This is a genomic window from Rhizobium sp. GW821-FHT14E12 (genome assembly GCF_058803745.1).
Window position 1 is genome coordinate 57672 of sequence record NZ_JBXAPH010000003.1, and the last position, 461373, is coordinate 519044.

General features: G+C 59.7%; 415 protein-coding genes and 1 riboswitch (1 of these 416 cut by a window edge). Of the genes, 201 read left to right on the plus strand and 214 right to left on the minus strand.

Translation table 11 applies throughout. From position 1 onward, the window contains the following. The first annotated feature begins 335 nt into the window (after positions 1-335). Both AC1RO0_RS13615 and AC1RO0_RS13620 read left to right on the plus strand, forming a co-directional pair. Positions 336-1739, plus strand: a complete 1404-nt coding sequence (locus AC1RO0_RS13615; protein WP_498593424.1) for an aminotransferase-like domain-containing protein — start codon at positions 336-338, stop codon at positions 1737-1739. Positions 1740-1898: 159 nt separating this feature from the next. Continuing rightward, the gene (locus tag AC1RO0_RS13620; protein ID WP_498594021.1) at positions 1899-2282 is read left to right on the plus strand and encodes a DUF983 domain-containing protein; all 384 of its coding nucleotides are present in this window, start codon (positions 1899-1901) and stop codon (positions 2280-2282) included. A gap of 73 nt (positions 2283-2355) precedes the next feature. On the opposite strand, the gene AC1RO0_RS13625 is transcribed toward AC1RO0_RS13620, so the two are convergent. Both AC1RO0_RS13625 and AC1RO0_RS13630 read right to left on the minus strand, forming a co-directional pair. Next, positions 2356-3135: an SDR family NAD(P)-dependent oxidoreductase gene (locus AC1RO0_RS13625; RefSeq protein ID WP_498593425.1), complete on the minus strand. Its 780-nt coding sequence runs from the start codon at positions 3133-3135 to the stop codon at positions 2356-2358. A gap of 257 nt (positions 3136-3392) precedes the next feature. Then, positions 3393-4400, minus strand: coding sequence for a LacI family DNA-binding transcriptional regulator (locus AC1RO0_RS13630; RefSeq protein WP_498593426.1), 1008 nt, complete (start codon positions 4398-4400; stop codon positions 3393-3395). Positions 4401-4604: 204 nt separating this feature from the next. On the opposite strand from AC1RO0_RS13630, the gene AC1RO0_RS13635 reads away from it, so the two are divergent. From AC1RO0_RS13635 to fdhA, 7 genes are all read left to right on the plus strand, one after another. Continuing rightward, positions 4605-5927 (plus strand): alpha-L-fucosidase, encoded by a 1323-nt coding sequence (locus AC1RO0_RS13635; protein WP_498593427.1) that lies wholly within the window; start codon positions 4605-4607, stop codon positions 5925-5927. A gap of 22 nt (positions 5928-5949) precedes the next feature. After that, entirely contained in the window at positions 5950-6735 is a 786-nt protein-coding gene (locus tag AC1RO0_RS13640) for a DUF4037 domain-containing protein (protein WP_498593428.1), read from the plus strand. Between the two features lie 86 nt (positions 6736-6821). Further along, entirely contained in the window at positions 6822-8036 is a 1215-nt protein-coding gene (locus AC1RO0_RS13645) for an ABC transporter substrate-binding protein (protein ID WP_498593429.1), read from the plus strand. 77 nt (positions 8037-8113) lie between these two features. After that, positions 8114-9040: a carbohydrate ABC transporter permease gene (locus AC1RO0_RS13650; protein ID WP_498593430.1), complete on the plus strand. Its 927-nt coding sequence runs from the start codon at positions 8114-8116 to the stop codon at positions 9038-9040. Continuing rightward, positions 9030-9884 carry a carbohydrate ABC transporter permease gene (locus AC1RO0_RS13655; protein WP_498593431.1) on the plus strand — a complete coding sequence of 285 codons (855 nt, stop codon included), beginning with the start codon at positions 9030-9032 and terminating at the stop codon, positions 9882-9884. The genes AC1RO0_RS13650 and AC1RO0_RS13655 overlap by 11 nt, the downstream gene beginning before the upstream one ends. 32 nt (positions 9885-9916) lie before the next feature. Continuing rightward, positions 9917-10984 (plus strand): ABC transporter ATP-binding protein, encoded by a 1068-nt coding sequence (locus AC1RO0_RS13660; RefSeq protein WP_498593432.1) that lies wholly within the window; start codon positions 9917-9919, stop codon positions 10982-10984. Positions 10985-11328: 344 nt separating this feature from the next. Further along, on the plus strand, positions 11329-12519 hold the full coding sequence (fdhA, locus tag AC1RO0_RS13665; RefSeq protein ID WP_498593433.1) for a formaldehyde dehydrogenase, glutathione-independent: 1191 nt from the start codon (positions 11329-11331) through the stop codon (positions 12517-12519). A 97-nt stretch (positions 12520-12616) separates the two neighbouring features. On the opposite strand, the gene AC1RO0_RS13670 is transcribed toward fdhA, so the two are convergent. Next, a complete protein-coding gene (locus AC1RO0_RS13670; protein WP_498593434.1) occupies positions 12617-13954 on the minus strand; it encodes an MFS transporter in 1338 nt (445 codons plus the stop codon). Positions 13955-14534: 580 nt separating this feature from the next. Here AC1RO0_RS13670 and AC1RO0_RS13675 point away from each other — a divergent pair. The 6 genes from AC1RO0_RS13675 (at position 14535) to rpsU (ending at position 21179) form a co-directional block, all read left to right on the plus strand. Beyond that, entirely contained in the window at positions 14535-15416 is an 882-nt protein-coding gene (locus tag AC1RO0_RS13675) for a helix-turn-helix domain-containing protein (RefSeq protein ID WP_498593435.1), read from the plus strand. A 172-nt stretch (positions 15417-15588) separates the two neighbouring features. After that, positions 15589-17772 carry a TonB-dependent siderophore receptor gene (locus AC1RO0_RS13680; protein ID WP_498594022.1) on the plus strand — a complete coding sequence of 728 codons (2184 nt, stop codon included), beginning with the start codon at positions 15589-15591 and terminating at the stop codon, positions 17770-17772. A gap of 114 nt (positions 17773-17886) precedes the next feature. Next, positions 17887-18936 (plus strand): siderophore-interacting protein, encoded by a 1050-nt coding sequence (locus AC1RO0_RS13685; protein ID WP_498593436.1) that lies wholly within the window; start codon positions 17887-17889, stop codon positions 18934-18936. Positions 18937-19241: 305 nt separating this feature from the next. Next, a complete protein-coding gene (locus AC1RO0_RS13690; RefSeq protein ID WP_498593437.1) occupies positions 19242-19547 on the plus strand; it encodes a hypothetical protein in 306 nt (101 codons plus the stop codon). Between the two features lie 111 nt (positions 19548-19658). Next, positions 19659-20654 carry a TIM44-like domain-containing protein gene (locus AC1RO0_RS13695; protein ID WP_498593438.1) on the plus strand — a complete coding sequence of 332 codons (996 nt, stop codon included), beginning with the start codon at positions 19659-19661 and terminating at the stop codon, positions 20652-20654. A gap of 279 nt (positions 20655-20933) precedes the next feature. Beyond that, the gene (gene rpsU, locus AC1RO0_RS13700) at positions 20934-21179 is read left to right on the plus strand and encodes a 30S ribosomal protein S21 (RefSeq protein ID WP_498593439.1); all 246 of its coding nucleotides are present in this window, start codon (positions 20934-20936) and stop codon (positions 21177-21179) included. Between the two features lie 199 nt (positions 21180-21378). On the opposite strand, the gene AC1RO0_RS13705 is transcribed toward rpsU, so the two are convergent. Both AC1RO0_RS13705 and AC1RO0_RS13710 read right to left on the minus strand, forming a co-directional pair. After that, a complete protein-coding gene (locus tag AC1RO0_RS13705) occupies positions 21379-22044 on the minus strand; it encodes a flavin reductase family protein (RefSeq protein WP_498593440.1) in 666 nt (221 codons plus the stop codon). A 66-nt stretch (positions 22045-22110) separates the two neighbouring features. Then, on the minus strand, positions 22111-22797 hold the full coding sequence (locus AC1RO0_RS13710; RefSeq protein WP_498593441.1) for a GntR family transcriptional regulator: 687 nt from the start codon (positions 22795-22797) through the stop codon (positions 22111-22113). Positions 22798-23063: 266 nt separating this feature from the next. Between AC1RO0_RS13710 and AC1RO0_RS13715 the strand changes: the two genes are divergently transcribed. The 7 genes from AC1RO0_RS13715 (at position 23064) to AC1RO0_RS13745 (ending at position 31275) form a co-directional block, all read left to right on the plus strand. Next, positions 23064-24620, plus strand: a complete 1557-nt coding sequence (locus AC1RO0_RS13715) for an ABC transporter substrate-binding protein (protein WP_498593442.1) — start codon at positions 23064-23066, stop codon at positions 24618-24620. 87 nt (positions 24621-24707) lie between these two features. Continuing rightward, positions 24708-25673 carry an ABC transporter permease gene (locus tag AC1RO0_RS13720; protein WP_498593443.1) on the plus strand — a complete coding sequence of 322 codons (966 nt, stop codon included), beginning with the start codon at positions 24708-24710 and terminating at the stop codon, positions 25671-25673. Between the two features lie 16 nt (positions 25674-25689). Then, on the plus strand, positions 25690-26649 hold the full coding sequence (locus AC1RO0_RS13725; protein WP_498593444.1) for an ABC transporter permease: 960 nt from the start codon (positions 25690-25692) through the stop codon (positions 26647-26649). A gap of 9 nt (positions 26650-26658) precedes the next feature. Further along, the gene (locus AC1RO0_RS13730) at positions 26659-27852 is read left to right on the plus strand and encodes an amidohydrolase family protein (protein ID WP_498593445.1); all 1194 of its coding nucleotides are present in this window, start codon (positions 26659-26661) and stop codon (positions 27850-27852) included. Next, a complete protein-coding gene (locus tag AC1RO0_RS13735) occupies positions 27849-29327 on the plus strand; it encodes an amidohydrolase family protein (RefSeq protein WP_498593446.1) in 1479 nt (492 codons plus the stop codon). The genes AC1RO0_RS13730 and AC1RO0_RS13735 overlap by 4 nt, the downstream gene beginning before the upstream one ends. Then, a complete protein-coding gene (locus tag AC1RO0_RS13740; protein WP_498593447.1) occupies positions 29324-30313 on the plus strand; it encodes an ABC transporter ATP-binding protein in 990 nt (329 codons plus the stop codon). Before AC1RO0_RS13735 ends, AC1RO0_RS13740 begins: the two co-directional genes overlap by 4 nt. Next, complete coding sequence (locus AC1RO0_RS13745) at positions 30310-31275, plus strand: ABC transporter ATP-binding protein (RefSeq protein ID WP_498593448.1); 966 nt, start codon at positions 30310-30312, stop codon at positions 31273-31275. Before AC1RO0_RS13740 ends, AC1RO0_RS13745 begins: the two co-directional genes overlap by 4 nt. A gap of 50 nt (positions 31276-31325) precedes the next feature. Here the strand turns inward: AC1RO0_RS13745 and AC1RO0_RS13750 are convergent, their stop codons facing one another. Beyond that, complete coding sequence (locus tag AC1RO0_RS13750; RefSeq protein ID WP_498593449.1) at positions 31326-31589, minus strand: hypothetical protein; 264 nt, start codon at positions 31587-31589, stop codon at positions 31326-31328. 572 nt (positions 31590-32161) lie between these two features. Then, positions 32162-33106: a LysR family transcriptional regulator gene (locus tag AC1RO0_RS13755; RefSeq protein ID WP_498593450.1), complete on the minus strand. Its 945-nt coding sequence runs from the start codon at positions 33104-33106 to the stop codon at positions 32162-32164. 130 nt (positions 33107-33236) lie between these two features. Here AC1RO0_RS13755 and AC1RO0_RS13760 point away from each other — a divergent pair, with 130 nt between their 5' ends. The 11 genes from AC1RO0_RS13760 to AC1RO0_RS13810 all read left to right on the plus strand — a co-directional run bounded on the left by AC1RO0_RS13760 (position 33237) and on the right by AC1RO0_RS13810 (position 46759). Further along, the gene (locus tag AC1RO0_RS13760; protein ID WP_498593451.1) at positions 33237-33950 is read left to right on the plus strand and encodes a phosphoribosyltransferase family protein; all 714 of its coding nucleotides are present in this window, start codon (positions 33237-33239) and stop codon (positions 33948-33950) included. A gap of 152 nt (positions 33951-34102) precedes the next feature. Then, a complete protein-coding gene (locus AC1RO0_RS13765) occupies positions 34103-34675 on the plus strand; it encodes an aminotriazole resistance protein (protein WP_498593452.1) in 573 nt (190 codons plus the stop codon). Between the two features lie 19 nt (positions 34676-34694). Next, the gene (locus AC1RO0_RS13770) at positions 34695-36218 is read left to right on the plus strand and encodes an ABC transporter ATP-binding protein (RefSeq protein ID WP_498593453.1); all 1524 of its coding nucleotides are present in this window, start codon (positions 34695-34697) and stop codon (positions 36216-36218) included. Continuing rightward, on the plus strand, positions 36215-36895 hold the full coding sequence (locus AC1RO0_RS13775) for an energy-coupling factor transporter transmembrane component T family protein (protein WP_498593454.1): 681 nt from the start codon (positions 36215-36217) through the stop codon (positions 36893-36895). The genes AC1RO0_RS13770 and AC1RO0_RS13775 overlap by 4 nt, the downstream gene beginning before the upstream one ends. Beyond that, positions 36885-37517, plus strand: a complete 633-nt coding sequence (locus tag AC1RO0_RS13780; protein ID WP_498593455.1) for a phosphoribosyltransferase family protein — start codon at positions 36885-36887, stop codon at positions 37515-37517. The genes AC1RO0_RS13775 and AC1RO0_RS13780 overlap by 11 nt, the downstream gene beginning before the upstream one ends. Before the next feature lie 383 nt (positions 37518-37900). Beyond that, positions 37901-40204 carry a molybdopterin guanine dinucleotide-containing S/N-oxide reductase gene (locus AC1RO0_RS13785; RefSeq protein ID WP_498593456.1) on the plus strand — a complete coding sequence of 768 codons (2304 nt, stop codon included), beginning with the start codon at positions 37901-37903 and terminating at the stop codon, positions 40202-40204. Between the two features lie 215 nt (positions 40205-40419). Next, entirely contained in the window at positions 40420-42072 is a 1653-nt protein-coding gene (locus AC1RO0_RS13790; protein WP_498593457.1) for an ABC transporter substrate-binding protein, read from the plus strand. A gap of 34 nt (positions 42073-42106) precedes the next feature. Next, positions 42107-43117 (plus strand): ABC transporter permease, encoded by a 1011-nt coding sequence (locus tag AC1RO0_RS13795; protein WP_498593458.1) that lies wholly within the window; start codon positions 42107-42109, stop codon positions 43115-43117. After that, entirely contained in the window at positions 43114-43962 is an 849-nt protein-coding gene (locus AC1RO0_RS13800) for an ABC transporter permease (RefSeq protein ID WP_498593459.1), read from the plus strand. The genes AC1RO0_RS13795 and AC1RO0_RS13800 overlap by 4 nt, the downstream gene beginning before the upstream one ends. After that, positions 43941-45671 carry a dipeptide ABC transporter ATP-binding protein gene (locus AC1RO0_RS13805; protein WP_498593460.1) on the plus strand — a complete coding sequence of 577 codons (1731 nt, stop codon included), beginning with the start codon at positions 43941-43943 and terminating at the stop codon, positions 45669-45671. Before AC1RO0_RS13800 ends, AC1RO0_RS13805 begins: the two co-directional genes overlap by 22 nt. Then, positions 45668-46759, plus strand: coding sequence for an LLM class flavin-dependent oxidoreductase (locus AC1RO0_RS13810; protein ID WP_498593461.1), 1092 nt, complete (start codon positions 45668-45670; stop codon positions 46757-46759). Before AC1RO0_RS13805 ends, AC1RO0_RS13810 begins: the two co-directional genes overlap by 4 nt. A 120-nt stretch (positions 46760-46879) precedes the next feature. Here AC1RO0_RS13810 and AC1RO0_RS13815 read toward each other — a convergent pair whose 3' ends face one another. The 4 genes from AC1RO0_RS13815 to AC1RO0_RS13830 all read right to left on the minus strand — a co-directional run bounded on the left by AC1RO0_RS13815 (position 46880) and on the right by AC1RO0_RS13830 (position 49832). Continuing rightward, positions 46880-47641: a glucose 1-dehydrogenase gene (locus AC1RO0_RS13815; RefSeq protein ID WP_498593462.1), complete on the minus strand. Its 762-nt coding sequence runs from the start codon at positions 47639-47641 to the stop codon at positions 46880-46882. 86 nt (positions 47642-47727) lie between these two features. Next, entirely contained in the window at positions 47728-48801 is a 1074-nt protein-coding gene (locus AC1RO0_RS13820) for a PQQ-dependent sugar dehydrogenase (RefSeq protein WP_498593463.1), read from the minus strand. Positions 48802-48817: 16 nt separating this feature from the next. Beyond that, on the minus strand, positions 48818-49282 hold the full coding sequence (locus AC1RO0_RS13825) for a (R)-mandelonitrile lyase (RefSeq protein ID WP_498593464.1): 465 nt from the start codon (positions 49280-49282) through the stop codon (positions 48818-48820). A gap of 154 nt (positions 49283-49436) precedes the next feature. After that, on the minus strand, positions 49437-49832 hold the full coding sequence (locus AC1RO0_RS13830) for a (R)-mandelonitrile lyase (protein ID WP_498593465.1): 396 nt from the start codon (positions 49830-49832) through the stop codon (positions 49437-49439). Between the two features lie 172 nt (positions 49833-50004). Between AC1RO0_RS13830 and AC1RO0_RS13835 the strand changes: the two genes are divergently transcribed. After that, positions 50005-50898: a LysR family transcriptional regulator gene (locus AC1RO0_RS13835; RefSeq protein ID WP_498593466.1), complete on the plus strand. Its 894-nt coding sequence runs from the start codon at positions 50005-50007 to the stop codon at positions 50896-50898. A 71-nt stretch (positions 50899-50969) separates the two neighbouring features. Here AC1RO0_RS13835 and AC1RO0_RS13840 read toward each other — a convergent pair whose 3' ends face one another. From AC1RO0_RS13840 to AC1RO0_RS13855, 4 genes are all read right to left on the minus strand, one after another. Continuing rightward, positions 50970-51203, minus strand: a complete 234-nt coding sequence (locus AC1RO0_RS13840; RefSeq protein ID WP_498593467.1) for a tautomerase family protein — start codon at positions 51201-51203, stop codon at positions 50970-50972. 10 nt (positions 51204-51213) lie between these two features. Then, positions 51214-52197 carry an aldo/keto reductase gene (locus AC1RO0_RS13845; protein ID WP_498593468.1) on the minus strand — a complete coding sequence of 328 codons (984 nt, stop codon included), beginning with the start codon at positions 52195-52197 and terminating at the stop codon, positions 51214-51216. A gap of 14 nt (positions 52198-52211) precedes the next feature. Further along, positions 52212-52583, minus strand: coding sequence for a DUF2255 family protein (locus tag AC1RO0_RS13850; RefSeq protein ID WP_498593469.1), 372 nt, complete (start codon positions 52581-52583; stop codon positions 52212-52214). An 84-nt stretch (positions 52584-52667) separates the two neighbouring features. Then, entirely contained in the window at positions 52668-54116 is a 1449-nt protein-coding gene (locus AC1RO0_RS13855; RefSeq protein WP_498593470.1) for an MFS transporter, read from the minus strand. Between the two features lie 146 nt (positions 54117-54262). On the opposite strand from AC1RO0_RS13855, the gene AC1RO0_RS13860 reads away from it, so the two are divergent. Then, complete coding sequence (locus tag AC1RO0_RS13860; RefSeq protein ID WP_498594023.1) at positions 54263-55186, plus strand: LysR family transcriptional regulator; 924 nt, start codon at positions 54263-54265, stop codon at positions 55184-55186. Positions 55187-55376: 190 nt separating this feature from the next. Here the strand turns inward: AC1RO0_RS13860 and AC1RO0_RS13865 are convergent, their stop codons facing one another. The 4 genes from AC1RO0_RS13865 to AC1RO0_RS13880 form a co-directional block, all read right to left on the minus strand. Continuing rightward, positions 55377-56168 carry a transporter substrate-binding domain-containing protein gene (locus AC1RO0_RS13865; RefSeq protein ID WP_498593471.1) on the minus strand — a complete coding sequence of 264 codons (792 nt, stop codon included), beginning with the start codon at positions 56166-56168 and terminating at the stop codon, positions 55377-55379. Positions 56169-56261: 93 nt separating this feature from the next. Next, entirely contained in the window at positions 56262-56921 is a 660-nt protein-coding gene (locus tag AC1RO0_RS13870; protein WP_498593472.1) for an amino acid ABC transporter permease, read from the minus strand. Then, positions 56918-57727, minus strand: coding sequence for an amino acid ABC transporter ATP-binding protein (locus AC1RO0_RS13875; protein WP_498593473.1), 810 nt, complete (start codon positions 57725-57727; stop codon positions 56918-56920). Before AC1RO0_RS13875 ends, AC1RO0_RS13870 begins: the two co-directional genes overlap by 4 nt. Further along, complete coding sequence (locus AC1RO0_RS13880) at positions 57727-58350, minus strand: DUF1989 domain-containing protein (protein WP_498593474.1); 624 nt, start codon at positions 58348-58350, stop codon at positions 57727-57729. The genes AC1RO0_RS13875 and AC1RO0_RS13880 overlap by 1 nt, the downstream gene beginning before the upstream one ends. A gap of 346 nt (positions 58351-58696) precedes the next feature. On the opposite strand from AC1RO0_RS13880, the gene AC1RO0_RS13885 reads away from it, so the two are divergent. After that, positions 58697-59875 (plus strand): M24 family metallopeptidase, encoded by a 1179-nt coding sequence (locus AC1RO0_RS13885; RefSeq protein ID WP_498593475.1) that lies wholly within the window; start codon positions 58697-58699, stop codon positions 59873-59875. A 35-nt stretch (positions 59876-59910) separates the two neighbouring features. Here the strand turns inward: AC1RO0_RS13885 and AC1RO0_RS13890 are convergent, their stop codons facing one another. From AC1RO0_RS13890 to pxpB, 7 genes are read right to left on the minus strand one after another with little or no spacing between them, the layout of a single operon-like run. After that, entirely contained in the window at positions 59911-61077 is a 1167-nt protein-coding gene (locus AC1RO0_RS13890; protein ID WP_498593476.1) for a M24 family metallopeptidase, read from the minus strand. Positions 61078-61101: 24 nt separating this feature from the next. Then, positions 61102-61740 (minus strand): GntR family transcriptional regulator, encoded by a 639-nt coding sequence (locus tag AC1RO0_RS13895; protein WP_498593477.1) that lies wholly within the window; start codon positions 61738-61740, stop codon positions 61102-61104. Continuing rightward, complete coding sequence (locus tag AC1RO0_RS13900; protein ID WP_498593478.1) at positions 61737-62990, minus strand: Zn-dependent hydrolase; 1254 nt, start codon at positions 62988-62990, stop codon at positions 61737-61739. The genes AC1RO0_RS13895 and AC1RO0_RS13900 overlap by 4 nt, the downstream gene beginning before the upstream one ends. Next, a complete protein-coding gene (locus tag AC1RO0_RS13905) occupies positions 62987-63934 on the minus strand; it encodes an NAD(P)-dependent oxidoreductase (RefSeq protein ID WP_498593479.1) in 948 nt (315 codons plus the stop codon). Before AC1RO0_RS13905 ends, AC1RO0_RS13900 begins: the two co-directional genes overlap by 4 nt. Further along, positions 63934-64575 carry a GntR family transcriptional regulator gene (locus tag AC1RO0_RS13910; RefSeq protein WP_498593480.1) on the minus strand — a complete coding sequence of 214 codons (642 nt, stop codon included), beginning with the start codon at positions 64573-64575 and terminating at the stop codon, positions 63934-63936. The genes AC1RO0_RS13905 and AC1RO0_RS13910 overlap by 1 nt, the downstream gene beginning before the upstream one ends. After that, positions 64572-65543 carry a 5-oxoprolinase subunit C family protein gene (locus AC1RO0_RS13915; RefSeq protein WP_498593481.1) on the minus strand — a complete coding sequence of 324 codons (972 nt, stop codon included), beginning with the start codon at positions 65541-65543 and terminating at the stop codon, positions 64572-64574. Before AC1RO0_RS13915 ends, AC1RO0_RS13910 begins: the two co-directional genes overlap by 4 nt. Next, a complete protein-coding gene (pxpB, locus tag AC1RO0_RS13920; RefSeq protein WP_498593482.1) occupies positions 65540-66265 on the minus strand; it encodes a 5-oxoprolinase subunit PxpB in 726 nt (241 codons plus the stop codon). Before pxpB ends, AC1RO0_RS13915 begins: the two co-directional genes overlap by 4 nt. 219 nt (positions 66266-66484) lie before the next feature. On the opposite strand from pxpB, the gene AC1RO0_RS13925 reads away from it, so the two are divergent. Then, positions 66485-67261: a LamB/YcsF family protein gene (locus AC1RO0_RS13925; RefSeq protein WP_498593483.1), complete on the plus strand. Its 777-nt coding sequence runs from the start codon at positions 66485-66487 to the stop codon at positions 67259-67261. A gap of 132 nt (positions 67262-67393) precedes the next feature. Here AC1RO0_RS13925 and AC1RO0_RS13930 read toward each other — a convergent pair whose 3' ends face one another. Then, positions 67394-68329 carry a LysR family transcriptional regulator gene (locus AC1RO0_RS13930; protein ID WP_498593484.1) on the minus strand — a complete coding sequence of 312 codons (936 nt, stop codon included), beginning with the start codon at positions 68327-68329 and terminating at the stop codon, positions 67394-67396. 127 nt (positions 68330-68456) lie between these two features. On the opposite strand from AC1RO0_RS13930, the gene AC1RO0_RS13935 reads away from it, so the two are divergent. The 6 genes from AC1RO0_RS13935 (at position 68457) to AC1RO0_RS13960 (ending at position 73339) form a co-directional block, all read left to right on the plus strand. Continuing rightward, positions 68457-69302 (plus strand): transporter substrate-binding domain-containing protein, encoded by an 846-nt coding sequence (locus AC1RO0_RS13935; RefSeq protein ID WP_498593485.1) that lies wholly within the window; start codon positions 68457-68459, stop codon positions 69300-69302. A 19-nt stretch (positions 69303-69321) separates the two neighbouring features. Beyond that, a complete protein-coding gene (locus AC1RO0_RS13940) occupies positions 69322-69972 on the plus strand; it encodes an amino acid ABC transporter permease (RefSeq protein ID WP_498593486.1) in 651 nt (216 codons plus the stop codon). Beyond that, entirely contained in the window at positions 69969-70619 is a 651-nt protein-coding gene (locus tag AC1RO0_RS13945) for an amino acid ABC transporter permease (protein WP_498593487.1), read from the plus strand. The genes AC1RO0_RS13940 and AC1RO0_RS13945 overlap by 4 nt, the downstream gene beginning before the upstream one ends. A gap of 1 nt (position 70620) precedes the next feature. After that, positions 70621-71403: an amino acid ABC transporter ATP-binding protein gene (locus AC1RO0_RS13950; protein WP_498593488.1), complete on the plus strand. Its 783-nt coding sequence runs from the start codon at positions 70621-70623 to the stop codon at positions 71401-71403. Between the two features lie 19 nt (positions 71404-71422). Beyond that, positions 71423-72373 carry an agmatinase gene (speB, locus tag AC1RO0_RS13955; RefSeq protein WP_498593489.1) on the plus strand — a complete coding sequence of 317 codons (951 nt, stop codon included), beginning with the start codon at positions 71423-71425 and terminating at the stop codon, positions 72371-72373. A 207-nt stretch (positions 72374-72580) separates the two neighbouring features. After that, complete coding sequence (locus tag AC1RO0_RS13960) at positions 72581-73339, plus strand: alpha/beta fold hydrolase (RefSeq protein ID WP_498593490.1); 759 nt, start codon at positions 72581-72583, stop codon at positions 73337-73339. A 10-nt stretch (positions 73340-73349) separates the two neighbouring features. Here the strand turns inward: AC1RO0_RS13960 and AC1RO0_RS13965 are convergent, their stop codons facing one another. The 6 genes from AC1RO0_RS13965 to AC1RO0_RS13990 all read right to left on the minus strand — a co-directional run bounded on the left by AC1RO0_RS13965 (position 73350) and on the right by AC1RO0_RS13990 (position 78304). Continuing rightward, a complete protein-coding gene (locus AC1RO0_RS13965; RefSeq protein WP_498593491.1) occupies positions 73350-74075 on the minus strand; it encodes a GntR family transcriptional regulator in 726 nt (241 codons plus the stop codon). Positions 74076-74174: 99 nt separating this feature from the next. Next, positions 74175-74936, minus strand: a complete 762-nt coding sequence (locus AC1RO0_RS13970; protein WP_498593492.1) for a class II aldolase/adducin family protein — start codon at positions 74934-74936, stop codon at positions 74175-74177. A gap of 2 nt (positions 74937-74938) precedes the next feature. Beyond that, positions 74939-75682 (minus strand): ABC transporter permease, encoded by a 744-nt coding sequence (locus AC1RO0_RS13975; RefSeq protein WP_498593493.1) that lies wholly within the window; start codon positions 75680-75682, stop codon positions 74939-74941. Further along, a complete protein-coding gene (locus tag AC1RO0_RS13980; RefSeq protein WP_498593494.1) occupies positions 75679-76428 on the minus strand; it encodes an ABC transporter permease in 750 nt (249 codons plus the stop codon). The genes AC1RO0_RS13975 and AC1RO0_RS13980 overlap by 4 nt, the downstream gene beginning before the upstream one ends. Next, positions 76425-77255: an ABC transporter ATP-binding protein gene (locus AC1RO0_RS13985; protein ID WP_498593495.1), complete on the minus strand. Its 831-nt coding sequence runs from the start codon at positions 77253-77255 to the stop codon at positions 76425-76427. The genes AC1RO0_RS13980 and AC1RO0_RS13985 overlap by 4 nt, the downstream gene beginning before the upstream one ends. A gap of 38 nt (positions 77256-77293) precedes the next feature. Next, positions 77294-78304, minus strand: a complete 1011-nt coding sequence (locus AC1RO0_RS13990) for an ABC transporter substrate-binding protein (RefSeq protein ID WP_498593496.1) — start codon at positions 78302-78304, stop codon at positions 77294-77296. A gap of 224 nt (positions 78305-78528) precedes the next feature. On the opposite strand from AC1RO0_RS13990, the gene AC1RO0_RS13995 reads away from it, so the two are divergent. From AC1RO0_RS13995 to AC1RO0_RS14015, 5 genes are all read left to right on the plus strand, one after another. Beyond that, positions 78529-79929 (plus strand): amidase, encoded by a 1401-nt coding sequence (locus AC1RO0_RS13995; protein ID WP_498593497.1) that lies wholly within the window; start codon positions 78529-78531, stop codon positions 79927-79929. Positions 79930-79950: 21 nt separating this feature from the next. Continuing rightward, positions 79951-80922 (plus strand): cupin domain-containing protein, encoded by a 972-nt coding sequence (locus tag AC1RO0_RS14000; protein ID WP_498593498.1) that lies wholly within the window; start codon positions 79951-79953, stop codon positions 80920-80922. Continuing rightward, positions 80919-82214 carry an LLM class flavin-dependent oxidoreductase gene (locus tag AC1RO0_RS14005; RefSeq protein WP_498593499.1) on the plus strand — a complete coding sequence of 432 codons (1296 nt, stop codon included), beginning with the start codon at positions 80919-80921 and terminating at the stop codon, positions 82212-82214. Before AC1RO0_RS14000 ends, AC1RO0_RS14005 begins: the two co-directional genes overlap by 4 nt. A gap of 80 nt (positions 82215-82294) precedes the next feature. Continuing rightward, positions 82295-83080, plus strand: coding sequence for an SDR family oxidoreductase (locus AC1RO0_RS14010; RefSeq protein ID WP_498593500.1), 786 nt, complete (start codon positions 82295-82297; stop codon positions 83078-83080). Positions 83081-83090: 10 nt separating this feature from the next. After that, a complete protein-coding gene (locus AC1RO0_RS14015) occupies positions 83091-83777 on the plus strand; it encodes a maleate cis-trans isomerase family protein (RefSeq protein ID WP_498593501.1) in 687 nt (228 codons plus the stop codon). A 367-nt stretch (positions 83778-84144) separates the two neighbouring features. Here the strand turns inward: AC1RO0_RS14015 and AC1RO0_RS14020 are convergent, their stop codons facing one another. Both AC1RO0_RS14020 and AC1RO0_RS14025 read right to left on the minus strand, forming a co-directional pair. Then, the gene (locus AC1RO0_RS14020) at positions 84145-84663 is read right to left on the minus strand and encodes an NUDIX hydrolase (RefSeq protein ID WP_498593502.1); all 519 of its coding nucleotides are present in this window, start codon (positions 84661-84663) and stop codon (positions 84145-84147) included. 75 nt (positions 84664-84738) lie between these two features. Next, positions 84739-85746: a LacI family DNA-binding transcriptional regulator gene (locus AC1RO0_RS14025; RefSeq protein WP_498593503.1), complete on the minus strand. Its 1008-nt coding sequence runs from the start codon at positions 85744-85746 to the stop codon at positions 84739-84741. A 184-nt stretch (positions 85747-85930) separates the two neighbouring features. Here AC1RO0_RS14025 and AC1RO0_RS14030 point away from each other — a divergent pair, with 184 nt between their 5' ends. The 4 genes from AC1RO0_RS14030 (at position 85931) to AC1RO0_RS14045 (ending at position 91178) form a co-directional block, all read left to right on the plus strand. Then, a complete protein-coding gene (locus AC1RO0_RS14030; RefSeq protein ID WP_498593504.1) occupies positions 85931-86959 on the plus strand; it encodes an ABC transporter substrate-binding protein in 1029 nt (342 codons plus the stop codon). 91 nt (positions 86960-87050) lie between these two features. After that, the gene (locus AC1RO0_RS14035; protein ID WP_498593505.1) at positions 87051-89288 is read left to right on the plus strand and encodes an ABC transporter permease; all 2238 of its coding nucleotides are present in this window, start codon (positions 87051-87053) and stop codon (positions 89286-89288) included. After that, positions 89285-90349: an ABC transporter ATP-binding protein gene (locus AC1RO0_RS14040; RefSeq protein WP_498593506.1), complete on the plus strand. Its 1065-nt coding sequence runs from the start codon at positions 89285-89287 to the stop codon at positions 90347-90349. Before AC1RO0_RS14035 ends, AC1RO0_RS14040 begins: the two co-directional genes overlap by 4 nt. 28 nt (positions 90350-90377) lie before the next feature. After that, positions 90378-91178 carry an inositol monophosphatase family protein gene (locus AC1RO0_RS14045; protein ID WP_498593507.1) on the plus strand — a complete coding sequence of 267 codons (801 nt, stop codon included), beginning with the start codon at positions 90378-90380 and terminating at the stop codon, positions 91176-91178. 21 nt (positions 91179-91199) lie between these two features. Here the strand turns inward: AC1RO0_RS14045 and AC1RO0_RS14050 are convergent, their stop codons facing one another. The 10 genes from AC1RO0_RS14050 to AC1RO0_RS14095 all read right to left on the minus strand — a co-directional run bounded on the left by AC1RO0_RS14050 (position 91200) and on the right by AC1RO0_RS14095 (position 100548). Further along, complete coding sequence (locus tag AC1RO0_RS14050) at positions 91200-91955, minus strand: SDR family NAD(P)-dependent oxidoreductase (protein WP_498593508.1); 756 nt, start codon at positions 91953-91955, stop codon at positions 91200-91202. Between the two features lie 19 nt (positions 91956-91974). Further along, positions 91975-92742, minus strand: a complete 768-nt coding sequence (locus AC1RO0_RS14055) for an SDR family NAD(P)-dependent oxidoreductase (protein WP_498593509.1) — start codon at positions 92740-92742, stop codon at positions 91975-91977. Between the two features lie 11 nt (positions 92743-92753). Then, the gene (locus AC1RO0_RS14060; protein WP_498593510.1) at positions 92754-93788 is read right to left on the minus strand and encodes a proline racemase family protein; all 1035 of its coding nucleotides are present in this window, start codon (positions 93786-93788) and stop codon (positions 92754-92756) included. Beyond that, a complete protein-coding gene (locus AC1RO0_RS14065) occupies positions 93785-95278 on the minus strand; it encodes an aldehyde dehydrogenase family protein (RefSeq protein ID WP_498593511.1) in 1494 nt (497 codons plus the stop codon). Before AC1RO0_RS14065 ends, AC1RO0_RS14060 begins: the two co-directional genes overlap by 4 nt. A gap of 40 nt (positions 95279-95318) precedes the next feature. After that, positions 95319-96557, minus strand: a complete 1239-nt coding sequence (locus AC1RO0_RS14070) for an NAD(P)/FAD-dependent oxidoreductase (RefSeq protein ID WP_498593512.1) — start codon at positions 96555-96557, stop codon at positions 95319-95321. 52 nt (positions 96558-96609) lie between these two features. Then, positions 96610-97488: a 4-hydroxy-tetrahydrodipicolinate synthase gene (gene dapA / locus AC1RO0_RS14075; RefSeq protein WP_498593513.1), complete on the minus strand. Its 879-nt coding sequence runs from the start codon at positions 97486-97488 to the stop codon at positions 96610-96612. Between the two features lie 30 nt (positions 97489-97518). After that, positions 97519-98184, minus strand: coding sequence for an amino acid ABC transporter permease (locus tag AC1RO0_RS14080; RefSeq protein ID WP_498593514.1), 666 nt, complete (start codon positions 98182-98184; stop codon positions 97519-97521). A gap of 11 nt (positions 98185-98195) precedes the next feature. Then, entirely contained in the window at positions 98196-98858 is a 663-nt protein-coding gene (locus AC1RO0_RS14085) for an amino acid ABC transporter permease (RefSeq protein ID WP_498593515.1), read from the minus strand. A gap of 9 nt (positions 98859-98867) precedes the next feature. Then, positions 98868-99647 (minus strand): amino acid ABC transporter ATP-binding protein, encoded by a 780-nt coding sequence (locus AC1RO0_RS14090; protein WP_498593516.1) that lies wholly within the window; start codon positions 99645-99647, stop codon positions 98868-98870. Between the two features lie 67 nt (positions 99648-99714). Then, on the minus strand, positions 99715-100548 hold the full coding sequence (locus tag AC1RO0_RS14095) for a substrate-binding periplasmic protein (RefSeq protein WP_498593517.1): 834 nt from the start codon (positions 100546-100548) through the stop codon (positions 99715-99717). A gap of 195 nt (positions 100549-100743) precedes the next feature. Here AC1RO0_RS14095 and AC1RO0_RS14100 point away from each other — a divergent pair, with 195 nt between their 5' ends. Beyond that, complete coding sequence (locus tag AC1RO0_RS14100; RefSeq protein ID WP_246965300.1) at positions 100744-101463, plus strand: GntR family transcriptional regulator; 720 nt, start codon at positions 100744-100746, stop codon at positions 101461-101463. A gap of 14 nt (positions 101464-101477) precedes the next feature. Beyond that, complete coding sequence (locus AC1RO0_RS14105; protein ID WP_498593518.1) at positions 101478-102248, plus strand: pyrroline-5-carboxylate reductase; 771 nt, start codon at positions 101478-101480, stop codon at positions 102246-102248. A gap of 204 nt (positions 102249-102452) precedes the next feature. Here AC1RO0_RS14105 and AC1RO0_RS14110 read toward each other — a convergent pair whose 3' ends face one another. Further along, the gene (locus AC1RO0_RS14110) at positions 102453-103124 is read right to left on the minus strand and encodes an ATP-dependent Clp protease proteolytic subunit (protein ID WP_498593519.1); all 672 of its coding nucleotides are present in this window, start codon (positions 103122-103124) and stop codon (positions 102453-102455) included. A 1279-nt stretch (positions 103125-104403) separates the two neighbouring features. Between AC1RO0_RS14110 and AC1RO0_RS14115 the strand changes: the two genes are divergently transcribed. The 4 genes from AC1RO0_RS14115 (at position 104404) to gspG (ending at position 109851) form a co-directional block, all read left to right on the plus strand. After that, positions 104404-106503, plus strand: coding sequence for a LamG-like jellyroll fold domain-containing protein (locus AC1RO0_RS14115; RefSeq protein ID WP_498593520.1), 2100 nt, complete (start codon positions 104404-104406; stop codon positions 106501-106503). 251 nt (positions 106504-106754) lie between these two features. Further along, positions 106755-108902 carry a type II secretion system secretin GspD gene (gene gspD / locus AC1RO0_RS14120; RefSeq protein ID WP_498593521.1) on the plus strand — a complete coding sequence of 716 codons (2148 nt, stop codon included), beginning with the start codon at positions 106755-106757 and terminating at the stop codon, positions 108900-108902. Further along, entirely contained in the window at positions 108899-109405 is a 507-nt protein-coding gene (locus tag AC1RO0_RS14125) for a prepilin peptidase (RefSeq protein WP_498593522.1), read from the plus strand. The genes gspD and AC1RO0_RS14125 overlap by 4 nt, the downstream gene beginning before the upstream one ends. Then, on the plus strand, positions 109402-109851 hold the full coding sequence (gspG, locus tag AC1RO0_RS14130; RefSeq protein ID WP_498593523.1) for a type II secretion system major pseudopilin GspG: 450 nt from the start codon (positions 109402-109404) through the stop codon (positions 109849-109851). The genes AC1RO0_RS14125 and gspG overlap by 4 nt, the downstream gene beginning before the upstream one ends. 25 nt (positions 109852-109876) lie before the next feature. Here the strand turns inward: gspG and AC1RO0_RS14135 are convergent, their stop codons facing one another. From AC1RO0_RS14135 to AC1RO0_RS14175, 9 genes are read right to left on the minus strand one after another with little or no spacing between them, the layout of a single operon-like run. After that, positions 109877-110527, minus strand: coding sequence for a prepilin-type N-terminal cleavage/methylation domain-containing protein (locus AC1RO0_RS14135; RefSeq protein WP_498593524.1), 651 nt, complete (start codon positions 110525-110527; stop codon positions 109877-109879). A gap of 11 nt (positions 110528-110538) precedes the next feature. After that, the gene (locus tag AC1RO0_RS14140; protein ID WP_498593525.1) at positions 110539-110913 is read right to left on the minus strand and encodes a type II secretion system protein; all 375 of its coding nucleotides are present in this window, start codon (positions 110911-110913) and stop codon (positions 110539-110541) included. Beyond that, positions 110903-111388 (minus strand): GspH/FimT family pseudopilin, encoded by a 486-nt coding sequence (locus AC1RO0_RS14145; protein WP_498593526.1) that lies wholly within the window; start codon positions 111386-111388, stop codon positions 110903-110905. The genes AC1RO0_RS14140 and AC1RO0_RS14145 overlap by 11 nt, the downstream gene beginning before the upstream one ends. After that, positions 111385-112596, minus strand: coding sequence for a type II secretion system F family protein (locus tag AC1RO0_RS14150; RefSeq protein ID WP_498593527.1), 1212 nt, complete (start codon positions 112594-112596; stop codon positions 111385-111387). The genes AC1RO0_RS14145 and AC1RO0_RS14150 overlap by 4 nt, the downstream gene beginning before the upstream one ends. 2 nt (positions 112597-112598) lie before the next feature. Then, complete coding sequence (locus tag AC1RO0_RS14155) at positions 112599-114215, minus strand: GspE/PulE family protein (RefSeq protein WP_498593528.1); 1617 nt, start codon at positions 114213-114215, stop codon at positions 112599-112601. Beyond that, on the minus strand, positions 114212-115114 hold the full coding sequence (locus tag AC1RO0_RS14160) for a hypothetical protein (RefSeq protein WP_498593529.1): 903 nt from the start codon (positions 115112-115114) through the stop codon (positions 114212-114214). Before AC1RO0_RS14160 ends, AC1RO0_RS14155 begins: the two co-directional genes overlap by 4 nt. Then, the gene (locus AC1RO0_RS14165; RefSeq protein ID WP_498593530.1) at positions 115111-115662 is read right to left on the minus strand and encodes a hypothetical protein; all 552 of its coding nucleotides are present in this window, start codon (positions 115660-115662) and stop codon (positions 115111-115113) included. The genes AC1RO0_RS14160 and AC1RO0_RS14165 overlap by 4 nt, the downstream gene beginning before the upstream one ends. After that, complete coding sequence (gene gspM / locus AC1RO0_RS14170; RefSeq protein ID WP_498593531.1) at positions 115659-116264, minus strand: type II secretion system protein GspM; 606 nt, start codon at positions 116262-116264, stop codon at positions 115659-115661. The genes AC1RO0_RS14165 and gspM overlap by 4 nt, the downstream gene beginning before the upstream one ends. Then, entirely contained in the window at positions 116261-117286 is a 1026-nt protein-coding gene (locus AC1RO0_RS14175) for a PilN domain-containing protein (RefSeq protein WP_498593532.1), read from the minus strand. Before AC1RO0_RS14175 ends, gspM begins: the two co-directional genes overlap by 4 nt. Before the next feature lie 643 nt (positions 117287-117929). Here AC1RO0_RS14175 and AC1RO0_RS14180 point away from each other — a divergent pair. The 5 genes from AC1RO0_RS14180 to AC1RO0_RS14200 are packed head-to-tail and all read left to right on the plus strand — an operon-like array spanning position 117930 to position 124151. Beyond that, positions 117930-119477, plus strand: a complete 1548-nt coding sequence (locus tag AC1RO0_RS14180) for an ABC transporter substrate-binding protein (protein ID WP_498593533.1) — start codon at positions 117930-117932, stop codon at positions 119475-119477. 10 nt (positions 119478-119487) lie between these two features. Beyond that, the gene (locus AC1RO0_RS14185; RefSeq protein ID WP_498593534.1) at positions 119488-120441 is read left to right on the plus strand and encodes an ABC transporter permease; all 954 of its coding nucleotides are present in this window, start codon (positions 119488-119490) and stop codon (positions 120439-120441) included. Beyond that, entirely contained in the window at positions 120438-122363 is a 1926-nt protein-coding gene (locus AC1RO0_RS14190) for a dipeptide/oligopeptide/nickel ABC transporter permease/ATP-binding protein (RefSeq protein ID WP_498593535.1), read from the plus strand. Before AC1RO0_RS14185 ends, AC1RO0_RS14190 begins: the two co-directional genes overlap by 4 nt. Then, complete coding sequence (locus AC1RO0_RS14195; protein WP_498593536.1) at positions 122360-123328, plus strand: ABC transporter ATP-binding protein; 969 nt, start codon at positions 122360-122362, stop codon at positions 123326-123328. Before AC1RO0_RS14190 ends, AC1RO0_RS14195 begins: the two co-directional genes overlap by 4 nt. Positions 123329-123338: 10 nt before the next feature. Beyond that, complete coding sequence (locus AC1RO0_RS14200; protein WP_498593537.1) at positions 123339-124151, plus strand: creatininase family protein; 813 nt, start codon at positions 123339-123341, stop codon at positions 124149-124151. 97 nt (positions 124152-124248) lie between these two features. Here AC1RO0_RS14200 and AC1RO0_RS14205 read toward each other — a convergent pair whose 3' ends face one another. Further along, positions 124249-125166 carry a LysR family transcriptional regulator gene (locus AC1RO0_RS14205; protein ID WP_498593538.1) on the minus strand — a complete coding sequence of 306 codons (918 nt, stop codon included), beginning with the start codon at positions 125164-125166 and terminating at the stop codon, positions 124249-124251. A gap of 142 nt (positions 125167-125308) precedes the next feature. On the opposite strand from AC1RO0_RS14205, the gene AC1RO0_RS14210 reads away from it, so the two are divergent. From AC1RO0_RS14210 to AC1RO0_RS14245, 8 genes are all read left to right on the plus strand, one after another. Beyond that, positions 125309-126241 carry a 2-hydroxyacid dehydrogenase gene (locus tag AC1RO0_RS14210; RefSeq protein WP_498593539.1) on the plus strand — a complete coding sequence of 311 codons (933 nt, stop codon included), beginning with the start codon at positions 125309-125311 and terminating at the stop codon, positions 126239-126241. A 360-nt stretch (positions 126242-126601) separates the two neighbouring features. Continuing rightward, the gene (locus tag AC1RO0_RS14215; protein ID WP_498593540.1) at positions 126602-127651 is read left to right on the plus strand and encodes an ABC transporter substrate-binding protein; all 1050 of its coding nucleotides are present in this window, start codon (positions 126602-126604) and stop codon (positions 127649-127651) included. Positions 127652-127668: 17 nt separating this feature from the next. Next, entirely contained in the window at positions 127669-128760 is a 1092-nt protein-coding gene (locus AC1RO0_RS14220) for an ABC transporter ATP-binding protein (protein WP_498593541.1), read from the plus strand. Next, on the plus strand, positions 128757-129626 hold the full coding sequence (locus AC1RO0_RS14225; RefSeq protein ID WP_498593542.1) for an ABC transporter permease: 870 nt from the start codon (positions 128757-128759) through the stop codon (positions 129624-129626). Before AC1RO0_RS14220 ends, AC1RO0_RS14225 begins: the two co-directional genes overlap by 4 nt. 1 nt (position 129627) lies before the next feature. After that, positions 129628-130419 carry an ABC transporter permease gene (locus AC1RO0_RS14230; protein ID WP_498593543.1) on the plus strand — a complete coding sequence of 264 codons (792 nt, stop codon included), beginning with the start codon at positions 129628-129630 and terminating at the stop codon, positions 130417-130419. Between the two features lie 27 nt (positions 130420-130446). Then, entirely contained in the window at positions 130447-131115 is a 669-nt protein-coding gene (locus AC1RO0_RS14235) for an RraA family protein (protein WP_498593544.1), read from the plus strand. Between the two features lie 78 nt (positions 131116-131193). Continuing rightward, positions 131194-132882, plus strand: coding sequence for a gamma-glutamyltransferase (gene ggt / locus AC1RO0_RS14240; protein WP_498593545.1), 1689 nt, complete (start codon positions 131194-131196; stop codon positions 132880-132882). A 156-nt stretch (positions 132883-133038) separates the two neighbouring features. Beyond that, entirely contained in the window at positions 133039-133773 is a 735-nt protein-coding gene (locus AC1RO0_RS14245) for an SDR family NAD(P)-dependent oxidoreductase (RefSeq protein ID WP_498593546.1), read from the plus strand. Positions 133774-133923: 150 nt separating this feature from the next. On the opposite strand, the gene AC1RO0_RS14250 is transcribed toward AC1RO0_RS14245, so the two are convergent. From AC1RO0_RS14250 to AC1RO0_RS14300, 11 genes are all read right to left on the minus strand, one after another. Beyond that, on the minus strand, positions 133924-134379 hold the full coding sequence (locus AC1RO0_RS14250) for an MEKHLA domain-containing protein (protein ID WP_498593547.1): 456 nt from the start codon (positions 134377-134379) through the stop codon (positions 133924-133926). A 62-nt stretch (positions 134380-134441) separates the two neighbouring features. Next, positions 134442-136217 (minus strand): thiamine pyrophosphate-dependent enzyme, encoded by a 1776-nt coding sequence (locus AC1RO0_RS14255; protein WP_498593548.1) that lies wholly within the window; start codon positions 136215-136217, stop codon positions 134442-134444. A gap of 136 nt (positions 136218-136353) precedes the next feature. After that, positions 136354-137538 carry a 2-isopropylmalate synthase gene (locus tag AC1RO0_RS14260; protein ID WP_498593549.1) on the minus strand — a complete coding sequence of 395 codons (1185 nt, stop codon included), beginning with the start codon at positions 137536-137538 and terminating at the stop codon, positions 136354-136356. 144 nt (positions 137539-137682) lie between these two features. Continuing rightward, the gene (locus AC1RO0_RS14265) at positions 137683-137982 is read right to left on the minus strand and encodes a hypothetical protein (protein WP_498593550.1); all 300 of its coding nucleotides are present in this window, start codon (positions 137980-137982) and stop codon (positions 137683-137685) included. A gap of 466 nt (positions 137983-138448) precedes the next feature. After that, positions 138449-139285, minus strand: coding sequence for an SDR family oxidoreductase (locus AC1RO0_RS14270; protein WP_498593551.1), 837 nt, complete (start codon positions 139283-139285; stop codon positions 138449-138451). A 259-nt stretch (positions 139286-139544) separates the two neighbouring features. After that, on the minus strand, positions 139545-140615 hold the full coding sequence (locus AC1RO0_RS14275; RefSeq protein WP_498593552.1) for an alpha/beta hydrolase family protein: 1071 nt from the start codon (positions 140613-140615) through the stop codon (positions 139545-139547). A gap of 81 nt (positions 140616-140696) precedes the next feature. After that, complete coding sequence (locus tag AC1RO0_RS14280) at positions 140697-141074, minus strand: DUF1330 domain-containing protein (protein WP_498593553.1); 378 nt, start codon at positions 141072-141074, stop codon at positions 140697-140699. A gap of 201 nt (positions 141075-141275) precedes the next feature. Continuing rightward, positions 141276-141956, minus strand: a complete 681-nt coding sequence (locus tag AC1RO0_RS14285; protein ID WP_498593554.1) for a DUF4405 domain-containing protein — start codon at positions 141954-141956, stop codon at positions 141276-141278. Beyond that, positions 141953-142471 (minus strand): cytochrome P460 family protein, encoded by a 519-nt coding sequence (locus AC1RO0_RS14290; RefSeq protein WP_498593555.1) that lies wholly within the window; start codon positions 142469-142471, stop codon positions 141953-141955. Before AC1RO0_RS14290 ends, AC1RO0_RS14285 begins: the two co-directional genes overlap by 4 nt. Before the next feature lie 174 nt (positions 142472-142645). Continuing rightward, positions 142646-143809: an aldo/keto reductase gene (locus AC1RO0_RS14295; RefSeq protein ID WP_498593556.1), complete on the minus strand. Its 1164-nt coding sequence runs from the start codon at positions 143807-143809 to the stop codon at positions 142646-142648. A gap of 291 nt (positions 143810-144100) precedes the next feature. Next, positions 144101-144997: a LysR family transcriptional regulator gene (locus tag AC1RO0_RS14300; protein ID WP_498593557.1), complete on the minus strand. Its 897-nt coding sequence runs from the start codon at positions 144995-144997 to the stop codon at positions 144101-144103. 116 nt (positions 144998-145113) lie between these two features. Between AC1RO0_RS14300 and AC1RO0_RS14305 the strand changes: the two genes are divergently transcribed. The 5 genes from AC1RO0_RS14305 (at position 145114) to AC1RO0_RS14325 (ending at position 151004) form a co-directional block, all read left to right on the plus strand. Further along, complete coding sequence (locus AC1RO0_RS14305; protein WP_498593558.1) at positions 145114-146250, plus strand: NADH-dependent flavin oxidoreductase; 1137 nt, start codon at positions 145114-145116, stop codon at positions 146248-146250. A gap of 576 nt (positions 146251-146826) precedes the next feature. Continuing rightward, positions 146827-148053 (plus strand): ABC transporter substrate-binding protein, encoded by a 1227-nt coding sequence (locus AC1RO0_RS14310; protein WP_498593559.1) that lies wholly within the window; start codon positions 146827-146829, stop codon positions 148051-148053. Between the two features lie 86 nt (positions 148054-148139). Beyond that, positions 148140-149006, plus strand: coding sequence for a carbohydrate ABC transporter permease (locus AC1RO0_RS14315; protein ID WP_498593560.1), 867 nt, complete (start codon positions 148140-148142; stop codon positions 149004-149006). Beyond that, positions 149003-149914, plus strand: a complete 912-nt coding sequence (locus AC1RO0_RS14320) for a carbohydrate ABC transporter permease (protein WP_498593561.1) — start codon at positions 149003-149005, stop codon at positions 149912-149914. Before AC1RO0_RS14315 ends, AC1RO0_RS14320 begins: the two co-directional genes overlap by 4 nt. A 4-nt stretch (positions 149915-149918) precedes the next feature. Beyond that, entirely contained in the window at positions 149919-151004 is a 1086-nt protein-coding gene (locus tag AC1RO0_RS14325) for an ABC transporter ATP-binding protein (RefSeq protein WP_498593562.1), read from the plus strand. Positions 151005-151035: 31 nt separating this feature from the next. Here the strand turns inward: AC1RO0_RS14325 and argE are convergent, their stop codons facing one another. The 6 genes from argE to AC1RO0_RS14355 all read right to left on the minus strand — a co-directional run bounded on the left by argE (position 151036) and on the right by AC1RO0_RS14355 (position 158163). Continuing rightward, positions 151036-152148, minus strand: a complete 1113-nt coding sequence (argE, locus tag AC1RO0_RS14330; protein WP_498593563.1) for an acetylornithine deacetylase — start codon at positions 152146-152148, stop codon at positions 151036-151038. Between the two features lie 72 nt (positions 152149-152220). After that, positions 152221-154578, minus strand: coding sequence for a beta-glucosidase family protein (locus AC1RO0_RS14335; protein ID WP_498594024.1), 2358 nt, complete (start codon positions 154576-154578; stop codon positions 152221-152223). 166 nt (positions 154579-154744) lie between these two features. Further along, the gene (locus AC1RO0_RS14340) at positions 154745-155695 is read right to left on the minus strand and encodes a LysR family transcriptional regulator (RefSeq protein ID WP_498593564.1); all 951 of its coding nucleotides are present in this window, start codon (positions 155693-155695) and stop codon (positions 154745-154747) included. A 49-nt stretch (positions 155696-155744) separates the two neighbouring features. Beyond that, the gene (locus AC1RO0_RS14345; RefSeq protein WP_498593565.1) at positions 155745-156416 is read right to left on the minus strand and encodes a DUF1028 domain-containing protein; all 672 of its coding nucleotides are present in this window, start codon (positions 156414-156416) and stop codon (positions 155745-155747) included. A 14-nt stretch (positions 156417-156430) separates the two neighbouring features. Next, on the minus strand, positions 156431-156844 hold the full coding sequence (locus AC1RO0_RS14350) for a RidA family protein (RefSeq protein ID WP_436031275.1): 414 nt from the start codon (positions 156842-156844) through the stop codon (positions 156431-156433). 53 nt (positions 156845-156897) lie between these two features. Continuing rightward, a complete protein-coding gene (locus AC1RO0_RS14355) occupies positions 156898-158163 on the minus strand; it encodes a flavin-containing monooxygenase (RefSeq protein ID WP_498593566.1) in 1266 nt (421 codons plus the stop codon). Between the two features lie 251 nt (positions 158164-158414). Between AC1RO0_RS14355 and serA the strand changes: the two genes are divergently transcribed. Continuing rightward, positions 158415-159653 carry a phosphoglycerate dehydrogenase gene (gene serA, locus AC1RO0_RS14360; protein WP_498593567.1) on the plus strand — a complete coding sequence of 413 codons (1239 nt, stop codon included), beginning with the start codon at positions 158415-158417 and terminating at the stop codon, positions 159651-159653. Between the two features lie 87 nt (positions 159654-159740). Here serA and AC1RO0_RS14365 read toward each other — a convergent pair whose 3' ends face one another. Further along, entirely contained in the window at positions 159741-160139 is a 399-nt protein-coding gene (locus AC1RO0_RS14365) for a type II toxin-antitoxin system VapC family toxin (protein WP_498593568.1), read from the minus strand. After that, on the minus strand, positions 160136-160387 hold the full coding sequence (locus tag AC1RO0_RS14370) for an AbrB/MazE/SpoVT family DNA-binding domain-containing protein (RefSeq protein ID WP_498593569.1): 252 nt from the start codon (positions 160385-160387) through the stop codon (positions 160136-160138). The genes AC1RO0_RS14365 and AC1RO0_RS14370 overlap by 4 nt, the downstream gene beginning before the upstream one ends. 632 nt (positions 160388-161019) lie before the next feature. On the opposite strand from AC1RO0_RS14370, the gene AC1RO0_RS14375 reads away from it, so the two are divergent. Then, the gene (locus AC1RO0_RS14375; RefSeq protein WP_498594025.1) at positions 161020-161529 is read left to right on the plus strand and encodes a L,D-transpeptidase; all 510 of its coding nucleotides are present in this window, start codon (positions 161020-161022) and stop codon (positions 161527-161529) included. A gap of 130 nt (positions 161530-161659) precedes the next feature. Here the strand turns inward: AC1RO0_RS14375 and AC1RO0_RS14380 are convergent, their stop codons facing one another. The 6 genes from AC1RO0_RS14380 to AC1RO0_RS14405 form a co-directional block, all read right to left on the minus strand. Continuing rightward, positions 161660-162253 (minus strand): nucleoside 2-deoxyribosyltransferase, encoded by a 594-nt coding sequence (locus AC1RO0_RS14380; RefSeq protein WP_498593570.1) that lies wholly within the window; start codon positions 162251-162253, stop codon positions 161660-161662. Between the two features lie 64 nt (positions 162254-162317). Then, a complete protein-coding gene (locus AC1RO0_RS14385) occupies positions 162318-163610 on the minus strand; it encodes an NAD(P)/FAD-dependent oxidoreductase (protein WP_498593571.1) in 1293 nt (430 codons plus the stop codon). 43 nt (positions 163611-163653) lie between these two features. Beyond that, positions 163654-164745, minus strand: a complete 1092-nt coding sequence (locus tag AC1RO0_RS14390; protein ID WP_498593572.1) for an ABC transporter ATP-binding protein — start codon at positions 164743-164745, stop codon at positions 163654-163656. Between the two features lie 87 nt (positions 164746-164832). Beyond that, positions 164833-166029: an ABC transporter substrate-binding protein gene (locus tag AC1RO0_RS14395; RefSeq protein WP_498593573.1), complete on the minus strand. Its 1197-nt coding sequence runs from the start codon at positions 166027-166029 to the stop codon at positions 164833-164835. A 72-nt stretch (positions 166030-166101) separates the two neighbouring features. After that, a complete protein-coding gene (locus AC1RO0_RS14400) occupies positions 166102-166899 on the minus strand; it encodes an ABC transporter permease (RefSeq protein WP_498593574.1) in 798 nt (265 codons plus the stop codon). 5 nt (positions 166900-166904) lie between these two features. Continuing rightward, positions 166905-167747 carry an ABC transporter permease gene (locus AC1RO0_RS14405; protein WP_498593575.1) on the minus strand — a complete coding sequence of 281 codons (843 nt, stop codon included), beginning with the start codon at positions 167745-167747 and terminating at the stop codon, positions 166905-166907. 180 nt (positions 167748-167927) lie between these two features. Here AC1RO0_RS14405 and AC1RO0_RS14410 point away from each other — a divergent pair, with 180 nt between their 5' ends. After that, positions 167928-168527 carry a helix-turn-helix domain-containing protein gene (locus AC1RO0_RS14410; RefSeq protein ID WP_498593576.1) on the plus strand — a complete coding sequence of 200 codons (600 nt, stop codon included), beginning with the start codon at positions 167928-167930 and terminating at the stop codon, positions 168525-168527. Positions 168528-168557: 30 nt separating this feature from the next. On the opposite strand, the gene AC1RO0_RS14415 is transcribed toward AC1RO0_RS14410, so the two are convergent. After that, positions 168558-169724 (minus strand): M20 aminoacylase family protein, encoded by a 1167-nt coding sequence (locus AC1RO0_RS14415; protein WP_498593577.1) that lies wholly within the window; start codon positions 169722-169724, stop codon positions 168558-168560. A gap of 286 nt (positions 169725-170010) precedes the next feature. Between AC1RO0_RS14415 and AC1RO0_RS14420 the strand changes: the two genes are divergently transcribed. From AC1RO0_RS14420 to AC1RO0_RS14430, 3 genes are all read left to right on the plus strand, one after another. Continuing rightward, positions 170011-171249, plus strand: a complete 1239-nt coding sequence (locus AC1RO0_RS14420) for an adenylate/guanylate cyclase domain-containing protein (protein ID WP_498593578.1) — start codon at positions 170011-170013, stop codon at positions 171247-171249. Between the two features lie 276 nt (positions 171250-171525). Beyond that, a complete protein-coding gene (locus AC1RO0_RS14425) occupies positions 171526-172050 on the plus strand; it encodes a DUF992 domain-containing protein (protein ID WP_007688673.1) in 525 nt (174 codons plus the stop codon). A gap of 331 nt (positions 172051-172381) precedes the next feature. Then, positions 172382-173599 (plus strand): MFS transporter, encoded by a 1218-nt coding sequence (locus AC1RO0_RS14430; RefSeq protein WP_498593579.1) that lies wholly within the window; start codon positions 172382-172384, stop codon positions 173597-173599. A 53-nt stretch (positions 173600-173652) separates the two neighbouring features. On the opposite strand, the gene AC1RO0_RS14435 is transcribed toward AC1RO0_RS14430, so the two are convergent. Then, positions 173653-174774 (minus strand): aminotransferase, encoded by a 1122-nt coding sequence (locus AC1RO0_RS14435; protein ID WP_498593580.1) that lies wholly within the window; start codon positions 174772-174774, stop codon positions 173653-173655. Between the two features lie 120 nt (positions 174775-174894). Between AC1RO0_RS14435 and AC1RO0_RS14440 the strand changes: the two genes are divergently transcribed. Then, on the plus strand, positions 174895-175464 hold the full coding sequence (locus AC1RO0_RS14440) for a helix-turn-helix domain-containing protein (RefSeq protein WP_498593581.1): 570 nt from the start codon (positions 174895-174897) through the stop codon (positions 175462-175464). A 38-nt stretch (positions 175465-175502) separates the two neighbouring features. On the opposite strand, the gene eutC is transcribed toward AC1RO0_RS14440, so the two are convergent. The 3 genes from eutC to AC1RO0_RS14455 all read right to left on the minus strand — a co-directional run bounded on the left by eutC (position 175503) and on the right by AC1RO0_RS14455 (position 178402). Next, positions 175503-176276 (minus strand): ethanolamine ammonia-lyase subunit EutC, encoded by a 774-nt coding sequence (gene eutC, locus AC1RO0_RS14445; protein WP_498593582.1) that lies wholly within the window; start codon positions 176274-176276, stop codon positions 175503-175505. A gap of 1 nt (position 176277) precedes the next feature. Next, positions 176278-177669, minus strand: a complete 1392-nt coding sequence (locus AC1RO0_RS14450) for an ethanolamine ammonia-lyase subunit EutB (protein ID WP_498593583.1) — start codon at positions 177667-177669, stop codon at positions 176278-176280. 295 nt (positions 177670-177964) lie between these two features. Beyond that, on the minus strand, positions 177965-178402 hold the full coding sequence (locus AC1RO0_RS14455) for an Lrp/AsnC family transcriptional regulator (protein WP_007688685.1): 438 nt from the start codon (positions 178400-178402) through the stop codon (positions 177965-177967). A 146-nt stretch (positions 178403-178548) separates the two neighbouring features. Between AC1RO0_RS14455 and ocd the strand changes: the two genes are divergently transcribed. Both ocd and ctlX read left to right on the plus strand, forming a co-directional pair. Continuing rightward, complete coding sequence (gene ocd / locus AC1RO0_RS14460) at positions 178549-179598, plus strand: ornithine cyclodeaminase (RefSeq protein ID WP_498593584.1); 1050 nt, start codon at positions 178549-178551, stop codon at positions 179596-179598. A 13-nt stretch (positions 179599-179611) separates the two neighbouring features. Then, positions 179612-180544: a citrulline utilization hydrolase CtlX gene (ctlX, locus tag AC1RO0_RS14465; RefSeq protein WP_498593585.1), complete on the plus strand. Its 933-nt coding sequence runs from the start codon at positions 179612-179614 to the stop codon at positions 180542-180544. A 56-nt stretch (positions 180545-180600) separates the two neighbouring features. Here ctlX and AC1RO0_RS14470 read toward each other — a convergent pair whose 3' ends face one another. Beyond that, complete coding sequence (locus tag AC1RO0_RS14470) at positions 180601-181395, minus strand: aldolase (RefSeq protein ID WP_498593586.1); 795 nt, start codon at positions 181393-181395, stop codon at positions 180601-180603. A 273-nt stretch (positions 181396-181668) separates the two neighbouring features. On the opposite strand from AC1RO0_RS14470, the gene AC1RO0_RS14475 reads away from it, so the two are divergent. The 9 genes from AC1RO0_RS14475 (at position 181669) to atzF (ending at position 192901) form a co-directional block, all read left to right on the plus strand. Continuing rightward, the gene (locus AC1RO0_RS14475) at positions 181669-181866 is read left to right on the plus strand and encodes a DUF4167 domain-containing protein (protein ID WP_498593587.1); all 198 of its coding nucleotides are present in this window, start codon (positions 181669-181671) and stop codon (positions 181864-181866) included. Further along, on the plus strand, positions 181863-182897 hold the full coding sequence (locus AC1RO0_RS14480; RefSeq protein ID WP_498593588.1) for a fatty acid desaturase: 1035 nt from the start codon (positions 181863-181865) through the stop codon (positions 182895-182897). Before AC1RO0_RS14475 ends, AC1RO0_RS14480 begins: the two co-directional genes overlap by 4 nt. Positions 182898-183100: 203 nt before the next feature. Next, a riboswitch (guanidine-I (ykkC/yxkD leader) is annotated at positions 183101-183211 on the plus strand. 75 nt (positions 183212-183286) lie between these two features. Then, a complete protein-coding gene (locus AC1RO0_RS14485; protein WP_498593589.1) occupies positions 183287-184360 on the plus strand; it encodes a putative urea ABC transporter substrate-binding protein in 1074 nt (357 codons plus the stop codon). Positions 184361-184426: 66 nt separating this feature from the next. Continuing rightward, positions 184427-185245: an ABC transporter permease gene (locus AC1RO0_RS14490; protein ID WP_015918180.1), complete on the plus strand. Its 819-nt coding sequence runs from the start codon at positions 184427-184429 to the stop codon at positions 185243-185245. Next, on the plus strand, positions 185242-186069 hold the full coding sequence (locus AC1RO0_RS14495; protein WP_498593590.1) for an ABC transporter ATP-binding protein: 828 nt from the start codon (positions 185242-185244) through the stop codon (positions 186067-186069). The genes AC1RO0_RS14490 and AC1RO0_RS14495 overlap by 4 nt, the downstream gene beginning before the upstream one ends. Further along, the gene (locus AC1RO0_RS14500; RefSeq protein ID WP_498593591.1) at positions 186066-186884 is read left to right on the plus strand and encodes an urea amidolyase associated protein UAAP1; all 819 of its coding nucleotides are present in this window, start codon (positions 186066-186068) and stop codon (positions 186882-186884) included. Before AC1RO0_RS14495 ends, AC1RO0_RS14500 begins: the two co-directional genes overlap by 4 nt. A gap of 14 nt (positions 186885-186898) precedes the next feature. Next, the gene (locus tag AC1RO0_RS14505; protein ID WP_498593592.1) at positions 186899-187549 is read left to right on the plus strand and encodes an urea amidolyase associated protein UAAP2; all 651 of its coding nucleotides are present in this window, start codon (positions 186899-186901) and stop codon (positions 187547-187549) included. A 1-nt stretch (position 187550) separates the two neighbouring features. Continuing rightward, positions 187551-191087 (plus strand): urea carboxylase, encoded by a 3537-nt coding sequence (uca, locus tag AC1RO0_RS14510; RefSeq protein ID WP_498593593.1) that lies wholly within the window; start codon positions 187551-187553, stop codon positions 191085-191087. Beyond that, complete coding sequence (atzF, locus tag AC1RO0_RS14515; protein WP_498593594.1) at positions 191087-192901, plus strand: allophanate hydrolase; 1815 nt, start codon at positions 191087-191089, stop codon at positions 192899-192901. Before uca ends, atzF begins: the two co-directional genes overlap by 1 nt. Positions 192902-193483: 582 nt before the next feature. Here the strand turns inward: atzF and AC1RO0_RS14520 are convergent. Further along, positions 193484-194041, minus strand: a complete 558-nt coding sequence (locus AC1RO0_RS14520) for an RES family NAD+ phosphorylase (RefSeq protein ID WP_498593595.1) — start codon at positions 194039-194041, stop codon at positions 193484-193486. A 40-nt stretch (positions 194042-194081) separates the two neighbouring features. Further along, on the minus strand, positions 194082-195089 hold the full coding sequence (locus AC1RO0_RS14525; RefSeq protein WP_498594026.1) for a hypothetical protein: 1008 nt from the start codon (positions 195087-195089) through the stop codon (positions 194082-194084). Between the two features lie 289 nt (positions 195090-195378). On the opposite strand from AC1RO0_RS14525, the gene AC1RO0_RS14530 reads away from it, so the two are divergent. Further along, positions 195379-196071 (plus strand): hypothetical protein, encoded by a 693-nt coding sequence (locus AC1RO0_RS14530; RefSeq protein ID WP_498593596.1) that lies wholly within the window; start codon positions 195379-195381, stop codon positions 196069-196071. A 333-nt stretch (positions 196072-196404) separates the two neighbouring features. Here AC1RO0_RS14530 and AC1RO0_RS14535 read toward each other — a convergent pair whose 3' ends face one another. Together AC1RO0_RS14535 and AC1RO0_RS14540 are read right to left on the minus strand one after the other, a co-directional pair. Next, entirely contained in the window at positions 196405-196806 is a 402-nt protein-coding gene (locus tag AC1RO0_RS14535; protein WP_498593597.1) for a DoxX family protein, read from the minus strand. Between the two features lie 1075 nt (positions 196807-197881). Further along, positions 197882-198922: an alpha/beta fold hydrolase gene (locus tag AC1RO0_RS14540; protein ID WP_498593598.1), complete on the minus strand. Its 1041-nt coding sequence runs from the start codon at positions 198920-198922 to the stop codon at positions 197882-197884. A gap of 604 nt (positions 198923-199526) precedes the next feature. Here AC1RO0_RS14540 and repA point away from each other — a divergent pair. The 6 genes from repA to AC1RO0_RS14570 all read left to right on the plus strand — a co-directional run bounded on the left by repA (position 199527) and on the right by AC1RO0_RS14570 (position 206225). Continuing rightward, the gene (gene repA, locus AC1RO0_RS14545) at positions 199527-200702 is read left to right on the plus strand and encodes a plasmid partitioning protein RepA (protein ID WP_498593599.1); all 1176 of its coding nucleotides are present in this window, start codon (positions 199527-199529) and stop codon (positions 200700-200702) included. Further along, on the plus strand, positions 200699-201721 hold the full coding sequence (gene repB / locus AC1RO0_RS14550) for a plasmid partitioning protein RepB (protein WP_498593600.1): 1023 nt from the start codon (positions 200699-200701) through the stop codon (positions 201719-201721). Before repA ends, repB begins: the two co-directional genes overlap by 4 nt. Positions 201722-201892: 171 nt before the next feature. Next, a complete protein-coding gene (gene repC, locus AC1RO0_RS14555; protein WP_498593601.1) occupies positions 201893-203110 on the plus strand; it encodes a plasmid replication protein RepC in 1218 nt (405 codons plus the stop codon). Between the two features lie 544 nt (positions 203111-203654). Further along, entirely contained in the window at positions 203655-204623 is a 969-nt protein-coding gene (locus AC1RO0_RS14560) for an aliphatic sulfonate ABC transporter substrate-binding protein (RefSeq protein ID WP_498593602.1), read from the plus strand. A 17-nt stretch (positions 204624-204640) separates the two neighbouring features. Further along, positions 204641-205483 carry an ABC transporter permease gene (locus AC1RO0_RS14565; protein WP_498593603.1) on the plus strand — a complete coding sequence of 281 codons (843 nt, stop codon included), beginning with the start codon at positions 204641-204643 and terminating at the stop codon, positions 205481-205483. A gap of 4 nt (positions 205484-205487) precedes the next feature. Next, on the plus strand, positions 205488-206225 hold the full coding sequence (locus tag AC1RO0_RS14570; protein WP_498593604.1) for an ABC transporter ATP-binding protein: 738 nt from the start codon (positions 205488-205490) through the stop codon (positions 206223-206225). Between the two features lie 18 nt (positions 206226-206243). Here AC1RO0_RS14570 and AC1RO0_RS14575 read toward each other — a convergent pair whose 3' ends face one another. Continuing rightward, positions 206244-207443 (minus strand): MFS transporter, encoded by a 1200-nt coding sequence (locus AC1RO0_RS14575; protein ID WP_498593605.1) that lies wholly within the window; start codon positions 207441-207443, stop codon positions 206244-206246. A 480-nt stretch (positions 207444-207923) separates the two neighbouring features. Here AC1RO0_RS14575 and AC1RO0_RS14580 point away from each other — a divergent pair, with 480 nt between their 5' ends. The 3 genes from AC1RO0_RS14580 to AC1RO0_RS14590 all read left to right on the plus strand — a co-directional run bounded on the left by AC1RO0_RS14580 (position 207924) and on the right by AC1RO0_RS14590 (position 219306). Continuing rightward, on the plus strand, positions 207924-215819 hold the full coding sequence (locus tag AC1RO0_RS14580) for a beta strand repeat-containing protein (protein WP_498593606.1): 7896 nt from the start codon (positions 207924-207926) through the stop codon (positions 215817-215819). Between the two features lie 238 nt (positions 215820-216057). Beyond that, positions 216058-218133 (plus strand): O-linked N-acetylglucosamine transferase, SPINDLY family protein, encoded by a 2076-nt coding sequence (locus AC1RO0_RS14585; protein WP_498593607.1) that lies wholly within the window; start codon positions 216058-216060, stop codon positions 218131-218133. Positions 218134-218139: 6 nt separating this feature from the next. Then, positions 218140-219306 (plus strand): UDP-galactopyranose/dTDP-fucopyranose mutase family protein, encoded by a 1167-nt coding sequence (locus tag AC1RO0_RS14590; RefSeq protein WP_498593608.1) that lies wholly within the window; start codon positions 218140-218142, stop codon positions 219304-219306. Between the two features lie 39 nt (positions 219307-219345). Here AC1RO0_RS14590 and AC1RO0_RS14595 read toward each other — a convergent pair whose 3' ends face one another. Genes AC1RO0_RS14595 through AC1RO0_RS14605 form a run of 3 tightly spaced genes read right to left on the minus strand, consistent with a single transcriptional unit; the run spans position 219346 to position 222281 of the window. Beyond that, positions 219346-220863 carry a tripartite tricarboxylate transporter permease gene (locus AC1RO0_RS14595; protein ID WP_498593609.1) on the minus strand — a complete coding sequence of 506 codons (1518 nt, stop codon included), beginning with the start codon at positions 220861-220863 and terminating at the stop codon, positions 219346-219348. A 9-nt stretch (positions 220864-220872) separates the two neighbouring features. Then, a complete protein-coding gene (locus AC1RO0_RS14600; RefSeq protein ID WP_498593610.1) occupies positions 220873-221364 on the minus strand; it encodes a tripartite tricarboxylate transporter TctB family protein in 492 nt (163 codons plus the stop codon). Beyond that, positions 221361-222281 carry a Bug family tripartite tricarboxylate transporter substrate binding protein gene (locus AC1RO0_RS14605; protein WP_374188749.1) on the minus strand — a complete coding sequence of 307 codons (921 nt, stop codon included), beginning with the start codon at positions 222279-222281 and terminating at the stop codon, positions 221361-221363. The genes AC1RO0_RS14600 and AC1RO0_RS14605 overlap by 4 nt, the downstream gene beginning before the upstream one ends. A gap of 484 nt (positions 222282-222765) precedes the next feature. On the opposite strand from AC1RO0_RS14605, the gene AC1RO0_RS14610 reads away from it, so the two are divergent. Then, a complete protein-coding gene (locus tag AC1RO0_RS14610) occupies positions 222766-223737 on the plus strand; it encodes a hypothetical protein (RefSeq protein WP_498593611.1) in 972 nt (323 codons plus the stop codon). 137 nt (positions 223738-223874) lie between these two features. Here the strand turns inward: AC1RO0_RS14610 and AC1RO0_RS14615 are convergent, their stop codons facing one another. Further along, positions 223875-224942: an ABC transporter substrate-binding protein gene (locus AC1RO0_RS14615; protein ID WP_498594027.1), complete on the minus strand. Its 1068-nt coding sequence runs from the start codon at positions 224940-224942 to the stop codon at positions 223875-223877. 182 nt (positions 224943-225124) lie between these two features. Between AC1RO0_RS14615 and AC1RO0_RS14620 the strand changes: the two genes are divergently transcribed. Continuing rightward, on the plus strand, positions 225125-225799 hold the full coding sequence (locus AC1RO0_RS14620) for a response regulator (RefSeq protein WP_498593612.1): 675 nt from the start codon (positions 225125-225127) through the stop codon (positions 225797-225799). After that, positions 225796-227187 (plus strand): sensor histidine kinase, encoded by a 1392-nt coding sequence (locus AC1RO0_RS14625; RefSeq protein WP_498593613.1) that lies wholly within the window; start codon positions 225796-225798, stop codon positions 227185-227187. The genes AC1RO0_RS14620 and AC1RO0_RS14625 overlap by 4 nt, the downstream gene beginning before the upstream one ends. Positions 227188-227340: 153 nt before the next feature. Here the strand turns inward: AC1RO0_RS14625 and amaB are convergent, their stop codons facing one another. Next, positions 227341-228879, minus strand: a complete 1539-nt coding sequence (gene amaB, locus AC1RO0_RS14630) for an L-piperidine-6-carboxylate dehydrogenase (protein ID WP_498593614.1) — start codon at positions 228877-228879, stop codon at positions 227341-227343. Between the two features lie 111 nt (positions 228880-228990). Then, positions 228991-230274, minus strand: a complete 1284-nt coding sequence (locus AC1RO0_RS14635) for an NAD(P)/FAD-dependent oxidoreductase (RefSeq protein ID WP_498593615.1) — start codon at positions 230272-230274, stop codon at positions 228991-228993. Between the two features lie 272 nt (positions 230275-230546). On the opposite strand from AC1RO0_RS14635, the gene AC1RO0_RS14640 reads away from it, so the two are divergent. Continuing rightward, positions 230547-231437, plus strand: coding sequence for a LysR family transcriptional regulator (locus tag AC1RO0_RS14640; RefSeq protein WP_371110254.1), 891 nt, complete (start codon positions 230547-230549; stop codon positions 231435-231437). A gap of 158 nt (positions 231438-231595) precedes the next feature. Continuing rightward, positions 231596-231772, plus strand: coding sequence for a hypothetical protein (locus tag AC1RO0_RS14645; RefSeq protein ID WP_498593616.1), 177 nt, complete (start codon positions 231596-231598; stop codon positions 231770-231772). An 89-nt stretch (positions 231773-231861) separates the two neighbouring features. Here the strand turns inward: AC1RO0_RS14645 and AC1RO0_RS14650 are convergent, their stop codons facing one another. From AC1RO0_RS14650 to AC1RO0_RS14680, 7 genes are all read right to left on the minus strand, one after another. Beyond that, complete coding sequence (locus AC1RO0_RS14650; RefSeq protein WP_498594028.1) at positions 231862-232683, minus strand: ABC transporter permease; 822 nt, start codon at positions 232681-232683, stop codon at positions 231862-231864. Positions 232684-232711: 28 nt separating this feature from the next. After that, positions 232712-233479, minus strand: a complete 768-nt coding sequence (locus AC1RO0_RS14655) for an ABC transporter ATP-binding protein (protein ID WP_498593617.1) — start codon at positions 233477-233479, stop codon at positions 232712-232714. A gap of 49 nt (positions 233480-233528) precedes the next feature. Then, the gene (locus AC1RO0_RS14660; protein WP_498593618.1) at positions 233529-234551 is read right to left on the minus strand and encodes an ABC transporter substrate-binding protein; all 1023 of its coding nucleotides are present in this window, start codon (positions 234549-234551) and stop codon (positions 233529-233531) included. 147 nt (positions 234552-234698) lie between these two features. After that, the gene (locus AC1RO0_RS14665) at positions 234699-235601 is read right to left on the minus strand and encodes an alpha/beta fold hydrolase (protein WP_498593619.1); all 903 of its coding nucleotides are present in this window, start codon (positions 235599-235601) and stop codon (positions 234699-234701) included. A gap of 24 nt (positions 235602-235625) precedes the next feature. Beyond that, on the minus strand, positions 235626-236333 hold the full coding sequence (locus tag AC1RO0_RS14670; protein WP_498593620.1) for a GIN domain-containing protein: 708 nt from the start codon (positions 236331-236333) through the stop codon (positions 235626-235628). Positions 236334-236367: 34 nt separating this feature from the next. Continuing rightward, positions 236368-236937, minus strand: coding sequence for a DUF1700 domain-containing protein (locus AC1RO0_RS14675; RefSeq protein WP_498593621.1), 570 nt, complete (start codon positions 236935-236937; stop codon positions 236368-236370). Further along, positions 236934-237260, minus strand: coding sequence for a PadR family transcriptional regulator (locus AC1RO0_RS14680; protein ID WP_042470647.1), 327 nt, complete (start codon positions 237258-237260; stop codon positions 236934-236936). The genes AC1RO0_RS14675 and AC1RO0_RS14680 overlap by 4 nt, the downstream gene beginning before the upstream one ends. Before the next feature lie 184 nt (positions 237261-237444). On the opposite strand from AC1RO0_RS14680, the gene AC1RO0_RS14685 reads away from it, so the two are divergent. Further along, complete coding sequence (locus tag AC1RO0_RS14685) at positions 237445-238437, plus strand: alpha/beta hydrolase family protein (protein ID WP_498593622.1); 993 nt, start codon at positions 237445-237447, stop codon at positions 238435-238437. 74 nt (positions 238438-238511) lie between these two features. On the opposite strand, the gene AC1RO0_RS14690 is transcribed toward AC1RO0_RS14685, so the two are convergent. Beyond that, complete coding sequence (locus tag AC1RO0_RS14690) at positions 238512-239051, minus strand: GNAT family N-acetyltransferase (protein WP_498593623.1); 540 nt, start codon at positions 239049-239051, stop codon at positions 238512-238514. A gap of 110 nt (positions 239052-239161) precedes the next feature. Next, entirely contained in the window at positions 239162-240883 is a 1722-nt protein-coding gene (locus AC1RO0_RS14695; protein WP_498593624.1) for a peptidoglycan D,D-transpeptidase FtsI family protein, read from the minus strand. Positions 240884-241186: 303 nt separating this feature from the next. Here AC1RO0_RS14695 and AC1RO0_RS14700 point away from each other — a divergent pair, with 303 nt between their 5' ends. The 3 genes from AC1RO0_RS14700 (at position 241187) to AC1RO0_RS14710 (ending at position 244319) form a co-directional block, all read left to right on the plus strand. Beyond that, a complete protein-coding gene (locus tag AC1RO0_RS14700; protein ID WP_498593625.1) occupies positions 241187-242155 on the plus strand; it encodes a GAF domain-containing protein in 969 nt (322 codons plus the stop codon). A 220-nt stretch (positions 242156-242375) separates the two neighbouring features. Next, positions 242376-243893, plus strand: coding sequence for an aldehyde dehydrogenase (gene adh / locus AC1RO0_RS14705; RefSeq protein ID WP_498593626.1), 1518 nt, complete (start codon positions 242376-242378; stop codon positions 243891-243893). 84 nt (positions 243894-243977) lie between these two features. Beyond that, a complete protein-coding gene (locus AC1RO0_RS14710) occupies positions 243978-244319 on the plus strand; it encodes a DUF779 domain-containing protein (RefSeq protein WP_498593627.1) in 342 nt (113 codons plus the stop codon). 19 nt (positions 244320-244338) lie between these two features. Here AC1RO0_RS14710 and AC1RO0_RS14715 read toward each other — a convergent pair whose 3' ends face one another. The 3 genes from AC1RO0_RS14715 to AC1RO0_RS14725 form a co-directional block, all read right to left on the minus strand. Then, entirely contained in the window at positions 244339-244689 is a 351-nt protein-coding gene (locus AC1RO0_RS14715) for a ribbon-helix-helix domain-containing protein (RefSeq protein WP_498593628.1), read from the minus strand. Positions 244690-244743: 54 nt separating this feature from the next. Then, a complete protein-coding gene (locus AC1RO0_RS14720) occupies positions 244744-245313 on the minus strand; it encodes a DJ-1/PfpI family protein (RefSeq protein WP_498593629.1) in 570 nt (189 codons plus the stop codon). Positions 245314-245451: 138 nt separating this feature from the next. After that, complete coding sequence (locus tag AC1RO0_RS14725) at positions 245452-246516, minus strand: Rieske 2Fe-2S domain-containing protein (protein WP_498593630.1); 1065 nt, start codon at positions 246514-246516, stop codon at positions 245452-245454. Positions 246517-246643: 127 nt separating this feature from the next. Here AC1RO0_RS14725 and AC1RO0_RS14730 point away from each other — a divergent pair, with 127 nt between their 5' ends. Next, positions 246644-247564, plus strand: coding sequence for a LysR family transcriptional regulator (locus tag AC1RO0_RS14730; RefSeq protein WP_498593631.1), 921 nt, complete (start codon positions 246644-246646; stop codon positions 247562-247564). An 81-nt stretch (positions 247565-247645) separates the two neighbouring features. Here the strand turns inward: AC1RO0_RS14730 and AC1RO0_RS14735 are convergent, their stop codons facing one another. Continuing rightward, on the minus strand, positions 247646-249580 hold the full coding sequence (locus AC1RO0_RS14735) for a methyl-accepting chemotaxis protein (RefSeq protein WP_498593632.1): 1935 nt from the start codon (positions 249578-249580) through the stop codon (positions 247646-247648). 290 nt (positions 249581-249870) lie between these two features. Between AC1RO0_RS14735 and AC1RO0_RS14740 the strand changes: the two genes are divergently transcribed. Beyond that, positions 249871-250308: a hypothetical protein gene (locus AC1RO0_RS14740; RefSeq protein ID WP_498593633.1), complete on the plus strand. Its 438-nt coding sequence runs from the start codon at positions 249871-249873 to the stop codon at positions 250306-250308. Between the two features lie 103 nt (positions 250309-250411). Here AC1RO0_RS14740 and AC1RO0_RS14745 read toward each other — a convergent pair whose 3' ends face one another. After that, on the minus strand, positions 250412-251485 hold the full coding sequence (locus AC1RO0_RS14745) for an alkene reductase (RefSeq protein WP_498593634.1): 1074 nt from the start codon (positions 251483-251485) through the stop codon (positions 250412-250414). A 123-nt stretch (positions 251486-251608) separates the two neighbouring features. Between AC1RO0_RS14745 and AC1RO0_RS14750 the strand changes: the two genes are divergently transcribed. Both AC1RO0_RS14750 and AC1RO0_RS14755 read left to right on the plus strand, forming a co-directional pair. Then, positions 251609-251845 carry a hypothetical protein gene (locus AC1RO0_RS14750; RefSeq protein WP_498593635.1) on the plus strand — a complete coding sequence of 79 codons (237 nt, stop codon included), beginning with the start codon at positions 251609-251611 and terminating at the stop codon, positions 251843-251845. A gap of 68 nt (positions 251846-251913) precedes the next feature. After that, entirely contained in the window at positions 251914-253239 is a 1326-nt protein-coding gene (locus AC1RO0_RS14755; RefSeq protein ID WP_498593636.1) for an acetyl-CoA hydrolase/transferase family protein, read from the plus strand. 14 nt (positions 253240-253253) lie between these two features. Here AC1RO0_RS14755 and AC1RO0_RS14760 read toward each other — a convergent pair whose 3' ends face one another. From AC1RO0_RS14760 to AC1RO0_RS14790, 7 genes are all read right to left on the minus strand, one after another. Beyond that, positions 253254-254948 (minus strand): GMC family oxidoreductase, encoded by a 1695-nt coding sequence (locus AC1RO0_RS14760; RefSeq protein WP_498593637.1) that lies wholly within the window; start codon positions 254946-254948, stop codon positions 253254-253256. Beyond that, positions 254945-255742, minus strand: a complete 798-nt coding sequence (locus AC1RO0_RS14765; RefSeq protein WP_498593638.1) for an ABC transporter permease — start codon at positions 255740-255742, stop codon at positions 254945-254947. Before AC1RO0_RS14765 ends, AC1RO0_RS14760 begins: the two co-directional genes overlap by 4 nt. 3 nt (positions 255743-255745) lie before the next feature. Continuing rightward, positions 255746-256618, minus strand: coding sequence for an ABC transporter permease (locus tag AC1RO0_RS14770; protein ID WP_498593639.1), 873 nt, complete (start codon positions 256616-256618; stop codon positions 255746-255748). A gap of 24 nt (positions 256619-256642) precedes the next feature. Next, entirely contained in the window at positions 256643-257683 is a 1041-nt protein-coding gene (locus AC1RO0_RS14775) for an ABC transporter substrate-binding protein (RefSeq protein WP_498593640.1), read from the minus strand. A 63-nt stretch (positions 257684-257746) separates the two neighbouring features. Then, complete coding sequence (locus tag AC1RO0_RS14780; protein WP_498593641.1) at positions 257747-259054, minus strand: NAD(P)/FAD-dependent oxidoreductase; 1308 nt, start codon at positions 259052-259054, stop codon at positions 257747-257749. A gap of 9 nt (positions 259055-259063) precedes the next feature. After that, complete coding sequence (locus tag AC1RO0_RS14785; protein WP_498593642.1) at positions 259064-259795, minus strand: HAD-IA family hydrolase; 732 nt, start codon at positions 259793-259795, stop codon at positions 259064-259066. 41 nt (positions 259796-259836) lie between these two features. Next, on the minus strand, positions 259837-260928 hold the full coding sequence (locus tag AC1RO0_RS14790) for an ABC transporter ATP-binding protein (protein WP_498593643.1): 1092 nt from the start codon (positions 260926-260928) through the stop codon (positions 259837-259839). A 234-nt stretch (positions 260929-261162) separates the two neighbouring features. Here AC1RO0_RS14790 and AC1RO0_RS14795 point away from each other — a divergent pair, with 234 nt between their 5' ends. From AC1RO0_RS14795 to AC1RO0_RS14825, 7 genes are all read left to right on the plus strand, one after another. Further along, a complete protein-coding gene (locus AC1RO0_RS14795) occupies positions 261163-262128 on the plus strand; it encodes a LysR family transcriptional regulator (protein WP_498593644.1) in 966 nt (321 codons plus the stop codon). A gap of 359 nt (positions 262129-262487) precedes the next feature. After that, the gene (locus AC1RO0_RS14800) at positions 262488-263252 is read left to right on the plus strand and encodes an amino acid ABC transporter ATP-binding protein (RefSeq protein ID WP_498593645.1); all 765 of its coding nucleotides are present in this window, start codon (positions 262488-262490) and stop codon (positions 263250-263252) included. Further along, positions 263249-263893 carry an amino acid ABC transporter permease gene (locus tag AC1RO0_RS14805; RefSeq protein WP_498593646.1) on the plus strand — a complete coding sequence of 215 codons (645 nt, stop codon included), beginning with the start codon at positions 263249-263251 and terminating at the stop codon, positions 263891-263893. Before AC1RO0_RS14800 ends, AC1RO0_RS14805 begins: the two co-directional genes overlap by 4 nt. Further along, complete coding sequence (locus tag AC1RO0_RS14810; protein WP_498593647.1) at positions 263893-264555, plus strand: amino acid ABC transporter permease; 663 nt, start codon at positions 263893-263895, stop codon at positions 264553-264555. Before AC1RO0_RS14805 ends, AC1RO0_RS14810 begins: the two co-directional genes overlap by 1 nt. A gap of 24 nt (positions 264556-264579) precedes the next feature. Further along, complete coding sequence (locus AC1RO0_RS14815; RefSeq protein ID WP_498593648.1) at positions 264580-265419, plus strand: ABC transporter substrate-binding protein; 840 nt, start codon at positions 264580-264582, stop codon at positions 265417-265419. A 69-nt stretch (positions 265420-265488) separates the two neighbouring features. Next, positions 265489-266223, plus strand: a complete 735-nt coding sequence (locus AC1RO0_RS14820) for an aspartate/glutamate racemase family protein (protein WP_498593649.1) — start codon at positions 265489-265491, stop codon at positions 266221-266223. Positions 266224-266252: 29 nt separating this feature from the next. Beyond that, the gene (locus AC1RO0_RS14825) at positions 266253-267398 is read left to right on the plus strand and encodes an aldo/keto reductase (protein WP_498593650.1); all 1146 of its coding nucleotides are present in this window, start codon (positions 266253-266255) and stop codon (positions 267396-267398) included. Between the two features lie 36 nt (positions 267399-267434). On the opposite strand, the gene AC1RO0_RS14830 is transcribed toward AC1RO0_RS14825, so the two are convergent. Beyond that, positions 267435-268379 carry a LysR substrate-binding domain-containing protein gene (locus AC1RO0_RS14830; RefSeq protein ID WP_498593651.1) on the minus strand — a complete coding sequence of 315 codons (945 nt, stop codon included), beginning with the start codon at positions 268377-268379 and terminating at the stop codon, positions 267435-267437. A 92-nt stretch (positions 268380-268471) separates the two neighbouring features. Here AC1RO0_RS14830 and AC1RO0_RS14835 point away from each other — a divergent pair, with 92 nt between their 5' ends. Beyond that, positions 268472-270913: a GcvT family protein gene (locus AC1RO0_RS14835; protein ID WP_498593652.1), complete on the plus strand. Its 2442-nt coding sequence runs from the start codon at positions 268472-268474 to the stop codon at positions 270911-270913. Between the two features lie 37 nt (positions 270914-270950). Here the strand turns inward: AC1RO0_RS14835 and AC1RO0_RS14840 are convergent, their stop codons facing one another. The 4 genes from AC1RO0_RS14840 to AC1RO0_RS14855 all read right to left on the minus strand — a co-directional run bounded on the left by AC1RO0_RS14840 (position 270951) and on the right by AC1RO0_RS14855 (position 276335). After that, a complete protein-coding gene (locus tag AC1RO0_RS14840; RefSeq protein ID WP_498593653.1) occupies positions 270951-272672 on the minus strand; it encodes a dipeptide ABC transporter ATP-binding protein in 1722 nt (573 codons plus the stop codon). Positions 272673-272682: 10 nt separating this feature from the next. Then, positions 272683-273612 carry an ABC transporter permease gene (locus AC1RO0_RS14845; RefSeq protein ID WP_498593654.1) on the minus strand — a complete coding sequence of 310 codons (930 nt, stop codon included), beginning with the start codon at positions 273610-273612 and terminating at the stop codon, positions 272683-272685. Further along, on the minus strand, positions 273609-274598 hold the full coding sequence (locus AC1RO0_RS14850) for an ABC transporter permease (protein WP_498593655.1): 990 nt from the start codon (positions 274596-274598) through the stop codon (positions 273609-273611). The genes AC1RO0_RS14845 and AC1RO0_RS14850 overlap by 4 nt, the downstream gene beginning before the upstream one ends. A 108-nt stretch (positions 274599-274706) precedes the next feature. After that, complete coding sequence (locus AC1RO0_RS14855; protein ID WP_498593656.1) at positions 274707-276335, minus strand: ABC transporter substrate-binding protein; 1629 nt, start codon at positions 276333-276335, stop codon at positions 274707-274709. A 189-nt stretch (positions 276336-276524) separates the two neighbouring features. Between AC1RO0_RS14855 and AC1RO0_RS14860 the strand changes: the two genes are divergently transcribed. Genes AC1RO0_RS14860 through AC1RO0_RS14875 form a run of 4 tightly spaced genes read left to right on the plus strand, consistent with a single transcriptional unit; the run spans position 276525 to position 280973 of the window. After that, entirely contained in the window at positions 276525-277406 is an 882-nt protein-coding gene (locus tag AC1RO0_RS14860) for a MurR/RpiR family transcriptional regulator (RefSeq protein WP_498593657.1), read from the plus strand. Then, positions 277390-278220: an N-formylglutamate amidohydrolase gene (locus AC1RO0_RS14865; protein WP_498593658.1), complete on the plus strand. Its 831-nt coding sequence runs from the start codon at positions 277390-277392 to the stop codon at positions 278218-278220. The genes AC1RO0_RS14860 and AC1RO0_RS14865 overlap by 17 nt, the downstream gene beginning before the upstream one ends. Before the next feature lie 12 nt (positions 278221-278232). Beyond that, complete coding sequence (locus AC1RO0_RS14870; protein ID WP_498593659.1) at positions 278233-279513, plus strand: NAD(P)/FAD-dependent oxidoreductase; 1281 nt, start codon at positions 278233-278235, stop codon at positions 279511-279513. A 26-nt stretch (positions 279514-279539) separates the two neighbouring features. Further along, positions 279540-280973: an aldehyde dehydrogenase family protein gene (locus AC1RO0_RS14875; RefSeq protein WP_498593660.1), complete on the plus strand. Its 1434-nt coding sequence runs from the start codon at positions 279540-279542 to the stop codon at positions 280971-280973. Positions 280974-281008: 35 nt separating this feature from the next. Here AC1RO0_RS14875 and rutF read toward each other — a convergent pair whose 3' ends face one another. The 6 genes from rutF to AC1RO0_RS14905 form a co-directional block, all read right to left on the minus strand. Then, positions 281009-281530 carry an NADH-dependent FMN reductase RutF gene (gene rutF / locus AC1RO0_RS14880; protein WP_498593661.1) on the minus strand — a complete coding sequence of 174 codons (522 nt, stop codon included), beginning with the start codon at positions 281528-281530 and terminating at the stop codon, positions 281009-281011. 10 nt (positions 281531-281540) lie between these two features. Further along, positions 281541-282329: a pyrimidine utilization protein D gene (gene rutD, locus AC1RO0_RS14885; RefSeq protein WP_498593662.1), complete on the minus strand. Its 789-nt coding sequence runs from the start codon at positions 282327-282329 to the stop codon at positions 281541-281543. 5 nt (positions 282330-282334) lie between these two features. Continuing rightward, entirely contained in the window at positions 282335-282724 is a 390-nt protein-coding gene (gene rutC, locus AC1RO0_RS14890) for a pyrimidine utilization protein C (RefSeq protein WP_007688838.1), read from the minus strand. 24 nt (positions 282725-282748) lie between these two features. Further along, the gene (rutB, locus tag AC1RO0_RS14895; protein WP_498593663.1) at positions 282749-283489 is read right to left on the minus strand and encodes a pyrimidine utilization protein B; all 741 of its coding nucleotides are present in this window, start codon (positions 283487-283489) and stop codon (positions 282749-282751) included. Further along, a complete protein-coding gene (gene rutA / locus AC1RO0_RS14900; RefSeq protein WP_498593664.1) occupies positions 283486-284577 on the minus strand; it encodes a pyrimidine utilization protein A in 1092 nt (363 codons plus the stop codon). Before rutA ends, rutB begins: the two co-directional genes overlap by 4 nt. A gap of 319 nt (positions 284578-284896) precedes the next feature. Beyond that, positions 284897-286720 carry an ABC transporter ATP-binding protein gene (locus AC1RO0_RS14905; protein ID WP_498593665.1) on the minus strand — a complete coding sequence of 608 codons (1824 nt, stop codon included), beginning with the start codon at positions 286718-286720 and terminating at the stop codon, positions 284897-284899. Between the two features lie 540 nt (positions 286721-287260). Here AC1RO0_RS14905 and AC1RO0_RS14910 point away from each other — a divergent pair. The 5 genes from AC1RO0_RS14910 to AC1RO0_RS14930 all read left to right on the plus strand — a co-directional run bounded on the left by AC1RO0_RS14910 (position 287261) and on the right by AC1RO0_RS14930 (position 290494). Continuing rightward, positions 287261-287953 carry a lysozyme inhibitor LprI family protein gene (locus AC1RO0_RS14910; RefSeq protein WP_498593666.1) on the plus strand — a complete coding sequence of 231 codons (693 nt, stop codon included), beginning with the start codon at positions 287261-287263 and terminating at the stop codon, positions 287951-287953. Positions 287954-288174: 221 nt separating this feature from the next. Continuing rightward, positions 288175-288651 carry a hypothetical protein gene (locus tag AC1RO0_RS14915; protein WP_498593667.1) on the plus strand — a complete coding sequence of 159 codons (477 nt, stop codon included), beginning with the start codon at positions 288175-288177 and terminating at the stop codon, positions 288649-288651. 31 nt (positions 288652-288682) lie between these two features. Next, positions 288683-289213, plus strand: coding sequence for a hypothetical protein (locus AC1RO0_RS14920; protein WP_498593668.1), 531 nt, complete (start codon positions 288683-288685; stop codon positions 289211-289213). 143 nt (positions 289214-289356) lie between these two features. Further along, positions 289357-289827 carry a hypothetical protein gene (locus tag AC1RO0_RS14925; RefSeq protein WP_498593669.1) on the plus strand — a complete coding sequence of 157 codons (471 nt, stop codon included), beginning with the start codon at positions 289357-289359 and terminating at the stop codon, positions 289825-289827. A gap of 43 nt (positions 289828-289870) precedes the next feature. Continuing rightward, positions 289871-290494, plus strand: a complete 624-nt coding sequence (locus AC1RO0_RS14930; protein WP_498593670.1) for a hypothetical protein — start codon at positions 289871-289873, stop codon at positions 290492-290494. 3 nt (positions 290495-290497) lie between these two features. Here AC1RO0_RS14930 and AC1RO0_RS14935 read toward each other — a convergent pair whose 3' ends face one another. Together AC1RO0_RS14935 and AC1RO0_RS14940 are read right to left on the minus strand one after the other, a co-directional pair. Further along, positions 290498-290791, minus strand: coding sequence for a DUF6393 family protein (locus tag AC1RO0_RS14935; RefSeq protein WP_498593671.1), 294 nt, complete (start codon positions 290789-290791; stop codon positions 290498-290500). Positions 290792-290970: 179 nt separating this feature from the next. Beyond that, a complete protein-coding gene (locus AC1RO0_RS14940) occupies positions 290971-291540 on the minus strand; it encodes a hypothetical protein (protein ID WP_498593672.1) in 570 nt (189 codons plus the stop codon). Positions 291541-291844: 304 nt separating this feature from the next. Here AC1RO0_RS14940 and AC1RO0_RS14945 point away from each other — a divergent pair, with 304 nt between their 5' ends. Beyond that, positions 291845-293551, plus strand: a complete 1707-nt coding sequence (locus tag AC1RO0_RS14945; protein ID WP_498593673.1) for an ATP-binding response regulator — start codon at positions 291845-291847, stop codon at positions 293549-293551. Positions 293552-293675: 124 nt separating this feature from the next. Here AC1RO0_RS14945 and AC1RO0_RS14950 read toward each other — a convergent pair whose 3' ends face one another. Beyond that, positions 293676-294395 carry an SH3 domain-containing protein gene (locus tag AC1RO0_RS14950; RefSeq protein ID WP_498593674.1) on the minus strand — a complete coding sequence of 240 codons (720 nt, stop codon included), beginning with the start codon at positions 294393-294395 and terminating at the stop codon, positions 293676-293678. Continuing rightward, a complete protein-coding gene (locus tag AC1RO0_RS14955; protein WP_498593675.1) occupies positions 294392-295018 on the minus strand; it encodes a response regulator transcription factor in 627 nt (208 codons plus the stop codon). The genes AC1RO0_RS14950 and AC1RO0_RS14955 overlap by 4 nt, the downstream gene beginning before the upstream one ends. Before the next feature lie 694 nt (positions 295019-295712). Between AC1RO0_RS14955 and AC1RO0_RS14960 the strand changes: the two genes are divergently transcribed. From AC1RO0_RS14960 to AC1RO0_RS14975, 4 genes are all read left to right on the plus strand, one after another. Beyond that, positions 295713-297701, plus strand: a complete 1989-nt coding sequence (locus AC1RO0_RS14960) for a DUF4344 domain-containing metallopeptidase (protein ID WP_498593676.1) — start codon at positions 295713-295715, stop codon at positions 297699-297701. A gap of 37 nt (positions 297702-297738) precedes the next feature. Further along, the gene (locus AC1RO0_RS14965) at positions 297739-298170 is read left to right on the plus strand and encodes a hypothetical protein (RefSeq protein ID WP_498593677.1); all 432 of its coding nucleotides are present in this window, start codon (positions 297739-297741) and stop codon (positions 298168-298170) included. A 100-nt stretch (positions 298171-298270) separates the two neighbouring features. Further along, positions 298271-298870, plus strand: coding sequence for a hypothetical protein (locus AC1RO0_RS14970; RefSeq protein WP_498593678.1), 600 nt, complete (start codon positions 298271-298273; stop codon positions 298868-298870). Positions 298871-299167: 297 nt separating this feature from the next. Then, positions 299168-301450 carry a putative bifunctional diguanylate cyclase/phosphodiesterase gene (locus AC1RO0_RS14975; RefSeq protein WP_498593679.1) on the plus strand — a complete coding sequence of 761 codons (2283 nt, stop codon included), beginning with the start codon at positions 299168-299170 and terminating at the stop codon, positions 301448-301450. 63 nt (positions 301451-301513) lie between these two features. Here AC1RO0_RS14975 and AC1RO0_RS14980 read toward each other — a convergent pair whose 3' ends face one another. The 4 genes from AC1RO0_RS14980 to AC1RO0_RS14995 all read right to left on the minus strand — a co-directional run bounded on the left by AC1RO0_RS14980 (position 301514) and on the right by AC1RO0_RS14995 (position 305354). Further along, the gene (locus tag AC1RO0_RS14980) at positions 301514-302242 is read right to left on the minus strand and encodes an SDR family oxidoreductase (RefSeq protein ID WP_498593680.1); all 729 of its coding nucleotides are present in this window, start codon (positions 302240-302242) and stop codon (positions 301514-301516) included. Between the two features lie 35 nt (positions 302243-302277). After that, positions 302278-303042 (minus strand): SDR family NAD(P)-dependent oxidoreductase, encoded by a 765-nt coding sequence (locus AC1RO0_RS14985; RefSeq protein WP_498593681.1) that lies wholly within the window; start codon positions 303040-303042, stop codon positions 302278-302280. Positions 303043-303144: 102 nt separating this feature from the next. After that, on the minus strand, positions 303145-304347 hold the full coding sequence (locus AC1RO0_RS14990; RefSeq protein ID WP_498593682.1) for an ROK family transcriptional regulator: 1203 nt from the start codon (positions 304345-304347) through the stop codon (positions 303145-303147). A 122-nt stretch (positions 304348-304469) separates the two neighbouring features. Next, complete coding sequence (locus AC1RO0_RS14995; RefSeq protein WP_498593683.1) at positions 304470-305354, minus strand: sugar phosphate isomerase/epimerase family protein; 885 nt, start codon at positions 305352-305354, stop codon at positions 304470-304472. 503 nt (positions 305355-305857) lie between these two features. Here AC1RO0_RS14995 and AC1RO0_RS15000 point away from each other — a divergent pair. The 8 genes from AC1RO0_RS15000 to AC1RO0_RS15035 all read left to right on the plus strand — a co-directional run bounded on the left by AC1RO0_RS15000 (position 305858) and on the right by AC1RO0_RS15035 (position 313518). Further along, positions 305858-306814, plus strand: coding sequence for a helix-turn-helix domain-containing protein (locus tag AC1RO0_RS15000; protein WP_498593684.1), 957 nt, complete (start codon positions 305858-305860; stop codon positions 306812-306814). Positions 306815-307050: 236 nt separating this feature from the next. Then, a complete protein-coding gene (locus AC1RO0_RS15005) occupies positions 307051-308484 on the plus strand; it encodes an extracellular solute-binding protein (protein WP_498593685.1) in 1434 nt (477 codons plus the stop codon). Positions 308485-308600: 116 nt separating this feature from the next. Further along, the gene (locus AC1RO0_RS15010; RefSeq protein WP_174162489.1) at positions 308601-309482 is read left to right on the plus strand and encodes a carbohydrate ABC transporter permease; all 882 of its coding nucleotides are present in this window, start codon (positions 308601-308603) and stop codon (positions 309480-309482) included. Then, entirely contained in the window at positions 309482-310318 is an 837-nt protein-coding gene (locus tag AC1RO0_RS15015; RefSeq protein WP_498593686.1) for a carbohydrate ABC transporter permease, read from the plus strand. Before AC1RO0_RS15010 ends, AC1RO0_RS15015 begins: the two co-directional genes overlap by 1 nt. A gap of 3 nt (positions 310319-310321) precedes the next feature. Then, on the plus strand, positions 310322-310564 hold the full coding sequence (locus AC1RO0_RS15020; RefSeq protein ID WP_498593687.1) for a DUF2160 family membrane protein: 243 nt from the start codon (positions 310322-310324) through the stop codon (positions 310562-310564). Between the two features lie 39 nt (positions 310565-310603). Then, positions 310604-311647 carry an NAD(P)-dependent alcohol dehydrogenase gene (locus tag AC1RO0_RS15025; protein ID WP_498593688.1) on the plus strand — a complete coding sequence of 348 codons (1044 nt, stop codon included), beginning with the start codon at positions 310604-310606 and terminating at the stop codon, positions 311645-311647. A gap of 9 nt (positions 311648-311656) precedes the next feature. Further along, on the plus strand, positions 311657-312718 hold the full coding sequence (locus AC1RO0_RS15030) for an ABC transporter ATP-binding protein (protein WP_498593689.1): 1062 nt from the start codon (positions 311657-311659) through the stop codon (positions 312716-312718). A 26-nt stretch (positions 312719-312744) separates the two neighbouring features. Further along, positions 312745-313518 carry an SDR family NAD(P)-dependent oxidoreductase gene (locus AC1RO0_RS15035; RefSeq protein ID WP_498593690.1) on the plus strand — a complete coding sequence of 258 codons (774 nt, stop codon included), beginning with the start codon at positions 312745-312747 and terminating at the stop codon, positions 313516-313518. Positions 313519-313639: 121 nt separating this feature from the next. Here AC1RO0_RS15035 and AC1RO0_RS15040 read toward each other — a convergent pair whose 3' ends face one another. The 10 genes from AC1RO0_RS15040 to AC1RO0_RS15085 are packed head-to-tail and all read right to left on the minus strand — an operon-like array spanning position 313640 to position 322989. After that, positions 313640-314512, minus strand: a complete 873-nt coding sequence (locus AC1RO0_RS15040; RefSeq protein WP_498593691.1) for a D-amino-acid transaminase — start codon at positions 314510-314512, stop codon at positions 313640-313642. A 58-nt stretch (positions 314513-314570) separates the two neighbouring features. Next, positions 314571-315506 carry a 2-hydroxyacid dehydrogenase gene (locus AC1RO0_RS15045; RefSeq protein WP_498593692.1) on the minus strand — a complete coding sequence of 312 codons (936 nt, stop codon included), beginning with the start codon at positions 315504-315506 and terminating at the stop codon, positions 314571-314573. A 21-nt stretch (positions 315507-315527) separates the two neighbouring features. Next, complete coding sequence (locus AC1RO0_RS15050; RefSeq protein WP_174162495.1) at positions 315528-315941, minus strand: VOC family protein; 414 nt, start codon at positions 315939-315941, stop codon at positions 315528-315530. Positions 315942-315980: 39 nt separating this feature from the next. Then, complete coding sequence (locus AC1RO0_RS15055) at positions 315981-317207, minus strand: glutamine amidotransferase-related protein (protein ID WP_498593693.1); 1227 nt, start codon at positions 317205-317207, stop codon at positions 315981-315983. Between the two features lie 21 nt (positions 317208-317228). Further along, positions 317229-318398, minus strand: coding sequence for a M24 family metallopeptidase (locus tag AC1RO0_RS15060; RefSeq protein ID WP_498593694.1), 1170 nt, complete (start codon positions 318396-318398; stop codon positions 317229-317231). After that, positions 318395-319444: a mandelate racemase/muconate lactonizing enzyme family protein gene (locus AC1RO0_RS15065; RefSeq protein WP_498593696.1), complete on the minus strand. Its 1050-nt coding sequence runs from the start codon at positions 319442-319444 to the stop codon at positions 318395-318397. Before AC1RO0_RS15065 ends, AC1RO0_RS15060 begins: the two co-directional genes overlap by 4 nt. A gap of 51 nt (positions 319445-319495) precedes the next feature. Beyond that, positions 319496-320653: a M20 family metallopeptidase gene (locus AC1RO0_RS15070; RefSeq protein WP_498593697.1), complete on the minus strand. Its 1158-nt coding sequence runs from the start codon at positions 320651-320653 to the stop codon at positions 319496-319498. Positions 320654-320668: 15 nt separating this feature from the next. Continuing rightward, a complete protein-coding gene (locus AC1RO0_RS15075) occupies positions 320669-321418 on the minus strand; it encodes an amino acid ABC transporter ATP-binding protein (protein ID WP_498593698.1) in 750 nt (249 codons plus the stop codon). An 11-nt stretch (positions 321419-321429) separates the two neighbouring features. Then, positions 321430-322146, minus strand: coding sequence for an amino acid ABC transporter permease (locus AC1RO0_RS15080; RefSeq protein ID WP_498593699.1), 717 nt, complete (start codon positions 322144-322146; stop codon positions 321430-321432). A 33-nt stretch (positions 322147-322179) separates the two neighbouring features. Then, positions 322180-322989, minus strand: a complete 810-nt coding sequence (locus AC1RO0_RS15085; protein ID WP_498593700.1) for an ABC transporter substrate-binding protein — start codon at positions 322987-322989, stop codon at positions 322180-322182. A 313-nt stretch (positions 322990-323302) separates the two neighbouring features. Between AC1RO0_RS15085 and AC1RO0_RS15090 the strand changes: the two genes are divergently transcribed. Next, entirely contained in the window at positions 323303-324196 is an 894-nt protein-coding gene (locus AC1RO0_RS15090; RefSeq protein ID WP_498593701.1) for a GntR family transcriptional regulator, read from the plus strand. Between the two features lie 63 nt (positions 324197-324259). Here AC1RO0_RS15090 and AC1RO0_RS15095 read toward each other — a convergent pair whose 3' ends face one another. The 8 genes from AC1RO0_RS15095 to AC1RO0_RS15130 all read right to left on the minus strand — a co-directional run bounded on the left by AC1RO0_RS15095 (position 324260) and on the right by AC1RO0_RS15130 (position 335015). Continuing rightward, positions 324260-325042 carry an ABC transporter permease gene (locus tag AC1RO0_RS15095; RefSeq protein ID WP_498593702.1) on the minus strand — a complete coding sequence of 261 codons (783 nt, stop codon included), beginning with the start codon at positions 325040-325042 and terminating at the stop codon, positions 324260-324262. Then, positions 325042-325899, minus strand: coding sequence for an ABC transporter permease (locus AC1RO0_RS15100; protein ID WP_498593703.1), 858 nt, complete (start codon positions 325897-325899; stop codon positions 325042-325044). Before AC1RO0_RS15100 ends, AC1RO0_RS15095 begins: the two co-directional genes overlap by 1 nt. Beyond that, positions 325896-326960, minus strand: coding sequence for an ABC transporter ATP-binding protein (locus AC1RO0_RS15105; protein ID WP_498593704.1), 1065 nt, complete (start codon positions 326958-326960; stop codon positions 325896-325898). Before AC1RO0_RS15105 ends, AC1RO0_RS15100 begins: the two co-directional genes overlap by 4 nt. 114 nt (positions 326961-327074) lie before the next feature. Next, positions 327075-328112 carry an ABC transporter substrate-binding protein gene (locus AC1RO0_RS15110; protein WP_498593705.1) on the minus strand — a complete coding sequence of 346 codons (1038 nt, stop codon included), beginning with the start codon at positions 328110-328112 and terminating at the stop codon, positions 327075-327077. A gap of 68 nt (positions 328113-328180) precedes the next feature. Further along, positions 328181-329146 carry an isopenicillin N synthase family dioxygenase gene (locus AC1RO0_RS15115; RefSeq protein WP_498593706.1) on the minus strand — a complete coding sequence of 322 codons (966 nt, stop codon included), beginning with the start codon at positions 329144-329146 and terminating at the stop codon, positions 328181-328183. 74 nt (positions 329147-329220) lie between these two features. Further along, positions 329221-330042 (minus strand): enoyl-CoA hydratase/isomerase family protein, encoded by an 822-nt coding sequence (locus tag AC1RO0_RS15120; RefSeq protein ID WP_047458157.1) that lies wholly within the window; start codon positions 330040-330042, stop codon positions 329221-329223. Beyond that, on the minus strand, positions 330039-333557 hold the full coding sequence (locus AC1RO0_RS15125; protein WP_498593707.1) for an indolepyruvate ferredoxin oxidoreductase family protein: 3519 nt from the start codon (positions 333555-333557) through the stop codon (positions 330039-330041). Before AC1RO0_RS15125 ends, AC1RO0_RS15120 begins: the two co-directional genes overlap by 4 nt. After that, the gene (locus AC1RO0_RS15130; protein ID WP_498593708.1) at positions 333558-335015 is read right to left on the minus strand and encodes an FAD-binding oxidoreductase; all 1458 of its coding nucleotides are present in this window, start codon (positions 335013-335015) and stop codon (positions 333558-333560) included. A 132-nt stretch (positions 335016-335147) separates the two neighbouring features. Between AC1RO0_RS15130 and AC1RO0_RS15135 the strand changes: the two genes are divergently transcribed. From AC1RO0_RS15135 to AC1RO0_RS15150, 4 genes are all read left to right on the plus strand, one after another. Beyond that, positions 335148-335903: a FadR/GntR family transcriptional regulator gene (locus AC1RO0_RS15135; protein WP_498593709.1), complete on the plus strand. Its 756-nt coding sequence runs from the start codon at positions 335148-335150 to the stop codon at positions 335901-335903. Positions 335904-335951: 48 nt separating this feature from the next. Beyond that, entirely contained in the window at positions 335952-336944 is a 993-nt protein-coding gene (locus tag AC1RO0_RS15140) for an MDR family oxidoreductase (RefSeq protein ID WP_498593710.1), read from the plus strand. A gap of 98 nt (positions 336945-337042) precedes the next feature. Further along, positions 337043-337297, plus strand: coding sequence for a type II toxin-antitoxin system Phd/YefM family antitoxin (locus tag AC1RO0_RS15145; RefSeq protein ID WP_498593711.1), 255 nt, complete (start codon positions 337043-337045; stop codon positions 337295-337297). Continuing rightward, positions 337294-337716 (plus strand): type II toxin-antitoxin system VapC family toxin, encoded by a 423-nt coding sequence (locus AC1RO0_RS15150; RefSeq protein ID WP_498593712.1) that lies wholly within the window; start codon positions 337294-337296, stop codon positions 337714-337716. The genes AC1RO0_RS15145 and AC1RO0_RS15150 overlap by 4 nt, the downstream gene beginning before the upstream one ends. Positions 337717-337856: 140 nt before the next feature. Here the strand turns inward: AC1RO0_RS15150 and AC1RO0_RS15155 are convergent, their stop codons facing one another. After that, entirely contained in the window at positions 337857-338264 is a 408-nt protein-coding gene (locus tag AC1RO0_RS15155; RefSeq protein WP_498594044.1) for a hypothetical protein, read from the minus strand. Here AC1RO0_RS15155 and AC1RO0_RS15160 point away from each other — a divergent pair. From AC1RO0_RS15160 to AC1RO0_RS15180, 5 genes are all read left to right on the plus strand, one after another. Continuing rightward, positions 338170-339879, plus strand: coding sequence for a type I secretion system permease/ATPase (locus tag AC1RO0_RS15160; RefSeq protein ID WP_498594029.1), 1710 nt, complete (start codon positions 338170-338172; stop codon positions 339877-339879). The genes AC1RO0_RS15155 and AC1RO0_RS15160 overlap by 95 nt on opposite strands. After that, positions 339876-341186 (plus strand): HlyD family type I secretion periplasmic adaptor subunit, encoded by a 1311-nt coding sequence (locus AC1RO0_RS15165; protein ID WP_498593713.1) that lies wholly within the window; start codon positions 339876-339878, stop codon positions 341184-341186. The genes AC1RO0_RS15160 and AC1RO0_RS15165 overlap by 4 nt, the downstream gene beginning before the upstream one ends. 155 nt (positions 341187-341341) lie before the next feature. Next, positions 341342-342631 (plus strand): autotransporter outer membrane beta-barrel domain-containing protein, encoded by a 1290-nt coding sequence (locus AC1RO0_RS15170; RefSeq protein WP_498593714.1) that lies wholly within the window; start codon positions 341342-341344, stop codon positions 342629-342631. 178 nt (positions 342632-342809) lie between these two features. Further along, entirely contained in the window at positions 342810-343994 is a 1185-nt protein-coding gene (locus AC1RO0_RS15175; RefSeq protein WP_498593715.1) for a family 16 glycosylhydrolase, read from the plus strand. Positions 343995-344235: 241 nt separating this feature from the next. Next, a complete protein-coding gene (locus AC1RO0_RS15180) occupies positions 344236-345438 on the plus strand; it encodes an MFS transporter (protein WP_498593716.1) in 1203 nt (400 codons plus the stop codon). A gap of 50 nt (positions 345439-345488) precedes the next feature. On the opposite strand, the gene AC1RO0_RS15185 is transcribed toward AC1RO0_RS15180, so the two are convergent. The 6 genes from AC1RO0_RS15185 to AC1RO0_RS15210 all read right to left on the minus strand — a co-directional run bounded on the left by AC1RO0_RS15185 (position 345489) and on the right by AC1RO0_RS15210 (position 350868). Beyond that, positions 345489-346109: a hypothetical protein gene (locus AC1RO0_RS15185; RefSeq protein WP_498593717.1), complete on the minus strand. Its 621-nt coding sequence runs from the start codon at positions 346107-346109 to the stop codon at positions 345489-345491. 260 nt (positions 346110-346369) lie between these two features. Beyond that, complete coding sequence (locus AC1RO0_RS15190; RefSeq protein ID WP_498593718.1) at positions 346370-347059, minus strand: GntR family transcriptional regulator; 690 nt, start codon at positions 347057-347059, stop codon at positions 346370-346372. Next, the gene (locus tag AC1RO0_RS15195) at positions 347056-347997 is read right to left on the minus strand and encodes a dihydrodipicolinate synthase family protein (protein ID WP_498593719.1); all 942 of its coding nucleotides are present in this window, start codon (positions 347995-347997) and stop codon (positions 347056-347058) included. Before AC1RO0_RS15195 ends, AC1RO0_RS15190 begins: the two co-directional genes overlap by 4 nt. Next, positions 347994-349091, minus strand: a complete 1098-nt coding sequence (locus AC1RO0_RS15200) for an NAD(P)/FAD-dependent oxidoreductase (RefSeq protein WP_498593720.1) — start codon at positions 349089-349091, stop codon at positions 347994-347996. The genes AC1RO0_RS15195 and AC1RO0_RS15200 overlap by 4 nt, the downstream gene beginning before the upstream one ends. A gap of 35 nt (positions 349092-349126) precedes the next feature. Continuing rightward, a complete protein-coding gene (locus AC1RO0_RS15205; RefSeq protein WP_498593721.1) occupies positions 349127-350554 on the minus strand; it encodes an FAD-dependent oxidoreductase in 1428 nt (475 codons plus the stop codon). Beyond that, on the minus strand, positions 350551-350868 hold the full coding sequence (locus AC1RO0_RS15210) for a (2Fe-2S)-binding protein (RefSeq protein WP_498593722.1): 318 nt from the start codon (positions 350866-350868) through the stop codon (positions 350551-350553). The genes AC1RO0_RS15205 and AC1RO0_RS15210 overlap by 4 nt, the downstream gene beginning before the upstream one ends. A gap of 120 nt (positions 350869-350988) precedes the next feature. Between AC1RO0_RS15210 and AC1RO0_RS15215 the strand changes: the two genes are divergently transcribed. The 5 genes from AC1RO0_RS15215 (at position 350989) to AC1RO0_RS15235 (ending at position 355027) form a co-directional block, all read left to right on the plus strand. Further along, positions 350989-351798, plus strand: a complete 810-nt coding sequence (locus tag AC1RO0_RS15215) for a transporter substrate-binding domain-containing protein (RefSeq protein ID WP_498593723.1) — start codon at positions 350989-350991, stop codon at positions 351796-351798. A 36-nt stretch (positions 351799-351834) separates the two neighbouring features. Beyond that, positions 351835-352509 (plus strand): amino acid ABC transporter permease, encoded by a 675-nt coding sequence (locus AC1RO0_RS15220; protein ID WP_498593724.1) that lies wholly within the window; start codon positions 351835-351837, stop codon positions 352507-352509. Continuing rightward, the gene (locus tag AC1RO0_RS15225) at positions 352509-353219 is read left to right on the plus strand and encodes an amino acid ABC transporter permease (protein ID WP_498593725.1); all 711 of its coding nucleotides are present in this window, start codon (positions 352509-352511) and stop codon (positions 353217-353219) included. The genes AC1RO0_RS15220 and AC1RO0_RS15225 overlap by 1 nt, the downstream gene beginning before the upstream one ends. Continuing rightward, complete coding sequence (locus tag AC1RO0_RS15230; protein ID WP_498593726.1) at positions 353176-353937, plus strand: amino acid ABC transporter ATP-binding protein; 762 nt, start codon at positions 353176-353178, stop codon at positions 353935-353937. Before AC1RO0_RS15225 ends, AC1RO0_RS15230 begins: the two co-directional genes overlap by 44 nt. A gap of 199 nt (positions 353938-354136) precedes the next feature. Beyond that, complete coding sequence (locus AC1RO0_RS15235) at positions 354137-355027, plus strand: helix-turn-helix transcriptional regulator (RefSeq protein ID WP_498594030.1); 891 nt, start codon at positions 354137-354139, stop codon at positions 355025-355027. Between the two features lie 41 nt (positions 355028-355068). Here the strand turns inward: AC1RO0_RS15235 and AC1RO0_RS15240 are convergent, their stop codons facing one another. After that, on the minus strand, positions 355069-356307 hold the full coding sequence (locus tag AC1RO0_RS15240) for a M20 family metallo-hydrolase (protein WP_498593727.1): 1239 nt from the start codon (positions 356305-356307) through the stop codon (positions 355069-355071). A 46-nt stretch (positions 356308-356353) separates the two neighbouring features. Further along, entirely contained in the window at positions 356354-357856 is a 1503-nt protein-coding gene (locus AC1RO0_RS15245) for an aldehyde dehydrogenase family protein (protein WP_498593728.1), read from the minus strand. A 212-nt stretch (positions 357857-358068) separates the two neighbouring features. On the opposite strand from AC1RO0_RS15245, the gene AC1RO0_RS15250 reads away from it, so the two are divergent. The 8 genes from AC1RO0_RS15250 to AC1RO0_RS15285 all read left to right on the plus strand — a co-directional run bounded on the left by AC1RO0_RS15250 (position 358069) and on the right by AC1RO0_RS15285 (position 367014). Next, positions 358069-359445 (plus strand): aminotransferase, encoded by a 1377-nt coding sequence (locus AC1RO0_RS15250; RefSeq protein ID WP_498593729.1) that lies wholly within the window; start codon positions 358069-358071, stop codon positions 359443-359445. A 55-nt stretch (positions 359446-359500) separates the two neighbouring features. Then, on the plus strand, positions 359501-360598 hold the full coding sequence (locus AC1RO0_RS15255; RefSeq protein ID WP_498593730.1) for an ABC transporter ATP-binding protein: 1098 nt from the start codon (positions 359501-359503) through the stop codon (positions 360596-360598). 3 nt (positions 360599-360601) lie between these two features. Further along, the gene (locus AC1RO0_RS15260) at positions 360602-361501 is read left to right on the plus strand and encodes an ABC transporter permease (RefSeq protein ID WP_498593731.1); all 900 of its coding nucleotides are present in this window, start codon (positions 360602-360604) and stop codon (positions 361499-361501) included. A 10-nt stretch (positions 361502-361511) separates the two neighbouring features. Further along, positions 361512-362315, plus strand: a complete 804-nt coding sequence (locus tag AC1RO0_RS15265) for an ABC transporter permease (RefSeq protein ID WP_498593732.1) — start codon at positions 361512-361514, stop codon at positions 362313-362315. A gap of 23 nt (positions 362316-362338) precedes the next feature. Further along, positions 362339-363376 (plus strand): extracellular solute-binding protein, encoded by a 1038-nt coding sequence (locus tag AC1RO0_RS15270; RefSeq protein ID WP_498593733.1) that lies wholly within the window; start codon positions 362339-362341, stop codon positions 363374-363376. Positions 363377-363609: 233 nt separating this feature from the next. Further along, positions 363610-364407, plus strand: a complete 798-nt coding sequence (locus AC1RO0_RS15275) for a YqcI/YcgG family protein (protein WP_498593734.1) — start codon at positions 363610-363612, stop codon at positions 364405-364407. A 34-nt stretch (positions 364408-364441) separates the two neighbouring features. Continuing rightward, positions 364442-366016: a pyridoxal phosphate-dependent decarboxylase family protein gene (locus AC1RO0_RS15280; RefSeq protein WP_498593735.1), complete on the plus strand. Its 1575-nt coding sequence runs from the start codon at positions 364442-364444 to the stop codon at positions 366014-366016. 83 nt (positions 366017-366099) lie between these two features. Continuing rightward, positions 366100-367014, plus strand: coding sequence for a DMT family transporter (locus tag AC1RO0_RS15285; RefSeq protein ID WP_498593736.1), 915 nt, complete (start codon positions 366100-366102; stop codon positions 367012-367014). A 119-nt stretch (positions 367015-367133) separates the two neighbouring features. Here AC1RO0_RS15285 and AC1RO0_RS15290 read toward each other — a convergent pair whose 3' ends face one another. From AC1RO0_RS15290 to AC1RO0_RS15320, 7 genes are all read right to left on the minus strand, one after another. Next, positions 367134-367973: a MurR/RpiR family transcriptional regulator gene (locus tag AC1RO0_RS15290; RefSeq protein WP_498593737.1), complete on the minus strand. Its 840-nt coding sequence runs from the start codon at positions 367971-367973 to the stop codon at positions 367134-367136. A 98-nt stretch (positions 367974-368071) separates the two neighbouring features. Continuing rightward, a complete protein-coding gene (locus AC1RO0_RS15295) occupies positions 368072-368776 on the minus strand; it encodes an aspartate/glutamate racemase family protein (protein ID WP_498593738.1) in 705 nt (234 codons plus the stop codon). Between the two features lie 51 nt (positions 368777-368827). Beyond that, positions 368828-369796, minus strand: coding sequence for an ABC transporter ATP-binding protein (locus AC1RO0_RS15300; protein ID WP_498593739.1), 969 nt, complete (start codon positions 369794-369796; stop codon positions 368828-368830). Further along, on the minus strand, positions 369789-370853 hold the full coding sequence (locus AC1RO0_RS15305; RefSeq protein WP_498593740.1) for an ABC transporter ATP-binding protein: 1065 nt from the start codon (positions 370851-370853) through the stop codon (positions 369789-369791). Before AC1RO0_RS15305 ends, AC1RO0_RS15300 begins: the two co-directional genes overlap by 8 nt. Further along, positions 370850-371740: an ABC transporter permease gene (locus tag AC1RO0_RS15310; protein WP_498593741.1), complete on the minus strand. Its 891-nt coding sequence runs from the start codon at positions 371738-371740 to the stop codon at positions 370850-370852. The genes AC1RO0_RS15305 and AC1RO0_RS15310 overlap by 4 nt, the downstream gene beginning before the upstream one ends. Before the next feature lie 4 nt (positions 371741-371744). After that, positions 371745-372698, minus strand: a complete 954-nt coding sequence (locus tag AC1RO0_RS15315) for an ABC transporter permease (protein ID WP_498593742.1) — start codon at positions 372696-372698, stop codon at positions 371745-371747. 76 nt (positions 372699-372774) lie between these two features. Next, positions 372775-374364 (minus strand): ABC transporter substrate-binding protein, encoded by a 1590-nt coding sequence (locus AC1RO0_RS15320; protein ID WP_498594031.1) that lies wholly within the window; start codon positions 374362-374364, stop codon positions 372775-372777. A 287-nt stretch (positions 374365-374651) separates the two neighbouring features. Here AC1RO0_RS15320 and AC1RO0_RS15325 point away from each other — a divergent pair, with 287 nt between their 5' ends. Together AC1RO0_RS15325 and AC1RO0_RS15330 are read left to right on the plus strand one after the other, a co-directional pair. Then, entirely contained in the window at positions 374652-375473 is an 822-nt protein-coding gene (locus AC1RO0_RS15325; RefSeq protein ID WP_498593743.1) for a bifunctional allantoicase/(S)-ureidoglycine aminohydrolase, read from the plus strand. 117 nt (positions 375474-375590) lie between these two features. After that, on the plus strand, positions 375591-376460 hold the full coding sequence (locus AC1RO0_RS15330; protein ID WP_498593744.1) for a LysR family transcriptional regulator: 870 nt from the start codon (positions 375591-375593) through the stop codon (positions 376458-376460). A 114-nt stretch (positions 376461-376574) separates the two neighbouring features. Here the strand turns inward: AC1RO0_RS15330 and AC1RO0_RS15335 are convergent, their stop codons facing one another. Continuing rightward, entirely contained in the window at positions 376575-377339 is a 765-nt protein-coding gene (locus AC1RO0_RS15335; RefSeq protein ID WP_498593745.1) for a pirin family protein, read from the minus strand. A 38-nt stretch (positions 377340-377377) separates the two neighbouring features. Continuing rightward, on the minus strand, positions 377378-377968 hold the full coding sequence (locus AC1RO0_RS15340; protein ID WP_498593746.1) for an isochorismatase family protein: 591 nt from the start codon (positions 377966-377968) through the stop codon (positions 377378-377380). A gap of 112 nt (positions 377969-378080) precedes the next feature. Here AC1RO0_RS15340 and AC1RO0_RS15345 point away from each other — a divergent pair, with 112 nt between their 5' ends. Continuing rightward, a complete protein-coding gene (locus tag AC1RO0_RS15345) occupies positions 378081-378986 on the plus strand; it encodes a LysR family transcriptional regulator (RefSeq protein WP_498593747.1) in 906 nt (301 codons plus the stop codon). Between the two features lie 26 nt (positions 378987-379012). Here AC1RO0_RS15345 and AC1RO0_RS15350 read toward each other — a convergent pair whose 3' ends face one another. Beyond that, positions 379013-379915 carry a LysR family transcriptional regulator gene (locus AC1RO0_RS15350; protein ID WP_498593748.1) on the minus strand — a complete coding sequence of 301 codons (903 nt, stop codon included), beginning with the start codon at positions 379913-379915 and terminating at the stop codon, positions 379013-379015. A gap of 147 nt (positions 379916-380062) precedes the next feature. Between AC1RO0_RS15350 and AC1RO0_RS15355 the strand changes: the two genes are divergently transcribed. The 3 genes from AC1RO0_RS15355 to AC1RO0_RS15365 all read left to right on the plus strand — a co-directional run bounded on the left by AC1RO0_RS15355 (position 380063) and on the right by AC1RO0_RS15365 (position 384163). Beyond that, positions 380063-381229 carry an HlyD family secretion protein gene (locus AC1RO0_RS15355; RefSeq protein ID WP_498593749.1) on the plus strand — a complete coding sequence of 389 codons (1167 nt, stop codon included), beginning with the start codon at positions 380063-380065 and terminating at the stop codon, positions 381227-381229. Positions 381230-381306: 77 nt separating this feature from the next. Further along, positions 381307-382926, plus strand: a complete 1620-nt coding sequence (locus AC1RO0_RS15360; protein WP_498593750.1) for an MDR family MFS transporter — start codon at positions 381307-381309, stop codon at positions 382924-382926. 37 nt (positions 382927-382963) lie between these two features. Then, positions 382964-384163 carry an adenylate/guanylate cyclase domain-containing protein gene (locus tag AC1RO0_RS15365; RefSeq protein ID WP_498593751.1) on the plus strand — a complete coding sequence of 400 codons (1200 nt, stop codon included), beginning with the start codon at positions 382964-382966 and terminating at the stop codon, positions 384161-384163. A 161-nt stretch (positions 384164-384324) separates the two neighbouring features. On the opposite strand, the gene AC1RO0_RS15370 is transcribed toward AC1RO0_RS15365, so the two are convergent. The 9 genes from AC1RO0_RS15370 to AC1RO0_RS15410 form a co-directional block, all read right to left on the minus strand. Then, complete coding sequence (locus AC1RO0_RS15370) at positions 384325-385047, minus strand: GntR family transcriptional regulator (protein WP_498593752.1); 723 nt, start codon at positions 385045-385047, stop codon at positions 384325-384327. Between the two features lie 93 nt (positions 385048-385140). Beyond that, complete coding sequence (locus AC1RO0_RS15375) at positions 385141-385566, minus strand: RidA family protein (RefSeq protein WP_498593753.1); 426 nt, start codon at positions 385564-385566, stop codon at positions 385141-385143. Positions 385567-385696: 130 nt separating this feature from the next. Beyond that, positions 385697-386458, minus strand: a complete 762-nt coding sequence (locus AC1RO0_RS15380) for an SDR family NAD(P)-dependent oxidoreductase (protein ID WP_498593754.1) — start codon at positions 386456-386458, stop codon at positions 385697-385699. A gap of 45 nt (positions 386459-386503) precedes the next feature. Further along, positions 386504-387265, minus strand: a complete 762-nt coding sequence (locus AC1RO0_RS15385) for an amino acid ABC transporter ATP-binding protein (RefSeq protein WP_498593755.1) — start codon at positions 387263-387265, stop codon at positions 386504-386506. Continuing rightward, on the minus strand, positions 387262-387918 hold the full coding sequence (locus AC1RO0_RS15390) for an amino acid ABC transporter permease (RefSeq protein WP_498593756.1): 657 nt from the start codon (positions 387916-387918) through the stop codon (positions 387262-387264). Before AC1RO0_RS15390 ends, AC1RO0_RS15385 begins: the two co-directional genes overlap by 4 nt. Continuing rightward, a complete protein-coding gene (locus AC1RO0_RS15395; protein ID WP_498593757.1) occupies positions 387918-388583 on the minus strand; it encodes an amino acid ABC transporter permease in 666 nt (221 codons plus the stop codon). Before AC1RO0_RS15395 ends, AC1RO0_RS15390 begins: the two co-directional genes overlap by 1 nt. A 56-nt stretch (positions 388584-388639) precedes the next feature. Beyond that, positions 388640-389467: an ABC transporter substrate-binding protein gene (locus AC1RO0_RS15400; RefSeq protein ID WP_498593758.1), complete on the minus strand. Its 828-nt coding sequence runs from the start codon at positions 389465-389467 to the stop codon at positions 388640-388642. 95 nt (positions 389468-389562) lie between these two features. Then, the gene (locus AC1RO0_RS15405; RefSeq protein ID WP_498593759.1) at positions 389563-390654 is read right to left on the minus strand and encodes an LLM class flavin-dependent oxidoreductase; all 1092 of its coding nucleotides are present in this window, start codon (positions 390652-390654) and stop codon (positions 389563-389565) included. 27 nt (positions 390655-390681) lie between these two features. Continuing rightward, positions 390682-391188 (minus strand): flavin reductase family protein, encoded by a 507-nt coding sequence (locus tag AC1RO0_RS15410; protein WP_498593760.1) that lies wholly within the window; start codon positions 391186-391188, stop codon positions 390682-390684. 196 nt (positions 391189-391384) lie between these two features. Between AC1RO0_RS15410 and AC1RO0_RS15415 the strand changes: the two genes are divergently transcribed. Continuing rightward, positions 391385-392140, plus strand: a complete 756-nt coding sequence (locus AC1RO0_RS15415) for an SDR family NAD(P)-dependent oxidoreductase (protein WP_498593761.1) — start codon at positions 391385-391387, stop codon at positions 392138-392140. A 20-nt stretch (positions 392141-392160) separates the two neighbouring features. Here AC1RO0_RS15415 and AC1RO0_RS15420 read toward each other — a convergent pair whose 3' ends face one another. Next, complete coding sequence (locus AC1RO0_RS15420) at positions 392161-394515, minus strand: helix-turn-helix transcriptional regulator (protein ID WP_498593762.1); 2355 nt, start codon at positions 394513-394515, stop codon at positions 392161-392163. Positions 394516-394652: 137 nt separating this feature from the next. Here AC1RO0_RS15420 and AC1RO0_RS15425 point away from each other — a divergent pair, with 137 nt between their 5' ends. The 10 genes from AC1RO0_RS15425 (at position 394653) to AC1RO0_RS15470 (ending at position 406513) form a co-directional block, all read left to right on the plus strand. Then, positions 394653-395681, plus strand: coding sequence for an ABC transporter permease (locus AC1RO0_RS15425; protein WP_498593763.1), 1029 nt, complete (start codon positions 394653-394655; stop codon positions 395679-395681). After that, positions 395681-396562, plus strand: a complete 882-nt coding sequence (locus AC1RO0_RS15430; protein ID WP_498593764.1) for an ABC transporter permease — start codon at positions 395681-395683, stop codon at positions 396560-396562. Before AC1RO0_RS15425 ends, AC1RO0_RS15430 begins: the two co-directional genes overlap by 1 nt. Positions 396563-396565: 3 nt before the next feature. Beyond that, the gene (locus AC1RO0_RS15435; RefSeq protein WP_498593765.1) at positions 396566-398212 is read left to right on the plus strand and encodes an ATP-binding cassette domain-containing protein; all 1647 of its coding nucleotides are present in this window, start codon (positions 396566-396568) and stop codon (positions 398210-398212) included. Between the two features lie 17 nt (positions 398213-398229). Beyond that, entirely contained in the window at positions 398230-399786 is a 1557-nt protein-coding gene (locus tag AC1RO0_RS15440) for a hydantoinase/oxoprolinase N-terminal domain-containing protein (RefSeq protein WP_498593766.1), read from the plus strand. Further along, positions 399779-400912, plus strand: coding sequence for an S-methyl thiohydantoin desulfurase family protein (locus AC1RO0_RS15445; protein ID WP_498593767.1), 1134 nt, complete (start codon positions 399779-399781; stop codon positions 400910-400912). The genes AC1RO0_RS15440 and AC1RO0_RS15445 overlap by 8 nt, the downstream gene beginning before the upstream one ends. A 46-nt stretch (positions 400913-400958) precedes the next feature. Beyond that, the gene (locus AC1RO0_RS15450; RefSeq protein ID WP_498593768.1) at positions 400959-402554 is read left to right on the plus strand and encodes an ABC transporter substrate-binding protein; all 1596 of its coding nucleotides are present in this window, start codon (positions 400959-400961) and stop codon (positions 402552-402554) included. Between the two features lie 68 nt (positions 402555-402622). Next, positions 402623-403699, plus strand: coding sequence for an S-methyl thiohydantoin desulfurase family protein (locus tag AC1RO0_RS15455; protein WP_498593769.1), 1077 nt, complete (start codon positions 402623-402625; stop codon positions 403697-403699). Continuing rightward, positions 403696-405234, plus strand: coding sequence for a hydantoinase/oxoprolinase N-terminal domain-containing protein (locus AC1RO0_RS15460; RefSeq protein WP_498593770.1), 1539 nt, complete (start codon positions 403696-403698; stop codon positions 405232-405234). The genes AC1RO0_RS15455 and AC1RO0_RS15460 overlap by 4 nt, the downstream gene beginning before the upstream one ends. Before the next feature lie 71 nt (positions 405235-405305). Beyond that, positions 405306-405461 carry a hypothetical protein gene (locus tag AC1RO0_RS15465; RefSeq protein ID WP_498593771.1) on the plus strand — a complete coding sequence of 52 codons (156 nt, stop codon included), beginning with the start codon at positions 405306-405308 and terminating at the stop codon, positions 405459-405461. An 11-nt stretch (positions 405462-405472) separates the two neighbouring features. Further along, positions 405473-406513: a dipeptidase gene (locus AC1RO0_RS15470; RefSeq protein WP_498593772.1), complete on the plus strand. Its 1041-nt coding sequence runs from the start codon at positions 405473-405475 to the stop codon at positions 406511-406513. 160 nt (positions 406514-406673) lie between these two features. On the opposite strand, the gene AC1RO0_RS15475 is transcribed toward AC1RO0_RS15470, so the two are convergent. Then, positions 406674-407042: a response regulator gene (locus AC1RO0_RS15475; protein ID WP_498593773.1), complete on the minus strand. Its 369-nt coding sequence runs from the start codon at positions 407040-407042 to the stop codon at positions 406674-406676. 251 nt (positions 407043-407293) lie between these two features. Here AC1RO0_RS15475 and AC1RO0_RS15480 point away from each other — a divergent pair, with 251 nt between their 5' ends. The 5 genes from AC1RO0_RS15480 to AC1RO0_RS15500 all read left to right on the plus strand — a co-directional run bounded on the left by AC1RO0_RS15480 (position 407294) and on the right by AC1RO0_RS15500 (position 411642). Then, positions 407294-408796: a PAS domain S-box protein gene (locus AC1RO0_RS15480; protein WP_498593774.1), complete on the plus strand. Its 1503-nt coding sequence runs from the start codon at positions 407294-407296 to the stop codon at positions 408794-408796. Between the two features lie 202 nt (positions 408797-408998). Then, a complete protein-coding gene (locus AC1RO0_RS15485; RefSeq protein ID WP_498593775.1) occupies positions 408999-409178 on the plus strand; it encodes a CsbD family protein in 180 nt (59 codons plus the stop codon). 50 nt (positions 409179-409228) lie between these two features. Then, positions 409229-409522: a BON domain-containing protein gene (locus AC1RO0_RS15490; RefSeq protein WP_498593776.1), complete on the plus strand. Its 294-nt coding sequence runs from the start codon at positions 409229-409231 to the stop codon at positions 409520-409522. Positions 409523-409869: 347 nt separating this feature from the next. After that, on the plus strand, positions 409870-411276 hold the full coding sequence (locus AC1RO0_RS15495) for a PAS domain S-box protein (protein ID WP_498594032.1): 1407 nt from the start codon (positions 409870-409872) through the stop codon (positions 411274-411276). A 135-nt stretch (positions 411277-411411) separates the two neighbouring features. Continuing rightward, positions 411412-411642 carry a hypothetical protein gene (locus AC1RO0_RS15500; RefSeq protein ID WP_498593777.1) on the plus strand — a complete coding sequence of 77 codons (231 nt, stop codon included), beginning with the start codon at positions 411412-411414 and terminating at the stop codon, positions 411640-411642. 273 nt (positions 411643-411915) lie between these two features. Here the strand turns inward: AC1RO0_RS15500 and AC1RO0_RS15505 are convergent, their stop codons facing one another. Continuing rightward, complete coding sequence (locus AC1RO0_RS15505) at positions 411916-414009, minus strand: catalase (protein WP_498593778.1); 2094 nt, start codon at positions 414007-414009, stop codon at positions 411916-411918. A gap of 262 nt (positions 414010-414271) precedes the next feature. Between AC1RO0_RS15505 and AC1RO0_RS15510 the strand changes: the two genes are divergently transcribed. The 7 genes from AC1RO0_RS15510 to AC1RO0_RS15540 all read left to right on the plus strand — a co-directional run bounded on the left by AC1RO0_RS15510 (position 414272) and on the right by AC1RO0_RS15540 (position 420427). After that, positions 414272-414874: a helix-turn-helix domain-containing protein gene (locus tag AC1RO0_RS15510; protein WP_498593779.1), complete on the plus strand. Its 603-nt coding sequence runs from the start codon at positions 414272-414274 to the stop codon at positions 414872-414874. A 135-nt stretch (positions 414875-415009) separates the two neighbouring features. Next, complete coding sequence (locus AC1RO0_RS15515) at positions 415010-415882, plus strand: transporter substrate-binding domain-containing protein (RefSeq protein ID WP_498593780.1); 873 nt, start codon at positions 415010-415012, stop codon at positions 415880-415882. A 92-nt stretch (positions 415883-415974) separates the two neighbouring features. Further along, positions 415975-416646, plus strand: coding sequence for an amino acid ABC transporter permease (locus AC1RO0_RS15520; protein WP_498593781.1), 672 nt, complete (start codon positions 415975-415977; stop codon positions 416644-416646). A gap of 3 nt (positions 416647-416649) precedes the next feature. Beyond that, positions 416650-417318, plus strand: coding sequence for an amino acid ABC transporter permease (locus tag AC1RO0_RS15525; protein WP_498593782.1), 669 nt, complete (start codon positions 416650-416652; stop codon positions 417316-417318). Position 417319: 1 nt separating this feature from the next. Then, entirely contained in the window at positions 417320-418102 is a 783-nt protein-coding gene (locus AC1RO0_RS15530) for an amino acid ABC transporter ATP-binding protein (RefSeq protein ID WP_498593783.1), read from the plus strand. A gap of 10 nt (positions 418103-418112) precedes the next feature. Beyond that, positions 418113-419033, plus strand: coding sequence for an aminotransferase class IV (locus AC1RO0_RS15535; RefSeq protein ID WP_498593784.1), 921 nt, complete (start codon positions 418113-418115; stop codon positions 419031-419033). Further along, positions 419030-420427, plus strand: coding sequence for an MmgE/PrpD family protein (locus AC1RO0_RS15540; protein ID WP_498593785.1), 1398 nt, complete (start codon positions 419030-419032; stop codon positions 420425-420427). Before AC1RO0_RS15535 ends, AC1RO0_RS15540 begins: the two co-directional genes overlap by 4 nt. A gap of 50 nt (positions 420428-420477) precedes the next feature. Here the strand turns inward: AC1RO0_RS15540 and AC1RO0_RS15545 are convergent, their stop codons facing one another. From AC1RO0_RS15545 to AC1RO0_RS15585, 9 genes are all read right to left on the minus strand, one after another. Next, positions 420478-421419, minus strand: a complete 942-nt coding sequence (locus tag AC1RO0_RS15545) for an ABC transporter permease (RefSeq protein ID WP_498593786.1) — start codon at positions 421417-421419, stop codon at positions 420478-420480. Beyond that, positions 421416-422465 (minus strand): ABC transporter permease, encoded by a 1050-nt coding sequence (locus AC1RO0_RS15550; RefSeq protein WP_498593787.1) that lies wholly within the window; start codon positions 422463-422465, stop codon positions 421416-421418. Before AC1RO0_RS15550 ends, AC1RO0_RS15545 begins: the two co-directional genes overlap by 4 nt. After that, complete coding sequence (locus tag AC1RO0_RS15555; RefSeq protein WP_498593788.1) at positions 422455-423981, minus strand: ABC transporter ATP-binding protein; 1527 nt, start codon at positions 423979-423981, stop codon at positions 422455-422457. Before AC1RO0_RS15555 ends, AC1RO0_RS15550 begins: the two co-directional genes overlap by 11 nt. Further along, entirely contained in the window at positions 423978-425402 is a 1425-nt protein-coding gene (locus AC1RO0_RS15560; protein WP_498593789.1) for an amidase, read from the minus strand. The genes AC1RO0_RS15555 and AC1RO0_RS15560 overlap by 4 nt, the downstream gene beginning before the upstream one ends. A 12-nt stretch (positions 425403-425414) precedes the next feature. Further along, positions 425415-426401, minus strand: coding sequence for a BMP family protein (locus AC1RO0_RS15565; protein WP_498593790.1), 987 nt, complete (start codon positions 426399-426401; stop codon positions 425415-425417). Between the two features lie 167 nt (positions 426402-426568). After that, on the minus strand, positions 426569-428650 hold the full coding sequence (locus tag AC1RO0_RS15570; RefSeq protein WP_498593791.1) for a carboxy terminal-processing peptidase: 2082 nt from the start codon (positions 428648-428650) through the stop codon (positions 426569-426571). 547 nt (positions 428651-429197) lie between these two features. Continuing rightward, positions 429198-430220, minus strand: a complete 1023-nt coding sequence (locus AC1RO0_RS15575; RefSeq protein WP_498593792.1) for an ABC transporter permease — start codon at positions 430218-430220, stop codon at positions 429198-429200. Next, positions 430204-431724, minus strand: a complete 1521-nt coding sequence (locus AC1RO0_RS15580) for a sugar ABC transporter ATP-binding protein (RefSeq protein ID WP_498593793.1) — start codon at positions 431722-431724, stop codon at positions 430204-430206. The genes AC1RO0_RS15575 and AC1RO0_RS15580 overlap by 17 nt, the downstream gene beginning before the upstream one ends. Before the next feature lie 171 nt (positions 431725-431895). Then, positions 431896-432882 carry a sugar ABC transporter substrate-binding protein gene (locus AC1RO0_RS15585; RefSeq protein ID WP_498593794.1) on the minus strand — a complete coding sequence of 329 codons (987 nt, stop codon included), beginning with the start codon at positions 432880-432882 and terminating at the stop codon, positions 431896-431898. A 339-nt stretch (positions 432883-433221) separates the two neighbouring features. Between AC1RO0_RS15585 and AC1RO0_RS15590 the strand changes: the two genes are divergently transcribed. Next, positions 433222-434232, plus strand: coding sequence for a LacI family DNA-binding transcriptional regulator (locus AC1RO0_RS15590; protein WP_498593795.1), 1011 nt, complete (start codon positions 433222-433224; stop codon positions 434230-434232). 18 nt (positions 434233-434250) lie between these two features. On the opposite strand, the gene AC1RO0_RS15595 is transcribed toward AC1RO0_RS15590, so the two are convergent. The 6 genes from AC1RO0_RS15595 to bcsN form a co-directional block, all read right to left on the minus strand. Further along, the gene (locus AC1RO0_RS15595) at positions 434251-435987 is read right to left on the minus strand and encodes a sensor domain-containing diguanylate cyclase (protein WP_498593796.1); all 1737 of its coding nucleotides are present in this window, start codon (positions 435985-435987) and stop codon (positions 434251-434253) included. Positions 435988-436137: 150 nt separating this feature from the next. Then, a complete protein-coding gene (locus AC1RO0_RS15600; protein WP_498593797.1) occupies positions 436138-438387 on the minus strand; it encodes a cellulose synthase in 2250 nt (749 codons plus the stop codon). Positions 438388-438437: 50 nt separating this feature from the next. Next, complete coding sequence (locus AC1RO0_RS15605) at positions 438438-439487, minus strand: family 8 glycosyl hydrolase (RefSeq protein ID WP_498593798.1); 1050 nt, start codon at positions 439485-439487, stop codon at positions 438438-438440. After that, positions 439484-441817, minus strand: a complete 2334-nt coding sequence (locus AC1RO0_RS15610; protein WP_498593799.1) for a cellulose biosynthesis cyclic di-GMP-binding regulatory protein BcsB — start codon at positions 441815-441817, stop codon at positions 439484-439486. The genes AC1RO0_RS15605 and AC1RO0_RS15610 overlap by 4 nt, the downstream gene beginning before the upstream one ends. Beyond that, positions 441814-444006 (minus strand): UDP-forming cellulose synthase catalytic subunit, encoded by a 2193-nt coding sequence (bcsA, locus tag AC1RO0_RS15615; protein WP_498593800.1) that lies wholly within the window; start codon positions 444004-444006, stop codon positions 441814-441816. The genes AC1RO0_RS15610 and bcsA overlap by 4 nt, the downstream gene beginning before the upstream one ends. A gap of 59 nt (positions 444007-444065) precedes the next feature. Next, the gene (gene bcsN, locus AC1RO0_RS15620) at positions 444066-445055 is read right to left on the minus strand and encodes a cellulose biosynthesis protein BcsN (protein ID WP_498593801.1); all 990 of its coding nucleotides are present in this window, start codon (positions 445053-445055) and stop codon (positions 444066-444068) included. A 792-nt stretch (positions 445056-445847) separates the two neighbouring features. Between bcsN and AC1RO0_RS15625 the strand changes: the two genes are divergently transcribed. Further along, positions 445848-446810 (plus strand): helix-turn-helix transcriptional regulator, encoded by a 963-nt coding sequence (locus AC1RO0_RS15625; RefSeq protein ID WP_498593802.1) that lies wholly within the window; start codon positions 445848-445850, stop codon positions 446808-446810. A gap of 315 nt (positions 446811-447125) precedes the next feature. Here the strand turns inward: AC1RO0_RS15625 and AC1RO0_RS15630 are convergent, their stop codons facing one another. The 12 genes from AC1RO0_RS15630 to AC1RO0_RS15685 form a co-directional block, all read right to left on the minus strand. Continuing rightward, positions 447126-447356 carry a hypothetical protein gene (locus tag AC1RO0_RS15630; protein ID WP_498593803.1) on the minus strand — a complete coding sequence of 77 codons (231 nt, stop codon included), beginning with the start codon at positions 447354-447356 and terminating at the stop codon, positions 447126-447128. A gap of 36 nt (positions 447357-447392) precedes the next feature. Then, the gene (locus AC1RO0_RS15635) at positions 447393-447875 is read right to left on the minus strand and encodes a chemotaxis protein CheW (protein WP_498593804.1); all 483 of its coding nucleotides are present in this window, start codon (positions 447873-447875) and stop codon (positions 447393-447395) included. Between the two features lie 2 nt (positions 447876-447877). Continuing rightward, entirely contained in the window at positions 447878-449722 is a 1845-nt protein-coding gene (locus tag AC1RO0_RS15640; RefSeq protein ID WP_498593805.1) for a methyl-accepting chemotaxis protein, read from the minus strand. Between the two features lie 817 nt (positions 449723-450539). Beyond that, entirely contained in the window at positions 450540-451505 is a 966-nt protein-coding gene (locus AC1RO0_RS15645; protein WP_498593806.1) for a GSCFA domain-containing protein, read from the minus strand. Between the two features lie 192 nt (positions 451506-451697). Continuing rightward, on the minus strand, positions 451698-451949 hold the full coding sequence (locus tag AC1RO0_RS15650; protein WP_498593807.1) for a hypothetical protein: 252 nt from the start codon (positions 451947-451949) through the stop codon (positions 451698-451700). A gap of 109 nt (positions 451950-452058) precedes the next feature. Continuing rightward, complete coding sequence (gene cysN, locus AC1RO0_RS15655; protein WP_498593808.1) at positions 452059-453975, minus strand: sulfate adenylyltransferase subunit CysN; 1917 nt, start codon at positions 453973-453975, stop codon at positions 452059-452061. Next, on the minus strand, positions 453975-454874 hold the full coding sequence (gene cysD / locus AC1RO0_RS15660) for a sulfate adenylyltransferase subunit CysD (protein ID WP_498593809.1): 900 nt from the start codon (positions 454872-454874) through the stop codon (positions 453975-453977). Before cysD ends, cysN begins: the two co-directional genes overlap by 1 nt. 211 nt (positions 454875-455085) lie before the next feature. Further along, a complete protein-coding gene (locus tag AC1RO0_RS15665) occupies positions 455086-456528 on the minus strand; it encodes a glycosyltransferase (RefSeq protein WP_498593810.1) in 1443 nt (480 codons plus the stop codon). A gap of 33 nt (positions 456529-456561) precedes the next feature. After that, positions 456562-457233, minus strand: a complete 672-nt coding sequence (locus tag AC1RO0_RS15670; protein ID WP_498593811.1) for an HAD-IA family hydrolase — start codon at positions 457231-457233, stop codon at positions 456562-456564. A gap of 16 nt (positions 457234-457249) precedes the next feature. After that, complete coding sequence (locus AC1RO0_RS15675; protein ID WP_498593812.1) at positions 457250-458497, minus strand: aminotransferase class III-fold pyridoxal phosphate-dependent enzyme; 1248 nt, start codon at positions 458495-458497, stop codon at positions 457250-457252. 17 nt (positions 458498-458514) lie between these two features. Continuing rightward, a complete protein-coding gene (locus AC1RO0_RS15680) occupies positions 458515-459996 on the minus strand; it encodes a GMC oxidoreductase (RefSeq protein ID WP_498593813.1) in 1482 nt (493 codons plus the stop codon). Beyond that, a protein-coding gene (locus AC1RO0_RS15685; RefSeq protein ID WP_498593814.1) for a condensation domain-containing protein crosses the window boundary here: on the minus strand, positions 459993-461373 show its 3' portion. 41 nt of this gene lie beyond the right edge of the window; 1381 of the gene's 1422 nt are visible here — the last part of the coding sequence; its start codon lies beyond the right edge, outside the window; its stop codon occupies positions 459993-459995. Before AC1RO0_RS15685 ends, AC1RO0_RS15680 begins: the two co-directional genes overlap by 4 nt.

Sequence of the window (461373 nt, forward strand, 5' to 3'; positions counted from 1 at the left end):
CCGATTTCGGTGTGGGGTACAAACAGGATGTTGCAATCACCGTGCCAAGTTGATGCTGCACAAATTACAGTCAAAATCACCATTGATTCATTCAATAATACATTCAATTTTTAAATTGCGACTCGAGTCAGCATAATGGAGGGGCAATCGACAGGGCAAAAACCGTGCAACATTGCACGATATGAATGCATCCAATATGCATTCAATTTAATACGACCCTGTTGTTCTGCCTCTGACAGACCTCGAGATCTGCCTGGTGTGGAGAAATTGCTGATGACAATGAAAATACGCAACAATATACAGTCAATATAAAAAGAGCATGGATTCGAAGCGCAATGAGAGACTGGCTTCCCGACCTGAGCCTGAGCAGTGGCCCACGCTATGCCGCGATCGCGGATATCATCGAAATAGACCTAAAAAGCGGTCGGCTGGTCATCGGCGACAGGTTGCCGCCGCAACGCGAACTGGCCAAGCGCCTCTCCATCGATTTCACCACAGTCGCCCGTGGCTACATCGAAGCCAGAAAGCGCGGGCTGGTGGATACGCAAGTGGGCCGCGGCACATTCGTCACCGGTGGTCAGGACAAGGACCGCCGCGGCTTCACCTCGGCCTTGGCGCCCGATCCACGCCGGACATCGATTGTCGATTTCTCGATGAACATGCCGCCGGAGACAGACGATCCCGAGCTGATTGCCCGCATGCAGGAGGGCCTTTCCGCCGTTGCCGCCAACATGATCCCGCTGCTGCGCTATCAGGGCTTTGGCGGCTCGAGCATGGACAAGGATGCCGCCGCCGCTTGGCTCAGCCGGCGCGGCCTTGTGCCGTCACAGGAGCGGATCTTCGTTACGCCGGGCGCCCACCCCGCCTTGCTTGCCATCCTCGGGACACTGGCCAAGCCCGGCGAAACAATTCTCTCCGAGAACATCACCTATCCCGGCATACGCTCGATATCGGCTCAATTGCGGCTCAATCTTTCGGGCCTGCCAATGGACGCGCACGGCATCCTGCCCGATGCGCTGGCCGATGCCTGCCGACGGCTTGGACCAAAGGCGCTCTATCTCAACCCGACCCTGCAGAACCCGACGACGGTGACGATCCCCGAGAAGCGCCGCGAGGAAATTTGCGCCATAGCCCGCAAGTATCATGTGCCGATCGTCGAGGATGATGCCTATGGCTTTATTCCGCTGCATGCGCCGCCGCCGCTGGCGACAATGGCGCCGGATCTCACCTGGCATATCGGCGGACTGGCAAAATGCATCGGCGCCGGGTTGCGCCTCGCCTATGTCGTGGCGCCCGACACCAAGGCCGCCTGGCCATTTGCAAGCGCCATGCGCGCCAACAATGTCATGGCCTCGCCGCTGATGGCGGCACTGGCGACACGCTGGATCGACGACGGCACCGCGGACACTATCCTGCGCTTCATTCGCACGGAAGCCGCCGCCCGCCAGACGCTCGTCACCTCCCTCCTGCCCCCCGGCAGTTTCGAGGCCGATCCGCTGAGCTTCAACATATGGCTGCCACTGACCAACGGATGGACCCGCTCCACATTCGGCAGCCACATGAACGCCGCCGGTCTGGGTGTCGTTGCCAGCGACGCATTCACGGTCGAAGGCCCAGCCCCGGAAGCCGTCCGCATCTGCCTCGGCGGCCCCATCGGTCGCGAAAAGCTGCGCAGCGCCATCGAATTCATGGCACACGCGCTCGAAGGGCCACCCGAGATGACCGGATCATTTTTCTAGCCCACCCACGCGTCTGATTTTGAAAGCGAAATGCGCCGCCCCTGCTGACGGCCGGATGCGTCATTATGTCGAGTAGACATTCACTCCACTAAGGCGCATCTATATTGAATGCAATCAATGAAGACATTGAATGCATTCATTTCAACAGGAGTTACCGAGATGTCCGCCGACCTGGAATGGCCGCCGCTTTCACCCTTGCAGACCGGGCTGCGTGGGCGCTGCCCCCGTTGCGGCCAGGGTCACCTGTTCAACGGATTTCTGACCATCGCTAAGGAATGCGAGGTCTGCGGGCTGGATTATTCTTTCGCCGATCCCGCCGACGGGCCAGCCTTCTTTGTCATCTGCTTTGCCTGTGTACCGAGCGTGTTTCTCGCCGTTTGGCTCGAGGTGCAGTACAGCGCGCCGATCTGGGTGCATGCCTTGCTGACTTTACCTTTCATGCTGGCGACATGCATTCCGCCTCTGAGACCGCTCAAGGGCTGGCTCGTGGCCAGCCAGTTCTTCTACAAGGCGGAGGAGGGCCGGGTCGTCAGATCTCAATAGATACCGAGCGTGAATAGCCTCGCCATCATCCGCCAATGGCACCGGCACTCCATAAGCATTGGGAAAGCTGGCTTCAAACCGTCGCCAGCATCCCACCATCCACATGGTAGGCCGAGCCGACGCTGTAGGATGCACGCGGAGAGCAGATGAAGACGCAAAAGTCCGCGAGCTCTTCGACCGAACCGAAACGGCGGATATCCGCATGTTCGTCCGCGACGCTCTGCAGATAACCTTCCCAGCCGTCTCCCGCCAGTTCCCGGGCCGTCTTCTCCCAGTCGGGCGTACGGATCAGACCGGGATTGACGACATTCACGCGGATATTGCGCTTGATCATCTCGACCGACAGGCACTTGCCGAACATCAGAAGTGCTGCTTTCGTGACATTGTAGATCGGCTCATACCAGAGCGGCTGCACCGCGCAGATGGATGCGTTCATGAGCATCGCGCCACCGCCCTTGGCCTCCATTTGGTCGGCGAGCGCCCTGCTCAGGCGCACCGCCGCCATAAGATGCAAATCCCAATAGGACTGCCACTTCTCGTCGGGTGCATTTGCGATGGTCTCGTTGGAGCCGGTGCCGGCGTTCGAAACAAAGATGTCCGCACCGCCAAGCTTTGCCGCGGCATCCACGATCGCCTGGCAACCCTCCGCCGAGGAAACGTCGGAAGCGACGGCGCGGGCCGTGACGCCGAATTCGCTTGCGATGCTCGCGGCGGCGCCTTCGACCTCGGCAGTCGTACGCGCCGTAATCACGACATGGCAGCCCTCGCGCGCGAAAGCCTTGGCGATCCCAAGGCCAATGCCTTTGGAACCACCGGTGATGACTGCAACTTTATCCTTGAGATGAAGGTCCATTCGCTCTTCCCTTGTCCACCATCGACGTTACGGCACCATGATACCGCACAATCGAAACTCCCCGAGGCAAAGAAGACCGCCATGCCGACGAAATGCTTTGCCACCTCCATTCTGCCATAAGAAACCGCTCCGCCAACCTCTTTTTTCCGTCCAGCTTGCCCACTTGCTTAGCCGGCGAACAAGGAAATATTCCCTTCCGATCCCGTCCCGATCGCGGCGCATCGGCGACAATGGTGAACCGACCCGATGACATCCCTCTAAATCCGTCGGCAGGAATTGCCGGGGACAAATTTCGGGGTCAGCACGAAATCCTGCGGCGGCTCGACGGCGCCTTGCGGGTTGGTGATCCGATGCATGAGACGCCGCGCGATGATGCCGCCGAGCGCCAGCGTGTCCTGAACCACCATGGTGATGCGCGGGGTGATGACCGAGCTCCATTGCACATTGTCGATCATGGCGAGCGAAATGTCTTCGGGACAACGGAAGCCCAGTTCCTGCATGGCTTGCAGCGCTGAGAGTGCCACCGCGTTGTTGGCCCCGAGGATCGCGGTCGGGCGCTCGGGCTGGATCAGCAGGCGCATCGCCGCCTCATAGCCGGCGGTACGGGTGAACTGTCCGTCGACGACGAAATTCGGGTTCACCTCGACCCCGGCATTCGCCATCGTATCCATGAAACCGCGATAGCGTTCGGTCGCCGTGTGCATATGGCTCGGGCCGGCAATGAAGGCGATCCGCCTGTGGCCGAGCTGCAGAAGATGTTCGGTGAGCATCGCTCCGGCGAGGTGATTGTCGGAGCCGACGAAGTCGCGCTCGATGCCTGCAACCTTTTGGTCGAAGCAGACGATCGGAACGTTCAACCCGCCAATGAAATCGAGATAGTCCTGATCATGTCCCGATGGCGCAAGCGCCAAGCCCGCCGTCTTGAGGCCGATCAGGTGTTCGACCATGGCCTTTTCGCGCTCCGTCTTGCCGGAGGAGTCGGTGACGAGCACGAAATGGCCGTGGTCGAGCGCGTAGTTCTCCAGCTCGCGCCGGATGTCGCCGAAAAACGGGTTGCCGACATTGCCGACGACGAAGCCGACCATGCGACTGCGTCCGCGCGCTAGGCTCTGCGCCAGCGGATCCGCAACGAAGCCGACCGCCGCGACGGCATGGCGGATTTTTTCAAGGGTCTTCGGGCTGACGCGAGCCGGATTGCTCAGGGCCAGTGAGACCGTCGACACCGATACGTCTGCGAGTTTGGCAACATCGCGAATTGTGGCCATCAGATTTTCGAACCGTTTCTATCGCTTTCAGCCTATCCGGCGAAGGCACATTCTCATGCAACCTTTCGTCACATATCTAACATCTATAGGAATTCAAGCAATATGCCGGGAGACGATTTCAACAGCGCGCTTGACATCCTGGATGGGAGAATCAATGATTAAATCGAACCGGTTCGATAAAGCTCGGAATCTTGGGAGGATAGTGTGAGCAATATAGCGACGATCAGTGGTGGCCGCGATACAGGCGACGGCAAGGCTTGGTTTGCAGATGACCGCTTCGGCATGTTCATCCATTTTGGGCTCTATGCGCTCGGCGCGCGGCACGAATGGCTGAAGAACCGCGAGGAATTCACCACCGAGGCCTATCAGAAGTATTTCGACAATTTCGATCCGGACCTCTACGACGCCCGCGAATGGGCGCGCCGCGCCCGCGCCGCCGGCATGAAATATGTCGTGCTGACCGCCAAACACCATGAAGGCTTCTGCCTGTGGAACAGCAAGGTCACCGACTACAAGGTCACCAATACACCCTACGGCAAGGATCTGATCGGGCCTTATGTCGAAGCACTGCGGGCCGAGGGGCTCAAGGTCGGGTTCTACTATTCGCTGCTCGACTGGCATCACCCGGACTTTCCGATCGATACGCATCATCCGCAGCGCAACCATCCCGATGCGGCCAAACTCAATGAAGGCCGCGACATCTCCCGCTACGCCCAATATATGCGCGATCAGGTGACCGAGCTTCTGACCGAATTCGGCAAGATCGACGTGATCTGGTTCGATTTCAGCTATCCCCGCCGCGTGCACAAGGGGCTTCCCGGCAAGGGCCGCGCCGATTGGGAAAGCGATCGCCTGATCAAACTGGTCCGCGAACTGCAGCCCGACATCATCGTTGGCGACCGCCTCGACCTGCCACGCGACGCGGATCACATGCCCGATCTGGTGACACCGGAACAATATACGCCGCGTGTCGCACCAACCGTCGCAGGGCTGCCGGTGCGCTGGGAAGCCTGCCACACCTTCAGCGGCTCCTGGGGCTATTATCGCGACGAAACAACCTGGAAAGATGCCGGCCAGCTCATCAATATCCTGATCGACACGGTCTCGCTCGGCGGCAACCTCCTGATGAATGTCGGCCCGACAGGACGCGGCACGTTCGACACCCGCGCCATCACGGCGCTCGATACCTATGGAGACTGGATGCGCCTCAACGGACGCGCCATCTATGGGGCCGGACCGTCCACGTACAAGGCGCCGAACGGCTGCCGCTTTACCCAGAAGGGGAACCGGCTCTATCTGCACATCCAGACCTGGCCCTTCCGGCATATCCATATCGAGGGACTGGGGCGCAAGGTGAAATACGCGCAGTTTCTGCACGACGCCAGCGAGCTGCACTGGCTGGATCCGGATGCCGAGGTGGATTCCAACATCGGCGTCGCCGTTGGAGAGGGCATACTGACCCTCGAATTGCCGGTTCTGAAGCCCGATGTGGTGGTTCCGGTGATCGAACTGACCCTGAAGGATTGAGCGCCCTCCGGTTGGTGCTGTCATGAGCCACGAAGCCGAACTCATTGCCGCGATGACGCCGTTGATCGCCGATCTGGCCGAAGACGGCAATGGCGCCGTCGCACTGGCCGGCTCACGCGGCAAGGGACGGTCGGATGCGCAATCGGATTTCGACTTCCGGGTCTATGCCGATGCCTATCGCGGGCCGGACCTCCGACAGACCGGCGCATGGAGGCGCTTCGAGGAGACCATGCGCGGCTGGCAGGCCGAGGGAATCCGGATGGACGGCATCTGGATGCGCCGCTATGCCGGCGTGCAGCAAGATCTGGACGCCTGGCTTGCCGGTGTTGCGGTTCCGAAGAATTTCGAATGGACGATCTGGGGCTATCATCTGCCGACGGACCTTTCCAGCCAGCAGATCATCGCCGATCCGCGCGGCCTGCTGGCGGGATGGAGGCGGCAGCTGGTGCAATATCCCGAGGCGCTCAGGGTCTCGGTTCTGCGCCAGCACATGGACATTCTGCGCTATTGGGCCAAGGACTATCACTATGAAAGCAAGGTCGTTCGCCGTGACCTGGTCTTTCTGGTGGGACTAACGGGGAAACTGGCCAACGCCATTCTGCAGACCGTCTTTGCCTTCAACCGGGCCTACTATCCGGGCGATGGCTGGAACCTGCCCATGGCGGCCGAACTCGAGCGGCTGCCGCCCGATTTCCTGTCGCGGATGATCGCCATCCTGGAACCGGGAGACGATCCGGACGCCTGGCGGCGCCAGCGAACGGAACTGATCGGAATGATCGCCGATCTGGAGGCCATGATCGCAGCCTGAGGAGACTGCAAGACCAAACCGGAGGAGAGAGTCCGGACACAGACGACCATCATCGCAACCATAGTCCTTGAGGAGGAGGAACCATCATGAAACGCTCGTTGATCTTTGCGGCCGCCCTGGCGGCAAGTTCCCTGTTCGGCATCGGCGCTAAGGCGCAGGATGCGCCGGTCACCGTGACATGGCAGATGTGGGGTGAACCCAACGACGCACAGCTCTGGCAGCAGTTGGCCGATCTCGTCACGCAGCAATATCCCGATATCAAGGTCAAGCTGCAGCTTTCCGGCTGGACGGACTACTGGACGCGCCTGCCGGTTCTGGCGGCGTCCGGCCAGGTCGCCGATATCGTCTCGATGCAGTCCATGCGTATGCCGAACTTCTATTCGATCCTCGACCCGCTCGACGACTATGTGAAGAAAAGCGACGTGAAGGTTGCGGACTTCGAAACCTCGATCATGTCCGGGCTTTCCCATGACGGCAAACTTTACGCGCTGCCTTATGACGTCGGTCCGTGGATGGTGTTCTACAATCGCGACAAGTTCGCGGCGGCCGGCCTGAAAGAGCCGGCTAAGGACTGGACGTTCGACGACTTCAAGGCGGATGCCAAGACGCTGACGAAAGACGGGGTCTACGGCTACGGAACGCAGGCTTTCGACTTCATCGCCGGCCCGGTTGCGCTCGGCGCGGAATACTTCAATGCCGACAGCGAATTCGATCTGACCAATGCAAGCTTTGTCGACGCGTTCAGCAAATACGCCGATCTCACCGCCAAGGACAAGCTTTCTCCCGTCTTCGCCTCCGCGTCCGACGCATCCGCGGCCAGCGGCCGTTTCGCGTCCGGCAACGTCGCCATGTATATCGACGGTCCCTGGACGCTGATCACGGCCCAGGCCAACGTCAAGTTCAAGATCGGCATCGCGCCGCTCCCGCGTGGCAACGGTCCCTCGCGCTTCATCACCGCAGGTTCAGGCTGGGGCATTTCGGCTACGAGCCAACACAAGGATGCCGCCTTCAAGGCGCTACAGGTGCTGAGCGGCCCTAAGGCGGCCGAAATCCTGGGGTCGGCCGGCCGAGCGCTGCCGGCGCGGCTTGCCCAGCAAACCTACTGGTATGACGGAGCGGCCAAGAATGTCGCCGGCACCCGCGATACGCTGCAATATATGTTCGCCCACACGACCCCCTTCCGCATCAACGAGAAATGGAACCAGTTCGAGAACCTAGTGATGCAATATGTGCCGGTGGCGTTGACGGGAGATTCAACGCCTGAAGGCGTGCTTTCCGACATTCAGAGCCAGCTTCCGTAACCCTCGGTGCCTGGCTGGCCTGCGGTCGGGTGAATCGGCCCGAGCGCAGGCCGCTTGCCGGAAAGGAGAGGCCCATAATGTTGGCCAAACACACCGACCTCAATGCGAGACCAAGGCCGCGTTCCAGAAGATGGTTCAGGGGAGAAGGGTGGACAGCCCTGTTCTTCCTGTTGCCCGGCCTTATCGGCATTTTCCTCTTTCTTGTGCTGCCGATCCTTGCTTCGATCGCGCTCAGCTTCACCAACTGGCAATTGCTCGGCACGCCGCGTTTCGTCGGCTTCTCCAATTATACGCGCCTGCTTACCACCGACCCACAATTCTGGACGGTGATGCGCAATACCATCTTCTTCACCGCCGAGTATCTGGTCCTCAACATCATCATTTCGCTGGGATTGGCGACGTGGATCTCCAGCCTGAAGATCGGCCAGCGATGGTTCCGGGTGGTCTTCTTTCTGCCCACCTTCACGCCGCTGATTGCGGTTGCCATCGTCTGGATGCTGATCTTCACCAGCGGCGGCCTTTTCGACAGCCTCATGGCGCAGTTCTCACTGCCGTTCTCAGGCGTCCTCAACAACCGGACGCTCGCCATGCAGGCGGTGATCATCACCTCGCTCTGGGCCGGCATCGGATACAATACGGTCCTGTTCAACGCCGCGCTCGACATGGTGCCGGCAACCTATCTGGAGGCCGCGCGGATCGACGGCGCGACTGCCTGGGATCGCTTCTGGAAAATCCGGCTGCCGCTGATCTCGCCGACCCTGTTCTTCGGCACGGTGATGACGGCGATCACCTCATTACAAGTCTTCGACCAGATCTACGTCATGACCAAGGGCGGCCCTGGCTCATCGACCGCGACGCTCGGCTACGCCATCTACCAGCGCGGCTTCCAGAACTTCCAGATGGGTTACGCCTCAGCCATCGCCTGGGTGATGTTCGCGCTGATCATGGCACTGACGGCCCTGCAATTCTGGCTCCAGCGCAAATGGGTGCATTATGACGCTTAAGTCCAAAGCCAGGGCACGCCGAAAGCTGGCGCTCGACATTCTCAATCACGCCGCGCTGCTTCTGGTTGCGCTGGCATTCCTGTTCCCCTTCTTCTGGATGGTCTCGAATGCGGTGCGCTCCAACGCCGAGGTGATGGCGATACCGGTGCGCCTTCTGCCTGAGGTCTTCGAATGGGGCAATTTCGCAGCCGCCTGGACCAGATTGCCCTTCGGCCGATTTTTCCTTAACAGCGCCATCATCGCCATCTGCGTCACGGCGATCACCGTCTTGGTATCCTGCCTTTCGGGCTATGCCTTCGCGCGGCTGAAATTCAGGGGACGCGAGATGCTGCTGCTCGGCTATATCGGCACGCTCATGGTGCCGCCGCTGATGCTCATCATCCCGCTGTTTCTGATCGTCAACAGGCTGGGCCTGGTCAACACCTTTCCGGGCGTGATCCTACCGGTCTCCTTCGGCACCTTCGGAGCGTTCCTGATGCGGCAGTTCTTTCTTTCCATTCCGATGGAGCTTGAAGAGGCGGCGCGGATCGACGGCGCCTCGCGGCTGCGCATTCTCGTCAGCATCATCGTGCCGCTGTCGATGCCGGCGATCGGGCTTTTGTCGCTGTTCACCTTCATGGGGCAGTGGAGCAATTTTCTCTGGCCGCTGATCGTCATGACCGGAGCCGACAATGCCACCCTGCCGGTGGGGCTCACCCTGTTCCAGACGCAGCAGGGGACGCAGTGGAACTATCTGATGGCGGGTGCCGCCCTTTCCATGCTTCCGGGGATCGTCCTCGCGATCATCCTCCAGAAGCTCATCTACAACAGCATCGCCCTCAACGCGGGCATGGGCGGGCGCTAAGGCGCCCGGGAGAGACACTTGGGAGCTAGATCATGGCGAAACTGACAATCCGCAATGCCGTCAAACGATACGGTGCGCTTGAGGTGTTGCATGGCGTCTCCGTCGCGGCAGAGGACGGTGAATTCGTCGTGCTTGTGGGACCTTCGGGCTGCGGCAAATCCACCTTGCTCCGCATGATCGCCGGGCTTGAAAGCATCAGTGATGGCGAGATCGAAATCGGTGACCGCGTCGTCAACGACCTCGAGCCCAATGAGCGCGATATCGCCATGGTGTTTCAATCCTATGCGCTCTATCCGCATATGACCGTTCGCGACAACATGGCGTTTTCACTGAAGCTTGCGCGCCGCAGCCGGCAGGAGATCGAACAAAAGGTCAATGACGCCGCCGGCATTCTCGATATCACAGCGCTCCTCGACCGCTACCCGCGTCAGCTGTCCGGCGGACAGCGCCAGCGCGTGGCCATGGGTCGCGCCATCGTCCGCAACCCGGCAGTGTTCCTGTTCGACGAACCGCTCTCCAATCTCGACGCGAAGTTACGCGTTCAAATGCGTACGGAAATCAAGACCTTGCACCAACGCCTAGGCACCACCATGGTCTACGTCACCCATGACCAGATGGAAGCCATGACCATGGCCGACCGCATCGTGGTGATGCGCGGCGGCCATATCGAGCAGGTCGGCTCGCCGCTTGAAATCTACGATAGGCCCGCGAACAGTTTCGTCGCCGGATTTATCGGGTCGCCATCGATGAATTTCATCGATGGTCTTGTCGTCGACCGGGACGGAACGGTGGAATTGGCAGCAGCAGAGGGTGTGCACTGGCCGCTGCCGGATCATGCACACGCTTACATCGGACAATCCGTTCAATTGGGCATCCGGCCCGAACATATTGTCGTCGACACGGACGGTGTGCAGGCGAAGGTCATCATCATCGAGCCGACAGGCTCCGATACGCACCTGCAATTGCAGGCCGGCTCCCAATCGATCATCGCGTCTGTCAGGGACCGCCCCTCGGTATCCGTCGGCCAGTCCGTCCCGCTCAGGATCGATACGCGGAAGGTCCATTTGTTCGACCCGGCGAGCGGCAAGCGGCTGCATTGAACGACGCTTCGCCGTCATCAGCCAATCGCGAACCTCTTCCACATCGCCTCGCCTGATAAGTTTGCAGGACCGTCGCCGCACTTAATCCGCGGGCTGTCGTCTTTGCACCGCGCTCATGTCGCTTTCACTGCCTCTGTCCGCCGTCCATCGTGGTCTGCTCATGGTGTTCAAGGGACCGCTTCGGTCCGCATTTATGCGCCATTCCGGTACTGCCGCTCAGCCGCGCTATCCGGAAGCGCCGTCGTTGGCCGATCTGCAGAGGAGGCAGGTCGGTTGGAAGAGTTCTAGTCACCGGTCTTGCCGGCGGCGGGATCCATGCATCGAAACCCATAGGAGGAGTGAGTATGAGCAGGAACAGAGGCGTCGTCTACATGCGGCCCGGCAAGGTGGAAGTCCGCGACATTGACGATCCGAAGCTTGAGGCGCCGGACGGCCGCCGCATCGAGCACGGGGTTATCCTGAAGGTGATCTCGACCAATATCTGCGGCTCCGACCAGCATATGGTACGCGGCCGCACCACTGCCATGCCCGGCCTCATCCTTGGACACGAGATCACCGGCGAGGTGATCGAGAAGGGCATCGATGTCGAAATGCTGGAGATCGGCGACATCGTCTCGGTTCCGTTCAACGTTGCCTGCGGCCGTTGCCGCTGCTGCAAATCTCAAGATACCGGCGTGTGCCTGACCGTGAACCCGTCGCGCGCCGGCGGCGCTTACGGCTATGTCGATATGGGCGGCTGGATCGGCGGACAGGCCCGTTACGTCACCATTCCCTATGCCGATTTCAACCTGCTGAAATTCCCGGATCGCGACAAGGCCATGGCGAAGATCCGCGATCTCACCATGCTCTCCGATATCCTGCCGACCGGCTTTCATGGCGCGGTGCGGGCTGGCGTCGGCGTTGGGTCCACCGTCTATGTCGCGGGCGCCGGTCCGGTCGGTCTTGCGGCCGCCGCCTCCGCCCGCATCCTCGGTGCCGCCGTTGTCATGATCGGCGACTTCAACAAGGATCGTCTCGCCCATGCGGCGAGAGTCGGTTTTGAGCCGATCGATCTTTCAGCGGGAGACCGTCTGGGCGACATGATCGCTCAAGTCGTCGGCACGAACGAGGTTGACAGTGCCATTGACGCCGTCGGCTTCGAAGCCAGGGGCCATTCGGGCGGCGAACAGCCGGCCATCGTGCTCAACCAGATGATGGAAATCACGCGGGCGGCGGGATCGATCGGTATTCCCGGCCTCTATGTGACCGATGATCCGGGCGCCGTCGACAGTGCCGCCAAGGAAGGCAATCTCTCGCTTCGCTTCGGCCTCGGCTGGGCCAAGGCGCAGTCGTTCCACACCGGCCAGACGCCAGTCATCAAATATAACCGCCAGCTCATGCAGGCGATCCTGCACGACCGTCTGCCGATCGCCGACATCGTCAATGCGAAGATCATCTCGCTGGACGATGCCGTCCAGGGCTATGAGAGCTTCGACCAGGGTGCGGCGACGAAATATGTCCTCGATCCACATGGCGACCTTCTGAAGGCGGCCTGACGCAAGAGACCAGAATCTGGCTTCATAGAGAATGGCCGGGGTGGAAGCCCCGGCCGCTTTCATATCAAACGAACTGTTCGATCCGCGCCGTTTTCGCTTATCGAGATGCCAGGCTCAAGGCACCTTCGGGCGCACGCGGCTGTCTGATGGAAAAGACCAGGATAGCCGACAGCAACATGAACGCTCCGACGATGAACATCGGCAGCTGATAGAAGCCGGTCATATCCTTGACGGCGCCGGTGATATATGGCGCGGCAAAACCGGCGAGATTCCCGATCGTATTGATCAAAGCTATGCCCGCGGCGGCCCCGGCACCGGTCAGGAACTTGCTCGGCAGCGCCCAGAAGTTCGGCAAGGCGGAGAAGATCGCGCAGGCCGTTATGGCAATCACGGCGATCGTTGCTTCAGGCGAGGACATATAGAGAGCCAACGGTATGCTTGCTGCACCGACCAGCGCGGGAATTCCGACGTGCCAGGTACGCACCCCACGCTTTGAAGCGTCGTTGCTCCAGAAGTACAGGGCAACTGCCGCCGGCAGGTAGGGAATGGCAGTAATCAGCCCCTTGTCGAACACGTCGAACTTCGTGCCGAATTTCGCTTCAAAGCCGGCGATGATCGTGGGCAGAAAAAAGGCGAGCGCATAAAGGCCATAGATCATTCCGAAATAAACCATGGCAAGCAGCCATACGCGGCCGTTCGTCAGCGCCTTGCCGACCATGTTCCCGTGTGACTTGCTGATTGCCTTTTCCTCATTTGCAAGCTCGCCGACCAGCCAATCCTTCTCCGCCTTGGTCAACCACTTTGCGTCCTTTGGCGTATCGGGGAGGTAAAACCAGGTGATGATGCCGACGACGATGGCGGGAACGGCAACGCCGAAGAACATGATGCGCCAGCCTTCCAGCCCGAACGCGCCGTGCGCCTGAATGAGCAGGGATGCGACGGGTGCTCCGATGACGGTCGTCAGCGGCTGGGCGAGATAGAACAGCGCCAGGATCTTTGCCCGATGACGGGAAGGTACCCAGCCGCTCAGGAATAGAATGGCGCCGGGAAAGAAGCCCGCTTCGGCGACACCGAGAAGGAAGCGCAGCGTGTAGAGTTCCGTTGCGCTGCTCACCCACGTGAACAGCAGCGAGACGATACCCCATGTCACCATGATACGCGCCAGCCAACGCCGCGCGCCGTATTTATGGAGCGCCAGATTGCTTGGAATTTCGAGGACGATATAGCCCAGGAAGAATATCCCAGCGGCAAAACCGAATTGCGCGGCGGTCAGGCCGAGATCGGTCGTCATGCCATTGGGGCCGGCAAACGAGATGGCCGTCCGATCCAGAAAATTGATGAAGAACATGAGCCCGATGAAGGGCGCCAATCGCCATGAAATCTTTTTAAGCGCCGATTGCTCCACAGGAGCAATGCCAGTTTGCACGTCACTCATGATATCCGATTTCCTCCCTATACGGCTTTGCCTCCCAACGATCCCCGATCGCGGCGCGTGACACAGCCTCGTTTCAGATGGTCAATTATGGTTGCTTGCGTGCCGGCCAACGGCGACTTGCGCGCCTTCCGCATCCCGGATCTTGCATCGAGAAATCGACGGTATGCCGCTTGCCTGCAAAGGACGCGGGAACGGCTCTCTCAGTGCCCTCTGCTTCGTCAGCGAGGAAACGCGAACATCAAGGATGAGTGACATTGCAGGTCAGGATCAGCCGCACTTACCTCGATTTTTCGAGCCGCGACGCGATCCCCTCAAATCGCCAGGGAGCCGACGCCCCTCTTATCGGCGGCACAAAAAAGCATGGTCCTCATCACCCCAACCCTCACCAATTTGAAGGAGTGATAATTCATCTGGTATAATGAGTCAATCATCATGTCGTTATAAAAATAGTAACGAACCACCAGAACCTCGCACCACACGACCCTTTACGCACTGCGTTGCCATGGTGAGTTTGTTGCGGTAATAACTTGAGTATATGAAGAAGGATTATTGCCAGCGGCAATGCTTAGAGCTGGGGACGATGTTTCAGCCAAGGATGCAAAACAGGATTGGCGGCTTTTCCGTTGTCGGCGGTGTCCACCGGCGCCAATGGAACGGCGTCGTTGCCGATGTCTGGAACGTCAATTGCGCGGCCCGCGCCGGCGGCTATTACGTCGCCGAGGATCCCCGGCTCTTCATCCTGCTCGATCAGCGCGGTTCCGGCACGAATGGCGTCAGGCTCTCGCCGCGCGCCCAAAGCCGGCCCCAGAACTATGATCACGAGAGAATGTCCTACATTCCCGCCGGTATGGAGCTTTGGGCGGATCTTGCCGGCATCGAATTCGTCCGCCATCTCGATATTCATTTCGATGCCGACATTATCGGCCAAAGGCTGATGGAAGATATCGATCCATCGCGCCTCGACAATCCACGCCTGCATTTCTCCGATCCACGGCTGATGGCGCTTGCCGAGCTGATCGCGACCGAATGCGAAAATCCGGAGCCGCTGCACGATCTCTACGGCGATGGCCTGACGTTGTCGCTGCTGATCAATGTGCTGCAGCTGCGCGGTCCGCAACCGCGCCGGCGCAGCGAACTCGCCGCCTGGCAATTGCGGCGCGCGGTCGATTACATCGAGGCAAATTGCCTACGCACGATCCGGCTGGAGGAATTGGCGTCGCTGACCGGCCTGTCGCAATCGCATTTCAGCCACGCCTTCAAGGCCTCCACCGGCCTTCCGCCGCATCAATGGCAGACGAGGGCGCGGTTGGAGCGCGCCAAGCAGTTGCTGCTGAAAGGCGACACGCCGCTCACCAATGTCGCCGTCGAGACCGGCTTTGCCGATCAGGCGCATTTCACCCGCGTCTTCCGCAAGAATGTCGGCACCACCCCGGCAAGCTGGAAGAGAAGCCAGATTGCCTAAATGCCACACCCCATGGGCAATTGCCGACATTGCGGAGAATTGCCCAAAAATATTCAATTTCCCCAGAATCAGACAAGCCGCGCCAATAAATATGAGTTAATTGCTCATCTTATTCGAGGGGCTGGCCACTTGGTCGAGCCGACAGGGCGCGAAGTTGGGACTGATGACGGACATGCAGGGATTGAGCAAAGACGTATCGATGTGGCGGCTGATGGCGGGCGTGGCCATCGCGACGATACTATCCAGCACGCAGCTTATGGCGCAGGAGAGCCCGACGGTGTTGCAGCCGCTGGTCATCCAGGGCGGCCAGAAAGACAGCGAAAAGAACGGCACCGCCCCGGTCAAGGGCTATGTCGCCACCAAGACGACAGCCGGTTCGAAAGCCGACACGCCGATCACCGAAGTGCCGCAATCGGTCTCCGTCATTGGCCGGCAGGAAATGCAGGATCGCGGCATCACCAACAAGGTCGACGAGGCGCTGCGTTACACGCCGGGGGTCACCACCCAGCCCTTCGGCAATGACGGCGATACCGACTGGTTTTATATTCGCGGCTTCGACGCGACACAGACCGGCGTTTTCATGAACGGCCTGACGCTCTATAGCTATGGCTTCGGCGGTTTCCAGATCGATCCCTTCATGCTTGAGCGCGTGGAAGTGTTGAAAGGTCCCTCCTCCGTGCTCTACGGCGGATCCAATCCGGGCGGCCTCGTCAACATGGTGCGCAAGGAGCCGACCGACGATCCCTCCTATTACACCGAGATCGGCATCAACAATCTCGGCAACGCCTTTGTCGGCTTCGACTTTTCCGACAAGCTCTCGGCCGACGGCGTCTATCGCTACCGCCTGACCGGCAAGATCGCCGGCGGCGATACCTATAGCGACGGCACCCACGACCTGCGCGGCTTCATCATGCCGCAGATCACCGTCTCTCCCGACGATTCCACCAAGCTCACCGTCTACGGCATGCTCAGCGGCCTCGACGAGATTCACACCGGCAACGGCTTCTTCCCCTATGTCGGCACCGTCGTCGACGCACCCTTCGGCAAGATCAAGCGCGATGCCTTCTATGGTGAGCGCAGTATCGACAATCTGAAATATGCCCAGCAGATGCTCGGCTACGAGTTTTCGCACGACTTCGATGGTGGCTGGACCGTGTCGCAGAACGCGCGTTACGGCCATCTCTACAAACGCGAGGAAGGCCCGTATCTGAACGGCTATGTGGACGGCAATCCGCTCGATCCATCCTATGACGACCCCAATTACATGCTCAACCGCATCGGCTTCTTCGAGCGTTCGAAGGTGGATACTTTCTCGGTCGACACCCGCGCCGAGAACAAGTTCGACACCGGGCCTATCAGCCATGATTTCCTGATCGGCACCGACTATTCGATCTACCGGCTCGACCAGATCCAGGCCTGCTGCGGCTCCAACCCGATCAGCGCCACCAACCCGGTTTACGGCACGGCGCAAGGGACGAACTTCGTCTACCTCAATCAGGTCATGACACAGCAGCAACTCGGCATCTATACGCAGGACCAGATGCGCTTCGGCGACGGCTGGCTGGTAACGCTCAACGGTCGTTACGACTTCGTCGATACCAATTCCGACTCCAAGGTCGGCACGAGCTACAAGTCGAACGAAAACGCGCCGAGCGGCAGGGCGGGTCTTGCCTATGAGTTCTCCAACGGCATCACGCCCTATATCAGCGCCGGGACCTTCTTCAATCCTTTGATCGGCACCAGCGTCACCGGCGGCGGCCTGACACCGGAAAAGGGTGAGCAATACGAAGCCGGCATCAAATACGAACCGGATTTCATCGACGGCCTGTTCACCGCATCGGTCTTCCAGATCGATCGCAAGAACATGGCGCTGACGGACCCCACCACCTTCCTGCAGCGTCAGATCGGCGAAGTCCGCTCGCGCGGCGTCGAATTCGAAGGCAAGGTCAATCTCGACGATAATTGGAAGCTGCTCGGCTCCTATTCCTACACGGATCTCGAAATCACCAAGGATCTCGATCAAACCGTCGTCGGCAATTCGCCCTACCTCGTGCCGAACTCCACCGCTTCGCTTTGGCTCGACTACGCCTTCACCAGCGACACGCTTGATGGTCTGAGCATCGGCGCCGGCGTGCGTTATCAGGGCAAGTCCTGGGCAGACGAAGACAATACCCTACGGGTGCCTTCCGCGACACTCTTCGACGCCGGCATCCGTTACGAGAAGAAGGGCTGGGGCGCTTCGCTCAACGTCGCCAACCTTTTCGACAAGACCTATGTCGCGGGTTGCGCCGGGGAAAATGTCTGCGGCTACGGCGAGGCGCGAACCATTACCTTCAAGCTCAGCAAGAAGTGGTAAGTGGACAATAAAAGTATACTTTAACTCCCAGCTATGGCAGAGAACCGAGGATCGCTCGACGGCGATCCTCGTCCTCGTTCCAAACGCAAAGGCGATGCAAAAGGAGGCTATCCAATGATGCATGCGAGAGATTTCACCGCCTCGGGCGTTGCCACCCATGCCGATGCCGGGCGCCTGCTCGATCAACTCTGCGAGTATTTGGCGGAGCATGTGACGGTGACGCGAAGTGCCGAAGGCGCGCGGCTGGAAACCGTCATCGGCAGTGCCGATATCGCCGTATCGTCAAACCGTCTCGACATCAAACTGCGCTGCCCGACCGCCGCCATGCTTTTTAGTGTCCGCAGCATGGTCGCCGAACGGCTCTTTGCATCATCCGGCGAGACGCTCGACCTCACCTGGGCCGACGGGCCGCAGGCTGCCACCATTCCCGATTTCCGCGAGATCACCGTTGTCTGTGCGAGCAACATCACTCCGCACATGCGCCGCGTAACCGTCGCAACCAAGGACGCCAAGCATTTCATGGACGGCGGCCTGCATGTGCGCCTGCTGATCCCACCGAAGGACCGCGTACCGGTCTGGCCGCATACGGAGCCGGACGGCCGCATTCATTGGCCAAGAGGCGAGGACGCGCTGACCATCCGTGCCTACACGATCCGCAACATCGATCTTGCGAACGGTGAGATGGATATCGATTTCGTGCTGCACGATGGCGACAATATTCCCGGCGCGTCATGGGCTTTGAATGCTCGCCCCGGCGACCGGGCGGGTCTCATCGGCCCAGGTGGCGGTGGCGTGCCCACTACCCGGAAGCTCATTCTCGCCGGCGACGAGACCGCCCTGCCCGCCATTGCCCGCATTGCAGCCACAGTGCCTGCGGAAACCGAACTGCGGATTTTCCTGGAAGTGGCGGACCGGCACGAGGAACAATCGCTGCCTTCGGCCGCATCGCTGGATGTCACCTGGCTTCATCGCAACCAGGCAGCCGCTGGAACCACCGGCGTGCTGGAACGTATCCTGCGCGATCTCGTACTCACGTCCGATCCCGAAACCTTCGTCTGGGTTGCCTGCGAACAGACCGAAGCCCGTGCCATCCGCAACTTCATGAAGACCGAGATGGCCGCCGACCGCTCCCGCTTCAGCGTCGCCGCCTATTGGCAGCGGTGAGCGCCTGAGAGGAAGAGGATAGAGATCCTATTGCCGCGCTGCTCAAAGCGATTTGACGCGACGGTGAAGTACATGGTTTTGCCGCCAGTCGTATCGATACGGCTAATGCCGGTTGGGCCAAAGCCTTCGCGCTCCCCAAATGCACGACCGCGCGAATTAGCTTCGATGACCGCGAGGTACAGCCGCGTTGCTCATCGAGAGCGTCTATCTAGACAATCAATAGAAATGGGTTGTGCAAAGTTTGAGTTGACCACTTTCAATGGCGAGGCGACAGTCGCAACCGGTAGCAAGCTGGAGGAAAAGCGATGGACGAGGCAGACCGTTGGCGCCATATGGCAAGTGCACCGAAAGACGGCAGTCGGATTCTGGTCACGATCCGACAATCTGAGCAGGGGCCGGCGGAAGTTGACCTCGCATATTGGTCGAATGGCGATCAGTTTGCGGGAGAAGGGTGGCGTGCGTCCGATTCCTCCCCCGGGCAGATCATCGAATATGCCGAACCGGAATTGAAATGTTGGATGCCGATGCCCTCGGCTAACCTCCGTCGCGCCTCGATGCCTCCGCCATGGGAAGGCGACGATGACAAGAACCTTGACGGGTCAGGCATTTAAGAACTCGCGCCTGCCTCGCCCAAAAGGAAGTTCTCCCGCGAACTTACAATCGCAAGATTGCATTCCTATATAGGCTGGAAATCGCTTTTCTGCCCAAGGACAGGAGAACCAATGTTCCGCGCAATTCCACGTTTCGCTCAGGTCGCAGCCATCGTCGCCCTCGCCGCCGCCACATCCGTTGTGAGCTTTGACGATGCAGATGCCCGTCGCGCCGGCTCCAGCGGGTTTGGCAGCCGTGGAACGCGAACCTTCGACACACCGGCCGTCACGCGGACGGCCCCAACGCAGGCCGCGCCGATCGAACGGACGATGACGCCGCAGCAGCAGACCGCAACGCCGTCAGTGGCCGGTGCAGCCGCTGCGCAGCCGCGTCGCGGCCTTTTCGGCGGCTTCGGAGGCTCTATGATCGGCGGATTGATCGCCGGCGGCCTTCTCGGCATGCTGATCGGCCATGGCTTTGGCGGCGGTTTCGGCTTCCTCGGCCTGCTGCTGCAAGCCGCGCTGATCTTCTTTGCCATCCGCTTCGCCATGCGGTTTTTCGCAAACCGCCAACGGCCTCAATATGCACCTTCCGGAGCGAATGCGTCGTTTAATATGAACGCATCCAAGCCCTCCTCCTTCCCCATCCCGCCGATCGGCGGCGGGCTAAGCGGTAGCGCGCAGAAAAAGCCAGTTCAGGCCAATGACGAGATCGGGTTGCAGCAAGGTGATCTCGACCGCTTCGAAAAGCTTCTGACCGAGGTCCAGTCAGCCTATGGTTCCGAGGATTACGCCACGCTGCGCCTGCTCACTACGCCGGAGGCGATGTCCTATCTTGCAGAGGAGCTTGGCGAGAACGCCACCAAGGGCGTCCGCAACAGCGTCACCGACGTTCGTCTGCTGCAGGGCGACATTGCCGAATCCTGGCGCGAGGACAGTGCCGAATACGCCACCCTGGCGATGCGCTATTCGAGCGTCGACGCACTGCTCGACCGCAAGACGGGCCGGCTTGTCGACGGCGACGATCGCAATGCCTCGGAAACCACCGAGATATGGACCTTCGTGCGCAAGCCCGGTTCGGACTGGATCCTTTCCGCTATCCAGGGAACGGAAGTTCACCACGCTTGAAGCTGCCTTCGGGCTGGTTGATATATATCCGCACTGAATGCCGGGATACGCACTCCCGGCATTTATTTGCCTTGCGAACAGAAGGAAAGCTGGCACTGTAACGTTAACCGCGCGTCGGTGACCACGCTATTCCATTGCATCAACGAGCTCTCCCCGCAAAAATCGCTCCCTTATGCTCTCAAATCACTGCGAAAGGGGCGAAGTGTCGTTGCCAAACCCTCCGCTCTGAGCGTATGGATCTCTCCGAACAAATGAACATGGTTATATTAGGGGAAAAGCTTGCAAGTCCTTGTTAGAGACAACAATGTCGATCAGGCGCTACGCTTTCTGAAGAAGAAGTTGCAGCAAGAGGGTGTTTTCCGGGAAATGCGGCTTCGCGAGTCCTATGAAAAGCCTTCCGAAAAGCGCGCTCGCGAGAAGGCCGAGGGGATCCGCCGTACGCGGAAGCTCGCGCAAAAGAAACTGAACCGCGAGCTCGGCATCAGTACCGCGAAAAAGCCCAAGCCGGCTTCTCGCGCCAAATAGCCATCACCTGCTCGCCATCAAAAGCGCTCAATTTCGAATTTACCTCGAAGCGGATGAGCCATGAGGACCGACAGTGTTTCGCTCCTCGTGGCTCAATCTGGCGCCTTCCGGATGAAATGAGCCGGTCGGCCCGCAGTTAAGCAGGCCGGCCGAGATTGGCGTCGCCAAGCCTTAGACCGGCAGGGCGAAGAGCGCTTCCTCAACTGATCCCCGCAGTCCACTCATCCAGCGACATCGTCGGCAGATCGAACGTTTCGTCCGTTCTGACATAGCCGTGGCCGCCCATTCGTCCGAGGGCGTTCAGGCCTTTCGGGTCGATATGCAGACGCTCGTTGACGAGGTTCGACTTGATGTGCAGTGCCAGCACCTCGCCGATAACGATCTCTCGCGAGCCGCCAACCTGCAAGGTCACATGGCGACGGCACTCGAAAGCCGCCGGCGCCTCCGCGATATAGGGGGAGCGAACATGGCTGCCCGGCAAAGCCGTAAGCCCTGCGCGTTCCAGCTCGTCAACACCGGCAGGAAACGGAACGGCCGTCACATTCATGGCATCCAGGTTTTCGGCTCCAACGATGTTCACGGTGAACTCGCCGGTATGGCGAATATTGTGCCCGGTATCCTTGAAGCTCAGATCGCCGTGATTTTCGACGCCAATCGCCAGGATCGGCGGATCGGCAGACAGGACGCCAAAAAAGCTGAACGGCGCAGCATTGACGCGATTTTCAGCATCGACCGTGGTCACCCAGGCGATAGGACGCGGCACGACCGTGCCGATCAGCAATTTGTAACACTCACGCGGCGTTAGCGAACCAAAATCAAACCGCGTAAAATCAGCTGCACTGGGCGTGCTCTTGGGCACCGTCATTGTCATATTTTCCTTGTCGTCTCTGGCATGGCTCATTTTTCCAACGATGCCGAGATGTCTTTGTCGTTAGTCGGGAACAGCCAGGTAGCGGCTCAATATCTCCCCGACATCGGGCGCATCATCCTCATCGACACGCGCGCGGTCTTCGACGGCGTGGAGATGGTGATCCATGATTTCCGTCGCGCGCTCGCGATCGAGCTGCTTCAGGGCCTCAATAAGCTGGATGTGCTCGTCGATGCCGCATTCGGCGGAATGGGGTCGGCCAAACCGGGCAAGAATGAGTGAGGAGCGGGACACGACGCGGCTGATGAAATCGATCAACAGCTTCGAATCGGTCAGTTCGGCCAGCAGAATGTGAAACTCTCCAGCCAGCCGGATTGACCGCGGCGAGGACGACCGCAGCGCGCGCTCCTCTTCGCGGACATGCGATATCAGCGCATCGATCCCGTCTTTCGGCATACGCGTGCAGAGCCGCTCGATAACCTCACGCTCCAGGCAACGGCGTAGCGCGAAGACCTCATGCGCCTCCTCCAGTGTCGGCATGGCGACCGAGGCACCGCGGTTGGGCTTGATCTCGACCAGACCGTCGGAAACCAGGCGCACAAGCGCATTGCGAGCGCTCGTACGGCTGACGCCGAAGGTGTCGCCGATGGAATCCTCCGGCAACTTAACCCCAGGCTTCAGTGCCTGCTCAAGGATCGCCCGTCTCAGGGAAGCGTAAATGGCATCACTACGCGTCTGGTTCGTGGACATAGAGGTCTCCATCCCGTGGTTTGGCGGCGCTTTTCATTGCGCTTCTATATGCACAATTTTTGTCTGCCATAAACGGATAAAAATCGCATGCAAATTTATGTTGATATTGCATACGATCTAGAATACGAATTTTGATACGTTCTGCAAGAAAATTAAGATTTTCGTTTGAATACCGCCGCCGACTTTGGCGCAATCATGCCATTTTCGTCAGGAGATCGCGGATTTAGAGCAAAAATTGCATACAATATAAAGATCGGGGGAACAATATGATCAGAATTGGAAGACTACTTCTCGCCGGGGCCTTATTGCTTGGCCTGGCCATGCCCGCCGGTGCTGAGACATTTCGCTGGGGCGCATCGCGCGATCTGGGTTCGCTTGATCCCGATTCCTATGGCGACAGTTTTACGCTCGGAGTGCTCAATCACGTATACGAAGGCTTGGTACGCTACGATCGCAACCTGAAGATCGAGCCTGCACTAGCAACATCCTGGGAAGTCGTTTCGCCGACGACCTGGCGCTTCAAGCTGCGCGAAGGCGTCAAATTTCACAACGGCGCCGATTTTACGGCGGAAGACGTGCAGGCGTCGCTGGTGCGGGCCAGCGATCCGAAGTCACCGCTCAAGGGCAACATTCCTGCTTACAAGGGATCGCGGGTCATCGACGCCCATACGATCGAAATCGATGTCACGCCGAACTACCCCCTCCTTCTCAACGATCTGACAACGATTTACATCTTCGATGCCGGCTGGCTGAAGGACAACAATACCGAGGCCCCGACCGACGTCGGATCGGGCGTCGAAGGCTACGCGACCTATCATGCCAACGGCACTGGTCCCTTCAAAATCGAGAGCCGACAGCCCGACGCCAAGACCGTTTTCGTCAAATTCGATGGCTGGTGGGACAAACCGCAGCACAATATCGACCGGATCGAGTTCACACCGATTGCCTCCGACGCGACACGCGTGGCGGCGCTGTTGGCCGGCGATATCGACTTCACGGACAAGGCGCCCGTTCAGGATATCCCCCGCCTGCAGGCTTCGCCGAACGTCAAGCTTCTCGAGGGCACCGACCTGCGCACAGTCATGATCGGCTTCAGCCAGCGCGACACGCTCCTTTCCGGTGCTCCCAACCCAATGAAAGACGTACGCGTTCGTCAAGCGATGCAGCTCGCGATCGACCTTGACCTCATCAAGAAGAAGGTCATGCGTGGAAAGTCCCGCAACGCCGGCACGCTCGTCGCACCGCAGATCCCGGGCTACGACGCCGCGCTCGATACGCCGGTGCAGGCCGACTTGGAAAAGGCAAAGGCTCTCCTGAAGGAGGCCGGCGCTTCAGATTTCGCCTTCGACTTCAACTGCACCGACACGCTCGTCAACGAAGAGCAGATCTGCCAGGCCGTGGCTTCCATGTGGTCGCGTATCGGGCTGAAGCCGAAGCTTGACCAGGGACCCCGCGCCGTCCAGACGCCAAAGCGCTCGAATGGGCAGGTCGATGTCTATACGCTCGGCTGGGCGACCCTCCCTATGCTCGACACCTATAGCCTCACCTCGCAGGTCCTGCACACGAAGGGCGGCACATATGGCATCTTCAACTGGGGCGGCTGGTCGGACAGCGAATTCGACAGACTGACGGAAGCCTCGGCAGTCGAACTCGATCAGACCAAGCGCCTGGCACTCGAAGCGGCATCCCTCAAGGTTGCCAAGGAGCATGTGCTGATGATCCCGTTGCACCAGCAGCCTTTGACCTGGGCGACGGCGAACAAGGTCGCGGATCTACCGCTCTTTGCCGACAACCTTCCCCGTCTATGGCTCGTGAAGAAGTGACGACGCGATTGGGCTCGCCGCACCTCATGGCGGCGGGCCTCCCTCACGGAAAATCGGGCTAGATCGAAACCAGGGACGTAAAGCGCAATGATCGCCTTCCTCGTAAAGCGCATCGGCAATGCGATCCTCGTGATGTTAACCGTCACCTTCATCGCTTTCATGATTTTCCGTTTCGTCGGCGATCCCGTCGAAATGATGATGAACGAAAGTGCCACGCAGGCCGAACATGACGAACTGCGCACCAGGCTCGGCTTGAACGATGGCTTCCTGACGCAATATGCCCGCTTCGTCGTCAAGGCGGCCCAGGGCGAATTCGGGCTTTCCTATCGAAACCAGCAGGATGTCATCAAGCTGATCGGCGAGCGGTTTCCAGCGACATTCGAGCTTGTGCTCATCGCCACGATCATCTCGCTCGTCGCCGGCATTCCGCTTGGTGTCTTCACCGCCATCGGACGTGGAAGATGGTGGGCGGAAGGACTTCAATTCACCTCCGTGATCGGAATTTCCCTGCCGAGCTTTCTTGTCGGCATTCTCTTGATCCTGGTGTTTTCCGTGTCGCTTGGATGGTTACCCGGCTATGGGCGCGGCGATATCGTCCAGATCGGCTGGTGGTCCACGGGTCTGCTCACCTCTTCCGGGCGCGCGGCGCTGGTGCTGCCGGCACTCTCGTTATCGCTCTTTCAGATCACGCTTGTCATGCGGCTTGTTCGCGCCGAAATGCTGGAAACCCTGCGTTCGGACTTCATCAAGTTCGCCCGCGCCCGCGGCGTTCGGCGCCGGTCGCTATGGTTTCGTCATGCGCTGAAAAACTGTCTGATGCCGGTCATCACTTTGACGGCAATGCAGATTGGCAATCTCATCGCCTTTGCCCTGGTCACCGAGACCGTGTTCCAGTGGCCGGGCATGGGCATGCTGTTCATGCAGGCAGTCACCTTCGTCGATATCCCTGTGATGGCCGCCTATCTCTGCATCGTGGCCTTCATCTTTGTCGTCCTGAACACCTTCGTCGATGTCGCCTATGCCGTCGTCGATCCGCGTCTGCGCAAAGCCTGAGCGAGAGGAGCACCCCATGAGCGGCATCGAAACGGCCAATCCGACGAAACCTGTGCCCCGGCGCCCCTCCCTCCGCCGCCGCATCGCCGATACGGATCTGTGGTGGAGCTTCAGGAAGCATCCCTCCGCCATCGTCGCCACCATTGTCCTGGTTCTGTTGCTGGCATCGGCATTTCTGGCGCCATGGATCGCACCGCAGAATCCGTATGATCTGGCGTCTCTCGATCTCATGAACGCCCAGTTGCCGCCGATCTGGAACGCGGATGGCCAGTGGCCCTACCTGTTGGGCACGGATCTTCAAGGCCGCGATGTGCTTTCGGCCATCCTCTACGGATCTCGTGCTTCGATCGTGATCGGCGCAGCTTCTGTCGCCGTCTCCCTGGCGGTCGGGGCCACGCTCGGCCTTATCGCCGGCTATTATGGAAAGTGGGCCGACGGTTTGCTGATGCGGGCGGGCGACGTCCTTCTTTCGATGCCGACGATGCTGATCGCCATCCTGGTGTCGGCAATGGCGCGTCAGATGCTGCCGCCCGGACTGCGCGACGCCGGCGCATCGTCGGTGATCGTGTTTGCCATCTCGCTTTCTGCCTGGGTGCAATATGCTCGCACCGTGCGCGCCCTGACGATGGTCGAACGCAACAAGGAGTATGTGCAGGCGGCCCGGTTGATCCGCGTGCCGGCACGGCGGATCATGCTGAGGCATATCCTCCCGAATACGACGACGCCGCTGCTGGTGACCGCAACGCTCAATTTCGGCTTCGGGATTCTCATCGAGGCGACGCTTTCCTTCCTTGGTGTCGGCATGCCCGTCGAGCAGCCATCGCTCGGCACCTTGATCCGCATCGGCAACGAATACCTGTTTTCGGGACTATGGTGGATCGTCCTTTTCCCGGCCATTCAGCTCTGCCTGCTGGTTGTCTCGATCAATATCCTGGGGGATTGGCTGCGCGATGCACTCAACCCCAAACTGCGCTGAGGACGTCACATGAACAAGCTTCTCATCACCAACACGCGCCCCATGGGCAAGGACGTCGCCGATATCTTGATCGTGGACGGTCGTATTGCCGCTGTCGGCCGGAACGTCGCCGCCGAGGGGGCAACGGTCGAGGATGCCGGCGGTCGCATCACCATTCCCGGCCTCGTCGATGCCCATACCCATCTCGACAAGTCGCTGCTCGGCTATCCCTGGTATGTCAACGAAGTCGGGCCACGGCTCATCGACAAGATCGACAACGAGCGCCAGGTCAAACGTGATCTCGGGCTGGATGCCCATATCCAGTCCATGCGTCAGTCGCTGCAATCCGTCGGCTACGGCACCACTCTGATCCGGACCCATGTCGATATCGACACCGACCAGGGCCTCATTGCGCTCGAAGGCGTCATGGAGACCCGCAGGCAGCTTGCCGGCATTGTCGAAATAGAGATCGTTGCGTTTCCCCAGTCAGGGCTTATGCGCCGGCAAGGCACGGCTGAGCTCCTGGATCGGGCGATGGCAATGGGTGCGGATCTTGTCGGCGGCCTTGACCCTTGCGGCATGGACAAGGACCCCAAGGGCCATCTCGACGCGATCTTCGCCATCGCGGAAAGGCATGGCAAGAGCATCGACATTCATCTGCACGAGTCCGGCGAACTGGGCGCTTTTTCCATGGAGATGATTTTCGAACGCGTCCGCGCGCTCGGGCTGCAGGGCAAGGTCGCCGTCAGCCACGCCTTTTGCCTCGGCCACCCAGATTGGAACATGACGCAGGCGCTAATCGACACATGCGCCGAACTCGGCATCCCGATCCTGACAACGGCACCGCCATCCCGAGAGACACCCTCCCTGAAGCGGCTTCTGGCGGCAGGTGTCCGCTTTGGCGCCGGCGTCGACGGCTTCCGCGACACCTGGGGTCCCTATGGCAACGGCGACATGCTTGAGCGCGCGATGCTTCTCGGCATGAAAAACAATCTGCGCCGCGATGACGAACTCCCGCTGGCCTTGCATGTCTGCACAACCGGCGGCGCCGTTGTGATGGAGAGGACCGGCCATGAAATCGCCCAGGGCGGACGGGGTGACATCGTGCTGGTCGAAGGGGAAACGCTTGCCGAGGCAATCGTCACCCATGCGCCGCGAAAGCTGGTCGTCACCGCCGGAAACGTCGTCGCCCGTGATGGCAAAAGCCTGCGAGAACGCCCATGAACTGGTCAGATCTTCCGCTTGGGCACCGTCCGGAAGGACGTTGGGCGCTGGCAGCGCGATTTGTCATTGCGGATACCCCGGACGGGCGGCGGCTGATCGAGAACGGCGAAGTCGTCATCGAGCGGGATCGTGTCATCTGGGTCGGACACCGCTTCGCCGGTGAGCTTGCGGCCAGATATGACATGGGGGAGGCCCTCATCGGCCCCGGCTTCGTGGATCTGGACGCGCTTTCCGACCTCGATACCACCGTGCTTACCATGGACAACCAGCCGGGCTGGAAGAAAGGGCGAGTCTGGCCCGCCGACTATGCGGCGCAATCCCGCGAGATGTACACAGCCGAAGAACTGGCGTTCCAGAAACGCTATGCCTTTGCGCAGCTTTTGCTGAACGGGATCACGTCCGCGCTGCCGATTGCATCGCTTTTCTACCGAGCCTGGGGAGAGACCGTTGCCGAATTCGAAGCCGCCGCCCAGGCAGCCGACGATCTCGGGCTGCGCGTCTGGCTGGGGCCGGCCTATCGCAGCGGCGGGGTGATCCTCGACGAGGCCGGCACCATGCAGACGGTCTTCGATGAAGCCAGAGGCCTGGCGGAACTGGCTGAAGCCACAAACTTTGCCCGCCGCATCCACGGCCATGCGGATGGTCTGATCTCGGGTATGTTTGCACCCGACAGGGTCGAGACGTGTACGGAAAGCTTGCTCAGGCAGACATTCGCGCGAGCGGACGACCTAGACTTGCCGGTACGGCTGCATATGGCCCAGGGCGAAATGGAACTCCAGACCGTGCGAAGACTGCACGGCGTCACGGCACCCCGCTGGCTCGCCGATCTCGGATTGCTCTCCCCTCGCCTGATCGCGCCGCACGCAACGGTCGCGACGGATGAGGATCTCGCCCTCTACGCCGAAAGTGGCGTAACGGTCGCGCACTGTCCGCTGGTGTCGGCACGTCATGGATCGGCACTCAAATCCTATTCCCGCCTCAAGGCGATGGGCATCCGTATCGGCATGGGCACCGACACCGCGCCGCCGGACATGGTCTTGAACCTTGCCGTCGGCCTGATGGCCAATCGCATCACCGAGGGCAAAGGTGATGCTGCATCCGCATCCGAATTCTATGACTCGGCAACAATTGCCGGCGCCGATGCGCTGAAGCGCCCCGATCTCGGGCGAATTGCACCCGGCGCAAAGGCCGATATCGCCGTTTTCGACATGAGCGACGTCATGATCGCGCCCCGCATCGATCCGGTTCAGACGCTGATCTATGGGGCGACCGGCCGCGTCACCAAGGCAACGATCGTCGACGGGCGTATCTCGATGCGCGACGGCGCCGTTGCCGGAATCGATCTGGCGGCCGCCCGCGCCAGAGCGCAGGCGCAATTCGACAGCCTAGTCTCCCTCTATCCGGAGCGGACCTATCGACACCCGCCGGTCAATTCGATCTTCCCACCAAGCTACCCAGACCTGGAGCAACAATGACCCAAACGGTCCATGAACCAGCACTTGTGGTATCCGGCCTCTCGGTCGAATTTCCGACCCGTCGGGGAACACTTGCTGCTTTGTCCGATGTCTCGCTGACGATCGCTCCGGGAGAAATTCTGGGTGTCGTCGGCGAATCCGGTGCGGGAAAGTCGATGACAGGGATGGCCGTGCTGGGCCTGCTGGAACCGCCGGGTCGTGTCATCGCCGGCGAAATCAGCATTGCCGGTCAGCGCACCGATTGCCTGAACGAGAGGCAGATGGAGAAAGTTCGAGGACGAAAGGTTGGAGCTATCTTCCAGGACCCGCTGACGTCGCTCAACCCTCTCTTTTCTGTCGGACAGCAGCTTATCGAAACCGTTCGATTGCATTCCGACATCGATAAAGCCGCCGCTCGGCTTCGGGCTATCGAACTGCTGAAACATGTCGGCATTCCCGGCGCGGAAGAGCGGGTGGACCACTATCCGCATCAGTTTTCGGGCGGAATGCGCCAGCGCGTTGTCATCGCACTGGCTCTGGCGGGCAACCCTCGACTGATCATCGCCGACGAGCCGACAACGGCACTCGACGTTTCGATCCAGGCTCAGATCACAGCATTGCTGCGTCGCCTCTGCGTCGAGCAGGGGGTGGGGGTCATGTTGATTACCCACGATATGGGCGTCATTGCAGAGACCGCCGACCGCGTTGCTGTGATGTACGCCGGTCGCGTTGTTGAGATCGGCCCCGTGGCGGAAGTCCTCGCGCGTCCCAAGCATCCTTACACGCGTGGGCTCATGGCTTCGATCCCAGCGCTTGGCGCGCGGCTTGAGACACTTGCGCAGATCGATGGCGCCATGCCGCGCCTGAACGCCATGCCCTCCGGATGTGCGTTCAATCCGCGCTGTCGGGATGTCATGCCGCGCTGTCGCGTCGACCAACCATCCCTCACTGAGGCGGGCGAGCATGGTGCTGCCGCCTGCTGGCTGATCGAAGGAGGTGTCCAATGAGAGATATCGAAAACGCTCTCGAAGTCGACCAGCTGACCCGTGTCTTCGAGGTCTCGGCTCCATGGTTGAACCGGGTGATCGAGCGCAAGCCCAGACGATATCTGCAGGCCGTTCAAGACGTGACCTTCACCGTAAAAAAAGGCAAATGCCTCGCGCTTGTCGGAGAATCCGGTTGCGGCAAGTCGACGGTCGCGCGTCTGGTGACAGGACTGCATGAGCCCACGGAAGGCGCGATTGTCTTCGGCAGCTCCGCCAGCGGCAAGCCGATGGAAGCGCAGATGATCTTCCAGGATCCGCATGCAAGCCTCAATCCCCGATGGCGCGTGGGCGATATCATCGCCGAGCCGATCCGCGAGTTTAAACTGAGAACGTCGCCTGCCGAGATTACGGAAAGAGTATCGCAGCTGCTGCGCGTCGTCGGGCTGTCGCCCGATGATGCCAGGCGGTATCCACACGAGTTTTCGGGTGGCCAGCGACAGAGAATTTCAATCGCCCGCGCATTGGCCGGCGAGCCGGAATTCCTTGTCTGCGACGAACCCACCTCTGCGCTGGACGTTTCTGTCCAGGCGCAAATTCTCAATCTAATGCGCCGGCTTCAGGACGAACTCGGACTGACCTATCTTTTCATCAGCCACAACCTCGCCGTCGTGCGTCACATGGCCGACAGGATTGCCGTGATGTATCTCGGCCGTATTGTCGAGGAGGCGGAAACGGAGGCGCTCTTTGCCAATCCACAACATCCCTACACGCAGCTTCTGCTTCAGACTATACCCGATGTGTTGGCGCCGAACAGGGCACGCACGCTGATGGGGGGCGAGCCTCCCAGCCCCCTCAACCCACCGGCGGGGTGCACATTTCATCCGCGCTGTCCCATGGCGCAGGATATTTGCAAGACGGCTGCTCCAACGCCACGTCAACGCGTGGGTGGTGGAAAAGTCCTGTGTCATTTCGCGGGCGTATGAATCGGCCGCGATTGCAATCGACAAAGAGCCTCCATTCTCCCATCTGGCACTCAGTCGATGATTTTCGGCGAAGTCCGCTCCATGCGAACATCCAGGCGGATGACGCGGGTTCCGAAGATGTCGGGGCCGGTTAACGTCTCGAAGACAGGCACGAAGACTGGGCGAACGATAGTCAGTTTTCTCGCGAAGTGCTCGATACTGTCGCTGGCGCCCGTCATCTCGCCACGTTCATCAGCACCGACAATAAGAAGATTGCCGGCAAACGGCGAGCCGTGGCCTTTCAAGTCCGTTACGCTATGAACCCCGTCGGTCATGCTATTTGCACCGACATAGACGATATGAGAGCGCTCGACGCGAACGGCATCAACCTTGCTGCTTCCGATCAAGCGGGAGATATGCGTAAGCCGATCTGCCGCGGGAAGCATCATGCTCCGGATCGTTTCGGCAGCTGCGTTCAGAAGGTAGGCTTTGACTTCAGACATAATAATTTTAATTCGCCAACCGTGATCTCGGTCTGATTAGGTTTGCGGGGTCTCTAGATGCATACTTACCGCCTTGCTGCCCTGAGCATTAGAACCAAACGATATTGTCTCTATAGACATAGGGCCGCACAACTTTTACAAGCACCAAAATTCGTCCAGTGCGTTTCCTTTTCTTCAACGGGAGGAAATCGCCATCAGCAATTTTTGGTTGAATTCACGAGCGGCGACACGCGCGTGCTCGAGCTGCTGCATTCACTCTGCGAACACTTCACGAGGATGTGCAGAATCTTGCTAATGGCCCGGAAGTCAGAGCCAGCTGCTGGGAGATAGGGCATGATGGTAAAGGTCCTTCCCTAGACAGCCAGCAAGCCGCGAACAGGTATTCATTCAGGGGCCAAACTCCGTTACTCCAATGAACGGGAAACCGCTTCGTCCGTATGAAGTGCGAGCTCATCGAAATATTCCTCAAAATACCTCCGCGCGATGATGGAGGTCATGGAGAGGCTGCGGCGTGGATCAACGATCAGCGACAGCACCATCGGCGGTAAACCGCGATCAGCTATGCGGGAGCAATGTATTCCCTCATCACCCTTCAAGGGCATGCCCCTAGCCACGGCCGTCACGCCGAAACCGCAACCCTCACGAACCATGGAACGCATGAGCGACAAGCTATTGGTCGTCAAGACGGGCTGCAACCTCGTACCGATACGTGCCGCCGCAATGTCGACGATATCACGCAAGTGACTGCTCGCATCGGGGACGATCGTCGGTTTTTGGAAGAATTCCTCGATAGACATGCTATCCGGCTGCTTCACGCCGAGCGTTGCCGGCAACATGGCCATCAGGTGAAAGTCCGCCGAACGCGTGACAACGACCCCCGGCAGCGGCGGGGGGCTAAACGTTAGCCCGAAGTCTACGCCTCCGTCCCTCACCAGTTGACGCACACGGTCCGAATCCGCCACCGTGATCGAATTGCGGATGCGAAGATGATCCTTCATAAACCGCGCGATCGCCGCGGGCAGAAAGTCGGGCACAGTTTCCTGGGAGGCGGCAATTTTCACTTCGCCACGGCGAAGCCCCTTCAATTCCTCGATCTCGAATTTGATCCGGGAAAGGTCCTTATTCCATTCTCTATAACCGTTAATGAGCAATTCGCCCGCCGAGGTCAGCCGCATCCCTCGTGGCAGACGCTCAAATAAGGCAACACCGAACTCTTCCTCGGCAACGATGAGCTGCTTATTGATCGCGGAAGCCGAGACATTCAGTTTCTCCGCGGCTTTTCTGATCGAGCCGCGTTTAGCAATCTCGTCGAGATAATGCGCGAACCGAGAAAACAAAAGCCTGCTCATTCGGGAAGAGTACCTCGTTGAAGAAAAGGAAACACACCGGACGAATTTTGTTGGTTGTAAAAGCCGGGCGACCTAGTGTCTACTGGGATAATACTTCGACTGCAACTTATGATGGCAAAAGGCCGCATTAATGTATCTGGAGACCCCGCAAACCCATCAGATAGAGATTGCCGGCGAGAATTTCAGCCTACCGATTATCCAGCTAAACGACCGACGAGCAATCGCGCTGCTGATGGTAATCGACATGGGTATCCGGTTTGGCGACATCGTCGGCGATGCTCTCGCCAGTCATTTTGCGCAGATGCGACCCGACATCGTCGTCGGTAGCGCCACCTTGGGCGTCCCGGTCGCGATCGAAGTCTCACGGCGCCTTGGTATAGACCAATATGTCATCCTGCAGAAATCACCAAAATTTCACCTCGCCGACGCCTTGGTCGAGGATGTGCGCTCGATCACGACTGCACAGCCGCAACGCCTTCTGCTTGATCGCCGCTCGATAAGCCTGCTCCAGGGCAAGCGCGTTCTCATTGTCGACGATGTCATCGCAACCGGCTCCAGCATGGCGGCGGCGATCCGTCTCGTGCGACGCGCTGGCGCCAATATAATTGGTGCGGGTGCCATTCTGACCGAGGGTCACGCCTGGCGGGATCTGCTCGGTAAGGACGCCAGCCTGGTCGCCAGCCTCGGCCACATTCCTCAGTTCGACATTGTCAACGGAGTGGCGACCCCCGATACCGCAACCGAGAAAGACGCTTGGATGGATGACCGAGTTTTGGTCAACAAGCATTTGGCGCAGACCCAGCGAAGACGCTCTGCGGCTCAAAGGGGCGCAGCACAGGTGTAAACAGGACGTTCGGCGACTCTCCTGAACAGTCTTCCCGCAATCGCCGGGCGGCATGTGATCGAGACCAAATTTGCGTTTGAACCATTGCGGAAAGCCGTTCCAGCCGGTTTTTCGAGAATTTCCGGAAGTTACTTTTGAAGGGGACAAAAATCATGCAGCCAGCAACCGCATCGCAAACTGACGGCAATACTCTCTTTCCCATCGTGCTCTCGATCGTGGCGGCTGCCGCCACGGGTGTCCTTTGGGCCTATGCCAATCCAATCCAGCTCGTGCCCGGCGTCATCCAGTGGCGCATTTTCGCCTTCCTGCCGCCGGTAATCGGTATCCTGCTCGGCTGGCGCAGCGGTTTCATTTGCGGCTACCTCGGCACCATCGTCTGGTCGCTTCTGGCCGGCACTTTCATTCCTGCGCATTCGCTCATCGTCGATGGCGTCATGGTCGGCCTGACCGGCCTTGTGCCGGGGCTCCTCTTTGATCCCGCCAAGACTGTCTTTGATCGTCTGGCGCTGATCAAGATTGCTGCGGTTTGCCTTGTCGTCGGGCTGATCATGGTGGTGGCGGTGTCTGCAAGCCTTGCCTATCTCGGCATTTTTCCGTTCTGGTGGGGTTTTGGCTATCTTGGCCTATCCGACATCGTCCCGATGGTCGTCGGCACGCCGCTTCTGATCATCCCGGCCCTGAAAATTCTGAAGAGCGCGCATCCCGCCGGCTTCAAACGCTTCTGAACCCGATCCGGATCAACACGTGCTCAATATTGCCAATCTGACGATCGGTTTCGGCGGTCCCGCACCGGTGCTTGCCGAAACCAATTGTACGCTTGACGAGGGACAGCGGCTTCTCGTCTGTGGCGAAGCCGGCAGCGGCAAGTCGACGCTGCTCGGCGTTGCCGCTGGCCTGATCCCGCGCCTCATTCACGCTGCCGAATTCTCCGGCCAAGTGGAACTTGCCGGCCGTCCGCTCCACTCTTTCACGAAGAAGGAGCTGTTCAGTATGATCGGCTTCGTGGCGCAAAATAGTGAAGACCAGCTTTGGGACATCTGTGTCGAGGATGTCATCGCGTTCCCGATGGAGAACAAGGGCGTCGAGCAGAACGTGATCCGCAACCGGCTCGCCGAGCTAATTGCGGAGTTCGAGCTGGAGGCGTTGCGTGGCCGTCGGGTTCTGACCCTCTCGGGTGGTGAACGGCGGATGGTCACCATTGCCGCCGCGATCGCCTCTAATCCGGCAATCCTGGTGCTGGACGAGCCTACCACCGGGCTCGATCCCGCCGCCCGCATGCGCCTTTCCAACATCCTGCGGAAGGTGTCGGGCAGCGTCCCGACCCTGCTGATCTCGGAGCAGCACCCTTTGGCGCTCCATTCCGTGATCGACAGCATCGCTTTATTGCGTCACGGCAGCCTTTCTCCAAGCATGCCGCCAAAGACTGTTCTCACACAGGACGCCGCCTGGATCGAAGCCGGCATTCTACCGCCAATGCGCCCTCGGCCCGCGCGACAGACCGTCGAGACGGGCCACGCGCTGTTGACCGTTTCGAAGCTGACGAGCCAGCTTTCCCGCTCGCTCGGAAACCCGGTTCTAAAGGATGTGAGTTTCGACGTTCGAGCTGGAGAGGTCCTCGCACTCATCGGCCGCAACGGCGCCGGCAAGACGACGCTGTTCAAATCGATCCTCGGACTTCTGAAAACGACCGCAGGCTCCATTCTCTTCGACGGGACGAGGGCCGACGACTGGTCCGTCGCCGCGAGGGCGCGCAAGATTGCCTATATCCCGCAGAACATGCGCCATATTCTGTTCAATATGACTGTGCTCGGTGAAGTGATCTTTGCCGTCACGGCCTCCACTGCATCCTCCAGCGACCCAGCCGTCATCGCCCGCGCCACGGCAGCGCTGGAGCGCTATTCACTCTCCAACCTCGCAGAGGCCAATCCATTTGCGCTTTCGGCCCGTCAGCAGGCTCTGCTGGGCCTTGCTTGCGCCGACGCAACCGGCGCGGCTGTCGCCATCATCGACGAGCCGCTTTTGGCCAGGGACATCAAAGGCCGGCAAATGCTGGAGCTTTTCATCTCGTCAATGCAGTCCTCGGGACGAGCGGTGATGTTGATCTCGCACGATCTGGAACTGGTCGACGATCTGGCCAGCCGTCTGATGATCTTGGACAATGGCGCGATCGCGTTCGAGGGAAGGCCCGAAGACGGCTGGGAAAGCAGCACCTTCCGCTCTCTCGGCTGGCAAGCGCCCTATGATATGACAGCCTGGAGCAGGGCATGACGCGGCTTCACGAGCTCAACTTTTTTATCAAGCTGGGGATTGCCTTTGCCATTATGCTGGCAGCCTGGCTCGCTCCCGACTGGCGCTTCGGCGTGCCGCTTGCGCTTGCCTGTCTGATGCTTCTATGGGCGATACGCGTTCCCGGTTTGCGCGGTTATATCAAGGGTGCCACCCTGCTCACCGGCATGGTCATGCTGAGCTGGATGATAAACCTCTGGCTACAGGGCCTTTCGACAGGCGCAGCCCTGTCTGTCGCCGCCGCGATGGCGGCCAGGCTGGTGACAACCACAGCCGCCTTCTACTTCGTCATGGAGACCAGTACGCCGGGCTCGATATTGGCAGCAGCAAGCGCCGCGCGGCTGCCGCCGATTGCCACGCTTGTTCTCTCGTTGACCTTCGGCGTCATTCCAATGCTGCGCGACGATTTCGAACGCATTGCGGACGCGCAACGGTCTCGCGGCATGGAGATCGACAATGTCAGCCTGCCGACGAAACTGCGCTTCGCACTGGCCCGCGGCGTTCCACTGCTCGTCCAGGCGATCCGTATGGCGCACGCCATTTCGTTCTCTCTCACCCTCTACGGGTATGATCTCAAACACAAGCGGACAACCTGGCGCCATGTTGGCCTCATGGTCGAGCCGCGCCTTAGCATGAAGGACAAAACCGATGACCTCTGAGACCATGGACCCGAGAACCGGACAAAACTGGAGAGTCGATGTTTCCGGCTATCCGGTAGACTTGCCGATCGTGGCGATCAAGCCGGATTTTGCCATTTCGCTGATGATGGTCATCGATCTCGGTGTGAAATTCGGCGAACATGTCGGCCGCAAACTTGCCGCCAAATTCGCACCGCTCAAGCCCGACATCATCGTCGGCACGGCGACACTTGGCATTCCCGTCGCAATCGAGGTTTCTCGTGCGCTCGGACTCGACAACTACGTCATCCTGCAGAAGTCGCCAAAGATCCATTTGGCGAATGCATTGGAGCAGACAATCTCCTCCATTACATCAAAGGGCGAACAGCGCCTGCTGCTGGACCGCGCCGCGATACCCCTTCTCAAGGGCAAGCGCGTGGTCGTGGTCGACGACGTGGTCGCCTCGGGATCCAGTCTTAAGGGGTCGCTCGAGCTGGTACGCAAGGCAGGAGCTGACGTAGTCGGCATTGGCGTTGTCCTGACCGAGGCTGGCGATTGGCAGGAAGCGCTGGGATCGGACTGTGACCTCATTCAGAGCCTTGCCCATATCCCGCAATTTTCGCAGACTGACGGTCTAACTTGGGAGCCGATTCCCGGCACCTGACACCAATATCCTGACAAAACGGGGCGTTTTGGGGCTCTGTTGCAATTTTGGGAAGGCGAGCGTTCGGGACGTCACACCGAGAGCGACCTTGTCGAGAGCGGCAAGGTCCGCACCGCGCGCGCCCTGATCATTTCTCATTCAAGCTGCCTGCAACTCACCAACCGAGTCCCGGCGGGATAAAATTCTATGATTTCTATAGAAAAAGAATGACCTGTCTTTCTGCGACCGTGAGGGCGCGTTAGCATCCATACGTAATCCGATGCAGGCAGCAGACCTGGGGAATAATGATATGCCGACCGAATTCATCAGCATCACGTTTCCGAACTCATCGAGAAAATCAGTGGCCCGATGATAAACGCTTTGATTGCCCGGGTATTTTGCAAATGAACACGTACCAGACCCATAGCTCCCATTGGGGCGCATTTTCGGGCCGCTACGAAGACGGAAAACTCGAAATTCGTCCCCATCCGGCCGACCCGCATCCGTCGCCCTTGTTGGGCAACCTCGCCGCGATCGCCCACAGCCCCGCGCGCATCAGGCGTCCGGCCGTCAGGCGCGGCTGGCTTGAGGGCAAGAGAGGGAATGCGCAGGATCGCGGTGCGGATGATTATGTGGATGTCAGCTGGCCAGAAGCGCTTGACTTGGTTGCTGGAGAACTTCGGCGCGTTTACGGAGACTTTGGACCTCAGGCCATCTTCGGCGGTTCCTACGGCTGGTCGAGTGCCGGACGCTTCCATCATGCACAGAGCCAGATCCACCGGTTTCTGAATGTGCTCGGCGGCTATGTGCGATCCGTCAATACTTACAGCTCCGGTGCTGCAATGGTCATCATCCCACACGTTCTGGGGCCGTACGACCATTTCGACCGCAAGAGCGTCACCTGGGATGCCATCGAGCGGAGCAGCGAACTGGTCGTCGCCTTCGGCGGAATGGCGATCAAGAATGCGGACGTGCATGGCGGCGGCATCAGTTCGCATATCGTACGCCAGACGCTGAACGGCGCGAGCGCTCGCGGTGCCCGTTTCGTGCTCGTCAGCCCACTGAAAGACGATTTTCCCGCCGAGCTGGATGCACAGTGGCTGCCGATCGTGCCGGGCACAGATGTCGCGCTGATGCTCGGTATCGCGCATGCGCTCGTCAATGCGGGATTGCACGACCGCGGATTTCTCGACCGCTATACGGTCGGATACGAGCGTTTCGAGGACTATCTGCTCGGGCGGAGCGATGGTGTCGAAAAGAGCCCGGAATGGGCTTCCGGCATCTGTGGCATCGGCGCCGATGCCATCAAGGAACTGGCTCGGGCGATGGCAGGCGCGAGAACGCTGATCACCGTCAGCCATTCCCTCCAGCGCGCCGACTATGGCGAACAGCCTGTCTGGATGGGCATCGTGCTGGCCGCAATGCTCGGGCAGATCGGACTGGATGGCGGCGGCTATGCCTATTCCCTCGGTGCATTGGGGAATATCGGCAAGGCCCAGCTTGCCGTTCCACTGCCGACCCTTAGCCAGTTCAAGAATCCAGTGCCGGATTTCATACCCGTTGCGCGCATCGCCGATATGCTCCTCAATCCAGGCGACGCGTTCAACTATAACGGCCACACGATGCGTTATCCCGATGTCCGCCTCGTCTATTGGGCAGGCGGCAACCCGTTTCATCACCATCAGGATCTCAACAGGCTGCGGGCAGCATTCAAAAGACCGGAGACCATCATCGTCCATGAGACGGCCTGGACATCCTCAGCGCGTCACGCGGATATCGTCTTGCCTGCGACCACCACGCTTGAGCGTGACGATATTGGCGCGGCGGACCGCGATCCTCTGATGATCGCGATGAAGAAGCTGATCGAGCCGGTCGGGGAAGCGCGCGACGATTATGAGATCTTCTCCGAGATAGCGCGTCGTCTCGGAAAATTCGAAGAGTTCACCAAAAATCGCACCAGCCGGGATTGGCTCGCCTTCCTGTTCGAGACCACGCGCACGGCGCTTGCCGCCGGTGGACACGAGGCTCCCGATTTCGAGGTGTTCTGGAAACGTGGAGAGATGCGCCTGCCGCTCAAGCCCGACGATGGCGGACCGGCCCACGCCTTTCGCAATGATCCGTCCGGATCCCCGCTGCAGACGCCATCCGGCAAGATCGAGATCTTCTCGCAGACGATCGAAGGCTTCGGCTACGACGATTGCCGGGGCCATCCGAGATGGTATCCTCCCAGGGCAAAGACCAAGGCGGACAAGAGCTATCCCCTGCATCTGGTCTGCAACCAGCCACATTCGCGGCTCCATAGCCAGCTGGACTATGGTGATTTCAGCCGCTCCACTAAAATCAACGGCCGCGAGCCGGTTCGTATCCACCCGGTAGATGCGGTCGAGCGTGGTATCTCGGATGGAGACATTGTGAGGTTGTTCAACGTCCGCGGCAGTTGTCTCGCCGCGGCGATGATAAGCGAGGACGTGCGCAAGGGGGTCATGCAGTTGGCAACAGGCGCATGGTTCGAGCCGGACGCCGCGACCGCCGACAACGCGATGTGCATTCACGGCAACCCGAACATCCTGACCCACGACGTCGGGACCTCTCAGTTGGCCCAAGGTTCGACCGGACAACTTACAAGGGTGGAGGTCGAACGGTTCGTTGGCGAAGCGCCGCCCGTGCGGATATTCGAGGGACCCAAGGTTCAAAATCGATCCCAATAAGATCGGCACGGAGACCCTGATCGCCAAGGAGGGTTTTGAACGCGCGGCTCCCTCCCAGACAAGCCCTGAAAAAAGCTGACCCTTGCACACGCTAAAACTGAACAAAATAATCCATAAAATTAGTAGAAAAAGAACAACTAGTCTTTCTCCCTCGGCTCCGCCTGCATAGGCTCTGTTTCAGAATTTCACAGAACCAGAACCATCAGGACCTCTTCATGACCGAACGCCTTTTTTCGTTGTCCCTCTCCCGGCGCCGTCTGCTGATCACCACTTCCGCCGTGGCAACCGGCGCTTTGGTGACGATGGCGGGCCTCGCCCCGGCTCTGAGTGCTGACAGCCCACGCAACGGAGGTGACATCACCTTCCTCATCGATTCGTTGGGCGATACCTGGATTCCGAACAACAGCGCGATCTCCAGCTTCCAGGGTCACATCTGGGGCCATGTGACCGATAAGCTCCTTTACGTCGACGCTGACGGCAAGGTCAGCCCCTGGATCGCCGAGCGCTGGGAGCAGAACGACACGGCCACCGAGTTCACCCTGCACCTCAAGAGCGGCGTGACCTTCTCCGATGGCACCCCGCTCGACGCGTCGGCCGTCGTCGCCAATCTCGACATCTGGTATGCCGGCCGTAAGAACGAGGGCATCAACCCGATCGGGCTCTTCCCGAAGACCTACGACCATGCCGAGACAGTTGACGCGAGCACAGTGAAGGTCTTCTTCAAAAAGCCGACGCTCGGCTTCATCCCGACTCTCGGCTACCACGGTTCGATCCTCATCTCTCCGAAGACCATCGCGCAGCCCGCCCCCCAGCAGGCTGACCTGAGCAAGACCTCCGGCAGCGGCCCCTATGTGGTCGATTCCTGGAAGGAGGGCGACTTCGTCAAGCTGGTCAAGCGCAAGGACTACAACTGGGGTCCTCCGGCGGTCGGTCATACCGGTCCAGCCTATCTCGACACGATTACCTACAAGCTGGTGACCGAACCGTCGCTGCGCGTTGCCGCCGTGCAGTCCGGGCAAGCCGACGTCGCCTACAACGCCTCGCCGCAGGAGCTGGAGTCTCTCAAGTCGGAGGGCTTCACCATCGCGACACCACGCTATCTCGGCTTCGTCAACGGCTGGGCGATCAACACCAAGCTCGCGCCGTACAACGATGTGAAAGTACGCCAGGCCCTCCAGGCCGGCATCAATCGCCAGGAGATCATCGACACCGTCTACACGCCTGACTGGAAGCTCGCGACATCCTTTATCCAGAGCAACGTGCCGGGCGCGACCGACCAAAGCAGTCTCTTGGCCTACAACCCCGAGAAAGCTGAAAAGCTCCTTGATGAGGCAGGCTGGACAAAAGGCGCAAACGGCATCCGTACCAAAAACGGCGAGCCGCTATTGCTGATACTGAATTCCAACCCCTACCTCGCAACGTCCAAATCGGTCGATGAACTCATCGCCCAGCAACTCGGCAAGATCGGCTGGAAAGTCGCCATCCGTGCCTACGATGTTGTCACCTACGGCCAGAAGGTCAAATACGGCGGCGCGGCTGTGCCGGCCTACGAGGTGACACGTAGCTTCATCGACGCGGGGACCGTCGCCAGCATTCTGACGAACGCCAACAATGGCGAGAACTGGTTCGCACTCGACGAGAGCGACACGAGGCTCAACGAGCTACGCGACAAGATCGCGAGCGCCGGCTCTACGGAAATTCGCAAACCGCTCCTCGACGAGTTGCAGAAGTACATTCTTGATCAGGGTTACTTCATCCCCCGCACGCAGATCGTTCAGCGGATTTACGCTCAGTCTCCCAAGCTCAAGGGCGAGGTCTACAACGGCGTCGCCTATGCCAGCTACTACACGGCCACGAAAAGCGAATAGCCCGCAATTCAACCGCGCAAAGAAGGTGACAGGCATGAGCAAAGCCTACCTAAACTACGCCGCAAAACGCCTCGTGCAGGCGATCGTCGTGATCCTGCTGGCTTATGTCTTCACCTTCGTCGTCGTCAGCATCCTGCCGGGCGACCCGATATCCAACGTCCTGAACAATCCTCAGAATGGATTCACACAGGAGGAGATCAAGGAGATCATCGCCGCCCAAGGTCTGGACAAGCCGATCCCGGTCCAGCTCTGGACATCGTTTTCCGGGTTTGTCGCCGGTGATCTGGGCCTGTCGATGCGGACCAACCGGCCCGTGACAACGCTGATCGCCGAGGTGCTCCCGTCGACGTTGGTCCTTGCTTCCGCAGGCCTCGTCGTCGCGCTTCTGCTCGCGGCGGTGATCGCCTATGGCACACAGTTTCTTCCAAAACGGCTTGGCCAGGGCTTGCTGCGAGGCTTTCCGTCGCTGTTCCTGTCGGTACCAAATTTCGTGATCGGCCTGGTGCTGATTCACCTCTTTGGTTTCCAGCTCGGCGTCTTTCGTGTGATCGAGCCCAACAGCGTCTGGGCGACCCTTTTCGCGGCGATCGCGCTCGGCATCCCCATCTCCGCGCAAATCGCGGAAGTGCTCATCGCCAACCTCGACCATGAGTCCGGGCAGGAATACGCCGCCGTCGCGCGGGGCCGCGGCCTCGGGCAAATGCGCCTGTTCGCAAAGCACCTGCTCAAGCCGTCCTCGCTCCCGGTCGTCACCGTCGTTGCGCTGACGATCGGCGAACTGCTCGGGGGCTCGCTGATCACCGAGACGGTCTTTGGGCGCACCGGTCTTGGCAGCCTGGTGCAAAGGTCGGTGAGCACGCAGGACCTGCCCGTCCTTCAGGCAGTCGTCTCGTTGGCAGCAGTGGTCTTCGTGATCGTCAACCTGATCGCCGACCTCGCCTACCCGCTGCTCGACCCGCGCGTCAAGCTCCTCGGCGCTCCCGAGCGTCGTCCAACCACGGCTGACGAAGGCTCCGTCAGCATTTCCAAGGCGGTGACGTCATGACCCTCGCCTCCACCTACTCGACCTCGCGTGTCACGGCGATCAGCCGGCTGACAAACCTCCGTGTGCCGCCGGCCGTCGCGCTCTCATTCGCGATCGTCGCGCTTGCGATCGCCTGGTCGCTCGCCCCGAGCCTATTCACGAGCTATGACCCGATCAACGGTGTTCCAGCTCAAAAGCTGCTTGGCCCCAGTGCGGCGCACTGGTTCGGCACCGATCACCTCGGTCGCGATCTCTACGCCCGCGTCGTCTATGGCACAGCCTCCTCAGTCGCGAGCGCGCTGATCGCCGTGGTCATCGGCGTTGTCGCCGGTGGTCTCATCGGCCTGCTCGCCGGCTTTTTCGGCGGCTGGGTTGATACCCTGTTCGCCCGCCTGGTCGACGTGCTGCTCGCCATTCCAAAATTCTTGCTGGCCGTCATCGTCGTCACCGCCATCGGCTTCGACACCACGAACGCCGCCATCGCCACCGGTGTTTCGGCGGTGGCCCTCTTCGCCCGGGTGATGCGCTCGGAGGTCATCAAGACGCGGCAAGCGACATTCGTCGAGTCTTCCTTTCTCCTCGGCGGGTCGCGCTGGCACATCCTGTGGCGTCATGTGCTCCCGAATGCGTCGCGCTCGGTGCTGCCGCTTGCAGTGCTGCAATTCGGCGACTCGATCCTGGTCATCGCCAGCCTCGCTTTTCTCGGTTACGGCGACCCGCCACCGGCATCCGACTGGGGCCTGCTGATCTCGATCGGCAAGGATTACCTCAAATGGCCCTGGCTGGTTTACGCACCCGCCTTCGTCACGATCGCAACCGTCCTCTCTGTAAACAGGATCAGCCGATGGCTCCGCAAGACAGACTGACCCAGCTTTTCGCTCGCACCGATGTCACCAGTTTGATGTCTCAACGATCGGCTCCGCTGCTCCGCGTCGACGGGTTGTCGGTCGCCTACGGAAAGCAAGAGGTCGTCACCAACGTTGGGTTCGAACTGGGCCGTGGCAAGAGCCTTGCTCTCATCGGGGAATCGGGCTCGGGCAAATCGACGATTGCCCGCGCGGTGCTGCGACTGCTCCCCGCCGGTGGACACGCGAGTGGCCGCGTCGAATTCGACGGCCAGGAGGTGCTGGGGCTCTCGGAGCGGCATTTCCGGCCGTTACGGGGACGTGCTATCGGGTTTGTCCCGCAAGACCCGGGCAACTCGCTCAACCCGGTACGGACGATCGGCGCCCAGGCGTTGGAGGCTGCCGCACTCATCGACGAGCCCAATAAGACGCTCCGCAAGGCGCTCATCCTGGAGACATTCGCTCAGGTTGGGCTCGACAACCCGCAGCGAGTTTATGATTCCTATCCGCACCAGCTGTCCGGTGGCATGCTGCAGCGTGTGCTGATCGGCCTTGCGGTCCTTCCACGGCCGCTGCTGCTGGTTGCGGACGAGCCGACCTCCGCGCTCGACGTCACGATCCAGAAACGCATCCTCGACTTGCTTTCCAAATTGCAGCACGAGCTCCATATCAGCCTGCTCCTGATTACCCACGACCTGGCGATCGCCGCCGAGCGGGCGGACTCTCTGGTGGTGCTGAAGGACGGCGTCATTCAGGAGGCCGGCAGTACAACGGCCGTGTTCTCCTCGCCGGCATCGGTATACGCAAAGAAGCTTCACGCCGACGTCCCGGCCCTCAACCCCGACCGCTACGCCCGGCTGCGCGACCCCGGCTTCCGTTTCCTCAAGACCGACGCCGGCAAGGCACCGAAGATCGAGGTCAGCGCCGTCACGAAGACCTTCACGGTCGACGGCAAGGTTCTGACGGCCGTCAACGACGTGTCGTTTGCCGTCCCGGCTGGCACCACGCATGCGCTTGTCGGTGAGTCGGGTTCGGGCAAGACGACGGCAATCCGGCTCTTGCTAGGGCTGGAGCAACCCGATACCGGCAAGATCGCGGTCGCCGGCGAACAGCTCAACGGTCGCTCGCACCAGTCGCTGCGCGCGGTGTGGCGCCACCTTCAGCTCGTCTACCAGAACCCGTTCACCTCGCTCGACCCGACCTGGAAAGTCGAGCAGCTGGTGCGCGAACCGCTCGATCGCTTCAAGATTGGAACCCGCGAAGAGCGGGCCGCACGGGTCCGCGAAGCGCTGGCCAATGTCGGGCTCGGCGAGCACCTGCTTGCGCGCAATCCGGCAGCCTTGTCAGGTGGCCAACGCCAGCGCGTGGCCATCGCCCGGTCGCTGGTCCTCAAGCCGGATGTGATCGTACTCGATGAGCCCACCTCCGCGCTCGACGTCAGTGTCCAGGCCGACATCGTCGAAGTGCTGCTTTCGCTGCAAGCCAAACTTGGCCTGACATATGTATTTGTCTCCCACGATTTGGCCCTGGTGCGCCAACTCGCCCACACCGTCTCGGTGATGCAGCGCGGACGTATCGTCGAGCACGGGACCGTCACCGACATCTTCGACAACCCTCAGCAGCCCTATACCCGGTCGCTGCTGGAATCGATTCCGTCCGGCGCCGCTCGTATCGCCCGCGTGCCACAGCCTCAACCCCAACGGGTCTTCAGCGAGGAAAAAATCGCATGACCGTGACCGCGCCTGTCGGCGCCCTGTCCGCGCCGTTCCGCCCCAAGCAGCGGCTCGGCTTCAATACCCGCGTGTCTTTCAACGATGATGCCGGGCCGGCGCAGGGGCTGCGCGATGGGATCGAGCTGTTCAAGGCCGCGGAGCGGCTGGGCTACCAGTCCGGCTGGGCCTACCAGCGGCACTTCGACCACTACCTGTCCTCACCGCTTCCGTTCTTCGCCGCGGCCGGCCAGCACACCAAGCATATCACGCTGGGTTCGGCGGTCATCCCGATGCGCTATCAGGATCCGATCCTGCTTGCTGAGGCAGCTGGCACGACCGACCTGTTGATCGGCGGCCGGCTGGAGCTGGCCATCTCGACCGGCGCCAACGCGGCCTTCGACGCTGTCTTCGGTACAGTCGACACGGATGCCCGCACAGAGGCCAAGCGCCGCCAGGCACGCTTCCTCGCCGCAATCTCGGGCGAGGTTCTCCACACCGTCGCCGGGCCGAACCAGGGTGCCCCGGAGGGCATCGAACTGCGCGTGACACCGCACAGCCCGACCCTGCGCTCCCGCATTCGGCAGGGTTCAGCGAGCCTAGGCTCGGCGGTGCAGGCGGCCGAGCTTGGGATCGGGCTCATCTCCGGCACCGTGCAGCATGACCATGCCGAGGACGAGACCTTCGGGGAGTATCAGGCCCGCTGCATCAAGGCTTTCCGTACCACCTGGCGCGAAACATGGGGCACCGAGCCGCCTCCGGTCACCGTCGCCGCCTCGATCCTGGTCGGCACCACCGCCGAACTCCGGGAGAAATACGCCGCCTACGACCTCGAGCGCCGCACCCTGGGCATCGCCGCATCCCGCCCCAAGGGCGCCCTCACACCGACCGCGCCGGCCAACCAACCGTCCGGGGTCCAAATTTGCCCCGTCTTCCAGGGTACGCCCGACCAGGTGACCGAGGCGGTTCTCAACGACCCGGGCCTTGCCGCCGCGGACGAGATTGTGCTCTTTCTACCGCCCGCCTTCGGTCTTGCCGAGAACGTACGGCTGCTGGCCGACCTCGCGGAGACTGTGGCCCCGAACCTGGGCTGGTCGCCTGCCTCGTGACCTCATATGCAACCGATGCCTTGATGGGTTCGCGGCCACCGTCTCCGCGCGTCGATATTCTGTTGCATGAGACGGGTTTCATGCTCTGGTTCGAGGCAACAAAAGGCGCTGTGCGCGGCGTCAGCGCACAGTATAACCGCCGTCGACCGGCAGCGCATGTCCGATGACAAAGGTCGAAGCGGGACTGGACAGCCACAGGACCGCGTCGGCGATTTCCTCGGCACGACCGAGGCGGCCGATCGGAACGTCCTTCATCATGACCTCCATGGCCTCCGGCTGGGTTTCCAGCATGCCCGTGACCATTGGGGTCGCAATAATTCCGGGGCATACGGCGTTGATCCGAATTCCCTTCGGAGCATATTCAAGTCCGGCGCTCCTGGTCAGCCCGACGACGCCATGCTTGGATGCATGATAGATGCCACGTTCGGCGATGCCGACCAGACCGCCGAGCGACGAGTTGTTGACAATGGTTCCGCTGCCCTGCTTGCGCATCTGGATCAGCTCGTACTTCATGCAGTTCCAGATGCCGCGAAGGTTCACACCCATCACGAAGTCGTAGTCTTCCGGATCAGCGTCGGCCGTTTCGGCAACGGGGCTTTGAACGCCGGCATTGTTGAACGCAGCATCGAGGCGGCCAAAGGTCGCCACAGTCTCGTCCACCATCGCCTCGACCTCCTGTATGTTGGCGACATCACAGCGTATGCCGATCGCCTTGTGACCGGTTGCAGCCAGCTCTTCGGCGGCTAGCCGAACAGCGTCCTCGTTGACGTCCGCCAGCGTTACCGCAGCGCCGGCCATTGCAAACGCCTTGGCGGTGGCAAGACCCATGCCGGAGGCAGCGCCCGTGACGAGTGCGACTTGGTTCTCGAACGAGAAGGTCATGATGTTTCCTCTTTTGTTTCGTGTTTGGACGGACGCCGCGTCCAGATCTTGAAAGAATTCGGTCGTGCGGGTCGCGCAAACCTCGGCTATTTCGCGCGGGACAATTTCAGCAGCCGGTCTTGCGACGGCCCTTCAGCGCGTGGCGACCTATTGGTCGTGATGAGGTAGATGTCCTCGCCGACGGGCAGCACGTCTCTCAGCCGATCGCCCGAGCTGAAGATCGGCCTGAGCCTGCCCTCTCTCGCATCGAAGGCGTAGAGCGCTTTTGAAGCGAGCGCCGTGACGAGCAGCTCCTTTCCCGCAAAGGCCATACCGGATGGAGCCCAGGTCGCGTTGCCGGAATGAAGCATCGGCTTTGCCATACCCTGCCGTTGGTCATCTCCGGAAATGAGGGGCCAGCCGTAATTGGTGCCCGGCGTTATAATATTGATTTCGTCGTGCGCCGTCTGTCCATGTTCCGAGGCGAAGAGCCGACCTCCGTCGTCCCAGGCAAGCCCTTGCGGATTGCGATGCCCGTAGGAATAGACATAGGAGCCGGGAAACGGATTGTCGTGCGGAACCTTGCCATCGAGGGTCATGCGCAGAATCTTGCCGGCAAGGCTGTTCAGATCCTGCGGGCGCTCCCTGTCCTCGGTCCATCCTGTCGTGACAAACAGGTTGCCGTCCGGCCCGATGGCGATGCGTCCGCCGTTATAGAGACGATGACCGGGAATTCCATCGACCAGGACCTGAGTCTCCCCCCAGCTGCTGCCATCGAAGCGCGCCTCTATGACCTTGTTGGTCAACCCAGCATCGGAGTTGTAGGTGTGATAGAAATAGGCCGTGCCATTGGTCTCGAAGTCTTTCGACAGTGCCATCCCCAGCAAGCCTCCGCCGCCCTCCCGGGCGATGAGGTCGGAGGTCTTCACCGGATGGCGCGTCAGATGCCCGCCGTCAATCATGACGACATTGCCCGCAGCCTCCGTCACGAGAATTCGATCGCCCGCCCGCTCGATATCCCAGGGATAGTCGAGATCCCCGGCGATGACGTCGACCGTCCAATCGGAACTCGTCGTTCCGGACATCGGCAACGCGGCGTCGGCATCCTGTCCCCATGCCGCTGACGATGCCAGGCAGGCTGCCACAACAATTACCTTACCCATCATTTGCAGATATCTCATCGGAATACCCCCGGCCTCAGTCGAGATATTGCGCGTCGGTGACCTTCTCCATCCAGTCGACGTTCTTACCGTCCTTCATGTTGGTGATGGCGATATGTCCGACACCGTTCGTGTCGGTGGCCCCGTGCCAATGCTTGACGCCGGGAGGCGTCCAGATGACGTCGCCCGGTCGCATGACACGCTTTTCGCCGCCCTCTTCCTGCACCCAGCCAGTCCCCGTCGTGACGATCAAAACCTGTCCAGCCGGATGCGTGTGCCATGCGGAGCGTGCGCCCGGCTCGAATGTGACATGGCCACCGGTATTGCTCGTATGTTCGTTGCTGGAATAGATCGGGTCGACCGTCACAGAACCTGTAAAATTCGCCTCCGCACCCTTCATCGAGGGCCGCGAACCGCCAGGCATGAATTGCATGGACTCGGCATGCGCTGAGGTCGATGCGAAGAGGGCGAGAGCAATGGCAGTGAGTGTGAGCTGTTTCATAGTCCGTCCTTTCTTTCCAGTTTGATGGAGGATGCCGCCAAGAAAGATGCGCCGAGGCGGCCTGCTTCGGGGTTAGCCGTCTTCGTTGCCGCTCCCGCCGCAAGACCGGAGCAGATAAAAGTGCGTTTTCGTTCGTTCTGCTTCGCGGACGATCTCAACCCTGGTACTGGTGGTCCGTCACATGCTCCATCCAGTCGACGACCTTGCCATCGAGATTTTCCTGGATGGCGATATGTGTCATCGCGGTGGTTGGCGATGCGCCGTGCCAATGCTTTTCGCCCGGTGCGAACCAGACCACGTCGCCCGGACGGATTTCCTCGATCGGACCGCCTTCACGCTGTACCCGGCCAAAGCCGGCAGTCACAATCAAAGTCTGGCCAAGCGGATGCGTGTGCCAGGCGGTTCGCGCACCCGGCTCGAAGGTCACAGCCCCTGCCGTGCCACGCCGCGCGTCATTGGCAGCAAACAGCGGATCGATGCGGACAGCGCCGGTGAACCAGTCCACCGGTCCCTTAGCCGAGGGTGTAGAGCCGTTCCTGGCGATCTCCATGCGCTCATTCCTTTTCACAAATGTCGAAGGTGACGAAAAGATAGCGTCTGCCATTGAGAAGAATTAGAGCGTAAATCTTGCAAAGACATATGGGCACCATGCATGAATTGAGGACTGCAGTACGAAATTTCCGTGGTAGAATGCGGATATCACTTATGCGGGGAGCCCATGAATGCTGCGTGAGAACGTCAATGATCTGCTGGCTTTCCTGATGGTTGCGCGCGAGCGCAGCTTCACCAGGGCGGCCGCCAAGCTCGGCATGTCGCAGTCCGGCCTGAGCCATACGGTTCGCGGCCTTGAGGAACGCCTCGGGCTTCGATTGCTGACGCGCACGACACGGAGCGTCGCGCCGACGCCGGAAGGCGAGCGGCTGTTGACGACGATCGGTCCACGCTTCGAGGAAATCGAAGGCGAACTGATCGCGTTGACGGATCTGAGGGAAAAGCCCGCCGGGACCATCCGCATCACCGCTGAAGACTTCGCGATCGACCATATCCTATGGCCGAAGCTCCGAAAGGTTCTGCACGACTATCCTGACATCAAGGTGGAATTCGTCATCGACTACGGACTGACGGATATCGTTGCCGAGCGGTTTGACGCGGGCGTGCGTCTGGGCGAGATCGTGTCGCAAGGAATGATCGCGGTGCGGATCAGCCCCGAACAGAGGATGATCGTCGTCGGCTCGCCCGATTACCTCAAGCGGCGCCCGGCACCTGTGGCTCCCCAGGACCTGACGAACCATAGCTGCATCAATCTACGACTTCCGACACGGGGCGGCCTCTATGTCTGGGAGTTTGAAAAAGACGGCCAGGAGCTGCGTGTGCGCGTCGATGGCCAGATGACCTGCAACGGCATTACCCAGATCCTCAACATGGCTATTGACGGCTATGGGCTGGGTTTCGTTCCAGAAGGTCTTGCGAGACCGGAGGTCGATGCCGGGCGTGTGGTCGAGGTACTGGGGGACTGGTGCCCCTACTATCCCGGATATCATCTGGTTTATCCAAGCCGCCGACAGGCTTCCGCAGCCTTCACCGTCGTGCTGGAAGCGCTGCGCGACCGGGGCTAGAAGAGGGCGGCCAAAACACGATTGCGCCCGTTTCCGCTTGAAGCATGGACGGGTGCAATCATATCGGCCGGTCATGAAAGCGGATCGTAACCAGGCTCTTTCCAGATCAGTTCGGGCTTGCCGAGGATATCCGGAATGAAAACCTTGTCCTTCCAGTCCGACACCTCGATGTCTTCGATTGCGACCGAGACCAATTTTTCGTCGCAGTTCAGCGTTGACGTCACTGCGTCCGCCAACGCCTGAGCGAGCAGCTGCTTTTCTGCCTTCGACTTTCCGGCAGCCGTTTTTAAGATCACATGGGGCATGTTGCTTCCTTCAGATCCCAACGCGCTTCATATGTTCCTCGGGGTAACGAGCGCCCTTGATCTCGATGGACGAACCTTCGATTTCCTCAAGATCGTCTTGCGTGAGATGGACCTTGAGCGCACCGACATTTTCCTCGAACCTTTCCAGCTTTCGCGTACCAAACAGCGGAACGATCCAGGGCTTCCGTGCAAGTAGCCAAGCAAGAGCCACCTGGGCAGGCGTTGCACCATGGCGGCCGGCGATACGCGTGATAAGCTCGATGAGCTTCCGGTTTGCCTCCCTTGCCTCGGGGGCGAAGCGGGGAATGCTGTTGCGCATGTCGGACGTGTCGAAGGACGTATCGACATCAATCTTGCCGGTGAGGAACCCCTTGCCCAGCGGGCTGAAGGGAACAAGGCCGATGCCGAGCTCTTCAAGCGTTGGAAGGATCTCGTTTTCCGGCTCACGCGTCCATAGAGAATATTCGCTCTGCAGCGCGGCGACGGGCTGGACGGCATGGGCGCGGCGTATCGATTTCGCTCCAGCCTCGGAAAGACCGAACCAGCGGACCTTGCCCTGCGCGATGAGATCCTTCACGACACCCGCGACATCCTCCATCGGTACGTCAGGATCGACGCGGTGCTGATAGAGAAGGTCGATATGATCGGTTTTCAGTCGCCTGAGACTGCCTTCGACCGCCCTTCGTATGTGATCTGGCTTGCTGTTGACGGCGCCACTGTGGACCCCGGTATCCGGATCGATATCCCAACCGAACTTCGTGGCGATCTTGACCTGATCGCGGAGCGGCTGGAGGGCCTCGCCAACCATCACCTCGTTCGTAAACGGACCATAGGCCTCGGCGGTATCGAAGAAATCCATGCCCCGTTCGACCGCCGTCCGCAGCAGCTTGATCATGTCGTCACGGTCCGGCAGTTCGCGGGCCTTTCCATATCCCATGGCGCCCAGGGAAAGTGCCGAGACTTCGAGACCTTGGCCTAATGTGCGTTTCTGCATGTTGGTGTCCTCCGTCAATCGCGCGGCGTGATCTTGACCGTTGCCGCCCGCGCACGCTCCCCAATCATGGGAGCCAGATAGCTGCTTTTTGAATATTTGATCCGGTAGGCATCATCGATCTTGCCGTTGATCTCGCCATTCTCCGACTCGAATGAAACCTCGATGGTCAAACCCGCCACCGTCACGCGGCCCGCCTTCTGTCGGACCGCCGCTTGATACCACCGGGACTTGGTGCCGTTGTACCCGCGAACGAACAGCTCGCCGTCGACAACGACGGACCATATCCATGTCGGGGTCCCGTAGGTCGCGCCATCCTCTCTGAACGGCGATATGTGCAGATCATCCGCTTCGGCAATCTGCTTTAGCCTATCTTTCTGCCAGGTCATGACATCGCTCTTCCGCCGGCTCTCGTCGTCTGTGCCGGATGTAATTTAGGCGATCCGCGGCGTCGGACTATTGGTCGATTCCTGCTAGGACTTATGTGGCTGGCGCATCAATTGGATCCGAGCCAGCAGCGCGAGGCCAAGGACGATCGCGATCAAGTTATAGATGCCCGCAATCGAAAAGGCCTCTCCATAAGCATCAGCGGTGGGATGGGCCAAGACGGCTGTCCCACCAATATGCTCCAGCACACTGAACAGAATGGCGCCTACGATCGACACGCCAAAGGCGGAGCCGGCGATCTGCATGGTGCTGAAGGCACCGGACGCCATCCCGGCCTCTTCACTGGAGACGGTGCTCAGGATCATGTTGAGGAGAAGGGGAATAACGATCCCCTGACCCAGTCCCTGAAGGATGACCGAAGTACTCAGCGTCAGGATATAGTGACCAACGGCAAGGTCGGACAGAACGGCGGTTAGCAATCCCGCTGCAAAGACAACCATGCCGAGGAACAGCGCCCGGTGCTCCCCTCGTTTTGCGAGCCACTCCGAAAGAAGCGAGCCGATGAAGAATGCGATCGTCGATGGGACAAAGAAAGTCCCGGCTTCCAGCGCGGTTTGCCCGAGGCCGACCTGCAGCAGGATTGTCAGCGACAAGGAGAACGAGCCGATCGCCGAGAAAAACAGGAACCCCGCGAGAACCCCGAGGACGAAGTTTTTCTTCTTGAAGAGAGAAATATCGATGATGGGTACGCCGCCGCGCCGCGCCAGCTGGGCCTCGTAGAAGGCGAAGCATAGGAACATGGGAAGAGATAGCAGAGGGGCGACGATTGCCCACCAGGGCCAGTGATGCTCCTGCCCGACCATCACCGGCAGCAGGATCAGGGTTAGTGCGGAAGTCCCCAGGACAGCGCCCCATGGATCGAGCTTCGGTGATGCGAGCGCCCTTGTCTCCACGATCATTCGTCTTCCCGCGATCAACGCATAAAATGCGACCGGCAGGTTGACGAGAAAGACAAGGCGCCAGCCAATATCCCCGATATTGAGCACGAGCAGATATCCCCCGATGACTTGGGACGCCGCGCCGGCAACCCCCTGGACCGCGCCCATCACCGAGAATGCCCTTCGGCGATCCTCACCCTCAAAAAGTACTCGCAGCGATGCATAGACCTGCGGCATCAGCAGCGCCGCACCAATACCCTGGACCGCGCGTGCGCCGATAAGGCTCCAGGGCGAAAACGCAATGGCGCACAGCAGCGACCCCAGCGCGAAGATCGCCATGCCGACGAGAAACAGCTTCCGCCGCCCGTAAAGATCGCCGAGACGGGCTCCGTTCAGCAGCAGCGCCCCATAAGTCAGGCTGTAGGCCACCATGATGAGCTGCAATTCCGCGTTGGACGCGTGCAGCCTGCGTTGGATGTCCGGCAGCGCAATATTGACGATGAACAGGTCGAGGATGGTGAGGAAATTCCCGGTCAGAAGAACGGCCAGTGACGACCAGGCTCCCGCTTTCTCCGTTTCAAGCGATACTGGGGTCATCTGTGTTCCCGCGTGATCGAGCTTGCGGCAGGAACCGGGCATCGGTGCCTGCAAAGCTGAAAGCGAAGGATATTTTATCTTTAATGTTGATCAATTATGGGAGATGGAACTACTTAAAGGACAAAAGTTCTTCAATTGGAGACGTCATGGAAAGCCTGACGGGCATTGCCGCCTTTGTTCACGCCGCCGAGCAGCAGAGCTATGTGGCGGCCGCACGCGTCGCAGGGGCATCTCCATCCGCCATTGGCAAAGCGGTAGGCCGCCTCGAAGCACATCTCGGGGTGCGGCTCTTCAATCGCACGACACGCAGCATGAGCCTGACGGAAGAAGGCGCGGTATTCTACGAGCGCTGCAAACGCATCATTGACGACCTCGGGGATGCTGAGGCGGCAATCCTTCAGAGCCGGGAGCGGCCAACGGGACGCCTGCGCGTCAGCATGCCTCATATCGTCGGGCATCATCTCTTCATGCCGATCCTGCGATCCTTCGTCGAATCCTTCCCGGGGATCGAACTAGACATTGATTTCGAGGATCGGGTGGTGGATCTCGTTTCCGAGGGCGTGGATGTCGTTGTCCGCAGCGGTGAGTTGGCCGATAGTGGATTGATCGCCCGCGTCCTCGGACAGCAGCATTTCGTCGTCTGCGGGAGTCCCGAATATGTCGAACGGCGCGGCCACCCGCAGACACCGGCTGATCTTGCCGGGCATGCCTGCATTCACTTCAAATATCCATCCAGCGGCCGCATCGCGCCCTGGGCATTTCAAGCTCCCCACGAGCGGCTGATCCTGCCCAAAAACCTCATCTTCAACAATACGGACGCGGGATTGCGGGCGACCCTGGATGGGCTGGGGCTTTCCCATCTGCCCGTCTATGTCGCGGAGCCATACATCCGGAGCGGCATGCTCACCCCGGTTCTCACCTCGTTCATGGCTCCTTTCGGCTCACTCTCCCTTGTCTGGCAATCCAATCGTCAGCTTTCGCCGAAGGTTCGTGCTTTCGTGGATTTTATGGTTGAAAGTCTGGCCTCTCAAGGCGGGACCTTCCGATCGGCTGCGACCTTGTTGCCATAATCCCGATTTCCGCGGCAACCGAGCCCTGCCGTTCATGCCGACATAGGCTGCGATATATAGCGTGCATGCAAAACGAGGTTCCGATCGACGTTGACCGGAACCCCTGAAATTGACGCTCCTGCGAAATGCTTCATCACGCGGATGCGGCGTTATTCCCCGTCAACAGGCAAGGCATCTGCCGTGCAGCTGCCTACTCGACTGATTTGATCGGGTCTTTCGGCGCCGGATCGAAGCCAACCAGATCCGTGGTCAGCTTTGCATAGGTACCGTCGGCCACCATATCCGCGAGAGCCTTGTTGATAGCCTTCACGAGCTCCGGCTTGCCCTTCTTGATAGCAAAACCCTTCTGGATGTGGCTGACGTAGTCATCCGTCATCTCCAGCGGCATATGTGCGTTCTTGACCGCATAGGCTCCAGCGATCGAGTCCGTGATCGTCGCATCGATATTTCCATTGACGAGATCCTGCATGGCGTCGGCCTCAGCCTTATAGCCCTTGACGGATGCGCCCTTTTCCTCGGCGATCTTGGCAAAGGTGGAGGAGACGAGCGCGCCGACTGTCTTGCCTTTCAGATCGGCGGCACTCTTGATCGGCGAACCCTTCGAAACGATGATGCGGCCACCCGATTCCAGCCAGCCGTTGGCGAAGGTAACCTTCTTCTGACGTTCGGGCGTGATGTCCATGGATGCGCTGATGACGTCATACTGATCGGCCTGCAAGCCGACGAGGAGCGAATCCCATTTGATGAGGACAGGCGTGTAGGCGAGATCCAAACGCTTGGCCACTTCCTTCATCACACGGATCTCCAGGCCGTCCAGCGTGCCGTCGGGAGCGCGCATGCTGAAAGGCGCAAATGTGCCCTCGGTCGCGACCTGCAGCTTGCCAGGTTCCAGGAGCTCCAGACCAGCGGCCGAAGCCGGCGCGTTACCAAAGGCGGCGGCGGCAAGCATGGTGGCAGCGAATGCAAACAGTTTGAATTTCATGGCTATTGTTCCCTTTTATTGATCTAGTTGAGGTATCGTCTTCGCCTCGCGGCGCATAAAACTTCCGGGTGCGCGTGGCCCAGACCGTGCCGTTTATGTCTGGGCCGCATAGTGCCGCTCCAGCCAAGCTGAAAGCTGGGTGAGAATGGTGGTCAGGACGAGATAGATGATCGCAACCGTGATGTAGAATTCGAACGGGCGGAATGTCGCGGCGATCAGCGTCTGGGCGTAAAGGGTGAGTTCCACCACCGTAATCGTCGACAGCAGCGACGTGTTCTTCAACGTCGAAATCGCCTCATTGGTGATGGACGGCAGGATGATGCGAGAGACCTGTGGCAGGATGATGCTGCGCATGGTCTCTGTCGGGCTGAAACCGAGCGCGAGCGCCGACTCCGTCTGCCCACGCGGAATGGCCGAAAGGCCGCCACGAATGATCTCCGCAACATAAGCGCCGCTGTTGATCCCGAGCGACAGGACGCCGGCGACGAAGGGAGAAAGCTTGATACCAAACGCAGGTAATCCGAAATAGATGATGAAAACTTGGATGAGGGTCGGCGTTCCGCGAACGAACCAGACATAGAAAGCCGATGCCATGCGCGCCGCGCGCCACTTCGATCCATGCGCCAGAGCGGCCGCGAGACCACAGATCCAACTGAAGACGATCGTGGCCACCGTCAGCCAGAGCACCGTCCAGGCAGCCTCGACAAATCCCGGGCCATAGAGCGTGAGTTCTTCAAGAAACGCTTCGTTCATGAAAGCACCTCCCCGTTGGATGCATCCATGCCAAGGGAGCCGAATTGGTCATGCAGAATGCGATGCAGGAATTGCTGCAACCGCTCGCTTTGCGGATTGCGCAGGATGTCGGGCGCTCCGGATTCGGCGACGACACCCTTGTCGAAGAAGAGAACCCGAGAAGAAACGTCTCGCGCAAAGGCAATTTCGTGCGTGACGAGCAGCATGGTCATGCCTTCCGCGGCAAGCGATGCCATCAATACCAACACCTCGTGAACCAGTTCCGGGTCGAGCGCCGATGTCACCTCGTCAAACAGCATCAGTCGGGGCTTCATCGCCAAAGCCCGGACAATGGCGACGCGTTGCTGCTGGCCGCCGGATAGTCGGGAGGGATAGCTATGCCGCTTTTCATAAAGCCCGATGCGCGACAGCAGCGCTTCGGCCTCCTCGATCGCCTGGGAGCGCGGCATCTTCAGGAGTTTGACCGGTGCGTGGATGACATTTTCCAGAACCGTCATGTGTGGCCAGAGATTGTAGCTCTGAAACACCATGCCCACCCGACGCCGCAGCGCCTGCAATTGCGCCGGCATTGGGAACTGACGGGACTCAGGCCGAAAATCGAACGAAAGCTCGTCGAAATCCATGAAGCCGGATTGCGGCATTTCCAACGCATTGATGGAGCGCAGGAAGGTACTCTTGCCCGAGCCGCTGGCGCCGATGATCGAGACAACCTCGCCCGCCGTGACGGTGAGCGAAATTCCCTTCAAGACCTCATTGTCCCCGAAACTCTTTCGGATATCGCGCAGGGTCAGTATAGGCTCCGGCATCATTCGCCCCCCGTCGGCAATTGGTCGAGGATATCAACCGCGACATCCCTAGGCGCGCGGCCGATCCCGTTGATGACGGTGACGTCCTGCGGGCACGCGGAGAGCACCAGAACAAGGTCCATCTCGGCGCGCAGCGCGACCCGGTCGCCTGGCTGCGATGCAGGAGGCAAGCGCTCGACGGCACCATCGCCCCGGACAGGCACATTCATGAAAAGATTGAGCGATGCCGGGGTGAACGACGAGGCAATACCTTTCTCGGCAAGCGCCTCGTGAAAATTGCCGGAACAACTGCGATGCCCCTCCTCGCAACCAAGCTCATGATAGAGAGCAGAATTGCAGGGGCAGAGAAGCGTGTCATGCGCCAGCGCTGCTGTGTCTTCGACCAGCGTCAGCATCTTGAGGCGGCGGGTGCCGACGGCCGACATGCCCTGCTTGAAGAAGATGTTGCTGTTGACCGATCGGGTATGGTCCATCGACATGACATCGCTCGGATCATCAGCCGATATGGCCCAGGTGTCGACGACCTGGTTGCCATGACTATTGGTGATGACGGCGAACTGGCCGGCGCGCATCGTGAAGGCGCGCCCATGGCTGGCCGGCACGATTTCGGAACATTCGGTCATGATGCAAAACTCGCGTTTCGACGGGGCACGGGCCTCATTGGAGCTGGAAGCTTCTTACGGTCCGTTTGCCCGACCATTGACTTTCAAACTCAGCCTATTCGGTATACCAATGGAATTCAAGTTTGTTTTTCAATGATTTACTGCAAAAATTATTGGCGTTCTGCGTAAAAAATCAGCCCTCCTGCGCAAAAGATAGTCATTAAGAGCCAAAGGGGACGGCCGAACACATCCGATGGATCATGGCATGCGTTGACCGCTGAATACAGTTGGTGTACCGAAATTTGAAAGCTTCGCGCCTTCAGCCGACCAGCGTCAAAAGGTGCTTACGCGTCAAAGGAACCGTGCCATGGCCAGATATTTTCCGCTCGATGAATACGAGGCACGCTGGGCGCGTGTTCTCGCAGAAATGAAGGCTCGCGGCTTCGAGACGGCCGTGGTTTTCGGGCGCGGCGGGGGTACGACGGACAACTGCGGCGACATTCTCTACCTGTCCAATCACTACGCGATCAGCGGCGGCATGGATTCGCTGATCTGGTCTGCACGCTCCTTCTCCGGCATCATCCTCCAGCAAGGCAAAGCGCCGGAACTACACATCGACGAACCGGAAGTGCGCGGCGATCTCGTCTCCATCGCCGACGTGCGCTCTTCGAACCATCCCTTTGCCAGCATTGCCAAGGCGATGGTCGAACGGGGCATCAAGGGCCGCGTCGCGCTGGTCGGCACGAATTTCATCCCGGTCAAATATTACAGCCAGCTCGTTGACGGAGCCCCGCAGGTGGAATGGATCGAGGCCGATGATCTCATCCGCAGCGTCAGACGCATCAAAAGCCCGCGCGAGCTCGACTGTTTCCGGATCGCCGGCGAGACGGCGACTATCGGGCTGAACCGGCTGATGGAAGGACTGACAGGCGGACTATCCGAACGAGAGGCTGCCGGTGAGGCGGCCCGTGAGGTGGTACGCCTCGGCGGTCGCCTCCAAATGATCGGCTGCAATCACGGCGATACGCTCGGTTTCGATCAGCGCTTCCCGCTGACCGGTTACAGCGCCGATACGCCGCAACCGGGCGATATCGTCACCGGTACGCTCCATGCAGCCTTCTATCAGGGATATTATCTCGATCCCGGCCGCACAGGTGTTCGTGGCAGACCCAATGATGACCAGCGTCGGCTGATCGAGGCCACCGCAGGCATCGTGCATGCCCTGTCCGACATGATGCGGCCGGGTGTGAGGCTTCTCGACGTAGCAGCGGAGGGTGATCGCATGACGGCAGCGTTCGGCGGCGCCGTCTCGCCGATCATGAAGAACTTCCCCTTCTTCGGCCATAGTATCGGGCTCGGCTTCGAACTGCCGCGCATCTCCACCAGCATGTCCTTGCCGCAAGACCGCATCGAGAAGAATATGGTGTTCGGCGTGGAAGCCTTTCTCTCGCTTGACAGTATCGGCGCGGCCTTCTTCGAGGACATCATCATCATCGGTGAAGACGGCAACGAACTCCTCACCAAATCGCCAAGCTTCTGGTGGTAGCACTTAGGCCTGAAGTTCGGCCAGACCCCGCTCCGCTATCGAACGACAAGGTCCCGCGGTAGCGTCGATAGCGGCTCTACCCCGGTTTCGGTAACGATCACGGTTTCGGAAGCGCCGACGGTCCAGACACCGTAGCTTCGCAAGGTCGCAGGCAGATGGAAGACCATGCCCGGCTCGATCAGTTGCGACACGCCGCTGAAGAGACTGAGAATTCCCCCTTCGCCCCAGTCGGGCGCGAAGGCGACCCCCATCGAATATCCGATGCGCTTGCGAAAGGCAGCATGATAGCCTTTCGCATCGATCACCTTCTGCGCCGCCTCATGCGGCACGCTGCAGGGCACGCCAGGTCGGATCGCCGCAAGGGCCGCCTCGAGGGCGGCAAGCGCGCAGTCCATCATGCGACGTGCTTCGTCGGGCGGATGGCCGATCCAGACGGCGCGCATCAAGCCTGCGTGATACCGGGCGTGGCTTCCCGCCAGCTCAAGAAAGACAGGGTCCCCCACCGTCAGCTTCCGCCGGCGCCATGTCATATGCGGCAGGCCACTGCGCGGCCCCGAAGACACCAAGGGCTCCATCGCCATGGCCTCCGATCCGGCTTCGGTCGCCGCAGCCAGCATGGCGGCCGCAACCGCGTTCTCGTCCACGCCGGCGTCACAGGCAGCGATCCCGGCCACCATACCCGCTTGAGCATAGCCTGCCGCAGCCCTGATCGCATCCAGCTCCGCTTTCGACTTCACCATTCTGAGCGGCGGCAAGATTGCCGAGCCGTCTATCAAGCCGCCGTGGCCGATTTCCTGGGCAATCCTGTCGGCCATGAGCGGCGAAACGAACCAGCCTCCCAGTTCAATGGCCGGACGGGAGATACCGAGCGTCCTCAGAAGTCCCGCCAATGCCACGGCCGGATCTTCGCCGTCCTGGTAGGTATGGATATTCCGCATCCATGTGTTGGCGACCGATCCGGCTAGTTCCAGTTCCCGCACTAGGAGGCACGGGTTGCCCTCGACAGGCAGAACCAGCGCCTGGAATGCGAAATAACCAGCCGTCTGCCGACCGGTCAGCCAGTAGATGTTTTCCGGTCCGGTAACGACGAGTGCCTCATGACCGGCCGCTCGTATGGCGGCGCGGCTTCGCGACTGCCTTTCGGCGAACTCCGTTTCGGTAAAAGCGGCTTCGCGGCCGCGCAGTTCTGCGAATTCATGCATCTGGTGCGATCACAATTTCCATCATTAGCGTCGGTCGAGCCAGCCCAAAAATCGGCTACGAACACTGTCGAAATGGGTTTGCATGGCGGCGCAAGCGCGCTCGCCATCTCGCGCTTCGATGGCGTCGATGACGGCGAGGTGCTCGCCTGCCTGCTGGTCGAAGCGGTCATGGGTGCGAGTGATGGTGCAACGCCGGGCGATGCCACGCATTTCCGTGATCATGGCCGGCAGCAGGCTGAGACCGGCCGCTTCCGCGACGGCCAGATGAAAGACGTCGTCATCGAGCCAGAATTGATCGAAGGCGACGTCGCCTCCCTGCGCATAGGCACGCATCGTCTCGCGGGACTGCTCGAGTGCCGGCGTCATGGGTCGCCCGGCGGCCCTGGCTGCAGCAGCACCTTCGAGCAGACGTCTTATCTGGACGATTTCAAGGAGTTGCTCCACCGTGACGGGCCGCACCATCAACGCTCCATTGGTGAGCCGCGAGATGACGCCTTCCTTTTCCAGCCGGGAGATAGCTGCGCGCAACGGCGTGCGCGAAATGCCGGATTCCTGGGCAAGGGCTCTCTCAGTCAGGACATCGCCCGCAGGGAGGGTGCCAGCAAGGATACGTTGCTTGACGTCGCGATAGGCCTGCTGGGCCAATGTTTCCTTCTCGCTCATAGGCTCTCCTGGCCGTTCTTCGTCCATGCCGCATGCAGCACCCGAACCGCAGTGGCAAGGTCGGCGGGATCCATGCCTTCCTTGGGATTGTGACTGCCATCCCAATTGCGCAGGAACACCATGACCGACTCCCAGCCCGCCTGGGCGAAGGCGGCAGCATCATGGCCGCCGCCGGACAGCATCCGGCGTGGCGAAAAGCCAAGCCGGCGCGCAGCCTCACAGATCTCGTCACCGAGTTGCACTGAGAGCCGAGTCGGCTGACTGCGGGATTGGACGCCAAGCTCGAAGGAAACGCCGCGGGCTTGCTCGATCAACGCAATTTCAGTCGTCACCAGCCGATCCATCCGCTCAAGAATGGCTGGATCGTCGCTGCGCAGGTCGAGGCAGAAATCGAGCCGGCCGGGCACCTTGGCAAAGGCGTGTTCGGAACTGGCCGCATCGACGCGGCCGACCGTCACGGCAAGATCATGCTTTTCCTCCAGGATTGCGCCCCATCTTCGATCCATCGCGACCACCAGATCCGCCAGGGCAAAAACAGTATCGGAACGCGCGCCGCGCGGCGCACCGCCGGAATGAGCCCAGACACCGTTGATGCGGGCGTCGCGATAGCGCAGCCCACCGCGCACGCCGTCGACGATGGCGAAGGCCTCGCCTGCCTCATCAAGAACGGGTCCCTGCTCGATATGCAGCTCTATGAAGCGTGCAGGCGCGAGTCCTAGCCCGGCGATGACAGCCTCCGGATCGCCACCCTCCTCGCACATGTGATCGGCCAACGTCCGGCCGGTATCGAACCGGACCGCCTTCATGTCTTCGGCCGAAAGCCGCCCGAGTGCCGCGCGAGAGCCGATATAGGAAACCGGGAACCAGACGCTCTCTTCCGCGCGCGTCACCGTCACCACCAGATCGACGGGCGGCGGTGTGCCGCTGTCGACGAAGGCAGCGGCAAGAGCCATGGCGCCAGCAACGCCGGCCTGCCCGTCATAGGCGCCACCCATCGGCACGGTGTCGAGATGCGAGCCGATATAAAGGGGCGCGGCCGTACGGTCCCTGCCCGGCAGCCGGGCGAACAGATTGCCCGCAGCGTCCCGCTTCACCGTCAGGCCTAGGGCTTCCGCCTCCTCGGCGATGACCTGATGGGCAGCGGTTTCCAGCGCACTGTAGGATGGGCGCGTATAGCCCGGCCCCGGCTCCGAAATGGCGTTGATGCGATCGAGCAGCCGATCGATGGTATCTTCAATAACGCGGCTCATGCGTAACTCCGTGCCGGATCGTTGAGTGCCGTCGCCGGGCGTTCACCGGAAAGGGCCATCAGCACATTGCGAGCCGAGCCGATGGCCACGCGACGCAGGGCCTCGAGCGTTGCACCACCGAGATGCGGCGTAAAGATCACCCGGTTCGACTGGCCAAGGGGGCCTGATGGCGCTTCGTGGGAATAGACATCAAGTCCAGCCCCGGCGACCCGCCCGGAGGCGATGGCTTCGGCAAGTGCGGCTTCATCCACAAGGCCCGCTCGTGCGGTATTGACGAGAATGGCGCCAGGCTTGATATGCGAAAGCGCTCTTGCATCGATCAGCCCGCGCGTCTCCGGCCGCAGTGGCGTGTGCAGCGAGACCAGATCCGCCTGTACCAGGCCATCTTCGAGTTTTTCCACTCGTTCGAAGCCCTCCACCTCGGCAGTGCGAGGCGAATAGACCAGAACGCGTACATCGAACGCGGCCTTCAGCATGCGGCCAAGCCCCGCGCCGGTTGCGCCCCAGCCGACAATGAGAGCCGTCTTGCCGGCCAATTCCGTGAAGGTCTCCATCTCGCGAAAACCCCTTGTGCCGGCTCGTTCGCTGCGGTCTGCAGCCGGGATGCGCCGCGCGATCGCCAGTGCAAGGCCAAGAGCAAGCTCCGACACCGACCGCGCATTGGCACCCGGCGTATTGCAGACAAGCACGCCACGTTCGCTTGCCGCTTCCTTGTCGACTGCATCGTGACCGGCACCGTGCACGACGACAACGCGCAACACATCAGCAGCATTGATCGCGGCCGCGGAAAGGCCGGCATCCCTGGTGATCACCGCCTCGCAGCCGGGGATCATGCGGGCGACCGTTGCCATATCCGCAGAAGGGCAGAATACCGGCTCAATACCTACCTCCCCGAGCAACGCAATGCCGTCGGCATGAACCGGTTGGACAATCAGACATTTCATCAATCGGATCCTTCGTCGGACGATTTCAGGCGCGCCAGAATGGCATCGCGCGCATTGGCGACATGCATGGCCATCAGCCGGCCCGCCGTTTCGCCGTCACCGACCCGCAGCGCGGTGATAATCTCAAGGTGTTCGGCGCATCCTTTAAGAAAGCGGTCCGGAACCTGCGTGTGGTCGAACATGCAGGTGCGGCGGCGGAGATCGTCGATGGTGGCGACGATCATGGCGCTGCCCGTTGCCGCGGCCAACATCCGATGAAAGTCGTCGTCGACACGACGCTGTTCGTCCTCTTCCCCTGGTCCCTCCAATTGCAGGCGGCGGACGCGCGCCTCTATCTCATCCAGCCGGCCGGCGGGAAGCCCCGTGGCCGCGCGAGCAGAATGGGCTTCGAGCGTCTGGCGCAGGAAGAAGATTTCCTCCACCTCCTCGCCGGAAAGCTGCCGCACCTTGAGGAAGCGTCCATCCTGCGTCACCAGCCCCTCGGCTTCGATGCGTTTGATTGCTTCGCGAACGGGCGTGCGCGACATGTCCAGCGCTTCGCCCAGCTTGGCCTCCTGCAAGGCATCCCCCGGCATGAGCGCGCCCGACAGGATCATTTCGATGATCTTGGTGTAGGCCTGCTTGGCAAGCGGTTGTGTCATGGCGCTACCTCTTGTGCGACGCTCATTGGCGCGATCTTTTCGGACAGACCCGTAATCACGTCTTGTAGGGCTTGCCGCTCCGCGACCAGCAGCGCCTCTGCCGTGGCCTGGGAAATCAAGCGAAAACGGATCGCCATGCCGCTCGGCGTCTGCGCCAACCGTGGCACGTCGACGGAAGCCACAGTCGCTATTTTCGGATAGCCGCCGGTCGTCTGGCGTTCGGCCATCAAAACGATCGGCCGGCCGGAACCCGGGACCTGGATCGATCCGAAGGTGGTGCCATCCGAGACGATATCATTGCCTCGGATGGCGGAGATCACTGGCCCATCCAGCATCTGCGCCATGCGGTCGCGACTGGCGGATACGGTGAACGAACTCCCGAGGAAGGTACGCCAGGCGGACGCATCAAAATAATCATCCTGCGGCCCTGCCACGACGTTGATGGGGCGATTGGACCGGCGCCACGGCTTTGTGAGCACAAGATGCGGCATCGGATCGAGGGGGGCGATCGATAAGAGATCGCCAGTCCTTAGGCAACGTCCTTCATGGCCACCAAGACCCGTGCGCAGATGCGTGGCGCGGGAACCCAAGATCAAGGGCGTGTCGATGCCGCCGGAAAACGCTAGATATCCCCAAACGGCCGATCGCAGGCCGCCGACGACGAGCGTAGATCCAGGAAAGAGATCATGGCTCTCCCATGGGCGCACGGCGGAGCCGTCGATGCGGATATCCACGTCGCCGCCGGTGACGGCAAAACGAACCGGCTCGGTGACCTCGAACGTGCCGCCCGCGCTGGCAAACTCAAGAGCGGCCATATCCTGACGGTTGCCCACCAGTGCGTTGGCAATGCGGAAAGACGGCGCATCCATCGGCCCGGAGCCGGAGACGCCGGAATGCAGCAATCCCCTGCGGCCGCAATCCTGAACCGTCACCATGGGTCCCGCTTGACGAATCCGCAAATGCATCATGCGACTTCAAGCTCCAAAGCGGTCTGGCCCGCCGCGACCATCGTATCGAGACGCACCGCCTCGGCCTCGCCGATCGGACGAAAGCGGATGCGATCGCCAGCCTTGAGAAGAAAAGGCGGCGTCCGATGAGGATCAAAAAGCCTGACCGGCGTACGGCCGATAAAGCGCCAGCCGCTCGGCCCCGGCACTGAATTGATGCTGGCCTGTTTGCCGCCTATGCCGATGGCACTTGCCTCGATCCGTTGGCGCGGCGCGGCCAGTCGCGGCGTATGCAACACATCCGGAAGGCCGCCGAGATAGGCAAACCCGGGCGCAAAACCGATCATATAAACACGATACTCGGCACTGGCATGCAGATTGACGAGTTCGACCGTGGTCATGTCCTTCATGCGAGCCAGCTCGTCGAGGTCAATCCCGACGGTGCCACCGTAGACGACGGGTACGCTGAAGCAGCGCGAGGATGTATCTGTCACGGACAAAGCCTGCAGCCGCTTCTGCAGCACATCGGCAAGCGCTGCGCCGCGGATGATCGCGGGATCGTAGATGACACTGAGCGAACGATAGGTCGGGGCCATTTCTTCGATGCCCGCAATGGGGTTGAGGCTCAGCTCGTCGAAGAGCGCGATGATGCGCCTGTTGACATCATCGTCGATATGATCGGCGAGTTCGACCGACAGCATGCTGTCGCCGCAAGCGCGAATGCGTGGGAACATTTCGGCCATTGCGCCGACACCCCTCCTTCCGTCAATCTGGCACATCGAAAACAGAGCACCGCCCGTCAAAACCGGTGCGTTTCCATATTCACCTGACTTGCTATTTCAGTATACCAACTGTATGTCAACTATGGCCGGATGATATGAACAAAGTTCGTGCAATGCAACAGAACGGTAAAGAATTATGCTGCCGTATCAGGCCGGAATCGTCGACGGGGAGCAAGCCGCATGGCAACGATTGATTTGAACTGCGACATGGGAGAAGGCTTCGGCGCCTATACGATCGGCGACGACAAGGCCATGCTCGGACTGATCACGACAGCCAATATTGCCTGCGGCTTCCATGCCGGCGATCCCATGGTCATGCGCGACACCATTCTCGCCGCCAAGGCTTCAGGCGTTTCAATCGGCGCGCATCCCTCCTTCATGGATCTCTACGGTTTCGGCCGGCGCCGCATCTCCGGCGAACGTCCCGAGGATATCGAGGCGCAGCTGATCTACCAGATCGCGGCGATCCAGGGCATGGCAAGCGCACTCGGCTGGCCGATCAGCCACATGAAGACACACGGCTCGCTCGGCAACATGGCAGCCGAGGATCCCATCCTTGCGGATGTCTGCGTCCGCGCGATCAAGGCTGTCGATCCCTCTCTCGTCTTCCTCACCCTTCCCTATTCGGAGACCATGAAGGCTGCCGAAAGGGCCGGCCTGAAGGTCGCGTGCGAAGTCTATGCCGACCGGACCTATGACGACAATGGAATGCTGACTTCCCGGCAGCGAGAAGGCTCGGTCATTCATGATCTGCAACAGAGCATGGACCAGGTTTTGTCCATGGTTCGTGACGGAGAAATCCCGACCATCGGTGGCCGCAAGCTGCCGGTCGAGGCGGCATCCATCTGCGTCCACGGCGATACGCCTGGCGCCGTGGCAATGGCACAGTCGCTGCGCAACGCGCTCGCCGCGGAAGGAGTAGATTTTGCTCCCTTTGCCCACCCTCGCAATCCATGAAGGCTAATCGACGCTATGAAACTCGTGGCGCCGGCGGTCTGCATCGACGGTGAAATGATCGACGTGAGCACCTGGCCCGATGTCGAAACGATTGCGCGAGCTTTATATCACCGTGGGATTGGGCAGCAAACCTCATAGTCCCGCCACAGCGGGAGATTGCCTCTTGTGTAGGGATTCCGACGCAATGCCGGCCAGCTCGCGGATGAAGAAATCAAGGATGGTTGAAGGTTTTTCCGCGGAGCGCGTGGCTATGACGAACGTGGAGTGAATTCGAGTTTCATCCGGCATAATCGATCGGAAGCAACCTTTCTGAACCCAGTCGCGGGCGTAATGGTCCGGCAAATAACCGAGATAATGTCCGGACATAATGAACATCGCCTGCGCCTCCATATTCGAGGCGACCGCGCGCGTTCGTGCGCGCGGAAAGAATTGCAATTCACGCATGTTGGCGTAGGGCCGCACCACGAAATCGAAAGACTCGACGTGCTCTATCGTCAACTCCGCCCCACCCTGCTTGAAGAGCGGGTGCCCTTGGCCGCAGTAGAGCGAATGGATTTCTTCCCGAAGTCGGGAGAGCTTCAGACCCTGATAGGGTTGTGTTTCCGGTAAAAGCGCGATGTCCAGTCCGCCATTGGCGATTTCGGAAAGCAGCGCATCAGGGGTGTCGATTGCCAGTTCAACGCGCGCTTCGGGGGCCTTCTCGCTGATACGAGCAATCACCCGGTGGATCGGCAGGTCGCTATCAGTGATGGTGTTGTCGATCAGGCCAAGCCTCAGCGTGCCGGTAATGCGGTTTTTGAGTGCGCCAATGTCGCTCTCGAAGGCATTGAGTGCCAGAAAAAGGCCTTTCGACCGCTCGTGTACGATAACGCCACGATCCGTCAGCTCGAAACCCGAGCGGCCCCGTCGGCACAGCTTGAAACCCAAACGATCTTCCAGCGCCTTGATGTGGAAGCTGATGGCGGACTGGCTGAGACCAAGCGCGATTTGCGCGCCGAGAAAACTCTTATGCTCTACGACTGCGCGAAACACCGTCAAGGAGCGGAGATCGGATTGAGCCAATAGCATCCGCTTTCCTCACATTAATAATTCTGATGTAAACTTCATCACTTTCCTATTTTTCTGAGCTATTGTCCATGCTTTCCTCTCCTTCAGAGATCACGAAGCGATCCCGAAAAAGCAGGGGAACAAGACTATGACAATCATCCGGAATTCGAGAATCCTTCTGGCGGGCGCCGCGCTTGCCGTCGCCATGATGGCACCCGTCGCGCACGCGGCCGACCTGCTCGACAAAATCAAGACGACGAAGGTTTTCACCGTTGCCACCGAGGCGCGTTTTGCGCCGTTCGAATTTGTCGAGGATGGGAAGATCGTTGGTTATTCCGCCGACATCATGGAAGACGTCATGAAGGAACTGCCCGGAGTTGAGCTAAAGCGCCTCGATCTGCCCTGGCAGGGTATCCTGCCGGGTCTTGCTGCCAGCCGCTTCGATTATGTCGTCACCTCGGTCACCGTCACACCGGAGCGCATGAAGGCCTATCATCTTTCTGTACCGATCGCGGATGCCACGATGGCTGTGCTGAAGCGAAAGGGCGATGCCGAAATCACCAAGCCGGAAGATATCGCCGGCAAGCCAGTCGGCTCGCAGGCGGGTTCCGCCCAACTCGCGGCGCTTGAGACATTCGCGACTGAGCTGAAAGCTTCCGGTAAGGCCGACGTAACCGTTTCAACCTATACCGACTTCTCCGAAGCCTATGCCGACCTTGCTACGGGTCGCATCCATGCCGTCGTCAACTCATTGCCGAACCTGCTTGAAGCAGCGCGCCAGCGGCCGGATATCTTCGAAGTCGTCCTGCCCACCTTCGGACCGAAGACCTATTTCTCCTGGGCTGGCCGCAACGACGCCGACAGCACCTCGCTCAACGCACTGATCGACGCGGAACTCATCAAGCACAACAAATCCGGCAAGCTCGCCGAGCTGCAGAAAAAGTGGTTTGGCGCTCCGATGGAACTGCCGGAAGCGCTTCCCGCCACTCAGTAATGGTAAGGGAGAAGCGATCATGGACAGGACACTGGCGGGCGTCTGGCCAGCTCTTCTTGACGGTCTCCTCACCACCGTCACGGTCAGCTTTTCGGCGCTTCTGCTCGGCGTGCCGCTGGCCGTGCTGCTTGCGGCCGCCTCGCGCTGCGGCCGGCTGCCGCGTGCAGCAGCCGGGCTGTATGTCTCGTTCTGGCGTGGCACGCCTATCCTCGTCCAGCTTCTCGTCGTCTTCTATCTGCTGCCGTTTCTCGGCCTCGAACTGGAGCCGCCTGTGGCTGCCGCCCTGGCACTGGCGCTCAACACCGCCGCTTTCCAATCGGAGATCTACCGCGCCGGGCTTCTGGCGGTGCCGAGGGGACAGATCGAGGCGGCCGAAATGCTTGGGCTGACGACGGCTCAAACCTTCTTGCGCATCGAGGTGCCGCAAGCTGTACGCACGATGCTGCCAGCGCTTGTCGGTGAGATGCAGGCGCTGGTGAAGAATTCTTCCCTCGTCTCCGTTATCGCGGTCATGGATGTCACCCGCAGGGCACAGCAAGTGGCGGCATCAACATTCCGCCCGCTGGAGGCCTATGCCTCCGCTCTCCTGCTCTATGTGGCCGTCGGCGCGGCTTTGGCCGGTATCGGTCTCTTGATGGAGCGCCGCCTGACGCAAGGGGCCAGACGATGATGACTGGCTTTTTCAACGATCTTCCGTTTTATCTCGCCGGTCTTGCCACCACGACCGCCGTGTCGGCTCTCGGAATTTGCATCGCCGTTCTGGTCGGCATCCTGCTGACATTGTCCCTGCGCAGCCGCTTGCGGCCCCTGTCCCTGGCGATCCGGGTCTATGTCGAATTCGCCCGCGGCGCACCTCTGGCACTGGTACTCTTCCTTCTCTATTATGGTGGCCCGCAGTTTGGCTTGGTGCTCAGCCCCTATGTCGCCGGCATTGTCGGCCTTGGTCTTTATGGTGCTGGTCCCTTCGCAGAAATCTTCCGGGCAGGGTTCAATGCCGTGCCGAAGGGCGAATGCGAGGCGGCCGCCATGCTCGGCCTCACACCAGGCCAGATATTCCTGCATGTGGAACTGCCGCAGGCGATGAGGCTGACGCTTCCGCCCTCCATTGGTCAGGCGATCAATCTGGTGAAGGAATCGGCCGTTCTGTCCGTCATCACACTCGGCGAACTGACGAAAGTCGCGGGCACCATCAGCTCCATCAGTTTCGCGGTCGTCACGCCCTACGTGACCGTCGCCCTGCTCTATTGGGCGCTCGTCGAAACCATTGCGCGGATCGGCTTCTACGCAGAGCGCCGCCTTGCAGCGAAAGGCTTCTGACATGACAGCAACACCGGCGGCGATATCGGTTCGCGGACTTGAGAAACGCTTCGGCGAAAGAACGGTACTGAACGGCATCGATCTCGATATTCATGCCGGCGATGTCACCTGTGTCATCGGCCCCTCCGGCTCGGGCAAGAGCACGCTCCTGCGTTCCATCGCCTTTCTCGATCCCTACGACGCCGGCGAGGTTAATGTGTTCGGCCGGATGATGGGCTGGCGGGAAACGCCACTGGGGCGCGAACGTGCCGGCACGAAGGAGCTAGCCGACGCTCGCCGTCCTCTTGGCATCGTATTCCAGCATTTCCATCTCTGGCCGCACATGAACGTGCTCGACAATGTGACGCTGGCGCTCCGGCTCGTCCACCGCGTCGCTCGCGCCGAAGCGGAAGCAACCGGACACGCGGCGCTGGCCAAAGTGGGGCTCACAGCTTTCGCCGACCGCCATCCCGAAAATCTGTCCGGTGGGCAGAAGCAACGCGTGGCAATTGCCCGGGCGCTCGCCATGACACCGAAAGTGATGCTGTTCGACGAGCCGACCTCGGCACTGGACCCAGAGCTTGTGGGCGAGGTGCTCTCGGTCATGAGAGCGCTCGCCTCGGAGGGCATGACCATGCTCATCGTCACCCACGAAATGGGGTTCGCCGCGCACGCGGCCAACCGCGTCGTCTTCATGGACGGTGGCCGCATTGTGGAGGACGGTCCGCCGCAAACGCTTTTCGCGGCACCGAAGAGCGAGCGCCTTTCGCAATTCCTGCAAACCTGGCGCGAACGCGCATTTTGATATCTTGAAAGGAAGACCCATGGCTGCTCACGGTTACAACACGGGCCGGCTCAATCTACCCTTCGTCGGCATTTCCACCTTCGCCAAGAGCCCCTATGTCGAAAACTGGGACGCGATCGACGCCGATGTCGCAATCCTCGGCGCCCCCTTCGACTTCGGCACGCAATGGCGCGCCGGTGCCCGCTTCGGGCCGCGCAGCATTCGCGAGGCTTCCACGCTGTTTTCCTTCGGCCATGCCGGAGCCTATGATCACGAAGATGACGTCACCTATCTCGAAGGCGTCAGGATCGTAGACATAGGCGACGCCGACATCGTGCACACCGACACGACGACCAGCCACGCCAATATCGAGTTCGGTGTTCGCAAGATCCTCGCCGCGGGCGCGCTCCCCGTCGTACTCGGCGGCGACCACTCGATCAACATTCCTTGCATCAACGCTTTCAGCGATCAGGAACCGATTCATCTGGTGCAGTTCGACGCCCATCTCGATTTTGTCGACGAGCGTCATGGGGTCCGCTACGGTCATGGCAGCCCGATGCGCCGCGCCTCGGAAAAGCCCTGGGTTACGGGCATGACGCAACTCGGCATCCGCAACGTCTCTTCCACCGCCAAGGAAGGTTATGATTATGCTCGAGCACATGGATCGGAGATCCTCTCCGTTCGGCAAATCCGCAAGCTTGGCGTGGAAAATGTGCTGGAACGCATTCCTCTCGGAAAGCGCTATTATCTTTCCATCGACATCGACGGTTTCGATCCTTCAATCGCCCCTGGCACCGGCACACCGAGCCACGGTGGCTTCATCTACTACGAGGTTCTGGAACTGATCGCGGGGTTGGCCAAGCGCGGCGAGATTGTCGGCATCGATTTGGTCGAAGTCGCGCCCGACTACGACCATACGGGCTCGACGGCTATTCTCGCGGCCCAGATTCTGCTCAATACGATCGGTCGCATCTTCGCGGCTAGCAGCTAAGCCCCAGCCGGATACTCCTGGCTTTGTCGCCTTGAAGAGGATCAAACCACCGACCGGCTATTTCGGATTCGAGTTTAGGCTTTATGCGCCTTCAGAGAACAGACAATGAGCAGGTCAGGCATTATAGTGTAAAACGACATCGGATTCCGGTGCGAATAGGGACGTTGGGTAGGCAGTTTTCATCGATGCAAACGGGGTCGCAGCTGGATGCCCATTCACAATTTCAAGGTGCATGGAGAAAAGGGACCGTTTCTATTCCTGCTTCATGGCTGGTGCTGTAGTGACGTCTTCTGGCGCTTTCAAATAAAGCAGCTGGCCAGCAGATTCCGGGTCGTGACGCTCGATTTTGAAGGTCACGGTCTTTCGGCCCCTCCGGTAGAGACATGGCAGCTCGGCATCGGCAGGTTTGCGGAAAACGTCGTCGACGTGGCGAACACGCTCGATGCGAGGGAGCTTGCCCTGATGGGTCATTCCATGGGCGGTCCCGTCGCTATAGAAGCAGGCCTGCTTCTTGCTGGACGATGCAAGTTCGTCCTCGGCGTCGACACTTTCACCGATGCGGCATTTTACCAGCGCCGTCCCGCCGACGAGATCGAGTTGCGGGTTCAGAAGTTCGAAATGCATTTCGAAGCCACGATGGCAAAAATGGTGCGCAACATCACGGCGCCTGCGACGGATCCGGTCATCGTCGCCGAGATCATTCGCATCATGACGCAATGCGACAGAAACGTCGCGCTGACGGCTTTGAGATCCTTGCTGGAATGGGACATAGAAACGCACTGGCCGCTTCTGGATGCCCCGGTCGCCACCATCAACTCCGCCATGCTTCGCAGCAGCACCGAACTCGATCTGGCCGGTCTCGATCTGCACATCATGAATGAAGTGGGCCACTTTCCGATGCTTGAAAGCCCTGAGGCTTTCAATTCAATCGCAATGTCCATTCTGGAAAAACACGGCGTCGGCTGACGGAACCTCTTCAGCCTTCCTGAACAAAGGCGGCCGGCAAGGCCGCGATAAAATCCACCATATCATCGCCAAGGAGACTGACATGCTCGCTGGCGGCCTTGAACGCCGTCTCGGCGTCGGCGCGCTCGATGGCGTCGAGGATACGCTCATGTTCGCCGATCGTCGCGGCCATTCGGCCCGGTTGATAGGTGACATAACGGCGATAGGCGGCCACGCGGCGGCGTAGCGCCCGGGTCTGACCCGCCAGAAAATGCGTATGCGCCGCATCGTAAAGCAGTTCGTGGAACTCGGAATTGATGGCGTAGAAATTGTCCGGATCAGCAGCCGAAAGCGCGTTGATCAGCCTTGCATGGATCTCGCGCAGCGCCGCCCTCTCGGGGACCGTCGCCCGGCGCGCCGCCAGCTTGGCGCACAAGCCTTCGAGCACTGCCATCATCTGGAACATTTCCAGGAGGATAGGGATCGAAATGATCGCAACCGTGATGCCCTGCCGTCCGCGTATGTCGACGAGGCCGGTCGCGCTCAATGCTTTCAGCGCCTCCCTGACCGGCGTCCGCGAGACCTTGAAACGGGCAGCAAGCTCCACTTCGTCAAGGCGTTCACCGGGCTTGAGCGTACCGCTGACGATCATTTCCTCCAGGCGGTTGCGCAATTCGTCGGAAAGCGTCCCCCCACCCGCGCGCACGTCTCCGTCGTCGGACGCCAATAGAACCGATCCGGTCTCCTGCCCCGTCATGCCATTTTTCCCGTCTTCAGAATGAGATCTCTTGCCGCTGCGGCTACATATCCGCAGCAGGTCCCGTCGACTCTACTTCGCATAGATAAGCAGATCATATCAATCGCGATAGGACGGATCGATCCGGTCGAGCAGCCGGATGAACGCGGGCCACTCTCTGGAGCCGGGAGCGAGTATGTCGCCATGGTGATCGTGGAATTGCCTGGCCGCCTTGTCACTGACCTCGGCCTTCGGAAGGGCCAAGCGCGACCCGGCGCCCACCGCGCTCTGCGCCATCAGCTGCACACGAGCCGCCTTTTCAAAATAATACATGAGGATAAAGGCTTCGGGGATGGTTCTCCCCACCGTCAAGACGCCGTGATTGCGCAGCACCAGCACGTTATGCGGGCCGATATCGTCGATTAGCCGCTGCCGTTCGTCGGTGTCGATGGCGACACCTTCATAATCGTGCAAGCCCATATGCCCCATGTAGCGCATCGCGAATTGGCTGACGGGCAGCAGGCCCTCTTCCAGCGCCGAAATGGCGGTCGCCGCTTCTGAATGAGTATGAAGCACACAGATCGCATCCTCGCGGCCCGAATGGATCGCGCTATGGATGACAAAGCCGGCCCGGTTCACCGGATGATCGCTTTTGCCGATCTTGTTTCCATCCAGATCTATCTTGACGAAGCAGGAGGCATTGATTTCCGAAAACAGCAATCCGTAGGGATTGATCAGGAAATGATGCTCCGGGCCTGGCAGCCGCACCGAGATGTGGTTGTAGATCAGATCGTCCATGCCGAAATGAGCAACGAGGCGGTAGCACGCCGCCAGTTGGATGCGAAGCTCTGCTTCGGAGAGCGGCAGGGAAGTTGATGCCATGGTCATTTCCACCATATTAGCTTGCGGTCGATTGCGACGAGGAGCCCATAGAGGATCAGGCTGCCCAGCGACGCGGCGAAAACGGCGGCCCATACGGTGACGTAGTCGATCTGAGCCGTTGATTGATAGATGAGCTGCCCGATGCCGGCATAGGCTCCGAGCATTTCGGTGACGATCACAGCGATGGTGCTGCGGGCAAGCCCGATGCGCAGGCCGGTGACCAAATGCGGCATCGTCGCCGGTAGCCGCAACCGCCAGAGGATGCCGAACGGCCCCGCCCCGAAGCTGCGCAACAGATCGACAGCCGCCGTCTCGGGGCGCTTCAGGCCCGCCAGCGCATTGAGCAGAACCGCAAAACTGACCGCAAGCCCGGCCATCGCGACTTTCGAGGCCATGCCCAGCCCGAACCAGATCAATGCCAGCGGGACGAAGGCGACCGCCGGCACGGAATTGACGGCGATGACCAGCGGTAGCAGGCTGAGTTCGAGCGGCGGAACCAGGATCATCACAATCGCCAGTCCCAACCCGATTGCCGCACCAATCGCAAAACCGAGCAATGCCTCTAGGAGTGTTACGAACAGCGCGTCGCCAATGAGACGCGCCTTGCCGACGCCGCCCATGAGGATGTCGAGCGGTCGAGGCAGGATATAGGCCGGCAGATCAAGAAGCGAGGCGCCGAACTGCCAGGCGAGAAGCAGTCCGACGAGCGCGATGAATACTGGAACCAGGCTATTGAGTTTGGTCATTCGGGACGCCACCAGATGAATTTCCGTTCCAGCAATGCAAGCACGCCATAGAGCGCCGTACCGAGCACACCACTGGCAATGATCAATACCCACATGCGCGGCACCTGCTCGAAATAAAGCGATTGCAGCAGCATGACGCCGAGGCCGACCGTATCGCCGAACCATTCGCCAACAATCGCTCCTGCAAGACCGAGGGACACGCCGAGTTTGAGCCCGACCATAATGGTCGGTAGCGCCGTCGGGAGCGCCAGCTTGAGAAATTGCTGCGTCTCCGTCGCCCCGAAGCTGCGCATGAGAGCCACCCGCTGCGGGTCAACGGATTGCAGGCCGCGCAGGGTATTGACCGCCACTGGGAAGAAGGAGAGGTAGAGCGCAATCGCGATCTTCGACAGGATCGTGTTGCCGAACCAGATCACGACAATCGCCCCGAATGCGATGACGGGAACCGTTTGCAGCGCAACAAAGATGGGAAAAAAGGCGCGTTCGGCGATCCGGACATAGGCAAAGGCAATGCCAAAGATGATGCCGAGCGCGGCGCCAAGCATGAAACCGATCAAGGTCTCCAAGAGTGTGCGCGCAAAGCCTGAAACCAGATCTGGCCAGATCGAAATCCCATCGGCCAACACATCCGGCAATGCCGGGAGATAACGCGGCTCGATCCTGAACATCGGGACGGCGACCAGCCAGATGCCCATGGTTATCAAAACCACGGTTAGCGGAGAGCTTGCGACGATCCGGACCTTCATGTTGCTGCCGCCGTTGCAAAGCTCTTCATGCTTTCTTCCTCGACGACCGCGAGCAGCGTCCTCTTGATCTCCATGAATTCCGGATCGGTGAGGATGGAGGCATCGCGCGGGCGCGGCAAATCGACCTTCACCTCGCAACGGACCGTGCCCGGGCGGGCCGTCATGACCACGACCTTGTCGCCAAGGAAAATCGCTTCGTCGATATCATGAGTGATGAACAGAACCGTGCGCCGGTGGCGAGCCCATATGTCGAGCAGCCAGCGCTGCATCATGCTGCGCGTCAAGGCATCGAGCGCCCCGAACGGCTCGTCGAGCAGGATCAGGTCGCGCTCGAACAGGAATGTGCGCATCAGGGCCACCCGCTGGCGCATGCCGCCGGATAGCTGATGCGGATAGTGCTTTTCAAAACCCTGCAATCCGAAATCGGGGAACAGTGCTTCAGCCTTTTGTCGCGCGGCTTTGCGTGACATGCCCTCGACCTCCAGTGCGATCGTGGCATTGTCGAGCACCGTGCGCCAAGGAAACAGCAGGTCTCGTTGCGGCATGAAGGAGATCTTGCCGAGCAACGCGCCATCCATCTGCGGCCGGCCGGCCAGCAGGATCGATCCATCCGGATCCGGCGGCAAAAGGCCCGCAATCATGTTGAAGAGGGTGGACTTGCCGCAACCGGACGGACCGATCAGCGTGACGAACTCACCGGGCGCGATGGAAAGATCGACATTGCGAACGGCAACGGTTTGCCGATCACCCTCTCCGAAGCGTTTCCAGACGTTGACGAGTTGCAGTTGCGCGGGACGATGGGTGGCTTCCGGCTGGTTTTGCATCATCGATTGATCCATCGTCCCGTTTTCCATTCCGTACGCGTTCAGAGCTTCTTGTCCGCCGCCGGGACCTTGTCCCAGAAGGATGTATTGAAGGCGGACTTCAGGTCCACTTTGGCCTTGAGCGCCTTATATTCGAGAAGGCTGTCCTGCACGGCGCCGATGGAGGCGAGATCGATGGCGCCGAGACCTTCGGTCTTGCCGAGCTTGGCTGTCATCACATGTTCGATTTCGTCCAGCATCAGTTCCTGATGCTTGCGCTCGAGACCGGAACCGGCGGCAAGCACGATATCCACCGCTTCGGCCTTGTGTTCGAAGGAATATTTCCAGCCCTTCAATGTCGCGGCCAGAAACGCCTGCACGAGCTCCGGCTTTTCCTTGATCACCTTCTCCGAGGTGACGATGGCGTCCTGCTGCGTCGTCACACCGGAATCGTCGGGGAGGAACAGGCGGATGTCATTGATGCCCTGCTCCTTCAGCGTATTGAGCTCATTGTAAAGCGTCACGGTCGCCACATCATACTGATGGTCGATAAATGGCTGCATCGAGAAAGGTTGGGAAACGATCTGCACGTCGTCCTTGGCAATCCCCTCATGCGCGAGCACCGAGAAAAGCGTGAACTGCGGCCCGGTAAACCAGGTGGCGACCTTCTTGCCCTTGAAGTCCTTGACCGACTTGATGCCGGTGCCATTGTAGGTGACGTAGGCAAACGGCGTCATCTGCTGCGACATGCCGATGCAGACGAGCGGCAATCCGTTTTCGCGCGCATAGAGCATGCCCTCCGTCCCGCTGGCGATGCCAAACGTATCGGCGCCGGAGGCGACGAGAGATTCGACATTGATGTTCGGACCGCCGGGATTGATCGTCGCCTCGATACCGGCCTCCTTGTAGAAGCCCTTGGCCTTGGCGACATAGATGCCGGCAAACTGCGCCTGGGCCACCCATTTGAGGCGGATCGACACCGCCTCGGCCGCCGTGGCCTGCGTTATGGAAACCACCCCGGCAAAGACGGCAACCGCCGCTGCAAGCAAGCTACTTCTTAAAGATGCCCTCATGATCGCTCTCCGTTTCAGTATGCAGAAATGTAAAAGCAATATACATGCCAACTCAGAATCATGGATTTTATACCGGATCGAGGCCGGAAACCCAGAGGCCACCTACGCCACAATGGCGATTCAGCCTGAAATTTACCCAAAGCTGCCTAATATTTTTGCGTTGATTATTTTCAAAGCTTCTTTATGTATAACGAGAGTGATATTCGCCTGCGGAGATGGGCTAGATGACGGAAGACAGATTGTGGGCCGAAAGTTTTACCGCCTTGTCGGACCGTATCCGCGGCGGCGCCCTCTCCCCTGTTACGCTCACCGAATTGATGCTCGAGCGCATCGCAGCCCATGACGGCACTCTTCATTCCTATGTCGCCGTCGCTCCTGAAACGGCGATGACGATGGCGGAAAAGGCACATGCCGAGATCAAGGCCGGACATTGGCGCGGCCCGCTGCACGGCATCCCCATGGCCGTGAAGGATGTCTTCTACACGACCGACATCAAGACAGGTCTCGGCAGCTCGATCTATAGCGACTGGCAGCCGCCTCATGAATCGACCGCCACGGCCAGGCTGCGCACTGCGGGCGCCGTGATGCTCGGCAAGCTGACGGCGACCGAAGGCGTCTATGCCGATCACCACCCGACAATCGCGCCGCCCATCAACCCCTTCGGCGCCGCGCACTGGACCGGAACCTCGTCGAGCGGATCCGGCGTTGCGGTAACAGCCGGGCTTGCCTACGCAACGCTTGGCACCGACACCGGCGGATCGATCCGCCTGCCATCATCCTGCTGCGGGCTCGTCGGCATCAAGCCGAGCTGGGGCCGGGTGAGCCGTCATGGCGTCTTCCCTCTCGCGGAATCCCTCGATCATGTCGGCCCGATGGCGCGAACGGCCAAGGACGCCGCCGCCATTCTGGCGGTTATCGCAGGGCCTGATCCCGCCGACCCCACGGCCGCACCGGTTGATGTGCCCGACTACCTTGCCGACATCAATGGCGGCGTGGCCGGCATCACGATTGGCGTCGACTGGGCCTTTCTTCGCCGGATTGCCACGGAGGAAGTTCTCCATTCGATTGAGGCTGTTGCCACGACCATGGGCGCGCTCGGCGCCCGTATCATCGACGTCACCTTTCCGGAACCCGAGGCCATCCTGCGCGGCTGGGCGGTGCAATGCGCGGTCGAGGCGGCCCTTGCCCATCGCGAGACATATCCGGCACGCAGAGAGGAATATGGCGAGCGACTGGCAGCCCTTCTGGAGCGAGGCAACAGTTTCAGCGGCTTGGCGATGGCCGAAGCCCTCCATGACCGCCGCATATTCAACGGGCGGATCGCAACCATGTTCACCGGAATTGACATGCTGCTCGTGCCCAGCCTGCCAATCGCCGGTCCGACGCTCGACTATATGGCGTCGCTGGGCGAGGACCCTGAGGCGATCCTCGCCATCGGCCCGTTCACAGCCCCTTTCGACGTCTGCGGCTATCCCACGATCACCGTTCCCTGCGGCGCCAGCACGGCCGGCATCCCGATTGCCTTCCAGTTTGTCGGCAAGCCATTTGACGAAGCGCTGCTCTGCCGTTCGGCACATGCCTATCAGGGCGTGACCCAATGGCATTTGCGGCGTCCGGCACTCTGAGATGTGAAAGAGGATAAGATAATGACGAGCAGCCTGGACACCGCACCGAAGATCGACATGGCCTCGATGCCGGTACAGCTTCCCGCCGCCGCAGCGCCGCCGGTTGCCGCCCGGGCGCGCTTCTTCAATTCCGGCAACGCTTTCAACGTCAAGCTACCGGCAGTGCCGGCATCCACCTTTCGCGAGCAGGCAGCGCTGGCCCTTGCGGCAACGACGACGACGTTGTTTGCCTGCGATCAGTCGGCAGCAATTGCCGCACCCTTTGCCGCCACGACACCCTTGATGCTCGCGCGCTATGCGGCAATCGCACCAGGGGGCACTCTTCCCACAGATTTCGCCGCCAGCGGTGTCATCTGGTATGTCATCCGGGGTTCGGGCTCTACCAAAACCGGGACCGAGCTTTTCGACTGGGCCGCCGGCGACGTATTCCTGACACCGGGCGGACCGGATACGTCGCTTGCCGCAGGTCCGGACGGCGCCGTTTTGTGGCTGGTCAGCAACGAACCGCAACTGGCTTTCGAACATCTGGTTCCGCCGGATGCCGCGACGGCGGCTATCGAAGCGGTGCACTATCCCGCAGCGGAAATCGCACGACAATTGCAACGCGTCGTGGAGGCCGGGCAGAATGAGACGACCTCCGGCATAGCGCTGATTTTCTCGTCCAGAAGGCAGGAAGCCAGCCGCAACATCATGCCGTCGCTGACATTGTCGCTCAACACAGTCCCGGCCGGTGAGCATCAGCGTCTGCACCGGCATAATTCCGCAGCCATTACCCTCATCCTCCAGGGAGAGAGCGCCTATTCGATGGTCGGCGGCCTGCGCTGCGACTGGTCGCCTTTTGCAACGCTGGTAACGCCGGCAACCGAGCCGCATTCGCATCACAACGAGGGCGATGAGCGGGCAATGTTCCTGATCGTCCAGGACGGCGGCCTTCACTACCATGCCCGAACGATGGGCTTCTCCTTCCTCGAAGCAACAGGCAACGGCTCATGACGACACGACAGATGCACCTGGGCCTGTTCATTCTGGGAACGGGCAGCCATGTCGCGGGCTGGCGCTATCCCGGCGCCTTTGACAGCTTTCAGGATATGAAATCCATTCAGGCCGTTGCCGCCTCGGCGGAGCGTGGCAAGTTCGATCTGATCTTCATGGGCGACAATCTCTATGCGGACCCTGGCGCCCATCCGTCCTACACCGCCAGGCTGGAACCGCTCACCATGCTGGCCGCCCTTGCGATGACGACAAGCCATATCGGCCTCGGCGCCACCGCCTCTACCACCTACAGCGACCCTTTCACCACCGCGCGAGCATTTGCCTCGCTCGATCATATCAGCGGCGGCAGGGCGGCCTGGAATGCGGTCACCACCGCCAATGCCGTCTCCGGGGCAAATTTCGGCCGTGAGCATCCCGATCACAGCCAACGCTATGCGATCGCCGGAGAGTTCATCGATGTCGTCAAAGGCCTCTGGGATTGCTGGGACGATGACGCAATCCTTGCCGACCGCTCAAGCGGTGTCTACATAGACCCGGCCAAGGTCCGGACGCTGGATCACAGCGGTGCGTTCTTTTCCGTCAAAGGACCATTGAACATCGGCCGTTCGCCGCAGGGCCAGCCGGTCGTTCTGCAGGCGGGCGGCTCCGCTCCCGGCCAGCAGCTCGCCGCCCGCACGGCGGATGTCGTCTTCTCCGTGGTGCAGGACATGACCGAGGCACAAAGGCAATATGCCGACTTCAAGGCACTTTTGCCGGAATTCGGTCGCAAGCCGGACGAGGTAACGTTGCTCCCCGGCGTCATGCCGGTCGTCGGCCGCACGGACCGGGAAGCCTTCGACAAGTTGAAAACACTGCAAGGTTTCATCTCCTCGACGAATGCCATGGCGCTGCTTTCAGACCGATTTGGTGTCGACATGAGCCAATATGATCTCGATGGCGCCGTTCCGGATATTCCGCTTCCCGACAGCTACCATTCGTTTGCAAGCGTCATGCTGTCCAAGGCCCGGCGGGACAATATGATCTTGCGCGATGTCTATAATCTGATGGCCGCGGCCCGTGGTCATTGGGTTCTTTGCGGCTCGGCCGAACATATTGCCGATACGTTGCAGCAATGGTTCGAAAGCCGCGCCGCCGACGGCTTCAACATCATGCCTCCCTATTTCCCCGAGGGCCTGGACGACTTCGTCGATCTGGTCGTCCCGATCCTGCAGGAGCGCGGTCTGTTTCGCGCCGACTACACCGGCTCGACATTGCGGGACCATCTCGGCCTCGAACGAGCCGCGAAGCGTTAGACCATGTCAGCAAGGCCTCGGGCACCCATCAACGCCGCGGCGATCGCGGCCCTCTCACACGATTTTCACAGGAGCCCACAATGGATTTGCGGTTAAACGGTAAGACCGTTCTGATCACCGGCGCGTCGCAAGGCATAGGCGCGGGCCTTGCCAAGGCGTTTGCCGAAGAGGGATGCGCGGTGCGATTGACGGCACGCAATATCGGCAATCTGGAAGCCGTCAAAGCCGGCATCATCGAAGCCATTCCCGATGCGGTCGTCGATCTCTTTCCCGAGGACCTGACGACACCCGGCGCCGCAGAACGTTTGGTCGCGGCCGTCGGCGATATCGATATCCTCGTCAACAATGCCGGGGTCATTCCATCCGGCTCGCTGTTTGACGTCGATGAAGCAAAATGGCGCGAAGGCTGGGAGCTGAAGATCTACGGCTACATCAATCTCTGCCGGCTCTACTACCCCCGCATGAAGGCTGCCGGCGGCGGCGTGATCATCAACAATATCGGCAATGGCGGCGAAATCGCCGATCCCCGCTATATCGCCGGCGCGATGGGCAATGCGAGCCTCATGGCCTTCACCCGGGCGCTCGGCGGATCGAGCCTTGACGACAACATCCGCGTGGTCGGCGTCAATCCCGGCCCGGTCGATACCGACCGGATCTATAACATGCTGAAAAAGCGGGCTCGGGACGTACTGGGCGACGAAACCCGCTTTGGAGAACTGGCGCTCACCTATCCTTTGGGCCGCCCCGCTCACGTCCATGAGGTTACGGATCTGATCGTGTTCCTCGCCTCCTTCCGCTCCGGCTATACGACCGGTACGATCATGACCGTGGATGGCGGGATCGCTTCCCGCCGTTCGATCGTCTGAGGTTGCCGCGATGACCGTGCGACACCCCAAGCGGCTGGGCATGCTGGCGCCCTCCTCCAACACGGTGCTGGAGCCGGAAACGGCAAAGCTCTTGCCGGCCAACGGTTCCGTGACGTCGCATGTCTCACGCTTGCGGGTGGTCCAGATTTCCGACGATGCATCCTCGCTCCAACAGTTTGAAATCGAACCGGTTCTTGCCGCAGCCGAACTGCTGGCCGACGCCGCTGTCGATCTCATTCTGTGGAATGGAACGGCGGCAAGCTGGCTCGGCTTCGATCGCGACCGGCAATGGGTCGCGGCTATTAAGGCACGCACCGGCATTCGCACAACAACGGCGGTCATCGCGATCAACGAAGCCCTGCAACGGATCGGCGCGCAACGGATCGGGTTGGTGACGCCCTATGTCGAGGCGCTCGAAAGACGCATCATCGCCAACTATGCCGGTATCGGCATAGAGGTGGCGGCCGCCGTGCGCTGCGACCTGACGGAAAATACGTCCTATGCGGCAATCACGCCGGAGGAGATTGCCGACATGGTGCGTAGGGTGGCCCGCACTCCTGTCGATGCGATCCTCATTCTCTGCACGAATTTAGCCGGCTCATCGATTGCTCCGGCACTTTCGCTCGAGCTTGGAATTCCAGTCCTCGATTCCGTGCGCGTGGCCATCGAACACAGCCTCGCTTGCCTCGTTGAATAACCACAAACCATTGAGCGCGAAGCCCGGCCTCAAACGGCCAATGACCAAATCGCCACCTTGTTTCATTGACCTGCGACCAAGCCCAAGATTCGCTGCCGCGATCGCTATTGCAATAATTCTGCCTACCATCTTCCTCAAGGTGCGCCCAATTCGATGGGAGGCTGAATGTCATTCGGCATTGTCCCTCATTATCATCGTCCTGCAACAGGCAAAATTACTACATTGAGCCACAAGGCAACGTTCAGCCCCTGGGGCTTGAAAACAATCGAACTCGCACTCGATTTCAGGCACCCTCGCGTAAGCCACTGCTCTGCAATGTCGTTCAGCTGTCGGCGCCATGGGAATCTCAGCAAAAAAGTTGCCGACGTCAGGAAATCTTCTTGTTCGCTTGAAGGGATTTATGAAGCACACCCTCCACCATGCTCAAAAGGCTTTTGAGTTCCGGCTCCCGCACAAGAGCTGCCGCCTCATATGGCCGATACCAGGCGATTGATCGCTGGTCCTTTTCTGGAAATTCAGCATGGATTCCCGAGACTTCAAGAAGATGGACCTGCACAAGCGACGGTATCCTTTCACCGGAATCCAACAGCTTGAGATAGGTATAGTAACCAAAAGGCTTCTTCTTCGCCTTTCCCTTGATGCCTGCTTCTTCCCAGGCCTCCCGCTCGGCGACCTGATGGGCAAGCTTTCTGTCCATCGGCCATCCTTTGGGGATGACCCATCTGCCGCTGTCGCGCGACGTAATCAACAGGACTTCGATGCTGTCGCTTGATGGCTGTCTCCTATAGCAGAGCGCAGCATATTGCTCGATCGTTCGCCCGCTGAAAAGCTTCGCGGCCTCGCTCGCCAATTGCCCCAGATATGTTCTGCTCTTCTTCCCAGACATTGGCTCCCATGACACCGATTATGCGGTTTCGTCATCCCGCGCGGCAATAATTCGCCCTGTATCCACAGGCAAGGCTCATCCTCCCCGCACCGAGCCGCGCCAGACCAAATCAGCGTGCAGTTTCAACGATTGGCCATCGGGCGCATCCTTACGCCCGTCCACGAGCCATGTGACGGCTTCACGCGCGATCGTGTCGACCGGCTGCGCAAACGTCGTCAGATGGTATGACGTCCACGATGCCTGCTCGATGTCGTCGAAACCGACGATACAGAGCTGATCCGGGATCGACAGAGAAAATTGGTGGCGCGCTGCGTCCATGAACCCGCATGCGAGCAGATCGGTCGCACAAAATACCGCGTCGGGTCTTTCCTTCCTGGTCAGCATCCGCTGTGCAACAATCTTGCCGGCCTCGTATCCGGTCCAGCCATATCGCTCAACGATCACGTCCAATCCGTGCTCCCTGGCCGCCGCGATGAAGCCCTGTTCCCGCGCCATCAGGCTCGGCGTTCCCGCTTCCGAATTTGCGAATGCAAGCCGGGTGCAGCCGGCGCGAAGGAAGGCAGACACAACACGACCTGCCGCGTCGCGATCATCGAGATTGATGCGCAGTGGCCCAGGCTGATCATCATCCCGGTTGATCAGAACGAGCCGCTGGCCGTTTCGCAAGCAGAGTTGCGTGATGGATTTGTCTGGCAGGCCGGACAGGATAATCGAGGCATCGGCCCGATACCGTATGGCCTGATGCAGCGCGCGGTCGACGCTGCCATCGGAGCGATCCGTGTTGACGAACATGGCGACCTTACCGGCGACCTGCAACTGCAGGGTCAATTCGCGCAGCAACGCGGAGCGATAGGGCGTGGCAACATCCGAAGCGATAAGACAGACGATACCGCTTTCATTGCGCATCAAGCCGCGCGCAAGTTGATTGACGTGATAGCCGAGCTCTTCAGCCGCCGCCATGACCTTCCGTCGCGTTTTCTCGGAGACGCTCGCCCCCGGCGTGAAGGTGCGGGAAACGGCCGAGCGCGAAACGCCCGCTTTCCTGGCGACCTCATCGGCGCTCACAAAGACCTTATCTGACACAACCTGCCCTCAACATGCCGATCGCATTTGCGCATGATTTGCAATCGCGTGCAAGTTTTGTGAAGCAACATATGTGACAGTTTTATGACAATAATGGTTGACACGCGGAACCAGCTCATGCAGCATTTGCACACGCTTGCAAAAGCGGATGGCGTGGAGGCGCCGTCGTCACCAGGAGGACATTATGCGATCGGTTAAATTGGCCGCGGCACTGCTTGCCGCGGGGGTATCTTTTGCTGCCTATTCCGCTCATGCCGCAGGCGATCTCAACGTCATCTGCTCGGCTGATCCCGAGGTCTGCGATCTGATGAAGGGATTGTTCGAGAAGCAGTCCGACATCAAGGTCAACATGGTCCGGCTCTCGGCGGGCGAAACCTACGCCAAGATCCGCGCCGAGGCGCGCAACCCGAAGACGGATATCTGGTGGGCCGGTACAGGCGATCCTCATCTGCAGGCCGCGACCGAAGGCCTGACCCAGGAATATAAATCGCCGCTCTTCGACCAGCTTCAGGACTGGGCGAAGAAGCAGGCCGAAAGCGCGAATTACCGGACAGTCGGCGTCTACGCCGGCGCGCTCGGCTGGGGCTACAATACCGCGATCTTGCAGAAAAAAGGTTTGAAGGAGCCGAAATGCTGGGCCGACCTGCTCGACCCTTCCTACAAGGGCGAGATCCAGATTGCCAATCCGAACTCCTCGGGCACGTCCTACAACACGCTGGCAACGCTGGTGCAGATCATGGGCGAAGACAAGGCCTTCGATTATCTGTCAAAACTCAACGCCAACATCTCGCAATACACCAAGTCGGGCTCGGCACCGGTGAAGGCAGCCGCGCGCGGTGAAGCCACGATCGGAGTCGTCTTTATGCACGATGCCGTCGCGCAGACAGTCGAAGGTTTCCCGATCAAGGCCGTCGCGCCTTGCGAGGGCACCGGCTATGAGATCGGTTCGATGTCGATCGTCAAGGGGGCCAGAAACCTTGAGAACGCCAAGAAATGGTACGACTGGGCGCTCAGCGCCGATGCACAGTCGCACATGAAGGACGCGAAATCCTATCAGCTGCCTTCGAACAAATCGGCGGAGATTCCGAAGGAGGCGCCGAAGTTCGAGGACATCAAGCTCATCGACTACGATTTCAAGAAGTATGGCGACCCCACGGTTCGCAAGGCGCTTCTTGGACGTTGGGACAAGGAAATCGGCGCAAAGGCGAATTGACGCCCTGTTTCGACCATTTGCGCGGCCGGAGCGAAACTCCTCCGGCCGGCGTCAATTCCAACGGACACCGAACGGGACGCGGAATCCAACCATGACCAAAAGCAATCGCCGGCTGGATATCGTGCTTCTCCTCGGCATAGCCGCCCTGATACTACTCCCATGGTATCGGATAGAAGGCGGCTTCTTTGGCTTTGGCTGGCTTTCCAGTTTTCCGGGCGACCCCTCCACAGCACCCGGACTATTGGAAATCGCCCAGCACGGCCGATGGTGGCTCGCGGCAGCCGTCGTGCTGCTTCTGCTTGGCGGCGTCGCGCGCTTCCTTTCCAATCCGATGCGCCGCGGTGCGTTGCTTGCCTGGGCGGGAGGCCTCGGTATTTTCTTTCTGACGCTGCAGGGCCTGGCAATCGTCGCCTCCGGCTGGAGCTGGACGATCAGTGAGACGCTGTTCGGTGCCCTTGCGGATGGACAGCCGCCGATGGGCGCGGGCGCCGTCCTCACCGGCATCGTCTTCGTCCTGCTGTTCTCTTTTGGCCTTGCTGAACGCGGCGTCATGAAGGGCGATGCCTTCGTCGTCAGCGCGATTGCTATGCTGATTATCCTGGTCGCGATCTTCGTTTTCTACCCGGTCGGCAGCATGTTCGTCGGCGCTTTCCAGGCTTTCGATGGATCGTTCAACCCGGATGGCTTCATCACCAACATCCAGGATCCCTCGGTATGGAGCTTGAGTTGCCTCGTCGGCGGCGACCGCTGCGGCGTTGCCTGGCGTACCCTCTGGCTCGCGATCATGACGGCCACCGGCTCGACCTTGCTGGGTCTTTGCTTCGCGCTGGTCGCGACGCGGACCCGTTTTCCGTTCAAGAAGGGGCTTCGGCTCCTGACGATCCTTCCCATCATCACGCCGCCCTTCGTTGTCGGTCTTGCCCTCACCTTGCTTTTCGGGCGCGCCGGTGTCGTCACGCAAACCCTCGCCTCGGTCTTCGGAATGGAACCTGGCCGTTGGCTCTACGGCCTGACCGGCATCTGGATCGCGCAGGTCCTGTCCTTCACTCCGATCTCCTTCCTTGTCCTAATCGGCGTCGTCGAGGGCGTCAGCCCGTCCATGGAGGAGGCATCGCAAACACTCAGGGCCAATCGCTGGCGCACGTTCTGGCGCGTCTCCCTGCCGTTGATGAAGCCCGGTCTCGCAAACGCCTTCCTGATCGGCTTCATCGAGAGCATGGCCGACTTCGGCAATCCCATGGTCCTCGGCGGCAGCCATGGCGTGCTGTCGACGGAAATATTCTTTGCTGTTGTCGGCTCGCAGAACGATCCGTCGCGGGCAGCCGTCCTGGCCATGATCCTGCTGTTCTTCACCATGTCGGCCTTCATCGCCCAACGCTTCTGGCTGTCGGGCAAGAGCTTCGCAACAGTCACTGGCAAGGGCGATTCCGGTGCCCATATCGCGCTGCCCCGCGGCCTCTCCATCGCGGTCCATGCGATCGTCATCCCCTGGATGCTCTTCACCGTCATCGTCTACACGATGATCCTCTTCGGCGGTTTCGTGCGAACCTGGGGTCTGGATAACAGCTTGACGATCCAGCACTACGTCAAGGCGTTCTCGATCGGCTGGCGCGACGACGGCGGTCTCGCCTGGACTGGCGTTGCCTGGAACTCCTTCTGGACGACGATGGAAATCGCTTTGATCTCCGCGCCGCTGACGGCAGCCGTCGGCCTGCTCACGGCCTATCTGATCGTCCGCCAGAAATTCGTCGGCCGCAACCTCTTCGAATTCGCACTGATGATGAGCTTTGCCATCCCCGGCACAGTCATCGGCATCAGCTACATCATGGCCTTCAATCTGCCGCCGCTGGAGATGACGGGAACGGCACTGATCCTGGTTGCCTGCTTCGTTTTCCGGAACATGCCCGTCGGCGTGCGCGGTGGCGTCGCGGCCATGAGCCAGCTCGACAAGAGCCTGGATGAAGCGTCGCTAACGCTCGGCGCGGACAGTTTCCGGACGATCCGGAAAGTGATCCTGCCGTTGTTGCGACCGGCGATTACCGCCGCGCTGGTCTATTCTTTCGTGCGGGCAATTACCTCGATCAGCGCGGTCATCTTCCTGGTCAGCGCGCAATACAACATGTCGACCGCTTATATCGTCGGGCTCGTTGAAAACGGCGAATACGGCGTTGCCATCGCCTACTCCTCCGCACTCATCGTCGTGATGATCGCCATTATCGCAAGCTTCCAGCTTCTGGTCGGCGAACGGCGTCTGCGGCGCGAGAACCGTGTTGCGACCACAGCGACCGCCGTATCGTCCGCAGCTATCCGTCAGGAGAAAACCGCATGAACACGAACTCCCCCGGCTCTGTTGTCTTTGAGAACGTCGCCAAGACTTTCGGGGCATTCACCGCCATACCGGACCTGTCCCTGACCATCGAGCCGGGTACTCTCGTGACGCTGCTTGGCCCTTCGGGTTGCGGCAAGACGACGACGCTGCGCATGCTCGCAGGCCTCGAACATCCCTCCGCGGGCCGCATCCTGATCGGCGGCAAGGACGTCACCATGCTGCCGGCCAACGAGCGCGATGTGTCGATGGTCTTTCAGTCCTACGCGCTCTTTCCGCATATGACGGCGTTGGACAATGTCGCCTACGGGCTGGAATCCTCGGGCATCAAGCGCAAGGAAGCGCGCGAGCGGGCTGAGGACGGGCTCAAGCTTGTGGGCCTTGCCGGAATGGGGCAGCGCCTTCCCGCAGAGCTATCCGGCGGCCAGCAGCAGCGCGTCGCGGTCGCCCGCGCGCTTGTGCTGGAACCGCAGGTGCTGCTTCTCGACGAGCCGCTCTCCAACCTTGACGCCCGCCTGCGCCGGCGCGTCCGCACCGAGATCCGCGAGTTGCAGCAGCGCCTCGGCTTCACCGCGGTCTACGTTACCCATGATCAGGACGAGGCTCTCGCCGTTTCCGATCGCATCATCATCATGAAGGAAGGCAAGATTGCCCAGCAAGGCACACCGCGGGAACTGTATGACACGCCGGCATCCGCCTTCATCGCGGACTTCATGGGGGAGGCCAATGTCGTGCCCTGTGACATCATCGGCATCGAAGACGGCCGCGCCACCATCAATATCGAGGGCCTCGAGCATCGCGTGCCCGGCCGCAATCTCCGCATGGGTCCGGCGCAACTGGCGATCCGCCCCAATGCCGTAACCTTGGCTCCCTACGCACCGGAAAGCTCGTTTAACGGCCGGATCACCCATGCCGCCTATCTCGGCGATCATGTGGAATATGAAGTCAAAATCAACAGCGGCACGCTCTTCGTCGTCGATCCCGCGGTGGAGACACCGTTTGAGCCTTCGACTGACGTTGCAATCCGCTTCAAGGATCGCGGGATCGCCATCATCGGCGGTTGAGAGCTGCCATTTCTAAAGAGGAACTTGCATGACAGAGCATGTTGTCGCCGGCCTGGAAGCGCGTCTTGCGCGGGCAAAAGAGGTTGGGCGCGAAGCGGGAGCGCTGGCGCTCGACTATTTCAACCGCCGCGAAACGCTGATCATCGAAACCAAGCGTGACCCGCAGGACGTGGTGTCGATCGCTGACCGGGATGTCGAAAACCTCATTCGCAACCGGTTTCACGAGACCTATCCCAACGACGGCATCCTGGGCGAGGAATATGGGTTGGAGACCGGCACCTCCGGCTTCACCTGGGTCATCGATCCCATCGATGGCACAAGCCCCTTTGTCAATGGCATGCCAAACTGGTGCGTCTCCATCGCATTGCTACATGACGGCGTCCCCGTCATCGGCGTCATCGCCGCGCCGTGCCACAATGAACTCTATGCCGCCGCACTCGGCATGGGCGCGACCCTGAACAGCAAGACGCTCACGCTAGACGCCGCTCGCAACATTCGCAACGCTGTGACGGGGATCGGCGCCAACAACTACGTCACGCCGGCCTTTGTTGGGAAAATGGTCGAACATCTGCTGGAAGCAGGCGGCAATTTCATCCGCAACGGTTCCGGCGCCCTGATGCTGGCCTATGTCGCCGCCGGCCGTCTCGTCGGCTACTACGAGCCCTATATGCATGCCTGGGATTGCATGGCCGGATACTGCCTCGTGAAAGAGGCCGGCGGCTGGTATCACCCCTTCCCGACCGAAGGCGAAAGATTGACTAAGGGTTCGGTCGTTCTGGCCGCGGCGCCTGGCGCGATCGATGATCTGCGCCGGATTGCCGGTCTATGAAAACCACAATTCCGCAGCACTCTAGGCGACGGCCTGCGCGCCGGTAATCTCCACCAGAGAGCCACACATGAACGCCGCCTCGTCCGACGCCAGGAACGCAACGAGGGCGGCGACTTCCTCCGGCTTGCCGATGCGCCCGAACGGCACGAGCCTGTCGAGGTCGGCGATGGTTCGCCCCGCGCGTTTCACGCCGGCCTCAAGCATCGGCGTATGGATCTCGCCGGGGCAGACGGCGTTGACGCGGACTTTCTGGGCGGCGTAGTCCCGCGCCAGGTTCTGGGTGAAGGCGGCGACGGCGGCCTTTGTCGTGTTGTAGGCGATATGGTTCGGCGCGGGATGGAGCCCCCATTGCGAGGCGGTGTTCACGATCGCTCCGCCGCCGCCATCGATCATATGCGGCAGGACTGCCCGGCACAGATGGAACATCGAATCCAGATTGACCGCAAAACTCGCGTGCCAGTCGTCGTCGCTCAAGGACAGAAGATTGCCGCGGCGATTGATGCCGGCATTGTTGACCAGGATGTCGATGCGCTTCCGCTCTGAGAAGGCCTTTTCGACAAGGGCGAAGCAGGCGTCTTTGTCGGAGATGTCAGCCGCGAGCGCGAGGGCTGAACCGCCGCTCGCCCCGATGCCTCCCGCGACCTCGGTTGCCGCCGCTTCATTCATATCGGAGACGACGACGAGGGCGCCTTCGTCCGCGAGCCTCCGAGCGATCGCCGATCCAATTCCACCGCCACCGCCCGTTACGATTGCCACCTTATGTTCGAAACGCTTCATTCTCTCACTCCCACAATATTCAACGGATATAGCTGCCGCCATTCACGTCCAGCGTCGCGCCATTGAGCGATCGCTGCGACGGACGCAGGGCGAATGCAACGAGTTCGGCGATTTCGGATGGCTGCGCCATCTCGCCGATCGGGATGTCCGACACGGCCGCCTGCTTGCCGAACTGAGCGACGAACTGTTCGGCCATCTCCGTCTCGACCCAGCCGGGCGCGATCGCCACGGCAACGACATCGTCGCCGCCAAAGCTGCGGGCAATGGATTTCGTCAGGTTGACGAGCGCCGCTTTTGTGGCGCCGTAGGGCATTGCCTCGGCGGCATAGCCGCGCTGTCCGGCTCGGCTTGCCATGTTGACGATGCGCCCGCCGCCTTCGCTTTTAAAATGTTTGACGGCCTCCCGACATAGGTCGGCGGCGGCAAAGACGTTGACCTGGAATTCCCGCTGCCAGGCAGACCGCCAGAGATCGATATCGGAATCGATCGCTATCTCGGTTCTAATCCCGGCATTCTTGATCAGAGCATGGATCCGCCCGACCTTCTCGGCGGACGTCCGCCAGAGATCGAACGCCCCCGTGGGATTGGAAAGATCAGCCCGGACCAGCGCGCCCTGCCCGCCGATGCGGTCCAGCAAAGCGTCCGCAGCATTGCGGTCGCGCCCGTAATGGATGATCGGGCGAGCGCCCTCACTGGCCAGACGTTCCACGATCGCGGCGCCGATTCCACCCGACGCGCCAGTCACGAGAACGTTCTGGCCCGACAGCGGTTTCTCGAATGCAGACATCCTATCCTCCCTCAACCCAATTCACCCACCTGCGGCCCCCAGCTATCGGACAGAGCAAAACCGCCTTTGAATGGATCCTCGTCGGACAGGCGAAGTTGCTCGCGTCCGTAGACCCAACCTTGCCCCGTGATGCGCGGAAGTACGGCCCTGTGTCCTCCGACGTCGGTCTCGCCGATCGCCTCGGCGATGAACTCGCCACCAATAATGGACCGGGAGATACGCCGGTCGCCCACCGAGATTTCACCGCGCGCCAAAAGCGTGGCAAGATTGGCCGAGCTCCCTGTCCCGCATGGTGAACGATCGACCCGGCCGGGCTTCAGCGTCGTGCAGGTCCGAACCGCCCCATCCGGCTCACGCCCCCTGAACATGACGTAGGCAATCTCATCGATGCCGGTCAGTGTCGGATGTCTGACCTTCACCTGCTCGGCAAGAAGCGACTTCAGCTCTATGCCCGCCTCCGCAAGGTGGCGGGCGTTTGTGGGCGCGATCTCCATCCTGATCTGCTCGACATCGATGATGCCGTAATAGACGCCGCCGAAGGCGATATCGGCCCTGATCCGGCCCCAACGGGGCGTATCGACGGGATGATCGAGATGCTCGGCAAAGCTCGGCACGTTATCGAGGCTCACCGACACGCAGCGGCCATCGCTGCACACCGCGCGGGCGACGATAAGCCCGGCTGGCGTATCGAGCCGGACAGTCGTTTCCGGCTCCAGCATCGGAATGCAGCCGCTCTCAAGCAGCGCCGTCACAACGCAAATGCAGTTGCTTCCCGACATCGGGTGAGCGCGGTCGGCCTGGAGAACGATGAAGCCAGCATCGGCATCGGCGCGCGTCGGCTCGACCAGCAGATTGACCGACATCGCCACGCTGGCGCGCGGTTCGAAGGTCACGAAACGCCGCAGGCTATCGTCGACACTGTTGATGTGGTTCATCTTGTTGAGCATCGTCGCGCCGGGGATCTCGGGCGCACCGCCGACGATGACCTTGCCGATCTCGCCCTGGCAGTGGACCTGCATGAGGTCGATGGAACGCTCCCAGTTCATCGCGCCGTCTCCGAAGGCTTGATGTACCAACCCCACGGCTCTTCGCCGACGAACCGGGTGATCTGTTTCGTCTCAAGATAGTTTTCGAGCCCCCAGCGGCCGAGCTCGCGGCCGATGCCGGACTCCTTGTAGCCGCCCCATGGCGCCTCGGTGAAGGTCGGTTGCGAGCAATTGATCCAGACGATCCCTGCCCGGTATGCCGCAGCGACGCGCTCGGCCCGGACTTCATCCCGGGACATCACCGCCGCAGCCAGACCGAAGCGCGAGTCATTGGCAAGCGCGACAGCTTCTTCCTCGGTCGAAAACGGCCGGATGCTGACGACAGGCCCGAAGATCTCCTCGCGCCAGGCGTCGCTATCCAGCGGAACATTCGTCAGGATGGTCGGCTCGACATAATAGCCCTTGTCGAAACCTTCAGGGCGGCGGCCGCCGCAAACGATCGTCGCACCGGCTGATCTTGCCCTTTCGACAGCACCGAGCACCTGATCATATTGGCGCTTCGAGACCAGCGGCCCAAGCAGGATGCCTTCGTCCAGACCGTTGCCGATCGTGATCTTCTTCGTCTGCTCCACCAGGCGCTGCAGGAGCTTGGCGTAGATCCGGTCCTGGACCAGCACACGCGATGTCGCCGAGCAGACCTGTCCCTGGTTCCAGAATATGCCGAACATGATCCATTCGACGGCCTCTTCGATATCGGCGTCTTCGAAGACCACGAATGGAGACTTGCCGCCGAGTTCGAGGCTGACACACTTGATGTCTCGGGCCGCCGCCGCCATGATTTTGGAGCCGACCGGGCCGGAGCCGGTGAAGGCGAGCTTGTCGATGCCCTTGTGATCGATGATTGCCTGACCGGCGACCGGACCCATACCCGTCAAAACATTGAGCACGCCCGCTGGGAGCTTTGCCTCATCGGCGATCGCGGCAAGTTCAAGCGCCGAGAGGGGCGTCTGCTCCGCGGGCTTCAGAACCACCGTGCAGCCGGCGGCAAGCACCGGCGCCACCTTCCACGCCGCCATCAGCAGCGGGTAGTTCCAGGGAATGATCGCCCCGGCAACACCGATCGGCTCCCTGACCGCCTTGGAGGTGAACCTTGCATCCGGAAGAACGATCAATTCCTCCCGATCATTGTCCAGTTGTTCGGCAAGGCCGGCATAGAAATCGAAGCATCCGGCCGCGTCGGCAACGTCCCAATCGGCCTCCGGAAAAGGCTTGCCGTTGTCGATGACTTCCAGGCGGGCAATCTCCGTCTGCCGCCGGCGGATGCCGTTGGCTATCGCCCGCAGGTAGACGGCACGCTCAGCACCGGAGAGCTTTGGCCAGCCGTCCTTGTCGAAGGCCCGGCGTGCGGCGGTCACCGCGAGATCGACATCCTCGGCCGTTGCCGCGGGCGCCTTGTGAATGACCTCTTCGGTGGCCGGATTGACGACGTCGAAGGTTCCGCCCTTCGCCGGCTTCAGCCATTTGCCGTCTATGTAAAGTTCGCTACGCATCTTCACTCCAATGCTGTTTCGTGGTGCCGCCCGCGCCGCGTTAGAAGCGATCGACGCGATACGGGGTCAGATCGATCGGTGGCTTTGCGCCGGTGACGAGGTCGGCGATCAGTCGTCCCGTCGTCGCGGCATAGGTCAGGCCCAGATGTCCGTGGCCGGTAGCGTAGAAGACGCCGCGATGTCTGGCAGAGGGACCGATGACAGGGACCGTGTCCGGAAGGGCCGGGCGATGCCCCATCCATTCCGTCGCCGCCTCCGACCTCAGCTCCGGCAAAGCTTCCCTGGCTCGCTTCACCAGCACCTTGGCACGGCGATAGTCGGGAGGCGCATCGAGCCCGGCCATCTCAACAGTTCCCCCGACACGAATTCCGCCGGCTGTCGGCGTCACCATGAATGCGCGGGCCGGCCAGATGATGGAATGGCGCATCGAAACACCGGGGGCCATGATCTGCGTGTGATAGCCGCGTTCGGTTTCGAGCGGGATCGGTTCGCCGAGCAGCCCGGACAATCGTCCTGTGTAGGCGCCTGCACAAAGAATAACCTCCGCCGCATTGATCGCCCTTCCATCCCTCAGGCGAATACCGGCGACAGCATCGCCCGCCCGATTGAAGCCGACCACCTCCCCCTGCTCGATGCTGCCGCCCATCGCGAGGAACCGCTCACTGAGAGCGACCACGAGCCGATATGGATCCTTGACGGAACGGTTGTCCGGAAAAAGCACCGCGCGTCCGATCTTCGTGGTCAGCGCCGGTTCCAGATCGCGAATGGCATTCCCGTCGAGGATTTCGTGGCGGAAGCCGAAGCGCTCGAGCACCTCGATATGCTCGCGATCCGCCTTGAACTCGGCGTCGTCGGCGTAGAGGCTGAGGCAGCCTTCAGCACTCAGCATGTCCGTCAGCCCCGCCGCCTGCAGCAGAGGATCGAGATCCTCGTAGACACGCTTGCAGAGCACGGCGCCGGCGGCCTCCAGCTCGCGCACCCTAGACGGGCGGCTCGCTTCCAGAAACCGGAGAAACCAGGGTGCCAGCTTCGGCAAATAGGACGGGCGGATCCGCACCGGGCCTTCCGGATCGAGAAGCCATTTCGGCATCTGTGCCCAGACTGACGGGCGCGAGGCCGGCATGAACTCGGTGACCGCGATGCTCGCCATGTTGCCATAGGACGCGCCCTTTCCGGGCGCGTCCTTGTCGATCAGGATGACATTGCGTCCACGTCGCTGCAGTTCGAACGCAATGGTGACGCCGATGATGCCGGCGCCGACGACAGCGATGTCAGACATGACATATCCTCAAAGCGGGTAAACAGCGCAGGGTTGCCTGGCGCCTAGTGGCTTACCAATTCAGGATCGGTTCCATCGCTGCCCTGAACTCGGCCTTTTCCTCGTCGGTCAAGGGACCAAGCGGCGCGCGGCATTCGCCGACCGGCGTGCCCAGGAGCTCGCAGCCATACTTGATCTTCTGCACGAATTTGCCACTCTCGAGAATGTTCATGGCCCGATAGAGAACCGTCATCTGCTCGCGCGCCTTGACGAGATCGCCGGAGCGGAAGGTACGGTCCAGATCGCAGCAGGCCTTAGCCATGCAGTTTGCGGGCCCGCAGATCCAGCAATCGGCGCCCCAGAACATGAAGTCGAGCGCGATATCGTCCGATCCGGAGATCAGGTCGATGCGGCCCTTGTAGCGCGAGTGGATGTCGACGGCGCGCTGCAGAATGCCAGAGCTTTCCTTGATGCCGATAACACGCGGATGGTCGGCCAGTGCGTCCATCAGTTCAAAGGAAATCTCGATGCCATCCTTAGGCGGGTAATTATAAAGGATGAGACTGACATCCACGGCATCGAGAACCGCGCGGTAATGCTTCAGAAGCTCCTCCTGCGTCGGGCGGGTATAGAAGGGCGTCGCCAACAGGACGATGTCGTAGCCGATCTCCTTGGCATGGGCCGTGTTCTCGATCACTTCGCGGGTCGCCGGGGCGTTGGTGCCGGCAATCAGGACTTCGTCCTTATTGGCGAAATCCTTGACGAACTTCAGCACATCTTCCCGCTCCCTGTTGGACATCGAGAAGTACTCGCCGGTCGAACCGCAAGGCACCCAGCCCGTCGCTCCTGCTGCTCTCAGGCCCACCATATGCTTCTCAAGCGCCTTGAAGTCGATCTTGCCGTCCGCATCGAACGGGGTGACGAGCGCAGGCATGACGCCTTTCAGTTTCATGGGTATCTCCTTTTCAAGAATGGAATGGTGTCAGATCGCCAGTTTGGCGAGGATGCGGCGCTCGATCAGCGAGACAGCGCGGGTCAATGGAAACGCGATGAAGAAATAGATGAGTGCGACGATGGTCAGCACTTCGACCGGCCGGGCCGTGTTGTTCGAGATGTTCTGGCCGACGAACATCAGGTCGGCCATGCCGACGGCGGAGACGAGCGCGCTTTCCTTGAACAGGCTGACGCAGTTCGACAGCAGCGTCGGGATCGCGCGAAGCACTGCCTGCGGCAGCACGATATTGGTCACCTGCACGCGGCGGGAAAGGCCGAGCGCAACGCAGGCATCCAATTGTTCCGGGCCAACCGACTTCAGCGATGCGCGGAACGTCTCGCTGGTGATCGCCCCCATGTAGAGGGTCAGTGCAATCACACCCGATGTCAGGTTGGAAAGCTCGACGCCGAGAACCAGCGGCAGGCAGAAAAAGATCCAGAAAAGCTGGATCAGCACCGGGGTCCCGCGAAAAAATTCGACGTAGACGCTGGAGATGCCGCGCAGCAAGACACTGCGGGAGGTTCTGGCCAATCCTATCAGAAAGCCGAGCGTGCATCCGAGGACGATGCAGATCAGCGTCAGCTTGATAGTCATCCAGAGCCCGAGGGCCAGTGCATTCTGGAAACGGAGAATGACGGAAAAATCGAGTGCCATTTTGCTTCTCCCTAGCTCATCAAAAGCTGGCGACGGCGTTCGAGAAAGCCGACGATCTGCGTTACAGGGAAAGAGACGGCGAAGTAGATGAGCGCCACCACCGTGAACGTCTCGATTGGCCTGTAGGTCTCGGTGGCAAGCGACTTGCCCTGATACATGAGGTCCTGGACGGCGACGATGGCGACCAGCGCACTCTGTTGGAAGATGACGATGCCGTTCGTCAGCAGCACGGGTATGGCAGCGCGAAAGGCGGTCGGAAGAACGATGTAGAGGATCCGTTGCAACGGATTGAGGCCAAGCGCGATGCCCGCGTCCAGCTGCTCTCGCGGCACCGCCTGGATCGCCCCGCGATAGGCCTCCGCGTTGAACGCCATGAGATTGAGACCAAGTGCGAGAATGCCCATCGTCATCGATCCGAGGAAGACGTTGAAGAGCATGGGAACGCAGTAGAAGAACCAGACGATCTGCACGATCGCCGGCGTACAGCGGAAGAACTCGACAAAGAGCATGGCCGGCAGCCGGATGACGGCAATGCGGCTCATGATCAGGAGCGCGAGCAGGAACCCGAAGGTGAGCCCGATCACGTTGGCGGCAATCGTCAATTCGAGCGTGACGACAAGCCCCTTCAAAAGCGGGCCGAAGGAAATGGAGTTGAAGTCGAAGGAATAGTTCACGCCGACCTCCTATTGCCGAATGTGGAAAACGCGGTCGATGAATTCACGGGTCCGCTCTTCTTTGGGAGCGCCGAGAACCTGCTCCGGCGGGCCGTCCTCCACCACGACACCGCCGGCGCAGAAGATGACGCGCGAGGCGATGTTCTTTGCGAACCACATGTCATGGGTGACGATCATCATCGGCATGTCCTGCCTGGCGAGCTGCAGGATGACCTGCTCCACTTCGGCCACCAGTTCGGGATCGAGCGCGGAGGTCACTTCATCGAACAGCATCAGCTTCGGATCGAGCATCAGAGCACGCGCGATCGCCACGCGCTGCTTCTGGCCACCGGAGAGTTGTGCTGGAAAAGCATTTGCCTTTGCGGCAAGACCGAAGCGCTCAAGAAGAACCTGTGCCCTTTGGATCGCGCTGGACTTTTTCTCTCCCGTCACCTTGCGCGGCGCGAGGATCAGGTTCTGGATGACGTTCAAATGCGGAAACAAAGTATAGTGCTGGAACACCATGCCGATCGAACGGCGCACTTCCGTGTCGATGACGGTTTTCTTGTTCAGGCCCTCAGACGAAATGTAAGGCTTGCCGCCGAAGGTGATCGATCCGCTGTCGATCTTCTCGAGGCCCATCATGACCCGCAGAAGCGTACTTTTGCCACCGCCGCTCGGGCCGATGACGACAACCCGTTCGCCCGGCTTCATTTCGATGTCGAGCCCCTTGAGCACCTGGACATGCGGTCCATAGCTCTTGTGAAGGCTCTGCATTTTAACAAGGGGAAGGCTGAAGGACATCGTCATGGCCGATCTCGGATGTAGAGGCTGGTAGAGAAGCCGGGCAGGCACATCCGCCCGGCTCCAGCGAAGGTTATTTTGCGCCCTTCAGGACCTCGTCGACCGCTTTGCGGATCAGTGCATCGACTTCGCCAGTCGCAACCTTCTCTTCAAGGAAGATGTTCAGGACTTCGACATCGGCCGCCGACAATTGATGCGGCAAGCCGAATGCGACGCCCTGCTTGGCGAGCGCCGGCGTCGGGTTCATCGCAACTGCCCAGTCCGGATTGGACTGCGTAAAAAGCTGATTGGTGTCGGAGGCGTCGACAAGGATATCCGCCCGCTTCGAGACGACGGCCAGACGGGTCTCATCATTGCCGGGAAGACGCAGGATCGTGGCAGTTTTCACCGCGGCCGAGATCGCCTTGTCCTGTGCCGTTCCGGACATGACCGCAAGCGTCACGCCTTCCTTATCGATATCCGCGACAGAAGTGGCTCCCGCCGGGATCTTCGGGTTGTTCTTATTATAGGCAAGCGAGATCTGGTATTCCATCGCCGGGATCGAGAACTGTACCGCCATGGCGCGGGCGGGCGTCCGGTTGAGCGCGAGCGAAACGTCCCATTTCCCTGCTTGGAGGCCGGCGACGATGTTGTCCCAGGTGGTATCCACAAATTCCGGCTTCACCTTCAAAGCATCCGCGAATTCCCGGCAGAGATCGGCGAAGAAGCCGGAATACTCGCCGGTCGCCGGGTCGCGCATCACATAGGGCGGTGCAACTGCCGCGCCGCAACGCAAGGCGCCGGCCTTCTGGACACCTTGCCAGTAACCCTCGGCAGACTGGGCTAATGCGGAGGTGGCGGACAGGCCTGTCATCAGGGCAAGCGCGGGCAGCGTCCGCAAGGCGGACGTCATCATCTTCGAAAGCATCGGCATTCCTCTTTTGCTGTGCGCGAAGCGCGGGTTCCACTCGTCGGCTTGGGCCAATCTTTGTGTTTTTGTCGGCTACGTGTCGACTGGTGAATTTATGTCGTCTACGTGTCGACAAAGTCAAGCGGAAAAATTACATTGCTGGCACACGGTTTTTCTGGCCCTATGGCGGCGGAAAATTTGAAAGGGGCTTAGGTGTCTGACGAAGCGGAAGTGAAACGCGCCAGGGGAACTGGCTGGAAAAGCGTCTATGACACGCTGAGGAACGAGATTCTTGCGCTCACCCTGCAGCCCGGCCAGCTCCTCGACGAGACGACCCTTGCAGAACGCTTCGACATGTCACGCTCTCCGGTCCGCGAGGCGTTGATCCGCCTTGCCGGCGAGGATCTGGTCGTGACGCTGTCGAACCGCAGCACGATTGTCGCGCCGATCGAGGTCGCCACCTTCCCGAAATATGTGGAAGCGCTCGATATTGCCCAGCGCATGAATACGCGTCTTGCGGCGGCCCTGCGCACCGACGCCGATCTGAAAACCATTGCTCGTCGGCAGAAGGAATTCGAGGCGGCCGTCCGCACCGGCAACCATCTGCAGATGTCGGAAGCGAATAAGCAATTCCATATGGCAATCGCCGACGCCGGCAAAAACCCGTATCTGACATCGTTCTACGAGCGGCTTCTCAACCAGGGCCAGCGTATGCTCCATCTGCATTTCGAGTATCTGGAACGCACGCATGAAGGCTATCTACTGACCGACGAGCACCAGCTCATGCTCGACGCCATCAAGGCAAAGAACGTCGATCTTGCCGACGAACTCGCCCATGCTCACACGCGCCAATTCCAGGACAATTTCATCAACTTCATGCGGGAAAACTATGCGACCGACGTCACGCTCGGTCCGCTGCGCGCAGCGCAATAACCAGGATACCAACCATGAAAATCGGTTTTGTCGGAACAGGCGCGATCACCGAGGCGATGGTGACCGGCATGCTGACGGGGTCGCCCCTTGCCAGCGAAGTCATCATCTCGCCTCGCAATGCCGATGTTGCGGCAAGACTGGCGGCAAAGTTTCCGGCAGTGCGAATTGCCGCCGATAATCAGACGGTCGTCGATGCCTCCGAAATTCTGTTCCTGGCAATCCGGCCGCAGGTCGCCGAGGATGTCGTGAGGGCTCTGAGCTTCCCCGAAGGCCAGGTGGTGGTGAGCGTGATTGCCGCCGTGGATCGCGGAACGCTTATCGAATGGATCGGTCGCGACGTTCGCCTGACGCAGGCGGTTCCCCTGCCGTTCGTTGCCGAGCGCGATGGCGTGACCGCAATCTATCCGCCGGACCGCGACGTCGCTTCGCTATTCTCTTCCCTGGGAACCGCCGTCGAATGCAACACCAAAGAGGAATATGACCTGCTGGCGGCAGCGAGCGCGATGATGGCAACATATTTCGGCATCATGGATCGCGCCACACGCTGGCTCGCTGAAAAGGGAATGCCGGAGCGGACGGCGCGCGCTTACGTGGCGCCGCTTTTCGCCAGCCTCTCGCAGACCGCGCTCAAGTCCAGCGAGATTTCGTTTGAGGATATGAGCCGCGAGTTCGCGACGAAGGGCGGCCTCAACGAACAGGTTCTGTCCGACTTCGATCGCGATGGCGGCATGATGGCGCTGACGGCAGCGCTCGATCGCGTCCTCGCACGCATCACCAATGGCTGATGCTGCGGAATGAGGTTCTAAACCGGATCGGCGCTCATCGTAGCCAGATCATCGTCGCGACGTATCCGAACGACCCTGATCCGTGTCGTTCGAGAGCGCTGAAAACCATGTGAATCAGCACTTTTGAAATGTACGCCTTGACGCCGGCCGAGCGAAAGCGGCCTCATTCATGCAGTCGCTGAACGATAGATATTTTACCAAAAGCTACTTGCCGGCGGAGGACTGAACAAAATAAAGGCCGTCATGCGGTTGCATGCCTATCTCGCCAATCCGTGTTGCCAGGCCGATATTCAATGCCTCCGGTGCCCTTACAAATCGAAGTTGCGAGCCCAAAAGATCGTCATATTGCTTGTCGCTGATTGAAAGCCGCTCCTTATATATTTCCTTCATTCGATCGTCGTCGTTTTGGAGCGCGGTATATCTCTCGTTAATTTCGTCTGGGGTAAGTTTTTCGTTATTGAAACTCCATCGACCCGAGTGAAATGCAAAAATAGATTCTTTATTTGCAACTCGCTCTTTTCCAGCCAAAAATAGAAGAATTGCTGCGGATTCAACGTTGGAAATCGCATATGTATTAATTGTTACATCCAGTGAGCATAACAAATGATACAATGATATTCCTGACGATATATCCCCACCGGCAGAATTTATCATAAGATATATTGTCTTATAACCTTGAGATCTTAGATTGATCAGTCCTCCGGTCAACTCAAGGGTGGATTTGTCGTCAATCTGCTGAGAGAAATACAAGTAAGCCGTCGAGGTGCCATTCGCGTTTGCCTTCTCCTCAGCAAAAACGAATTTGGGTTTGACCGTACCGACAGCCAAAGCAGAGAGACCGAAGCAGACGTCGCGGCGATTCAATATTGCTGACATATCAGACAGTCCTTGAAGAGAGTCATCGTTCCGACAAGACGCTCGACCCCAGGCTACTGTGACGTTGCTGCCGATTGGCAAACTGATGAGGAGCCGGTGCTGCGCAGTGGACCTGACCATCTGCGACTTCGGTTCATGAGCATGTTTGATAGTGCAACCATTCTCACTCTCCAGTATCGGACATCATGTGCTCCAACCTCAATGAGCCTTGTCATTCAGGATCCTCGTCAGAGCTTTTGTTGGTTAAACGAGCAATCGAACGAAACCCGTCGCCCAACTTGAAAAAATCTTTTTGCAATGAATGGATGAAAGGCGAGACACCGCCGCGTCCGTCGTCTAGCGCTTATCCAATTCTCCCTATGCTGCATATGAGCGCTTGGCCGGTAAGCGATGCTGGGAAGGATTTATGATCGAGACGTTGATGCCGCAGCCGCCGGCCGGAACCCAGAGCAACTTCCATCGGACCTGGGCGAGTGCGAAGATCGACCTCCTTCTCAGGCCACTGGACGGTCTTCCTTGGACTATTGAAATCAAGCGATGCTCTCGCCTCACTCGGCAAAGCCCTGCTTGATCTCGCATAGAAGAAACAGGATCTCGTAGACAGCTGTACCTTGCGTAGAGGCAACCCTCGATGCCAATTTCTCCTGGCGGGCAAGCCGGCTGACTCGTCGAGAAGGCACTTTAAAGCCAAGCCTCCGGAGGGCCGGATTTTAAGTGGTTGGTCAGCCTCCAGATATGACGGCTGCGTTGTAGATTATCCAATTTGCGCCATCTTTTGGCGTCGAGCGTCCAGGGTAAATTGACAGCAGAAATGCCATATGGAACAGGTGCCTAATACTGCGCTGGTCAGTGCCGAAAGGTGACGGACATGGAAGGCGTGATTTCGTTGGAAGTCCGTCGGCCTGTAAGTTCTGCGTCGATATGGCTTTCGCGGCGGACGGTATGTCATTGGGGTAACGACATGATGTCGGCCCAAGACTGAAGGTGCATTGCACACGGAAAACGTCGCTCAATTCGATGGAGCGAGCAGAACCGATCTTCGAGTCCCGATCAGGGACTCGAAGGGCAACAGAACGCTTCGTGATAGCGAAAGAGATCTATGGGCTGGCGCGGCTTCACGCGCCAGACGGGATACCCAATTCTAAAACCGACATTTCCTCCGCGGCCAAACCTGGCCGTAGTCTACAATTTTAGCTGTGTGGAATATAGTATGGCTGGATTTTCAGATCAAATTAACGACCAGATAATCGCGAATGCCTTTTCGAGGCGGAGCTTCCTGATGGGTTTCGCCGCTCTTAGCCTGTCTGCCGTTGGTGCTCGCGCCGACGATGCCACATCCTCCTCCACGGACGCGACGGCTGCCCAGGATGGGTTCGTCCATCCGGGCCTGCTGCACACCGAAGCCGATTTTACCCGCATGGCGGCAAAGGTTACCGCGGGAGAATCGCCCTGGGTCAACGGCTGGAAGGTTCTGACTGATAATTCGCATGCCAGCCTAGGCTATAATCCGCGTCCGCAGTCGGCGGTCTATCGCGGCAACGACGGCGTTCATTCGCAAAACTACTCGTTGCTTTATAACGACGTTGCCGCTGCCTACGCGCATGCCGTGCGCTGGAAGGTGACGGGTGACACCGCTTACGCCGAGAAGTCGATCCAGATCATGAATGGCTGGTCCGCGGTCCTAACAGTCATTGGTGGCAGTTCAGATTTAGATCTAGCGGCCGGCATCTACGGCTACGAATTTGCCAATGCGGCGGAAATCATGCGCTCGTATACAGGCTGGGCAGCGGCGGATTTCGCACGTTTCCAGAGCATGATGGTCAACGTCTTTTACCCAATCAATCATAGGTTCCTCACCGTGCATAACGGAACCCAGGTCACGCATTATTGGGCCAATTGGGATCTATGCAACATGGCATCGATCATGGCCATCGGCGTGCTCTGCGACAACCGGGCCTATTTCGACGAAGCGGTCGAGTATTTCCAAACCGGCGCAGGCAATGGCTGTATCATGCAGGCCGTCTACTACGTCCATCCGGGTTATCTGGGCCAATGGCAGGAGACCGGGCGCGATCAGGGCCACAATACGCTGGGCATCGCCCTGGTCGGGGCGATCTGCGAAATGGCCTGGAATCAGGGTGTCGATCTCTACGGCTACGACAACAACCGCGTTCTTGCCGGAGCGGAATACGTCGCCAAGGGCAATCTGATCGAAAGCGGCACGACCTATTACACGGTGCCGTACCTGTTCTACACCAATGTCGACAAGGTCAATCAGAGCGGTTTCTCGACGGCAAGTCAGGGGACTGCCCGCCCATGCTGGGCGCTGCTCTACAATCACTATGTCAACCGCCAGGGCCTGGATGCGCCCTATACCGGCAAGTTCATGGATTTCATGTACAAGACTGCTCCGGAAGGCGGTGGTGGCAATTATGGACCCAACAGCGGCGGCTACGACCAGTTGGGTTACGGCACTCTTACCTGCACCCGCGACCCGATTGCCTCCGGCAGTCCTCCGAGCGGCCTGACCGCCAGGTTGAATGCGGGTGACATTGTTCTCTCCTGGTGGGGTACGGCCTATGCGACGGGCTATTCCGTCAAGCGGGCAACGCAATCGGGCGGCCCATACACGACCCTCAAGACCGGGATTACCGACCTGCTGACCTATACCGATACGGCTCCGACCGACGGCGTCTACTATTATGTGATCACGGCGGAGACGCCTTCGGGCGAAAGCGCCGCCTCCAACGAAGCGACGGCGTCCACGACAAAAACGCTGCAAACCCAGTTCACCTTCGATGAGGGAACCGGCACGACAGCCGGAGACGGCGGCACCCTCGTCAATGCCACCTGGGCGACAGGCAAGACCGGCACGGCCGTCTCGCTGAACAGCAGCAACAGCGCCTACGTCTCGCTACCGGAAAATATCATGCTGTCCTCGGCCGATTTCACCATCGCGGCCTGGGTCTTCTGGAACGGCAATCAAAACTGGGCGCGCATTTTCGATTTCGGAACCGGCACGGGTCGTTACATGTTCCTGACGCCGCGCGGCGGGTCCGGCAAGGCCCGTTTTGCCATCACCCTGAACAGCGGGAATGGTGAGCAGGGGATAGACGCAAATATCGTCATGCCTTCCGGGCGCTGGGTCCATGTTGCGGTGACTTTGTCCGGTCATACCGGCACCCTCTACATAGATGGCGCCGAAGTCGGAACAAACACGGCGATGTATTTCGCGCCGTTCCATATCGGGCCGACGAAACAGAACTGGATCGGACGCTCACAATACAGTGCCGATCCTTATTTCAACGGTCTGATCGATGACTTCCGTATCTACAATGGTGCGCTGGACTCCTCCGGGATCACCGCCCTGATGGCATAGTTCGGACGGTTTCGACGATTAGCCGAAGCGTTCCCGCCAGGAGAAAGCGGAAAGACGTACTCTCCTGGCGGCAGTGCCCTGACAACAAGACAAAGGCTGATGCCTTGTGACCGACTGCTTCCGAGCCATCTTGGCGGATGCGGAGGTTGCACCACCAAAACCGTGGAGGCGGTTGTTTTTCGCCCGTTCCAATCGGCTCGTGCTTCGTCGCGGGAAGACGCAGAATATGTTTTGAGTAGGTGTTCTTTCCAATGAAATTTTTAAAGGCTGCTCACGCGGCGCTTGTGCTCTTGCTGGCTGGATGTGTCTCCTCCGATCCAGTCGACAACGTCTTTTCCGACAAGCTGCTACAGCTCGACGCGCGAGGAAAGCCGTTGCCCGTGGCGACGAGCGGAACCAGCTCCCTACTCGCGAACGGGAGTTCGGCAAACGCATTTGTCGGAGCGACCCAGCAGGGGAACGAGAGCTTCGTTTCGCAAGGCGCTCCGGCGTTTTCCGTTGAAAAGCGAATATCCGGCGGCGAGGGATATACCCTCAACCTTGTCGATGCCCCCATTTCCGCCGCGGCGAAAAGCATACTGGGCGACATTCTCAAAGTCAGCTACGTCGTCGACCCGCGTGTCAACGGAAAGGTTACGCTGCAAACCAGCCAGCCGGTATCCCGGGACGCACTTGTCGATATCCTCGAATCCGCCCTTGCCGTCAACGGAGCGGCAATCGTTCGCAAAGGCGATTCCTATCAGGTCGTCCCGATCGGCAATTCATTCTCGACGACGCCCGCAGTCACCGTGCCTTCAGCAACACCGTCCGGTCCCGGCGTTCGGGTTCAGGTGATCGAACTGCGCTTCATCGGCGCGGAGGAAATGAAGAGCATTCTGGAGCCGATCAGTCGTCCGGGATCCATTCTGCGCGCCGACACGGCACGCAATCTCCTGATGCTGGCCGGATCCAATGCGGACCTCTCCGCTATGCGGGATGCGATCGCTACCTTCGACGTCGACTGGATGAAGGGAATGTCGGTGGCGCTTCATCCGCTCAAGGCCTCGCAACCCGCTGATGTCGCAAAAGAGCTGAATACCATATTCGGCACCCAGGACGGGCCTAATGCAAAACTGATCAAATTCGTTCCGAACGACCGACTGAATGCCGTGCTGGTCATAACGTCCCGCCGCGCCTACCTGTCGCAGGCGGCCGAATGGATCAACAAGCTTGATCGCATCGCCAGCACCAACGAGAAGCAGCTTTTCGTCTACAATATCCAGAACCGCCCGGCGAAGGAGTTGGCGCAGGTATTGCAATCCGTGATCTCGGGCCAGGAAAAGAATGCGCCAAGCTATTCGAACGCGGTCGCGCCGGACATGGCACCGACGACGTTGACGGGAGACGCTACCACGTCCACTGAGCCTGCCGCTGCAAATACGAATATGGCGTCCGCAATCGCGTCGGCACCGACGACGGCGGGAGATTCAACGCACACATCCGTCGTCGCCGACGTGGAAAACAATGCGCTGCTGATATCGACGACACAGCGCGAATACGAACACATCGAGCAGATTTTGAAACAGCTGGATGTAATGCCGACCCAGGTTCTCATCGAGGCCGTCATCGCCGAGGTGACGCTTAACGATCAGTTGAAGTTCGGGCTGCGCTGGTTTTTCGAAAGCGGCAAGTTCGGTGTCGGGCTTTCCGACCTCTCCGACGGCAGCACCGGGGCCAGCTTTCCGGGCTTTGCCTGGACTTTTGCCTCCAGCAATGTCGGCGCCACCTTGAACGCGCTATCGAGCATCACCAACGTCAACATCGTATCCGCGCCGACCCTGATGGCCCTGAACAATCAGAAGGCAACGCTCCAGGTCGGAGATCAGGTTCCGATCGTCACGCAACAATCCGCCTCCACCACGACCAGCAACACGGCGATCGTCAGCTCGATCGACCTGAAAGATACCGGCGTGATCCTGACGGTCCTGCCGAGGGTCAATAGCTCCGGGCGGGTCATGCTCGATATTCAGCAGGAAGTGTCGAACGTCGTGAAGACCACGACCTCGGGCATCGATTCGCCGACGATCCAGCAGAGAAAGCTCTCCACCAAGGTTATCGTCGACGACAATGAAAGCGTTGCGCTCGGCGGGCTGATCCAGCAAAGCAACACGTTGAACCACTCGCAAGTGCCGATCCTTGGGAAAATGCCGATCTTCGGCAATGCCTTCAAAAACAAGGAGGACACGATCAACAAGACCGAGCTGATCATCTTCATCAAGCCCCGTATCGTTCGGGACGTGCGGCAGGCGAGGGATGTGACGGAAGAGTTCCGAAACCAGCTGAATTTGAGCTCGGCCGTTCAGAAGCGACGCGGCGGCAACAGCGAGCTGCAGCAGGACCTGAAGAGGCTGGCATATTGAGCGGCCCGTTGACGCCACAGCAATGGATCGCGGCTCTGTTGATGATCGCAACGGTCCTGCGGATTGCCTGGATCGATCTGAAAATCATGCGTATTCCGGACCATTGGAATGTCGTGCTCGCGGGTCTGGGGCTTGCCTACAGGCTTCCATTCGGCGTTTTCGACACCTTGCGTGCGCTCGCCGTCGGATTGGCGACCTTGGCAACCTTTGCGCTCCTGCGCTGGGTTCATCGCCGGATAAGCGGTCGGATCGGGATAGGGCTGGGTGATGTCAAATTCATCGGCAGCGCCGCCATCTGGTTCAGTCCCTGGAACCTTCCCTTGTTTTTCATGCTGGCCAGCAGCACGGCTCTGTTGTTTTCGCTCATCTTTCTACAAGGCAAATCGACGGCGCTTCGCAATCTCAGAGTGCCGTTCGGGCCATTTCTCGGAATTGCACTGATCCTGACCTGGTTATCCGAGGTTACATCCTTGTTTTCATTGACACCTGCGAGCCCCTTATGACGAAAAGAAACATCACTGCCGAAAAAAATCCACAAGGCGGAGCCCATGATGATGGTTTCACGCTCGTCGAGCTTCTGGTCGTGCTTGCCATCATCGCCCTCATTGCGGCGATCGCGGCGCCCCAGGTCCTGCGGTATCTCGGATCGGCGCGCGTCGATGCGGCGAAAGCGCAAATGCGGAACCTGGAAAGTGCGCTTGAACTTCTCTACGTCGATGCCGGTCGCTATCCGACAACGGAGGAAGGTCTTTCAGCACTTGTGGAACGCCCGGCCGGATTTACATCCTGGAACGGTCCCTACATGAAACAGACAGCCGCGCTCCGTGACCCATGGGGGAACCCTTACCAGTATAAGGGTCCTGAAGGCCTATCTGGCTATTCATTGATGTCGTTCGGGCGAGACGGGAAGCCGGGCGGCGATGGTCAGGACGCCGATCTCAGCCCGTAGGCCCACCAGACCGGCTTCGGCCTTATTATTCCGGCACGGCGGACAGATGAATGATCTTTTCGGCGGAGACCTGATGTCCCGAACGCGTGATTGAAACAGTGATGCCGACAGAGGCGGGCAATCTATCCACCCGGGTCCATTCGGTGCGCCATGCGCCGCCGGGTGAGGCCTGCGACGCATCGCCCTGTGTCCAATATCGAAACTGGAGCTCGTCTATCCGCGCCAGCTCGACGGCTTCTGTCTGAATTTGCTCGCCGGGCCTGCGCGGGCGAAGCGACTGCATCAGCCGGCCATCATTCCGCCGATCGGCGCTGCGCTCGAGAAAAATACTCACGTCTCTGAGACCGTATTGCCGGCTGCCGATACGACTGACCGCAACGAAGGTAAGCCTGTCCGGACCTCCTATCATCATCGGATGCCGTTGCGGACCGTCCTGCATTAAGGGAAAGGGGCGCGCATCGCGAACGGTCTCTTCGACAAATCCGGCCAGAGCCTCCACTTCGACAATCGCATCATTCCTTTCCCGCGCCATCGTGATGGCGCGGAACTGGCTGACCATCGCCAGGATGATCATCGATAGTGCCGCAACGAGGGCCAATGTCACGAGGACCTCGATCAGGGTGAAACCATCGTCATCTCGCCGGCGATCGATCCGGGCAGCGTCGAGTGGGGACATTGACGGCATCTTCACGGCAATCTCGGGCGGTAATTGATCAAAAAGTCGTAGTGGCGCTCGCCACCGGGAAGAAGTACGCGCAAGCGGGCTATCCCCTCGTCATCCTGCTCCTCGGCAAAGGGAACGGGCTCTATCTCCCAGTGAAGGCCGTCCGTTTCGCCCCGCGGTGAAGAACTGTTTCCTCCCTCGGCTGTCGTTATCGCGAGCTCGATCTTCGGTACGACGGTCAGGATCTTCATCTTTTCTTCCGCCATGGCCGAACTTCTCGCCGCGAGTTGCACCGTTTGCAGAACGATTGCCGCCGAGATCGATAGGATCACGAAGGCACAGAGAACCTCGATCAGCGAAAAGCCTTCCTCTCGGTGCGCGGGGGGATCACCTGTCATCGTCATTTCCCGACATGATCGTTGGGATGCCCGTCAGCCACGGAATTCGAAGTGTCATCTTTGGAGAGCCGTCGCTCGAAAGAGAGATGGCGCCACCGGACGATGTGCCGTCGGGGAAGAAAACAATGGAGGCCTGGCTTTGCGACCGGGTCAGCTCCCGACCAGTCACAACTTCGACAGTTGCCGAAGCCGGGATGGAGATACGCCGCCTGCCATCGGCGTCGGCAATTGTTTTTGCCTGAACATCGACTTGCAGAGCAAGGTCCCTACGGCGATTGATCGCCTCCATTCGGATCATTTGGGCAAGATGACCCGCATCCCGGATCACACTCTCCGGAGACGCGGCCATCCGCCTCGCCGGAAACGAGGAAAAGGCAATCGCAGCGGTGACTGAGATAATTGCGAGCACGACAAGCAATTCGACAAGCGAAAAGCCTGCTTCGTACCCATCTGCTTCCGGTCTCGCCACGTTCATTGCAAACTCAGATCGTTGATACCGAGAAGCGCACTCATAACCGAGATGACCAGACCGCCAATGAGGAACCCCATGGCAATGGTTATGACCGGCGTCATGAGCGCGAGAAGCCGGTTTTGGGAGCGGAAAGCCTCTCCCTCCAGCAGTTCGGCGGAGCGAAACAGAACGGTTGGAAGAGTGTTGACCTCATCTCCGATTGCGACGAGCGATACGACCGCGGAGGGAAAGATCGCAGCCTCCCCGAGCGCGTCCGGCAGCCGCGAGCCGCTCAATACACGCTCACGGACGGTTTCCAATGGCGTGGTATAAGCCGCAATCGGGCAGGTTGCCGCGGCGAAAGCCAAAGCCTTCGGCATTTCGACACCGTTTCCGAGCAGCAATGCCAGACTGTGGAGGTAACGCGCGAGACCCTGCTTTCGGATGAATACGCCGATCAGCGGCAGTGAAATGGCCGCATTGGAGATGAACGTCTTCAACCGTGCTCGCTGGGTGCTTCGCAGCGCGACGAGACCCACCAGCAGGGGTGCGAGCGCCAATACCGGCCCCCAATTCACCAGCAGTACCCTCAGGACGTCGAGAGACCTGATCATCAACGGCGCCGGCCGACCGGCTCCCTCGAATATGGGAAGGATCGCCGGGACCAGCAAAAATGTCACGATCAACAACGCGGCGCACATCATCAGAACGAGGAAGGCGGGATAAGCGATGGCCTCTGTAATCTGGCTTCGTTGCGCGCGCTGTCGCTCAAGGTTGTTTGCGATGACCCCAAAGATAACGGGAAGCTTCCCGGTCTGCTCGCCACTCGCGATCAAAGCCGCGATGTCTTGACCCGCCCCCCCAATGGCCCGGAACGCTTCCGACGGGGCCTTGCCGCTGGAAAGCCGTTCAATCAACTCCTTTGCAAGCATGTAGTTGGCCTTGTTGCCCTGATCGGCAGCCATAGCCTTCAAGGCCCGGTCCAGGCCGAGCCCGGCGTCCATTAGCATCGCGATATCGGCAAAAAATCGCTCCAAATTCACTTTCACAGGCAAGATGCGCGCGACGGGAAACGCTATTCTGGAGCGTGGCTGGCGCGCCTCGGAGAGTTCGAGGACTTTCAGACCATCAGCTCTCAGCCGCAGGAGCGCTTCGGCTTCGCTTAAAGCCTCCAGCATGCCGCGCTTCCTGGTGCCGTCCTTCGAGAAACCGACATAGGAGAAATTGGGCAATCTCACTCTCCTTGCAGATCGACGACGCGCGAAACTTCGGCGACGGTGGTAATGCCCGCTGCGACCAGTTCACGCGCCTGTTGCGCCAGCGGCCGCATCCCCTCCTTGATCGCCAGATTTTCGATTTCGCTCTGGATCAGATCCCGGCCGATCGCCTCGCGTATCGGTTCCGTGACTTCCAGTATTTCGTAGACCGCGCGCCGGCCGGAATAACCGGAGCCATTGCAGGTCTCGCAACGGATGCCCACCGCGTGTCCCGAACAATCCGGGCATGCTTTTCTGAGAAGCCGCTGACCAATGATGCCCCGGAGCGTCGCGGCCAGCAGATAGCTCTCGACACCCATTTCGCGCAGCCGATTGACGGCGCCGGCCGCGCTGTTCGTGTGCAGTGTCGACAGGACGAGGTGCCCGGTCAGCGCCGCCTGCACGGCAATCCTCGCCGTCTCCGGATCTCTGATTTCACCGAGGAGAATAATGTCCGGGTCCTGGCGCAGGACCGAACGAAGGGCCGTGGCAAAGGTCAGGCCGATGGATGGTTCCACCTGCAACTGCGTTACTCCCGCAAGCCGGTACTCGACGGGATCCTCCACCGTGAAGATCTTCGATTTGGCATCGTTGATGTCGCTGAGGATGGAATAGAGCGTTGTCGTTTTGCCCGAGCCCGTTGGACCCGTCAGGAGCATGATCCCGTTCGGCCGTCGCACGATCCTCGCGATCGTCGCCATGCTTTCGGGTTGATAACCGAGAGCCGCCAGATCCAGCCGGATATTGGAGCGGTCAAGGATGCGCAGCACAATCGTTTCGCCGTGGATGCTTGGCATCACCGAAACACGAAAGTCCACTTCCTGTCCTCGGATCGAAGCCCTGAGGCGACCGTCTTGTGGCAGCCGGCGCTCGGAAATGTTCAGGCGGGACAGGATCTTGATGCGGCTCGTCACCGCCGCCGCGTTAAACTTTGGCACAATTTCCAGCGTGTCGAGCAGTCCGTCTCTCCTCAGGCGAATCCTGATCGAGTCCTCAAGCGGCTCGATATGCACATCCGTTGCCTTTTCATCCACCGCCCGCTGCAGGATGCGTGAAACGAACTTCACGATCGGCGCCTCACGGGCAATATCCAGCAGGCGGTCTACATCCTCCGCCTCGGCGCTATCCTGGAAGTCCGTAGTCTCGGATGAATTTTGGCCCTTGGCCCGTTCTCGAAAAAATTCGTCGATCAGCAAGCGCGGAGCGACGCTGATGGTGGCGGGAAGATCGGCGAGATAGGAAACAGCCCCGATAGTCGAGGATGCAAACGGGTCCGCTACAATCAGCTTGATACTGTCGCCTTGGCTCTGGCAGGGTATGACCGCATTCGCCTGCGCAAAGACTGATCCAATGCGCTCGAGCAACTCTTCATCGACGCCCGCAATGACGGTGCAGCAATCGCATTGGCAGAAGAGCGCCATGGCTTCCGCAAGCTGTGCATCCGGCATGAATGCCAGCTCGCGCATAACGATATCGACGGGGTGGCTCGTCGCGGCCTGGACGGAAAGCGCGCGCTGCACGGCTTCGGACGTGAGATGCCCCGCCGCCTCCAATGCGCTCAGAAAAGCTTCCGGAGTCATTTGTCCCTTTGTCATTTGAGCGCATCCGCGACTGCCGTCAGCATTGTTTCGGCAACGAAGTCGCCGCATGGCAGATCTCGGCCGAAATAAGCCATCGTTTCCGCTTCGTTGGAGACAGTGGGGATCGAGGCAACGTAGGCGAAGCCGTCGCCGGAGAGATCAAACACCGTTGCCGAACTGGCTTCCAGTTTCTGGTTGCGGAAGAGCCGCACGAAAATAGTCACGGCGCGTGGCTTGGCCGTCGATGCGGTCAGAGGCAACGACCCGGATACCCGCGATTCCAGAATGCGGCCGATAGCGTCGGGAACGGCCTTGCTGGAGAGCGTTCGGCTGCCTGTCTGCACGGTAAAGACATTCGCGATGGCGGCGGGCGATACCAACTGCAAGGCGACGAGGTCCTGCAACTCGATCACATCCTCAAATACCGCATGCTTGTACCCGGTTTCGCCGATGAGGTCGGTGGGAAGCTCCCGCTCGGCTCGGCGATCCGGTCGTCTGTAATTGTCCGTGGCCAATGCAAGCGTTGACGCGTTTTCCTCGGAAAAGCCCAACGCCTGGAAACCGAGCTCCAGAAGGGGAATACCAGCTTTGTTGAGGTCGATCAGGCCGGCGTGATCCTGCACTCCCAAGGCGATGGAGTATTCGCCGAGGTCGCAGCGCGACGTGCCATCCGCCTGGGGCATGTCGATATCGCCATGCTTGAGCCGCGTGGAGAGCTGTCCTGCGACATGGAGGGAAAGCGACTTCTCGATCCGCGAATAGCGGAAGGAGCGCAGTGCGTTCTCGGCGGTCAGAGCCCGCAGGCGAGCCGATATCGAGAACGGGACAAGGATGGCCGATGCGACAAGCACCAGTCCGAGCACCGCAACCAGTGCAAAGCCCGATTGTGGATGATCACTGTCTGCGCCGTTCATTCTTCGACCTCACCGGTCGCGGTCTGCCCACTCCCGCCCGCCGCGAACAGATCATAGGAAACCGTTTGGTCCTTCTGCGCGAGTGTCAAATTACCGGAGCCGATTCTGGTGATCGTCCAGCCGGCAATCTTGGCGCCAACAGGAAGCCATTCGGCTGCTTGGCTCCCTTCGGCGCGCACCAGTGCCCGGCGCTCTCCTTCGATGGTACGCGTGCCCTGAAATGCGATTGCCGGTCGGGTGGTGGTGGCCGCACTCTTGTCGACAGAGGCCGTGTCCTGCTGTTGGACCGGCTTTTCTTGCACGACAAACTCCCGTCGCGTCGGGCTGAACAGGGGTCTTGAGAGCGTCTGCGAGAATGCCGGGCCATTGCGAAGGACGGCGTCTGGGGCAACCGCTGTGTTGCCTATCGCCGCTGGACCGGAGGCGCCCGAGGCAAGCGCAGTGATGTCGATATCGCTGCGGAAAAGGCTGATATTAAGAGCCAGGAGCGAGACAATGATCAAGGAAAGGAGCGCCCAAGGCAATTTGCGGACCGACAATCTGATCACGGCTTTGCTCCCTCGAGCGCCACTGTTTCGGCCGGATTGAGCGGACTGAAAAACGACAATTGCACGCTGAGCTCGATCGGTTCCGCCAATCGGCCGCCATTTGCCGCGCTCGTTGCGTTCACGATCAATTCCGGGACAATAATGTAGGGCTTTCCTGTCTCCAGTTGGAGAAGGATGGCGTGGATGGCAGTCAGACGGCCCTGCAGGCTTGCACGAACACCGACATATCTGACCTTGTTCTTTTCGAGAGTCGGTAGGCCACCGACCGACACCACAGTTGCGCCGACGGTGCCGGCGAGAGAATTGAGTTTGTTCTGCAGTTCGGCCTGAATGACTGGTTCCGTCGCGCCGGCGAGAAATTCCTGAGAGGCATTCGTTGCGACGGGTTCCTTGGAGGCCATCCCGTCCAAGGCGATCAGTTGGTCAAAGCGGGCCAGGGCATGCCTGGCCTCGGTGATTTCATCGTTTTGTTGATTGATGATTGCGACGGCCGCCCAGCCTGTCGCCAATGTCAGGATGACACCGAGCGCCAACGTCGAAATGGCGATCAAGCGCTGCGCCATGATCGGCAGGTTCATGACAGTGATCAACAATCCGGTCATCGCATCGCTATTCGCATCTGGATCGAAAATCGTTCTCCCTCTTGCCCGGGGGCTCTCAGAACCTGAGACGCGAAACTGGGATTTGACAGCAGAGGAGATGCACCAAGGATCGCGATCAGGTCCGCTGCAGAATTGGAAAACCCGGTGATCGTAACTTGATCGTTCCGGATCGACATATCCGTAAGCCATGTTGAATCGGGAAGGATCCGTGTCAGCTCCTCCCAGATCATCGTAACCGGAATGGATTCGGCCTTGCCCGCGCGCGCCGCTTGCAACAATTTCTGTTCAAGCTGTTGCCTTTCCAGTTTTTTCCGGACGGCCAATGCCTGCGTCTGTTTGGTATCCGTGAGCTCCGTCAGGCGTGACATCGCCGCCGCGTTTCGCAGATAGGCGTGCGCGAATGTCGCCACCGACAAAATGACAACAGCTCCGAGCACGCTGCGGGACAGCTGCCTGCGAAGCCTGACGCGCCGAGGGAGGATGTACATGGACTTGAGGCTTGCCTTGCTGACGAACTCAGGCTCACCTTCCGTGTCCAAAGCAAGTCCCGACACCGCAAGGCCGGCCTCGTCGACCGCTGCGATGATCGGATCGAGAATGGATTTGCGGACCACGGCATAGCTGGTCCCATCTCCACACAAATCCTCAGGCAAGAGTACGCAGGAATCGTCGCGCAGAAACGGCAGAGCTTCCTCGATATCGATTAGGGCCATGGTGCGAGCCCGGCCATACGGAAGAACCCTGTCGGACAACGGGCGTTTCAAATATCGATCCGGCGCAAGCCTCAAAAGAACAGGCATCTGTCGGTCAAGGGAAGCCAGGAGGTGTCGCAGGTCTTCGGGGGCCAGCATGTCCGATGTGCGACGGCCTGCCGGTGTTTCGAGATCCACAACGCATCCGTGGCGGTGAACGATCACGGCTACGGTGCCGGCTTGCGATCGGGCCGTGATGGCCTTTGGATTTCCATCCCTACATAGCCTGGAGAGCCAATCCAAACCGTCGAGGACTATGGGGAAATCCATTTCCAACTCATCCCCGACTTGCCCGTTACTTTGTGTGAAATTCCGATCTCATCGGGCATACGGCTCGCATACTCGCGATCCGGGAAGCCAGCTGCAGATCGTATTCGAATGCCGATTTCTATATGAAAAAAAGCACGGCCGTTCACAAGCCGTGGATATGTCCGGCAAGACGTGCGCCGCTCCGATTCCCGCAGATCTTAGCCATTTTGAGAAAAAAACTTCCTCTAGAGCACCATCACGTCAACCGAGGGGCGATCAAAATGTGGGACCTGACGGCATGACCAGATTATCTCGTGATCCTCTTTACCGTTGCCGTCGATTTCCAACGGACATGATTGCTCATGACCTGAACCCTTAAAAAGGGACCGGCGGAGGCTAGAGTTTTCCAGCTTCATTCAAGAAAAAATTTGGTGGCTCCGGCAAACGACCGCCGACCTCTTTCGCCGGCCGGCCATGCGCCACTGGCTATGATTTACGCATATAAATCAACGCCTAATTTTCGAGCAGTTCGATCCACCCTTTGAATGGCAAAGAAATCTATATGCCATAAAAATATTTTCGATTGGACAGCGAACCTCAACGAAGCTGGACTGTCCGACATAGAACGAAGCCGCACTTTCCCTCCAACAATTTCGAGGCAACTGTGACACCTTCCGATTCCCTGAATTACAAAACGACGAGACGCAGGGTACTGGTCAGCCTGGGCGCAGGTATTGCCGCGCTTACATTGCCGCAGGGCACCCATGCCCAGACACCCGGCACAGTGTTGAAATTCGGCCTCTCCACCTTCCCACCGACCATCAAGCCTTTCGACAACACGGGCGGCGCTGCCAATACCGTCAAACTGATGCTGTATCGCGGGCTGATGGGCTATGACGCGGCCGGCAAGCTGGTCGCCGAGCTCGCCGAAAGCGTGACATGGAGCAATCCGACCACTGCCGTCTTCAAACTGCGCCAAAACGCCGTCTTCCATGACGGCAGTCCGGTAACCGCTGCCGATGTGATCTATTCGCTGAACGAGATCACCAAGGAGGGCTCTACCGCCTATCTGAAGAGCGATCTGAAGATTATCGCGGCCGTGAACGCTTTGGACGACAAGACCGTGCAGATCACGCTGAAGGCGCCGAGCGCCATCTTCCTTGATCTGATGGCCAGCTATTGCTGTCCGGTGATCTCGAAGAAGAGCACCGAAAGCGCGGCGATCGGCGCCGGGCCGTTTACGATGAAGGGCAGCGAAAAAGGCGTCTATATCGAGGTGTCGCGCTTCAAGGACTTCTATATGGCGGATCAGCCCAATGTCGACGGCATCCGCTTCATCGCCTATGCCGATGAGAACCTTCGTTATGCAGCACTCGAGGCGGGCGACGTCGATCTGATCGAATATCTGCCCTGGACGCAGTTTGATGCTGTCGAGGCTTCTAAAACGCTGAAGATGAAGACCACGCTGGGACCGTTCATGTTCCTGCTGTTCAATGTCACCGATGGTCCTTTTGCCAATGCCAAAGTGCGCCAGGCGGTGGGCTATGCCATCGAACGGCAGGATGTCGTTGATGCCGCGTTTGCCGGACGCGGTGTGCCGCTTTATGGCCTGCCAAACCCGCAGGGATCGCCATTCGATCTCGCCGATCCGGCGCATGAATGGAAATATGACGTCGAGAAAGCCAAGGCATTGTTGGCGGAGGCCGGCTATCCGAACGGTTTTGAGTGCCGCCTGCTGGCAACTGCAACTTACGGAATGCACCAGGACACGGCATCCGTAGTTCAGGCCTATCTCGCTGCGATCGGCATCAATGCCACGCTGGATCTTCCCGATTGGGGCACACGCGTCACGGCGGGCAAAGAAGGCAAATACAACATTGCCGTTCACGGCACGTCGGGCAATTACAACGACCCCGATGCGCTCTGGTCGCTGTTGTACTCGGGCAACCCCTCCTATCTGCAATCCTTCGGCTTCAAGAGCACCCGCATCGACGGGCTCTTGGAACAGGGCCGCAATGAAGTCGACCCAGCCAAGCGCAAGACGATCTATCAGCAGCTGGTGGTCGCCTATTACGAAGAGGTGCCGCAGGTTCCACTGAACTGGCGGATCCAGGCCTATGCCATGAAGCAATCGGTCGAAGGGTTCGAACAGCTGCCCGGGTTCCTCAGCGGTTCATCAGGCTACGCGCTCGACGAGACGAAACTCGCATAAGGAGTGCTGAATGCTGGCCTTCATCTCTCGTCGCATGGCTGCCGCTGCTGCCATGCTGTTGGTTATCGGCACAATCATTTTCTCGCTTTTGATCATTGTGCCGGGCGATCCGGCGGAACTGCTACTATCGACAGGCGGCGGCTCGGCGACCCCGGAAGCCATTGCCAATCTCCGCTCCAATATGGGCTTGGATAAGCCCGTCATGGTCCAATACGCGACCTTTATCTACAATACCGCGCGGCTGGATTTCGGCACATCGATCGTGGACAACGGCTCGATTTCCTCTGCCATCGCCCTGCGCCTGCCGCGTACGCTGGAAATCATCGTAGTCGGGGCCATCCTGGCACTGATGCTAGCAATTCCGGCGGGCACAGCGGCGGGTTTGCGGGCTGGCGGCAAGTTCGATATTGCGACCTCGGCCGTGAATGCGCTGCTTACATCAGTGCCGGGTTTCGTCGTCGGCACCCTGTTCATCTATGTCTTTGCGCAGTTGTTGGGTTGGTTACCAGCCGGCGGCTATGTCGCGTTCTCAACCGATCCTCTCCAACACCTGCAGATGCTGGTCCTGCCGTCGCTGACCGTCGGCCTGCACCTGGCCACAATTGTCTTTCGCATGACGCGCGCCAGCGTGCTGGAAATGCGCGGTCATGACTGGGTGCGGACTGCTGTGGCAAAGGGCCTGTGCCGCAAACGGGTGGTCCGTCGTCATATTCTCTACAACGCGCTCGGACCGATTATCACCGTAGTCGGCCTGCAGCTTGGTATTCTTCTCGGATCCACCGTCCTCGTCGAATTCGTCTACAACTGGCCGGGGCTCAGCGGCCTGCTCGTTTCGGCGGTCGAACAGCGGGATTATCCCACCGTTCGCGCCATCATCCTGACGGTCGCCGCCATCTTCATCGGCATCAATATGGTGATCGATATCCTATCCTCGCTGCTTGATCCGAGGATCCGCCTTCAATGATTTCAATCCCCCGTTTTCCCAAGCGCATGATCGTGCCCAGCGTCCTTCTTGCTGCGTTGGTCATCATCCCGTTCGCCGCCCCGCTGATCACCGCGGAAGATCCCATCAAGATCGGCGTGCGCTACCGTCTTGCCGCTCCGGATCTCACCCACTGGTTGGGACGTGACGAATTCGGTCGCGACCGGCTGGCCCGGGTGCTTTACGGCGGGCAGGTCTCGTTGACCGTCGCCTTTGTCGCCACCACGATCGCCTGCATTGTCGGAACGCTTTTCGGCCTGATCGGCGCCTATTTCCGTGGTCCGTCGGAGTTCGTGACGACCCGGCTGTCCGATATTGTCCTGTGCTTCCCGCCGATCCTGTTGGCACTGCTGGTCGTCACCCTGTTCGGCCCCGGTGCCGGCACCTTGGTGGCAGTGCTGTCCGTACTCAATTTTCCGACATTTGCGCGCATAGCCTTTTCCGAAGCGCTGCGCGTCACCTCGCTCGATTTTGTCGAGGCTTCTCGCGCTCTTGGCACGCCGTCGCACCGTATCGTGCTTGGCACCATCCTGCCGAACATCGCAGGCCCCCTATCGGTCCAGTATTCGCTGACGGCTGCCGCGGCGATTACCATCGAAAGCGGCCTTTCATTCCTCGGCCTCGGCGTCGTGCCACCTGCACCGTCCTGGGGTCAGATGATCCGCGGTGCTCGCCAGTTCATGAACCAGGATCCAATCGGCATCATGATACCCTGCGCCGCACTGGTGCTGACGATTTATGCGATCAACTTCTTCTGCGACCGCCTGCGCGATACGCTGGACCCGAAAGGGGGCGCCAGCAGCTGCATGGATGAAGTCTCGGTGCCACTGGCCCTCGCAGACTCGCCGGCGATACGCGATCCCGATGTTGTCGCCGTGATCAGCAATCTGCGGCTTGAGACCTCCCGGTTTGAAACGCCTGTTGCTGTAATCGAAGACGTCTCGCTGACCTTGCGCGCCAATCAATGTACGGCACTTGTCGGCGAAAGCGGTTCGGGGAAATCCCTATCTTCGCTTGCGCTGATGGGTCTCCTGCCCGGAGCCATCCGGCAGGCGTCGGGCACGCTGCAACTGCGCCGCAAAACCGGTGATGTGGTCAACCTGGGCTTTGTGGATGCCCGCACGCTCGAGGAAATCCGCGGCAATGACATTGCCATGATCTTTCAGGAGCCGATGACTTCGCTCAATCCGATCCACAAGATCAGCGACCAGATGGTCGAGGCCATTCTCGCGCACCGCCCGATGTCCAAAGCCGACGCCCGCAAGCATGCGATTGAACTGCTGAAGCGGGTGGGCATGAATGACGCTGAACGACGGATCGACAGCTACCCGGATCAGATGTCGGGCGGCATGCGCCAGCGTGTCATGATCGGCATGGCTCTGACCTGCGAGCCGCGCCTTCTGATTGCCGACGAGCCAACGACCGCGCTCGACGTGACGATTCAGGCCGAGATCATCGAACTGCTGCACAGCCTGCGGCAGGATCAAGGGAACGGCCTCAGCCTGCTGTTCATCAGCCACAATCTTGGGATTGTCGCCGACATCGCAGACCGCGTAGCGGTGATGTATTCGGGCCAGATCGTTGAAGAAGGTCCTGCCGACCAGATCCTGCACGATCCGCATCACCCCTACTCGCGCGCGCTGATTGAAAGCATGCCCTCCTCCCATGAAGGTCTGCATTCCACCGGAGGCGATCGGCTTCCGGCGATTTCCGGCACACCGCCCCTGCCCTCCGCCCGCCCCTCGGGCTGTGCCTTCCGTGACCGCTGTCCGATCGCAATGTCCGCATGCGCCGAAATTCGGCCAGCGCTCTATCCCAGCGCCGATGGCGAGCGCGCCGTGCGCTGTCTGCGCGCGCCGGAGGCGCCTGTCAGCCTGCAGAACCCCCAGACGGAGGCCGCATGAACCCCGTTCCACTCCTCGACGTTCAGAATCTCAAGAAAAGCTACCCTCTCGGGCGAGGCGGTTTCCTCTCCAAGCGGACATTGAAGATTTTGCACGATGTCAGTTTCAGCGTCGCACCCGGAGAAGTGCTGGGCCTCGTCGGCGAAAGCGGCTCCGGCAAGAGCACGATCGGCCGTGCCATCCTGCGACTGATCGAATCCAAGAGCGACGTAATGCGCTTCAACGGACAGGATCTGAACACGGTCTCGGCTGCCCGGCTGCGCGATCTGCGCAAGGAGATGCAGATCATTTTCCAGGATCCCTATGCCAGCCTCGATCCGCGCAAAACCATCCGCGCGGTTCTATCGGAAGCACTCGATGCACATGGACTGCACAAGGGGCCTGCCCGCGTGCCGCGCTTGATCGAGCTCGTCAATCTCGTCGGACTGGATCCGAGCTTCCTCGACCGACGGCCGCACGAATTTTCCGGCGGGCAGCGCCAACGCATCGGCATTGCGCGTGCGCTGGCCGTCGAGCCAAGCTTCATCGTCTGCGATGAAGCCGTGTCGGCGCTGGATGTATCCATTCAGGCACAGGTACTCAACCTGCTGGCCGATCTGCGCGCCAAGACAGGGGTTTCGCTGTTGTTCATCAGCCATGATCTCTCGGTGGTGCGCTACATCTCAGACCGGATCATGGTGCTTTATCTTGGTCGGGTCATGGAAGTTGGTCCCGCCGATCAGGTGCATTTCACGCCAAAGCATCCCTATACCGCGGCGCTGGTTTCGGCTGAGCCCAGTCTGCACCGCGAAAACCGCCGCATCCGCCTGACCGGCGAGATCCCCTCGCCGCTCTCCCCGCCGTCCGGCTGCGTTTTTCGCAGCCGTTGTCCCTACGTCCAGCCCGCCTGCGCTGAAACCGTCCCGACGCTACAATCGGTCGGCGATCAGCATCAGGCGGCCTGCCTTCGACATGATATTCTTTAAGGATTCGAACATGCTGACCAACAAGATCAAGATCGCCGAACTGACCAGCGAAGAAGCCCGGCAATTCCTGAACGATGACGCCGTCATCTTGCTGCCGATGGGCTCCCTGGAGGATCAGGGCACCCATGCGCCGATGGGCGATTATCTTGCCGCCGAAGCGGTGGCGCTGGACATCGCCCGCGCCGCGCGGGCCGAAGGGGTGCCGACTTTCATCGCCCCGGTCATTCCCTTTGGCGGAGCCGACTATTTCGGCTCGTCGCATGGCGGTATCGCGCTCAGCCAGTCGACGCTCGTCGCCGTGCTCGACGACATGTTCGCCTGCCTTGCCCGCCACGGGTTGACCAAGGTGCTGGTGATCAATGGCCATGGCGGCAACGTCGGCGCCATCAACGATGTTTCACTGAAATGGCGCCAGACCAACGGCATGTTCGTGGCGTCGATGTATCTCTGGCAGATCAGCTATGAACTGCTGAAGGAAATCCTCGGTCCGGAAGCCGCGGCCAAATCCTCCGGTCATGGCGGTGATCCGCTAACCTCGGTCGGCCTGCATTACTACCCAGAACTTCTGCGCATGGATCTGGCGAAGGCGCCGCCGAAGGGCCAGAAGGCCATGGGCGTCGACGTGGCGGGCTTCGCAGCGTTGAAATACGCCGGTGCCCGCTTGCAGGCACCGATCGAGGCGATGGAAAGCGCGCCGAACGGCGTATGGGGCGGTGACCCCGTCTATTGCTCGGCTGAAACCGGGGTGGCGCTCACAGCGCGTCTGGTTCAGATCGGCGCCGGCTTCATCCGCGATCACGTCTCAAAGCGCTTTGCCGCCTGAGCCATCATGACCAAGGTGCGGTGCCTGTCGGTGCCGCGCTCTTGGATAGTATCGATATGGACGATGCAACGGGCAGCGATCTGTCCAGCGAACAAACTTAGGTCGCGCGAAAGCTGACATAACGCGGATGGGCCGCAGCCCATTCTTCGGCGGCCTGCCGGGCAAGCTGGAATATTTCTTCGGTCTGCGCCTTGCGCGCCCTGTTCTGGTGCACGCAGCGGATGTCCAATGGCGCCAGTTGGACCGTAGTGGGTATCTCGACCAGCATTCCGGTTACGATTTCCGGCTCAAGCGACACCAGAGGCATCGCCGACGCACCATAACCGGCCCTGACCATCTCGCAGATCGTGGCCAGTGAATTGCCGGTGTGCCGGGAATTCGGCCGCCGCTTCGTTTCTTCGATCAAGTCGGCGACGGGTCCGAACAGTGGCGACGTGTGCGGGTAGAGTACCAGAGGCAATTCGCGCAGTTCATCGGGCGTCAATGGCCGGGTGATCTCGCCCACGACATCCGGGCGCGCCACCCACCCGACATGATAAAGGACGGAAAAACTGTCCGCGATCTGCGGCAGGCCGGCTTCACCTGTTACGAAAGCCATATCCAGCGCACCGGATTTGACCATGGGTCGCAGATCGAGATTGGCACCGGAATAAAAATCCACCAATGGCGGGTCGGGCAGGTTGGCAATCTTGTGGCGCAGGGTGATTGCCCAGGTCTGTGTCACCATTGAGACCACGCCAATGGTATAACGTCTTTTTTGCTTCGACTTCAAACGGCTGGTCAGGGTCTCGCTGAGATTGAGAAACGTCTCGGCATATTCGGCGACCTCATAACCCTGTTCAGTCAAGGTGAAATCGGCCTGCGAGCGATCTATCAAAGGAATACCGAAACTATCCTCCAGTCCCGAGATCCGTGCGGAAACAGCCGGTTGCGTCAAGCCGATATGATCGGCGACGCGCTGATAGCTTTTAAGACGGGTGAGCCAGTAAAAGGCTTCCAACTGTTTGAAATTCATAATCGAAGCCTAGAGCAAAGCGATGGAAAATCTACATAAAAATTTTCTATGAGACTCACAGGAATTTTTGCTTTGACCTCCGCGCCCGTCCTGCTGTGAATGGAGCTACACTATGGATACATGAGCCAATTGAGGACGCTCTATGAACATTGTCGTTTCCCTGCCCGCCGAAGACAAGACCGAGTGGTGGTGCCAGATGCTGCGTGATTTGATGCCGGATTGGAACATCTATCCAATCAATAAGGCGCCGGATCCTGATGCTGTGACCTACTCGGTGGTCTGGCGCCCGGCGAGTGGGGCCATGAAGCCGTTCAAAAACCTGAAGGCAATCGTGTCGCTGGGGGCGGGCATCGACCATGTGTTGGCGGATGAACAACTGCCACTGCATGTCCCGATCATCCGCACGGTCGGGACCGACCTGACGCAGCGGATGAAGGAATATGTGGCCATGCATGTTCTGCGGCACCACCGCGAACTGCCTGCCATTCAGGCAAACCAGGCGCACCAGGTCTGGGAGCAGATTGTGGTGCCTCCCGCCACCCAACGACGCGTCGGCGTGATGGGGCTCGGCAATCTGGGTGCGATCGCAGCAGATCTCTTGAAGCAGATCGGCTTTGAGGTCAGTGGCTGGTCGCGATCTCAGAAGGACCTGCCCGGCATAAGATGCTTTTCCGGCACCGAGGGCTTCGGAGCGTTTCTAGAGGGTACGGAGATCTTGGTCTGCCTGTTGCCTTTGACAGAAAGTACCCGTGGCATTCTCAATGCCGACACCTTCAATCGACTGAAACGTGGCGCCAGTATCATCAACGCCGCGCGTGGTCCGCATCTGGTCGATAGCGATCTTCTGGAGGCCTTGAATTCCGGACAGATTAGCAGCGCCACGCTCGATGTGTTCCATGTCGAGCCGCTGCCCAAATCGCATCCTTTCTGGACCAACCCAAAGATTACGGTCACGCCGCATGTCGCCTCACTGATCGACGCGCCGACTGGCAGCAAGATCGTGGCGAAGAACATTCGGACCTTCCACGAGACCGGGACCGTCGCTGATCTTGCGGACGCCAAACGCGGTTACTAACCCGATAGATTTCACTTTTGAAAACTCTCTTCGTCCTCCGGCGCCTTCGCGCGACCGGAGGATTTTTGTTTGCTATAATGATTAATTTTCAGTCTCTTAGACGAAGTTTTCGGCTATAAATTTAGCCAGATTTTACGCAAAATTTTTCTGATGTCGACACTAAGAAAATTCGATTGGACTTTGTCTACCCGAGATCGTTGCATCGCGGGGCAGTGGATCGTTTGAACCTCCCATCACCTTCTCCGCGACGGACCATTCGGGCGCTGAAAGGTCTGGCCGATTCGTGCCTCACCGTGCTGCTTGCCATCCTGGCAGCCATTTCGACAACCGGGCCGCTTCACCCGACAGGAGAATTTGTTGATGAGTATCCGTCTTGTTCCCGCCATCATCTTTACCGCGCTGCTCTCTACCGCCGCACACGCGCAATCCTCCGATGTCTCGGGCGAGATCACGCTTACCGCTTATTCCGGGATCTTTCAGGACAAGTACAACGAAGCGGTCATCAAACCCTTCCTGGCAAAGTACCCCAACGTGAAGGTGAACTATTTCCCCTCCCCCGCCTCGTCGGCGATGCTGGGCAACCTTCGCTCGCAGGCCGGCGATCCGCAAACGGATGTGGTGATCTTCGACGTCTCCACCTCGCTGATCGGCGACAAGGAAGGCTTGCTCGCGCCGCTGACCAAGGCTGACGTGCCGAGCCTTGCTGATCTGGTGCCGCAGGCAATCGTCAAGGAAGGTTTTGGCCCGGCGGTAACCTTCGACAACCTCGTCGTGATCTACAATACCGAAGCCTTTCCAACCGCGCCGACCTCTCTCCAAGTGCTCTGGGACAAGACGTATGCCGGCAAGATGGCTGTGACTTCGATGCCCTCCATCCTCGGCTCGGGCCTGATGGTGATGACTTCGGCCATGCTGGGAGAAGACTATACCAAGTCCGTCAAGCAATCCGCTGCCAAGCTTGCCGAGATGGCACCGGGGGTCCAGACCTTCGACCCGAAACCTGACGCCTACACGCTGGTCATCAATGGCACCGACGTCCTGGGCACCGGCTGGAATGCGCGCGGCCAGTATTATGCCGATCAATCCAAGGGCAAACTGGGGGTCATGCTGCCGAAGGAAGGCACCATCCTACAGATCAATACCATCAATCTCGTACAGGGTTCCAAGAACCCGGTCGCCGCCAAGGCCTTCATCGACTATGCGCTGTCTCCCGATGCCCAGGCCGCGTTCACGGAAGCGATGTTCTACGCGCCGGTGAATGCCAAGGCCAAGGTCAGTGAAGCAGCCACGGCCCGCACTGTGGCAGGCCAGCTCGACAAGACGCTGCCACTCGACTGGGGCTGGGCTGCGACAAAATCGGATGAATGGAACCAGATTTGGAAGCGCCAGATCATCTCGGCCGGCAAGTAAACCAGCAGGACGGACCGATGAAACTCGCCGCATCCCCCGCCCATATCCAGATCGACAAGCTTACCTTCGACTACGGCGGTGAGCGCCCGGCAGTGGACTCCTTATCTTTCGACATAGCAAAGGGCGAGTTCATCGGGCTCCTGGGTCCGTCCGGCTGCGGCAAGTCCACGACGCTGCGGATGTTCGCGGGGCTTCTGGCCCCCACTTCCGGGCAGATCATCATCGGCGGCGAGAACATCGTGTCGCGGCCTCCTTGGGAGCGCAACCTCGGTCTGGTGTTCCAGTCCTATGCCCTGTTTCCTCATATGACAGTGGCCCAGAACGTTGCCTTTGGGCTGCGCCTGCGCAAAGTCGGCAAGGAGGAGACCGCAGCGCGCGTCACGGAGGCATTGCGCGCGGTGCGGCTCGAAGGGTTCGGCAGCCGTCGCCCCGCCGAGCTTTCAGGTGGCCAGCAGCAGCGTGTCGCCATCGCCCGCGCCATTGTCATCGAGCCCGAGATCCTGCTGCTCGATGAGCCCTTGTCAAACCTCGATGCGCGACTGCGCGACGAGATGCGCTTCGAAATCCGCGATATTCAGACACGAACCGGCATCACGACATTGTTTGTCACGCATGATCAGCAGGAAGCACTGACCATGTGCGACCGGATTGCGGTGATGAATGGCGGCCGGCTCGAACAGATAGGAACGCCTGTCGAGGTCTATGACAAGGCTGCAACACCCTTCGTGGCGGGCTTCATCGGGCGTGCCAATAGTGTCTCGGCCACGCTCAGCCATGTGGCGAGTATGCCGCAGCTAAGCCATAAGGGTCAGTTACTTCCCGCTCCACGCGCCGAAGAGCTGCCCAAAGACGCCGCCGACGGCGCTAAACTTTCCGCCATGGTCCGGCCCCACGCCATCCAGCTCGGCAAACCGGATGGCGGCCTGACGGCGCGCGTGATCCGCAGCGTCTTCGTAGGCAGCATTATCGAGGTGGAGCTGGAACTGGCCGGAGGCCAGACGTTGGTCGCCGAGCTTCGTCCCGGCAGCGACGAGGCGCAACTCGCGCAACCGGGGGCCGAGGTGGCGCTTAGCTGGCGATCCACCGATATGCGGATCTTTGCCGCATGAACCGCTTTACCGTTCCCGGCAGCAGCACAAGATTCACGCCGTGGCTGCTTCTCAGCCCGGTGCTGATCGTGCTGATCATTTCCTTCATTGCCCCGATCCTGTGGCTGTTCCGCATGTCGTTGAACATTTCGGACTACGGGGCAATTACCAAGGCGGTCAGCCTGCAGACCTACATCGGCATCCTCCAGGATAGCTATTACCTGGACCTTCTGGGTCGGACCCTGCGTGTGTCGATCACCTGCTCCGTGGTCGCGCTCCTGCTCGCCTATCCCATGGCGTTGTCGCTCTCGAGAATGACTTCGCGCTGGCGAACGCCGCTGACAGTGCTCGCCGCATCGCCACTGTTGATTTCGGCCGTGGTGCGATCCTTCGGCTGGCTGGTAACTCTTGGAGACGACGGCCCGGTCAACCACCTGCTGCGAATTTCCGGGCTGACAACGGAGCCGCTGCACATGGTCAATAACTATTCGGGTGTGATCATCGGCCTGTCTGAAAGTATCATGCCCTACATGTTCCTCACCATCGCGGCCGGGCTTGGCAAGCTGGACAGACGGCTGGACGACGCGGCCATGTCGCTCGGCGCGCCGCCACAGGCGGTATTCTGGCAGGTCACCCTGCCGCTCAGCCTGCCGGCGATCCTTGCCGGACTGACGATCGGCTTCGTGCTCTGTGTTTCGTCCTTCATCACGCCATCGCTGCTCGGCGGCGGCCGGGTGTTCCTGCTGGCGACAGAGGTCTATGATCTTGCGCTTGTCTCGCTCGATTGGCCGACAGCGGCGGCGCTTTCCTTTCTCATGCTGGCGTTTTTTGTTATCGCGATGGGACTGACCGGCCTCCTCCTTCGACTGCTGACCCGGAGGGCGTAGAATGACGACGCTCCTCTCCTGGCTCTCCCGCACCTATGTCACCCTGGTCTTTTGCATCGTGTTCATGCCGATGGCGATCATCCTCGTCATCTCGTTCAGCGCCGACAGCTATCTCTCCTTCCCGCCCTCGGGCTGGAGCCTGAAATGGTATGGAGCCGTGCTGGGCAATACCGGCTTCATGCAGGGGTTCCGCAACAGTGCGCTGATTGCGATGATTGTCGCCGCTCTCAGCCTCGCGCTTGGACTGCCGGCCGCCTATGCGCTGGTGCGGCTTGATTTTCCGGGCCGCAATCTGATCCGCAGCCTGGTTATCGCGCCGCTGGTCTTGCCAGCCATGATGCTCGGACTGGGGATCCTGATGGTCTTCACCCCGGCCGGCTTGGTCGCCACCTATCCTGGCCTGGTGCTCGCGCATCTTGTCATGACGCTTCCGTTCAGCATCCGCATCCTCCAGACGGCACTCAGCAACCTCGGGACGGATGTCGATGAGGCGGCGATGACGCTCGGCGCCCGGCCGTTGCAGGTTTTCATGCAAATTACCCTGCCGCGGCTGACACCCGGCGTGATCGCCTCCAGTGCCATCGCCCTCATTCTGTCCTTCGACGAGATCGTATTGTCGCTCTTTATCGTTGGGCCGCGGCTGCAGACCTTGCCTGTTGCCCTCTACCGCTATGTCGACGAGCGGACCGATCCGATGGTGGCCGTGCTGGCGGTGCTGATGATCGCGCTCTCGCTTGCCATCGTCTTGGTCGTCGAACGCAGCATTGGTTTTGCCAAGGCCTTTGACCGTTAACTTTCATGTCACAGATTGGATCCGAAAATGAGCTATAAAATCAATCCGATGCCAGCACAAATCGCCAAGGAAGACCTCGCTCTTCTGGCTCAGGTCGAAACCGCAACGCTCGGCCATTGGCGGCATTTCGGCTTTCTGAACCGGCAGATCCAGCCCCTGATTCCGGGCCGGCGCGTCGTGGGGACCGCCGTCACCATCGCCATCCCTGGCCCCGATTCCACCCTGCTGCACCATCTGCTGAGCCTCATCCGTCCGGGTGACTTCGTCATCGTCGATCGGCTGCACGACGATCGCTATGCCTGCTGGGGCGGTGGCGTGACGGTTGGTGCGAAAGCGGCGGGTGCGGTGGGCGCCGTGGTCGACGGCCCCTGCACCGACCTTGAAGAAATCGTCCAGTCGGATTTCCCGATGTGGTGCCGCGGCATCTCGCCGATCACCACCCGTATCTATGACCTCGGCGGTGCGATCAACGTTCCGGTCTCGGTCGGCAATACCGTGGTCATGCCAGGCGACGCCGTTCTAGCAGACGAAAGCGGTGTGATCGTTCTTTCACCAGACGAAGTGGCATCAGAAGCACGGAAAGCCATCGACACGCAGACCCGCGGCAAGGCACGCGAAGCGAGCGTTCGCGAAACCGGCGTCAAGCTCGGCGATCTGTCGGGCGCGACTGCTAAAGTTCTGGCAAAGCTCCTATGATCCGTGCTCTCTCTAGCCGGAGCGCCGTGCCCCGGTTAACCTGCGGTGACGACAGCGCCCTTTGAATTGAGATCCAACATGACCCCTGCCCGCTTACCCTTCACCTGCGAAAAATCCCCGGCCAGCGGCGCGGGCGGCATGGTGGTAAGCAACCACCCTCTGGGCTCGGCGGCAGGCTTCGAGATGCTGTCGGCAGGCGGCAATGCTGTGGATGCCGCGGTCGCTGCACTGCTGGCACTGACCGTGGTGGAGCCGATGATGGTCGGTATTGCCGGCGGCGGCCTATCGCATCTGCGGCTCGCGGATGGGCGACATGTCGTGATCGACGCCCTGTCTTCGGCGGCAGCAACCATGCACCCCGAAATCTATGAACCGGTTTCGGATGAACCGGCGCGTTACATGGACGCCAAGGGGCGACGCAACATCATCGGTGCGTCCTCGGTTGCCGTTCCCGGCAATCTGGCGGGCTGGTGCGATATGCAGGCGCGCTATGGCAAGCTGCCTTTTGCGGATGTTGTCGAGCCAGCGATCCGACTGGCCTCGCGCGGCTTTGCCGTCACCCATTATCTCTCTGGCGCGATTGCCGAGGCCGCCGGTGAATTGTCCCAGGATGCAGAAATCGCCCGCATTCTCATGCCCGGCGGCGGGGCACCGGCACCAGGCGAGCGCCTCGTCATGGGTGATTATGCCGAAAGCCTGCGGCTGATCCAGGGTGAAGGAGCCGCAGCCCTGCACGGCGGCGCCCTTGGCGCGGCGTTGGCCGCAAGGATGCAGACTGGCGGCGAAGATGCCGGCTGGGTCACGGAAGCCGATCTGCGGGCCTACCGCCCGATCGAGCGCAAGCCGATCATCGGCAGCTATCGCAGGTTCGAGATCGCCGGGCCACCGCCGCCAGCCTCCTCCGGCGTGCATATCACCCAGATGCTGAACATGCTTGAAGCCTATGACGTGGCGGGCATGGGCTTTGGCAGCCCCGCTTCCCTGCATCTTCTCGCCGAGGTCATCCGCATCGCCTTTGCCGACCGGCGTGAACACTCGGGCGATCCGGCCTTCGTCGATGTGCCGGTCGAGCGGTTGATCTCGAAGGCCTATGCCGCCGAATGCCGCGCCCAGATCAGTCACTCCGCGAGCCTGCCGGCGCCCTATGCGCCGGGCTATGAAAGCCACGACACCACCCATATCACCGTCGCCGATCGCGACGGCAACATCGTCAGCGCCACGCATACGATCAACGGGCTCTTCGGTGCGCGACTGGCCGTACCCGGCACCGGCATCATTCCCAACAACTACATGAGCAATTTTGACCCGCATCCCGGCCACGCGCTCTCGGTGGTCCCGGGCAAGCGGGTGCCGACATCCATGGCGCCGATGATCCTGATGAAAGACGGCGCTCCGGTTTTTGCGCTCGGTCTGCCCGGTGGCCTACGAATTTTCCCCTCGGCCATGCAGGCCATCGTCAACCTGATCGATCACAAGATGAGCCTGCAAGAAGCCGTGGAAGCGCCCAGAATCTGGACGCAGGGCCAGGAAGTGGAGATCGAACAGGCCTACGCGCCGCAAAAGACGAAGCTCGAAGAACTCGGGCACGACGTCCGAGTGATGCCGCATATCGGCGGCGGGATGAACGCGATCGCCTTTGGCGACACGATGACCGGCGCCGCCTGCTGGCGCGCTGACGGCACTGTGGCCGCGCTCGGTGGTGGCCTCGCCCGTCCTGGCGTGCGGTTCTGGCCGGACAAGGCGCCAGCAAAGCCCACGAAGACCTGATGAAACTCGATCTCGTCAACGGTCAGAGTTGCAGTTCAGCGGCAGCAGGATAGTCTATTCGCGCCGGCAACTTGAACGCCAATACCTTCATCGACTGATATCGAATGAGACGTCGTTGAGACATTTGATGCCTACGGCATCCAGAAGAGGCCTACAATGACACAGCGCTACATGCTCTTGACCGGTGCCAGCCGCGGCATTGGACATGCCACGGTAAAATTGTTCCTAGAGAAAGGTTGGCGCGTTCTAACGGTTTCGCGGCAGCCTTTCTCCGAGGAGTGCCGCTGGCCATCGGCCCGGGAAAGCCATATCCAGGCTGATCTGGCCGATCTCACGCAAATCGATCAGCTGGTGGCCGACGTTCGCGACCGCTTGAACGGCGCGGCACTGCATGCGCTGGTGAACAACGCGGGAATTTCGCCGAAAGGCCCAAATGGCGCGCGCCTCGGTGTCAGCGCCTCCGATGCGCAGACTTGGACGACAGTCCTCAATGTCAATCTCGTCTCGATCGCCCTGCTCGCGCGGGCCTTGCTGCCTGAGCTGGAGGCCGCGCAGGGATCAATCGTCAATGTGACCTCGATCGCCGGCTCAAGGGTGCATCCCTTTGCCGGCGTCGCCTATGCCGCCTCGAAGGCCGGTCTTGCAGCGCTCACACGGGAAATCGCCCACGAATTCGGCCCACACGGCGTTCGTGCCAATGCCATCGCACCTGGCGAGATTGCGACCTCGATCCTGTCTCCCGGCACGGATCTTCTGGTTGAAACTAACGTCCCGATGAAGAGACTTGGCACACCACGGGAGGTCGCCGAAACCATTCACTTCCTGTGCAGCGATACATCCGCCTACATCAATGGTGCAGAGATCCACATCAATGGCGGCCAGCATGTCTGACCCGGCGGCCAAGCATGCACGAACATTAAAGCCGGATCATTCCACGGGGGCGTGCCATATTCGTCATGCTCTCCATCATCGGCAGATTACAGCCGGACTTTGCAACCGAGCCGGGATGGTCAGGAGCCGCACGAAACTCGTCCGCCCGACTCAAACGTCATGCCAATAAGGGATAAGAGCCGCCTGTCCATGCAACCTCCCGTTCTCGTCGATCAATTGCCAAAGCGTTACGTGATCGACCCAGAATCGCCGTCCTGATTTTGCTACGCGAAACCCGCGATACTCCGTGATATAGCCGTCCCGTTTGGCAGCATCGAGCAAGCGCTGACGCTCTTCGCGATCCGGTGCTTCGGCGGAGAAGCGCGATCGAAGTGCCGTGAATTCATCCCAGTTGTATTCGAAACATGCCTGTGCCGTCCTGTTCGCATAGATGAAACGGGGATCGGCATCCATATTGTGAGCCAACAGACAGAAGGGTGCCTCCTCATAAAGCCAGCGCGCGGCAATGGAAGCATCCCGCTCTTCGGACACCAGCAATTCCTTTGTGAATTTAAAATAGCTCTCCGAAAGGAGATTGAAGAAATCCAGATCAGTGCCCGTGTTCATGGCGCTCCCCGTAATGGAAATGCATTTTGCGCGACCGGCGATATGGATGAATGGGGTTAGCGCTAAAGATTGTTAGCCCGCGGATTTTGTCCCGCCACCTGCTCTGCGTCGACGGGGACCTCAACCAATATGGATGGATGACCCGGGCTGTAGCTTTCGCGCATGATCTCAGACAGATTGCTTAGATCCGGCATCAGCTTGCGGCTTTCCCAACCGCAAGCGCGCGCCATCGATCCAAAGTCGATGCGGTGCAGATCGCTGTGATAGCGGGAGGATGAATAGTCTGGAATGACCACCGGCAGGCCTTGCACCATGATGCCGAGCGCGCCGTTGTCCAGCACGAACAGGACGATTCCCAATGATCGCGCTTCGGCCAGACAACCGGCGATCAACCGGAAGCATCCATCGCCCGTGAAAGCGAAAACAGTCGCTTCCGGTTTTGCAAGCTTTGCGCCGATTGCCGTCCCGAATGCCCCGCCCATGGCCGAACCGCGATAAAGCGAATGGAAGCGGACGTTCGGATGCGGGCGCTGCGTGACATACTGACGGTCCTTGTAGGCGAGACACACATCGTCGAATGCAATGCTTCCCGGCAGCCATTGACGATCGAGCTCCTGGTAAAATCGGGCGATATCGATTGTCCCGGCGCGCGGCGGCATGATTTCGCGATCATTGAGATCGGCCACAAAAGCCGGTGCCGGAGGGCGCAGCGGCCGGATATCCTCGAGCCGGTCGATCGCTGCGCTCAGAACCTGATCGATCGGCCCTCGAACATCGAAATATTCGCCGCTTACACGATGCCGAAACTCGCCCCCAACGCTGCCGTATGGGGCGGCCAGATTGGTGAAATTCCATGTCGTATGGGCGGGTATGTCAGAAAAATTCAGGGTGTACTCGTCAGGGCAAAACCCAAGGGTAATGACAATATCGTCAGGACCGAGACTTCTCCAGAGCTGCATCGCGCGATCATTGCCGCCGAAGCCCAGATAGCCGAAACCGAAGGTATTATTGCGCGCCACCGCATTCGCCCCGTTTATGCTCCAGACGATTGGCGCCTGTAATGCTTTGCACAAACGTGTGGTGAGGACAGGCATGTGCGGATACATGGCCGCCTCTTCCCCGGCGAGCACGATCACCCGACGCCCAGTCGCTTGCCGCGGGAACTCGGCCAGAAAATGGGCAAGCGACGCTTGGTCGATGTTGTTCGGCTTATTGACGTCGTCAGCGTGCCAAAGCCTATAGCTCGGCTCAGGCACCATCTTTCCGAGTGCCTCCGGCGGCATCAGAAGTGCGATGGGTGAGCCCTGATCGAGATGCTTGCGGGCCTGCTCAAGTTGTTCTTCGATACGGTCTGGATCGTCCAGGACGAATGTGCCGGACGGCAGCTCGGCCTTCATCTGGGCCACGACACCGGCACCCTCGGGGCTCGTGTCCTGCAGCGGTGCGCGGTGTCGCGTATCTTCCGGGCTGAGAGGAATAAGGTAGATCGCGGGAATATTGTGCAGCTTCGCGTCACTCAGGCCGCAGGTCAGCAACCGCGTTGCAGCTCCCGTCGTTGCGATAGCGGCGCTGATCTTCCCGCTCGCAAGATAGTATCCAAGGGGAATGAAGCCGGCGACATATTCTCCGATATTGAAGAAAACCGGGGTTTCGGCACCGTCGTCGGGGATACGCATCGGCTCGAGATGTTTGAGCAAATGGATGACCCCTCCCCCCGTAACGCCGGCATAGTGATGCACATGCCAGGTCCTGAGTGTGTCGATCAGGAATTCATATCCTGTTTTCAGCTTGATGGCCCGAACATCGCTTGTCGTTTCGACCGGAAGATTCACCGTCATTTGCTCGCCTTTCCGCTATGACCTCTGTTCGTCAGTCCTGTGAAGCATTGACGTCCACCTCCCCAGACCAGCGCCGGTCCGGAGCAAACATGGTTCCGACACACAACCGGTCCGATGCCATGTTCTGGAAGCAGAATTATGCGATGTGTTTTTCCCTGGAGAGCGCGTCCATACCCGCAACCGTCGCCAGAAGATCCTCATCGCAAAGCGATGCCTTGTGATCGGCGATATCCTTGAAGCGGGAGAAAGCGAGATCAAGATCCGCGTCGGAGCCGAACTCGACGCCCAGCGCACGCATGTACATGCGAAAGCCGTTACGCCCCGAATTCTTCCCCAGCACCAGCCGATACTCGTCGGCGCCGACCTCCGCTGCCGTCATGATCTGGTAGGTCAACGGGTTCTTCAGCATGCCATCCTGATGAATGCCGGACTGGTGCGAGAACGCATTCTTGCCAACGATCGCCTTGTTCGGCTGCACAACAAAGCCCGTGATCTCCGAGACGAGCCGCGATGCAGCGGTCAACCGGCGGGTTTCGATCGACGTCTGGCATCGGAAGAAATCCTCGCGTGTATGCAGCGCCATGACGATCTCCTCGAGCGACGCATTGCCCGCGCGCTCGCCGATGCCGTTGATCGTACATTCGATCTGGCGCGCCCCCTGCCGGGTTGCTTCAAGCGAGTTGGAAACAGCCATGCCCAGATCATTGTGACAATGCGCGGAGAACACGGCCTTGTCCGCGTTCGGCACGACATTGCGCAGATAGGTGAACAGCTTGCCATATTCTTGCGGTGTCGCGTAGCCGACCGTGTCCGGCAGGCTGACCGTGGTCGCACCGGCTTTGATCACTTGTTCCACGAAGCGTGCAAGAAACTCCGGCTCCGACCGGCTCGCATCCTCGCAGGAAAACTCGATATCCTCGGAATAGCGCCGCGCGTGGTGCACCGCGCGAACGGCATGTTCGAGCACGTTTTCCGGTATCATCTGCAACTTGTATTTCATGTGAATGGGCGAGGTCGCCAGCACGATATGGATACGGGAGGACGCCGCGCCCGACACAGCTTCCGCCGTCAGGTCGATGTCGCGCTCGACCGCGCGGCTCAAGCTGCAGATCGTACTGTCTTTTACGACGCGTGCCACGGCTTTGATCGCGTCGAACTCGCCGGGACTGGAGACGGCAAAGCCGGCCTCGATTACGTCGACCTTCAGACCTTCGAGCATAAGCGCGATCTCGACCTTTTCACTGGCGTCGAGGTTGATGCCGGGGCTTTGCTCGCCGTCGCGCAATGTCGTATCAAAGATAATAATCTTGTCAGTGTTCATGCGGACTCTCCCGATCGATTGAAACATCGGCATTGCCGAATTCGTAAGGGTTAGCTGTATGGCACTACACGCAGGTCACGGATGATCGACGCCTCGGGCACATTCGATGCCGGCGGCGAAATCCATCACGCGATACAAGTCCTGTCAGATCTGATCCTGTTTGGTCCTGGCTTTGCCAGCATGCTGGAAACCGGACAAACCACTCCGTACCGCGACCACCGCACGGCAAATATCGAATTGAAGAGCCGGCTCCCGTTCGACATAGGCCGGGGAGGTCAACTCATAGGCAAGGCAGGCAAATAGTTGATCGAGTTCAGCGCCGGTGAGGCGGTCGGCGCATTGCCGTTGCAAGGCAGTCCGGGCTACCTCGACTTTCGGAGCAAAGATTTCAAAACCTGAGAATTGAGTGTCCATAGCGCACCGAATGGTTACGATGGTGAGCATCGCTCCATTCATGACGCCGGTATTTTAGAAAATTACGGACTATTTTTAGGAAATTACGGCTTCTTGCTTAGCCAGCGACAGGTGTATCCACTTTGCCACACTGACTTCAGACGGCTAATATTTCAATGACATGGTGAGGGTAGCACCAGCCTCGATCGCGAATTGGACGGAATAGCGTTCTCGCTACGCATGGCCCTCCCAGGGCAAGCGTTTTCGGCAAAGTCCAGGCACAGGTTGATCAGATAGCAATGCGGCGGCATGCCAAATGTCCTGGCGACCATTAAGACGAAATGGTTCGGTGAAATGCCGGCGACCGCCGCGAGCTCGGCGACGTGTATCTTTTGGATAGCACGCAAGCCGCCATTGCCGCTCCTACAGGGATTAAAGCTCGCGGACCCTGTGCGCCAGGCGACTAGACCTCGGATATGCAGATGATAATTTCCACTGCTATCCGAGGTGCCGATCGTCAGAAAGAACCGTCTGTCGACTTGGACAACTCCTCGTATGCGCGTAACTCAACGAGTTGCCCTTCCAGGGCGGGCTTATAGGCCGCAAGAGCATCGCTTCCGGCGACGAATTGCTTGGGTGGATTTTCCAAGCCGGCGAAGTTTACAAGGACGTCGGCCAGCTTCGCGGGATCGCCGCCCTGCTTGCCATCATAGCCTGACCACATGTCTTCAGCGCTGCCCTCGGCCGCGTAGTCCTCAATCGTGCTGGCTGCATATTTGGCGTTTTGAGCATCGAGGAGATCCGTCCGGAAGAAGCCCGGTGCAACGGCGGTGATCTTGATGCCGAATTGTTCGACTTCCTGGGCAACGGCCTGCGAGAGTCCCTCAACCGCAAATTTCGCGGCGCTATACGCCGCGCAGTGCTTGAAGCCGATGATCCCGGCAAGCGAGCTGATGTTGATGATCCGGCCCGATCGCTGCTTGCGCATGACAGGGAGGACCGCGCGCATGACGTACATGACCCCGTAGAAATTGGTCGACATCAGACCTTCGATTTCGGCGCTGCTCAACTCCTCGAAGTTGCCGAGCAGGCTGTAGCCCGCATTGTTGAGCAGAACGTCTATACGGCCGAATGCCTTGACAGCTTCATCCGCCGCGGTCCTCGCCTGTTCCTCATTCGCGACATCCAACTGCACGAACGCGAGGCGGTCACCTGCGACGTCGCTAAGGGCGCGCCGTACCTTGTCGAGGTTGCGGCCGGTTGCGACGACGCGGTCACCGGCTTTCAGTGCCGCTCTGGCAGTTGCGGCGCCGATACCGCTGCCTGCCCCTGTAATGAACCAAACCTTGCTCATGTCTAACTCCTGTTCCTGATGAACCAGAAGATAGTTCTTTTGGCAGAGTGGGATTAGCTGGCATTATCTGCATGAACTTAGAAATGGGATTTATGAATGCATCAGCAAAACGTGCGCGATTCCGTTAGGCCGCCACACGAAGCTTTGTGGGCTGACCTCACACTTCCTGTCGCTGGCCGTAAATCCTGCCAGATCCAATCCTCCACTATCCGGAGGATTGGATCTTCAGGTCCGTGTTTAGGGCGTGAGGATTCTCCGCCTAGGCAACGTTGATGTGAGTGGCGAACCAGTCGAGCACCAGCTGCGGGTTGCGTCCGAAGTAGTTGTATCCCTCGAAACGCTGGTCCGTGCCTTCGATCCAGAAGAGCTTCTTGTCCTTCGAGGAAAGGGTGTCGTAGATCTCCTGCACATTGGACGGCTTGGTCAGGAAATCGTTGCGAACCTGCGCCACCAGCGTGGGAACCGTCACGGCCCTGGCATATTCCATTGGCCAGACGTCGGCGAGGTGATAGCCGGTCCGCTTCCAGTAAGCGGCGTCGAACAATTCGACGCCATTTGCGATTTTCTGATTTTCCATCGCTGTCTGGACGAAGACCGCCGGCGTCACTGGCTGCAATGCAATCATCGCCTTGATGTGGGCGAATTCCGCCGGGTGCTTGTGCATGCCCACGATCGTGGCGTTGGCGCCCAGGCAACGGCTGTAAAGGGCCGTCTTCATATCCTTGGTGTCGGGCCGCGATTTGGCATACCGCAGCGAACCGATGACGTCACGATATTCCAGCGTACCATGCGCGTTGACGCCACCGCTGCCGGTGCCGCTGCGGCCATGGTTGCGCATGTCGTAGGTAATGATGTTGTAGCCCGCATCATGCAGGATCTTGTATTCCGGCAGGAAGTTTGCCTCGAAGCCACCGAAGTTCTTCCAGGGATCCAGATGACCGGGATAGCCATAACGGTTGCAGGGCATCGGGTGATTGAAGATGAGCAACCGGTCTGACGCGGCGGGAATGAACCAGCCCTCGATCGTCACACCATCCATCGCCGGGAAGAAAATCTCCTCATAGTCCATGCCGTATTCATTCGGCCACCGCAGGACGGGGGTGCGGGTCGAATGCGCCATCAGGTCGGCCATGCCGTTGATGAATTCTTCTGTTTTCGCGTCGGTCACGATTGCACCTGTTGCCGTTTGGTTGTCCGCAGCATGCGCGTTTGCAGCTGAGACAGCGATAATGGGGAGAGTTGCGAGCGCTGCTCCGGCCTTTAGAAGCTGGCGGCGGCTGGTTGAGCTGGCGCTTTCATGCTGAACGATCGTGTCACGTTGGTTGCCCATGTCAGGCTCCTTGGCTTTTGTTGAGACGTTACAGTTGGAAGGCGGGACGCGCTTAGGGGCTCGTGCCGCCTCATTCGGCGGTCATTGCTTCGGAGGGACAAATCCTTCGGTGATGATGACGGAGCCTTCGGTCGAGGCGACGCGGAACTTCCTCGCGGCCGTGTACTCCGGGGAGTTGTAGAAGCGCTGCGCGTCGGCCAGGCTCGGGAACTTGGCGATGGCCATGACCTTCTTCGGTTGGCCTTCCACCGCAGTGGCATTCAGGTTGAACACGATGATCTTGCCGCCGAATTTAGGCGCCAGCGGACCGGCCTCTTCCATGTACTTGTCGTAGCCGGCCTGGTCCTTGATCGTGTAGTTGGCGATCATGTAACCGGGAGCCTGCATTTCCTGGGCACAAGCGGGTGCAGCAAGCTTCAAGACAATGGCTGCGGCCGCGGCGAAGGCGAATTTCTTCATTGTGTAGATCCTTTGATTTTCAGTTGAGGGATTGGAGAGCCGATCTGGAAAGTTCGTCACCGGCACGCATGTCCCTGAAGCGGACTTCGATCCTCAGGAAGATAGATCGGCTCAATCTATTTGATTAGAATGCATAATTCGCATGAAGTTAGAAATTTCATTTCTAAATGGGCGTGGGATTTAACTGGGCTATGGCCGGGACTATGCCGCCAGACACTTCCGGTCCTTGATCGATTTCATGCCGTAATGGGCGAGAAACGCACCCAGTCCAATAATTGCCATATGGTGCAGAAAGAACGGCAGCGGCGCCGTCTCGAAATCCCCGAAGTCGAAGCGCGTTTGCATGAACAGCTTCGACCCGACATCGACTGCAAACAAGCTCCGAACGCCGCAGGCGGCAATCATGATGGCGACCACGCGTAAAACAGCCCTGCGGAATTTGCTCTCAGTCGTAATGCCGAGCCGGCTGCTCACCACGCCCGAGATCATCGACCAGTGCAGGCCGAGGTGAACGGCAGCGATCAGAAGCGCCAGATAAGCCGCCGACGCGTGGACCTGGCGCAAGGTGAAGCTGCTGGTCAATGGCAGGAAGCTGAAGACCGTCTGCGAGATGATGACGCTGGTTGCGAGCAGCATTAGCATGGTGATCAGAAGCGTTAGATTGATCACTTTGGTGGCGATGCTACGCGGTCCGCGCCAGCCCCTGGTGATTGTGCCGTACCAGCGGCGATTAAAGATGTTGTGGCCGATCAGCAGCAGGAACATGCCGGTACCGATGATTTCATGCGCCGCGTTGCCGAGCCAGTCGTAGGCCAGAGCAGCCAGCAACAAGCCAACCGCCACAAAATCGAAGATCAACCGCAAGAGAAACAGCGGCTTCAAGGGATGTAGGCCCGCATTCTGTCGATCGTGAACATGAAGTCATTGTCTGCCTGAGACCCGTGGCACGACTGACACCGCTCGGCGAACGCGGTCCGCCTCACCTGCATGTTCGTATCGAACTGCTGAAAATGCCAATCTCCGGTGCGCTGCTCCTCTGGGACGCTGAGACCCCAATCCAACCCTTTCTCCATGACGAAATAGCCGGTAAGTTTATAATCCGACCAGATGCCGAGGACCAATTGCGTGCCCGGCGGAAGCGGGCGGCCGGACTTCGCGATCTCCAGGGTTTCGCGGGTCGCAAACGCTTCCTCCTTGGATGAGCCACGATCGTAGGTCGCATAGAGCACGTACTGATCGAAGTTCTTGGGGAACGTGGCCCGGTTTCCGGTTGCCTGCGCCATTGCCGGAGAGCTGAACAGGCAGACGGCACTGAAGACAAAGGCGGCCACGATCACGGCAAGACCCAAGATCGCGGCGAATGGTGCATTCATTTTCTCGGGTTTGGCTTCAGCCATTTACGGTTCCCCTCTTTTGCCCGCTGGGCAGGATTTGACACACGCAATCGGGGCCGCCCTATTTCGGCGAACTCGATAAGATTAGGTGGCGGTATCTGCATGAGCATTTTCGCCCGAAGAACGCCTTGCCAGGCCCATCGCGGACGTCCGGCAAGGCGACAATCGGCCAGGTGCCTAGGCTGTTTGGTCAACCAGCTCCATTTGCATTTCGTTCATGCGTGCCCCGTGCACTGTCAGCGCCGAGAGGGCCGTTCCGAACTCGCGGAGGTCTTCTGGCGTCAGCTCGACCCGAAGCGCGCCAAGGTTCTCCTTCAGATGATCGATGTTGCGGGTGCCGGGGATAGGAACGATGAAAGGTTTCTGCGCCAACAGCCACGCAAGCGCGATCTGCGAGGGTGTTGCACCTTTCTTTTCGGCAAACTGCTTCAGCAGCTCGACGAACGGCATATTGGCCGCCAGGTTGTCAGGACTGAAGCGATCGAATGTCGATCGGAGATCGGTCTTCGCGTCTAACCTCGTGTTCCCGTCCATTTTCCCTGTGAGATAGCCCATTCCAACGGGACCCCAAGGGACGAAGCCGATGCCAAGCTCTTCGCATGCGGCGAGGACGCCGTTATGTTCCGGGCTTCTTTCCATCACGGAGTATTCGGTCTGGACCGCCGACACAGGCTGGACCGCATGTGCCTTGCGAATTGTCCTGGCGCTCGGCTCCGAGAGACCGAAATGCAGAACCTTGCCTTCCTGGATCAGATCCTTGATTGCACCGGCCACATCTTCGATCGGAACGTTGGGGTCGACGCGATGCTGATAGAAGAGGTCGATGCGATCGGTCTTCAGCCGTTTGAGCGAGGCCTCCGCCACCTGCTTGATCCGTTCGGGGCGGCTGTTCAGCCCGATCGTGCCATCGATTGCAAAGCCGAACTTGGTCGCGATCTTCACCTGATTGCGAATGGGTGCCAACGCTTCTCCGACAAGCTCTTCGCTCGTATACGGCCCATAGACTTCCGCGGTATCAAAGAAGGTGACACCGTTTTCATGAGCGGCGCGAATAGTGTTGATACCCTGGGCTCTATCGGCGGGTGGGCCATAGTTGGCACTGATGCTCATGCATCCGGCTCCCATTTCCGAGACTTCCAGCGTTCCGAGTTTGCGCGTTTTCATCTGGCCTTGTCCTGCCTGGAGGGTAGAGATCTGGGACTGATCCGGCGAGGCGGCCCAGGCCGACGATGTGACGGGCAATACCGCCCCGACGAGCGCGGCGTTGATCAAAAAATCGCGGCGACCAAGGCCGAGATGCTCCCCAGCATTCGAAGCCATCCCTTGCTTGTTTTTGTCCATAAGTCGTCTCCTGAAATTTGGCGGCGAAGCCGTCGTTTCATCTAAGGAGGACGATCCGTGTCAGTTCACCTTGCACCCAAGCGAATTAGATCACTTCAGCGGCACAATGGTTTTGACGCCCGTCCCCGTGAGGGGAGATAAGGAGCGCAACAATGAGCGATTAGGCCCCATTTTCTGCATGGGGTTAGAAACGGGATTGATAAATACCCTCTGGTACTGAGCGACGCTTGGAGCTCTTGGCATGCCAAGATAGTCGCTCGCATCAGCACACCCGCGACGCAAAACGGCTGGCTACGGCCCCCTGTAACGGAGTGCCTCCACCAGGAGCGAGAAGGCCGGCGTGTGTTGTCGCCGGCTTGGATAGTAGAGGTGATAGCCCGGAAATGGCGGGCACCAGTCTTCCAGAACGCGGATCAAGCGTCCCTCGGCAATATGTTGGGAAACCTGACTTTCGAAGACGTAAACCAGCCCAAGTCCATCGAGGGCCGCGTTTTCCAGCATCTCGTTGTCGTTGAGAATGAGCGATCCGCTGACGCGCGCCTCCAGCTCGACACCGTCACGCTCGAACTCCCAGGCATAGAGACCACCGCCCCGGCTCTGCCGATAGCTGACGCAAGAGTGGTTGCTCAGGTCACGCGGCGTTTCCGGGCGTTTCCGGTTTTCAAAGTAAGAGGGCGATCCGACAACCGCCATTCGAACCTCAGGGCTCACCCGCACCGATACCATGTCCTTCTCGACCTGTTCGCCGAGCCGTATGCCCGCGTCAAATCGGCCAGCGACGATATCGGTGAGCCCTTCATCGACACTGATTTCAACGACGATGTCAGGATACTCAGGCGCAAGCTTCAGCAACGCGGGCCAGAGCACCATTCGGGCGGCGTGCCGAAAGGTGGTGATGCGAATTGTGCCCGCTGGTTTATCGCGGAGGGCAGTGAGTGCAGCAATTTCACTGTCGATATGATCGAATGCAGGACGCAGGCTGTGAAATAGCCGTTCCCCCGCCTCCGTCGTCGACAGGCTGCGCGTCGTCCGTGAAATCAAGCGCACATCCAGACGTCGCTCGAGCATTCGAACAGCATAGCTCAGTGCGGATTGAGAGAGGCCAAGCTTCGCAGCCGCGCGGGTGAAGCTTCCTTCTTCCACGACGGTGATGAATGCCGCCAATTCGCTGAAATCGCCTTTTCTCATTCATAAATTCCATTTCTAAGTTCATGCGGATTGTAGCGTCTAATCGGCATGCCTGTCCTCCATTATTTATCGCTCAACACCATGCTCTGTTAGAGTGGCAAGAGGACATCCAGATTATGAGCAAGACAGATGCGAAACTCTTCGAAGAGTTCGCTTTCGCCAACGGCATTACCCTTCGCAACCGGATCGTCATGGCACCCATGACGACATGGTCTGGCAATGAGGACGGAACGGTCTCCGACGAAGAGGTCGCCTATTATCGCCGCAGGGCTAACGGCGTCGGCCTGGTGATTACCGGCTGTACCCATGTCCTGCCGAATGGCATCGGCTTCACGGGTGAGTTCGCGTCCCACAGCGATAGTTTCACGCCGAGCCTGCGCCGTCTGGCCGAGGCGGCCAAAAGCGGCGGTGCGCCTGCTATCCTCCAGATCTTCCATGCCGGCAACAAAGCCGTACCGGAACTGGTGCCAGGCGGCGAGATCGTCAGTGCGAGCGCCCTGAAGGCGGCGGCGGGTGCGTTCAACAATGGGGACGTCATACCGCGGGCTCTGAGCCATGATGAGATCCTCGACGTCATAATGGCTTTTGGCGAGGCCACACGTCGCGCGATCGAAGCAGGCTTCGATGGCGTCGAACTGCATGGAGCGCACGGGTTTCTGATTCAGAATTTCTTCTCACCACTGTTCAACCAGCGGGACGACGAATGGGGCGGCTCATTCGAGAACCGCATGCGCTTCCCACTCGCGGTCGTCCGGGAGGTGAAGCGGATCATAGATCTGCATGCACGGCGGCCGTTCTTGCTGGGCTATCGGATTTCGCCCGAAGAAGCGGACGAAGGCGGCCTTCGGATCAGTGATACTTACAAACTCATTGATCGTCTCATCCCGGCCGGTGTGGACTACATGCACATGTCGCTATCGAGCGTGCTTCATGCCAAACCCGTTGGCGATGCCGACGGAAGTTCCGTCGCTGAGCTTGTCGTCGAGCGCGTCGCCGGCCGTATACCCGTCATCGCCGCGGGCCAAGTCAGAAAACCCGAACAGGCTCAAAATGCTCTGGAGCTAGGTCTTTCCCTCGTTGCCGTCGGTCAGGGGCTGGTGATGAATCCGGGATGGGTTGAGCTCGCGCAGAGCGAAAGAAGTCATGAAATAGATATGGCGTTAAGCTCGTCCATGGTTTCGACGGTTGTACTTCCAGCCAAACTCTGGAACGTCATTCGTGCCACCGCGGGTTGGTTCGACATACGAGCTTAATTTTGCGAAATGGGACAGTCGGTCCACACATCCGACCGGGCCGCAACCCTGAAGTCCCACACTTATCCCAATAGCCCGACACGGATTGGGGATGAGACGGGAAAGCACCTCTAAAGCCTGCTAGACAGGCCATTGCCGCTCCTGTCCAGGGCCGGCTTGCAGGCGACAAAAGCATCGCTACCCACGACGAATTGCTTCGGCGGATTTTCCAAGCCGGCGAACTTTACGCGGCCTGGTAACGCCAGCGCTTCGTTTCGAAGCTACGGCCCGTTTCATCTGCGCCGCAATCAATTGTGTGCTTCCGACCACCGCCAACGTCGTACTGCCGCCATGGCCGTCTGGCGTGAAATCGCATGTGGAGTGCGGCGTGTTCTCCGCCGCATCCCGCCCCTTATCGATCCAGATCAAGTTGGGCGACGCTACCGCGGCTTGTCATCAGAAAATAGCCTCTCAGCCAATTCGCAGAGTAAATCGGTTTTCGCGACGCAATGGCACATAAAATCAAAATTGCAATTTGACAGGTGACAAAATTAAGTCGGTCCTGGAAGTCAAACCAATAAGGGGACCACAATGGGAATGAAATTGTCACTGGCCGGAGCGAGCACCGCAATCGGCTTGCTGCTCTCCACCCAGGCCTTCGCGCAGACCGCCGAAGTCATGCACTATTGGACGAGCGGCAGCGAAGCAGCCGCCATCAAGGTCATCGCCGACGGTGTTGCCAAGAAGGGCGGCACCTGGAAGGACAGCCCGGTCACCGGCTACGAGGCCGCACGCGCAGCCGTGCTCAGCCGCCTTGCCGGTGGCGATGCGCCGACCTCGATGGTCGTCGATCTCGGTGAAATCCAACCGCTGGTCGCGGAAGGCGTCCTGGCGCCGATCGATGATATAGCCTCCACCAAGGGATGGCAGACGTTCTTTCCCAAGCTGGTCGTCGACAAGGCCAGCGTCGATGGCCACCTCTATGCCGTTCCGATTGATATCGGCACCGCCAACTGGATGTGGTATTCGACCAAGGTCCTGGCCGATGTCGGCATCAAGCCGCCGGCAACGTGGGACGAATTCTTCGCGGATGCCGACAAGATCAAGGCGAAGGGCTACGTGCCGCTCGCCTTCGGCGGACAGGCCTGGCAGGAAGCCCTTGTTTTCCGCTCGATCATGATCGCGACCGGCGGCAATGCCTTTTACGGCGACGTCTACACCAAGCATGATGTCGCTGCCGCCGGCGGCCCGCTGATGGTTAAGTCGTTCGAAACCTTCGGCAAGCTGCGCGCCTATGTCGACGAAGGCAATGTCAACCGCAACTGGAACGATGCCACCAACATGGTCATCACCGGCAAGGCGGCCATGCAGATCATGGGCGATTGGGCCAAGGGCGAATTCCAGGCTGCCGGCCTGACCCCAGGCAAGGAATATGGCTGCGAACTCGCCCCCGGCACCCATAACACCCTGAACATCGTCTCCGACACCTTCGTCTTTCCCGTCGGCGACAAGCCGGCGCAGGTTGCAGCCCGCAAGCTGTTGGTCGACGTGATGATTTCGCCGGAAACCCAGGTCGCCTTCAACACCGTCAAGGGCGCCCTGCCTCCGCGGCTCGATGCCAACCTTTCCTCGGCCGACATCTGCACGCAAAAGGCTGCCGCACTGCTCAAGGATCCGGCCAACCTCGCGCCGAATGCCGAACTGTCGTTCAGCAGCGAGACTGTCGGCGCCATCAAGGACCTGGTCACCCAGTTCTGGAGCAACCCGTCCATGTCTCCGGCCGATGCTGCCAAGCAGTATGCCGACATCGTTGCACGGAACTAAGTCCTGCCGTTAGTGTTCCCTGCCCCGGCGTCTTGCGCCGGGGCAGTTTCACAAGGTGGTTGCGATGTCGATGAACGGGGCAAGCAATGTCTAAAAAGAACCTGGCGGCCAAACTGACGCTGTTGCCGAGCGTGGTGGTCATCGCTGTATGCTTCTACGGCACGATCCTCTGGACCTTTTATATTTCGCTTACGCATTCGACGATGATGCCGAACTACAAGTTCTATGGGTTCGGCCAATATGCAACGCTGCTCTCCATGCCGCGCTGGCATGTCGCCTTCGCCAACATGCTGATCTTTGGCAGCCTCTTCATCGCCGGCGCGCTGGTGATCGGCACGACGCTGGCGGCGCTGCTCGATCGGAATGTGAAGGCCGAAGGTCTTTTCCGCGTCTTCTTTCTCTACCCGCTCTCCATGTCCTTCGTCGTCACGGGTCTTGCCTGGCAGTGGCTTCTGAACCCGACGACGGGCATTCAATCCCTGGTGCGCGGCTTCGGATGGGACAGCTTCGAATTCAACTGGCTGGCAAGCCCGGATATGGCAATCTATGCCGTGTCGATCGCCGCGATCTGGCAATCCTCGGGTCTTGTCATGGCGATCATGCTGGCCGGCTTGCGTGGCGTCGACAGCGATATCTGGCGGGCGGCCAAGATCGACGGAATTCCCGTCTGGCGCTCCTATGTCAGCATCGTGCTGCCCATTCTTCGCCCCCTGATCCTCACCTGCGTCATCCTGCTCGCAACGGCCGTCGTCAAGAGCTACGACCTCGTGGTCGCCATGACGGGCGGCGGACCCGGGATCAGCACCGACGTACCCGGCAAGTTCGTGGTCGATCTGCTGTTCCAGCGCGCCAACATCAGCACGGCTGCGGCTGCCGCGATCCTGATGCTCCTATCGGTGATTTGCGCGCTTTCTCCCTACGTCTACATCGAGCTCAAAAGGCAGAAACGATGACCCAGACTTCTCTCGCCCAGTTCAGCGGTTCGTCCATTGAGACGGCACCGCGGGTCAACAAGCTGAAGCCCGGCCGCATTCTACTTTACCTCGTCCTGACGCTGGCGCTGGTCTATTACGCGATCCCGCTGCTGCTGGTGATCTCGACGTCACTGAAGACCTCTGAGGAAATCCGCGTCGGAACGATCTTCACCCTGCCGCAGAGCCTCAATTTTGACGCCTGGACGAAGGCCTGGCTGACAGCCTGCACCGGCATCGAGTGCAACGGCATTCACGGCAATTTCTGGAATTCCGTCCAGATCGTCGTGCCGAGCGTGATCTTTTCCATCCTGTTCGGCGCGCTGACCGGCTTTGCTCTTTCGCAATGGCAGTCGAAGCTGAGCCGCGTGATGCTGTTGTCGCTGATGCTGGGGGCCTTCATTCCCTATCAGGTCATTCTCTATCCGCTGGTGCGGATCTTCAGCAGCGTCGGTCTCTACGGCACGCTGCCTGGCATCGTCCTGATCCACATCGTATTCGGCCTGCCCTATATGGCGCTGCTGTTCTTCAACTTCTATCAAGGCGTGCCGCCGGAACTCTCCAAGGCTGCAAAGATGGATGGCGCCGGCTTCTTCACGATCTTCTTCCAGATCATGCTGCCGATGTCAGTGAACGTGCTTGTCGTTGCCATCATCATGCAGGCAACCGGCATCTGGAACGACTTCCTGCTGGGCTTGATCTTTGCCGGGCGCGATCACCTGCCGATTACCGTGCAGCTTAACAACATCGTCAACACAACGACCGGCGTCAAAGAATACAATGTGAACATGGCAGCGACCTTCCTCACCGCTCTGCCGCCTCTGCTCATCTACATTGTTTCCGGACGTTATTTTGCGCGCGGCCTCGCCGCCGGCGCAGTGAAGGGCTAACGCAATGACACAAATCTCCGTTATCAACGCGAACAAGTCCTTCGGACCGCAGCACATTCTTCGTGACATCAATCTGTCTGTTGCCAGCGGCGAATTCATCGTCCTGCTCGGCTCTTCCGGCTGCGGAAAGTCGACGCTGCTGAACGTTATTGCCGGCCTGGAAGATCTGGACACGGGCAAGATCTTCGCCGGTGACCAGGATGTCACCAACGTCGATTCCAGTCGCCGTAACATGGCGATGGTTTTCCAGTCCTACGCCCTTTATCCAACCATGACGGTGCGCAGGAACCTCGCCTTCGGCTTGCGTGTGAACAAGGTGGCAAAGGACGAGATCACCAAGCGTGTCGAATGGGCGGCCAATCTGCTGCAGCTCACCGACTTCCTGGACCGCCGTCCCTCGCAGCTGTCCGGTGGCCAGCGCCAACGTGTAGCGATCGGCCGGGCGCTGGTGCGCCGCAGCCCGATCTGCCTGTTCGACGAACCGCTGTCCAATCTCGATGCCAAGCTGCGCACCGAAATGCGGCTGGAGATCAAGAAGCTGCACCAGGAACTGCGCAGCACCATCGTCTACGTTACCCACGACCAGATCGAAGCAATGACCCTGGCGACCCGCGTCGCCGTCATGAAGAGCGGCAAGATCGAGCAATATGCCTCACCGGACGAGCTTTACGAAAAGCCTGAGACACTGTTTGTCGCCGGCTTCGTCGGCTCGCCCGGCATGAACCTGTTGTCCGGCCGCATCCGCATTCAGGATGGCAAGGCAATGGCTGCCGTCGGCGACCATCTGCTGCCGATCGATGCCTATCCTTTTCGTCAGGCACCGGTCGATGGCCAGGAGATCGTGCTCGGATTGCGCCCGGAAGATATCCAGCTTGCCGACGAACTGACCAAGCTGCCGACGATCTCGGCGCCGCTGACATTCATCGAGCCGATGGGCGCCGATACCCTCGTCTGGTTTGCACTTGGGGACCAGAAGCTCTCGGTCAGACTGCCTGCGGCGAAGGCACGCGGGCTGAAAGAGACCGTTCAGCTGGCCTTCGACCCGGCCGTCGCATCGATCTTCTCGAAGGAAAGCGAGCTGCGGCTGTAGTCAGCCGCATTCGCCTCTGCGATTGCCTCGTCTATTGGCAAAGCCGCACTATTAGCCGGCTTAGCATCAAGTCGCACCGCCGCAACTCGGCCTCTTCGATATACTCATCCGGCTGATGGCCCTGCTCCATATTGCCGGGACCAAGAACCACGGTTTCCACGCCCAGTCTCGTTGCAAACAGGCCCGCCTCGGTACCGAACGATACTTTGGTCGTCGGCGCGTCGTCGAGCAGTCGCTTTGCGAAAGAAACTGCGTGGCTGCCGGTTGACGTCGCGAGCCCCGGATAGGCATTGCGTATCTCGATTTCGGCGGATGGCCCGGCCCGCTCGCGAATGCGACCCATGATCTCGTCGACCCTGTCTTCCGCGAGATGCCGGATCTCGAAGTCGACCAGAGCGTTTTCGGCCACGATATTCAGCACCTCACCGCCGGCAATCTTGCCGGCATGGACTGTCGTGTAAGGAATGTCGTAGCCAGGGTCGGTCGCTCCAGTCTCGGCAATGTCGTCCTGCACCTGCCGCAGCACGCCGACGAAGTCACAGGCGAGATGGATGGCGTTGACGAAGCGGGGTGCGAGCGAGGAGTGTCCCGCTTGGCCGCGAAAACGCGCGCGGGCAGCCGTCTTCCCCTTGTGACCAACGGCAATCTGCATGGAGGTCGGTTCGCCGACGATGCAGAGCGATGCTTTGAAGCGCTCGGCCGCCAGCACATCGATCAGCGATCTTACACCGACGCAGCCGATCTCCTCATCATGGGAGAAGGCGATGTGCAGCGGTCGCTTCAGTGCCTTGGCATCGATCCGGTCGACTGCTGCCATGACGCTGGCGAGAAAGCCCTTCATGTCGGTGGTGCCCCGGCCGTGGAGACGCGTACCTTGGCGCGACAACTTGAAAGGATCACTGGTCCAGGTCTGCGTTGCGACCGGCACAACATCGGTATGGCCGGATAGAAGAATTCCGTTATCCTGTTTCGGACCTACGGTGGCGAACAGATTGGCCTTGTCGCCGCGCTCATTGCCGACGATACGGCATTCGAAGCCCCGATCCGCGAGATAGCTGCGGATGAAATCGACGAGCGGCAGATTGCTGTCGGCGCTGATGGTCGGAAAGGCAACAAGGCGATCGAGCAGGTCGAGTGTAGTCAAAGGGCGCTCCTAAATGAGAAAGGCCCGCATTTTCAGCGAGCCCTCAGGTCATACTCTATCGTCGACGGCGCTCTATCGCACCGCGGCCTCTTCGTTGGCCATCGTCTGATTGATGTCGGCCAGAAGGGCGGCGATGGCCGCCTTCGGGAAGGACTGACGGAAACGACGGTCAAAGGTCGTGAACATTCCGAAGAAAGAATTGGCGCAATGCTCGAGCATCCTGTCCGCCGCAGTCTCGTCGATCGAGAGATGCTTCTGAAGGAACTGGTTGAACTTTGCGCGGGCGATCGGATTGGCGAGCACGAAAGCCGGTTGCGTATCCCACATCACCTGACGATGCTTCGAGACGCGCGAACGGATCTGCAGGGGTGACTGCAGATGGATATCACGCGAGGACGAACCGATTTCGATCTGAACGATATCCTCATCGAGGATCCATTTACCCTTGCCTGGGTCGAACAGGGTGAAATCGTCGGCGGGTATGGTCAGGCTGACGCGCTTCGATTCTCCCGGCTCCAGATGCACCTTGGCAAAGGCCTTCAGTTCGCGCAGTGGTCGCTGTAGCCTCGGCTTGCCGTAGCGGACATAAAGCTGGCTGGCCTCCTTGCCGGCGACCGCGCCGGTGTTGGTCATGGTAAAGCTGGCAACCAGCTCGTCCCCGGCCTTCAGTTCCGAGCGGTCAAGCTTCAGATCGGAATAGGCAAAGCTGGTGTAGCTCAGGCCGAACCCGAAGGCGAACTGGGGCTCGATATCGCGGCCGTTGTACCAGCGATAGCCGACATGGATACCTTCGCTATAGTCGTGGCGGCCGTTCTCGCCCGGATAGCTGAGATAGGTGGGCATGTCCTGCATGCGCTTCGGGAAGGTGGTGGTCAGCTTTCCGGACGGATTGACCACGCCGAAAAGGATATCGGCGATACCACCGCCGGTCGCCTGGCCGGAGAAGAACATTTCGACGATCGCCTTGACCTCCGGTACCCATGGCATGACTACGGCATCGGGGCTGGCGATGGCGACCACGACATTCGGATTGACCGCCGCGACGGCGCGGATGAGCGCGTCATGGCCGGGTGCAAGGTCCAGAGTGGTGCGGTCGGAGCCTTCGCCGTCATAGCCGTTTTCGCTATTGACGAAGATCACCACAATATCGGCGCCGCGCGCGCCTTCGGCGGCCTCCGTCAGGAGCGAGGCTTGTTCACTCACCACTTCGCTGGTGCCGCGATACTGATCGACCTTGATCGCATCGCCGGCCAGCTTCAGAATTTCCTCGATCGGCGTATCGACCTCAGTCGGCGTTGTGGTCGCGCAGCCCGAGCCCTGGATAACAGGCGCACCGGCACCCTCGCCGATGACGACCATCCGCTTGACCTTGTCAGGCGTGATCGGCAGCAGCTGATCGTCGTTCTTGAGCAAGACCATCGATTCTCCGGCCATGCGGCGGGCCAACTGATGGTGGGCAGCCCGGTCGAACACCGTATCGCGGCGCTCGCCAAGCTTGCCGGCGCGGACCAAAGCCAGCACCCGCTCGCAGGCCTTGTCGACGATGGCCATGTCAACGTCTCCGGCGGTGATGGCATCCATCAGATTGCCTTTTCTCGTCTCGCTCTCCGGCATGTCGAGTTCGTTGCCGGCTATCAGAGAGGCAGGGCGGTTCTTGATGCCGTGCCAATCGGAAACGACCAGGCCTTCATAACCCCATTCGTCGCGGAGCACCGTCGTCAGCAGCCAGTGATCCTCGGCAGCCTGGGCACCATTCAGGCGGTTATAGGAGCTCATCACAGTCCAGGGATTGCTCTTGGCGATCGCCCGCTGGAAGCCCTTCAGATAGATTTCGCGCAAGGCCCGCTCGGCGACGATGGAATCCATCGTCGTGCGCTCCACCTCGGAATTGTTACAGGCGAAATGCTTCAGGGAAGCACCGACCCCGTTTTCCTGAAGGCCGTTGATTACTCCAGCTGCAAAATCGCCGCTGATGATGGGATCTTCGGCATAATATTCATAGGAGCGGCCCGCCAGTGCCGTACGGCGAATATTGATGCCCGGCCCGAGCAGCAGGTGAACCCCGAACTCCTGGCATTCCAACGCCAAGGCCACGCCCATCTCATGGGCCAGATCGACGTCCCAGGAGCAGCCAAGGCTGGAGCCATTCGGAAAGCATGTCGCCTGCTTCATCGCGCCCCAGGCAACCTCGACATGGCTGGCACGCTGGCCGACGACGGAAAGAAAGGCCGAGAAATCGGTGCCACCGGCCTCGTCGTTGTCAATCTGCTGGATAGAGTAGCGAACGCCATAGGTGCCATCAGTCATGACAATGCTCGGGATGCCGAGACGCTCGATTGCCTTGGTCTTCCACATGCGATGCCCGGCCAAAAGGGCGACTTTCTCTTCGGTGGTCATGTCCGCGATCAGCGCCGCAAAGTCGCCATTCATAAGCTTGTCTGAATTCACGTCATGTCTCCAAGATCAATATATCGGCGGCGTGCATCGTCCATAGCTGGACGGCGCTATTGCGTTGAGCAATCATGGCATTCGTCCGGCGGGAGAGAAATAATGCATTTCCGAGGCTGCGCTTTACCAAAAACTTGGCAGTGACCGATCAGCTCGACACGCGCCGCCGCTCCATGACGGGCGCGACCATGCCAGGGATATAGGCATCCGAGACAAAGGACTTGCAATGCTGCCCGAACGTCTCGATCAGCCTTGATTTGCGACTTTGCTTCAAGGTTATGACCCCGATGACCATCGGCTTATGATCGCCCGTGATCGGAACGCGCACCACCGGCCGGCCGTCCATGGCCAGTTGCGATCGCGGCCGGACATTGGCGATCGTGTAGCCGTAACCATTGGCCACCATGGTGCGGATGACGTCCTGATGCGACGAGCGCAGGGCAACCGTCGGCTCCAGCCCGAATTTCGCGAACAATCCGAGAAAATATTCACGGCTGATGGGCAGATCCAGCAGGATCAGCGGCGCTTCGACGAGTTCGGCAAGGCTGATGGAAGAGTGCTGGGCAAAGGGATGGGCCTCGCCAACAAGGATATGAGGCGGCAATGTCGCCAGCGGCAGGAAATCAAAGGTCTCCGGGATCAACAGATCGTAGCTCAGCGCCACATCGATCTCGACGCGCTGCAGTTTTTCCAGCAATTCTTCGTGGTCGCTGACCGTCTGCATGATACGGGTTTCAGGAAATGCCGAGGTAAAGGAATGCGACAGCTCCGGCATGATCATCGATGCCAGCGTCACCATGCAGCCGAGCGAAAGCTGGCCTCTAACCTTGTCGTTCACTTCGGAAGCGACCGTATAAATATTTTCCGCTTGTTCGACGAGGTGCTTGGCCTCGGCCAGCATCAGCCGGCCGGCCGGCGTCAGCGATAGACCTTTGGCATGGTGGCGCACGAAGAGCTGGGTTTCCAGCTCGGTCTCGAGATGGGTTATCGCCGTTGAAATGGAGGGCTGCGAGATGTTCAGCCGCTCGGACGCCAGCGTGATACTACCTGTTTCCGCAGTCGCGATGAAATATTCGATCTGACGGAGCGTGTACCTCATGGTGCATTTATATATCCGTCAGGTGAAAGAACAAGCAGCTCGCCACCTGTTATTCGTCTCCCGGAACGCCGAAGGATGGCGCTGCATTGGGGTCCAGCGCGCGCCTGACATAGTCTTCCATTTGCGGCTCGTAAACAGACCACAGGCTTTGCAACGCCGCGATCGGTTGCTCGGCCCAATCAACCCTGAGATCAACGATGGGCCAGGCGACATCGCGCACGACCTTCAAGCCGGCGGAGCGCACCGGCCCCGCTTCACCGCCAGCCTCAAGGCCTGCCGCAAGCGCTGCCAGCAGCCGTGACGACAGTGAGCCGCTGCCGGCTTCGAAAGCAGCCACCATCTGCCGAGGCACATCGCTGTTTGCGAGAAGATTGCCCGCAGCGATGCAGCCGGCGCCCTTCGCCATCGCATGGATGCCAAGCGTCCGCTCGCCGGAATGCCCGGCCGTGTTCCCCTGCGCATCAACCAGAGCAAGCTGGCGATAGGCGGCAAAGGGCGTCGATGCCACAAGCCGGGTCAAGGCCTCCTCGGCGGCAAGACCCTTGGCCAGCATCTCCAGCCCGCCAATGCCCAGACGCGGATCGGTGATGTTCTGGCTGGCCACGACACCAGCCCCGGCCTGGACATGCGAGCAGCGTGCCGCAACCGCCGGCGAGGAGGATGAAATCGCGATGCCGAACATGCCGGTTTCAGCGCAGCGGGCTGCAATGGAGAATGTCATGGGATCAACCTATCTTATTCAGGAATGACGGCAATGGCGTCGATTTCGACCAGCCATTCCGGACGGGCGAGAGCCGAGACAACGATGCCTGTCGAAACCGGGAACACGCCCTTCAGCCAGCGGCCGACGACGCGGTAGACAGTTTCGCGATAGCGCGGATCGACGATATAGATGGTGATCTTGCAGATATGATCGACCGAGGAGCCGGCTTCGCCGAGCAGCATCTTGATGTTTGCCATGGCCTGCTCGGTCTGGCCCTCGACATCGCCAATCGCGACACTTGCCGAAGTGTCGAGATCCTGACCGATCTGGCCGCGCACGAAAACCATCGTGCCCTTGGCGACCACCGTCTGGCAAAGATCGTTATCGAGCTTCTGCTCGGGGTAGGTGTCCTTGGTATTGAACTTGCGGATGCGGGTATGGGCCATGTTTGAAGTCCTTGGAATAATGTTTTCGCGAGTGGCTATGGCGACCGAGCGTTTCAATCGCCCACGGCGCTGGATGGACGGTAGTCGAAATACTTGCGCTGGGTCGCAATCCGATCCGCCAGATGTTTCGCATCGTGCCAGACACCCCAGATAAAGCTGGACCCTCTTCGCGACTGCCACGGCAATCCGAGAAAATAGATGCCGCGCTCGGCCGAAACCCCGCGCTGATGCTTTGGGCGTCCTCGCTCGTCAAACGCATCGACTTTCAACCAACTATAATCAGACGCGAATCCAGTCGCCCAGATAATCGAGCCGATGCCGGCTTCCGCAAGATCGAGCTTCAGAATTGGGTTTGTGACGCAATCCGGCACTGGTTCGATCCTCCGGGCCTCAGGATCTTCCGGAAGGTCGATGCCGTTGCGCGCCACATATTCGTCGGCCTCGTCCAGCAGCGCCATGTAGTTGGCATCACCGCGCGCCAGATTTCCGGCCAAGTCTTGGGCAAAGTTCAGGGCGGCACCATCGAAGGATTGCGTCAGGCCAAGCAGGGTCATTCCCTGTGCGGCCAGGCGGCGGAAGTCGATCGTGTAGCCGCCATGGGCACCGCTTACCGCGATCGTCACATGTTCCGTGCCCGGACCGGGCGTTTCAGCGTCCCATTTGCCAAGAACGCCGAGCCACCAGCAAAAGTCGCGGCCGCGATAGGCGCGCGGCGGACGATCATGCGGGCCGACAGACAGATACACGCGCCTGCCCGAAACAAGCAGTTCCTCAGCGATCTGCACTCCGGACGAACCCGCGCCCACGACCAGCACCGCTCCGTCGGGCAATAGGTCCGGATTGCGATATTGACTGGAATGGATCTGGAGAATGTTCGGATGTTCCGGAACGACCTTCGGGATGACCGGTACCTGGAAAGCGCCAGTCGCAGCAACAACGTTTTGCGCCACGATCACGCCTTCGGACGTTTCGACGCGGAAACCAGCCCGATCGATATTTCTTTCGACACTTTTTACCTCTACCCCGCAGCGGATAGGAGCGCCGATCTGCTCGGCATAGGCCTCAAAATAACTCGCGACCTCTTCCTTTGTCGCAAAGGCATCGGGATCAAGACCGGAAAACTCCATTCCTGGAAAACGGTCATGCCACGCCGGGCCGTTGGCAACGAGAGAGTCCCACCTTTCGGAGCGCCAGCGTTCGGCGATGCGACTGCGTTCAAGGACGAGATGGGGGATGCCGGACTTGCTTAGGTGCTCGCTCATGGCAACCCCAGCTTGGCCAGCGCCAACAATGAGAGTGTCCACTATTTCAACTGACATTGCTGCGTCCTTTTCCCGATAAGGGCTCTGTGCGTAGGGCGGGGTATGAGCGTTGGTTTAGTGCACAGGCCTGATCTAGAAAATTACGTTTTCAATTCGCAGTGCTTAGCTTGCCGCTAAGCATTGGGCCGCCGTGGAGTTTGTTGTTGCGTTTTCCGTTGGATGGTCGCTAAACAATTTGCCATATCCGCGTGCTACATGGCCGACAAGCGACCCCGGCTTCGTCGAATTCGAGAATCGAAAGCAATTCAATGACCCGACAACTTTCTCTCCCGCGCGAGCGGATTTCCGTCCTTCTGCTTGAAGGTATCAGCCAGAGCGCCGTGGACTATTTTACGTCGTCCGGCTACGTCAATGTGACGCATCTGCCGAAGGCTCTGGATGACAAGGATCTCAAGAGCCATATAGCCGAGGCGCACATTGTCGGCATTCGTTCGCGCACCCAGCTGACGGAGGAGATTTTCAGCTCCGCCAAAAAGCTTATTGCCGTCGGTTGTTTTTCCGTGGGGACAAATCAGGTCGACCTGGATGCGGCTCGCCGACGCGGCATCCCGGTCTTCAACGCACCCTATTCGAACACCCGCTCGGTCGCCGAGCTTGTGATCGGTGAGATCATAATGCTGACCCGGCGGATTTTTCCGCGTTCGGCTTCTGCTCATGAGGGCGGATGGGACAAATCTGCTGTCGGCAGTCGCGAGGTGCGCGGAAAAACTCTGGGCATTGTGGGCTACGGCAACATCGGTTCGCAGCTTAGCGTTCTTGCGGAAAGCATGGGCATGAAGGTGCGCTATTTCGATCCCTCAGACAAGCTTCGCCACGGCAATTCAGAATCGATGGCCACGCTCGGCGACCTTCTCGAAATCTCGGATTTCGTGACGATGCATGTTCCGGAAACCAGTTCCACGCAAAACATGATAACGGAAACCGAACTGCGCAGAATGAAAAAGGGAGCCCTTTTCATCAATAACTCCCGCGGGACCGTGGTGGATCTCGAAGCGCTTGCGAAGGTTTTGAAAGAAGGACATCTCGCGGGCGCGGCTGTGGACGTGTTCCCTAGGGAGCCGGCATCAAACAACGAGCGTTTCGAAACGCCGCTTCAGGGTTTGGACAATGTCATTCTGACGCCGCATGTTGGTGGGTCGACCGAAGAAGCCCAGGAACGCATCGGCGGGGAAGTCTCCCGGAAGCTTGTGGAGTATTCCGACGTCGGCTCGACGCTGGGCGCGGTCAACTTTCCCCAGGTTCAACTGCCGCCGCGTCCAAACGGCACGCGTTTCATCCATGTTCATGAAAATCGCCCTGGCATGCTAAACAGTCTGAATGCGATTTTTTCGTCTCGTGCGCTTAATATCGTCGGTGAGTTCCTGCAGACGCACGGCGACACGGGCTACGTGGTCATTGAAGCCGAGGGCGTTGGCCAGACAGCCGATGACATACTGGATGCGCTTCGCCAGATCCCGGGAACGATACGAACTCGATTGCTTTACTGAAGCCGGTAGCTGTGTCGAGGAATTCAATCAGTAGCTCGCTAACGGCGACCCAATGAGACTGAATTTCTAACCAATGAGGGCAATTCGTTAGGACAGCAGCCGCGCCGTCTGCCCCTGTTCTGCAAGCAGTTCGACCGCCTGTTTATCGAATGAGACGAAGGTTTCGCCGCCTAACCAATTGCCCTCATAGGCCATGATGCCGTCCGCAAATTCACCCCCGGCTTCGAGAATCGCAAGCCCGGCTTCGACAGCGGGCCGGTTCATCACCACATTTCCGGCATCCAGCAAATCGCGGATCGTCATGGCTACATCTTCTTTCGGCAGCTTCGCGCCCCGGCGAAGTATCCAAACCAGCTCGCACAGGCAAGGCAAGGAAACCGCGATGAGCGAGGCCTCTTTCAGAAGCTTGCCGGCGGCGCGGCCCTGCGTTGCATCGTCCTGCAAAACAGCACGAGCCAGCACATTTGTATCGACCGAAATTTTCATTCTTCCCCCGCCCAACCAGAGGCGGCAATCTCGTTCATTTCCTCAATCGTCATCGGCTTTTTGACCTTGCCCGCATGCCGACCGATGAAGCTATCGATGGTGCCAGTCGGCTTTGCCGCTTTCACCCGAAGCTCGCCGCCTGGCAGCTTATCAAAGTCAATTCGTTCACCCGGCTTGATACCGAGGTGCTGTAGCAGATCCCGCTTTAGCGTGACCTGCCCTTTCATCGTTACCGCCAGTGAAGTCATGGGGAGATTCCTTTTCGCTGAATATGATTAGATGGTAATTGAAATTCTCATTACCAGCAAGTTTATCAGGAAACTTATTGGCCGATCTCATAGCCTAGGGACAATATAGCCGCCTGGGCCGGATCCTTGCCCGTGTTATTCAAATCCCAGCGACCACTGAATCCCATACCCTCCCCTCGCGCTTCCTAACGTCACGCATCGCGCATCTGTACTAGGGGCCTCAAAAACAGGTCGGAAAATCTTCGTTTTCGATCGCCGCTGCCACAATTACGCCTGCCGCTTCCGAAATGGTCGGCGGCACGTATACCCCGCCGACGCGGGGCGCAGTCCCGTGCGTTGTTCGGGAAGTTGGTTGTGACATGAAGACTTCAAGATTGATCCTTTTGCCCGTTCTGGCTGTGCTGATGACAAGCGTCTCCGTGCAGGCCCAGGAATGGCGGTATTTGCCGGATTATGGCGACGACCTGGATGGCGGCTATGCTACTCCGCACTATGGGCGGGAGGCGCCGCCGCGCTATCGCGATGATCGTCGTTTCGACGATGACTATTATTATCGGGGTGATCGCTATGGCTATTATGACGACGAAGACGGCGATTTCCCGTCGCGACCCCGTCCACAACGGCGGGCTTCGATCGATCGAGGCGCGATCTCTCCCCAACTGAATTCTGGCGTCAAAGATGACAGGCGGGCGAGCCAGGCGCGGTCACCCATCCCGCGCACGGTTGTCTCCTTTTCCGGCTACGATCCTGGCACGATCGTGATCTCCACCAAGGAAAAGCGCCTCTATCTCGTGCTCAACGACGGAACCGCTCTCAAATACGGCATCGGCGTCGGCAAGCAGGGCTTCGCCTGGAGGGGCACGGAGACGATCAGCCGCAAAGCAGAGTGGCCAACCTGGACGCCGCCCAAGGAAATGATCGCTCGCCGGCCAGAACTACCTGACCGCATGGATGGCGGCCTCAATAATCCTCTCGGAGCAAGAGCACTTTATCTCGGTTCCACCCTCTACCGCATCCATGGCACCAACGAGCCTAACTCGATCGGCAAGGCAGTATCTTCCGGCTGCATCCGCATGGCAAATCCGGATGTGATGGATCTCTATGGCCGGGTCGGCGTGGGTACAAAGGTCGTCGTACTTTGATTGCACCCCAGCGCTGCTGGGGTCCATGAGGAGATTTTCAGATCCACCAAAAGCTTATGGCCGTCGATTGTTTTTCCGTGGGGACAAATCAGGTCGCCCTCGATCCGGCTCGCCAAACTAGCCGAACATCTTAGGCAGTTTGCTCGGCGTGCGCTGCCCCTGCCAGCAATCTCTCCGCAGCTACCTTTAAGCATTCCTCAAAAGCTGTAAGATCGAGGAACAGCCTGTCCGGCTCCACTTTGCGCGTGATGATTGTTCCGTTGCGGCTATCGATGCCGCCATCCAGCATCAGATTGTCGGCCATGTCGAAATTCTCGAGCGACATTCCGTCCGTGCCGCGATAACGCCCATCGTCACCGAGACGGATGGAGCCGTCGTAGAAGTGGCTCACCCGTTCGAAATGGCTCTTCGTGCTGTTGGAAAAGGCGAAGGCCGGGCAGCCGCGGGCGCACATGAAGCCCAGTTCGAAGGCTGTGCCGACATCGGCAGCGACGCCTCGAAAGGGCGTCAGATTAGCAATGATCAAATCGGCGCTCAGCATCAGGCTTTCATTGATGGCGCTGATCGCGAGACCGCGCTGCCGCTTCGTTTCGGTTTCCGGAACCACCAGGTCGCCCGGCGATACCGGCGTGAAGCCGAAGCTGCGCGCCAAGGCGATCTTGCGGTCGAGGATTTCCCGTGCGTTCGGAAGAAACACCTCCGGGCCTGCCAAATATGCTCTCAATTTATTGCCTCTTTGCTGGGATGCACGGCTCTCGAATGATCGAGCCGTGCGAAATTCGCCGTGATCATTTTTCCATCGCGTCCTGTACACGCCCCGTGGCGACACGGGCAAGGACACCGAGCTTCCAGAAGCGATGAAAAGCAAATGTCTGGAAATCGCGCCGGATCGGAAAGACAATCTCCTCTTCCGGAACGCCGGCAAGCCGGTCCGCCAGGAGACGACCGATCAGCGTCGCCATCGCGACCCCACGCCCATTATAGCCGAGCGCGACAAAGGCGTTCGGAGCCGGCTCGGCGAGAATGGGATAATGATCCCTGGTCATCGCCACCTGCCCGTACCAGCGATGCGGCCAACGCTGCCCTTTCAGCGCCGGCCACAGGCGTTCTGCATAGGCGACGAGATGGGCATAGTCGGCGGCCGCGTCACTCGGCGCCTGCTTGCCGCGCCCGCCCATCAACATTCTTCCCTGATCGTCGATGCGATAATAGACGGTGACCCTGCCGGTTTCATAAAGCACCGAGCGCGTCGGCATGATCGATGCCGCAAGCTCCGCCGGCAGCGGATCTGTCGCGACGATGGAGCTGTAGACCGGAACGATCGCCGTCTTCAGCCGGGGCCAGAGATCGCCGGTATAGCCGTTGGTCGCGATGACGAGTTTCTCAACCCTGACCCTGCCCGTCGGCGTATCGATGCGCCAGCCGGAACCTTCCGGATGAACGGACAAGGCCGGCGTCTTCGTGTGAATATGCGCGCCGGCGGCAATGGCGGCGCGGGCAAGGCCACGCGCATAGCCAAGCGGATTGAGCTGACCGCCCCCCGGGTCGAACCAGGCAGAATGATAGCGCGTCGTGCCGGTGCGCTCGGCAACCTGCTGCCGGTCCAGAAGCTCCACGGACACATCGCGTTCGACGCACTGGCTGACGAGCGACGCCGCAGCCTTACCGCCGGCTTCAGAAAACGCGGCGCGGATTGTGCCGCTCTGGCGGGCGGCACAATCGATGTTGAAGCGCCGGATCAAACCGAAGACCTCGTCGGGTCCGCCATAGGCCAGCTTGAGCATGTGTCGGCCGCGTTCGCGTCCGAACGCGTGCTCCACCTCGACGGGATCAGCCTTCAGCCCCGAATTGACCTGGCCGCCATTGCGGCCCGAGCATCCCCAGCCGATCTCGCTGGCATCGAGCACGATGATGGAAATGCCCTTTTCAGCCAGATGCAGGGCCGTCGAAAGGCCGGTATAGCCGGCGCCGACGATCCCGACGGTGGCGGATGCGTCGCCGGCCAGCGGCTCGGTTGCCGGCGCAGGTGCTGCCGTCTTGAGATAAAGGTTCTCCGCTGGGGTCGGAGGGGAGATATACATGGGACCTATCCTGTTTTCATGATCGTCGGCCATACCGTGCGTCCTAGACTAGCTGGGTGTCGTCGGCGCTCCATTGCAGCCGGATAGTTTCGCCCGGCTGCGGTCGCGGTGCACCGAATGTGTGGAACTGCCGCACATGCAGCATGTTCGATCCCGACTCGACGGTGTAGCGCACCGTGTCGCCCATATAGATCGCCTGACGCACAATGCCGTCCAACATATTCGCGCCATCGGTCTGCGGCGCAGAGGACGCCACGAGCCGGATCTTCTCCGGTCGCACGACACAAACGCCCGCGTCGCCGCCCTTGTCTGAAATGCGCGCCCGCACACTTGATTGTCCCAGGTGCACCTTGCAATAGCCGTCCTGTGGCTCACCGATTCCATCCGGCTTGAGGAAATTGGCTTCCCCGATGAAGGATGCGACGAAGCGGTTGCATGGCGTATCGTAGAGTTCGGACGGGCTGCCGATCTGCTCGATTCGCCCCCGGTTGAGCACCACCACCCGGTCCGACATGACCAAGGCTTCGCGCTGATCATGGGTCACGTAGACGAAGGTGATCCCCAGCCTTTCATGGAGGCTCTTGATCTCGAATTGCATCGCCTCGCGCAGCTGCTTGTCGAGCGCGCTGAGCGGTTCGTCCATGAGGAGAACGCTCGGCCGGAACACGACGGCTCTGGCAATGGCGACGCGTTGCTGCTGACCGCCGGATAGCTGTGCCGGATAACGGGCGCCGAAACCGGCGAGCTGAACGAGATCGAGCGCCTGCTGCACCCGCGCCTCGATCTCGGCCCGGCCGATCTTGCGCTGTTTCAAGGGAAACGCGATATTCTCGGCAACCGTCATGTGCGGAAACAGCGCATAGCTCTGGAAGACCATGCCGATGCCGCGACGCTCCGGGGGAAGCGAGGTTATGTCCCGGCCCGCAAGCGAGATGCGCCCCGCCGAAAGGCTCTCGAAACCGGCAATCATCATCAGCAGGGTGGATTTGCCCGAGCCCGACGGGCCGAGCAGGCTGATGAACTCGCCGGCCTGCACATCCAGGCTCAAATCGTCGACGGCAACCGTCTGCTTGTATTCGCGACGGACCCGGTAGAGCCGGATATCCGCACCCGTGATCGAAGTCTGTTCTGACATTTCATCTTTCCCTGGTCGCTGGTTGCCCATCGGCCCCATCGGTCTGTATGCTTGCCCATGCCCGCAGGCGCGGGCGAGCCCTATCCGTCAGCCAAGAATGAATTTCGCCCAGGCGTTGCTGACGGCAGTATAATTTGTGGCCCACCATTGGTCGTCATAGCTGATCATGCCGGCCGCATGCTCGCTGAAGCTCGGGAGCTTCTTCAGCCGGTCCGCCGGGATCAGCGCCTCGGCGCCCTTGTTGATGAAGCCATAGGGGATCAGAAGCGACAGCCGCGCCTGGGGAGCCGCCAAGCTCATGAAGGCAGAGAGTTTCAGCGCATTCACCTTGTTCGGCGCACCCTTGGGGATGCACCAGCAATCGTTGCGCAGAAGCTGGTCCTTCCAAAGGATCTCGACGGGCGCTCCCGCATGCTGGATGGCATCGATGCGGCCGTTCCAGGCCGTGGCCATCACCACCTCGTCGTCGCTCAGCAATTGCGCCGGCATGGCGCCTGCCTCCCACCACTTGACGACGTTGGGCTTGATCTTCGCAAGGCTTTCATAGGCCTTGGCGATATCGAGCGGATAGATGGAAGAGGCGGGCACGCCCGCCGCCATCGACGCGACCTCGAGGTCGGGGGACAGGCCGCCGGATCCGGACTGCAAGGCGCGGGGCCCCGGAAAGGCCTGCAGATCCCACACGTCGGCATTGCTCTGCGGCGCCTTGTCGAAGGCATCCGTTCTGTAGGCGACGATCTGGGCGTAGGGCAGCATGTTGAAATAGTAGGGCTGCAGCACCTTCGGATCGATGTTCGCGGTATCGAAGAGGGAGTAGTCGATCTTCTCGAAATAGTCGCCCTGGCGCTGAAGGTTGAGCACCGAGGAGGCGTCGTTTTCGCAGAGATCGTATTCGAGATTGCCGGTGTCGACCATCGCCTTGATCTTGGCGGTATCCGGACCTTCGCTCTCGATGATCTTGATGCCGGTCAGCCGCTGGAAGGGCTCCAGATAGGCTTTGCGCTGCGCCTCCTGCAAGGCGCCGCCATAGGAGCAGTAACGCAACTCGCCGCTGCCTTTCAGCACCTCGGGAACGGAGGTGATCTCCGGCAGCACCACGTCCTCGGCCATGGCCGGCATGGCGAACATTTGCGTTATCGACGTCGCCATGGCGGCGGTAAGGCCGAACTTTCCGGCATTGGCGATAAAGCCTCGGCGCGTCATGTCCGCCATATGCGGCGGCTGCGCTGCCAGAAGCGAAAAGAGACGATCAAGGATGCGGGACTGTTCAGGCACTTTGGTCATTCGCATTTTCCCCTCTGTTCGAAGTACCGGGTTCGGAGCGAACCGGCCTCGGGTTGGTTTTTTCTCGATCGGTCATGAACCGCCGCGCAGTCGCTCTGTCCGGCGGCGCAGCATTTCGGATGTCAGCATCAGCGCCACGGTCGCCACGATCAGCAGGCTCGAGGCGGCGGCAATCGTCGGGTCGAGCTCGAAACGGAGCTGGTCCCACATGCGCCGGGGCAGGGTCACGGCGGAGTTTCCGGACAGGAACAGCGCCACCAGAAGCTCGTCGAAGGAGGTGATAAAGGCAAAGACGGCGCCGGAGAGGATGCCGGGTCGGATGATCGGCATCGTCACCTGCCAGAAGGCCGCAAACGGGCCGGCGCCGAGATTTCGCGCCGCCTGCTCCAGGCGAGGATCGAGGCCGGCCAGCGACGCGCCGACCGTCACGACGACGAAGGGCACCGCCAGACAAGTATGCGCGACCGTCAGCGCCAGCGGACTGCCGATCATCCGGTAGGCCGCGTAGCCATAATAGAAGCCGATGGCGACGATGATGCCGGGAATGATCACCGGCGACAGGATCAGCGCGGAGATCAGTTTCTTGCCCGGGAAACTGCCCCTGGACAGGCCGATTGCCGCCGGCGTTCCCAGCAGAACCGACAGGATCATCGTCGCAAACCCGACTGTAAGGCTGGTCAGCGCGGCATTGGTCCAGGACGGCGACGACAGGAAGCTCTCATACCATTGCAGGCTGAATCCCGGTGGCGGGAAGCGCAGAAACTTTGCCGACGAGAAGGACAGGATCAGCACGATGACGACAGGCGCCAGCAGGAAGGCCAGAAGCAGCGCCGAAAAGCCGCCGAGGATCCATGCGAAAGGTCCCTTCATCCCGCCTACCTCCGCACGACCGCGTTAATGGAAACGAAGCGCGCGAAAAGGGCGACGACGGCCAGCACGCAGGCGAGCAGCACGACCGCCATGGCAGCCGCCGTCGGCCAGTCGAATTGCCGGATCTTGGTCTCGATCAGCATCGAGATCATCATGTCGCTCGGCCCACCCAGCAGCGCCGGCGTGATGTAGAAGCCTATCGCCAGCGTGAAAACCAGCAGACACCCCGTAGCAACCCCCGGCATCGACAATGGCAGGATGATCTTGAAGAAGGTCGTTGCCGATCGGGCACCAAGGCTTCTGGCCGCCATCACGAGACGCCAGTCGAGCGAGCGCAGCGCGCTATAAAGCGGCAGCACCATGAACGGCAGCAGCACATGAACCATGGCGATATAGACCGCGGTGCGGCTGTTGAGCAGTTGCAGGGGACGTTCGATCGCCCCAAGTCCGATCAGGGCATCGTTGATGAGGCCGCGCCGGCCAAGCAGCACCATCCAGGCATAGGTGCGAACGAGAATGCTGGTCCAGAACGGCACCAGCACCAGAACGAAAAGAACGTTGGCCGTGCCCTGCTCCAGTCGCGCCATGAAATAGGCAAGCGGATAGGCGAGCAGCAGGCACAGCACCGTCGTCACCACGCCGACGGTGGCGGATATGCCCAGCACCCGCCAGAACGCGCTGTCGGTGAACAGATTGGTGAAGACTGTAAAGGTCGGCCCTTGTTCCGAGTCGACGGACCGCGACAGCATGCTGAAAAGCGGAAGAGCATAGAAAACCAGCAGGAATAGCACCAAGGGCGCCATCAGGAGCGCCAGGGGCAAGCGGGTGTTTCTTTCAATGCGATTCATACCGCCGGCTCCCCGAAACAGAGGTCGTCGCTATGGCCATAGGCCTAATCCGCCTAATCCAGAGGCGGAAAATCCCTATGCCTAATCAACGGGCAAAATGAAACATGAAAGTCTTCGTTTTGCAATAACTGAAATTTTTGTATAGTATTTTCACGTTTGGGATAATCGGGGAGAGGATCCATGGCGCCGGAAGCATCCAAGCTCGATACAGCCTCGGGTAAACAGGCCGTCACGGGAGGCATTGGCCAGCGGTTGCGGCAAAGGCGGCGGATCCGCCGTATCTCGTTAGATGAATTATCCAAGCAGACCGGCCTGTCGATCGGGCTGCTGAGCCAGATCGAGCGGGATATCAGCGCACCATCGCTGCGCTCTCTACGTCTCATCTGCGACGCGCTTGAGATCCAGATCGGCTGGCTCTTCGATCAGCCGGAACCAACGGAGTCGGAATTCGTGGTCCGCGCCGCCCAGCGCCGCAAGATCGCTCTGTCGAAACAGGGGATCGTCAAGGAACTTCTGTCGCCCGACGCCGTGCCGCGCATCCAGATGATGCGGATGATCCTTCATCCGGGAACGGCGACCGACACGGAGGAATACACCCTGCCGGCAGCCGAATGCGGCACGGTGATTTCAGGCCGGCTCGGCTTCCAGATCATGGGACACACCAGCATTCTGGAAGTCGGCGACAGCTTCGCCTTCGACGAGGCCGCCTCCCATCGCTTCTGGTGCGAGGGAGACGCTCCGGTCGAGATCCTGATGGTGACGACGCCGGCTATCTATTGAGACGAAGGGCCAGCAGACAGCAGCCTGTCGTTACGACAGGCGCTGCGCCGCCACGGCAGCCCAATAATCGATGCCGTAGGCGATGGCATCGTCATTGAAGTTGTAAGCCGGATTGTGCAGGTCGGCGCTGTCGCCGTTGCCGAGCCAGATCATTGCGCCGGGCCGCTTTTCGAGCATGTAGGAAAAATCCTCGGACCCCATGGTCATCGGCCAGTTGCCGTCGACGCGCTCCGCGCCGACGATGCTTTCAGCGGCAGCGATGGCGACCGAGGTCTTCTCGACATCGTTGACGGTCACCGGATATCCCGGGCGCCAGTCGATTACGGCCTCGGCGTCGTAGAGCGCAGCCGTTGCCTTGACCACGTCGCGGAACCGCTGTTCGACGGCGCGGCGCGTCGCCGGCAGCATGGTACGGATCGTGCCGCCGACCTCGACCGCCTGCGGGATGACGTTCAGCGCCTTGCGGTCGCCGCCGCTGATGAAGGTGACGGACACCACGACGGAATCGAGTGGATCGACGAAGCGCGATGCAATCGACTGAAGCGCGACGACCAAATGTGAGGTGGCAAGCACCGGGTCTCGGGCAAGATGCGGCGTGGCCGCATGACCACCAAGCCCGGTCATGGTGATAACGAAGCGGTCGCCCGCCGCCATCATCGGACCGCTGCGGATAGCGAACGAGCCGACGTCAAGACCCGGCTGATTGTGCATGCCATAAACCTCCTCGATGCCGAAGCGCTCGAGCAAACCTTCCTCCAGCATGACACGGCCGCCGCCGCCGCCTTCTTCCGCCGGCTGGAAGACGAGGACGATCTTGCCGGCGAAATTCCGTTCCGTGGCAAAGCGCTTGGCGGCGCCGAGCAGGATGGCGGTGTGGCCGTCATGCCCGCAGGCATGCATCATGTTCGGCACTTTCGAGGCGTAGGGCAGGTTCGTCTGTTCCGACATCGGCAGCGCGTCCATGTCGCAGCGGAGCGCGATCGTCTTGCCTGCACCTCCGTTGCCTGAAATCACCGCCACGACCCCGGACGTGGCAATCCCGGTCACCACCTCTTCACAACCGAATTCCCGCAGCTTCTCCGCCACCATTGCCGAGGTGCGCGGCAGGTCGAACAGGATCTCCGGATGCTGATGAATGTCGCGGCGCCATATCTTGGCTTCGTCCGCGATGATGCGCGATGCTTCGGACGGTTTCATGAAAGCTCTCCTGCAAAAGTGGCTTCGCATCGGCCTTGGGATCACCGATGACAGACGGAATGGATCACGACCAGACATAGCGCTGCACGGCATGTGCGTACAGTCATCTCGCACGGATGCCTGACATCGCGCCCGAGAAAAATGACGAGCGCCGCACCCTGCGATTTACAAAATCCACAGCCGGGGCGATTGTCGTTCCAGCGAAGCGGCAATGGGCGTATATTCGCATTTCGGCTGCAAGCAATGCTGCGGCCGATACAGACCAAGTATTTGTGGGGTATGGGTAATGCAATTCTCAACGCAGGCGGCTGCCGGTTCGCAGGACGAGCGCGATGGCAACTGGCCGACCAAGCGGAGCAAAATCCTCGACTGGTTGATCCACGACACGCGCGAGCAACGTTTCATCGACAATATCCTCGTGGATCTCTGCGAGACATTGCGCGCGGCCGGCGTCCCCGTCGGAAGGGCGACGCTGCATTTCAGGACGCTTCATCCGCAATGGCTCGGCGCGCGCATCCTGTGGCGCACGGGACTGGAAGAAGCCGATATCACCACGTTCAGCTATGGCGTCGAAAAGACGCCGCAGTTCCTGCTCAGCCCGATGAACGAGATCTTCAATGGTGCGCCCGAGGTCCGCCAAGATCTCGAGCAGCCAGGCCCCAATGGCTTCACCTATGCCCTCTACGACGAAATGCGCGCCGAGGGACTGACGGAATACATCGCCTGGCCGATCTACCACACGCTCGGCAAGCGCCATATCGCCACCTTTTCTTCCGACGCGCCGGGCGGCTTCACCGAAGAGCACGTCGCCTTCCTGAAGGATCTGCTGCCGGCCCTGACGCTGGTGACCGAGATCCGGCTGAAGAACATATTGGCGCGCACGCTGCTGCGCACCTATGTCGGGCCGCATGCCAGCGAACAGATCCTTGCCGGCGCAACCACCCGCGGCAGCGGCACCACCGTGGGTGCTGCCATCCTCATCTGCGATCTGCGTGATTTCACGACGATTTCGGACATGTGGCCACGCGACGATGTCATCGAGCTTCTGAACGGCTATTTCGACGCGATGTCGGAGCCGATCGAGAAACACGGCGGCGAGATCCTCAAATTCATGGGTGATGGACTGCTGGCAATCTTCCCGCTCAGCAATCCCGATGCCTGCGCCAATCTTCTCCAGGCGATCGACGAAGCGGCGGCGGCGGTTGCCGCACTGAACGAGGAAAACAGCCGCAATGGCCGCGAAGTGCTGCGCTATGGCGTCGGCGTGCATGTCGGTGACGTCATGTATGGCAATATCGGCTCCCGCACACGCCTCGATTTCACCGTGATCGGACCGGCCGTCAACATCGCCTCGCGGCTGGAGACGCTGACCAAGGACGTCAAGCGGCCCGTTCTCCTCTCCAAGGCCTTCGTCGATATGGCTGGCTGCGAAACCGAGGTGGAAAGCCTCGGCGCCTTCCCCCTCAAAGGCCTTGGCGAACGAGTCGACGTCTTTGCCCTCACACCAGCGGCAAACCGCGGCTGAACGCATGATTGATCAGGCCACCAAAGGCCCGCCGTCTTCAATCTTGCGTGATCGATAGCCAAATCATGGGTGCAATAAAGCCCGTCGCAAAACGTGAAGAGGTGATGGGGATGACGTCGCTTGCGGAGATCCTTATATTATCATCGGGATAAGTGCGATGGCCGCCTTATTTTTGTGGGATCCTTCTGCGACGACAAACGTTAGTAAGAGCTGACCGTAAACGGCTCGATCAAAAGGGTGCATGACACCCGGAATACTCTGACAAGGAGAAAACAGATGAAAAAAATACTCACCCTGGCATTTTCGGCGGCATCTTTGATCGTCGCTGGCACGGCCGTGACACGCGCGGCTGACTTGTCGCCCTCCTATCAGGAGCAGGACCAGGACCAGCGCAACGGCGTGAAGATCGGCTATCTCACTTGCGAGATCGGCGGCGGTGTCGGCTATGTGCTTGGCTCGGCCAAGGAAGTCGATTGCACCTTCCACTCGACCGTCGGCAAGGAGCGCGTGGACCATTATAGCGGCGCCATCCGCAAGATGGGTGTCGATCTTGGCTTCACCACCCGCAGCAAGCTCGTCTGGGCTGTGTTCGCGCCGACAGCCGGCTATCATCATGGTTCGCTGAGCGGCCTCTATCAGGGCGCAACCGCCGAGGCGACGCTCGGCGTCGGTATCGGCACCAACATCCTGGTCGGCGGCACCTCCGGCTCGATCCACCTTCAGACGGTGAGCGTGACCGGCCAGCTTGGCCTCAACGTCGCCGCCACCGGCACCTCGGTGACGCTGACTTCCGTGGATTGATATATCCACTGCCGTCTCAGGGCGGCAAGGGACCACATCTATTCGAACCAATGGCCGCCTCCACACCGGGGGCGGCCATTGTGTTTGAGTGGCGGGCACTTCTTGCCGAGGCGTGGCTCTCATGCTACGGCTCTGCCGTCGAAAAAGGCAGGCTTGGTCTCGGTAGGCCCAAGCCCTTCCCACGAGGGAAGCTCTGGTCCTTGCGAGAAGACGAGCTCTTCTCTCCCTGAGATACCCCGACGATCCCGGCGCAATTGCGCCACGGGTTCGTCCGTGTGGTTGTCCTGACGACATGCTGCTCCGGCTGGATCCGTCGATCGGAGCCAGCCTTATGAATAGAAACAGCCTCGCCTCACGTCTGACCGGTCCCAGTGCAGTTCTGATCGTATCGGTTTTCCTTAATTTTTCCGGGCTTACCCTAGTCGATCCGGTGGTGCCTTTCCTCATCGGCCACTATGTGCCGCAGGAGCAGGTCGCCCCCTATAGCGGCCTCATCGGCTCGACCTATGCCCTATGCGAATTCATCGCCGCGCCCGTGCTTGGCGCTTGTGGCGATCGATTTGGCCGGCGTCCGGTATTGATCGCCTCGCTTTTCGGCTCGGCACTCGGATATCTCGTATTCGGGATCGGAGGATCGATCTGGATATTATTTGCCGGCAGGGTGATCGACGGGCTGAGCGCCGGAAACATCAGCACGCTCTATGCCTGCGCTGCTGACGTGACGCCGACGACCGAACCGGGGCGCCTATACGGCCTGCTCGGTGCTGCCGGAGGCGCAGGATTCATCGTCGGGCCGGTCGCCGGTGGACTTCTTGGTGAAATCTCGCCCTCGATACCTCTGTTCGCCGCAGCGGCTCTCACACTTCTCAACATTCTGTGGGTCTACGTCGCTGTGCCCGAAAGCCATCCTCGGGAATTGCGCAAACAGGAAATGAGGTGGAATCCCCTGGGCGCATTTTCGCATTATTCCGCGATACTCCGCAGGCGGTCGACCTCCATCGCCTTTGCCACGGCCTTCCTCTTTTTCTTTTCAGGCGCGATGATGCAGAGCAACTTTTCGGTCTACCTGATGCGGATTCTGCACTTCGGTCCGTTTGAAATCGGCATGTATTTGCTAGCAGTCGGAGTGATGGACATCCTTAGCCAAGGTATGTTGACGCGAAAACTGCTGCTCCGCTTTGGTAACCACCGTCTTATCCGCGCTGGTCTGTTGATTAATGCCGTCGGCTTTGTCTTGATCGCCACCATAGCGTTTGCATCCTCGATAGCCCTGCTCATCCCGGCCATTCTGGTCTTTACCTTGGGCGACGGATTGTTCCAGCCCGCAATGAACGCCTTGGCCACAAGCTCGCCCTCACCCGAGAACCAGGGGCAATTGCAGGGAGCCTATCTGGGGCAACAAGCGCTGGCGCGGCTGTTCGCACCACTGCTTGCGGCAACCTTCACCATGCTGGGTGCGGCAACTCCTTATTGGGTCGGCGCAACCCTCATTGTTCTGGCACTGGCAATATTTTCGGATCGATCCGCTATGCAAGACATCAGCACCTGATGGGAAAACGCGCAACCAGCCACCAGCCAGCGCGTCCTGGATCAGGCCGCCGCCTATTGCCACTCCCTCAGAAACTGCGACAAACGCTTGAGACCCTCGCGCAGGATCGCCTCGCTGTTCGCGTAGCCGATGCGCAGATAGCCCTCCATGTCCATGGCGCTGCCGGGCGTCAGCATGACGCCGGTCCGTTCGAGCAGCTTGATACAGAAGCCTTCGGACGACATCGGCAGATCATATTTGAGAAGCGCCGTCGTGCCGGACTTCGGCTTGACCCAGGAGATCAACGGCTCGCTCTCGACCCATTCGGACAGAATGGCGAGGTTGGTCCGGGTGATGGCCCGGCTTCTGGCGAGAATCTTGTCGCGGTTCTCAAGCGCAATGGCCGCGAAATGGTCGTCCAACATGCCGACGCTGATTGTATTGTAGTCGCGGTGGATCGATACTGCGTGGATCAATTCATTCCGGGCGACGATCCAGCCAAGCCTCAGCCCCGCCAGCGAATAGGTCTTGGACATGCTGCCGGTGCTGATCCCCTTCTCGTAGAGATCGGCAATCGAAGCGGTCATGCCGTCTCCCTGTTGATCGGTGCCGCGATAGACCTCGTCGCAGAGGATCCATGCGCCAGAGATGCGCGCGATTTCGACGATCTTTTCAAGATAGGCGCGGTCCATCAGGGCACCTGTCGGATTGTTCGGGTTGTTGAGGACGATCAGTTTCGTGTCCGGCGTTGCCAGCCGCTGCAATTCCTGGAGATCCGGCAGGAAACCATTCGCCTCGGTAAGCCTGAGGATCTGCAGGTCGGCACCATAACTTTCCGGAATGGAATAGTGCTGCTGATAGGTCGGCAACACGGAAATGACCCGGTCGCCCGGCTCGACCAGAGTCTCATGCACCAGGGCATTGGCGCCGATCGCGCCATGGGTCACGACGACATTCTCGACGGCCTGCTTTTCATAGAGGCCGGCAATCAGCCGCCTCAACCGATCGCTGCCCTCGATCGCGCCATAGGTCAGCTTGAGCGGCAGAAGCTCCGATAGGATCGTGTCCGTCTTTCCCGCCATCTCCAGAAGTTTCGCCACGGTCAGCGACTCGACGCAGGTCTCGGCGAGGTTCCATTCGCATGTCGTCTCATAGCGGTTCATCCATATTTCGACGCCGAAATCGCGAATCTTCATGTCCTGCTCCCTCACTCGTATCTAGTGGATCGCGCGCGCAACGCATCCTTCGCGATGCTGCCTTGGCAGACACGTCGAAAGGCTGTTGAACGGCGACAGCAATTGGAATAGAGAAACATTATGAGCAATATATTGCACAGTCAAGAACGTGGCGACGTTCTCGCCCATGTTTCCGGCAACTTGCGCCGCTTGCGAAAGGCTGCTGGTCTCAGCCAGACGGCGCTTGCCGAGGCGTCCGGCATCAGCCGGCGCATGATCATCGCGGTGGAAGCAGGCGATGCCAATATCAGCCTGTCCAGCCTCGACAAGCTGGCGGTGGCTCTCGGCGTCGATTTCGTCGATCTGGTACGTGACCCGACGCGCGCCTCGCGGGCTGACATCAACCAGGTGACATGGCGTGGCAAAGGCGGGGAAAGTCTGGCCGTGCTCCTGGGCTCGGCCCCGGCCTCCACCGAAGCCCAGATGTGGCTCTGGTCGCTCGGACCAGGCGACCGCTACGATGCCGAACCGGACCCACAGGGATGGCATGAAATGATCTACATCACCGAAGGCGTGCTGCGCCTCGAACTCTCCGGCGAAGCCCGCGATTACAAGGCTGGGACTTTTGCCGTTTACAGCACCGCCCAGAATTATGCCTACATCAATCCGGGCGAAACGCCGGTCCGTTTCGTGCGAAATGTCGTCTCGTGATTTTTTCCTAGCGTTCGGCCAGCTCCAGGGGAGTTTGCCTACGCCGTCACCTCCAGCTTCGCCACGGCATCCTTGAGCCCGACGCCGCTGATCCCGGTCATCCTCATGGCGATAACAAGTTCGATAATCTGGTCGGCCGCCGCCGCGATGGGCAATCCGCCTTCGCGAATGTTGGAGACGCAATTGCGACGGGAATCGGGCGTGTCCGATCGGGGAGAATAGGTGACATAGGCACCAAGGCTGTCGGCGGCGGAAAGACCCGGACGTTCGCCGATCAGCATGATGGCGGTTTTTGCGGCAAGCGCCTCGCCGATCGGATCGGACAGGGCCACCCGCGCCTGGCTGGCAATGACGACGGGCGCCAACGAGAGTCCATGCCGGCGCAGCCGGTCGGCAAGTGCCCCGACCACGGCAGCGGCATTGATATCCACGGCGCTGGCGGAAAGGCCGTCGGCAACGATGATGACAACATCAAACCCTTCGTCGCGATGCCGGATCGCCTCCAGCCGCGCCAACGATGTCGCCGACAGCTTGCGGCCGAGATCGGGCCTGCGCACATATTGGCTCCGGTCTCCGGCAAGGCTCTCGACTACGACAACATCGAGCTCCAGATCCAGCAACTGCCGTTGCAGCCCCTCCTGATCGACCGACGACCAGACGGCTTCGCGTGCCCGCGCATGGTCGAGTAGAAAGGCCTGTGCCGCCTTTGTCGGCGCGCCCGCGCCGAAGCGACCGAGCGCAACGCGCGCATCCGTCATGTCCTTGAGATCGGCGATGCTTGACGTGCGCGCATTGATGACGGAATTGGCCATGTCAGGCTCCAACAAGGGTTGAACTGGAAAAATAGTCGGTCAGCATTGCCGGCGCTCCGACCAGGGCACCCGCCCTGTCGGTCAGTCCGATCTCACAGAGCCAGCGTTCGAATTCCGGCGCCGGCGCACGGTTCAGCGTTTCGCGGCAATAGATGGCATCGTGATGGGCAAGGGACTGATAGTTGAGCATGATGTCGTCGGCGCCCGGCACGGTGATGACGAAGTTCACGTTGGCGGCGCAGAGAAGCGTCAGCAGCGTATCCATATCTTCCTGATCGGCGTCGGCATGGTTGGTGTAGCAGACGTCCACGCCCATCGGCAGGCCGAGAAGCTTGCCGCAGAAATGATCCTCGAGCCCCGCCCGGATGATCTGCTTGCCGTTAAAGAGATATTCCGGCCCGATGAAGCCGACGACCGTATTGACGAGCATCGGATCGAATTCGCGGGCAACCGCATAGGCGCGCACTTCCATCGTCTGCTGGTCGACGCCGAAATGCGCGTCGGCGGAGAGAGCCGCCCCCTGCCCGGTCTCGAAATACATCACATTGGCGCCGGGCATGCCGCGCTTCAGCGAACGGCCGGCCTCATAGGCTTCCTTCAGCAGCGAAAGATCGATGCCGAAACCCGCATTCGCCTTTTGCGAGCCGGCAACCGACTGGAAGACGAGATCGACCGGCGCGCCGGCCTCGATGGCTCTGATCGCCGTCGTCACATGTCCGAGACAGCACGTCTGCGTCGGGATCGCCAGCCGCTCGCGGAGCTCGTCGAGCAGGGAAACGATCCGGATATAATCCGCGACGCTGTCGGTTGCCGGATTGACGCCGATCACCGCGTCGCCCGACCCCATCAGCAATCCGTCGATGGCGGAAGCGGCGATCCCCCGGCTGTCGTCGGTCGGATGGTTCGGCTGGTTGCGCGTCGACAGCCGTCCGCGCAGGCCGATCGTGTTACGGAAGCGGGTGACGACCTCGCGCTTGGCAGCGACCGAGATCAGATCCTGGAGCCGCATGATCTTCGAGACCGCCGCTACCATCTCCGGTGTCACACCATAGGTGATCGCCTCGAGCGTGCACTGCCCGGTTTCCGGCTTCAAAAGCCACTCGCGGAATTCGCCGACCGTGAGGGACGAGATCGGCGCGAAGGCGGCCGCATCGTGGCGCGCGGCGATCAGCGCCGATACCTCGTCATCGTCAGAGGAGATCACTTCCTCGCTCAGAAACGCTTTCAGCGGCAGATCAGCCAACGCCATCTGCGCGGCCAGACGTTCGACCGGGCCTGATGCGGCGACGCCCGCAAGCTGATCGCCGGAACGCTCCGGCGTCGCCTTGGCGAGAAGATCCTTCAAATCGCCAAAGCGGAAGACCGTATTCTCGATGGTCGTCGTATAGGGCATGGGAGGCAAATCTATCGGTTGAGGAGAGCCAAGCTTCATTGCGAAGCTTTTGGGCACTCCGAGTGGATCGTCAGTTCGGTCCCCTCCCAACCGGCGATGCAGCCTCCCGTGCCGCGCACCGCCGATATCCATGCAATGTCATCATACGGCCTGAGGCCGATTTCAACTACAATGTCTGCATGACCGGGCGCGAGCAAGCCGTATTATCGCAACCGCCACCGAAACAACGCAGTTCAGCAAGTTCTAAAAGCCGCGCAAATGACCCGGCATTGACCGCCGGATCCGAGAAGCCCGATCAAACGCTGCTCAGCAGCAGGCTCGTCTCGCTGTTGGCAACGCCGTCGATCATCCGCACTTCGCGCAGAACGCGGTCGAAATCCGCAAGGCTCGCCGCCCGAATATTGGCAACGAGATCCCAGTTGCCGTTGGTCGTGTGCAGGGCGGAAATCTCCGTCAGACCACGCAGCCTGCGAATGACCTGTGTCGTCGATTTTCCAACAACCTCGATCATCATCACCGCATGCACTGCGCTCAGATCATAGTCTTCTCTCACCCGCACGGTAAATCCGAGCAGCGTCCCTGTCTCCATCAGGCGATCGAGCCTGTTCTGCACCGTGCCGCGCGCAACGCCGAGTGCATCCGAAAGCTTGGTCAGGGAAGCGCGTCCGTCGGCGCGCAGATGGCCGATGATCCGGCGGTCGAGATCATCGGGTGAATATTTCGCGACATCCATGTTTCTCACTCCAGGCTAGTAAATTTATGCAATCCGGCTGAACAAATTGTACAATCGACTGCCGGAATTAGCACAGTTTTGCGCTTTCGGCCAACACCTGGGAAAGCTAGCCTCTCTCCATCAGCCCAGCGCCAGAGGAATTCGTGATGTCGTCACCCCTTCCATCGGAAAAAGCCTTCGTTCCCTTCGTCAGCGTCGAGAACATGATGCGGCTCGTCCATCATATCGGGCTGGAAACCCTGCTCGCCGAGCTCACCGATGTCATCGAGGCGGATTTCCGCCGCTGGGAGCTGTTCGACAAGACGCCACGGGTCGCTTCCCATTCCCGCGAGGGCGTGATCGAGCTAATGCCGACCTCGGATGGCGAGATCTACAGCTTCAAATATGTGAACGGCCATCCGAAGAACATGGCGCAAGGCCTGCAAACCGTCACCGCCTTCGGCCTGCTAGCGGAAGTTTCGACCGGCTATCCGGTGCTATTGACGGAAATGACGCTGCTGACCGCGCTTCGCACCGCCGCCACCTCGGCCATGGCGGCACGGCATCTGGCACCGAAGGGCGCGCGTACCATGGCGATGATCGGCAATGGCGCGCAGGCGGAGTTTCAGGCGCTTGCCATGAAAGCCGTCTGCGGCATCGATCACCTCAGGCTCTACGATATCGATCCGTTGGCAACGGCAAAGATGGTGCGCAACCTCTCCGGCAGCGGATTGACGGTTAGCGCCTGCACCTCGTCACAATCCGCGATCGAAGGCGCCGACATCATCACGACATGTACCGCCGACAAGCAATGTGCGACGATCCTCACCGACAACATGATCGGCGCCGGCATCCACATCAACGCGATCGGCGGCGACTGCCCCGGCAAGACCGAACTGCATCGCGATATCCTGCTGCGCGCCGACACCTTCGTCGAATACCCGCCGCAGACACGCATCGAGGGCGAGATCCAGCAGATGGAACCGGACTACCCCGTCACGGAATTGTGGAAAGTCATCACCGGACAGGCCGAGGGGCGACGCGATATCAGCCAGATCACGCTATTCGACAGCGTCGGCTTCGCAGTCGAGGATTTCTCCGCTCTGCGCTATGTCCGCGACCGGCTCAAGGGCACGGGATTCTACCAGGACCTCGATATCATCGCCGATCCCGACGATCCGCGCGATCTCTTCGGCATGCTGCAGCGGGCAAGATAGGCGTAGGATCAAGATGATGCCCAGACATTCAGCCTATTCCATCCAGGCTCCCTCCGCAGTCGTCATGGTGCGCCCGCACCATTTCACCGTGAACACGGAAACGGCGGCCGACAATCATTTCCAGAGCAGCCAGGACATCAGAGAAGACCTCTCGTCCATGGCCTATGGCGAAATAACCGAGGCAGCCGAGACGCTCGGACGTCACGGCGTCGAAGTGCATCTGTTCGAGGATACCGGTTGGCTGACCCCGGATTCGGTCTTTCCCAACAACTGGTTCTCCACCCATGCCGGCGGTCACGTCGCGATCTATCCGATGAAAGCCGTCAGCCGCCGTCGCGAGCGGCGCAGCGATGTCATCGAAATGCTGAAAACCCGCTATCGGGTGCAGGAGGTCATCGACTATTCGGGCCTCGAACCTGACGGGCTCTTTCTCGAGGGTACCGGCGCCATGGTGCTCGACCATATCGACCGGGTCGCCTATGCGGTGCGCTCCGACCGCACCGATCCGATCGCGCTCGAACGCTTCTCGACCCATTTCAACTACGAGCCGATGGTGTTCGACGCCCGCGACGAAAATGGCGTCGCCGTCTATCACACCAATGTCCTGATGTGCATCGCCACCGATTTCGCCATGATCGGGCTGGACATGATGACCGATCCGCTCAGACGGCAGGAGATCGTCACCCGACTGGAGCGCTCCGGCCGTAACATCGTTGCACTGACGAACGAGCAGATTTCGCATTTTGCCGGCAACGCCCTGGAGCTTCAGGGAAAGGACGGCCGTATCCTGGCGCTTTCGACCACGGCGCTTGCCTGCCTCGACCGGCATCAGCTTGCCGTGATCGAGGAAAGCGCCAAACCCGTCGCCCTTGATATCCCGACGATCGAAAAAGCGGGCGGGTCGGTTCGTTGCACCTTGGCGGGCATCCATCTGGTAAAGCGCTGAGAACCAAAATCAACCTGACCGCATTCTTCCATATATCGCAGCGGGCGAAATAGGCATCAATCTCGATAATTAGGTGCTTCCACATCAAGCGTGCGTTTAATTGCCTCAAGGTGGAGACGAGCGGATTCCGGATCACCCTCCCGCATCTGCCGATAAGCCGCCTCCGCGATGGCCGGATCAACCGCGACAACCTCTCTTCCGGTCGACAGGGCAAGCGTCTGAACCTGGCAAGCCCGCTCCAGATAATAGAGATCATCCCAGGCTTCGGCGATATTGGGAGCGAGCACCATGACCCCATGGTGCTTCATGAAGACGATGTCCGCATCCCCGATCGTTGAAGCGATGCGGTCGCCTTCACGCTCGTCCAGCGCCAGACCGTTGTAATTCCTGTCGAACGCCGTCCGGCCGTAGAATTTCAATGCCGTCTGCCCGGCGAAGATGAGCGGCTCTCCTTCTGTCATCGAGAGCGCGGTGGCATAGGGCATGTGCGTGTGGAAAGCGACTTTGGCGCGCGGGACGTTCTTGTGGATACGGGCGTGGATATAGAACGCCGTCGCTTCCGGCTGACCGGCCCCTGAGACGACATTGCCGTGGAAGTCGCAAATCAGCAGCATGGATGCCGTCAGCTCCCGAAAGGCATAGCCGTAGGGATTGACGAGGAACAGATCGTCATATCCTGGCACGACCGCCGAGAAATGATTGCAGATGCCTTCCTCCAACCCATGTCTGGCGGCCATGCGAAAACACGCGGCCAGATCGACGCGGGCCTGCCAGACTTCCTCGGAGTCGAGGGCCGGCTGATTTGGCCCGACGGCACCGGGAGCGGTCTGGGTCTTTAGTGAATGCGCCATGGATAATCCTTCGATGAGATCGTCGTATTTCAGGCATTGATCCGCGGCAGGCGCTTCTTGTCAATGTAAACGTGCCTCGCCATTGAACTTGAAACAGCCACATTGCGACGGTATCGATTGTTCATCTCGAATGATTGAGTTGGCTGTCCGTGCTCCAAGAGAAGCACAAAGGGTGATATCGCATTTTAATCGCCACCGAATTTTCGATGCCGCTCTTCATCTTGTCATCCCAAAAATGAATGCAGCCGAATTCGCTGGTCGCTTACGGACCACATGAAAAACACGATACCCATTGCATTGAGGCACTTTCGATTGCCGTCCCGCTACGATCACTATATCGCGCTTGCTCGCGAAAAGGCCCTGGCGGGAGATTGCATCGAAGCTGAAACCTATTATCAGCATGCAGAACATTATTTTCGCAGCGCCGCAGCGCTCGCCTTGTCCGCACAGAAGGTAGACCAACCACAATGAACGCCACGTCCACCTTTGAGCATCCCAGCAACGCTGGCGACAAGGCTTGGCTCAAGGTTCTTTCGAAATATCGCAATCCGCACGCCGGGCGCAGTACATTCGAACTTGCGGTGACCGCCGTTCCGTTCGCCATCCTCTGGGCCGCCTCATGGGCGGCCGTTCACTATGGCCTCTGGTACGGCCTCATCCTGGTCATCCCCGCCGCCGCATTTCTGTTGCGGCTGTTCGCGATCCAGCATGATTGCGGTCATGGTTCCTTTTTCGCGCGCCGCCGCATCGATGACTGGACCGGACGCGCGATCGGGGTGCTGACCCTGACACCCTACGACTATTGGCGCCGGGCGCATGCCCAGCATCACGCCACCGCCGGCAATCTCGACGAGCGCGGCATCGGCGATATCACCACCCTCACCGTTGCCGAATACAATGCGCAGTCCTGGTGGGGACGACTAGGCTACAGGCTTTACCGGCACCCGCTGGTCCTGTTCGGCATCGGCCCCGTCTGGGTCTTCCTGTTGAAGCAGCGGCTACCCTTCGGCATGATGCGCTCAGGCCCCGTTCCGTGGATATCGACCATGGCCACCAATCTCGCAGTCGCCGTCGTCGCGGCGTTGCTGATCTGGGCAGTCGGCGTCGTTCCGTTTCTGCTGGTCCATCTTCCGATCGTCTTGTTGGCGGGCGCCGCCGGTGTCTGGCTCTTCTATATCCAGCACCAATTCGAGGACACTCATTGGTCGAAGCCGCCTGAGTGGCAGTTTCAACATGCCGCCATGCATGGCGCATCCCATTACGACCTGCCGCTGGTGCTGAGATGGCTTACCGGCAATATCGGCATCCATCATGTGCATCATCTCTCGAGCCGGGTGCCCTACTACCGCCTGCCTGAAGTGCTGCGCGACCATCCCGAGTTGGGAAATGTCAGCCGCATCACGCTTATGGACAGCCTGCGCTGCGTCAAACTTGTCCTTTGGGACGAAAAAGATCGCCGGCTCGTTACGTTCCGCGAGGCAAGACGCCAAAGGGCGCTGTGAATGGCCGATCTCTAGCGCCAACAGATCCGCACGCCCGGTCATCCGATCTTTGGCAGTCGCATTTGTGCCTGTCAAAATCGCTGACGGCCGCTCAAATATTGAGCAACTGCCATCGAGCGTGGGCAATGAGAGTTGCATCGGCAGAGCGCCCTTATAAAAATCAATAGCTTATAAATTGGCACACCCCTTGCTTCTGAAATAGCTGAGTTGGTGGCTAGGGTTCCGGCGCTTTAAAAAGCGTGCTGGTCCGAGAGCTGCCGCCGGTTGGGGGAGAAATCCCACCGGATGCACGGCGGGACAAAAGCCCGGGAGACCTCGTAAGCCAAGGGATTGGCGGCGCGATGGTCTTTGCCGATCCCTTTTTGATAAAAAGCAAAAGGGGAATTTCAATGCAGACTTTTTCGAAGCTTCTTTCCATTACCGCCCTGACCGCCTCGCTGATGCTGGGCTTTGGCACCTCCGCCGATGCCGCGCAGAAGACCGAGTTCAAGGTTGCCTGGTCGATCTATGTCGGCTGGATGCCCTGGGGCTATGCGAGCGACCACGGCATCGTCAAGAAATGGGCCGACAAATACGGCATCAAGATCGACGTCACCCAGTTCAACGACTACGTCGAGTCGATGAACCAATATACGGCCGGCGCCTTCGATGCCGTGACGCTCACCAATATGGACGGCCTTTCCATTCCGGCCGCCGGAGGTGTCGATACCACCGCCGTCATCGTCGGCGACTTTTCGAACGGTAATGACGCCGTCATCCTCAAGGACAAGGCGAGCCTTGCCGACATCAAGGGCCAGAACGTCAATCTGGTCGAATATTCCGTCTCGCATTATCTGCTCGCCCGCGCACTGGAAAGCATAAAGCTCAGCGAGCGCGACGTGAAGGTCGTCAACACCTCCGACGCCGACATGGTCGCCGCCTACAAGACGCCCGACGTCTCCGCCGTCGTCACCTGGAATCCGCTGGTCTCCACCATTCTGGAGGAGCCCTCCGCCAAGAAGGTGTTCGACAGCTCGCAGGTACCGGGCGAAATCATCGACCTGATGGTCGCCAATACCAATGTGCTCAAGGACAACCCGAACTTCGGCAAGGCGCTGGCCGGCATCTGGTATGAGACGGCGGCGCTGATGAAGGCGGACACGCCGGACGGCAAGGCCGCCCGCGAGACGATGGGCTCGGCGTCCGGCACTGATCTCAAAGGCTTCGAAGCACAGATCGCCGCGACCAAGCTCTTCGACAAACCCACTGACGCCGTCGCCTTTACCGCGTCGCCAAGCCTTCCGAAGACGATGGATCTGGTGCGCAACTTCCTGTTCCAGAAGGGCTTGCTCGGCAGCGGCGCCGCGTCGGCAGATGTCATCGGCATCGAAATGCCGGATGGCAAGGTTCTTGGCGACAGCGGCAACGTCAAGCTGCGCTTCACCGAGACCTACATGAAGGCGGCCGCTGACGGCGCGCTCTGAGCGAAGTTCGACCGGCGGCGCGGGCAAACCGCGCCGCGTCATCCCTTCATCAGCGGAGCTTTCCTCATGCGCTGGATCAACACCAAGCCGAGCCGGGGCGCGCAATTTGCCCTGATGCTGCTGCCCTTCGCCCTGATCGTCGTCGCCTATGTCTTCGGATCAACGGCGCGGCTGGCGGAAAACGCCAATGACAAGCTGCTGCCCAATCTCTCCGGCTTCGTCCAGGCGATCGACCGCATGGCCTTCATCGCCGATCAACGCACCGGCGAGTACCTGCTCTGGTCGGACACCTGGGCAAGCCTGATCCGGCTTTTCGCCGGCCTCGGCATCTCCACGCTGACAGCCCTATTGATCGGCATGCTGATCGGCATGCTGCCCTATCTCAGGGCGCTGCTCGCTCCCTTCGTCGCCGTCATCTCCATGGTGCCGCCACTGGCGCTGTTGCCGATCCTCTTCATCGTCATGGGTCTCGGCGAGACCTCGAAAATCGCCCTCATCGTGATCGGCGTCGCGCCGACGATGATCCGCGACCTGGCGCTGAAGGCGCTGGAATTGCCGCGCGAGCAGATCGTCAAGGCCGAGACGCTTGGCGGCTCCTCCTGGCAGATCGCCCTGCGTGTCGTGCTGCCGCAAATCCTGCCGCGGCTGATTACCTGCCTCAGGCTGCAGCTCGGCCCCGCCTGGCTCTTCCTGATCGCGGCGGAAGCCATTTCGTCGGATTCCGGTCTCGGCTACCGCATCTTCCTCGTCCGTCGCTATCTCTCGATGGATATCATCTTTCCCTATGTCGTCTGGATCACGCTGCTCGCCGTGCTGACAAACTACATCCTCGATCGCATCCGCATTGCTGTCTTCCCCTGGTCGGAACTGGAGAAGCGGGCATGAGCGAACTCAGGATCGAAAATGTCTGGAAGGAATATGGCGACCAGATCGTGCTCGAGGACATATCGCTGACTGTCGCGTCGCGCGCCTTCGTCGCTCTTGTCGGTCCCTCCGGCTGCGGCAAGTCGACATTCCTGCGCATGCTGCTCGGCCAGGAGCAGCCGACCAAGGGCCAGATCCTGCTCGATGGCGAGCTTCTGCCGGCGGAGCCTGGTCCTGATCGCGGCGTCGTCTTCCAGCGCTACTCCGTCTTTCCGCATCTGACCGTGCTCGGCAATGTGCTGCTCGGCAAGGAATTCTCCGGCGCGCGCCACAAGGCCAAGCTCTTCGGCGCGGCACGGCGCAACGCCATCGCCGAGGCGCGGCAGCTGATCGGCGAAGTCGGCCTGGCCGGCGCGGAGGACAAATATCCGGCGCAGCTTTCCGGCGGCATGCAGCAGCGCCTGGCGCTTGCCCAGGCGCTGATCATGAAACCAAAGGTGCTGCTGCTCGACGAGCCTTTCGGCGCGCTCGATCCAGGCATTCGCGCCGAAATCCATACGCTGATGAAACGTCTCTGGAACGAAACGCAGATGACCGTTGTCATGGTCACCCATGACATGCGCGAGGCCTTCACGCTTGCAAGCCGGGTCATCGCCTTCGAACGCCGCCGTGACCGTCCCGAGGAAAAGGAACGCTACGGCGCGACCATCACCAAGGACATTTCCATCTGGCCGCCGCGCCTTGCCGGTGAGCCATCGATCTTCAGCCCCGACCGGGACGGCCCGGTTGTTTCCCTGGGGCATCGCCGGGACGACCTGGCTTCGTCAGGAGACATTCAGCCATGACACATGTCAGACGTTCGCCGGAAGACATAGCCGCCAACCGCGCGCGCTACGAAGAGCATCAAAGAAAGGGGCTCGAATTCGCGCCCAAGGCACTGCCCGAAGCAAGCCCATTGCCGGCGCCTGAAATCGCGGCCGACAAGATCGTCCATCGCGAGGTGATCCCGGGTGGTTGGTACTGGTCGACCCATATCAAGAAGAACGAAGTGTTCCGTGTGGGCCTCGATCATGGCTTCTCGACGGTTTCCCTCGTCGCCTGGAGCGCCGCCGACACCAGCGAGCGGCTGAACCTGCCCGATACGGTGAAGATGCAATGGACCACCGCGCTCGGCAAGGGCCGGGTAATCTTCTCCGATATGGGCCGGGTGATGTTCTCGGTGACCGAGGACTCCTCCGGCGCCCATGACGGGCTGATGGGCGGCTCCACCTTTGCGTCGAACACAGCAAAATATGGAGACGGCAAGCGCAATACCCGCGATAACCTGATCCTGCTTGCCACCAAGGCCGGGCTCGACAAGCGCGATATTCCGTCCGTGTTGGCGCTCTTTGCCCCCGTCCGCGTCGATCAGGACGGTGCGTTCCTGTGGAAGCCGGAACTTCTGCATGGGCACGACTATGTCGAGCTGCGCGCCGAGATGGACATGATCGTCGGCTTTTCCAACTGCCCGCATCCGCTCGACCCGGACACCGCCTATCGGCCGAACCCGGTGACCGTCACCCGCATCGCGGCAACCGCGCCCATGGCCGACGACCTTTGCCGGACCGCGACCGCCGAGGCGGTGCGCGGTTTTGAAAACAACACGCTGGCGACGATGTGAGAGGGAGCAAGACCATGACTGATTTCATCCAGACAGCTCCGGGCCGCACGCTCGAAAACACCGCGCAGGACCATTACATCCCGGCCGAGGCACCGTTCTCGACGGTGATCCAGAAGGGCCAGACCATCCGCATCGAGGACTCATATGGCCAACAGGCGATCGACACGCTGTTCTACAATGCCATGGATTTTTCCGAGCGCTATTCCAACCAGGATACGATGCGCGAACAGGGCGCGGCCTATATCTCGACCGGCACGAAAGTCATCTCCAATGAAGGCCGGGTGATGCTGACCATGACTGCCGACAGTTGCGGGCGGCACGATACCTCGGCCGGCGCCTGCTCCTGCGAGAGCAACACGGTGCGCTTCGGCCATGGCACCAGATATCTCCATGCCTGCCGGGACAATTTCGTTCTCGAAGTCTCCAAACACGGCATGAGCAAGCGCGATGTCGTCCCCAATATCAACTTCTTCATGAACGTGCCGATCGAGCCGAGCGGCGAGATGACGATCGTCGATGGGATCTCCGCGCCGGGCGACTATGTCGAGCTGAAGGCGGAGATGGACGTGCTGCTGGTCATCTCCAATTGCCCGCAGATCAACAATCCCTGCAACGGTTTCGATCCGACACCGGTCCGGGTGTTGGTCTGGGATAGCGAGGCCTGACATGTTCAAGAAGGTTCTGATCGCAAACCGGGGCGAAATCGCCGTCCGGATCATCAAGACATTGCAGCGCATGGGCATCTCCTCCGTCGCCGTCTATTCGGATGCCGACCGTTTTTCCAAGGCGGTGCTGATGGCGGATGAGGCGGTAAGGCTTGGCCCTGCACCGGCGTCCGAAAGCTATCTCGACGTCGATGCCGTCATTGCCGCCTGCAAGGCGACCGGCGCCGAGGCCGTGCATCCGGGCTATGGCTTCCTTTCGGAAAATATTGGCTTCGCCGAGCGGCTGGCGGAAGAGGGCATCGCCTTCATCGGCCCGACGCCCGACAACATAGCCGCTTTCGGGCTGAAGCATACGGCCCGCGAACTGGCGCGCGAAAGCGGTGTGCCGCTCCTTCCCGGCAGCGGACTGCTGAAGACGAGCGACGATGCACTCATCGCCGCGATCGATATCGGATATCCGGTGATGCTGAAATCGACGGCCGGCGGCGGCGGCATCGGCATGCAGCTCTGCGATGATCCCGAAAGCCTGAAAGCGGTCTTCGACAGCGTGCAGCGCACCGCGCGCGCAAGCTTCGGCGATGCGCGCGTCTATCTCGAACGCTTCGTCGCCAAGGCCCGCCATGTCGAAGTGCAGATCTTCGGTGACGGCAATGGCCGGGTGATCGCGCTTGGCGAACGCGATTGTTCATTGCAGCGCCGGAACCAGAAGGTGATCGAGGAAACGCCCGCGCCGGGATTGTCGAACACGGTTCGGGCCAGCCTGCATGCCGCAGCCGTCGCGCTTGGTATCTCGGCTCACTACCAGTCGGCGGGAACGGTCGAATTCATCTACGACCCGGCACGCGAGGAATTCTATTTCCTCGAGGTCAATACCCGCCTGCAGGTCGAACATCCGGTGACCGAAGCCGTCTTCGGCATCGATCTGGTCGAATGGATGATCCGCCAGGCCGCTGGGGAAGATGTGCTCACCGGCAAGGAGACTCTCATTCCCAAGGGCGCGGCCATCGAGGCGCGCATCTATGCCGAAATGCCACATGCGGGGTTCAGGCCGAGCGCCGGACTGCTGACCGAGGTCGTCTTTCCGGAAAACGTGCGCGTCGACGGCTGGATCGAGACGGGCACGGAGGTCAGCCCCTATTACGACCCCATGCTCGCCAAGGTGATCGTCAAGGCCGAGGATCGCGCTGGCGCGATCAAGGCGCTCGGCAAAGCGCTCGAAGACAGCGCAATTTCCGGGATCGAGACCAATCTCGATTATCTGAAGGCGATTGCGGCTTCCGATCTGCTGTCGAGCGGCAATGTGGCGACGACGGCGCTCAAGGATTTCACCTTCGTGCCCGATGTCGTCGAGGTGATCACGCCGGGCGCTCAGTCGAGTCTGCAGGAACTGCCGGGACGGTTGGGTCTCTGGCATGTCGGGGTGCCGCCAAGCGGGCCGATGGACGAGCGATCTTTCCGCCACGCCAACCGGCTGGTCGGAAACGCCGACGAGACGGCGGCGCTGGAACTTACCGTCTCCGGCCCGATGCTGAAATTCTTCTCGGATGTGATGGTCGCCCTCGCCGGCGCGCAAATGCCGATGACCCTCGACGGTGCACCGGTTCCACACGACACGGCAATCTTCGTCAAGGCGGGTCAGACGCTTATGATCGGAGCGATCGCCGGTGCAGGCCAGCGCGCCTATCTCGCCGTCGCCGGCGGGTTCGAAGCGCCGGAGGTGCTTGGTTCTCGCGCAACCTTCGGCCTGGGGCAATTCGGCGGCCATGCGACGGGAACGCTTCGCGCCGGCCATGTGCTGCGGCTTGCCCACGCTCCGCAGCCGGCATCCAAGCCGGCTCATGAACCGGCCTTGCTCACACGCAGCTGGGAAGTCGGTGTGCTCTACGGTCCGCACGGCGCTCCCGATTTCTTCCTGGAGGAAGATATCGAAACGCTGTTTGCCACCGAGTACGAGGTTCATTTCAACAGTGCCCGCACCGGCGTGCGCCTCATCGGCCCCGCACCGAAATGGGCGCGCACCGATGGCGGCGAGGCGGGGCTTCATCCTTCCAACCTGCACGACAATGCCTATGCGGTCGGCGCAATCGACTTTACCGGCGACATGCCGATCATTCTCGGCCCAGACGGCCCCAGCCTCGGCGGCTTCGTCTGCCCGGCGGTGATTGCCCGCGACGAGCAATGGAAGATGGGCCAGTTCAAACCGGGCGACACGATCCGGTTCCATGCAGTGAAACGCGCCGAGGATCCAATCGCCGGGCCGGTGGTGAAGCGTATCGGCGTTGACGCCGGTGCCGCGATCATCGCAAGCAGCGAGGCGGGGCCGGTCCCCGTGGTCTATCGCCGCCAGGGAGACGACAATCTGCTGGTCGAATACGGCCCGATGCAGCTCGACATCGCGCTGCGCCTGCGGGTGCATCTTCTGATGCAGGCGGTCAAGGACGCGAAGCTTCCGGGGCTTGTCGATCTCACCCCCGGCATACGGTCGCTGCAGATCCATTATGACGGAACCGGCCTCACCCGCACGCGCCTTCTCGGCCTCTTGAGTGAGATCGAGGCTTCCCTGCCGCCGGCGCAGGCGGTGAAGGTTCCGAGCCGGATCGTGCATCTGCCGCTTTCCTGGAACGATCCCGATGCCGAGCTTGCAATGCGCAAATATCAGGAACTCGTCCGCCCCAATGCGCCCTGGTGCCCGTCGAATATCGAGTTCATCCGCCGCATCAACGGGCTGGCCGACGAACAGGCGGTGCGCGATGTCGTCTTCGACGCCAGCTATCTCGTTCTCGGGCTCGGCGATGTCTATCTCGGCGCGCCGGTCGCCACGCCGATGGATCCGCGGCATCGGCTGGTGACGACGAAATACAATCCGGCCCGGACATGGACGCCGGAAAACGCCGTCGGCATCGGCGGCGCCTATATGTGCATCTACGGCATGGAAGGCCCCGGCGGCTACCAGCTCTTCGGCCGGACGATCCAGGTCTGGAACACCTGGCGCCAGACGCCGGTCTTTTCCAAGGAAAAGCCCTGGCTGCTCGACTTCTTCGACCAGATCCACTTCTTCCCCGTCAGCCATGAGGAACTGACCGAGGCGCGCACCGCCTTCCCGCATGGCGGCTATCCGATCCGCATCGAGGAGAGCGAATTCTCCTATGCGGCCTATGAGGCGGATCTTGCCGCCAACGCGCAGGCCATCGGCGCCTTCAAGGCCCGCCAGCAATCGGCCTTCGAGGCCGAACGTCAGCGCTGGAAGGAACTAGGCCTCGACAGTTTCGTCGTCGACGAGGGCACAGGCCCCGGGCTTGGGGGCGATATTCCCGAAGGCTGCTTCGGCGTCGAAAGCGCCGTCCCCGGCAACGTCTGGAAGATCCTCGTCGAAGAGGGCCAGCCGGTTGCAGCCGGCGAGACGCTTGCCATCATCGAATCCATGAAGATGGAAATCAATGTGACCGCCCATGCCGCCGGCCGCGTCCGCGATCTGCGCGCAGGCCCCGGCCGCAACGTCAAAGCCGGCGATGTCCTCGTCGTGCTGGAGGAAATCTGATGCTCCCTGCCATTCTCGATCTCGCTTCGCTGCAATCCGCCTATGCATCCGGCTTGTCGCCCCTCGATCTCGTCGAGGAGGTGATCATCCGCCGCAAGGCGTCCGACGATCCGGCAATCTTCATCACGCCGACCCCGGACGATGATTTGCGCGCCGCCGCCAAGGAACTGGTGGACCGAGCGCCCGATCCCAACAGCCTGCCGCTCTGGGGTATTCCCTTCGCGGTCAAGGACAATATCGATGTTGCGGACCTGCCGACCACGGCCGCCTGCCCGACCTTTGCCTATCATCCCGACAAGGATGCGGCGGTGGTGGCCCGGTTAAGGGCCGCCGGCGCACTGGTGATCGGCAAGACCAATCTCGACCAGTTCGCCACCGGCCTCAACGGAACGCGCTCGCCCCATGGCGCGCCACGTTCGGTTTTCGACAAGGATTATGTCTCGGGTGGCTCCAGCTCCGGCTCGGCGATTGCCGTCGCCTCCGGCCTGGCAAGCTTCGCGCTCGGCACCGACACGGCCGGTTCCGGCCGCGTGCCGGCGGCCTTCAACAATCTCGTCGGCATCAAGCCGACACCGGGGCTGGTGCCGAATGTCGGCGTCGTGCCCGCCTGCCGCAGCGTCGATGTCGTCACCATTTTTGCCGCGACCGTCGGCGACGGCATTGCGATCCGCAAGGTGATGGAGGGCTATGACGCCGCCGATCCGTTCTCGCGCAAGGCGGCCCCCGCCCGCCTACCCGCGTCGGGCCTGCGGATCGGCGTGCTCGAAGGATCAGAACGGGAATTCTTCGGCAACAGGGATGTCGAAGCTCTATACGATGCCGCGATCGAAAGGGCGCGCGCCCTCGGCGCCACCATCGTTCCCTTCGACTATGCACCATTCCGACAAGCGGCCGAATTGCTCTACAACGGCCCCTGGGTCGCCGAACGACTGGCGGCGGTGAAGGATTTTCTCGCCACCAATGCCGGTGATTTCGATCCGACGGTGCGTACCATCATCGAGGGTGCAAAAGCCTATGACGCGGTCGACGCCTTCGAAGGTCGATACAAGCTCGAAGCGCTGCGCCAGAAGACCAGGCAAGAATGGGAGAAGGCTGACGTCGTGATGCTGCCGACCTCGCCGACCACCTATACGGTCGAGGAGATGCTGGCCGATCCGATCACGAAGAACGGCCATTTCGGCCGGTACACCAACTTCGTCAACCTCCTCGACTGCGCGGCAATCGCCATACCGGCCGGCTTCGACGCGGACGGTCACCTGCCAGCCGGCGTGACGCTGATCGGCCCCGCCTTTACCGACGACGCCCTCGCACCCTTTGCCGACGCCATGCACCGGAGCTTGAACGCGGGGATGGGCAAGGATCACTCGGCGCAAATCCCCGAGGCGAGCCGCGTGCCGCAGGCCGATGACGGCTCGGTGCCGATCGTCGTCGTCGGGGCACATCTGAGCGGCATGCCGCTCAACCACGAACTCACCTCTTCGGGGGGATACCGGCTGAAGACCTGCCGGACGGCGGGTGACTACCGCCTCTTCGCACTGCCGGGAACCGTCCCGCCCAAGCCGGGGTTGCTGCGCGAGCCAGGCTTTTCCGGCGGGGGCGTGGAGGTCGAGGTCTGGGCAGTGTCACCCGAAGCCTTCGGCCTCTTCGTCCAGAAAATCCCCGCGCCGCTCGGCATCGGTAAAGTCTCATTGGACGACGGCTCCGCCGTGTCGGGCTTTCTGTGCGAGGCTCACGCCGTTGCGGATGCGCTTGAGATCACCGACTTCGGCGGCTGGCGGCACTATGTCCGCACCAAAACCGAGACAACCTCTTGAGAAAGGATCTACGGGATGAAGGCATTCCTGATGAAGACATTGCATGTCATCCTTGATGGGGTGATCGCCCGAACGCTCGTCATCGGGACGCCTCGTTCGCGAGATAGCAGTTCCCCGCCCTCATCTGACGACTAGATAGCACCATCTGCCGGCGGAAATTTCCGCCGTCTTGCCCACACACTCGGAGATATGCGAATTATTCAAGATGAGTTGTCCGGAATGTGGCCAAGAACTGACCATCTGGGTCCAAGGCATGAGCCTTAATGTTACCTGCAACAATTGCGGATGGACCGTTGCGACCACCAATAGAGATCATGCCGCGTTTGACGAGGCAGCCTATACGGTGCGGCTGGATCGGGCCGATCGACTGCGCTCAAAAACGATCCTGGATGTTTCGATGGTTCTTGGAATTGGCGTCGTTCAGGCTCGCCTGGTCGTCGATCAAGATTTGCCGGTAGCCCAGGCTGTGACGGCAACATCTGCGATGCGATTACGCGACGCGTTCGTTAAGCGTGGTCTCCAGGTCGTCGTTGAACCGCCCCTTCCCTGGAAACCGGACGGCACACGCGCATAGCGCCGCCGCTACAGCCCCCACTTCGGACCGTTTTCAGACAGCCTGATTTCGACAGGATCGCCGCAAACCTCGACCGAGGGGCCGCCGAGCCCGTTCCAGCGAAACAGGTTGAGATGCCAACCGCCGGGTATCAATCTTGACCGGTCGATTATCCCGTCCGCGCCGGCCGCTCTGGCTATATCAGCATTGCGCCATGACGCCGGCTCCTGACCGGCCACTAAGGCAGAGCGCCAGGACAGATCGGATAGTTCCCGATCAATGCCCAGCTGTGCACAGGCCTGCCGGTCATGCTGATCGACCACGATCGCGTCACTGACAAGGAGCGGTACGACGACGCGCGGACGCTGGTCTTCGCGCATGTAGCCGGAGATAGCCATGATTGACCATTCGAGTGAAGCACTCGTATAAAGTGTTGCCTGACCGAGGCGGTGATAGCGTCCCGCGCTGGATGCCTCGGGAGGATCGAGTACATGATCAAGGCGTTCGGTCAACACCGAACGAAAGAAGCGGCCACTGATCTTGCGAAAGTGGCCTGCGGACTCATTCTTTGGAACACCTGCTTCCATGGAGACCTACATAGCGGGCGACCCCGCCGAGAAACAAGCTTTATGGCGCGTTGCAAATCGGTATTGGCCGCGGTGGCGGTGCCGGATGATCTATTTTGTACTGGGCAATGATCGGCTCCAGGGTTTCTTTCGACCAGAACTTCGGAGCGCCGATTTCTTTCAGGCAGGAATCATTCCAATACAAGCCGGCCTTCGATGGCGAACGGCCGCTCGCCACGGCTTTGGCGACGGCGTTTATGTCGGCTGACTCAGGATAGATGTAGAGCGTCGTCGGATTGCCCTTCACCATGGAGAGGATCTGGCTGGCGTCCGATGCCGTCCAGCTGGTGCAGCCGTCGCTGCGGCCGCCGGCATATTCCACTAGCTTTCCAAGCGGAACATATCCATCCCGGTTTGCGTAGGGGCTCTCAGGATTTTTCTTCAGGCAGACGCCCGCCACCACCGCGGCCGCATGCCCGCCGATGGCGCGCTGTCGCGCATTTGCCGTTTCGCCCTCGCCGTCAAATTGGATGAAGGAGCGAAGCAAGGCCGCATCTTTCGTTCCCGAGACGCGGTAGTAGCCCTTGAACGTCGTCTTCGTCTCGTCCGTCATATAGGCGCCGCCGGCCGTCAGGTTCGAATCCATGGCATTGCCGAAGTTCCGGGCACACTCTCGGCCGTTGCCGAAATCAACAACGCCCTTCAGATCGCGGCCGCTGCCGTGCCCGGACGAAATAACGCGAAACGTCTGGGTGGCTTCGCAGACGGTATAAAAGCGGCCGCCCGATTTGCCATCGCCCAGATCGTTCGGGCGCGTGGCGTCCATGGCGAAGTAGCAAGGATTACTGACTTTGCCTTCGCTCACTTTGCGCCTGTAAAGCGCGCGCGCCCTCTGCAAGACCGGTGACGCGATTTGGCCGTCGCCTTCGCCGACATGAGGCGTCAGCCACAGCGGGATGTCCGCTTGTCGACCAGCCGCAAATAATTGCGGCGATGCCGAGAGGACGACGGCGACGGTGCAAAGGCTGAGAGTCTTTTTGACACTCAAGAGATTATATCTCGACCGCACGGAATCAGATCTCCTGTTGAGACGTTTTTGCACTTCTACATCCAGCTTTGAGCCGAAGCCAATGGCGGCAATAAGTCTCGCAGGCAAGCCAAGGCATATTCGAACCACTCTGGCGGCAGAAGACTCGATTAACGTCAGACAATAATGCACGTATGAGGGGATGCTAGGAACCATAGGGGAATCGGGACCGGCAGGCGTCAAATTTCGGAATATCTGTTTTCGCTCGTCGCTGAAATCTCACCTGAGACCATGCGCGCGCGCCAAGCATACCAAGAGAAATAGGGGCAAAATGAGAAAGCTTATGACTTTTGCCGCCATCACCATGGCGGCTCTTTCCGTGTCGGCAAACGCCGCACCGGTCGCAAGCAAGGGCGGGTACGAGTATGATAGAAATCGGCTGAGCGATCCCTCGGCTCTCAACTGGAACATCGACCAATGCAGCCACGGTGCCATCACACCGGAAGCACAAGAGAAGCTTGCGAAGCTCATGGGCGTTCCGCAGGCCAATGTCCGTCGCGAGTTTTGCCGCCGAATCCTCACCGCTTACGCCAAGGGTGCCATCCCCTACGATGACTACGTTCAGTTTGCCGCAAGTCGTGTTATGGCTCCAAGCATTGCGAGGGCTTTGAGAATTGCAGGGGCTGGCCCACGAAAGCCGCAGGGCGATGGACAAGGTGATATCGCTCTTCCGCTTCTGGCGAAAATGGACTCGGGCGAGACGTTCAAAGGCTCCACGATAGCGTCGCGCGGTAACGGCCGCTTCTCTGTCTCGTCGTCGCGGCGGTCGGTAAAATGTTCCGGCGCCTACGACCTGAAGGATCGGCGCCCGACAGTTATTCTTCCGGTCAAATGCTCGGACGGTCGCACCGGGCAGGCCGTGGTCACGAGAGCGCCGGACCTCATGTCGGCGTGGGGGAAGGTGAAGCTGTCCGATGGGAGCACCGGTCGGCTGACCGTTGGCACGGTTCGCAAACAACAATGACGGGCAGGCAGAGCCAGGCCCGCGGTCTTATGTCGGAAGATTAGAATAAGGATTCCGACACTGGACGATGCGCGAGCAGCCATGCCTCTCCCTTGACTGAGAGCGTGGCGTTCATCTTTGCCCCACTTACCTCATCTGGTAAGTGGGGCAGATTAGGTGGCGCGACTCGAATTTGGGAAGCGAACGACGAGCGTCGCGCATCAAGTTGACCCACCAATAACTCTTCGACAAGCCCGCCACCTGTGCCAGCGCATTGCTCATCTGCCGTCGAAAGAAAAATGGTGCGGCAAGCTTCATGATGAAGCTGCGTCACACTCTGTCCAGCCAGGATGCTCACTTTACGGCAAGTACCCGGCCCGGGCCATGTACAGCAGCGAAGAGCAAACCCGCCACGAAAACAAAGTGATCCACGAAGAAGCCGAATTCAGCTTGGTTACCGGCCCAACGCGCGGGACCATGAAATGAGAATCCAAGGAAGATGACATAGACGGCTGCAGCGAGCGCTGCCGGGACAAACAACGCACCGGTCAGGAAAGCAATGGCAAGTAGCACTTCGAGGATCGCGGCGCACCAGGTCAAGAATAATGGGAACGGGAAGCCGGCGGCGACGATATAGCCGGCAGTCGCGCCCATATCCATAAACTTGAACGAGACGGCCATCACGAAGACGACGGTGAAGATCAGGCGAGCGATGAGAATGGCAGCAGTCTGCCAAGCTGATTGAGCGTTTTCCACGATATTCCTCCAGGTTGACGCGGTTGATGCTCCAAGGACGGCCAACAGAAGGTGATTCCGACAAGGCGGATGGAAATTATTTGCCGGTGCTAATTCCCAGCTGCATGAAGCAAGCAGTCGAAAGCACTCTTCCTAAGGTTAGAGCCTTACGTCCTTCCACCAACCGGGATTGAACCTCGGCAAGGGCCGAATTGCACAAAGCATTGCGTTGCCCCCAAATCAGCCCCGTTTACGCTTATGCGCCCTCCGCAATCCTCCATCGCCCTATGATGAAGTCCATAGGGCAGCTCACATCCTGATGCTAAACGGAAGCTTACAGTAGATTTACTTCCGTTATTGCTATTTCTCCTTCGAGGGTGGCGGCGACGGTTTCGAGGCCGAAAACGAAAAGCAGATTGTCAAACCTCGTTCTTCAACATCAGCAGCCTCATGAGCACGCTCGTAGAAGCCTGCCTCGACGATCATACCGCGATTGCCGTCTGCATCGATATCGCCGCCGCAGCTCGACTCCGAACTTCTTGCCATCGCCCCTGACCTGCGACAGTTCGGATTTGGCCTCGGCGCCGAATCCGCGAACGAGACGCAGCTGGTAATCACCGAACCAGCGGAAGACGGCATCGACCGATTGAACGCCACCGGCTCCGGACTGGCGGCCCGGTTGCCGGAAAGCCCTCATTGGTGGAAATCGGGCTTATCATTCATGTCGTCGCGAACGGAGCCGTTCGTCTATTGCCTTTGGATGAAACGATGGCCTAGCGCCAACCGAAGACTCAAAGATCCGATCCCATCCAGGCGCCGCTCACAGCCGACCGGAATCAACGGTCGTCACCTCCCCTTCCCCGTGTGGAATGATGCAGCAATCTCAATATTGCTCACAGGTCGCGTGTCGGGACCAATGGATCCGTGCCAAGAGATACGAACTCCCCGCGCCACGCCAAATCGAAATTTCCTCTACCAAACAAACATGCCGGCATCGGCACGACATGAACCTCATTGCCGAGCCGTCTTCGTCGCGCCGATGGAAACGGATGAGCATTGGCATTCTCTGCCATTGCCCATCGATCCCCTTAGAAGCTCACAAGCCGTCGACGTCGATGATTGCCTGCGCGAAGGCCTGCGGTGCTTCCTGCGGCAGATTGTGACCGATACCGCCGTCGATCGTCCGGTGTGCATACTTGCCGGAAAACTTGCTGCGGTAGGATGCGGGATCCAGATGCGGCGCGCCGTTGGCGTCACCTTCCAGAGTGATTGTGGGCACGCTGATCACCGGGGCCATTGCCAGGCGCTTCTCCAGATCATCATATTGCGGCTCGCCTTTCACCAGCCCCAGCCGCCAGCGGTAATTGTCGATAACGACGGCGACATGATCCGGATTGTCGAAGGCCGCTGCGCTGCGATCAAACTGTGTGTCATCGAAGTTCCACTTCGGAGAGGCAATCTGCCAGATCAGCTTAGCAAAATCGCGCCGGTATTTGTCGTAGCCCTCCTGCCCGCGCTCGGTGGCGAAATAATACTGGTACCACCATTGAAGCTCGGCCTTCGGCGGCAGCGGCATCCTGTTGGCTTCCTGACTGCCGATCAGATAGCCGCTGACGGAGACCAGCGCCTTGCAACGCTCGGGCCAGAGCGCCGCCAGAATATTGGCCGTGCGCGCACCCCAGTCAAAGCCGCCGAGGATCGCCTTCCGAATCTTCAGCGCATCCATCAAGGCGAGGATATCGACAGCCACGACCGACTGCTGACCGTTGCGTTCAGTCTCGCTCGATAGAAAACCTGTCGTCCCGTAGCCACGCAGATAGGGAACGATCACGCGGTAGCCTCGTGCTGCGAGCAGCGGAGCAACATCGACGAAGCTGTGGATGTCATAGGGCCAGCCATGCAACAGAATGACCGGAGCGCCATCGGCAGGGCCGGCCTCCGCATATCCGACCGTCAACTCGCCGGCGTCAATCTGCTTCAGAGAGGCGAACGACGCGCCGCCTCCGGATTTGACCGCCGCCTTTGTCTCATTGGACTGCGCCACGGCAGAACCGGGCATAGCCAGTTGATTGGCAGCGAGTGCGACGGCGGCGATACCTAAGAAGTGGCGGCGAGGGCGGTTGATGTCTTCGGACATTGATCTTTCTCCAAAAAGCATGACGCTGCCTGGCGGGGAAACCTCCCCGCGCTTCCGCCATGCGTCCCGATCGGACAGTTTTAAATGGCAATGCGAGTCTCAAGCGCAGATACAATAGAGTGCAAGCGATCCTTCAACTACGATTCACGCGCCGAAGATCAATCCCACGACACTGGCATTGAGGGCCGTGACGATCAGGGAGAAACGGAACATCATCTCGACATCGACAGGTCGGGCCTCGCGGAGCGGGAGACCGCACTGCAAAACCAATTCGCAGCGACCACCCGCCTGACGAACGCCGCCCGGCATAAATGCTAACGGATGCCGTGATCACCGTTTGCGCTCCAACCGCCGAAGATGCCAATATCGACCAGCGTTCCCCGCGGGGAACTCGTTTTCGATGACGCACAATTGACAGCGACAGACCGAAAGTTCCCCGCGGGGAACGCCATTTTAGACCCGGTTGCCCCGAATCATAGAATCGGAGTACTTCTTATCTACGGAAAATGCCGGTAGTACCGCCATTCCGCGTAAATAAAGAGACCAGTCACAAAAACCCAACCATAAAGGCGCTTAGTAACGTGGCCAAAAATGGGAGAAAACCATGACCCGACATCTGAGCAGCCTCGCCTTCATGCAGACATTCTCTGCGAAGCTGGATACCGCATTGGGCAATCTTAGCGTAGCCCAGTTTCCCCCCCATGCCCGTCGCACCATGCGCAAGTTCACCTCCCCGGAGGTTGCAGCACTGCTTAACGTCACCGAGGCCTATATCAGGCAGGTTTCATTGAAAGAGCAAGGGCCGACGCCGGAGGTTGCCAATGGACGGCGCCTCTATACGCTCGAGCAAATCCTCGAGTTGCGCATGCATCTGGCGCAGAACGGCCGCAAGAAATGGATGAACCCGCGCAGGGTAGGCGAGGAGCAATGCCAGATCCTGGCAATCACCAATTTCAAGGGCGGCTCCAGCAAGACCTCCACCACGATCCATCTCGGCCATTACCTGGCCTTGAGAGGATATCGCGTGCTGGCCGTTGACCTCGACCCCCAGGCATCGCTGACCAGCCTGCATGGCAGTCTGCCGGACTTCGACTATCGTAACGGCGATACGCTTTATTCCGCCATCCGCTTCGAAGATCCGATCCCGACCGAACAGGTCATTCATCAGACCCACATCGCCGGCTTCGATGTCATCTGCGCCGGCCTGGAATTGACGGAGTTCGAAACCGCCGTTGCGCTGGAAATGCGCAAGTCCGGCGGCACGAGCTTCCTCTTGCGCGTATCGCAAGCACTGGAGCAGGTGGCTGATCGCTACGACATCATTCTGATGGATTCGGCGCCGTCGCTGAACTTCCTAACGCTATCGTCGCTGACCGCGGCAACCGGCGTCCTGATACCGGTTCCGGCACATATGCTCGATGTGGATTCCACGGCAAAGTTCCTCGAACTCGCCGGATCCTACATGCAGATCCTCGAACAGGTCGGCACGTCCGCCCAGTGGGATTTCGCTAAGTTCCTGATCACCAAGTTCGAACCGAACGATCATCCGCAGGCCAATATGACGGCGCTGATGCGGCAGGTCTTCGGTGAGGACCTTTTGCTTAACTCCGTGATCAAATCGACCGCCGTTGCCGATGCCTTGACCTGGAAACAGAGCCTTTACGAGGTGCAGCGGTCGAGATTTTCCGCCCCGAAAACCTATGACAGGGCGATTGAGTCGATCAATGCGGCGAATGCCGAAATCGAAGAGCTTCTTTCGAGAGCATGGGGACGCGAATGAGCAGGAAAGATTCCAAGGGCATGTTTGCCAATGTCCTGGTCGGTCTCGGCCAGGACACTCCATCCGTGCCCACAGCAACGACATCGCCATCACCGCATCTTCTGAAGGTAGCGGCCGGCGTTCGGCAGTTGCAGGAGCGCGGCGAGCTTGCCGACAAGCTGCTGCAGGGTGCCGATCATATCATCCAGCTCGACGTGGACGCGGTTTTGCCGTCATCCATCCGGGATCGATTTGACGGAGCCTATGACGCCGACAGGCTGCAGGATCTCGTGCAGTCTATGCGTGAGCACGGGCAAACGACGCCCGGTCTCGTTCGGCCCATGCCGGGCGAGGGCAGCCGGTTTCAGATCGTTTTCGGACGCCGCCGCCTTGCCGCTGCAAAGCTTCTTGGCATCAAATTCCGCGCCATCGTTCGCGATCTCACGGATGAGCAGGCAATCGTCATCCAGGGCGAAGAAAACGCCAATCGCGACGACCTGTCCTTCATTGAAAAATGCGTTTTCGCTCTCAGCCAGGAAGAGGCCGGCTTCAAGCGCGAAGTGATCTGCTCATCGCTCGCGACCGGCAAGTCGCATGTTTCCGAAATGCTGCAGATCGCCAAGGTTTTCCCGAAAGCGGTCCTGACGCGCATCGGCGCTGCTCCCGAGACCGGCCGCCGGCGCTGGGCACAGCTGGCCGAACGCTGGAGCGCCAATGCCAAAGCCCAAACCGTCACGGACCGGGTGCTGGAAGAGCTGACGGTTCAGTCGCTATCCAGCGATGACAGGTTCGCGGCCGTGTTGAATGCCGTTTCCAAGGCCGAGAATGCCCCCACAGCCCCTGCGGATCGCGCCCAGGAGGTCGTTTCGAAGGGAATGACCCTTGCTGTCGTGAACTACGCCAAGGCGGGAACCAAGCTTACCTTCACGAAAGCCGTCCCGGACGATTTCGTGAATTACCTGCTGCGTCGAATGGAGGGATTGCACGAGGAATATCTCGATCAATCTCCACAGACCGCGCAGAACAAGACCAAGCTGTAACAGGAGACTGAATAGCAAAAGAAAAAGGCCCCCGAACGTTGCCGTAGCGGAAGCCCTTCTCAGTATGTAGCAATACGAGAATCACATTTCCGCGAATCATAGTCAAGAGTCTTTGGCACCGTTTTTGGTGAGCGGCTTTCTTTTGCCTGTTGAAAGGTGAAGGAAATGGAGATGCATATCACGACGCCCTTCGGGCGGCGGTCGATGTCGCTTGCCTTGATGAGAAATCAGATCAAGGCAACGTCGATCCGACAAGGCAAAACTGTCGATAAATGGCGGGTGTTTCGCGATGTCTGCGAAGCAAGACCCCTGCTGAACATTTCAGATCGCACGCTGGCGGTTCTGAATGCTCTTCTGACCTTCTATCCCGAGAAGGAACTCAGCGAGGACGCTGGACTGGTGGTCTTTCCGTCCAACAATCAGCTTACCGTTCGAGCCCACGGCATTACCGGAACGACATTGCGGCGGCATCTGGCTGCTTTGGTCGAGGCTGGCCTGATCCTTCGCAAGGATAGCCCGAACGGCAAGCGTTTTGCCCGCAAGGATGGGGCAGGGGCTGTCGAGGACGCCTATGGTTTCAATCTGGCACCGCTGCTTGCCCGTTCCGAGGAGCTTGCGGATCTGGCGCAGCAGATTGCCGTCGAGAGAAAACATCTCCGACAGGCCAAGGAGCAGCTCACCATTTGCCGCCGCGATGTTCGCAAGCTGATTGGCGCCGCGATCGAGGAAGGCGTTCCTGGTGACTGGCAGGCGATCGAGAGACATTACCTCAGCCTCGTCAACACTCTACCGCGCACGCCAACGGCCCCGGATATCGCTCCCATTGCCGAAGAAATGGAAATGTTGCGCAGTGAGATCATCAACCTTCTGGAAACACAGCTGATTTCCGAAAAATCAGTTGCCAATGATGTTCAAAATGACCGGCATATACAGAATTCAAATACCGAATCCCAAATAGAATCTGAAGCGAGCCCTCAAACCGCAACATCCGTAAAACCAGACCAGCCGGCCGAGCAGACCAGCAAGCTCTCGCAACAGCCGATCAACGCCTTTCCCCTGACCACCGTGCTGCGAGCTTGCCCAGAAATTACCAATTACGGCCCTTCCGGCACGATTGGCAGCTGGCGAGAACTGATGACGGCAGCCGTCGTTGTTCGAACCATGCTCGGCGTCACATCCAGCGCCTATCAGGATGCTTGCGATACCATGGGGCCGGAAAGCACGGCTATCATCATGGCCTGCCTCCTCGAAAAAGCGCAGCACATCAGCTCAGCCGGTGGTTACCTGCGCAATCTCACCTCAAGGGCGCGTCGAGGCGAGTTTTCCCTTGGGCCAATGCTGATGGCGCAGATGCGGGGTCGTGACGCTGAGGCGAGGAAGGCATCCTGATGATCATCATCGAAGAGATCAAAGATTGCGGTGAAGCCAATCTGGCGCCCTCCTTTCACCTCCCAGTTTCGCATCCACGAGGGGCAACCACCGCTCGTCGAAACAGGAATATCCATGCATATGGGGCCACTTGTCTCTCGGAGAATAAGCATAATCCGGCTCAAAAACCCGTCACGATGGATGCTAGATACCAGCCAATGACGGTGGGGGCCTCTCTTCAATCGTAGCCATAGTGGAAATTAGCGCCGCTTTTGCTTCCGCTCGAAAAACTTATGGCGGAACTTCAAATGGTTAGCGACCGGTGATTTTCGAAAACAAGGTCGAAAAGGAAGTAAATATCTGATCCAAATTTACCCAAATTCGGCTTCAGATGCAAGGTGCTTGCAATATTCGATGGAAGGCCGATCAACCACATAGCCTCGATTGAGAAAAATATTCCTATAAATTCTATAGAAATAGACATTCCGGCTTTCACGCCCCTGCGCAGATACCCGTAGGGTACTCCCAAAGTGTCGATGGCTACGGCCAGGAAGAGGGGATGGATATGGGCGTGTTTCGTTCGGCGATGATTGGTGTTGTGGCGGCTTTGAGTTTCGGGTTGGCCTCGGCACAGGCGGCTGATCTTTCGGAAATCAGGATAGACTGGGCGACTTACAATCCCGTCGGGCTTCTTCTGAAAAAGGAAGGCCTGCTCGAAAAGGAGTTCGCCAAGGACAATATCAGCATCCGGTGGGTGCAGTCCGCGGGCTCGAACAAGGCGCTGGAATTCCTGAATGCTGGCTCGATCGATTTCGGTTCGACTGCGGGTGCCGCGGCGTTGATCGCCCGGGTCAACGGCAACCCGATCAAATCGATCTATGTCTTCTCGCGCCCCGAATGGACAGCCCTTGTCACCCGAGCCGATAGTCCGATTTCCACCGTCCAGGATCTCAAGGGCAAAACGATCGCGGTCACCCGTGGGACCGATCCGCACATCTTTCTCGTCCGTGCCCTGGCGGATGCGGGGCTGAAGCAGACGGATGTGAAGCTGGTTCTGTTGCAGCATGCCGACGGCAAGCTCGCGCTTCTACGCGGTGACGTCGATGCATGGGCGGGCCTCGATCCGCTGATGGCTGCTGCCGAGGTGGAGGACAAGGCGAAGCTCTTCTATCGCAAGCCGGAAAACAACACATGGGGCGTGCTCAACACCACCGAGACTTTCGCCACCGAACATCCCGATATCGTCAAGCGCGTTATTGCCGTCTATGAGCAGGCGCGGGCTGATGCGATCGCCAATCCCGCCGCGTTGAAAGCGGCGCTGGTAGAGGCTGCCAAGCTGCCGGACGACGTAATCGCCAAGCAGCTCGAGCGCACGGACATCTCCCAGTCGACGATCGGCGATCAGCAGCGCGACACGATCTCGAAAGCCGGCATTGCCTTGCAGAGTGCCGGTGTTCTTCCGGCTGATGTCGACATCCAGAAAGTCACGAACGAGTTGATCGACGATCGCTTCGCCGTCGGGAAAACGCAGTAAAGACCAAAGGCAACGCCATGGCGGATTTGGCCGGGACCGGCATCGACACGGAAACAAAGGCGTCGCGTTCAATCGCGGCGTCTGCGTTTTATGGAATAGGCGGCAAAGTGACAGTCGCCATCATCCTGCCGGCCCTCGGGTTGCTGTTCTGGGAAGTGGCGGTTGCGGCCGGATGGTTTTCCGGCCGGCTCATGCCGCCACCGTCGAGAGTTGCGGCAACTCTGTGGGCGCTTTCGAAGTCCGGTGAACTGTTCACCCACATCGGCATCACCACCGTCAGGGTATTCTTCGGATTTATCATCGGCGCCGTCACGGCAACGATTGCGGGAGCCGTGACCGGATATTTCGGGCTAGCACGCCGGCTGATCGATCCGTCGCTGCAGGCGCTTCGTTCCATCCCGTCAATCGCCTGGGTGCCCCTGTTCATTCTCTGGTTCGGGATTTTCGAAGCCTCGAAAGTCGCGCTGATCGCCGTCGGCGTCTTCTTTCCGGTCTATCTCGGCGTGTCGGGCGCCATTCTTTCGGTCGATCGCAAGATCGTCGAGGTCGGGCGGATTTTCCGGCTCTCCGGCTTTGCGCTGGTGCGGCGGGTCATGCTGCCTGCGGTCTTTCCCGCCTATGTGACCTCGTTGCGATCCGGTCTTGGTCTCGGCTGGATGTTCGTCGTTGCTGCCGAATTCATGGGGGCTTCGGAGGGGCTGGGCTATCTTCTCGTCGATGGTCAGCAGATGGGCAAGCCAGACCAGATCATGGCCGCCATCATCACCTTCGCGGTCATCGGCAAGTTGACGGACAGTCTGCTACTGGCCGTGACGGCGCCTTTCCTGACATGGCAGGACAGCTACAGGCGGGAGGGATGAGCCGATGCTGACGCTGCGACATCTGGGAAAGACCTATGCGAATGGCGTTCGCGCACTTGAAGGCTTCTCGCTCGACCTGGCGCCGGGCGAGATCGTCGCCGTCATCGGCGGATCGGGATGCGGCAAGAGTACATTATTGCGGCTGATCAGCGGTCTCGAAACGCCCACGCGCGGAACGGTCGAGCTGAACGGCGAGCCGGTCGTCAAACCGCATCCACTGATCAATCTCATTTTTCAGGAGCCCCGTCTTCTGCCCTGGCTGAGCGTTGCCAATAATGTCGGCTTCGGACTTGCCGAACTCGACGATGATGATCGCCGTCATCGGGTCGAGGCCGCTTTGAAAAAAGTCGGCCTTGCGGAACTCGGTCACCGCTGGCCGAAGGAGCTCTCAGGTGGCCAGGCCCAGAGAGTGGCGATTGCGCGCGCGCTGGTCACCCGGCCGGAGGTGCTGCTTCTGGATGAGCCATTCTCAGCTTTGGATGCCTTCACGCGTGCTGATCTGCAGGATCACCTGCTCGACATATGGTCCGAGACCCGCCCCACACTCATTCTCGTGACTCACGATATCGACGAGGCCCTTGTTCTCGCCGACCGGATCATCGTCATGCGGCCATGGCCGGGCCGCATTCTCGATGAGATCAACATCGACCTGCCAAGAAAACGAGATCGCGCATCGGAGGCCTTCGAGGTTGCGAAGAGACAGCTGCTCCTGTCGCTCAATGCTTCGCTGCAGCCGTCTTAAGACACTCTCTACCTCGATCTAGGGTTCGAGCGCCTCGCGATCCGGTGAGACGCGAAGCGTCAGCCGCATGGCAAGCAGGATCGCGCATAGCACTGTGATGACGGAGCAGCCCAACCACAATGATGTTGGGCTGAATTGAACATAGATAAAGGTGCCGATGGTCGGTGCCACAATGCCGGCGGCGGCCTGAGCCGTACGGTAGAAACTCATATAGGCGCCGCTTTTGCCGCCGCTGCGCGCGGCCTGTCCCATCACCATGGCCATGACGGCGGGATAGAACATCAGCTGTCCTGATGTCAGCAGCAGGTAGAGAATGACCAGAGCGGCCACGCTCCCGCCGAGAGGCAGCGCCCCGAAGCTGATTGCTACGATCATCATCCCGACAAGCACAACGGTCATGTGGTTTTTCGATTTGGCCCAGCGGCTCACCGGCAGTATGGCGGCTGCGAAAACGAAATGTCCCAATGTCAGCAGGTTCCCATATTCCTCCGGTGCCATGCCGTAATGGGACGTCACGAAAAGAGGCAGGGTGGAAGAGGTCTGACGCCCCACCATGTCGAGCACGCAGGCGGCCAGGCAGAGGAGGATGAATTCCATATTTCTGTAGGGCAGTCCCGCAGGCTTCGGTGCATCCGCCTTCGCCGCGGGAGCGGCATGATGCGGTGCCGACCTGTCCAAGAAAACAAACACGGCAATCGCCGCGACGACAGACGTAAGGCCATCGATGAAGAATATCAGGCTTGGTTGACGTGCATATAAATGCCCCGCCATCGCGGCGGCCAAGCCAGCGCCGACATTGATCGCCACGACATAAATCGCATAGGCTTGCGAGCGCTCGTCTTCCGGGCACAGGCGAACCACGCAGGCGTCATAGGCCGGCCGAAACGCACCATTTGCAAATGCCATGATCGCGACAGCAGCACCGATCGACATGCTATCGCTGAGGGCAGGGATGAGAAACAGGGCTGCGGCACTGGCGAGAAAGCTCAGGATCAGGACGTTCTCCGAGCCCATCCGATCGCTGGCATGACCTCCGGCCCATGCGCCTAAAATGCTGCCGAGTCCAAAAACGGTGAGGATGATGCCCGCCGTCTCAATGGACAGCCCGATGGCACTCGTCAGGTAGAGCACCAGAAATGGTGTCACCATGAAGCCGAGGAAATTCACAAAGGCAATGGCGGCCAGCAGCCATAGCTGTCGGGGGAGTTTCGGTATCATGCGTCTCCAAACAGTGCCGCCGGCACGATGGCTTGGCGAATGCGTCGAGGCTATCGCTGGCGGGCTCTTCTCGCCGATGTTGTGATCCGCTGGGCACAAGGGATTGCAGCGAAAGGCGGTTGGAGAATGCCGCATAAGCCATTGCATTGGCCATCCCCCTGTTCATAGGGAATTTCAATCTGATCAACTCTTTTTGAGGGAATGGCAATCAGCCGCCGCAATGCTGGGCTGAACGTCTTCCCGAAGTCCAACTCCGTCCATGTTAAACGAAAAGTGGCGCCGCCCCGCAGAGGGCGGTGGGCGCTCCAACCACCGACAGCGTGTCAACCACAGGTTCGGGCAAGCCAATTTGACTATGCTGCCCTTTGCCGGACGGTGAATTTCAATACCGTTAGTTCTTTCAGAGTCTGGCCAAGCAGGCGGTGCCAGCCTTCGAGGTGCTGGACTTTTTTGTATTAGCTAACGCAAGAGTTCTCACATATGACTTCGATCGTTTCCTCCCTGAGCACCAGTCAGATCAGGTCGCTTTCCACAGCAGCGGTTGCGGCTTGGACGACGGAAGACGTGGCGTCGCTTTCCACAAAGCAGATCAATGTGCTTTCGTCGGCTCAGATCGCCGCGTTGGACACGGAAGATGTCGAAGTCCTGAGCTCCCAGCAGCTAAGCGCCATTTCACAAACTGCCATTGTTGGTTTGACCATGGATCAATTGGCGGTTTTGACGGCGTCCGACATCGAAAGCCTGAGCTCGCTGCAGATCGCGGCGATCACCACCACGCAGATTAGCGCCCTGACGACGGATCAGGCGGAAGCCTTGAGCTCGTCGCAAGTCGCTGTCCTTAGCTCATCGCAACTCGCGGCGTTAAGCGCGGCTGATATAGCCACCTTCTCGACCGGCGATATGGCGGCCATCACCAATAAGGCGGTATCAGGTCTATCCACTGCCTCCATTGCAACTCTCTCGACGGCGCAGATCGCTGCGCTGAGCACGTCCAGCATTGCGAGCCTGACCACCACCCAGGTCGCCGCCTTGAGCACGGCGCAGATTGCCTCCTTGACGACAGCCCAGGTCGCCGCTCTCAAGGCAGCACAACTCGCGATCATGGACACGAAAGGCATCACAGCGCTTTCCGCCGCGCAGATTGCCGCTCTCAGCACCACTGCGGTCGCGAGCTTGACGACCAGTCAGATCAATGCCCTGAGCACGGCGCAGGCCGAGGCCTTGTCCTCCTCGCAGGTAAAGGTGTTGAGCTCGACCCAGATTGCGGCACTGGGGACGGATGACATCGCCACCTTCTCGACCGACGATATCGCGGCGATCACCAGCAAAGCCATAGCGGGCCTGGGCACGGGCCTTCTGGCAGCTCTCTCGACGGAGCAGATTGCCGCCCTGAGCACGAGCGCCATCGCTGGCCTTTCGACCGGTCAGATCGCGACCCTGAGCACAGAGCAGGTTGCTGCCTTGACGACGACCCAACTCGGTGCCCTCAAGGCATCCCAGGTCGCGGTCATGGGCACGAGCGATATCGCGGTGCTTTCCACCACACAGATCGCGGCCCTCAGCAAAACCGCAATCGCCGGTCTGACGACCAGCCAGATCGTCACTTTGAGCACAGAGCAGGTTGCCGCCTTGACGACGACCCAGCTTGGTGCCCTCAAGGCATCGCAGGTCGCGGTCATGGGCACCAACGATATCGCGGCGCTGTCCACCGCGCAGGTTGCGGCCCTGGGTACGAGCGCCATCACGGGCCTGACGACCAGCCAGATCGATGCCCTGAGCACCGCGCAGGCCGAGGCTCTGACGACGATCCAGGTTGCGGTGCTGAATTCGACCCAGATTGCCGCGTTCGGGACGGATGATATCGCCACCTTCTCGACCGCCGATATCGCGGCGATCACCAGTAAGGCCATAGCGGGTTTGGGTACGACCGCTATCGCAGCCCTCTCGACGGATCAGATTGCCGCTCTGAGCAAGGCCGGCATTGCGGGTCTGGCGACCGATCAGATTGCCTCCTTGAGCACGGCGCAGGCCGAGGCATTGAAGACGACCCAGATCGTCGTGCTGAGTTCCAAGCAGGTTGCGGTTCTGGGAACGGATATTGTCTCATCCCTTTCCACAGCGCAGGTTGCCGCTCTGAGCACCGCTGGCATTACCGGCCTGACCACCGACCAGATCGCCGCTTTCAGCACCGCGCAGGCCGAGGCCTTATCCTCCTCGCAGGTGAAGGTGTTGACTTCGACCCAGATTGCCGTTCTCGGAGCCGATGATATCGCGACCTTCTCGACCACCGACATGGCGGCGATCAACAGCAAAGCCATAGCGGGCTTGAGCACCGCCGCTATCGCAACCCTCTCGACGGATCAGATTGCGGCCCTGAACACGAGCACGGTTGCAGGCCTGACGACGGCCCAGATCGCCGCCCTCTCGACGGATCAGGTAAGTGCGCTGAACACGCGTATCGTCGCGGGCCTGACGACGACCCAGATCGTCGCTCTGAGCACGGCGCAGGTTGCCGCCTTGACGACGACCCAGCTCGGCGCCCTCAAGGCATCGCAAGTCGCGGTGATGGAGACGAACGATATCGCGGTGCTTTCCACCGCGCAGATTGCCGCCTTGGGCACGAGCGCGATCGCAGGCCTGACGACCAGCCAGATCGATGCCCTGAGCACGGCGCAGGCCGAGGCCTTGACGACCGCGCAGGTGAAAGTGCTGAGCTCGACCCAGATCGCCGCGCTGGGGACGGATGATATCGCCACCTTCTCGACCGATGATATCGCGGCGATCACCAGCAAAGGCATGTCTGGTTTGAGCGCTAGCCAGATCGCAGCCCTGACGACAGGTCAGATCGCGGTTTTGAGCACAAGCGCGATCGCCGGTCTGACGACCAGCCAGATCGCAGCCCTGACGACCGGCCAAGCGGCGGCCTTGACCACGACTCAGGTGGCAGTGCTCAGCTCAACGCAGCTTTCCGCGCTGGGAACGGATGACATCGCCACCTTCTCGACCGCCGATATCGCGGCGATCACCAGTAAAGCCATATCGGGCTTGAGCACGAGCCTTGTCACAGAACTTTCCACCGCGCAGATTGCCGCCCTCAGCACGAGCGCCATCATTGGCCTGACGACCAGTCAGATTGCGACCCTGAGCAGCAGTCAGCTTGCTGCTTTGAGCACCGCAAAGGTCGCGGTGCTGAGTTCGACGCAGGTCGCGGCCCTCGGCACGAATGCTGTCGCATCCCTATCCACTGCACAGATCGCGGCCCTCAGCACTTCCGGCATTACCGGCCTGACCACCGACCAGGTCACCGCCCTGAAAACAACGCAGGTTGAAGCCCTGACGACGATCCAGGCCGCAGCCCTGAGTTCAACGCAGCTTTCAGCGCTCGGGACGGATGACATAGCGACTTTTTCGACCGCCGATATCGCGGCGATCACCGGCAAGGCCATAGCGGGCCTGAGCACGGCTGTCATCGCAGCTCTTTCGACCGGGCAGATCGCAGCCTTGAGCTCGGCCGGCGTCGTCGGTCTGAGCACCGATCAGATCTCCTCGCTAAGCACGGTGCAAATTGCCGCCCTGACCACCGCTCGCGTAGGAGTGCTGCGCGCAGCGCAAGTCGCCGCCCTGGAAACGGAAGTTGTTGCATCCCTTTCCACCGCGCAGATCGCGGCCTTGAGCACGGCCGGCATCACGGGTCTCACCACCGACCAGATCGATACCCTGAGCACGGCACAGGCCGAGGCCTTGACGACAGCTCAGGTCGCAGCGCTGAGCTCGACCCAGATTGCCGCTCTTGAGACGGATGACATCGCCACTTTCTCGACCGCCGATATCGCGGCGATCAGCAGCAAAGCCATGCCGGGCCTGAGTACGGCGATCATTGCTGCTCTCTCCGCGGATCAGCTCGCGGCCCTCGGCACGACTGGCATCGCAGGCCTGACCACCACACAGATCGACGCCCTCAGCAGCGGGCAAATTGCGACTCTGCTCACCAAGCAGATTGCCGTCCTGAGTTCAACGCAAGTCGCTGCCCTCGGCACGGATATTATCGCATCTCTTTCTACCGTGCAGATTGCGGCCCTGAGTGCGTCCGGTGTCGCGGGTCTGACCACCAGCCAGATCGCAGCCCTCAGCACTGCGCAAGCCGAGTCCCTGACGACGACCCAGGTCGCAGCGCTGAGCTCAACCCAGATCAATGCTCTGGGCGCCGATGACATCGCGACCTTCTCGACCGCCGATATCGCGGCGATCACCAGCAAGGCCATGTCGGGTCTGAGCACGGCCGTTATCGCGGCCCTTTCGACGGATCAGATCGCCGCCTTGAGTGCGTCCGGCGTTGCGGGTCTGACGACCAGCCAGATCGCCGCCCTCAGCACCGCGCAAATCGCCGCCGTTACCACCGCGCGGGTTGCCGCGCTGAGTTCGACACAGATTGCTGTCTTGAGTACAGCCGTTATCGCTGCCCTCAGCACCGCACAGGTCGCCGCTCTGAGTGCGTCCGGCATCGCCGGCCTGACCACCGACCAGATCGCCGCCCTCAGCACCGCACAGGCGGAAGCCTTGACGACGACCCAGGTCGCCGCGCTGAGCTCAACCCAGATTGCCGCTCTAGAGACAGACGATCTGGCGACCTTCTCGACCAAGGACATTGCGGCCATCAGCTCTAGCGCCATATCGGGATTGTCCACCGCCACTATAGCGACCCTCTCGACGGATCAAATCGCGGCCTTGAGCACGTCCGGCATTTCAGGCCTCTCGACCGAGCAGATCAATGTCCTGAGCACAGGTCAAATCGACGCCTTGCTGACCAAACAGGTTGCGGCGTTGAGTTCGACGCAGGTCGCGGCCCTGAGTACGAGCCTTCTCGCCTCCCTTTCGACCGCCCAGATCGCCGCCCTGAGCACGTCCGGCATCACCGGCCTTTCCACCAAACAGATCGCCGTTCTGAGCACCGCACAGGCCGAGGCATTGACGACCATTCAGGTCGGAACTCTTAGTTCCAAACAGGCTGGAGCTTTGAGCACGGCGGACATAGCGACCTTCTCGACCAAGGACATCGCGGCCATCGGCTCGAGCGTCATATCGGGACTATCCACCGCCGTCATAGCAAGCCTCTCGACCGCGCAGATCGCGGCGCTGAGCACGTCTGGCATTTCGGGGCTTTCGACTGCCCAGATCGTAGCTCTGAGCACCGGCCAGCTGGAGGCCTTGACCACTGCGCAGATCGCGGCCCTCAACTCTACGCAGCTCGCGGCGCTGGATACGGAAGACATAGCGACCTTCTCGACCAAGGACATCGCGGCCATCGGTTCGAGTGCGATATCGGGATTGTCCACGACGGTCATAGCAGCCCTCTCGACCGCGCAGATCGCGGCGCTGAGCACGTCCGGCGTTGCCGGCCTTTCCACCAAGCAGATCGTCGCCTTGAGCACCGCACAGGCCGAGGCATTGACGACGATCCAGGTCGGGGCGCTCAGTTCCACGCAGCTTGCGGCGCTGGATACGGACGACATAGCCACATTCTCCACCGCCGATATCGCGGCGATCGGCTCAAGCGCCGTATCGGGATTGTCCACGGCTGTCATGGCTGCTCTCTCGACCGGGCAGATCGCGGCCTTGAGTACGGCCGGCGTTGCCGGTCTTTCCACCAAACAGATTGCCGCCCTGACCACCAGCCAGGTCGACGCCTTGCTGACCAGACAGGTTGCGGTCCTTGGTTCGACGCAAGTCGCCGCCCTGACCACCGCTGCTGTCGGGTCCCTCACCACCGCGCAGATTGCCGCGCTCAGCACGTCCGGTGTTACGGGCCTGACCACCGCGCAGATCGCTACCCTGGGCACAGCTCAGGCAGCGACCCTGTCGACGGCCCAGATCGGCGCGCTTGGTTCCAAGCAGGTCGCAGCCTTGACGACCGCCGACATCGCGACCCTCTCGACCGCGCAGATCGCGGCCCTGAGCACGGTTGGTATCGCGGGTCTGAGCTCGACGCAGATTGCTGCCTTGAGCACCGACCAGGCCGAGGCACTGACAACGACGCAGGTTGCGGTACTGAGCTCGACCCAGATTGCGGCCCTGGGGGCGGACCAACTCGAGACGTTCTCGACCGCTGATATTGCAGCGATCAGCTCGAGCGCCATAACGGGATTGTCCACGGATACGCTGGCGGCTTTTTCGACGGCGCAGATCGCGGCTCTGGGCACGGCCGGTATCGCGGGCCTTTCCACGACACAGATCGCGGTTCTCAGCACCGGCCAGCTTGAAGCCTTGACGACCGCCCAGGTCGGCGCGCTTGGTTCCAAGCAGATTGCCGCCTTGACGACCGCCGACATTGCGGCTCTGTCGACCACGCAGATCGCGGCCCTGAGCACGGCCGGCATCGCAGGTCTCACCACCGCGCAGATTGCCGCCTTGAGCACCGACCAGGCCGAAGCCCTGACGACGCCTCAGGTCGCGGTGCTGAGCTCGACTCAGATTGCGGCCCTGGGGACGGGCCAACTCGAGACCTTCTCGACCGCCGACATCGCGGCGATCAGTTCGAGCGCCATACAGGGACTGTCGACGGGCACGATAGCAGCGCTTTCCACAGACCAGATCGCGGTACTGGGAACGGCCGGCATTGCGGGCCTGACCACCGACCAGATTGCCGCCTTGAGCACCGACCAGCTTGAAGCCTTGACGACTGCCCAGATTGCCGCGCTTAGTTCCAAGCAGATTGCCGTCCTGACTACCGCCGGCATTGCGGGCCTGTCGACCGCGCAGATCGCGGCCCTGAGCACCTCGGGGATCGCCGGCTTGACCACCGACCAGATCGTCGCATTGAGTACCAACCAGGCCGAGGCCCTGACCCCAACCCAGGTCGGCGCGCTCAGTTCCAAGCAGATTGTGGCCCTTGGGGCAGACGATCTCGACACCTTCTCGACCGCCGATATGGCGGCGATCAGTTCGACCGCCATATCGGGATTGTCCACGGAGACGATAGCCGGTCTATCGACCTTGCAGATCGCTGCCCTAGGCACGGCCGGCATTGCAGGTCTCACCACGGCGCAGATCGCCGTATTGAGTTCCGACCAGATCGACGCCTTGACGACGGCGCAGATCGGCGCACTTGGTTCCAAGCAGATTGCCGTCCTGACGACGGCCGAGGTCGTGGCGTTTTCGACCGCCGATATCGCAGCCATCAGTGCGAGCGCCATATCGGGACTGTCCACGGCCATCATAGCAGCCCTGTCGACCGTGCAGATCGCTGCCCTGAGCACGGCCGGCATTACCGGCCTCACCACCGCGCAGATCGCTGCCCTGAATACCGACAAGGTCGAGGCGCTGACGACGGCGCAGATCGGTGCGCTCAGTTCCAAGCAGGTTGCCGTCCTGAGCGCCGCCGATATCGCGGCTCTGTCGACCGCGCAGGTTGCCGCCCTGAGCACGGCCGGCGTCGCTGGCCTGGGCAGCGCTCAGGTCGGCGCCTTGAGCGTCGAACAGGTTGAAGCTCTTTCCACCATCCAGATTGCCGCCTTGACGTCGACTGGCGTTGCGGGCCTGACCACGGCCGACTTGGCAACCTTCTCGGCCGCCGATATTGCGGCGATCAGCTCAAGCGCCATACAGGGGTTGCCCACGGACTTCATCGCGTCGCTTTCCACGGCCGAAATCGCCGCCCTGGGTACGGCAAGTGTCGCGGGCCTCAGCAGCGCTCAGGTCAAGGCGTTGAGCATCGATCAGATCGAAGCGCTGTCCACCACTCAGATTGCCGCGCTGAGTTCTTCGGGCGCCGCGGGCCTGACAACGGAAGATCTGGGAACCTTCTCGACCGACGAGCTCGTCGCCATCAGCTCGAACGCCATACCGGGATTGTCCACGGACTTTATTGTCGCCCTCTCGACCGCGCAGATCGCCATTTTGACGACGAGCCAAGTCGCTTCGCTGAGTTACAACCAGGTGGCGGCCATGAGCACCGACCAGATCGTGGCCTTGTCGACGACGCAGGTGAATGCCCTCAACGCATTGCAGCTCGCCGCACTGGACACGGACGACATCGCGCTGTTTTCGACCGATTTCATCGTCGCCTTGAATTCCAGCGCGATTGCCGGATTGAGCACGAGGGTGATCGCCTCCCTGACGACGGAACAGGCCGAGGCTTTGACCCCGAGCCAGGTCGCCGGGCTGACTTCGGCACAGGTGGCGGCATTGACCACCCAGGAGCTGGCAACCTTCTCGACCGCCGATATCGCGTCGCTCAGCTCAACCGGTTTGGCGGGATTGTCGACACAGGACATTGCGAGCCTGTCGAGCGCGCAATTGGGTGCTCTCATGAAATCGCAGATGGGATATCTGAGTTCCGACCAGATAGCGGCGGTCATTTCGGTTTATGTGGGTGCCTGATCTCCGCATCTGACCAATTGCGGTCTCAACGAAGCCGGACGGCGTCTCCGAAACGAAGGGAGCGCCGTTTGCCGTTCATCCGGATCCCAGGCCGCAGGAAATCTGTTGATGGCCGGCAAGGCCATGGCCGTTTTCAACGGGCGGCGCGTGACATGCTTAGAGCAAGCTAGCACAGTTAATGACTGAGCAGCCATTTCGCAAATGGCTGCAATGCCGGCCGTTAATTCGTGGGATGTCCATGGTCACCAATGAAGCATCAGCTCCGACACCTGTTCCGTCTGTTGCCGGAATTCTGGAGCTCGCGCGCACCCAGCGCCTTTCCTTCACGGATTTGTTCCAATTCGCCGAAGGTCGAAGCGCTGCCGGACAAAAACTCGAGGCGGCGGAGGTCTACAAGGTCTGGATCGCGTTCAACGAGGGCCATCCCTTCCTGCACCTCGTCTATTTCAATTATTCGGTGACCCTCAGGCAGTTGGGCGATGTCGCGGGATCGATCCATGCGTTGCGCGCGTGCCTGAAACTCGATCCGCGTTTTGGGCCGGCGCATATCAATCTTGGACGGGCGCTGGAAGATAGCGGCATCGCCACGCAGGCAATCCTGCAATGGCGCAGCTTCGTGGAGCTGACCGCCGACAGCACGGCTGACCGGCTTGCCCATCGTCTCCTCGCGCTTCAGCATATCGGCCGCGTCATGGAAAATGCGGGTCTGCTGGAGGATGCGGAAACCAGTTTGTGGCAGGCGATGGAGCTGCGGCCCGACAAGACGGAGGCCGGGCAACATTGGAGCGCGCTGCGCCAGCGTCAATGCAAATGGCCGACGCTGGTCTCGTCGGACCATGTTTCCACCCGGCACCTGCTCGATGCCATGTCGCCGCTGACGCTCGCCTGCTTTTCCGACGATCCGTTGTTCCAGTTGGCCAAAGCCTACCGTTACAACAAGTCTTTCGTCGGACGTCCCGATACCAGCGGTTTCACGCGCAAGGCGCCGAAACAGAAGACCGGGACCGACCAGCGTCTTCGCGTCGGCTATGTTTCTTCGGATCTGCGCGACCATGCGGTCGGCTTCGCGCTCAGGGAAGTGCTGGAGCTGCATGACAAGCGGAGCGTCGAGATCTACGCCTATTATTGTGGCGATCCCGTGCAGGGAGATGCGACCCAGGCACGCATGAAAGCCGTCGTCGATTGCTGGCGCGATATCGGTGCGCTTAGCGACGTGGACGCGGCAAGACAGATCGCCGATGACGACATCGATATTCTCGTCGACGTCAACGGCTATACCAAGCATGCCCGGACGAAGATCTTTGCCTATCGGCCGGCGCCGGTCGTCGTCAATTTTTGCGGCTATCCGGGTTCGATGGGCAGCCCGTTCCATCACTACATTATCGCGGACGAGCACATCATTCCGCCCGAGAACGAGATCTATTATTCGGAAAAAGTGCTGCGGATCGCGTGCAATCAGCCAATCGACCGCAAGCGGGTGATCGCCGAAAAGCCATCCCGCGCCGAAGCCGGATTGCCGGAAGATGTTTTCGTCTATGCCTGCTTCAACGGCATGCAGAAGATCACGCAGGAAACCTTTGCGCACTGGATGAAGATTCTCGCCGAAACGACCGGCAGCGTGCTTTGGCTTCTCACCGGCGGCGACGATGTGGATAAACGCTTGCGTCAGTTAGCGGAGAATGCCGGCGTTGCACCGGAGCGGCTGATTTTCGCTCCCAAGGCGCCGAATGCCAAGCATCTCGCCCGGATCGCAGTTGCCGACCTGTTCCTCGACACGTTTCCCTACGGGGCACACTCAACCGCTGGCGATGCCCTGACCATGGGACTGCCCGTTCTCACATTCCCCGGCAAGAGCTTTGCAGCCCGCTTCTGCCACAGCATCGTTGCTGCCGCCGGCGTGCCGGAGCTGATCTGCTCGGACCCAGAGGACTATATCGAAAAGGCAATCGGTTTTGCGAAAAACCCCAGAAGCCTAAGGGATGTTCGCGAATCCTTGCAGGCGAAACGGGAGACCTCCGCCTTGCGTGACATTCCGGCGCTTGCCCGCCGCCTCGAGGAACTGTTCTGGCAGATGCAGGCAGAGTGCGAACGCGGCGAAACACCGGTGCCGGATCTGAGCAACCTCGACATCTATTACGATATCGGCGTGGATCTCGTTCAGGACAATATCGCGTTTTCGGGCGACCGAGCCTATCGGCAGGCCTACCGCGACAAGCTGGTCGAATGGCACGATTATGCGCCGGTTCCGCACGACAGCCGGCTGTGGACGCAGGAAGCCGCAGTCTCGACACAACATACAGCCGGAAAGAACTGATCGGGAATGCCGCGGATCAAGAAAATTGCGGTGGTCGGTGCCGGGCTTTCCGGCGCGGTCATCGGTCGTGAACTCGCCATGGCGGGTTACCAGGTCGACGTCTTCGATACGCGCGACCATATTGCCGGGAATTGCCACACCGAGCGCGACCCGGCTACCGGCGTCATGGTGCATGTCTACGGCCCGCATATTTTCCACACGGACGACAGGGAAGTCTGGGATTATGTGAACCTCTTTCAGACGTTCATGCCCTACAAGAACCGCGTCAAGACGACGAGTTCGGGCCAAGTCTATTCCCTGCCCATCAATCTTCACACGATCAATCAGTTTTTCGGCAAGACGCTCAGGCCGGACGAGGCACGCGGCTTCATCGAGGAACGGGCGGACAAAAGCATAACGGACCCAAAGACCTTCGAGGAGCAGGCACTGCGCTTCGTCGGCAGAGACCTTTATGAAGCGTTCCTCAAGGGATATACGCAGAAGCAATGGGGCTGTTCGCCGACCGATCTCCCGGCCTCCATCCTGAAACGGCTCCCGGTCCGCTTCAACTACGACGACAACTATTTCTTCCATAAATACCAGGGCATGCCGGAAAACGGCTATACCGACATGATCGGGCGGATTCTCGATCACACGAATATAGAAGTCCATCTGGAAACCAGGTTTCACAGCGGTCTCGGCAAGGACTTCGATCACATATTCTATTCCGGCCCGCTCGACGGCTATTTCGATTATGAATATGGCCGCTTGGGATATCGCACGCTGGATTTTGAGCGTTTCACTTATAACGGCGACTACCAGGGGTGCGCGGTCATGAACTACGGCGATGTCTCCGTGCCCTATACACGCGTGACGGAGCACAAGCATTTCTCCCCTTGGGAGGATCATGCCCGCTCGGTCTGCTATCGCGAGTTTTCCAGGGCCTGCGAACCCGGTGATGTCCCCTATTATCCGATCCGCCTGATGGAGGAAAAGGAACAGCTCGCGCACTATGTCACGCGAGCCTTCCAGGAGACTTCCGTCACCTTTGTCGGCCGGCTCGGGACATACCGCTATCTCGACATGGACGTCACGATCCGCGAAGCGCTCGACACCGCCCGGCTTTATCTATCCGCAAGCGTCAATCACACGCCGATGCCGGCATTTTTGCATCCGCCGCTCCAGACGCCTTAACCAGCGTCTGGAACAGCCGTACTGGAAACGAGGGGGAACTCAATCCTCGTTGGCGGCAAGCTGCGACAGGGTCTCACCGCGTCCGCGCGCCCTCAGGATCAACGGCACGATCAGCGCCGCCGCGGCGATCAGCAGCAGCACCGCCGAGATTGGCGAGGTGAACAGCACCGTGACATCGCCCTGGCTGATCGCAAGCGCTCGCCGAAGCTGCTGCTCCGCCAGCGGCCCGAGGATCAGACCCACCACGACCGGTGCGATCGGGTAACCGAATATCCGCATGACATAGCCGAGAACGCCGAAGGCGAGCAGCATACCGAGCTCGTAGACCGACGGATTGGCGCCGATCGTTCCGAGCGTGGCAAACAGGAGGATGCCGGCATAAAGCCACGGCTTCGGAATGGTGAGGAGCTTCACCCAAAGCCCGACCAGTGGCAGGTTGAGGACCAGCAGCATAAAATTGGCGATCAGCAGGCTGGCGATCAGGCCCCAGACGAGCTGCGGGTTGGTCACAAACAGCAGCGGACCGGGCTGCAGGCCATATTGCTGGAAGCCGGCAAGCATGATCGCCGCCGTCGCCGTCGTCGGCAGGCCGAGGGTCAGAAGCGGAACGAGCGTTCCGGCGGCCGACGCATTGTTGGCCGCTTCCGGACCGGCCACGCCTTCAATCGCGCCCTTGCCGAATTCCTCCGGATATTTGGTCAGGCGCTTTTCGGTCGCATAGGACAGGAATGTGCCGATTTCGGCGCCGCCCGCCGGCATGGCGCCGATCGGGAAGCCGATCAGCGTTCCACGCAGCCAGGCCTTCCATGAGCGCGCCCAATCCTGGGCCGTCATCCAGACGGATCCCCTGACCGCCTCGATCTTGTCGGGTCCGCGATTGCCCTGCGCGGCAATGTAGAGGGATTCGCCGATGGCAAACATGGCAACGGCAAGCGTTGTCACCTCGATGCCGTCAAGCAGATCCGGAACGCCAAAGCTCATGCGCGCCTGGCCGGTGAGTTGGTCGATGCCGATGATGGCAAGCGCAAAGCCGATGAACAGCGATGTCAGGCCGCGCAGGGTCGAATCGCCGAAGGCCGATGAAACCGTCACGAAAGCCAGCACCATCAGCGCGAAATATTCGCGCGGACCGAAGACCAGCGCCAGCTTAACGATGATCGGTGCAATGAAAGCGAGTCCCAGCGTGGCGATCAGGCCGGCAACGAAGGAGCCGATTGCGGCGGTGGCGAGCGCCGGTCCGCCGCGACCCGCCCGCGCCATCTTGTTGCCCTCGAGCGCGGTGACGATCGAGGCGCTTTCGCCGGGCGTGTTGAGCAGGATGGAGGTCGTCGAGCCGCCATACATGCCGCCATAGTAGATCCCGGCAAACATGATCAGCGACCCCGCCGGATCGAGCTTGTAGGTCACCGGCAGGAGCAATGCCACGGTCAACGCCGGGCCGATGCCGGGCAGCACGCCGACGGCCGTTCCGAGGGTGACGCCGATCAAGGCGTAAAGCAGGTTCATCGGCTGGGCCGCGATCATCAGACCCTGCAACAGAAAATCAAATGTGCTCACGTCGGGGCCTCACCAAAATAGATGTTCGAGCGGACCGCCTGGAAGCGACAGCTGCAGCAGCCCGGAAAAGATCAGCCAGACCCCGAGACAGAGCGCGATGCCGAGCGGGATCGATATCCAGAGCTTGCGCTTGCCGAAGGCGGCTGCGGTCGCCGCAAAAAGCAGGCCGGTCGCGATCGAAAAACCCAGCGGCTTCAACAGCAGCATCTGGGCGGCGAGACCGCCGACGATCCAGACCACGGGCGCAACTTCCTGACGTTCGCGCACGGGAAAATCGCCGCGCAGCGCCGCAAGGACGGTCCAGGCGGACAAGAACAGCAGCCCGCCGGCGATCACGAAAGGAATGGTCGCGGGACCGATGCCTGAATAGCTCGCTATTTTCGCCAGCCGCGAACTGTCCCAGAAGATCAGGCCGGCAAGGGCGGCGAGAAAGGCGGCGATGACAAGCGCCGCCCGATCCGGGCGGCGTGTCTGTGTCGAAGGGGAATTGCCCGTGGTCATTGGACGAGTCCGATGTCCTTGAGGACGCCTTCGGTCGCGGAAATATCCTTGGCGAGCTGTTCCTTGAAGGCGTCGCCGGCGAGATAGGTATCCTCCCAGCCCTTGGTCTTCAGAAGTTCCTGCCAGCCGGCGGACTTGGCAAGCTTTTCGACGTCGGACGACACGGCGGCCTTCTGCTCGTCGCTCAAGCCGGGTGCGGCCGCAATCATGCGCCAGTTTTCGACCACCACGTCGAGGCCGCTTTCCTTGATTGTCGGCGCATCGATGCCGTCGAGGCGCTCGCCGCTCGACACGGCGAGGAGACGCAGTGCGCCGGACTTCACCTGAGATTCGAATTCGCCGTAACCGGAAATGCCCGCCGTCACCTGACTGCCGAGGATGGCGGCAAGCGCTTCGCCGCCACCGGAAAAGGCGATGTAGTTGATCTTGGTCGGATCGACGCCCGCCGCCTTTGCGATCAGGCCGACCGCGATATGGTCGGTGCCGCCGGCCGAACCGCCGGCCCAGGACACCGAACCCGGATCCTTCTTCAGTGCCTCGACGAGATCGCCCATGGTCTTCAGCGGCGAGGCCGCCGGAACGACGATGGCTTCATACTCGCCGGTCAGGCGTGCGATCGGCGTCACGTCCTTGAGCGACACCGGCGATTTGTTGGTCAGGATGGCGCCGACCATGACGTAGCCGCCGACGATCAGGGCATTCGGATTGCCGCTCGCCTGGCTGGCGAACTGCGCCAGACCGATGGTGCCGCCGGCACCGGGCACGTTCTGCACCTGGACATTGCGGGAGATACCTTCCTGCTGCATCACGGACTGGATGGAGCGGGCGGTCTGGTCCCAACCGCCACCGGGATTGGCCGGTGCCATGATGGTGTAGTCGGCCGCGAAAGCCGGCAGCGCCAGGGCGCCGGCAAGCATGGAAGCCAGAAAAAACTGTTTCAAGATTAGTCCTCCGTCGGGCGCGCTCCTTGGAGATCGGCGCGATGTTTATCCTCTTTGCGGACGGGGATTGGCTTCATCGATCAAGCGGCGCCAGGACTTTCATGACCTTCTTGCGCCTTCTTCGGATGAAATGCTCCTCCCATACGCTTCGATCATTCGCCTCCACGAATGATGAAGAGCCGCAAGCCATCACAGGAAGCTGACATCCAGCTGACATCGGGCGGTGCCTCCTGCCAATCCGGAAGACAATCGATCTCCGCAGCTTAAAAGGCTCAATAAAATTTATTCCATTAGCAATTGAAAATTTAGAAGATTGATACAGATAAACATCGTCGGCTATGTTCTTCAATCGGTGCCGAGCCGCAGCGTTTCAAAGCTCGGTCCGAGGGCGAAAAGTTTGACAGCACGAGCTGCGGTTAAAGCAGTTGACCTAAAGTCCACGAACAGGGAGATCGCCTTTATGGCTACGGAATTCGACGAGTTGCTAGCTAGCATTCGCGACTGCAAAACCTACGCTTCAGTCAAAACCCGCCTCGAATCCATTATTCAAGAAAAGACCGCTGCCGATGATCCCCTCGTCATACGGGCTTTGCGGGACGCCGAGGTATATGCATTGGTCTGGGGGGTGGCTGTCGCTGCCTGCGATCGTGACGTCGCCGTGGACGCCGCCAAGATCGATATGGACGCCGCCCACATCGCCAGACGCGCCGAAATGGACGCGGCCATGGATGCCGCTAAAGGCGACACCCCGGCCATAACCAAAGCCAATGCCAACAACAATGCCAAAGCCAACGCCATCTACGGCATCTACGACACCGCCGAGGCCGACGCCAAGGCCATCTACAACACAGCGATAGCCGCGGTACATGACGACGTTAAGGCCGCAGCAGGCAACAACACCGACGATGCGATTGCTGATGTCAATGCCGCCTACAAAGCCTACTGGGATGGCGTATCTTATATTGAGTCCCTGGCGGGTTCGGAAATCGACCCCATACCGGAAATTTCATTGACGGAGGAATCGGAGATTTCGCCGATGGAGAAGCGATTGCAGGATCGTCCAGATGCCCTCCGCTTCTTCCACTCCCTCAGTTCCCTCCGCTCCGCTGCCGATTCTTACGTCAATGAGCAGGTGCGCAATGCCCGCTTGTTGGATTCGCTCAAGACATCATTGAATAAATACCTGCTCGTCTGGCTGAAAAACGCCACTACGGCTGAACAAGGGATACTGGAAAGCATCAATGAAAAAAATGGGACCTTTACCCTGAGAAGCACAGTTTATTCGGGTCAGCGTTCTACCGTGTCGATTTCGAGTGTGGATCCGAATCGAATTGACACAACACGCACTGGGCCTGGAGCGCGGCAAAGTGCAGCGACGCCGGGCTGGAGGAACGTGGGCCTAGGGAAATGGGTTCGCTCGGACCAGTATTAGTGGCGCTGCCACGTTGTTTCGTCAAAGACCGGAGAGGGGCGGTTTGTGAAATCAGGCGATAGCGCTGGTCACGGCTTTCCAATGAGCCATCCGCCCAAGCCCATGACAACGTGACATTGCCTGTCGCCTGGGCGGAGCTATTGCAGACGCAGGGCTTCGTTCCAGCGGGCAATCAGCCGCGCCCGCTTGACCTGGTCGAGATAGACCATCAGGCCGGGGCTGACCGGCACCGGCCTGAGTTGTCCACCCAGCATTTCGCGCATCGTATTGGCGGTATTGGCACCGGCGACATCCGGGCTGACCGCCGGGATCTGCAACTCGCGGGCCATGATCGTCTGGCCCTCCTTGGACATGAAGAATGCCAGATAGCGCTTTCCGAGATCCGGCGAGACGGCCGCCTGCGGCACAAGCCCGATGCGCGACATGACGACGGTATAGTCGCGCGGCAGAACGATGCCGACATCGGGGTAACGCGAGGCCCAATTGGCGGCGTAGGAGCCGAGGATATTGTAGCCGAGCGTGAAGCGGCCGTCGGATACGCGCTCGAGAATGGCCGTGCTGGTCGAATAGACTTTCACGCCGGCCGCCCCCATGGCCTGGATGACCGACCAGATATCGCCGAATTGCTCCTGGTCGCGCGCCATGAACAGAAAGCCGACACCCGATCGCTCGATATCATAGGTGCCGATCCGGCCACGGGCCTCGTTTCCGTGCCGTTTCAGATAGTCGACGAGTTCCGCGCGCGTCGAGGGTGGCTTTTCGCTCGTGAAGCTCGGCTTGTGGTAGACGAAAACGGCGGGCTCGAAGGTCAGGGCATAGGCCGTGTTGCGCCAGTTTGCCCATTCCGGCCAGCGGCCGCTCATGGGCAGGTCACTGCGCTGGGCGTATCCGTCATTGCTGAGCTTGACCTGAAGATCCATCGCCGAGGAGAAGGCGAAATCCGCCGTCCTGCCGCCGACGTCGGTTTCCTTGACGATCCGGTCGTAGATCTCCCCCGTCAGCATGTCCTCGTAGCGCACGGCGACATCGGGGTTGGCCGCCTGAAACCCCCGGATCATCGGCGTCGCCAGCGGCTCGTCCAACGAGGAATAGACGATGACCTCGGGTGCCTTCTCATTCCCCGACAGCGCCGGAAACACAACCGGATCGGCGGCAGCAAGGCCTGGGGCGAGACAGATGGAAAGAAGGACCGAAAGAAACCGCATGCGGCGATATTGCCGCAGCGGCAGATCGTTCACAAGCGTATGCCCACTTGCCCGAGCCCCGCTTGTCGTTTCAGTTGCGGAAAACTACCGTAACACCTTGGATTGCTGCCTGGTATTTTCCCAAATCGATTCCGGTCCGAGGCGGAATGCGATAGAATGCGGGCTGGGGGAGAATAGTCGTCTTGCGCATATTGCTGGTTGAGGACAACAAGGCACTTTCCGAAGGGCTTTTCGCGATCCTGCGTGGGGCCGGCTATGCCGTGGATGTGGTGGGCGACGGTGCCTCCGCGAACGCGGCGGCTGCCGCCGAAACCTTCGATCTCGTCATCCTCGATCTCAACCTGCCGGAGATGGACGGGCTCGATGTGCTCCGGGCCATGCGCGCCCGCCAGAACAAGGCGGCCGTACTCATTTTGACGGCGCGGGGCACGCAGGAGGAGAAGGTGCGCGGCCTCGATCTCGGTGCCGACGACTACATGATCAAGCCCTTCGACATCAGCGAATTCGAGGCGCGTGTCCGTGTGCTGCTGCGCCGGCAAGCGGGACTTCGCGCGTCGCTCGTCACCTATGGCAATGTTGCCCTCGACCTCAATTCGCGCACCTTCTCAGCCAACGGCGTCCCCATCGATATCCCGGCCCGCGAGCTCAGCCTTCTCGAGACCCTGTTCATGCGCGCAGGCAGGGTCGTCGCCAAGGAGGCGATCATCCAGTCGCTTGCCGCCTTCGACGACGATCTGAGCTCCAATGCCATCGAGCAATATGTCAGCCGGTTGCGCAAGCGCCTCGCGCCGCACGGATTGACGGTGAGGACGGCCCGCGGCATCGGCTATTATCTCGACAAGCTGGCGGGCGTATGAAGGCACACGCCGCCTATTCGCTGCGCCGCAGGCTGCTTGCCTGGCTGTTGATCGCGACCGTCGTCATCGGCGCCGTCGCGCTGGCAGATACCTATTTCGAGGCGGTGAAAACCGCGAACACCGTGTCGGACCGCGTCCTCGCCGGCTCGGCGCTCGCCATCGCCGAACGTGTCGTCGTCGCGGAAGACGGCGCGCTGGAAGTGGATATTCCCTATGTCGCCCTGGAAATGCTGACATCGGCGGCCCAGGATCGCGTCTTCTACCGCGTGGACGGTCCGCCCGGCCGGTTCATCACCGGCTATCAGAACCTGCCGTCGATTGCCGATATGAAGGGGCAGGCGGCGGTTTATGCCGACCAGACGTTCGGCGGCGAACCGATCCGGCTTGCCGTTCTCGAGCGTTCGGCGTCGACAGGCATCAATTCGGTTCCGTTCACGGTAACCGTCGCCGAAACGACGATCGGCCGCACGCAGTTGACGCAGGCTATCTTGCTGCGCTCGGCCTTGCGCCTTCTCATCCTCATACTCGGCGCCGCCATTATCGTCTGGATCGCCGTCACCGTATCGCTTCGGCCGCTCTATCGGCTTGGGGACGCCATTGCGGAGCGTAGCCCCGACGATCTGCACCCGATCCGGCAATCCGCGCCGAGCGAAGTCGAGGGGTTGGTGGAAACGGTCAATTCCTTCATGGTGCGGCTGCAATCGGCGCTTGATGCATTACGCCATTTCACCGGCAATGCCGGCCATCAGCTGCGCACGCCCCTTGCCATCATCCGCACCCAGCTGGCACTGTCGGCGCGCGCAACCTCGCTTGCGGAGGCCCGGGAGGCCGCGCGCAAGGGTGACGAGGCCGTTGCGCATGCGGAACGCATCCTGGCGCAGCTGCTGCTCATGGCGAAAGTCGAAGCGGCCGCTTCGAAAGAGCCTCAATCGCAGATGGCCCTTGATCTCGTGTCGCTTGCACAGCGTATCACCGGCGACCACGTTCCCGGCGCCGGCGAAGCCGGCGTCGATCTCGGCTTTGAAGGCGAGGGGAGCGCTCTCATTCGGGCCGAGCCGCTTCTGATCGGCGAACTCCTGCGCAATCTGATCGAGAACGCGATTGCCTATGCCGGACGCGGGACGGAAGTGACTGTGCGCGTGGAGGCTAAAGGGGAGACAGTTCGCCTGGACGTGGAAGACAACGGCCCGGGTATCCCGCTCGATAAACGACAAGGCGTGCGGCAGCGATTTGCGCGTGGGGGAGGCGGGCAGTCGCCCGGAATGGGCCTGGGCCTGCCGATCGTGGAGGAGATTGCCGGCCTGTTCGGCGGTTCGCTGACACTTGGCGAGGGAGCCGGCGGAAAAGGGCTGAAAGCCTCTGTGATCTTCCCCGGCAAAGCGGACTGACGGGGAGACCGCTGGATCGCACTGTTGTTGCTGCCGAACAGATAGAAGAAGCCTTCGCCGGAAACCAGTCCGTCAACCACTTCGTTCTGCGGGGCTGCGGATGGGGCGAACTATTGCCCCATCCATTGGTTCGGTTAGCCGTAAGGCTCTCTTTTACTCGACGTCGAACTTGACGCCCTGCGCGAGCGGGAGAGTTCGGCCGTAATTGATGGTGTTGGTGGCGCGGCGCATATAGGCCTTCCAGGCATCCGATCCGGATTCGCGGCCGCCGCCGGTCTCCTTCTCGCCGCCGAAGGCGCCACCGATCTCGGCGCCGGAAGGACCAAGATTAACATTGGCGATGCCGCAATCCGAACCGCGCGCCGAAACGAAGGCTTCCGCCTCGCGCATGTCATTGGTGAAGATCGACGACGACAGGCCCTGCGGCACGGCATTGTGCAGTGCCAGTACCGCGTCGAAATCGCTGTACTTCATCACATAGAGGATCGGCGCGAAGGTTTCCTGCTCGACCGGGCCGGTCTGCGAGGGCATCTCGACCAGTGCCGGGCGGACGTAGAAGGCATCGGCCGAACCGTTTTCGATACGCTCGCCGCCGGTTACCTTGCCGCCGGCCGACTTCGCTTCGCCGAGAGCAGCCTGCATCCGGTCGAAAGCCTGTTTGTCGATCAGCGGGCCGACCAGCGTGCCCTGTTCCAGCGGATTGCCGATGGTGACGGAGCCGTAGGCCTTCTGCAGGCGCGGCACGAGTTGATCGTAGACGCTCTCATGCACGAAGAGACGGCGCAGCGTCGTGCAGCGTTGGCCGGCGGTGCCCATGGCGGAGAAGGCGACGCCGCGCAGCGTCAGGTCAAGATCGGCCGTCGGGCTGACGATCGCGGCATTGTTGCCGCCAAGCTCGAGGATGGCGCGGGCGAAGCGGCTGGCAAGCCGCGGGCCGACGGCGCGGCCCATGGCCGTCGAGCCGGTGGCGGAGACCAGCGGAACCTTCGGGTGATCGACCAGGATTTCGCCGAGATCGCGACCACCGATTATGAGCGTCGACAGATTGGCCGGGGCGTCGCCGCCCTCGGCGATAAAGCGCTTCAGCGCCTTTTCGAACAGGGCCTGCGTGGCAAGCGCCGTCAACGGTGTCTTTTCCGAGGGCTTCCAGATCGTCGAATTACCGCAGACCATGGCAAGCGCCGCATTCCACGACCAGACGGCGACCGGGAAATTGAAGGCGGAGATGATGCCGATCGGGCCGAGCGGATGCCAGGTTTCCATCATCCGGTGTTCCGAGCGCTCGGTGGCGATCGTCAGGCCGTAGAGCTGGCGCGACAAGCCCACAGCGAAATCGCAGATGTCGATCATTTCCTGCACTTCGCCGAGACCTTCGGAGGTGATCTTGCCGACCTCGATGGAAACCAGGCGGCCAAGCGCCGCCTTGCCGGCGCGCAACTCTTCGCCGAGCAGACGAACCAGCTCGCCGCGCTTCGGTGCCGGCACATTGCGCCAGGCGAGGAAGGCGTCCTGCGCTTTATCGATCGCGGCCTTGGCGTCGGCGGCCGAATCTTCCCTGAGACGGCCGATTTCGGCGCCGGTCACCGGAGAGGTCACGGCAAGCGTTCCGCCCGTATAGCGCTCGGCGGAGACGCCGAGGTCGGAGAGGATTTTCGAGACTTCGGAAGCAAGATCTGGCTTGGACATGGTCATTCTCGTCTTTCTGATGGAAGCGTGTTCGGTGATATCTGGTGACTGTCGGCGCAGGACGGAAGAGATTGTCTAATCTGATCTCCATCCACGCCGGGTTTTTAAATGGTCTCGCTAGAAGCGGTCGCTGGTCAGATGAGCGATCTGGGCTCCGGCTTCGTAATAAAGTTCCTTGGCGGCACGAAAGCTTGGGTCCTTCGGCGCGGTCAGCGGCAGGGGAAGCTCAGTTTCGCTGATATCACCGAGGATATGGTGCGCGATGGTCTTGCCAAACACCGTACCCGGCGCAATGCCGCGGCCATTATAGCCGGAAAAGCCGATGACGTTCTCGGCGAATTTATGGAAGCGGGGAACAGCATCGTCGGTCATGCCGATCTTGCCGTACCACTCGCATTCAAAGTCGATGTCCCCGAGCTGCGGAAACAGCTTCCTCAACGACCGCCGCGCCCAGTTCCTGTGAACGGCGAGCCCGGTATTGCGCAGCGCCCCGACGCTGCCGAAGACGAGGCGGCCGGCGCGATCCATGCGGAAGGACGACAGGATTTCCTTGGTGTCCCAGCAGCCTTCACGGCCCGGCAGGATCGACTTGCGCACATTGTCGCCGAGCGGCACGGTGGCAAAATTGAAATAGGGTAGATGCACCTGCTCGGTGCGCACCTGCTCCCAGGGGCCGGTGGAATAGGCGTCGGTGGCGACGACAATCCATTTTGCGGAGACGGAGCCATGCGTCGTGCTCACCTTCCATCCGTCGCCCTGGCGTTCGGTGGCGATGACGGCGCTGCCGGTAAAGATTTTCGTGCCCGCACGGATGGCCGCGTGCGCCAGGCCGCGCGCATAGGCAAGCGGCTGGATGGTGCCGGCGCGCGGATCGAACAGTGATCCCGCATAGGCGGCGCTGCCGACGCGGCGGGCGGTCTCTTCGGCCGAGAGCAGTTGCACCGGGGCGCCACGGGCGGTCCATTGGCGATGCCGCTCCTGCAACTCCTTCAGGCCATCGGCGCCGACGGCCAGATGCAGTGTGCCGTTCTTTTCGATTTCGCAGGCGATCTCATGTCTCTCGACAATCTCGCGCACCAGAAGCGGCGCTCCGCCAAGCAGATCGAGCGCCCGTTCGCCGTGGACCGGTCCCAGCACGCCGGGAATATCGTCCGGCATCACCCACATGCCGCCATTGATGAGGCCAACATTGCGCCCGGCGCCACCAAAGCCAATCTCGACTGCCTCCAGAACCACCGCCGACTGACCAGCCTCCGTGAGATGCAGGGCTGCCGAGAGACCGGTGTAACCGCCACCGACGATGACGACATCGGCGGTGAGATCGCCGGCAAGCGCTGATGTCACGGGACCGGCGGGCGCGGTCTTTTCCCAAAGGCCGTGGGAACGGGGATTGTTCAGCATCGATCCTGTCCATCAGTGCGAAAATATCGGGCAATGCCTGTGCGGCAAACTGGAACCGGCATCCCGAGAGACGCCTGGCCCGGCCGCAGCCAATGTCTGGAGATGAAAGCAGTAGCCTGCATTGGACTATCTCGCAACGGTTGGTCAGATCGAAGGGAACAACGCTCATGGAGATATGGCGACATCATTCCGATTTTTCCATTTATGCCTCTTTACGGCGCGGTTTTCGTGGAAGAAATTGATATTTCTTCAAGAGTTAATTCCGTATGGGAATGAACATGATCACGCCGCGGCGCTTTTTGCCTTCCTTGTCCCTGCTGTCCGCCTTCGAGGCGGCGGCCCGCACCGGCAGTGTCACCGTTGCGGCAAGGGAACTGGATCTGACCCAGAGCGCCGTCAGCCGCCAGATCAAGGCGCTGGAAGAGCAGCTTGGCGTGGAATTGTTCGTGCGGGAACGCCAGACCATCCGCCTGACCCTTGCCGGCGACAGCTATGCCCGCGAGATCCGCGAGGCATTGCGGCGGATTTCCTCGGCGTCACTCGACCTGCGCGCCAACCCGAACGGCGGGACATTGAACGTGGCGATCCTGCCGACTTTCGGGACACGTTGGCTTGCCCCGAGACTCGGCGACTTCTTGGCGACCAATCCGGGCATTACGATCAATCTGGTCACCCGTCTGTCGCCGTTCGATTTTCGGCTGGATTCGATCGACGCCGCCATCCATTTCGGCCATCCGCACTGGCCGGGCGCCGAACTTGCATTCTTGATGTCGGAGCGGACCGTGCCGGCCTGTAGCCCCGATTTTCTGGCTCGACACCGGCTGGTGGAGCCCGCCGATTTCCTGCAGGTGCCACTGCTGCATCTGACGACCCGGCCGGATGCCTGGGAAAAATGGCTGGCGGCAAACGGTGCGCCTGCCTCCGGTGTGCGGGGCATGTTGTTCGATCAGTTCGCAACCGCCGCCCAGGCCGCCATCTCCGGCCTCGGTGTCGCCTTGCTGCCGACCTTTCTCATCCAGGAAGAACTCAAGCGCGGCGAGCTGGTGGCGGCCTCGTCCAACGAGCTGGAAAGCGACGAACGCTATTATCTTGCCTGTCCGTTCGAGCGCCTGGCATACCCGCCGCTTGTCCGTTTTCGCGAGTGGATTGTGAATCAGCGTTGAGGGATCATCTTACCCCTGTGGAGAAATCGAGGGTGCCCGCAAAATTGAGGAATCTCTAATCGATTAAAATAAATTCAATCGTTTAAACCCTTTAATGCTATGATTTACAAAGAATTTCTTTCATGCCATCCAAAGGGCCTCACACCAAGGAGGTTCTGATGCAAGAGCGTGAAGCCGTACGGAACGAGATACCCTTACACATCGTTGATCGCCTCGAAAGCGAGTGGCGGTCGGTGCAGGTCGAGCGCTCGTCGCTTGGACGCGCGCCGAAGACCGACACGGTCGACAGAGCCACCACGATGCCGGTCGATAATCTTGGAACGGCAAATAGCTGAGACTGCCGGCCCTGTTTCTTCGCCGCATTCCTTGATCCTGTCGCTTGTGGTCGGTCCGCTGGACATCCGCAAGCGACAGAGCCGGATGACTATCCGCGCCAGTTCAGGAAGCGCCGTTCGATCTGGCCGATGACGAAGTTCACGATCAGGCCCATCATCGACAGGATGGCGACGCCGGTGAACAGCTTTTCAAGATCATAGAGCGAGCCCGCTTCGAGAATATAGGCGCCGACACCAAATTGCGCGCCGAGCATTTCCGCGGCGACCAGCAGGATAATCGCGATCGAGATCGACACGCGAAGACCGGAGAGAATGGCCGGAAACGCGCCCGGCAGGACGATCTTGCGGACAATCGACCACCAGCTCAGCCCGAAGCTCTGGCCCATGCGGATCAACGAGCGGTCGACATTGTCGACGGCGCCGTAAGTGGCAACGACCGTCGGCGTGAATGTCCCGAAGGCGATCAGCGCGTATTTCGAGGTTTCGTCGATCCCGAACCAGATGACGAACAGCGGTAGTAGAGCGATCTTCGGGATCGGAAACAACGCCGCCACCAGCGGCACGAGGCCGGCGCGGACATGGCTGAAAAGGCCGATGCAGACGCCGATCGAAATACCGGCGGTAATGCCAAGGGTGGCGCCGACGAAAAGCCGCTGCAGCGACGGCAGCAGATGTTGCCAGAGCAGGCCGGTCCGCCAGAGCTGCAGGAAGGTTTCGAGAACCGCCGAAGGCCGCGGCAGCGTCAGGTTCGAGATGATGCCGGTGCGGGTGCCGATTTCGGCGAGTGCGATCAGGACGATAAAGACCGCAATCCCCATGCCGCGAACCGGCGTGGGCGCGAAGCCGCCACCGCGAAAGGCGACAGCGCGAACCGGCGCCGCATTCGTTCCGGCGTTGTCGTCATCGGCCATGCTGGACGGCGTTGAAAATGTGGTGATGTCAGACATTGACCAGCTCCTTGTCGGCGGCCATGGCCTCTTCGCGCATCAGCTCCCAGAGCTGCTTCTGCTTTTCCTCCAGCACCGGATCGCCGAGGTGGCGGTCGGCAAGCGGAATATCGATATCGACGATCTCGCGAATACGTCCGGGGCGGCGGGAGAGGACCACGACACGGTGGCCCAGCCGGACGGCCTCGTTGAGGTTGTGGGTGACATAGACCGACGTGAAGGGCTGGCGGGTCCAGAGCGAAATCAGATCATCCATCAGCAATTCGCGGGTCTGGCTGTCGAGCGCCGAAAGCGGCTCGTCCATCAGCATGACGGCGGGGCGAACGGCCAGCGCCCGGCTGATGGCTACGCGCTGGCGCATGCCTCCGGAGAGTTGTTTGGGAAGGGTGCGCCGAAATTCGGAAAGCCGGGTGCGTTCGAGGACGTCGGTGACGATCGCGTCCATCTCGCGTTTGCCGATGCCATGATCCTCGAGCACCAGCTTGATATTGCCTTCGACCGTGCGCCAAGGCAGCAGGGCAAAGTGCTGGAACACATAGGTGAGCGGATTGAGCGAACCCGCTGGCGGATTGCCGATTTGCAGGACCTCACCGGATGAAGGGCGCTCAAGGCCGCCGAGGAAGCGCAGCAGCGTGGACTTGCCGCATCCGGACGGGCCGATCAGACAGACGATCTGGCCCTGCGGGATGTCGAGCGAGATGTCCTTCAGAACCTCGACGGATCCATAGCGATGGCTGATATTCTTGAGCTTCAGGTCCATGTGTCCTCCAGGCGGGAGCCTTGTAAGCTCCCGCATTCGGCCTCGGTCGTCAGATGGTCTTGACGTAGGACGTGTCGAAGAGCTGCTCGTTGGTGATCGCTTCCTTGACCATGCCTTCGGACTTGAACCATTCGAGCTGCTCCACGCAGCTGCCGAGCGAGAGCGCCAGGCCGTTGTTGATACGCATCGCGCCGTCGATCAGGTTCTGCCTGGCGGTCTCGAAAGGGCTGTCGCTTTCGACGTATTTGTGAACGATCTTCGCCAGGTCGTCGCGCTCGGCGTCATTGGCCTTGTTGTCGACGAAGGCCGCGTTGTAGTCCGCAATCGCCTTGGAATAGGCTTTGACGAAGGCCTCTGTCAGCTCCCGCTCGTTCTTGGCATTCTTGGTCGAGGTAAAGGCCGTCGTCACCTGGTAGTTCGGCGCATAATCGGACACAAGGCCGATCTGCTTGGCGGCGCCTTCCCGGAGCATCTGTTTGGCCACATTCGGCTGGATCGCCCAGGCATCGATCTGCCCGGTCGAGAGCGCGCCGACGATGGCGCCAAGCTTCTGTAGCGGGCGAAGCTGGATGTCCGAGAGCTTGATATTGTTCGCCTGCACGATCTTGTGGATCATGAAATGGAAGGACGAGCCGGCGGTGGTGATGCCGAAGCTCTTGCCGGAAAGCTTTGACGGGTCCGTCAGGCCCGCATCATAGGCCTTGTTCGAGGCGAGGATGATGGCGCCGACCGTTCCCTTTTCCTCGGTGAGCGCGCCGCCGATCACCTTGACCGCGTCCTTCTGCGCCAGGCTGATGAGGCCGCCGCTCATCGCTGTTACGCCAAAATCCGCGTCGCCGGAGGCGATCGCCACGGCCATGGGCTGGGCGGCTTCGAAGAACTTCAGCTCGATGTCGATCCCCGCTTCCTTGTAGTAGCCGCGCTCATAGGCAATGAAGCTTGGCGCATGGCTGGCAAGATGCAGAACCGCAAGATTGCGGGTCGCCGCGTGCGCCGGCATGCCGAAGGCGGCGGCAGCGCCAACAGCGCCCATGCCGATAAGCGCCTGACGGCGGTTCAAGATAAGCGTCATTCCGGTGTCTCCTCCGATGGGGCAGCGCCTGGGGCGTCTTCGCTCCTGTTTGCCATTGGCTGCCGCGGAAGGCAACCAACCGTGACGATGTCTCCGGTACCTTCTGCGCCTAAGCGTCAGGCAAGGAGGCAGGCTACCCGTCGCGTGTCATCGAGAGATATTCTCCAGGAAGGGCAGCAGCGCGCCGAGCACCTCCTCGGCTTCGGTTTCAGGCAGCAGGTGGCCGCCGCCGATGCCGATGTCTTCGACATTTTCCGCCCAATCCGCCCATATGTTCAACGGTTCCCGACCGCCGCCATAAAGCCGCCCTGCTTCGGACAGAACAAGGACCGGTGCCTGGATCTTGCGCCCGGATGTGCGATCGGTGAGATCGTCTGCTTCATCGGTGGTAGCACCAGCCCTGTAGTCCTCGCACATGGCGTGCCGCACCTCCGCCCTGTCGAATGCGGTCCGATAGTCCTCGAGCGCCAGCGGGTGAAGCCGGTCGATGCCGAGAGCCATCTTGTCGAGGGTGAGGTCGATCAGGAAGCGCGGGTCCGCCGCCATCAATTTTTCGGGCAGGGGCGCGGGCTGCGCCATCATGAACCAGTGCCAGGCGCCCATGCCGAAAGCCTTGCTGGCGCCTTCCCACATTTCCGGCGTCGGCACGACCGTCACCGACACGAGCGCGATCACCGCTTCCGGATAGTCGAGCGCCATGCGGTAGGCGACACGGCCGCCACGGTCGTGGCCGACGACGACGAAGCGTTCATGCCCGAGGGCCGTCATCACCTCATGCAGGCATTTCGCCATCTGGCGTTTCGATCCGGCACCCTGGACTTCGCCGACAAGGCGGCTGTTGCCATAGCCGGGCAGGTCCGGGATGACGACGCTGTAATGGGTTGCGAGAACCGGTGCAATGCGATGCCAGGCAGAGCGTGTCTCCGGATAGCCATGCAGAAGCAGGACCGCCAGCCCTGAACCGCCCGTCAGTACGGCCAATTCGGCCTGGGCTGTCTCGATGTGCCTATCCTCGAAATCGGGGAAAAGCGTGTTTGCGTGTCGATGCATGGCTTAATTTTCCTGCTGGAATGGTTACGGCACTTGCCTAATACGGCCGCTGCCTCTGATTTCCGAGTGCCGCAAGACAGGGCGGCCGAACAGCTCGACGTTGCCGCTTCCGGAGATCGAGACGTCGGCATCCACTTGCGCGGCAAGTTGCACATCGCCACTGCCGCGAACCTTGATCTCGGCGGATTTGGCGGCCAGGTTTTTGAGCCGCGCCGAGCCCGAACCGGAGATATCCAGGCTGACCGTATCGGCGGCTCCGGTCGCGGCAACGCTGCCGCTTCCCCGGATGCTCAGCTGCAGCTGCGGCTGATTGATCTGCGACAAGGTGAGATTGCCACTCCCGAGCAACTTCCAATCGGTTATCGCCGGTCCCGACAGGCTGACATCGAGCCGGGTGTCAACCCAGCCCGGATCGCAATCCAGGCTCAGCTTTCCGCCTTCAATCCGCACATGGTCGAGAAGGGCGGGATCGCCGCTGACGATTGCCTCCGCCTTGTCTCCCGGCTGGTAGCGGACCGAGGCCGGCAGATCGATCACCAGCCTGTCGACGGCGGTGAAGGGCAGGATCACCTGCTGGCTGGTGGATGCGGCTGATCCACAGGTGGACGGCATCGCCCCCCACAAATGTCTCGCCTCTGCCCAATCCCGTCCGGAAAGTCCGATACCCAGCGCCAGAAAGACGACTGCACCGATCAATCCCGCTGTCGCGACGAATGCCAACTTTCCAGTCATTGTCCCGTTCCTTCAACGTGGTGTCATGCAACGCTCAAGCGCGCTGGTCCAGTTCAGCCAGGCGGAAATGCAGCCGGGCATAGTGTCCGAGCATGCGTATGCCAGCACTTAGTCCCATCAGCAGCAAGGCGCCGCCGCCCAGGAGGCAACTCACCAGTCCGGCGCCGATGAGCAGGCGCGCTATTATTCCGATCATCGGTCCGCCGAAGTCGAACAGCAGCGTGGTCAAGATGATCTTTACCCCAACCGCGCCGATGGCGATCAGTGCGACCGCAAGGCCAAAGGTGATGACAACCGTGACAAGGAGCAGCGGCAGCAGAAAAAGGATATCGACGATGGCAAGGCCGGCAAGCGCCATCGCGGCGGCCAACATGTTCGACATGCTCCAATGGGCCTCGAAACGGCGCAACCCGGCCTCGGCTCGCAGTTCCCTGGCAATTCTGGCCGGGTCGCCCAACGCTGCCGCGACTTCCGCCTCGCTGCGGCCGGAAGCATCGGATTCGGCGAAATGGGCGGTGTAGTCGGCGACGATATCCTCGATCTCTTGAGGCGGCAGGCCGGCAAGCCCCAGTCTCAGCGTGCGCAAGAAGGCGTCCCTGGTCATGGCAAATCCTCAAGAAGTTTATCGACGGCGCCCGCAAAGGAACGCCAGTCGCGGCGATGCGCTTCGAAAATCGTCCGGCCGAGCGGCGTGAGCCGGTAATATTTGCGGGGCGGCCCGTTGCTCGATTCGACGATGCGGGTGGCCACCAGGCCGTCATTCTGCATCCGTCGCATCAGCGGATAGATCGTGCCTTCCCCCATTCCGACGGCGGTGACCAGCGTGCTGGCGATTTCATAGCCGTAGCTTTCACCCCGCGACAGCACGGCCAGGACGCAGAGATCAAGGGCGCCTTTTCGCAATTGAACTTGGATCGAGTCGGTCATGAATGCCTCGGGTTTACAATATGCATATAACAAGCTATCTGTTTATGCAAGGTAGTGGATTGATAGCCAGATGTGGGCGCTCGCAGCCTGCGAACCATCATCGTCAGCTCGCCCCTCGCTAACTTCCTTTGGCAGCTCTCTGCCGATTGAACGCGAGTATCTCTCGTCAAATGGAGCAAATACAATGATCCGCTTAAGCCGAGTGCTTGCTGCTACCCTCTGTCTCATCGCACCGTTAACCCATGCCGCTGGCTTGAAGTTTATTCAAGTTCCCGACGGTGCGGATGGCCCGGCAATCGACGCGGCAATGTGGTCGCCTTGTTTGGCAGCACCTGCAGAAATGAGGATCGGAGCGTTGTCTGTGCCCGCAGTACCGGACTGTCCGATTGCGGGTGAAAAACTCCCGCTTATCATCATCTCGCATGGCTATGGCGGCTGGTATCTCGGCCACCATGATACCGCCGAAGCACTTGCCGATGCGGGTTTTATTGTCGTTGCTATCAATCATCCGCATGCAAATTACGCGGACATGAGCCGCGCAAACGGCTTGGGAGTGTTGGTCGAGCGCCCTGTCGACATCAAGCGGACCGTTGATTTTATGCTTACTACCGCCCCCGACGCCGCCAAAATAGATCCGCAACGTGTCGGCTTTTATGGATTTTCCCAGGGCGGCTACACGGGTCTTGTGATCGCCGGGGCCAATCCGGATTTCAACAAGCTGCCGCCGCGGTGCGCAGACCCGAAAGCAACTGGCTGCCCACCCTCCACCCAGGCTCACCCTCCGCGGCCGAAACTGCCACTTCAGTCGTTGACCCACGATCCTCGCATCAAGGCAATGGTAGTGGCGGATCCCTTAAGCGTCGTCTTCCAGACCACTGACAGCGTGAAGGATGTCAGAATTCCACTTCAGCTATGGGGGGCGGAACTCGGAGGCGGTGGTGGAGCATCGCCGGAAGATGTCGCGATGCTTGCCCACATATTGCCAAACAAGCCGGACTTTAGGATCGTTCCCAATGCCATGCATTTGTCATTCCTGACGCCCTGTCCGGAAATAAGGCCATCCTCGGACGCTTGTATCGATGCTCCAGGGTTCGATCGAACGGACTTTCACAGAGATTTCAACGGCGCGATAGTCGCTTTCTTCCGTCAGCATTTGGTGGAAGCACGATCGCCATGATCGACTCCTGTCGGAGTGAAGCTGCGAAACTCCCAACTATTCGACAAAACCCGGGAATTTGCAGCAAACTGATCTCAGGAGCGGGTCCAGCTATAGAGCCAGGCATCCACCCGGATACCTGTTTCGCCCAGCAACAGCTCACCGGGGAGCAACTGCATCCGGCGAAGGCCAATTTTTTCGAGCACTCGAAGACTGGCGACATGTTCGGCGGCACAGGAGGTCGAAACCTCCAACAGCGATGATTGCCGAGTGACCCAGTCCATCACTGCTATGCCTGCCTCGGTGGTCAATCCCTGTCTCCAGAATGCAGGCCCAAGGCCATAGTGGATCTCGGCGCTGCTCCCGTCGATGAACATCAGAAACAGGCCTATCGGCTTTTCGTCGGAGCGACGAAGAATGCTCCAGACAAAGCGGGTGCCTGTCAGCCAATTGCCTTCCCCGCAAGCGTCAATGACTGCTTCGGTTCGGGCCTGCGATGAGTGGGCGCGGCGCTGTAGATAATGTGAAGCTTCGTTTCTCCCAGTATACTCCTCGAACAAGGAGGCCGCATCTTCTCGGCGAGCGGCGCGCAATATCAGCCGAGGCGTTGGCAACAAGGCGGGTGGTGTGTACACCAATGTAATCCCTAACTTGAATGAGAGCTTTGCCGCGGATCAATGTGACAGCACATGCTGCGCCATCGAAGGATGTATTCAGTGCACTCCATCGATATGGCTTTGTCTGCTCAATAAGCCGACAGCAGGTTCTGTCCGAAATTCGGCTCGACACCGAGCAGTGGCGCAGCGCGGCTGACGATGTCGTGGACCATGGGTGCCGCCGTTTCGGCGGCGAGGTTCAGATTGTGCAGGCCCGTCAGCGGCTGGTCGATGAAGGACAGCACCACATATCTAGGGTTCTCCATCGGAAAAGCGGCAAGGAAGGAATTGAAGCTCAGCTTGTGTGAATAGACGCCATTGATCACCTTGTTCGCCGTGCCCGTCTTACCGCCGACGTGGAAGCCGGGGACATCGGCGGTCTTGCCCGTGCCCTGTTCGCCGTTCAGCTTGAACAGATATCTGATGACGTCGCTGGTGCTCTTTTTGACGATCATCTTTTCGGTCTTCTCCGCTTCTTCCTGTGTCCGTGGCAGGAAGGTGGGCTCGATCAGCTCGCCGCCGTCGATAAGAGCAGCTCCAGCAACTGCCGTCTGCATCGGCGTGGTGGCGACGCCATGGCCGAAGGCGATGGTGATCGAGTTGATCTTCTTCCATACTTTCGGCTGGCTCGGAGCTTTCACCTCGGGTAGCTCCGTCTGCATCCTCGAGAGCAAGCCGAAGCGGGTCAGATAGGCCTTCTGGACGTCCATGCCGACCTTGTCCATGATCTTGGCGGTGCCGATGTTGGACGAGTAGCGGAAGATTTCGGGGACCGACAGCGCGCGTCGCGGAACGTCACGGTCGTCGTGGATGGTGAAGCCGCCATAGTGTAGGGGTGCACTGGCATCGAACGTGTCGGTCAGCTTGACCGTGCCGGTGTCGATGGCCATTGCGATCGAGAAGGTTTTGAACACCGAGCCCATTTCGTCGGTGCCATCGGACATGCGATTTAGCCAGCCCTTGACGTCGGCCTGCGGGTCATTCGGATCGAAATCGGGAGCCGATGCCATGGCCAGCACCTCGCCGGTATGGATATCGAGGATGACCGCGCCGGCCGACTGAGCCTGATATTGGCCGATCGCATCCGACACGACGTCGTGTACGATGTTCTGGACACGAAGATCGATCGACAGATGGACAGGCTGCAGGCTGTCGCGGCTTGTCATGCCGGCGGAGGTGAGGTCTGAAAGCCCCTGCCCATCGAGATACTTCTCGATACCAGCGACACCATGGTTGTCTATGTCGACGTAGCCCAGGACGTGAGCGGCGGTCCGTCCGCCCGGATAGAAACGCTTTACCTCCGGACGGAAACCGATCGCGGGAATTCCAAGCCCCAGAACCTCGTTCTGCTGTTTCGGGGTCAGCTGGCGCCGCAGCCATGCGAAGTGCGATCGCTTGTCGGAAAGCTTTTGATAGAGCGTCTTTTTATCGAGGTCAGGGAATAGTGTCGAAAGCTTCTCCACCGCCTCGTCGACATCGACGATATGAAACGGCTCGGCAAACATCGACACTGTCCGTATGTCGGTTGCCAGAAGCTCGCCGTTGCGGTCAACAATGTCGGGGCGCCAGGCGATCACGGGACCAGCCGGGATATTCGCCGTATCGACCGTCGGCTGAGAGTCGAAATAGATAAGCTTTCCGCATATGGCGAGATAAGCCATCGTGAGTATGCCAGCCAAAGTCAGGATACGAGACTTCGCCTGCCTGTTCTTGCGGCCCGATACTACAATGTTGCGCCTGCGTGCCCCGGAACTGAATGTCAATTCCACGAGACGACCGCTCTTTATACTGAACGTGTGAAGGATCGACATTTCTATGCAAATTCAGAGGATTGAGGAGGGGACAGAGGGGTTTTCCATCAACCCGATTATTAGGTTAAGGCATTTAAATAAACATTAACCGTACATTAAATTTTGTTCACAAAGCTTACGCATGTCTTCCCGTCCAACGGCATTGGAGCCCATTCTCCAAACAGCATTCGTCCTCGATATCGCCTGATCCAGCCACATGCCGGTTTATGCGACTGCGCTTAAACTTAGCTTGACGGCAGTCGTGGCAACGTTACCCTCTCCCACAACTGACGACCGCTTGGGCTTTGGGAGGAGACCGTGGGAATGTCGGACGGCGAAGGACATGCCTCGCAGATCCAGTCGGCTCTGGTGGGAAGTGCGGCGGCGCAATCGGCTGTCGTCGCGTCCTGGAGCCGTTCCATGCGCCTCTATGGGCTCGATCCCGAAGACGGGGCGCCGCCGGATGTTTTGACGGAAGCCGAGTTCAGGCAGGTGCGCGAGCGCCTGGGATCGCTTGTGCAGACGGCGCAGGCAAGCCTCGACCGCCTCTATTCGGCGGTCGGCGGGGCCGGATGCTGTGTGCTCCTGGCGGATAAGGATGGCGTGCCGGTCGACCGGCGCGGATCGGCCGCCGATGACGCGGTCTTTTGCAAGATGGGCCTCTGGACCGGCGCGGTCTGGAGCGAGGAGCGCGCGGGCACGAACGGCATCGGCACGGCGCTTGCCGAACAGCGCGCATTGACCATCCATCGCGATCAGCATTTCTTCAGCCGCAACACGGCGCTGTCCTGCACGGTCGCGCCGATCTTCGATCATCGTGGCCGGCTGATGGCGGCGATCGATGTTTCTTCGGCCCGTTCCGACCTGACGGAGGATTTCGTCAAGTTGATCGCGCTTGCCGTCGGCGAGGCCGCCCGGCATGTCGAGGCCGAAAACTTCCGCCTTGCTTTCCCGAAGGCGCGGATCGTGCTGGCGCAGAGCGGTGCCGACCCCTTACAGGAGCGCGCCGCGAATGCTCTGCTTGCCGTCGATGACGACGATCTCGTCATCGGTGCGTCCCGCTCCGCCCGGCATCTTCTCGGCCTGACCGACGAAGCGCTCAGCCGGCCGCTGCCGGCGGCCGATCTCCTCGGCCAGCGCAAGAATGCGCGACAGGACTATGCGACGGCCGAGCGAAGCGTGATTCAGCGCGCTCTCGCTCGCACCTCGGGCAATATTTCCGCCGCCGCGATGATCATGGGCATCAGCCGCGCCACCCTGCACCGAAAATTGAAAAAGCTCGGCCTCGACTGACCCTTGGACGCGTGTGAGCCGGTGCAGCGGCGATATCGCATTGCGATCTGTCGCAAAACTGCGACATCTCACCGACCTTGTTTCATTCCCTGGGAATGACAGAGCCGCAGCGGCGGCGTCATTGTGATGCCGGTGTCGCGGAGGCGGCATTGTCACGAGTGCACGGTCTTCACCGATGCGGATCCTTGCATCCCGAAGACTTCGCCAGGGAGGAAAACCAATGAACAAGGTAGAGTTTCACCGGACCGTCCGTCCGAATTTCAAGAAGCGCTACGGCAATTTCATCGGCGGTAAATTCGTCGAACCGAAATCCGGGCGCTATTTCGAAAATACCTCGCCGGTCAACGGTCAGGTGCTGTGCGAGATTGCCCGCTCCGATGCGCAGGACATCGAAGCCGCTCTCGACGCGGCCCATGCCGCCAAGGATGCCTGGGGCCGCACCAGCGTCGCCGAGCGCAGCCTTCTGCTCAACAGAATAGCCCAGGTGGTGGAAGACAATCTGGCTCTCTTGGCGCAGGCCGAGACCTGGGACAACGGCAAACCAATCCGCGAAACCATGGCGGCCGATCTTCCGCTCGCCGTCGATCATCTGCGCTATTTTGCCGGTGTCATCCGGGCGCAGGAAGGCAGCATCTCCGAAGTCGACCACGATACGGTCGCCTATCATTTCCATGAGCCGCTCGGCGTCGTCGGCCAGATTATTCCGTGGAACTTCCCGCTGCTGATGGCGATCTGGAAGCTCGCTCCGGCATTGGCTGCGGGCAATTGCGTTGTCATCAAGCCAGCCGAACAGACCCCGGCATCGATTCTGGTCTTCGCCGAGCTGATCGCCGACATCCTGCCGGCGGGCGTCCTCAACATCGTCAACGGCTTCGGCCTCGAGGCCGGCAAGCCGCTTGCCTCCAGCCCGCGCATCGCCAAGATCGCCTTTACCGGCGAGACGACGACCGGCCGGCTGATCATGCAATATGCCAGCCAGAACCTTATTCCGATCACGCTGGAACTGGGCGGCAAGTCGCCGAACATCTTCTTCAAGGATGTCGCCGAAGAAGACGACGATTTCCTCGACAAGGCGATCGAAGGCTTTGTGATGTTCGCCCTTAACCAGGGTGAAGTCTGCACTTGCCCGAGCCGCGCCCTGATCCATGAATCCATCTATGACAAGTTCATGGAAAAGGCCCTGAAGCGTGTCGAGGCCATCGTCCAGGGCGATCCGCTCGATCCGGCAACGATGATTGGTGCACAGGCGTCCAGCGAGCAGTTGGAGAAGATCCTCTCCTATCTCGACATCGGCAAACAGGAAGGCGCCGAGGTGCTGATCGGCGGCGAGCGCAATGTCCTGCAGGGCGATCTGGCTGCGGGCTATTATGTCAAGCCGACGGTCTTCAAAGGCCACAATCGCATGCGGATTTTCCAGGAGGAAATCTTCGGGCCTGTCGTCTCCGTCACCACCTTCAAGGACAATGACGAGGCGCTTTCGATCGCCAATGACACGCTTTACGGTCTCGGCGCCGGCATTTGGAGCCGCGACGTCAATACCTGCTATCGCTTCGGCCGCGCCATCCAGGCCGGGCGCGTCTGGACCAATTGCTATCACGCCTATCCGGCGCATGCCGCCTTCGGCGGCTACAAGCAGTCCGGTATCGGCCGTGAAAACCACCTGAAGATGCTGGAGCATTATCAGCAGACGAAGAACATGCTCGTCAGCTACAGCCCGAAGAAGCTCGGCTTCTTCTGAGCCTGGAGACGTCTGTCCGAGCGCAGCTCGCCGGAGGCGGAGCAACAATGCTCTGCCTCCGGCATGTCATTGGGAGAAAGCATCATGAACGATCAGGTCAGCGCCACCCCGGCCGCCCTCGATCTCATCAAGACTTTACAGGCGGAATACGGGCCGATCCTGTTTCATCAGTCGGGTGGCTGTTGCGACGGCTCCTCGCCGATGTGCTATCCACAAGATGATTTCATCGTCGGGGACCATGACGTCCAACTGGGGGAAATCGGCGGTGCGCCGGTCTATATCAGCGGGCCTCAATACGAAGCATGGAAACATACGGAACTGATCATCGACGTCGTGCCCGGCCGGGGTGGGATGTTCTCGCTCGACAATGGCCGCGAGGTGCGCTTCCTGACGCGCTCGCGCATTTGCGCCGTTCCGGGAACCTAGCCAATCAAGGCGATTGGCATCAGTGATATTTTCCACGCTCGCGCGTCAGAATGGCGCCGGCGTTGAGGCCAGCGATCGGCTGAGACACGTCGGTCGGGATATTGCCGGAAAGCTGCAGATCGAGATAGCGGGCGCAGCATACTCTCAGGAATGAGGTGAAATTGCCGAGGTCGTGGCCGGCGTCGATCGATTCATGATGCAGCTTGGTGATGAGCTGGACGACATTCATGCCGTCGCGCTGGGCGATCTCTTCGAGCTTGGACCAGAAGAAGTTTTCCAGCCTGACGCTGGTGACCATGCCGTCGATACGCAGGGATTTCGTCGTGCTTTCCCACAGCCGCGTATCGGCCTTGATAAACAGTTCACACATAGCATCCTCCCGGTGCCGCCCCGTGCCTCTGGGGCGGCGCTATCCTAGCAACACTCAAGCGGCCAGCACAGCCATGAACTGTTTCAGCCAGGCAGGATGCGCCGGCCAGGCGGGCGCGGTGACAAGCTTGCCGTCCGTCACGGCGTCGCTGATGGCGATTTCGGCATAGGTGCCCCCGGCAAGCTCGACTTCGGGCCGGCAGGCGGGATAGGCTGAGCAGGTTCGCCCTTCGAGAACGCGTGCCGCGGCCAGCAATTGCGCGCCATGGCAGATCGCGGCGACCGGTTTGTTGGCATCGAAGAAATGCCGGACGGCCTTGATGACGTTCGGATCGAGCCGCAGATATTCGGGCGCCCGGCCGCCCGGAATGACCAGCGCGTCATAGTCCTCGGCGCGGATAGCGTCGAAGGTGGCGTTGAGCGCGAAATTGTGCCCGCGCTTTTCGGAATAGGTCTGATCGCCCTCGAAATCGTGGATCGCTGTCGCTACCGTATCGCCGGCCTTCTTTCCAGGGCAAACGGCGTGAACCGTATAGCCGCAGGCAAGCAGCGTCTGGAACGGGACCATGGTTTCATAATCCTCGGTGAAATCCCCGGTGATCATCAGAATCTTGGCGCTAGGCATCGTCGTTTCCTCCCTGACACGATGGTGGGAGGATAGCGAAGGATAGGCTTTCGAGGGTACTAGCGGGATACTACGGACAAAATTCCGCTCGGGCATGCTGGCATGTAATTCTTCCGAGGGATGAACGCCGCTGCGATATCAGGAAATGAAAAAGCGACTCAACCCCATATCACGCAGTCCACGGCGATAGGCGATCGAGCTGCGATCTGCCGGGATATGCGCCTCCAGCTTCGGATCGAGCGGCAGTTCTTCCGGCTTCTGGGCCTCGACGATCGCCTTATCCTCTTCGAAGACACGCTTGTTGAAATCATAGACGTCCTGCACTGGCAGATCCTTGTCGAAATTGCGGGCGATCGGCGCGAACATCCGTGTCATCTTTGCGGAAACAGGAGATGCGGCGTTCATGATCACCAGCCGGCCATTGTCGGGGAAATGCACTGTCAGCGTCGCGGTGAACGGCAGGTGCACCTTGAAGTGCCGCAGCCATTCGAAGCCGGGCCTGCCGCGATCGCTGACGCCGATCGGATAGTTGCCGACCGAGCTGCGATACTGGACGTCGAAGCCGTTGGCGTGGAATTCGGGAACATAGGGCGGGACATAGGTATTGTTGGCGTCGCCAAAGGTGGCGGTGTGCACGAAGCCGAAATGGGCGACATCGAGGAAGCCCTCCATCTGCCGGCCGGCGAAGCCGAAAATATCGATGGAAGGACAGACGATCTGCTGAAAATCCGGGTCGTCCCAATGCGGCATCGGGCTGATCGAATTGCGGTTTTCGCCTTCGCCCGGCTGGCTGCTCCACGAGCGCAGACAGGTCCAGATCAGGCCGTAACGCTCTACAGCCGGATAGGTGCGCAGATGCAGCTTTTCCGGAATGTGCAAATCCGGATGCGCCGGCACATGATGACAGCGGCCGCCGGCGCCGAAGCGCAGCCCGTGATAGGCGCAGATGACGCTATTGCCATCGCCCGTGCCCATGCTGAGCGGCACGCCGCGATGCGGACAGATGTCGTTGGCGACGACGACCTGTTCTCCCGAGCGATAGACGACAAGCGTTTCGTCCAGCAGTTTCGCCGCAACGGGCGCCATCCCGATATCGCGGGCAAGCGCGATCGGATACCAGTGGCGCGCGAGAATGTTCCAGTCCCGCGCATCGAAGGTACAGTTGCGCGGCAGATCGTCTGATGTATCGATGAGGTCGGTCATGGTCTCTTCAGCTCCTTGGCGCCGGCATGGGAATTGGGCGGCGGCCCTTGAGAAGAAAGCTGCTTGCGGGACGTGTTGAAATCAATATCTTTAAATCGCATAAGCCGTTGCAAAAAATGGAACACCCTTGTCCCAGTTGGTCTTTTCGCGCTTCCTTCGCTATTTCGCCGAAGTCGCCCGTCTCGGTTCGATCCGAAAGGCGTCGGAACATCTGAACGTGTCGGCCTCCGCGATCGACCGGCAGATCCTGCATGCGGAAGAGGTGTTTGGCATCGCACTGTTCGAAAGGCTGCCGAGCGGCCTGCGGCTCAGTGCTGCCGGTGAACTATTGCTGCGGGCGGGGAAAGGCTGGTCGAAGGAATTCAGCCGGCTACAGACGCAGATGGAGGACTTGCGCGGGCTGAGACGCGGCCACGTCACCATCGCCGTCATCGATGCGTTGAGCAAAGGCTTCGTTCCCGAGATTATCCGGCAGATGCGTGCGGATTTTCCCGGCATTTCCTTCACCATCAAGGTGCTGGACAATATCGACGTCGGCACCGCGCTCTCTTCCGGCGAGGCGGATTTCGGCGTGATGCTCAATCCCCGCGCGACGAAGGATTTGCAGGTCTACGCGCATTTTGAGGTCATGATCGGCCTTGCCACGCTTCCGGATCATCCGATTGCCGGCAAGGCAGGCATTCGTTTCAATCGCTGCGCGGACTATCCGATCGTCGCGCCGGCTGAACCGCTCGCCCTTTGCGAACAGGTGGACGCTCTCGTGGCGGCGACGGGTGTGGCTTTCACCGCCGTCGCGTTCTCCGACAATATCCAGATGATCAAATCGCTGGTAAAAAGCGGCGTCGGCGTCGGGATCCTGAGTTCGATCGATGTCATGAGCGAGGTTCAGGCCGGCGAACTTGCCTTTACGCCGCTGACCGACACAGTTATCCGGCCCTTGAGTCTTGCCGTCTGCGCCATGCCTGTCCGCCAGCTATCGTCGGCGGCCAACCTTGCACTGGATCGCATGGTCTCGGCCGTCTCGGATCACAGCGGTAGAACCCTATGAGAACGGCCGATCGTGATGATCGGCCGCCCCAATTGTCATATCGAATTCACGCAAGCTTGCGCCTTGAGCATCGCGTAGTCGTCAGAATTCTTCCCATGCACCGGCCGTCGCCGCAGCACTGCTTGAGCTTCCAAAGGCACCGGCAAGCTTGGCGCGAAGCGACCGGGCTGGCGAGGCTGCGGGGGCCGACTGTTGGGTGGCCGCGGATGGGCGCTGATAGCTTCGATCGCCTTGCAGGGTGAACTGGCCGAGCAGATTGTTCAGGGACGCCACTTCCTTGGCCAGGCTGTGGCTGGCCGCCGTGGATTGCTCGACCATGGCGGCATTCTGCTGCGTTCCCTGATCGATGGTGTTGACCGCCGTATTGATCTCCTGCAGGCCGGTTGCCTGTTCGCGGGCGGCTTCGACGATCGCCCGCACATTATGGTCGATCTCCTCCACTTCCTTGACGATCTGCTGCAGCGAGCCTCCGGTTTTCGTCACGAGGTCGACACCGCTGTGAACCTGTTGGCCGGATGTCGATATCAGCGCCTTTATCTCCTTGGCGGCCTTGGCGGAGCGCTGCGCCAGTTCGCGCACCTCCTGGGCAACGACCGCAAAGCCCTTGCCGGCGTCGCCGGCACGCGCGGCCTCGACACCTGCATTGAGCGCCAGAAGATTCGTCTGGAACGCAATGTCGTCGATCACGCCGATGATATTGCTGATTTCACTCGACGACTTAGCAATCGCCTCCATCGCGGCAACCGCCTCGCGCATGACGTCGCCCGACTTCTGCGCGCCGATGCGGGCGCGACCGACAAGCGAACCTGCTTCTTCTGCCCGCCGCGTGGAGTCCTTGACGGTGGTCGTGATCTCTTCCAATGCGGCGGCGGTTTCCTCGATCGAGGCGGCCTGCTGTTCGGTGCGCTTGGAGAGGTCGTCGGAAGCTGAACGGATCTCGTTTGCGCCGGCCTCGATGGCTTGGGCATTGTCGCCGACGGCCCGCAGCGTATCCTGGAGCTTTGCCATCGAGGAATTGAAGTTGGCCCGGAGCTGATCGAGATGGGCAACGAAGGGTTTGTCGATGCGATAGGTCACGTTGCCGCTCGAAAGTTCGGCGAGGCCCGCGGCCAATCCATCGACGGCAAATTGGGTGTCGGCCGCATCCTTGGCCTTCTGCGCCTCGCGTTCCAGTCTTTCCTTTTCCGAGAGGTTGCGGCCGGCATCGGCCTCCTTCTCCAGGCGGATACGCTCGATCGCATTGTCGCGGAAGACCGATACGGCGGCCGCCATATGACCGACCTCATCCTGGCGCTCGATACCCGATATGGCTTCCTCCGTCTCACCCCTGGCCAGCGACGCCATGCGGGCGCGCAGCCGCTCGATCGGTGATGTGATGCCACGGGCAGAGACCAGGAGGGCAGTCAGGATTGCTGTGGCAAAGATGATCCCGAGCGCAATCAGGGTATAGGTGATGGTCTCGACCGTTTGCTCACCAAGTCTGTTGCTTTTGGCAGCTATATTCTTGTTGAACGTGTCGAGCCAGTTGCGAACCGCGACTACCTCTGCATCGATAAGCGGGTCTGCTTGCTTCAACAGCTGCGTGGCAACGTCGTTGTCATCAGCCAATCCAGACTTCACGGCCTGATCGGTCAAGGTAATGATATCGTTGGCCCGGGCCGTAATCGCGTCTATCGCCGTCGCCTCAGTGGGCATCAGCCGCTTGGCGTTTGCGAGGCGCTCGAGGAGGATCTTCCGGTTGTCGCCGTACTCCTTGGTAAACTTCGCCATCGCCGGGTCTTTTGAGCTGTAGACCAGGATCTGATAGGCAGTGTAGCTGAGTGCCACGACCCGTTGGCTCGCACGCGACATTTCCACTGCGGCTGTTTCGTCATTCGAGATGAAATCCGAGTAGGATTTGACCGTGTCCTTGTATTGACTGGAGACAATGAGGACACCCGCGATCCCGATCAGACAGATCGGGATGATGACGGAGAGGACTTTGGTTCTGATCTTGGCATTCTGCAAGAATGACATGGCTTGGCTCGCACGTGATGAAGATCAGGCAATGCTGTGCGGTTGGGGGCGATCGCACGCGTTGGTGACTGCCTGCTTCGGGGTCGGGGGAGAAACATTACAGAGAGGGAGCGTCCTGCTCGCCGCCGATGGCGCTGTGCCAATAAAAGATCACGTTAGCCTGACAAAACCATTAATGAGACCGAATTCGACGGCGATTTATTAAAATGCATGACGATCTCTTCGGAAAGACAAAACAGCCTGAAGGAAGGGGATCCATGTCTGTTGCGGCGGCCCGTAGGACGCAGGATATGTCTGAGGCCGATCTGGTGCTGAGCATGCGTATCACGTCTCGGATACTTGACGTTCCTTGGCGGAATGATGAGAATCTTCCGATGTATTGGTACATCTCAATTCTCCCGCCATCCGGATGGAATACGCTCTCCGGCACAGAGCGATTGATTGCGTTTTTGAGAGAACAGCCCGAACTCAGGCAGATAAATGCCATGAGCTTTGGCGCTGCGGATGGGCGGCCATGGGTCGATATCGGGATTCTGAAAGCAAACTCGCCGGATAGCTGGGCCAGCGACGGCATATTCAGTCCTCAGTTCAACCGGGTCGAAATGGTTTGTTCCGACAACGAACCCCAGCAATGGTATGAGGAACTAGCCGTCAAGATCGCTGAATTTCTTCAATGGGATGCCGTTGAGGAAAATGAGTCGCGACAGATATACGGACATTCAAAATGACGGGAGCCTGCGCTCCCGGTTGGCAATATCCGCTGGCCGGCGGTCGCAGTGCGATGACGCGCTTTACAGCACGTCATCGTCCGTTGATCTCGCCCGTTTCCCGTCAGGCGGCGCCGGCTGTGTCTAGCGCGGGATAATCAATGTAGCCCTTCTCGCCGGCTGAGAAAAACGTGTCCCTGTCCGGCGCGTTGAGTGCCGCGCCCTTGAGGAAACGGGTGGGCAGGTCCGGATTGGCAAGAAATGTGCTGCCGAACACGGTTGCATCGGCTTGTCCCTTGTCCAGTGCCGCCTCGGCCTTGGCCTGGTCGAGCCCGCTGCCCATCAGGTAGGCGCCATTGAAAAGCGGCTTCAGAGCCGAATGGTAGTCGACCGTCGTTCCGAACAGCGAAACATGCAGATAGGCGAGATTGAACGTGTTCAGCTGCCGGACGAGATAGGTATAGGTCTCCTGCGGGGTGGCGTCGGAAACGTCGTTATAGTTCATCTCGGGCGAGATCTTGATGCCGACCCGATCGCTACCGGCCTCTCCGACCATCGCCTTCAACACGTCGAGGATGAAACGGGCGCGGTTCTCGATCGAGCCGCCATATTGATCCTCGCGTTTGTTGCTGCCTGAGGAGAGAAACTGTTCCGGCAGATATCCCGAAGCGGCATGCAGTTCCACGCCATCGAAACCGGCTTCGAGTGCCCGGCGGGTGGCGGCGCGATACCCGGCGACGACATCGGCGATTTCGGCGACGCTCAGCGCGTGCGGCGTGACGAAGTCCTGCTGGCCGGTGGCCGTCCATGTCTGACCGGCCGGCTTGATGGCCGAGGGTGCGACGGGCTGTGCGCCTCCCGGAAGCAGCGAGGGGTGAGAGATGCGGCCGCAATGCATGATCTGCATGAAGATGCGGGCGCCGCGAGCATGGACTGCATCCGTTACGCGCTTCCAGGCGGCGACCTGGGCGTCGGTCTCGATGCCGGGCGTGCGGACATAGCCCTTGCCTGTTGCGGCTGGATATACGCCTTCGCTGATGATCAGCCCGGCATCTGCCCGCTGGCTGTAATAGGTCACGACGATATCGGTGGGCACGCCGTCGTCATCATTGGCACGGGAGCGCGTCATCGGCGCCATGACGAAGCGATTGGGAAGTTCGTACCGGCCGATCCGGATGGGTGTGAAGAGCTGGCTCATGTTTGGACGTGTCCTTCTTGGTTACGTCCGCAATACATGGTCACCGCCTTGAGCGGGATAAATAGAAGAAAATGGAAATGATTGATCCGTTCATGGAGCAATGATGCGGAGCTTCTGAACCACATGGTTCTGTTTGTGGCCGATATCAGTTTCGACTTCGAGGAATGGATTCCCGCGCTGTTGACGAGGGCGGCAGTGGGCGGGAGGGTCTTTGCGACCTCGGCGGTGATCGCCGATTCACTCTCGCTATCGGAAGTGGGCGAACAGATGCTAGGATCGAAGTCAGTCGATCAGGCCGCATTGTTTGCAAAGTCTCACCCGACGGCCACGTCACTGCGCGTCCCGCCTTGCAAAACATAGGACGGTGATGATGTGATCATGGAAATGGATGCTGATTTGTTCTGAAAAGTGCACTGGGAGGAGGCCCAATGACCACGATCCATCAGACGCTGTATCGGGAACGGCTGACATCCGCGGAGTGGGCGGTCGCCATGATCCCCTCCGGGGCGAAGGTCGCGATGCCGCTGGCCGCCGGTCAGCCGCCTGCCATCCTCGCGGCGTTTGCCGAACGAGCCCGTGCGGGAGCCGTTAAGAATGTGCGGCTTCATTATCTCCTTTGCACAGGCGTCGCCGGCACCAGCGTATTCGATTTCGAGCTGCGCGACGTGATCGTCCCGATGAGTTACTTTCATGGCGGCGTGGAGCGTGCGCTCGACAAGAGGCGATCGGCGGAAGCGTTGCCCGCCGTCGACGTGGTGCCCTGTCATTTCAGCCAGGTGCCGCGCTCGATGGTCGAGCATGTCGGTGTGGACACCTTGATTGCGACCGTTTCGCCGATGGACGCGGACGGCAATTTCAGCCTCGGCGCCAGCACCGACTATGCGCTCACGGTATCGCGAAAGCCCGGAATCCGGCTGATCCTCGAGGTCAATCGCAACATGCCCTATGTGCGCGGCGATTGCATGATCCCTGTATCAAGCGTGGCCGCGCTGGTCGAAAACGACGCCAGCCTGCCGATCTTGCCAGCCGCCCCGCGCAACGAGGTGGATGATGCCATCGGGGCGATCATCGCGGGCCTGGTGGAAGATGGAGATTGCCTGCAAATGGGCATCGGTGCCTTGCCCGATGCGGTGTGCTCGGGGCTTTCTCGTCATCGCCACCTCGGCATCCATACGGAGATGATGACGCCGGGTCTTGCCAGGCTGGTCAAGGCGGGCGTGGTCGACAATAGTCGCAAGCAAACGCATGTCGGACGGTCCATCTTCACCTTTGCGCTGGGAGATCAGGCGCTTTACGACTTTCTGGACAATAATCCGGACGTCGAAGCCTATCCGGTCGATTATGTGAACAATCCCTTCGTCATTGCCCAGAATGACCGGGTGGTGTCGGTCAATGCGACGCTGCAGGTCGACCTGAACGGAGCGTGCAATTCTGAATTCATGAATGGAAGGCAATTCAGCGCATCAGGTGGGCAGGTCGATTTCGTGCGCGGCGCCTATGCCTCGCGTGGCGGGCGGTCAATCATCGCCTGTCATTCCACGGCAGCGAAAGGCACACTCTCGCGTATCGTTCCGGCGCTGACGGGACCGGTGACGACATCGCGCAACGACACCCATATCGTTGTGACCGAGTATGGATGGGCGAACCTCAAGGGCAAGTCTGTGGCCGAGCGAGCCAGGGCGCTGATCGGGCTGGCCCACCCCGATTTTCGTGAGGATCTGGACCGGGCCGCTCACCAAAGCGGGCTTAAATAGCATTGACATCGCGCTTACTGGCCGCCCCGGATAAAATCCGCAATCCGTTCGGCGATCATGATGGTGGGTATGTTGGTGTTGGCGCAGGGGATCGACGGCATCAGCGAGGCGTCGCAGACGCGCAGTCCTTCGACGCCGTAAACCCTGCCTGTCGGGGAGGTCACGGCCATCGGATCGTCCGGCGATCCCATGCGGCAGGTGCCGGAGGGATGCCAGGTGCCGCCGACATGCCGGCGGACGAATTCGGTCAGCATCGCATCGTCGGTGAGCAGGCCTTCCATGGTGGTGCCGAGGGTAACGGCAGAATGGATGAGGGCGGCGCGCAAAGGCCCTGCGAGATCGAGCATCGCCGACAATGCGCCGCGCTGGATCGCGTTCCATGCGCCGGGAACGGCGACTTTAGCGACGCGCGGGGAATAGCTGGAGGGAAACACCGTGCCCCGGTAGCCGTTCATATGCGGATCGAGCAGTGCATGCGCGCCCATGCGCAATGCCAGTTTCAGTCGTTCAAGGTCGCGCTCATCCGTCAGCATCCGGAAATCGACCACCGGTTCGGCCAGCGGATCGGCGGACCCAAGCTTCAAGACGCCGCGCGAATAGGACTTGTTGACCCAGAAGAACAGGCTGCCCATCCGCAGGCCGACCGAATGCCAGCCGGAGCGTGACAGGATGGCGGCATGCATGTCGCCCTGCGGCGTATCGGGAAGATCTGAGGAAAAACGCCAGATCGATTGCTCGTGGTGCTCCGTGCGGTCCCGCACCCGCATCCGCGGCGGCAGATAGGCGGCGACCGCGATGGACGGATGTTCCATCAGGTTGCGGCCGATGCCCGCGCGCGATGCGATGACGGGAATGCCGAGGGCTGCGAGATCCGCGCCGGGGCCGATTCCGGAACGCAGCAGAAGCGCCGGAGAATGGATCGCACCGGAAGCCACGATGACTTCGTTCGCCTTGATGGTCTGGGGTTGGTTGCCGGTGAGTGTGGCGCCAATCGCCCGCGTGCCCTCGAAGAGAATATGCGTCGCGGTGCTGTCGGTGATGATCGTGAGGTTCGGGCGCCGGCGAACGTCGGGCGTGAGATAGGCAATCGAGGTCGGCAAGCGTTCGCCGGCATCGCTAACGGCGACCGCGCCCCGGAACGTGCCGTCCTCCCAGGGGCCATTCTGGTCGGGACGGATCGGGTGCCCCTGTGTCTCCAGCGTTTTCATCACGCGATCGACGAAGGGCGATATCTTCTCGTCCGTGACCCGCCGGATCGACAGTGGTCCGTTCGCTCCATGTAGGGGGCCGCCGAAATCCCGGTCTGCCTCTATTTTGCGGAAATAGGGCAGGCAGCTGTCCCATCCCCAGCCGGCCGCCCCCAATTCCTCCCATTCGGCGTAGTCGGACGGGGCGCCGCGATTGGCCATCAGTGCATTGATGGCGGAGCCGCCGCCGAGAAGCTTTGCCTGCTCGTAGCGGCGGGATGAACGGGGGGCGCTGTTTGATCTGGAAGAGCCCATCAACGCCGTGAGCGAGGACCATATGTTGCGGGTGTCGAGATAGGCGCGGCCGGGATAACGGCTGCGCACGTCATCGGGGATATCGCCGGCGGCAATGTTGCGTCCCGCTTCGACAAGAACCACCGTCCGCTTCGGATCCTCCGACAGCCGCGCCGCCAGAACGCATCCGGCCGAGCCGCCGCCGAGGATCAGGTGATCGGCAATCATGCCGTCTTCCCCTGGCGGCGATCCGTGTTGCGCGCATTGATCGCCACCAGCATCACCAGGATGAAGGAAATCGCCGTTAGCAGCGAGCTGATCGACGCGATCGTCGGATCGATCTCGTCGCGAAGCGCGGTGAACATGCGCTTTGTCAGCGTCTGGTACTGGCCGCCGGAAATGAACAGCGAAACGACGGTCTCGTCCATGGCGGAGATGAAGGCGAACAGCATGCCGGAAATCACGCTCGGCCGGATCTGCGGCAGGGTCACGACAAAGAAGGTGCGCAGCCGGTTCATGCCGAGGCTGCGCGATACCATCTCCTGCGTATGGTCGAATTTCCGGAGGCCGACCAGAACCGACGTGATGACATAGGGCAGGCCGAGCATGACATTGGCAAGGATCAACCCCGTCATGGTGGCGATCAGGCCGATCTGCGCATAGACGAGGAAGACGCCGACGGCGGTGATGACGATCGGCACGATCAGCGGCAGGAGCAGCAGCATCTGCAGGCTGCGCACCAGCCGGGACGAAGTCATGTCGAGCGCATAGGCGGCGGCCGTGCCGAAGATCGTTGCCAGAATGGCGCTCGAAACCGAGACTATCAGGCTGACGCGGGTCGCCTGCATCCATGCGGCACTGCTCAGATAAGCCTGGTACCAGCGCAGGGACCATGACGGTGGCGGGAACGACAGGAACCGGGCGCCCGAAAAGGACATGGGCACGATGATGAGGATCGGGATGATCAGCCAGGCGAGGATAAGGGCAACGACGGCATAAAGCAGGATTTTGGACATACGCATGCGTCACCTCGTTCCCATGATACGTTCAAACGGGATGATCATGCTCGCCAGGCGGAAGACGAGGAAGACGCAGGCCATCAGCACCACGCTGATCGACGATGCCGCACCCCATTCATTGTAGACCTCGATGTTGCGGGAGACGAGCATGGAGACCATGTAGGTGCGGCCGCCGCCGAGAAGTTCCGGCGTGATGTAGAAGCCGAGCGTCAGCACGAAGACCAGAACCATGCCGGCAATCATGCCCGGCAGGGACAGGGGCAGGAAAACCCGCGCAAACACATGCATCGGCGATCCGCCGAGGCTTGCGCCCGCCATCGTCAGCTCGGGCGGGATCTTCTTCATGGTCGCATAGAGCGGCAGCACCATGAAGGGCAGCAGGATGTGAATGGTTGCGACCACCGTGCCGAACTCGTTGTTGATGAGCGGCAGAGGACTGTCGATCAGCCCGGCATTCTTCAGCGCTGAATTGACGATGCCGGTTCTCTGCAACAGGATGAGCCAGGCATAGGCACGCACGAGCACGCTGGTCCAGAAGGGCAGCAGGACCATTGCAAGAATAAGCACGCTCCACCGCTGCGGCAGGCCCGCCGCCACATAGGCGACGGGATAGCCGAGGAGAAGCGTCGCGAGCGTCACCACGAACGCGATGCGGAAGGTCTGGAGGAAGGTCATCCAGTAGACGGAATCGGTGACGAACCGTTCGTAGTTGATGAGTGTGAAACCGCCGTCCTGCCAGATCGACTGCCAGGCAAGCCAGAGCAGCGGCACGATCAGCAGCGACACGACCACGAGCAGGGCCGGGGCCAGAAGCATCAGCATCAGCCTCTGCTCGCGCCGGTCATGACGCTCCGAAGGATTGCTTGTCGACACGGTCATAGGTGACCCTCCATGGGCCGGTGATTACTTCTGAATGAAGGATGCCCAGCGCTTCTGCGCTTCCTCGCCAGCCGGCGAACTCCACCACTTGTCCGACACCAGAACCTGCTTGGCGGCGTTCTCCGGCGAGCTTGGCATTTCAGCGGCGCGCTCCGGGGAAATCTTGCCGGTCTTGTAGGCCTCCGGATTGCCCGGACCGTAATCGATATAGGCCGGGAAGTTCGCCTGGATATCCGGCGTCATCGCCGCGTTGACGAATTTCACGGCGGTGTCGAGATTGGGCGCACCCTTGAGAATGCAAAGCGATGTGTATTGCAGGAAGCCCTGGTTGAACGTGTAGCTGATCGGGGCACCTTCCTTGGCGACGGCGGTCACGCGACCGTTCCAGGCCATTTCCATATCGACCTCGCCGTCGGCAAGCAGCTGCGCCGACTGAGCGCCCGATGTCCACCAGACGGTGACGTAGGGCTTGATTTCCTCGAGCTTCTTGAAGGCGCGATCAACGTCCAGCGGGTAGAGCTTGTCGGCGGGAACGCCGTCGGCGAGAAGGGCTGCTTCCAGCGTGGCAAGCGGATGATTGCGCAGCGCGCGCGTGCCCGGAAACTTCTTGACGTCCCAGAAATCCGCCCAGCTCTTTGGCGGGTTTGTTCCGAACTTGTCCTTGTTGTAGGCGAGCACGCTCGAATAGAATTCATAGGCCACGGAATAGGGGCTCTTGTATTCCGCGGGCATTTTCTCGGCATTGGGGATCTTGGAGAAGTCGAGGGTTTCGATCATGCCCTGCTGGCCGCCACGGACGCAATCCTGTGTCGGCGTATCGACGACATCCCAGATCGGCTTGCCCGTCGACGTCTGGGTCTTGATGACCGGCCAGGCGTCCGGCGCGCTATCCTGATTGACGGTGATCCAGAGCAATTTGGCGACCGGATCGAGGATCGCCTTGGTCTGCGCGTCCTGATAGGCGCCACCCTGGGATACGAAGGTGATCTGTTCAGCCGAAGCAAGGCCGGCTGAGAGGGCGATGGCTGAAGCGGAAAGCACGAGAGTGGAAAATTTCAGTATCATGTCCGTTCTCCTCTTTTGGCAGGGTTTCAAACCCCGCTTTTTTGATGCGTGAAATGCAGGGTCTTATCGCCCGATTGCATCCAGGAACTGGTACCAGCCGGCGACGAGCCGGACGGCGGGTTCCCGGATGGGATAGAAGGGAACGGGTTTCAACCGTTCGGAAGTCAGAAGCCCGAGGTCCGGGCTCTCGCCGGCGACGATCGCGGCGACGTGTTTGCCCATGCTCGAGGCAAGCGCCACGCCGGTGCCGTTGTAGCCGACCGCATAGACGAGGCGTTCGTCCAGCCGTCCCACATGCGGAATGCTGTCCATGGTCATGGCGACGAGACCGGACCACCGATGGGTAACGGCGGCGTCCGAGAGTTCCGGGAACTGTCGCACCATCGCTTTGTGCAGCGCCGCGAAGGCGCTTTCTGAATCTGTCTTGCCGAAGGCGCCGCGGCCGCCATAGAGCAGCCGGTCGCCCGCCTTGCGAAACCAGCGCATCATCCGCCGGGTCTCGGTGTAGCTGCGGCCGTTGGCCAAGAGAGCGCCGCCGGCTTTGCCGGACAGCGGTTCCGTGGCGATCATGGCCGAGCGGAAGGGGATGATTGCCTTGCGAACCGCTGCTGTGGCTCGTGTCAGGTCGGAATAGGAATTGGTGGCGATCACCGCCTGTCCGGCGGTGATGGTGCCGCGCGGCGTTTCCAGAAGCACGCCGGATCCCTCGCGTCTGAGGCCGGTGACCGGCGCATTCTCGAAGATGTCGATGCCGGCGGCCTTCAGCCCAGTGGCGATGCCGAACACGAAATTGAGCGGATGAATGACGCCGCCATGGGTATTGAGCATGCCGCCGGTGAAATCCCTCGAGCCGGTTTCCGCTTCCATCTCCGCCGGTGAAAGGATGGAGCAGGCGCTGTCGCCGAGCGCTTGCTGCAGCCAGTCCACTTCCGTCTTGAGTGCCTCAAGCGAGACCGCATTGTGGGCGCAACGCAGCGAGCCCGTCGGCCTGTACCCGGCGGAGGCGATGCTGTAATCCTCGACCAGCTCGCCGACATGCTCTATGGCCTCGATGCCGAGATCATGCATGCGGCGGGCGGTCTCGATGCCGAACCGGCCGGCGATCTCGGAAAAGGCGAGCCGGAATTTTCCGGAGACGACGCCGCCATTGCGCCCGCTTGCGCCCCAGCCGATGCGGTTTGCTTCCAGCACCACCGATGACAGGCCACGACGGGCGAGGTAACGGGCCGTGCTTAGGCCCGTATAACCGCCGCCGATGATGGCCACGTCATAGCGCTGATCGCCTGACAGCGTGCCGAAGACCGGACGGTCTACGGCTGTCTCCTGCCAGAGGGAGTTGATATCGGGGAAAGGAGGGTGGGCGGCGGCCATCGTCTTTCCTCAGGCCGCGCTTGCGGTCTGAATGCCGGCGGCAAGCTCCGCATCAACGGCGTCGGCAAGCTGTTTCAGCGAGGAGAAATGGAAGTCCGGCTTCGTCAGCACCTTGGGCTCCGGCGTGCCGCCAAACCCCTTCTGACCCTGCCGCCGCTCGATCCAGCATGTCGTGTAGCCAAGTTCCTTGGCCACGCCGATATCGTGGTGCTGGCTCTGGGCAACGTGCAGGATTTCCGACTGCTTGAAGCCGGAAGCGGATTGGCGGCCCTTGTTGAAGGCGAAGAACTGTGGATTGGGCTTGGCGCATCCGGTCTCATCGCAGGTGACGCTGTCGTGGAACGGATTGCCGAGCGTGTCCGAATAGGCCGAGAAGGCGGTACGGTCCGCATTGGTCATCGCCACCAGCCGGAAATTCTTGCGCAGGCGTGCGAGCGCCTCGACCGAGTCCGAGAAGGCCGGCCAGCGCAGGACCGCAAGCTGAAAGGCCTCCGCGGTCGCGGCGTCTTTCACGAAGCCGCATTCCGTCGCCAGGGAGAGGTAGACGTCCTTCATGGCAAAGGAGGAGCGGCCGTAAAACTTGTCCCGACCGCGCTTGTAGGGCTCGAAGATCTCGTCATCGGAGGCTGCTGCTGCTTTCTCCCCGCCAAGCGTCCGAACGGCATTCAGGACACCCGTTTCGAAATCGATCAAAGTGCCGACGACATCAAAGGTCATGACCTTGAATTCGGTGAGTTTCATAGTCTGCTTTCCTTGTTGACTGTAAGAATGAATGCGAGATTTCAGGACGCTTCCGGCACGATGATCGTGTCTTCGGGATGCAGCGCCACGACTATCGGGTCGCCGGGCTTCTTGAGTTGCGCGCGGCCCGCATGATTGCTGGGGAGCCTGAGGCTGAGGTCGCCACCGGATGACAGCGTCAGGAAAACCCGGATGCTTTCGCCCTGATAAAGCGTGTCGGTCACCGTTCCCGTCAGTCGGTTCGATGCCGAGGGTTCGCTGCCATCGGCGACGACGAGCTTTTCGGAATGGACCGCGAGATGCAGCTGGCCGTTCTGGGGAACGCGATGCGACGTGCGCAGGATCGTGTCGCCCAGCCTTACGGTGTCGTCGCCTTCACGCTTGACCGGCAGCAGCGTCGCCTCGCCGATAAAACGGGCGACGAAGGAATCCGCCGGATGATCATGAAGCTGCTCCGGGGTGTCGACCTGCACGAAGCGGCCCTTGTTCATGATGGCGACGCGATCGCTCATCGTCAGAGCCTCACGCTGGTCGTGCGTGACGTAGATGATGGTTGCGCCCAGCCGCTTGTGCAGGCGCTTGAGTTCGATCTGCATGGTCTCCCGCAGCTGCTTGTCGAGCGCGGAAAGCGGCTCGTCCATCAGGATCAGTCCCGGCTCGAAAATCATGGCGCGGGCGAGTGCGACACGCTGGCGTTGGCCGCCGGAAAGTTCATGAACGCGCCGCTCTCCGTATCCGGCCAGTTCGACCATATCGAGGGCTTCCTGGAGCTTCTTTGGCCAGTCCGATTTCGGCAGACGGCGTGCTCTCAGCGGAAATGTGATGTTCTCGGCGACGCTCATATGCGGAAAGAGCGCGTAGTTCTGGAAGACGATGCCGATATTGCGTTTGTGCGGAGGCTCGAATGTAATATCCCGTTCGCCGAGCCAGATGGATCCGGACGTGGGCTGCACAAAGCCTCCCAGAATACCCAGAAAGGTCGTCTTTCCCGACCCGGACGGTCCGAGGATCGAGACGAATTCGCCCGCGGCCACTTCCAAGCTGACATTGTCCAGAGCCCGGAATTCTCCATAGCTCTTGTTTGCAGCGCGAATGGAAACGCCCAAACGCTCAGCGTTCTTTAGATCAATCATTTGATTCCACTGCAAAATCTATACACGCTGATGCCGGACCGACACGCGCTGCATTCATTGTTGAGTAGAAACCTGGATATGTGGTCCATGCCGGGACGCTACACGCCCGGCACGTTTGCATATCCTGTTCCCCGATTTTCCTTGAAGGTCTTTTGCCTTCCTTGATCAGCAACAGACCAAAGAACCGGGATGTCCGCAATTGAAAAAAAGTTCAGAAAGGTGTTACATCATGTAATGAACAAATTGCGCCGGTCCCTGCCATCCATGAATGGCCTCTTTACTTTCGAGGCTGCGGCGCGCTGCGGCAACTTCTCCAAGGCAGCGGACGAGCTCAACGTCACGCCGGCGGCGGTCAGCCGGATGATCGCGCGTCTGGAGGAACATCTCGATACGGCGCTGTTCAGTCGCCAGCCGGGAGGTGTCGGCCTGACCGAATCCGGTCGCATACTCTTCGATGCGATTGCGCGCGGCTTTTCGGGAATCGAGAACGCGCTGCGCGAAATCGAGGATCGCCGCATCGGCATTCAAACGGTCTCGCTGTCGGTTTCGACCGGTTTTACGACCCATTGGATGATGCCGCGCATGGCGGAATTCAAGAAGCAGTTTCCGACCGTCGACCTGCGCTTCCAGCTCGTGATGGGCGCGCTCGCAGGCCCCGTCAACGACGTCGATCTCGGCATGCGCTTCGTCAACGGCTCGGATGAACGGCACGAGGCGGTTTTCGTCATGCCGGAAATTCTGGTCCCGATCTGCAGCCCCGCTTATCGGGAAAGCCATGGGCCAGATGGCAACGACATAAAGCGGAGCCCCGACACCACCATCAATCTCAGCGACGCCCAGCCGAACTGGTCGAGCCTGTTTTCCCCGGCGAACGAGGGCGATGCGGTCAACTCGATGATCTTTTCCGACTATGCCATCGTCGTGCAGGCAGCGCTTCTCGGGCAGGGCGTTGCGCTTGGATGGCTGAATGTCGTTGCGCACTGGCTGCGAACCGAGGCGCTGGTGCCGGCGCGCGAGCATCTGATGACGACCGGCCGGCAATGCCATCTCGTCCGCCTGCGGGACAAGCCGGCTCGCGCGATCGTCACGCAGGTCCGCGACTGGATGATAGCCGAACTCCATAGTGACATCGTCGCGGTAGATGCGCTTTATCCGACACTCGGCCTGGGTCCGGGGAGCTGGTCGAAAACAGGATCGTGACGTGCGGTGCTTTTGAGGCTTCGCCGATGGGTCGGTCTTGTTCAAGGCGATAGTGTCTTCGGAAGACCACGCGGATTCACTCAAACTTCATAACCTCAAGTTATATGCGCGCGCATTTTTTTTGCAGTCCCACAGCTGGGCCATGATGATAACCTTCAGGCAATAAAAGTGGGAACTAAGCCGTTTCGGAAACGTAAAGCGGCCGAAAAAAAGCAAAATCCATGCCGCCGTCGAACAGGTCGCTTCCGGCCCTGCTTGCGCGTGCGTGTTGAGCGGGAGTCCGTGGCATTGGTCATATCGTTTGCAAATGGCGAGGGCTTGGCGTGTTTCTTTAGCGAGGGCGCGGGGCTGCGTCGGATATGAAGGATGCCTCCGGAAAGGCCCTCATCGGCCTACACTTACTTAGCAAGCGCTACGGAACGCATACGGTCCTGGACAAGATCAATCTCGAAGTTGGCTCGGGCGAGGTTCTCGCCATCATTGGCCCCAGTGGTTCGGGAAAGAGCACGCTGCTTCGCTGCATCAATTATCTCGAGCCGCCATCCGGCGGTACGATCACGATAGGTCCAACGACGATCAATGCGGCGCAGCCGGTGTCGCGCATCGAGCTTTCGAGCCTGCGTCGGCGTGTCGGCATGGTTTTTCAGTCGTTCAACCTCTTTCCCCACATGTCGGTGCTGCGCAATGTCAGCCTCGCGCAGGAACGGGTGCTCGGCCGTAGTCGGGCGGAAGCGGACGAGCGCTCGATGCAATTGCTAAGCCGGGTCGGGTTGACCGACAAGGCCGCGCAGTTTCCGGGTCGCTGCTCGGGCGGACAGCAGCAGCGGATTGCCATTGCCCGGGCTCTTGCGCTCGATCCAGAGGTCATGTTGTTCGACGAGCCGACGTCGGCGCTCGATCCGGAACTGGGGCTCGAGGTGTTGGCGGTCATGCGCGAACTGGCGAGCAGCGGGATGACGATGATCGTCGTGACCCACGAGATGGGTTTTGCCGAAAACGTATCCGACACGGTGATGATCATGGCGGATGGCCAGATCGTGGAAAAAGGTCCGTCGGCCGAGGTCATGCGCAATCCGCAGCACGAGCGGACACGGCGCTTCCTTCGTGCGGTGCATGATCGATGAGCGCTGCCGATCTTCTCATGTTTCTCCGCGGTCTTGCCTGGACCATCGCCCTGACCATCGGTTCCTTCGCGATCGGCGCCGTCCTTGCCATACCGCTTCTGGCCGCACGCCGAAGCCGGTTTTTCCTGGTACGCCTCCTTGCCTCGGTCGCGATCCAGGTCGTGCGCGCCATCCCGCCGATCCTCTGGTTGTTCATCATCTTCTTTGGTCTCGGGATAAGCCTTTTCCCGATCAGCCCGTTCGTGGCGGCGCTCGCCGGCCTTGGCCTCATCGCTGCCGCGAACATGGCGGAAATCTATCGCGGTGCTCTGAGCTCGATCCACCATGGTCAATGGGAGGCCTGCGCGGCGCTGGACCTTGGCCGGTGGTCTACGATGCGGGATGTCGTGGCGCCGCAAGCCTTCAGAGTGGCTCTGCCGTCGGCGGCAAGCTATCTTATCGGCCTGATGAAAGAGACGGCCGTCGCCTCGACGATCGGGGTGGCGGAACTCGCCTACCAAGGCAACCAGCTTTCGCAGCTAACGTTCCGCGGTCTGGAAATCTTCGCCTTCGTCGGACTGTTCTACATTTTTCTGAGCCTGCCGGTGGCCTGGCTGTCGCGCCTGGCCGACGCCCATCTCCGATCCAAGGTGGCGCGCTGATGTTTCCAAGCTACGACGAAATCGTCTCCTGGATGCCCGAGCTTCTCGGTGGTCTTTCCATCAGCCTTCAGGTCACCGTGCTCAGCCTGTTGTTTGGCATTCCCTTCGGGCTCTTGCTGGCCTTGGGCGTGCTGGCGCGCAGCAGGGCGCTGCGGGTCGCTTCGCTCATTCTCGTGGAAGTGGGTCGTGGTGCGCCGGCGCTGGTGCTGCTGCAATTCATCTATTTCGGCTTGCCGAGCGTCGGGCTGACGATCGAGTCCTTTGCGGCGGCGGTGATCGCGCTTGCCTGGAACACTGGTGCCTATACCAGCGAAATCATCCGGGCGAGCCTGCAATCGATCGCGCACGGCCAGCGAGAGGCCGCCGAGGCGCTCGGCCTCAACCGGACCGACGAGTTGCGCTTTGTCCTGCTTCCGCAGGGTTTGCGCGTGGCGCTGCCGGCGCTGCTCGGCTTCTCGATCCTCATTTTCCAGGGCACGTCGCTATGCTTCACGATTGCCCTGCCGGAACTCGTGAGCCGTGCTTACGAGATCGGCTCCACCACCTTCCGCTATTTCCCGGCCCTGCTTTGCGCCGGTGCGCTCTATGCCTGCATTTCGATACCCGCCGCCCTCCTCGTCAGCCACGTCGAGAAGCGCGCAAGTCTCTATGCTCAACATTAACCTTCCACAGAAAGGAATTCCGGCATGCCCGCATTCAAGTCCAAGACTTATCTCCTTCTGTCCGGCATTGCCGGCATGCTCCTGTCGGCCCAGATCACGCATGCCGCCGATTGCACGCCGCCGCACAAGTTCACCACCATCGAGCCCGGCACGCTGACGGTTGCCGTCACGACCTACGCGCCGCATTCCTATCTCGACGACAGTGGCAGCATGAAGGGGATCGACGGCGACATCGCCGCCGAATTCGCCAAGCGCGAATGCCTGAAGGTCAAGGCGGTTGCCGTCGATCCTGCCGCGGCGATCCAGTATGTTCTTTCCGGCCAGGCTGATATCACCACCGGCGACTGGTATCGCACTGCCGAGCGGGCCAAGGTCATGAGCCTTTCCGCGCCGCTCTACACCGACCAGATGGCGATCTATTCGAAGCAGGACTTCAAGAAGGTATCCGATCTCGAAGGCAAAAAGGTTGGCACCGTTCAGGGCTATCTCTGGGTTTCCGATCTGAAGACGCTGCTCGGCGCGTCGCTGAAGCTCTATCCGAATTCCGTCAATATGCAGCAGGATCTGTTCGCCGGCCGTATCGATGTCGCTGTCGACGGCTATTCGACGGGCGTTGTCGCCGCGCAGAAGGGCGCGTTGAAGGATGTCAAGGTTGCCGTTGCGGCCGCCGATCCGCGTGTGAAGGCGACCAAGGAAGCCGCGCAGGCTGGCTTCCCCTATTCGCTGAAAGCGAAGGAATTCGGTGAAGCGCTCGATAGCAATATCGAGGCGATGCATAAGGATGGAACGATCGTCAAGATTCTGAAGTCTTATGGCCTCGATGGCACGGCGGGCGAAACCGGCGCTCCGCGCCTGGTGCAGTAAGACCATGATGCGCGGGGGAGGCGATCTTCCCCCGCTTGTCCGCGAACAGATATTAGGGAGACATCGGCGATGACGGTCTACACGGTCACGCGCAAGACGCAGTCATGGTACGGGGAGCAGATCGGCATCCTGATCCTCGATGCGGCCTATCCTTGCGTTCCCGGCAATGTCGGGAATGCCTCCACCTACACTTATCCCGTCCGGTTTCAGGAAGTGCGCGGAGCGTCGATCGACAGGCTTTTGAACCAGCGCGATCCCGCCCTGAAGGAGGCTTTCGTCGAGGCGGCGCTGGAATTGCAGAGCCGCGGCGTCAAGGCCATTACCGGTGCCTGCGGCTTCATGGCCTATTTTCAGGAAGAGGTCGCAGCAGCGCTCGATATCCCGGTCTTCCTGTCCAGCCTGATGCAGGTTCCCTTCATGCACGCGCTTTGCGGCGGTAGCGTTGGCATCATCACGGCCAATGCCTCGCGGCTCACGCCGCGACATTTCAAGGCTAGCAACATCCCGGACAGCATTCCCCTGGCGATCGCCGGCATGGAGGATCAGACGGAGTTTCGTAAAGCGATCCTTGAGGAAAAGGGGACGCTGGATTCAGCGGAGATCGAACGCGAGGTGACGCAGGTTGCCCGTCGTCTGGTGGAAGAGCACCCCGAGGTGCGCTCCATCCTGCTGGAGTGCAGCGATCTGCCGCCCTATGCCCATGCGGTGCAAGCCGCCACGGGACGCCCCGTCTTCGACTTCATCACGATGATCAACTACGTCCGGCAAAGCATTGCCCACCGGCCTTACGTCGGAAGCATGTGACGCAGGCGGTTTCGACCAGGAGGTCAACCATGTCTGTCGATCAATATTACCTGCTCGGGCGCTCGGGGCTGCGCGTCAGCCGCCTGGCGTTGGGCACGATGACCTTTGGCAATGGCGGCATTCGCGGTATCGGCGGAAACTGGGGCGCGGACGAGGCGACCGCACGGGCGATCTTCAGTCGCTACATCGCTGTCGGCGGCAATTTCATCGATACCGCCAATTCCTATGCCGGGGGTTTGAGCGAAAAACTTATCGGCGCCTTCGTCGCCGAAATGGGTTTGCGCGACGACGTTGTCATCGCCACGAAATTCTCCAACAATGTTTCGCCCGGTAATCCCAACGCCGGCGGCAACGGTCGCAAGGCGATGCTGCAGGCGGTCGATGCCTCGCTCAAACGCCTGAAGACCGACTATATCGACCTTTATCTTCTCCATACATGGGACCGCATGACGCCGGCCGAGGAAGTCATGCGAACCTTCGACGATCTCGTGCGCGCCGGCAAGATCCGCTATGCGGGGTTCTCCGACGTGCCCGGCTGGTATGCCGCGCGCGCCCAGACATGGGCCGAGGCGCATGCTCTCACCCAGCCCATCTGCCTGCAATTGCCCTATTCGCTGGTCGAGCGGAGCATCGAGCACGAATTCATGCCGCTTGCCGATGCGCTTGGTCTTGGCATCACCGCATGGAGCCCGCTCGCCATGGGGCTTCTGTCCGGAAAATATCGTCCCGGTTCGGCGGAGCAGGGGCGGCTTTCGCAAGATGCATCCGGCGGCGGCCTCGGATTGTTCACCGAACGCAATACGCGCATCCTCACCGTGCTGGAAAGGATTGCCGGCGAGCTGGGGCACAGCATGGCGCAGGTGGCGCTGAACTGGTGCGTCAATCGCCCGGGAGTCGCAGCCGCGATTATCGGCGCGAGCCGGCTGTCGCAACTCGACGACAATCTTGCCGCGCTGGATTTTACAATTCCGCCCGAGTTCCGGTCCGAGCTCGACAGCGCCACCGCCATCGAGGCACCCTATCCCTATGCGCTGTTTGGGGACGATTATCAGGCTGCGATTTTGAACGCCGGCGCGTCCGTTGGCGATAAGCCGCCGAGCTATAGAAGGGAAATCCTGCTGCCCAAGATCACGGACTATACATTCGGCCAGCCGCAGACCAAGGATCCGGATTGAATGCCCGGCCGTCGGATGTTTCCTCGCGCCCAATGCTCAGGGAGCGGCGATATCGGTCGTTTCGAAAATGGGCGCGTCGGCATCCTGCTCGAGTAGCCAATCCCGAAAGAGCATGGCGCCGTGTTTTGCCGGGCGCTGCGCTGGCATCACGAGGTATATGGACTGGCCGGAGCGATGGACCGCGTCCAGCGGATAGACTAACCGGCCGGCTTGGACATGATCATGGACAAGGTGTTTCCAGCCAAGCGCAATACCTTGCCCGAGAACGGCGGCCTCGATCGAGCTGAGCGCGTCCGTGAAGACGAAATCCTGGGCGAGACGGGCGACGGGGACGGAATGGTGGAGCAGCCAGTCACGCCAGCCGAGCCGAACGCGATGTCGCTCCTCGAAATGCAGAAGCCGATGCTTGAGCAGATCCGCCGGTTCTTTGATGGGGCCGTGCTCCCTGAGATAGTCGGCGTTGCAAACGGGAATGACCTCCTCCGTCACGAAATGCCACGCATGGATCCCCGGCCATTTGCCGACGCCGAGCCGCGCTGAAATATCGATGTCCTCTTCATTCAGATCCTGGTCGTCGCGGCTGCTTTCCTCGATACGCAGCGCGATATCGGGATGCTTGACCTTGAAATCCTTGAGACGCGGCAGAAGCCAAAGCTGCACGAAGGAGGTCGAGAATGACACTCGAACCGTGTCGTTCGAATGCTTCGTGCGCAGGGATGTCAGGACCATGTGCAGATGGTCGAAAGCCTGCTGCGTTTCCCTGTAGAGTCTTTGCCCCTCGGCAGTGAGCTCCAGCCGCGTGTGTTCGCGGCGAAACAGTTTTAGCCCCGTTGCCTCTTCCAGCAGCTTGATCGTCTTGCTGACGGCCGGTTGACTGACGTTCAGTTCCTCGGCAGCGGCAGTGAAACTCCGTCGCCGTGCTGCCGCCTCGAAGACGAAGAGATAATTTGCCGAGGGCACCAGTGATCGCAGTCTATGCATAAATTGAAGTTATGCCCCCCTGCATTTTTTTGCAACGTCACAAGTGTATTCGTGGTCAGTAGTCTCGCCCGAAATCAAATCGGGAACTCTCCATGCAAACTCATGCTCGCGCCGTCGTCATCGGTGGCGGTTGTGTCGGTGCCGCCATCCTTTATGGTCTTGCCAAACGTGGCTGGACGGATGTCGCACTTCTGGAACGCACGCAGCTGACCGCCGGCTCCACCTGGCATGCCGCCGGTCTCATTCCCTCCTATGCGCGCAGCATCAATATCGGCCGCATGATCGCGAAGACGATCGAAATATACGAGGGGCTGGAAGCGGAGACCGGCCAGCATGTCGGCTGGCACAAATGCGGGCAGCTGCGCATCGCCAACACGCATGACCGCCTGGACGAATACAAGAGCTATATGAGCGTTGCCGCCGTTCAGGGCATTCGCGCCGAACTGGTGACACCGCAGGAAGCCCGTCGACTCTGGCCGCTTCTGGAAAATAATCACGACATGCTGGCAGCACTCTATCACCCTGATGACGGGCATATCGCACCGGCCGACGTGACGCAGGCGATGGCAAAGGGCGCTCGTGATCGCGGTGCCAAGATCTATCTCAATACGGAGGTGCGCGGCTTCGAGCGCATGCCGAGCGGCGAGTGGAAGATCCTCACCAACAATGGCGAAATCATTTGCGAACACATCATCTCGGCGACCGGCAATTATGCGCGCCAGACGGGCGCCATGCTCGGCCTCGAAATTCCGGCAATCCCGATCGTCCATCAATACTGGATCACCGATGCGGTGCCGGAAGTGATGGAGCGCAAGCGCCAGGGACTGCCGGAAATGCCGATCCTGCGTGATGAGGCTTTCGAGGGTTATCTGCGCGAGGAGGGCGATGGCCTGATGTTCGGTCCCTATGAAAAGACGGAACACCTGAAGCTCTTTGCGGAAAACGGCGTTCCGGAATGGTTTGGCGCCGACCTGCTGGAAGAGGATTTCGATTCCGTGTCCTGGAACTGGGAACGCGCCATGGAGCTTGTTCCGGCGCTCGGCCGGGTGGGCATCAAGGCGAACGTGCGTGGCCCGTTCCAGATGACGGCGGACGAGCTGCCGCTGGTAGGTCCGGCCTGGGGGCTGGAGAATGTCTGGATCGCCGAAGGCGTGCCCGGCGGTATCCTCTGGGGTGGCGCCATTGGCTATTACCTGTCGGAACGCATCATAGAAGGCGCCAACAGCCTCGACACCTCCGAACTCGACCCGCGCCGCTTTGGCGATTATGCCAACAAGGAATGGACGCGGCAGAAGGTGCGGGAAAGCTGGGGCACACATGCCGAGCTGCATTATCCCGGCCAGGACATGCCGGCAGCCCGCCCGCAAAAGACAGCTCCCTCTTACGACATACTGACGAAGCGTGGTGCCGTCTGGGGCGTGCTGAACGGTTGGGAAATGCCGAACTGGTTCGCACCCGAGGGGGTCGAGGCCAGGGATCAGAACAGCTGGCGCTGGACGGACAAAGGCAGGTATGTTGGCGAGGAAGTCCATGCGGTGCGCAATGCCGTCGGCCTCGTCGAAATGACACCGATGACGAAATTCGAGATTTCTGGTCCGGGCGCCGAGGCCTGGCTCGACGGCATCCTCGCCAACCGCCTGCCGAAAGTCGGCCGAGTCAATCTCAGCCATCATCTGACCAGGAACGGCGGTGTCCAGGCGGAGTACATCGTTTCCCGTCTCGAGGACGGCATATTCTACCTGATTTCGACACCTCGCGCCGAGCGCTGGAATTTCGACGACCTGTCGAAGCTCTTGCCGAAGGACGGGACAGTGCAATTGCGGAACGCAACGAATGAGCGCGGTTGCTTTACGATCGTCGGACCCAAGGCGCGCGAGGTGTTGCAGGGCCTCACGGAAATGGATCTCTCCAACGAGGCATTTCCGTGGTTCGGGGTCAAATCGGGCACGGTCGGTCTTGCCACCGATGTCCGGCTGCTGCGCGTGAACTATGAAGGCGAACTCGGATGGGAGCTTTATCATCCGCTTTGCTATCAGCGTCATCTCCTCGAAGCATTGCTGGCGGCGGGCGCACCGCACGGCTTGCGCTTGATCGGCCTGCAGGCGCTGGAATCGCTCCGGCTGGAAAAATCCTATCGCGCCATGTATCGCGATATGAACCCGGAGTTGACGGCCTGGGAAAGTGGCCTTGACCGCTTCATTCGCCTCGACAAGGGCGAGTTCATCGGCAAGCAGGCCTTGATCCGGCAGAAAGAGCAGGGCGTCAAGCAACGGTCGGTCACCATCAGTATCGACACGGATGGAGCAAGCTCGCTCATCCATGAAGGCGTCTATCACAACGGCAAGCTCGCCGGCCGCATCACCTCCGGTGGCTATGCCTACACGCTCGGCTGCGATGTCGCTTTCGCGCTGCTGCCGGTCGAGCTTGGCAATCCCGGCACGGAGCTCGAGGTGCCGATCCTCGGAGAGATGCGCAAGGCGCGTGTGATCCCGGAATCACCTTATGATCCCGATGCCCTGCGCGGCCGCATGTGAGTGTCGGACAGCGAGACGTGTATGACGACGGCCGTTTTCACAGCCTGGGTATCAAGCGCAAGAGTTGCTGCGTGTAGGGGTGTTGCGGGTTCTGGAAGAGGTCGTTCGCCGAAGCCGTTTCGCACAGCTGCCCCTGATTCATGACGGCGATCCGGTCGCACATCTGGCGGACCACCGGCAGATCGTGGCTGATGAACAGGATCGTCAAACCCAGCGTCTCCTGAAGGTCTTTCAGGAGATTGAGGATCTGCGCCTGTATCGATACGTCGAGCGCCGAGGTGGGTTCGTCGCAAATCAGGAACCGTGGTCTCGTCGCCAATGCGCGGGCGATGGAGATGCGCTGGCGCTGGCCGCCGGAGAACTCGTGCGGAAACTTCCGGCCCGCCTCTTTGCCGAGGCCGACGAGATCGAGGAGGTCGGCGACCATGGCCTGGGTCTCGGCGCTTGTCGCGGCGAGGCGATGATGCCGGATCGGTTCGGCGACGATCGCGTCCACCCGCATGCTGGGATTGAGCGAGGAGTAGGGATCCTGGAAAATCATCTGGATCTGGCGATGAAAGGCCTGGCGCACGCTGCCCCCGCCGATGGCCGTGAGATCCTCGCCCTTGAAAGTCACTCTTCCGGAGGAGGGGCGGCAGAGCCCGGAGAGAACGCGCGCAACCGTCGATTTGCCGCTGCCGGACTCACCCACCAGCCCCAGAACCTCGCCTGTTCGGATATCGAGATTGAATTCCTTCACCGCGTCGAAAACGGTCCTGTCTCGCGCCAGAAGCGCGCGGCGGGTGACGAAGGTCACGCCCAGGTTCTCGATGGAGATCAATGGCCGGTCGTCCGCCTTTTCAACGGCGTCATCCGTTTTGCGGCCGAGCCAATGGGTGCTGACGTCGAAGCCGGCGGGCCGCGAAGCCTCGGTCTTTCCATAGCTGGCCTCAGGGAAGCGATGCAGCTTGATATCGGCACGCGGCACGGCGCCGATGAGGCTGCGGGTATAATCGTGGCGGGGCGCGTGGATGATCTGGTGCGTTTCGCCGGTCTCCACGATGTTGCCTCGATACATCACGGCGACGCGGTTCGTGGTCTCGGCGATGACGCCCATGTCGTGCGTCACGAGGATGACGCCGGCATTGCGCTCGCTGGCCAGTCGCTTGATCAGCTCAAGGATCTGCGCCTGTACTGACACGTCCAGGGCCGTCGTCGGTTCGTCCGCGATAATCAGATCCGGATCCGTGCAGAGAGCGAGCGCGATCACCACGCGCTGTCGCATGCCGCCTGAAAACTGATGCGGATATTGCCGCATCCGGGTCTCGGCGCCTGAAATGCCGACGGCAGTCAGAAGCTCGGCCGCCTTCGACTTGGCGACTTTGGCGCTCATCGGCGTGTGGGCGCGAATGGTTTCCACCAACTGCCGCCCGATCGTATAGAGCGGGTTCAGGCTGGTCATCGGATCCTGAAAGATCATCGAAATACGCCTGCCGCGGATCGCGCGCATGCGCCGTTGGTCAGATGGATCGAGCACCTCGCCGTCGAGTTTTATCGTTCCGGCCGTGATGCGGCCCGGCTGATCCAGCAGGCCCATGATCGCGCTGCCGATCGTGCTTTTTCCAGCGCCGGATTCCCCGACGAGGCCGAGGATCTCGCCACGGCAGACCACCAGATCTATGTTCTCGACCGCAACGAAAGTGCGGTTCCAGGCGGGATATTCGACCTTGATACCGGACAGGGAGAGCAGTGGAGGCTTGTCTGAGATTTCTGCGGTCATCTTGAAGCCTTCAACGCAGTTTCGGATCGAGCACGTCGCGCAGCCAATCGCCAAGCAGATTGACCGCCACGACCAGCAATGCCAGCGTGATGCCGGGGAAGAACACGAGCCAGCGTTCGCCGGAAAACAGGAAGTTGTTGCCAATGCGAATGAGGGTTCCGAGCGAAGGTTCCGTTATCGGCACACCGACACCCAGGAAACTCAGCGTCGCCTCGCCGAGAATGGCGGTGCCGAGATTGATCGTTGCGATGACCAGCACCGGTCCCAGCACATTCGGCATGACATGGCGCAGAATGATGACAGGGGACGAGCAGCCCATGACGCGCGCGGCCTGCACATATTCCCTGTTCTTCTCGACCATGGTGGAGGCGCGAACGGTTCTGGCGACCTGCGGCCAGATCGATAGAGCCAGCGACAGAACGATGACGAACAGGGCGAGTGCGTCATGCTGATCCTTGGGGAGGATGCCACGGCTGATGCCGTCGACGAGCAGGGCGACCATGATCGCCGGAAACGTCATCTGGATATCGACCAGGCGCATGACGACGGCGTCGCAGATGCCGCCGAAATAGCCGGCGGCCAGTCCGCCAGCCAATCCGATCAGCACCGCAAGGCTGACTGACACGAAGCCGACAATCATCGAGATCCGCGTCCCGTAGATGATTGCGGAGAGCAGGTCGCGCCCTTGGTCGTCGGTGCCGAGGATGAAGCTCCAGCTGCCATCGGTGGACCAAACCGGCGGAATGAGGGAATTCATGAGATCGATCGACAGCGGGTCGAAGGGATCATGCGGAGCAACGAGCGGGGCAAACAGAGCGCAGATGATCATGGTGCCGGCCACAATCGCTGCCGCGACGGTCACCGGCGAAGAGACGAATTTGTGCCATGCGGACGACTGTCGGAGCCCGCTTAGAAGTCCCGTCATGCGTCGAGCGATCATGGCGATGCTCTCCCGCTGGCACTGTCGACGCGCAGGCGGGGATCGACGGCGTAATAGAGAAGATCGACGGTGAGATTGATGACGATGAAGATCAGCGCCACCATGAGCAGATAGGTCGACATCACCGGGATGTCCGCCGTCGATATCGACTGTAGGAAGAGCAGGCCGATACCGGGCCATTGAAACACGCTCTCCGTGATGATGCCGAAGGCGATGATGGAACCCAGCTGCATGCCGGCGACGGTCATCACCGGCACGAGTGTATTCTTGAGCGCATGGCCGAAATTGATCGACCGCTCGCTCAGTCCCCGGGCGCGGGCGAACTTGATGAAATCCGCCCGCAGCACGTCGATCATTTCGGAGCGGACGAGCCGCATGATGAAGGTCAATTGAAAAAGAGCGAGCGTGAAGGCCGGCATCAGGATCGATTTCCATCCGGACAAGGTCAGCAACCCGGTTGTCCACCAGCCGAGGTGAACGGTGTCACCGCGCCCAAAGGTGGGGAGCCAGGCGAGTTCGACGCCGAAGAGAAGGATGAGCATGATGCCGATGAAAAAAGTCGGCAGCGAGATGCCTGCAAGCGAGACGATGAGAAAGACGCGGCTCAGCCAGCGTGCCGGATAGAGGGCCGTATAGATGCCCATCGGGATGCCTGCCACCGCGGCAAACAGGAAAGCCATCACGCTAAGCTCGAGGGTGGCGGGCAGCCGCTCGGCAAGGAGCGACCCCACCGGCTGGCCCATCTGATAGGATATGCCGAAATCACCCCGCAAGACCTGCAGGACGAAACGAGCAAACTGGACAGGCACCGGGTCGTTCAGACCCAACTGCTGACGCAGCGCCGCACGCTCGGCCAGCGTCGTCTCCTGCCCGACCATTTGCGCGACGGGATCGCCGATGTAGCGAAACATCAGGAAGGCGAGCATGGCGACCGCCAAAAGGACGATGGCGGATTGCAGGAGCCGGCGGAGAAAATAGTTCATCATCACAGCCTCGCTGTGTAGCGCTTCCTTGCCTGTGGTCCGGCGGAATGGGAAGCAAATCAGGCGGCGGCTTCCGCCCGAGATAAAAATCCGGGCGGAAGCTTTGAGGCATTATTTGGTGATCTTGACGTAACGCCAGTCAAAGACATCGTCGGCGCGCTGCTTGATCTCGATGCCGTCCCGCACACCCCAGGCGAGCCATTGCTGATGCAGCGGCAGATAGGCGATGTCGCCGGTCGTGATCGTCCAGACCTGTTTGATAAGGTCGTTACGCTTCGTCTGGTCCGTCTCTTTAAGAATCTGATCGGCGAGCTTGTCGACCTCGGGATTGCAATAGCCGCCATAGTTCGACTTGCCGTTCGTCACCTTGTCGCGTTCGCCCTCGGCCCAAACCTCGGAGGATGGAGATACGCGCGGGCACTGATGCAGCGAATTGATCGGCGCCCAGCTGTCGAAGCTCGGAGGTGTCGAGCCGATGAGGCCGAGGCTGAAGTCGAGCTTGGGCGCCAGAACTTTTTCGAAGAATTTCGTCTTGGTCTGCGCATTGACCTTCACCTTGACGCCGACCTTCGCGAACATGTTGCCGACAGCGACGCAGATCGCTTCGTCGTTCACGTAACGGTCGTTCGGGCAATCCAGTCCGATCTCGAAGCCATCAGGATAACCCGCCTCGGCGAGAAGCGCCTTCGCCTTCGCGGGATCGTAAGGGATGCGCTTGAAGCTGGGATCCGAACCGTTGATGCCGGGTGCAACCATCAGGGCCGTCGGGGTGGACATGCCGCGCATGACCTTGCTCTTCAATGCCTCGATGTCGATGGCGCGGTACAGCGCCTCGCGCACGCGATGATCCTTGAGTGGGTTCTTGCCCTTGATGTTGGAATAGAGAAGTTCGGGACGGAATTGGTCCATGAAGATATAGACCGTGCGCAGTTCCGGACCGGTGATCACCGTGGTGCCGGGATTGGCCTTGATGCGGTCGATATCCTGGAGCGGAACCGGCGTGATCATGTCCAGCTGGCCGGAAAGCAGCGCCGCGACGCGCGTCGCCGAATTCGGGATCGGGGTGAAGATAACATCCGTCACGTTATCCTGACGGGATGATGCTCCCCACCAGTCGGGATTGGCAACCAGCACCGTCTTGATGCCCGGTTCGCGCGAGGTGAGCTTGAATGCTCCGGTGCCATTCTCGTTCAGGGTTGCGAAGCTTTCCTCGCCGCCGGCCTTTTGCGGGCCGTGGTCATTGTGCTTCTCGGCCCATGCCTTCGACATCATGTACCAGTTGCCCCACTGGTAATAGATGATCGGGTTCGGCGCGTCGGTGACGAAATCGACGGTGTAGTCGTCCACCTTGATGACTTTGGTATCCGGCGAAAGGCGGTTCTTGAAATCCGAACCGGGGGCACGGAGGCGTTCGGCGGAGAACAGGACGTCATCGGCGGTAAACGGGCTGCCGTCGTGGAACTTCACGCCCTTGCGGAGATGGAACCGCCAATGGGTCGGCGAAAGCGTTTCCCAGCTTTCGGCCAGAGCGGGCTTGATCGACAGGTCGGCCGCGCGCCGCACCAGACCTTCGTAGACATTGCCGAGAAAGCCCGAGCTGAAGGTCTCGTCGATGACGTAGGGATCGAAGGAAGTGACGTCCCCCTGCGCGCCGAAACGCAATGTCGCGGAATGCGCGGGCAAGACTGAACTGGCAAGCAGCCCGGCCGCCAATATGGCGTAAATTCTGAATTTCTGCATTTCGCATTCCCCTTTTTGCGGAGATATCTGCACCATGGCGGACGGGTCCGCGCTGATGGATATTTTCCTATATTTTGCGATTATAGTAAGAGAGTTTGCATCATCGTCAACGGATTTCTGTAGCAAATAATATCAAAATTGATTGACGATGCGAAAATCTATCATATTCTAAAAGAAAATGAGGCGAGCGTGACAATCAAGGATATTCTCAGCGGTAACGAAGTGAAGCTGACGTCGGCTGAGAAAAAAGCCGTCAGGGCGTTGCTCGGCAATTATCCGGCTGCCGGTCTGGGTACGGTTGCCGGATTTGCATCGCGCGCCGGCGTCAGCGTTCCGACAATCCTTCGTCTCGTCACCAAGCTGGGGTACGGCGGTTATGCGGCGTTCCAGAAAGACCTGATCGAGGACGTCAGTGAACAGCTGAATTCACCGCTATCCATGCTCGACACCCGTACCGCCGCCGCAGGCTCCGACGATATCTATGTCAGCATCATGCACAATCTGGCGGACGCGCTGCGCCAGACCGCGGCGGCGTATCGCAAGCAGGATTTCGATGCGCTCCTTGATCTCCTCAGCGACGAGCGGCTCGCCGTTTATTGTATCGGCGGACGCTTCAGTTCGGTTCTCGCGCAGAGGCTCTGGATGCATCTCAGCCAGCTTCGCCCCGGTGTCTCCTTCATCGAGACGCTTTCCGCGCGGCTTTTCGATCGTGTCATCGATTTCAACAGCCAGACGACGCTGATCGTTTTCGACTATCGCCGCTATCAGAGCGATGTCGTCGAGTTTGCCCGGCTTGCCAAGGAAGCGCGGGCGCGCATCGTCCTGTTCACCGATCGCTGGATGTCTCCCATCAGCAATTTTGCCGACCATGTGCTGGTCTCGCCGGTCGAGACGCTGTCGGCCTATGATTCCAAGGTCGTGGCCTTCGCGCAATGCGAAGCGATCATCGCCTCCCTTGTGAAGCGCAGCCCCGACAAGATCCGCGAGCGGCTTGCGACGATCGAAGCCCTGCGCCGCAAGGGCGAAATGCAAATACACCAGACAGAAGTAAACGATGACAAGAAAACCTGACGATGCGGCGCCAACAGAGTGCAGCTTTGAAGTGCTTAATCCCGGCGGTTCGTTTCCGGGCCTTATCGTCTGCGATCATGCAAGCAGCGAAGTGCCCGCAACGTACCGGAATCTCGGTTTGAGCGAGGCGGATCTCAACAAGCATGTCGGGATCGATATCGGCATTGCCGACGTCGTCCGGACGCTTTGCCAGAGGCTGGATGCGACCGCTGTCCTGACCCGCTATTCACGACTACTGCTTGACTGCAATCGCTGGATCGAGGATCCGAGGCTCATCCTTGCGGAGAGTGACGGGATCGTCGTTCCGGGAAACTCCGCTGTCACCGAGGCGGAGAAGGCGCAGCGCGTTGAAACCTATTTCTGGCCCTATCATGCGGCGGTGAGCGAAGCGCTGACGAACCTCGTCGCCCGCGAACGGCATCCTTTCATCGTCTCCCTGCACAGCTGTACGCGCAGGCTGGGACAAGAGCTTCGCCCCTGGGATGCAGGCACCATATGGCACGAGAGCAATGTCCTGTCCGATGCGCTGATCGCAGCCCTTGCGCAACGCGGCGACCTGAAGCTCGGCGACAACCAGCCCTATTCCGGGATCGGCGGCACCTTCACCATCGACTATCACAGCTGGAGCACCGGCATTCCCGCCTGTGGGCTCGAAGTCACCAACGATCTTCTAGCAACCCTGGAAGGCCGGTCGGAGTGGAGCGATCGTCTGACGGACGCTCTGGGCGACCTCGCCTCCGCGCGCGCCGGCATATGGAACAAGCACAATGGTATCGAGCGGACTTCCTCGCCGCTCCGCCTTTCCGCAAAGTGACGAAAGCACGCTATGACCAAGATCGGAAGCCTGTACGAAGACACGGCGCCGCCGCCGCCTGCAACGGAACGTCTGCAGGGTGACCATGACGCCGATTTCGTCGTGATCGGTGCCGGTTACACTGGTCTGAGTGCCGCCATCCATGCTGCCAAGCGCGGTGTCCGGACGATCGTGGTCGAGGCGAATGGTGTAGGTCACGGTGGTTCCGGCCGCAATCACGGCCACTGCGTCCCGGTTCTCGGCTTCATCAATCCCGAGAAAGCGGTTGCGACATTGGGCAAGGAGCGCGGAGACCGCTTCACGCGGATCGTGGCCGATTCCGCCGCGAAGGTTTTTTCGCTGGTGCGCGAATACGGCATCGACTGCGAGGCGGAACAGACGGGCGCGTTGCAGCTTGCGCATAGTCCCGAGGCAACCTCTATCTCAGCCCGCCAGCATGCCTTCTACAAGCGCCTGGGAAAGAATCCGGTTCTGCTCGACCGCGCCCAGGCGGTGGCGATGACCGGTTCCGAGAGCTTTCACGGCGGCTGGATGCATCCGGATGGCGGGCATCTCAATCCGCTCGCCTTCGTCCGTGGCCTTGCCGCTGCGGCGATAGGTGAGGGTGCGGAGATCTATACGCACTCGCCGGTAACATCGATCGAGCGCAGTGGTGACGTGTGGGTGGTGAACTGCCCAGCAGGCAGGGTGCGGGCAAAGCGCGTCGGCATCGCCACCAACGCCTATACGGAGGGGCTGTTTGCGCCACTCGGGCGGTCCTTCTTCCTGATGTCGTCCTACGCGATCGCCAGCGAGCCGATTGATCCCGAACTCAGAAAAACGATCCTTCCGGGTAACCAGAGCGTCGGCGATGCGCGCCCCGACGTGCGCTATTTCCGCTTCGACAGGCAAAATCGTCTTGTTCTTGGCGGGCTCGTGGAGCCGGTATTGGGAACCAATTTCGAAAAGACGACGGCCTTCATGGCAAAACGGATGAAAAATCTGTTTCCGCAACTCCATGAGTTGAAGTGGCGCCACCACTGGTCGGGCAAGATTGCGATCAACCTGGATCGCACACCGCATCTCTACAATCCAGCCGAGGGTCTTTTCGCGCTCGTCGGCTATTCCGGACGCGGCGTGCCGACGGCAACCGCGCTCGGTGAAGTGCTGGGCGAAGCGGGCTGCGGAATGGCGGCGCGGGATCTGCCCATGGAGATTTCGGAGCTGAAAAGCCTTCCGACCGCTCCTCTTTTGTCGACTCTCGTACCGCTGTTGCGCGGGCCTATCAATCGTCTCCGCTCCCGCTGGCAGTGAGCGGCGGAAATCGAGGTATCATTCCCATGCAGAAGACCGACTTCTATATCGACGGCGCCTGGGTTCAGCCCGCACGGCCCCACCTCTACGATATCGTCTCGCCGTCGGACGGAACGATTTCCGCGACCATTTCGCTCGGAAGCGCCGATGATGTCGACAGGGCGGTCGCGGCCGCGCGTCGTGCCTTCGAAGGCTGGAGCCTGACGGATTTCAAACGGCGGGTAGGGCTGCTCGAACGGCTGCAACAGATCTATGCGGCGCGTTCCGAGGAGATGGCACAGGCAATCTCGCTCGAAATGGGTGCGCCGATCACCTTTGCGCGCCAGTCGCAAGCCGATGCCGGCCGTAGCCAGATCGGCAATTTTCTTGCTGCGGCGAAGGAGTATCAGTTCGAGCATGCCATGCGCACCGACGGTTCCGGCGATCAGATCTTGCACGAGCCGACCGGCGTCTGCGGGCTGATCACGCCATGGAACTGGCCGATCAACCAGATCACGCTGAAGGTCGTGCCGGCCTTGCTAGCGGGATGCACCGTCGTCCTCAAGCCCTCCGAAATCGCCCCGCTTTCCGCCATGCTGTTTGCGGAGATGATCGATGAGGCGGGCTATCCCGCCGGCGTGTTCAATCTCGTGAATGGCGACGGCGCCACCGTCGGGGAGGCGATCTCGGGTCATCCCGGCATCGACATGGTCAGCTTCACCGGCTCGACGCGTGCCGGCGTCGCCGTCATGAAGCGGGCGGCCGAGACGGTCAAGCGCGTGACGCTGGAGCTCGGCGGCAAGTCGCCGAACGTCGTCTTTGCCGATGTTGATATCGAGGAAACGATCACGCGCGGTGCGAGAGCCTGCTTCTCGAACGCCGGCCAATCCTGCAACGCGCCGACGAGAATGCTTGTCGAGCGGCCGATCTACGAAAAGGCGGTGGCGATTGCCGTGCAAGTGGCCAATGATCTTGCCGTCGGAGCGCCAGGCGCTGAAGGGCCGCATATTGGGCCGGTCATCTCGATGAAGCAGTTCGACAAGATCCAGACGCTGATCCAGGCAGGCATTGCCGAGGGCGCGCGGCTTGCGGCCGGTGGTCCCGGTCGACCGGAGGGGCTTGCTGTTGGCGCTTATGTCCGCCCGACGGTCTTTGCCGACGTCGACAATGGCATGACGATCGCCCGCGAAGAAATATTCGGCCCCGTGCTGTGCATCATACCCTTCGACAGTGAGGCGGAAGCCATCCGCATCGCGAACGACACGCCTTACGGCCTCAACGCGCAGGTTCAGTCGAAGGATCTCGCGCGGGCACGCCGGGTGGCTCGCGCGATCAGGTCTGGAATGGTGCAGATCAACGGCGCATCCAGAGCCTCCGGCAGTCCTTTCGGCGGGGTCAAACAATCCGGCAACGGCCGGGAAGGCGGCATCTGGGGCATCGAGGAATATCTGGAGACGAAGTCTGTCAGCGGCTGGGGCTGACGGAAATCAGCACGTCTTGGTGACGTCACTTGGGTCTAGATGGAGTGATACCGCCGGTCGAAATAGATGAGGGCCTGTCCACCCTCGTTCTCGCGGATGGCGACGACGTCGCAGATCAGGATGTCATGGGTGCCGCCGTCCGAGATGGTTTTGACCCTGCAGTCGAACGAGATCAACGCGTCGTCGAGCACTGGCGCCCCAGTTTCAAGGAGGGACCAACTGGCACCCTCGAAACGCTCGTGCACAGGCGTTTTGCCGCCAAAAAGCCGACTAAGGTCCTCATGGCCACGCTCCAGCGTATTGACGCAAAGTACCCGGTTGGCGTTGACGGCCGGATAGGCGGAGGAGCCGCGATTGAGGCAGACCAGCAAGGTCGGCGGGCTATCGGTCACGCTGCACACTGCTGTTGCCGCAAAACCCGCAAGCCCGCCCGGGCCGTCGGTGGTCACGATGTTGACGGCGGCTCCGAGCCGCGCCATGGCGTTGCGGTATTCCTGCTTCCTCTCGTCGAGGGAGAGGCTAGCTGGCGCGGCGTCCGTCAGGGATGAGGCTTGCATGTCAGGCTCCTTATCGGACTTCCGATCTCGCGCGCAGAAAGCGCAGCACTTTATTGTTGAATTCCTCGGGCTCGACGACGTTCACCGCATGGGCGCCAAAGTCGGAAAGGGCAAGCTCGGCTGCTGGCAAGCCCTCGGCAAGCCGGACAGAGCGTGTGTAGGGCACGAGGAGATCGTCGCGCGTGCCGACGACCAGCGTCGGGACGCGGATCTCGGAGAGCCTGTCGTCGATATCGAACGCCCGCAACGCGGCGATCCGTTTGAGAACATTCGCCTTGCCCTGGAAATGCGCGACGCCATGGCGCTCGTCAGCCGCCATGCGCTCGGCATTTTCCGACATCCAGACCGCCGGATAGAGAAACAAGGGCTGCGCCTTGACGAAGGCTTCGACGCCCGATCGCTCCAAGAGCTCGATGCGGATATCGAAGCAGCGGCCGGAATGCGGATCGGCCTTGCTCCATGCGTTGATGAGGATCAGTTTCTCGATGAGCTCGGGACGCCGCAGCGCGATGTCGAGACCGATCAGGCCGCCGAGTGCGTGACCCATGAAGTCGAAGCGATCGAGCTGCAGCCGGGCTGCGATCTCCAGCACATCGTCCGCCATGGCCGAGATACCACCCGTATCCGGGACATCGTCGCCGGTGCGCCCCGTGCCGCGATGATCGTAAGTGACGATCCGGAAATCGGTCGCGAGCGCCTCGATCTGAGGCGCCCAATAGCTTCCTGATCCACCGAGCCCGGAGGACAGGATGATCGTCTTCGCATCGGGGCGGTCGAGCCCATGAACCTCGAAATGCATGCCGTCTACTTCTTTCCGATATGTGCGACGGTTGCGATCTCGACCAGCGCGTCCGGCTTCACGAGCCCGCACAGGATGCAGTAGCGCGCCGGCTTGTCACCCGGGAAATATTCGGCATAGACAGCGTTGACGGCCTGGTAGTTGGCCCAGTCAGTGACGAAGATATGGTTCATGGTCACGTCTTCCATCGTGCCCCCGGCCGTCTCGATCACCGATTTGATGGTTTCGAGCACATGGCGCGTCTGGGCGCCGGCATCGCCGACATGCACGACATCGTTGTTCTTGTCGAAGGGCAGGGTGCCGGAGACATAGACGATGCCATCGGCAAGTGTGCCGGGCGAAAATGGTGCGATTGGCTTATGGGTCCCTGCGGGCACGATGATGGACTTGGGCATGAGGGTCTCCTTTTGATGATTGGATCAGGCTTCGTTGGGAGCGGCTTGCGAGACGGTGGCGCAGAAGTCGTTGACCGTTGCGACCCAGCCGAAGAATTTCTCGACGTTGTAGACGGTCGCCTGCTGGATGAAATCGGGGCCGAGATGATGGGTGGCATCCTCCAGCATCACGCCGAAATATTCGAGATGGAAGGCGTCGCGAAGCGAGCTCTCCACGCAAACATTGGTGGCGATGCCGACGAAGACGAGGTTGCGGATGCCGCGCGCGCGCAGCACGCTGTCCATATTGGTGTTGAAGAAACCGCTATAGCGGGTCTTCGGCACCAGGATGTCGCCGGGTTGGGGCTGCAATTCGTCGACGATCGCGTAGTCCCAGGTTCCCTTGGCGAGAAGCTGGCCCTGCAGCTCCGGTCTCTGGCGCATGGTCTTCAAGGCGTTGGATTTGTGGTAGTTCGGCGAGCCGGGGCCGCCAGCCTCCACATACTCTTTGTCCCAGCCGTTCTGGAAATAGATGACCTGGACACCGGCGGCGCGTGCTGCGTCCAGTGTCTTCTTGATATTGGCGATCGTGCCCTTGGCGCCCGCGATATCGAAGCCGGCGAGATCGACATAGCCGCCTTCGGTCGAATAGGCGTTCTGCATGTCGACGACAACGACTGCTGTTTCGCTAGGTTTCAGCGTAATCGGTTCGGGTCGGGCGGGGAGGGTGACGCTCTGCGAGCGTTCCTGAGGAGCCTGATATCCGGCGGCGGTAACGGCGCTCATTCGGCGGCCTCCAGCAAGGGCTTTATGTGTTGACGGCATTTCATCAGCGGCTGGATCTTCGTGCCGAAATCTTCGACACCTTTCACGAAGTCGTCGAAGGTCAGCAAGACACCGCCTGTTCCGGGAACGGTCGGGACTTCATCGAGCAGCTTGGCGACGGTTTCGTAGGAGCCAACCAGTGTTCCCATGTTGATGTTGACGGCCGAGACGGGGTCGGCCATCTGGCGGATATTGGTGTCCGAGCCGGACTTGGAATCGGCGGCTCCCTGTACCCCAAGCCAGGCAATCGCTTCCTGATCGGCACCGTCCTTGTAGCTCTCCCATTTGGCACGAGCGGCCTCATCGGTCTCGTCGGCGATCACCATGAAGAGAACGAAGGACGAGACGTCGCGGCCGGTCTTGGCGGTTGCCACCTGAAGGCGCTCGGCTGCAGGCGCAAACGCCTTCGGCGTATTGACGCCGACACCGAAGCAGAAATTGTAATCGGCATACTGAGCCGAGAACTCCATGCCGGCTGTCGAGGAGCCTGCGCAGATCACCTTCATGTCGGCCTGGGGGCGTGGCGACAGACGGCAATCGTCCATCTGGAAGAACTCGCCCTTGAGATCGCTCTTTCCGGTTTCCCAGAGATCGCGCAGCACGGTGGCATATTCGCCGAGATAGTCGTAGCGCTTGGCGAAATACTCGTCGCCGGGCCACATGCCCATTTGGGAATATTCCGGGCGCTGCCAGCCGGTGACGAGGTTGAGACCGAAGCGGCCATTCGAAATGCTGTCGATCGTCGAGGCCATGCGGGCGACGATAGCTGGCGGCATCACCAGAGTGGCGGCGGTCGCAAACAGCTTGATGCGAGTGGTGACGGCAGCGAGGCCCGACATCAGCGTGAAGGATTCGAGATTGTGATCCCAGAACTCCGTCTTGCCGCCGAAGCCGCGCAGCTTGATCATCGAGAGCACGAAGTCGAGACCATACTTCTCCGCCTTTAGCGTGATCTCCTTGTTCAACTCGAAGCTGGGTTTGTACTGCGGCGCGTTTTCCGACAGCAGCCAACCATTATTCCCGATCGGGATGAAGACACCGATTTCCATATTTGCTCTCCTCTTGAGGTCGCGAGCGGCCAAAGCCTGGTTCGGTGTCTTGAAAGCAGTTTGCGTGCCAGATCGAAAAGATTAATAAAATCAATGATTCTCTGTTTTGATCGTCGCAAATTATTTATCGTTTGGTCAAAAATTTATCGGACGGTAAATTTTTGACCAAACACCGGGCGTTGCCGCCCAAAATTGCGGCAGCGCCTGATGTTTGCTGGCGAAACAAGCCAAGCGGCGGATCCATCTATCGCCAGCGCGATGCGGTTGCCTCGCCTGATGAGGCGAGCCGATTCCGCGGGGTAGGCCTGCCTGTAGATTGTTATTCGCCGATCAGCCCTTCGCTCGCGATGCCCTTCGTCAGCTCCAGCGCCTGGCGCTCGAACAGTCCGCGATAGATCCCGCTCTTGCGCCGAATGAGGCTGGCATGGGTGCCTTCTTCGGCAATATGTCCGTGTTCGAAGACCAGCAGTCGATCGAGCGCGCGCACAGTCGACAGTCTGTGAGCGACGACGAGTGTCGTGCGTCCTTCCATCAGCCTCTCCATCGCCTGCTGGATCAGCATCTCCGATTCCGAATCGAGGCTCGAGGTTGCCTCGTCGAGGATCAGGATCGGCGCATCGGCAAGGAAAGCGCGGGCGATGGCGATGCGTTGCCGTTCGCCGCCGGAAAGCTTGATGCCGCGTTCACCGACAAGCGTCGCGTAACCTTTCGGCAGGGCTTCGATAAAATCGTGGGCGCTGGCAAGCTGCGCAGCCCTCCTGATCTCCGCTTGCGTGGCCGTTGGCCTGGCATAGGCGATATTTTCCGCCAGCGAGCGGTGAAACAGGATGGGTTCCTGCTGCACGATGGCGATCTGGCGGCGAAGAGAGGTCTGCGCCACCTTGGAAATATCCTGCCCGTCGATCGAGACCGTGCCGTGGTTGATGTCATGCAGCCGCTGGATCAGCTTGATGAAGGTCGTCTTTCCGGAGCCGGAATGGCCGACGAGTCCGACCCGCTCGCCCGGTTTGATGGTGACCGAGAAGTCCTTGTAGAGCGGGGCACGGTGGTTGCCATAATGGAAGGTGACATGATCGAACGTGATCATGCCGGCCTTCACATGCAGAGCCGGCGCGCCGGGAACGTCCTCCACGCCCAAGGGCTGCGCATGGATGGTGACAAGCTCCTCCATGTCGTTCACCGAGCGCTGCAGGTTGCGGATATGCATGCCGATTTCACGCAGATATCCCTGAAGGATGAAAAAGGCAGTCAGGACGAAGGTGATGTCGCCTGCATTGGCCTTGCCGTTGGCCCACAGCCAAAGGGCAAGGCCCAGCACGCAGCCGCGCAACAGGCTAAGCAGCGCATTCTGCGAGGTGCCGTTCAGGGTGCCCCGCGTCCAGGTGCGAGCGGTGCGATCTCGCCACTTGCGCATGACCGTGGCGAGACGCTTGTCTTCCCGGTCCTCGGCGCCAAAGGCCTTGACCACGGCGTTGCAGGTCACGGCATCGGCGAGCGCGCCGCCAAGGCGTGTATCCCAGCTATTGGCCATGCTGGCCATCGGCGCGACATAGCGCAGAGCCATCGTCGCCGTGAAAGCGATAAAGAGTACGGATCCGGCGCCAACCAGCAATCCCATCATCGGCCAGTACCACGTCATCAGAATGGTCGAGCCGATGAGCATCACCAGTGATGGGAACAGCGCGACGAAGACGGTGTCGTTGAGCAGGTCGAGCGCCCACATGCCGCGCGTCACCTTGCGAACGGTGGAGCCGGCAAAGCTGTTGGCGTGCCAATCGCTCGAAAAACGCTGGATATGGAAAAAGGAATTCGCCGCGATCTCCGACATCGACTTCAGCGTGAAGCCGATAATGGCGGTGAACGTGGCATGCCGCAGAATGACGGCGCCGACTGACAGTGCCATCAGCCAGCAAAAGGCGTTGACGGCGTTGTTCCACGTTGCGGCGTCGCCGGCATGGCCGGACACCACGGCATCGACCAGCCGGCCGGAGAACAAGGGCGTAAGCACATCCGCAAACGTCGACAGCATCGCTGTGAACAGCATGAAGGAGGCGCGGCCCGGCTGTTGCTTCCAGTGAGCCCAGCAAAAACGGAAAACGCTGCGAAAAGCACCGCCGCGGCGGGATTTGAAACCAAGAGCCATTGATGTATCCGGCTTTCGCCGGCTCCGTCATAGGGAAAAGAATCTCCGCGCAAAACCGCGCGAAATGGTTTGGTGGGGAACGATCGACGGGAGGGTTAGCACCAGTCCATCAGGTTCTGTCGCGTTGGAAAACGCTGACGGCTTCAGGCGATAGTCGCGGAAGCCACTGGGGAGTTGGAAAAATTAGCCATCGAAAACTCCCTAGAACCGTGTTGATGATGATTAATCCTAGATCGGTTGGGCGCGCAGGCCAAGTCAAACCCGGCGAAATTTTCAGCTAAGCCTTGAGATGCGGCATACTTGCAACAGTAGTCAGGTCATAAGCTTCCTCGGGGAAAGGAATTTGCGGGCCGGGCCAGCAACTTCAAGTAGGGCACCTGTACTAGTGGCTCTAACGCTCGGGGCACTATATTTTTCTAGGAAGATGGGAGGCGGCGCTATTGGATACGGACTTGTCCCGCAGATCAGGACGACATCAATTCTCCCTTTTGGCCGCTTTCAAATCATCGCGCAAACGTTGAAGTCAGGAATTGCATGATCGTGCGTTATTTTCTCAAAGTCGGGCTTGTTGCGGCCGTTTTGCCGGTAGCGCCAGCCTTTGCGGCGAAGCCGTCCTTTGACTGCGCCGGAGCCAAGTCGCTCGCCGAGAGAGCGATCTGCGCCGATGAGGCGCTGGCGCGGGATGATATGAAAATCGCCGAACTTTATCGTTCCATCGGCAAGACGCTGGATCAAACAGCCGAGGAAGCCTTTGCGAATGACCAGAAATATTTCATCCAGGTGCGCGACGCATGGGCTGAAAGCGAGACTGAGACGAACAAAAGAGTAAAACGGCTGCATGCCCTATTTACCGACCGCATCCGCTTCCTCGGCGCCATCGATACGGCTTCCAGTGATGGCATGACGGGTGCCTGGTACAACACCAAGGGAATTGTCAGGGTGGAACGCAGCCCCGATGGAACCTTGAAAGCAACAGTCAAGACGGCCGACCCGGTCAGGGCGAACTGGGTATGTCTGGCGGAGGGCAATGGTAAGCCGATCGGCAATGTCCTCGATTTCAAGGTCGAGAATAGCGAAAAGAGCGAGGCGATCACGCTGACCAAGGTCGGCCCGTTGTTAGGGGTGGATGCGACCGGCAATAGGGGACAAATCCAGCAGGGCGGCAGCTATTGTGGCTTAAACGGCTCTGTCACGGGCTGGTACTTCAAGGTTCGCGATGGCGCACTTCCTTGATCATACTAAAATCGGTGCATGAGACGAAGGAACCGTGGGGCGGTTATCCGGTAAGTGCTGTTTTGCCTGGTTTGTAACTGGCGTTCGCCATGCCCGGTCTCGACCAGCGGCACGGGGTCTCTTCCATCAATCCATTCTCATACAATCGGCTCCTCCTTTGCCCGGAACGTGTCGAACCGGGATGCGCTTCTCCCAACTTCTGTTCATGAAAGAGCTTCTTCATGCGTTTGATATACTTGCTATCCTCTGTCCTCTGCGTGCTTCCGTTGACATGTCAGGCTCAGGAGACGTTCCTGTCGCTCGACCTTCCGAAAGGTAGGGTTTCGATAGAAATAAACGGCGTCGAGGGCAATGCGAACGGTCATGGCCTGATCGTTCAAGCCGGCGGGAACAAGGAGGTTCTGCTTGACAGCGACTCGTTGCCCGATGTGGTCGCGAAACATGCCGACAGCGCGTTGCTGCGGGTCTTTACGGGCGGAAATGCTTGCCCGGCGATGTATACCTGGCTGACCTACGACGACAAAGGCCTGCGCGCCACGGACCAGTTCGGCACCTGCGCCGAGGATGGCGATTTGATCCAGCGCAAAGGATATCCGTCGTTTATCCTCGAAGGCATAGGCGATAGCACCGATAGGGTGCAATTCGATTTCGATGGCAAGAAAGTCAGCGAAAAGAAACTTGCTCCTGCAAAGCTGTGACAGCTTCACGGCAGAAGCCGGGATATCACCTGTGAGTTTGCCCGTTCGACCAAACTTCATGAGTTTGCAAAGGGAAACAATGGCCGGCAATCGGATGAAGATTTTCAGATATTTCGATTGGGGAGCTATCCTTGTTTTCGGAATTGCCGGGCCGCCGGTCTGTGACTTGGGATTCTTATTCTGGCAGGTTGTGAAAGATCCCGACCAACTGTCACATTTGGCGGACATAGCAAATATCGGGCAAGCCTTTTTCAATTTCGCCTACATTCTGCCGATCTTTTACAGCCTTGCGTTTGTCCCATCCCTTGGGGCTGGCTTGCTGTTCGGCATTGTCCGGAAGATCGGGCCGGAGAGGATTGTGCGCAACTTGCTGACTTGCGCCATCGCGGGCGGCGGTATCGGTGCGCTTGCTGCCTTGTCATGGGCCGCCGTGCTCGGCTTCCCCGACTATACGACCGGCTCTCTCTACTATGGATTGGCGACTTACAGTGGAGCCGTCTGCGCGCTTCTTGTCCGCTGTCGCCAGAGCTTCGTGCGAGAACCTCCCGAGACGGCCGTCTAGTAATATGCCCCCAAAATATGGGCAAGCCTGCACATTGGACGATCAAATTTGTAGGGGACGATACTTGAGCTATCCGATGTGCTGGTCGGTTGTATCTATTTCATCTCGCCGACGTGGATAGGGGGCGCCCTTCGATTTCGACGATGAAAACGGAACTGGTGGTCGGTAATTATATGAAGATTTCCAAATATCTTGACTGGGGAGTGGCGTTCCTTTCCGCAATCGTCGGCCCGCCGATCGGCAGCCTGTTCGTCTTACTTTCGCTGGTGTCGGACCTGGCAGAACTATGGAGTGCTCTTATGGCGTTCATCACAACGCTGCCTGCTGCTTACGTTTTGGGGCTTCCCTCATCCATTTTGGCAGGCTTGCTGTTTGGCATTGTCTGGAGGAGATGGCCGGAGCGAATGATGTCCGGATGGCTGACTTGCGCCGTTGCGGGCAGCATGACTGGCGCACTTGGTGTCTTCTTATCGGCGGTGGTGCTCACCTGGCCCGGCTCCATCTCTGATTTTTTCTATTACTGGGTGGGGATGGGCAGTGGAGCCATATGCGCGCTTTTTGTTCGGTACCGGAAGAGCATCGCACAAAGAGCGCTCAGAACGGCACCCAGGTGACACTCGTAAGAATAGCTCTCGGATTGTTGGAAGGTGCCGGTGCATGAAGGCTTTTCGCATACTGCTCGCGGCAGCGGTTTTCGGCGTTACAAGTCCAGCTATGCTGCATGCGCAAACGCGATTTACGCGAGAGCAGGCAGACATATTGGATAATCATGTTATCAGGGGGCACCAAACTCCATTAAGCGCTCTGCTGACGACGTTCGCCCGCATTGACGATGCCGCGGCTTATGGTCATGTGCCCGACATGACATGGTCGAAAGACCGCATGACCGACGATGGAGCAAGCTCGGGAGACCTCGCGCCCCTTCGCAAAGGTGTCATGCCACTCGCGCGATCGAATGATGAAGAGGTCGGCGTTGTCCTTATGGGCGATTCAGCCGGCAGGGTGCGGGAGATTTTGATCAAGCATGGTTACGCTGGCGGTGTTTTTTCGGTTCTCGAGCGAGAACTCGGTCCGCTGGCCAAAGTCACAGTGATCCGGCACGCCTGCTACGATGAAGAGGCTCCCAACAGATACATCGACAATGAATTCCTAAGCATCGTTTTGAGGGAAAGTCTGATGAGACTTTATGCTGAAGCAACCTATGAAGACGGTTTGCTGCGCGTATTCAGGGACAAGCCGACCGCCGGGCAGGTGGAGTGCAGGCTTCGCGCCGCGCGCTGATCCTTATTGGCTCTTGAGATAGATAGCTTTTACGCCTGTGAGCGCGCCGGCGGCATCGAACCGGAAGGTCATGACCAGAGACCGGGCATCCGGGTCGAGCATGGCTCGTCCCTTGTCATCGCGCACCACCAGCTCTTCAGCCGTATCCTTCGTGATTTTCGAGGAGACGGAACTCTTCAATGCTTCGGTTACCGCTGTCCTTCGGGTTCCTCTTGGGAAATGCTTTAGGACAATTTCGCTGACGTCGATTTGCTCGAAACGGACCGGCTTTCGAGACGCATAGACTTCCTCCAGCATGCCACGGATCCTTGTTTTTACGGGGCTCCCGGAGAGAACTGCATCTTTCCCCGCCGCGACATGGCTTGTCAGCGGCAGCAACGATACTGCAACCACAGCGTAGAATATCGGCCATAAGGGACGTGGGATACTTGGCATTTCCATCTCCCGCTGCGTTGGGCGAGGTCTTGCACCATCCATTACCGCAGTGTTGGCCGTGGGATTGGAGTGTCTTTTGAAATCAGCTTGCTGCCATCGGGGACTCTCTTACACGTCCCCGAAGCGTCCCATTTGGTGACGGTTCCATTTTCGATCAGGAATTTCTGCACGCAGTTCCGGTAATCATCGGCGGCGTTGTATCTGAACTCCTGTGCATGGATGCTGCTCTTTTTCCATACATGCTCGTATGAGAGGATTTTGGAGCCGTCGGACAGCGTGTAACTGCTATCCGGAGCGCCCCACGAGGTTACAAGATCGTCTTCCGATGAACCGACCCAGCTATTCATGATGTCCCAGGTGGTCTGGTAGCGTTGATTACTGAGTGCATTGCCGATCGGAGAACCCGCGCAGCCTGTCAGGGAAAGGCATATTGCCGTGGCAACCAGTTTTTTCATGACGTCTTCACCTTTGGTATGGCGGGATAATCCGGCTGGTTTTTCCCTGAATTCCCGGCAATCTGGAGTAGAGTCGCAGGTTTCGCTGTTAAACGGAATTTCAGCGCAATCGTGCGCAAAGGAAGAGCATCCCTGTAAGCCCTCGAGAAGCGGCATACTCCTATGCCTAGGCGCTGGAATTGATTACCGGGAAAGCAACGCCGTGCCCATTAGGTCATCTGTACTAGCGGCACATGCACCTCATTCGGACATGGAGATGTGGATCGAGGTGGGTTTGCAAATCAGCTGTGTTCTGATTCAAAGTGTGCTGGCGAAGGAGGTCAGCACAGAGGTCGATAGCCTTGTCTGTCGATCTTCGAAAGCGAGCTGTCGAGGTGATCGTCGCTAATGTGGCGCTCCGTCAGGCAACGCTGCCCAGAGATGCCGGCTTAGCCTGGTCCCTTATCAAAAGGAGACATTCATGATTTCGATCGGCGCGGAGCTGGCCGCCAGGACACGACTGAAATGGTCCCGTGTGCGTATTTCGCGATTGCTGGGGCAAAAGGACGGGGATCACTATGATGCCGAGCGCGGGCAGGCAATCGTGCGGATCATCGTCGTCCCGCTTTTCTTTCTTTACATCATTCCGGCACTTGTCCTGACGCACAGGACAGGTGTGCTTGTCACGGTGTTCGGCATATATTCCGCGTTCTATTTTCCGTTCGTCTGGCTCCTGCTTTACGACACCATCAAACGTCCGGGAAACTATCTCTGGCGGCGCGGCGCGGCGATGATGGGTGACTATATCGCCATGACATTCGCAATGTCTGTGGGAGGGGCTACAACTTTGCCGGTCTATGCGACATTGTTATGGGTGACAGTGGGAAATGGCCTGCGGTTCGGCACGTCCTACCTCGCCGTCGCAACCGGCGCCGCCCTTGCCGCTATCGGTGTGTCGACGCTTCTCAACGACTATTGGCAAGCCAATCCCTACATGGTGCTCACCTTGATCGTCACGGCGATCATGGTGCCGGGATACGTCTTTGTTTTGATTCAGCGTCTGCAGAAAGCCTCCAATCTCGCTCATGAAGCGAACGTGGCCAAATCGCGTTTCCTCGCCCAGGCGAGTCATGATCTGCGGCAACCCATCCATGCGATCAGCCTGTTCACCGCCTGCCTGCGCGACGCTGGTCTCGGCCGCGAGGAGCGGCAGATGGTTGAAAATATCGACCGCTCCCTGCAAAGCCTGTCGCACCTCTTCCGCTCCCTGCTTGATATTTCCACGCTGGACAGCGGCAAGGTGATCCCGAAGATGGAAGCGGTATCGATCGGCACGCTGATCGAGGATGTTGTCCGGCAGAACTCTCAGGCGGCTCAGTGGGCGAAGGTTACGTTGCGAGCCGTCCCGAGCAGGTGCCACGTACGGGCGGATGAGGCATTGCTGACGACCATGATCCAGAACATCGTCACCAACGCCTTGAAATATGCGCCCGGGCAGCCGGTTCTGATCGGTTGCCGCCGGCGCGGCGGCAAGCTCGCGATCGAGATATACGACCGCGGCGGCGGTATCGCCGAGGAGCATCTGCTTCTGGTGTTTGAAGAGTTCTACCAGGTTCGCGAACGAGGGGATAAGGACGTCGATGGCGTTGGGCTCGGTTTGCCGATCGTGCGCCGCCTCGGCCACCTGATGGGCCTGTCGATCTCCATACGTTCGGTGAAGGACGAGGGAACGGCTGTGATCATCGACGGGCTGGAGATCGTGCCTCTGCCGGTCGCAAGGGCGACGCCTGCCGTTCTCAGGCTGCCACCTGTCCTCGAGGGGCTTCGTATCGTGCTGGTCGAGGACGACGAAGACGTGCTGCTTGCGACGGCCATGCTACTGGAGAAGTGGGGATGTTCGGTGCAGGCTGAAACAGCGGCGCCAACCGAAGGCGCGGAGTTCGATATTCTCATTACCGATTTTGACCTGGGCCAGGGCCAGACGGGAACCGATTGCATCGCGGCAGTGCGAAAACTGGCCGGGCGCGATGTTCCGGCGATCGTCATGACTGGGCATGAGGAGACCCGCGTGCGCACGGATCTGGGGGATATCACGATCCCGATTCTGTCGAAGCCGGTCCGGCCGGCCGAGTTGCGATCCGTCCTGACAGCGCAGGTTTTACGACAGAGAAATGCCGTTGCGGGATGAGCTTGCCACTGTCGGCCTGACCTCCCCCGGGGTGCCCGCTTGATTGACCGTGAAAACATGCCGAAATCACATCGTCCCGAACGAGCGCTTTAAGCAGTATCGATGACGCCGCTCCGCAACAGTGTCAATTGTCGCCACCAACGCCGTCGCAGGTTGTTTCCTGAATGGGGCACACGCCCCGAAACCAGGCCCGCTTTTCCTGCTCCGGTTTGCCATAGGCGATTTCTACCCATTCACCGCTGCAATCGGCCACGCGCAGCCAGTCTTCTCGCGGGCCATACCAGTCATCGGCGGTGAAAACGACCTGTGACCGGTTGTCCGGCTGAGCAAAACCTTTGGTGGACTGGATCACGAAAAAGATCGCTTCGCCGGATATCCAGCCCTTCACATCGAGAGGCGTCGTTTCCACGACGTCACCATCCTCTATCTTCGGTACGCCGACATTGCCGATCCGAAACCAGCCGTTATCGGCCTCCAGAATCTCAAATTCCGGCCCACGCCCAAAGTGAAGCCCGCCCTCGTAGGGGACGAATGGTGGCAGATGGCCGACGACCGAAGCGTCGATAGATGGACCGGCTCGCACAGGAAGCCCATCGGGGCCGGCGGCGGTCGACCATCCGCCGATTGCACATTGTTTGGGCGCAGCGACTGCGGCGGAGGTCACTGCGAGGCAGGTCCCGGCCAGGGCAAGATATATGAAATTTCTGATCCCGATTGGAAGCATTCGATAATCCCCTGGCTTTTGCAGGTTCTCTCGACAAGGATCACCATTCTCGGAATGGCCACAACTCGATATTCGCTGCTCAGCCATGGGCAGTAGGGTCAGCTTCGTATTCCAGCTCATGGAAAGAGTCCGTAAGCGACCGCTTTCGCTGCAGCGGCGGTGCGGGAGGAAACTCCCAGGGATTTGAGCAATGCGGAAACATGGATTCTGACCGTGAACGGCGAGATGCCGAGGACCACGGCGATCTCCTTGTTGGTCTTGCCTGCGGAGAGCATGCGAAGAACCTCAAACTGGCGCTGCGTCAGCGTCGATATCTCGTCGTCGCGTTCGGGAATGGAAGAGCCCGAAGCATCGAGCCGGAGAACGAGATCGCCGTCGCGGACTGCCGCGAGTGCTGCAATGATCTCGTGTGGCGGCAAGCTCTTGCTGATGAAGCCATTGACGCCCCGTGCCATGATGCGCTCCGCTATGGCCTGGTCTTCGATCATGGAAACCACGACGATCGAGGAGCGCGTAAACTCCTGCCTCAATCCCGTCAGGGCCTCTTCGATGCTTCTCCCGGAAAAAATGAGGTCGACGACAAGGAGGCTCGGCATAGGTCCGGCACGAGCAAGCGCCAGAAGTTCGTCAAAATCGTTGGCCTCGACAATCTCCGTCTCGGGCACATTGCGCTGGATCAGCCGGCGCAGGCCATCGCGGAAAACCGGATGGTCATCGGCGAGGATGATGCGTTCTCTGAGCAACCTCTGCTCCGTAGGCGAGATTTTGACTGTTTGGGACAGTTCAGCCCCGCACTCTCCCTAACATGTGTTTCCGCCACAACACAGTAGGTCATCCGTACTAATGGTTTCCGCAGGCACTATTGGGGTATTTGAGGCGCTACTTATCCGTCACGAAGACACGCGAAGGACGAGGGTTGCATGAGGTGCCTCGTAGGCGGGGCGTCTGTGGGTACCACCGGCAGAGGACAAGTGGAGTGACGAGATACAAATCTCAAACGGGAGGAGTCATACTCGGCGCGGTGGTCTTTCTTCTAGCGGCAGCAGCCCATGCCAGCGGCCGGTTGCCGATACCTCCGGTGTCCGAGGAAGGCCAGAAACAGGCCAGGCCAAAGAGTGCCGGCAATATGTCGGGAGTGGAGTTGACCACTGAAGGAGTGAACCGCATCGGTGGTGATCAAGCGCGTTACGGCGCCATGATGTGGCATCACCATGTTCGCATCCATGACGGTCTCCGGCAAACCGAAGCCAGCCATAGCTACGGGTATCGTTTGCGTGTGTGCGAGGGCAAGACGATGCAGACCACGGGAGAGGGCGATCATACCTCGAGTACGTTCGAGCCACCTCGCATTCATTCGGAACGCCTCCGTGTTCTGTACCACAAATTCTGATCTGGATTGGGTAATTTGGGATGCTTCTACGTGGCGTAATCTTCATCATGGCTTTGATTGCCTGGAATTTTCCCGCGCGCGCCGATTATGCAAAACAGCTTGGCCCGCTCTCCTCGATTGTGCCCGCGAATTTGGCGAAGGGATGGACGGCTGCAACACAAGATGGATGGTTCGTTTTAAGCAACGAACAGTTCGAAGGTCGCGAACAGACGCTTGCCGTAGATACCGGACCACCTCCCGAATCCGGCCGCCGGACGAAGGTGAATTTTGTTGTGAGTTCCCGCAAACCCGGTGCATCCGTGGGCATTGTGGTATCCAATCCCTTTCGCAGCGCGATTTGCTTGATGGAAGTTTCCGCCGACAAAACAGCGCATCTGTTTTGCAACGAAGATCAGAAGGTGCGGGATATTGCGACGATTCCAAATGCCGCCCGAATGGACGGCTCCGACGTCATCGAGATGATCGAGGCGCCGGGTACAGCGCGCTTCTTTTTGAACGGGACCAAAATCGGCGACATCCAGGATTCGGCGGCTCTTGGTGTGCGAATTGGCGTCATGGCCTATGACATCGGTACGTTCGGTATCTCCGACTTTAGCATAACGCCGGAACCAGTTTCAGGCGATCCGCAAACGGTGGGACAAAATGGCAAATTGCCGCCAAAGGGGGGAGCCGACAAGACGACCGCCACGCCAGTCAACGGCAACGGTACGGACGGCCTGGCTGGACCGTTGCCAAATTTTGGTGGCGACAGCGACCTGACAATTTCCGTCTACCTGGGATTAATCGAGAGCATCTTTATGCATGAATTCGGTCACGCGTTGATCAATGAATTGCAACTGCCCTCCACTGGCCCTGAAGAAGATGCGGTGGATATCTTCTCTGCTCTGCGTGTCGTCGAACCGACCATGTATCCGTCCGGCAATAAGATCAACGACGATTCAAGCAATAATACTGCAACCTATGCTGCGCTCCAATGGTATTATAGCGGCAAGCGTGCAGAACAGAAAGGCGATGGTTCGACGCCGTGGCAGGATGAACATACAGCGGACTTGAAGCGCTTCCGGAATATACTTTGTATCCTGTATGGCGGAAATCCTGCCGTTTTCAACTCGCTCACAGAGAGTATCGGTTTTGACGATCGCACACGGGCGCGCTGCGGACAGGAATTCAACAAGCAGAATCGTGCCTGGCGTACATTGCTTGCGCCTCATACGCGGGTCGACCGGTGGGCACCAGAAGGGCTGCAGCCTGCAAATGCACCCGGACCGCGCCTGAACGTAACTTTTGAGCCCTCAGGCCGTCGAGTCGGCAATCTTCTTGCGCAATCCTATTCCAGTGCTTTGGAGAGTATTTTCTTTGGCAGGCTGAGCGACAGCTATGTTCTGCCTCGCCCCTTGAGCGTTGTATTTCGCGATTGTGGCGAACTGAACGCCTGGTACAGCTCAAATGATGCTTCGATCACCATATGCTACGACCTGATTGAGCATCTGGTGGTTATGATTTCCGACGTCGAGATGAAAACCGTCAATGGTATGACTCCTCTCGCAGCAGACGTTGCGGCGGGAGAGACGGGCGCGACTGAGGTGAAAACAGACGCTGTCGATGAATTGCGCGATGATGGAGTGCCTCCGACATTCATGCTGTTCCCAGCGCCCTACAATGGCGCGACGCCCAATTCTCATTCTCGTGCACGAATCGTGAAAACGAGCGAGCTCGTGCAACTGCTCAATGGGAAGCAGAAAATTATCCTCATCGACACACGCGGGTCTCAAGAGACCCTGCCGGACGCCTATGTGCTCCCGGATGCAGGACAAGATGGCAGTGTTACTGACGCATTGCAGCCAGCCCTCGATGCTTGGCTGGAGAAGAAAAGCGGCGGCGACAAGAATGTTTCGGTCATCTTCTTCGGCAAAGGCATGAAGGATCGATCGTCCTACAATGGCGCGTTGCGCGCCGGAACGCTCGGTTGGACAACATACTGGTATCGCGGCGGTCTTGAAGCCTGGATCGCAAACGGATTGCCAACCGCCAAATGAAAGACGGCGCGCGGATGCAGAAATGGAGAGAATTTTGATGCTGAACAACACCTTACGCATTTCCAGCGCCGTTGTTGCGCTCATGCTTGCTACCCAGCCTGCATTTGCCCTGACGACTGCTGCTTGCCCGAACGAAACCTTCGAGAAATTCGTCACCCGATTCAGCCACGAAATTGCCGTCCAGGAAAAATCCACGGCCCGCACGGTGATCTTCGAGGGGCTTGATACGGATGCCCAGCCGGAGCCGAAAAAGACGAGCAAGAAGGTGCCGCTTTCGGTGGTGGAGTGGCCGGTAATGCCGGACATGACCTTCTTGAAGGATCGGAACCTCCAGTCCGAATTCAAGAACCTTGCGAATGGCAACAAGCAGGTCGTGCTCCGTGGCACCGACGACGGCACATATATGGAATTCGAATTCAGCCAGCAGCCGTGCTGGACATTAATCCGCGTCTCCGACCAGAGCATGTAAGCACGGGGAACGGTGATCTCGGCTTGGCCGCCGATCGGGCGTCTGGCCAGTATTTCGGTCGTCGCCCAAACCGGTGGGGCAGCAATATTGAGGAACGAGTATGAAGAGAATGAGCTTCAGACAATGGATATGCACGATCGCCATCGGGTCTTGCCTGGCGGTGCCTGTTCCGGCGATTGCGGGAGATGGGGATCCTTCCAGCGCGGAACTTGCAAGACTGCTTGACGCCGCGAAAATCGATTGCAGCACCGATGTAAACGGCGATTGCATCGCAGGCAATCTCGAGCGGGGCGACTTTTACGAAGTGGTCATCCATGGCGATTGCGTAACCAACCCTTATTTCGGCCGGATCAACGAGAAGCCTGTTTCCTTGCGCGGAACGGTTGCTACCACGGGAAGCAGGACGACAGGGCACGAATTGCATATGCGACCCAATCAACTGGTCTGTATTCGGGCGACTGCACAAGTCGGTCGCGGCGGTCCGGCCTCTGAATATTTCGTTATGGCCCTGCCGATGGATCATGGTCCGGAATGCAGTGGCGAAACGTTGTGCCGAAAACCCGCCCGCTATTCCCAATCCGAGCGCATGTCCCAGTGCCGACTAACGGATTCCGGCACCCGCTATATAAATTGCCCGCAGGGCTGGGTGTTTGCCGAGGAAATGGAAGGCTACCCTATGGGACTGCTGGGAAAACCCTGAGGGGTGGTTTTGTAAAATCAGGCGAAGGCGGCGGTCATGGCATTTCCAATGAGCCATTGCGCGGACCCGCTTGTGGGCTTGTTATTCCGGGTTCCAATCCTGTTGGGTCAGCGCGAAACGGAAGAAGGGTCATTTCGCGAAGGAAAGTAACAAAAATGAACCAAAGGGGCACGGGCATAACGCCTTAGGGACTCGTTCACCATGATCGCAGCTTCGTCTCGGCAATGAATTGACGTTCACCCGAACATAACCTCGCAAAAGCAGAATGGTCTTTCCTATCTGTTCCGAGGAATTTCCGTGGCTAAAGGCGTCATTGCGGACGGCAAATTGCCAATCTCATTCTCCGAGGTCGAGCCGGCTCCGAATGCAGCCATGTCGCGCAGGGCGTCGGAGGAGTTTCACCACGAAGCTGACTTGGCCGAGCGCCAATGTTGGCTGGAAAACATGATCAACCAAATCCCCGATTATATCTACGCCAAGGACTTGGAAGGACGCTTCCTGTTTGCGAACCAGGCGGTCGTCGCCAACAACGGACTATCCCATCTGAAGGATTTGGTTGGACGGACGGATTTCGACTTCCTATCGCGCCACGTAGCGCAAATCGCCACGGATGTTGAACGTCGTGTAGCTGAGACAGGACAGTCACATTTCGGGGCTGAGGAGCTGGCATTTCGTGGCGATGGGGAACGATGGCTGATGATCACGCGTGTCCCGCTGAGAGACGCGTCCGGAACGATAGTCGGCATCGTCGGGGTTTCCCGTGACATCACCGCGCAGAAATCGGCAGAACGACGGATGCGCGCTCAGTCCGGCCTGCTCGAAATGATAGCGCGCGGAATGCCTCTTGCCGATTTTCTCGAAGAACTTGCCGGGATGATTGCTGGATTCGCGGAAGGTGTGCACGCTGCATTCCTGACGGTCGCGCCAGATCCGGGGGAACTGCGTCTGGCGGCTGCGCCCACCCTGAATGAAAAGTATCGCAGGCGCGCCAATGCGGCATTCATTCGCACCGTTCCCACAGATCTTGGAGCCGCCGCGAAGGCACTCAAGCTCGCCTTTGATCGAGCGAATGTCTCTGAACTTGACCATCAGTGCCGTTGCTTGGCAATTTCCGACGTCGACGGCCAGATCGAAGGCGTCCTGGCTCTCTATTCGTCCAAGGGCTCACAATATCAATCGGATTTCTCTGAGTTTGTTTCGCTCGCCGTGCACATGGCCGGGATAGCAATCAGCCGTCATCGCGCCGAGGCACGGATCGGGTTTCTCGCCGACCACGATCCCCTGACGGGGATGGCCAACCGTGCTTTGCTGGATCGAAGACTTACCCTTGCAATGCAGACGGCCGATTCCATAGGCAGTGAAGTGGCACTGGCATTCCTTGACCTCGACAATTTCAAGCTCGTCAATGACAGCCTTGGTCACTCGGTCGGCGACCAACTGCTGAAGATCGTGGCTGAAAGGATCTGCGAGCTGACAAGCGATCAGGGTTCTCTCGCCAGGATCGGGGGAGACGAGTTCGTGATTATTCTTGAGCAAATGGATCTCGAGAGCGGTCTGGATCGATTGACTGCAATAAGAGAAGCGGTTGCGCGTCCGATCGTACTCAACGATATCGAACTCAGGGTGACTTGCAGCATCGGTGTCGCCAGCTATCCGAACCACGGCAAGACCGCGGGAGACCTGCTCGCTTCCGCGGATATGGCCATGTATCGGGCCAAGGAGCTGGGTCGCGACGGCATCGCTTTGTTCACCTCGGAAATGACCGCCACCGTTAGAAGGAAGCTTTCCCGGACCGACGAACTCCGCCAGGCGCTTCTTCGCAACGAGTTTGTGTTGCATTACCAGCCGCAGGTGGACGTCCGAACCGGCAGGATAGTGGCGGCTGAAGCGTTGATCCGCTGGAACCATCCAAGCGAGGGCCTTGTCTATCCTGGAGATTTCATTGCGCTTGCCGAAGAGACGGGTCTCATCATGCCAATTGGGGAGTGGGTCCTCCGGACGGCGTGCAGGCAAGCCAAGGCATGGCAGGATAAAGGGCTCGAACCAATCAGGATCAGCGTCAATGTCTCTGCCAGACAGTTCCAGGAAAAGTGCCTGATCGGAACTGTGGCGACCGCGCTGAGTGAGAGCGGCCTCGATCCAATATGGCTTGAGCTTGAAATCACCGAGAGTCTGATCATGAAAGATCTCGCCAGCTCGATTGCCAGAATGCACGAATTGGAGACGCTGGGCATAAAGCTCGCAGTCGACGATTTTGGAACAGGCTATTCGAGCCTCAGCGCGCTTAAAAGATTTCCATTGTCGCGCCTCAAGATCGACCGTTCATTCATCGCTGACATTCCGCACGACGCCGACGACATGGCCATAACCTCGGCGATTATCTCGCTTGCCCAGAAGCTGGGTTTGGAGGTGATCGCAGAAGGTGTTGAAACGGAAGAGCAGGCCCGGTTCCTCGTCGAAAGTGGTTGTAACGAGATTCAGGGCTACCTCTATAGCCGGCCCGTTGAAGAGGAGCGCTTCAGTCGCATGCTCGAGAACAATGGCGATATGCGTCCGCTCTTACGGACGCACCCTTCGTGAGCACCAGGCAAGTGAATGCCGCAATTGTTCCAAGAGCAAGGCGAGTAGCGGCACTCTAGCCATTTAGATGTCGAAGTTCTGCGGTAGGATCACGAGATCGCGGATCGTCACGTTGCGTGGCCGTGTCAGCATGAACAAGACCGCTTCGGCGACTTCGGATGGCTCGATAAGATTGCCGGCTGCCATCGCTTTTTCGAGATTTTCCGGCGGCCAGTCCTTCAGGAGCGCCGTCACCACTGGACCGGGTGCGATCGCCCCCACGCGTATTCCATGTTTCGAGACTTGCCGCCGCACCGTGTGGACGAAGGCCTGCACTGCATGTTTTGAGGCCGTGTAGACCGGTTCCCACACTACCGGGACATGGCCCGCCACGGAACTGGTCACGATGATATCGCCGGTCTTGCGCTCCACCATATGCGGGAGGACCGCGTGTACGCAGCGAAACACCGCGTTGATGTTGAGATTGAGCATCCGGTCAAAGGCATCCGGATCGCCATCGATGAGATCGCCGCCGATATAAGAGCCTGCATTGGCGTGGAAGACGTCCAATTTCCCGGCTTTTGAAAGGATCTGTGGCATCATGGTGGAGATGCTGCCGGTGTCGGCCAGATCGATCACCAGCGGGATCGCGTTATCGCCAAGCTCTTGGCAAACAGCGTTCAGCCTGTCTTCCGCGCGGTCGATCAGGATGACACGGGCGCCGGATTCAAGGCAGATCTTGCTGCAGGCAAGGCCGATTCCGGATGCGGCACCAGTGATGGCGACGACTTTCCCCTCGAGTTTGTTGGTCATGTTTCATTCTCCTCCTGACTATTTTTAGGTTGGCGTCACCGGGTCATGTAGCCGCCGTCAATCACGAGCACGGCACCGGTGACGTAGCTTGCGGCCGGCGAGCACAGGAACAGGACGCAGTTGGCGATCTCTTCCGGTTGGCCGTAGCGCCCCATCGGGGTCATTTGCCGCCAGACGGAATCCCATTCCGGTATGGCGAAGCCGCCCCGGGTCATATCGGTGTCGATGTAGCCCGGCGCGACCGCGTTTACCCTGATGTTTTCAGCCGCGACCTCGCTGGCCAGACTTTTCGTCATCATGTGAACCGCAGCCTTGGATGCATTGTAGGCGACCTGATTCTGCGGAATGTTGGTAATGAATCCCGAGATCGACCCGACGTTCAGAATGACCCCGCCACCCTGCGCGCGCATCGGCGTCATTGCGGCGCGGCAGAAGCGAAAGGCCTGAATGAGATTGGTGGACATGATCGTGTCCAGCATGTGATCATCGAAATCCGGCGTATCGCCATGCACGGCGACGCCGGCATTGTTGACAAGAATGTCGATGCGTCCGTATTTCGCTATCGTATGCCGGATCAGCATGTCCGGCGCGGCCGGGTCCGTGGCGTCGGCGGATACGAAATCATAGTCATAGCCGGCAGCGTTCAGCAGCGCGTCCGCTTCCGGATTGTCGCGGCGTGCGGTCAGAACGGATTTCGCTCCGGCTTCGCCGAAAAGCTGGGCAATCGCCAGTCCGATGCCACGATTGCCGCCGGTAATGAGCGCAACCTTGTCGTCCAGCCTGAATTGTTTCAGAGTCATCCTAGTCTCCTCCTCTTTATCTCTTAACTGTCCGCCGGCTCCTCAGCGGGCCGTAGTGTTTCTCGGACAAGCAAGGCGCTGCACCGTTGCAATGCTGCCCCCTCAGCTTGCCTCCTCCGCAAAGCGTTGGCTTTCCAGTGATAGGAAACGTTGATGGAGGATGCAGGCCGCGCCGAAGGCGGGACCGACCGTTTCCTCCTCGTTCACGCCGATGGAGGGCAATGGAAAGCTTGCCTCCTGCGCCAACTGAATATGGTGAGCGACGCGCGCCGCCATCAGCGGGTAAAGAGCCGCGACGGAACCGCCAAGGATGATGCGGTCGGCATCGATGACGCGACAGGCCTGGATCAGGCCGAAAGCCAGGGCTCTTGCCCATTCCTCCGCAATCGAGACCGCGCCCGGTACACGATCGCGTACATCGGCAAGGAAATGCCCGAATGTCGGGGCAGCGACAGCCGGCACCTTGCGGTACTCCGTCATGATATGTTCCAGGCCCAGCACCTCCTCCAGGCTGCGGCTCGGCTCCGATGCGCTGGAGATTCTCAGGTGTCCAATCTCGCCCGCCAGTCCGTTGGCGCCGCGAAACAGGCTGCCATTGGCAATGATGCCGCCACCAACCCCGCTTTCCATGACCAGGAACAGCGTCACGCCGCTATGCTTGTCGTTTCGCCCGTAAGACGCGCCGATGGCAAAGGCATTGCCGTCGTTCTCCGCGACGACCGGCACGGAAACAGGCAGGGCATCCCGCACCAGTTCGGCAAGCTGGACGTTCTCCCAGCGCAGCAAGGGCGCCAGCCGGACAAATCCGTGCTTGTCCATTTGCGCCGGCACGGCAATGCCGATACCTTCGCAGCGCTCCAGCCTTGAAGACGGAATGGCCCCCAGCACCATCTGGATCGCCCGCTCGACGGTGGCGGTAACACCGGCGGATGCGCCGTCAAACGGTTCGACCGTGGTCGAGACGATGTTGCCGCCGAGATCGATTTCGACCGCGCTGATATGCTCCACGCCTATTTCTATGCCCAGGAAATAGACCGCGCCTGGCACCAGTTCGATCATGATTCCAGGCCGCCCCGCATGGGCATGGCCGCCGCGCGCCTGGTCGCCTTCGCTGACCTCGCGCACCAGTCCATCAAGCGTCAGGCCGGCGATGATATGGCCGGACGAAGAGCGATTGAGCCCCAGCCTGCGGGCAAGTTCCGCCCGGCTAAGCGGGCCGAACTGATACAAAGCCCGCAACGCCGCCAGCTCGTTGCGCTGGCGGATTCCCCGTGGTGAACTCGTTGCTACCGCCAGCTCAGTCAAACAGTGATCTCCGTTAATTTCGTGAAGGACGGACGAGTGGTGGTGCAATAGAGGCTCGCGCAAATGTCGATATGCGCGAGCCCGTGCTTTTCACCACTGCTTCCGCTGATGATATGGCACTGTCAAGGGCGTGCGTTGGTGGCCCGTCGTCGCACCGCTTCCTGCATTTTGAGATCGATGAAGGCCTTGGCATGCTCGGCAAGCGGCATGTTCTCTGTCCACGTGTCTCGCCAGATGGCGCAGGCCAGCGACAGGCCTTCGTCGACGACGGCGCTGGAGAATGACTCGAAGGTGATGTCCCTGCTATAGCCGATATCGAGCAGCGCATCGAACACCAGGTCGAAATTGATGCAGCCGTCGCCGAGATAGCCGCGATTGCTCTCGCCGATGTGGAAATAACCGATCCTGTCACCGGCAAGCCGGATCGCCGCAGCCGGATTGGCTTCCTCGATGTTCATGTGGAACGTATCGAGATGCAGAAGCACATGATCGGAACCCGTCGCCTCTATGAAGGCAAGCCCCTGCGCCGTCGTGTTAAGCAGGTTCGTCTCGAACCGATTGACGATTTCGAGCACGAGATCCACGCCCGCCGCCCTGGCGATATCGGCGGTTTTGGCGATGGCCTGAACACTGTTTCTGCGGCCATTTTCGGTCGGCATCCGGCTATATTTGGTATGGGCGGAGTAAAGGATGCCGCCAAGCTTGGTGCCGCCGATGTCGCGAACGGCCCTGACCGCATCGGCGAGCATGCGTTCACCGGCCCTGACCGTCTCGGCATCATCGCTCGACACGTCGGCACCGAGCGGCAAGCCCATTGTTACGGCAATCTGCAGGTCGAGCGATCGTGCCCGCTTGGCCAGTTGGTCGAGATTGAAATTTTCGGGCCGCAGATAGGCGAACTCGATCAGTTTGTATCCGCACGCGGCGGATTTTTCCATCGCGTCCTCGAGCATGCGTTGCGTGCTGCCGCCCGTCCAGACGAACGAATGGATACCCAATCTTCCCATGTAATTCTCCTCCCCCGACGAATATTCTATATGTTGCTATAAACAACAAAATAACCGATCGACGTCGATGTCAAGTCGCTTCGTATGCGTGGGCTTTGCAGATGCGGAGGGTGGCTGGCGTGCTTCTAGTTGATTTTCGGGCAGAATACCCTCTCATACCCAGGACATCCGCGCCTCAATGCTCATGCCGGTTTGGTATTGACACTCAACGGAAAAGCGCTAATTTGTAATTTAGTGCAACATATATGCACAAATTGTGCCGGGTAAAGAGTTCGCAGAGCAGTATTGCGGCGGCCCCAGATGGCAAAGCCGCAATTTTGCGGGAAAATCCGAGACTCTCGAACACAATCCCGCGAGCAATGCCGGGTCAAATTGAAGACTGAATTCTTTCGCATACGCCGTGCCGAAGAGGGAGAGGAGCCCTTGCCGGCGCGAGTGACGCAGGATGGCAGATTGGGCGCAGCGATATGCTTGCGATCCAATCCGGGGAGGGGGCTCTAGCCATGAAGGCTGACTTAAGGATCGTTCCGGACTTTGAAATGGTCATATGTGCGCCCGCGGAATCCTTCCGCTGGAATATGCACGATTACCCGTATTTTGGAGCCAAGTGGCACTATCATCCCGAGTATGAGCTGCACCTGACGCGCAAGAGTTCGGGCGTGATGATGGTCGGCGATTACATCGGTGAGTTTGAGCCGGGCTGCCTGGTTCTGACTGGACCCAACGTCCCGCACAATTGGGTCAGCGATATCGAGCCCGGCGTCCTGATCCAGAACCGCGACATGCTGATTCAGTTCAGTGCCGAATGGGCCGACCGCGTCACCGGCTTTTGCCCGGAGCTCGCCGGCATCCGTCCGCTCCTTGAAGATGCGGTCTATGGAGTGGAATTCTCCGGCGCGACCGCGATGGCCGGGCAGCGACTGCTCGCCCAGATCGGCGCTGCCCATGGCGCGGAGCGCGTCGTCCTGTTTTTGCGGCTGATGGTCACCCTGGCCCAAAGTCCCGGTGATCGCCGAAGGCTCTCGCGGCTGGCGCCGGCCTCGGCGCCCGTGGAGCTGCCACGGGAACTCGATGTTGCCATGCGCTATGTACTGGAGCACTACAGCGACGATATCGATCTTGCCTCGGTATCCCGGCTGTGCGGGCTGGAGCCGCAGGCATTCTCCCGCTTCTTCAAGCGGCAAAGCGGCCATACATTTGCACGCTACGTCATTCTGGCGCGCGTCTATGCGGCCTGCTCGCTGCTGACGCAGACCTATCGGCCAATCACCGATATCTGCTTCGAGGTCGGTTTCAACAGCATCGCCAATTTCAACAGGCAATTCATCAAGGTCTGCGGTCGCACGCCGTCGGATTACCGCCGCAACGCCCACAAGATCGGCACCAAGGCGCGCGCGGACCCGTTCCGGGAAATCCGCGCCTTTTCAGCCGGCATCGGAGCGGTCGGCGAAAAAGTATAGGTCGGCCGCAAAGCACGCGTGGCAGAGGGTTTTTACCGATACTAAGCTCGCTGGACGCGCATGGAGGCGGGTCCACAAAAACAAGCTGCGGTATCCAACCATGATAGCGAGATGAAATTCGACCGCCGGGAGGAGCCGGGGCGTCGGATTTTCGAGGCCCCGACTGTGGTTGGGCCGGGCAGGATGCTTGTCGACAGCCGTCCGCAAGCACAACGAACACTCTGGGAGGAGAGTTTATGATCGGAAAAAATGGAATTGGACTTGCGGCACTCGCAATCAGTCTCATGGCGACTGTCATGCCCGCAAAGGCTGACTTCTGGTCGGATGCCGGAGCGAAATACAAGGGCGTCGTTCTGCATGGCGTGACCGAGAGCACGCCGCCCTCCAACTACATCAAGGATGTGCTTGCGCCGGAATTCGAAAAGAAGACCGGGATCAAGGTCGCGATCGAAACCACGTCGTGGGATCAGATGTACGACAAGGCCATCAAGGACATGGAAGCCAAGACCGGCATCTATGACATGGTCTATATCGAACAGGACATCATCTACGCCTATCTGGCCCGTAACTTCCTTGTCGATATCACCAAATCGCTCAAGGACGACGCATCGCTGAAGGCGCCCGAATTCGACGAGACGCACTTCACCACCTTCGCCAACTATTTCAAGAATGCCGACGGCGATCTCTTCGGCGTCCCGATGGAAGCCTTCATCAAGATATACCTCTACCGCACCGATCTCTTCAACGATCCGAAGATCAAGGAGGCGTTCAAGAAGGAGACCGGCAAGGATCTCGTTCCGGCGAAAACGCACGAGGAATACACCGAGATCGCGGAATTCTTCACCAAATACGGCAAGGACAACGGCCTTGAGCTTTGGGGCACCACTGCGCAGGCCCATACGGGCCACCCAGCGTCCTGGTATGAGTTCTTCGAGTCCGTCGCACCAACCTTCGGCGTGTTCAACTGGGGTATCGACGCTTCCAAGAACTATGCGGCGACCGTCGAAAACGGCGGCACGATGAACGGCCCGGAAGCCAAGAAGGCGCTGAAATACTGGCTGCATCTGCGTGACATCGCCCCACCGGAATCGGCGGCGAGCACATGGACGGAAGTCGGTACGACATTTGCCGCAGGCCGTGTCGCACAGGGTCTGGTCTATGGCGAGAACGCGGCCTGGATTGCCAGCGACGCTGAAAAGTCGAAGGTCGTCGGCAATGTCGGCGTGGCGCTGCCGCCGACCGAACCTGCCGTTCTCGATGAGGTCAAGGGTGGCAAGGGCTATATCGGCTACTATGATGGCGGTGCCTTCGGGCTCCCCGTGACGTCGAAGAACAAGGAGGCGGCGCTGCTGTTCCTGCAGTTCATCGGCCAGGATTCAGTCCAGGCCGATTGGGCAGTGGCGGCGCCACGCATCACCAACACGGCAACCTATGACGACCCGAAAATCATCGAAATGGATAAGAAGCTCAACGGCTATTATTCCATGCTGAAGGATGACGGGAAGCTGTTTGCCGGCGCCCCTCCTTACCCCTTCCACGCCCAGGTGCGCGAAGCAACGGCTCCGATCTTCTACAGGATCCTGCTGGGGGAAGTGTCGCCCGACGACGGACTTGACCAGATGGCGGCGGCTGCCGAAGCGGAGCTGAAGAACCTCGGCTATCGCAAATAGTCCAGTGCAAGTCTGCCCGGGCAGCCGCAAGAGCGGCCGCCCGGGACGCGCATTCAGCGCTCCGCGGCGCAAGGTGACACCGCGGCGCCGGCATCGACTTCCGGGAGACAAGGTTCATGCGTTCCAACATTGTGGGCTGGCTGATGCTTGCCCCGACGATAGCAATTCTCGGCATATTCGGCATCGCACCCTTTATCTATGTGCTTTACCTGGCGTTTCATCACTGGAACCCGTTCGGCGCCGATCCGTCCATGGCCTATAATGGCGCGAACAATTTCCGCCGGCTTGTCTTCGACCAGGAATTTCTCGGATCCATCGCCGTCACCGCCAAGTTTGCATTCTTCGCGGTGCTCAGCGAAATCGCCCTTGGCTACGCTCTTGCCCAGCTGTTCATGCGGGAGTTCCCGGGCCGCGGCTTCTTCAGGACGATCCATACGCTGCCGCTCATCGTTGCGCCCATCGTCGTCGGTTCTGTCTGGCGCCTGATGACGACGCCGAGCATCGGCATCATTCCCTATCTGCTCAAGCACTGGTTCGGCTATGACCTGAACATTGGTCGCGATGCCAGCGCTGCCTTTGCGCTGACCGTCATCATGGACATCTGGCATTGGACGCCGCTGGTGACGCTCACCCTGCTCGCGGCGCTGCTCGCCCTGCCCAAGGAGCCGTTCGAACAGGCGCAGATAGATGGCGCCAACCGCTGGCAGATCTTCTGGCACGTCACGTTGCCGATGATCCGGCCTGCCATCCTCGCGACGGTGTTCATCCGTCTGATGGATGCGCTGCGCACCGTCGATGAAGTCTGGATGCTGACCTCGGGTGGTCCCGGTGCGGCAACCCGCTATGTCGGCCTGCATATCTGGAAGATCGTGTTTCCCAAGACCGATTACGGCTATGGCGCGGCCATATCGGTGATCGTGCTCTACCTGACGCTGGTCATGTGCTGGCTGCTTTATGTCGCCCTCGTCGCCCGCCGCGAAAAGAAGAGGACGTTCTGATGCGCCAGCAACGCCCCATCCTTTACCTGCTGCTCTGGCTCCTCTTGAGCCTGCTGACCCTGTTTCCGATCTACTGGCTGTTCGTCATCTCGGTGAAGCCGGCGGTGGATCTCTTCACCACGCCAAGCCTGATCCTCGATACGGTCTACTGGAAGAATTACATCAACGTGATCAACAATGAGACGTTGCGCGGCTACATGATCAACTCACTGATCATCTCCACCAGCAATGCGCTTCTGGTCACTGTGCTGGCCTTTCTGGCCTGCTACGCGCTGTCCCGTTTCGATCTCGCCGGCAAGGAGAACATCTTCTTCTGGACGATCACCAACCGCATGGCGCCCGCCGCCGTGTTCCTTTTGCCTTTCTACCTGCTGTTTACCCAGGTTTTTACCTTCGGCGACTGGAAGCTCTACGACACCAAGATCGGCATGATCCTGCTTTATTGCACCTTCAATCTGCCTTTCGCGATCTGGACGCTGCGACCGACCATCGACGGCATTCCCAAGGAGCTCGACGAAGCCGCCACCGTCGACGGCGCCTCGACATGGCAGGTGATCCACGAAGTCGTCTTCCCGCTCGCAAGACCGGGTCTGGCGGTCACATTCATCCTCACCTGGGTATTTGCCTGGAACGAGTTCCTGCTGGCGGCAACCCTCACAAGTTTCAACGCCCGCACCATCACCACCGGCCTTTCGGAGTATGTCACGACCACCGGGACCGAATGGGGCACGATGGCGGCGATTGCGGTCATCACCCTGATCCCGGCCCTCATCATTTTCTCGATGGTCCAGCGCCATATCGTGGCCGGTCTGACCTTCGGCGCGGTCAAGGAGTGAGCGATGCAACATCAAATCGATCCTGACGAAACTGAGGATGCACCGGCCGCTGTCGTGGCTGGAAAACAGGACCGGGTCGGCTTCCTGCCGATCGTCACCAACTGGTTCGACCGTGTGTTTGTCGGCATCTACCTGTTTGTCGCGCTTGAGCTGCTCTGGATGCGCTTCCTCGAACAATCGATCCCACTGACGATCTGCCATGTGCTGGCCGTCGCCCTGGGGGTCCTGATCGTCTGGCGCGGCTGAAGCCGAATGCCCTTCTGAAATCGAGAAATGGAATAGGCCATGAAAGCACTGGTTCTGGAAGAAAAGATGAAACTGTCGCTCCGGGACTTTCCCATCGAGCGAGAGGAAACGCTCGGGCCTCGTGACGTTCGCATCAAGCTGCACACGGTCGGCATTTGCGGCTCGGACGTGCACTATTACACCCATGGCGGCACCGGCATCTTCCAGGTGAAGGCGCCGATGATCCTCGGTCATGAGGCGTCCGGCACGGTCATCGAGGCCGGGGCGGATGTCACATCGCTGAAAGTCGGCGACCGCGTCTGCATGGAACCGGGCATTCCCGATCCCAATAGCCGCGCCACCCGGATGGGCATGTACAATGTCGATCCGGGTGTGCGCTTCTGGGCAACCCCGCCGATCCATGGCGTTCTGCGGCCAACGGTGGTTCATCCCGCCGATTTCACCTTCAAGCTGCCCGACAATGTTTCCTTCGCCGAAGCGGCGATGGTCGAGCCGCTGGCAGTCGGCGTCCATGCCGCCACCAAGGCACAGGTCAAGCCAGGGGATATCGCGCTGGTGATCGGCGCCGGCCCGATCGGGCTGGTCACCGCACTCGCGGCGCTGGCGGCCGGCTGCGCGCACGTCTTCGTCAGCGATATCGATGACGCAAAGCTCGAGATTGCCGCAAAACTGGGTGCGGTTATTCCGATAAACCCGCAGCATCAGGATCTCGTCAACGAGATTCTCGCGGCGACGGACGGCTGGGGCGTGGAAATCCTGTTTGAATGCTCCGGCCACCCTAGGGGTGCCGAGGGTGTGTTCGATCCGCTGGCGCCGGGCGGGCGAGTGGTGTTCATCGGGTCGCAGGTCCACCCGATCCACTACGATGTCGGCAAGGCCATGGTGCGCGAAGCTCGCGTCGAACATGTTTTCCGCTACGCTCATGTCTTTCCGCGCTGCGTGGCCATGCTGTCGTCAGGCGCAATCGACGTCAAACCTCTCATCACCTGTACATTCGATTTCGAAGACAGCGTCGGCGCCTTTGAAACCGCTGCATCCGCCCCGAGGGGCGAAGTCAAGATGCAGATCATATTGCCGCAATAGGGGATTGGTATGGCTCAGGTCGCCGTCAAGGACGTCATCAAGAAATATGGAAGTCTTCAGGTCATTCATGGCGTGAACATCGACATAGCAGATGGCGAATTCGTTGTTCTCGTGGGTCCGTCCGGATGTGGCAAATCGACATTGTTGCGCATGATCGCGGGGCTTGAAACCATCTCCGGCGGCGAGGTTTCGATCGGTGCCAGGGTCGTCAACAACGTGCTGCCCAAGGACCGCGATATCGCCATGGTGTTTCAGAACTATGCGCTCTATCCGCACAAGAATGTCGCTGACAATATGGGCTTTCCGCTGAAGCTGAAGGGTGCGCCAAAAAGCGAAATCGAGGCCAAGGTCAGGAAAGCCGCCGAAATTCTCGATCTCGGCAAGCTGCTGGACCGCTATCCCAAGCAGCTCTCCGGCGGCCAGCGCCAGCGCGTCGCCATGGGTCGTGCCATCGTGCGTGATCCGCAGGTCTTCCTGTTTGACGAGCCCTTGTCCAACCTCGACGCCAAGCTGCGCGTGACCATGCGCGTCGAGATCAAGGAGCTTCACCAGCGGCTGAAGACCACGACGATCTATGTCACCCACGACCAGATCGAGGCGATGACCATGGCCGACAAGATCGTTGTCATGCGCGATGGCCTGGTCGAACAGATCGGCGCGCCGCTTGACCTCTACGACCACCCCGCCAATGTCTTCGTCGCGGGCTTCATCGGCTCGCCGGCGATGAACTTCGTGCGTGGCCAACTGGCGGCCGTGAATGGCGAGACGGTCTTCGTCAGCGATAAAGGCGCCGTCCTGCCGGTGCCTGCGGGCACGGTTGTCCACAGTGAGCCGGTCATCTACGGCATTCGCCCGGAGCATATCGAGCACGGGGGCGAAGGCCTTCCGGCAACGATCTCGGTGCTCGAACCGACCGGATCCGAAACGCAAATTTTCGCCCATATCGGGGGCGACCCTATCAATGCGGTGGTGAAGGACCGGATCGCGTTGCGCCCGGGCGAGACAATACCGCTGCTCATCAACCGCGAACGGGTTCATCTCTTCGAGAGGAAGAGCGGCCGGCGCGTCTGATCCCCCATAAATGATGGAGTAGTTCGATGTTCTTTGAGAAGTTCAGAATGGACGGGCAGGTTGCCGTCGTCACCGGCGGCGGACGCGGTATCGGCCTTGCCTGCGCCGAGGCACTGGCCGAGGCCGGTGCCAGGATCGTTATCATCGACCGGGAGGAGGCAATCGCCCAGTCCGGCAAGCAGGCATTGGCGGCGAAGGGCTATGACGCCGATGTCCTGATCCTCGACGTGACGGATTCGGTTGCCGTCGACAAGGCTGCCGAGGAGGTGTTTGCCAAATTCGGTCGGATCGACGTTCTCGTCGCCAATGCCGGCATTGCCCGCTCCGGCATTCCTGCAGAGGATACGCCGGACGAACTCTGGCTGAACGTCAATGACGTCAACTACAACGGTGTGTTCTGGTGCAACCGCGCCTTCGGCCGGCCAATGCTGAAGGCGGGACGCGGCTCGATCATCAATATCGGCTCGATGTCCGGCTACATCGTCAATCGTCCGCAAAACCAGACCTACTACAACGCCTCCAAGGCCGCCGTGCATCATCTTACCGCCTCGCTGGCGGCGGAATGGGCCGGGCGCGGCGTCCGCGTCAACGCGGTGGCGCCGACCTATATCGAATCCGAGATGACGAAGGTCCTCAATCTTGATCCCGACGTGGTGGATATCTGGTTGCGCGATACGCCGATGGGCCGGATGGGCCAGCCGCACGAGATCGCCTCGGTGGTGCATTTCCTCGCCTGCGACGCATCCAGCCTGATGACCGGTACGACCGTGAAGGCCGATGCCGGCTTTACCATCTGGTAGAAGAGCGGCGCTATCCCGGCGCTTACGCGCGATGCTCGATTGCCGTGACCGATGCAGCTAGCCGTTTGCGACGGGGCCAATGGGCGAATTCCCCGTGGCCCCGGCTATCATCCCAATCGCATCATTTTGCCGCTGCTACTGCCTTTTCGACGTAAATTTCCCGCAGGCGTTTGCTGACAGGGCCGATGACCCCTTCGCCGATGGTGACGCCGTCGATCTCAAGGACAGCGGTCACGAAAGAGGTGGCGGAGGTGATGAAGGCCTCCTTTGCAGCCAGCGCTTCCTCAATGGTGAAGGATCTTTCCTCCAGCGTGTAGCCGGATTCAGCGGCAAGCCGGAGAACGGCGGCGCGGGTAATGCCATGCAGAATATCGAATGAAAGCTTGCGCGTGACGATCTTGTCGTCTGCCGTCACGATATAGGCATTGGCCGAGGATGCCTCGGTGACATATCCGTCCTGCACGAGCCATGCGTCGTCGGCGCCAGCCTGATAGGCGGCGTTCTTCGCCATCGACGGGTAAAGAAGCTGGACAGTCTTGATATCGCGGCGACCCCAGCGGATGTCCGGCAGCGAGATGATCTTCAGGCCGCGCTTGGCGAGAGGGCTTTCGATAACCGGCCGAGACTGGGTGAACATGACGACCACCGGCGGCGTGTCCTTGGGCGGAAAATTGAAATCCCGATCGGCCGAGCCACGGGAAATCTGCATGTAGATCAGACCTTCATCGACATTGTTGGCTGCCACCAGTTTGCGGTGGATGGCCAGGAGCTCATCGACGGACATCGGCATCACCATGTCGAGTTCCTGCAGAGAGCGCTGCAGTCGTGCCATGTGACCATCGAAGTCGACGAGCTTGCCACCGAGCACGCAGGTGACTTCATAGATGGCATCCGCGAAAAGATAACCGCGGTCGAAAATCGAGACCTTGGCTTCTGTTTCAGGGCAATACTGGCCGTTGACGTAGACAGTGCGTTGAGGTGACGTCATGTTCATTCAATTCCCAAAGAGGTTTGCTTGCATTGAAGAGAGGCGCATTGGCGGCATGCCGCCTTTAATATCCGCGCGCGAAGTCGACAATGGATGGAAGCGTGGCGGTGCGACGAAAGGTTCGAATATTGTCGGCTACAAGCGCCGCCGCCGTTTCGCGATCCGTCGGGGCCGAGATGTGCGGCAGCACGGTGATCCGGGGGTGATCCCAAAAGGGTGCATCGGCGGGTAAGGGCTCCACGTCGAAAACATCCAGCACCGCATGGTTCAAGCGGCCGGTATCGAGCGCCTGCAACAGATCCTCACTCACCACGATCGGTCCACGGGCGAAATTGATCACGGACGCATTCGCGGGCAGGAGGGCAAGCCTTTCTGCGTTCAGCAACCCCCGCGTCTCCGACGTCAGCGGCAGAAGGCACACCAAGATATCGGATCCGCGCAGGACTGTATTCAGACCATCATCGCCGGAGTGGGTTTCGACCCCTACGATGTCCTTTGCCGAGCGGCTCCATCCAATCACCTTGAAACCGGCATCGGTCAGACGATGTGCGGCCGCCTCGCCCAGCGCACCCAGTCCGAGCAGGCCGACGGTAATCTGTTCCGGACGTCGATAGGGCAATTGCTGCCAGCTGCGTTCCCGCTGGAAGCGGGCATAGGCGGGCATGTCGCGGAACAGGTAATAGGTCCAGGCGAGAACGGCTTCGGCCATGGTGCAGCTCAGTTGCGGGTCGACCAGACGCACGACGGGCAATGTACTATCGCCAATTTCGCTGACGAGGCGTTCGACGCCGGCCCAAAGACTGTGAATCCACGTCAAGCCGGGCAAGCGGGCGAGATCCATCGGATCCGGGTTGGCGACGATGGCGATATCGACCGCCGCCCGGTCCTCTTCATTGAGGTGCCGGAACGAGACGATCTTCTCATCCGGCATCCGCAGTGAGAGCGCCTCGAGCCACTGGTGCTCGGCCTCATCGGAGATACGCGTTACCAGCGCAATCATTCGACTGGCTCCTTTTCTCGCTTAGTGCGCAAAAACGCTGTCAAAATCCTTGAAACCCTTGACTTCAATCGGGTTTCCGCTCGGATCAAAGAAGAACATGGTGCGCTGTTCGCCAGGGAGCCCTTCGAAGCGCACAACGGGCGGAATGTCGAACGCCGTGCCGGCGTCTTCCAGCCTCTTGGCAAGAGCGAACCAGTCGTCGAGCGCAAGGACGACACCGAGATGCGGCATCATCACCATATGATCGCCGACCTTGCCGGTGCGCGTCGTTTCGAACGGCTTGCCGAGATGCAGGGAGATCTGATGGCCGAAGAAATCGAAATCGACCCATGTATCCGTGCTCCGGCCTTCCTCGCAACCGAGCACGCCACCATAAAAGCGGCGGGCTTCATCGAGATCGGTGACGTGATAGGCGAGATGGAAAAGTGAGCGCATGATGATTGTTACCTGACTAAGTTTGAGTGACGGTAATCGCTATGATGTTGACGATGGATGCCGCTTGGCGGCTGATTCTAGAAATGCCACGAGCAACGAATAGGGCATCTCGGCTCTCGATGACAATTCGGGATGTCCCTGCATACCGATGAAGAAGGAGTGCCCAGGCACTTCGATGGCATCGACAATGGCGCCTGCAGAGCTGGACGCGGCAACGCGAAGCCCGGCGGCTTCAAGATCCGGTAGTAGAGCCGGGTTCAATCGAAAGCGATGATTGCAGCGGATTTGACGCTCTGAACCAACGATTCCTGAAAACTGCGTGCAAGAAGCGATGTCGATCCTTTGATCGCCAGTCCTATGGATCGGCAGGACATTCCCATCGGGGTCCCGAGCACCGGCCATCGGCACGAAGGTCTTGATCGGGGCATCCGGGTTCGCCTCTGCCAGATTGGCCGTGCTGCGACCAAAGGCACGCCACGCCACGGCTGTCGCCATCGTCTGCATGCCGAGGCACAGTCCAACCGTCGGCAGGCCGGTTTCCAGGCTTAAGGCGGCGGCCGCGGTCTGGCCGGCTACGTTTTTCATGTCCGCTCCACCGGGAAGCAGAATGCCCGACAGGCCGTTGAAAATGTTAGGATCTTCGAACTGGTTGATATCCACCGGATCGATGAAGCGCACATCGATCGGAATGGAAAGGCTGTCTGCCGCGTCGGCGAGACTTGCCAGCGCTGCCGGGTAGACGTCGCGATGATCGCTTTCCGCACCGATAAGGCCGATCGTCAGGCCATCGCCCTCATAGACGTGAGGTGCGCCCAACCCAATCCGCCCGAAACGATCCCGCAGGGCAAGGACCTCCTGCGTCGCTGCGTCGAAAAAGCGATCGGCGTCCTCGCGAACGGCGATCGCTTTCACCTCTATTCCAAGGGCCTGGGCAGCAGACGAGAGTGCCGCCGGCAGGTCTTGATCAACCAGAAAGGCCGGATGGATCGGCACCACCACGTCCTGCATCCGAGCAGCATCGAGAATGATCTCCGGCGTGGCGACGGGCGGCACCTGCTTGCCCGAAAGCCGTTCGAACCAGCAGAGCCCGCTTGCGCCAAGCCCGCCGCTTGCGATCACATGCTGCGCGGCATCGGCATGGAGCTTGGTATCGAAGCGGGCCTCGACATGCATGAAGCCGCATTGCCGCGCAGCCGCGATTGCAGCGGCAACCGCGCCATAGAGGGCAGGGCGGGACGTATCATGCAAGAGGAGGATCAACCCCATGGCGCGCTCCTTCCCATCGCCTCAGACTTCCAGCAGATCGCGTTTGACGGTTCCAAGCGCACGATATCCCGTGTCCGTGACGACGATCGTTTCGCTGACACCGACGGTGAAGCGGCCGTAAATGCGCAGTGCCGGCGGCAAATGGAAGGTCATGCCCGGACGCAGTTCCGTCTTGACCCCGGCATTGAGGCTGAGGATGGCTCCTTCGCCCCAGTCCGGCGCGAAGGATATCCCGACGCTATAGCCAAGGCGTTTGCGGAAATTATCGGTGTAGCCGGCCGCATCGATGATCCGCTGGCAGGCCATATGTGGAACCTCGCAGGGCACGCCCGGACGGATGGTATCGAGCGAGACCTGCAGCGCCTCCTGGCAAACCTTCATCATCTCCGTTGCCTCCGTTGGAGCCGGCCCGATCCAGGCCGATCGCATCAAGGCAGCATGATAGCGGTCATGGCAGGCCGCCATTTCGAGAAAGGCGGGGTCGCCGTCGGCGATCCTGCCGCGCCGCCAGGTTCCGTGCGGCACGCCCGTGCGTGCGCCGACCGAGACAAGTGGCTCCATTCCCATATATTCCGATCCGGCTGATATCGCTGCCTGCATCATCGCCGCGACCAGGTCGTTGTCGGTGGCGCCGACCTTGACGGCCGCAAGTCCGGCCCGCATGCCGGCGTCGACATAAGAGGCTGCGCGTTCGAGCTTCTCGATTTCCAGCGGAGATTTGACGGCACGCAACTTTTCAATGACGCCGGCACCGTCATGAACGACGCCCAACCGCTCAACCAAGGATTCGTAGACGAATATCGGCAGGAACCAGCCTCTCTTGTCGATGGCTACGCGCTTTCCTCTGAGGCCGCGCTTCTCGATGAGTGCCATGAGGAAGGAAACGGGCTCGTCGCCGTCCTGATAGACTTCTGCGTCAGCGATGAAGGTATTGGCGATGAAGTTGAAATATTCGAGCTGCCGGATCACGAAGACCGGATCACCTTCGGCCGGAAGAAGCAGCGCCTGGAACGTATAGTAGCCCGGTGTCTGCTGACCGGTCAGATAGAAGATGTTTTCCGGACCGGTGATGACGAGCGCTTCGATGCCCGCCTCGACGAGATTTTGACGCGCGCGCGCAACCCGGATCTCATATTCCTCTTTCGGGAAGGCGGATTCCTGTCCCTGTACGATAGTGCCTGCCGTCGTCATCTTGCGAACTCCTTCAAGAGACTTGTCTTTGATAGATCAACCGTCAGCCCGAGACCGGAAGCCTGGGTGCCGGTCACTCGGCCCTGTGCATAGGTGAGGCCGGATGCCGGATCGTCCGCCAGTCCGTCTGCTCCATATAATTCGGCAAATGTCGGGCCGGTCGCACAGGCCAGATGCAGGGCCGCGGCCGTTGCCACCGCCCCCTCATTCATCTGCCCGAGCATGAAGGGGATATTGCCTTTGCGAAGGGCCGCCGCTGCCTTCAGCGTCGAGGCGATGCCGCCGAGCTTGACCAGCTTGAGATGTGCCCACAGGCGGCCGGATGCCTCGACGATAGCCTCCACGTCTCGCAAACTGGAAACACTTTCATCCAGCATCAGCGGCATCGGGCTTTTCCGCGCAAGTTTGAGCATGAGCTCGAAATCTCCGGCGGCAACGGGCTGCTCGACATAAGCGAGATCGAATTCTGCCAGCCGCGCTAGCTTTGTTTCCGCATCATCACGGCCCCAGGCACCATTGGCATCGACCGCGAGTTTAATGGTCTGACCGAAACGACCGCGCAGCTGCGAAAGCCGCCACAGATCATCCTCAAAAGCGCCGGCTCCGATCCGGACCTTCAGGTCGCAAAAGCCGCGCCTGACGTAATTGTCCGCCTGTGCGAGAAATTGCTCCGGTGTGGAAATGAACAATGTCTGGTTCGTCGGATGTGAAATGGGCCTCGTGGCGGCAGCGCCTAGCCATTGCGCAAGTGGTACGCCCTGCCGCCGCGCCAGAAGATCGTGAAGCGCGATGTCCAGCAGCATTCGTACCGGGGCGCTCACCTCTGCCCAGATTGCCTCGTCCGCAAGCAGATCGGCCGCATCCTGCGACCAGTCGATTCGGTCGAAGAGCGATAATGCCTCGGCCAGGACAGTTTCCGCCGGGAGGCCGTTCAGATAGGCGATATTGATGCGGACCTCGCCGGTCGCCACCACATCGCCGTCGCGCAAGCACAGATAAAGCGTATCGAGGCCGGCGACGGGACCTGATGATGCCGTATGCAGCATCAGGCCGCTCCCGTATCTCAGCATTGCTCGGTGCAGAGACGCTTGCATCGATCAAGCCCGCAGCATCGATTTGGCGACATCGCGATAAATCAGGCTGGCTGTCACGAATTCGTCGACAGGAACGAATTCGTCGGGCTTGTGGGCCACGGACAAATCCCCCGGGCCGATCACGGTGCCTTGCGCGCCGATCTGCCGGAAATGCACCAGGTCGCAGCCGCCCTGAAAGCCGAAGGGGCCGGGATTTGCGATGCCGTGAGACCGGCAAGCAGCCATGCTGGCCTGGACGATGGCGCTGTCGATCGCGGTTTCGGTCGCGCCGCCCGTTGTTGCCTTGTAGTCGATAATCTCGGCCCGAACGCCGAAACGCGCTTGGGCGAGCGCCAGCAGATCGGCAAACTCCTGCTTCACCGCCGCCTCGGCCTCGCCGGGCACCATCCTGCGGTCCAGCAGGACATCGCAGGCATAGGGCACCACATTGTCCGCATGGCCGCCGGAAATGCGCGTTACCGTCAGGCTGGCTTCACCGACCAGCGGATGCGTTCGTCCGCGTACCACCTCGTTGTGATGGGCCTCGATGAGTGAGAGGAGTTGTCCGGCGCGATAGATGGCGTTCTCGCCCAGATGTGGCGTTCCGGAATGCGCTGCCTGGCCATGGACGCGGACAACGGGCCGGAGACTTCCCTTATGCGCCGCAAAGGTCGTGTTGGATGTCGGCTCGCCCACCACGGCAAAATCGATTTTCGGCTTGCCGGCCGCATAGAATTTGGCGCCTTCGCTGGCAATCTCCTCGTCACCAACGAAAACACCGAGCAATGTACCGGACCATGCGCTGCGGTCGGATGCCAGCATGCGCATGGCTTCCACCATCGATATCAGCGGCCCCTTGCAGTCGCAGGCGCCACGACCATAGAGCTTGCCGTCCACTTCCCGCAGCGTGAAAGGATCGGACGACCATCCGTCCCCTGCGGGCACCGTATCCATGTGGGTGTTGAAGGCGAAGACCGGTCCCGGCCCATTGTCCAGTCGCGCTTCGACATTGAAACGGCCTGACTTGTACTCCACGACATCGACCGCAAAGCCGGCGGACAGAAGCAGATCGCGGACATAAACGGCGGCGTCAGCCTCTCGGCCCGGCGGATTTTCCGTTCTGATGGCGATCAGCTCAGCGAGTTCGCGCTTCATGCGCGCGATATCGGGGGTATGGGACATGTCTGCCTTCCGCAACTAGTGCAATATCTGACTTAGAAACAGGCGGGCTCGGTCGTTGACCGTTCCGCCGAAGAATTGTTCGCTGGTCGCGTTTTCGATCACCTCGCCGTTTTCCATGAAGACGATCTGATCGGCGGCGCGCTTGGCAAAGCCCATCTCATGGGTGACGACGACACTGGTCATGCCGTCGGCGCTGAGATCGGCCATCACATCCAGAACCTCGCGTATCATTTCCGGATCGAGCGCCGAGGTCGGCTCGTCGTAGAGCATCAGCTTGGGCTTCATGGCGAGCGCCCGGGCGATTGCGACGCGCTGCTGCTGACCTCCGGATAATTCATCGGGAAAGAAATCGGCCTTCTCGGGAATGCGGACCTTTTCGAGCAATTGCATCGCTATGTCATGGGCGTCGAGCCTGCTGAGGCCCGAGACCTTCATCGGCGCCAGCATGATGTTTTCGGCGGCCGAGAGATGTTGGAACAACTCGAAATTCTGGAAGACCATGCCGATATCGCGGCGTACCTTGGAGGCATTGCGGAGGTCGCGGGTGATATCGATGCCGTCGAAGAAGATATTGCCGCCATCCGCCGGCTCCAGCAGGTTGACGCATCGCAGCAATGTCGATTTTCCCGATCCGGACGGACCGATGACGACCACGGTCTGCTTGCGGAAAACGTTCAAGCTACAGGTCTTGAGAATCCGTGCTGATCCGAAACTCTTATCGATGCCGATGATTTCCAGGAGCGGCTTGTTGTCCGGCGCGGCCATGTCGTCTTTCCTCACTGGATCTCAGATTTCGGGGCGATGAGGCTCAAGGGCTTGCGAACGCTGCCCCGGCGCCCGCGTTTCGGGTCAAGCGACCGCTCAAGAATTGACTGAAAGACCATGAAGATCGTCGTCAGCACCAGATAGTAGATGCCGGCCGCGCTCAACGCCTCGAAATAGCGGAAATTCGCGCTGGCGGTCTGATTGGCAACGAGAAGCAATTCCTCCACGGCAACGACGGAGACAAGCGCGCTGGTCTTCAGCATGCCGATCATCTGATTGCCGACGGCGGGCAGGACAATGCGGGCCGCCTGCGGCATCACGACGAAACGCATGACGCTCGCCCGTGTCATTCCAAGCGCAAGCCCGGCCGTCCTCTGTCCTTTTTTGACCGCATGCAGACCCGACCGCAGGATCTCCGCCATGTAGGCACCCTCATTCAGCGACAAAGCGAGGACCGCGCTGAGAATAGCCGAGAGGCGAATGCCGAAACCTGGCAGCACATTATAGATGAAGATGATCTGGAACAGGACGGGCGTGCCCCGGAACAGCCAGAGATAGACGAGCGTCGCCGCCTTGACGGCGCGCAGTTCGGTCTCCTGCAAAAGAGCAATGATGAGCCCGACGATGATCCCGAAGAATAGCGACACGATGGTGATCAGAAGGGTCAGCACGGCGCCGTGGAAAAAAGCGGGCGATACTAGATAGTCGAAAACGAGTTCGAGAGACATGCCCGCTCCTTCTCTTCGGTATCAGGCCGGACGTCAGTTGAAGATCGAAACGGAAGCCGGCAGCTTCCATTTCTCGATCAGGCTCTTGTAGGTGCCATCAGCAACGATTTCGGCAAGCGCCGCCTTGATGGTGGTTTGAACAGCGGCATCCCCCTTTCGGGTGGCAATGCCGATGCTGGTGTTGGACTCGAACTCGCCACCAACGACCTCATAGGCACCCGGAACTGCCGCCTGAAGCACCACCGCACCCGGCGTCGAATCATACTCCGCATCGGCTCGCCCCTGCCGCAACGACAGTGCGGAATCCTGGGCTGTCGGCAGCGTCAGGACCGTTACGCCTGAAAGCCCTTTGGCCTTGCAGCGCGTATCGTCGGCCCGCGCCTGATTTTCCTGAATGCCGCCAAGCGTAACGGCGATCGTCTTGCCGCAAAGCGTATCGTCGCGGCCGGTAATCTTGGCCGGATTGCCAGCCTGAACGATCACCTGATTGCCGATTTTCATATAGGGGATGAAATCGACTTGCTCTGAGCGCTTGTCATTGATGTACATGGCCGAGTTGATGATATCGATCCGGCTGGAGAGAAGCGCCGGGATCAGTCCCTTGAACTCCATGTTCATCGGCACAGGCTTGGCGCTGAGTTTTGCGGCCAGCGCTGTGATCAGGTCGATATCGAAACCGGACAGCACCCCATCCTTCTGGAATTCAAATGGCGCGAACGTCGCCGCAACGCCGTAGGTGATGGCCCCGTTTTCGACGAGGCCCGACTTTGGAAGATCGGCGGCAATGACGGATTGCGCAAGGACCAGGGGCAAGGCGAATGCAGTCATTAGAGATCGAAGCATGGCAGTTCCCTTTTGTTTGATCGAGCTATAATTGCTCTGATTTAATACAACGGTACAATGTTGCCGTTGAGAGAGTCAAGCATGGAAGCGCAAAAATAGGCATTTTTGGAATGGCCTAAATAATGAGCGTTTTGGCGAAATTTTGACCGGAATCCGTATCGTAGAAGGGAACACGCGCAACCCCTGTGTCTCTCAGTGACTGTTTTTCAGATGAAACTCGTGAGTTTCATACTTTCATGAGATCACTCATGTTGCTGATGCCGGCTCTAGTGTTGTATTAGCTGCATAAATTTATACAAAAATGGAAAGCCTAATGGCCAGTGCTCCACGTCAAGGTCGATATCGCCTTGCAAATCAGATTCTCGATCTCGCCCGGGATGCACGCTTCGAGCCTGGGCATCACCTGCGCGAACAGCAGCTCGGCGATCTGATCGGCGTATCGAGAACACCGGTTCGTGCTGCGCTGTTGTTGCTTGTGGAACACGGTGTCGTGGAGGCCCGCAAGAACCAGGGATTTTTCTTGAAGGCATTGCCTGAAGAGCTGCGGCGCGTTGAGTTGGAGGTGCCGACGACTGCCGATCAGGATCTCTATTTGCGGATTGTGGAAGACCGCCTTTCCGGCGCACTCCCGGAAACCTTCACGCAGTCGGAAATTGCTCGTCGTTTCGACGTGGACCGCATTCTCCTGCAGCGAACGCTCACCCATCTGGTGAATGATGGGTTGCTGGCGCGAAACAGCGGCAGGGGCTGGACCTTCCTGCCCACACTCGACACGCAGGTAGCCCTGCGCAACAGCTACGACTTTCGCACCACGATCGAGCCTGCCGGATTGTTGCTCAGCACCTTTCGCCACGACCCTGCCGTCTTGGAGCGGTCGCGTCTTCAGCACCTCTATCTGGAGGCGCATCCCGACATCACGTCTATAAACCCCCGCCAATTGTTCGAAACGGACGCGCAGTTCCACGAAATGATCGCTGAGTTCAGCGGGAATATCTTCTTCCTGCAATCCATCCAGCAGCAGAACAGGCTGCGGCGATTGCTTGAGTTCGGTGGCTACACCAATCGCCGGCGCGTGAAGGACTGGTGCCGGGAGCACGTTGCGATCCTCGATGCTATCGCATCGGGACAGCGCGAGCACGCAGCCCAGCTTATGACTCGACATCTCCAGGCTGCCCTGTCGTTTGCTCCGCAATATGGCGCGTCATAACGGCATTTTGAATAATACGTTCCGCTCCGGCACGAAGAGGAAATACCGGATGGCTTTGCAACGTCAGAAGCGGTGAATGCGAAGCCCCAGGACTTTCTCCGACAGGATGACGACGAACAAGGTCAGTACGATGGATACCGTCGACACGGCGGCGGCCTCGGGCGTGAAGTTCGTGCGCAGATAATCGTAGAGCTGGATCGGAAGCGTGGCGGTTCCCACGTTCTTCAGCATGAAGGAGATGGTGAACGTGTCGAAGGATATGATGAAGGCGAACAGGCATCCGCCAATCACGCCGGGCTTGATCAGCGGTAGCATGATGCGGCGAAACCGCGTCAGTGGTCCGGCACCGAGGCTTTTGGCCGCTAGGCTCCAGGCTGGGTCGTAGGACTCCATCGCCGCCGAAACATTGATGAAGACGAAGGGAAGGGTAATGAGGCAGTGGCCGATGATCATCGCGGCGATCGTTCGTGTGCCCATGCCGATCGAATAGACGAAGAACAGCAGCGAGATGGCCGTCAGCACTTCCGGCAGCAGCAGCGGCAGAAGCATCGCGAGCCGGATGCTTTCCTTCCAGCGTCCGGCATGCTGGACATAGAAGATTGCCGCCATCGTGCCGATGATCGAGGAGATCACTGTCGAGACTGCGGCTACCCAGAGCGATGTCTTTATGGCGTTGAGGAAGACCTCATTATGAAAGAACACCACGTACCAGCGAAATGAAAGTCCTTGTGGCGGGAACGTCAGGAAGGCGCCGGCATTGAAGGACGCGCCAACAACCACAAGGATCGGTAGCAGCAGAAAGGCGTAGATCAGCAGGCAATAGCCCGTGAGGAGGTGCCTGGACATCAGTTGGCCTTCCATTTCATGCGGGTGAGCCTGGCAAACAGCATCACCACCATCGCCCCGGTGAGAGACAGCATCAGCGCCATGGCCGAGCCGAACGGCCATTGAAACGTGTCGATAAGGGCATCGACCACACTGACCGCCATCGTCTTCACACGCAGGCCGCCGATCAAGGACGGCGTGACGTAGGCGCTGAGCGACAAAACAAAGACCAGTATGCAGCCCGCCTGTATGCCGGGCATGGCCAGCGGCAGAACAATTCGTCTGAAGGCGGTGACGCGCCCGGCTCCCAGCGAGCGGGCGGCCGCTTCGATCGACGGGTCTATCCCTTGCAGCGCGCTCATGAGCGGAAGGATCATGAAGGGCAGGAAGACGTGCACCAGGGCAATCACGATACCAAGAGAATTGTACATCAGGCCGAGCGGGCGATCGATCAGGCCGAAGCCGATCAGGGTGCGGTTTATCATGCCATTATTGCCGAGCAGGATCGTCCAGCCATAGCTGCGGATGACGATGCCGACGAGAAGCGGTGAGAGCACGAGGCCATAGGCCAGGCCACGAAAACGCATCTGGGTCTTCGCAAGCTGCCAAGCGACGGGGAAGCCGAGGAGAAGGCAGACAGAGGTGGTGATGAAACCGATCATCAACGTGTTTGCGGTCTGCTCCAGGTAAAAGCTGTCGGCAAAGAGCCTGAGATAGTTTGAGAGGGTGAAGCCGGGTGCATAGGGCGTGCCGTTCCCCGGATTGCGCAGGCTCATGATTACGATGTTGATATACGGCAATACAAGGAAGACGCCGAGCAGTAGAACAGCCGGGGCAATCAAGGCAACGGGCTTCAGAGATTTTGCTCGAAGGCTCATGCGGCAGCTCCGAGCGCCCAGAAGCGATCGCCATCGACCTTGACGGTGACACGGTCGCCCGGAGAGAAGCGGCTGCGGGGGAAGGTCTGAACATTGATGGTGCCGCCACTGTCGAGCGCTAGCCGATAGTCGATCAGGCTGCCAGAATAATAGCTCGCCGTGATGGTGGCCGGGGCGCCTGCCTGCCCGGCGCTTTCGGGAAATAGCTCGACGGCCTCTGGCCGCAACACCAGCGTCACGGCTCCATCGGGCGACTTCGGCATATTGCCGATCCTGACCGTGCCGAGCGCGGTATCGATGACCGAGATATCGTTTGCTTCGGTGGAGAGCAGCCGGCCGGATAGGATGTTGACCTGCCCCACGAACTGCGCGACTTCCAGGCTCGCCGGCCGATCATAGATATCGGCTGGCGCACCATACTGGGCGATCTGCCCGCCAAACATGACTACGACCCGGTCCGACATAGTCATCGCCTCGGCCTGATCGTGGGTCACGTAAACGGTGGTGATGCCAACGCGCTTCTGAAGGTCGCGGATGAAGACGCGCATCTCCTCGCGCAGCTTGGCGTCGAGGTTGGCAAGCGGCTCGTCGAGAAGGAGAATTCGAGGTTCGATCACCAGCGCTCGGGCAAGCGCGACACGTTGTTGCTGTCCGCCGGAAAGCTGGCGCGGATAGCGATCCGCATAGCCGGAGAGCTGCACCATATCGAGAACCCGGGCCGTACGCTCGGCGATCTCGCGCTTCGGTCTGCGGCGCATCTCCAGTCCGAAAGCCAGGTTCTGCGCGACGGTCATATGCGGAAAGAGAGCATAGTTCTGGAAGACCATGCCGATGTCGCGTTTTTCGGCAGGCACATGCACGACGTCCTGCCCGTCGAAACGGATCGCGCCTGATGTCGCGTCCTCGAAGCCGGCTATCATTTTCAGCGTGGTTGTCTTGCCACAGCCGGAAGGGCCAAGAAGAGAGATGAACTCACCCTTTGCGATTTTCACGGAAATGCCGTTGACCGCAAGAGATGCCCCATAGTGCTTGGTCAGCGCTTCGATGCTCACCTCTGTCATGATCGATCTTCCAAATTCTGCCGGCGGCGATCGCGTCCATGCCACCATGTCGGGAAAAGAGCCGGACCGCATGATGGCGGGCCGGCATATAGCGAGGGGATCGTCAGGGCGCGTCTAGCGCATGACTTTTGCCCAGCTCTCCGAGAACTCGGCCTGCTTTTGGTTCATGAAATTCCAATCCCATGTCAGGATCTTGTCCATCGCCTCGCCCGAGATCGGCACGTCCTTTTGCAGGTCGGCCGGGACCACCACCTTGGAATTGGTGGGGGAGACGAAGAACTGCTTCATGAGCGGTATTTGTCCCTCCGGAGAAAGCAGGAAGTCGGCATATTGGTAAGCGAGTTCCTTTTCCGGGGCGTGGGCAAGAATATTCAGCGTCTGGTCGAACATCAGCATGCCTTCTTCGGGCACGACGACGTCGATCGGCAGCCCCTGGGAGCGCAGGCGCGCCACTTCCCCGAAATCGAAGGGCGCAACCACGAATTCACCCGCTGCAAGGCCCGTCGACAGATTGAAATCCGCCTGTATGACCGGTCCCAGCTTTTCCAGCGCCTTGAAGCCGGCATCGACGTCGTATTGATCCTTGCCGAAGATCTTCGATGCCAGCATCAGCTCCATCTTGCCGGCCGTATTGGCAAAATTGTAGAGGCCGATGCGCCCCTTGAATTCCGGATTATCCCAAAGATCCTTCCACCCCTTCGGCGGGGTTTTGACCATATCGGTGCGGTAGGCGATGCCGATCGGCGAGACCATCGCCACGGCGCCCCAACCGTCCGTCTTCTTCGCAAGAGGATAGAGATCGTTGTAGTTCGATAGTTTCGTCAGATCGAGCTTCTCGAAGAAGCCCTCCTTGCGCAGGCTGGAGGCGAAAGCCTCGTTGGTCATCAGGATCGAATAGGGCGGGTTTTCAGCGCCCGCCGCCCGTAGGTTGGCGCTCCAGACACGGCCGTTGCCGGCATCGAGTGTCACCGCGGCACCGCTTTTTGCCGTGAATGCGGGCGCCAGCGTCGAGCGCCAGAATTGCTCCCAGGCACCGCCGAGCGTCGGCACCACGAGCGTCTTGCTTTGCGCGCGCGCGGGAAGGCTGATCATGCTTGCAGCGGCAAGGCCGCCCATTCCGGCAAGAAGCTGCCGCCTGTTCATGTTCATCATTTCGGTTCCCCTTGTTATACTGCGTGTCGGTGGGTGCTGTGCGGCGGGCGATGTTTCGCTTCTTGCGCTCAGGACTTGCTGAAGGCCTGGCTTGTCTTCAGCGCGATGTAGTCTCCGTAGGTAATCGGCGTGTATTTCGCCGGCGCCTTTGCCGCAAAGGGCGGCAGGCATTCAATCAGCGTCTCTTTCGATGGGTTGACAAAGAAGGGAATGGATTGACGCCGTGTCGTTCCCTTGAAGCTGCCCGGCGGATTGGCAACCCGATGCGGCGTCGACAGCCATTCGTCATTGGTCCAGCGCATGAAGGCATCGGCGATGTTGACGACATAGGCGCCTTCGACGTTCGGCGCATCCAGCCATTCGCCATCGCGCCTGCGGACCTGAAGCCCTCCCGGCGATGCTTCCGAGCGCAGAATGGTCATGAAGCCGTAATCGGTATGGACGCCCGCGCGCAACTGGCCGGGCAGCGGACTTTCCTGTTGTTCGGGATAGTTGATGACGCGGAGTGCCGAAAGATGGTCGGCAAAGGCCGGCTCGAAGTAATCGGGCGCAAGCCCGATCGCCTGGCAGAATGCGCGTCGCAGATGCCCTGCGAGCGTCTCCATCTCGGCAAAATAGGCGCTGAAAGCCGCCTGTAATCCTTGTGGGACCGTAGGCCAGGCGTCACCCGGAAGGCGTGGCCCGAAATTCAGGCTTTCCTTGTAGTCACCCGGCGTCTTGATCCCAAGCGTGGCGCTCAGCGCCTCATCCGCGATGGGGGAGAAGGCGACGCCCCCCTTTAACGAGGTTCCTCGACCCTGCTTCTTCTTCCAGTCCTGCGGTTCATCAAAGAAATCGCGGGCAAGATTGTAAAGCTGCGCGGTCGCCTCCTTGGAGACGCCATGTCCGGTGATCAGGAAGAAGCCGGTTTCGCGACAGGCGGCCTCGATCGCCTTGACGACGGCATCGCTACCGGTGGTCTGATGGATGAAAGGCGAGATATCTATGACCGGAATGCTGTCCATATCCTGCCTTGAGGATGGAGCCGTCTGCATTGTCTGATCCTTTCCGGAGTGAACATAGCCGCGTTGTCTGGCGCTTCGACGCCACACCTGCGTGGGAGATGATGTCAGTCGAGCCCCTTGAAGGGTGCGTCGCGAAATTCGAGATATTCCTTCAGCGACATCTTCTGAAGATTGCGCATCCATTCCTGCCCGTCCTTGCTGACATGGAGGGCGGCAATGGCGTGCACGTTGTAGTCGAAGGATGTCATCAGGCCGGCGGCGATCTGCTGGTTGTTGATGGAGGACTTGGCGAACTTGATCGCCGGAACCGGCATGCGCGCTAGCTTGCGCGCCAGGTTCTCGGTCTTTTGCTTGAGTTGATCGGCGGGCACGATCTTGTTGATCAGATGCATGCGCAGCGCTTCTTCCGCATCCACCAGGTCACCGGTGTACATCAGCCAGCGGACGTCGCGGGTGGCCAGCAGCCACGGCATGAAGAGGGCAGGCGGGCCGGAATTGTGCCGGACTTCCGGCTCGCCGAACTTGGCGTTATCGGCGGCGATCGCAAGATCGCACGACATGACGAGCTCGAGCGCGCCGGCCAGCGCATAGCCGTTCACCGAGGCGATGACGGGGATTGGAGCTTTCCAGATGTTCAAAAGCGCCTGGGCATTTTCCGACATGTCGGCATGCCAGTCCTCGATGCTGACGTCATAGTCTGCGCCTTGCAGGTCATAACCGGAAGAAAACGCGCGGCCGGCACCGGTGATCACCAGCGCGTTGACGTCCTTGTCGGCGACGGCAAGCGCGACGGCGCGGTCGATCTCGCGCACGGTCGTCTTGTTCATCGCATTGAGCTTGTCCGGCCGATTGATGGTGATCGTCGCGAACTTGTCCTGTTCATCCTTGTCGTAGAGGATGGTCTCGAAGCTCTCGGTCATGCTCATATGCTTTTCCTCTTTACGCTGGTGTCGGCCGGTTCCGATGCAGTGCTCGATGCCTGCATCAACAGGGCCGCCTTGTTCTTTTCGAAACGCTCTATCGATGCTGATTTGACCGGACCAAACCCCCTGATCTGATCGGGGAGTTGGGCAAGCGCGATGGCGCGCTGATGGTTTTCCGGCGACAGGTTCGCTGAGAGGTCATTGATCAGTGCCGCATAATCGGCGACCAGCTTGCGCTCCATGCGGCGCTCATGCGTGTAACCGAACGGATCAAGCGGCGTGCCGCGAAGGAAGCGCATTTTCTCCAGCACGGAGAATGCCGGCGAGATGAGCTTGCTACTGATGGCAATCTTTGCCGGGTTGCCGGTGCGCTTGTCGATCCTTCGGGAAAAGAGCGGCGGCGCCAGATGATGCTTGATCTTGAAATCACCCTCGAACTGCGCGGCGATCTTGTCCTTGAAGCTTCGATCGTTGTGGAGACGAGCCACCTCATATTCGTCCTTATAGGCCATCAGCTTGAAGGCATTGCGCGCCACGGCTTCGGAAAAATCCTCCCCGAGCTTCGCTCGGGCCTCGGCATTGCGGGCGGTCGTCACCAGCTTGCGGTATTTGGCTGCATAGGCGGTGTTCTGGTAGTTCGTCAGGAACGCGATGCGCTTGGCGACAATCTCGTCCAGTGTCTGCTTGGCCGGCGCCTCCTCCAGATCGATTGCGGCGGCTTGTTTGACAGCTTCCGGATCCACCACCGAGCGACGGCCCCAGCCAAAGGCTGCGCGGTTCATCGCAATGCCCGTGCCATTGAGTTCGATCGCCGCATCGATTGCCTGGAGGCTGATTGGAACAAGTCCGCGCTGCCAGGCGTGGCCAAGCAGAAACATGTTGGCCGCGATCGCGTCGCCCATCAGGGCCGCCCCCAGTTTGGTCGCGGCGATAAGGCTGATGGCGTTGTCACCAGCCGCCTTGCGCAATGCCTTCACCGTCGCTTCCTGGCGAAAATCGATCGCGGTGTTCTGCACAAACGAGGCCGTCGGCGCGAAATGATCGTCGAGAACGGCCTTGGTCCGGCCAGCAGCAAATGTGGACAGGGCGTTCTGGGCCGCTGACACGACGATATCAAAGCCGAGGACCAGATCACTCTCGCCCGGCCCGATACGCACGGATGTGATCTGCTCTCGCGCCTTAGCGACCCGCAGATGCGAAATAACGGCCCCATTCTTCTGGGCAAGGCCGGTCTGGTCGAGCGTCTGTACGGCGAGGCCGTCAATGTGCGCGGCCATCGACAATATCGCGCTGACGGTGATCACGCCCGTCCCGCCGATGCCGGCGAGCAGCATGTTGTAGGGTCGGTCGGTGATCGGTCGGAGGGCCGGAAGGGGGAGGTCGTCAAAACTTGCCTTGCCTGCCTTTGGCGCCGGCTTGCGGATGCTCCCGCCCTCGACGGTGACGAAGCTCGGACAGAAGCCTTTTATGCAGGAAAGATCGGTGTTGCAGCTCGACTGGTTGATCCGTCGCTTGCGGCCGAACTCCGTTTCCTGCGGCTCGATGGAGATGCAATTGGAAACCGCCGAACAGTCGCCGCAACCCTCGCAGACGAGTTCGTTGATGAAGGCGCGCTTGTCGGAGACGGCCAAAGCGCCCCGCTTGCGCCGACGCCGTTTTTCGGCGGCACAAACCTGATCGTAGACGAGGACGGTAACGCCCGGCACCTCGCGTAGCTCGCGCTGTACCGCATCCAGCTCGTCACGGTGGTTGACGGTAACGCCGCGCGGCAGATTGCCTTGCCAGACCTCGGGACGCTCGGCGACGACCGCGACCCGGGCCGCGCCTTCCGCCAGCATCTGACCGACAATGCCGGGAACGGAGACTTCGCCGTCATGCTTCTGGCCGCCGGTCATGGCGACGGCATCATTATAGAGGATCTTGTAGGTGGCATTGACCTTGGCGGCAATCGCGGCGCGGATGGCCAGCAGCCCGGAATGGAAATAGGTGCCGTCGCCCATGTTGACGAAGATATGCTTCTCGTCGGTGAATTGGGAAAGGCCGATCCACGCGCCGCCTTCTCCGCCCATCTGGGTAAAAGTCGAGGTGTTGCGCTCTTCCAGCCCGATTACCATCATATGACAGCCAATGCCGGTCGATGCGCGGCTTCCCTCGGGCAGTCGCGTGGAAATACTGTGCGGACAGCCTGAGCAGAAATAGGGGTCACGTTTCAGCGCCGGCGTTTCCGCGGCACTGGCCGCGAGGAGCGCCTCGATATCGTGCGATCTGGCCAGCAGATCGGTGTGATGCTCACCGATGACCGAGACAATCGCCCTGGCAACGGCGACAGCATTGATCTCGCCGGCCGCGGACAAGAGCGGTTTGCCATCCACGCCGAATTTACCGCAGACCCTTGGGCGCCGGTCAGCGGCCATGTTGAAGAGCTGAGCCTTGACCTGGTCTTCGATGACCGCGCGCTTTTCCTCGACCACCAACAGGGTTTCGACGCCGGAGGCGAACCGTTGCAGGCCTTCCGGTTCGATCGGCCAGACCATGCCGATCTTGTAAAGCCGAATGCCGAGGTCACCAGCCCGGCGCTCGTCGATGCCAAGGCTTGCCAGCGCTCCCATGAGGTCGAGCCAGGATTTCCCGGTCGAAACGATACCAAGTCTCGCTTTGTCGGCAGTGCGGCCCCAGATCGTTCTGTCGATGCCGTTTTGACGGGCGAAAGTGTGTATCGCCTCCATCTTGTTTTCCAGCCGCCGCTCCATCGCATGCGGGCCATCCGGCCATCGCAATGAGAGGTCGCTATTGGCATCGGGATAGACGATGGCGGGCCGATCGGGATCGAGTTCGACCGTCGCCGTGCACTCGACGATTTCTGTCTGGCATTTGAAACCGACCCAGGCGCCGGAATAGCGGCTGAGCGCCCAGCCGAGCAATCCATAGTCGATATATTCTCCGACGCCGGCCGGCGACAGCAGCGGCACCATCGCGGAGATCAGATTATGCTCGCTCTGATGCGGCAGGGTCGACGAAACGGCACCGTGATCGTCTCCGACGAGCAGCAGAACGCCGCCGTTGGGATTGGTGCCGACGGCGTTGGCGTGACGGATCACGTCCATGCTGCGATCGACGCCGGGTCCTTTGCCGTACCACATGGCGAAGACGCCATCATACCGGGCGCCGGGAAACATCGCCGTCTGTTGCGTGCCCCAGACGGCGGTGGCGGCCATGTCTTCATTGAGGCCGGGCTGGAAGCGGATGTGATGGTCGTCGAGATACTTCTTCGCGCGCGCCATTTCGCGGTCGAAGCTGGCAAGTGGCGAGCCGCGATACCCGGAGACATAGCCGGCGGTATTCAGTCCGCGCGCAAGGTCGCGCTGACGCTGGATCATCGGCAGGCGAACGAGCGCCTGCGTGCCGGAAACGAGGATGCTCCCCCGATCGAGCATGTAGCGGTCATCGAGGCTGGGGGTCGTCGCGGCGGAGGCTGGGGGCCGATCTTCGGGGTGAGCAGCGACGGGCAGGGTGGACATTTATGCGCGCTCCCCCAGTGCTGTCGGTTCCATGTCGAAAACGCGGCCGGGATTGAGGATGTTATTGGGATCGAACGCCGATTTGAGACGGCGCATGGCGGCCATCTCAGCCGGGCTGCGAACCAGCGGCAGCCACTTCTTCTTTTCAAGGCCAATGCCATGTTCGGCCGATATCGATCCGCCTTCGCTGGCAACACAGGAGTATGTCGCGTCCACGACGCGGTCATAGTGGTGCGTGCGAACGAGAAAATGCAGATTGCCGTCACCGAGATGACCGAAAATGTAGATGGAAGCAGCAGGATCGACGCTGCCGATTTCGGCCGTGGCCCTGTCTAGGAACCGCTGCATCGCGGAAATGGGCAGGCTGACGTCGAAGCCCGCGACATGGTCCATGCTGAAAATGAATTCGCTTGCCGCCTCGCGCAAAGCCCAGATGGCATGATAGTCGCGCAGCGAGCGAGAAACGGCGACATCGCTGACGATGCCTTCCTCGTTGCATTCCATCAGCGCGGCGGCGAAACGATCCTCGTCGCCCGCTTCGTCCTGTCCCTGCATCTCGATGAGCGCATACATTCCGGCACCCGCCAGCACAGGCGGCGGCGCGCCGGTGCGCTTAAGAACGCCGGCATAAACAGTCGGAAAGATGACTTCGAAAGCGGAAAGGGAAGGCCCCAACCTCCGGCGCAGACGCCGCAGAAGCGCGATTGCCGCGCTGAGCGAAGGGAGTGCGCAAAATGCGTTTGCCAGTGAGCGCGGCTTGGGATGAAGACGCAGGCAGGCACGGGTTACGACGCCAAGCGTGCCCTCGCTGCCGATGAAGATCTGGTTGAGATCGAAACCCGAATTGTCCTTCGAAAGGCCCTTGAGGCTGGTCAGCACCGAGCCATCAGCCATCACGGCCTCAAGGCCAAGAACCTGGGCGCGATACATGCCGTAGCGCAGGACGCGAATGCCGCCGGCGTTGGTGGCGATGTTGCCGCCGATGGTGGAGGTGCCGCGCGCGCCGATATCCACGCCGAACATGAAGCCATTGATATCTGCGGCCTCCTGAACGGCCTGCAGGGTCGCGCCGGCATGGGCGATCACAGTGCCGGCATCCTCGTTGACGGGTTCGATCGCGCTCAAGCGCTCCAGGGACAGCGCAACCTCGCCGGCCATGGGCCGCGCGCCGCCCGCAAGGCCGGTCCGTCCGCCTTGCACGACAACAGGCTGGCGGAGGGCATCGCATGCGGAAAGAATGGCCGACATCGATGCTGTATCCCTGGGGCGAAACAGGACGGCCGGCCGCACGCCGCGCTCGCCCGTCGCGTCGGCGCAATAGGCGTCACTGACGTCAGAACCTGTGACAACAGCGTTCTTGTCCAGCCTGTCATGGAGGCGGGTCAACAGTTCCGAGAGCCGTAGAGACGGCGCAGATAAGGGATGAGCGACGAGCGCCCGGTCGATCGATCCGCCCATTCTGTTCCCCTGGTTATCTGGATCGAGGGCAGGTTATCGCCTATCTGATATTTGTCAAACCTATATTTAAATACCTATAGCCTTTTCGACGAAGGCATGGCATCAATGCTTTCGAGCGAAGGATGGAGCTCTATGAATCTTAGATATGACGAAGTGGTTAGATCTGGCATCGCCAAGCAGGTCGCCGAGAATATCAAGTCCGCGATCCTGGACGGGCGTCTGAAGATCGACGAGCGCTTGCCGACGGAAGAGGATCTTGCCCGGAGCTTCGGAATTTCGCGCCCAACGGTGCGCGAGGCGTTGAAGCGTCTGGCGGCGCAGAATCTCATTCACTCTCGTCGTGGTCCCCTCGGCGGCAATTTCGTGATGCGACCCGATCCGGAGGGGCTGTCGAAGGCGATTACTGGTGCTGCGACACTCCTCGTCGGCATCGGCGCTTTCGATATCGACGAAATCATTACCGCAAGGCTCGAGACGGAAACCATCTGCTGCCGGCTTGCCTGCGAAAACCGCAGTGAAGAGGGATTGCAGGCCATGGCCACTGAGATTGCCTTGCAGCGAGATCAGGACATCAGCGACGAAGATTTCTGCGCTTCCGATGTGCGCTTCCATCGCGCCCTGGTCGACTCGACCGGCAACGGTCCCTTGAAGCTGATGATGTACATCGTGATCGAATCCTTCATTCCGATCACGAACATGATCGTCTTCAGGGTGCGCGAGCGCCGCCAGGTCGTTGCTTTCCACCAGCGGATCCATGAGGCGCTGGGCAATCGCGATGTCGGCGAAGCAACGGCGGCGCTCACAAATCTCCTCGCCTATGTGCGGGACAGCTATAGCGCTGCGCTCGACGCGCGCAGCCGTCGCTCAGGCGAGCAGGCGCAGTCCTGAACCCGGTCGTCTTACATCCTCAGAAGCATTGAAGTTCAAGGGAATTCCATGTCAGATTCTTTTACGGCAATGGTGATCGATACGGTTGATGGCAAACAGCAGGCCGGCTTCCGGCAGCTGACCCTGGCCGATCTGCCCGACCATGACGTTTTGGTCGAAGTTGCGTTTTCCACGGTCAACTACAAGGACGGCTTGGCCCTTTCCGGCAAGGGAAAGATTGCGCGCCGCACGCCGATGGTTGGTGGTATCGATCTTGCCGGCGTCGTCGTCGAGTCGCGATCGGACAAATGGGTGGCCGGCGACAAGGTTGTGCTGAACGGCTGGGGTCTTTCTGAGACCGAGTGGGGTGGTTATTCTCGATACCAGCGGGTCAAGGCGGAATGGTTGATTGCGCTGCCGCAGGAGTTCTCCCTGGAACAGGCCATGGCGATCGGAACGGCTGGCTATACCGCCGCCCTTTGCGTCAATGCTCTGGAGGATTGGGGAACGATCGGCGTGGACGATCGGGAAGTGTTGGTTACAGGTGCTGCCGGCGGCGTTGGCTCGGTGGCCGTCAGCCTGCTTGCCAACAAGGGCTACAAGGTAACGGCGTCGACAGGGCGGCCGGAAACACATGACTATCTTGCCTCGCTGGGAGCTTCCGGCTTCGTCGAGCGCGCGACGCTCAGCGAGAAGGGCGGCCCGCTGCAGAAAGAGCGCTGGGCGGGCGCAATCGATTCCGTCGGCTCGACGACGCTTGCCAACGTGCTGTCCCAGACGGTCTACGGCGGGGCGGTTGCTGCTTGCGGCCTTGCCGGCGGCGCCGATCTGCCGGCGACGGTTTTGCCGCATATCCTGCGCAATGTGGCTCTGCTCGGCATCGATTCCGTCATGGCGCCCATGGCGAAACGCGAACGGGCTTGGCAGATGCTTAGCCGGCACCTGAATCCGGTCCACTTGGAGACGTTAACGCGGATTGAACCGATGTCGGCCTTGCCGAAAATCGCAGAGGATATCGTTGCGGGTCGCATTCGCGGCCGTGTCGTCGTGGCGATCACCTGACACCTGGTTATGGCCGCCTGCTGGTTTGCGCCTCGGTTCCAGTTGTATTTCTGCCTTATCCGATTATATGTAGGTATATACCTACATGGAGGCAAAGCATGAACATCACAACCGTTTCCAGCCGCGAGCTTAATCATGATGTTAGCAGTGCCAAGAAGGCGGCAAAGGATGGTCCTGTCATCATCACCGATCGCGGCAAGCCGTCCCATGTGCTCATGACCTATGGCGAATTTGAACGCCTGACCGGCAAGCGTCGTAGCCTTGCTGAGGCCCTCTCCATGCCTGGTTTGTCGGCGATTGATCTCGAGCCGACTCGTGTTGATATTATGCCCCGCGGAGTCGACTTGTCTTGAGCTACTTGCTTGATACCAATGTCGTTTCCGAACTGCGAAAGATCGGCGACGATAGGGCCGATGTCAACGTAGTCGCCTGGATCGAAGCCGAAGATGCGGCGCGCTTCTTCATTTCGGCCATCACCATTCTCGAGCTAGAGCGCGGCATACTCGCTGTGCAGCGACGCGACGCGATGCAGGGTGCTCGTCTGCGATCCTGGCTCGATAGTCAGGTACGACCAGAATTTGCCGGGCGGATTTTGTCCATTGACGACGCGGTCGCCACACGTTGCGCGCATTTGCATATCCCTGATCGGCGCAACGAGGCTGACGCATTGATTGCTGCGACGGCTCTGGTTCACAACATGACTGTCGTAACGCGCAACGTCAGGGATTTCGAAGGTACGGGCATCGTCGTGGTCGATCCCTGGCAAGGCTGACGCTTGGGCAAGGATTGCCGCTCCTGCCAGTCACATAGGGCCGCAATGCCTCCATCCCAAGCCGCCGAATTCGGTATCTGGCGCACAGCCAATCGCAGGTGTCGGGTGTGGCTGTGCGCCGGCACCAGTTCTCCCATAAATCAATCAATATCCAGGTCTGAACGCCCGCCAACGGGTGCTGCGCGGAACAATCCGCGCATAGCAGACCAATGCTCATCAAGCGATGAGCCCATTGTCAAATGACAGCGGGGATCGAGTCGCGTCCAGGACGGATTTCGCGGAGTGGAGGTATTATGTAAAGAAGAGTTCGATATAGGGATGTATTTTTGAATAGATATACCGGTGGATTCGTAATAATAATCCTCTCTGTTGATACCTGCCTGGCGGTAGCAATAAAAGAAGGATTGAAGCTGCATGGCTCTTCCGTCGAAAAAACTGCCCCGAACATTTCTGATGGCGGTACTGTCGTCCCTGCGAAAGGCGTTTTTCAGCATCGCGGTCGCCAGCGCCGTATTAAGCGTGCTGGCTTTGACGGGCTCCTTTTTCATGCTTCAGGTCTATGACCGGGTCATTCCCGGCCATAGTCTCCCAACGCTTGTCGGCATTGCGATCATTGCCGCGACCCTTTTCGTATTTCAAGGCATTCTTGAGCTGTTGCGTTCGATGCTGCTGGCGCGTGTCGGCGTGGCGCTTGACGAGCGGATGAACGATAAGGTCTTTGCTTCGCTGGTGCTTCAACCACAATTGATGTCGGCGCCAGGCGACGGAATGCAGTCGGTTCGCGATCTGGATAAGGTCCGGTCCTTTCTCTCCGGCACCGGTCCGGTTGCACTGTTCGACCTTCCCTGGATACCGCTTTACCTCGGGCTGTGTTTTCTGTTTCACTTCTGGATCGGGCTGACCGCGACCTGCGGCGCCATCGTCCTCGTCGTTCTGGCGGTCCTTGCCGAGATCATGTCGCAACGCCCGGCAGCCGAGGCCGCCAAACATTCGGCAGCGCGCCTTGCTTTCGCTGAAAGCGCGCGGCGAAACTGGGAAGCGGTTGTCGCCATGGGTTTCGTCGGCCGGATGACGGAGCGATGGACCGACATCAACGAGGCCTATCTGGCCAACCAACTGGCAGCCGGCAACGTGACCGGCATGCTGACGACCGCGTCGCGCATCCTGCGCATGATGCTTCAGTCCGCCGTTCTCGCGGTCGGCGCAGTTCTCGTCATCCGGCAGGAAGCGACCGGGGGCATCATGATCGCGAGCTCGATCCTGGTCAGCCGGGCGCTCGCGCCGGTGGAGCTTGCCATCGGCCAATGGAGGGCTTTCGTCGCCGCCCGGCAAAGCTGGTCGCGGCTTGTCAACCTGTTGGAGATCCTGCCCGCCGGACACTGGAGTGTCGGTTTGCCGGCACCCAGATCAAAATTGACGGTAGACAATCTGAGCCTCGCGCCTCCGGGCAGCCGTGAACTCATCCTTCGCAACATCTCGTTTGACATATCGGCCGGGACCGTACTCGGGATCATCGGTCCTAGCGCCTCGGGAAAGTCGTCGCTCGCTCGCGCGGCTACAGGTCTCTGGCCGGCGGCGATCGGCTCGATACGCCTCGATCACGCCGCCCTCTCGCAATGGGACCCCTCAGATCTGGGGCGCCATGTCGGCTATCTTCCGCAGGATGTCAGCCTCTTCGACGGTTCGATTGCCGACAATATCGCCCGCTTCGAAAAGCAGCCTTTATCGCAATCGGTTGTCGCTGCCGCAAAGTCCGCCGGCGTCTATGACATGATCGTAAAGCTCCCGCAGGGCTTCGATACCGTGATCGGGGAGGGCGGCTCCCGGCTTTCGGCGGGGCAGCGGCAGCGTATCGCCCTTGCGCGAGCGCTCTACGGAGAGCCATTCCTGGTGGTGCTGGACGAACCCAACTCAAATCTGGACGCCGAAGGCGAGGCGGCGTTGACCCAGGCCCTGCTCAATGTCGGTGCACGGGGCGGTATTGCGCTGGTCATCGCCCACCGGCCGAGCGCTTTGGTCGCGGCTGACATGGTGATGGTCATCGCCGGAGGGCGGTTGCAGGCCTTTGGACCTAAGGACGCGGTTCTTGGAAATCCGGCGAGACAACCGATCAAACAAGGTGCGGTCCGGCTGATGGTCGCCGGCGAGGATGCCGGATCATGAGCGGATTGAAGCTGTCACCCAGCGAGCGTTCGATACCCAGACTTTCCGCTGTGATGTTTGGGACGATCGTCCTGCTTGTCGGCGTGATGGGGGGGCTTGCCGCGACGACGGAGATTTCCGGTGCGGTCATAGCCCCTGGAACGCTCGTGGTCGACAGCTATGTGAAGCCAGTCCAGCATCTCAAAGGGGGAATTGTCGGCGACGTTGAAGTCAAGAATGGTGACCGTGTCGATGCTGGCCAGCTTCTGATCCATCTCGACGATACGCAAACGAGCGCCAATCTCGCGATCATACGAAAACGTCTGGACGAACTTTCCGCGAGGACCGCGCGGCTCGGGGCGGAGCGCGATGGCGCGACAGCGATCGCTTTTCCGGCGGAACTGCTTTCGCGGGCCGGCGAGGATGAAATCGGGCGGACGATCGCCGGCGAGAGACGCCTGTTCGACGATCGGCTGGCATCCAGGCAAAGCCGCAAATCACAGCTAGGCGAGCGTATCCAGCAGTTGAGCCAAGAAGCGGACGGTCTGGTTGCGCAAGAGAATGGCAAGCGCATCGAGATCGATCTGATCGCCAAAGAGCTTTCCAGCCTCCAGCGTCTGTTTGAGAAGGGCATCGTCCCGGCGGCGAAGGTATACGCGCTGCAGCGCGAGAGCGCCAGTCTGACCGGAGAGCTCGGCAACCTCGTTTCGAGTATCGCGCAGACCAAAGGTAAGATGACGGAGACGGAGCTGCAGATCACGCAGGTCGACGACGATCACAGCGCCGAGGTGTCGGACCAGCTGCGTCAGGCGCAGAGTGACACCGGGCTTTTTTCGGAGCGATTGATCGCCGCGGAGGACGATCTGAAGCGGATCGACATAAGAGCGCCGCAGGCCGGCATCATCGACCACCTCAGCGTGCATGCGCCGGGCGCCGTGATATCGCCCGGCGAAACTGTTATGCAGATCGTGCCGGATCAGGATGCGCTCGTCGCCGAGCTTAAACTTTCGCCGCAGGATATCGACCAGGTGACCGTCGGGCAGCCGGTCACGTTGAGGTTGTCAGCGTTCAATCAGCGGGACACGCCTGAACTCAACGCGGACATCACCAAGATCTCAGCCGAACTGACCACCGACCAGCATTCCGGCGCAAGCTATTATGTCCTTCGCGCCCACGTACCCAAAGAGGAGTGGAGCCGGCTCGGGAAGCTGACTGCTGTCTCCGGCATGCCGGTCGAGGCCTTCTTGCAGACTGGCGCAAGAACAGTCCTTGCCTACCTGACGAAGCCGATGGCGGACCAGATGGCCAGAGCCCTTCGTGAAGAATAGTTCCTCTCTATGTCAAATCTATTCTGAAAATTTGTTGTGATAATAGAAGTTAGTCCGCAAGATCAATCGGATAGATAGAAGTATTACTTTTGATCTTGATTTTATATTTTTTAAACCGCAGGCTAGGACGTCATTTTAGCTTGGAGGAGGCCGAAATGGTTAAGCGAGTTCCGATAACAGCGGGGAATTTAACCGGCCATCAAATCGGCGCGGACGACATCCTGGTCGCGTCAGATTTGACCAGCATTCTTTACGGGGATGCCGGAGGAAGCCTGTTGGATCATGCCAAGGGCGGCAACGATAATCTAACCATACATGGCTCGGGCAACTTTTATGGCGATGCCGTCAAAGATATTGCCGGCCATGCAATCGGCGGCGATGATATTCTGTTCGCGCAGATAACCGGGTCTAGCGGTTCCACCACCAATTTGTATGGCGATGTGGGAGGAAGCATCTCTGACAGCGGGAAGGGCGGAAATGACGTTCTGAGTGTGGCTCCAAGTTCAACCAACATCACAGTCGCCATGTATGGTGACGTCGGAAAAAACATATCGGGCCATGCAGCGGGAGGCGATGATACCTTCAAGCTTTCCGCTTTTCAGAACACGTTCACAATCTATGGCGACGCCGGCGGCGACATGAAGGATCATGCCGTTGGTGGCAACGACACAGCCACGGACGGTAGCTCTGAAGGGTTCGTTACATTCTACGGCGATGCGGGCAGAAATATATCCGGTCACGCTCATGGCGGTAATGACGTTCTCAATACAGGTCTTGAAGACAGCGTGACGTTTTACGGCGATGCCGGTGGCAATCTCGGCGATCGTGCCGTGGGCGGCAACGATACGATGCGCGTCGCTTCCGTCGGGGCCGTTCTGGCCTATGGCGATGCGAAGAGCATGTCGGGACATGCCCACGGTGGTAACGACAGCCTTATCGTTGTGGCGCAACAAAATGCGAACGATATGATCGTGGGCGATGCGCAAACGATGTCGGGAAATGCGCATGGAGGCGACGACGTGCTGAATGTCGACGCCGTTCGCCACAGGGAAGGGTCTATTACCCTTATTGGCGACGCCCAAACGATGTCCGGTCATTCTCGTGGCGGCAACGACACTCTGATCAGCGGCAACGGAAACGACGACATGTGGGGTGACGCGCAGGTAATGGTCGGTCATGCCAAAGGTGGAAACGACACGTTCGTATTTAAATTCAATAATGGCCAGGACAAAATCGGGGATTTTGGTCAGGGCGCTTGCGGCGCGGGATCGAACTGGGGAACCGACCATATTGATGTTTCCGCGCTGGGAATCCACGACTTCAACCAGCTGAACATTTCAGCGTTCGACCCAACCACGCACGACAGTATGATTTTCTTCGATACGGGTGATGTGGTTGTACACAGTCAGCATTTGCTGACGGCACACGACTTCTTGTTCGCATAAGCGGCGGTGGAAGGAACAGAGGCCCTTCTCGCGGGTCGGCTGAGTGGCAGCTTCGATTTGATGACGCTGCCATCGGATCGCGGGGATATCGACAGGTTTTGCGTTTTGTTGGCGTTGGATGTTCGCGGTCCATACAATCTTGGACGCGCGGGCGGGTTCATTTGCCCTGGAGGTAAACATGTCTGCGATTGATCTTACCAAGTACAAGCTGACGTTTGACGACGAGTTCAACACTCGCAGCATTTCTCAGACGGGTAATGGCACGACTTGGGCCGATATCCGTCCACAATGGCGTTATGACGCCAATTCCGATATCGGCTTCGGTCACTCTTCATTCGTTGATCCTTCGTCGGGCTACGATCCTTTCAAAGTGAGCAACGGCGTGCTGACGATTACGGCCGTGCCCGACCGTACTGCTTCGGGCATCCCCGGTAGCTGGGAATCCGGCCTGATCACCACGCAGGGGCATTTTTCGCAAACCTATGGCTACTTCGAGATGCGAGCTGACTTCTCGAACCTTGCCGGAGCATGGGAGGCTTTCTGGCTTTTGCCGGACCATGTGATAGCCGATCCGAACAAGGCCGGGCACTGGCAGGAACTTGATGTTGTCGAAAACTACGGGAGTTTTGAGAAGGGTGTCTATAGCGGCATTCACACGACGGATGCGGCGCCGAACGCCAACTGGCAACAAAATTTGCAGGTCTATAGCGGGCTCGCTCAGCCAACCGGTTTTCACACATATGGATTGGATTGGAATGCGGATACCATAGGCTTTTACGTCGACGGTCAGCTTATGGGTACGAAGGCCACGCCCAGTGATATGCATGGGCCAATGTATCTGCTGGCCAATCTGGCTACGCAGAACGATCCCCACAACAATGCGGATATTACCAAAGCGCCGATTTCAGAGCAGATCGATTATATCCGGGTGTATTCTCACCTTCCTGCTACTGCTCCCACCACTCCCCCTGTGACCGTCACGCCGCCAGCGGGCGGCACACCCACAACCAGCGCCACTATCGGCGCTGGAGCGGACAAACTGGTTTTGTCGATCAGCGAGGACGCCTATCTCGGCGACGCCCTGTACAGGGTTACGGTCGATGGAAAACAGATTGGCGGGACCCAGACGGCCCACTCTCATCACGGCTCCGGCCAATCCGACCACTTAATGGTGCAGGGTGATTGGGACAAAGGCAGCCATGATGTCAGCGTGACCTTCCTGAATGACGCTTGGGCCGGGACACCCGCTACCGACCGAAATCTGTATTTGGATGGTGCCACCTATAATGGCGCAGATGTCGCAGGCGCGGAACATGCGTTGATGGGCGTCAGCGCATTTCACTTCCATGTCTTTGATCTCTGAGGCTTGGAGCGATCATCGCCGTTCGCGTTTCGGTGGTCTGCCCCCCTGAAAAATGATCCTTTTGGAAGTATGGCGTAAGAGCCGATGAGGGGCGCCAATCAAGCGGCTGCCATTCTTGTCAGCACACCGCTTGACAGAGTGGGAGCGAATATTTGGCTTGAGCGGGTTTCGGGCGGGCCTAAACCTGCTAAAACCCTGTCACCCCACAATCGGCTGATTTGCCAGACCTTCGACACCGCTGATGACCCGCCTCCTTCCCGAAGTATTCCGCGACCCGACGATCCGGGTGAGCATGCTTGCCATCTTTGCCTTCGGCTTTGCCGGAGCTGCAACATCGCCTTATCAGTCCGTCGTGGGTATTCGCGAGCTCGGCCTGAGCAATGGGCTGTATTCGGCGCTGATTTTTTCTGCGGCCGCAGTGAACGTCATCGTCAGCATTCTGCTTGGAAATCTCGCGGACAGGCTCGGCGAATACCGCGCGATGATGCTCACGGTCGCGATTTTCGGCATTCTCGGCTACGGGGCTGTCTTTGTCATTCCGGCGCAGGTGACCTTCGTCGTCAGCGCATTGTTATTCCTGCCGGTGTACGGCTCCCTCAATTCGCTGCTTTTTGCCAATGTCAGGGTCGCGACCACGGGAATGGAGCGTAACGACGTCGCCACCGTCAACTCAGGCGTCCGGGCGATGATTTCTCTGTCCTGGGTTCTCGTGCCCGGTATTACCGGCGCGCTGCTTGCAAATTCCAAGACCATGCTGCCCGCCTATCTCTTCGCGGGTCTGGCCTGTGCGGTCTGCTTCGGATTGATCGCGGTTTTCCTTCCGCGCCAGAACGGCACCGACAAGGCGGCAACGCGCCATCTTTCCTATCTTGCAGCCCTCGGCGAGGTCGTCTCGCCGCCGGTCTTTGTGCGCGTCATTGCGGTGGCGCTGATCAGCAGCACGCTTCATGTCAACGGCGCCATCCTGCCCCTCATCGTCACCGGCGCGGCCCATGGGACAGTCACCGATATCGGCGTGCTCGTGGGGATCGTGGCGCTTCTCGAGGTCATCTTCATCATCGCGTGGGGACGTGCCCAGCGGATCATGAGCCATGTCACCGCGCTGGCCATCGGCACGGTCATCTATGTCGTCTACCTGCTGCTGCTAGGGCTCGCCTCGGCGCCCTGGCATGTCTATGCACTAACCCTTGTCAGCGGGATCGGGGCCGCCGCCCTTATCAGCATTCCCATCACCTACTTGCAGGATCTGATTGCCGAGCGCCCCGGGCTTGGCAGCGCCCTCATATCCGTCAACATCTTCCTGAGCGCCGGCCTCAGCGCTCTTCTCTTTGCGATCGGAACCGGTATGAGCAGCTATTCGGGAACGGCGGTGATCGGAGCGGCTGCCGGATTGGTCGGGCTTGCCATGCTGCTTTTCTTTGATGGCGGCAGGCGGCGCAGATAATCGTCGGTGAACGCGGAATTGTCCGATTGTGAATCGGCCGCGAATGACGACTACCAGCCGATATCCCAAGGTCGCGGCTTGCCATGAAAGATCACCACTCGGGCATCTGTCGGGATCGAGCCGTTCCCGCTTTCGTCATCATGGAGTGCCTGTCGCACATGCGATTTCCAGGAGACGATCTGACCAGGCAATAGATCCTGCCAGCGGCTGGCGCGATCGAGCCAGAAGCGCTCCAGGAACGCCTGGTCGCCGCCTTTGTGATAGATATCCATCCAATGCCGTGGTTGCTCGATCCATTCGGCCCAGATCCGCTCACGAGCGGCTTCCGGCAAATACATGATCGATGACTGCAAGCCCTCCGGGCGATAGATGTCGCGCATCAGGGTGAGCTGGTTGATGGACGCGATATCGGCAAGGCTGCCAACGATTGAGGTGTCGAGGTCCATGAAGAGGATGTCCCCTGAGATCCCCGGACGAAAAAGCTCCATCTTCGACCACCAGCCCGGCCAGTCGTAGATCAGCGGCAGGGTCCGAACGCCCTCGATCTCAATATCGGAAAGACACTGGAATGCCGCATCGGGCAGATGATTCACCACTTGCGTGCGCAAGCGCAAAACATGGTCGGCCTTGTATTCGCCACCGGATCGCAGGACACAAAAGACGGAAATCACGTTGCGCTGGCCTCACTCGATACATCTGCTTTGACGAACAAAATCCGTCAGAACATATGGACCATTGCCGAAAGTGTCATCGGGTGCATCGTAATTTTGGCGGTCTGTGGACGATAAGACGCAGCTGGAACGAGCCTTGATAGACGATGAGAGTGTTGATTTGTACGGAGAATTGACCCGGTTTCGGAGTGAACCCCTGTTGATTTCGGACCGATGGCTCCAATCCCCTCAAGGCGAGCGACCAGGTCAAATCCCCCTGTTCACGGTCTCCGACGCGCGGGGGCCGTGTCCCGGCCGCTGACGATGTCCAGAATCTCGGATGCGACATTGCGCAGATGGGTTACCATCGCCGCCCGCGCGCGCCGGCCGTCGCCCTTGGCGAAGGCGTCCAGAATGGCGACGTGTTCGGCGGCGTCCGCCGCCACGCGACCCGACGGGCTGGTCAGTTCAAACAGGCGCGTGATGACGCGCAGCTGCTGGATCATCCGCACCAGTACGCCGTTGCCGAGCGCTTCCGGAAACAGCATGTGCAGACGGTCGTCGGTTTCCCAATGTTCGGCGGCTTGTGCTTCCAGTGCGCCGAGCCTCAGAATATCGCTGCGCAGCGCCTCGATCGCTTCAGGTTTGATGCGGCCGATCGCGAGCTCGACGGCCTCGCCTTCGAGCAGTTCGCGAACCTTGAGCGCCTGGAAGAACTCCACCGGCTGCACCCGGCGCACCGCATAGGAGCGCGAGCCCTGCTTGATAAGAAGACCCTCCGCCGCAAGCCGCAGGATTGCTTCGCGCATCGGGGTGCGGGAAACGTCGAGCTGCTGGGCGAGCCGTCCTTCCACCACAAGGCTGCCGCCCGGCAGCTTGCGGGTCAAAATGAGGCGGCTGAGTTCGTCATAGGCGCGCTCGCTGAGGCTTGCTTCGCCGTTGATGGCGGACAAAAGGCTATCGTCGTTCATGCATCAGAGCCTAGCAGTCCGGCATCGGCAAGGGCATGCCGCAGCCGGAGGATTTCGGAGGATGGCAGATCGGTGATGGGAGCGCGCGGACTGCCGTTGCGCCAATGTCCAAGCAGAACCATGCAGGCCTTCAGGCGCGCCGTGGCCCAGCCGACAGGATGTGTACCGTAGACGGCGTTTGCCAGCGGCTGAATGCGTTCGCTCAAGGCGCGTGCCCGTTCCAAATCCCCCCCTTGCACTGCGCGATCCAGCGCCACGATCTCTCCCGGCATGATCACCGCTAGACTCACGAGACTACCTTCACTGCCGATCGCAAAACAAGAGAGGAGATGCTCGTCCCCGGATGCCATGATCTCAACATGGGGCGCCGTGCTTTTGACGAGGCGGCGATTGCGGTCATAGGCGTTGCTCTCCCAGCTTCCCTCCTTGATCCCCACGACTGTCGGCAACAGGACCAGTCTGGAGAGCACCTCCGGCCGGTAGGCAAGCGCGGAAGCGACGCCAGCTTGATAGAGCATCATCGGTGTATCGACGGCCTCGGCGATCGCGCGATGGTGCGTCACGGCCATCTCGGCGTCCTGCGACAGTGCCCAGGAGAATGGCGGAAAGACGAGAATGGAATCAGCGCCGGCATTGGCCGCGTCTTCGGCATGGCAGACGGCTTCCGCGGTCGCCTCGCACAGGATCCCGCAGACGACGATATGGGTATCGCCGATCGCTTTGACGGCGATTTCCGTCACCCGGCGGCGCTCCTCGCGGGAGAGCAGGATGTTCTCGCCCGCATGGCCGTTGCAAAGAACGCCGACGATCCCCGGTTCGGCCGTTACGGAGCGGAAATGATCGGCGAGTGCATCCTCGTCGATCGTGCCGTCGTCGCGAAATGGGGTGAGCGTGGCCACGTAGATGCCGCGGAAGGGGTGGTCTATGGCGGGTATCAAGCTGTTTCCTCCGGGTTCTTGATCAGTCGGGCGGGGTCGAAGAGCGGCATTTCGGGTTCGCGCCCGAGAATCCGGTCGGCGAGGAGCCGTCCCATGTATGGCGCGCTGGTATAGCCGGAATGGACGCAGCCGATCACATAGGCTTCGTCCAGTCCGGGTAGCGGCCCGATGATTGGCATGGCATCGGCGGTCTCGGATTCGAGGCCGAGCCAGATACGCAAGATGCGAGTGTCGCCAAGGGCCGGTATGGCATGACGGGCGAGCTGGACGTTGCCGATGAGGTTCTCCGGGATCGTCTCGACGCCGCCACGGATCGGATCGCCGATGCCCTGCCAGCCGCCGCCGATCAGCACGCTGCCGTTTTCGAACTGCTTGAGCGACAGGAGGCCGTTGGCGATCCCGACCACGGTCTGCATCACCGGCCGCATCCGTTCGGTGACGACGAGCTGGTTGATCAAGCATTTGATCGTCACCTGGAACCCGAGCCAGGCGAGCATCGTCTCAAGCCAGACGCCGCCCGCGAGAACCAGCCGCTTGGCTGTTGTTCTTGCGCCGTCCTCATGCAAAATGGTGTAATCGCCGCCATCCTGTTCTATCCCGCTGACCGATGTGTTTTCGAGAATGGTGACGTTTGCCGAGATGAGTGCCTTCCGATAGGCGCGGCCCGTCATATAGGCGGTAACGTGGCCGTCGAGTTCGCAATAGGCTGCGGCGATGAGGGATGGATTGAGACCCGGTTCGATCCGGAGAGCCTCGGCGGGCGTGATCAGCCGGATCGGCGCGCCCATCGCGGCGCGCGCTTGCGCCCTCTTTTCCAGCATCTCCCGCTCCGCCGCCGTGAAGGCAAGGGACAATCCCGGAGCCGAGCGGGCGCCGACATCCATGCCAAGCCAGTTCGGCGCGTCGAGCCAGAGTTCGCGTCCCTTCATGGCGTAGGGGATCAGGGCTGCGCGCGTCATATGGAGCGTCAGCGTGCCGGCATTGACGCCGGAGGCCTCGCGGCAAATTTCACCACGGTCGATCAAGGCGACGCGCATGCCGGAACGCGCGAGATGTAGGGCCGCCGTTGCCCCCATCGCGCCAGCGCCGACCACAGCGATATCGAATGCTTGTGAAGGATTTTTTGACATCATAGCGGCGCGGGCGGTGGGAGCTTCAGCTCGGCATAATCGACTTGCTCGAGAAGCTGGGCGAGCGGAAGCGGACGAAACGGCGTCCGGCCGGTGAACATGCCTGATCTTGGGTGCTGCCCTGTGGCCTGCGCGAGCAGGGCGCTCGCGATGTCGCCGCAGATGCGGCCCTGGCAAGGCCCCATGCCACAGCGCGTCCAGGCCTTGAGCTGGTTCGCGCTGCGTGCGCCGTCGGCAAAGGCCAAATCGATGTCTCGCCGCGTCACGTCCTCGCAGCGGCAGACGACGGCATCTTCGGCGATGCTTTTGATCTGCCCCGGCTTCAAAGCCATCAGCCCGGCCATGGCGCCGCCGAATCCGAGTGCCCGTTTGGCGCTTCGGCGAAGGGGTGCGGATTGCGATGCGTGGGTTTCGCCCGAGAGGGCGTCGAGGTCGCGGGCGGCGACAAGGCCGGCAAGGCGGCCGTTCAGCGCCGCCGCTGCTGCTCCGGCGATCCCGGTGCCGTCACCGACCGTATAGAGACCGGCGATGCTGGTGCGAAAGTCGGCGTCTATCCGTGGAATCCAGCCGCCGCGAGCCTCGTCGAATGCATGGTCCGCCCGCAGCAGCCGGGTGACGTCGGTGGACGCGACAAGCCCGTTGCCGACTGCGACGGCATCGACGACGAAAGTCCGCTCCTTGCCGGCGATCGTACAACCGCTCCGGTCGACGGGACCAATCGTTACCTCGATCTCGTTCTCATCCCGCTTTACGGCGCGGTGGATGGCGTGGCGGTAGAAAAAGGGAATGCCCGCGCCATGGAGGCGGGCCAGCCAACCGGCGCCGCGAGCGGCGAGGTCGGGGCGGGTCAGGAGTGCGGGGCTCTGCGCCAGCCACTCGCCGCGGGAAGCGAGATCGACGACACCGGCCACCGTACCGCCAGCCTTCAGAATTCCGGCGGCGACCGCCAAGAGAAGCGGGCCTTGCCCGGCGACCAGGGTGCGGCGGCCCGGCAGCATACGCTGCGACTTGAGAAGTATGGTCGCGCCGGCGAGGCCGACAATGCCGGGAAGCGTCCAGCCGGGAAACGGCACGACCCGCTCCTGCGCGCCGGTCGCGACGATGATCTTGCGGGCGCTCCACGACACCGGCCCGCCCTCGGCGAGAGCGTCGACCCGCAAGTCCGGCGAAACCGACCAGACGGTGTGACCGAAATGGGCGTCGACCGTGCTTTCCGCGAGCCGGCGACGCAACGCGTCCCCAGCGCGGCTTTCCGGGGTGGCCGGCAGGCCGGAGAAGGTGTCGGGTGGTGCGCGGTAGACCTGTCCACCTGCCGCGGGGGCTTCGTCGACCAGCACGACACGCAGGCCGCAAGCAGCCGCAGACAGGGCAGCTTCAGTGCCGGCCGGGCCGGCGCCGATAACGAGGACATCGCAGGTGTCGCTCATGCGATCGTTCCCTTTCGCACGACAAGGCCATCCGCACATTCCGTACGACAAGCCGGCCTGCGAACGCCGTTCACCTCCACCGTGCACTCCTGGCAGAGACCCATCCAGCAGAACGCACCGCGCGGCGCATGCTCGTTCGGGCTTTCCCGCAGGGTTCGATAGCCGGCGGCGAGCAGCGCGGCAGCCACCGATTCTCCCGCATAGGCGTCAACGGGATTGCCGTCGAAGGTGAAGCGCACAGGCGTCCCGCGCCTCACATCCGGCTCTCGCAGACTGGGTCGTCTCAATTCGAAGGGTTGACTTTCGCCTGTCACGGTGTTTCTTTCGTCTACGAACGGTATACGATAGATACACCGTCGGGAACGCTAGTGCAACGGTTCGGATGCTGAAATATCTCCGGTCTGGCCACGGCAAAGCAAAAAAAGGGGATCAATATGAAGAGTTTAAAGACGGTTTGCATGCTTGCCGGCGCGGTCTGCCTCGCGCTCACGGCGGTTGCCGCCAATGCACATAGCCTGGATGAAATCCTTTCGGCCAAGAAGATCGTAGTGGGTATCAATCCGAACCTGCCGCCGCTCGGCCGCTTCAACGACAAGAACGAAATCGAGGGTTTCGACGTCGATGTCGCCAAGAAGCTCGGCGAGATGCTCGGCGTGGAGGTTTCGCTCGTACAGGTCTCGTCGGCTGATCGCGTGCCGTTTCTGGCAACCGGCAAGGCCGATATCGTGCTCGGCGCGCTGACCCGCACGGCCGACCGGGCGAAGGTGATCGATTTCTCCCTGCCGATCCAGACGGAGGCGATCAGCGCATTGGTTGCGAAGGACAAGCCTTACCAGACCATGGATGATCTCAACTCCGCGGACGTTCATCTCGTCGAAGTACGCGGCACAACACCCGTCGACTTCGTGAAGGAGCGTTTGCCGAAGGCGCAGGTGACGCTGTTCGACAACTATCCCGATGCCGTGCGCGCCTTCGAGCAGGGCCGGGGCGATGCCATCGTCGACGTTGTCGATTATCTCGGCGCCTATACGAAGAACTACAGCGCGGAGACGCGGGTGATCACGGACAAGTCGGCCTCGATCGACTATGATTGCATCGGCCTTGCGCAGGGCAATACGGCGCTGAAGTCCTGGGTCAATGTCGCCCTTTACCAGCTGCAGACAAACGGCTTCATGAAGCAGACCTACAAGCAATGGTTCGGCATCGACATGGTCTATCCGGTCCCTGTCACGCCTTATTTCTGATCGGACGACACGGCTGATACGGAACGGGATCGGGTCATGCACTACGCTCTACATTACAGCCAGATCACATCCTATCTGCCCTACCTGATAGGGGGCGCTCTGCTCAGCCTGGAGCTGAGCGTCCTTGCCTTCGCCGGCGGCATGATGATCGGCTTCGCGCTTGCCATCGCCCGTAACGAGGGTGGCCCGATCCTGTCGCGGCTGGTGCGGGCCTATGTCGTCTTCTTCACCAATACGCCACAGCTGGTGCAGATCTACGTGATCTTCTTCGGCCTGCCGGATCTCGGTGTCGTATTCTCGCCCTTCGCGGCCGTGCTGATCGGCATGACGCTGAATGCAGGCGCCTATCTGACGGAAATCCTCCGAGCTGGTCTTGCCTCGGTTCATCAGGAGGAGCTCGACGCGGCCGAGACGCTCGGCATGAGCCGGCTTCAGAGCTTGCGCTATGTGATCGTGCCGCATGTCTTCCGCGTCGCGATGCCTCCGCTCAGCAATCAATATATTCTGATGACGCTTGGCACATCGATGGCGGCCGTGTTCGGCGTCGAGGAGCTGACGGGCCGAGCGTTCAATGTGAACTCGACCACATTCCGCTCCATCGAGATCTTCACCACGATCGCCGGGCTTTATGTCGTCATCACCTTCATGGCGACGATCCTGCTTGCGGTGGTCGGCCGCTACGTCTTCCGCGCAAGGGTCAGGGTGCTCTAATGTTGAAGGATATTCTCGCTCAGCTTCCCCAGGTCTTCAGTAGTTACAACATCGCCATGCTTGCGGAAGCCGCATTGACGACGCTCTTCCTTTCGGCCGTTGGCTGTCTCGTCGGGGTCGTCTTCGGAACGATTCTGTCCCTGGCCCGTCTGTCGCGTGCTCGGATTCTCCTGCCCTTCAAGGTCGTCGCCTTCATCTATGTCGAAGTGTTTCGGCGCGTGCCCTTCCTGGTGACCTTGCTGGTGTTCTTCTTCGGCGCGCAGGTGCTTGGCTTCGATATCTCGCCGCTGGTCGTGACCCTCATCAGCACCTCGGTCATTTCCACGGCCTTCGTGGCGGAGATCATCCGCGCGGGGCTCGCCGCCGTGCGCCCGAGCCAGCTCGAGGCCGCCGAGGTCATGAACTTCTCGCCCTGGCAGACCCTTTGTCTCGTTCGCTGGCCGCAAGCCTGGCCGCTGATCCTGCCGCCGGTGTTCGGCTACTTCGTCCTGTTCATCAAGGACACGGCGCTTGCCTCGCAGATCGGTGTCCTCGAACTCACCCAGGCGGGAAAGATCCTCAATACCAAGGGCTTTTCGGCTCTGCTCGTCTTCGCGACGATCCTCATTCTCTATTTTCTGATTTCCTACCCCCTGGCCCGGCTGGGGGCCTATCTGGAGAGCAATCTTGGCGCATCTCGACATTCGCGGTCTCACGGCCAGCTACGCTAATCACACCGTCCTCGACGGCATAGACCTGACGGTGGAGCGCGGTGAGATCGTGAGCCTGATCGGCCCGTCGGGGTCCGGAAAGAGCACGTTGCTGCGGGTGATCACGGGTCTCCTCAAGCCGGAGCGCGGCGAGATCGTTCTCGACGACGAAAGGATCGACTATTCTGACCGCCGTTCGCTGAGGGCCGCGCGGGAAAAGCTCGCGATCGTCTTCCAGCAATATAATCTCTTCGGCAATATGACCGTGCTCGGTAATGTTATGGTTGCTCCGGCGAAGATCCGGAAGCGCAACAGGAGCGAGGTGGAGGCTGACGCCCGGCGCCTGCTCGAGAAGGTGGGGCTTGGCGACAAGCTCGCCGCCTATCCCGACGAACTCTCGGGCGGCCAGCAACAGCGTGTCGCTCTTGCGCGGGCGCTGTGCCTGAAGCCGGAAATCTTGCTCCTCGATGAGGTCACCTCCGCGCTCGATCCGGAGCGGGTAGGCGAGGTGCTCGATACCATCAAGCTCCTGGCTTCCGAGAACATCACCCTCCTGATCGTCTCCCACGAAATGAATTTTGTGCGCGAAGTTTCCGATCGCGTCGTCTTCATGGCGAACGGCAAAATCCAGGAGATTGGGTCGCCGGAGCAGATATTCGACGCTCCTCAGGTGCAGCGCACCCGCGAGTTTACGAGCAGGATCGCACGGGTGTCTCAGGCAGATCCTATTGCGACTTGATCCCGAGCTAATGAGGATCATGCTCCTTACTGTCTATTACCGCATCTTAGAGGCCTCCGAGGGCGGCATGCGATTGAAAAATGTGAGGTGCGGTGAACCGAAACCGGACGCGAAAAGTAAGATATTGACCGTAGCCCAGCCGCCGTTCCATACATGAAAGGCGGGTCAATTCTCGGCGAAAATTCCGGGGCAGCTCTTGGTGGAAATCAACATTCCTATAGCAAAAGCATCGACAGTGACCGATTGTGCCAGCCTGTCCGAAGGACCCGGTGCTTTCGAGATTTACAGGTGGGACAATCGCGATAATGTTTTGAGAGATCTGGCGCCCCTCATCGGCGAGAGCGACAGAAATAGATTTGGCGATTTGCTGGCAAAATTTTTTGACAGCTATGCGGAATGCAATAGCGTCTTCATTTCACTGTTCAAGGTGGGCCAGCCTCCTGTCCGGGTTTACGACAACCTGTCCGGTTTCGACGAGAGATCGACGATTCACCCTTACGTGAATGGCGCCTACCTGCTTGATCCCATTTACAACAGGATTGTCGAAGGTTGCTCCGCAGGCGTATTTCGGCTCGCCGACTGCGTTCCCGACTCTTTCACAAGCAGCGATTACTACCGCGAATATTATTCACATATAGGACTGGTCGACGAATGCGCGATCTTGGTCGATCTTGGCACGAATGGCGTGTTGACGATTTCCATCGGGCGGCGGGGCAGGGATGCGGTCGGCGGGACGAGCAATATCGCATTCCTGGAGGCCTTTTACGGCTGTCTCGACGCTCTTTGTAAGCAAAAATGGAATTCCATATTTTCAGAGGTGACGCCGTCTAGGAGCGAGAGCAACGATGGATTGGCTTCCGATTCCTTTCGGGATTTCGGCAGCAATATTTTGAGTGAACGGGAGCGCGAAGTGGCAATTATGTCACTGCGCGGCCATTCTGTTAAATCCATCGCAAGATTCCTGAACATAAGCCCCGAGACCGTCAAAATATATCGCAAGAGACTATATCAGAAATTGAATATACGAACTCAGGGCGAGCTGTTTTCAGCATTCATCAGCTTCATGTCGGATGAAGTGAAAACAGCTTAATATTTGTCTTCGCCCCCTTGGGCGAACTGGACTGGGAGGTGTCAGCGGCTTCCTTCGTCCGGTGTCTGATCGTGGAAAAGCACGGTGTTGAGCAAGGTTTGCGCTCCCAAAGTGCAGTGTTCTCTGGACGCGCTTTCGGCGGGGTTGTGACTGAGACCGTCCCGACACGGAATGAAGATCATCGCCGTCGGCGCGATCCTCGACACATAGACGGAATCATGACCTGCGCCGGATACGATATTTCGGGTGCTGGCGCCGGCGGCGGATGCCCCCTTCTTGATGGCTTCCAGGCAGGCTGCATCAAAGCGAACCGCGGGGCTCTTCCAGATTTGCGTCAGTGTCGCGCGGGCGGACTGGCACCGATCCGCGATAACGGAGGTGATTTCCCGCTCCATTGCATCCAGTTCCGCATCCTGCTCGTGTCGAAGGTCGAGACTCAACGTCACATGTCCGGGAATGACGTTTCGCGAGGGGGCCGCGATCGAAATTGTGCCGGTTGTGGCAAGCCCGCCGTGACGGCGGGCAACGTCTTGCGCAGCCAATATGATCTGTGCTGCGTCAGCCAGGGCATCCTGACGCATATCCATCGGAGTCGATCCGGCATGGGCTTCGCGACCGACAATGACCAGATCGTACCAACGCATTGCCTGCACGCCAGTCACGATCCCGATTTCAATGGCTTCGCGCTCGAGAACCGGCCCCTGCTCTATATGCAGTTCGAACATGGCGGCAAAACGGGTTTGTCCGAGCGGCGTGGAGCCGCGATAGCCGATCGCCTCTATCGCCTGAGCAAATGTGATGCCGTCCGCATCTGTGCGGCTATCGGCGAAGGATCGATCGAAGACACCGGCATGGACGCCCGAGCCGAGCATGGCCGGAGCAAAGCGGGCGCCTTCCTCGTTGGTCCAGTTGACGAGCATCAAGGGATGGCGTGTGTGATAGTCAGCGTCATGTAAGACCCGGATGACTTCGAGCCCCGCGAGCACACCAAGGATACCGTCGAATTTTCCGCCGGTCGGTTGGGTGTCCAGGTGACTGCCGATCGCAATCGGCAGGAGGCTGTCGTCGAGGCCCGGCCGGAAGGCGAACATGTTGCCGACCTCATCGATGCTTATCCGGCAACCGAGCTCCTCGCATTGGGACTTGAACCACTCTCTGACCTTGCGGTCCTCTTGCGAAAGCGTCAGCCGCTTTACGCCTCCGTCCGGCGTCCCGCCGAAGACCGCCGTCTCATGGACACTCTCCCAGAGCCGGTTTCCATCAATCAGTAGATTGGACATGTCCAGCATTTCCCCTGTCTGAAGTGCCAACCGGCCATGCGCTCGCCTAAAGTGCAACGCCGACGGATTTGACTTCCGTGTAGAGCAGAATGGCCTCATAGCCCTGTTCACGCCCCCATCCGGACTGGTTGAACCCGCCGAACGGTAGGGCCGGATCGATCACATGATGGGTATTGACGCCGATCGTGCCGGCCTTCAGCTTCTTTGCAACCTTGTGCGCCCGGCTGACGTCACGGGTGAAAACGCTGGCCGCCAGGCCATAGATGGAATTGTTGGCCTCCCGCACGACAGCGTCGATGCCCTCGTCGTCGAAGGTGGCAACGACAAGGACCGGTCCGAAAATCTCTTCGCGCACGACGGACATATCCGATGTCGTGTCCGTCAGAATGGTCGGCTCAAGGAAATAGCCCTGGTCACCTACGCGGTTGCCACCATGAAACAGGGTCGCGCCCTCGGCGATGCCGGCCGCGACATAATTGGTCACGCGTTCGAACTGTTCGAGCGAGACCAAAGGCCCGATCTGCGTGGTAGGGTCGAGCCCGACGCCGACATTCATCTTGGCGGCAAACGCCTTGAGGCCGTCGAGAATGACGGGGGCGATATCCTTGTGCACGTAAAGCCGTGTGCCGGCGGTGCAGGTCTGCCCCATATTGTAGAAGATGCCATAGGCAACCGCGGGGATAGTTACCGCCGGGTCGGCGTCGGCAAAGACGATCATCGGCGACTTGCCGCCAAGCTCCAGCGACACCTTCTTCAGATTGCCCTTGGCCGCTTCGAGGATTTTCTTGCCGACTTCGGTCGAGCCGGTAAACGCGATCTTGTCGACATCGGGGTGCGCTGCAAGTGCTGCACCTGCCGTTTCGCCATATCCGGTCACCACGTTGAAGACGCCAGCGGGAAAGCCTGCTTCCTCGACCAGTTCGGCCAGTCGCAGCGCTGTCAACGGCGTCTGTTCCGCCGGCTTGAGGACGATGGTGCAACCGACGGCAAGCGCCGGCGCCACCTTCCAGACCGCCATCATCAGCGAAAAATTCCATGGCACGATCTGCCCGCAGACACCCACCGGCTCGCGCAAGGTATAGGCATGATAGGGCGCGGAGGACGACGACAGCGGAATGGTCTCGCCGCAGATCTTGGTGCTCCATCCGGCCATATAGCGCAGCAATTCGTAGGAGAAGGCGACGTCGCCATGACGGGCATCCGTCACCGGCTTGCCATTGTCGAGGGCTTCCAGCTCGGCAAGTTCGTCGGCGTGTTTTTCGACGAGATCGCCGAGGCGCCAGACCAGCTTGCCGCGTTCGGAAGGCGTCATCGTTGCCCAGGACCCATCCTCGAACGCCTGGCGGGCGGCCGCAACCGCAAGGTCGATATCGGCGGCGGTTCCTTCGGGCACGCGGTCAAACACCAGGCCGGTCGCCGGGTCGATGACATCGAAGGTCTTGCCGCCCGCAGCGGGAACCCAGGCCCCTGCGATATAGAGCTTCTTTTCCTTGGCGACGAAACGGGCAGCGTCCGCGCCGAGCCGCTTGATTGTCACGGGTGCGTTCATGTTCCCCTGTCTCCTGTTGTTTGCCGCAGCCGAACCTTGGCCGAAATATCGTTGCCGCAGACGATAGGATCGCCCGCGATTTGAAAAGTTACCCATTCGGGGGACATCGACGCGTCCAGCGGCAACCGCATCCGCTGTCCCCCAATTGGGTGACTTTCAGGCAAAGCGAAACCTTGCTTATTTTCTGTGCAAATCCTAACTTGGAAACCTGCATGCGCAATTTCGATCACGCTGCGGTCTGGGAAGCAGATCGCGACCACTTCATCCACCCCTATGCCGACTTCGCCCATTTCAAGGCTGAAGGTAGCCAGATCATCACCGAGGCAAACGGCATCCACATCCTCGACAGCACCGGTCGCAAATATCTCGACGGCATTGCCGGCTTATGGTGCGTCAATGTCGGCCATGGGAGGGAAGAGATCGCCAATGCGGTTTCATCTCAGATCATGAAAATGCAGTACTACAACCCGTTCGGCCATTCGACGAACGTGCCGGCGGCTATACTGGCGCGAGAACTTGCCAGCCTGACGCCCGGCACACTCAACCACGTCTTCTATTCGACCGGCGGCTCGACCGCCAACGACGCGGCGATCAGGATTGTCCATTACTACTTCAACCAGCTCGGCAAGCCGAACAAGAAGAAGATAATCTCGCGCATCGACGGCTATCACGGGGCGACCTATGTCGCCGCCAATCTCACCGGTATTCACGCGACCAAAATTGGCTTCGACGCGATCGGGAGGGACTTCATTCATCACGTTTCGGCGGCAGACATGTATCGCGGCGCCGATGGCAGGAGCGAAGAGGAATATTGCGATTTCCTGGTGGATGAATTCGAGCGACGCATTCTGCAACTAGGCCCCGATAACGTCGCCGCATTCATCGCCGAGCCGATCATGGGTGCGGGCGGGGTGCTGGTCGCTCCGCAGGGCTATCACAGCCGGATGCACCAAATCTGCAAGAAATACGACATGTTGTATATCGCCGATGAGGTGGTAACGGCTTTCGGCAGGCTCGGAGAGTGGGTTTCCTCCGAGGCCCTGTTCGGACATGTTCCCGATATTCTCATTCTCGCCAAGGGGATCACCTCTGGCTATGTGCCTCTCGGCGCGACGATCCTGTCCGATGCGGTCCATGACGTGATCAGCCAGCCGCAATGCGTGGACGGCGTGTTCACGATGGGCTTTACCTATTCCGGGCATCCGGTCGCTTGCGCGGCGGCCCTCGAAACCATCGACATCATGAAACGCGAGAACATGCTCGAGCATGTGCGCAATGTCGGACCGCACTTGCAGGCCTATGCGAAGAAGCTCCTCAGGCATGAGATCGTCGGCGACGTTCGAGGCAGCCACCTGATGCTGGGCATCGACCTGGTGTCGAACCGGCAGAGCAAGGAAGGGTTCCCAGCCTCCAGCCATGCCGCTGACGTGGTATTCGCCCGCTGCAAGGAAAACGGCGTCATCATCCGGCCGATCGGCAATCGCATCGTCGTATCGCCACCTCTTATCCTCTCGAAAACGGACTGCGAAACCATCGTCGATGTCCTCGACGAGGCCATCTCCGCGGCAACCCACACGCTCCAGAACTGAAATTCTGCTTACGCAGTGAGAAAGGCCAAACCAGATGTCGGGGATAGCTAGTCCAGTGGGAGAAGCCGCTTCTTTCCAGGGCGTCGGCAAGGTCTTCAACGGCGGAAAAGCGAATGAATATGTCGCGCTCCGCTCGATCGACTTCAGTGTGAGGGAAAACGAGTTTTTCACGCTGCTCGGGCCTTCAGGTTGCGGGAAGACAACGCTTCTGCGAATTCTCGCCGGCTTCGAGCAGCCGAGTGAGGGGAGGATCGAAATTTTCGGCCGGGACGTCGTCGGGTTGCCGGCCAACCGGCGTCCGGTGAATACGGTCTTTCAGCACTACGCCCTTTTCCCGCACTTGACGGTCAGGGAAAATGTTGGCTTCGCATTGAGAATGAAAGGCGTCCCGAAAGCCGACCTTGCAGCCCGGGTGGAGCGCATTCTCGACCTGGTGCACATGCAGAGTTTCGGCGACCGGAAGCCCGACCAATTGTCGGGCGGGCAGAAACAGCGGGTTGCGCTTGCCAGGGCACTGGCGCCAAACCCGCAGATCCTGCTCCTGGATGAGCCACTGTCCGCGCTCGATCTGAAGCTGCGCCAGGCGATGCGTTGGGAGCTGAAAAACCTTCAGCGCGAAACGGGCATTACCTTCGTCTTCGTCACCCACGACCAGGAGGAAGCGCTGGCAATGAGCGATCGCATCGCCGTGCTGTCGCAAGGCAGCGTGCAGCAGATCGGGCGGCCGGCCGAAATCTACGAACACCCCGCAAATCGCTTCGTCGCCGACTTTATCGGCGAATCGAACCTTCTTCCGGCCGAGGTCGTCGATACCGGACCCGGCAGCGCCCGGGTTCGCCTCGCCGGCAACCTTATTCTGTCCGGCCCGGCGACGCGGACATTCGCTCCCGGCGAAAAGGTCACGCTGTCGATCAGGCCCGAGCGAATTATCCTGGACGCCGAAGGCAAGGTTGCAGAAGAGCAATTGCTCCGGATGAGGGTGGTCGGGCAGATCTACCTCGGCAATGCGATCGAGTTCAGGTTGCAGGCGGGCGATGTTGAGCTTGTGGCGCGGGCTCCCAAAGGCGGTGCGCGCGGGCGCATGGCGTTTGATGTCGGCCAGGACATCGCCATCGGCTTTGAGCCCGACGCCATGCGGGTATTGGGGGACTAGGCGATGAGCAAATCCGACCCCACCCACACTCGACGCAACGCTCTGCTTGCCGGACCAGCATTGGCCGTGATCGGGCTCTTCCTGCTGTTGCCGCTCGGGCTCATGGCCGTCTATTCGCTCCTGAAACCGGGTGCCTATGGCGGTGTCGTCTGGCAGTTTTCACCGGAGGCCTATATCCGGTTTCTGTTCGACCGCGACATCTTCGACGACAGCCTGGTTTTCACCACGGACTATCTGGCGATTTTTGCCCGTTCGGTGTTTCAGGGGGCGATTGCCACTGTCCTCTGTCTGCTGGCCGGATTTCCCGTCGCCTATTTCGTCGCGACGCGGCCCGAAAATCAGAAGAACATCTGGCTCTTCCTCATCACCATACCCTATTGGGTGAACCTGCTGATCAGGACGGTCGCGCTGTTGTTCGTGCTGCGCGACGACGGGCCGGTAAACTCGCTGCTTGAGTGGCTCGGCATCATCAAGGATCCGCTACCGCTCGCCTATTCCGACTTCGCCATCGGCCTCGGGCTTATCTACTCGTACCTGCCATTCATGATCCTGCCGATCTATTCGGCGCTAGAGCGTTTCGACTTCCGCCTGATCGAGGCCGCCTACGACCTCTATGCCGGATACCGCAAGGTGTTGTTCGGCGTGCTCATCCCCATCGTGAAACCGGGCATCGTCGCCGGCTGTCTGTTGGTCTTCATTCCCAGTGTTGGCTCCTTTCTCGCACCCGATATCCTGGGGGGCGGCAAGAAGATGATGATCGGAAACCTGATCGTCATGCAGTTTCAGGGGTCGCGCAATTGGCCATTCGGCGCCGCCGTTTCGATGATCCTGCTGACGGTCACCCTTGTTCTGCTGCTGACCGTCGCCAGACGGGCCGGCGACAGTCTCAAAAATGCGCATTGACGAGGCTCCGATGGCTCACAAACCTCAAAAAGACATTCGGACCTTTCCCGGCTTCGGCCTCCTTGCCGGTCTCGCGATCGTTTTCCTCTATGCGCCGATCACCTTTCTCATCTTCTATTCTTTTAATTCCGGAGATTCCGTCAGCGTCTGGAGTGGCTTCAGCGTCCGCTGGTACCAGAAGGTAATTGCAAATTCAGACATTCAGGTCGCCGCCATCAATTCCCTTCTGATCGCCACGGTCGCGGCTTCGGTTGCGACGGTGCTGGCTATGGGTGCGGCACTGGCGACAACCCGCAGCCGGCGGATCAAAAATACCGGTTCAGTCCTTGCTGTCCTGACCTTGCCGCTGATGGTGCCGGAAATCGTCAGCGCGGTTTCGACGCTGGTGCTTTTCGTCACCATCGGGCTCAAGCTGGGGATGATAACCGTGCTTCTGGCGCATATCGTCTTCTGCATACCGTTCGCCTACCTGCCGTTGAGAGCTCGGTTGGAGGCGATGGACGAAAGCCTGGAAGACGCCGCGTCCGATCTTTATGCAACGAGCGTGCAGGCGTTCCGCTTCGTCACCCTGCCGCTATTGCTGCCCGGCGTCATGTCCGGCTTTCTGCTGGCCTTCATCATCTCGCTCGACGACTTCATCATTACAAGCATGGTCGCGGGGCCGAGCGCAACGACGCTTCCCATCTACATCTACTCGATGCTCCGGCTGGGGATCACCCCCCAGGTGAATGCGATTTCAACCATCCTCATCGCTGTTTCGACGATCATCGTGCTGACATCGGCAATTCTGGGAAGAACCAGAAAAACCCAATAAGTCCAACAAAAAGGGGAACTACCATGAAATTGAAATTTCTCTCAACCTGCGGCATCGCTTTCGCGGCGGCTACGTTCGCGGCGAACACGGCATCGGCGGCGGGCGATCTCTACCTTTACACCTGGGGCGAATACACGCCTCCGGATTTGGTTCAGAAATTCGAGAGCAAATACGATGTGAAAGTGCACATCGATACCTACGATTCCAACGAGACGATGCTCGCCAAGATCAAGAGCGGCGCGACGGGATACGATGTCCTGGTGCCCAGCGACTACATGGTGGCAATCCTGATCAAGGAAGATCTGCTGGCGAAGATCGAGCCGAACGGCATGAGCAACTATGCCAATGTCGATGACAAATGGAAGGATGTCTACTGGGATGCCGGTCGTCACTATTCCGTCCCATGGGCCTGGGGAACGACGTCCTTCGTCGTCGATACCGACATCGTCAAGACCGACCCTGACACGCTGGCGCAGATCTTCGATCCGGCAGACGGCGTGAAGGGCAAGATCAACATGCTGCGCGACGTCAACGAGGTCATCAACGCCAGCCTGCGCTATCTGAAGCTTCCTCGTTGCAACAGCAATCCGGAAGACCTGAAGAAAGTCCTCGACCTGCTGATGACCCAGAAGCCATGGGTGAAGAGCTACAATTCCGAAACGAAGGAATTGCTGGTTTCGGGCGAAGCAAAGGTTTCGCAGAGCTGGAATGGCTACGCGTTGCGCGCACGCCTGGAAAAGCCATCGCTGAAATACGCCTATCCGAAGGAAGGCTTCACTGGCTTCATGGACAATCTGGTTGTTCCGAAGAGCGCTCCGAATCTGGAAAACGCCAAGCTCTTTCTGAATTTCATGATGGAACCTGAAAACGCAGCCTTGGTATCCAACTACGCCAAATATTCCAATGCCATCAAGGGTAGTAAGAAATTCATGGATCCGGCGTTGGCCGAAGCTCCCGAATTGAACCTGCCGGCGGGGACGCCAGATCCTGAATTCGTGCCGCCATGCGATCCGGCAGTCGTTGAACTCTACGACAAGCTTTGGACCAAGCTCCTGCGGTAGCGGCGCGGTTCCACTCAATCTCAGGCCAGAGAGGCGGTTTGCGAGATCCTTCAATCGCAAACCGCGCAGTATCAGTGCGTCTAAATAACAAAAAACACGGCATTCCACCTATTTAAATATAAGTAAACGCTAAAACCATAAGTGCCGACGTATAGATATCAGTCTTTATCTATGCGTATCGGATTTTAGCTTCCCCCTTAATTGCAAATGTCACAATTATTAGGAGTTGCGCTTTGTCTATTAAATTCGATCTTCTTGAACTGAACTCTCCGTCGTTGCTTACGTCAGCGGCGCAAATTGCAGACATGAAATTTGAATCTCGGGAGGACTGCGGTGAAAGCTGGCAGTTGAAATCCTGGGAGCAGATATCCGCTCATATTAATGACGATACGTTCCCGTGCATCTTTGCCAAGAAGGCGATGGATCAAAAATATCTGCTGCTGACCTTCATCGATGGCTGGGAAACAGTCGCGGCACTCGATCACTTTTGCTCCTGCGTCATGGAATACGTAGAAACATTAAAGGAAAAGTACGGAACGCATACCGTGTGTCCTCCCCTCATGGCGATATTCAAGCCAAATGAAAAGCTTATCGAACAACATCAATATTCAAATGCGGCGTGGTATATACTTCAATATCTCCACTACAATGATAATTTTAGTTGGCCGGAAGACATTCCCACCGATCCAGACGATCCGATATGGAGCTTTTGCTTCAATGGATATCAGCTTTTCGTAAACATCACATCGCCTGTTCTGGGCAAGCACCGCAGCCGAGTATTGTCCGATTCGCTCGTCTTCACGATCCAGCCGAGAACAAATTTCGACATCGTTGCCGGCAGAGACACGCCCTACGGGCCGAAAGTTCGTCAAAAGATCCGAGAGCGCTGGATGGAATATGACGGCATCGAAGGCCATCTGGATTACAGCATGTACGGTGACGAGCATAATCGCGAATGGAAGCAGTACTTTCTGTATAGCGACGACTCTCCCGCGCCTTCCCGATGCCCGCTGAACATCAAGCATAAGTAGCGGCGATATCCACTCTCGTTGGAAGGCGACTTACATGTCCATCAATAATACGTCCGGAAACGCAGATCTTCGAACTTCGGCTGCGCACGACACTTCAATTACCTCCATTATTGATCAGATTTACAGTGCGGACAATTTCGCAAAGGCAGGGGATGCGGTCGTTCACCTGCTTTCACAGTATCTCAAAAATGCGCAGGGCCGGTCCGGCCCTGTACTGGCCATTAAACCTCCATTGGAAAACGTCGCCGAGGCGCGCAGATCCCTACAGAATAACCCGCCGGTTGATCCGGGAGATATGGAGGCGATCACATCAAGGGCGAGCGCCTTGATCGGGCAGTTCCTGGCCAACACACAGACGGTCCACCATCCCGGATACATAGGCCATCAGTTGCCTCCGCCCTTGCCGATGGCTTCGCTTTTTGAGCTTGCGGCTGATGTGGCAAATCAAGGCATGGCCATTTACGAGCTAGGCCCCTGGGCGACGGCCGTCGAGAAGGTCATGGTGGAACGATTGGGCGTTCAGCTCGGTTTCAAGCCCAATACATTTTCCGGTCTTGTTACCTCGGGCGGAACATTGGCTAATCTGACCGCGCTGCTTTCCGCAAGAAACAAGGCGCTCGACGGAGTCTGGAAAGAGGGGCTTCCTCATTGCAAAACAAGCCCGGTCATCATCGCTCATCAAGGGTCGCATTATTCCATCGAGCGATCGGCCGGAATACTCGGACTTGGATCGAACCAATGCCTCTATGTTAAGTCCGACAGCAACGGCAGGATTGATCCCGAGGCGCTTGCCGAACTTCTGCAGATCTTGAAGGCTCGGCAAATCCCCATCATCGCTGTTGTGGCGTCGGCGTGCGCAACCAAGACAGGCTCGTTTGACTCTCTTCCGCGGATCGCCGACCTGTGCGAGGCCCATGATGTCTGGTTGCATGTCGACGCGGCCCACGGAGGAGCCGTCAGCTTTTCCCCCGAACATCGTCATCTTTTGGAAGGGATCGATAGGGCCGACAGTGTCGTATGGGACGCGCACAAAATGCTCTTCGTTCCGACATTGTCGACATATCTTTTCTATCGGCGTTCGCGGGACAAATATTTCGCATTTAGCCAGGAAGCTCGCTATCTGTTTGCCGAGGGCGCGGATGAGGGGCATGAATATGACTGCGGACTGGCAACCGCGGAATGCACAAAACGTGCGGCCGCTCTATCGCTTTGGGGCATCCTCTCCATCTATGGCGACGGGCTGTTCGAAATGCTGATCAAGAGAATTTTCGAAACGACAAGCTTGTTCGTAGAAAGCTTGTCTGCAGTCGATGAAATCGAAATTCCCATAAATCCGGAATTTAACATTGTTTTATTCAGGTATATCCCTCGAAATAGAAGTGTAGATTTGAACGACTTCAATAAGTCTCTTCGAAAATTCATAATTGACGAAAATAATATTTACCTGACAACGACAATATACAATGAAGCCGTCTATCTACGATTTGTCGTCATGAATCCCAGGACTGACCAGGCCGATGTTGAAAGCCTAATGGAAAACATCAGGCAACATGCATCGCGCTATGAGGGTATAGCTTCAACCGCTCCCGAAGTGGCATTGCAAACGTGACGGCGCTGGCTGGGTTTCGGCACCAAGCAACCCTGAAGCTTAAGCACGGCTTTTCATTAAGCGAATTTTGAACTGATGAGATCATGAAGATTTTGCCTCACTTGGCCATTACCTTGGCTATGTTCCTCTGGTCCATAAATTTCATTGTGTCCAAGGATGTGTTTACAGCCTACAGCCCCATGGCTGTGATATTCATGAGGTTATTAATCGCGTCTCTATTTATATTCATCTTGAAGAAGACATTACGTATAAATGAGAAAATCAGGCGAGAGCATCTGCCAGTGTTTGCGCTGTTGTCCTTCTTTTCCCCCTTTCTATATTTTATCGGCGAGGGATACGGAATTTTCCTCACGCCATCGACGCTTAGCGCTCTGATCGTGGCGACTGTTCCTGTGGTATTTCCGGCGATCACCTTCATATTCCTGGGGGAGAAAATTGGCCCGACCGGCATTATCGGATTGATAATAGCGTTTATCGGCATCTCGATCACAATCATCGACCCGACAAACTTCAGCTTGGCGTACTCTCCCGAGGGCCTGTTATTCCTCTTATTGTCTGTAGGTTCTGCGATTGTCTATATTATCCTGGCAAAGCATCTTCTCGGAGAATATAAAAGTATAACAGTCGTCGGGACGCAGAATTTATTTGGAGCTATATATTTTTTTCCTATTGTCGCCATTTTCGATAGCCGGCTTATATTGAGCCAGAACATCGATTTTCTTATTCTTCTGAAGATCGCATTTCTCGGAATTTTCTGCTCCGCCGTCGCCTATATATTATATAGCTACGCAATCGCACGCCTTGCTCTCTGGCAGGCCAACGCATTCGAAAATCTCATCCCCATCTTCTCTGCAATCCTGTCCTTTCTCTGGTTGCATGAGGTGTCGTCTACCAAAACCATCGTGGGTTTCTGCATTGTCATTGCTGGCATAGTGGTTTCACAACTGGCCTCATTCCAGAACCGTCGTGGTGAGGAGGACGTCGTCGTATCGACTTAAACTCGACGCCGACGGCATCGATCCGGAGACGATCGGCCAGAATAGAGGGGAGCTGAGGCCATGGCATTTCCGTCAGATGCGTAGCTGGATCTTCTATCGCGATAGGGAAATGCACCTGGCTAAAGCTCCTCGAGGCTATCGTTCAGAGCTTCGATGTTTCGCAGACGTCTGCGACCTGACACCTCCGCCTTTTCGACGCATCGCGTTATCAGCAGGTGGCAGAGCGCCATGACGGAGGCATGATTGAAGAGTGGTCCGGGCGCCAGTGTCTGGCAAAGGAAATGCCATTCGGCGCTTGCCAGAACGGGGGCGCCTTCGTCGGTGATGTAGAGGAACTTGGCTTTTGACCGCAGGATTTGCTCGATCAGCAGATCCATCCGCGCTATCCGCCGCCGCAGGCCGAACAGCACGACGACATCCTGTTCCTGCACGCTGACCAGATGCTCGCCGAGGGTCTGTCCCGGGCCGGGGATCGCCACGATATTCTCGATGACCTGCGTGAGTTGCCACTGGAGATAGGAGGCGAAAGGATGATTGCTGCGGAAGCCAACCACCCACACCTTGCGAGCGTTTAGCATTGCTTCCGCAACAGCATCGATTTGCGTATCGTTGATGGCGAGAAAGGTCGCGTCAATGTTGGCGATCGCTTGCGCGATGTGCGCTTTGATCGATTGGGTCGTGGAGGTATCTGTCGAGGTTGACAGAAACAGCCGCGATCCGGTCTGCTTTTCGGCGCGGGCGTGCCTGCGTGCCTCTTCGTAGTTTGCGTAGCCCAGCCTCTGGACAAACCGCGAAACGGTTGCCTTCGAAACATGGGCAAGTGCCGCCAGTTCCTGCGCGGAATAGCTCGCAAGCTCGCCTGGAAAATCGCAGACAAAATCTCCCAATCGCCGCTCGGCGGGGTGGAGGTCCGGAAGAGCCTGCCTGACCCTGAACAGAAACGAATTCTCTTTGGACACTTCCGTCTCCGCCAGATTGCTCGCCGGTGGATTTTCGGTCGCGGATACCCGATTTGCAATCGAAAAGGGCGCCGGCAACCGATGTCCGTATGCCTTCGTCATGAAGAAGTGTTGCGGGTGGCAGATGTGGCTTTGATTTGGAGCAGCAGCGACGCGACGGCCGCCGTGATCGGTGCAATCACCGGCCTGGAAAACCGGCGTCCCAGCTCGACGGCGGCCTGTCCCAATGGCCCGCCACCGATGATGACCGCCTCGGCGCTGTCGAGGTCGAATGCCTGTTCGACCGCCAAGGCAAGTTCGGCCTGCAGCCGCTCCGGATCGGCTGCGAGCTTTTGCGGATCACCGTTGGTGAGGCGCGTCCCTGTGAACAACTGACCGAGCCCGAGACCTTCCGCCTTGCGTGCAAAGCCGCCGACAAGATCGGGCGTGACCGTTGCGATGCCAAAACGACGTCCATGCGCGGATGCCTCAAGCATGCTGGCCTCGCAGATGCCGACAACGGGAATGTCGGTGAGGTCCCGTAGCTGCTCGATGCCGGGATCGCCGAAGGCGCTGACGATGATGCCGTTGCAGAACCGGGCCGCCGCGAGCCCCATCTCGACCACTCCGGCGGCGGAGGCCGCCAGCTGTCTGTCATCGAGGATCATTGGAACACCGCTTGTCGCAGTCACACCTTCGACGGTGACATTAGCCGGAAGGACGCTGCGGGCGATGTCGGTCATCATTGCTGTTGTTGCCTCAGACGTATTCGGGTTGATGAGGACGATGTGCTTCGTTGTGTCGTGCGCATGCTGAACGAGCACGGCGGTCTCCCTGGTTCGCTGTTGTCTTTTCAGTGACGGGTAGCTCGAAACCTATGCGTATTGAAGGCAGGCCACTTGTCCGGTTCCGCCTTGGCCGACGAGATCGGGCACGCGGGACCAGCACGCATCCGACACCTGTGGGCAGCGAGGCGCGAAGGCGCAGCCAGGTGGCATGTTCGCCAGATCAGGTGGCGAGCCCGGAATTGTCACCAATCTGTCCCGGCCATGGGCCAGCTCGACGCGGGCTCCCAGCAAGCCGCGGGTATAGGGATGTTTCGGTTGGTTGATGATGTCGGAGACGGTGCCTTCCTCGACGATCCGCCCCGCATACATTACCGCAATTCTGTCGGCCACTTCCGCAGCGACGCCGATGTCATGGGTGACGAAGATCACCGACAAGCCATATTCCGCCTGAAGCTCCCGGATCAGGAGGAGGATCTGAATTTGCACCGTCGCGTCGAGGGCAGTCGTCGGCTCGTCGGCAAGGAGCACTTTCGGATTGCAGGAGAGTGCCATCGCGATCATCGAACGCTGCAGCATGCCGCCGGACATTTCGTGCGGGTAATTCTTGAGGCGTCGTTCCGGCGAAGGGATACGAACCTTCTGAAACAAGGCGAGCGCCCGCGCCGAGGCTTCTTGACGCGACACATTTTCATGTCGCCTGATCGTCTCCTCAATCTGCCGGCCGAGCGTATAGACGGGGTCGAGGGCAAGCCGCGGCTCCTGAAAGACCATCGAGACGATCGGCCCGCGCAGGTCGCCCAACTCCTTCTTCGTAAGCGCTGTCACATTGCGGCCGGCGACCGTCATCGAGCCCTCGATGATCGTTCCCGGCGGATGCAGACGCAGCAGGGAACGCATCGTCACGCTCTTGCCGGAGCCGGACTCGCCAAGCAGGGCCACGACTTCGCCCGGCCGAACGGAAAGGCTGACACCGTTCACCGCCTTGACCGGTTTGCGCCCGCGATTGAAGGTCACCGAGAGGTTCCTGATATCGATCATCGGCTGGGCATCAGTCATCTTGAGTCTCCATCATGACGGGCGCACGGCTGTGACCGGATGCGGGCATCGACATAAGACAGGCTGCGGCATGATCCCCGGACACGCTCACAAGCGGCGGCATCTCCCGGCTGCAAATCTCCTCGGCAAAGGTGCAGCGCGTATGGAATCGACAGCCGGGAGGCGGATCGATCGGATTTGGCGGATCACCTGCAAGGGGAGGCTCCGATGTGCGATCGGAAGGGTTGATCTTCGGCATGGAGGCGAGCAACGCCGCCGAATAGGGATGTTTCGTGCGGTCGAAAATCGCGTCGCGGCTGCCGATCTCCGCTACCTTTCCGAGATACATGACCATAACGCGGTCGCACATGAAGCGAACGACGTTGAGGTCGTGCGAGATGAAGAGGTAGGTCAGGCCGAAATCCCGCTTGAGATCGAGCAGCAGGTTCAGCACCTGCGCCTCCACCGACTTGTCGAGTGCGGACACGGCCTCGTCGAGAATGACGAGGCGCGGCTCCAGCGCCAGGGCGCGGGCAATGTTGACGCGCTGCCGTTGGCCGCCGGAAAGCTCGTGCGGATAGCGGCCGGCAAAACGGTTCGGCTCCAGGCCGACCCTGTGCAGCAGGTCGTGTGCCCGGGCCATGGCCTTTTCCGCGGTGACACCATGAACCCGCGGGCCGAACGCGATCGACTCCTCCATCGTCAGGCGTGGGTTCAGCGAGGCATAGCTATCCTGGAACACCATCTGTACCTGCCGGCGGTAATCGCTCAGCGACAGCGTGCCGCCGACCGTTTCGCCATCGAACAGCACTTCGCCTTGATCCCGCTTGATCAATTGCATCAGCAACCGTGCCATCGTCGACTTGCCGCAGCCACTCTCGCCGACCACGCCGAGTGTCTCACCCTTCAAAATGTCAAAGTCGATCCCATCGACGGCGCGGACCACCTTCTTAGGCTGGAATAGCCCGCCACCTTTGACGGGGAAGTGTTTCAAGAGAGATCTGGCGGAGACTAGCGGCTGGGCAGGGCCGCCACGGTCGCGCGGATCTTTTGCAGGCAAGGGAAGGCCACCCATCATGATTTCACATCCATTGCCGCGCGCAGGCCGTCCGAGAAAAGATTGAAGCAGATCGACGTGATGAAGATCATCACGCCCGGCAGAGCCGCCACATAGGGGTTGACGTAGATTGCCGTGCGCAACGTATTCAGCATCAGGCCCCACTCGGCATCCGGCGGTCTGACGCCGAGCCCGAGGAAGGAAAGGCCGGAGGCCAGGATCATCGATACCGAGATGAGGCTGGTCGCAAACACGAAGATCGGGCCGAGAACGTTGCCCAGAATATGGACGGTGATGATCGTGCGAGCCTTTGCACCCGAGGCGCGGGCGGCGTCCACATAGTCGAGGCGTCGTACCTGCGTGGTCACACTCTCGGCGACGCGGGCGATTTGTGGAATGAACACCACCGTCAGGGACACTAGCGCATTGGTCAGGCCGGAGCCGAGTGCACCGGAGAGCGCAACGGCAAGCAGCACGGACGGAAATGCATAGAAGACGTCGACCGTTCGCATGATCAGCGTATTGACGATGCCGCCCGCGTAGCCGGCGATGATGCCGATCGCAGAACCGATCACGAAGGCGACCGGAACAGGGATGACGCCCATCAATAGCGATAGTCTTGCGCCGTAGATCAGCCGGGACAGCATGTCGCGGCCAAGTTCATCGGTCCCGAGTATGTATCCTGGAGTGCCGATCGGCTTCAGGCGGCGGATCACACTCGTCTTTGTCGGGTCATATGGCGCGAGATAGGGAGCGAGGATCGCCGCGACGATGAGTGCGATTATGATAAGGAGCGCCACGATGGCAACCGGATCCCGACAGAGACGGCGGACGACGCCGTGCCAGAAACCGGGGGAGCGGATGGTGCGCGGACCATCTGCGACGACGTCTGCTGTAACGGCCACCATGGGCTCAACTCCTCTGGATACGCGGATCGATTGCGCTCTGAAGCACGTCGACGACGAGGTTGACGAGAACGAAGAACATGGCGAGCACAAGGATGGTGCCCTGGAGCACGGGCAGGTCCCTGCTGAAGATCGCGCCGTTCAGGAGGAAGCCCGTTCCAGGCCAGGAAAAGACCGTCTCGATCAGGATAGAACCGCCGAGCAGATAGCCAAGCTGCAGGCCCATGACCGATATCGCCGTCGGTGCGGCATTGCGAACGACGTGGCGCAGGATCTGCCGCGTCATTAGCCCCTTGGCGGCGAGAGCCTGTGTGAAATCCTGCGCGAGAATATCCGCGACCAGCGACCGGATTGTCCGGGCGATGATTCCCATCGGGATGACGGACATGGTGATGGCAGGAAGGATGAGATAGCGGAGATATTCCCAATTGACCGCCCTTCCGTCCGATCCACCGGGGCCACCGCCCATCGCGGGAAGCCAGCCGAGCCTGACTGAAAAGACGATGACGAGCACCATGCCGAGCCAATAATGCGGCACGCTGACGCCGAGCATCGAGATCGCCGAAGCGATGCGGTCGATCCATTTGCCGCGGAAGACACCGGCCAGGAAGCCGAGGCCCGCGCCGAGCGTGAAGCCGATCAGCGTTGCAGCGACCGCCAGGATGATTGAATTGAGCGAAGCAGAGGCGATTTCGCCGAGGACCGGCCGTCCGCTGGTGATGGAAACACCGAGATCGCCATGCAGCGCCCGCCAGCTCCACAGTGCGTACTGAACCGGCAGCGGCCGGTCGAGGCCATAGAAGCTTCGCATCTGGGCCTGGAGTTCGGCCGAGGCATCGGAGGGCAGGATGGCCGCAAGCGGGTCGCCCGGCGCGATGTGGATCAGCATAAAGCACACCATGCTGACGCCGATCGCCACCGGTATGACATGCAGAAGCCGTTTCAAACCATAAGCCAGCATGAGATTCTCGCTTGGAAAGAGTAAGTCCGCGCTTCAATGGGGGTGCACCGGCGAGCCGGCGCACCCGTTTGGGGGATCAGGGATCGAGCGTGATCTGCGAGAAGTCCTGGAACCAGTTCTGCGCCTGCACGAAGCCCTTGACCTTTGTACTCATCGCGCGCGGATTGACGTCGTGCGTGACCATCAGGAACAGCGCTTCGTTGACGTATTTCTCATGCACCTGCTGGAGAACCTTGTCCTGTTCGGCGGGATCAAAGGTGTTGCGCACCTTTTCGAAGAGCGCATCCATTTCCGGATCGCAATAATAACCCCAGTTCGTACCTGCCGGCGGTGCGAGATTGCACTGCAGATGCCGGATGAGGCCGGTAAAGGGATCCTGGATGAAATAGGAGTAGTTGATCGCCGTTGCGCCCTTGGCGCTCGGATCCTTCGCTCCCGCGCGCCAGATATTGATGACCGTGTTCCAGTCGGCCACCTCATATTCGATATCGATGCCGATTTCGGCAAGCGTCTGCTGGATATACTCGTTCATCGCCAGCGGCAGCATCTGGCCGGAGCCGGACGAGGAAATGATGACCTTGGTCTTGATGCGCTTGTCGGGACCGTATCCGGCTTCCGCCATCAGCTTTTTCGCTTCCTCGACATTGTAGCTGAGCTTGAAGGTCGGATTGCCGAACCACTGGTGGCCGGGCGGCATGAACCCCTGGGCCGGGGTCGAGAGGCCGCCGAGAAGCTCGTTCAGGCCGTCGCGATCGACGGCGAGGTTCGCGGCCTTGCGGACGCGGATATCGTTCCAGGGCGAACCTTCGACACGGGAGAAATGCCATGTCCAGTTATGCGGATAAGAGTTTGTGACGATCGTAAAGCCGGCTTCCTTGAGAGAAGCGACGGAGTCCGGCGCCGGCGCCTCGATCCAGTCGACTTGGCCGGATCGGAGAGCGGCGACGCGGGTGTTCGGTTCGGGCAGCGGAATGAGGATCAGCTTGTCGAGCTTCGGCACGCGCGCCGGATCCCAGTAGTTCTTGTTCGGCGTCAGCTCGGCGCGCTCGCGAGGCGTGAAGCCGCTTTCCAGCTTCCACGGCCCGGTCCCGGACGGCTTCTGTGCCACGACATCCCAGTTCTTGCCCTGCGCTTCCCAGTTTGCGGGCGAAGACATCAGGATCCAGCTCAATTGATAAGGCAGCGTCGCATCTGGTGTCTTGGTGGTGATCTCGACCGTCAGCGGATCGGTTGCCTTGTAGCTGGCCACGGCTGGAATGCGCGACTTGCCCTGGGCCGCCTGGCGTTTGTCGAATTGGGGAGCATCCGTCTTCAGAAGCTTGTCGAGGTTCCAGATGACAGCGTCGGCGGTGAAAGCGCTGCCGTCATGGAATTTGACGCCGTCGCGAAGCTTGAAAACCCACTTGGTCTTGTCGTTGGCATCGACTGCCCAGGAAACGGCGAGCCCCGGAACGAGGGCCGACGGCTTTACGGCACTTGTGAGATCCCATTCGACGAGCGAGTCATAGACCGTGTAGCCCATGAAGCGCTGACCTTCGCCACCCTGGTCCGTCTGTCCGGTGGTTAGCGGAATATCGGAAGCGGTCATGCCGATCCGCAGCGTTCCCGCGGCAAAGGCCGTGGCTGTGCCCGCGGCGGCCAGTGCGATGGCGGTTGCCCCGACCATGATGGATTTGCGGAATTTGCGAAGAATGGATCTTCTCTGCGATAGAAGATCGAATGCCTGGTTCATGCCGTTCCCTCATCTGTTCTTGTTGCCACCGGGCAGGACCCAGTCAGCGGATGAGAAGCAGTTTTCATGCCGACTTGAATGAAACCGGAGTTCCATTTTAAAAAACAATATTTTGATTGAAGTTTTTGATTTCCCGGCTTGTGAGCGCCGAATTTAGTGTTGCTTAAAAGGCGTGCGGCACTTAATGCAAATGCATAATCCCGCGCCGCGAGACCGGACCCATGACCGACAGAAATTACTATTCGAAACTCGGCGGATTGCCGCCGCAGACCGAACTGCTTTCAAGCAAGGCTGTTTTTACGACGGCCTATGCGGTTATTCCACGAACCGTTATGACCGACATCGTAACGAGCGTGCTTCCGCATTGGTCGGGAACGAGAGCATGGATTCTATCCCGCCCGCTCTCCGGTTTCTCGGAAACCTTCTCGCAATATGTGATGGAAGTCTTGCCGGGCGGCGGAAGCGATCGACCGGAGCCCGACAAACGCGCGGAAGCAGCGATCTTCGTCGTCGAGGGCGAGATGGCGATCGAATATGCCGGAAGCGACTATGCGCTGAAGGCAGGATCTTTTGCCTTTATCCCGGCTGGAGCCGCGTGGAAGCTGAGCAATCGGGGGACCGCGCCAGTCCGGTTCCATTGGGTCCGGAAGGTGTTCCAGGCAGTCGAGGGATTGGAAGCTCCGCCCGCTATTTTCACGCATGAGGATCAGCACGCCATTTCGTCGATGCCGGACACGAATGGCTCTTGGGGAACCACCCGTTTCATCGATCCGTCTGATGTCCGTTACGACATGCATCTCAACATCGTCACATTCGAACCGGGCGGGACGATCCCGTTCATGGAGACGCATGTCATGGAGCACGGCCTATACGTGCTCGAAGGCAAGGCGGTCTATCGGCTGAACAAGGACTGGGTGGAAGTGGAGGCGGGAGACTTCATGTGGCTGCGCGCCTTCTGCCCACAAGCCTGCTATGCCGGCGGGCCGGGCCGTTTCCGCTACCTGCTTTACAAGGACGTTAACCGGCATCCCGAGCTCTGGTAGTCGGGGAAAAGCGAGATCGCAACTTGTCGTGATTGTTTCCCATAACAAATGGTTGCTGCATTAATTGGGATCAATAGGCTAGAACGGAGCCGATTGATCTGCTGATGGAGCAATGATGTGGAACTTTTGAACGACATGGCTCTGTTCGTGGAGGTCGTGAAAGCGCGCAGCTTTCGTAGGGCCGCCGAAACCACCAAGGTTCCCAACTCCACCCTGTCCCGCCGGATCAGCCTGCTGGAGAAGGCAATCGGATTGCGGTTGTTGCACCGCACGACGCGGCGGATCGAGCTGACGGAAGCCGGCCAGATCTACTTCGAGCGCTGCAAGCGTATCGTCGAGGAAGCACGGCTGGCACATGAGCAACTCGGCGAGATGCTGGAGCAGCCGAGCGGCCTCTTGCGCGTATCCCTGCCCGTGGATTTTGCGACGACCTATCTGGCGCCGCTGATCGCCGAATTCGCCGAGCAATATCCCGGCATCAGTTTCGAATTCGATCTGACGCCGCGCAGGGTCGATCTGGTGGCGGAACCGTTTGACGTGGCGATCCGCATGGGAGAGCCGGAGTCGTCCCACATGATTGCGCGTCCGCTGGCCCGCCTGTCGCCGTATCTCTATGCCTCGCCGCGCTATCTCGAACGCAACGGCGAACCGAATGGTCCTTCGGACCTGGCCGGGCATCAATGCCTTTGCATGCTGAATACCAAGGTCTGGACGCTGAGCAATGGGATGGAAACGGCTGATGTTGCCGCCGGCGGCAGGTTCCGGCTGAACAATATCGGAATGATCCGCCGCCTCGCCACGCTGGACATGGGTGTCGCCATGCTTCCGCAGGAAATTGTCTCTGACGAATTGGCGGCCCAACGGCTGCAACGCATCCTGCCGCAGTGGCAGGGCGCGCCCGTATCCGTCTTTGCAATCACCGAGACCCGATTGCTGCCTGCAAAGACACAGCGATTTATCGAGTTCCTGAAAGAGCGGCTGAAATAGAACCGCCCCGCTCGTGATTGGCAGCGAGCGGGGTGGATAAGCTATTCGGGAGCTTTTCGAAATCAGTTCCGGACGTTGCCACCATCCGCGACGATCGTCTGGCCCGTCCAATGCTCAACCGCTTATGGTGCCCTCGCGGGAAAACCGCGCGCGCCGGTCGATGAGAAAGAGCACCAGATCCGTCTCTGCGGTCGCCGTCACGTCAAGCGCGGCTTCATCCGCGCCGATCGTCAGCGCCGTATGCGTTCCGGCCTCCTGATGGCCCACCAGCACGCTGCCGCGAAAGACATAGAGCCAGCGATCGAACCCGGGTATGGAGGGCAGGCCGATGCTTTTGCCGGCCGACAGGTGCATATCGTAGAGGTAGATGGCCTGGCGGACGAAACTCGGTGCTGCCGACCCGACGGGTCCCGTCAGAAGCCGCCATTGATCGGTTCGGGTTGCCTCGTCCAGGCTGACAAACTGAACTCCAGGTTCCATGTCCGTCGTCTCGGGCCGAACGAAGATCTGCAGCATTTCGATCTGGTCTTTGCCGACGACTTCCTCCTCGTGGGAAAAGCCGCTGCCGGCGTTCATCACCATCAGCCGACCGGGCGAGATGACCTCGCTCCGGCCAGCCGAGTCCGTGTGCTGCATGTTGCCCGCGCGCAGATAGCTGATGATCTCGTCGTTGCGGTGCTCATGCATCCTGACGACGAGGCCGGGTTGCAGCCGGGCATGGTCGATAATTCCAAGCCCGCCGAAGCCTGCGTCATCCGGTTGCCGCAGGGTAATACCTGGGCGGATTCGGCGGAGCTGAAACGGGCCTTGCGCTCTTACCAGATGCGTTTCCGGCGATACGACGCCAATCCCGTTAAGGGGAGTTGCTTCTAAGGTCATGTTCTCTACTCCTTGGCTTCGCGCGGACTGGATATCGGTTACGCGATCGGCGGAAGCACTTCGGTGAACAGCAGCTGGATGAGCTTCTGGCCGTTCGGCGTGCCCCAGTTCTGGGCAAGTTCCGCGATCATGGTGTTGGTGGCGGTCAGAATGACGCCGCCATCCTGCATGCGGCGGCGAGACATATCCTCGGACAACTCATAAGGCGAGCCCGAAGCGTCCATGACGGCCTGCACTTCGTAGCCTTCGGCGACGGCGTCGATTGCCGGGAAGACGAGGCAGACGTCGGTCGTGACGCCAGCCATAATCAGGTTCTTGCGGCCCGTTGCTTCGACCGCGGCCTTGAAATTGGCGTCGGTCCAGGCATTGACGATGCCTTCGCGCTTGACGCGCTTTTCGAAAGCCTCGGGCAGGATCTCCTGCAGTTCAGGCAGAAGCGGCCCCTGCACGCGATCTTCCTGGCTGGATGTCAGCACGGTTGGGATGCCGAGGATGCTGGCAGCCTTGGCAAGCGCCAGCGACATGCGCTTGGCCTGCTCGACGTCGATGTTCTTGATCAGCTGCATCGTGCCGACCTGATGGTCGATCAGCAGAAGCGCGGAATTCTCAGGCGTGAATGTCGTGGTCATGACTCATCTCCTGTGCTCGTTGGGAGCTTGATTGCTCGAGCTGGAAGATAGAGATGGAACGATACATCGGGGAGACTTGATTTATGTCGTGCTTATGTTCCATAAATGAAACATGAAGACATTCGGCGATTTTGATGGGTTGGCGCTGTTCATCCGCATTGCGCAGGCTGGCGGACTGGCCTCGGCCGAACGCGCGACCGGCATTCCAAAAGCCACGCTCTCGCGCCGTCTGTCGGCGCTGGAGGAGAGCTTGAATGTCCGCCTTGTGCGCCGGACGAAGAAGGGGGTGGTTCTGACCGAGCAGGGGCAGCAGCTCTTCGATCGAAGCCAAACGGCGTTCATGCTGGCGGAGCAAGCGGTTGCCGAGGTTCAGGACGAACGCGTCGCACTGTCGGGCACCGTGCGCCTGTCGCTCCCTCCCGACATGGCGGTCGCGGTTCTCGCTCCGGCTCTGATCGACTTCAAGTCCCGCTATCCCGATGTTGTCATAGAGATGACGCTTGCGGATCGCCGGGTCTCGCTGATCGAAGAGGGATATGATCTCGTCATTCGCATGGGACCGGTTGCCGACTCCGAACTGATGTTCAGGAAGATCGCTGCCTTGCCGCGAACGCTCGTCGCCAGCCCGGCCTTCCTCGGTATGCACCCCGATCTGAGAACCCCGCAGGACCTGGAAATGCTGCCGGCGCTTGCGATCCGCCGCGATCTGATTGCATGGGATTTGAAAAATGCTCAAGGGGCACGCGAAGTCGTGCGCCCCAGGATCGGTTTTGCCGCAAACCGTCAGACCATTCTTGTCGAGGCGGCCTGTGCCGGCCTTGGCATTGCCAATCTGCCCAAGTTCATGATCGAGGATGCGATAGCAACCGGTGCGCTCGTTCCGGTCCTCCCCGATTGGGAGCCGTCACCGGTCGAGATGACCGCATTGTGGCAGAAGGACAGGATCACGGAGCGCCTGATCAAGGCGATCGTCCGTGATTTTGAAGAGGCATTGCATGCCAAGCTGGCCGCGACTTAGCGTCCGCTTGCGGTCCATCGACTTTGTCAGGTCATCCACTTGCGGTGCTCGGCGAAGCGCTCGACCAGCAAGTCGATGAAAAGCCTCACCTTCGTCGGCAGATGGCTGCGGTTGGGATAGATGGCATTGATGGCAAATTCCACGCCGCGGAACTCCGGCATCATCCGGATCAGCCGGCCCTCGGCCAGGTCCTCGGACACAATGAAGCTTGGCGCGAGCCAGACCGCACGGCCGTTGACCGCGAGGTGGCGCAAGGTCTCGGCGCTGTTGGAACGGGCGTTACCTTGCACTCTGACGTTTGCTGGCTCCCCGGTGCCCGTTTCGAAATGCCATTCGTCGCCATAAGGATAGTAGCTGTATTGAAGACAGTTGTGGGCGGCGAGATCGGCGGGCGTCTTCGGTTCGGCATGGTCCTCAAGATAGGACGGGGAGCAGACGAGGACGTGCCGCCACGACGTCAGCTTCCGAACCATCAGGCTGGAATCCGGGGAGGGCACGGTCCGCATCACGAGATCGTGGCCATCCTCGATCATGTCGATCGTCCGTTCGCCGACTTCTACATCCATGGAGACCGAGGGGTAGAGCTCGAGATATTCATCGATGACGGGAAGCAGAAAGCGGACAATCGCAGCGCTTGAATAGATCTTGAGCGTGCCGCGGGGCATCGTGGTCAGCGCGCCCGCAGCCCGGTCCGCCTCTTCGAGTTCGGCCAGTATCTGAGACGAGCGGTCGTAATAGAACTTGCCCGTTTCCGTCAGGCTCACCTTGCGCGTCGTGCGATTGAGCAGGCGTACGCCGAGCCTTTCCTCAAGCGACTGCACATGGGTGGCAACCATGGTCACCGACATGTTGAGCCGGCGTGCCGCCGCCGAGAAACCACCATGTTCGACCACCTTTCCGAAGACCGAAAGACTTGTCAGACGATCCATGCACACCTCCTGATTATCCGCTCTCAGCGTATGATCCTTACCGATATACGCGGATTATCAAAAGGCGGCCAGCGGGGCATTTATGCGGTCCATAGAACGCAATCATGTCCCCGCATCATCAACGGGGCGGAGCATAGGAGAAGTACGATGGTTGAGCTCCCCCGCAAGGAAGCATTCGAAAGCGCCAAGGCAGAGACAGCTAAAGTCGCCGAAGTCTCAGCGCCCGCCACCACGGAAGCAGTTGCAGGCGAGGCCCCGAAGACATCCGCTGGAAGTGCCGTCAAACGCGGCGTGCTCGTCGTGGCCCTTCTCGCGGGAGCCGCATACGCCGCAAACTTTGGATATCATTACTGGACCGTCGGTCGCTTCATGGAGTCGACGGACGACGCCTATGTGAAGGCGGACTACACCACAATCGCCCCAAAGGTAACCGGCTATATCAAGGAAGTCCTCGTAAACGACAATGATACGGTCAAGGCAGGACAGGTCCTCGCCCGGATCGACGATCGTGACTTCCAGGCTGCATTGTCGCAGGCGAAAGCGGACGTGAACGCAGCCGCGGCCGCAATCACCAATATCGATGCGCAAATTCGATTGCAGCAGCCGGTCATCGACCAGGCGAAGGCCTCGCTCGATGCGTCGCGCGCGTCCCTGGTATATGCTCAGTCAGAGGCCGTGCGTAACACGAGGCTGATCGCGAATGGTGCAGGCACGCAGTCCCGCGCCGAGCAAACCCAGTCCCTGAACGACCAGGCAGTTGCAGCGGTCGAACGGGACCAGGCCGCTTTCGTTGCCGCCCAGAACAAGGTTCCAGTCCTTCAGACTGAGCGTGATCAGGCTGTCGCCCAGCGCGACCACGCCGATGCCGCCGTCCACCAGGCCGAACTGAACCTTTCCTATACCGACATCGTTGCGGCTGTGGACGGAACCGTCGGCGCCCGCTCGATCCGTGTCGGCCAGTTCGTCACCGCCGGAACGCAGCTAATGGCGGTCGTGCCGCTCCACGCCGTTTACGTCGTTGCGAATTTCAAGGAAACGCAGCTTACCAATGTCCGTCCGCGCCAGCCCGTCGACATCAAGATCGACAGCTTCCCGGATGTTACGATCAACGGGCATGTCGACAGCATATCGCCCGCGAGCGGCCTGGAATTCTCCCTGCTGCCCCCGGACAATGCGACGGGCAATTTCACCAAGATCGTGCAGCGTATTCCCGTGAAGATCGTCATTGACGACGAGGGGCTGGTTGGCCTGCTTCGGTCCGGCATGTCGGTCGAACCTGAGATCGACACGAGGGCCGTCGCATTGCAGAAATAGGGATCCTGTTTCTTTCCCAATCATCACTCCACCATTGGCATGAGAATGTTTTCCGCAAAGCCGGAAGGAGATAAGTCATGGCCACGCTCCAGGTCGTAGCAAACAGCAATCAGCCTCCCGGTCCGGTGGCGGTGTCCGCGTCCGCCAAACCGGCAATGAGCCCACTTCGCATGTGGTGCGCCGTCATCGGCTCCACGCTCGGCGCTTTCATGGCGGTGCTCAACATCCAGATCGTCAATGCCTCGCTTGCGGACATCCAGGGCGCGATCGGTGCCGGAACGGACGACGGAGGCTGGATATCGACCTCCTATCTCATCGCTGAAATCGTCGTCATTCCGCTCAGCGGATGGCTGGCCAGGGTCTTCTCGGTCCGCAACTATCTGCTGGTCAACGCCATTCTGTTCCTCATCTTCTCGATCGCCTGCGCATTCGCGGCGAACCTGCAGCAGATGATCGTTCTGCGCGCCATCCAGGGCTTTTCCGGCGGCGTGTTGATCCCAATGGCCTTCACCATCATCATCACGCTGCTTCCCAAGGCAAAGCAGCCGATCGGCCTGGCGCTGTTCGCGCTCTCCGCCACCTTTGCACCCGCGATCGGCCCGACTATCGGCGGTTATCTCACCGAGAATTTCGGATGGGAGTATATCTTCTACGTCAATCTGGTGCCGGGCTCCCTGATGGTCGCCATGCTCTGGGCCTCGCTCGACCGCGCGCCGATGAACCTCGGCCTGCTCGCGAAGGGAGACTGGCCCGGTATCGTCACCATGTCGGTGGGTCTCGCAGCGCTTCAGACCGTGCTCGAGGAAGGCAACAAGGACGACTGGTTCGGATCGAACTTCATTGTCCGCCTGTCGGTCATCGCCGTGGTGTCGCTGACGCTCTTCCTGATCATTGAGCTGAAGACCGCGCATCCGCTTTTGAACCTGCGCCTGCTGGTGCGCCGAAACTTCGGCTTCGGCATCGTCGCCAATATCCTGCTCGGCATCGCGCTCTACGGCTCCGCCTTCATTCTGCCGATCTACCTCTCCCGCATCCAGGGCTATAATTCCGAGCAGATCGGCATGGTGCTGGCCTGGACAGGCATCCCTCAGCTTCTCTTAATCCCGCTGGTTCCGCAGATGATGAAGCGCTTCGACATCCGCCTGCTGATCGTCGTCGGTTTTGCCCTCTTTGCCGCCTCGAACTTTATGAACGTCCACATGACCGGGGACTACGCAAATGACCAGCTTTTCTGGCCCAACGTCGTTCGTGCCATCGGACAGGCCCTCGTCTTCACGCCGCTTTCGGCTATCGCGACCGCGGGCATAGAGCAGGAAAATGCCGGTTCCGCTTCAGCGCTGTTCAACATGATGCGAAACCTCGGCGGCGCTGTCGGCATCGCCTCGTTGCAGACCTTCTTGTCGAAGCGCGAACAGTTCCATTCGAACATCCTGACCAGTTCGGTCTCCATGTTCGAGGAAGCCACCCGTGAGCGCATCGCCAAGCTGACGGCGTATTTCATGAGCCATGGCGTCAGCGATCAGGCTACCGCCACGCACAAGGCTGTTGTCGCCGTCGCCTCGGGTCTGCGAAAGCAGGCCAACATCATGGCCTTCAGCGACACGTTTTTCCTGCTGGGCGCGGCGCTGGTTGTCGCTCTTGTTGCGACGCTGTTTTTCAAGAAGCCCGGTCAGTTGTCGGGCGGAGGAGCCCACTGAATACCCCCGTGTTTTCCAGATCCCGAAAGGCAAAGCCATGAACACCTTGCTCAAAGATCCGGTCTCCGTCGGTCCACGGACCATTCGCCGTCGCAGCGTCGATCCGAACTCCCTGCTTTCCGTGCTGGAATGGCTGTCGGGCGACGAATGTCACGCCATCGACGAGGCCGGTCTGATTGCAGGGCTTGGCCGACGGCTGCAGAGGATCGGCCTCCCGATCGACAGGCTGACACTGCATCTGATGACGCTCCATCCGGAGTTTCCTGGGCGCATCGTGGCCTGGGCGCCTGGCGAACCTGTCGAGATACACGAGGACGAACACAGCGCCGGTCTCAGCTTCGCCGGCAGCCCGCTGCGCAAATTGATGAGCTCCCGAGAGCCAATGATTGTGGGAATGGACGAGCAGAATTGGCTCTGGCAGGGGATGGATGTCTATGCCGGCCGAGGTCTTGCGCAGCTCCTTGTCGCCCCGCTCTGCAATGTTGACGGGCCTGTCAGCGCCGTCATCTTCGGCACGCGGCGTCCAGGCGGCTTTACGCTGCCGGACATCGGGGTCATCGAGCGGATTCTTCCAGCTCTGCGCAACACCTGCGAACTCCGTGTCATGCGCCAGGCGGACCTCAGTCTCCTCGACACTTACATCGGCCCGATGACCGTGCAGCGCATTCTTGCCGGGCGTATTCGGCAAGGCGAGGTCGAAACCATGGAGGCAGCCCTTTTGCTTTGTAGCCTCCGCAACTTCACGGAACTCTCGAATAGATTGCCGGGGGATCGCGCATTGGAGTTGCTGAGCGCATATTTCGAGATCGCGGTGCCGGCCATCACGCATCGAGGCGGGAAGCTGCTTAAATCCATGGGCGATGCGGTGCTGGCATTCTTTCCCAGCTCCGATGCCGAGGTCGCCAGCAATTCGGCATTTGCCGCAGCGAATGCGATCCGGGACGATCTCAGACATTTCGAATTCGATGGCGCCGATATCGAAGCAAGTATTGCGCTCCACTATGGTGGGGTCAGCTATGGCAATGTAGGCTCCGGTGACCGTCTGGATCTTGCTTTCATCGGTTCCGACGTGAACCTCCTCACCCAGATCCAGAGCACATGCGCCGCGCTTGGGACGTCAGTTCTCATGTCAGGTTCGTTTTGTCACAGGATCGGGGCCGAGAAAATCCGGACGGTCGGCTCCCACCAACTCAGAGGATTCGAGGATCCAATCGAGTTGTTCACGACTGAACTCTAACATCCGTCCTGGGCGGCAAAATGGGGCCTGCGTGATTGTCCCTGCGCCGGCAACCACATTTATTGAGGTCGCGCCATCCCGCAATGGGAAGCTGTGATCACCACCAGTGCCTGATTCCCAGACGCACACCTTGCGCACTGGTTGATGAAGCCCGCTGAAGGTTAAGCCTGCTTGCTGACGCCATCCGACGGACTGTTGGTGATAAGCGAAAGGTAGCGCTCCATCGCCTTTCTGAATTTCGCGTCCCAGACGCTCTCGGCCAGAGGAAGGTTGCGATCCCTGATTGCCTCATAAAGCGAGACGACGTATTTTTCGGCATCGCCGCGGCGGTCTGTGTAAACGATACCAAGTAAATTGTTGAAGCGCCGCACATCGCCGGTCAGCTCGGAAAAATAGCGAATGGTGCGTTGCAATCCCGTCGCGTCGATAATCGCCTGTTGAAACTCCAGGTCGTTGCTGACGGTATCGGACTGATCCTTCAGGTCGGCGAATTTGACGGCATTGTTAGCCAGCTTCTCGATCCGCTTAAGGTCAGCTGGCTGCAGGCGTCCTTCTTCCGACAGGAGATAGGTGAGGGCGATTTTTCCAAGGGCCATCCGGATATCGTAAACCTCGACGACGCTGGCGGCATCCAAGGCGCTGACCACCGCGCCGCGATTTCGCCGAAGCTCGACAAAGCCCTCGCGAGCAAGCAGCCGTAGGGCCTCCCTGACCGGATGACGCGACACGTTGATCATATCGGTAAGCTGCTGCTCGACCAGACGATCGCCGGGCTTCAAGGCCCCGGCGATGATTGCTTTTCTGATCTGTTCTGCGGCGAACTCCGCACTTTCCATGATGGTCATCGCCGCCAGCACGTTCGCAGAACTGTCCGATTTAGCCAAGATTCGCTCTCCTCATTGTCATGAGGCTATGTATTATAACGTCGGCAACTTGTCGATTATATACAAACGCAATCCCGGTGTTTCGAAACCACGTCAGAGCGAAATGACAAGGTGCTTCTGGGGGAGGTTTCCGGCGCCTCTATATGCGGTGATTTCGATCTCGAACAGATATTCAGGTCCGCCGAGAGGACCGCAGCTCACGCAGCTTGCCGGATCGATGCCTTTGAATTTTTCACCCATGAAGGCCATGACGTCTGCAACATCTTCCTGGCGTGGAATGAAGATCCGCCGGCGGACGATGTCCGCAAGACTGGCGCCAACCGACGCCAGCGCGCCTTCGACATTCTTCATAGCTTGCCTCGCCTGTTCGACGGCAGTGTCAGGCATGGCTCGGGTCTTGTAGTCCCGCCCGGCTGTGAGCGACATGAAAATCCAATTGTCGAGCGCGACGATCCGCGAATAGCCCTCCTTGTCCTCGAGAATGCTACCCGATTTCACTTTGACGATTTCGCTGACCATGTTTCTTCCTTGGATAGGGGTGAGCACATCCGAGCCGGGAGCGCGCAGCATTGCTGGCGGTTCCCGGTGCGGAAATGTGCTGTTTAGGGGCTGAAGGTGTTGGCGGGCCTGCGGCAGGCCCTATAGAAAGCTAGATGGAGATTCCGCCGTCGATCACGACGGTATGGCCGGTTATCATTCGGCCCGCGAAACCGAGATAGACGATCACTTCCGCGACCTCATCCGGGGTGCAGAGCTTCTTCAGCGGCGTTGCCGCGATCGTGCCGTCATGCCGCTCCTTCGACCATTCGATCGCCCAGGAACTGTCCACCGAGCCGGGTGCCACGGCGTTGACGCGCACATCCGGGGCGAGCGACCGCGCCAGATTCTTCGTCAGATTGATAACGGCGGCCTTGGATCCGCTATAGGCGATGGTGCTTGCCACCGAACCGAAGCCGGCGATCGAGGCGGTGTTGACAATAGCGCCCTTGCTTTCCTTCAAGGCAGATGCGGCAGCCTTGGAGCAGCGAAAGACGCTCATCAGATTGACGTTCAACAGGTTGGCCCACAGCTCCTCGGTGATCGACTCGAGATCCTGGATCGGCACGGGAAGCTTGACGCCAGGGGTGCCTGCATTGTTGACGAGCAGATCGAGGTGCCCGAGATCGCTGATCGCTTTCTTGACCATCGCCTCGGCCTTGTCGGCATCGCCAACATCGCCCGGAGCGGCAACGGGATCATAGCCTTCCTTGCGCAACGTTGCGAGGGCTTCTTCCCCGCGGGGGTCGTCCGGAAGGTAGTTGATCGCCACGCGGGCGCCGCTTCTGCTCAGTATCCGTGCGGTCTCAAAGCCGATCCCGGATGCGCCGCCCGTTACGAGCGCGGTACGGCCTTTAAGGTCAAATGAAATCATCGTGCAAATCCGATCAAAGTCTAACGTTGCGTTGCGTGAAAGTGCTCAAGCCGCCGATATCCTGCGGCCGCAGTCAGTGGGGGCGCGGTTCTCGCGCCGCAGGAAGCGTTGGGTCTGTTCCTGGGAGGGATTGTCGATCACTTCGGCCGCCGTCCCGAGTTCGCAAACCTCGCCTTGATGCAGAAAGGCGACCCGGTCCGCGGATTCTCGCGCGAAGCCGATATCGTGGGTGACAACGACCATGGTCATCCCCTCCGACTTCAGCAATCGCATGGTTTCAAGGACCTCACCAACGAGTTCCGGATCGAGAGCCGAGGTGACTTCGTCAAACAGCATGTAGGACGGCTCCATCGCTAGTGCCCTTGCGATGGCCAGACGCTGCTGCTGGCCGCCCGAGAGCCTTGACGGCAGCGCATTGGCTTTATCCCCGAGCCCGACATGGTCTAGATGCTTCTGGGCAAGTTTTCGCGCCTCCGAGCGGCTGCGCTTTGCGACCACGCGCGGCGCCAGCGCCACGTTTTCCAGGGCGGTCAGATGCGGAAAGGCATTGTACTGTTGAAAGACGATGCCGAGTTTCCGGCGCAGGGTGTTGATGTTGGTCTTCGGGTCATGGACGCTGATGCCGTCGACAATGATCTCACCGCCCTGGATCGGTTCCAAGCCGTTGATGCATTGCAGGAGTGTCGATTTCCCGGAGCCGCTTGCGCCGATCAGGCAAAGAAGCTCACCCTTTTCGACCGTCAGGTTGATGCCCTTGAGAACCGTCAACGGACCGAAGATCTTGCGGACGTTTTTGATCTCGATCATACGAGGACCCTTCTTTCAAGTTGGCGGCTGTACTTGGAAACCGGATAGCAAATGAGGAAGTAAAATAGCCCGGTCCCCAGCAGCATGAGCCAGGTTTCGTGGGTTCGAGTCATGAGCATCTGGGCGGTGCGGGTGAATTCCAGATAGCCGATAACGCCTGCCAGCGAGCTATCCTTGATCAGGCTCAGGACCAGGCCGATCCAGGATGGAAGCCCGGCACGAAAGCCGAGGGGCGCCGAGATGTGGAAGAGTTCCTGGAAGTAGTTCATCCCCAGGGAACGAGCACCCCGGCGGTATTGAAATGGCACGGACCGCAGGGCGTCGCGAGCGACTTCGGCTGTCACGGCTGCCATCCAGGCGCCGAGCGCGACGGTGCCGAACCAGAATGGCGAGGCGCTGAAGCCCATGAGCGACAGGATGCTGTTGGCCAGGATCAGCTGAATGATCATCGGCACGCTGCGAAGAATGTCGATGATCGGCGTCGTCAGCAGGCGGATGACGAGCGAGATCGACCGCAACCATCCAAGGACGATGCCGAGGACTGTGCCGAGCAGGCCCGCCGCAATGGCGATCTTGATGGTGTTGATCGCTCCCAGCAGCAGGAAGTAGGCGTCGGACCAATGCAAGCCCTGATTTGCAAATTGAAACTGCATCAGGTCCTCCCGTACATGAGCTTGAAAACGAGATGCGCCGAAAGCTGCAGGGCCTTTGCGATGACGTAGTAAAATCCGGCCGTCACGATGAAGAATTCGAACGTGCGGAACGACACGGATTGCGCATATTGGGCCGCCCCCGCCAGCTCTCTCAAGCCAACGAGCATGCCGAGCGACGTATTGAGCATTCCCCAGATACCCTGGGTGACGAAGGCAAGGAAAATGACCTGGAAGACCTGCGGGAAGACGACATGCATGAAGCTCTGGAAGCTGGTCATTCCAAGGGACCGGGCAGCGGAAAATTGCTGGCGCGGTATCGCCGCGATACCGCCCCGGAAAATCTCGGCCAGATAACCGGCATTGTTGAACGAGATCGCCGTCAGCACCGAGATGTAGCTCGATATGTTGATGCCGAGCGCGCCGAGGCCGAAATAGATCATGAAGACCTGGAAGAGCACCGGCGTGTTGCGGGAGAGCTCAACCCAGGCCGTCGCTAGTCGATAGCCGAGGCCCGTTTCCCTTTGACGCGCGACCGCCATCGGCATCGCGATCAGCGTTCCGATGACAAACGACAGTATGGTGATCTGAACGGTCACCCAGGCGCCGGCCAGGAGCTGCGGCAAAGCATCCCAAACGATGGACCAGTAGAATTGATAACCAAGCATGGCGGTGTCCCAATATCCATTGGCAGGGGTCGCCTGCCAATGGAGGTTCGGTTGAACTAGAAATCGATGCCGTCAGCATGCAGCGACGGCACTGGCCCATTGCCGAAATACTGCTTGTACACTTCAGCGAAGCGGCCGCTGACGCTCTGCTGCCAGACGAACATTTTAGCCCAGTTCAGCATCTGCTGGTCATCGCGGCGCACAGCGATGGAGACCATGTCGGAAAGCGGCGCTTCTCCGGCGATGACGAACTCGGGGAACTGCCCGCTCTGCGCAAGAGCGTTGAAGACACCGAAGGAGACGAGGATGGCGTCGATCTTGCCCTGTTGCAAGGCAAGATAGGCTTCGGCATCGGTCGAATAGCCGGTGTAGGTGGCGCCCTTATCCTTCCAGCCATTTGCAAGCTCTTTATTCAGCAACTGCTCAGGCGTGCTGCCCACAACACCGCCAAGCTTCTTGCTGCTCAGATCCGCATAGGTCTTGATGCCCGTGTCCTTGCGCGTGACCACGCCCATCGTGTTGTTCATGTAAGGCTGCGTGAAGGCGACGGTCAGCGCGCGCTTTGGCGTTGGCGTCGTCGATGCGATCAGCACGTCGATACGGTTGGATACCAGCGCTGGAATGCGGTCCGGCGAGGGAGTTTCGACGATCTCAGGCTCCGCTCCGAGGGCGGCAGCCATGTCCTTGCAATAGACCACGTCGAAGCCCTCCGGCTCGTTATTCGTGTTGCGAAAGCCGGCGGGCGGGCTGTCCAACATGATGCCGCAGCGCAGTTTCTTGCTCTGAACAATCGTGTCGAGCGCGGATTGTGCGTAGGAATGCGCCGACAGCGTCAGGCTGAAAGCCGTAGCGATCATTGCAGTCTTGAGTATGGTGTTCTTCATGTCATTCCCCTTTTTGATATTGTATATTAGCTGCTTAGTTTTCGACTTTTATAAGCCTCCGGCCCACTCCCTTTGAGGGCCGATTTCCCCCGAGCTCAACCGGCTTTGCGTTGGGCTATCTCTTGAGCACCGATATTCGCGATCGGGCCGACCGCTTGCTCGACCAGCGGAAGAACTTCCTTCTTGAAGCGGTAGATCGACTTTTGCGCCCGTTCCAACGGCATGCAGCCAAAGGAGAAGTTGCAGGTGTAATTGGACGGATTGAGGCGCTTGATATTGTCGACGATCTTTTCGGCGACCATGTGCGGATCACCGACGACCATGTTGTCGGCATATTGCTCAAGCGTGAATTCGCCGGGATAGGGTTCGTTGCGGATAAATCCGGCCTGATCCAACGGCAGCTCCGGCTGGCGCAGAAAATGTGCCATACGCCCGACGTAACGGGCACGCTCGCCGGCCTCCAGCGCCTCGGCGCGGCTGTCGGTGATGTTGACATACTGCATGATGGCAAGCGGCTTTGTCGCGGGATCGTCCCCGATCGATTCCCAGGCCTTGTTCAACCCATCGCCCATCTTGTAGAGGGCCGGCGATCCAAGCGTGCTTGCGGCGATGAAAGGGGTGGCGCCCCATTTCTTGAAGCGGCTGAGAAGCTTCGGATGGGAAGATGTCACGAAGATCTGCGGCAACGGCTTTTGTTCGGTCTTGATCGCAAAGGATGTCTTTGGAACCGAGATGAATTTGCCGTTATATTCCACCGTTCCGTTGACGAGGGCCTGCTCGATAATGTCCCAATATTCGAGGAAAATATCGACCTTATCGTCAAGGACGACGTTATAGCGATCGAACTCGTATTGCTGGTATCCGGTTCCCATGCCGATCACCAGGCGCCCGCCCGATTGCGTATCCGCGACGGCGATCTCCTGGGCAACCCTGAGCGGGTTGTAGAGCGGAAGAACGATGACGCCAGGCCCGAGCTTGATCTTCTTTGTCCAGCCCGCGGCGTAGGAACACATCATCAAGGGCGAGGGGGAGCTCGAATAGTTTGCGAAATGATGTTCGGCGAACCAGGCGATGTCGAAATCGAGCTCTTCGGCGGTTTCGACCATTTTTCTGGTGTCGCGCATGACGCCGAGTGCGCCATCGGGATGATCCCGCAACGTCATCAAGTTGAACAGACCGAGCTGCATTACAATTCTCCTGGCTATCGGTAGCGCCTAAGCGGCGTCATTCAGCAGCAATGGCGCGCAAGCCACGTAACCGCCGTTTTGGTAAATCAACGGATCGACGCGCTCCGCAAAACCTGCGGCGATGGCGCGCCCGATCACGATTTGATGGGTGGAATAGGCAACGGTCTGATCGACCTCACAAAAGAGATTGGCCTGGGCATCCGGCAGATAGGGAATGCCCTGGGCATCTTCCGCCCAGCCGCCGACCAGAAACCGTTCGCTTGGCGGCACGCCGCCGCTGAAGCGCTTCGAGATTTCGACCTGTGATTTTTGCAAGACGTTGATGCAATACCGGCCCTCCGCAAGCAGCGGATTGATGATCGACGTGCCGTTGTTGATGCACGCCAGGATCGACAGCGGCTTGAAGCACAGCGAGGTGACCGACGTCACCGTAATGCCAAAACGAACGCCTTCGTGCCGGCATGAAATAACGCAGACCGTGGCAGCGAGGCGCCGCATGGATTGCCGGAAATTCTCTTCGTGCTGGTCGCTCATCAAAGCCATCTCCAATTCGATGACTGAATGATTGCGGATTATCTACAATCTGTCAATCGTCATTTTTCGATTGTCAAATTGCCCGAGGCAACGAGAGCGGCATTGATAAATTGTAGATGATCTGCAATAAATGACCTCGATCCGCGGCGACTGGCCGTGGCAAAGCACAGGCATTAAAGTTGGGAATGGAGGCATCATGTCATTGGATCTCGCTGGTAGGACAATCATCGTCTCGGGCGCTGCCGGCGGTGTGGGCCGCTCAGTAGTTGGCAAGCTTACGGCTATGGGCGCGCGCGTCTGTGCAACGGATCTGACGCCCAGCGTTCTGGAACTCGCCGCAAGCGGCGCGGGCAAGGTGGTTTCGATCGTTGGCGATGTCACGAAATCGGATCATGTGAACGCCATTTATGAATTTGCGGAAAGCAAATTGGGACCCGTCGACGGCCTTGTCAGCAATGCAGGCTTCATCATTTCAAAGTCCGTCCACGAAACCTCCGAGGACGAGTGGGATAGCGTCATGAATGCAAACGCCAAGTCCTTCTTTCTGATGGCCAAGCGAGCCCTGCCATCGATGATGGAACGTCGCGCCGGGACGATCGTCGCGACCGGATCTATTTCCAGCGTTGTCGGGCTTCCCTCGCAGGCAGCCTATTGCGCCAGCAAGGGCGCTCTGTTGCAGCTAGTTCGACAAATGGCCGTCGATTATGCGTCTGCCGGCATCAGGATCAATGCCGTCGGTCCGGGTTCGATCAACACCCCGTTCCTGACGAAATATCTGCAAGGTCTGGAAGATCCCGCCGCCGGTGAAGCGGATATCAAATCGGCGCATCCGCTTGGGCGATGGGCCGAGCCCGAGGAGATAGCGGATGCGATCGTCTATCTCTCCAGTTCCGCAAGCTCATTTGTCACCGGTCAGATTCTGATGGTTGACGGCGGATATACCGCGCGGTGATCGGCGGATAGCCAGGAACCTTAAAGCCAGCCAAGAGCGGTCGCTGCGCGAAGCGCTTCAGCCCTGCGGTTACAGCCAAGTTTCCGAAATAGATTTCCGAGATGGAATTTCACCGTCACCTCGGAAATGTTGAGCGTTTGGGCGATGCGTTTGTTCGACAGTCCGCCGGCGATCAGTTGCAGCATCTGTGCTTCGCGCTGCGACAGGCCGCCTTGCAATGCGCGGGCCTGTGGTGAATTCACCGAGGCAGAGAAGATGGAAAGCGCGGTTCGGACATCGGAGGAGGTTTCGATGAAGCTTCGGATGCGCCGGTTTTTCAAAAGAGGCGCCAGGAAGATCCGCTCCTCGGACAATACGCCGTTGCATCCAAGCCGGGTCGCGCTTTCGAGCGCGGACAGGATATGCGCCCGCGCCGCAGCATTGTCGCGGCGCTGATGGGCGGCGTAGCTCCGCCACAGCTGCAGCGCCACTTTTTCCCGGTTCGTAACCTGCGGGTTGGCAATAAGGGCATCGATCTGGCGCGAGAGATAGGCGCGAGGCGTCGAGAGGCGCACGGCGTCGCGCAACCACGCCATGGCATAGGAAATCTCATCGCGCCGGCTCAGGCGTGTCAGTTCCTCGGTCGCGCTTTCGACCCAGTTGCGTCCGATCCGCATGCGTACGGCCGAAAGCGTGGCGGCCGCATCGCCCCAGCGATTGACGTTCTGATAGGCGATGGCGGTACGGATCTCCATCATCGCGTGAAACTGCAGCCCCTCCGACAGATGGATCCATAGCCCGTCCAGAAAGCCGGGCCGGATCGCCATCGGGAAGTGATCGGCGAGAACCTGCGAGGCGTAGTGAAGTGCAAACTGCATCAGGCTCGGCCAGATCTCCGCGGCGGCAAACTGTTCGAATTCCGTTTGGACAAAATCCAAGAGATCGCGCGGGCGCCCTGCTTCATAGGCGACGCAGGCTTCCGCCAAGCGCAGCATGCGGAATTCCGCTTCCGCTTCATGTGGAACCTGTTCCAGCTTGCTTCGCGCTTCCCGTGCAGCTTGCCTGGCGAACAATGCGTCGCCGCTCATCAGGCGCAGCACGATCTGATGCAGATGAATGAAGAATTCGAGCAGCGGCTGTCCGCTCATCAGGCGCAGATAGATCAGGGCGCGGGCGGCCGCGGCCTCCGCCTCGCGGAAGTTGCGGCGGCGGATCTCGAACTCGAGAAGCGCATTGTAATACGCCGCCCATTTGCCGTGGTCTCCCATCGGATAATCCGCCATGAATTCACCAAGACGGGTGATCATTGCGTCGCTCGGCGTCAGGTCCTCGGCAATCATCAGATTGAGCCTGAAGGTCCGGGCGGCGAAGGAAAATCGCGATCCGCGCGCCAGAACCTTCAAGGGGTCCATATAATCAGAGCCGAGATGCCGGCCGAGAAGATGGCGCACGCGCTGCAATTCGCCCTGTTTCAGAAGCGTGCGGGTGACGGCGAAGAGCACCGTTTCGTTGGTCGCGATCATCTCCTGTGAGAAGCGCAGGACAATGTCCTGAAACCTGTTCAGGCTGCTGCGATAGATCAGGTCCCTGCCCTGGGCGCGTTCGAGGATCTGTGCCGCATGGGCCTCATGTCCGTGGTCGATGAGGAGCGCCATGGCCGCAAGCGATCGTCCCGCCCGCTCGTATGTCGACGCGACTTCTATCACCGCTCCCTCGGTCTCGAATGTCGCCAGGCGTTCGCGCACGGCGATGGTAAGAAGCCGCAAAAGGTCCGGATGCCTTTCCGGAGCCGCCGTCAGAAACGGCGGCAGTATCTCCGTCAAGTCTCCAATTGGTGCGGGCAAGGGGGCCTCGAGCCAGATCGATAAGGCGGTCGTCTGCCCGGGCGACAGATGGCCGAGAAAGGTTTCTCGCAGATAGTCGATACACAGTCTTTCATTCGAGGCGGATGCCAGGGGGAGAAAGGCTGGCCACCCCGCATATCCGTCGCGCATGAGGCTTGCCTGCTCGGAGGGCAGCGCGCGCAGTTCGTCCTCGGTCAAAGTCATGTTGATCGCACCGAATGTGGCGGAGCGACGGTAGAGGATCTGCCGCGCCAATCCACTGATGCGCTGATCCGGACGACATGCGATCACGACGGATTGGGCGGCGTCCAGAACCTGGGCAGAAAGCCGTGCCGATCTCGCGGAGACCGGCACGTCCCAGAAAAGCCATCCGTCCTCGACGTCATCCAGCCGGGGCTGCTGCAATGTGCAGACGTGCTTGCCCAGCTCCTCGGCAACCATGCGCAACAGGACGGTTTTTCCAGCACCGGCGGGGGCGCGCAGAAAAATCACGCCCGCGGTTTCATCGGCAATACGGCGGCAGAGATGAGGGCGCGGCAGAAACAGGCTCATGATGGTTCGATAGATCACGGTCGCACGAAAACCTATACCATACTGCTAAAAAACTATACCTTTATGAGATTGCCTGCGGAGGCGTTGAGGGAAATGCTTGTGTCCCTACGCAGCTGGTCAACAAGGCACCCCTAGCGATGCAGCAACATCCGTTGGTCGCGATCCTCACCCGGATCGGCACGTTCGTGCTGGTCATGATCGCCCTGTCCATCATGATCTTTCTGCTGGCGCGTGTCGTGCCTGGCGATCCCGCGCGCATGGCGCTCGGCCCGGCGGCGACGCAGGAACAGGTCGATACGCTGCGTCTTCGGATGGGTCTCGATCAGCCGATGGTGCTGCAATATCTCGACTATGTGCGCAATGCCCTGCATGGCGATCTCGGAATGTCACTCGTTTCGCAGCGACCGGTCACGACCGACCTCGCCCAGACTGTTCCCGCAACCGTGGAGCTGGTGCTCGTCTCCGTGATCTTCATGTTTGTGGTCGCCATTCCGCTGGGCGTCATCACCGCGCATTACCGCGATCGCGCCTGGGATCATATCGGGCGGGTCCTGTCCCTGACCGGTGTGACGATTCCAAGCTTTCTATTTGCGATCAGCCTGCAATTGCTGGCGGCGCGTTACCTTTCCGGTTGGCCGATCATCGGCAGGATCGATCATGCGTTGAACTGGCAAGGCGGTCCTACGGGTTTCCTGTTGCTTGACGGGCTGCTGGCGGGACGTTTCGACGTCATGCTGAACGCGCTGCAGCATCTGGCGCTGCCGGCCTTCGCGCTCTCCATGGCGGGTATCGGGCAGATCACCCGGATCACCCGATCCTCGATGATCGAGAACCAGCGCAAGGATCATGTCCTGACACTGCAAAGTTTCGGCGTGCCGGAGCGCGTCATCATCTTTCGCTATTTGCTCAAGCTCTCCTCCATTGCGCCGCTGACGATCATGGGCCTCGAATTCGCATCGCTGATCGGCAATGCCTTCGTTATCGAAATGGTTTTCGCCTGGGGTGGTTTCGCTTCCTACGGGCTGACCGCGATCCTCCAGAAGGATCTCAATGCCATCACCGCCGTGGTGTTGGTGGCCGGGCTGTTTTTCATCGTTGCGAACCTGATCGTGGACGTCCTGATCTCGATCATTGACCCGCGTCTGCGCCGCAAGGAGGCACGCTGATGGCCGATATGAATATGCTCGACGCTTCCGATCGGGGACTGAGCGACGGTTATATGATGTGGTATCGCTTCAGCCGCAATCCGGCTGCGGTGATCGGCACCTTGATGCTGATCTCGGTCGTCATACTGGCGGTTTTCGCGCCGTGGCTGACGCCCTATCCGAAGCATGTGGGTGCGGTCGTCGATTTCCGTGCGCGACACATGCCGCCGGACCTGACGCATTGGTTCGGCACGGACAAGGCGGGCCGCGATATCTTCTCGCGGACGGTGTTTGGCCTGCGTGTCTCGCTTCTTCTTGTGATCGGTGTGCTTGGCATTTCGGTGCCGGTGGGCACGGTGCTCGGCCTGGTCGCGGGCTATTTCGGCGGCTGGGTCGAGAAGGCCATCACCGGACTGACAAATGTGATGCTGGCGATGCCGCCTCTTGTGATGGCGCTTGCAGTGTCCAACCTGCTCGAGCCGACGCTGATGAACGCGATGATCGCAATCACGCTTCTGTGGTGGACGTGGCACGCGCGGCTGATCTATTCGGTCTCCAAATCGATCGCGTCCGAGGACTTCATCGAAGCCGCCCGACTTGCCGGCGCCGGTCCGATGCACATCCTGTTTCGTGAGATCCTGCCGAATTGCGTCGCGGTGATCTCGGTGAAGACGACGCTGGATGCGGCCTTCGTGATCCTGTTCGGCGCGACGCTCAGCTTCCTCGGTTTCGGCGTCAAGCCACCGACACCCGACCTTGGCTCCATGGTCGCCGACGGGCGGCAGTTCATGCCCGATTACTGGTGGGAGGTGCTCTGCCCGGGTGCTGCCGTCTTCTATGTGACGCTCGGATTCAATCTTCTCGGCGACGGCCTGCGCGACATGTTCGATGTGGAGAGCTGAGCCATGACCGAACCGCTTCTGAAGGTCGAGGCCCTCAATGTCTCTTTCACCACCTACGGCCGTACCCGGCAGGTTCTGCGCGATGTGGGCTTCACTGTCGCCGCCGGAGAGCGTGTCGCGCTGATCGGCGAAACCGGATCGGGCAAATCGGTAACAGCAAAGGCGATCATCGGCACCTTGCCGAAAAATGCGACGATTAGCTCGGGCACGATCGCGATTGCGGGGCGTAACGTACTCACCATGCCGCGATCCGAGCGCGAGGCGCTGAAGGGCACGGCCTTCTCGCTGATCATGCAGGACCCGCTTTCGTCCTTCAATCCCGTCTTCAAGATCGGCACGCATCTCGATGACGTCATGCGTTTTGCCGACAAGCGCGATGGCGTGGTTTCGTCCAAGGCGGATCGCCGCCGCCGCATCGCGGCGGTGCTGCGTCGGGTTCAGCTTGCCGATGGCGAGCGCGTGATGAATGCCTATCCGTCGGAATTGTCGGGCGGCATGCGTCAGCGCGTGCTGATCGGGCTCGCGTTGCTGCATCAGCCGAAGCTCTTGATCGCCGACGAACCCGGCACGGCACTCGACGTGACCACGCAGGACGAGATCCTGAACCTTATCAACCAGCTGGTCGTCGAGGAGAACATGGCTCTCCTGATGATCACCCACAATCTCGGCGTCGTGCGCAAGGTCGCGGATCGGGTCGTGGTGATGCATCATGGCGATATCGTCGAGGCCGGTCCTTGCACCGAGATACTGCATAGCCCGAGGGAGCCCTATACCAAGGCGCTTCTCGAGGCGGTGCCGCCGCTCTACGGCCGGCGTGTCACCGACCTGCCGCAAAGCGATCGTGCTCCCATCGTCAAGGTCGAGGCGTTGAACAAGGTCTATGGCAGGCGGCCCGGTTTCCATGCCGTCCGTGATGTGAACCTGACGCTGCGCGAGGGCGAAATTTTCGGGCTTGCCGGCGAGTCCGGTTCGGGCAAAACCTCGGTGGCTCGCATCATCATGGGCCTGTCGCGCCAGACCTCGGGGAGCGTTACCATCGATGCCCCCGCGCCGGGGCATGGCAAGCGGCTGACCCAGATCGTCTACCAGAACCCCGGCACCTCCCTGAACCCGAAGCGCACGGTGAAGCAAACGCTGGCCCTGCCGCTGAAATCCATCGGCATGGATGGGCCGACGCGCGAGGCGCGAATGAGCGAACTGATGGATCTCGTCCGTCTGCCGCAATCCTATCTGGCCAAATATCCACACGAACTTTCGGGTGGCCAGAAGCAGCGCGTGGCCATTGCTCGTGCGCTTGCGGCCGAGCCGAAGATCCTGATCCTGGACGAGCCCACGGCCGCCCTCGATGTCTCGGTGCAGAAGACGGTGATCGAGCTGCTCCTGCAATTGCGCCGGGATCTCGGTCTCACCTACCTGATGATCTCGCACGACCTTTCGCTGATGCGGAATTTCTGCTCGCGCATTGCCATCATGCTGCGTGGCGAGATCGTGGAAGAGGGGCCGACGCCCGAGGTCTTTGCCGAGCCGAACCATCCCTACACCCGCGCGCTGATCGCCGCGATCCCCGTCGTCACCGACGAGGAGGAGCGCCAGAAACCCGTCGTGACCCAGGAAGAGCGCATGCGCTTCCTCGTGAAAACCATAGATTGATTGAAGAGGAGCCTGACGTGTATCGCGTTGGAATTGACGTCGGCGGCACCAATACGGACGCTGTCGTACTGAAGGGAAAGACCGTGCTGGCGGGGGTCAAGGCCTCGACGACCGAAGACGTGACGTCGGGCGTGATCGAAGCGCTTGAAAAGGTGATCGAAGCGTCCGGCATCGACCGGGCGCGGATTGCGGCCGTCATGATCGGCACGACGCATTTTACCAATGCGGTGATCGAGCGGCGCCACATGGACGAAGTTGCGGCGATCCGTCTGAGCCTGCCCTCGGGGGCCGGCCTACCGCCGATGGTCGACTGGCCCGACGATCTTCGCGAGATCGTCGGCAATCATGGGTATCAGGTGAAAGGCGGCTATGAATTCGACGGGCGCGAACTCTCGCCGCTCGACGAGGACGCCATTGTCCGGATCGCGGGTGACATCCGGGCCAAGGGTCTGAAGGCTGCGGCCGTCACCTGCGTCTTCAGTGGCATCAACGACGCGATGGAACTCCGCGCCAAGGAGATTTTGCAACAGCACTGCCCGGGGCTGCCCGTCGTGATGTCGAAGGATATCGGTCGGCATGGTCTGATCGCCCGCGAGAGCGCGACGATCATGAACGCCAGCCTCTTGTCGCTGGCGGATCGCACTGTGACGGCATTTGGCAAAGCCTTGGCGACGGCGGGGATACCGTGCCCATTCTATATCACGCAGAACGACGGCACGCTGATGGCCGCCGATGTCGTACGTGGTTTCCCGGTACTGACCTTTGCCTCCGGCCCGACCAACTCGATGCGGGGTGCGGCATTTCTGACCGGTATCAAGGATGCCGTTGTCGTCGATGTCGGCGGCACCACCTCGGATGTCGGCTCGCTTTCGCACGGCTTCCCGCGCCAGGCCTCAACCACGGTCGATATCGGCGGCGTACGCACGAATTTCCGGATGCCCGATGTGTTTTCCATCGGCCTGGGCGGCGGCTCGCTGGTCGTCAGAGGTGATGCCGGCCTGACCGTGGGGCCGAAGTCGGTGGGCTACCGCGTTCGCAAGGAAGCCCTGTGCTTCGGCGGCACGACGCTGACCGCGACCGATATCGCCGTCGCCGCCGGCAAGGCGGATGTGGGTGACAGGGCGCTGGTCGAAAACCTCGACAAGGCACTGATCGACGCAGCCGTCGCGAAGATCAATGCGATGCTCGAAGCCTGCGTCGAGCGCAGCCGCATCTCGTCGACGCCCGTGCCGGTGATCGCCGTCGGTGGTGGGTCCATCCTCATGCCCGACCGCATCGGTGATCTGGACGTGATCCGGCCTGAGAATTTCGCCGTGGCGAACGCCGTCGGCGCCGCCATCGCGCAGATCAGCGGTGAGACCGACCGCGTCTTCTCATTGATCGACGGACGCACGCGCGAAAATGCGCTCGCAGAAGCGGAAGCGGAAGCGCGTGAGAAAGCGATTGCTGCGGGGGCGCTGGCCGAAACGCTCGAAGTCATCGAGCGCGAGGACATGCCGCTTGCCTATCTGCCCGGCAACGCCACGCGCATTCACGTCAAAGTCGTTGGAGAAATGGGAGGCGATCATGCCTGAGGCCCGCAAGCTGAAATATGACGAAGCCGCCCTGCGCACCTTGACGCCGGAGGACCTCAATGCGCTGGAGATCGGCGCCGGTATTTTCGGCACCGGCGGCGGCGGAAACCCGTATCAGGGCAAGCTTCTCGCGCTTGAGGCGATGAAGGCCGGTTACGAGATGAAGGTTCTTGCCACCGACAGCATCGAGCCGGACGCGCTGTGCATGTCGATCGGCGGCATCGGGGCACCTGTTGTCGGCGTGGAGCGCATCCGTGAAGGGCGCGAGGGGCTTCGCTGTCTGCGCGCGATGGAAGAGCTGATCCGCACACCGATCGATGCCATCGTCTGCGAGGAGATCGGCGGTTCGAATGCGATGAACCCGCTCGTCACGGCGGCGCTTGGTGGGCTGCCGGTTCTCGATTGCGACGGCATGGGCCGAGCCTTTCCCGAAATGCAGATGACGACATTCTCGATCTATGGCCACAGCTCGACACCCTCGGTGATGTGCGACCTGCACGGCAATGCCGTGATCTTCAGCCATGCCGTATCCGAGGTCTGGCATGAGCGTATGGCGCGCGCCTGCGTCGTGGCCCAGGGCGGCGGCGCCATGCTGGCGACGGCGCCGATGCAGGCGCACTACGTCCATCAATACGGCATTCCGAAAAGCTACACCAAGGCGATCGCGCTCGGCGAAGCGGTGATCCGCGCGCGCAAGGCGCAGGAAGACCCGATTGCGGCAGTCTGCGCGCTTGAGGGCGGGCGACGCATCTTCAACGGCAAGATCACCGATCTGAAGCGCCATCTGCGTGGCGGCTTTGCAGTTGGCGATATGGAGCTTGCGGGCTTTGACGATTGCGTCGGTCAGACGGCGAGCGTGGCGATCCAGAACGAATTTCTGATCTTCCGCCGAGACGGCAAGGTCGAGGTCTGCGTGCCCGATCTCGTCGTCCTGCTCGACGTCGATACGGGTTATCCGATCACCACCGAAATGTTGCGTTACGGCCAGCGCGTCGCCGTGATCGCCATCCCCTGCCACGAGCTGCTGCGCAGTGCGCGCGCGCTTGATGTCGTCGGCCCGGCGGCTTTCGGCTACCGCGACATCACTTACCTGCCGCTGCCTGCTCCCGCCGGGACGGCAGCATAACCATAAGCGGGGCGTTCCAGTTCCCGCATCCAAGAGGAGAACGTGAATGAAGATGGGTTCCAATAGTTTGCGCCTTGCGGCGCTGTTCCTCGGCACAGCCATGGCGCTGCCGCTGACCTCGGTTGCGGCTTCGGCTGCCGACAAGGTGTCGATTGCCGTCAATACGATGCAGATCTTCAGCTCGCTCGACCCGGCGAAGGTCACCGATTACACAGGCTACATGGCCATCGTGAACATGTATGATGGCCTGACGACGGTGAGCCCTTCGGGTGAGATCGTTCCCCATCTGGCAAAATCATGGGAGATCTCGCCGGACGGCCTGACCTACACTTTCCATCTGCGCGACGATGCCAAATTCCAGGACGGCACAGCGCTCAAGGCTTCGGATTTCGTCTGGTCGATCCGGCGTCTGCTCGGCATCAACAAAGGCCCGTCGAACCTTGTCGTCGGCCTTGTGAAGCCCGAAAACATCACCGCGCCGGACGATAGCACTGTTGTCATCAAGCTCGACCGTCAGTTCTCGCCCTTCATGGCGGTGACGCCGTTGATGATGGCGCTCAACGAAAAGCTGATCGAGGCCAATACGAAGCCGGACGACAAATGGGGTGAAGCCTATATCGGCGAGCATTCGGCGGGTTCGGGGCCTTATAAGCTCATCAGCTACAATCGCTCGGCCGACATGGTGATCGCGCGCAACCCCGATTATTTCCTTGGCTGGACCAAGGGCACGCCGATCGACGAGGTGCGCTTCGTTCAGACGAGCGACGACGCCACGGTGAAGGCCTTGGCCGAGAAGGGCGAACTCGGCCTTTCCTCGCAGGGTATGGGCAATGATACATATGAAACGATCGGCAAGATGCCGAACTACAAGCTGATCCAGACCGGTACGGCTGGCGGTTTCCTGATCAAGCTGAATACCAAGGTCTATCCGACGGATGATGTCCATGTACGGCGTGCGATCGCCTATGCGACCGATTACAAGACCATTCAGGAGGCGATCTATCCGGGCTTCGACATGACCGGCCCGCTTTCGACCGCATTCAAGGAAGCCCATAACGACGATATTCAGCCGGGTGTCTTCGATCTCGAAAAGGCCAAGGAAGAGCTCGCCAAGTCGAAATACGCGGGCCAGAAGATCACGCTGGTCAACAGCTATGTCGCCTCGCTTGCCTTCGAGGCGGATGTGGCGCTGCTGATGCAGGCAAATCTGGAACAGATCGGCATCACGCTCGACATCAAGCCCGAGCCGTGGAACCGCATCGTCGAGCTCTCCTCCAAGCCGGAAACGACGCCCGCTTCGACGCAGGTCAACATCTCGCCCAATTATCCCTCGCCGGACGCGATATTCTACAACCAGTATCACTCCAAGGCTTCAGGCACCTGGATGTCGATGGAATGGCTGCAGAATCCGGAGGTCGATGCGCTGATCGACAAGGCGCGGGCGACCACCGACGTCAAGGAACAGAACGCGGCCTATAAGGAGCTTCAAGCGAAGCTCTTCGATCTGCAGCCCGACGTTTGGGCCGTGTCGGCGAACCGCCGCTATGCCGCGAACAAATGCTTGCAGGGCTATGAGTTCATCCCGATGCAAAGCTGGGACCTGAACTTCTCGAACTTCCATTGGGACTGCAAGGCGAACTGATCTCCGCATTCCAGACAAGCAGACCCGGCCCCGTTTGGGGTCGGGAACGCTATTGCCGAAGGTGATACATGCTTCAGGAATTTTCCGAAGACGACATCGAGCCGCTTGCAACGGGTGCCTGGATTCTGGGGACCGGCGGCGGCGGCAATCCCTATATCTCGACGTTGAACCTCCGCCGGCTCTATGCCGATGGCCGGCGCGTTCAGGTGATGGACCCGATGGCGCTTGACGATGACGACATGGTTGCGGTCGTCTCGAAGATGGGCGCACCGCTGGTCGGAGAGGAACGGCTGGGCGATCCCGTTCATCTCGCCCGCGCGGTCGAGGTCATGGAGGATTACCTCGGCAAGCCTTTCCGCGCGATCATGAGCGTCGAAATCGGCGGTTCCAACGCGCTGTCTTCCTTCCTCGCCGCGGCGTTGCTCGGCCGCCCGGTCGTCAACGCCGATGCGATGGGCCGCGCCTATCCGGAGGCGCAGATGACCTCCTTTGCCATCGGCAATCTGCCGATGTTCCCGCTTTCGCTGGTCGATGTGCGCGAAAATGAGGTTATCGTGACCCGCGCGGCGTCGTGGAAATGGATGGAGCGGATCTCGCGCAAGATCTGCACCGAGGTCGGCTCGACCGCCGCCACCTGCAAGGCGCCCCGCACCGGCCGAGAGGTCAAGGAATGGGGCATTCACTATACGATCACCAAGGCGACCGAGCTCGGCCGGGCTGTGATCGAGGCGCGTGCGCGCCACGACGATCCGGTGAAGGCGGTCCTCGACCACGAGGGCGGCAAGCAACTGTTCCGCGGCAAGGTGATCGACGTTGCCCGCGAGACGACTGGCGGTTTCCTGCGAGGCCGCACGGTGATCGAAGGCATCGATGTGGACAAGGGCGCGCGCATGGAGTTGGCCTTCCAGAATGAATGGGCAGTTGCGTTCCGCGATGGCGAGCCCGTTGCAATGACGCCGGATCTGCTGTGCCTTCTCGATACGATTTCGGGTGGTGCGATCGGGACTGAATCGGTGCGGTACGGCCAGCGCGTAACGGTCGTGGCCCTGCCTGCGCCGAAACTCCTGACCTCTCCTGCGGGGATCGCCGCGGTTGGGCCTCGCGCCTTTGGTTATGACATTGATTTCAGATCGGTATTCGCATGAAGCGCATCGGTATTGACGTTGGCGGCACCAACACGGATGCCGTCCTGATCGACGGTGAAAACATCATCGCCTCGATCAAGGTTCCCACGACGCAGGATGTGATGTCGGGTGTGAAGGCGGCTTTGAGCCACGTCGCCGGTCACGAGGGCGCGGACAGTCGGCCCATCGACGCAGTGATGATCGGCACCACCCATTTCACGAACGCCGTCGTCGAGCGCGCGCGCCTGGAGCGCGTCGCGGCGATCCGCATCGCCTTGCCCACCGGCGCATCGCTGCCGCCGATGTGCGACTGGCCGGAGGATCTGCGCGCTGCGGTCGATCCGCTCGTCTTCATGGTGCATGGCGGCCATGAATATGATGGCAGCCCGCTTGTGCCGATGATCCCCGACGAGATCCGCGAAGCTGCGATGAAGATCCGCGATGCGGGCGTTACCTCGATCGCGATCTCGGCCACTTTCTCGCCGCTGACAACCGAATGCGAGGTCAGGGCGGCCGAAATCGTCCGCTCGGTGATCCCGGATGCGAGGATCACGCTGTCGCATACGCTCGGCCGGATCGGACTGCTGGAGCGCGAGAACGTCGCGCTTCTGAACGCGGCGCTGCAATCCCTCGGCAAGACGACGGTGCAGGCTTTTTCGGATGCTCTGCGCGAGGCGGGCTTGGCGACGCCTTTCTATCTGACGCAAAACGACGGCACGGTGGCGCTTGCCGATGTGGCGGCGGTAAACCCGGTCCATAGCTTCGCCTCGGGACCGACGAACTCGATGCGCGGCGCGGCTTTCCTGAGCGGGCTCGTGGATGCGATGGTCGTCGATGTCGGTGGCACCACCTCGGATATCGGTTGCCTTGTCGGCGGCTTTCCGCGCGAGGCGAACAATATCGTCTACATCGGCGGGGTACGCACGCTGTTCCGCATGCCTGACCTCCTGCCGATCGCGCTTGGCGGCGGAACGATCATCGATCCGGAAACCGGCAAGATAGGCCCGCGTTCGGTCGGCTATCGCATCTTGACCGAAGCCCGCGTCTTCGGTGGCAACACGCTGACTACGTCGGACGTCGCCGTCGCGGCGGGACTGATCGAGATGGGCGACAGGGATCGCGTGAAGGATCTCGATCCGGTCTTCGTCAAGACGAGCCTCGGCCGTATCCGCGATATGGTGACGGACAGCTTCGATCAGATGAAGACCTCGGCGGAAGACGTGCCGCTGATTGCGGTCGGCGGCGGAGCCTTTCTGATCCCGGATAAGATCGCCGGTGCTTCCGAAGTTCTTCGTGTCGAGAATGCCGGCGTCGCAAATGCGCTGGGTGCTGCGATGGCGCAGGTTTCGGGCGAGGTCGATCAGGTGTTCTCGGGTCTCAGCCGAGACGAGGCGCTTGCAAAAGCGGAGGATGGGGCACGAGACGCCGCTGTCACTTCCGGCGCGAGCCGTGGAAGCCTCAAGACGCTTGAGGTCGAGGATATCCCGATCGCCTACCTGCCGGGCGGTGCGCGCCGCGTGCGTGTGCGGGTGATCGGCGACATTGCTTTCAGTTGAGGCAAGTCGCTTGGCCCGGCAAGGGCGCGTTTTTCATCCGCTATATGGGTAGGCATGAAATTGCATCCCGTGTGGCCTATCTGAAGCAGGATCTCGCGAGCGCTGCGGATGGTGTTGTCAATCGTGATCTCGCGCCCTATCACATCGCGGCGGGGCTGGTGGCCATCGATGCCGCCTGCGAGGTCGTCGCCACCCACGAGAAAATTTACGAGGTCACGCTGCAGTGACGGAGGCAAGAATGAGCGAAGATCCGATCCATATCCCCGTATTCGATGGGCATAATGACATCCTGTCGCGCCTGATGAGCGAGGGGCGGGTGGGCGCGGAGGCACGCTTCCTGAACGGGCAGGAGGGCGTGCACATCGACCTTCCCCGGGCAAGGCAAGGCGGCCTCGTCGGCGGACTTTGCGCTGTCTATGTCCCCGGAACCGGCAAGGCGCTGGATGCCAACGGCGATCTGCCGCGGGTCGATCGTCAGAGCGCGCTCGATCACACGATCGCGCAGGCCGCTCTGCTGCGCCGGATCGAGGCGCAGTCGGAAGGCGCTTTCACGGTCTGCACGTCGGTCGCGGAAATCCATACGGCAATCGAGTATGGCAGTTTCGCCGCGGTCTTCCATATCGAGGGGATTGAAGCAGTCGGAGCGGATCTCGATCTTCTCCAAGTGCTCCACGCGGCGGGCCTGCGGACGCTCGGTCCGGTCTGGAGCCGCCCCAATATCTTCGCGCATGGTGTGCCCTTCCGCTTCGGCCATAGTCCCGACATCGGTTCCGGATTGACCGAAGCCGGCCGCGAGCTGATCCGGCTGTGCAACCGGCTGAAGATCATGATCGACCTTTCGCATATGAACGATGCCGGGTTCTGGGATGTCGCGGAAATCTCGGACGCGCCGCTCGTTGCCTCGCATTCGAACGCCTTTGCCATCTGCTCCCACAGCCGCAACGCGACCGATAGACAGCTCGATGCGATCCGCGAGACGGGCGGCCTCATCGGGCTGAATTTCGGCGTCAGGTTCCTCCACCCCGAGGGCAAGGCCGATGCCGGGACGGATATTTCGGTGATGGTACGCCACATCGACTATCTGGTCGAAAAAGTGGGCATCGACCATGTGGCATTGGGATCGGATTTCGACGGCACGCTGATCTCGAACAGGATCGGGGACGTTACCGGCCTGCCGCGCCTGCTCGGCGCGCTGCAGGTAGCGGGTTACGACAATGAGGCGCTGACGAAGATCGCGCATGGCAACTGGCTGTCGCTGCTGGAACGCACCTGGGGCTGATGCCGCCAATTTGCCCGGTTGGGCTGAAGTAAAAGGGGTATAACCGCCCTTCTTGAACGACATCGAAAGTGCTCGGTGCGGCGTGGTGCCGGTTGGGCTGGACGATTGGGGAGAGCGTGGGTGGTCTATTCATGACTTGCCGCCGCCGCCCCGCCGCCGCTCAGGCCGCCAGCATTTCCCGTATTGTGCTGACAATTTTCTCGGGATTGTAGGGTTTGCTGAAAAACCGCCCATCGACCGGAAGGTTCTCTTCTCGAATGGATTGGTGGCCGGATGTCACGATGATCTTGATGGGCGGCCAGCGATCGCGAACGGCGATCGCCAGCATGAGCCCATCCATGCTGCCGGGCATATCGATGTCGGTGAACAGGGCCTGTATTTCTGTGTGTTCCAACAGGATAACAATGGCTTCGTCGGCGTTTGCAGCCTCTAAGACCAGGAACCCGCCATCCTCTAGTGCACCGGAAATGTCCATCCTCATAAATGGTTCGTCCTCGACCACGAGAACGGTAATGCGGGCATTGGTCATTGAAGTCTCAATTCTCTTTGGTCACCTCGCTTGCGACGCTGGTGACAGCAGGTATGAATCGGCGCGGTTCAAGACAAGCTTCAGAGCATAGGTAACGCGGCGCGCCTCGGAATTGATCCGTGCCTTTCAATTATATTGACGGTAAGCGCACAATGACCATCGACGGCTTCGGGCAAGCCGATGGATCACCGGCGCTTCTCTTATCACAACACGTCTCTATTTAATCCGAGAGAAGCGATGTAAGGATTTGCATGACCGACGAGCTGCAGCCGCCAAATGTGAACCGGAATGTCCTGCAGGAACTCGTTGCCGGGTTGAGCGACGGCATTATCCTGCTTGACCCGGAAGGCGGGATCTCCTGGGCAAACGGTGCGGCGCTTCAAATGCACAGGGTCACCGTCATCGAAGAGCTTGGCGGTGATGTCGAAGGCTACCGGAAAGCATTTGCGCTTAGATACCGCAACAACCATCCGCTGGACAAAGGCCAGTATCCGATCGAGCGGCTGCTCGATGGCGAGACGGTCGATGAGGTGACCGTCGAGATATCGCGGACCGGCGAGCCGGATCTCGTCTGGGTTCACACGGTTCGCAGTCTGATCATCGTTGATGCCGGTGACCGACCAAACGTGCTCGCGCTCGTGATCCGGGACGAGACGCCGCTGTTCGAGGCGGAAGAGCGCTTCGAGCGTGCCTTTAATGCCAATCCCGCGCCTGGCCTGATTTGTCGCCTAGAGGATCTTCGTTTCATCCGCGTCAACCCGGGCTTCGTGGAGATGACGAACTATACCCGGGAAGAGGTCATCGGAAAGACCGTCGATCAGATCGGCCTCTTTGCCAATTGCGATACGGGTGAGGACGCCACGGCGAAGCTCATGGAAGGAAAGCTGATCCGGCAGCGGGAGGCCCTGCTTCCTCTTCCGGGTGGCGGCGATTGCCTGGTGATCGTTGCCGGCGAACCGATTGCCGTCGGTGAAGAGCCATGCATGTTGTTCACATTCGCGGATCTTGATGCGCGGCGAAAGGCGCAGAACGCACTTCGCCAGAGCGAAGAGCGGTTCTCGAAGTCATTCAGGCTCTCGCCCGCTGCCGCGGCGATCTCGCGTCTCGATGATTTCGTTTTCACTGAAGTCAACGATGCCTTCGTTCAGCTCTCGGGCTACAGCCTTGAGGAGATCGTTGGAAAGACGGCAAGCGAGTTGCGCCTATGGGACAATATCGCCGCCCGGCGTGCCGTGGAAAAGAAGCTTGCGGAGACCATAGCAGTTCGCGATGAAGCGATGCGGATGAAGCAAAAGGACGGTGGGACAGCGGACTGTCTCGTATCCGCCGAGCGCGTCGAAATCGGCGATCAGCCATGCGTGATCTGGTCGTTGCAGGACATTACCGAACGCAAGCGCAGCGAAGCGGAATTGGTCGAAGCCATCGAGAGCGTCATGGCCGATACCTCGTGGTTCAGCCGCTCGATCGTCGACCGCCTCGCCACATTGCGGCAGGTTTCGAGCGGCAAGGCTCCCTCGGCGCAGTTGCTCGATCTCAGCGATCGCGAGAAGGAGGTTCTCGCCCTGATCTGCCGCGGTCAAAGCGATGCGGAGATGAGCGAGACGCTTCGTCTGTCGAAAAACACCATCCGCAACCATGTCGCATCGCTTTACATAAAGATTGGCGTAAACCGGCGAGCCGCCGCCGTCATCTGGGCCAGGGAACGCGGTTTCACGGGCGCCTCGGCCTCATCCAAGGGCCTTAAGCCAAAGTGACGGCTCAGTGCCTACATCAGGCTCGATAAGGCCCGCATTCGCGAAATGCAGCGGATGGAGCGAGAAAAGGCTATTTCCTACTAGCCTGCCTAGTATTTTTCGATCTGCAATCTGTCGTTTTGAGGCTCTAATTCTTGGGTCATGGCTTCAGTCGAAAGCCCGGAGCCGCTTCGTTCTAGACCCAACCAAAGGAGACGAGACGATGGACAAGAACCGTATCAAGGGCGCAGTCAAGGAAGTCGCCGGATCGATCAAGGAGACGACCGGGAAGTTGACCGGCAATGATCGGCTGAAGGCAGAGGGTGCCGCCGAGAAGGTCGAAGGAAAGATCCAGAGTGAAGTTGGCAAGGCCAAGGACGCTGTCAAAGACATTCTTCGATGAGGTAACAGCCGCCTGAATTCCCGATCATGCGATCTCACGGAGGCACCTCGATGCTCTTTCTGGCCAAGCTTTCACCGCTGACGTCCATGTCGGATAGGGGTGCGACCTGTGCAGCTATCCGCTGCCTGATTGCCTATGCCGATGGGCTCGAGGGCTCAAGGATCGACGTGACCGCGACAGGAGGCACGATCATTCTCTCGGGTGTCGTGACGACCGATCAGGCGCGTGAGACAGCAATTGCGATTGCCGGCGAATATGCCGGCAATCGCGTCATCAACAATATCGCCATACAGGCAGATATTGCCGGTCTTTCGGCTCGCCATATCTGCCGCGAAGGCCGATGAGCAACGGTCGTGCGGGCAAACACACCCAGGCTATGAAGGAAACCTCGTGAAAAGATCATCGTCGCATTGCAACCGTTTCCATGGCCTTGGGATCAATCGCCAGCACACTCCACCGCCATCGAGCTTAACCTGTTAGGTATCGGGGCCGGTTCGCAATGAACTTACAACGAACCCTTCTATCATATTCCATCACTAAAATATGATGCTCTCTGATTGCACTTTCACTTCCTGGGAAGAAGACCTACGCTTGTCGAGACATCAGTATGTGAGCATTGCCGGGTAGTGGAGCATACGCGATGAGTCATCTGTCGACCAATGAGAATGAGACGGCCGCCGAATACGTCGACATGTCCGCGAGAAGCGAGCCGCAGCTAAATTTGCTCCACCATCCGCTGGCTCTTCGAGACATCCTGGAAGCGTTGCCGGAGGCTGTTTACACGACCGATGCGCTCGGCCGGATCACCTTCTACAACAAGGCAGCGACCGAGATGTGGGGCGTCAGTCCCAAGCTTGGAGAGAGTGAATTCTGCGGCTCCTGGAAACTCTACTGGCCCGACGGAACGCCTCTGCCGCACGGCGAATGCCCCATGGCGATCGCGCTGAAAGAGAGACGCGCCGTCAGAGGGCTTGAAGCGATTGCCGAGCGCCCGGACGGTACACGCACCGCGTTCCTCGCATTTCCAACGCCGATCTTCGATGCCGTCGGCAACCTTAGCGGTGCAGTTAATATGCTCGTCGATCTGACCGACCGCGCGAGCGTTGAAGAGGCGGCCCAACGGTTTGCAGCCATCGTCGAATCGTCCGACGATGCGATCCTCGCCAAGGACTTGAACGGCAAAATCGTCAGCTGGAACCGTGGTGCCGAGCGTCTGTACGGTTACACGGCGCAGGAAGCGATCGGCCAGCCCGTCCTCATGCTCATTCCCCTGGATCGGCAGAATGAGGAGCCGGAACTCCTGGCTCGCATCCGCCGTGGCGAACGCATTGAGCACTATGAAACGATCCGACGCCGGAAGGACGGCAGTCTCGTTGAGATATCGCTATCGGTCTCGCCGATCAAAAATCGCGAAGGCCGGGTCATCGGCGCGTCCAAAATCGCGCGCGATATAACCGAGCGCCGCCGCGCTGAAGAGCAACAACATCTGCTGATCAGGGAGATGGACCACCGCGTCAAAAATCTGTTCAGTCTTGCAAGCAGCGTTGTGTCCTTGAGCGCGCGCGCCGCGACGACACCGGGTGAGCTCGCTTCCGCTGTTTCGGCCCGATTGAACGCATTGGCGCGCGCGCATGCCTTGACGGTTCCTCGCACGTCGGACGCTGCCAGTCGAAACGAGCAGGCAACGACGCTGCATGCCTTGATTCAGACGATTGTGGCGCCCTACGATGTCACCACCGACAACCAGCAATCGCGGGCCGTCGTTACGGGTCCCGATATCGCCATTAGCGGCAGCGCGGTGACGAGCTTTGCGTTGCTGCTGCATGAATTTGCAACCAACGCCGCGAAATATGGAGCTCTTTCCACCCCGGACGGACGCGTCGATATCGCATGCGCGGAGGATGGGGAGCACTTTATCCTGACGTGGACCGAGAGCGGTGGGCCGCCGGTCGATCGGCAGACCGATGGCGATGGTTTTGGCAGTATCCTCGCCAAGGCGACCGTCCGCAGCCAGCTCGGCGGTGAGATTTCTCGTGAATGGAATCGCGAAGGGTTGTCGATCCGCCTTATGGTCAAGGCAGATCGCCTCGTTGTATGATCCGCGTTTGATGCCGGTAGCGCTGTGTTTTCGGCTCGGACTGTGCCGCTTCATCAAAATCTTCTCGCAGCCTTGGGTCGTTTCATGAAGTCGCGCGTTTAGCTTGGGAGAAACCGAACCATCCAGGAGGCTATCATGACCAAGACCTTTGATCTGTCCGACTTCTCCGAAGAGGAGCTCACCTCCCTCATCGAAGAGGCGGGAAGCCTGCGAGACGCCAGACGTAAGACCCGTGATCGAGAGCTTTCAACCAGCGCGGATGGCTCGAAGGGGCAGGATGTGACTGATCCTCAGCACGGCGTCATCCCCACGCCGACACCGCGCGAAGTCAAGGATGAAGGTCCGGCACACGGCGTCCCGAAATAAAGCCTCCGGGCGTCGGCTGCAAAATCGCGTCAATCCAAACTCTGACTGACGCGGATCCTGAAACATATGGCAGGTGATTTGTGCATCGGTTGTGGATACCGACCCGGAGCGGTTGGGAGAAAGAATAAGTCTTGGCGTCCTAACTGCCTTCACAGTGCCAAGCTCGGAAATCTTGATCCTCAATATCCAACACCCGCCGATCGTCATCGACCGGCGGGTGTCGTTGTCATCGGGAAGCGCCCTTCTTCCGACGACGTGAATGTGCCCCGTTGCTTACGCTAGTGTGCGGACATCAGGTTCACGATCCCAGTAGCGCTTGGCGGCTGCGCCGACAAAGGCGGCGAGGTCGACAACGCCGGCGTCCGGTTGAATCCCCGCCTTGTCGAGCAGAGGTTTTGCCGGGATGTTATGACCGATGGCCTTGAGATGGCCGAAGGCATCCATTGCCCATTGTACGGCGGCGCCTTCCTTGACGAGCTTCGCCGCGCCATCCTTCGACAGGATGATTGCGACGGCATCGAAAAGTTGTGACGGCGAACCGAGGAGTTGTCCGTCGGCCTTGATCGTGCTGCTGTCCGAAAGCTTCGTTTCTCCTACTTTCGGCGCAACGATGAAGGGGGTGGCGCCGGCTTTGGTCAGGGCCTTCACCAGGTCGGAGATCGCCTTGGCGTCGCTGCCGTCGGCGATCAGGATGCCGACCGTACGGCCTTCCAGCGTTTCCTTCATGTTTTTGTGGATCGAAAGGGCAGGCGAGGGATCGAGATCGATCGGCGTGCGAGCAGGCTGGTTCTTGTTCGGCAAGGCGATGCCGAGGCCGGCGGCAACACGCTTTGCCAGATCAGCGTCGACATTCAAGAGGTTGCCTATCGCGCGGGGCGGCACCTGCTTGAGCTGCACCTTCGATAGCTCGAACACGAAGGCAGAGGCGATATGCGCCTGTTCCGAGGGCGTTTGCGACTTCCAGAACAGGCGCGCCTGGCTGTAGTGATCGGCAAAGAGTTCGCCGCGTGCCCGCAACTTGTCTCCTTGCTCTCCTTCCCCCGCCTGGTGGGCGAAGGTCTGGAAGCCGGTGACGGGACATTCGCGTGGCCCACCGGGCTCGCCGTTCTCGCCAAGGCTGTTGGGTTCGTAATTGGCGCGGCCCTTGGGTGCGTTCATCTGCATTTGGCCGTCGCGCTGGAAGTTCATCACCGGGCATTTCGGCGCGTTGATCGGCAATTGATGGAAATTCGCGGTGCCGAGCCGTGATTTCTGTGTGTCGAGATAGCTGAAGAGGCGCCCCTGCAGCAGCGGGTCGTTGGTGAAATCGACACCCGGCACGATATTGGCCGGACAGAAGGCGACCTGCTCGGTCTCGGCGAAGAAATTGTCCGGATTTCGATTAAGCACCATCCGGCCGACGATCTTGAGCGGTAGGATCTCTTCAGGAATGAGCTTGGTGGGATCGAGGACATCATAGGGAAGGCTTTCGGCGAATTTGTCGTCGAAGAGCTGCAGGCCGAGTTCCCATTCCGGAAAATGGCCGGTGGCGATCGTCTCGAACAGGTCGCGGCGATGATAGTCGTTGTCGGCTGCCTGCAGCTTCAGCGCTTCGTCCCAGACCAGCGACTGCATGCCGAGCTTCGGTCGCCAATGGAATTTCACGAAGGTGGACTTGCCCGCTTCGTTGACGAGACGGAACGTGTGGATGCCGAAGCCCTGCATCATGCGAAGCGAGCGAGGAATGGCACGATCAGACATCGCCCACATCAGCATATGGGTCGCTTCCGGCATCAAGGATGCCCAGTCCCAGAAGGTGTCATGGGCACTGCCGGCCTGCGGATAGGCCCTGTCTGCCTCCATTTTGACCGCGTGGACGAGGTCCGGAAACTTGATCGCATCCTGGATGAAGAAGACCGGGATGTTGTTGCCGACGAGATCCCAATTGCCTTGCTGGGTGTAGAACTTCACCGCGAAACCGCGCACGTCGCGTGGTGTGTCGACGGAACCGGCGCCACCGGCCACGGTGGAGAAACGGACGAAGACCGGAGTCTTTTCGCCCTTGCGCTGGAACAGATCGGCCTTGGTAATATTGGAGAGTGGCTCGTAGAGTTCGAAAAACCCATGCGCGCCCGAGCCGCGCGCATGTACGATCCGCTCGGGAATGCGTTCGTGATCGAAATGGAAGATCTTTTCGCGCAGCACGAAATCTTCAAGAAGGGTTGGCCCGCGCACGCCCGATTTCAGGCTGTTCTGATTGTCGGAGACAGGGATGCCCTGGTCCGTCGTCAAATGATCGGCGCCGCCATGCGGCCCTTTCTCCGGCACATGCTGATGCGTCTCGCCACCTTCGCCGCGCGAGGTTTCAAAGTTTGTCTCCGTTACCATGGGGTCCTCCTTCGGACACTAACTCGACGAGACTTAACGTCTGCAATTCTTAGTTGTTCCAGGCGACCTGTAATCGTTGCTCCCTGGCGGTTCAAAGATCGTCGCGATGTTGAGTTCCATGTTGGCCGTGGTCCGCTACGAACGTCTTCGGCGCCCAGAGTCCACATCTTTATTGCGCGGAATTTTTCCTATAGGGTTGTATAGTTCCGATAGGAAACCAAATTGAATGCCGATAAAGTTTCGCGCAAGCAGGGAGGTGGGCATGCTGGATACCGCGACGGAAGAGCGTGATGAAATGGATCTCGGCAAGCGCGTGCGGGCACTGCGGGCCAATGTCGACATGACCATCAAGGAAGTTTCGCTGCGCTCGGGAATGTCCGCATCGGCCATTTCCAAGATCGAGAACAATCAGCTTTCGCCGACCTACGAGAGCATCATCAAGCTCGCACGGGGACTGGGCGTGGATATTTCGGAGCTTTTCTCCGATCCCAGCAAGCAAATGCCGCGCGGCCGCCGGTCGTTCACCCGCAAGGGTCAGGGCAAGATTATCAATACGAAACAATATATTTACGAGATGCTCTGCACCGATCTCATCGGCAAGAAGATGATGCCGTTGAAGGCGACGCTCAAGGCCCATGAGATTCGCGACTTCGGCAAGCTCATCGCCCATGTCGGCGAGGAAGTCGTTATCGTGCTCAGCGGCCGCGTCGAGCTGCGGACCGAATTCTACGAGCCGCTCATTCTGGAAGAGGGCGACTGCGCCTATTTCGACAGCACCATGGGGCATGCCTGCCTTGCTGCCGGCGACGGCGCTGCCGAACTATTCTGGGTCTGCTCCAGCAACGAAGTTCTCGGGCTGTCCTAGCTGATGGGGCAGGCGCCACGCGCTTGACACATTGAAACTGTGAGTATTGAATATCCGTATAAGAAATAAAAATTCCTTATAGAAACTAATATTATCATTCGCGGATGAATATCCGACTGTAATCAGGGGAAAGTCATGACCGAAGAAATCAATGGTCGCCGCGCGTTTCTGACGGCCGCGGCATTGGGCGGTGGTGCCGCCGTTCTCGTTGGTGGCGCGACAGCAGCGGTCGCGCAGACGGCAAGTGCGCCCGGCACGCTTCAGGCTATTCGCGGCCGCGGCGAACTTCGCATCGCCGTGGCGCCAGGCGAGCCTTGGTTCTACAAGGATCAGCGCAGCGGCGAATGGTATGGCCTCGGCTGGGGCGTCGGTGTCGCGCTCGCCAAGGAACTGGGCATCAAGGCGACCCCTGTGGAAACTACATGGGGCACCGCGATCGCCGGCCTTCAGGCTGGCCAGTTCGACGTGATGTTCACCATGGATGCGACGCCGCAGCGAGCGCTTGCCGCCGATTTCCCCGTCCAGCCGATGTTCTATTACGCGCAGGGCGTTCTCCTGAAGGACGGTGTCACCGTCACGACATGGGAAGAGATGAACAAGCCGGAATTCAAGATTGGCGTGGTTCTCGGTACGTCCCCGGACCGCGACATCACCGTTCGTCTTCCAAAGGCGACCATCGAACGCTTCCCCAGCGCCGACGAGACGGGTGCGGCCTTCGTTGCCGGCCGAATGGACGCTATTTCGCTGTTCCACCCGGCGCTCGTCATGCTGCAATCCAAGGTCAAGCGCGGCTCGATCGTTCTGCCCGAGCCGATCCGTCAATCACCTTCGAGCGCCGGCGTTCCCAATCAGGCCGACAAGTCGTGGCGCGACTGGCTTGGTCTTTCCATGGATTATCTCTATCAGACCGGCCAGACGCAGAAGATCTTCGACGAGTATCTGACCTATCGCGGTATTGATGCCTCCAAGGTCCCGGCCATCATGCGCGAGCGCTGGACCAAGGCCTGAGAAAAAATAGGAAAGGCGGGCGATAAGCCCGCCTCTCTTTTTCATGGCTTTTTCTATCCTCGGCCGCGCATCGACAAGGTGCGGAGATCATCATGAACTACACTTGGGATTTCACGCCCATTCGCATGAATGCTGGGCTGCTGCTCGAAGGGCTCGGCAATACGCTGCTCCTGTCGGCGGCATCGATCGTTGCCGGGCTGTGTTTCGGCATTCTCCTGGCGCTGATGCGGCTCTCATCGAACAGGCCGGTCTCGATCGTTGGCACGGCGATCATCGAATTCTATCGCAATACACCGCCGCTGGTGCATTTCTTCTGGTATTTCTATGGGCTGCCGATCCTCATCGGCGTCAGTCTCGATCCGTTCGTGGCAGCCTGGATTGCACTCTCCATCCAGTCGGGCGCCTTTTTTGCCGAGGTTTTCCGGGGCGGCATCATCTCGATCGAGCGCGGCCAATGGGAAGCCGCCCGCGCGCTTGGCATGCGCGGCAGCAGGGTCATGCGTCGCATCATCCTGCCGCAGGCGCTGCGCCGCATGATCCCGCCGCTGATGGAGCGTTCGTTCGAACTGGTGAAGACGACGTCGCTCGCCGCCACACTTGCCTATGGCGATCTCGTCTATCAGGCGATGGTGGTGACGTCGCAGACCTACCGGCCGCTGGAAACCTATACGACCGTCGCTGTCCTGTTTTTCAGCGTGCTCTTCGTCGCAAGCCTCGGCATGCGCGCCGTCGAAGCGCGTCTTGCGCGATATCACAAGAGGTAGACCATGGACTATCAGTTCCAGTTCGGCGAGGTCCTCGCCAATAGCGACCTGTTGCTACGTGGTATCCGGCTGACCCTGACGCTATGGGCTCTGGCTTTTTCCGGCGCGCTGGTGGCCGGTCTGTTTCTGGGGCTTGCCCGCGCCTCGACGGTCAAATGGATCAACTGGCTGGCCACCGGCTATATCGAGGTGTTCCGCAACACGCCGGTTCTGGTGCAGCTTATCTGGTTTTATTATGCCTTTCCGGTCCTCACCGGTTGGCAGATGAGCTCGTTTACGGCTGCGGCTCTTGGCCTGTTTCTCAACACGTCGGCCTATTGCGCCGAGATCTGGCGCGCCGGCCTGCAATCGGTGGCTTCCGGACAGTGGGAAGCGGCCAGGGCGCTCGGCATGACGACAAGGCGTACGCTTGCCCGCATCATTCTGCCGCAGGCGGCGCGCCGTATGATCCCGGCCTTCACCAATCGCGGCGTCGAACTTGCCAAGATGACGTCGATCGCCTCCGTCATCACCGTTCAGGAACTGATGTACGAGGCGAAGATGCTGAGCACCCAGTCATTCCTGCCGCTGGAAACCTTCTCGGTCGTGGCGGTCATCTATTTCCTGGTGATCTATCCAGGCACGCTTGCAGCCTATGGGCTGGAGCGTCGATTGAACTCACGAGGAACCTGACATGGCCTTGAACGAAGAAACGGTCCTCAGCGTCGAAGGCTTGCGCAAGAGCTTCGGACCCAACGAGGTTCTGAAGGGCATGGACCTCAAAGTGAAACCGGGCGAGCGCATCGCCATTCTCGGCTCCAGCGGCTCGGGCAAAAGCACCTTCCTGCGCTGCATCAATTTCATGGAAACGCCAAGCGCCGGCCGCATCAGTCTCGACGGCGTGCCGGTCGGCAAGCAGGGCAGGGCCGACCAGATCGTCGCATCGGAAAAGGAGCTCTGTGCCCTTCGCACCCGTGTCGGCATGATCTTCCAGCAGTTCAATCTCTTTCCCCATATGACCGCGCTCGAAAACGTCATGGAAGGTCTGATCTCGGTGCACGGCAAGAGCCGCGCCGACGCAAAGGCCAAGGCAAGGGATTACCTCGCCCGCGTCGGCCTTGCCGAAAAGGCGGATCAGTATCCGGTGCGGCTGTCCGGCGGCCAGCAGCAGCGCGTCGCGATTGCCCGGGCACTGGCGATGGAACCGGAAATCCTTCTCTTCGACGAGCCGACATCATCCCTGGACCCGGAGCTGGTCGGCGAAGTGCTCGATGTCATCCTCGACCTCTCCAAGGAAGGCCGCACCATGCTTCTGGTTACGCATGAGCTCGGCTTCGCCTATCACTTCGCGACACGCGTGCTGTTCCTGCATAATGGCCAGATCCACGAAGAAGGTACGCCGGACGAGGTACTGAAAAATCCGCAGCAGGAGCGCACGAAGGCTTTCCTGGCGCGCTTCTCGTCCTTCCATTTCTAGAGGCAGGCCAATGACAGAAGACAAGGGTGCGCAGACGCCGGTCGAGGATCCCCGCAACGAGGATCTGTGGATCTGGCTGAATGGCCGGCTCGTCAAGCGCGTCGATGCCGTGGTGTCAATCTTCGACGCAGGCTTCGGGCTCGGCGATGGAGTCTGGGAAGGCATCCGGCTTGCCAAGGGCAAGCTGGTATTCGTGGAAGAGCATCTGAAGCGCCTTTATGAAGGGGCGCGCACCATCGCGATTGATATCGGCTTGACGCCAAACGAAATGCAGGCGGCGCTCGAGGAAGTCTGCGCGGCGAACGGCATTGAGGATGGTGGTCATCTGCGCCTGATGGTGACGCGAGGCGAAAAGCGCACCGTGCATCAGGACCCGCGCAATGCGCTTGGCAAGGCGACGATCGCGATTACCGCTGAGTTCAAAAAGCCGGACCCCGAGATCAAGAAGCAGGGCATCAAGCTCTTCACCTCCACATTTCGGTCGTCGGGACCCGATTCCTTCGATCTCAGGCTCAATTCGCACAGCCGGCTGAATTTCATTCAGCCGTTGCTGCAGGCGATTGCGGCCGGTGCCCACGAGGCGCTGATGCTCGATCCCGCCGGGTTCGTTGCGAGCTGCAACTCGACGAATTTCTTCATCGTGCGCGATGGCGAGGTGCTGACGTCCAGCGGACGCTTCTGCTTCAAGGGCATCACCCGCGCGAAGATCATCGGGCTGTGCGCGGAACAAGGGATTACCTGCCGCGAGACGGATTTCACGCTGGCCGAAGTCTACAATGCCGAGGAGGCTTTCGTGACCGGCACGTTTGGCGGTGTCACGCCCGTTCGCTCGGTGGATGGCCGCAGCCTTGGCGAGAGCTTGCCGGGAACGCTCACGAGCCGCCTGTCGGCGATCTACGACCAGACGTTCCTCGGAGAGGAACCGAAATGACGCTCACCAGCCGGATCGCCACTTTCGCCGAAACGTTGCGTTACGACGATATTCCGCAAGCCGTGCGGCACAAGGCGAGCCTGCACATCATCGACAGCATCGGCTGCGGGATCGCCGGTGCGGCGAGCGATCTTTCCCGCCGGGTGCTGTCGTTTCTGGCTGGCGAGGCGAAGGAAGGGGCCTGCCCAATTCTCGGCACGCAGCGCGCCTTCGGGCCGGCCACATCCGCCTTCGGCAATTCGGCCGCGATGAATGCGCTCGATTTCGACGACGGGCTGGAAGCCGATGGCAAGGGTATGGGTCATCCGGGTGCGACCATCGTTGCGGCGGCGATCGCGGCGCCATTCCTGGCCACGATTTCGGGCCGCGATTTCCTGACGGCGGTCGTTGCGGGTTACGAGATCAACAACCGGCTGATCCAGGCGATGCAGCCGAGCATAGAGCGTTTTCGCGAGGTCTACGGCGTCTGCCAGCACCAGACGGTCGGCGCCGCCATCGCCTATGGCAAGCAGAAGGGGATCGGGCGAGACGCGCTCGAAAACGCGATCGGCTTTGCCGGCACCTTGGCCAATGTCCCCAGCCTGAAGAAGTACAATTGGGAAAGCCGGCCGCTCGTGTCCTTCAAGGATTTCAACGCGCCGGCCGCCGAAACCGGCGTGCGCGCCGTCGAACTCGACGCCTGCGGCCTTGTCGGCGCAAAGGCGGTTCTCGACGGGACGAGCGGGCTGTGGCGGATGCTTGGATCGGACCGTTTCGACGAGGAGATGCTGGTCGGTGGGCTCGGTGACGACTGGAGCCTGTCACGTAATACAATCAAGGCATTTCCGACCTGCCGCTGGATGCAGACGACGCTCTCGGCATTTCAGGATCTCAAGCGGGAGCACAGTCTTCGGGCGGAAGACATCCAGACGGTGACCGTGCATACGGCGGCGGCGCTGATCCGTGATTTCATGGATCGCGCCCCCACGACCATGGTGGATGCGCAATTCTCTTTTCCCTACGCCATTGCCGCCATGGCGCTCGACATCAAGCCCGCCGCGCGCTGGTACGAGCCGGAGACCATGGCGCGCGCCGATCTCGCGGTATTTTCCGGCAGGATCGAGGCGGAGACCGATGACGAGGCCGATCGTCTGCTCGACAGCATCCGGCGTCCCGCGGGCCGCGTGAGCATCCGGACACAGGATGGCAGGCATCTGGTGTCCCCGCTTGTCCAGTTCGCACCCGGCAGCCCCTTGAACCCGGTATCGGACGACTTCATTCTCGAAAAATTCGAAGCGAATGTCGTCCCGGTCATTGGCACCGAAGTGTCGCAAAGGTTGCTCGAGGGACTTCTCGGCCTTGATCGCATCGAGGACATGGCAGCGGTGCTGCGGCTTGGCGTGACGGCGAGCTGATCGGATAGCAAGGCTTCCCATCCATCCTGTCACTGCGACGCCTGTCGGAGTTATCTCTCGCCGCGCCTATAGGGCTGCATCAGCGCCTGCGGCACGCGGGCGCGGCGGCTCATGACGGCCAGCGCGACGATGGACAGGATATAGGGCGTCATCAGGAAGACCTGGTAGGGCACGCCTTGCACCGCCGTCTGCAGGCGGAGCTGGAAAGCGTCGAAGAAGGCGAAGAGCAGGGCGCCAAAGAGCGCCCGGCCCGGTCGCCAGGAGGAAAAGACGACCAGCGCGATACAGATCCAGCCGCGGCCCTGCACCATGGTGGGGAAAAAGCTGTTGAAGGCGGAAAGCGTCAGGAAGGCGCCACCCATGCCCATCAGCGCGCTGCCGGCGATCACGGCGCCGTAGCGCACCTTCATCGGGTTGACGCCCTGCGCCTCGGCGGCATGCGGGTTCTCGCCGGTCATGCGGATGGCCAGCCCGACCGGCGTGCGAAAGACGATATAGGCCATGGCCAGCGCAACCAGGATCGCCAGATAGGTCGGCGCGGTCTGTGTGAAGAAGGCAGGGCCGATGAAGGGCAGGGTCGACAGGCCGGGGATGCTGATCGGCTGGAACGGCACGATGGTCGGCGGTGTTCCTGCGACCGGCACGACCAGCCGGAAGACATAATAGCTGAAGCTTGAGGCGAACAGCGTCACGCCAAGACCGGAGACATGCTGCGACAGGCCGAGCGTTACCGTCAGCCCCGAATGCAACAGGCCGAAGACGCCGCCGGCAATCGCCGCGATCAGAAGACCGGTCCAGAGATCGGCGCCATGATAGACCGACAGCCAGCCGATCATCGCGCCGAAGGTCATGATGCCCTCGATGCCGAGGTTGAGCACGCCCGCGCGCTCGCAAAGCAGGGCTCCCAGCGTACCGAAGATCAGCGGCGTGGCGATGCGAAGCACGGCGGCCCAGAGCCCGGCGGAGGCGATGATATCGAACAGCGCGCTCATCGGCGGATCCTGTATTGCGTGAAGAACACTGCGATCAGCATGGTGAGCAGCGACAAGGCCACGGTGACATCGGCGATATAGGTCGGGATACCGAGGCTGCGGCTCATGCCATCGGCGCCGACGAACATGGTGGCCGTGAAGATGGCGGCCAGCACCACACCGAGCGGATTGAGATTGGCGAGCATGGCGACGACGATGCCGGCATAGCCGAAGCCGGGCGACAGGTCGGTGGTCACATAGCCCTTGACGCCCATCACCTCGACCGCGCCGGCGAGCCCGGCAAGCCCGCCCGAAAGGCAGGCGACCTTGACGAGCGTGTCGCCGAGCCGCACGCCGGCGAAGGCCGCGCCGGAAGGGTTGAGGCCGGCGGCGCGCGACCGCATGCCGAAGACGGTGCGCGACTGGACGAAATAGACGACGACAGCCAGGGCGATGGCGATCAAAAAGCCGATATGCAGCCGCGAGCGGGCGATCAGCTTCGGCAGCATGGCGTGATCGGCGACGGCCTGAGACTGCGGCCAGCCGAAGGCCGTGGGATCCTTGAGCACGCCGTCGATCAGCATGGAGACAAAGAGCACGGCGATGAAATTGAGGATCAGGCTGGTCACCACCTCATCGACGGAGAAACGCAATCTCAGCCAGAGCGGGATGAGGATCAGCACCATCCCGGCGACGGCGCCGATGACGAGCAGCAGCGGGATCAGGATCGGGGCCGGCAATCCGGCCAGCATGCTCGAGCCGAAGGCGGCGACGGCAATCGCGCCGAGATAGAACTGCCCCTCGGCACCGATGTTCCAGAGCCGGGCGCGGAAGGCAACGGCGGCCGCAAGTCCTGTCAGCATCAGCGGTGTGGCACGCGTCAGCGTCTCGGTTGCCGACAGTCGCGAGCCGAAGGCGCCGACCAAGATTCGCCGATAAGCCTCAAGGACCGGCGCGCCGGCAATCGCGATCAATATGCCCGCCAGCGCCAGTGCCGCCGCGATGGCGATGAGCGGTGTCAGGATCATCAGGTAGAGAGGACGATGCTCGCGACGTTCAAACCGCATGGCCGACCTCCGGTGTTTTCGACCATTCTCCGGCCATCATCAGGCCCAGCATGCGGGCATCCGCCTCCTTAGCGTCGACCGGTGGTGACAACCTGCCGCCAACGATCGCCTGGATACGATCCGCTAGCGCAATGACCTCATCGAGATCCTCCGAAATCAACAGCACCGCCGTCCCCTTGCGCCGTGCTTCCAGAATACGGGCGTGAACCGCGGCCACCGCGCCTTCGTCCAGCCCGCGCGCCGGCTGCGCGGCGATGAGGATTTTCGGGCGCTGATGGAGGTTGCGACCGAGAATGAGCTTCTGCATGTTGCCGCCCGACAGCAGCCGGGTGCGGCTTGTCGGAGCGCCGCCCCGTACGTCGAACTCGGTGATGATCTCCTGCGCAAAGGCGATGCCGGCCTTCCGGTCGACCAGCCCGTTCTTCGAGAAGGTGGAAAGGCGCTCCAGCACGGCGTTTTCCCAGATCGCCATCTCGCCGATCGCACCTTCCTTGTTGCGGTCTTCGGGGATGCGGCCAATGCCTGCCCCCACGATTTCGGCGACGTCCGGGTTGCCCATCGGCTTGCCGAAGAAGAGAAGCTCGCCCGATGTGCGGGCAAGCGTGCCGGAAAGTATCTGCGCGAGTGCCGTCTGACCGTTGCCCGAGACGCCGATAATGCCGAGAATTTCGCCGGCGCGCAGATTGAAGCTGATCGACTTCAGCCGCTCGACGCCGCCAATGCTCACCGTCATGTCGCGCGCTTCAAGCGCGACCTCGCCCGGTGTGCCCGGCTCGCGCACAGGGCGTGTTACCCGATGACCGACCATCACCTCGGCGAGTTCCGCCTTGTCCGTCCGCGACGCTTCGCGTTCGGCTACCTTCCTGCCGCCGCGCAGCACGACGATGCGGTCGGCTGCGGCCATCACCTCGTCGAGCTTGTGAGAAATGAAGATCAGTGACAGGCCCTGGCGGGCCATTTCCTTGAGCGTCGCAAACAGGCGTTCCGCCTCGATGTTGGTAAGCACGGCGGTCGGTTCGTCGAGGATCAGGATGCGGGCGTCGTTATAAAGCGCCTTGAGGATTTCCACGCGCTGCTGTTCGCCGACGGAAAGATCCCCGAGCCGCGCATCCGGATCGACCTTCAGGCCGAAACGCTCGGAGAGTGCCAGCAGCTTCTTGCGCGCGGCTCCAGTGCGCGATCTCCACGACCAGAGCTTTTCGGTGCCGGTCATGACATTTTCGAGCACGGTCAGATTGGGCGCGAGCGAGAAATGCTGGTGCACCATGCCGACGCCGGCGCTAATCGCCGCGCGCGGCTTACCATGCGGCAGCTCGACACCGTCGATCAGGATGCGCCCGGTATCCGGTACGTAATGGCCGAAGAGGATGCTCATCAGCGTCGTCTTGCCAGCGCCGTTCTCGCCGAGCAGCGCCACGATCTCCCCCTTGGCAAGCGTGAGCGAGATATCGTCATTGGCGACGGTGTCGCCGAACCGCTTGCTGACGCCGTCTATCTCAAGGACTGGTCCGGTCATGCCGCGAGCCCCGCGATCGGGTAACGATGCTGCCAGCGTCCGTCCGCTTCCAGCCGGGCGGCGAGAGACAGCAGAAGGGCATCTTTGCCCATCGGCGCCATGATCTGCACCGGCAATGGCAGGCCATCGGCATCGGCGCCGAAGGGCAGCGTCAGGGCCGGAAAGCCGGAGATATTGGCAAGCGAGGTAAGCGGCGCAAAAGCCATCATGCGGTCGAGATGCAGGTCCGTGTCGGAATGATCCGTCGGAAAGGATCCGATCAACGGCGGCGCCGAGGCAAGCATCGGCGTCAGAAGGATATCGACCCTGTCGAAGAGGGTCCACAGGCTGCGGCTCGCCCGCACCGCGCCATTGAGCGCATCCCAAAGCGCCGTTGCCGGCATGGCGCGCCCGCGCAGGATGAAAGCCTGTGTCAGCGTTTCTGCAGCCTGCATGTCGAGTTTGAGACCATCCACCAGGGCGGCTATGTTGACGGAGATGATGTCGCCAAAAGCGCGTCCGCTGGCCAAGACCGGCTGTTCGACATCGCTCCAGGCGAGCGGGACGATCCGGTGCCCCTGTGTCTCGAGAAAGCGTGCCGCGGCTTCGACGACTTGCTGCCGTTCCGGCATGGTGGGATGGCGTGTGCCTGTGTCAGCAAGCAGGCCAATCCGCAGCGATCCCGCTTGCGCTGCAATCCGCTCGATATCCGCAAAAGGCCCCTTGGTTTCGCCGCTAAGGACCTCAAGGAGCCGGCTGGTATCGCGCACGGAGCGTGTCACCGCAAGTTCGCTGGCAATGCCGCCGAGATGGTTGCCGAAGGAAGGGCCGGCCGGTATCGCGCCCCTCGTCGGCTTCAGGCCGACAAGACCGCAGCATGCGGCCGGCACACGGATCGAACCGCCCGCATCCGTGGCGTGGGCAAGCGCAACGATACCTGCCGCCACGGTCGCCGCCGCACCGCCTGAGGAGCCACCCGCGGTGCGGGTGGGATCCAGCGGATTGCGGCAGATCGGGCCGATCGCGGGCTCGGATGCCAGGGAAAAGCCGAATTCCGGGCTGGTGGTCAGCCCGAACAGGCAGAAGCCTGCCTCGCGAAACCGTTTTGCAAGATCGCTATCGGCCTCACCGCCTTCACGCTTGAACAGACGCGAGCCCGCCGTCACCGGCAGTCCCGCAAAGGGACCGCCGAGATCCTTGGCAAGCGTCGGCACGCCGGCGAAGGAGCGGGCGGTAAAGCGATCCGGAGACTGTGATCGTTCCTGATCCAGCGCCTGAGCGGAAGCAAGGCCCATCCCGGCGTCGAGATGGGCGATAGTACCAAGAGCGGCTTGCTGCTCGTGAACGGAAAGAGCGGCCTGCATGGCGTCCATGCAGGTGAGCTTGCCGGCCTTGATGGCGCCGGCCAGGTCGGTGGCATCGGCGGATGGGTGGCTGGTCATGATCGGGCCGGATTACTTCGGCTGCTCCATCATCTTGGGAACCTCGAAGGTGCCGGCCTTGATGTCGGCGCGGACCTTTTCCATCGCCGCCTCTGCATCTGCCGGTGCCACGCCCTTCACGTAGACGATGTCGCTGCCGCCATCCTTCATCAGCCCATAGGCCGTGTAGTTGCGCCCAACGGGCTTGCCGGCCACAACGTCGGCGATCGCCGCATTGAGGATGGGGCGGAAATACCACATGGCATTGGCAAACACTGTGTCCGGATAGCGCGGCGTATAGTCGATCAGCGAGCCGACCGACTTGATTTTGCGCTCCTTGGCGGCATCCGCCGTGCCGATGCGCTCGCCGAACAGAATGTCGGCGCCGGCGTCGATCTGCGCCAGGCCCGCCTCGCGCGCCTTCGGCGGGTCGAAGAAGGTGCCGATGAAGGAGACGAGATGCTTGCAGTCGGGATTGACCGCCTTGACGCCGGCGGCAAAGGCATTGATCAGCATGTTGACTTCCGGGATCGGGATCGCGCCGACCGAGCCGACGACGTTCGATTTGGTCATCTTGCCGGCGAGCATGCCGGCGAGATAGGCGCCGTCATGGTTCCAGGTGCCGAATACGCCGAAATTGCCGCCGGCGGCCTCGCCGCTGGAGCCAAGCACGAAGGCAGTGTCCGGATAGTCAGCCGCCACCTGTCGAGCTTCCTTTTCCACAGCATAGGCTTCGCCGATGATCAGCTTGTTGCCCTGTTCGGCATATTCGCGCATGGCGCGGGGATAGTCGGTGCCCGACACGCCCTCGGAGAACACATACTCGATCACGCCTTCCTTGGCCGCGTCCTGAAGCGCCTTGTGCAGACAGGAGTTCCACGCATTTTCCACCGGCGAGGCATGAATGCCGGCAACTTTCAGCGGCGCGGCAGCACGAGCGGCAGGCGCAAGCGCGCTCACGCCAAGAGCGATGCCAGACGCGATCACCGCACGGCGCGATAGCATGATGTCATGTGTCATTGTCTGTTCCCACGTTTTTGATCGTTTGGTCAAAAGTCTATGGGTCGACTAAAAAAGTGTCAAGCAATCGAGTGGCTTAAAGAATGTGCATTCTGGCGCTGTGCGGGCCTTTCTGTCGCGAGACTGCTATTTTCCGTCAATGTTTCCCGATCGTTGCGCGATAGCCTTCAGCGCACGCCTGCTTGCAGATCCGCCTCGTCGGCGACAATGGAGGCGGCCTCGTTCAAGAGGACGTCTTTTGCATTCTTGCGGGCTTTCTCAAGGGCAATGTCAGCACTCAGGCTGCGCTCGTTTGCCTGCAGGCCATCGTCTCCGTCAGTGTCCACGCCGTCGTCTATTTTGTCGCGCGACTTGAGGCGATTTGCCTGAGCGGCCACTTCATTGCGACGTTCGGTTTCATTGAGGGAGATAACCCGTTTCTCGCGCTGCGCCTTCAGTGCGGTAATGTCTTCCACAAAGCGCTGGAAATCCGGATCGTTCTGCACCCGGGCATCGTGGCGGCTTTGCAGTTGCGGCAGCAATGCCTTTATACTGCCGTCAGCCTTATAGTTGGCTGGCTTGACCTCAGTCCACGGCAGAGCATTGTCATAGCTTGCCTCACCGAAGGTCTTGGGGTCCGAAAGGCCCGGCAGGCTGATGTCAGGCGTCACACCGCGCAGCTGTGTTGTCCCGCCATTGACACGGAAAAACTGAGCAACCGTCAATTTCAGCTCGCCAAATTTCGGCTTGCTGTTGCGGGCCACCTGGTCAAGATTGACCACAGTCTGCACGGTGCCCTTGCCAAAGCTGGGTTCGCCGACAATCACCCCTCGACCATAGTCTTGAATCGCCGCGGCAAAAATCTCGGAGGCCGAAGCCGAGCCGCGATTGATCAATACGCCAACCGGGCCAGTCCAGGCCGGCACGGGAAGATCATCGCTTTCTACCTCGACCTTGCCGTCCGCATCGCGCTGCTGAACCACCGGACCTTTGCCAACGAACAGGCCGGTCAAATCGATCGCCTCGGACAGCGAGCCGCCGCCATTGTTGCGTAAGTCGATCAGAACGCCGTCGACCTTGTCTTGGTTGAGTTCAGTGAGAAGCTTGGCGACATCGCGGCTTGCGCTTCTGTAATCCTTGTCGCCTTTTCGACGCGCCTCGAAGTCCTCATAGAACGCCGGCAGAGTGATCACACCGATTTTGCGCGTGGCGTCGCCGTCCTTTACCGACAGAATGGTCTTCTGGGCAGCCTGCTTTTCGAGGCTGATCTTATCGCGCACCAGGCTGATGAGGCGATGTTTGCCATCTGGTCCGGCGTCTGCCGGCAAGATGTCCAGGCGCACGACGGAATCTTTTGCCCCCCGGATCATCTGCACGATCTCATCGAGGCGCGTACCGACCACTTCCTTTATCGCACCGTGCTCGCCTTGACCGACACCGGTAATGCGGTCACCGACCGCAAGCTTGCCGGACAATTGCGCTGGGCCACCGGGCACGAGTTCACGGATCGTCGTGTAGTCATCTCTTTCCTGCAGTACCGCGCCGATACCAACCAGTGAAAGCTTCATGGAAATATCGAATTCAGCCGAAGCGGTCGCGCCGAAATAATCGGTATGCGGGTCAACCGACGTTGTGTAGGCATCCATGAATGACTGGAACACATCGTCGCTCTTGTACTTGTAGGCACGATCGAGGGAGTTTTTGTAGCGTTTGTCGAGCGTATCGCGAATGGCCGCGTCAGTCTTCCCCGCCAGTTTCAAGCGCAGCCAGTCGCTCTTGACGCGTTTGCGCCACAGCTCATTGCTTTCCGCTTCGGATTTCGGCCAAGGCTCCTTGTCGCGGATCAGCGGATAGTCTTCCTTCACACTGAAGTCGAACTTCTGACTGAGCAGGCTGCGCGCGTAGCTCATGCGATCGACGACGCGCTGCTCATAAACGTTGAAAATGGAAAATGGGATATTCAAGTCTTCCTGATTGATGGCGTCATCGATCTTGGTACTGCTGACCATGAAAGTGTCGATATCCGTCTGCAGGAAGATGACACGGTCCGGATCCAGAGACTTGATAAACCGGTTCATGACCTTGACCGACAAGGCATCATCCAGCGGAACGGGCTTATAGTGGAAGCGCGTCAGAAATTGCGCGCTCAAATGAGCGGCCTGGCCCTGTTGCGGCAGCGGCGTCAAAACTGGCGGTGCGCCGGCTTCCAGAGCATATGCCGACGGTGCAATTGCCAAGAATATGCAGAGGAAACCATATCGTATACGCATTAAGCTTTGATCCGATTCTCAAGGTTGACTGTCTAATGTGTGATCTTGGTGGAACAATTATGGTTTTTTGGCAACCAGGCGATGCGCTCCGTTCGGAAAGATTTCCAGAACGCCTCCGCGCGTGACATCGGTTTGAGGGGGAAATTGGCTGCCGAGGTCCTCGAAAGGTCTAAACCGAAATTCCAATTGACAGCTTCCGGTTCCGCTCCTTTCAATTCCGTAAACCTGTTTGCTTCGGCGAGCAATTCTACGGCACTCTCAAGCGCCTCTCTGGCGCGATATAGGAGTCGCTCATGACCCTATTGACGTTCCAATTTCTCTATCAATTTCAAATTGTTGCAGGGGATCTTGACGAGGTCATTGCTCAGGGCTAGCTCACGGACTTGAGACGAGACAGTGAGAAACATTAGTTTCAGGACAGTTGCTGGGTCACAACAAGATGGCAAGCTGCGTGGATTTTACACGGAATTCAACAGACAGTATCCGCGGCCAGTTCACAACCAGTGGCCTGGTAACGGCTCCACGCGATGGTAATGCCGCCTCAAAGTCAACGTGTTTCGAGTATCCGCATCAACCGGCCACGATAGCTGTCGAGAATAACGGCCAGCACGATGACGGCACCAATCACGATCGGCTTGATGTTGTCATCCGCGCCTAGAAGCTGGAGGCCCGTAGAGAGCACCTGTAGAATGCAGGCGCCAACCAGGGTTCCGATGATCGAGCCCTTGCCGCCCGAGAGGCTGGTTCCGCCGATGATGACCGCGGCTATGGCATTCAACTCATAGCCGATGCCTGCGACCGGGCTGCCGACGTTCAGCCGCAGCAGATAGACCATAGCTGCGATGCCCGCTGTCAGCCCGGAAATCGTGAAGACCGCGACCTTGTATTTCTTTGGCTCATGCCCGGACAGCCGGACCGCTTCCTCATTGGTACCGATTGCAAACACGAAGCGCCCGAAAACCGTATAGCGTAGAACGAACCAGCCGATGAGGACGACGATAATCGCGATCAGGAAGATCGAAGGGAGTACGCCCCAGAAGATCAGATTACCAAAATCGACGAAGGGTTGCGGCAGTCCGGTGATGGTGGAGTTGTCACTGACAACGCGTGCCAGGCCGCTGGCGACGTTGAGCATGCCAAGTGTGACGATGAAGGAAGGAAGCTTCCACTTTTCGCATACCCACCCGTTGACCGCGCCAAGGATAGCACCCGTTCCCATCGATGCGAGCGATGCCAGAACGATCGCCTGCCATGGGGAAAGGCGGGGATCGATCATGATGGTCGCGCCGATGACCGTGCAAAGGGCGAGCAGCGATCCGACGGACAGATCGATGCCGCCGACAAGAATGACGAAGGTCATGCCGGAGGCCAGCACTGTGTTGATGGCGATCTGGACGAAGATCTTGAGGAAGTTCTCCGGCGTCGCGAAATAGGGTGCCGTCGCCGAGAAAAACGCAAGGATCAGAATGAGGGCGATGGCTACGCCGGCCTCTTTCATCGAGATCCTAATAACCTTGTCCCAGAAGCGGCTCTCTTTCGGCTCGGTCTTGTTTTCAACGTTCCCGGACACGACTGTACTCCTTGTAAGCAAGCGAGAGGATCTTGCCCTCTTCAAATTGTTCCCGAGATATTTCGCCGGCTATCTTGCCATCCGACAGCACGATGATGCGATGGCAGATGCTGATGAGCTCCGGCAGATCGGACGACACGACCAGAACGCCTTTGCCTTCAGCGGCAAATTTCGACAGGAGTTCATAGATTTCCGCCTTCGCGCCCACATCGATCCCACGGGTCGGTTCATCGAAAATCAGCACCTTGGGGCCACGGAACAGCCATTTGGCAATCACCACCTTTTGCTGATTGCCCCCGGAAAAGGTTCTCACCGCCTGGCGGATCGACGGGGTCTTGATACGCAGCTCGCGCACAAGGCGTTCCGACTGAGCGTCCTCCGCCTTTTGGATGATCAAGCCGTTGCGGGAGACCTTGCCGAGATCCGTTATGGTGGTGTTTTGCGCGCAGCTCATGTCGAGCATCAGGCCCTGCATCTTGCGGTCTTCGGTTGCCAGGCAGAGGCCTGCTGCAACGGCGTCCTTGGGCGAGTTGATCTCTACCGGCTCGCCATTGATGCGAATTTCGCCGGCAGCCTTGACGTCGGCGCCGAATATCGCGCGAACCGCCTCCGTCCGGCCACTGCCCACAAGGCCGGCAATGCCGACGATTTCTCCCTTTGAGACGGAAAAGGACAATTCGGGGCTATTTCGCGTCACCTTCAGGCCGGAAACGCCAAGCGCCTCGCCTGACACCGCGATATCACCGCGAAAAACGCCATGATCCGAAAGCGTTCGTCCGACCATCAGTTCGACGATTTGTGGGATGCCCAATCCCGCAAGCGGGCGAGTGATCACATGCTGGCCATCGCGCAGGACCGTTACGTCGTCGCCGACCTCGAAGATCTCCTCAAGCCTGTGCGATATGTAGAGGGTCGTAACCCCACGGCCCTTCAGCCGCTTCAGAATTTCAAACAGGCGATCGACTTCCTTGGAGGTCAAGGTTGCTGTCGGTTCGTCAAGAACCAACAGCTTGCTTTCGTAGCAAAGCGCCTTGGCAATCTCGAGCAGCTGAAGCTGCGCAACGCTAAGACGACTGGCCAGCGTCGTCGGAGCGACGTCGAGGCCCACTTCAGCCAAGAGTTCGGCCGCCCTGTGGTTCAATTCCTTGTAGTTCACCAGGCCGTATCGGCGAGGAAGATGCTCAAAGAGCAGGTTTTCGGCAATCGTAAGATTGGAAAGAGGGTGCAGTTCCTGGTGAATGACGCGGATGCCGGCCTTGAACGCTTCCAGCGGGGAGGCAGGATCATAGCGCTTGCCGTCAAACGTGATTTGTCCGTCGTCCGGTCTGAATAAGCCGCCGAGCAGATTGATCAGGGTGGATTTTCCGGCGCCGTTCTCACCAAGCAGGACGTGCCCCTTGCCGCGGCCGATCTTTATGGAGACATCCTTGAGGGCGACGACGCCGGGGAAGCGTTTGCCTATGCCTTCCAGCTTCAAGATGAAGTCATCTGGTGTGCCTGACACGTCCACCTCATGCCTGTTTCAGTTCGAATTGGAGACAACATCCCCTCGGCGCAGCAGGGGATGGCTTGGATGAGCTTCCCGCTGAGCGACCGATGCGAAAACCGGCTGGGAAGCGGATAGCGCCGGTCATGAACCGGCGCTTTCTTTGGCCCTTGCAGCCGGTAATCTCGACTACTTGAGGTCCTTGGCGGTGATGAGCGTAACGTCCGTCTTGACCCAGCCGGTGAACTTTTCGCCGGCAAGTTCGCGAAGGCCGTACTTGATGCCCATGGCCGCCATTTCCGCGCCATACTGTTCGACGGTGGCAAGCATCTTGCCGTCCTTGATCAACGGTTTGACGGATGGAATATTATCGAATCCGACGACCTTGATCTTGCCGCTCTGGCCGGACGCATCGAGAGCCTTGACGACGCCGAGAGCCATGGAGTCGTTTGCAGCCATGACGCCCTGAATATCCTTATATTTGGTCAGGAAATTCGTCATGACGGTATTGGCTTCTTCCGTTTCCCAATGCGCGGTCTTGCTGTCGAGAAGCTCGAGCTTGCCGCTCTTGATGGAGTCCATGAAGCCTACCTTGCGTTCCTTGGCGTTGTCGGCCTCAGGATTGCCTTCCAGGATCACGACCTTCGCGCCCGGCCCCAGATCCTTGGCAAGAGCATCGCCCGAAAGCTTGGCGCCCTCGGTGTTGTCGGGTCCGAAGAAAGCAAGGTTGATACCGGCCGCCTTCTTGGCATCAGCATCGAGCGGCACGTCGATATTGATGACCTTGACGCCGGCTTTTACCGCCTTTGCAAGCGGCGTGGCCATGGCCTTTGAATCAGCAGGCGCGACGACGATGATGTCGTATTTCTGCGTCACGAAGTTTTCGACGGCATCGACCTGCGAAGCGAAGTCACGCTCGTCCTTCATGCCGACGGCCTTGAAGTCGAACTTGTCTTTGTTCTCCGCCGCATATTTGTCGGCGCCTGCCTTCATCTGCTTGAAGAACTCGTTGGACAGGGACTTCATGATCAAGCCGACTTTGGGCTTGTTGGCCGCGAAAGCGGGCGAAGCGCCACAGGACAGTGCAAGCATCAACGTGCCCGCAAGCCCAAGCTTCAGCGCCGCGCGTCGCGGCACATTGGTCAAGACAGAATTACGCTCTTTGGAATTCGACATTTCTTATCCTCCCGATAAACGGCTCAACGCTCAGCTCCACCTGAGTTGTCGACGACAATGAACCGTTTCCACAGTCATTGGGTATCAATGGCTCGAAAAATTGTCAAGTCGACGTTTAAATGTCTAATATTAGTCAGATTTGCTGCTTTGCAATATGATCGTTTCTGCTTGTAATGAACCGTTTCCATTGCAAGTTTCATTGCTTTCACGCTATAGAACATCAGCAATCACATTTGAGTGCGCCCCTTTGACTAAGGCGGTAGAGACAGCTAGCTGAAATCTGGATCAGTGCCTTTGGTTTGTCGTTGAAGGCGAAATGAGAGGACATCAATTTTTGCCATGCCAAAGGTCGGAATTCGGGATGTTGCCAAGCTCGCAGGTGTTTCCACCGGGACTGTCTCAAGGGTTTTGAATGATCATCCTTCGGTCACGAAGGAACTGAGGGAGCGGGTCCGAGGGATCATAAAGGAACTCGGCTATACGCCCGATCCGTCCGCAAGAAGCATGCGAAGCAAGGTCAGCCGTCTCATCGGCATCATCATTCCGGACCTGACCAATCCTTTCTTTGCGGAATTCGTCCAGTCCGCCGAACAGGCGGCGGCAAATCACGGTTACAATATCATCGTTATGACTTCCTTTGATCAGGCGGCAAAGGAAGTGAACCGGATTGGGCAGCTGACCAGCCGAAAGGTGGATGGCATTATTCTCGTTCCCAGCAACGATTTTCATACGATAACGCCGCCAAAGGCAGTGCCGATCGTCGTTGTCGACCGTCTCATGCCGGGATATTCCGGGATCGCCGCCGACCACCGCAATGGTGCCAGGCTTGGCGTCGAGTATCTTTTGAAGCTGGGGCATCGCCGCATCGGCTTCATCTCCGGTCCCCAGCAGTCGGTTCCCGCCAATGATCGCCTGAGGGGCTATCTGGATGCGATGGAGCATGTTGAAGGCAGCCCGAAAATCACAAACGCGCCCCTGATTGCCGAGGCGGCTTTCGACTATGAGAGTGGCCGATCTGCGGGAAACTATCTTCTGGCGCGTGCCCGCAATGAGCGTCCGACAGCCATATTTACGAGTTCGGATCAGCAAGCGATCGGCTGCATGAGGGCAGCGCATGACCTCGGTATCCCGATACCCGCGGCCCTTTCCATCGTAGGCTTTGACGGTATTCCGCTTGCAAGTATGACGACGCCGCGCCTGACAACGGTGAAGCAGCCGATTCAAAAGATCGCCGCGGCGGCGGTGGCGGCTTTGTTGGATAAGCAACCGGCACCTAGCGCCGATAGCCCGGTCCTGTTCGCTTGCGAGCTTTCGGAAGGCGAAACAACCTCCGCCCCTCAACCCGACTAGTAGGTTTTGCCGCGCCGATCAGATAGTCGTTCCAGACGGCGTGCTGCAGGCCACCTTGTTGCGACCATTTTCTTTGGCGCGATAAAGTGCACGGTCGGCATTGTGCAGAAGCGTTGCAGGGTCGGTAACCGCCCCTTCCGTCAATGCCGCGGCGCCGACGCTGATGGTGGCTACCTGGTTCGGGCTAACCCTGTGCTCGATTGCAAGCTCGAGCACAGCCTGCCGAATCTGTTCGGCGATCGCCGCGGCTGCCGGCTCGTCGGTATCTGGCAGCAGTGCTGCGAATTCCTCTCCGCCATAACGTGCGGCAACATCGCCAGGCCTGCTGACTATTTTTTGGATTGCCGCGCCGATCCTCTTCAGGCATTCGTCGCCGGCCGGATGGCCATAGCAATCATTGAAAGCCTTGAACCAATCGACGTCGATCATAAGCAGTCCGAGGCTCGTTTTGTCCTGGCGAGCCCGACCAGCTTCGCGCAAGAGGGCGTTGTCGAAAAATCGTCGGTTGGCCAAGCCGGTCAACCCATCCTGCTCAGCAAGCGCTTGCAGACGCCGATTGGCGTCCTGCAACTCGTCCTCGATAGCCTTTCGCGCCGAAACGTCTCTCAGCGTTCCGATGATTCCCGTCGGTTTTCCTGTCTGCGGATCCTTCAGCGTCTTTAGCTGTGCCTCGACCCAAATCCAGTGTCCGTCGCGGTGGCGAAAACGATTGATGACCGACCGGCGCTCCACGCTGCCGTTCAGCAATGCTTGAAAAGCAAGAATTATTTGCGAGCGCTCGTCCGGATGGGCCAAGTTCATGGGCTTGTTCCCTATCAACTCCTCCGGCTCGTAACCCAAAATTTCGCGACAAGCTGGCGAAACATAGCGGCGCACCAAATCGCGATCGAGTTGAAACACCATGTCGGAGCCGTGATCCGCCAATAGACGATAGCGTGCCTCGCTCTCCTTGAGACGCTGCTCCGCCGCCACGCGGTCATCAATATCGCGAGCGACCGAATGAATAGCCACGACGCGTCCGTCGGCGTCGGTAAGCGCCCTGTTCCTCCAAGCCATCCAGCGGGGTTGGCCGTTTGGCAGAATGACCTGGTTTTCGTCTTCTACGCTATGATCGACGCTGCATACGTGCCGAAGATGTGCGGCCACTGCGGCGCGACTGTCTTCCGGCACGAAATCGAAGAGACTTCTGCCGATCATTTCATCCGGCTGCAGACCGTAGTGACGCGCGTAGGCATGATTGACGAATCGTAGCACGCCCTCAGGGCTGGCAAGGGAGATCAGCTCTGATTGGTCTTCCACCAGGCCTCTATAGCGCGTCTCGCTGGCAGCCAATTGCCGTTCGACGGTCTTGAGCGCGGTCACATCCGTGACGACAGCCAGAGAGACACCGCCGATTTCGGGGGAGCTATCGTCCAGCACGGCTGACAACAGGACGTCGATGATCCGTCCGTTCTTGCACACCATCTGATATTCCGCATCATCGATGCGGCCGGTTGCGAAGAACGCCGGCAAGACTTCGTTGATCGCGTGGGCGCGGGATTCGGGCGTCAGAAAATCCGAAGACGGCCTGCCAATCACCTCTTCGTGCGTATAGCCAAGTTTGGCGAGCCAAGCGTCACTGACCGAGATCAGCCGACCTTCTTTGTTGATCGAATGGAGCATGGCGGGGGTGACTTTGGTGCGATGTTCGAGTTCCGCCCATAGTCTAATGACATTACTGTCGGTTTCTACGTGTTTTGGCGAGGCGTGGGTCACTCGGGAAACCTACCTTAAAGCACGTCATCGTACTTGCGATTCGTTATGATACGGTTGCCATATTCTGACATCGTGGCAAGTCCATGAATGCTGCCCTATTGAAATCTCATCGCGGGACGTCCTGCCGCCGTCGATCGCAGCTAGCCCCGATCATTCGCCATGATCTGGATGAAGAGCAAGTCGTAAATCGGTAAGACCGCGATTCCCGTCCTTGCTGCCGGTCGCGGCCACTGCGGTGAATATACGCTCGGCATCGTCATACATCTTGAGGTTGAGATAACAATAACCGCGAAGCACCATCAGATCCAACCGCTCCTGCTGGAGTTGCGCGCGTTGATCAAGATAGATCAGGGTCTCCTGATAGCGCTTGGCGCTGAATGCCGAGAGCGCGCGGTTGGCCAGGATCGCAACTTGCAACTCGGCGGCGCGCTGATGGCTGAGGGGCGCCTTGGTCGCGGCGACGGCTGCATTGTTGGTGAGCCCCGCACGCAGATAGGCAAGACTTTGCCCGTAAGCGGCATCCTCCCGCATCTTGCCGGCCGGAGCGTTCATCGCCGTTTCGAAGGCGGAAATCGCTTCCATGGGACGGTTGAGATCCATCAGGCACCAACCGCGCGACAAAGCATCCCCCGGAGCAAGAAGCTGCGCGTTGATCGTCGCGGAGCAGCCTCGGGGTTGGCGAGCGCTGCGCCGTACCGGCGAAGCTTGCCGCTCGGATTGACCATATCCGGTCGGCGGAGAAGAGCCTCGGTCCGTAGCCACATTGGTCTCGGATTTAGCGGGCGGTGCGGCAAGGGCCGGTGTCGACGCCGCAGCTGTTTGCGGCACTGCTTGGTTTGGCAAAGGCAGCGGCGTGGAGCCGACAGGAACTTGCGGCTTGACCTCGTTGAGCCTGGCAATGCGCTCGGACCGTCCCGCCCAAAGTCTTTGGACCTCCGCCACACCTTGCCGGTCGTTCAGCTGATTGCGGGTAACGGCGAGCCCATAGGCCGATGGTTCGTCATCGGGCTTCCAGTTGAGCGCGGTCTCGAACCAGCGTAGCGCGGTTTGCGGCTGGTTCAGCGAGCGTGCAAACCAGCCGAATTGTTGGGCTGTCGGCACGTATTTCTGCGCGATGACTTCGGTGGCGATACGGCCAAGCACATTTTCGCCAAGAGCGGCCGGCGGCTGCAACGCCATCAGATTGGCTGTCGCCGCGAGGTAGGTCGCTGTCGCGTCCTTGGAGACACCGCGCCACTTATACATGACGTCTTCCGCCTCCTGGGGGTTGCCGTCGGCAATCAGGACCAGCGCAAAGCCTTGCGATGCTGTTGCCGAATCTCCCTTGTCATGGGCGATCCGGAACCATTTTTCTGCGTCGCCATAGTTCTGGCGGCGCAGATAGTACCAGCCGAGAAGAACGGCGTCGGAAGCAAGGCCCTGGCTTTGGGCCACGCGCTCGACCTCCGCCAGATAAGTCGGCGCGACGTCCAATTTCGGATCATCGTTGCCCTCGGCGACAAACCGGCGCGCAAGGTCTGTGCGAATGCTGTCGAATTCACGCCCGCTATTGCCGTCCGGCTTTTCGAGCGCCAGGATATCCTGCATGGGCTGGTAAGGCAGCAGGGCTGCGGCCTTCTGCGTCGTCGCAAGCCTCTCTTGAGGGTTGGCACAGTTCTTCAAAATATAGGCGTAGGTGTCCTGGCCGCGGTTGGCCCGATCTGTTCGGATAAAGGCTTCCGCGACGCGCCATAAAATATCGATGTCGCTGCAGGTGAGTAGGCTTGGCGTGCTGGCGCCAAGCTCGACGACGGTCGCATATTGCTTGAGATCGGAGGCATTGATCAGGCGTGTGCGGGCTTCGGCGACCTCAAGGCGTTCCAGCAGATCCGAGGGCGGCTGCCACGCGGATTCCGCCGCTTGCCGATCCGTGATCGCCTTGTGCAGCTCGGCATAACGGCCTTCGGAATAAAGCTGCCACATGGCTTCAAGCTGCTTGTCGCTATTTCGTGGTATAGCCAATGGATCGGTGGGCGGCACCCAGTTCGGATAAAGCGCCTGAAGTCGGGATATCTCGGCTTGAAGCCGCGCCTTGTCGCCGCGGCTGGCGAAATAGCGCAGCGCACTTTCATCGACCTTCGGTTCCGCGGCGGGGTGCGGCGCGCCGGACTGGGGAGCTGCCTGGGCGACAGCGGCTGGCGTATCGGTGGTGGTTTGGATCGCCGACGGTGCGTTGGGCAGGACCGCGGAAGGAGCGCTCGCCTGGATGCGATCGGCAATAGTTCCCATGTCGGCGGCTGACGCATCGAACGCCATATCGGTTTGCTTGATGCGTGAGGTTGGTCCCGACGGCATGTCGGAATGATGCACCGCTGATACTCGGAGCTTGTCCTCGATCGTCCCACGGTCTCTCACTGTCATGACAACTGCTGTTGCCGCGACTGCCAAGGAAACCGTAATCAGAGAGGACTTTATAAACACTCCGGATGCTTCTCCTCGATGAAAGCCAGGCCCAGCAATTGTAGGGTCGACGGGTAATAAAGGGACGGTGCAAACTGGCGAACCGACGCGGGTAATTTCGTCCCACTCGTCACACACGCCACAACATCGTTAACAATTCGATAACCGGGCTCCGTCAGCGGCTGCTTCGATCTGCCCGTCGTAAGGTCGATCGTGGCCGGGGCATCGCCGTCGCCGGTCATGCCCGCTTGCAATCGCATCAGGAGCGCCTTGTCGGTTATGCCCGCTCTGGCCAGATAAAGCGGGATGCGAATGGCATTGTAGCCGAATTCGGCGTCAAAACCTTCCGCCGGACTTGGTTTGGCATGCAGGCTCACCCAGTCCGCCGGCAGCTTTCGCGGTCCGAACTGCATTGATCGCAGTAGCGAGAGGCCGTCGTCCTTCAGTTTTTGCCAGTTGTCGGAAGGTGCCAGGACCGCCATGACAGGGAGCGCCTCGTAAACCCAGTATGATGGGTTGATCACCGGGCCGTCGTCACGATCGTTGGTTCCAAAGCCTTCGGCGCCGGGAAGGAGAAGAGTCCGACCGCCGACATGGACGACGACATGGGAAAGCAGCGCCTGCGCCATATGCGACGCCTCGCTCAGATAATCCTTTTTGCTCCAGGCCGATCCCGCCAGCGCCAATGCATAGGCGATCAGTATATCGCCATCGGAGGCATTGTTGGTGTCCGCGACGTGAGGTGTCGTCGCAGGGTCCCATTTCCAAGCCGCAAGACCATCGTCGCGCAGGAGCAGCTCCGTTCGCGTGAAATACCAGATCTGTTCGAAATCGGCCGGGCTGTTTGAAAGATAGGCAAGCAACAGGCCGTAGCCTTGCCCTTCGCTATGGCTGATGTTGCCATTCCCGTTGTCGACAATCCGGCCGCTTGCGTCGAGGAACTTTGCTTTGTAGGCCTCCCAGGCCTGCGGATCGATCGCGGCATGTTGCGCCGCGAGCGGCTGGCTCATCGCCAAGAAAACGATGCTGCTTAAAGCGGCAATGATGCGCCAGCGTTTCATCCGCGCCTGCCGATCTTTGCGAGAATGCCCGCCGTCGTTATGCCGATCAGCAATGAGGAGGCAATCAGCAGCAGCGCATAGGACAGGATATTGCTAGAAAGCCAGTTCGCGGCGATCAGACGATAGTTGGTAAACGACCAGGGTTGCGTCGTCACAAAGTCGAAACGGCTTACGGGCACGGTGTCGATCTTTCCGGTCTTGGCGGAATAAACGGTAACATGGCCGGCAATTTGCGACCATTCGCCCAGCGATGTGATGGCGTTGGCGCCTGCTCGCAGATCCTTTGCCGAGGGCGCTGCCACGATCGTCCATGTGGAGTTTGCCGTCGCGCCTTCTCCCTGGGCAATCATGAAGCTGTTGAGATTCGAAGGTGTGAAGATCTGCTCGGCCCCTGGAATGAACTGCAGCGAGCTCCAGGAGATGTCGAAATTGCGATGCATCCAGTCCTGGAACGACTGGAGCTGCAGCTGCAACAAGCCGCCTCCAATTCGCGAGCGCCATTCGTCGACCGTTGCAGCACTCTCCTGCTGGGCCACTTGTCCCGGTAGAGGAGGGCGCCAGGATGCCTGGCTCGCCGCCGCGATGTTCATTTGGGACAAAGTCGTTGTTGGTATCTGCGAGATGGGACCGATAAAGATCGCGTTGCGGTCTCCGGCGCTGCCCGGCGACGCGATAAGGTCAACCGCGATTGGATGTCCCGCGACGATTGCCATTTGGCCCAAAAGCGTTGCCGTCGCGGACAGGGTATCGGTATCGGTTCGGTCGATGAACAGTGCGGTGGGTGTGGTGCTGCGACCATAGGGATAGCCGGTGCCGGCCAGAGCCGCGAGATTGGGGCGCTGGGCGACCCTGGCGAAATCCGGCATTTGAAACGTACTTGTATCGAACAGCGCGAAACGCGCCGCTTTGTCGGCCGTTGTGCCTGGCGCGCAGACGTCGTCGTCATCGGTCAGCAGCATGGCTTCCAATGTTACCGTGTTGAGGCCAGGCTTGAAGTGACGCATCGTCACGCGAATGGGCAGCTTCCGGAAAATACCGCCACCGGGCGCGGTAATCGGCTTAGTCGTGGCAATGCTGCCGTTGACATAGACATCGATATGACTGCCGGGTCGCACATTCTTGGCATAGGCTGCATCGAGATAGATGGTCGCCTCTCCATAGGCGTTGGCATAGAAGTCCGCCGGGATTGCCACATTGAAGCTCGTATGGAAGCGACGACCTGAAAACTCGGTCGTCTCGATACCCAATTGCGAGAATGAAAGGTTTGTGTCCGAAAAGATCAACGGCGCATCCGGGGAAGACCATCGCTGGGTCACCAGCAAGTCGCGGCGGATACCTGGATCCCGGTCGGTCGGTGACACGACGATATCGATCGCGGCCGAAACCGACTGCCACGATGGCCCGCTGATGAGAAGGACTGTCGAACCGGTGCGTGGATCCCGCACGAAAGCTGCAAGGGCCGCATTTTGCGCGGCGGCCGGCGTTGGAAATAACGGTTGCAGTTCGGCAGGCGTGCCGACGACGACAGTCATCTTTCCGGGGCCGGGCGGCGGTAATGAATCCGTGCTGAAGGAAAAGGTCTCATTCGGCATTCCGCTGAGCACCGAAAGGCCCTGTGTCAGCCTGAGCAAGGGCTTTGTGGTGCCGGGTTGGGCCAGTGCCGGTACGACAAGGTTGAATTCCGTCTTGCCAGCGCCGTCGACACCGATGGCACGAATGGCGTCCGTGCCCGACAGCTTTTGCGCGCCCTCTTCGGCAAAGCTTAGATAGGTCCGGGCGGGATCGATATCGGACCAGAGTTCATAGGTCGATTGAATATTGCAGTCGGTGCGATGGCGCTGCGTCGCCTCGAACGACACCAGATTGGCTCCCGGTTGCAACAGGCCGCGTGGAACGTCGAAGCTGATCGCCGACGGATTGTCTGGCGACCCGATTTGCTGCTGGCCGATCGGGCGGTTGTTGAGAAAGATCGTCAGCTGTGACGCCTCGGGCGCGACAACCACGGAATTTTGATAGGAAAAGTTGAATCTCGCCGGCGCGGCGGCCTGTTCGGGGGTCAGGTAGATCGACCATGACTTTCGATCATATTCGCCTTCCAGCTTAAAGTTCGCGAAGGGTACGACATAGCGCTGGAAACCGCTGTTGGCGATTGTCGCTGTTGCTGTACTAGGCGCTGGTGTGTTTTGCGCCGGCGCCGGCAAGACTACCGGCGGCACGGTCGGCGCCGATGTCTGCGGTCGTTCTCGCGACATATCGAACGGCAGGGTCTGTGCGGAGGCGAGCGTGGCGGTACCGATCGTCAAAATGACAGCTGAAAGGATCGCTTTCATCTGTTACCTGCCTTTGCTCTTTGTTGCTCTGCCTCGCGCTCCGGACGCATGCCACGGAAGAAATAGAGCAGACCGCGGCTCGTCTGGTATAGCGACAATCCCAGGAACCAGATCGTCCCGCGGATAATGCCGGGATTGCGGCGACGGCTCTTCTGGAACTGCGTCCATTGATCGGAATTTGCAAATACCAGATCCGCGATCAAGCGATGATCTGACGCGCCCTTGGGTACATACTGACACCCGATCGTCGTGATCTCGCCGGACGGATGGATATTGCGCACGAGCACCGGCAACGTTTGTATCTCGCCACCGCCATAAGGTTGGAAACGGAGTGTCGCCTCCGTACCGACAACCAACGGATCGAGCTCCTTGTTGAACACGTTAAGCCGTGCACCATGGACTGAAACATCCTCAATCGAGGCGGTATGCCATTTGCCGTTGACGCCAAGTTCGCTGCGACGGTCGACCCTGATGCGACGGGAGGAAGATCGTTCGCCACGCTCCGACACGACGCCCAATGCGCAACCAGCTAGGATCAGGTTGATGAGGTTCCAGGCGCCGACGACAAGCGTCACGTCAGCCTTATAGGGCTCGGCATAGATGCGATATACCGTGATCACAAGCGCGATGACCTGCACGGCAAAAATAACGAAGAAAGGACGGCTGATCTCGGAAAGGCGGCTGACCGCAATCGATTCATCCTTGGCCGTGACCTTGAAGGTCGGTTTTCGCGGATTGAAAATGACGGAGATGACGGCAGGCAGCAAATGCACCATCTGCACATATTCATAGAGTTCCGAAATCCAGGGCCACCGGAACGAGCCGTAGAGATAGTTCTGCATCATCAGATTCACGAGCATGTAGGCAAGCGTGTAGGCGAGGAATTCGCTGCCGGACGCGGTGAAGATCTCCAGATCGAAGAACAGGTAGCAGAGAGGCGCAAACAGAAAGATGGCGCGTGGAAAGGGAAAAAGCCAGAACAGCGTCGAGGACATGTAGCAGAGGCGTTGCGGCAGGGTGAGCCCGCGCTTCAGCAGCGGGAAGCGGAAACGCAGGATTTGCATCATGCCTTGCGCCCAGCGACTGCGCTGGCCGATGAAGCTCGCGAATGTTGCAGGCTGCAAACCGGCAATGAGCGGCTTGTCGACATAGATGCTGTTCCAGCCGGCGCCATGCAGCGCAAGTGCGGTCTCGCAATCCTCCGTGATGCTGATGCCGCTGAAGCCGCTTTGGGACTCAAGGGCCTTGCGGCTTAATACCGCCGCTGAACCGCAAAAGAAGGCTGCATTCCATTTGTCCAGGCCGCGCTGAATGATGCCGTAAAACATCTCATTCTCGCTCGGCATGTTGTCGAAGGTTCGCAGATTGCGTTCAAGCGGATCCGGATTGATGAAGAAATGCGGCGTCTGGACGAGAAAGAGCTTCGGATCGTCTTCAAAATAGCCGACGGTTTCGAGCAGAAAATCGCGCGCCGGCGCGTGGTCGGCATCGAAGACGGCGATCAGGTCGCCGTTCGAATGCTGAAGGCCATTGTTGAGGTTTCCGGCCTTGGCATGTTCGTTGCGCTCGCGCGTCAGATATTTGACATCGAGCTCCTGGCAAAGCTGCTGGAGCTCGTTATGACGCGCAATTGCCGTCTGCGATTCCAGAACCTTGGTGGAGTTGCGTTTTTGCAATGTGCCGCCGTCGTCGAGCAGCCAGACTTTGAGCTTGTCGGCCGGATAATCCATCGCCTTGGCTGACGCCAATGTATTGGCCAGAAGGTTGATATCTTCATTGTAGGACGGGACGAAAACGTCGACGGAAGGAAACTGTTGCACCCTTGCTGCGCGGGGAGGGCGTGAAGGCAGGGGCGTTGCGACGATGAACAAGCTGAGCATCAGCATTGCCACGTTGTACATTTCCGCAAGATAAAGCAGCAAGCCGGGGATGAAGTTTTCGGGCTGGTTGACAGGCGGCAGGGTGCTGGTCGTGCGCCAGTAGACATAGCGCAACACGATCGAAGTGCCTAAGGCGAGTGCAACCAGCCGCCAGGTGCCCTGGCGTTTCAGGACCTTGATGACGGCCATGAAGGTGACGGCAACCACGCTGGCGATAAGTTGTGTTTGCAGGTTGACCGGTAATGTGATCAGCACGATGCCGCATAGGGAAACGGCAGCCCATATCAAGATGCTTCGTGCTGTCTGCATCGGTGTTCCTTCAAAAGGTATTCGCCAAACGCCATCCTGGCGCTCCAAATGACTAAAATCTATTTCATGCAGGCAGTGTTGGCCACTGCACCGATACAATCCGGGGAGGGTACGATAGTGCTATAGGTTTGTGTCGCTGCTGGCTGAGCTTGTCCTGTTGTCGTTGCCGGCATTGGAACCGCGTTCGTCTGAGCCTGGCCGTATTGTTCTCCCGGTAATGGCACCCGTGGCCCAATTGCCTGCGGAAGGGACGCGGCTGGTAGGGTTTGCGGCGAGGCGGTGACCTGGCGGCGCACGACCACGGTACGAACAGCAGGAGGGGCGGCTTCATAGCCGATCGGCGTCGCGTTGCTGCGATAGTCGCCCATATCCGGATAGACGGGATCGCCAGGGCGAGCGAGCACCGCGTCGGCCCCTCGCACCGCTCCATATGGATTCAGCGCTTCATTCCCGAAGCCACCGGCAATCGTATAGCCGTAGACTGTACTGAGAAGTTGGCGCTCGCTTGCACGGGCATCACACAGCCGGAGCCGGATCTGAACCATGCTGAAATTCTGCACTTGCGCTTGCGTGGAGCGTCCAGCACGAATTTGCTGCCAGGCGTAAAGGCAGGTATCTCCAGAGCGGCTTTGACCGGAAGCATAACCGAACGGACCGTAGGTATTCTGTACGAAGGTCGCGGAGCGAGCGAGCCTGACACCCGGTATTGCCGCCGACAGTTCGCGCGCTATCGCATTTTCGCTAACTGCTTTGTAAGGTGTGCTGCCCTGTCCGGGGTTGCCTCCGGATATGCCTAGGAATTGTATTTTCAGAAAATTCTGGCCGACCACCGACGATGACGTAGCAAGCGAAATCGTCTGCTCCACATCGTCCTTATGCCTGCGCTCGACTACAGTGACGATAGCGGGACCGCCTGGTGGCGGAAATGCCAGCGCCTTTTCGTTGGCAACTATTTCGGCGCCTGTCGATTGCCGCACGCCGCCCGTCGTTGTGCAACTGGTTCCCAGACCAGCTAACGACAGTAGCGCTATTGTTTTAAGCAGGTGCATCTTTGTAATCGCGGTCGTCGTCTATCGTCATATTGGTGGGAAAATTACGTGACGGCTTTGAACAGGACCTTCGTCCAGATTGAAATAAGCGCGATTATGGTTAACCATTGATTAACAGGTCAAAAATCCAAGAAATCGACGCATAAGATTGGCTCTGTTGCGAGGAATGATGGCGCACAGGAAACGGAGTCGCGCCTATGGAGCTGATGTCAGGCGGCGCATGTTTCTAGATTCGGTCCCGGATCCTCTGTGTTTCGATGCGTTTGAGCGCGACCCTCGCCACCCGGCGGGTATAGGGGAGGCAACGGCTGGGACCCGGTTAACGTTACGATGCCGGTCAGCGTGATCAAAACGCCATGGCCGACCGTGACATAAATGGGGGTGTGCGCGGGGCCATGGCGTGCCCGTCATCATGCCGGGCGAGATATAGAGAGGCAGGCTCAGGCGTTCCAATCAAGCAGCGTGGCGACACATCCCCAGGAGTTCACGACAGGGGATTCGATCCCTGCGCTCGACGGATAGCAACACGTTTTTTGGATACGAGCCGACTACCGGCGGCGTTGATCAAATGGCTGACTGCATCTAACGCTGTTCATGATCTTCATGGCCGGATCGAAAGAGGACATCGATTGCTTGTCGCTCAGGATGGCAGCGAACAGAGAATATTCTCATCATGGGGGCGTTGTATATGACATATCGTGGGCCGGGCTCAGCGCCCAACTCTCTTCATGACGGCCAACACACTGCAGCCTTCAGCCTGCCGCGAGGGGACCTGTGCTCGTGAACCGGATAATGAAGGTAAAGTTGGAAAATGCCCCTCTTACGTCAGGGGAACTTGCGCAGTGGCTATCCGCTGGAAGAGGAACTCACCACTACCGGCCGCTAAATAACGATTGTTACAGCCCGTTTTCGTTCGGCGTGCACGGGATCAGCGAATTCGTGGGCTGGAACGGTTCGAGCGCGGCCAGACGCAATTTTGAAGTGAATATTGAAGGCAATGCTTTCGTCTTCTTCGCAGAGCACGGATCCTACCACGAACTGACGATCGGAGGGACGCGACACGCAGCAGTTCCGGGAAGGGGGGTGCTGGCAACCGTCGATCGCTATTCTGTTATCGATATTGGGGCGGGGTCAGTTGGCGAAGGGTTCTACGTGCCGCGGGAAGCGGTGGTAAAAGCTCTTACCACTACTTTCGAAAGATCGGTTCCTTCCAGTTTTGAATTCACGCCTTTGCTGGATTTTTCGACTGGGGCTGCTGCTCAGCTTCTTAAGTTGATACGATTCTTCAGAGACGATATTTGCGCCAACGAATCCCTCACAGTGTCGCCGATCGCCTTGGCAAACTTCCAGGAGATGTTCTGCCTTTTGATGGTGGATAATCTGCGTCACACCCTTACGGGCTGTAGGTCCTTTTCAAACTCGATTGCTCCGCGACAGGTCAAAAGAGCACTGGAATTTGCCAGGGAGCATACTGCAATGCCGATCACGATTTCAGACATGGCGGCCGCGGCGGGGGTAAGCGTTCGTGCCTTGCAAGTCAATTTCCAGCGGTTTTTAAACACCACGCCAAGGGCGTATCTTCGGCAATTGCGGTTGGAGAACGCCCGTCATGACATTCTAACCGCCGATTCGACGCTATCGGTAACCGATATTGCCCGGCGCTGGGGTTTTGTGAATGTGGGTCGCTTTTCGCAAGCCTATTTTGCTGCTTTCGGCACAGCGCCGTCATCGGATTTGATGTCACGCCGAGGTTGAAAATAGCTCGTAGAAGTTGAATAAATATTCGGATCTGACGTAGTTCTACGACCACGATTGCCTGGCAATCCGGTTCAGGAATAAGTCGATATTCGTGCGACTATACAGCTCATTTATCGGATAGTGGATACAGTTCCTTTTCATCATCCGTTGCTTCTTGCTATCTCTGGATCGCCATGTTTCGGAATTTCCAGTTTTGATCCCGATGGCGGCAACGATGCCATCGGGACTATGCAACATTGCGATCAATTGTCTGCGTGAACCAACTTCGGGGAATGGTCTTGTTACCTCGTAGCCATGTTCAAATAGGTGCTACTACTTGCGGCCTTGCTCAGTGGGCAGGTTGAAGTTTGCTGCCTCCGATAGAGGGGACGAGGACATTTCGACTGGCACCAGTTGCTCCAGAATGGTGACCAACTTAGCTAAAACGCCCTCGATTTGATCGCGGACACCTTCCATTTTCTCCTGTGCATTTGTGACGCCGATCTTGCCCGGCTTCGCTACCTCGCAGGGGCAGTCGACAGGGAACGCAATAATATTGCTCATTGAAATTCCTTCGATTTGAAATGTCCGACCGGGCCGTCAGGCAGTGGTGGTCTCGATGTCGCTTGGCTGGAACATGCAAGAGAGATCGAGAAAACAGATCATGTCGTTTTCGTGCGTGATGATACCTTCGGCGACGCTCCGATCGAAGGAGGTGGTGATTTCGGGGATAGGCTGCACCTGACCGGCACGGATCGTGAGGATATCGGAGACACCATCAACGACCAGCCCCAGCACCATCTCATCCACCTCGGCAACGACAATGGCACTGCGCTCGGTCGCCTGTTTGCTCTTCATACCAAGCTTGCAGGCCAGATCGATGATCGGGATTACCGATCCACGCAGGTTCATCACGCCAACGATACCAGGTGGAGAATGCGGCACCGGCGTTGAGGGAGCCCATCCGCGAATCTCGCGGATGGTTGTTGTTCTGACACAAAATTCCTGATCCGAGATTCGAAAGGCGATGATCTCGAAGGTGCTGTTCAAGGATTCTGCCGATAATTGGGCGAGGGAAGCCATACTCAAAAGTCCTCCCATTCCTTCGCAGCCGCCGCGGTGGCCATTCTGCCGCCGAAGGCGCTGGCTAGCTTGTTGCCGAGGCTGTGGGCGGGTGAGGCCACCGGTCGGCTTGTCCGGTCCGCCACGCGTGGCTGGGAGGCGGCGCCTTCGAGCTTGAAACGTGCGACGAGGTCGCGCAGCTTGCCTGCTTCCAGTGCCAGGCTCGAGGCGGCGGCCGTCGATTCTTCGACCATGGCCGCGTTCTGCTGGGTGCTCTGGTCCATCGAATTGACCGCCGTGTTGATTTCGGCCAGGCCTGTCGACTGTTCCTTCGCGGAGGTGGCGATCGCATTCATGTGGTTGTTGACCTGATTGATGAAGCCACCGATCACATTCAGCGCCTCGCCGGTATCGCGGACAAGTTTGACACCGTTTTCCACTTCCGCGGACGAGTTATGGATCAGTCCTTTGATTTCCTTGGCAGCCTGTGCCGAACGCTGGGCAAGTTCCCGCACTTCCTGGGCAACGACCGCAAAACCCTTGCCGGCATCACCAGCGCGTGCCGCTTCGACGCCCGCATTCAGCGCCAGGAGATTGGTCTGGAAGGCGATCTCGTCGATGACGCCGATGATGTTGGAGATCTGTTGCGAGCTCTCCTCGATCCGGCGCATGGCCTCCTCCGCTTGCGAGACGACTGCGGCTGATTGCGTAGCGCTGTGATTGGCCTGTGTCGCAACCGTGCGGGCCTCTTCGGTGCGTTTCGTCGAGGAGCTGACATTGGCGGTGATCTGATCAAGGGCAGCTGCGGTCTCCTCCAGTGAGGCAGCTTGCTGTTCGGTGCGTCTCGATAAATCACCCGCGCTCTGGCTGATTTCCTGTATGCCGGTATCGATTGCGCCTGTCGCATGCGCAACAGCGTGTAGCGTGCCGGCGAGTTGGATTACCGCCGCATTGAAGTCCGCGCGCAGGCTTTCAAAGTCAGAGGCGAAAGGCTGGGAAAGCTGGAATGACAAGTCACCGTTCGCCAAATGCATGAGACCCGCCCCAAGACCCTCTGTCGCCTGCGTCATGTCTTCGGCGCGGCGGCGGTCCGTATCGGCCTGGTGGCGGCGCTCCTCTTCAGACAAGTTGCGGTTGGCTTCTGCTTCTTGTTCCAGCTTCTGATTTGTAAGTGCGTTTATGCGGAAAATCTCGACCGCCGCTGCCATTTCGCCGATTTCGTCGCGACGCGAGATTTCGACCACATTGATATCGAGTTCGCCTTGTGAGAGCCGCCGCATGGTAGTTGTCATGGTTTGGATCGGTTTGGCGATGCTAAGCATCAGGCCGATCGCAGAAGCAAGAAGAACAAGAACGACGCCGGCACCAACGATCAACGCGATCGAGTCCGCTCTTGTGACTGTAGCGGTTAACGCCGTTTTTGCGTCTTCGGTGAAATGCTGCGCATTCTTGATGGAGGCCTCTGTTGCTGCGCGGGCTTGGTTCATCGTCTGTCCGATCTCATCGTTCGAAACGATCGCCAAGGCGGCGGAAATCTCCGTCTGGCTAAGCGCTACCCCTGGCTTTTTCATCATGGCGGCAGATAGTGCGGCGGCACGTTTGGCAATCAGCGCTTCATAGGCGCGAAGGCTGTTGCGGATATCGTTGAGAACGTCGGGCTTTAAGGCAATGCTGATCGATTGATCGAGGCCATTCCAAGCCTGCTGGCTGGCCGCCTTAGCCCGGTTGAGTGCCACTTCCAATTCATCGCCAGCTATTGCGAGGTCAACATCGCGAGCGGCAGCGCGCATTTCGGCGAGAGATAGAGAGGCGGTCTGGATACCGTTCAGAATGATCTGTTCCCGATCAACCGCTTGGTTCGCTAACACTATGTCGTGCCCTGCCAGCTGTTGATTGACGATCATGCAAATGATGAGCAAGATTCCGACGGCCGAGGACACGGCAAGCTTTGTTCGGACTCTCGCGTTCTTGAGGAAAGGCATATTAACTCCTTAAATTGCTATGATTTTTGCTTGAAAACAAGCGCAAAGGGTCATCTTCCGCGGATGGCGAAAGGTGGTGATAGGCATTCATGCCTGTGAAATAGCGGCGCTCTCGGTCAGCGTTCGAATGACCGGTGTTTGTGGGCACAGAGCATCGTGATGATCAAATTTGTCGACTAGCACGTTCCGATGTCGGGGGAGTGCCGAGATCAGAGCGTCAGGTAGCCAAGATGTTTGTGATAATGAGCGCGGGAAACAGCGCACCGAAGCCCGTCATTATGACGGCTGGAGGTACAGACCGCACCCCTTCGGATGTCACAAGATTTGGGGTCGAATGATTTATGAAATGTAAATACGCCGGGTGCGTCCAAATTGCATTGCGCATACCGTCTGTTCGGTTCGCCTTTTGAAGGGGAGGCTCCTCCACGTCGTTTCGATGACAGACGCCCTGCGGAGGTGATCACGTTGGTCGAGGGGGTATCCCAGCCGATTGATTTCATTGCGAGCGTCGATGATCGACGCTTAGAAGGGCGCAAGCTCATACCTGCTCAAGCGCATGCACGCTTGCTAGATCCGATAGATGCTATATTCGCGCACGTTTTGACGTGCTCCCTTGCAATGGCATCGAGGAAGTTGCTTCAAACAATAGCATGGAATTGCGGCTGCTTATGGGGCCGACAGCGGCGGGACGGGATGTAAGATCCTAACTAGCGGGATTGATGTAGCATTCAGCCATATAGTTGATGACTTGTTCGACGACATCTTCTTTCACATGCACGTTATCTTCCACGTATCCACCGGTCCCAAATGATGTAACGATTTCATAGCTGGGAAAGTAATCAACTTGAGGGTATTTTTTTGAAAGAATGTCTGCCGCGACACGAAGAAGGGCCTTCGAATAACTATTTGCAAGCACCGATCCGTCTCTCGTAAATGTCACTTCCAATGGGACTGGGCTAACCGTCAGGAGGATATTCTTGACTCCAAATTCCAAGGCCACTTCAATGCCTCGTGACATCCTTTTGACGACATCATCCAGCTCAAAGCGATGAAACGAAAAGCGTGATTCATCGGCACGTATAAGCATGTTCGATGGAGTTTTATTCAGATAGCAATTGAACTTGTTATCATACCACGCCTCAATCAAACCCATTGTTAAAATGACGACATCAGAGGAAAGCATTTCCTTATAGAGCGTCTGAATTTCCCGCCGGCGCTCAATTAGTCGGTCATATGAAGTGGGCAAAGTCATAACGTGAAGGAATAGATCAAGAAAGCCCTTGTCTGTCTCCTCTATGCCCATCTCGTTAGTATATTCAAATAGGTCGCAGACGCTTTCAATGCGTTGCATCGTGGTGCCAGCATTATATTCATTTAGGATATGATTTGGCGGCAACGCAATTTCCGGTCCGGCAAGGGTAAAACTTTTCACTGGTACGTTAAACCCCTGAATAACTAGAACCTCTTCGATATTGCGGGCAAAGCAAGATCCTATTGTAAAGATCTTGTCGCCACGCCTCATCTGAAATCCTGGATTGATCGTTGGGAAAATGCTTGCTCCGTTGTTTCGGCTAAATGGCATTTCCCATTTCCTGGGGATTCTAGCTTGTGCTTTACCTATATTATGCCGAAGGTTGGAGTATGCTTCCGGGCCGGGGTAAATCTGCATTTAGCTTATCTCCAGTGTATATGGCCATCAGTTGCGAGCGTGCCATAAGGTTTGGGTCGCTTTCCGCCATGAAAATTAGAGATCAATAAGCCCAATGCAGCATTGCCAAAGGGATCGCCATTGGCGTCGACGGAGACGGGCATAGCCTAGTTCAACGTGGCGGGTCATTGGGTTGGCAGAGGGAGGGCGATATCAAAGCGTTCCATCGAAAATCTCTTGTATGTCCTTCTCGGTGAACTGAGGGAGAAGGATAAGATCGGTATGATTTCGATCAGTGATTTCCTGCCAGGTGCCATCACCCCAACGCAGCATCCGTCTTTCGAAAGCCGGAGCGTGCTCATAAATGCCGTAGCTTGGCTTCAGCACATTCCATTTGCGAGCGAGCGGAGATCCGGGCTTTACCAGCGCCAGACAGTAGATGGGATTATCAGCAAGTGCCGTCATGTTGGATTTCTCTCTCCATCGTTGCGTAAAAATTATGCGCCAGGCTCAAGAAAATATAGCGGTCTTATCGGCGAGCTTTCTACCGACAAGGCCTTCCACAATGGGGCGGCTAGCTTTGCCTTTCTGCAAGGTCGCAAACCCGGGCCAAATAGTCTTCGATCTGTAAAGCGAGCTCCTGTGGATCGCGATCCATCGTCTTCAGGTGGATATCCGGATGTTCCGGCGCTTCGTATGGAGACGAAATTCCGGTGAAATTCGGAATCTGACCGGCCTGCGCTTTTTTATAGAGCCCCTTGGGATCGCGGCGCATGCACTCGTCGATGGGCGTGTCGACGAAAATTTCGACGAATTCGCCCTTCGGCATGCCTTCGCGCGCCATCTGCCGCTCGGATCGAAATGGTGAAATCGCAGACACCAGGACAATAAGACCTGCATCGGCCATCAGCTTGGCAACCTCCATGATCCGCCGGATATTCTCCACGCGGTCGCCGGCGGCAAAGCCTAGATCTCGATTTAACCCATGACGCACATTGTCTCCGTCAAGCAGATAGGTATGCCTGCCTTGCGCATGCAGCAGCCCTTCGACCAGATTGGCTATGGTCGACTTTCCCGAGCCGGAAAGGCCGGTGAACCATAGGACAATCGGGCGCTGGTTCTTCTGGTCCGCGCGCGCGGCCTTGTCTATCGACACGGTCTGCCAGTGGATGTTCTGCGCTCGACGAAGAGCGTGCATGATCGTTCCCGCACCCACGGTCGCATTCGTGAGGCGATCGATCAGTATGAAGCTCCCGGTCACGCGATTTTCGCTGTAGCTGTCAAAGCAGGTCGCTTGCTGGGTCGACAAGTTGCAAACTCCGATCTGGTTCATCGCCAATGATCTGGCCGACAGATGAGCATGCGTGTTGATTTCAATTCGATATTTGAGCGCGGTTACGGTCGCGGCCATGCTCTCGGTTTCCGTTCTTAGAATGTAGGAACGACCGGGAAGCATTGGCTCCTGCGCAAACCAAATGATATGGGCTTGGAACTGATCCGACATGTTCGGCGGCGCCAGTGGCGAGGTAAGCAAGTTGCCACGCGAGACCTCTATGTCGTCGGCAAGCACCAGTGTGACAGCATGGCCTTCGTTTGCCATATCAAGATCGCCATCATGAGTGACGATACGCTTTACGGTCGATGTCTGTCCTGACTTTGCAACGACGACGGCGTCGCCCACTGACACTCTGCCCGCCGCTATGTTTCCCGAAAAGCCTCGGAAGCTCTGATCCGGCCTGTTGACCCATTGCACGGGGAAGCGAAATGGGCGCGCCGAAACGTTCGCACCGATTTGCACCGTTTCCAAGTGGCCAAGCAGTGAGGGACCGTCATACCAGGGTGTCTCCGCCGACCGCGTCGTTAAGTTGCTTCCACAAAGCGCCGACATCGGAATGGGTCTGATCGTAATGAAATCAAGTCCTGCGACAAACGACTGAAACTCGTCGACGATCGCCTGATAGGCTCCCGGATCGTAGTTCAGCAGGTCCATCTTGTTGACGGCCAGTACGATGTGGCGGATCCCCATCAGGGATGCAATGAAAGCGTGACGCCGGGTTTGCTGCGATATCCCCTTTTGGACATCGATCAGCAGGATCGCAAGGTCTGCCGTCGAGGCAGCCGTGACCATGTTTCGCGTGTATTCCGTATGGCCGGGAGCATCTGCTATGATGAATCTGCGTTTGGCGGTGGATAGGAACCGATAGGCAACATCAATGGTGATGCCTTGCTCGCGCTCCGCTTCAAGACCATCGAGCAGAAGCGAAAAGTCGATGCTACCGTCTGTTGTTCCGCGCTTTAGACGATCTCGTTCGAGGGCGGAAAGCTGGTCGTCAAATACGAAGTTCGTGTCGTAGAGCAGCCGTCCGATAAGAGTTGACTTGCCGTCATCCACCGAACCGCAGGTCAAAAACCGCAAAAGAGACTTTGTCTGCCCGTCGGCGCCTGCACGCGTGGGCTCATCCGAAGATGCGATGGTTTCCAGCTTGCTCATCAGAAATAACCCTCACGCTTCTTCCTCTCCATCGAGCTCGCGCTATCACTGTCTATAAGTCGTGATTGCCGTTCCGACATATGTGTGGTCAGGACTTCCTCGATGATGTCCTCAACCGTAGTCGCGTTGGACTGTATGGCGCCCGTCAGCGGATAACAGCCAAGGGTTCGGAATCGAACCCGTCGCATTTCGACGGCATCTGCGCGCGTAAGGGGCATACGGTCGTCATCGACCACGATCCATGCGCCGTCGCGCTTGACGATGGGACGGTCGGCCGCAAAATAGAGCGGTACGATCTCAATGTTTTCCTGCAGGATGTACTGCCAGATGTCGAGCTCGGTCCAGTTCGACAGCGGAAAGACACGCATCGTTTCTCCCTTGTTGACCCGCGTATTGTAGATTTTCCAAAGTTCCGGGCGCTGGCTTTTGGGGTCCCAGGCGTGTTGTTCGGTGCGAAAGGAAAATATGCGCTCCTTGGCGCGGGATTTCTCTTCGTCACGCCTGGCGCCGCCAAACATGGCGTCAAAGCCATGCTTGTCGAGCGCCTGGCGCAATGCTTCCGTCTTCATGACATGCGTGTAGGTGTCAGCAGCATAGCTGAACGGATTGACCTTTCGTTCGAGACCATCGCGATTGACATGGACCAGGAGCTCAGTTCCATGTTGACGCATCATTTTGTCCCGGAACGCGATCATTTCCTTGAATTTCCACATGGTATCGATGTGAAGAAACGGAAAGGGCGGTTTGCCGGGATAGAAGGCCTTCATCGCCAGGTGCATCATGACGCAGGAGTCTTTGCCGGCCGAATAAAGCATTACCGGATGATTAAATGTTGCCACCGCTTCTCGAAGAATGTGAATTGATTCAGCTTCAAGGGATTGCAGATAGTTCATAGACATCGGCACCTCGCGCAGAGAAAAATCGGTAGGCCGTCAACAGAGGCCTTGGCGAATTTCGATGCAGCCCTTGTGTTTGGGCGGCATCATGGAGAGAATCTCCAGGCCCCGGAGGCCCGGAAAATATGCAGGCCGCCATGGCGCCCTTGGAGACTATGGGTCGAAAGCCTTGAACTCGCTGTGCTCAACCGGCGCGGCGATTTAAGCGACGCCCTCAGACAACCTTTGCCTTCAACGGCTCCCGGTATTGCGCCTCCTCAAAACTGGTGAGAGCCGATTGAATCGAGGCGTACCACTTTGGAATTTGCGAGATTTGTGTGCTGGAGCGCAGGCATTTCTTGCGCGCGGTTCTGGCCATTTCGTCGAAATCGCTATAGCCGGTCGCAAGGCGATGCATCACGTCCGCAGCTTTGGTCTCAATGTCCGGCTCGTCGAGAACAACACCATTCAGCCCATTTATAACCTGCCTTTTCAGACCAAAGGCCGATGACACTATGACGGGTTTGCCTCGGAACAGAGCCTCCGTTGCTGTCAGGCCAAAGCCCTCTTCGCGAGAGAGCGCGAATATTCCGTGGGCGCTCTGTTGCAGCCGTCCGACAATTTCGGCATTTGCGTTGTGGTCCTTCATCGAGATGCAGGCCAGATACACGCGCCGCCGCACTTCCTCGGGCAATTGAGAGCGGAATACGATGCATTTCTCGAAATACGCCCGGCCCTCAGGATCGTCAGCAATATCCAAAGAATCCGGTCCCGCGATCACCAGGCGTATATCGTCAGCCTCGTCCAACGCCGTTTTCACAAAGCGATCGAAAGCATCGATGGTCCGGTCGATCCCTTTCAGTCCATCCCACCTGGACACATGCAGGAAATACCGCGAGCCGAGAATGTCCTGAAGGGATAGGTTGGGCTCGGATTCATGGCTATTGAACGAAACCGAACTCTCAAGCGCCTGGCCCGCCGGCCCCTCATAGTTGCGGTTCTTGGCTGAGAAGGGGCTGATCGATGGCTGGATGATATCTATGGGGTGATCGGTATCAAAGGCATACTCCTTGGCGCTCAGGACAATGCGCTGGAATGGACGGAGATATTGCCCCAGAAACCCCCAGGTTTCGTCGACTGTCGGAGTGCGCTTTGGATAGCCGATGTGGCATCGCCAAATAGCTGGGTGCGGATGGGAATCCAGGAACTGCGCGGCTGCGCCAAGTGGCTGCGGATCATGAACAATCAGGAAGTCATCAGGTCCGATGATCCTTTCCAACTCCGCGGCGCCTTGCTTGGATGCCTCAAGATAATGCGGCAGCAGCTCATTCAAGCCCGCCACGGTGGCGTCGTGAAGAGAGTTATGAAGTCCCTTGGTGAACTGAAAAAACTGCTCTTCCTTCGGATTGAAGATGAGCCAGCGCACATCAAAGCCAAGTTCGCGCAGGAGGCATATGTGGTGGGGAAGCATTTCGGCCACGCCACCGCCGAACGCGGTAGAATTTATGTGCCAAATACAACGGCGGCCAATCTTTTGATCAATTGCTCCGGACGAAATAAATAGTTCGTCGAGAAGCTCGTCGTAGTCGTTCCGCTCAACTGCGTAATGATTAAGTACCGAGCCTTCTACCAGCACCTCATCGAATAGCGGCGTGCGGTTTTGCGTTGATACCTTCATTTCGTGTTCCTCTTTTCGGTTTGGGAAGCAGGTTCAGCTTGGCCGGTAAGACAAGGAAACCTCGCGAAAATTCTCTATCCAGCCTTTGGTATCAGGGTGATCCTTGGCGTTGGGGCCGACTCCGACGCAGTGGCAGCCTGCAGCGGTTGCCGCTGCAATTCCTGTCCGGGAATCCTCAAAAACTAGGCATCGTTGGGAGGGGATGCCCAGCATGCGCAACAGCGTTTGATAGGGTTGTGGATGTGGTTTTCCCTGACTGACGTCCTCAGCTGCAATCATGATCCTCGGGCAGGAGATTCCAGCCGCCACGAGGCGGGCAAGAGCCGAAACCCTCGCCGAAGAGGTGACGATAGATCTCCGTTCGGTAGGGATCGATCCGTAGAATTCCGCGGCGCCCTGGATGGGTCGCAACAATCTCATTGCTTGGATCTCGTAATTCGCAATGCGAGCTGCTTCGCGTTCTGGCCAGAGACCGGGTGCGATTGCCGCCACCAGTTCGACATCCCGGCGGGCGACCGACATCTGCACCGCATAGTCTGGAGAGATCTGTTCCTCTCGCGCCCATCGTCGGAGTGCGCTTTCGACCACAGCCTCCGAATCTACAAGGACACCGTCCAGATCGAAGGCTACGTGATCGTAGTCCTCGAGTTGAATTTCCCGGTCATTGCGCGAATTGACGGTCGCGACTTCCGTTTGATCTTTCACGGCTTTCCTCCCTGTATCAGGCCCAATGATGCTTGTTAGAGAGACATGCACTTTCCGTGGTGTGGAACGCCTCCGCGCAGTATGCGACCATGGATGCATCAGTGACCTGTGCATTCATGTCTTCGTCCTTGCGGTAGTCTGCGAGCGCGCGCTCCAGCGCCGACTGCAACGCTGCGAAAAACGGGGCATCCATGGACGCGTTGCTCATGTATGTTCCGGGGTAGCCGGAGTAGATGCCGTGCTGCAGGCACCGTTGGGCGAAGGCCCTTCCGTGCTTTTGCGTGGGCAGAACGACCCTGAACATGGTCTCGCTGCCGATAACGCGCGCGGGTATTTCTCTATGCTCGAACGCGGTCTGGAAATGCTTCTTGAGCGCTGCGCCGCTCTCGGCGATGCGAGCCATGATGTCTGCTTCTTCAAAGATTTCCTGTGTCAGATTGCCGGCCACGAAGGCTCTGTTCTCGCGCAGATAGGTATTGCCGAGATAAGCCCCGTCCGCGCCCGCCATGGCATCGGCGGTGCCGACGACCGCGGAGAGACCGATGCCTTGTGCGATCCCCTTGGCCAATGTGATGAGGTCGGCTTTCACGCCGTGTTTTCGGCAGTAGCCACCTTTGGCGTAACGAAGTCCGCACAGGACCTCATCAACGATCAGCAGTACCCCATGCCGCGTTGCCATCCTGGAGACTTCGTGGAGCAATTCCGGAGGAAAGACCGAGGGTTCAGGCGTGATGAAAATGCCTGCGACTCTTCCCGCGCTTTCGGCCAGTTGCCGTTCCAGCATGGCGAGGTTGTATTGGAAATCCTGGATATGTTGATCCTTGGCCGGCGGATTGTCCGACCAGGGGTATTGTTGAAAGATCTCGTGCCATCCGTGGAAGCCGGCCGTCAGGATAACAGGTCGGCCGGTTCGATGCCGGGCGATCCGGATCGCCGCTTCCGTTGCACAGGACCCGGTCCTCAGAAAAAATACTCTGGGGTTGTCAGGGAATATCTGCGAGATTTTCTCGGCGAGCATCTGGCGTTGCTCACTCACCGGCGACGGTAGAATATCCGTTTCTTGTTCCATGGCCCGCGCAAGTCTGGTCTTGAATACCGGGTCATTGCTGCCAAGGGGCGACGCGCCGCTGCAGGAGGTCATATCCAGATAGATCTTGCCGTTGACGTCCTCTGCCATCGCGCCATTGGCGGAACGAAATATGATGGATGAGCGCGTTTCGCGCTCCCATTCAGCCAAATGTCCGGTAGCTCCAGGATCGAGCATCTCAATTATCCTCTTTGCTAGAGTGACAGGGCCATTCGCCGGGCGTTGGCCATGATGGTGTGTGTCGGATTGCTGTTGCCCGCGAAGTTCATGACGGAGCCATCCATGACGTAGATGTTGCTGAACCCGTGGACCCGACCGTCGTTGTCTACGACTGAGGTCCTGGGATCACGTCCGGCGCGCATCGTGCCGTGCAGGTGAGCACTGCCTTTTCCATGGGCAGGAGGTTCTCGCTCAACGCGGGTTGCGCCCAGTTGGCGCAAAATGTCATCCGCGCGGTCGGCGAGAAAACCTATTCGCGCACGGTCATTTTCCGAGTTTCTGTATTCGAAACGGATGTAGGGGATTCCGTGCTGGTCGACGGCCTCGTCAAGCACGACGCGATTGTGCGACCAGGGCTCTTCGCCGGCTATGTAGTGCAGGCGCACAAGGCCGACATTCTCATCCGGGGAAGGGAAATTTGCTTCATAAATGAGACCGCCCAATCCGCATGGCACGTCATCATGCTCGTAGAACTCGTCCGTATACACGGTCGCATGCGGTCCCCAGTGCGGAGCGGACGCATGGGAGCCGCAATCTGCCGGCTCCATATAGCCGACGGAGTAACCGCTGATCTTGAATGAGAGACCCCGGCCAACAAGGCCAAATTCGTTTCCTATACCCTTCGGGACATGCCCGCTCTTTGAGCGAAGCATCAATGCGGCTGATTGTATCGCATTTGCACAGACGATGACCTTTTCAACCGGGATCCGGATCAGCTCCGATGAGAGCGGTACATAGCACTCAAGGGCTTCAGCCCGACTGTCGTTCCGGAGATCGATCCGGCTGACGAAACAGCCGTAGAGAACGGAAATCGTTCCCGGCAGTGCGGAGTCATCCAAAATGTCTCTTGCCAGCACCGATGCTCTCGCATCCGTAGGGCACGCCAGCTCATCGCAAGCTGAACACTTGATGCATCCCTTGTTGGTCCCTGGCGGCCGGATTGCCAGTGGGATATTCTTTGGTCTTATACTGAGTTCCTGCATCGCATCGGACAACATCAGCCCGCGCAGGCTGGCCGGATAGGATGGAAACCCATTCGCGCCACTGATGTTCAGGAGATCCTCGATCTCCGAATAGTAGGGCTCGAGATCCTGGAGGGTAATGGGCCAATCGATTTCCATGTCAGTCGTGAGATATCGGGAGACCGACAGATCTGCTTGCCGGTATCTAAACGTCATCGCGTTGTAAAATTGCATTCCGCCGCCGACGCAGCACGCTGTCCAAGGATTGCCATCGGCGGGGCCATTGGACGTGAATGCCCTGCTGTAGGACGCTTGATGAGGCCCGTGCATGGCGCCTGGGGAAACCAGGCCGCCATATTCCAGGATGGCCACATGATAGCCCTTTTCCGCAAGTGTTCGGGCGACCATCGATCCGGATGGTCCAGACCCGACGATTACCGCATCGAACCTCGTGTAATCGCACGAGGCTGCCGCAATGTGTCTGATGTCCGTCACGGGCAATAGCCTCCTGTGGGGTGTGCGGTGGCGGGCCAGCGGGTTGTGTTCACGAGGGACGCTAGAAGATGCTTTGTGCGGGCTACGTAGTCGGGGACGGCAATGGCCGCCGGGCCAGTGGCCGGGTGGCGGTAGTTGACGAAGAGGCCGTCGTAGGTACGCACGATCCAGAAGCACACTTCATCCGGATCAGTGCTGCGGCTACGGAGAGCGATAGTTCGCCAGGTATTCCAGTCGCGGGCGCCGGGCGCGCGGCGAAGATCCATGTAAGAAACCATGAAAGGGTCGCGAAGGGGCTGACCAAGGAGTTCCACCACGCGGGGCATGGGTATCCGGGCCAGATCGTTTACCCCGTCAAGATTGGTGACCGCGTAACTCACCGTCTCTGCGAAGGAGCCGGTTGCACTCACCGGGAAGGCGACCGGCCCCATGCCCACATACCAGCCGATGGAGGATCGCCACGGCGACAGCCGGGTGTGGAAGGCGATCATGGTGCTGAATTCGTCAGAACCGGTGATTTCGTGACCGACCTTGGCCAAGCAGGCGAGCAGCCCAGAGAAGGAGTCGCCCCCGGCTGCGCGGCAGACCCGATCGAAAGCCTGCGCGGCGGATGCGTCAAGAAACTCAACGTATCCGCCTGGCTGATCGGCGGGGCTGCCGCTTGCGTCACCAATTGGTACGGGGAACTCCGGCAGGTTGCCACCGGCCTTCGTGACGAACTGCCGCCAGCGAATGATGGATTCATGGTTAGCGGTGAGTGCGTCGGCTTCGGCGCGTTCGGCTTCCGCGAAATCGAGGTAGCTGGCCGTGGGAGGCAGGACGGGTTTACTTTCGGACGCGGCGCGTGCCGCGGCATATAAAGTACGGATCTCATACGCGGTCAGGAAAATGGAGTAGCCGTCCGTTAGGGCATGGTCGGCGGCGATACAGACGGTGGTCGCTTCCGGGCCGCTGATGGTGGCACAGATATATCCGGGCCAAACAAGAGGGCCGGCTTCGCTATCGAATAATTCCTCCAGATGCCGTGCAAGCTTCTGGCTGTCAGTGAAGTCCCCCGCCGCACTGGGGTGGATGCTCACGGCTCCGGTCGGTAGCGTCGTGCGGTGCAGACGATTGCCTGATGAGAGGGTGAGTTGGCTGCGCAGGACTTCGTGGCGATCCGTCCAGTCACTCAGGGCTGTGGCGAAGGCGTCCATATCGAGTTCGGCGGGGAGATCGAAGGCGCAGCCCAGCCAGGCCGGCGGCAAAGGTCCTTCACCGGCCGCCTCGAGTGCGTAAGTGATGTGTGCTTCCTGGACGTAGGATGCCCGCCTCGAGTCGGTTGTCCAGGCGGCGTCGGACATATGCGGAGCGCTGGCCCGCCAGACGGTGACATTG

Bases quoted from the DNA above. Each gene is read 5' to 3' on its own strand.
- AC1RO0_RS15610 (WP_498593799.1), bottom strand. From the start codon at position 441,817: ATGAAAGCGATCCTTTCAGCTGTCATTTTGACGATCGGTACCGCCACG.
- AC1RO0_RS13805 (WP_498593460.1), top strand. From the start codon at position 43,941: ATGGCTCCGCAAGACAGACTGACCCAGCTTTTCGCTCGCACCGATGTC.
- AC1RO0_RS14800 (WP_498593645.1), top strand. From the start codon at position 262,488: ATGAAGGATGCCTCCGGAAAGGCCCTCATCGGCCTACACTTACTTAGC.
- AC1RO0_RS15035 (WP_498593690.1), top strand. From the start codon at position 312,745: ATGTTCTTTGAGAAGTTCAGAATGGACGGGCAGGTTGCCGTCGTCACC.
- AC1RO0_RS15490 (WP_498593776.1), top strand. From the start codon at position 409,229: ATGCTCTTTCTGGCCAAGCTTTCACCGCTGACGTCCATGTCGGATAGG.
- AC1RO0_RS14770 (WP_498593639.1), bottom strand. From the start codon at position 256,618: ATGACCGTGTCGACAAGCAATCCTTCGGAGCGTCATGACCGGCGCGAG.
- AC1RO0_RS14710 (WP_498593627.1), top strand. From the start codon at position 243,978: ATGAACGATCAGGTCAGCGCCACCCCGGCCGCCCTCGATCTCATCAAG.
- AC1RO0_RS14395 (WP_498593573.1), bottom strand. From the start codon at position 166,029: ATGACCAAAGTGCCTGAACAGTCCCGCATCCTTGATCGTCTCTTTTCG.
- AC1RO0_RS15100 (WP_498593703.1), bottom strand. From the start codon at position 325,899: ATGAGCCTTCGAGCAAAATCTCTGAAGCCCGTTGCCTTGATTGCCCCG.
- AC1RO0_RS14615 (WP_498594027.1), bottom strand. From the start codon at position 224,942: ATGCGGTTTCTTTCGGTCCTTCTTTCCATCTGTCTCGCCCCAGGCCTT.
- AC1RO0_RS13895 (WP_498593477.1), bottom strand. From the start codon at position 61,740: ATGAGCGAGAAGGAAACATTGGCCCAGCAGGCCTATCGCGACGTCAAG.
- AC1RO0_RS14390 (WP_498593572.1), bottom strand. From the start codon at position 164,745: ATGTCAGAACAGACTTCGATCACGGGTGCGGATATCCGGCTCTACCGG.
- AC1RO0_RS15140 (WP_498593710.1), top strand. From the start codon at position 335,952: ATGTCAGATTCTTTTACGGCAATGGTGATCGATACGGTTGATGGCAAA.
- amaB (WP_498593614.1), bottom strand. From the start codon at position 228,879: ATGACCATGTCCAAGCCAGATCTTGCTTCCGAAGTCTCGAAAATCCTC.
- bcsA (WP_498593800.1), bottom strand. From the start codon at position 444,006: ATGCAGACAGCACGAAGCATCTTGATATGGGCTGCCGTTTCCCTATGC.
- AC1RO0_RS13690 (WP_498593437.1), top strand. From the start codon at position 19,242: ATGGACGAGGCAGACCGTTGGCGCCATATGGCAAGTGCACCGAAAGAC.
- AC1RO0_RS14925 (WP_498593669.1), top strand. From the start codon at position 289,357: ATGAAAACGGAACTGGTGGTCGGTAATTATATGAAGATTTCCAAATAT.
- AC1RO0_RS14105 (WP_498593518.1), top strand. From the start codon at position 101,478: ATGAAAATCGGTTTTGTCGGAACAGGCGCGATCACCGAGGCGATGGTG.
- AC1RO0_RS14245 (WP_498593546.1), top strand. From the start codon at position 133,039: ATGACACAGCGCTACATGCTCTTGACCGGTGCCAGCCGCGGCATTGGA.
- AC1RO0_RS14070 (WP_498593512.1), bottom strand. From the start codon at position 96,557: ATGTCTGACATCGCTGTCGTCGGCGCCGGCATCATCGGCGTCACCATT.
- rutC (WP_007688838.1), bottom strand. From the start codon at position 282,724: ATGCCCAAGTCCATCATCGTGCCCGCAGGGACCCATAAGCCAATCGCA.
- AC1RO0_RS15380 (WP_498593754.1), bottom strand. From the start codon at position 386,458: ATGATTTCATTTGACCTTAAAGGCCGTACCGCGCTCGTAACGGGCGGC.
- AC1RO0_RS14355 (WP_498593566.1), bottom strand. From the start codon at position 158,163: ATGTCAGTTGAAATAGTGGACACTCTCATTGTTGGCGCTGGCCAAGCT.
- AC1RO0_RS13850 (WP_498593469.1), bottom strand. From the start codon at position 52,583: ATGACCTGGCAGAAAGATAGGCTAAAGCAGATTGCCGAAGCGGATGAT.
- AC1RO0_RS14260 (WP_498593549.1), bottom strand. From the start codon at position 137,538: ATGAACACTGACAAGATTATTATCTTTGATACGACATTGCGCGACGGC.
- AC1RO0_RS13615 (WP_498593424.1), top strand. From the start codon at position 336: ATGAGAGACTGGCTTCCCGACCTGAGCCTGAGCAGTGGCCCACGCTAT.
- AC1RO0_RS14155 (WP_498593528.1), bottom strand. From the start codon at position 114,215: ATGACAAAGGGACAAATGACTCCGGAAGCTTTTCTGAGCGCATTGGAG.
- AC1RO0_RS14420 (WP_498593578.1), top strand. From the start codon at position 170,011: ATGCAATTCTCAACGCAGGCGGCTGCCGGTTCGCAGGACGAGCGCGAT.
- AC1RO0_RS14060 (WP_498593510.1), bottom strand. From the start codon at position 93,788: ATGAACTGGGAGCGTTCCATCGACCTCATGCAGGTCCACTGCCAGGGC.
- AC1RO0_RS14440 (WP_498593581.1), top strand. From the start codon at position 174,895: ATGAGCAATATATTGCACAGTCAAGAACGTGGCGACGTTCTCGCCCAT.
- AC1RO0_RS14400 (WP_498593574.1), bottom strand. From the start codon at position 166,899: ATGAAGGGACCTTTCGCATGGATCCTCGGCGGCTTTTCGGCGCTGCTT.
- AC1RO0_RS15625 (WP_498593802.1), top strand. From the start codon at position 445,848: ATGAAGGTAAAGTTGGAAAATGCCCCTCTTACGTCAGGGGAACTTGCG.
- AC1RO0_RS14960 (WP_498593676.1), top strand. From the start codon at position 295,713: ATGGCTTTGATTGCCTGGAATTTTCCCGCGCGCGCCGATTATGCAAAA.
- AC1RO0_RS13845 (WP_498593468.1), bottom strand. From the start codon at position 52,197: ATGCAGAAACGCACATTAGGCCAAGGTCTCGAAGTCTCGGCACTTTCC.
- AC1RO0_RS14080 (WP_498593514.1), bottom strand. From the start codon at position 98,184: ATGGCACTCGATTTTTCCGTCATTCTCCGTTTCCAGAATGCACTGGCC.
- AC1RO0_RS13755 (WP_498593450.1), bottom strand. From the start codon at position 33,106: ATGAGCAGGCTTTTGTTTTCTCGGTTCGCGCATTATCTCGACGAGATT.
- AC1RO0_RS14660 (WP_498593618.1), bottom strand. From the start codon at position 234,551: ATGACGCTTATCTTGAACCGCCGTCAGGCGCTTATCGGCATGGGCGCT.
- AC1RO0_RS14870 (WP_498593659.1), top strand. From the start codon at position 278,233: ATGACCAAGATCGGAAGCCTGTACGAAGACACGGCGCCGCCGCCGCCT.
- AC1RO0_RS13725 (WP_498593444.1), top strand. From the start codon at position 25,690: ATGAGCGGCATCGAAACGGCCAATCCGACGAAACCTGTGCCCCGGCGC.
- gspM (WP_498593531.1), bottom strand. From the start codon at position 116,264: ATGACCGGATTGTTGATCACTGTCATGAACCTGCCGATCATGGCGCAG.
- AC1RO0_RS14370 (WP_498593569.1), bottom strand. From the start codon at position 160,387: ATGACTTCACTGGCGGTAACGATGAAAGGGCAGGTCACGCTAAAGCGG.
- repC (WP_498593601.1), top strand. From the start codon at position 201,893: ATGCATATCACGACGCCCTTCGGGCGGCGGTCGATGTCGCTTGCCTTG.
- AC1RO0_RS13885 (WP_498593475.1), top strand. From the start codon at position 58,697: ATGGCCAGATATTTTCCGCTCGATGAATACGAGGCACGCTGGGCGCGT.
- AC1RO0_RS14780 (WP_498593641.1), bottom strand. From the start codon at position 259,054: ATGGCCGCCGCCCACCCTCCTTTCCCCGATATCAACTCCCTCTGGCAG.
- AC1RO0_RS14290 (WP_498593555.1), bottom strand. From the start codon at position 142,471: ATGGCTGAAGCCAAACCCGAGAAAATGAATGCACCATTCGCCGCGATC.
- AC1RO0_RS14935 (WP_498593671.1), bottom strand. From the start codon at position 290,791: ATGCTGGAGGAAGTCTATGCGTCTCGAAAGCCGGTCCGTTTCGAGCAA.
- AC1RO0_RS15300 (WP_498593739.1), bottom strand. From the start codon at position 369,796: ATGACTGATGCCCAGCCGATGATCGATATCAGGAACCTCTCGGTGACC.
- AC1RO0_RS15405 (WP_498593759.1), bottom strand. From the start codon at position 390,654: ATGCAGCTCGGTCTGTTCAACTTGATGACGTTGCGGGATCATCCCGAT.
- AC1RO0_RS15495 (WP_498594032.1), top strand. From the start codon at position 409,870: ATGTCCGCGAGAAGCGAGCCGCAGCTAAATTTGCTCCACCATCCGCTG.
- AC1RO0_RS15155 (WP_498594044.1), bottom strand. From the start codon at position 338,264: ATGAAAAAGGAGCCCGTCAAAGCCAGCACGCTTAATACGGCGCTGGCG.
- AC1RO0_RS13965 (WP_498593491.1), bottom strand. From the start codon at position 74,075: ATGACGGGGCAGGAGACCGGATCGGTTCTATTGGCGTCCGACGACGGA.
- AC1RO0_RS14325 (WP_498593562.1), top strand. From the start codon at position 149,919: ATGACACAAATCTCCGTTATCAACGCGAACAAGTCCTTCGGACCGCAG.
- AC1RO0_RS13655 (WP_498593431.1), top strand. From the start codon at position 9,030: ATGACGCTTAAGTCCAAAGCCAGGGCACGCCGAAAGCTGGCGCTCGAC.
- AC1RO0_RS13825 (WP_498593464.1), bottom strand. From the start codon at position 49,282: ATGAAACAGCTCACACTCACTGCCATTGCTCTCGCCCTCTTCGCATCG.
- serA (WP_498593567.1), top strand. From the start codon at position 158,415: ATGACCCGACAACTTTCTCTCCCGCGCGAGCGGATTTCCGTCCTTCTG.
- AC1RO0_RS13830 (WP_498593465.1), bottom strand. From the start codon at position 49,832: ATGGAGATCGCCAGGAACGGCTCTACACCCTCGGCTAAGGGACCGGTG.
- AC1RO0_RS14685 (WP_498593622.1), top strand. From the start codon at position 237,445: ATGATCCGCTTAAGCCGAGTGCTTGCTGCTACCCTCTGTCTCATCGCA.
- AC1RO0_RS14985 (WP_498593681.1), bottom strand. From the start codon at position 303,042: ATGACTCTGAAACAATTCAGGCTGGACGACAAGGTTGCGCTCATTACC.
- AC1RO0_RS13785 (WP_498593456.1), top strand. From the start codon at position 37,901: ATGAACACGTACCAGACCCATAGCTCCCATTGGGGCGCATTTTCGGGC.
- AC1RO0_RS15010 (WP_174162489.1), top strand. From the start codon at position 308,601: ATGCGTTCCAACATTGTGGGCTGGCTGATGCTTGCCCCGACGATAGCA.
- AC1RO0_RS14715 (WP_498593628.1), bottom strand. From the start codon at position 244,689: ATGTGTGAACTGTTTATCAAGGCCGATACGCGGCTGTGGGAAAGCACG.
- AC1RO0_RS13900 (WP_498593478.1), bottom strand. From the start codon at position 62,990: ATGAGCCGCGTTATTGAAGATACCATCGATCGGCTGCTCGATCGCATC.
- AC1RO0_RS14995 (WP_498593683.1), bottom strand. From the start codon at position 305,354: ATGGGAAGATTGGGTATCCATTCGTTCGTCTGGACGGGCGGCAGCACG.
- AC1RO0_RS14590 (WP_498593608.1), top strand. From the start codon at position 218,140: ATGCCGCGGATCAAGAAAATTGCGGTGGTCGGTGCCGGGCTTTCCGGC.
- AC1RO0_RS14700 (WP_498593625.1), top strand. From the start codon at position 241,187: ATGTCGGACGGCGAAGGACATGCCTCGCAGATCCAGTCGGCTCTGGTG.
- AC1RO0_RS15310 (WP_498593741.1), bottom strand. From the start codon at position 371,740: ATGGTGGCCGTTACAGCAGACGTCGTCGCAGATGGTCCGCGCACCATC.
- AC1RO0_RS15320 (WP_498594031.1), bottom strand. From the start codon at position 374,364: ATGGTCGGGGCAACCGCCATCGCACTGGCCGCCGCGGGCACAGCCACG.
- AC1RO0_RS14905 (WP_498593665.1), bottom strand. From the start codon at position 286,720: ATGGCTCTTGGTTTCAAATCCCGCCGCGGCGGTGCTTTTCGCAGCGTT.
- AC1RO0_RS15480 (WP_498593774.1), top strand. From the start codon at position 407,294: ATGACCGACGAGCTGCAGCCGCCAAATGTGAACCGGAATGTCCTGCAG.
- AC1RO0_RS15565 (WP_498593790.1), bottom strand. From the start codon at position 426,401: ATGACACATGACATCATGCTATCGCGCCGTGCGGTGATCGCGTCTGGC.
- AC1RO0_RS14455 (WP_007688685.1), bottom strand. From the start codon at position 178,402: ATGGATGTCGCGAAATATTCACCCGATGATCTCGACCGCCGGATCATC.
- AC1RO0_RS14340 (WP_498593564.1), bottom strand. From the start codon at position 155,695: ATGAGGTACACGCTCCGTCAGATCGAATATTTCATCGCGACTGCGGAA.
- AC1RO0_RS13975 (WP_498593493.1), bottom strand. From the start codon at position 75,682: ATGACCAAACTCAATAGCCTGGTTCCAGTATTCATCGCGCTCGTCGGA.
- AC1RO0_RS15075 (WP_498593698.1), bottom strand. From the start codon at position 321,418: ATGGCCGCGCCGGACAACAAGCCGCTCCTGGAAATCATCGGCATCGAT.
- AC1RO0_RS13670 (WP_498593434.1), bottom strand. From the start codon at position 13,954: ATGAGTGACGTGCAAACTGGCATTGCTCCTGTGGAGCAATCGGCGCTT.
- AC1RO0_RS15065 (WP_498593696.1), bottom strand. From the start codon at position 319,444: ATGCTGCATACGGCATCATCAGGTCCCGTCGCCGGCCTCGATACGCTT.
- AC1RO0_RS14020 (WP_498593502.1), bottom strand. From the start codon at position 84,663: ATGTCTGGGAAGAAGAGCAGAACATATCTGGGGCAATTGGCGAGCGAG.
- AC1RO0_RS14230 (WP_498593543.1), top strand. From the start codon at position 129,628: ATGACGACGCTCCTCTCCTGGCTCTCCCGCACCTATGTCACCCTGGTC.
- AC1RO0_RS14540 (WP_498593598.1), bottom strand. From the start codon at position 198,922: ATGTCCGAAGACATCAACCGCCCTCGCCGCCACTTCTTAGGTATCGCC.
- AC1RO0_RS14145 (WP_498593526.1), bottom strand. From the start codon at position 111,388: ATGAACGTGGCGAGACCGGAAGCAGATGGGTACGAAGCAGGCTTTTCG.
- AC1RO0_RS15015 (WP_498593686.1), top strand. From the start codon at position 309,482: ATGCGCCAGCAACGCCCCATCCTTTACCTGCTGCTCTGGCTCCTCTTG.
- AC1RO0_RS13935 (WP_498593485.1), top strand. From the start codon at position 68,457: ATGACAATCATCCGGAATTCGAGAATCCTTCTGGCGGGCGCCGCGCTT.
- AC1RO0_RS14275 (WP_498593552.1), bottom strand. From the start codon at position 140,615: ATGGGCAACCAACGTGACACGATCGTTCAGCATGAAAGCGCCAGCTCA.
- AC1RO0_RS13815 (WP_498593462.1), bottom strand. From the start codon at position 47,641: ATGACCTTCTCGTTCGAGAACCAAGTCGCACTCGTCACGGGCGCTGCC.
- AC1RO0_RS15345 (WP_498593747.1), top strand. From the start codon at position 378,081: ATGAAGACATTCGGCGATTTTGATGGGTTGGCGCTGTTCATCCGCATT.
- AC1RO0_RS13930 (WP_498593484.1), bottom strand. From the start codon at position 68,329: ATGCTATTGGCTCAATCCGATCTCCGCTCCTTGACGGTGTTTCGCGCA.
- gspG (WP_498593523.1), top strand. From the start codon at position 109,402: ATGACGAAAAGAAACATCACTGCCGAAAAAAATCCACAAGGCGGAGCC.
- AC1RO0_RS14930 (WP_498593670.1), top strand. From the start codon at position 289,871: ATGAAGGCTTTTCGCATACTGCTCGCGGCAGCGGTTTTCGGCGTTACA.
- AC1RO0_RS14600 (WP_498593610.1), bottom strand. From the start codon at position 221,364: ATGACCACGGGCAATTCCCCTTCGACACAGACACGCCGCCCGGATCGG.
- AC1RO0_RS15360 (WP_498593750.1), top strand. From the start codon at position 381,307: ATGGCCACGCTCCAGGTCGTAGCAAACAGCAATCAGCCTCCCGGTCCG.
- speB (WP_498593489.1), top strand. From the start codon at position 71,423: ATGGCTGCTCACGGTTACAACACGGGCCGGCTCAATCTACCCTTCGTC.
- AC1RO0_RS14220 (WP_498593541.1), top strand. From the start codon at position 127,669: ATGAAACTCGCCGCATCCCCCGCCCATATCCAGATCGACAAGCTTACC.
- AC1RO0_RS15260 (WP_498593731.1), top strand. From the start codon at position 360,602: ATGAGCAAATCCGACCCCACCCACACTCGACGCAACGCTCTGCTTGCC.
- AC1RO0_RS15165 (WP_498593713.1), top strand. From the start codon at position 339,876: ATGAGCGGATTGAAGCTGTCACCCAGCGAGCGTTCGATACCCAGACTT.
- AC1RO0_RS15030 (WP_498593689.1), top strand. From the start codon at position 311,657: ATGGCTCAGGTCGCCGTCAAGGACGTCATCAAGAAATATGGAAGTCTT.
- AC1RO0_RS15520 (WP_498593781.1), top strand. From the start codon at position 415,975: ATGAACTACACTTGGGATTTCACGCCCATTCGCATGAATGCTGGGCTG.
- AC1RO0_RS15105 (WP_498593704.1), bottom strand. From the start codon at position 326,960: ATGACAGAGGTGAGCATCGAAGCGCTGACCAAGCACTATGGGGCATCT.
- AC1RO0_RS14160 (WP_498593529.1), bottom strand. From the start codon at position 115,114: ATGAACGGCGCAGACAGTGATCATCCACAATCGGGCTTTGCACTGGTT.
- adh (WP_498593626.1), top strand. From the start codon at position 242,376: ATGAACAAGGTAGAGTTTCACCGGACCGTCCGTCCGAATTTCAAGAAG.
- AC1RO0_RS15305 (WP_498593740.1), bottom strand. From the start codon at position 370,853: ATGATGGGTGGCCTTCCCTTGCCTGCAAAAGATCCGCGCGACCGTGGC.
- AC1RO0_RS14760 (WP_498593637.1), bottom strand. From the start codon at position 254,948: ATGATTGCCGATCACCTGATCCTCGGCGGCGGCTCGGCCGGATGCGTT.
- AC1RO0_RS14805 (WP_498593646.1), top strand. From the start codon at position 263,249: ATGAGCGCTGCCGATCTTCTCATGTTTCTCCGCGGTCTTGCCTGGACC.
- AC1RO0_RS14875 (WP_498593660.1), top strand. From the start codon at position 279,540: ATGCAGAAGACCGACTTCTATATCGACGGCGCCTGGGTTCAGCCCGCA.
- AC1RO0_RS14980 (WP_498593680.1), bottom strand. From the start codon at position 302,242: ATGACCAACAAACTCGAGGGGAAAGTCGTCGCCATCACTGGTGCCGCA.
- pxpB (WP_498593482.1), bottom strand. From the start codon at position 66,265: ATGGCCGAAATGTTCCCACGCATTCGCGCTTGCGGCGACAGCATGCTG.
- AC1RO0_RS13750 (WP_498593449.1), bottom strand. From the start codon at position 31,589: ATGACCGACGGGGTTCATAGCGTAACGGACTTGAAAGGCCACGGCTCG.
- rutA (WP_498593664.1), bottom strand. From the start codon at position 284,577: ATGGAAATCGGTGTCTTCATCCCGATCGGGAATAATGGTTGGCTGCTG.
- AC1RO0_RS14215 (WP_498593540.1), top strand. From the start codon at position 126,602: ATGAGTATCCGTCTTGTTCCCGCCATCATCTTTACCGCGCTGCTCTCT.
- AC1RO0_RS15005 (WP_498593685.1), top strand. From the start codon at position 307,051: ATGATCGGAAAAAATGGAATTGGACTTGCGGCACTCGCAATCAGTCTC.
- AC1RO0_RS13735 (WP_498593446.1), top strand. From the start codon at position 27,849: ATGAACTGGTCAGATCTTCCGCTTGGGCACCGTCCGGAAGGACGTTGG.
- AC1RO0_RS15060 (WP_498593694.1), bottom strand. From the start codon at position 318,398: ATGACGACGGCAGGCACTATCGTACAGGGACAGGAATCCGCCTTCCCG.
- AC1RO0_RS14965 (WP_498593677.1), top strand. From the start codon at position 297,739: ATGCTGAACAACACCTTACGCATTTCCAGCGCCGTTGTTGCGCTCATG.
- AC1RO0_RS14410 (WP_498593576.1), top strand. From the start codon at position 167,928: ATGGCGCCGGAAGCATCCAAGCTCGATACAGCCTCGGGTAAACAGGCC.
- AC1RO0_RS15080 (WP_498593699.1), bottom strand. From the start codon at position 322,146: ATGTCTCTCGAACTCGTTTTCGACTATCTAGTATCGCCCGCTTTTTTC.
- AC1RO0_RS14115 (WP_498593520.1), top strand. From the start codon at position 104,404: ATGGGTTTCGCCGCTCTTAGCCTGTCTGCCGTTGGTGCTCGCGCCGAC.
- AC1RO0_RS14095 (WP_498593517.1), bottom strand. From the start codon at position 100,548: ATGCTTTCGAAGATGATGACGTCCGCCTTGCGGACGCTGCCCGCGCTT.
- AC1RO0_RS15245 (WP_498593728.1), bottom strand. From the start codon at position 357,856: ATGAACGCACCCGTGACAATCAAGCGGCTCGGCGCGGACGCTGCCCGT.
- AC1RO0_RS14450 (WP_498593583.1), bottom strand. From the start codon at position 177,669: ATGCCCTATACGACGACCATCGAGAATACGGTCTTCCGCTTTGGCGAT.
- AC1RO0_RS14740 (WP_498593633.1), top strand. From the start codon at position 249,871: ATGTCTGAGGCCGATCTGGTGCTGAGCATGCGTATCACGTCTCGGATA.
- fdhA (WP_498593433.1), top strand. From the start codon at position 11,329: ATGAGCAGGAACAGAGGCGTCGTCTACATGCGGCCCGGCAAGGTGGAA.
- AC1RO0_RS13865 (WP_498593471.1), bottom strand. From the start codon at position 56,168: ATGAAATTCAAACTGTTTGCATTCGCTGCCACCATGCTTGCCGCCGCC.
- AC1RO0_RS15250 (WP_498593729.1), top strand. From the start codon at position 358,069: ATGCGCAATTTCGATCACGCTGCGGTCTGGGAAGCAGATCGCGACCAC.
- AC1RO0_RS15605 (WP_498593798.1), bottom strand. From the start codon at position 439,487: ATGAAACGCTGGCGCATCATTGCCGCTTTAAGCAGCATCGTTTTCTTG.
- AC1RO0_RS14000 (WP_498593498.1), top strand. From the start codon at position 79,951: ATGACGAGCAGCCTGGACACCGCACCGAAGATCGACATGGCCTCGATG.
- AC1RO0_RS15475 (WP_498593773.1), bottom strand. From the start codon at position 407,042: ATGACCAATGCCCGCATTACCGTTCTCGTGGTCGAGGACGAACCATTT.
- AC1RO0_RS14645 (WP_498593616.1), top strand. From the start codon at position 231,596: ATGCAAGAGCGTGAAGCCGTACGGAACGAGATACCCTTACACATCGTT.
- AC1RO0_RS15270 (WP_498593733.1), top strand. From the start codon at position 362,339: ATGAAATTGAAATTTCTCTCAACCTGCGGCATCGCTTTCGCGGCGGCT.
- AC1RO0_RS14610 (WP_498593611.1), top strand. From the start codon at position 222,766: ATGGCTACGGAATTCGACGAGTTGCTAGCTAGCATTCGCGACTGCAAA.
- AC1RO0_RS14830 (WP_498593651.1), bottom strand. From the start codon at position 268,379: ATGCATAGACTGCGATCACTGGTGCCCTCGGCAAATTATCTCTTCGTC.
- AC1RO0_RS14045 (WP_498593507.1), top strand. From the start codon at position 90,378: ATGACAGAGCATGTTGTCGCCGGCCTGGAAGCGCGTCTTGCGCGGGCA.
- AC1RO0_RS15135 (WP_498593709.1), top strand. From the start codon at position 335,148: ATGAATCTTAGATATGACGAAGTGGTTAGATCTGGCATCGCCAAGCAG.
- AC1RO0_RS13645 (WP_498593429.1), top strand. From the start codon at position 6,822: ATGAAACGCTCGTTGATCTTTGCGGCCGCCCTGGCGGCAAGTTCCCTG.
- AC1RO0_RS15470 (WP_498593772.1), top strand. From the start codon at position 405,473: ATGAGCGAAGATCCGATCCATATCCCCGTATTCGATGGGCATAATGAC.
- AC1RO0_RS15220 (WP_498593724.1), top strand. From the start codon at position 351,835: ATGCACTACGCTCTACATTACAGCCAGATCACATCCTATCTGCCCTAC.
- AC1RO0_RS14940 (WP_498593672.1), bottom strand. From the start codon at position 291,540: ATGCCGCTTCTCGAGGGCTTACAGGGATGCTCTTCCTTTGCGCACGAT.
- AC1RO0_RS13790 (WP_498593457.1), top strand. From the start codon at position 40,420: ATGACCGAACGCCTTTTTTCGTTGTCCCTCTCCCGGCGCCGTCTGCTG.
- AC1RO0_RS14790 (WP_498593643.1), bottom strand. From the start codon at position 260,928: ATGATTGATCTAAAGAACGCTGAGCGTTTGGGCGTTTCCATTCGCGCT.
- AC1RO0_RS14725 (WP_498593630.1), bottom strand. From the start codon at position 246,516: ATGACCGACCTCATCGATACATCAGACGATCTGCCGCGCAACTGTACC.
- AC1RO0_RS14485 (WP_498593589.1), top strand. From the start codon at position 183,287: ATGCAGACTTTTTCGAAGCTTCTTTCCATTACCGCCCTGACCGCCTCG.
- AC1RO0_RS15190 (WP_498593718.1), bottom strand. From the start codon at position 347,059: ATGAACGACGATAGCCTTTTGTCCGCCATCAACGGCGAAGCAAGCCTC.
- AC1RO0_RS13995 (WP_498593497.1), top strand. From the start codon at position 78,529: ATGACGGAAGACAGATTGTGGGCCGAAAGTTTTACCGCCTTGTCGGAC.
- AC1RO0_RS15050 (WP_174162495.1), bottom strand. From the start codon at position 315,941: ATGCGCTCACTTTTCCATCTCGCCTATCACGTCACCGATCTCGATGAA.
- AC1RO0_RS15645 (WP_498593806.1), bottom strand. From the start codon at position 451,505: ATGCAGATTTACCCCGGCCCGGAAGCATACTCCAACCTTCGGCATAAT.
- AC1RO0_RS14190 (WP_498593535.1), top strand. From the start codon at position 120,438: ATGATTTCAATCCCCCGTTTTCCCAAGCGCATGATCGTGCCCAGCGTC.
- AC1RO0_RS14050 (WP_498593508.1), bottom strand. From the start codon at position 91,955: ATGAAGCGTTTCGAACATAAGGTGGCAATCGTAACGGGCGGTGGCGGT.
- AC1RO0_RS13990 (WP_498593496.1), bottom strand. From the start codon at position 78,304: ATGAGGGCATCTTTAAGAAGTAGCTTGCTTGCAGCGGCGGTTGCCGTC.
- AC1RO0_RS15170 (WP_498593714.1), top strand. From the start codon at position 341,342: ATGGTTAAGCGAGTTCCGATAACAGCGGGGAATTTAACCGGCCATCAA.
- AC1RO0_RS14840 (WP_498593653.1), bottom strand. From the start codon at position 272,672: ATGACCGCAGAAATCTCAGACAAGCCTCCACTGCTCTCCCTGTCCGGT.
- AC1RO0_RS14625 (WP_498593613.1), top strand. From the start codon at position 225,796: ATGAAGGCACACGCCGCCTATTCGCTGCGCCGCAGGCTGCTTGCCTGG.
- AC1RO0_RS14280 (WP_498593553.1), bottom strand. From the start codon at position 141,074: ATGAAGAAATTCGCCTTCGCCGCGGCCGCAGCCATTGTCTTGAAGCTT.
- AC1RO0_RS14665 (WP_498593619.1), bottom strand. From the start codon at position 235,601: ATGCATCGACACGCAAACACGCTTTTCCCCGATTTCGAGGATAGGCAC.
- AC1RO0_RS15145 (WP_498593711.1), top strand. From the start codon at position 337,043: ATGAACATCACAACCGTTTCCAGCCGCGAGCTTAATCATGATGTTAGC.
- AC1RO0_RS15500 (WP_498593777.1), top strand. From the start codon at position 411,412: ATGACCAAGACCTTTGATCTGTCCGACTTCTCCGAAGAGGAGCTCACC.
- AC1RO0_RS13730 (WP_498593445.1), top strand. From the start codon at position 26,659: ATGAACAAGCTTCTCATCACCAACACGCGCCCCATGGGCAAGGACGTC.
- AC1RO0_RS15435 (WP_498593765.1), top strand. From the start codon at position 396,566: ATGACCGAACCGCTTCTGAAGGTCGAGGCCCTCAATGTCTCTTTCACC.
- AC1RO0_RS14385 (WP_498593571.1), bottom strand. From the start codon at position 163,610: ATGTATATCTCCCCTCCGACCCCAGCGGAGAACCTTTATCTCAAGACG.
- AC1RO0_RS15430 (WP_498593764.1), top strand. From the start codon at position 395,681: ATGGCCGATATGAATATGCTCGACGCTTCCGATCGGGGACTGAGCGAC.
- AC1RO0_RS14270 (WP_498593551.1), bottom strand. From the start codon at position 139,285: ATGAGCAAGGTTTGGTTCATTACAGGGGCAGGCAGCGGTATCGGCGCC.
- AC1RO0_RS15000 (WP_498593684.1), top strand. From the start codon at position 305,858: ATGAAGGCTGACTTAAGGATCGTTCCGGACTTTGAAATGGTCATATGT.
- AC1RO0_RS14655 (WP_498593617.1), bottom strand. From the start codon at position 233,479: ATGGACCTGAAGCTCAAGAATATCAGCCATCGCTATGGATCCGTCGAG.
- AC1RO0_RS14865 (WP_498593658.1), top strand. From the start codon at position 277,390: ATGACAAGAAAACCTGACGATGCGGCGCCAACAGAGTGCAGCTTTGAA.
- AC1RO0_RS15585 (WP_498593794.1), bottom strand. From the start codon at position 432,882: ATGTCGAATTCCAAAGAGCGTAATTCTGTCTTGACCAATGTGCCGCGA.
- AC1RO0_RS15415 (WP_498593761.1), top strand. From the start codon at position 391,385: ATGTCATTGGATCTCGCTGGTAGGACAATCATCGTCTCGGGCGCTGCC.
- AC1RO0_RS14675 (WP_498593621.1), bottom strand. From the start codon at position 236,937: ATGACCAGGGACGCCTTCTTGCGCACGCTGAGACTGGGGCTTGCCGGC.
- rutF (WP_498593661.1), bottom strand. From the start codon at position 281,530: ATGCAAGCCTCATCCCTGACGGACGCCGCGCCAGCTAGCCTCTCCCTC.
- dapA (WP_498593513.1), bottom strand. From the start codon at position 97,488: ATGAAACTGAAAGGCGTCATGCCTGCGCTCGTCACCCCGTTCGATGCG.
- AC1RO0_RS13890 (WP_498593476.1), bottom strand. From the start codon at position 61,077: ATGCATGAATTCGCAGAACTGCGCGGCCGCGAAGCCGCTTTTACCGAA.
- AC1RO0_RS13945 (WP_498593487.1), top strand. From the start codon at position 69,969: ATGATGACTGGCTTTTTCAACGATCTTCCGTTTTATCTCGCCGGTCTT.
- AC1RO0_RS13775 (WP_498593454.1), top strand. From the start codon at position 36,215: ATGACGCGGCTTCACGAGCTCAACTTTTTTATCAAGCTGGGGATTGCC.
- AC1RO0_RS15560 (WP_498593789.1), bottom strand. From the start codon at position 425,402: ATGACCAGCCACCCATCCGCCGATGCCACCGACCTGGCCGGCGCCATC.
- AC1RO0_RS15265 (WP_498593732.1), top strand. From the start codon at position 361,512: ATGGCTCACAAACCTCAAAAAGACATTCGGACCTTTCCCGGCTTCGGC.
- ctlX (WP_498593585.1), top strand. From the start codon at position 179,612: ATGATGCCCAGACATTCAGCCTATTCCATCCAGGCTCCCTCCGCAGTC.
- AC1RO0_RS15315 (WP_498593742.1), bottom strand. From the start codon at position 372,698: ATGCTGGCTTATGGTTTGAAACGGCTTCTGCATGTCATACCGGTGGCG.
- AC1RO0_RS15175 (WP_498593715.1), top strand. From the start codon at position 342,810: ATGTCTGCGATTGATCTTACCAAGTACAAGCTGACGTTTGACGACGAG.
- AC1RO0_RS14430 (WP_498593579.1), top strand. From the start codon at position 172,382: ATGAATAGAAACAGCCTCGCCTCACGTCTGACCGGTCCCAGTGCAGTT.
- AC1RO0_RS13960 (WP_498593490.1), top strand. From the start codon at position 72,581: ATGCCCATTCACAATTTCAAGGTGCATGGAGAAAAGGGACCGTTTCTA.
- AC1RO0_RS15525 (WP_498593782.1), top strand. From the start codon at position 416,650: ATGGACTATCAGTTCCAGTTCGGCGAGGTCCTCGCCAATAGCGACCTG.
- AC1RO0_RS14235 (WP_498593544.1), top strand. From the start codon at position 130,447: ATGAGCTATAAAATCAATCCGATGCCAGCACAAATCGCCAAGGAAGAC.
- AC1RO0_RS13925 (WP_498593483.1), top strand. From the start codon at position 66,485: ATGGCAACGATTGATTTGAACTGCGACATGGGAGAAGGCTTCGGCGCC.
- AC1RO0_RS15340 (WP_498593746.1), bottom strand. From the start codon at position 377,968: ATGACCACGACATTCACGCCTGAGAATTCCGCGCTTCTGCTGATCGAC.
- AC1RO0_RS14255 (WP_498593548.1), bottom strand. From the start codon at position 136,217: ATGACGGTGAATCTTCCGGTCGAAACGACAAGCGATGTTCGGGCCATC.
- AC1RO0_RS15205 (WP_498593721.1), bottom strand. From the start codon at position 350,554: ATGAGCGACACCTGCGATGTCCTCGTTATCGGCGCCGGCCCGGCCGGC.
- AC1RO0_RS13840 (WP_498593467.1), bottom strand. From the start codon at position 51,203: ATGCCCCATGTGATCTTAAAAACGGCTGCCGGAAAGTCGAAGGCAGAA.
- AC1RO0_RS15630 (WP_498593803.1), bottom strand. From the start codon at position 447,356: ATGAGCAATATTATTGCGTTCCCTGTCGACTGCCCCTGCGAGGTAGCG.
- AC1RO0_RS14345 (WP_498593565.1), bottom strand. From the start codon at position 156,416: ATGACATTCTCCATTGCAGCCCGCTGCGCTGAAACCGGCATGTTCGGC.
- AC1RO0_RS14720 (WP_498593629.1), bottom strand. From the start codon at position 245,313: ATGCCTAGCGCCAAGATTCTGATGATCACCGGGGATTTCACCGAGGAT.
- AC1RO0_RS13715 (WP_498593442.1), top strand. From the start codon at position 23,064: ATGATCAGAATTGGAAGACTACTTCTCGCCGGGGCCTTATTGCTTGGC.
- AC1RO0_RS14765 (WP_498593638.1), bottom strand. From the start codon at position 255,742: ATGCGTATGTCCAAAATCCTGCTTTATGCCGTCGTTGCCCTTATCCTC.
- AC1RO0_RS14635 (WP_498593615.1), bottom strand. From the start codon at position 230,274: ATGCTGAACAATCCCCGTTCCCACGGCCTTTGGGAAAAGACCGCGCCC.
- AC1RO0_RS13795 (WP_498593458.1), top strand. From the start codon at position 42,107: ATGAGCAAAGCCTACCTAAACTACGCCGCAAAACGCCTCGTGCAGGCG.
- AC1RO0_RS14845 (WP_498593654.1), bottom strand. From the start codon at position 273,612: ATGATCGCTCGACGCATGACGGGACTTCTAAGCGGGCTCCGACAGTCG.
- AC1RO0_RS13650 (WP_498593430.1), top strand. From the start codon at position 8,114: ATGTTGGCCAAACACACCGACCTCAATGCGAGACCAAGGCCGCGTTCC.
- AC1RO0_RS15225 (WP_498593725.1), top strand. From the start codon at position 352,509: ATGTTGAAGGATATTCTCGCTCAGCTTCCCCAGGTCTTCAGTAGTTAC.
- AC1RO0_RS15590 (WP_498593795.1), top strand. From the start codon at position 433,222: ATGCCAAAGGTCGGAATTCGGGATGTTGCCAAGCTCGCAGGTGTTTCC.
- cysD (WP_498593809.1), bottom strand. From the start codon at position 454,874: ATGTCTATGAACTATCTGCAATCCCTTGAAGCTGAATCAATTCACATT.
- AC1RO0_RS15375 (WP_498593753.1), bottom strand. From the start codon at position 385,566: ATGGTCAGCGAAATCGTCAAAGTGAAATCGGGTAGCATTCTCGAGGAC.
- AC1RO0_RS14135 (WP_498593524.1), bottom strand. From the start codon at position 110,527: ATGTCCCCACTCGACGCTGCCCGGATCGATCGCCGGCGAGATGACGAT.
- AC1RO0_RS15240 (WP_498593727.1), bottom strand. From the start codon at position 356,307: ATGTCCAATCTACTGATTGATGGAAACCGGCTCTGGGAGAGTGTCCAT.
- uca (WP_498593593.1), top strand. From the start codon at position 187,551: ATGTTCAAGAAGGTTCTGATCGCAAACCGGGGCGAAATCGCCGTCCGG.
- AC1RO0_RS15510 (WP_498593779.1), top strand. From the start codon at position 414,272: ATGCTGGATACCGCGACGGAAGAGCGTGATGAAATGGATCTCGGCAAG.
- AC1RO0_RS15515 (WP_498593780.1), top strand. From the start codon at position 415,010: ATGACCGAAGAAATCAATGGTCGCCGCGCGTTTCTGACGGCCGCGGCA.
- AC1RO0_RS14825 (WP_498593650.1), top strand. From the start codon at position 266,253: ATGTCTGTCGATCAATATTACCTGCTCGGGCGCTCGGGGCTGCGCGTC.
- AC1RO0_RS15160 (WP_498594029.1), top strand. From the start codon at position 338,170: ATGGCGGTACTGTCGTCCCTGCGAAAGGCGTTTTTCAGCATCGCGGTC.
- AC1RO0_RS13685 (WP_498593436.1), top strand. From the start codon at position 17,887: ATGATGCATGCGAGAGATTTCACCGCCTCGGGCGTTGCCACCCATGCC.
- AC1RO0_RS15180 (WP_498593716.1), top strand. From the start codon at position 344,236: ATGACCCGCCTCCTTCCCGAAGTATTCCGCGACCCGACGATCCGGGTG.
- AC1RO0_RS14365 (WP_498593568.1), bottom strand. From the start codon at position 160,139: ATGAAAATTTCGGTCGATACAAATGTGCTGGCTCGTGCTGTTTTGCAG.
- AC1RO0_RS15460 (WP_498593770.1), top strand. From the start codon at position 403,696: ATGAAGCGCATCGGTATTGACGTTGGCGGCACCAACACGGATGCCGTC.
- AC1RO0_RS13870 (WP_498593472.1), bottom strand. From the start codon at position 56,921: ATGAACGAAGCGTTTCTTGAAGAACTCACGCTCTATGGCCCGGGATTT.
- AC1RO0_RS14035 (WP_498593505.1), top strand. From the start codon at position 87,051: ATGACCAAAAGCAATCGCCGGCTGGATATCGTGCTTCTCCTCGGCATA.
- AC1RO0_RS15545 (WP_498593786.1), bottom strand. From the start codon at position 421,419: ATGAGCGCGCTGTTCGATATCATCGCCTCCGCCGGGCTCTGGGCCGCC.
- AC1RO0_RS13985 (WP_498593495.1), bottom strand. From the start codon at position 77,255: ATGATGCAAAACCAGCCGGAAGCCACCCATCGTCCCGCGCAACTGCAA.
- AC1RO0_RS15635 (WP_498593804.1), bottom strand. From the start codon at position 447,875: ATGGCTTCCCTCGCCCAATTATCGGCAGAATCCTTGAACAGCACCTTC.
- eutC (WP_498593582.1), bottom strand. From the start codon at position 176,276: ATGGCCAATTCCGTCATCAATGCGCGCACGTCAAGCATCGCCGATCTC.
- AC1RO0_RS14520 (WP_498593595.1), bottom strand. From the start codon at position 194,041: ATGGAAGCAGGTGTTCCAAAGAATGAGTCCGCAGGCCACTTTCGCAAG.
- bcsN (WP_498593801.1), bottom strand. From the start codon at position 445,055: ATGCACCTGCTTAAAACAATAGCGCTACTGTCGTTAGCTGGTCTGGGA.
- AC1RO0_RS13875 (WP_498593473.1), bottom strand. From the start codon at position 57,727: ATGCCGGAGCCTATACTGACCCTGCGCGATATCCGAAAGAGTTTCGGG.
- AC1RO0_RS14210 (WP_498593539.1), top strand. From the start codon at position 125,309: ATGAACATTGTCGTTTCCCTGCCCGCCGAAGACAAGACCGAGTGGTGG.
- AC1RO0_RS13950 (WP_498593488.1), top strand. From the start codon at position 70,621: ATGACAGCAACACCGGCGGCGATATCGGTTCGCGGACTTGAGAAACGC.
- AC1RO0_RS14855 (WP_498593656.1), bottom strand. From the start codon at position 276,335: ATGCAGAAATTCAGAATTTACGCCATATTGGCGGCCGGGCTGCTTGCC.
- ocd (WP_498593584.1), top strand. From the start codon at position 178,549: ATGTCGTCACCCCTTCCATCGGAAAAAGCCTTCGTTCCCTTCGTCAGC.
- AC1RO0_RS13905 (WP_498593479.1), bottom strand. From the start codon at position 63,934: ATGAAATGTCTGATTGTCCAACCGGTTCATGCCGACGGCATTGCGTTG.
- AC1RO0_RS15650 (WP_498593807.1), bottom strand. From the start codon at position 451,949: ATGACGGCACTTGCTGATAATCCCATCTACTGTCTGGCGCTGGTAAAG.
- AC1RO0_RS14315 (WP_498593560.1), top strand. From the start codon at position 148,140: ATGTCTAAAAAGAACCTGGCGGCCAAACTGACGCTGTTGCCGAGCGTG.
- AC1RO0_RS14915 (WP_498593667.1), top strand. From the start codon at position 288,175: ATGCGTTTGATATACTTGCTATCCTCTGTCCTCTGCGTGCTTCCGTTG.
- AC1RO0_RS14175 (WP_498593532.1), bottom strand. From the start codon at position 117,286: ATGGATTTCCCCATAGTCCTCGACGGTTTGGATTGGCTCTCCAGGCTA.
- AC1RO0_RS13705 (WP_498593440.1), bottom strand. From the start codon at position 22,044: ATGACGGTGCCCAAGAGCACGCCCAGTGCAGCTGATTTTACGCGGTTT.
- AC1RO0_RS14755 (WP_498593636.1), top strand. From the start codon at position 251,914: ATGACCACGATCCATCAGACGCTGTATCGGGAACGGCTGACATCCGCG.
- AC1RO0_RS13675 (WP_498593435.1), top strand. From the start codon at position 14,535: ATGTTTCAGCCAAGGATGCAAAACAGGATTGGCGGCTTTTCCGTTGTC.
- AC1RO0_RS14570 (WP_498593604.1), top strand. From the start codon at position 205,488: ATGCTGACGCTGCGACATCTGGGAAAGACCTATGCGAATGGCGTTCGC.
- AC1RO0_RS13720 (WP_498593443.1), top strand. From the start codon at position 24,708: ATGATCGCCTTCCTCGTAAAGCGCATCGGCAATGCGATCCTCGTGATG.
- AC1RO0_RS15420 (WP_498593762.1), bottom strand. From the start codon at position 394,515: ATGAGCCTGTTTCTGCCGCGCCCTCATCTCTGCCGCCGTATTGCCGAT.
- AC1RO0_RS15675 (WP_498593812.1), bottom strand. From the start codon at position 458,497: ATGCTCGATCCTGGAGCTACCGGACATTTGGCTGAATGGGAGCGCGAA.
- AC1RO0_RS14110 (WP_498593519.1), bottom strand. From the start codon at position 103,124: ATGTCAGCAATATTGAATCGCCGCGACGTCTGCTTCGGTCTCTCTGCT.
- AC1RO0_RS15095 (WP_498593702.1), bottom strand. From the start codon at position 325,042: ATGTCCAGGCACCTCCTCACGGGCTATTGCCTGCTGATCTACGCCTTT.
- AC1RO0_RS15055 (WP_498593693.1), bottom strand. From the start codon at position 317,207: ATGGGGTTGATCCTCCTCTTGCATGATACGTCCCGCCCTGCCCTCTAT.
- AC1RO0_RS14580 (WP_498593606.1), top strand. From the start codon at position 207,924: ATGACTTCGATCGTTTCCTCCCTGAGCACCAGTCAGATCAGGTCGCTT.
- AC1RO0_RS14585 (WP_498593607.1), top strand. From the start codon at position 216,058: ATGGTCACCAATGAAGCATCAGCTCCGACACCTGTTCCGTCTGTTGCC.
- AC1RO0_RS15020 (WP_498593687.1), top strand. From the start codon at position 310,322: ATGCAACATCAAATCGATCCTGACGAAACTGAGGATGCACCGGCCGCT.
- AC1RO0_RS15280 (WP_498593735.1), top strand. From the start codon at position 364,442: ATGTCCATCAATAATACGTCCGGAAACGCAGATCTTCGAACTTCGGCT.
- AC1RO0_RS14950 (WP_498593674.1), bottom strand. From the start codon at position 294,395: ATGAGCTGGAATACGAAGCTGACCCTACTGCCCATGGCTGAGCAGCGA.
- AC1RO0_RS14820 (WP_498593649.1), top strand. From the start codon at position 265,489: ATGACGGTCTACACGGTCACGCGCAAGACGCAGTCATGGTACGGGGAG.
- AC1RO0_RS13970 (WP_498593492.1), bottom strand. From the start codon at position 74,936: ATGGCATCAACTTCCCTGCCGCTCTCCGAAGCAGAGCTTCGCATCCAA.
- AC1RO0_RS13710 (WP_498593441.1), bottom strand. From the start codon at position 22,797: ATGTCCACGAACCAGACGCGTAGTGATGCCATTTACGCTTCCCTGAGA.
- AC1RO0_RS14295 (WP_498593556.1), bottom strand. From the start codon at position 143,809: ATGGACAAAAACAAGCAAGGGATGGCTTCGAATGCTGGGGAGCATCTC.
- AC1RO0_RS14750 (WP_498593635.1), top strand. From the start codon at position 251,609: ATGGTTCTGTTTGTGGCCGATATCAGTTTCGACTTCGAGGAATGGATT.
- AC1RO0_RS14140 (WP_498593525.1), bottom strand. From the start codon at position 110,913: ATGACAGGTGATCCCCCCGCGCACCGAGAGGAAGGCTTTTCGCTGATC.
- AC1RO0_RS14320 (WP_498593561.1), top strand. From the start codon at position 149,003: ATGACCCAGACTTCTCTCGCCCAGTTCAGCGGTTCGTCCATTGAGACG.
- AC1RO0_RS13680 (WP_498594022.1), top strand. From the start codon at position 15,589: ATGCAGGGATTGAGCAAAGACGTATCGATGTGGCGGCTGATGGCGGGC.
- AC1RO0_RS15665 (WP_498593810.1), bottom strand. From the start codon at position 456,528: ATGAAGGTATCAACGCAAAACCGCACGCCGCTATTCGATGAGGTGCTG.
- AC1RO0_RS15090 (WP_498593701.1), top strand. From the start codon at position 323,303: ATGGCCAGTGCTCCACGTCAAGGTCGATATCGCCTTGCAAATCAGATT.
- AC1RO0_RS15215 (WP_498593723.1), top strand. From the start codon at position 350,989: ATGAAGAGTTTAAAGACGGTTTGCATGCTTGCCGGCGCGGTCTGCCTC.
- AC1RO0_RS14405 (WP_498593575.1), bottom strand. From the start codon at position 167,747: ATGAATCGCATTGAAAGAAACACCCGCTTGCCCCTGGCGCTCCTGATG.
- AC1RO0_RS13760 (WP_498593451.1), top strand. From the start codon at position 33,237: ATGTATCTGGAGACCCCGCAAACCCATCAGATAGAGATTGCCGGCGAG.
- AC1RO0_RS14480 (WP_498593588.1), top strand. From the start codon at position 181,863: ATGAACGCCACGTCCACCTTTGAGCATCCCAGCAACGCTGGCGACAAG.
- AC1RO0_RS13745 (WP_498593448.1), top strand. From the start codon at position 30,310: ATGAGAGATATCGAAAACGCTCTCGAAGTCGACCAGCTGACCCGTGTC.
- AC1RO0_RS15120 (WP_047458157.1), bottom strand. From the start codon at position 330,042: ATGAGCATGACCGAGAGCTTCGAGACCATCCTCTACGACAAGGATGAA.
- AC1RO0_RS14005 (WP_498593499.1), top strand. From the start codon at position 80,919: ATGACGACACGACAGATGCACCTGGGCCTGTTCATTCTGGGAACGGGC.
- AC1RO0_RS14605 (WP_374188749.1), bottom strand. From the start codon at position 222,281: ATGCTTGCCGGCGCCCTGGCGCTGCCGGCTTTCGCGGCCGACTACACC.
- AC1RO0_RS14745 (WP_498593634.1), bottom strand. From the start codon at position 251,485: ATGAGCCAGCTCTTCACACCCATCCGGATCGGCCGGTACGAACTTCCC.
- AC1RO0_RS13625 (WP_498593425.1), bottom strand. From the start codon at position 3,135: ATGGACCTTCATCTCAAGGATAAAGTTGCAGTCATCACCGGTGGTTCC.
- repA (WP_498593599.1), top strand. From the start codon at position 199,527: ATGACCCGACATCTGAGCAGCCTCGCCTTCATGCAGACATTCTCTGCG.
- AC1RO0_RS15110 (WP_498593705.1), bottom strand. From the start codon at position 328,112: ATGATGAACATGAACAGGCGGCAGCTTCTTGCCGGAATGGGCGGCCTT.
- AC1RO0_RS14695 (WP_498593624.1), bottom strand. From the start codon at position 240,883: ATGTCGATCCTTCACACGTTCAGTATAAAGAGCGGTCGTCTCGTGGAA.
- AC1RO0_RS14470 (WP_498593586.1), bottom strand. From the start codon at position 181,395: ATGGCGCATTCACTAAAGACCCAGACCGCTCCCGGTGCCGTCGGGCCA.
- AC1RO0_RS15045 (WP_498593692.1), bottom strand. From the start codon at position 315,506: ATGATTGCGCTGGTAACGCGTATCTCCGATGAGGCCGAGCACCAGTGG.
- AC1RO0_RS14010 (WP_498593500.1), top strand. From the start codon at position 82,295: ATGGATTTGCGGTTAAACGGTAAGACCGTTCTGATCACCGGCGCGTCG.
- AC1RO0_RS14435 (WP_498593580.1), bottom strand. From the start codon at position 174,774: ATGAAGATTCGCGATTTCGGCGTCGAAATATGGATGAACCGCTATGAG.
- AC1RO0_RS15455 (WP_498593769.1), top strand. From the start codon at position 402,623: ATGCTTCAGGAATTTTCCGAAGACGACATCGAGCCGCTTGCAACGGGT.
- AC1RO0_RS15325 (WP_498593743.1), top strand. From the start codon at position 374,652: ATGACCGACAGAAATTACTATTCGAAACTCGGCGGATTGCCGCCGCAG.
- AC1RO0_RS14475 (WP_498593587.1), top strand. From the start codon at position 181,669: ATGAAAAACACGATACCCATTGCATTGAGGCACTTTCGATTGCCGTCC.
- AC1RO0_RS14680 (WP_042470647.1), bottom strand. From the start codon at position 237,260: ATGACCGACTCGATCCAAGTTCAATTGCGAAAAGGCGCCCTTGATCTC.
- AC1RO0_RS15600 (WP_498593797.1), bottom strand. From the start codon at position 438,387: ATGACAGTGAGAGACCGTGGGACGATCGAGGACAAGCTCCGAGTATCA.
- AC1RO0_RS14565 (WP_498593603.1), top strand. From the start codon at position 204,641: ATGGCGGATTTGGCCGGGACCGGCATCGACACGGAAACAAAGGCGTCG.
- AC1RO0_RS15530 (WP_498593783.1), top strand. From the start codon at position 417,320: ATGGCCTTGAACGAAGAAACGGTCCTCAGCGTCGAAGGCTTGCGCAAG.
- AC1RO0_RS15130 (WP_498593708.1), bottom strand. From the start codon at position 335,015: ATGGGCGGATCGATCGACCGGGCGCTCGTCGCTCATCCCTTATCTGCG.
- AC1RO0_RS15085 (WP_498593700.1), bottom strand. From the start codon at position 322,989: ATGCTTCGATCTCTAATGACTGCATTCGCCTTGCCCCTGGTCCTTGCG.
- AC1RO0_RS14850 (WP_498593655.1), bottom strand. From the start codon at position 274,598: ATGATGAACTATTTTCTCCGCCGGCTCCTGCAATCCGCCATCGTCCTT.
- AC1RO0_RS15400 (WP_498593758.1), bottom strand. From the start codon at position 389,467: ATGAAGAACACCATACTCAAGACTGCAATGATCGCTACGGCTTTCAGC.
- repB (WP_498593600.1), top strand. From the start codon at position 200,699: ATGAGCAGGAAAGATTCCAAGGGCATGTTTGCCAATGTCCTGGTCGGT.
- AC1RO0_RS14785 (WP_498593642.1), bottom strand. From the start codon at position 259,795: ATGAAACTCACCGAATTCAAGGTCATGACCTTTGATGTCGTCGGCACT.
- AC1RO0_RS13800 (WP_498593459.1), top strand. From the start codon at position 43,114: ATGACCCTCGCCTCCACCTACTCGACCTCGCGTGTCACGGCGATCAGC.
- AC1RO0_RS15450 (WP_498593768.1), top strand. From the start codon at position 400,959: ATGAAGATGGGTTCCAATAGTTTGCGCCTTGCGGCGCTGTTCCTCGGC.
- AC1RO0_RS14530 (WP_498593596.1), top strand. From the start codon at position 195,379: ATGAGAAAGCTTATGACTTTTGCCGCCATCACCATGGCGGCTCTTTCC.
- AC1RO0_RS14775 (WP_498593640.1), bottom strand. From the start codon at position 257,683: ATGATACTGAAATTTTCCACTCTCGTGCTTTCCGCTTCAGCCATCGCC.
- AC1RO0_RS14650 (WP_498594028.1), bottom strand. From the start codon at position 232,683: ATGGCCGATGACGACAACGCCGGAACGAATGCGGCGCCGGTTCGCGCT.
- AC1RO0_RS14335 (WP_498594024.1), bottom strand. From the start codon at position 154,578: ATGAATGGCGACTTTGCGGCGCTGATCGCGGACATGACCACCGAAGAG.
- AC1RO0_RS14735 (WP_498593632.1), bottom strand. From the start codon at position 249,580: ATGTCATTCTTGCAGAATGCCAAGATCAGAACCAAAGTCCTCTCCGTC.
- AC1RO0_RS15445 (WP_498593767.1), top strand. From the start codon at position 399,779: ATGCCTGAGGCCCGCAAGCTGAAATATGACGAAGCCGCCCTGCGCACC.
- AC1RO0_RS14970 (WP_498593678.1), top strand. From the start codon at position 298,271: ATGAAGAGAATGAGCTTCAGACAATGGATATGCACGATCGCCATCGGG.
- AC1RO0_RS13860 (WP_498594023.1), top strand. From the start codon at position 54,263: ATGGAAAGCCTGACGGGCATTGCCGCCTTTGTTCACGCCGCCGAGCAG.
- AC1RO0_RS13835 (WP_498593466.1), top strand. From the start codon at position 50,005: ATGCTGCGTGAGAACGTCAATGATCTGCTGGCTTTCCTGATGGTTGCG.
- AC1RO0_RS15025 (WP_498593688.1), top strand. From the start codon at position 310,604: ATGAAAGCACTGGTTCTGGAAGAAAAGATGAAACTGTCGCTCCGGGAC.
- AC1RO0_RS14205 (WP_498593538.1), bottom strand. From the start codon at position 125,166: ATGAATTTCAAACAGTTGGAAGCCTTTTACTGGCTCACCCGTCTTAAA.
- AC1RO0_RS14415 (WP_498593577.1), bottom strand. From the start codon at position 169,724: ATGAAACCGTCCGAAGCATCGCGCATCATCGCGGACGAAGCCAAGATA.
- AC1RO0_RS14425 (WP_007688673.1), top strand. From the start codon at position 171,526: ATGAAAAAAATACTCACCCTGGCATTTTCGGCGGCATCTTTGATCGTC.
- AC1RO0_RS13910 (WP_498593480.1), bottom strand. From the start codon at position 64,575: ATGACACAACCGCTTGCCAAGCAGGCCTACACCAAGATCATCGAAATG.
- AC1RO0_RS14575 (WP_498593605.1), bottom strand. From the start codon at position 207,443: ATGATACCGAAACTCCCCCGACAGCTATGGCTGCTGGCCGCCATTGCC.
- AC1RO0_RS14200 (WP_498593537.1), top strand. From the start codon at position 123,339: ATGCTGACCAACAAGATCAAGATCGCCGAACTGACCAGCGAAGAAGCC.
- AC1RO0_RS13765 (WP_498593452.1), top strand. From the start codon at position 34,103: ATGCAGCCAGCAACCGCATCGCAAACTGACGGCAATACTCTCTTTCCC.
- AC1RO0_RS15070 (WP_498593697.1), bottom strand. From the start codon at position 320,653: ATGTCCCATACCCCCGATATCGCGCGCATGAAGCGCGAACTCGCTGAG.
- AC1RO0_RS14185 (WP_498593534.1), top strand. From the start codon at position 119,488: ATGCTGGCCTTCATCTCTCGTCGCATGGCTGCCGCTGCTGCCATGCTG.
- AC1RO0_RS14250 (WP_498593547.1), bottom strand. From the start codon at position 134,379: ATGAACACGGGCACTGATCTGGATTTCTTCAATCTCCTTTCGGAGAGC.
- AC1RO0_RS14055 (WP_498593509.1), bottom strand. From the start codon at position 92,742: ATGTCTGCATTCGAGAAACCGCTGTCGGGCCAGAACGTTCTCGTGACT.
- AC1RO0_RS15350 (WP_498593748.1), bottom strand. From the start codon at position 379,915: ATGGATCGTCTGACAAGTCTTTCGGTCTTCGGAAAGGTGGTCGAACAT.
- AC1RO0_RS13695 (WP_498593438.1), top strand. From the start codon at position 19,659: ATGTTCCGCGCAATTCCACGTTTCGCTCAGGTCGCAGCCATCGTCGCC.
- AC1RO0_RS15285 (WP_498593736.1), top strand. From the start codon at position 366,100: ATGAAGATTTTGCCTCACTTGGCCATTACCTTGGCTATGTTCCTCTGG.
- AC1RO0_RS14495 (WP_498593590.1), top strand. From the start codon at position 185,242: ATGAGCGAACTCAGGATCGAAAATGTCTGGAAGGAATATGGCGACCAG.
- ggt (WP_498593545.1), top strand. From the start codon at position 131,194: ATGACCCCTGCCCGCTTACCCTTCACCTGCGAAAAATCCCCGGCCAGC.
- AC1RO0_RS13880 (WP_498593474.1), bottom strand. From the start codon at position 58,350: ATGACCGAATGTTCCGAAATCGTGCCGGCCAGCCATGGGCGCGCCTTC.
- gspD (WP_498593521.1), top strand. From the start codon at position 106,755: ATGAAATTTTTAAAGGCTGCTCACGCGGCGCTTGTGCTCTTGCTGGCT.
- AC1RO0_RS14195 (WP_498593536.1), top strand. From the start codon at position 122,360: ATGAACCCCGTTCCACTCCTCGACGTTCAGAATCTCAAGAAAAGCTAC.
- AC1RO0_RS13980 (WP_498593494.1), bottom strand. From the start codon at position 76,428: ATGAAGGTCCGGATCGTCGCAAGCTCTCCGCTAACCGTGGTTTTGATA.
- AC1RO0_RS14835 (WP_498593652.1), top strand. From the start codon at position 268,472: ATGCAAACTCATGCTCGCGCCGTCGTCATCGGTGGCGGTTGTGTCGGT.
- AC1RO0_RS14490 (WP_015918180.1), top strand. From the start codon at position 184,427: ATGCGCTGGATCAACACCAAGCCGAGCCGGGGCGCGCAATTTGCCCTG.
- AC1RO0_RS14225 (WP_498593542.1), top strand. From the start codon at position 128,757: ATGAACCGCTTTACCGTTCCCGGCAGCAGCACAAGATTCACGCCGTGG.
- AC1RO0_RS14065 (WP_498593511.1), bottom strand. From the start codon at position 95,278: ATGCGTAGCGAACTTTACATAGACGGCAAATGGCTGAAGCCGGCGAAG.
- rutD (WP_498593662.1), bottom strand. From the start codon at position 282,329: ATGCATTTCGAGGTTCATGGGCTCGACCGCCCCGATGCGAAGACGATC.
- AC1RO0_RS15550 (WP_498593787.1), bottom strand. From the start codon at position 422,465: ATGCGGTTTGAACGTCGCGAGCATCGTCCTCTCTACCTGATGATCCTG.
- AC1RO0_RS15540 (WP_498593785.1), top strand. From the start codon at position 419,030: ATGACGCTCACCAGCCGGATCGCCACTTTCGCCGAAACGTTGCGTTAC.
- AC1RO0_RS14090 (WP_498593516.1), bottom strand. From the start codon at position 99,647: ATGACGATGTCCTTCAGCCTTCCCCTTGTTAAAATGCAGAGCCTTCAC.
- AC1RO0_RS13660 (WP_498593432.1), top strand. From the start codon at position 9,917: ATGGCGAAACTGACAATCCGCAATGCCGTCAAACGATACGGTGCGCTT.
- AC1RO0_RS15040 (WP_498593691.1), bottom strand. From the start codon at position 314,512: ATGAACATGACGTCACCTCAACGCACTGTCTACGTCAACGGCCAGTAT.
- AC1RO0_RS15505 (WP_498593778.1), bottom strand. From the start codon at position 414,009: ATGGTAACGGAGACAAACTTTGAAACCTCGCGCGGCGAAGGTGGCGAG.
- AC1RO0_RS15535 (WP_498593784.1), top strand. From the start codon at position 418,113: ATGACAGAAGACAAGGGTGCGCAGACGCCGGTCGAGGATCCCCGCAAC.
- AC1RO0_RS13820 (WP_498593463.1), bottom strand. From the start codon at position 48,801: ATGAGATATCTGCAAATGATGGGTAAGGTAATTGTTGTGGCAGCCTGC.
- AC1RO0_RS14560 (WP_498593602.1), top strand. From the start codon at position 203,655: ATGGGCGTGTTTCGTTCGGCGATGATTGGTGTTGTGGCGGCTTTGAGT.
- AC1RO0_RS15485 (WP_498593775.1), top strand. From the start codon at position 408,999: ATGGACAAGAACCGTATCAAGGGCGCAGTCAAGGAAGTCGCCGGATCG.
- AC1RO0_RS15395 (WP_498593757.1), bottom strand. From the start codon at position 388,583: ATGCTTGGTTATCAATTCTACTGGTCCATCGTTTGGGATGCTTTGCCG.
- AC1RO0_RS15125 (WP_498593707.1), bottom strand. From the start codon at position 333,557: ATGTCCACCCTGCCCGTCGCTGCTCACCCCGAAGATCGGCCCCCAGCC.
- rutB (WP_498593663.1), bottom strand. From the start codon at position 283,489: ATGAGCGCCGTTACCGCCGCCGGATATCAGGCTCCTCAGGAACGCTCG.
- AC1RO0_RS13855 (WP_498593470.1), bottom strand. From the start codon at position 54,116: ATGACCCCAGTATCGCTTGAAACGGAGAAAGCGGGAGCCTGGTCGTCA.
- AC1RO0_RS13810 (WP_498593461.1), top strand. From the start codon at position 45,668: ATGACCGTGACCGCGCCTGTCGGCGCCCTGTCCGCGCCGTTCCGCCCC.
- AC1RO0_RS13740 (WP_498593447.1), top strand. From the start codon at position 29,324: ATGACCCAAACGGTCCATGAACCAGCACTTGTGGTATCCGGCCTCTCG.
- AC1RO0_RS13630 (WP_498593426.1), bottom strand. From the start codon at position 4,400: ATGGCCACAATTCGCGATGTTGCCAAACTCGCAGACGTATCGGTGTCG.
- AC1RO0_RS14810 (WP_498593647.1), top strand. From the start codon at position 263,893: ATGTTTCCAAGCTACGACGAAATCGTCTCCTGGATGCCCGAGCTTCTC.
- AC1RO0_RS15365 (WP_498593751.1), top strand. From the start codon at position 382,964: ATGAACACCTTGCTCAAAGATCCGGTCTCCGTCGGTCCACGGACCATT.
- AC1RO0_RS14015 (WP_498593501.1), top strand. From the start codon at position 83,091: ATGACCGTGCGACACCCCAAGCGGCTGGGCATGCTGGCGCCCTCCTCC.
- AC1RO0_RS13640 (WP_498593428.1), top strand. From the start codon at position 5,950: ATGAGCCACGAAGCCGAACTCATTGCCGCGATGACGCCGTTGATCGCC.
- AC1RO0_RS14945 (WP_498593673.1), top strand. From the start codon at position 291,845: ATGATTTCGATCGGCGCGGAGCTGGCCGCCAGGACACGACTGAAATGG.
- atzF (WP_498593594.1), top strand. From the start codon at position 191,087: ATGCTCCCTGCCATTCTCGATCTCGCTTCGCTGCAATCCGCCTATGCA.
- AC1RO0_RS14350 (WP_436031275.1), bottom strand. From the start codon at position 156,844: ATGGCCCATACCCGCATCCGCAAGTTCAATACCAAGGACACCTACCCC.
- AC1RO0_RS15115 (WP_498593706.1), bottom strand. From the start codon at position 329,146: ATGCAGACGGCTCCATCCTCAAGGCAGGATATGGACAGCATTCCGGTC.
- AC1RO0_RS14300 (WP_498593557.1), bottom strand. From the start codon at position 144,997: ATGAGAAAAGGCGATTTCAGCGAATTGGCGGCATTCATCACCGTCGTG.
- AC1RO0_RS15410 (WP_498593760.1), bottom strand. From the start codon at position 391,188: ATGAGCGACCAGCACGAAGAGAATTTCCGGCAATCCATGCGGCGCCTC.
- AC1RO0_RS15555 (WP_498593788.1), bottom strand. From the start codon at position 423,981: ATGACCGGACCAGTCCTTGAGATAGACGGCGTCAGCAAGCGGTTCGGC.
- AC1RO0_RS14040 (WP_498593506.1), top strand. From the start codon at position 89,285: ATGAACACGAACTCCCCCGGCTCTGTTGTCTTTGAGAACGTCGCCAAG.
- AC1RO0_RS15355 (WP_498593749.1), top strand. From the start codon at position 380,063: ATGGTTGAGCTCCCCCGCAAGGAAGCATTCGAAAGCGCCAAGGCAGAG.
- AC1RO0_RS13940 (WP_498593486.1), top strand. From the start codon at position 69,322: ATGGACAGGACACTGGCGGGCGTCTGGCCAGCTCTTCTTGACGGTCTC.
- AC1RO0_RS14305 (WP_498593558.1), top strand. From the start codon at position 145,114: ATGAGCAAGACAGATGCGAAACTCTTCGAAGAGTTCGCTTTCGCCAAC.
- AC1RO0_RS13780 (WP_498593455.1), top strand. From the start codon at position 36,885: ATGACCTCTGAGACCATGGACCCGAGAACCGGACAAAACTGGAGAGTC.
- AC1RO0_RS14310 (WP_498593559.1), top strand. From the start codon at position 146,827: ATGAAATTGTCACTGGCCGGAGCGAGCACCGCAATCGGCTTGCTGCTC.
- AC1RO0_RS14670 (WP_498593620.1), bottom strand. From the start codon at position 236,333: ATGACTGGAAAGTTGGCATTCGTCGCGACAGCGGGATTGATCGGTGCA.
- AC1RO0_RS15385 (WP_498593755.1), bottom strand. From the start codon at position 387,265: ATGATCGAGATCAAAAACGTCCGCAAGATCTTCGGTCCGTTGACGGTT.
- AC1RO0_RS15335 (WP_498593745.1), bottom strand. From the start codon at position 377,339: ATGACCTTAGAAGCAACTCCCCTTAACGGGATTGGCGTCGTATCGCCG.
- AC1RO0_RS14815 (WP_498593648.1), top strand. From the start codon at position 264,580: ATGCCCGCATTCAAGTCCAAGACTTATCTCCTTCTGTCCGGCATTGCC.
- AC1RO0_RS15570 (WP_498593791.1), bottom strand. From the start codon at position 428,650: ATGCGTATACGATATGGTTTCCTCTGCATATTCTTGGCAATTGCACCG.
- AC1RO0_RS15425 (WP_498593763.1), top strand. From the start codon at position 394,653: ATGCAGCAACATCCGTTGGTCGCGATCCTCACCCGGATCGGCACGTTC.
- AC1RO0_RS13620 (WP_498594021.1), top strand. From the start codon at position 1,899: ATGTCCGCCGACCTGGAATGGCCGCCGCTTTCACCCTTGCAGACCGGG.
- AC1RO0_RS13915 (WP_498593481.1), bottom strand. From the start codon at position 65,543: ATGATGCATTTGCGGATTCGTCAAGCGGGACCCATGGTGACGGTTCAG.
- AC1RO0_RS14795 (WP_498593644.1), top strand. From the start codon at position 261,163: ATGAACAAATTGCGCCGGTCCCTGCCATCCATGAATGGCCTCTTTACT.
- AC1RO0_RS14030 (WP_498593504.1), top strand. From the start codon at position 85,931: ATGCGATCGGTTAAATTGGCCGCGGCACTGCTTGCCGCGGGGGTATCT.
- AC1RO0_RS15390 (WP_498593756.1), bottom strand. From the start codon at position 387,918: ATGCAGTTTCAATTTGCAAATCAGGGCTTGCATTGGTCCGACGCCTAC.
- AC1RO0_RS14505 (WP_498593592.1), top strand. From the start codon at position 186,899: ATGACTGATTTCATCCAGACAGCTCCGGGCCGCACGCTCGAAAACACC.
- AC1RO0_RS14640 (WP_371110254.1), top strand. From the start codon at position 230,547: ATGAACATGATCACGCCGCGGCGCTTTTTGCCTTCCTTGTCCCTGCTG.
- cysN (WP_498593808.1), bottom strand. From the start codon at position 453,975: ATGAGCAAGCTGGAAACCATCGCATCTTCGGATGAGCCCACGCGTGCA.
- AC1RO0_RS14265 (WP_498593550.1), bottom strand. From the start codon at position 137,982: ATGCTCACCATCGTAACCATTCGGTGCGCTATGGACACTCAATTCTCA.
- AC1RO0_RS14500 (WP_498593591.1), top strand. From the start codon at position 186,066: ATGACACATGTCAGACGTTCGCCGGAAGACATAGCCGCCAACCGCGCG.